General features: G+C 71.1%; 406 protein-coding genes, 2 tRNA genes, 1 other RNA gene, 9 pseudogenes and 1 riboswitch (2 of these 419 running past the window's edge). Of the genes and pseudogenes, 189 read left to right on the top strand and 229 right to left on the bottom strand.

Annotation, left to right across the window (positions count from 1 at the left end):
* The 3 genes from OG417_RS37740 to OG417_RS37750 form a co-directional block, all read left to right on the top strand.
* On the top strand, positions 1 to 74 hold the end of the coding sequence (locus OG417_RS37740) for an ABC transporter substrate-binding protein (RefSeq protein WP_329239457.1). It extends 886 nt beyond the left edge of the window; only the last 74 of its 960 coding nucleotides appear in the window; its start codon lies off the left edge, out of view; the stop codon is at positions 72 to 74.
* 234 nt (positions 75 to 308) lie between these two features.
* Complete coding sequence (locus OG417_RS37745) at positions 309 to 1,058, top strand: ABC transporter ATP-binding protein (protein WP_329239461.1); 750 nt, start codon at positions 309 to 311, stop codon at positions 1,056 to 1,058.
* Positions 1,059 to 1,061: 3 nt separating this feature from the next.
* On the top strand, positions 1,062 to 2,336 hold the full coding sequence (locus OG417_RS37750; RefSeq protein WP_329239464.1) for a flavin-dependent oxidoreductase: 1,275 nt from the start codon (positions 1,062 to 1,064) through the stop codon (positions 2,334 to 2,336).
* A gap of 45 nt (positions 2,337 to 2,381) precedes the next feature.
* On the opposite strand, the gene OG417_RS37755 is transcribed toward OG417_RS37750, so the two are convergent.
* Positions 2,382 to 4,022 (bottom strand): bifunctional 3'-5' exonuclease/DNA polymerase, encoded by a 1,641-nt coding sequence (locus OG417_RS37755; RefSeq protein WP_329239467.1) that lies wholly within the window; start codon positions 4,020 to 4,022, stop codon positions 2,382 to 2,384.
* A 101-nt stretch (positions 4,023 to 4,123) separates the two neighbouring features.
* Between OG417_RS37755 and OG417_RS37760 the strand changes: the two genes are divergently transcribed.
* On the top strand, positions 4,124 to 4,738 hold the full coding sequence (locus OG417_RS37760; RefSeq protein ID WP_329239470.1) for a TetR/AcrR family transcriptional regulator: 615 nt from the start codon (positions 4,124 to 4,126) through the stop codon (positions 4,736 to 4,738).
* Positions 4,735 to 6,135: an MFS transporter gene (locus OG417_RS37765; RefSeq protein WP_329239473.1), complete on the top strand. Its 1,401-nt coding sequence runs from the start codon at positions 4,735 to 4,737 to the stop codon at positions 6,133 to 6,135. Before OG417_RS37760 ends, OG417_RS37765 begins: the two co-directional genes overlap by 4 nt.
* Positions 6,136 to 6,165: 30 nt before the next feature.
* Here OG417_RS37765 and OG417_RS37770 read toward each other — a convergent pair whose 3' ends face one another.
* The 6 genes from OG417_RS37770 to OG417_RS37795 all read right to left on the bottom strand — a co-directional run bounded on the left by OG417_RS37770 (position 6,166) and on the right by OG417_RS37795 (position 11,907).
* Positions 6,166 to 7,584 carry a metallophosphoesterase family protein gene (locus OG417_RS37770; RefSeq protein ID WP_329239476.1) on the bottom strand — a complete coding sequence of 473 codons (1,419 nt, stop codon included), beginning with the start codon at positions 7,582 to 7,584 and terminating at the stop codon, positions 6,166 to 6,168.
* A 192-nt stretch (positions 7,585 to 7,776) separates the two neighbouring features.
* Positions 7,777 to 8,055 carry a hypothetical protein gene (locus OG417_RS37775; protein ID WP_329239479.1) on the bottom strand — a complete coding sequence of 93 codons (279 nt, stop codon included), beginning with the start codon at positions 8,053 to 8,055 and terminating at the stop codon, positions 7,777 to 7,779.
* Between the two features lie 62 nt (positions 8,056 to 8,117).
* Positions 8,118 to 8,516: a YccF domain-containing protein gene (locus OG417_RS37780; RefSeq protein ID WP_329239481.1), complete on the bottom strand. Its 399-nt coding sequence runs from the start codon at positions 8,514 to 8,516 to the stop codon at positions 8,118 to 8,120.
* A gap of 70 nt (positions 8,517 to 8,586) precedes the next feature.
* Complete coding sequence (locus OG417_RS37785; RefSeq protein ID WP_329239484.1) at positions 8,587 to 9,252, bottom strand: hypothetical protein; 666 nt, start codon at positions 9,250 to 9,252, stop codon at positions 8,587 to 8,589.
* 115 nt (positions 9,253 to 9,367) lie between these two features.
* On the bottom strand, positions 9,368 to 10,249 hold the full coding sequence (locus tag OG417_RS37790; RefSeq protein ID WP_329239487.1) for a diacylglycerol/lipid kinase family protein: 882 nt from the start codon (positions 10,247 to 10,249) through the stop codon (positions 9,368 to 9,370).
* Between the two features lie 77 nt (positions 10,250 to 10,326).
* Positions 10,327 to 11,907 carry an FAD-binding oxidoreductase gene (locus OG417_RS37795; RefSeq protein ID WP_329239490.1) on the bottom strand — a complete coding sequence of 527 codons (1,581 nt, stop codon included), beginning with the start codon at positions 11,905 to 11,907 and terminating at the stop codon, positions 10,327 to 10,329.
* A 36-nt stretch (positions 11,908 to 11,943) separates the two neighbouring features.
* Between OG417_RS37795 and OG417_RS37800 the strand changes: the two genes are divergently transcribed.
* From OG417_RS37800 to OG417_RS37810, 3 genes are read left to right on the top strand one after another with little or no spacing between them, the layout of a single operon-like run.
* Complete coding sequence (locus OG417_RS37800; protein ID WP_329239493.1) at positions 11,944 to 12,528, top strand: TetR/AcrR family transcriptional regulator; 585 nt, start codon at positions 11,944 to 11,946, stop codon at positions 12,526 to 12,528.
* Entirely contained in the window at positions 12,525 to 14,108 is a 1,584-nt protein-coding gene (locus OG417_RS37805) for a glycerol-3-phosphate dehydrogenase/oxidase (RefSeq protein WP_329239496.1), read from the top strand. The genes OG417_RS37800 and OG417_RS37805 overlap by 4 nt, the downstream gene beginning before the upstream one ends.
* 54 nt (positions 14,109 to 14,162) lie before the next feature.
* On the top strand, positions 14,163 to 16,247 hold the full coding sequence (locus tag OG417_RS37810; RefSeq protein ID WP_329239499.1) for a S9 family peptidase: 2,085 nt from the start codon (positions 14,163 to 14,165) through the stop codon (positions 16,245 to 16,247).
* On the opposite strand, the gene OG417_RS37815 is transcribed toward OG417_RS37810, so the two are convergent.
* Complete coding sequence (locus OG417_RS37815) at positions 16,235 to 17,401, bottom strand: alpha/beta hydrolase (protein WP_329239502.1); 1,167 nt, start codon at positions 17,399 to 17,401, stop codon at positions 16,235 to 16,237. The two genes, OG417_RS37810 and OG417_RS37815, sit on opposite strands and share 13 nt — an antisense overlap.
* Positions 17,398 to 17,775, bottom strand: coding sequence for a DUF6069 family protein (locus tag OG417_RS37820; RefSeq protein ID WP_329239504.1), 378 nt, complete (start codon positions 17,773 to 17,775; stop codon positions 17,398 to 17,400). The genes OG417_RS37815 and OG417_RS37820 overlap by 4 nt, the downstream gene beginning before the upstream one ends.
* Before the next feature lie 131 nt (positions 17,776 to 17,906).
* Here OG417_RS37820 and OG417_RS37825 point away from each other — a divergent pair, with 131 nt between their 5' ends.
* Positions 17,907 to 19,037, top strand: a complete 1,131-nt coding sequence (locus OG417_RS37825; RefSeq protein ID WP_329239506.1) for a sensor histidine kinase — start codon at positions 17,907 to 17,909, stop codon at positions 19,035 to 19,037.
* Positions 19,025 to 19,678 (top strand): response regulator transcription factor, encoded by a 654-nt coding sequence (locus OG417_RS37830; protein ID WP_329239509.1) that lies wholly within the window; start codon positions 19,025 to 19,027, stop codon positions 19,676 to 19,678. The genes OG417_RS37825 and OG417_RS37830 overlap by 13 nt, the downstream gene beginning before the upstream one ends.
* Positions 19,679 to 19,757: 79 nt before the next feature.
* Here the strand turns inward: OG417_RS37830 and OG417_RS37835 are convergent, their stop codons facing one another.
* The 4 genes from OG417_RS37835 to OG417_RS37850 all read right to left on the bottom strand — a co-directional run bounded on the left by OG417_RS37835 (position 19,758) and on the right by OG417_RS37850 (position 25,808).
* On the bottom strand, positions 19,758 to 21,374 hold the full coding sequence (locus OG417_RS37835) for a phospholipase C (RefSeq protein WP_329239511.1): 1,617 nt from the start codon (positions 21,372 to 21,374) through the stop codon (positions 19,758 to 19,760).
* A 132-nt stretch (positions 21,375 to 21,506) separates the two neighbouring features.
* Entirely contained in the window at positions 21,507 to 23,117 is a 1,611-nt protein-coding gene (locus OG417_RS37840) for a phospholipase C (RefSeq protein WP_329239513.1), read from the bottom strand.
* Between the two features lie 194 nt (positions 23,118 to 23,311).
* Positions 23,312 to 24,613: an iron uptake transporter deferrochelatase/peroxidase subunit gene (efeB, locus tag OG417_RS37845; RefSeq protein ID WP_329239516.1), complete on the bottom strand. Its 1,302-nt coding sequence runs from the start codon at positions 24,611 to 24,613 to the stop codon at positions 23,312 to 23,314.
* Between the two features lie 64 nt (positions 24,614 to 24,677).
* A complete protein-coding gene (locus tag OG417_RS37850) occupies positions 24,678 to 25,808 on the bottom strand; it encodes an EfeM/EfeO family lipoprotein (RefSeq protein WP_329239519.1) in 1,131 nt (376 codons plus the stop codon).
* Positions 25,809 to 25,992: 184 nt separating this feature from the next.
* Here OG417_RS37850 and OG417_RS37855 point away from each other — a divergent pair, with 184 nt between their 5' ends.
* Positions 25,993 to 26,883: a sucrase ferredoxin gene (locus OG417_RS37855; protein ID WP_329239522.1), complete on the top strand. Its 891-nt coding sequence runs from the start codon at positions 25,993 to 25,995 to the stop codon at positions 26,881 to 26,883.
* 157 nt (positions 26,884 to 27,040) lie between these two features.
* Complete coding sequence (locus OG417_RS37860) at positions 27,041 to 27,337, top strand: WhiB family transcriptional regulator (protein ID WP_285576288.1); 297 nt, start codon at positions 27,041 to 27,043, stop codon at positions 27,335 to 27,337.
* Between the two features lie 132 nt (positions 27,338 to 27,469).
* Here OG417_RS37860 and OG417_RS37865 read toward each other — a convergent pair whose 3' ends face one another.
* Positions 27,470 to 28,132 (bottom strand): phosphoribosyltransferase, encoded by a 663-nt coding sequence (locus OG417_RS37865; protein WP_329239525.1) that lies wholly within the window; start codon positions 28,130 to 28,132, stop codon positions 27,470 to 27,472.
* 554 nt (positions 28,133 to 28,686) lie between these two features.
* Between OG417_RS37865 and OG417_RS37870 the strand changes: the two genes are divergently transcribed.
* A complete protein-coding gene (locus tag OG417_RS37870) occupies positions 28,687 to 29,877 on the top strand; it encodes a site-2 protease family protein (RefSeq protein ID WP_329239527.1) in 1,191 nt (396 codons plus the stop codon).
* Between the two features lie 10 nt (positions 29,878 to 29,887).
* Here OG417_RS37870 and OG417_RS37875 read toward each other — a convergent pair whose 3' ends face one another.
* A complete protein-coding gene (locus OG417_RS37875) occupies positions 29,888 to 30,961 on the bottom strand; it encodes an alpha/beta fold hydrolase (protein WP_329239530.1) in 1,074 nt (357 codons plus the stop codon).
* A 415-nt stretch (positions 30,962 to 31,376) separates the two neighbouring features.
* Here OG417_RS37875 and OG417_RS37880 point away from each other — a divergent pair, with 415 nt between their 5' ends.
* Complete coding sequence (locus tag OG417_RS37880; RefSeq protein ID WP_329239532.1) at positions 31,377 to 32,021, top strand: hypothetical protein; 645 nt, start codon at positions 31,377 to 31,379, stop codon at positions 32,019 to 32,021.
* A gap of 105 nt (positions 32,022 to 32,126) precedes the next feature.
* Positions 32,127 to 32,636 (top strand): hypothetical protein, encoded by a 510-nt coding sequence (locus tag OG417_RS37885; protein ID WP_329239534.1) that lies wholly within the window; start codon positions 32,127 to 32,129, stop codon positions 32,634 to 32,636.
* 58 nt (positions 32,637 to 32,694) lie between these two features.
* On the opposite strand, the gene OG417_RS37890 is transcribed toward OG417_RS37885, so the two are convergent.
* Complete coding sequence (locus OG417_RS37890; protein WP_329239537.1) at positions 32,695 to 33,798, bottom strand: YihY/virulence factor BrkB family protein; 1,104 nt, start codon at positions 33,796 to 33,798, stop codon at positions 32,695 to 32,697.
* 190 nt (positions 33,799 to 33,988) lie between these two features.
* Complete coding sequence (locus OG417_RS37895) at positions 33,989 to 34,786, bottom strand: TIGR03084 family metal-binding protein (protein WP_329239539.1); 798 nt, start codon at positions 34,784 to 34,786, stop codon at positions 33,989 to 33,991.
* A 55-nt stretch (positions 34,787 to 34,841) separates the two neighbouring features.
* On the opposite strand from OG417_RS37895, the gene OG417_RS37900 reads away from it, so the two are divergent.
* The 15 genes from OG417_RS37900 to OG417_RS37965 all read left to right on the top strand — a co-directional run bounded on the left by OG417_RS37900 (position 34,842) and on the right by OG417_RS37965 (position 47,806).
* On the top strand, positions 34,842 to 34,994 hold the full coding sequence (locus tag OG417_RS37900) for a hypothetical protein (protein ID WP_329239542.1): 153 nt from the start codon (positions 34,842 to 34,844) through the stop codon (positions 34,992 to 34,994).
* Between the two features lie 340 nt (positions 34,995 to 35,334).
* A complete protein-coding gene (locus OG417_RS37905; protein ID WP_329239544.1) occupies positions 35,335 to 36,987 on the top strand; it encodes a nitrite/sulfite reductase in 1,653 nt (550 codons plus the stop codon).
* Positions 36,984 to 37,163 (top strand): Insertion element protein, encoded by a 180-nt coding sequence (locus OG417_RS37910; protein WP_329239548.1) that lies wholly within the window; start codon positions 36,984 to 36,986, stop codon positions 37,161 to 37,163. The genes OG417_RS37905 and OG417_RS37910 overlap by 4 nt, the downstream gene beginning before the upstream one ends.
* Positions 37,160 to 37,873 carry a phosphoadenylyl-sulfate reductase gene (locus OG417_RS37915; protein WP_329239551.1) on the top strand — a complete coding sequence of 238 codons (714 nt, stop codon included), beginning with the start codon at positions 37,160 to 37,162 and terminating at the stop codon, positions 37,871 to 37,873. Before OG417_RS37910 ends, OG417_RS37915 begins: the two co-directional genes overlap by 4 nt.
* The gene (locus OG417_RS37920) at positions 37,855 to 38,619 is read left to right on the top strand and encodes a sirohydrochlorin chelatase (RefSeq protein ID WP_329239554.1); all 765 of its coding nucleotides are present in this window, start codon (positions 37,855 to 37,857) and stop codon (positions 38,617 to 38,619) included. The genes OG417_RS37915 and OG417_RS37920 overlap by 19 nt, the downstream gene beginning before the upstream one ends.
* A gap of 554 nt (positions 38,620 to 39,173) precedes the next feature.
* Positions 39,174 to 39,317, top strand: a riboswitch (cyclic di-AMP (ydaO/yuaA leader).
* 11 nt (positions 39,318 to 39,328) lie between these two features.
* Positions 39,329 to 40,087 carry a CHAP domain-containing protein gene (locus OG417_RS37925; RefSeq protein ID WP_329239557.1) on the top strand — a complete coding sequence of 253 codons (759 nt, stop codon included), beginning with the start codon at positions 39,329 to 39,331 and terminating at the stop codon, positions 40,085 to 40,087.
* Between the two features lie 89 nt (positions 40,088 to 40,176).
* Complete coding sequence (locus tag OG417_RS37930) at positions 40,177 to 40,791, top strand: hypothetical protein (protein WP_329239560.1); 615 nt, start codon at positions 40,177 to 40,179, stop codon at positions 40,789 to 40,791.
* A gap of 112 nt (positions 40,792 to 40,903) precedes the next feature.
* On the top strand, positions 40,904 to 41,527 hold the full coding sequence (locus OG417_RS37935; protein ID WP_329239562.1) for a TetR/AcrR family transcriptional regulator: 624 nt from the start codon (positions 40,904 to 40,906) through the stop codon (positions 41,525 to 41,527).
* Positions 41,524 to 43,131 carry an acyl-CoA dehydrogenase family protein gene (locus OG417_RS37940; protein ID WP_329239565.1) on the top strand — a complete coding sequence of 536 codons (1,608 nt, stop codon included), beginning with the start codon at positions 41,524 to 41,526 and terminating at the stop codon, positions 43,129 to 43,131. Before OG417_RS37935 ends, OG417_RS37940 begins: the two co-directional genes overlap by 4 nt.
* Before the next feature lie 346 nt (positions 43,132 to 43,477).
* Positions 43,478 to 44,092, top strand: coding sequence for an ATP-binding cassette domain-containing protein (locus OG417_RS37945; RefSeq protein WP_442875599.1), 615 nt, complete (start codon positions 43,478 to 43,480; stop codon positions 44,090 to 44,092).
* 113 nt (positions 44,093 to 44,205) lie between these two features.
* Positions 44,206 to 44,406: a hypothetical protein gene (locus OG417_RS54570; protein ID WP_442875600.1), complete on the top strand. Its 201-nt coding sequence runs from the start codon at positions 44,206 to 44,208 to the stop codon at positions 44,404 to 44,406.
* Positions 44,403 to 45,218: an ABC transporter permease subunit gene (locus OG417_RS37950; RefSeq protein WP_329239567.1), complete on the top strand. Its 816-nt coding sequence runs from the start codon at positions 44,403 to 44,405 to the stop codon at positions 45,216 to 45,218. The genes OG417_RS54570 and OG417_RS37950 overlap by 4 nt, the downstream gene beginning before the upstream one ends.
* 6 nt (positions 45,219 to 45,224) lie before the next feature.
* Entirely contained in the window at positions 45,225 to 46,451 is a 1,227-nt protein-coding gene (locus OG417_RS37955; protein WP_329239570.1) for a sensor histidine kinase, read from the top strand.
* A complete protein-coding gene (locus OG417_RS37960) occupies positions 46,448 to 47,107 on the top strand; it encodes a response regulator transcription factor (RefSeq protein WP_329239573.1) in 660 nt (219 codons plus the stop codon). Before OG417_RS37955 ends, OG417_RS37960 begins: the two co-directional genes overlap by 4 nt.
* A gap of 267 nt (positions 47,108 to 47,374) precedes the next feature.
* Positions 47,375 to 47,806 carry a BlaI/MecI/CopY family transcriptional regulator gene (locus OG417_RS37965; protein ID WP_329239576.1) on the top strand — a complete coding sequence of 144 codons (432 nt, stop codon included), beginning with the start codon at positions 47,375 to 47,377 and terminating at the stop codon, positions 47,804 to 47,806.
* A 37-nt stretch (positions 47,807 to 47,843) separates the two neighbouring features.
* On the opposite strand, the gene OG417_RS37970 is transcribed toward OG417_RS37965, so the two are convergent.
* The 6 genes from OG417_RS37970 to OG417_RS37995 form a co-directional block, all read right to left on the bottom strand.
* Positions 47,844 to 48,020: a hypothetical protein gene (locus tag OG417_RS37970; RefSeq protein WP_329239579.1), complete on the bottom strand. Its 177-nt coding sequence runs from the start codon at positions 48,018 to 48,020 to the stop codon at positions 47,844 to 47,846.
* A gap of 237 nt (positions 48,021 to 48,257) precedes the next feature.
* Complete coding sequence (locus OG417_RS37975) at positions 48,258 to 49,388, bottom strand: glycosyltransferase (RefSeq protein WP_329239581.1); 1,131 nt, start codon at positions 49,386 to 49,388, stop codon at positions 48,258 to 48,260.
* Entirely contained in the window at positions 49,381 to 52,203 is a 2,823-nt protein-coding gene (locus OG417_RS37980) for a bifunctional glycosyltransferase/CDP-glycerol:glycerophosphate glycerophosphotransferase (protein WP_329239584.1), read from the bottom strand. The genes OG417_RS37975 and OG417_RS37980 overlap by 8 nt, the downstream gene beginning before the upstream one ends.
* 244 nt (positions 52,204 to 52,447) lie before the next feature.
* Positions 52,448 to 53,524: a lysylphosphatidylglycerol synthase transmembrane domain-containing protein gene (locus tag OG417_RS37985; protein WP_329239587.1), complete on the bottom strand. Its 1,077-nt coding sequence runs from the start codon at positions 53,522 to 53,524 to the stop codon at positions 52,448 to 52,450.
* Positions 53,525 to 53,637: 113 nt separating this feature from the next.
* Positions 53,638 to 54,915 (bottom strand): HAMP domain-containing sensor histidine kinase, encoded by a 1,278-nt coding sequence (locus tag OG417_RS37990; protein WP_329239590.1) that lies wholly within the window; start codon positions 54,913 to 54,915, stop codon positions 53,638 to 53,640.
* Between the two features lie 185 nt (positions 54,916 to 55,100).
* Positions 55,101 to 55,802: a response regulator transcription factor gene (locus OG417_RS37995; protein ID WP_329239593.1), complete on the bottom strand. Its 702-nt coding sequence runs from the start codon at positions 55,800 to 55,802 to the stop codon at positions 55,101 to 55,103.
* A 299-nt stretch (positions 55,803 to 56,101) separates the two neighbouring features.
* Here OG417_RS37995 and OG417_RS38000 point away from each other — a divergent pair, with 299 nt between their 5' ends.
* Entirely contained in the window at positions 56,102 to 57,271 is a 1,170-nt protein-coding gene (locus OG417_RS38000) for a hypothetical protein (protein WP_329239597.1), read from the top strand.
* A 457-nt stretch (positions 57,272 to 57,728) separates the two neighbouring features.
* Positions 57,729 to 59,330, top strand: a complete 1,602-nt coding sequence (locus OG417_RS38005; protein WP_329239601.1) for an FAD-binding oxidoreductase — start codon at positions 57,729 to 57,731, stop codon at positions 59,328 to 59,330.
* A 106-nt stretch (positions 59,331 to 59,436) separates the two neighbouring features.
* Here OG417_RS38005 and OG417_RS38010 read toward each other — a convergent pair whose 3' ends face one another.
* Entirely contained in the window at positions 59,437 to 60,030 is a 594-nt protein-coding gene (locus OG417_RS38010; RefSeq protein WP_329239605.1) for a TetR/AcrR family transcriptional regulator, read from the bottom strand.
* 109 nt (positions 60,031 to 60,139) lie between these two features.
* Between OG417_RS38010 and OG417_RS38015 the strand changes: the two genes are divergently transcribed.
* Both OG417_RS38015 and OG417_RS38020 read left to right on the top strand, forming a co-directional pair.
* A complete protein-coding gene (locus OG417_RS38015; protein ID WP_329239608.1) occupies positions 60,140 to 61,150 on the top strand; it encodes an NADP-dependent oxidoreductase in 1,011 nt (336 codons plus the stop codon).
* 75 nt (positions 61,151 to 61,225) lie between these two features.
* Entirely contained in the window at positions 61,226 to 61,840 is a 615-nt protein-coding gene (locus tag OG417_RS38020) for a TetR/AcrR family transcriptional regulator (RefSeq protein WP_329239611.1), read from the top strand.
* A gap of 18 nt (positions 61,841 to 61,858) precedes the next feature.
* Here the strand turns inward: OG417_RS38020 and OG417_RS38025 are convergent, their stop codons facing one another.
* The 19 genes from OG417_RS38025 to OG417_RS38115 form a co-directional block, all read right to left on the bottom strand.
* Complete coding sequence (locus tag OG417_RS38025) at positions 61,859 to 62,470, bottom strand: TetR/AcrR family transcriptional regulator (RefSeq protein WP_329239613.1); 612 nt, start codon at positions 62,468 to 62,470, stop codon at positions 61,859 to 61,861.
* On the bottom strand, positions 62,463 to 62,945 hold the full coding sequence (locus OG417_RS38030; RefSeq protein ID WP_329239615.1) for a MarR family winged helix-turn-helix transcriptional regulator: 483 nt from the start codon (positions 62,943 to 62,945) through the stop codon (positions 62,463 to 62,465). The genes OG417_RS38025 and OG417_RS38030 overlap by 8 nt, the downstream gene beginning before the upstream one ends.
* A 4-nt stretch (positions 62,946 to 62,949) precedes the next feature.
* Positions 62,950 to 64,389: a dihydrolipoyl dehydrogenase family protein gene (locus tag OG417_RS38035; RefSeq protein ID WP_329239618.1), complete on the bottom strand. Its 1,440-nt coding sequence runs from the start codon at positions 64,387 to 64,389 to the stop codon at positions 62,950 to 62,952.
* A 1-nt stretch (position 64,390) separates the two neighbouring features.
* The gene (locus tag OG417_RS38040) at positions 64,391 to 64,948 is read right to left on the bottom strand and encodes a hypothetical protein (protein ID WP_329239621.1); all 558 of its coding nucleotides are present in this window, start codon (positions 64,946 to 64,948) and stop codon (positions 64,391 to 64,393) included.
* Positions 64,949 to 65,350: 402 nt separating this feature from the next.
* Complete coding sequence (locus OG417_RS38045; protein ID WP_329239624.1) at positions 65,351 to 66,196, bottom strand: DUF1684 domain-containing protein; 846 nt, start codon at positions 66,194 to 66,196, stop codon at positions 65,351 to 65,353.
* Positions 66,197 to 66,367: 171 nt separating this feature from the next.
* Positions 66,368 to 69,031, bottom strand: a complete 2,664-nt coding sequence (locus OG417_RS38050; RefSeq protein ID WP_329239627.1) for a family 78 glycoside hydrolase catalytic domain — start codon at positions 69,029 to 69,031, stop codon at positions 66,368 to 66,370.
* Between the two features lie 10 nt (positions 69,032 to 69,041).
* Complete coding sequence (locus OG417_RS38055; RefSeq protein WP_329239631.1) at positions 69,042 to 72,206, bottom strand: family 78 glycoside hydrolase catalytic domain; 3,165 nt, start codon at positions 72,204 to 72,206, stop codon at positions 69,042 to 69,044.
* A gap of 62 nt (positions 72,207 to 72,268) precedes the next feature.
* Positions 72,269 to 75,394, bottom strand: a complete 3,126-nt coding sequence (locus OG417_RS38060; protein ID WP_329239634.1) for a family 78 glycoside hydrolase catalytic domain — start codon at positions 75,392 to 75,394, stop codon at positions 72,269 to 72,271.
* Positions 75,391 to 77,892, bottom strand: a complete 2,502-nt coding sequence (locus tag OG417_RS38065; protein WP_329239637.1) for a glycoside hydrolase family 127 protein — start codon at positions 77,890 to 77,892, stop codon at positions 75,391 to 75,393. Before OG417_RS38065 ends, OG417_RS38060 begins: the two co-directional genes overlap by 4 nt.
* Positions 77,889 to 79,943: an alpha-L-rhamnosidase-related protein gene (locus tag OG417_RS38070; protein WP_329239640.1), complete on the bottom strand. Its 2,055-nt coding sequence runs from the start codon at positions 79,941 to 79,943 to the stop codon at positions 77,889 to 77,891. The genes OG417_RS38065 and OG417_RS38070 overlap by 4 nt, the downstream gene beginning before the upstream one ends.
* Before the next feature lie 115 nt (positions 79,944 to 80,058).
* Positions 80,059 to 83,058 (bottom strand): glycosyl hydrolase, encoded by a 3,000-nt coding sequence (locus tag OG417_RS38075; RefSeq protein WP_329239643.1) that lies wholly within the window; start codon positions 83,056 to 83,058, stop codon positions 80,059 to 80,061.
* 107 nt (positions 83,059 to 83,165) lie between these two features.
* Positions 83,166 to 85,772 (bottom strand): alpha-L-rhamnosidase-related protein, encoded by a 2,607-nt coding sequence (locus tag OG417_RS38080; RefSeq protein ID WP_329239646.1) that lies wholly within the window; start codon positions 85,770 to 85,772, stop codon positions 83,166 to 83,168.
* A 185-nt stretch (positions 85,773 to 85,957) separates the two neighbouring features.
* Positions 85,958 to 87,997, bottom strand: a complete 2,040-nt coding sequence (locus tag OG417_RS38085; protein WP_329239649.1) for a bifunctional aldolase/short-chain dehydrogenase — start codon at positions 87,995 to 87,997, stop codon at positions 85,958 to 85,960.
* A 3-nt stretch (positions 87,998 to 88,000) separates the two neighbouring features.
* Positions 88,001 to 89,164: an L-rhamnose isomerase gene (gene rhaI, locus OG417_RS38090; protein ID WP_329239652.1), complete on the bottom strand. Its 1,164-nt coding sequence runs from the start codon at positions 89,162 to 89,164 to the stop codon at positions 88,001 to 88,003.
* Positions 89,165 to 89,184: 20 nt separating this feature from the next.
* Entirely contained in the window at positions 89,185 to 89,505 is a 321-nt protein-coding gene (locus OG417_RS38095; RefSeq protein ID WP_329239655.1) for an L-rhamnose mutarotase, read from the bottom strand.
* Positions 89,506 to 89,561: 56 nt separating this feature from the next.
* Positions 89,562 to 90,635 (bottom strand): rhamnose ABC transporter substrate-binding protein, encoded by a 1,074-nt coding sequence (gene rhaS, locus OG417_RS38100; RefSeq protein ID WP_329239658.1) that lies wholly within the window; start codon positions 90,633 to 90,635, stop codon positions 89,562 to 89,564.
* Between the two features lie 27 nt (positions 90,636 to 90,662).
* On the bottom strand, positions 90,663 to 91,676 hold the full coding sequence (locus tag OG417_RS38105; protein ID WP_329239661.1) for an ABC transporter permease: 1,014 nt from the start codon (positions 91,674 to 91,676) through the stop codon (positions 90,663 to 90,665).
* A 22-nt stretch (positions 91,677 to 91,698) separates the two neighbouring features.
* The gene (locus tag OG417_RS38110) at positions 91,699 to 92,718 is read right to left on the bottom strand and encodes an ABC transporter permease (protein ID WP_329239665.1); all 1,020 of its coding nucleotides are present in this window, start codon (positions 92,716 to 92,718) and stop codon (positions 91,699 to 91,701) included.
* Positions 92,718 to 94,229: a sugar ABC transporter ATP-binding protein gene (locus tag OG417_RS38115; RefSeq protein ID WP_329262871.1), complete on the bottom strand. Its 1,512-nt coding sequence runs from the start codon at positions 94,227 to 94,229 to the stop codon at positions 92,718 to 92,720. The genes OG417_RS38110 and OG417_RS38115 overlap by 1 nt, the downstream gene beginning before the upstream one ends.
* A 276-nt stretch (positions 94,230 to 94,505) precedes the next feature.
* Between OG417_RS38115 and OG417_RS38120 the strand changes: the two genes are divergently transcribed.
* From OG417_RS38120 to OG417_RS38140, 5 genes are all read left to right on the top strand, one after another.
* Entirely contained in the window at positions 94,506 to 95,504 is a 999-nt protein-coding gene (locus OG417_RS38120; RefSeq protein ID WP_329239667.1) for a LacI family DNA-binding transcriptional regulator, read from the top strand.
* Position 95,505: 1 nt separating this feature from the next.
* Positions 95,506 to 96,234, top strand: a complete 729-nt coding sequence (locus tag OG417_RS38125; RefSeq protein ID WP_329239671.1) for a (Fe-S)-binding protein — start codon at positions 95,506 to 95,508, stop codon at positions 96,232 to 96,234.
* 89 nt (positions 96,235 to 96,323) lie between these two features.
* On the top strand, positions 96,324 to 97,697 hold the full coding sequence (locus OG417_RS38130) for a lactate utilization protein B (protein WP_329262877.1): 1,374 nt from the start codon (positions 96,324 to 96,326) through the stop codon (positions 97,695 to 97,697).
* Complete coding sequence (locus tag OG417_RS38135) at positions 97,694 to 98,284, top strand: LutC/YkgG family protein (RefSeq protein ID WP_329239674.1); 591 nt, start codon at positions 97,694 to 97,696, stop codon at positions 98,282 to 98,284. Before OG417_RS38130 ends, OG417_RS38135 begins: the two co-directional genes overlap by 4 nt.
* 61 nt (positions 98,285 to 98,345) lie before the next feature.
* Positions 98,346 to 99,773, top strand: a complete 1,428-nt coding sequence (locus OG417_RS38140; protein WP_329239676.1) for a rhamnulokinase — start codon at positions 98,346 to 98,348, stop codon at positions 99,771 to 99,773.
* Positions 99,774 to 99,861: 88 nt separating this feature from the next.
* Here OG417_RS38140 and OG417_RS38145 read toward each other — a convergent pair whose 3' ends face one another.
* Positions 99,862 to 100,512, bottom strand: coding sequence for a hypothetical protein (locus OG417_RS38145; RefSeq protein WP_329239677.1), 651 nt, complete (start codon positions 100,510 to 100,512; stop codon positions 99,862 to 99,864).
* A 490-nt stretch (positions 100,513 to 101,002) separates the two neighbouring features.
* On the opposite strand from OG417_RS38145, the gene OG417_RS38150 reads away from it, so the two are divergent.
* On the top strand, positions 101,003 to 102,163 hold the full coding sequence (locus tag OG417_RS38150) for a WD40 repeat domain-containing protein (protein WP_329239681.1): 1,161 nt from the start codon (positions 101,003 to 101,005) through the stop codon (positions 102,161 to 102,163).
* A gap of 75 nt (positions 102,164 to 102,238) precedes the next feature.
* On the opposite strand, the gene OG417_RS38155 is transcribed toward OG417_RS38150, so the two are convergent.
* The 4 genes from OG417_RS38155 to OG417_RS38170 all read right to left on the bottom strand — a co-directional run bounded on the left by OG417_RS38155 (position 102,239) and on the right by OG417_RS38170 (position 106,972).
* The gene (locus OG417_RS38155; RefSeq protein ID WP_329239684.1) at positions 102,239 to 103,711 is read right to left on the bottom strand and encodes an FAD-dependent monooxygenase; all 1,473 of its coding nucleotides are present in this window, start codon (positions 103,709 to 103,711) and stop codon (positions 102,239 to 102,241) included.
* Positions 103,708 to 104,340 (bottom strand): PadR family transcriptional regulator, encoded by a 633-nt coding sequence (locus OG417_RS38160; protein WP_329239687.1) that lies wholly within the window; start codon positions 104,338 to 104,340, stop codon positions 103,708 to 103,710. The genes OG417_RS38155 and OG417_RS38160 overlap by 4 nt, the downstream gene beginning before the upstream one ends.
* A 77-nt stretch (positions 104,341 to 104,417) precedes the next feature.
* Positions 104,418 to 106,046, bottom strand: coding sequence for an SMI1/KNR4 family protein (locus OG417_RS38165; RefSeq protein ID WP_329239690.1), 1,629 nt, complete (start codon positions 106,044 to 106,046; stop codon positions 104,418 to 104,420).
* 452 nt (positions 106,047 to 106,498) lie between these two features.
* A complete protein-coding gene (locus tag OG417_RS38170) occupies positions 106,499 to 106,972 on the bottom strand; it encodes a DUF2867 domain-containing protein (protein WP_329239693.1) in 474 nt (157 codons plus the stop codon).
* Positions 106,973 to 107,051: 79 nt separating this feature from the next.
* Here OG417_RS38170 and OG417_RS38175 point away from each other — a divergent pair, with 79 nt between their 5' ends.
* Positions 107,052 to 107,636 (top strand): TetR/AcrR family transcriptional regulator, encoded by a 585-nt coding sequence (locus OG417_RS38175; protein WP_329239696.1) that lies wholly within the window; start codon positions 107,052 to 107,054, stop codon positions 107,634 to 107,636.
* 89 nt (positions 107,637 to 107,725) lie between these two features.
* Here the strand turns inward: OG417_RS38175 and OG417_RS38180 are convergent, their stop codons facing one another.
* From OG417_RS38180 to OG417_RS38235, 12 genes are all read right to left on the bottom strand, one after another.
* The gene (locus OG417_RS38180; RefSeq protein WP_329239699.1) at positions 107,726 to 109,429 is read right to left on the bottom strand and encodes a glycoside hydrolase family 6 protein; all 1,704 of its coding nucleotides are present in this window, start codon (positions 109,427 to 109,429) and stop codon (positions 107,726 to 107,728) included.
* A gap of 64 nt (positions 109,430 to 109,493) precedes the next feature.
* Positions 109,494 to 110,591, bottom strand: a complete 1,098-nt coding sequence (locus OG417_RS38185) for a GH12 family glycosyl hydrolase domain-containing protein (RefSeq protein WP_329239703.1) — start codon at positions 110,589 to 110,591, stop codon at positions 109,494 to 109,496.
* Between the two features lie 70 nt (positions 110,592 to 110,661).
* A complete protein-coding gene (locus tag OG417_RS38190; protein WP_329239707.1) occupies positions 110,662 to 113,583 on the bottom strand; it encodes a glycoside hydrolase family 48 protein in 2,922 nt (973 codons plus the stop codon).
* Between the two features lie 42 nt (positions 113,584 to 113,625).
* Entirely contained in the window at positions 113,626 to 114,630 is a 1,005-nt protein-coding gene (locus tag OG417_RS38195; protein WP_329239709.1) for a LacI family DNA-binding transcriptional regulator, read from the bottom strand.
* Between the two features lie 324 nt (positions 114,631 to 114,954).
* Positions 114,955 to 115,608, bottom strand: coding sequence for a TenA family protein (locus OG417_RS38200; protein ID WP_329239710.1), 654 nt, complete (start codon positions 115,606 to 115,608; stop codon positions 114,955 to 114,957).
* A gap of 35 nt (positions 115,609 to 115,643) precedes the next feature.
* A complete protein-coding gene (locus OG417_RS38205; protein WP_329239711.1) occupies positions 115,644 to 116,390 on the bottom strand; it encodes a glutamine amidotransferase in 747 nt (248 codons plus the stop codon).
* A gap of 108 nt (positions 116,391 to 116,498) precedes the next feature.
* Entirely contained in the window at positions 116,499 to 117,533 is a 1,035-nt protein-coding gene (locus tag OG417_RS38210) for a phosphotriesterase family protein (RefSeq protein WP_329239712.1), read from the bottom strand.
* On the bottom strand, positions 117,530 to 118,540 hold the full coding sequence (locus tag OG417_RS38215) for an ABC transporter permease (RefSeq protein WP_329239715.1): 1,011 nt from the start codon (positions 118,538 to 118,540) through the stop codon (positions 117,530 to 117,532). The genes OG417_RS38210 and OG417_RS38215 overlap by 4 nt, the downstream gene beginning before the upstream one ends.
* A 1-nt stretch (position 118,541) precedes the next feature.
* Entirely contained in the window at positions 118,542 to 119,288 is a 747-nt protein-coding gene (locus OG417_RS38220) for an ATP-binding cassette domain-containing protein (protein ID WP_329239717.1), read from the bottom strand.
* Entirely contained in the window at positions 119,288 to 120,298 is a 1,011-nt protein-coding gene (locus OG417_RS38225) for a substrate-binding domain-containing protein (RefSeq protein WP_329239719.1), read from the bottom strand. Before OG417_RS38225 ends, OG417_RS38220 begins: the two co-directional genes overlap by 1 nt.
* Positions 120,298 to 121,236, bottom strand: a complete 939-nt coding sequence (locus tag OG417_RS38230) for a carbohydrate kinase family protein (protein WP_329239721.1) — start codon at positions 121,234 to 121,236, stop codon at positions 120,298 to 120,300. The genes OG417_RS38225 and OG417_RS38230 overlap by 1 nt, the downstream gene beginning before the upstream one ends.
* Positions 121,233 to 122,120 (bottom strand): BtpA/SgcQ family protein, encoded by an 888-nt coding sequence (locus tag OG417_RS38235; protein ID WP_329239722.1) that lies wholly within the window; start codon positions 122,118 to 122,120, stop codon positions 121,233 to 121,235. The genes OG417_RS38230 and OG417_RS38235 overlap by 4 nt, the downstream gene beginning before the upstream one ends.
* A 141-nt stretch (positions 122,121 to 122,261) precedes the next feature.
* Between OG417_RS38235 and OG417_RS38240 the strand changes: the two genes are divergently transcribed.
* Together OG417_RS38240 and OG417_RS38245 are read left to right on the top strand one after the other, a co-directional pair.
* Entirely contained in the window at positions 122,262 to 123,293 is a 1,032-nt protein-coding gene (locus OG417_RS38240; RefSeq protein ID WP_329239724.1) for a LacI family DNA-binding transcriptional regulator, read from the top strand.
* A gap of 48 nt (positions 123,294 to 123,341) precedes the next feature.
* A complete protein-coding gene (locus OG417_RS38245) occupies positions 123,342 to 124,469 on the top strand; it encodes a M20 family metallopeptidase (RefSeq protein ID WP_329239726.1) in 1,128 nt (375 codons plus the stop codon).
* A 16-nt stretch (positions 124,470 to 124,485) separates the two neighbouring features.
* Here the strand turns inward: OG417_RS38245 and OG417_RS38250 are convergent, their stop codons facing one another.
* The 3 genes from OG417_RS38250 to OG417_RS38260 all read right to left on the bottom strand — a co-directional run bounded on the left by OG417_RS38250 (position 124,486) and on the right by OG417_RS38260 (position 127,025).
* On the bottom strand, positions 124,486 to 125,373 hold the full coding sequence (locus tag OG417_RS38250) for a class I SAM-dependent methyltransferase (protein WP_329239727.1): 888 nt from the start codon (positions 125,371 to 125,373) through the stop codon (positions 124,486 to 124,488).
* A gap of 104 nt (positions 125,374 to 125,477) precedes the next feature.
* Entirely contained in the window at positions 125,478 to 125,993 is a 516-nt protein-coding gene (locus OG417_RS38255; RefSeq protein WP_329239729.1) for an EF-hand domain-containing protein, read from the bottom strand.
* Positions 125,994 to 126,059: 66 nt separating this feature from the next.
* Positions 126,060 to 127,025, bottom strand: coding sequence for a LysR family transcriptional regulator (locus tag OG417_RS38260; RefSeq protein ID WP_329239730.1), 966 nt, complete (start codon positions 127,023 to 127,025; stop codon positions 126,060 to 126,062).
* 71 nt (positions 127,026 to 127,096) lie between these two features.
* Here OG417_RS38260 and OG417_RS38265 point away from each other — a divergent pair, with 71 nt between their 5' ends.
* The 7 genes from OG417_RS38265 to OG417_RS38295 are packed head-to-tail and all read left to right on the top strand — an operon-like array spanning position 127,097 to position 134,617.
* Complete coding sequence (locus tag OG417_RS38265) at positions 127,097 to 128,308, top strand: NAD(P)/FAD-dependent oxidoreductase (RefSeq protein WP_329239733.1); 1,212 nt, start codon at positions 127,097 to 127,099, stop codon at positions 128,306 to 128,308.
* Positions 128,305 to 128,607 (top strand): 2Fe-2S iron-sulfur cluster-binding protein, encoded by a 303-nt coding sequence (locus OG417_RS38270; RefSeq protein ID WP_329239735.1) that lies wholly within the window; start codon positions 128,305 to 128,307, stop codon positions 128,605 to 128,607. The genes OG417_RS38265 and OG417_RS38270 overlap by 4 nt, the downstream gene beginning before the upstream one ends.
* Positions 128,604 to 129,998, top strand: a complete 1,395-nt coding sequence (locus OG417_RS38275) for an NAD(P)/FAD-dependent oxidoreductase (RefSeq protein WP_329239736.1) — start codon at positions 128,604 to 128,606, stop codon at positions 129,996 to 129,998. Before OG417_RS38270 ends, OG417_RS38275 begins: the two co-directional genes overlap by 4 nt.
* A complete protein-coding gene (locus tag OG417_RS38280) occupies positions 129,995 to 131,437 on the top strand; it encodes an aldehyde dehydrogenase family protein (protein WP_329239738.1) in 1,443 nt (480 codons plus the stop codon). The genes OG417_RS38275 and OG417_RS38280 overlap by 4 nt, the downstream gene beginning before the upstream one ends.
* Before the next feature lie 44 nt (positions 131,438 to 131,481).
* On the top strand, positions 131,482 to 132,384 hold the full coding sequence (gene dapA, locus OG417_RS38285; RefSeq protein ID WP_329239740.1) for a 4-hydroxy-tetrahydrodipicolinate synthase: 903 nt from the start codon (positions 131,482 to 131,484) through the stop codon (positions 132,382 to 132,384).
* 29 nt (positions 132,385 to 132,413) lie between these two features.
* Positions 132,414 to 133,181 carry a 4-hydroxy-tetrahydrodipicolinate reductase gene (locus OG417_RS38290; RefSeq protein ID WP_329239742.1) on the top strand — a complete coding sequence of 256 codons (768 nt, stop codon included), beginning with the start codon at positions 132,414 to 132,416 and terminating at the stop codon, positions 133,179 to 133,181.
* A complete protein-coding gene (locus tag OG417_RS38295; RefSeq protein WP_329239744.1) occupies positions 133,178 to 134,617 on the top strand; it encodes a sodium:solute symporter family protein in 1,440 nt (479 codons plus the stop codon). Before OG417_RS38290 ends, OG417_RS38295 begins: the two co-directional genes overlap by 4 nt.
* A gap of 162 nt (positions 134,618 to 134,779) precedes the next feature.
* Here OG417_RS38295 and OG417_RS38300 read toward each other — a convergent pair whose 3' ends face one another.
* Positions 134,780 to 135,505: a GIDE domain-containing protein gene (locus OG417_RS38300; RefSeq protein WP_329239746.1), complete on the bottom strand. Its 726-nt coding sequence runs from the start codon at positions 135,503 to 135,505 to the stop codon at positions 134,780 to 134,782.
* Between the two features lie 113 nt (positions 135,506 to 135,618).
* Positions 135,619 to 135,807 carry a hypothetical protein gene (locus OG417_RS38305; RefSeq protein ID WP_329239748.1) on the bottom strand — a complete coding sequence of 63 codons (189 nt, stop codon included), beginning with the start codon at positions 135,805 to 135,807 and terminating at the stop codon, positions 135,619 to 135,621.
* Between the two features lie 196 nt (positions 135,808 to 136,003).
* Here OG417_RS38305 and OG417_RS38310 point away from each other — a divergent pair, with 196 nt between their 5' ends.
* Genes OG417_RS38310 through OG417_RS38320 form a run of 3 tightly spaced genes read left to right on the top strand, consistent with a single transcriptional unit; the run spans position 136,004 to position 138,390 of the window.
* Positions 136,004 to 136,921, top strand: coding sequence for an N-acetylglucosamine kinase (locus OG417_RS38310; RefSeq protein WP_329239750.1), 918 nt, complete (start codon positions 136,004 to 136,006; stop codon positions 136,919 to 136,921).
* Positions 136,922 to 136,934: 13 nt separating this feature from the next.
* A complete protein-coding gene (locus OG417_RS38315; protein WP_329239752.1) occupies positions 136,935 to 137,651 on the top strand; it encodes an N-acetylmannosamine-6-phosphate 2-epimerase in 717 nt (238 codons plus the stop codon).
* A gap of 46 nt (positions 137,652 to 137,697) precedes the next feature.
* Positions 137,698 to 138,390, top strand: coding sequence for a GntR family transcriptional regulator (locus tag OG417_RS38320; protein WP_329239754.1), 693 nt, complete (start codon positions 137,698 to 137,700; stop codon positions 138,388 to 138,390).
* A gap of 19 nt (positions 138,391 to 138,409) precedes the next feature.
* On the opposite strand, the gene OG417_RS38325 is transcribed toward OG417_RS38320, so the two are convergent.
* Positions 138,410 to 139,219, bottom strand: a complete 810-nt coding sequence (locus tag OG417_RS38325; protein ID WP_329239756.1) for an IclR family transcriptional regulator — start codon at positions 139,217 to 139,219, stop codon at positions 138,410 to 138,412.
* 60 nt (positions 139,220 to 139,279) lie between these two features.
* A complete protein-coding gene (locus OG417_RS38330) occupies positions 139,280 to 140,458 on the bottom strand; it encodes a M20 family metallopeptidase (protein WP_329239759.1) in 1,179 nt (392 codons plus the stop codon).
* A gap of 179 nt (positions 140,459 to 140,637) precedes the next feature.
* Between OG417_RS38330 and OG417_RS38335 the strand changes: the two genes are divergently transcribed.
* The 12 genes from OG417_RS38335 to OG417_RS38390 all read left to right on the top strand — a co-directional run bounded on the left by OG417_RS38335 (position 140,638) and on the right by OG417_RS38390 (position 154,314).
* Complete coding sequence (locus OG417_RS38335) at positions 140,638 to 141,708, top strand: sugar ABC transporter substrate-binding protein (RefSeq protein ID WP_329239761.1); 1,071 nt, start codon at positions 140,638 to 140,640, stop codon at positions 141,706 to 141,708.
* A gap of 20 nt (positions 141,709 to 141,728) precedes the next feature.
* Positions 141,729 to 144,212 (top strand): ATP-binding cassette domain-containing protein, encoded by a 2,484-nt coding sequence (locus OG417_RS38340; RefSeq protein WP_329239762.1) that lies wholly within the window; start codon positions 141,729 to 141,731, stop codon positions 144,210 to 144,212.
* Between the two features lie 49 nt (positions 144,213 to 144,261).
* The gene (locus OG417_RS38345; RefSeq protein WP_329239764.1) at positions 144,262 to 145,281 is read left to right on the top strand and encodes a Gfo/Idh/MocA family protein; all 1,020 of its coding nucleotides are present in this window, start codon (positions 144,262 to 144,264) and stop codon (positions 145,279 to 145,281) included.
* Positions 145,278 to 146,369 (top strand): aminotransferase class V-fold PLP-dependent enzyme, encoded by a 1,092-nt coding sequence (locus OG417_RS38350; protein ID WP_329239766.1) that lies wholly within the window; start codon positions 145,278 to 145,280, stop codon positions 146,367 to 146,369. Before OG417_RS38345 ends, OG417_RS38350 begins: the two co-directional genes overlap by 4 nt.
* A 13-nt stretch (positions 146,370 to 146,382) precedes the next feature.
* Complete coding sequence (locus OG417_RS38355) at positions 146,383 to 147,843, top strand: aldehyde dehydrogenase family protein (RefSeq protein ID WP_329239768.1); 1,461 nt, start codon at positions 146,383 to 146,385, stop codon at positions 147,841 to 147,843.
* Positions 147,844 to 148,839 (top strand): ABC transporter permease, encoded by a 996-nt coding sequence (locus tag OG417_RS38360; RefSeq protein ID WP_329239770.1) that lies wholly within the window; start codon positions 147,844 to 147,846, stop codon positions 148,837 to 148,839.
* Positions 148,836 to 149,573 (top strand): creatininase family protein, encoded by a 738-nt coding sequence (locus OG417_RS38365; RefSeq protein WP_329239771.1) that lies wholly within the window; start codon positions 148,836 to 148,838, stop codon positions 149,571 to 149,573. The genes OG417_RS38360 and OG417_RS38365 overlap by 4 nt, the downstream gene beginning before the upstream one ends.
* A gap of 99 nt (positions 149,574 to 149,672) precedes the next feature.
* On the top strand, positions 149,673 to 150,815 hold the full coding sequence (locus OG417_RS38370; protein WP_329239773.1) for a pyridoxal-phosphate dependent enzyme: 1,143 nt from the start codon (positions 149,673 to 149,675) through the stop codon (positions 150,813 to 150,815).
* Positions 150,809 to 151,852 (top strand): Gfo/Idh/MocA family protein, encoded by a 1,044-nt coding sequence (locus OG417_RS38375; protein WP_329239775.1) that lies wholly within the window; start codon positions 150,809 to 150,811, stop codon positions 151,850 to 151,852. The genes OG417_RS38370 and OG417_RS38375 overlap by 7 nt, the downstream gene beginning before the upstream one ends.
* Before the next feature lie 186 nt (positions 151,853 to 152,038).
* Positions 152,039 to 152,794 carry an MBL fold metallo-hydrolase gene (locus OG417_RS38380; protein ID WP_329239777.1) on the top strand — a complete coding sequence of 252 codons (756 nt, stop codon included), beginning with the start codon at positions 152,039 to 152,041 and terminating at the stop codon, positions 152,792 to 152,794.
* Positions 152,795 to 152,995: 201 nt separating this feature from the next.
* A complete protein-coding gene (locus OG417_RS38385; RefSeq protein ID WP_329239779.1) occupies positions 152,996 to 153,133 on the top strand; it encodes a helix-turn-helix domain-containing protein in 138 nt (45 codons plus the stop codon).
* Positions 153,130 to 154,314 (top strand): RNA-guided endonuclease InsQ/TnpB family protein, encoded by a 1,185-nt coding sequence (locus OG417_RS38390; protein WP_329239781.1) that lies wholly within the window; start codon positions 153,130 to 153,132, stop codon positions 154,312 to 154,314. The genes OG417_RS38385 and OG417_RS38390 overlap by 4 nt, the downstream gene beginning before the upstream one ends.
* Here OG417_RS38390 and OG417_RS38395 read toward each other — a convergent pair.
* Positions 154,296 to 155,204, bottom strand: a complete 909-nt coding sequence (locus OG417_RS38395) for an undecaprenyl-diphosphate phosphatase (protein ID WP_329239783.1) — start codon at positions 155,202 to 155,204, stop codon at positions 154,296 to 154,298. The genes OG417_RS38390 and OG417_RS38395 overlap by 19 nt on opposite strands.
* A gap of 319 nt (positions 155,205 to 155,523) precedes the next feature.
* Between OG417_RS38395 and OG417_RS38400 the strand changes: the two genes are divergently transcribed.
* On the top strand, positions 155,524 to 156,570 hold the full coding sequence (locus tag OG417_RS38400; RefSeq protein ID WP_329239785.1) for an alpha/beta hydrolase: 1,047 nt from the start codon (positions 155,524 to 155,526) through the stop codon (positions 156,568 to 156,570).
* A 49-nt stretch (positions 156,571 to 156,619) separates the two neighbouring features.
* Here the strand turns inward: OG417_RS38400 and OG417_RS38405 are convergent, their stop codons facing one another.
* The 5 genes from OG417_RS38405 to OG417_RS38425 form a co-directional block, all read right to left on the bottom strand.
* The gene (locus OG417_RS38405) at positions 156,620 to 157,195 is read right to left on the bottom strand and encodes a TetR/AcrR family transcriptional regulator (protein ID WP_329239787.1); all 576 of its coding nucleotides are present in this window, start codon (positions 157,193 to 157,195) and stop codon (positions 156,620 to 156,622) included.
* A gap of 311 nt (positions 157,196 to 157,506) precedes the next feature.
* A complete protein-coding gene (locus OG417_RS38410; RefSeq protein ID WP_329239788.1) occupies positions 157,507 to 158,388 on the bottom strand; it encodes an ABC transporter ATP-binding protein in 882 nt (293 codons plus the stop codon).
* Positions 158,389 to 158,391: 3 nt separating this feature from the next.
* The gene (locus OG417_RS38415) at positions 158,392 to 159,234 is read right to left on the bottom strand and encodes an ABC transporter ATP-binding protein (RefSeq protein ID WP_329239790.1); all 843 of its coding nucleotides are present in this window, start codon (positions 159,232 to 159,234) and stop codon (positions 158,392 to 158,394) included.
* Positions 159,235 to 159,434: 200 nt separating this feature from the next.
* Entirely contained in the window at positions 159,435 to 160,535 is a 1,101-nt protein-coding gene (locus OG417_RS38420; RefSeq protein WP_329239792.1) for an ABC transporter permease, read from the bottom strand.
* Between the two features lie 135 nt (positions 160,536 to 160,670).
* Positions 160,671 to 161,489, bottom strand: coding sequence for an SAM-dependent methyltransferase (locus OG417_RS38425; RefSeq protein WP_329239794.1), 819 nt, complete (start codon positions 161,487 to 161,489; stop codon positions 160,671 to 160,673).
* A gap of 242 nt (positions 161,490 to 161,731) precedes the next feature.
* Here OG417_RS38425 and OG417_RS38430 point away from each other — a divergent pair, with 242 nt between their 5' ends.
* On the top strand, positions 161,732 to 162,478 hold the full coding sequence (locus OG417_RS38430; protein WP_329239795.1) for an SDR family NAD(P)-dependent oxidoreductase: 747 nt from the start codon (positions 161,732 to 161,734) through the stop codon (positions 162,476 to 162,478).
* Positions 162,479 to 162,489: 11 nt separating this feature from the next.
* Here the strand turns inward: OG417_RS38430 and OG417_RS38435 are convergent, their stop codons facing one another.
* Positions 162,490 to 163,485, bottom strand: coding sequence for an alpha/beta hydrolase (locus tag OG417_RS38435; protein ID WP_442875601.1), 996 nt, complete (start codon positions 163,483 to 163,485; stop codon positions 162,490 to 162,492).
* A 101-nt stretch (positions 163,486 to 163,586) separates the two neighbouring features.
* Here OG417_RS38435 and OG417_RS38440 point away from each other — a divergent pair, with 101 nt between their 5' ends.
* Positions 163,587 to 164,450 carry a helix-turn-helix transcriptional regulator gene (locus OG417_RS38440; RefSeq protein WP_329239799.1) on the top strand — a complete coding sequence of 288 codons (864 nt, stop codon included), beginning with the start codon at positions 163,587 to 163,589 and terminating at the stop codon, positions 164,448 to 164,450.
* 52 nt (positions 164,451 to 164,502) lie between these two features.
* Here OG417_RS38440 and OG417_RS38445 read toward each other — a convergent pair whose 3' ends face one another.
* Positions 164,503 to 167,385: a M36 family metallopeptidase gene (locus OG417_RS38445; RefSeq protein ID WP_329239801.1), complete on the bottom strand. Its 2,883-nt coding sequence runs from the start codon at positions 167,383 to 167,385 to the stop codon at positions 164,503 to 164,505.
* 932 nt (positions 167,386 to 168,317) lie between these two features.
* Between OG417_RS38445 and OG417_RS38450 the strand changes: the two genes are divergently transcribed.
* From OG417_RS38450 to OG417_RS38465, 4 genes are all read left to right on the top strand, one after another.
* Positions 168,318 to 169,616, top strand: a complete 1,299-nt coding sequence (locus OG417_RS38450) for an ABC transporter substrate-binding protein (RefSeq protein WP_329239803.1) — start codon at positions 168,318 to 168,320, stop codon at positions 169,614 to 169,616.
* The gene (locus tag OG417_RS38455) at positions 169,613 to 170,563 is read left to right on the top strand and encodes a carbohydrate ABC transporter permease (protein WP_329239804.1); all 951 of its coding nucleotides are present in this window, start codon (positions 169,613 to 169,615) and stop codon (positions 170,561 to 170,563) included. Before OG417_RS38450 ends, OG417_RS38455 begins: the two co-directional genes overlap by 4 nt.
* Before the next feature lies 1 nt (position 170,564).
* Complete coding sequence (locus OG417_RS38460) at positions 170,565 to 171,431, top strand: carbohydrate ABC transporter permease (protein WP_329239806.1); 867 nt, start codon at positions 170,565 to 170,567, stop codon at positions 171,429 to 171,431.
* Between the two features lie 160 nt (positions 171,432 to 171,591).
* On the top strand, positions 171,592 to 172,362 hold the full coding sequence (locus OG417_RS38465) for a DeoR/GlpR family DNA-binding transcription regulator (protein WP_329239807.1): 771 nt from the start codon (positions 171,592 to 171,594) through the stop codon (positions 172,360 to 172,362).
* A 35-nt stretch (positions 172,363 to 172,397) separates the two neighbouring features.
* On the opposite strand, the gene OG417_RS38470 is transcribed toward OG417_RS38465, so the two are convergent.
* The 5 genes from OG417_RS38470 to OG417_RS38490 form a co-directional block, all read right to left on the bottom strand.
* On the bottom strand, positions 172,398 to 173,705 hold the full coding sequence (locus tag OG417_RS38470; RefSeq protein ID WP_329239809.1) for an alpha/beta hydrolase family protein: 1,308 nt from the start codon (positions 173,703 to 173,705) through the stop codon (positions 172,398 to 172,400).
* 64 nt (positions 173,706 to 173,769) lie between these two features.
* Positions 173,770 to 174,699, bottom strand: a complete 930-nt coding sequence (locus tag OG417_RS38475; protein ID WP_329239810.1) for a carbohydrate kinase family protein — start codon at positions 174,697 to 174,699, stop codon at positions 173,770 to 173,772.
* On the bottom strand, positions 174,696 to 176,018 hold the full coding sequence (locus OG417_RS38480; RefSeq protein WP_329239811.1) for an alpha-glucosidase/alpha-galactosidase: 1,323 nt from the start codon (positions 176,016 to 176,018) through the stop codon (positions 174,696 to 174,698). Before OG417_RS38480 ends, OG417_RS38475 begins: the two co-directional genes overlap by 4 nt.
* 65 nt (positions 176,019 to 176,083) lie before the next feature.
* Positions 176,084 to 176,944 carry a class II fructose-bisphosphate aldolase gene (locus OG417_RS38485; protein ID WP_329239814.1) on the bottom strand — a complete coding sequence of 287 codons (861 nt, stop codon included), beginning with the start codon at positions 176,942 to 176,944 and terminating at the stop codon, positions 176,084 to 176,086.
* A 9-nt stretch (positions 176,945 to 176,953) separates the two neighbouring features.
* Complete coding sequence (locus tag OG417_RS38490; protein ID WP_329239815.1) at positions 176,954 to 177,847, bottom strand: SIS domain-containing protein; 894 nt, start codon at positions 177,845 to 177,847, stop codon at positions 176,954 to 176,956.
* Positions 177,848 to 178,286: 439 nt separating this feature from the next.
* Between OG417_RS38490 and OG417_RS38495 the strand changes: the two genes are divergently transcribed.
* From OG417_RS38495 to OG417_RS38515, 5 genes are all read left to right on the top strand, one after another.
* Positions 178,287 to 178,475: a DUF2795 domain-containing protein gene (locus OG417_RS38495; RefSeq protein ID WP_329239817.1), complete on the top strand. Its 189-nt coding sequence runs from the start codon at positions 178,287 to 178,289 to the stop codon at positions 178,473 to 178,475.
* A 263-nt stretch (positions 178,476 to 178,738) separates the two neighbouring features.
* On the top strand, positions 178,739 to 179,260 hold the full coding sequence (locus OG417_RS38500) for a MarR family winged helix-turn-helix transcriptional regulator (protein WP_329239819.1): 522 nt from the start codon (positions 178,739 to 178,741) through the stop codon (positions 179,258 to 179,260).
* A complete protein-coding gene (locus tag OG417_RS38505; RefSeq protein WP_329239821.1) occupies positions 179,257 to 180,525 on the top strand; it encodes an MFS transporter in 1,269 nt (422 codons plus the stop codon). Before OG417_RS38500 ends, OG417_RS38505 begins: the two co-directional genes overlap by 4 nt.
* Before the next feature lie 521 nt (positions 180,526 to 181,046).
* Positions 181,047 to 182,195, top strand: a complete 1,149-nt coding sequence (locus OG417_RS38510) for a phosphodiester glycosidase family protein (RefSeq protein WP_329239823.1) — start codon at positions 181,047 to 181,049, stop codon at positions 182,193 to 182,195.
* A gap of 90 nt (positions 182,196 to 182,285) precedes the next feature.
* Positions 182,286 to 183,557 carry an MFS transporter gene (locus OG417_RS38515; RefSeq protein WP_329239825.1) on the top strand — a complete coding sequence of 424 codons (1,272 nt, stop codon included), beginning with the start codon at positions 182,286 to 182,288 and terminating at the stop codon, positions 183,555 to 183,557.
* 11 nt (positions 183,558 to 183,568) lie between these two features.
* Here the strand turns inward: OG417_RS38515 and OG417_RS38520 are convergent, their stop codons facing one another.
* The gene (locus tag OG417_RS38520) at positions 183,569 to 184,252 is read right to left on the bottom strand and encodes a FadR/GntR family transcriptional regulator (RefSeq protein WP_329239827.1); all 684 of its coding nucleotides are present in this window, start codon (positions 184,250 to 184,252) and stop codon (positions 183,569 to 183,571) included.
* A gap of 34 nt (positions 184,253 to 184,286) precedes the next feature.
* Between OG417_RS38520 and OG417_RS38525 the strand changes: the two genes are divergently transcribed.
* The 3 genes from OG417_RS38525 (at position 184,287) to OG417_RS38535 (ending at position 188,182) form a co-directional block, all read left to right on the top strand.
* The gene (locus tag OG417_RS38525) at positions 184,287 to 185,318 is read left to right on the top strand and encodes an aldo/keto reductase family protein (RefSeq protein ID WP_329239828.1); all 1,032 of its coding nucleotides are present in this window, start codon (positions 184,287 to 184,289) and stop codon (positions 185,316 to 185,318) included.
* A gap of 81 nt (positions 185,319 to 185,399) precedes the next feature.
* Positions 185,400 to 186,869, top strand: coding sequence for an AlkA N-terminal domain-containing protein (locus tag OG417_RS38530; RefSeq protein WP_329239829.1), 1,470 nt, complete (start codon positions 185,400 to 185,402; stop codon positions 186,867 to 186,869).
* A gap of 11 nt (positions 186,870 to 186,880) precedes the next feature.
* Positions 186,881 to 188,182: an MFS transporter gene (locus OG417_RS38535; protein WP_329239830.1), complete on the top strand. Its 1,302-nt coding sequence runs from the start codon at positions 186,881 to 186,883 to the stop codon at positions 188,180 to 188,182.
* Here the strand turns inward: OG417_RS38535 and OG417_RS38540 are convergent.
* Positions 188,090 to 189,076, bottom strand: a complete 987-nt coding sequence (locus OG417_RS38540) for a helix-turn-helix domain-containing protein (protein WP_329239831.1) — start codon at positions 189,074 to 189,076, stop codon at positions 188,090 to 188,092. The genes OG417_RS38535 and OG417_RS38540 overlap by 93 nt on opposite strands.
* A gap of 92 nt (positions 189,077 to 189,168) precedes the next feature.
* Here OG417_RS38540 and OG417_RS38545 point away from each other — a divergent pair, with 92 nt between their 5' ends.
* The gene (locus OG417_RS38545; protein ID WP_329239832.1) at positions 189,169 to 189,966 is read left to right on the top strand and encodes an MBL fold metallo-hydrolase; all 798 of its coding nucleotides are present in this window, start codon (positions 189,169 to 189,171) and stop codon (positions 189,964 to 189,966) included.
* A 404-nt stretch (positions 189,967 to 190,370) separates the two neighbouring features.
* On the opposite strand, the gene OG417_RS38550 is transcribed toward OG417_RS38545, so the two are convergent.
* Positions 190,371 to 190,772: a PPOX class F420-dependent oxidoreductase gene (locus OG417_RS38550; protein WP_329239834.1), complete on the bottom strand. Its 402-nt coding sequence runs from the start codon at positions 190,770 to 190,772 to the stop codon at positions 190,371 to 190,373.
* A 118-nt stretch (positions 190,773 to 190,890) separates the two neighbouring features.
* Between OG417_RS38550 and OG417_RS38555 the strand changes: the two genes are divergently transcribed.
* Together OG417_RS38555 and glgX are read left to right on the top strand one after the other, a co-directional pair.
* A complete protein-coding gene (locus OG417_RS38555) occupies positions 190,891 to 191,538 on the top strand; it encodes a TetR/AcrR family transcriptional regulator (RefSeq protein ID WP_329239835.1) in 648 nt (215 codons plus the stop codon).
* 157 nt (positions 191,539 to 191,695) lie between these two features.
* On the top strand, positions 191,696 to 193,810 hold the full coding sequence (gene glgX, locus OG417_RS38560; protein WP_329239837.1) for a glycogen debranching protein GlgX: 2,115 nt from the start codon (positions 191,696 to 191,698) through the stop codon (positions 193,808 to 193,810).
* Here the strand turns inward: glgX and OG417_RS38565 are convergent.
* Both OG417_RS38565 and OG417_RS38570 read right to left on the bottom strand, forming a co-directional pair.
* Entirely contained in the window at positions 193,791 to 194,180 is a 390-nt protein-coding gene (locus OG417_RS38565) for a hypothetical protein (RefSeq protein WP_329239838.1), read from the bottom strand. The two genes, glgX and OG417_RS38565, sit on opposite strands and share 20 nt — an antisense overlap.
* Before the next feature lie 180 nt (positions 194,181 to 194,360).
* Positions 194,361 to 194,798 carry a MerR family transcriptional regulator gene (locus OG417_RS38570; protein ID WP_329239840.1) on the bottom strand — a complete coding sequence of 146 codons (438 nt, stop codon included), beginning with the start codon at positions 194,796 to 194,798 and terminating at the stop codon, positions 194,361 to 194,363.
* A gap of 95 nt (positions 194,799 to 194,893) precedes the next feature.
* On the opposite strand from OG417_RS38570, the gene OG417_RS38575 reads away from it, so the two are divergent.
* Positions 194,894 to 195,547 carry a class I SAM-dependent methyltransferase gene (locus OG417_RS38575; RefSeq protein WP_329239843.1) on the top strand — a complete coding sequence of 218 codons (654 nt, stop codon included), beginning with the start codon at positions 194,894 to 194,896 and terminating at the stop codon, positions 195,545 to 195,547.
* 42 nt (positions 195,548 to 195,589) lie between these two features.
* Here OG417_RS38575 and OG417_RS38580 read toward each other — a convergent pair whose 3' ends face one another.
* Together OG417_RS38580 and OG417_RS38585 are read right to left on the bottom strand one after the other, a co-directional pair.
* Entirely contained in the window at positions 195,590 to 196,666 is a 1,077-nt protein-coding gene (locus OG417_RS38580; protein ID WP_329239845.1) for an ATP-dependent DNA ligase, read from the bottom strand.
* Between the two features lie 179 nt (positions 196,667 to 196,845).
* Positions 196,846 to 197,898 (bottom strand): DNA polymerase domain-containing protein, encoded by a 1,053-nt coding sequence (locus OG417_RS38585; RefSeq protein WP_329239846.1) that lies wholly within the window; start codon positions 197,896 to 197,898, stop codon positions 196,846 to 196,848.
* An 82-nt stretch (positions 197,899 to 197,980) separates the two neighbouring features.
* On the opposite strand from OG417_RS38585, the gene msrB reads away from it, so the two are divergent.
* Positions 197,981 to 198,382 carry a peptide-methionine (R)-S-oxide reductase MsrB gene (msrB, locus tag OG417_RS38590; protein ID WP_329239848.1) on the top strand — a complete coding sequence of 134 codons (402 nt, stop codon included), beginning with the start codon at positions 197,981 to 197,983 and terminating at the stop codon, positions 198,380 to 198,382.
* A gap of 100 nt (positions 198,383 to 198,482) precedes the next feature.
* Here msrB and OG417_RS38595 read toward each other — a convergent pair whose 3' ends face one another.
* The 3 genes from OG417_RS38595 to hemG form a co-directional block, all read right to left on the bottom strand.
* Positions 198,483 to 199,064 carry a hypothetical protein gene (locus OG417_RS38595; RefSeq protein ID WP_329239849.1) on the bottom strand — a complete coding sequence of 194 codons (582 nt, stop codon included), beginning with the start codon at positions 199,062 to 199,064 and terminating at the stop codon, positions 198,483 to 198,485.
* Between the two features lie 161 nt (positions 199,065 to 199,225).
* Positions 199,226 to 199,867 (bottom strand): hydrogen peroxide-dependent heme synthase, encoded by a 642-nt coding sequence (hemQ, locus tag OG417_RS38600; RefSeq protein WP_329262884.1) that lies wholly within the window; start codon positions 199,865 to 199,867, stop codon positions 199,226 to 199,228.
* A 56-nt stretch (positions 199,868 to 199,923) separates the two neighbouring features.
* Positions 199,924 to 201,390: a protoporphyrinogen oxidase gene (gene hemG / locus OG417_RS38605; protein WP_329239851.1), complete on the bottom strand. Its 1,467-nt coding sequence runs from the start codon at positions 201,388 to 201,390 to the stop codon at positions 199,924 to 199,926.
* Between the two features lie 209 nt (positions 201,391 to 201,599).
* Between hemG and OG417_RS38610 the strand changes: the two genes are divergently transcribed.
* On the top strand, positions 201,600 to 202,448 hold the full coding sequence (locus OG417_RS38610) for a DUF4349 domain-containing protein (RefSeq protein WP_329239853.1): 849 nt from the start codon (positions 201,600 to 201,602) through the stop codon (positions 202,446 to 202,448).
* A 22-nt stretch (positions 202,449 to 202,470) separates the two neighbouring features.
* On the opposite strand, the gene hemE is transcribed toward OG417_RS38610, so the two are convergent.
* On the bottom strand, positions 202,471 to 203,523 hold the full coding sequence (hemE, locus tag OG417_RS38615; protein WP_329262891.1) for a uroporphyrinogen decarboxylase: 1,053 nt from the start codon (positions 203,521 to 203,523) through the stop codon (positions 202,471 to 202,473).
* A 273-nt stretch (positions 203,524 to 203,796) separates the two neighbouring features.
* Here hemE and OG417_RS38620 point away from each other — a divergent pair, with 273 nt between their 5' ends.
* The 4 genes from OG417_RS38620 to OG417_RS38635 all read left to right on the top strand — a co-directional run bounded on the left by OG417_RS38620 (position 203,797) and on the right by OG417_RS38635 (position 206,383).
* Entirely contained in the window at positions 203,797 to 203,973 is a 177-nt protein-coding gene (locus tag OG417_RS38620; RefSeq protein ID WP_329239855.1) for a hypothetical protein, read from the top strand.
* 70 nt (positions 203,974 to 204,043) lie between these two features.
* A complete protein-coding gene (locus OG417_RS38625) occupies positions 204,044 to 204,622 on the top strand; it encodes a DUF3000 domain-containing protein (protein ID WP_329239857.1) in 579 nt (192 codons plus the stop codon).
* Between the two features lie 23 nt (positions 204,623 to 204,645).
* Positions 204,646 to 205,869 (top strand): ribonuclease D, encoded by a 1,224-nt coding sequence (locus OG417_RS38630; RefSeq protein WP_329262895.1) that lies wholly within the window; start codon positions 204,646 to 204,648, stop codon positions 205,867 to 205,869.
* Complete coding sequence (locus OG417_RS38635; protein WP_329239858.1) at positions 205,859 to 206,383, top strand: GNAT family N-acetyltransferase; 525 nt, start codon at positions 205,859 to 205,861, stop codon at positions 206,381 to 206,383. Before OG417_RS38630 ends, OG417_RS38635 begins: the two co-directional genes overlap by 11 nt.
* A 20-nt stretch (positions 206,384 to 206,403) precedes the next feature.
* Here the strand turns inward: OG417_RS38635 and OG417_RS38640 are convergent, their stop codons facing one another.
* Together OG417_RS38640 and OG417_RS38645 are read right to left on the bottom strand one after the other, a co-directional pair.
* Entirely contained in the window at positions 206,404 to 207,357 is a 954-nt protein-coding gene (locus OG417_RS38640; protein ID WP_329239860.1) for a serine hydrolase domain-containing protein, read from the bottom strand.
* A 49-nt stretch (positions 207,358 to 207,406) separates the two neighbouring features.
* The gene (locus OG417_RS38645) at positions 207,407 to 208,018 is read right to left on the bottom strand and encodes a polysaccharide deacetylase family protein (RefSeq protein ID WP_329239862.1); all 612 of its coding nucleotides are present in this window, start codon (positions 208,016 to 208,018) and stop codon (positions 207,407 to 207,409) included.
* Between the two features lie 462 nt (positions 208,019 to 208,480).
* Between OG417_RS38645 and efeU the strand changes: the two genes are divergently transcribed.
* The gene (efeU, locus tag OG417_RS38650; RefSeq protein WP_329239864.1) at positions 208,481 to 209,338 is read left to right on the top strand and encodes an iron uptake transporter permease EfeU; all 858 of its coding nucleotides are present in this window, start codon (positions 208,481 to 208,483) and stop codon (positions 209,336 to 209,338) included.
* Between the two features lie 57 nt (positions 209,339 to 209,395).
* Here efeU and OG417_RS38655 read toward each other — a convergent pair whose 3' ends face one another.
* Positions 209,396 to 211,048: an AMP-binding protein gene (locus OG417_RS38655; RefSeq protein WP_329239866.1), complete on the bottom strand. Its 1,653-nt coding sequence runs from the start codon at positions 211,046 to 211,048 to the stop codon at positions 209,396 to 209,398.
* Between the two features lie 149 nt (positions 211,049 to 211,197).
* Here OG417_RS38655 and OG417_RS38660 point away from each other — a divergent pair, with 149 nt between their 5' ends.
* The gene (locus OG417_RS38660) at positions 211,198 to 212,400 is read left to right on the top strand and encodes a thiolase family protein (protein WP_329239868.1); all 1,203 of its coding nucleotides are present in this window, start codon (positions 211,198 to 211,200) and stop codon (positions 212,398 to 212,400) included.
* Positions 212,397 to 214,478: a 3-hydroxyacyl-CoA dehydrogenase NAD-binding domain-containing protein gene (locus OG417_RS38665; RefSeq protein ID WP_329239869.1), complete on the top strand. Its 2,082-nt coding sequence runs from the start codon at positions 212,397 to 212,399 to the stop codon at positions 214,476 to 214,478. The genes OG417_RS38660 and OG417_RS38665 overlap by 4 nt, the downstream gene beginning before the upstream one ends.
* An 88-nt stretch (positions 214,479 to 214,566) precedes the next feature.
* Here the strand turns inward: OG417_RS38665 and OG417_RS38670 are convergent, their stop codons facing one another.
* The 7 genes from OG417_RS38670 to dxs all read right to left on the bottom strand — a co-directional run bounded on the left by OG417_RS38670 (position 214,567) and on the right by dxs (position 222,997).
* Positions 214,567 to 215,619, bottom strand: coding sequence for a hypothetical protein (locus OG417_RS38670; RefSeq protein ID WP_329239872.1), 1,053 nt, complete (start codon positions 215,617 to 215,619; stop codon positions 214,567 to 214,569).
* 60 nt (positions 215,620 to 215,679) lie between these two features.
* Positions 215,680 to 216,435, bottom strand: a complete 756-nt coding sequence (locus tag OG417_RS38675) for a class F sortase (RefSeq protein WP_329239873.1) — start codon at positions 216,433 to 216,435, stop codon at positions 215,680 to 215,682.
* A 62-nt stretch (positions 216,436 to 216,497) separates the two neighbouring features.
* Positions 216,498 to 217,121, bottom strand: coding sequence for a class F sortase (locus tag OG417_RS38680; protein ID WP_329239875.1), 624 nt, complete (start codon positions 217,119 to 217,121; stop codon positions 216,498 to 216,500).
* The gene (locus tag OG417_RS38685; protein WP_329239877.1) at positions 217,122 to 217,757 is read right to left on the bottom strand and encodes a hypothetical protein; all 636 of its coding nucleotides are present in this window, start codon (positions 217,755 to 217,757) and stop codon (positions 217,122 to 217,124) included. It lies immediately after the preceding gene.
* 294 nt (positions 217,758 to 218,051) lie between these two features.
* A complete protein-coding gene (locus OG417_RS38690) occupies positions 218,052 to 219,374 on the bottom strand; it encodes an FAD-dependent oxidoreductase (RefSeq protein ID WP_329239879.1) in 1,323 nt (440 codons plus the stop codon).
* 71 nt (positions 219,375 to 219,445) lie between these two features.
* On the bottom strand, positions 219,446 to 220,927 hold the full coding sequence (locus OG417_RS38695; protein ID WP_329239880.1) for an amino acid permease: 1,482 nt from the start codon (positions 220,925 to 220,927) through the stop codon (positions 219,446 to 219,448).
* Positions 220,928 to 221,104: 177 nt separating this feature from the next.
* Complete coding sequence (gene dxs, locus OG417_RS38700; protein ID WP_329239882.1) at positions 221,105 to 222,997, bottom strand: 1-deoxy-D-xylulose-5-phosphate synthase; 1,893 nt, start codon at positions 222,995 to 222,997, stop codon at positions 221,105 to 221,107.
* A gap of 122 nt (positions 222,998 to 223,119) precedes the next feature.
* Between dxs and idi the strand changes: the two genes are divergently transcribed.
* A complete protein-coding gene (gene idi / locus OG417_RS38705) occupies positions 223,120 to 223,710 on the top strand; it encodes an isopentenyl-diphosphate Delta-isomerase (RefSeq protein ID WP_329239884.1) in 591 nt (196 codons plus the stop codon).
* Here the strand turns inward: idi and mug are convergent.
* Positions 223,700 to 224,263, bottom strand: a complete 564-nt coding sequence (gene mug / locus OG417_RS38710) for a G/U mismatch-specific DNA glycosylase (RefSeq protein ID WP_329239886.1) — start codon at positions 224,261 to 224,263, stop codon at positions 223,700 to 223,702. The genes idi and mug overlap by 11 nt on opposite strands.
* Before the next feature lie 182 nt (positions 224,264 to 224,445).
* On the bottom strand, positions 224,446 to 227,217 hold the full coding sequence (locus OG417_RS38715) for an aconitate hydratase (protein WP_329239888.1): 2,772 nt from the start codon (positions 227,215 to 227,217) through the stop codon (positions 224,446 to 224,448).
* 272 nt (positions 227,218 to 227,489) lie between these two features.
* On the opposite strand from OG417_RS38715, the gene OG417_RS38720 reads away from it, so the two are divergent.
* Positions 227,490 to 228,077 (top strand): PadR family transcriptional regulator, encoded by a 588-nt coding sequence (locus OG417_RS38720; protein ID WP_329239890.1) that lies wholly within the window; start codon positions 227,490 to 227,492, stop codon positions 228,075 to 228,077.
* Positions 228,078 to 228,090: 13 nt separating this feature from the next.
* Positions 228,091 to 228,708, top strand: coding sequence for a DUF1707 SHOCT-like domain-containing protein (locus OG417_RS38725; RefSeq protein ID WP_329239892.1), 618 nt, complete (start codon positions 228,091 to 228,093; stop codon positions 228,706 to 228,708).
* A 1-nt stretch (position 228,709) separates the two neighbouring features.
* Here the strand turns inward: OG417_RS38725 and OG417_RS38730 are convergent, their stop codons facing one another.
* The 9 genes from OG417_RS38730 to OG417_RS38770 all read right to left on the bottom strand — a co-directional run bounded on the left by OG417_RS38730 (position 228,710) and on the right by OG417_RS38770 (position 238,946).
* Entirely contained in the window at positions 228,710 to 229,159 is a 450-nt protein-coding gene (locus tag OG417_RS38730) for a hypothetical protein (RefSeq protein ID WP_329239894.1), read from the bottom strand.
* Between the two features lie 116 nt (positions 229,160 to 229,275).
* Complete coding sequence (locus tag OG417_RS38735; protein WP_329239896.1) at positions 229,276 to 230,481, bottom strand: ROK family transcriptional regulator; 1,206 nt, start codon at positions 230,479 to 230,481, stop codon at positions 229,276 to 229,278.
* Between the two features lie 17 nt (positions 230,482 to 230,498).
* Positions 230,499 to 231,800 carry a sugar ABC transporter permease gene (locus OG417_RS38740; RefSeq protein WP_329239898.1) on the bottom strand — a complete coding sequence of 434 codons (1,302 nt, stop codon included), beginning with the start codon at positions 231,798 to 231,800 and terminating at the stop codon, positions 230,499 to 230,501.
* 8 nt (positions 231,801 to 231,808) lie between these two features.
* Positions 231,809 to 232,612 (bottom strand): ATP-binding cassette domain-containing protein, encoded by an 804-nt coding sequence (locus OG417_RS38745; RefSeq protein WP_329239899.1) that lies wholly within the window; start codon positions 232,610 to 232,612, stop codon positions 231,809 to 231,811.
* Positions 232,613 to 232,673: 61 nt separating this feature from the next.
* Positions 232,674 to 233,771: a sugar ABC transporter substrate-binding protein gene (locus tag OG417_RS38750; RefSeq protein WP_329239901.1), complete on the bottom strand. Its 1,098-nt coding sequence runs from the start codon at positions 233,769 to 233,771 to the stop codon at positions 232,674 to 232,676.
* Positions 233,772 to 234,191: 420 nt separating this feature from the next.
* A complete protein-coding gene (locus OG417_RS38755; RefSeq protein WP_329239903.1) occupies positions 234,192 to 235,598 on the bottom strand; it encodes a lipase family protein in 1,407 nt (468 codons plus the stop codon).
* A 178-nt stretch (positions 235,599 to 235,776) separates the two neighbouring features.
* On the bottom strand, positions 235,777 to 237,492 hold the full coding sequence (locus tag OG417_RS38760; RefSeq protein WP_329239905.1) for a serine/threonine-protein kinase: 1,716 nt from the start codon (positions 237,490 to 237,492) through the stop codon (positions 235,777 to 235,779).
* A 21-nt stretch (positions 237,493 to 237,513) separates the two neighbouring features.
* The gene (locus OG417_RS38765; protein WP_329239907.1) at positions 237,514 to 238,269 is read right to left on the bottom strand and encodes a nucleotidyltransferase domain-containing protein; all 756 of its coding nucleotides are present in this window, start codon (positions 238,267 to 238,269) and stop codon (positions 237,514 to 237,516) included.
* On the bottom strand, positions 238,266 to 238,946 hold the full coding sequence (locus OG417_RS38770; RefSeq protein WP_329239909.1) for a nucleotidyltransferase domain-containing protein: 681 nt from the start codon (positions 238,944 to 238,946) through the stop codon (positions 238,266 to 238,268). The genes OG417_RS38765 and OG417_RS38770 overlap by 4 nt, the downstream gene beginning before the upstream one ends.
* 147 nt (positions 238,947 to 239,093) lie before the next feature.
* On the opposite strand from OG417_RS38770, the gene gndA reads away from it, so the two are divergent.
* A complete protein-coding gene (gene gndA / locus OG417_RS38775; RefSeq protein ID WP_329239911.1) occupies positions 239,094 to 240,518 on the top strand; it encodes an NADP-dependent phosphogluconate dehydrogenase in 1,425 nt (474 codons plus the stop codon).
* Positions 240,519 to 240,541: 23 nt separating this feature from the next.
* Here gndA and OG417_RS38780 read toward each other — a convergent pair whose 3' ends face one another.
* Positions 240,542 to 241,369: a hypothetical protein gene (locus tag OG417_RS38780; protein WP_329239913.1), complete on the bottom strand. Its 828-nt coding sequence runs from the start codon at positions 241,367 to 241,369 to the stop codon at positions 240,542 to 240,544.
* A 124-nt stretch (positions 241,370 to 241,493) separates the two neighbouring features.
* Here OG417_RS38780 and OG417_RS38785 point away from each other — a divergent pair, with 124 nt between their 5' ends.
* The gene (locus OG417_RS38785) at positions 241,494 to 242,111 is read left to right on the top strand and encodes a hypothetical protein (RefSeq protein ID WP_329239915.1); all 618 of its coding nucleotides are present in this window, start codon (positions 241,494 to 241,496) and stop codon (positions 242,109 to 242,111) included.
* On the opposite strand, the gene OG417_RS38790 is transcribed toward OG417_RS38785, so the two are convergent.
* The 6 genes from OG417_RS38790 to OG417_RS38815 all read right to left on the bottom strand — a co-directional run bounded on the left by OG417_RS38790 (position 242,095) and on the right by OG417_RS38815 (position 248,381).
* A complete protein-coding gene (locus tag OG417_RS38790) occupies positions 242,095 to 242,844 on the bottom strand; it encodes a hypothetical protein (protein WP_329239916.1) in 750 nt (249 codons plus the stop codon). The genes OG417_RS38785 and OG417_RS38790 overlap by 17 nt on opposite strands.
* Before the next feature lie 2 nt (positions 242,845 to 242,846).
* Positions 242,847 to 244,502, bottom strand: a complete 1,656-nt coding sequence (locus OG417_RS38795) for a carbamoyltransferase C-terminal domain-containing protein (RefSeq protein WP_329239918.1) — start codon at positions 244,500 to 244,502, stop codon at positions 242,847 to 242,849.
* A 3-nt stretch (positions 244,503 to 244,505) separates the two neighbouring features.
* Positions 244,506 to 245,228, bottom strand: a complete 723-nt coding sequence (locus OG417_RS38800) for a histidine phosphatase family protein (protein WP_329239920.1) — start codon at positions 245,226 to 245,228, stop codon at positions 244,506 to 244,508.
* Positions 245,218 to 246,780, bottom strand: coding sequence for a hypothetical protein (locus OG417_RS38805; protein WP_329239921.1), 1,563 nt, complete (start codon positions 246,778 to 246,780; stop codon positions 245,218 to 245,220). The genes OG417_RS38800 and OG417_RS38805 overlap by 11 nt, the downstream gene beginning before the upstream one ends.
* Before the next feature lie 8 nt (positions 246,781 to 246,788).
* Positions 246,789 to 247,580, bottom strand: a complete 792-nt coding sequence (locus tag OG417_RS38810; RefSeq protein WP_329239923.1) for a class I SAM-dependent methyltransferase — start codon at positions 247,578 to 247,580, stop codon at positions 246,789 to 246,791.
* Positions 247,581 to 247,880: 300 nt separating this feature from the next.
* Positions 247,881 to 248,381 carry a MarR family winged helix-turn-helix transcriptional regulator gene (locus OG417_RS38815; RefSeq protein WP_329239924.1) on the bottom strand — a complete coding sequence of 167 codons (501 nt, stop codon included), beginning with the start codon at positions 248,379 to 248,381 and terminating at the stop codon, positions 247,881 to 247,883.
* 120 nt (positions 248,382 to 248,501) lie between these two features.
* Here OG417_RS38815 and OG417_RS38820 point away from each other — a divergent pair, with 120 nt between their 5' ends.
* Genes OG417_RS38820 through OG417_RS38830 form a run of 3 tightly spaced genes read left to right on the top strand, consistent with a single transcriptional unit; the run spans position 248,502 to position 251,259 of the window.
* The gene (locus tag OG417_RS38820; protein ID WP_329239926.1) at positions 248,502 to 249,773 is read left to right on the top strand and encodes an MFS transporter; all 1,272 of its coding nucleotides are present in this window, start codon (positions 248,502 to 248,504) and stop codon (positions 249,771 to 249,773) included.
* Positions 249,774 to 249,826: 53 nt separating this feature from the next.
* Positions 249,827 to 250,504, top strand: a complete 678-nt coding sequence (wrbA, locus tag OG417_RS38825) for an NAD(P)H:quinone oxidoreductase (protein WP_329239927.1) — start codon at positions 249,827 to 249,829, stop codon at positions 250,502 to 250,504.
* Positions 250,501 to 251,259, top strand: coding sequence for a dienelactone hydrolase family protein (locus OG417_RS38830; RefSeq protein WP_329239929.1), 759 nt, complete (start codon positions 250,501 to 250,503; stop codon positions 251,257 to 251,259). Before wrbA ends, OG417_RS38830 begins: the two co-directional genes overlap by 4 nt.
* A gap of 6 nt (positions 251,260 to 251,265) precedes the next feature.
* Here OG417_RS38830 and OG417_RS38835 read toward each other — a convergent pair whose 3' ends face one another.
* The 5 genes from OG417_RS38835 to OG417_RS38855 form a co-directional block, all read right to left on the bottom strand.
* Positions 251,266 to 253,794 (bottom strand): polynucleotide kinase-phosphatase, encoded by a 2,529-nt coding sequence (locus OG417_RS38835; RefSeq protein ID WP_329239931.1) that lies wholly within the window; start codon positions 253,792 to 253,794, stop codon positions 251,266 to 251,268.
* Entirely contained in the window at positions 253,791 to 255,230 is a 1,440-nt protein-coding gene (locus OG417_RS38840) for a 3' terminal RNA ribose 2'-O-methyltransferase Hen1 (RefSeq protein WP_329239933.1), read from the bottom strand. Before OG417_RS38840 ends, OG417_RS38835 begins: the two co-directional genes overlap by 4 nt.
* Before the next feature lie 62 nt (positions 255,231 to 255,292).
* A complete protein-coding gene (locus OG417_RS38845) occupies positions 255,293 to 256,036 on the bottom strand; it encodes a TetR/AcrR family transcriptional regulator (RefSeq protein ID WP_329239935.1) in 744 nt (247 codons plus the stop codon).
* Between the two features lie 103 nt (positions 256,037 to 256,139).
* Positions 256,140 to 257,069: an LLM class F420-dependent oxidoreductase gene (locus OG417_RS38850; RefSeq protein ID WP_329239937.1), complete on the bottom strand. Its 930-nt coding sequence runs from the start codon at positions 257,067 to 257,069 to the stop codon at positions 256,140 to 256,142.
* 174 nt (positions 257,070 to 257,243) lie between these two features.
* On the bottom strand, positions 257,244 to 259,514 hold the full coding sequence (locus OG417_RS38855; RefSeq protein WP_329239939.1) for an LPXTG cell wall anchor domain-containing protein: 2,271 nt from the start codon (positions 259,512 to 259,514) through the stop codon (positions 257,244 to 257,246).
* Positions 259,515 to 259,782: 268 nt separating this feature from the next.
* Between OG417_RS38855 and OG417_RS38860 the strand changes: the two genes are divergently transcribed.
* On the top strand, positions 259,783 to 259,947 hold the full coding sequence (locus tag OG417_RS38860) for a hypothetical protein (RefSeq protein WP_329239941.1): 165 nt from the start codon (positions 259,783 to 259,785) through the stop codon (positions 259,945 to 259,947).
* A gap of 6 nt (positions 259,948 to 259,953) precedes the next feature.
* On the opposite strand, the gene OG417_RS38865 is transcribed toward OG417_RS38860, so the two are convergent.
* From OG417_RS38865 to OG417_RS38875, 3 genes are all read right to left on the bottom strand, one after another.
* A complete protein-coding gene (locus OG417_RS38865) occupies positions 259,954 to 260,433 on the bottom strand; it encodes a hypothetical protein (RefSeq protein WP_329239943.1) in 480 nt (159 codons plus the stop codon).
* Positions 260,434 to 260,633: 200 nt separating this feature from the next.
* On the bottom strand, positions 260,634 to 261,293 hold the full coding sequence (locus OG417_RS38870; RefSeq protein WP_329239945.1) for a potassium channel family protein: 660 nt from the start codon (positions 261,291 to 261,293) through the stop codon (positions 260,634 to 260,636).
* The gene (locus OG417_RS38875; RefSeq protein ID WP_329239947.1) at positions 261,293 to 261,961 is read right to left on the bottom strand and encodes a potassium channel family protein; all 669 of its coding nucleotides are present in this window, start codon (positions 261,959 to 261,961) and stop codon (positions 261,293 to 261,295) included. The genes OG417_RS38870 and OG417_RS38875 overlap by 1 nt, the downstream gene beginning before the upstream one ends.
* Positions 261,962 to 262,130: 169 nt before the next feature.
* Here OG417_RS38875 and OG417_RS38880 point away from each other — a divergent pair, with 169 nt between their 5' ends.
* Both OG417_RS38880 and OG417_RS38885 read left to right on the top strand, forming a co-directional pair.
* Complete coding sequence (locus OG417_RS38880; RefSeq protein WP_329239949.1) at positions 262,131 to 264,167, top strand: APC family permease; 2,037 nt, start codon at positions 262,131 to 262,133, stop codon at positions 264,165 to 264,167.
* Positions 264,154 to 265,407, top strand: a complete 1,254-nt coding sequence (locus OG417_RS38885; protein WP_329239951.1) for a class I SAM-dependent RNA methyltransferase — start codon at positions 264,154 to 264,156, stop codon at positions 265,405 to 265,407. Before OG417_RS38880 ends, OG417_RS38885 begins: the two co-directional genes overlap by 14 nt.
* Before the next feature lie 261 nt (positions 265,408 to 265,668).
* Here OG417_RS38885 and OG417_RS54575 read toward each other — a convergent pair whose 3' ends face one another.
* Positions 265,669 to 265,803, bottom strand: a complete 135-nt coding sequence (locus tag OG417_RS54575) for a DUF397 domain-containing protein (RefSeq protein WP_442875602.1) — start codon at positions 265,801 to 265,803, stop codon at positions 265,669 to 265,671.
* 8 nt (positions 265,804 to 265,811) lie between these two features.
* Complete coding sequence (locus tag OG417_RS38890; RefSeq protein WP_329239953.1) at positions 265,812 to 266,669, bottom strand: helix-turn-helix domain-containing protein; 858 nt, start codon at positions 266,667 to 266,669, stop codon at positions 265,812 to 265,814.
* Positions 266,670 to 266,823: 154 nt separating this feature from the next.
* Between OG417_RS38890 and OG417_RS54580 the strand changes: the two are divergent.
* From OG417_RS54580 to OG417_RS38915, 6 genes and pseudogenes are all read left to right on the top strand, one after another.
* Positions 266,824 to 267,189: pseudogene (locus OG417_RS54580) on the top strand (ATP-binding protein); the annotation flags it as partial.
* A gap of 220 nt (positions 267,190 to 267,409) precedes the next feature.
* On the top strand, positions 267,410 to 267,808 hold the full coding sequence (locus OG417_RS38895) for a helix-turn-helix domain-containing protein (protein ID WP_329239955.1): 399 nt from the start codon (positions 267,410 to 267,412) through the stop codon (positions 267,806 to 267,808).
* A gap of 17 nt (positions 267,809 to 267,825) precedes the next feature.
* A pseudogene (locus OG417_RS38900) lies at positions 267,826 to 268,293 on the top strand (radical SAM protein); the annotation flags it as partial.
* 18 nt (positions 268,294 to 268,311) lie between these two features.
* Positions 268,312 to 268,671: an SPASM domain-containing protein gene (locus OG417_RS38905; protein WP_329262902.1), complete on the top strand. Its 360-nt coding sequence runs from the start codon at positions 268,312 to 268,314 to the stop codon at positions 268,669 to 268,671.
* Positions 268,672 to 268,680: 9 nt separating this feature from the next.
* The gene (locus OG417_RS38910) at positions 268,681 to 269,805 is read left to right on the top strand and encodes a methyltransferase domain-containing protein (RefSeq protein ID WP_329239957.1); all 1,125 of its coding nucleotides are present in this window, start codon (positions 268,681 to 268,683) and stop codon (positions 269,803 to 269,805) included.
* A 132-nt stretch (positions 269,806 to 269,937) separates the two neighbouring features.
* Positions 269,938 to 270,375 carry an MmpS family transport accessory protein gene (locus OG417_RS38915; RefSeq protein WP_329239959.1) on the top strand — a complete coding sequence of 146 codons (438 nt, stop codon included), beginning with the start codon at positions 269,938 to 269,940 and terminating at the stop codon, positions 270,373 to 270,375.
* 202 nt (positions 270,376 to 270,577) lie between these two features.
* On the opposite strand, the gene OG417_RS38920 is transcribed toward OG417_RS38915, so the two are convergent.
* Positions 270,578 to 271,174, bottom strand: coding sequence for a TetR/AcrR family transcriptional regulator (locus OG417_RS38920; protein WP_329239961.1), 597 nt, complete (start codon positions 271,172 to 271,174; stop codon positions 270,578 to 270,580).
* A 103-nt stretch (positions 271,175 to 271,277) separates the two neighbouring features.
* On the opposite strand from OG417_RS38920, the gene OG417_RS38925 reads away from it, so the two are divergent.
* On the top strand, positions 271,278 to 272,249 hold the full coding sequence (locus OG417_RS38925; protein ID WP_329239963.1) for an N-acyl homoserine lactonase family protein: 972 nt from the start codon (positions 271,278 to 271,280) through the stop codon (positions 272,247 to 272,249).
* Positions 272,250 to 272,279: 30 nt separating this feature from the next.
* Here the strand turns inward: OG417_RS38925 and OG417_RS38930 are convergent, their stop codons facing one another.
* The 18 genes from OG417_RS38930 to OG417_RS39015 form a co-directional block, all read right to left on the bottom strand.
* Complete coding sequence (locus tag OG417_RS38930) at positions 272,280 to 273,425, bottom strand: glycoside hydrolase family 5 protein (protein WP_329239964.1); 1,146 nt, start codon at positions 273,423 to 273,425, stop codon at positions 272,280 to 272,282.
* Between the two features lie 61 nt (positions 273,426 to 273,486).
* On the bottom strand, positions 273,487 to 274,392 hold the full coding sequence (locus OG417_RS38935) for an aldo/keto reductase (protein ID WP_329239966.1): 906 nt from the start codon (positions 274,390 to 274,392) through the stop codon (positions 273,487 to 273,489).
* Between the two features lie 245 nt (positions 274,393 to 274,637).
* On the bottom strand, positions 274,638 to 275,234 hold the full coding sequence (locus OG417_RS38940; protein WP_329239968.1) for a superoxide dismutase family protein: 597 nt from the start codon (positions 275,232 to 275,234) through the stop codon (positions 274,638 to 274,640).
* A gap of 83 nt (positions 275,235 to 275,317) precedes the next feature.
* Positions 275,318 to 276,001 carry a DUF3159 domain-containing protein gene (locus OG417_RS38945; RefSeq protein ID WP_329262906.1) on the bottom strand — a complete coding sequence of 228 codons (684 nt, stop codon included), beginning with the start codon at positions 275,999 to 276,001 and terminating at the stop codon, positions 275,318 to 275,320.
* 104 nt (positions 276,002 to 276,105) lie between these two features.
* Positions 276,106 to 276,507 (bottom strand): OB-fold nucleic acid binding domain-containing protein, encoded by a 402-nt coding sequence (locus OG417_RS38950; protein WP_285581706.1) that lies wholly within the window; start codon positions 276,505 to 276,507, stop codon positions 276,106 to 276,108.
* Positions 276,508 to 276,561: 54 nt separating this feature from the next.
* On the bottom strand, positions 276,562 to 278,550 hold the full coding sequence (locus OG417_RS38955; protein WP_329239970.1) for an APC family permease: 1,989 nt from the start codon (positions 278,548 to 278,550) through the stop codon (positions 276,562 to 276,564).
* Positions 278,551 to 278,674: 124 nt separating this feature from the next.
* Positions 278,675 to 279,349 (bottom strand): response regulator, encoded by a 675-nt coding sequence (locus OG417_RS38960; protein ID WP_329239972.1) that lies wholly within the window; start codon positions 279,347 to 279,349, stop codon positions 278,675 to 278,677.
* A gap of 132 nt (positions 279,350 to 279,481) precedes the next feature.
* Positions 279,482 to 281,965 (bottom strand): DUF4118 domain-containing protein, encoded by a 2,484-nt coding sequence (locus OG417_RS38965; RefSeq protein ID WP_329239974.1) that lies wholly within the window; start codon positions 281,963 to 281,965, stop codon positions 279,482 to 279,484.
* 15 nt (positions 281,966 to 281,980) lie between these two features.
* The gene (locus tag OG417_RS38970) at positions 281,981 to 283,810 is read right to left on the bottom strand and encodes an APC family permease (RefSeq protein ID WP_329239975.1); all 1,830 of its coding nucleotides are present in this window, start codon (positions 283,808 to 283,810) and stop codon (positions 281,981 to 281,983) included.
* Positions 283,807 to 286,401, bottom strand: a complete 2,595-nt coding sequence (locus tag OG417_RS38975; RefSeq protein ID WP_329262912.1) for a sensor histidine kinase — start codon at positions 286,399 to 286,401, stop codon at positions 283,807 to 283,809. The genes OG417_RS38970 and OG417_RS38975 overlap by 4 nt, the downstream gene beginning before the upstream one ends.
* Positions 286,402 to 286,459: 58 nt before the next feature.
* Positions 286,460 to 287,374 carry a potassium-transporting ATPase subunit C gene (locus OG417_RS38980; protein ID WP_329239977.1) on the bottom strand — a complete coding sequence of 305 codons (915 nt, stop codon included), beginning with the start codon at positions 287,372 to 287,374 and terminating at the stop codon, positions 286,460 to 286,462.
* Between the two features lie 2 nt (positions 287,375 to 287,376).
* On the bottom strand, positions 287,377 to 289,551 hold the full coding sequence (kdpB, locus tag OG417_RS38985; RefSeq protein WP_329239979.1) for a potassium-transporting ATPase subunit KdpB: 2,175 nt from the start codon (positions 289,549 to 289,551) through the stop codon (positions 287,377 to 287,379).
* Entirely contained in the window at positions 289,551 to 291,212 is a 1,662-nt protein-coding gene (kdpA, locus tag OG417_RS38990) for a potassium-transporting ATPase subunit KdpA (protein WP_329239980.1), read from the bottom strand. The genes kdpB and kdpA overlap by 1 nt, the downstream gene beginning before the upstream one ends.
* Entirely contained in the window at positions 291,213 to 291,302 is a 90-nt protein-coding gene (gene kdpF / locus OG417_RS38995) for a K(+)-transporting ATPase subunit F (protein ID WP_329239982.1), read from the bottom strand.
* 129 nt (positions 291,303 to 291,431) lie between these two features.
* Complete coding sequence (locus OG417_RS39000; RefSeq protein WP_329239984.1) at positions 291,432 to 291,875, bottom strand: hypothetical protein; 444 nt, start codon at positions 291,873 to 291,875, stop codon at positions 291,432 to 291,434.
* Positions 291,876 to 292,252: 377 nt separating this feature from the next.
* Positions 292,253 to 293,056, bottom strand: coding sequence for a DUF1684 domain-containing protein (locus OG417_RS39005; RefSeq protein WP_329239986.1), 804 nt, complete (start codon positions 293,054 to 293,056; stop codon positions 292,253 to 292,255).
* Between the two features lie 99 nt (positions 293,057 to 293,155).
* A complete protein-coding gene (locus OG417_RS39010) occupies positions 293,156 to 294,136 on the bottom strand; it encodes an NAD(P)/FAD-dependent oxidoreductase (RefSeq protein WP_329239988.1) in 981 nt (326 codons plus the stop codon).
* A 164-nt stretch (positions 294,137 to 294,300) separates the two neighbouring features.
* The gene (locus tag OG417_RS39015) at positions 294,301 to 297,519 is read right to left on the bottom strand and encodes a GH116 family glycosyl hydrolase (protein ID WP_329239990.1); all 3,219 of its coding nucleotides are present in this window, start codon (positions 297,517 to 297,519) and stop codon (positions 294,301 to 294,303) included.
* 96 nt (positions 297,520 to 297,615) lie between these two features.
* On the opposite strand from OG417_RS39015, the gene OG417_RS39020 reads away from it, so the two are divergent.
* Complete coding sequence (locus OG417_RS39020; RefSeq protein ID WP_329239992.1) at positions 297,616 to 298,710, top strand: GTP-binding protein; 1,095 nt, start codon at positions 297,616 to 297,618, stop codon at positions 298,708 to 298,710.
* An 18-nt stretch (positions 298,711 to 298,728) separates the two neighbouring features.
* Here OG417_RS39020 and OG417_RS39025 read toward each other — a convergent pair whose 3' ends face one another.
* On the bottom strand, positions 298,729 to 299,619 hold the full coding sequence (locus OG417_RS39025) for a LysR substrate-binding domain-containing protein (protein ID WP_329239994.1): 891 nt from the start codon (positions 299,617 to 299,619) through the stop codon (positions 298,729 to 298,731).
* 71 nt (positions 299,620 to 299,690) lie between these two features.
* Here OG417_RS39025 and OG417_RS39030 point away from each other — a divergent pair, with 71 nt between their 5' ends.
* On the top strand, positions 299,691 to 300,773 hold the full coding sequence (locus tag OG417_RS39030) for a YeiH family protein (protein WP_329239996.1): 1,083 nt from the start codon (positions 299,691 to 299,693) through the stop codon (positions 300,771 to 300,773).
* Positions 300,774 to 300,909: 136 nt separating this feature from the next.
* On the opposite strand, the gene OG417_RS39035 is transcribed toward OG417_RS39030, so the two are convergent.
* The 3 genes from OG417_RS39035 to OG417_RS39045 form a co-directional block, all read right to left on the bottom strand.
* A complete protein-coding gene (locus tag OG417_RS39035; RefSeq protein WP_329239998.1) occupies positions 300,910 to 301,707 on the bottom strand; it encodes a DUF3710 domain-containing protein in 798 nt (265 codons plus the stop codon).
* Between the two features lie 3 nt (positions 301,708 to 301,710).
* The gene (gene dut / locus OG417_RS39040) at positions 301,711 to 302,211 is read right to left on the bottom strand and encodes a dUTP diphosphatase (RefSeq protein WP_425551028.1); all 501 of its coding nucleotides are present in this window, start codon (positions 302,209 to 302,211) and stop codon (positions 301,711 to 301,713) included.
* A 192-nt stretch (positions 302,212 to 302,403) separates the two neighbouring features.
* Entirely contained in the window at positions 302,404 to 303,639 is a 1,236-nt protein-coding gene (locus OG417_RS39045) for an AI-2E family transporter (protein WP_329239999.1), read from the bottom strand.
* A 238-nt stretch (positions 303,640 to 303,877) separates the two neighbouring features.
* On the opposite strand from OG417_RS39045, the gene OG417_RS39050 reads away from it, so the two are divergent.
* From OG417_RS39050 to OG417_RS39075, 6 genes are read left to right on the top strand one after another with little or no spacing between them, the layout of a single operon-like run.
* Complete coding sequence (locus OG417_RS39050; protein ID WP_329240001.1) at positions 303,878 to 304,585, top strand: hypothetical protein; 708 nt, start codon at positions 303,878 to 303,880, stop codon at positions 304,583 to 304,585.
* Positions 304,585 to 305,121 (top strand): MauE/DoxX family redox-associated membrane protein, encoded by a 537-nt coding sequence (locus OG417_RS39055; protein ID WP_329240003.1) that lies wholly within the window; start codon positions 304,585 to 304,587, stop codon positions 305,119 to 305,121. The genes OG417_RS39050 and OG417_RS39055 overlap by 1 nt, the downstream gene beginning before the upstream one ends.
* On the top strand, positions 305,118 to 305,636 hold the full coding sequence (locus tag OG417_RS39060; RefSeq protein ID WP_329240005.1) for a hypothetical protein: 519 nt from the start codon (positions 305,118 to 305,120) through the stop codon (positions 305,634 to 305,636). Before OG417_RS39055 ends, OG417_RS39060 begins: the two co-directional genes overlap by 4 nt.
* A 43-nt stretch (positions 305,637 to 305,679) precedes the next feature.
* Positions 305,680 to 306,267 carry a hypothetical protein gene (locus OG417_RS39065; protein ID WP_329240007.1) on the top strand — a complete coding sequence of 196 codons (588 nt, stop codon included), beginning with the start codon at positions 305,680 to 305,682 and terminating at the stop codon, positions 306,265 to 306,267.
* Entirely contained in the window at positions 306,254 to 306,430 is a 177-nt protein-coding gene (locus OG417_RS39070) for a hypothetical protein (protein WP_329240009.1), read from the top strand. Before OG417_RS39065 ends, OG417_RS39070 begins: the two co-directional genes overlap by 14 nt.
* 18 nt (positions 306,431 to 306,448) lie before the next feature.
* On the top strand, positions 306,449 to 307,012 hold the full coding sequence (locus OG417_RS39075; RefSeq protein WP_329240011.1) for a hypothetical protein: 564 nt from the start codon (positions 306,449 to 306,451) through the stop codon (positions 307,010 to 307,012).
* 21 nt (positions 307,013 to 307,033) lie between these two features.
* Here the strand turns inward: OG417_RS39075 and OG417_RS39080 are convergent, their stop codons facing one another.
* On the bottom strand, positions 307,034 to 308,242 hold the full coding sequence (locus OG417_RS39080) for a serine hydrolase domain-containing protein (RefSeq protein WP_329240013.1): 1,209 nt from the start codon (positions 308,240 to 308,242) through the stop codon (positions 307,034 to 307,036).
* A gap of 83 nt (positions 308,243 to 308,325) precedes the next feature.
* Positions 308,326 to 310,851: a valine--tRNA ligase gene (gene valS / locus OG417_RS39085; RefSeq protein WP_329240015.1), complete on the bottom strand. Its 2,526-nt coding sequence runs from the start codon at positions 310,849 to 310,851 to the stop codon at positions 308,326 to 308,328.
* Positions 310,852 to 310,958: 107 nt separating this feature from the next.
* On the opposite strand from valS, the gene OG417_RS39090 reads away from it, so the two are divergent.
* A complete protein-coding gene (locus tag OG417_RS39090) occupies positions 310,959 to 311,264 on the top strand; it encodes a DUF4235 domain-containing protein (RefSeq protein WP_329240017.1) in 306 nt (101 codons plus the stop codon).
* A gap of 78 nt (positions 311,265 to 311,342) precedes the next feature.
* Here the strand turns inward: OG417_RS39090 and OG417_RS39095 are convergent, their stop codons facing one another.
* Both OG417_RS39095 and OG417_RS39100 read right to left on the bottom strand, forming a co-directional pair.
* Positions 311,343 to 312,152 carry a hypothetical protein gene (locus OG417_RS39095; protein WP_345473717.1) on the bottom strand — a complete coding sequence of 270 codons (810 nt, stop codon included), beginning with the start codon at positions 312,150 to 312,152 and terminating at the stop codon, positions 311,343 to 311,345.
* Between the two features lie 14 nt (positions 312,153 to 312,166).
* Positions 312,167 to 312,463, bottom strand: a complete 297-nt coding sequence (locus OG417_RS39100) for a DUF4193 domain-containing protein (RefSeq protein ID WP_329240019.1) — start codon at positions 312,461 to 312,463, stop codon at positions 312,167 to 312,169.
* Between the two features lie 333 nt (positions 312,464 to 312,796).
* Here OG417_RS39100 and OG417_RS39105 point away from each other — a divergent pair, with 333 nt between their 5' ends.
* The 3 genes from OG417_RS39105 to OG417_RS39115 all read left to right on the top strand — a co-directional run bounded on the left by OG417_RS39105 (position 312,797) and on the right by OG417_RS39115 (position 318,453).
* Positions 312,797 to 314,362: a serine/threonine-protein kinase gene (locus OG417_RS39105; RefSeq protein ID WP_329240021.1), complete on the top strand. Its 1,566-nt coding sequence runs from the start codon at positions 312,797 to 312,799 to the stop codon at positions 314,360 to 314,362.
* 18 nt (positions 314,363 to 314,380) lie between these two features.
* On the top strand, positions 314,381 to 317,269 hold the full coding sequence (locus OG417_RS39110) for an ABC transporter substrate-binding protein (protein WP_329240023.1): 2,889 nt from the start codon (positions 314,381 to 314,383) through the stop codon (positions 317,267 to 317,269).
* Between the two features lie 116 nt (positions 317,270 to 317,385).
* Positions 317,386 to 318,453 carry a chitinase gene (locus tag OG417_RS39115; protein WP_329240025.1) on the top strand — a complete coding sequence of 356 codons (1,068 nt, stop codon included), beginning with the start codon at positions 317,386 to 317,388 and terminating at the stop codon, positions 318,451 to 318,453.
* Between the two features lie 65 nt (positions 318,454 to 318,518).
* Here OG417_RS39115 and OG417_RS39120 read toward each other — a convergent pair whose 3' ends face one another.
* Together OG417_RS39120 and OG417_RS39125 are read right to left on the bottom strand one after the other, a co-directional pair.
* Positions 318,519 to 319,616, bottom strand: a complete 1,098-nt coding sequence (locus tag OG417_RS39120) for a sensor histidine kinase (RefSeq protein ID WP_329240026.1) — start codon at positions 319,614 to 319,616, stop codon at positions 318,519 to 318,521.
* A 29-nt stretch (positions 319,617 to 319,645) separates the two neighbouring features.
* Complete coding sequence (locus OG417_RS39125; protein ID WP_329240028.1) at positions 319,646 to 320,299, bottom strand: response regulator transcription factor; 654 nt, start codon at positions 320,297 to 320,299, stop codon at positions 319,646 to 319,648.
* 160 nt (positions 320,300 to 320,459) lie between these two features.
* Here OG417_RS39125 and OG417_RS39130 point away from each other — a divergent pair, with 160 nt between their 5' ends.
* Positions 320,460 to 320,630, top strand: a complete 171-nt coding sequence (locus tag OG417_RS39130; RefSeq protein ID WP_329240030.1) for a hypothetical protein — start codon at positions 320,460 to 320,462, stop codon at positions 320,628 to 320,630.
* Between the two features lie 187 nt (positions 320,631 to 320,817).
* Here the strand turns inward: OG417_RS39130 and OG417_RS39135 are convergent, their stop codons facing one another.
* Genes OG417_RS39135 through OG417_RS39145 form a run of 3 tightly spaced genes read right to left on the bottom strand, consistent with a single transcriptional unit; the run spans position 320,818 to position 323,846 of the window.
* Complete coding sequence (locus OG417_RS39135; protein ID WP_329262926.1) at positions 320,818 to 321,618, bottom strand: inositol monophosphatase family protein; 801 nt, start codon at positions 321,616 to 321,618, stop codon at positions 320,818 to 320,820.
* Positions 321,619 to 321,659: 41 nt separating this feature from the next.
* Entirely contained in the window at positions 321,660 to 322,655 is a 996-nt protein-coding gene (locus OG417_RS39140; RefSeq protein ID WP_329240032.1) for a ferrochelatase, read from the bottom strand.
* A gap of 42 nt (positions 322,656 to 322,697) precedes the next feature.
* A complete protein-coding gene (locus tag OG417_RS39145; protein WP_329240035.1) occupies positions 322,698 to 323,846 on the bottom strand; it encodes a lytic transglycosylase domain-containing protein in 1,149 nt (382 codons plus the stop codon).
* A 128-nt stretch (positions 323,847 to 323,974) separates the two neighbouring features.
* Between OG417_RS39145 and OG417_RS39150 the strand changes: the two genes are divergently transcribed.
* The 4 genes from OG417_RS39150 to OG417_RS39165 all read left to right on the top strand — a co-directional run bounded on the left by OG417_RS39150 (position 323,975) and on the right by OG417_RS39165 (position 329,096).
* Positions 323,975 to 325,282, top strand: coding sequence for a D-arabinono-1,4-lactone oxidase (locus OG417_RS39150; protein WP_329240037.1), 1,308 nt, complete (start codon positions 323,975 to 323,977; stop codon positions 325,280 to 325,282).
* A 272-nt stretch (positions 325,283 to 325,554) separates the two neighbouring features.
* Positions 325,555 to 326,970 (top strand): septation protein SepH, encoded by a 1,416-nt coding sequence (gene sepH, locus OG417_RS39155; protein WP_329240038.1) that lies wholly within the window; start codon positions 325,555 to 325,557, stop codon positions 326,968 to 326,970.
* Positions 326,971 to 327,196: 226 nt separating this feature from the next.
* Positions 327,197 to 328,168, top strand: coding sequence for an ATP-binding cassette domain-containing protein (locus OG417_RS39160; protein WP_329240040.1), 972 nt, complete (start codon positions 327,197 to 327,199; stop codon positions 328,166 to 328,168).
* Positions 328,169 to 328,283: 115 nt separating this feature from the next.
* A complete protein-coding gene (locus tag OG417_RS39165) occupies positions 328,284 to 329,096 on the top strand; it encodes an ABC transporter permease (protein ID WP_329240042.1) in 813 nt (270 codons plus the stop codon).
* A 141-nt stretch (positions 329,097 to 329,237) separates the two neighbouring features.
* Here the strand turns inward: OG417_RS39165 and OG417_RS39170 are convergent, their stop codons facing one another.
* Entirely contained in the window at positions 329,238 to 332,456 is a 3,219-nt protein-coding gene (locus OG417_RS39170; protein WP_329240044.1) for a BTAD domain-containing putative transcriptional regulator, read from the bottom strand.
* Positions 332,457 to 332,622: 166 nt separating this feature from the next.
* Here OG417_RS39170 and OG417_RS39175 point away from each other — a divergent pair, with 166 nt between their 5' ends.
* The 5 genes from OG417_RS39175 (at position 332,623) to OG417_RS39195 (ending at position 336,901) form a co-directional block, all read left to right on the top strand.
* Positions 332,623 to 333,039, top strand: coding sequence for a MarR family winged helix-turn-helix transcriptional regulator (locus OG417_RS39175; RefSeq protein WP_329240046.1), 417 nt, complete (start codon positions 332,623 to 332,625; stop codon positions 333,037 to 333,039).
* Positions 333,040 to 333,263: 224 nt separating this feature from the next.
* Positions 333,264 to 333,437, top strand: coding sequence for a hypothetical protein (locus OG417_RS39180; protein WP_329240048.1), 174 nt, complete (start codon positions 333,264 to 333,266; stop codon positions 333,435 to 333,437).
* 211 nt (positions 333,438 to 333,648) lie between these two features.
* On the top strand, positions 333,649 to 334,215 hold the full coding sequence (locus OG417_RS39185) for a YbhB/YbcL family Raf kinase inhibitor-like protein (RefSeq protein ID WP_329240049.1): 567 nt from the start codon (positions 333,649 to 333,651) through the stop codon (positions 334,213 to 334,215).
* A 241-nt stretch (positions 334,216 to 334,456) separates the two neighbouring features.
* Positions 334,457 to 336,190, top strand: a complete 1,734-nt coding sequence (locus tag OG417_RS39190) for a hypothetical protein (RefSeq protein WP_329240051.1) — start codon at positions 334,457 to 334,459, stop codon at positions 336,188 to 336,190.
* Positions 336,191 to 336,307: 117 nt separating this feature from the next.
* Positions 336,308 to 336,901 carry a hypothetical protein gene (locus tag OG417_RS39195; RefSeq protein WP_329240053.1) on the top strand — a complete coding sequence of 198 codons (594 nt, stop codon included), beginning with the start codon at positions 336,308 to 336,310 and terminating at the stop codon, positions 336,899 to 336,901.
* A 35-nt stretch (positions 336,902 to 336,936) separates the two neighbouring features.
* Here OG417_RS39195 and OG417_RS39200 read toward each other — a convergent pair whose 3' ends face one another.
* The 3 genes from OG417_RS39200 to OG417_RS39210 form a co-directional block, all read right to left on the bottom strand.
* A complete protein-coding gene (locus OG417_RS39200) occupies positions 336,937 to 337,683 on the bottom strand; it encodes a hypothetical protein (RefSeq protein WP_329240055.1) in 747 nt (248 codons plus the stop codon).
* A gap of 864 nt (positions 337,684 to 338,547) precedes the next feature.
* A complete protein-coding gene (locus tag OG417_RS39205) occupies positions 338,548 to 338,952 on the bottom strand; it encodes a hypothetical protein (protein WP_329240057.1) in 405 nt (134 codons plus the stop codon).
* Positions 338,953 to 339,033: 81 nt separating this feature from the next.
* Complete coding sequence (locus tag OG417_RS39210; protein ID WP_329240059.1) at positions 339,034 to 339,444, bottom strand: hypothetical protein; 411 nt, start codon at positions 339,442 to 339,444, stop codon at positions 339,034 to 339,036.
* 521 nt (positions 339,445 to 339,965) lie between these two features.
* Here OG417_RS39210 and OG417_RS39215 point away from each other — a divergent pair.
* Positions 339,966 to 341,108, top strand: a complete 1,143-nt coding sequence (locus OG417_RS39215) for a GAF domain-containing sensor histidine kinase (protein WP_329240061.1) — start codon at positions 339,966 to 339,968, stop codon at positions 341,106 to 341,108.
* A gap of 457 nt (positions 341,109 to 341,565) precedes the next feature.
* Here the strand turns inward: OG417_RS39215 and OG417_RS39220 are convergent, their stop codons facing one another.
* A complete protein-coding gene (locus OG417_RS39220) occupies positions 341,566 to 342,015 on the bottom strand; it encodes a hypothetical protein (RefSeq protein WP_329240063.1) in 450 nt (149 codons plus the stop codon).
* 257 nt (positions 342,016 to 342,272) lie between these two features.
* On the opposite strand from OG417_RS39220, the gene OG417_RS39225 reads away from it, so the two are divergent.
* Complete coding sequence (locus OG417_RS39225; RefSeq protein ID WP_329240064.1) at positions 342,273 to 342,650, top strand: hypothetical protein; 378 nt, start codon at positions 342,273 to 342,275, stop codon at positions 342,648 to 342,650.
* Positions 342,651 to 343,067: 417 nt separating this feature from the next.
* On the opposite strand, the gene OG417_RS39230 is transcribed toward OG417_RS39225, so the two are convergent.
* Entirely contained in the window at positions 343,068 to 343,406 is a 339-nt protein-coding gene (locus tag OG417_RS39230; protein WP_329240065.1) for an SDR family oxidoreductase, read from the bottom strand.
* A 793-nt stretch (positions 343,407 to 344,199) separates the two neighbouring features.
* Here OG417_RS39230 and OG417_RS39235 point away from each other — a divergent pair.
* The 4 genes from OG417_RS39235 to OG417_RS54585 all read left to right on the top strand — a co-directional run bounded on the left by OG417_RS39235 (position 344,200) and on the right by OG417_RS54585 (position 347,143).
* Positions 344,200 to 344,706 carry a DUF3592 domain-containing protein gene (locus tag OG417_RS39235; RefSeq protein ID WP_329240067.1) on the top strand — a complete coding sequence of 169 codons (507 nt, stop codon included), beginning with the start codon at positions 344,200 to 344,202 and terminating at the stop codon, positions 344,704 to 344,706.
* Between the two features lie 675 nt (positions 344,707 to 345,381).
* Positions 345,382 to 345,738 carry a hypothetical protein gene (locus OG417_RS39240; RefSeq protein WP_329240069.1) on the top strand — a complete coding sequence of 119 codons (357 nt, stop codon included), beginning with the start codon at positions 345,382 to 345,384 and terminating at the stop codon, positions 345,736 to 345,738.
* Between the two features lie 491 nt (positions 345,739 to 346,229).
* Positions 346,230 to 346,904 (top strand): replication initiator, encoded by a 675-nt coding sequence (locus OG417_RS39245; protein ID WP_329240070.1) that lies wholly within the window; start codon positions 346,230 to 346,232, stop codon positions 346,902 to 346,904.
* A complete protein-coding gene (locus OG417_RS54585; protein WP_442875603.1) occupies positions 346,820 to 347,143 on the top strand; it encodes a tyrosine-type recombinase/integrase in 324 nt (107 codons plus the stop codon). Before OG417_RS39245 ends, OG417_RS54585 begins: the two co-directional genes overlap by 85 nt.
* A gap of 32 nt (positions 347,144 to 347,175) precedes the next feature.
* On the opposite strand, the gene rnpB is transcribed toward OG417_RS54585, so the two are convergent.
* The 4 genes from rnpB to OG417_RS39265 all read right to left on the bottom strand — a co-directional run bounded on the left by rnpB (position 347,176) and on the right by OG417_RS39265 (position 350,286).
* An RNA gene (gene rnpB, locus OG417_RS39250) (RNase P RNA component class A) lies at positions 347,176 to 347,570 on the bottom strand.
* 39 nt (positions 347,571 to 347,609) lie between these two features.
* On the bottom strand, positions 347,610 to 348,716 hold the full coding sequence (locus OG417_RS39255) for a bifunctional RNase H/acid phosphatase (RefSeq protein ID WP_442875778.1): 1,107 nt from the start codon (positions 348,714 to 348,716) through the stop codon (positions 347,610 to 347,612).
* Between the two features lie 5 nt (positions 348,717 to 348,721).
* Positions 348,722 to 349,465: a zinc ribbon domain-containing protein gene (locus tag OG417_RS39260; RefSeq protein ID WP_329240071.1), complete on the bottom strand. Its 744-nt coding sequence runs from the start codon at positions 349,463 to 349,465 to the stop codon at positions 348,722 to 348,724.
* Positions 349,462 to 350,286, bottom strand: coding sequence for a Nif3-like dinuclear metal center hexameric protein (locus OG417_RS39265; RefSeq protein WP_442875779.1), 825 nt, complete (start codon positions 350,284 to 350,286; stop codon positions 349,462 to 349,464). The genes OG417_RS39260 and OG417_RS39265 overlap by 4 nt, the downstream gene beginning before the upstream one ends.
* Positions 350,287 to 350,431: 145 nt before the next feature.
* On the opposite strand from OG417_RS39265, the gene OG417_RS39270 reads away from it, so the two are divergent.
* Positions 350,432 to 350,818, top strand: a complete 387-nt coding sequence (locus OG417_RS39270; RefSeq protein WP_329240074.1) for a DUF6191 domain-containing protein — start codon at positions 350,432 to 350,434, stop codon at positions 350,816 to 350,818.
* A gap of 54 nt (positions 350,819 to 350,872) precedes the next feature.
* On the top strand, positions 350,873 to 351,241 hold the full coding sequence (locus OG417_RS39275) for a hypothetical protein (RefSeq protein WP_329240075.1): 369 nt from the start codon (positions 350,873 to 350,875) through the stop codon (positions 351,239 to 351,241).
* On the opposite strand, the gene OG417_RS39280 is transcribed toward OG417_RS39275, so the two are convergent.
* Positions 351,225 to 354,074 carry a helix-turn-helix transcriptional regulator gene (locus OG417_RS39280; protein ID WP_329240077.1) on the bottom strand — a complete coding sequence of 950 codons (2,850 nt, stop codon included), beginning with the start codon at positions 354,072 to 354,074 and terminating at the stop codon, positions 351,225 to 351,227. The two genes, OG417_RS39275 and OG417_RS39280, sit on opposite strands and share 17 nt — an antisense overlap.
* Before the next feature lie 131 nt (positions 354,075 to 354,205).
* Between OG417_RS39280 and OG417_RS39285 the strand changes: the two genes are divergently transcribed.
* Together OG417_RS39285 and OG417_RS39290 are read left to right on the top strand one after the other, a co-directional pair.
* On the top strand, positions 354,206 to 354,973 hold the full coding sequence (locus tag OG417_RS39285) for a class I SAM-dependent methyltransferase (protein WP_329240079.1): 768 nt from the start codon (positions 354,206 to 354,208) through the stop codon (positions 354,971 to 354,973).
* Positions 354,974 to 355,070: 97 nt separating this feature from the next.
* On the top strand, positions 355,071 to 357,197 hold the full coding sequence (locus OG417_RS39290) for a serine/threonine-protein kinase (protein ID WP_329240080.1): 2,127 nt from the start codon (positions 355,071 to 355,073) through the stop codon (positions 357,195 to 357,197).
* Between the two features lie 19 nt (positions 357,198 to 357,216).
* Here the strand turns inward: OG417_RS39290 and OG417_RS39295 are convergent, their stop codons facing one another.
* The 5 genes from OG417_RS39295 to OG417_RS39315 all read right to left on the bottom strand — a co-directional run bounded on the left by OG417_RS39295 (position 357,217) and on the right by OG417_RS39315 (position 361,469).
* A complete protein-coding gene (locus OG417_RS39295; RefSeq protein ID WP_329240081.1) occupies positions 357,217 to 357,960 on the bottom strand; it encodes a class I SAM-dependent methyltransferase in 744 nt (247 codons plus the stop codon).
* An 18-nt stretch (positions 357,961 to 357,978) separates the two neighbouring features.
* Positions 357,979 to 358,980: a CaiB/BaiF CoA transferase family protein gene (locus tag OG417_RS39300; protein ID WP_329240082.1), complete on the bottom strand. Its 1,002-nt coding sequence runs from the start codon at positions 358,978 to 358,980 to the stop codon at positions 357,979 to 357,981.
* A 75-nt stretch (positions 358,981 to 359,055) separates the two neighbouring features.
* On the bottom strand, positions 359,056 to 360,249 hold the full coding sequence (locus tag OG417_RS39305; protein ID WP_329240084.1) for an acyl-CoA dehydrogenase family protein: 1,194 nt from the start codon (positions 360,247 to 360,249) through the stop codon (positions 359,056 to 359,058).
* Positions 360,246 to 360,890 (bottom strand): carboxymuconolactone decarboxylase family protein, encoded by a 645-nt coding sequence (locus tag OG417_RS39310; RefSeq protein WP_329240085.1) that lies wholly within the window; start codon positions 360,888 to 360,890, stop codon positions 360,246 to 360,248. The genes OG417_RS39305 and OG417_RS39310 overlap by 4 nt, the downstream gene beginning before the upstream one ends.
* A 12-nt stretch (positions 360,891 to 360,902) precedes the next feature.
* Complete coding sequence (locus tag OG417_RS39315; protein ID WP_329240087.1) at positions 360,903 to 361,469, bottom strand: VOC family protein; 567 nt, start codon at positions 361,467 to 361,469, stop codon at positions 360,903 to 360,905.
* Between the two features lie 148 nt (positions 361,470 to 361,617).
* On the opposite strand from OG417_RS39315, the gene OG417_RS39320 reads away from it, so the two are divergent.
* From OG417_RS39320 to OG417_RS39330, 3 genes are all read left to right on the top strand, one after another.
* A complete protein-coding gene (locus tag OG417_RS39320) occupies positions 361,618 to 362,235 on the top strand; it encodes a TetR/AcrR family transcriptional regulator (protein ID WP_329240089.1) in 618 nt (205 codons plus the stop codon).
* A 10-nt stretch (positions 362,236 to 362,245) separates the two neighbouring features.
* Positions 362,246 to 362,659 (top strand): nuclear transport factor 2 family protein, encoded by a 414-nt coding sequence (locus OG417_RS39325; protein WP_329240091.1) that lies wholly within the window; start codon positions 362,246 to 362,248, stop codon positions 362,657 to 362,659.
* A gap of 133 nt (positions 362,660 to 362,792) precedes the next feature.
* Positions 362,793 to 364,148, top strand: a complete 1,356-nt coding sequence (locus tag OG417_RS39330) for a phosphotransferase family protein (RefSeq protein WP_329240092.1) — start codon at positions 362,793 to 362,795, stop codon at positions 364,146 to 364,148.
* Positions 364,149 to 364,182: 34 nt separating this feature from the next.
* On the opposite strand, the gene OG417_RS39335 is transcribed toward OG417_RS39330, so the two are convergent.
* Both OG417_RS39335 and OG417_RS39340 read right to left on the bottom strand, forming a co-directional pair.
* The gene (locus OG417_RS39335; RefSeq protein ID WP_329240093.1) at positions 364,183 to 364,674 is read right to left on the bottom strand and encodes a hypothetical protein; all 492 of its coding nucleotides are present in this window, start codon (positions 364,672 to 364,674) and stop codon (positions 364,183 to 364,185) included.
* Positions 364,675 to 364,955: 281 nt separating this feature from the next.
* Positions 364,956 to 366,386 carry a DHA2 family efflux MFS transporter permease subunit gene (locus tag OG417_RS39340; protein WP_329240095.1) on the bottom strand — a complete coding sequence of 477 codons (1,431 nt, stop codon included), beginning with the start codon at positions 366,384 to 366,386 and terminating at the stop codon, positions 364,956 to 364,958.
* Positions 366,387 to 366,506: 120 nt separating this feature from the next.
* On the opposite strand from OG417_RS39340, the gene OG417_RS39345 reads away from it, so the two are divergent.
* Positions 366,507 to 367,520 (top strand): sigma-70 family RNA polymerase sigma factor, encoded by a 1,014-nt coding sequence (locus OG417_RS39345; protein WP_329240097.1) that lies wholly within the window; start codon positions 366,507 to 366,509, stop codon positions 367,518 to 367,520.
* Positions 367,521 to 367,566: 46 nt separating this feature from the next.
* Here OG417_RS39345 and OG417_RS39350 read toward each other — a convergent pair whose 3' ends face one another.
* From OG417_RS39350 to OG417_RS39375, 6 genes are all read right to left on the bottom strand, one after another.
* On the bottom strand, positions 367,567 to 369,117 hold the full coding sequence (locus tag OG417_RS39350) for a glycoside hydrolase family 13 protein (protein WP_329240098.1): 1,551 nt from the start codon (positions 369,115 to 369,117) through the stop codon (positions 367,567 to 367,569).
* 84 nt (positions 369,118 to 369,201) lie between these two features.
* Positions 369,202 to 370,161: a carbohydrate ABC transporter permease gene (locus OG417_RS39355; RefSeq protein ID WP_329240100.1), complete on the bottom strand. Its 960-nt coding sequence runs from the start codon at positions 370,159 to 370,161 to the stop codon at positions 369,202 to 369,204.
* A 14-nt stretch (positions 370,162 to 370,175) separates the two neighbouring features.
* Positions 370,176 to 371,111, bottom strand: a complete 936-nt coding sequence (locus tag OG417_RS39360) for a carbohydrate ABC transporter permease (RefSeq protein WP_329240102.1) — start codon at positions 371,109 to 371,111, stop codon at positions 370,176 to 370,178.
* Between the two features lie 153 nt (positions 371,112 to 371,264).
* Entirely contained in the window at positions 371,265 to 372,647 is a 1,383-nt protein-coding gene (locus tag OG417_RS39365) for an ABC transporter substrate-binding protein (protein WP_329240104.1), read from the bottom strand.
* Positions 372,648 to 373,217: 570 nt separating this feature from the next.
* Positions 373,218 to 374,279, bottom strand: a complete 1,062-nt coding sequence (locus tag OG417_RS39370) for a LacI family DNA-binding transcriptional regulator (RefSeq protein ID WP_329240106.1) — start codon at positions 374,277 to 374,279, stop codon at positions 373,218 to 373,220.
* A gap of 170 nt (positions 374,280 to 374,449) precedes the next feature.
* The gene (locus tag OG417_RS39375; RefSeq protein WP_329240108.1) at positions 374,450 to 376,744 is read right to left on the bottom strand and encodes a discoidin domain-containing protein; all 2,295 of its coding nucleotides are present in this window, start codon (positions 376,742 to 376,744) and stop codon (positions 374,450 to 374,452) included.
* A 325-nt stretch (positions 376,745 to 377,069) separates the two neighbouring features.
* Between OG417_RS39375 and OG417_RS39380 the strand changes: the two genes are divergently transcribed.
* Positions 377,070 to 378,638: an alkaline phosphatase D family protein gene (locus OG417_RS39380; protein WP_329240110.1), complete on the top strand. Its 1,569-nt coding sequence runs from the start codon at positions 377,070 to 377,072 to the stop codon at positions 378,636 to 378,638.
* Here OG417_RS39380 and OG417_RS39385 read toward each other — a convergent pair.
* The 3 genes from OG417_RS39385 to OG417_RS39395 all read right to left on the bottom strand — a co-directional run bounded on the left by OG417_RS39385 (position 378,623) and on the right by OG417_RS39395 (position 382,255).
* Positions 378,623 to 379,987 carry an FG-GAP repeat protein gene (locus OG417_RS39385; RefSeq protein WP_329240112.1) on the bottom strand — a complete coding sequence of 455 codons (1,365 nt, stop codon included), beginning with the start codon at positions 379,985 to 379,987 and terminating at the stop codon, positions 378,623 to 378,625. The two genes, OG417_RS39380 and OG417_RS39385, sit on opposite strands and share 16 nt — an antisense overlap.
* Positions 379,988 to 380,067: 80 nt before the next feature.
* Entirely contained in the window at positions 380,068 to 381,162 is a 1,095-nt protein-coding gene (locus OG417_RS39390) for a L,D-transpeptidase (RefSeq protein WP_329240114.1), read from the bottom strand.
* A gap of 328 nt (positions 381,163 to 381,490) precedes the next feature.
* Entirely contained in the window at positions 381,491 to 382,255 is a 765-nt protein-coding gene (locus OG417_RS39395) for a TenA family transcriptional regulator (RefSeq protein ID WP_329240116.1), read from the bottom strand.
* A 126-nt stretch (positions 382,256 to 382,381) separates the two neighbouring features.
* On the opposite strand from OG417_RS39395, the gene OG417_RS39400 reads away from it, so the two are divergent.
* On the top strand, positions 382,382 to 383,716 hold the full coding sequence (locus OG417_RS39400; RefSeq protein ID WP_329240118.1) for an FAD-dependent oxidoreductase: 1,335 nt from the start codon (positions 382,382 to 382,384) through the stop codon (positions 383,714 to 383,716).
* Between the two features lie 24 nt (positions 383,717 to 383,740).
* On the opposite strand, the gene OG417_RS39405 is transcribed toward OG417_RS39400, so the two are convergent.
* Positions 383,741 to 385,525, bottom strand: coding sequence for a hypothetical protein (locus OG417_RS39405; RefSeq protein ID WP_329240119.1), 1,785 nt, complete (start codon positions 385,523 to 385,525; stop codon positions 383,741 to 383,743).
* A 483-nt stretch (positions 385,526 to 386,008) separates the two neighbouring features.
* Here OG417_RS39405 and OG417_RS39410 point away from each other — a divergent pair, with 483 nt between their 5' ends.
* The 5 genes from OG417_RS39410 to OG417_RS39430 all read left to right on the top strand — a co-directional run bounded on the left by OG417_RS39410 (position 386,009) and on the right by OG417_RS39430 (position 391,482).
* Positions 386,009 to 386,365: a four-helix bundle copper-binding protein gene (locus OG417_RS39410; RefSeq protein WP_329240122.1), complete on the top strand. Its 357-nt coding sequence runs from the start codon at positions 386,009 to 386,011 to the stop codon at positions 386,363 to 386,365.
* A gap of 231 nt (positions 386,366 to 386,596) precedes the next feature.
* On the top strand, positions 386,597 to 387,049 hold the full coding sequence (locus OG417_RS39415; protein ID WP_329240124.1) for a MarR family winged helix-turn-helix transcriptional regulator: 453 nt from the start codon (positions 386,597 to 386,599) through the stop codon (positions 387,047 to 387,049).
* Positions 387,046 to 388,878 carry an ABC transporter ATP-binding protein gene (locus OG417_RS39420; RefSeq protein ID WP_329240126.1) on the top strand — a complete coding sequence of 611 codons (1,833 nt, stop codon included), beginning with the start codon at positions 387,046 to 387,048 and terminating at the stop codon, positions 388,876 to 388,878. Before OG417_RS39415 ends, OG417_RS39420 begins: the two co-directional genes overlap by 4 nt.
* A complete protein-coding gene (locus OG417_RS39425) occupies positions 388,875 to 390,722 on the top strand; it encodes an ABC transporter ATP-binding protein (protein WP_329240128.1) in 1,848 nt (615 codons plus the stop codon). The genes OG417_RS39420 and OG417_RS39425 overlap by 4 nt, the downstream gene beginning before the upstream one ends.
* 82 nt (positions 390,723 to 390,804) lie before the next feature.
* Complete coding sequence (locus OG417_RS39430; protein ID WP_329240130.1) at positions 390,805 to 391,482, top strand: class I SAM-dependent methyltransferase; 678 nt, start codon at positions 390,805 to 390,807, stop codon at positions 391,480 to 391,482.
* 10 nt (positions 391,483 to 391,492) lie between these two features.
* Here OG417_RS39430 and OG417_RS39435 read toward each other — a convergent pair whose 3' ends face one another.
* Positions 391,493 to 391,918, bottom strand: a complete 426-nt coding sequence (locus OG417_RS39435; RefSeq protein WP_329240132.1) for a PaaI family thioesterase — start codon at positions 391,916 to 391,918, stop codon at positions 391,493 to 391,495.
* Between the two features lie 164 nt (positions 391,919 to 392,082).
* Between OG417_RS39435 and OG417_RS39440 the strand changes: the two genes are divergently transcribed.
* Together OG417_RS39440 and OG417_RS39445 are read left to right on the top strand one after the other, a co-directional pair.
* Positions 392,083 to 392,958, top strand: a complete 876-nt coding sequence (locus tag OG417_RS39440) for an SDR family NAD(P)-dependent oxidoreductase (RefSeq protein ID WP_329240133.1) — start codon at positions 392,083 to 392,085, stop codon at positions 392,956 to 392,958.
* A 9-nt stretch (positions 392,959 to 392,967) separates the two neighbouring features.
* Positions 392,968 to 393,477 carry a MerR family transcriptional regulator gene (locus OG417_RS39445; RefSeq protein ID WP_329240134.1) on the top strand — a complete coding sequence of 170 codons (510 nt, stop codon included), beginning with the start codon at positions 392,968 to 392,970 and terminating at the stop codon, positions 393,475 to 393,477.
* A gap of 38 nt (positions 393,478 to 393,515) precedes the next feature.
* Here OG417_RS39445 and OG417_RS39450 read toward each other — a convergent pair whose 3' ends face one another.
* The 3 genes from OG417_RS39450 to aceE all read right to left on the bottom strand — a co-directional run bounded on the left by OG417_RS39450 (position 393,516) and on the right by aceE (position 397,876).
* Entirely contained in the window at positions 393,516 to 394,196 is a 681-nt protein-coding gene (locus OG417_RS39450; RefSeq protein WP_329240136.1) for a DUF732 domain-containing protein, read from the bottom strand.
* Positions 394,197 to 394,277: 81 nt separating this feature from the next.
* Positions 394,278 to 394,847, bottom strand: a complete 570-nt coding sequence (locus OG417_RS39455) for a DUF732 domain-containing protein (protein ID WP_329240139.1) — start codon at positions 394,845 to 394,847, stop codon at positions 394,278 to 394,280.
* A 239-nt stretch (positions 394,848 to 395,086) separates the two neighbouring features.
* A complete protein-coding gene (gene aceE, locus OG417_RS39460; RefSeq protein WP_442875604.1) occupies positions 395,087 to 397,876 on the bottom strand; it encodes a pyruvate dehydrogenase (acetyl-transferring), homodimeric type in 2,790 nt (929 codons plus the stop codon).
* Between the two features lie 274 nt (positions 397,877 to 398,150).
* On the opposite strand from aceE, the gene OG417_RS39465 reads away from it, so the two are divergent.
* From OG417_RS39465 to OG417_RS39485, 5 genes are all read left to right on the top strand, one after another.
* Positions 398,151 to 398,564 carry a secondary thiamine-phosphate synthase enzyme YjbQ gene (locus tag OG417_RS39465; RefSeq protein WP_329240141.1) on the top strand — a complete coding sequence of 138 codons (414 nt, stop codon included), beginning with the start codon at positions 398,151 to 398,153 and terminating at the stop codon, positions 398,562 to 398,564.
* 149 nt (positions 398,565 to 398,713) lie between these two features.
* Complete coding sequence (locus OG417_RS39470) at positions 398,714 to 399,136, top strand: DUF3052 domain-containing protein (RefSeq protein ID WP_285581524.1); 423 nt, start codon at positions 398,714 to 398,716, stop codon at positions 399,134 to 399,136.
* Positions 399,137 to 399,256: 120 nt separating this feature from the next.
* Positions 399,257 to 399,718 carry a peroxiredoxin gene (locus OG417_RS39475; protein ID WP_329240143.1) on the top strand — a complete coding sequence of 154 codons (462 nt, stop codon included), beginning with the start codon at positions 399,257 to 399,259 and terminating at the stop codon, positions 399,716 to 399,718.
* 59 nt (positions 399,719 to 399,777) lie between these two features.
* Positions 399,778 to 400,107 carry a hypothetical protein gene (locus OG417_RS39480; protein WP_329240144.1) on the top strand — a complete coding sequence of 110 codons (330 nt, stop codon included), beginning with the start codon at positions 399,778 to 399,780 and terminating at the stop codon, positions 400,105 to 400,107.
* Positions 400,108 to 400,185: 78 nt separating this feature from the next.
* A tRNA-Val gene (locus tag OG417_RS39485) sits at positions 400,186 to 400,258 on the top strand.
* Between the two features lie 130 nt (positions 400,259 to 400,388).
* Here the strand turns inward: OG417_RS39485 and OG417_RS39490 are convergent.
* A complete protein-coding gene (locus OG417_RS39490) occupies positions 400,389 to 401,450 on the bottom strand; it encodes a tyrosine-type recombinase/integrase (RefSeq protein WP_329240145.1) in 1,062 nt (353 codons plus the stop codon).
* Between the two features lie 1,137 nt (positions 401,451 to 402,587).
* Positions 402,588 to 403,193: a TetR family transcriptional regulator gene (locus tag OG417_RS39495; protein ID WP_329240147.1), complete on the bottom strand. Its 606-nt coding sequence runs from the start codon at positions 403,191 to 403,193 to the stop codon at positions 402,588 to 402,590.
* Positions 403,194 to 403,284: 91 nt separating this feature from the next.
* Here OG417_RS39495 and OG417_RS39500 point away from each other — a divergent pair, with 91 nt between their 5' ends.
* Positions 403,285 to 404,721, top strand: coding sequence for an FAD-dependent monooxygenase (locus tag OG417_RS39500; RefSeq protein WP_329262940.1), 1,437 nt, complete (start codon positions 403,285 to 403,287; stop codon positions 404,719 to 404,721).
* A gap of 22 nt (positions 404,722 to 404,743) precedes the next feature.
* Here the strand turns inward: OG417_RS39500 and OG417_RS39505 are convergent, their stop codons facing one another.
* From OG417_RS39505 to OG417_RS39520, 4 genes and pseudogenes are all read right to left on the bottom strand, one after another.
* Positions 404,744 to 404,980, bottom strand: a complete 237-nt coding sequence (locus OG417_RS39505) for a DUF4241 domain-containing protein (protein WP_442875780.1) — start codon at positions 404,978 to 404,980, stop codon at positions 404,744 to 404,746.
* Between the two features lie 117 nt (positions 404,981 to 405,097).
* Positions 405,098 to 405,238, bottom strand: a pseudogene (locus OG417_RS39510) (IS5/IS1182 family transposase); the annotation flags it as partial.
* Between the two features lie 309 nt (positions 405,239 to 405,547).
* Positions 405,548 to 406,141: an SDR family oxidoreductase gene (locus OG417_RS39515; protein ID WP_329240149.1), complete on the bottom strand. Its 594-nt coding sequence runs from the start codon at positions 406,139 to 406,141 to the stop codon at positions 405,548 to 405,550.
* 350 nt (positions 406,142 to 406,491) lie between these two features.
* Entirely contained in the window at positions 406,492 to 407,106 is a 615-nt protein-coding gene (locus OG417_RS39520; protein WP_329240151.1) for a TetR/AcrR family transcriptional regulator, read from the bottom strand.
* 78 nt (positions 407,107 to 407,184) lie between these two features.
* On the opposite strand from OG417_RS39520, the gene OG417_RS39525 reads away from it, so the two are divergent.
* The 5 genes from OG417_RS39525 to OG417_RS39545 all read left to right on the top strand — a co-directional run bounded on the left by OG417_RS39525 (position 407,185) and on the right by OG417_RS39545 (position 410,442).
* On the top strand, positions 407,185 to 407,883 hold the full coding sequence (locus OG417_RS39525; RefSeq protein ID WP_329240154.1) for an alpha/beta hydrolase: 699 nt from the start codon (positions 407,185 to 407,187) through the stop codon (positions 407,881 to 407,883).
* Positions 407,880 to 408,467 carry a nuclear transport factor 2 family protein gene (locus tag OG417_RS39530; protein ID WP_329240156.1) on the top strand — a complete coding sequence of 196 codons (588 nt, stop codon included), beginning with the start codon at positions 407,880 to 407,882 and terminating at the stop codon, positions 408,465 to 408,467. The genes OG417_RS39525 and OG417_RS39530 overlap by 4 nt, the downstream gene beginning before the upstream one ends.
* 197 nt (positions 408,468 to 408,664) lie before the next feature.
* Positions 408,665 to 409,312, top strand: a complete 648-nt coding sequence (locus OG417_RS39535) for an FMN-dependent NADH-azoreductase (protein ID WP_329240158.1) — start codon at positions 408,665 to 408,667, stop codon at positions 409,310 to 409,312.
* A gap of 502 nt (positions 409,313 to 409,814) precedes the next feature.
* Positions 409,815 to 410,045: a TRIC cation channel family protein gene (locus tag OG417_RS39540; protein WP_329240159.1), complete on the top strand. Its 231-nt coding sequence runs from the start codon at positions 409,815 to 409,817 to the stop codon at positions 410,043 to 410,045.
* Positions 410,046 to 410,109: 64 nt separating this feature from the next.
* Positions 410,110 to 410,442: a TRIC cation channel family protein gene (locus OG417_RS39545; RefSeq protein WP_329240161.1), complete on the top strand. Its 333-nt coding sequence runs from the start codon at positions 410,110 to 410,112 to the stop codon at positions 410,440 to 410,442.
* A gap of 426 nt (positions 410,443 to 410,868) precedes the next feature.
* Here OG417_RS39545 and OG417_RS39550 read toward each other — a convergent pair whose 3' ends face one another.
* A complete protein-coding gene (locus OG417_RS39550) occupies positions 410,869 to 411,468 on the bottom strand; it encodes a TetR-like C-terminal domain-containing protein (RefSeq protein ID WP_329240163.1) in 600 nt (199 codons plus the stop codon).
* Positions 411,469 to 411,513: 45 nt separating this feature from the next.
* On the opposite strand from OG417_RS39550, the gene OG417_RS39555 reads away from it, so the two are divergent.
* A complete protein-coding gene (locus OG417_RS39555) occupies positions 411,514 to 412,632 on the top strand; it encodes an amidohydrolase family protein (RefSeq protein WP_329240165.1) in 1,119 nt (372 codons plus the stop codon).
* A gap of 432 nt (positions 412,633 to 413,064) precedes the next feature.
* On the opposite strand, the gene OG417_RS39560 is transcribed toward OG417_RS39555, so the two are convergent.
* The 5 genes from OG417_RS39560 to OG417_RS39580 all read right to left on the bottom strand — a co-directional run bounded on the left by OG417_RS39560 (position 413,065) and on the right by OG417_RS39580 (position 417,269).
* Positions 413,065 to 413,286, bottom strand: a complete 222-nt coding sequence (locus OG417_RS39560; protein WP_329240167.1) for a hypothetical protein — start codon at positions 413,284 to 413,286, stop codon at positions 413,065 to 413,067.
* A 179-nt stretch (positions 413,287 to 413,465) separates the two neighbouring features.
* Complete coding sequence (locus OG417_RS39565; RefSeq protein WP_329240169.1) at positions 413,466 to 414,743, bottom strand: fumarylacetoacetate hydrolase family protein; 1,278 nt, start codon at positions 414,741 to 414,743, stop codon at positions 413,466 to 413,468.
* Positions 414,744 to 414,798: 55 nt separating this feature from the next.
* Entirely contained in the window at positions 414,799 to 415,335 is a 537-nt protein-coding gene (locus OG417_RS39570) for a VOC family protein (RefSeq protein WP_329240171.1), read from the bottom strand.
* Positions 415,332 to 416,027 (bottom strand): polysaccharide deacetylase family protein, encoded by a 696-nt coding sequence (locus OG417_RS39575; RefSeq protein ID WP_329240173.1) that lies wholly within the window; start codon positions 416,025 to 416,027, stop codon positions 415,332 to 415,334. Before OG417_RS39575 ends, OG417_RS39570 begins: the two co-directional genes overlap by 4 nt.
* A 552-nt stretch (positions 416,028 to 416,579) precedes the next feature.
* Positions 416,580 to 417,269, bottom strand: a complete 690-nt coding sequence (locus tag OG417_RS39580; protein ID WP_329240175.1) for a GntR family transcriptional regulator — start codon at positions 417,267 to 417,269, stop codon at positions 416,580 to 416,582.
* A 176-nt stretch (positions 417,270 to 417,445) separates the two neighbouring features.
* Here OG417_RS39580 and OG417_RS39585 point away from each other — a divergent pair, with 176 nt between their 5' ends.
* A complete protein-coding gene (locus OG417_RS39585; RefSeq protein WP_329240177.1) occupies positions 417,446 to 418,366 on the top strand; it encodes a 3-keto-5-aminohexanoate cleavage protein in 921 nt (306 codons plus the stop codon).
* Between the two features lie 198 nt (positions 418,367 to 418,564).
* Positions 418,565 to 419,698, top strand: a complete 1,134-nt coding sequence (locus OG417_RS39590) for an IS630 family transposase (RefSeq protein ID WP_329240179.1) — start codon at positions 418,565 to 418,567, stop codon at positions 419,696 to 419,698.
* Between the two features lie 52 nt (positions 419,699 to 419,750).
* On the opposite strand, the gene OG417_RS39595 is transcribed toward OG417_RS39590, so the two are convergent.
* Both OG417_RS39595 and OG417_RS54590 read right to left on the bottom strand, forming a co-directional pair.
* Positions 419,751 to 421,175, bottom strand: a complete 1,425-nt coding sequence (locus tag OG417_RS39595; protein ID WP_329240181.1) for a M1 family metallopeptidase — start codon at positions 421,173 to 421,175, stop codon at positions 419,751 to 419,753.
* 1,261 nt (positions 421,176 to 422,436) lie between these two features.
* A complete protein-coding gene (locus OG417_RS54590; RefSeq protein WP_442875605.1) occupies positions 422,437 to 422,607 on the bottom strand; it encodes a hypothetical protein in 171 nt (56 codons plus the stop codon).
* Positions 422,608 to 422,609: 2 nt separating this feature from the next.
* On the opposite strand from OG417_RS54590, the pseudogene OG417_RS54595 reads away from it, so the two are divergent.
* Positions 422,610 to 422,981, top strand: a pseudogene (locus OG417_RS54595) (alpha/beta hydrolase); the annotation flags it as partial.
* A 47-nt stretch (positions 422,982 to 423,028) separates the two neighbouring features.
* On the opposite strand, the gene OG417_RS39600 reads toward OG417_RS54595, so the two are convergent.
* Complete coding sequence (locus OG417_RS39600; RefSeq protein ID WP_329240182.1) at positions 423,029 to 423,319, bottom strand: hypothetical protein; 291 nt, start codon at positions 423,317 to 423,319, stop codon at positions 423,029 to 423,031.
* 160 nt (positions 423,320 to 423,479) lie between these two features.
* The gene (locus OG417_RS39605; RefSeq protein WP_329240185.1) at positions 423,480 to 423,923 is read right to left on the bottom strand and encodes a MarR family winged helix-turn-helix transcriptional regulator; all 444 of its coding nucleotides are present in this window, start codon (positions 423,921 to 423,923) and stop codon (positions 423,480 to 423,482) included.
* 218 nt (positions 423,924 to 424,141) lie between these two features.
* On the opposite strand from OG417_RS39605, the pseudogene OG417_RS54600 reads away from it, so the two are divergent.
* Positions 424,142 to 424,813 (top strand): annotated as a pseudogene (locus OG417_RS54600) (sensor histidine kinase); the annotation flags it as partial.
* A gap of 14 nt (positions 424,814 to 424,827) precedes the next feature.
* Here the strand turns inward: OG417_RS54600 and OG417_RS39610 are convergent.
* The 4 genes and pseudogenes from OG417_RS39610 to OG417_RS39625 form a co-directional block, all read right to left on the bottom strand.
* Positions 424,828 to 427,326 (bottom strand): ABC transporter permease, encoded by a 2,499-nt coding sequence (locus tag OG417_RS39610; RefSeq protein WP_329240187.1) that lies wholly within the window; start codon positions 427,324 to 427,326, stop codon positions 424,828 to 424,830.
* Positions 427,327 to 427,328: 2 nt separating this feature from the next.
* Positions 427,329 to 428,092 (bottom strand): annotated as a pseudogene (locus tag OG417_RS39615) (ABC transporter ATP-binding protein).
* 176 nt (positions 428,093 to 428,268) lie between these two features.
* Positions 428,269 to 431,082, bottom strand: a complete 2,814-nt coding sequence (locus OG417_RS39620; RefSeq protein WP_329240189.1) for an FtsX-like permease family protein — start codon at positions 431,080 to 431,082, stop codon at positions 428,269 to 428,271.
* 64 nt (positions 431,083 to 431,146) lie between these two features.
* Complete coding sequence (locus OG417_RS39625; protein ID WP_329240190.1) at positions 431,147 to 431,824, bottom strand: ABC transporter ATP-binding protein; 678 nt, start codon at positions 431,822 to 431,824, stop codon at positions 431,147 to 431,149.
* An 85-nt stretch (positions 431,825 to 431,909) separates the two neighbouring features.
* Between OG417_RS39625 and OG417_RS39630 the strand changes: the two genes are divergently transcribed.
* Entirely contained in the window at positions 431,910 to 432,488 is a 579-nt protein-coding gene (locus OG417_RS39630) for a PadR family transcriptional regulator (protein ID WP_329240192.1), read from the top strand.
* A gap of 60 nt (positions 432,489 to 432,548) precedes the next feature.
* Here the strand turns inward: OG417_RS39630 and OG417_RS39635 are convergent, their stop codons facing one another.
* Together OG417_RS39635 and OG417_RS39640 are read right to left on the bottom strand one after the other, a co-directional pair.
* Complete coding sequence (locus tag OG417_RS39635; protein WP_329240194.1) at positions 432,549 to 432,908, bottom strand: hypothetical protein; 360 nt, start codon at positions 432,906 to 432,908, stop codon at positions 432,549 to 432,551.
* A 77-nt stretch (positions 432,909 to 432,985) separates the two neighbouring features.
* Positions 432,986 to 433,912: a quinone oxidoreductase family protein gene (locus OG417_RS39640; RefSeq protein ID WP_329240196.1), complete on the bottom strand. Its 927-nt coding sequence runs from the start codon at positions 433,910 to 433,912 to the stop codon at positions 432,986 to 432,988.
* Between the two features lie 544 nt (positions 433,913 to 434,456).
* On the opposite strand from OG417_RS39640, the gene OG417_RS39645 reads away from it, so the two are divergent.
* Positions 434,457 to 435,578, top strand: coding sequence for an IS630 family transposase (locus OG417_RS39645; protein ID WP_329262944.1), 1,122 nt, complete (start codon positions 434,457 to 434,459; stop codon positions 435,576 to 435,578).
* A 269-nt stretch (positions 435,579 to 435,847) separates the two neighbouring features.
* Here the strand turns inward: OG417_RS39645 and OG417_RS39650 are convergent, their stop codons facing one another.
* Positions 435,848 to 436,468, bottom strand: a complete 621-nt coding sequence (locus OG417_RS39650; RefSeq protein WP_329240198.1) for a TetR/AcrR family transcriptional regulator — start codon at positions 436,466 to 436,468, stop codon at positions 435,848 to 435,850.
* Positions 436,469 to 436,543: 75 nt separating this feature from the next.
* Here OG417_RS39650 and OG417_RS39655 point away from each other — a divergent pair, with 75 nt between their 5' ends.
* Both OG417_RS39655 and OG417_RS39660 read left to right on the top strand, forming a co-directional pair.
* A complete protein-coding gene (locus OG417_RS39655; protein ID WP_329240199.1) occupies positions 436,544 to 437,563 on the top strand; it encodes an NAD-dependent epimerase/dehydratase family protein in 1,020 nt (339 codons plus the stop codon).
* 111 nt (positions 437,564 to 437,674) lie between these two features.
* On the top strand, positions 437,675 to 437,977 hold the full coding sequence (locus OG417_RS39660; protein WP_442875781.1) for a hypothetical protein: 303 nt from the start codon (positions 437,675 to 437,677) through the stop codon (positions 437,975 to 437,977).
* 14 nt (positions 437,978 to 437,991) lie between these two features.
* Here the strand turns inward: OG417_RS39660 and OG417_RS39665 are convergent, their stop codons facing one another.
* Positions 437,992 to 438,306: a methyltransferase gene (locus tag OG417_RS39665; RefSeq protein ID WP_329240202.1), complete on the bottom strand. Its 315-nt coding sequence runs from the start codon at positions 438,304 to 438,306 to the stop codon at positions 437,992 to 437,994.
* Between the two features lie 76 nt (positions 438,307 to 438,382).
* On the opposite strand from OG417_RS39665, the pseudogene OG417_RS54605 reads away from it, so the two are divergent.
* The 5 genes and pseudogenes from OG417_RS54605 to OG417_RS39685 all read left to right on the top strand — a co-directional run.
* Positions 438,383 to 438,562 (top strand): annotated as a pseudogene (locus OG417_RS54605) (transposase family protein); the annotation flags it as partial.
* Positions 438,563 to 438,961: 399 nt separating this feature from the next.
* A complete protein-coding gene (locus tag OG417_RS54610) occupies positions 438,962 to 439,342 on the top strand; it encodes a transposase (RefSeq protein WP_442875782.1) in 381 nt (126 codons plus the stop codon).
* A gap of 332 nt (positions 439,343 to 439,674) precedes the next feature.
* Positions 439,675 to 440,457 (top strand): SDR family NAD(P)-dependent oxidoreductase, encoded by a 783-nt coding sequence (locus OG417_RS39675; protein ID WP_329240206.1) that lies wholly within the window; start codon positions 439,675 to 439,677, stop codon positions 440,455 to 440,457.
* 350 nt (positions 440,458 to 440,807) lie between these two features.
* Positions 440,808 to 441,353: pseudogene (locus tag OG417_RS39680) on the top strand (leucine zipper domain-containing protein); the annotation flags it as partial.
* Positions 441,354 to 441,587: 234 nt separating this feature from the next.
* Positions 441,588 to 441,671 (top strand) — tRNA-Val (locus tag OG417_RS39685).
* Between the two features lie 356 nt (positions 441,672 to 442,027).
* Here the strand turns inward: OG417_RS39685 and OG417_RS54615 are convergent.
* The 5 genes and pseudogenes from OG417_RS54615 to OG417_RS39710 form a co-directional block, all read right to left on the bottom strand.
* Positions 442,028 to 442,564: pseudogene (locus tag OG417_RS54615) on the bottom strand (HpcH/HpaI aldolase/citrate lyase family protein); the annotation flags it as partial.
* A 35-nt stretch (positions 442,565 to 442,599) separates the two neighbouring features.
* Positions 442,600 to 442,890: a muconolactone Delta-isomerase gene (locus OG417_RS39695; protein WP_329240209.1), complete on the bottom strand. Its 291-nt coding sequence runs from the start codon at positions 442,888 to 442,890 to the stop codon at positions 442,600 to 442,602.
* On the bottom strand, positions 442,883 to 444,052 hold the full coding sequence (locus tag OG417_RS39700) for a CaiB/BaiF CoA transferase family protein (protein WP_329240211.1): 1,170 nt from the start codon (positions 444,050 to 444,052) through the stop codon (positions 442,883 to 442,885). The genes OG417_RS39695 and OG417_RS39700 overlap by 8 nt, the downstream gene beginning before the upstream one ends.
* Entirely contained in the window at positions 444,049 to 445,044 is a 996-nt protein-coding gene (locus OG417_RS39705) for an MBL fold metallo-hydrolase (RefSeq protein WP_329240213.1), read from the bottom strand. The genes OG417_RS39700 and OG417_RS39705 overlap by 4 nt, the downstream gene beginning before the upstream one ends.
* A gap of 5 nt (positions 445,045 to 445,049) precedes the next feature.
* Positions 445,050 to 446,099: a cyclase family protein gene (locus OG417_RS39710; RefSeq protein WP_329240214.1), complete on the bottom strand. Its 1,050-nt coding sequence runs from the start codon at positions 446,097 to 446,099 to the stop codon at positions 445,050 to 445,052.
* Between the two features lie 167 nt (positions 446,100 to 446,266).
* Between OG417_RS39710 and OG417_RS39715 the strand changes: the two genes are divergently transcribed.
* The 5 genes from OG417_RS39715 to OG417_RS39735 are packed head-to-tail and all read left to right on the top strand — an operon-like array spanning position 446,267 to position 450,314.
* Positions 446,267 to 447,442 carry a lipid-transfer protein gene (locus OG417_RS39715; protein ID WP_329240216.1) on the top strand — a complete coding sequence of 392 codons (1,176 nt, stop codon included), beginning with the start codon at positions 446,267 to 446,269 and terminating at the stop codon, positions 447,440 to 447,442.
* On the top strand, positions 447,442 to 447,900 hold the full coding sequence (locus OG417_RS39720) for a MaoC family dehydratase N-terminal domain-containing protein (protein ID WP_329240218.1): 459 nt from the start codon (positions 447,442 to 447,444) through the stop codon (positions 447,898 to 447,900). Before OG417_RS39715 ends, OG417_RS39720 begins: the two co-directional genes overlap by 1 nt.
* Complete coding sequence (locus OG417_RS39725) at positions 447,897 to 448,316, top strand: MaoC/PaaZ C-terminal domain-containing protein (RefSeq protein ID WP_329240220.1); 420 nt, start codon at positions 447,897 to 447,899, stop codon at positions 448,314 to 448,316. Before OG417_RS39720 ends, OG417_RS39725 begins: the two co-directional genes overlap by 4 nt.
* Positions 448,317 to 448,330: 14 nt before the next feature.
* Complete coding sequence (locus OG417_RS39730) at positions 448,331 to 449,161, top strand: SDR family NAD(P)-dependent oxidoreductase (RefSeq protein ID WP_329240221.1); 831 nt, start codon at positions 448,331 to 448,333, stop codon at positions 449,159 to 449,161.
* 7 nt (positions 449,162 to 449,168) lie between these two features.
* Positions 449,169 to 450,314 carry an acyl-CoA dehydrogenase family protein gene (locus OG417_RS39735; protein ID WP_329240222.1) on the top strand — a complete coding sequence of 382 codons (1,146 nt, stop codon included), beginning with the start codon at positions 449,169 to 449,171 and terminating at the stop codon, positions 450,312 to 450,314.
* A 103-nt stretch (positions 450,315 to 450,417) separates the two neighbouring features.
* On the opposite strand, the gene OG417_RS39740 is transcribed toward OG417_RS39735, so the two are convergent.
* The 3 genes from OG417_RS39740 to OG417_RS39750 form a co-directional block, all read right to left on the bottom strand.
* Positions 450,418 to 451,965, bottom strand: a complete 1,548-nt coding sequence (locus tag OG417_RS39740) for an acyl-CoA synthetase (RefSeq protein ID WP_329240224.1) — start codon at positions 451,963 to 451,965, stop codon at positions 450,418 to 450,420.
* Between the two features lie 102 nt (positions 451,966 to 452,067).
* Complete coding sequence (locus OG417_RS39745; protein ID WP_329240225.1) at positions 452,068 to 453,423, bottom strand: alpha/beta hydrolase family protein; 1,356 nt, start codon at positions 453,421 to 453,423, stop codon at positions 452,068 to 452,070.
* 26 nt (positions 453,424 to 453,449) lie between these two features.
* Positions 453,450 to 454,283 (bottom strand): ABC transporter substrate-binding protein, encoded by an 834-nt coding sequence (locus OG417_RS39750; RefSeq protein ID WP_329240226.1) that lies wholly within the window; start codon positions 454,281 to 454,283, stop codon positions 453,450 to 453,452.
* 193 nt (positions 454,284 to 454,476) lie between these two features.
* Here OG417_RS39750 and OG417_RS39755 point away from each other — a divergent pair, with 193 nt between their 5' ends.
* Entirely contained in the window at positions 454,477 to 456,285 is a 1,809-nt protein-coding gene (locus tag OG417_RS39755; RefSeq protein WP_329240227.1) for a helix-turn-helix domain-containing protein, read from the top strand.
* Here the strand turns inward: OG417_RS39755 and OG417_RS39760 are convergent.
* Together OG417_RS39760 and OG417_RS39765 are read right to left on the bottom strand one after the other, a co-directional pair.
* Complete coding sequence (locus OG417_RS39760; protein WP_329240228.1) at positions 456,200 to 457,069, bottom strand: integrase core domain-containing protein; 870 nt, start codon at positions 457,067 to 457,069, stop codon at positions 456,200 to 456,202. The genes OG417_RS39755 and OG417_RS39760 overlap by 86 nt on opposite strands.
* Positions 457,066 to 457,188: a hypothetical protein gene (locus tag OG417_RS39765; protein WP_329240230.1), complete on the bottom strand. Its 123-nt coding sequence runs from the start codon at positions 457,186 to 457,188 to the stop codon at positions 457,066 to 457,068. Before OG417_RS39765 ends, OG417_RS39760 begins: the two co-directional genes overlap by 4 nt.
* Positions 457,189 to 457,658: 470 nt before the next feature.
* Between OG417_RS39765 and OG417_RS39770 the strand changes: the two genes are divergently transcribed.
* On the top strand, positions 457,659 to 458,618 hold the full coding sequence (locus tag OG417_RS39770; protein WP_329240231.1) for a zinc-binding alcohol dehydrogenase family protein: 960 nt from the start codon (positions 457,659 to 457,661) through the stop codon (positions 458,616 to 458,618).
* 67 nt (positions 458,619 to 458,685) lie between these two features.
* Positions 458,686 to 460,047, top strand: coding sequence for a carotenoid oxygenase family protein (locus OG417_RS39775; protein WP_329240232.1), 1,362 nt, complete (start codon positions 458,686 to 458,688; stop codon positions 460,045 to 460,047).
* A gap of 20 nt (positions 460,048 to 460,067) precedes the next feature.
* Here the strand turns inward: OG417_RS39775 and OG417_RS39780 are convergent, their stop codons facing one another.
* On the bottom strand, positions 460,068 to 460,232 hold the full coding sequence (locus OG417_RS39780; RefSeq protein ID WP_329240233.1) for a hypothetical protein: 165 nt from the start codon (positions 460,230 to 460,232) through the stop codon (positions 460,068 to 460,070).
* A gap of 851 nt (positions 460,233 to 461,083) precedes the next feature.
* A protein-coding gene (locus OG417_RS39785) for an ISL3 family transposase (RefSeq protein ID WP_329240234.1) crosses the window boundary here: on the bottom strand, positions 461,084 to 461,373 show its end. Its footprint extends 1,132 nt past the window's final position; 290 of the gene's 1,422 nt are visible here — the last part of the coding sequence; its start codon lies off the right edge, out of view; its stop codon occupies positions 461,084 to 461,086.

Here is a 461,373-nt window from a genome sequence, read left to right on the forward strand (position 1 = left end):
AGCGTGTCGCCGACCTCATGGCCGAGCTCGGCGTCATCAAGCAGCACTACGACGTCTCCGGCGTCCTGCAGTAATCCTGCCGGGCGTTCGCACCCGACCTCGCCGGCCGTCCCACACCACCCCTGGCGGGACGGCCGGCCCCGCCGTCAGACGGAACTTGACGACATTCGTAAGGTGATCTGTCGTGGTCCGGACGGTCACGCGAGACTTGCATCGCAGGATGCGTCTCCTATGTCGCACTTGCCGGGGCTACGTTATTATTGGCGCTTCCGTTACTCGGAGCTGTGGGGTTCATAATCGTGCTTGAAGTGCTGAAACTCACTCACACGTACGGCGAACAGACGGCTCTGGACGACGTCTCGTTCGAAGTCGGCGAAAAAGAACTCGTCAGTATCGTGGGCAAGTCCGGCTGCGGGAAGTCCACCCTGCTGCGTGCCGTCGCCGGCCTGATCACCCCGACCACCGGGGAGATCCGGCTCTCCGGCCGGACCGTGAACGGCGTGCCCGACGACCTCGCCGTCGTGTTCCAGGACTACTCTCGCTCCCTGCTGCCCTGGCTGTCGGTACGGGACAACGTGACCTTCCCGCTCCGCCGCCGCGGCCTGAACAAGGGCGCCCGCCGCTCCGCCGCCATGGAGGCGCTGGAGGAGGTCGGCCTGTCCGACGCGGCCGGGAAGTTCCCCTGGCAGCTCTCCGGCGGCATGCAGCAGCGCGTCGCCATCGCGCGGGCGCTGGCCTACCGCCCGACGCTGCTGCTGATGGACGAGCCGTTCGGCTCGGTGGACGCGCAGACGCGCGAAGACCTGGAGGACCTGCTGCTGCGCGCCCATGCGTCGAGCGACATGATGATCCTCCTCGTCACCCACGACATCGACGAGAGCGTCTACGTCAGCGACCGCGTCCTCGTGATGGGCCGCTCCCCCGGCCGGGTCATGGCCGACCTCGACGTCGGGCTGCCCGCCGAGCGCGACCGCATCGAGACGCGTGAACTGCCGGAGTTCGTCCACCTGCGCTCCGAGGTCGGGCGTCTCGTGCGCGACAACGCCGTACCCGCCTGACCGTTGAAGGTACTCATCGTCGGTGCCGGCATCAGCGGCCTGACGTCGGCGCTGAGCCTGCACGCCGCGGGTGCCGAGGTGCTCGTGGTCGACGCGGTACGCGCCCTGCTGCCGCTCGGCGTCGGCATCAACCTCCAGCCGCACGCCGTGCGCGAGCTGACCGAGCTGGGGCTCGGCGACGCCCTGGAGGCGACCGGGATCCCGACCCGCGAGATGCTCCGCATGGACCGGCACGCGAACGAGATCATCGCCCACCCGCGCGGCCGGCACGCCGGCTACCGCTGGCCGCAGTACTCCATTCACCGCGGCGAGCTGCAGATGCTGCTGCACGACGCGGTGGTGGAGCGGATCGGGCCCGCCGCCGTACGGACCGGGCTCGTGTTCGAGTCGTTCACCGAGGACACCGAGGGCGTGGAGGTGCGCCTGCACGCCCGTACGGGCGGCGCGCCGATGACGTTGCGCGCGGACGTCCTGGTCGGCGCCGACGGGCTCTCCTCGGCGGTACGCCGGCGGCTGCACCCCGATGAGGGCGCCCCGCTGTGGAACGGCATCCGCATGTGGCGCGGCATCGCCGAGGCCGACCCGTACCTCACCGGACGCACGATGATCGTCGCCGGCGCGCACCGCTTCGGCCGGCTCGTGTGCTACCCGATCTCCAAGCCCGCCGAGGACCGCGGCCGGGCGCTGGTGAACTGGGTGGCGGAGGTCCGGGTGTCGCCCGAGACCCGTATCGAGACCGACACCGCCGACTGGACGCGCGAGGGCCGCGTCGAGGACGTGCTGCCGTACTTCGCCGACTGGCGGCTGGGCTGGCTGGACGTGCCCCGGCTGATCGCGGAGTCACCGCAGATCCTGGAGTACCCGATGGTGGACCGGGACCCGCTGCCGTGGTGGAGCCGCGGCCGGGTGACGCTGGTGGGCGACGCCGCGCACCCGATGTACCCGATCGGCGCGAACGGCGGGTCGCTGGCCGTCATCGACGCGCGGGTGCTCGCGCTGGAGCTGTCCCGCTGCGACGACCCCGTCGAGGGGCTGAAGGCGTACGAGACGGCGCGCCTCGACGACGCCAACGCGGTGGTACGGGCGTGCCGCGACATGGCCGCCGACCGCATCCTGGACCTCGTCGCCGAGCGCGCGCCGGACGGCTTCACCGACATCGCGGACGTGCTGACCGCCGAGGAGCTGGCCGCGCTGCGGGAGGGCTGGCGGCGTACGACGGACATGGACGTCGAGGCGCTGAACTCCCGGCCGTCGTGGAACCCGCTCCGCGCGCACTGACCTGAGCCGCCGGCGCCCGGCGACGGCTTTGACGCGGGCCAGGGCCTACTTGGCGTCGGCGTAGCAGGAGACCGCGACGGCCTCCATGGGGAAGCGGACCGGGGTGTCGCCGAACACCAGCCGGCGCGCCTCGGTGGCGGAGTCGCGGATGGCGGCGACCACCGCCTCGCCCTGGTGCTCCGGCGCGTGCACGATCACCTCGTCGTGCTGGAAGAACACCAGGCGCGGCGCCTGCTCCGGCGCGGCCTCCAGCGCGGCCAGACGGCGGCGCAGCGCCGCCAGGAGCACGGTCGCCCAGTCGGCGGCGCTGGCCTGGACGACGAAGTTGCGGGTGAACCGGCCCCGGCTGCGCACGGCCGCGCCGCCGTCGTCCTGAACGGCGAGGTCGCGCCACGCGTGCGAGGGCGGCGGGCAGGTGCGGCCCAGGCGTGAGCGCACCAGCCGCCCGGCCTCGCCCGTGCGGGCCGCGGCCTCGACGTAGCCGTACGCGTCGGGGAAACGGCGGCGCATCACGGCGAGCAGCTGCGGCGCCTCGCCGCTGGTGCCGCCGTACATCGCCGACAGCAGCGCGATCTTGGCCTTGTCACGCGCACCACCGAACACACCGGCCAGCGCGGCGTACAGGTCGTTCTCGCCCGCGGCGGCGGCGAAGGCGCGGTCGCCGGCGAGGGCGGCGAGCACCCGCGGCTCGAGCTGGGCGGCGTCGGCGACGACGAGCGTCCAGCCGGGGTCGGCGACGACCGCGCGCCGGAGCACCTTGGGGATCTGCAGCGCGCCCCCGCCGTTGGTGGCCCACCGGCCGGAGACCACGCCGCCGACGACGTACTCCGGGCGGAACCGGCCGTCGCGCACCCAGGAGTCGAGCCACGACCAGCCGTGCGCGACGTGGAGCCGGGCGAGCTCCTTGTAGGCGAGCAGCAGCCCGGCCGCCGGGTGCTCGACCCGCTTGAGCACGTGCGACCGCGTGGAGGAGATGCTGACGCCCGCCGCCGCGAACGCCTTGACCACCTGGGCCGGCGAGTCGGGGTTGATCCGCTGCCCGAACGCCTCGCCGATCCGGTCGGCCAGCTCCTGGAGCCGGCGTGGCCGCAGGCCGGGCGCGGGGCGCGGGCCCATGAGCTCGGTCAGCAGGGCGTCGTGGACGTCGGGCCGCCAGGGCAGCCCGTCGTGGCCCATCTCGGCCGCGGCGAGCCCGGCCGCGGACTCGGCCGCGACCAGGAGGCGCATGCCGGTCTCGGCGACGCGGCGCTGTTGCTCGGCGTGGACCGCGACGACGGCGTCGATGTCGTCGGCGGGCCGCTCGTCGAACAGCGTCGGCGGCCCGTCTCCCGGGGCGACGTCGTCCGGCACCGCGAGCCCCTTGAGCCGGGCGAACGCGGCCGGCAGCGAGCGCGGCTCGCCGTACCGGCCGGCGTGGTTGAGCAGCAGCGTCTCGGCCAGCTCCAGGTCGTGGCACCGCGCCAGGCGCACGCCCGCCCGCAGGAAGCGCGGGTAGATCCGTGCGGTCGCGGGCCAGACCCAGCGCACGCCGGCGGGGTCGTCGTGCGTCTTGACCCGGGCCTCCCGGGCCGCGACGGCGGCCACGAGGTCGGCGACCGGCTCGGCGGGCCCCAGCGGCGCGCCGTCCTCGGCGACGGGGCGCAGCACGCCTCCGTCGTCCGGCCCCTCGGCGACCGCGATCCGCATGCCTCGATTCTGCCCGTCACGTCCGACAGTCCCGGCGGCGGCCCGGAACGGCCTCCTACGCCGCCGTAGACAGTGTCTACTCATCGTGGTAGACACTGTCCATGCATGCGGAGGACTCCCTGCGGGACCGGCTCGTCGACGTCGGTGTGGAGCTCGTCCTGACCGAGGGCGTCTCGTCGCTGGGGCTGCGGGAGATCGCCCGCCGGGCGGGGGTCTCGCACGGGGCGCCTCGCCGCTACTTCCCGACCCATCAGGCGCTGCTGTCGGCGATCGCCCGGCGCGGTTTCGCCGACCTGGCCGCGCGGTTCGCCGAGGCGGCCGACGGTGCGGCACCGCCACGGGAACGGTTGCTGGCGCTGGCCGGAGCGTACGTGCGGTACGCCCAGGAGCGTCCCGGCATGTTCGCGCTGATGTTCCGGCACGATCTGCTGCGCGGGGAGGCGCGGGCGGCGGGCGGGCCGCCGCTGCGGGAGGCGAGCCTGCCTCTGTTCGGCCTGCTCGTCGAGCTCATCACCCGGTGCGATGCGCGGCGGAAGGTCCCGGCGGAGGTGACCGCGGTCGCGCTGTGGGCCAACGTGCACGGCATCGCCGAGCTCTGGGGCTGGGGCAGCATCGGCCTGGCACTGGGCGAGGAGGATCCGGCGCCCGGCGGCGACCGGCTCGACCGGCTCATCGCCGCGGTCGTCGACGCCCACCTGGGCGAGGCGGACGCGTGAGCGGCGTGGCGCGGCGGCGGCTGGCACTCATGGTCAGCGCGGCGGGGGCGATGCTGGTCGCGCTGGACGGCACGGTGCTGATGGTGGCCCAGCCGAGCGTGCGGCGCGACCTCGGCGCGAGCGTGGCGCAGACGCAGTGGACGAGCACCGGCTACCTGCTCGCCGTGGCCGGGCTGCTGGTCATCGCCGGACGCCTCGGCGACCGGTACGGGCATCGGCGGCTGCTGCTGTGCGGCCTGCTCGGGTTCGCGGGGGCCTCGGCCGGGATCGCGTTCGCGCCGGGCATCGGCTGGGTGATCGGGCTGCGCGTCGTCCAGGGCGTGTTCGGCGCCCTCCTGCAGCCGGCGACGCTCGCGCTGCTGCGCCTGGCCTATCCGGCCGACCGGCTCGGCACACCCGTGGCCGTCCGTACGAGCGCCATCGGGGTGGCCGGCGCGGCCGGCCCGGTGCTCGGCGGGGTACTGGTGGCGCACCTGGGCTGGCGCAGCGTGTTCGCGGTCAACGTGCCCGTCGCCCTGGCGATCGCCACGGTCGCTCTCGCGGTCCGGACGCCCGCGCGGCGCCTGGACGCGGCGGCACGGATCGACGTCGCGGGGGCGGCGCTGGTCGCGGGTGTCCTCGCCGTCGGGGTGCACACCCTCACCGGGGTGCCGGCTCACGGCTGGACGGGCGCGCCGACACTGGCCGGGCTGGCCGGCACGGCGGTCGGCGCGGCCCTCCTGGTCGCGCACGAGCGCCGGACCGCCCGGCCGATCGTCCCTCCCGCCGTGGCGCGATCGGCTCCGGTGACGGCCGCCATGGCGATCCTGCTCGCCACCACCGGCGGCATGTTCGGCGCCCTGTTCGTCGCCACCTTCCTGCTCCAGGACACGCTGGGGCTCGGCCCGCTCGCGGCGAGCCTGCGGGTGCTGCCCCTGACCGTGCTCATGGTCCTCGGCGCGCCGGTGGCGGGCGCGGCGCTCCGCCGCCACGGGCCGCGCCGCACCGCCGCCGCCGGTTCGGTGCTGGTCGTGCTCGGCATCCTCGGCCTGTCCCTCCCCGCCAGGACCGGCGCCGAGGCCGTGACCGTCGCGGCCTTCGCCCTGCTGGGCGCGGGCTTCGCCGCCGTGATGGTCACCGCCACCGGCACCGTCGTCGGGGACGCGCCGCCCGAGTACGCCGGGGTCGTCGGCGGGCTCAAGCAGACCGCCATGAACATCGGCCCCACCCTCGGCATCGCCGTCGCCGCCGGCCTGATGCGGACGGCGGTGTTCCCGGCCGCCGCGCCGGGCCCACTGGTCGAACCCGCGCTCCTGGCGCCGGCCGCGATCGCCGCCCTCGGCCTGCCGCCCGCGCTCCTGCTCCCCGGGCGCCGGATCGCTCCCGCGCGGGAGCCCGAGCGGACGGCGGCGAGGTGAGCGGCAGCGGAGGAGGCCCGGCGCTCGTCCTCAGGCGAGGGGGATCGTTATCTCGTCCTCGACGGGCGGCGCCACCTCGTGCTCGCGGCAGCCGGACGCGCCGAAGCAGCGGATGCGCAGGCGCTCCGGCGTCACGTCGACCCGCAGGAAGCTCTTGAACAGCGGCGGCTCGTACGAGGCGGAGGCCGGCGACAGGAACCGCTGGTACGCCTTGCGCACCGGCAGCCGGAACCGCTTGTGCCGGTGCGGGCGGCCCGGCACGCCCAGGAGGGTCGCCACCAGCCGCATGCGCCACGTCACCGTTGCGGTCGTCTCCCGGCCCGGCCGGATACCGAGCCGTTCGGCGATGACCGCCGCGGCCTCGTCTCCGGTGAGCTCGAACAGCCACCGCATCCGCAGCCGCCGGCCGTACATCCGGCCGTAGAAGGCCAGGCAGTCGCCGCGCAGCGGGTAACAGCGGAAGTCGTCCTCGCCGACGCCGCCGACGTTGACCCTGGGGATCGTGTGCGTGGCGTGCATGAACGCGCCGCCGCCCCCGGAGACGACGTACTCGATCGTGCGGTCGCCGACCTTGACCGGATAGTGCTGGTAGTTGTGGATGTCGCCGCCGATCGCCGCCACGTAGTTGCACGCGGGGTCCTGGACGATCTCGTCGACCGTGCCGCCGCCCTCGATGGGGCCGGGGTGGTGGGCTCCATCGACGTACAGCGGCTTGCCGGTGATGAGGATCTTCGGCCGGGGGCCCTGGGAGACCCGGCGCAGCCACGCGCCCTGCTCGCGGTCGATGCCGCCGAGGATGCCCGTGTCGATGCCGACGATGCGGATCGGGCCGGCGTCCATCATCCAGTACGGGCCGGGCTGCCCGGCCCGCTGCGAGGGCCGCGAGCGCAGGCTCTCGGCCTCGGCCAGCCGCGTCTCGTCGGGCCTGTCCGGGTTCTTCCAGAACAGCCGCCGCCACCAGGCGCGCGACAGCAGCCTCGGCCGGCCCTCGGGAGGCAGTTCGGGCGCGCCGCAGAAGACCCGCATGAACCCGCCGAGCCCGTCGTACCAGTCGTGGTTGCCCGGGACGGCGTAGATGGGCGCGTCGTAGTCCTTGTACGGGCGGAAGAACTTGGTGCCGTACTCGTTGACGCTGCCGGTCGGATAGATCACGTCGCTGGCGATGACGGCGAACCGCGTGCCCTCGCTCATCCTCAGGAACCCGGGCACCACGGCGTACTGCGGGGCGTCCCCCTCCCCCGTGTCGCCCAGCACCATGAACGAGAACGACGACGGGTCGTCGCGCGGGATGGCGAAGTCGGGCGGCGCTCCGGCGCGGAGCCGGCGCGCCACCCAGCGGCGCCGTTCGTCGTTGGTCGGGTCGCCGAACCGGCGGGCCAGCACGTCGTTGCGCGACCGCCACAGGACGGCGGGGTTGAGCCAGGAGAGGTTCCGGACTCTGGCCGGCATGAGGTCGGTGTAGGTCCCCGGCTCGTCGCACGACCAGCCGGCGCCGGCCGTGGATTGACGCGAGGACAGAGACGCAGAGGGGGGCACGGCGGCACCGTAACAGCCGTAATAGCGGCGACGCACCGTGTTCGCCCCATTCCAGGCAAAGCATCGCCCGTACGGGAACGGCCCGAGCCGCGGCGTACGGCGCGCTCAGGCGATGCGGGGATGCGTGTCGTACTCGCCGGTGCGGAAGAGCTCGGGCGCCGTCTCCGCGGCGGTGCCCGGGGGCGGGCCGTGCACCAGCGTCTCCGCGAACATGCCGACCTGGTCGGCCGGCAGCTGGAACGTTCCCTGGCACACGCCGCCGTTCCAGATGCTCAGCACGACCACTCCGGCGTCCGGGTGGCGGCTGATGCGCAACGAGCGGTCCGGCCTGCGGCAGTCGAAGAACACGTCGCCCTGCTTGGGCAACGGAGAGGCCCCTGGCATGGGGGCCAGTGTGGACCCGGACACCCTCCGCTGTCGAGACCCGCCCGCGGACGAGGCCGGGCTCAGCCCGCGACGAGGACGCGGCGGTCGTCGGCGTCGACGATGTCGGCGCCGAGCGGCATCAGCGACACCGGGATCAGCTTGAAGTTGGCCAGCCCGAGCGGGATGCCGATGATCGTGATGCACAGCGCGATGCCGCTGAGCAGGTGCCCGATGGCCAGCCACAGACCGGCGACGAGGAACCAGATGACGTTGCCGATGGCGCTCATCGCACCGGCGCTCGGCTTGCGCACGACGGTCCTGCCGAACGGCCAGAGCGCGAAGGCTCCGATGCGGAACGCCGCGACGCCGAACGGGATCGTCACGATGAGCACGCAGCACACGATCCCCGCGAGGAAGTAACCGAGTGCCATCCAGAGCCCGGAGAGCACCAGCCAGATGAGGTTGAGCAGCGTTCGCATGCTCCCTGCCTTCCCGTGTCGCGGTCGTCACAGGTGAGACGAAGCACGGGTGGCCGGTGGTTCCGGTGGATCAGCGGACTCTGGTCTTCACGCGGGAGGCGCTCGTGCCGGTCCCGCGGACCCGGGCGCCGCCGATCGAGGCGATGCGGGTGCGGGCGACCAGCTCGCCGTGGGTCTTCGGCCGGACCCGTACGACGAACCGCGCGGTGGCGGACCGGCCCGGAGCGAGCCGGGGCAGGACGAGTGTGGTGTCGCGCCCGCCCGCGTAGCCTCCGGCGCCGCCCGGCAGCGACGTGCTCGTCCGTACGACGCCCGCCGGCAGCGTGTTGCGCACGGTGATCTCGCCCGGCGTCGCGTGCCCGCGGTTGGCGAGCCGGATCCGGTACGCGTAGGTGCCGCCGGGCCGGACCGAGCGCGGGGCCTCGATGGAGACCCGCAGGTCCTCGGCGGGTTCGGCGCGCTCGGCGGGCCTGGCATGGCGGACGAGCCGCCCGCCGGGCGCGGGCGACGGCGTGCGGGCGGGCGAGGTCGAGACGAGGACGCGGGCCCGGTGACGGGTCCGGAGGTGGGAGGGGCGGACCGGTGTCCTGATCGCGGCGTACCCGCGCAGGTGGTGCGCCCACGGCACGTAGCGGTCCGGCAGGGCGCCCGCGGTGTGCCCGCCCGCCGACGCGAGTGCCGCCATCACCGGCAGCCCCACGGCGATGCCGGCCAGGACGGTGAGCGCGTGTTTCACAGTGCCCCCCGAATCACCGATCGCACTCGGCAACGTACCCGGTGGCCGGTCGGACCGCGGCAAAGCGCCGGGCAAGCTTCACCAGGCCGCCAGGACAGTGTGTCCCGGCGGACGGTCAGGGCGTGATCACCCGCAGCGCGCCGGGCAGCACGCGGATCGTCGCGGGCAGGGTGCCGAGCAGCTCGCCGTCGCCGCCGAACGGGATCTCCCGGTCGGCCTCCACGCGCACCTCGCGTCCGCGGAGCACCTCGATCTCCGGGCGGCGTACGTGCGTGCCGTGCGGCAGCTCGCGCATCACCGCGAAGAACAGGCGCCGGGGCGCGTGCTTGATGATGACGACGTCGAGCAGCCCGTCGGAGACGGAGGCGTCCGGCGCGACGTGCAGGCCGTAGCCGTAGTACCCGGAGTTGGCGGCGACGACGGTGTACCCGCGCTCCTCGCGCGTCTCACCGTCGACCGTGATGCGGTACGCGACCGGCCGCCACGTCGCGATCGCGCGCAGCGGGCCGAGGTAGTAGGCCAGGGAGCCCGGCAGCCGGGTCAGCCGGTTGATGTGCGCGTTGGCCACCGAGTCGACCCCGCCGTACACGCTGCCGGCCACGACGGTGGTCGTGCCGTCGTCCGCGGTCACCTCGATCGCGTCGATCGGCGTGGGCTCGGCGGACAGCAGCAGGTCGGCCAGGCGCTCGGGGTCGTCGGGGAGCCCGAGCTGGCGGGCGAAGTCGTTGCCGCGCCCGGCGGGCAGGATGCCCAGCGCCGCGTCGCCGCCCGCGAGCGCCCCGGCCAGTCCGCCCACCATGCCGTCGCCGCCCGCCGCGATCACGACGTGACCCTTCTTCGCGGCCTCGCGCGCCAGGTCGCCCGCGTGCTCGAGGCTGCGGCTGTACTCCACCGCCACCTCGGCGCCGGCCTCGCGCAGCCGCCGCGCGACCGGGATGAGGCGTGCGGCCGGGTCACTGCCCGCGGCCGGGTTCACCACGGCGGTGAACGATCGCATGTCGGTCTCCTGTCCGGGGCCCGCGCCGTGCGAGCGGGCTCTGCGCGGGATCGTACGGGGTCGGGGCCCTCAGCGGATCACTCCGCCGGGATGAGCACGCCCGGGTTCATGATCCCTTCGGGGTCGAGCCGGTCCTTCACCGCCCGCAGCGCGGCGACGCCGAGCGGGCCGGCCTCGCGGGCGTACCAGTCGCGGTGGTCGACGCCGACGCCGTGGTGGTGGCTGATCGTGCCGCCCGCCTCGATGATCGCGTCGCTGACCGCCGCCTTGGCGTCCCGCCAGCGCTCCACGGGCCGCTCCCCCTGGGCGGTGACGACCGTGAAGTACAGCGAGGCGCCGGGCGCGTAGACGTGCGACACGTGGCACATCACCACCGACGAGGGCAGCTCGCGGGAGAGGGTCAGGCGCACGGCGTCGTACAGGCGCGGCAGGTTCGACCAGAAGCCGGCGGTCTCCAGCGTCTCGGCGAGCACGCCGACGTCGAGCAGGGCGTCCCGCAGGTACGGCGCGGAGTACCGGCCGCGCGCCCAGCTCTCCCCGGGCTTCTCCCCCTGGTAGACGCCGCCGAGCGACGTGAGCACCGCGCGGGCCTCCGCCCGGCGGTCGGGCACCTCGCCGGCCGTGCCCTCGTACCCGCAGACGGCCAGGCAGCCGCCGGCGGCCTTCCCCTCGCCCAGCTCGTCCGGCCGGGCCAGCCCGATCATGGTCTCGGTCTCGTCGGAGAGCCGCAGCACGGTCGGCAGCGGGCCGTCCTGGGCGAGGGCGCGGACCGCGGTGACGCCCTCGGAGAACGAGGGGAACAGCCAGCCCTCGTACACCCGCGTCTCGGGCAGCGGCCGGATCCGTACGGTCACGTCCGTGATGACGCCGAACGCGCCCTCCGAGCCCAGCACGAGCTGGCGCAGGTCGGGCCCTGCCGCCGATTTCGGCGCGCGGCCGGTCTCGAGCGTGCCGCTGGGCGTGGCGAGCGTCAGGCCGGTGACCATCTCGTCGAACCGCCCGTACCCGGCCGAGGCCTGGCCGGAGGACCGCGCCGCGGCGAACCCGCCGATGCTCGCCCACTCGAACGACTGCGGGAAGTGGCCGAGGGTGTAGCCCTGCTCGTTCAGCAGCCGTTCGGCGTGCGGCGCGCGCAGCCCCGGCTGGAGCGTGGCCGTGCGGGAGACCGGGTCGAGGCCGACGAGCCGGTCGAGGCGCCGCAGGTCGAGCGCGACCACCGCCGCGTAGCCACCCGCCTCGGGGGCGAGGCCGCCGACGACGGAGGTGCCGCCGCCGAACGGCACGACGGCGACCCGGTGCTCGGCGCAGCGGGCCAGCACCGCGGCGACCTCCTCGTGGGAGCCGGGCAGCACGACCGCGTCGGGCGCGCCGCCGGCGTCGCCCGCGCGGATGCGCAGCAGGTCCGGCGTCGACTTGCCGCGCGTGTGGCGGATGCGCGTCTCGGCGTCCACGCGCACGTGCTCCCCGCCGACGATCTCCTCCAGGGCGCCGGGCACGGGCCGCGCCGGCGGCGGCTCGATCTCGGCGAGCTTGACGGGCTGGGCCGGTTCGGCGTGCACGCCGAGCAGCTCGCGCAGCAGTCCGATGACCGACTCCGGCAGGCGCTCGGCCCGCTCCGGATCACCCCAGCCGCTCCACAACATGTCCACGTTCGCCATGGCTACCCCCTCACCAGCGCAGTTACACTGTGACATATGGCGTCGATTCGTCACAAGAAGGATGCCGTGCTGGACGCGACACGTGACTGTGTGCTGGCGGTGGGCGTGCGCCGTACGACGCTCACCGACGTGGCGCGCCGCGCCGGGGTGTCGCGCATGACGATCTACCGGCGCTGGCCGGACGTGCGGACGCTGGTCGGCGACCTGATGACCCGTGAGTGGGCCACCGTCGTCGCGGCGGTGGCGCCGCCCGAGGACGGCTCACCGGTACGGGCCCAGGCCGTCGAGGCCCTGGTCGCCGGGGTCGCCGCCCTCCGCGCGCACCCGCTCTTCCACAAGATCATGGAAGTCGATCCCGAGGTGCTGCTCCCCTACATCCTCGAGCGGCGCGGCACGAGCCAGGACGCCATGCTGCGCGCGATCGAGGCGACGCTGCGGGCCGGCCACCGCGACGGCAGCGTGCGCGCCGGCGACCCGGCCCGGCAGGCGCGCTCCCTGCTGCTCGTCCTCCAGTCGTTCGCCATGTCGGGCCACATCATGACCGGCGACGGCCCGGCCCTGTCGGCGGCCGCCTTCGACGAGGAACTCCGCCAGATTCTCGAAAGGTACCTCGCGCCATGACACGTCTTCACCGGCCCGTCGAGGCGGCACCGCCGCCCGCGTCTCCCGCCTCATCGCTGAACGCCGCGCGGCGCGCCCGCGAGCTGGCCGAGGTCGCCGGCGGCACGGCCGTCGACGTCCTGGTCGTCGGGCTCGGCGCGACCGGCGCCGGGGTCGCGCTGGACGCCGCGTCGCGCGGCCTGTCCGTGGCCGCGATCGACGCGCACGACATCGCCTTCGGCACCTCGCGGTGGAGCTCCAAGCTGATCCACGGCGGCCTGCGGTACCTCGCCTCCGGGCAGCTCGGCATCGCGTACGAGAGCGCGGTCGAGCGCGGCGTCCTGATGGAGCGCACCGCGCCGCACCTCGTGCGCGCGCTGCCGTTCGTGCTGCCGCTGACCCCGCAGGTCCCGGCGTCCGCCGTGGGCCTCGCCCGGGCCGGGATCTGGGCGGGCGACGTGCTGCGGATGTCGGCCCGCACGCACCGCGCGGCGCTGCCGAGGCCGCGCCGCCTGACCGCGGTGGAGGCGCTGCGGCTCGCGCCCGCGCTGCGCTCGTACGGGCTGCGCGGCGGGCTGCTGTCCTGGGACGGGCAGCTCGCCGACGACGCACGCCTGGTCACCGCCATCGCCCGTACGGCGGCAGCGTACGGCGCGCGGGTCCTCACGCGCTGCCGGGCGCTCGCGCTGTCCGGCGACGGCGCGCAGGTGCGCGACGAGCTGACCGGGACGGAGTTCTTCCTGCGCGCCCGCGCGGTCGTGAACGCCGCGGGCGTGTGGGCGGGCGGTCTGGCCGAGGGCGTGCGCCTGCGGCCCTCGCGCGGCACCCACCTCGTGCTGCGCGCCGAGAGCCTGGGCGGCCTCGCCATCGGGCTGCACCTCCCCGTGCCGGGCTCATCGGGCCGGTTCGCGCTCGTGCTGCCGCAGGAGGACGGGCGGATCTACGTCGGGCTCACCGACGAGCCCGTCGAGGGGCCGGTCCCGGACGTGCCGGAGCCGTCGGAGGCCGAGATCGGGTTCCTGCTGGACCTGCTGGACTCGGCCCTCGACGTGCCCGTCCGCCGCACGGACGTGGCCGGGGCGTACGCCGGGCTGCGGCCGCTGCTGTACGGCGCCGAGGGCAGCACCGCCGACCTGTCCCGCCGGCACGCCGTGCTGACCGCGGAGAACGGCGTCGTGACGGTCGTCGGCGGCAAGCTCACGACGTACCGCCGGATGGCCGAGGACGCGCTCGACGCGGCACTGGCGAGCCGCGGCGTCGAGGCCGGCCCGTGCCGTACGGCCCGGCTGCCGCTCGTGGGCGCGGGCCCGGCGGCGGACCTGGCCCGGCTGGCGGCGCCCGCGAACCTGGTCCACCGGTACGGCACGGAGGCCCGCGACGTCATGGCCCTGGCCGCCGAGGACCCGTCGCTGCTGGAGCCGGTGGCACCGGGCTCGGCGACGACCGGGGCGGAGCTGGCCTGGGCGGTCCGCCACGAGGGCGCGCTGGACGAGGGCGACCTGCTCGACCGCCGCACCCGCGTCGGCCTGGTCGCGGCCGACCGCGAGGCGGCCCTCCCCGCCGCCCGCCGCGCCATCGGCCGCGCGGAGCTGCGCCTCTGACCCGGCGCCCCCGGCCGGTCAGACCCGGCCGGCCCGACTCACGATGGAGGACGCGTGACCCCCGACCTGCCCCGCCAGCACGCCCGCACCCGCCGGTTCAGCCTGGGCGTCCCCCGGTCCTTCACCGTCTCCCCGGACGGCCGGCGGGTCGTCTTCCTGCGGTCGCGGCACGGAAGCGATCCGATCACCGGCCTGTGGGAGTTCGACGTCACCGCGGGCGCGGAGCGGCTCGTCACCGACCCCGGAGACGCCGCCGAGGACCTGTCGCCGGAGGAGGCGACACGGCGCGAGCGAGCCCGCGAGCAGAGCACGGGAGTGACCGCGTACGCCACCGACCGAGCGGTGACCAGGGCGGCGTACGCGCTGTCCGGACGGCTGTGGCTGGCCGACCTCGCCGCCCCGCGAGTGACGGAGCTGCCGGCGACCGGCCCGGTCGTCGACCCCCGCCCCGACCCGCTCGGCTCCACGGTCGCCTACGTGTCCGGCCGAGCCCTGCGCGTGATCGGCGCGGACGGCTCCGGCGACCGCGCGCTCGCCACGCCGGAGGGCCCGGAGGTGACCTACGGCCTCCCCGAGCACGTGGCGGCCGAGTCGATGGGCCGCGACCGCGGGTTCTGGTGGGCACCGGACGGCTCGCGCCTCCTGGTCGCCCGGGTCGACACCGCACCGGTACAGCGCTGGTACATCGCCGACCCGGCCGACCCGGCCGAGCCGCCTGCCGAGATCGCCTATCCGGCCGCGGGCACCCGCAACGCCGACGTGTCCCTGTGGATCGTCGGCCTGGACGGCGGACGAGTGGCCGTCGACTGGGATCGTGCCGCCTTCGAGTACGTCACGGCCGTCTGCTGGAGCGGGCCCGAGCCGCTCATCGCCGTGCAGAGCCGCGATCAGAAGACGATGCGGGTGCTGGCGGTCGACCCGCAGACCGGCACGACACGCCCGCGGCGAGAGGACACCGACCCGTACTGGGTGCAGATCGTGCCGGGCGTGCCGGCGCTCACCGGGGACGGCCGTCTCGTCTGGACCGCGGATCTGGACGACAGCCGGCGGCTGCTCGTCGACGACGTGCCCGTCACCCCACTCGGCCTGCAGGTCCGCGAGGTCCTCGGGGTCGACGGCGAGACCGTGCTGTTCACCGCGTCCGCCGAGCCGACGGAGATCGGCCTGTGGACGTACGCGCCGGGTGCCGGGGCGGTCCCGTTCGCCGACGCGCCCGGCGTCCACCACGGGCACCGGGCGGGCGGCACGACCGTCGTGGTCGCGCAGTCGCTGCACCACGACGGCGTCCGGGTGACCGTGCACCGCGACGGGCGCCCGGCCTCCTCGATCACCTCACGCGCCGAGAGGCCCGTCCTGACCCCCAAGGTGGAGCTGCTGCGCGCCGGAGAGAGGGAACTGCGGACCGCGGTGCTCTTCCCGACCGGGCACGTCCCCGGGTCGCGACGGCTGCCGGTGCTGATGGACCCCTACGGCGGGCCCGCCGGGCAGCGCGTTCTCGCGGCGCGGAACCAGTATCCGGTCTCGCAGTGGTTCGCCGACCGCGGCTTCGCCGTCGTCGTCGCGGACGGCCGCGGCACCCCCGGGCGCGGCCCCGCCTGGGAACGGGAGATCTACGGCGACCGCGCGGCGCTGGCGCTCACCGACCAGGTGGACGCGCTGCACGCGGCAGCCGCGCGCCATCCCGACCTCGACCTGAGCCGGGTCGGCATCCGCGGCTGGTCCTTCGGCGGCTTCCTCGCGGCGCTCGCCGTGCTGCGCGAGCCGGACGTCTTCCACGCCGCGGTGGCCGGTGCGCCAGTGACCGACCAGCGGCTGTACGACACCCACTGGAACGAGCGCTTCCTCGGCCACCCCGACGAGAACCCCGGGGCGTACGACCGGTCGAGCCTGCCGGCCGACGCGCGGCACCTCCGGCGCCCGCTCATGCTCATCCACGGGCTCGCGGACGACAACGTGTTCGCCGCGCACACGCTGCGCCTCTCGTCGGCGCTGACGGCGGCCGGACGCCCGCACACCGTGCTGCCGCTGCCGAACGCCACGCACATGACGCCGCAGGAGGAGATCGCCGAGAACGTTCTCCTCCTGCAGGCGGAGTTCCTGGAACGCGCGCTCGGCGCGGACGCCCGTCACCCGGACTGACGCGCCGGCGGCCCCGGTCGCCACCTCGGCCGCTCCGGGGAACCGCACGACAGGACCTGGGCGGTGAAGGCGTCGATGGCGTTGACCACGGCTTCGAAGCGCAGCGAGTGGAACAGGTCGAAGGCGTGGTGCCCGCCGGGCAGCTCGGCGTAGACGACCGGTCGGGTCGACAGGCCGCGCAGGCGTTCGGCGAACGACCGTGCCGTCTCGACCGGCGCCAGGGTGTCGTGGTCACCGTGGGCGAGGAAGAACGGCGGCGCGTCCGGCCGGACATGGGCGAACGGCGAGGTCCGCGGATCTCCGTCGTAGTAGGGGCCGTAGTAGCCGCCCAGGCCGACCACCGCAGCGACGGAGGTGTCCACGTGTTCGAAGCCGGGCTGGAAGGCGGGGTCGTCCGCGGTGAGACCGGCCAGGGCCGCCATGTGGGCGCCCGCCGAGCTGCCCGCCAGCACGATCCGATCGGGATCGGCGCCGTAGGAGGGGCCGTGTTCCCGGACCCAGGCGATCACCTTCTTGGCGTCCACCAGATGGTCGTGGAAGGTCGCCTGCGGGCGCAGGCGGTAGTTCGCGCTGACGCACACCCAGCCCTGGCCGGCCAGCCGGTGCAGAAGGGGCAGGGACTGGGTGTTCTTCCGGCCTCCCGTGTACCCGCCGCCGTGCAGGTGGATCAGCACCGGGGCTCCGCCGGGCCGGGAGCGGTGGCGGTAGAGGTCCAGGAGGTTGCGCCTGCCGGCCGGGCCGTACGTCAGGCCGGGGATGCGCTCCACGGCACGGCGACGGCGGAAGACGGGCCGGAACAGGATGCGCCCGTACGGCAGGCGCCGCGAGACGGGCACCGCCCCCATGGCACGGCGCACGGCGGGCAGCGCCTGACGGCCGCGCCACGCCACCAGGCCCAGGCCCGCACCCAGCCCCACCACGGCCGCCGCCGCGACCCCGGCGGCGGCCGGTGAGGTCAGGTCGCCTTCGGCGAGGGCCAGGACGGTGGCGGCCAGGAGCGAGGCGAAGGCCACGAAGGGCAGTTCGTTGACGACCACGCCGAGCCGGAAGCTCAGCATGGCCAGGGGCCGGGGCCGGACCGGCGCGGCCAGCGTGAACAGGGTGGCGGCCGCGAGAAGGGCCACGGTGGCCAGGTATCCGTAGGGCAGGCTCATCGGCGCACCAGCCCCGCGACGAGCACGGCGGCGACGGTCAGGTGCAGCAGCACCAGCACCAGCGTGGTGGCGGCTCCGGCCTCGCCGCCGAGCGGGCCGGTCAGGGAGAGGACGAGCACGGCCAGGGCGATGATCGTCCAGGTACGGCCGGGACGGGTCGCCGAACGCTCCAGGACGGCCAGGAGCGCCCAGGCCGCGAGCCCGGCCAGCAGGCTCGCCGGCACGACCGACACCGGCCCGACCGTTCGCTCGCCACCGCCCGCCCGCACGGTCAGCGTCGTTCCGGCCAGAGGCACGGCCAGGGCCCACACGGCCAGGGCGGCGGCGGGCGCGCCGATCACGGTGAGGAAGAGTCGTCTCACAGAGGTGTTCACGCCGGTCAGCCTCGCCCGGCCCGCCGGGGCGCCGCATCGGGCGCGCGGTCGCGCCGTGTCCTTCCCGGGTGGGGACCGGCTCCGACTTTGGTAGGTGACGGCTCCGGCCGGCCGCGGGCTAGCTTGAGCGCGTGAACGAATGGCGATCCCCGCGCCTGGTCGCGGTGGCGAGTGTGGTCCTCGGGATAGGCGCGCTGACCGCCGTGTCCCTGTGGGGACAGGCGGGCGGGTCCCTGTTCTGGCTGGACGCCGCGGCCGCCGTCGTGAGCCTGCTCATGGCGCTCGCCCAGCTGCGGTGGCCGGTCGCCGGCGCGCTCGCCGCCACGCTCCTCGCCGCCGCCTCCCCGGTGGGCACGCCGGCGGCGACGATGGGGGCGCTGCAGGTGGCCCAGCGCAGGCGGTTCCCGGTCGCGGTGGCCGTGACGGCGGCGGGCATGGCGGCCCACGTGGTGCAGGGGCTGTGGCGGCCCAACTCCGGCATCTCCCTCGGCTGGTGGCTGCTGCTGATCTTCGCCGCGTACGGCGCGCTGCTCGGCTGGGGCGCGCTGGCCCGCTCGCGCCGCGCGCTGCTCAGATCCCTGTACGAGCGCGCCCAGCGCGCCGAGGCCGAGCAGGGCAGGCGGATCGCCGAGGCCCGCATGGCCGAGCGGCGCACGCTCGCCCGGGAGATGCACGACGTGCTGGCCCACCGGCTGTCGCTGGTGGCCACCCACGCCGGGGCGCTGGAATACCGCCCGGACTCCTCCCCCGACCAGCTCGCCCAGGCCGCCGGGGTGGTCCGCGCCGGGGTGCACCAGGCGCTGGAGGAGCTACGCCAGGTGATCGGTCTCCTGCGCGAGGAGGACGACGGGCACGACGACCTGGAGCCCCAGCCCACGCTGGCCGACCTGCCCCGCCTGGTCGCCGAGGCGCGCGAGGCGGGCCAGCCGGTGCGCCTGCGCGAGGAGGTCACCGACGCCGCGGCCCTCCCCGCGGCCGCCGCCCGTACCGTCTACCGCGTCGCGCAGGAGGGGCTGACCAACGCGCGCAAGCACGCTCCCGGCCGGCCGGTCGAGGTGCTGCTGCACGGTGGCCCCGGCGCGCGCCTGCTGATCGACATCCGCAACCCGCTCGCGGCGGCGGAGTCGGCCCCGGCCGTGCCGGGCGGCGGCCTGGGCCTGGTCGGGCTCACCGAGCGGGTACGGCTGGCCGGCGGGCAGCTGGATCACCAGATCACCGACCGGCAGTTCCGGCTCCAGGCCTGGCTACCATGGCCGGCGTGATCCGCGTGCTGCTGGTCGACGATGACGCCATGGTCCGTGCCGGGCTGTCCATGATGCTCGACGGCGCCGCCGGGATCACCGTCGTCGGCGAGGCCGCCGACGGCCAGGAGGCCATCACCGCCACCGACGCCCACGCCCCCGACGTCGTCCTCATGGACCTGCGGATGCCGCGCGTGGACGGCATCACCGCCACCCGCCGGCTGCGCACCCGCGCCCGTCCTCCGGAGGTGATCGTGCTGACCACCTTCGACACCGACGAGAACATCCTGTACGCGCTGCGCGCCGGCGCCAGCGGGTTCCTGCTCAAGGACACCTCGCCCGCGCGGATCGTGGAGGCGGTCACCCGGGTCGCGGCGGGAGACCCGATCCTGTCGCCCCGCATCACCCGGCGGCTCATGGACCGCACCGTCGCCCAGACCGGCACCTACGAGCAGGCCCGCGCCGCGCTGGCCGCCCTCACCCCCCGCGAGCACGAGGTGACCCTCGCGATCGCCCGCGGCCGGACGAACGCCGACATCGCCACGGAGCTCGCCATGGGCGTCACGACGGTCAAGGCCCACGTCTCCAGCATTCTCACCAAGCTCGGGCTGGACAACCGCACCCAGATCGCGCTCCTCGCCCACGACGCGGGCCTGGCCTGACCGAGGCGGCCGGGCGCCGCGGGTCCGCGGAACGCGACGGCCCCCGCCCGGTGGGCGGAGGCCGTCAGGTCGTGTCAGGTCAGCCGGAGGCCGGGGCTCCGGTCTTCGGGTCGAGGATCAGCCGGTCCGCCCTCGCGTGGCGGAAGTCCAGCAGGCCGCCGACACCGCCGGCGCGTACGTCCATCGACGCGTCCCCGATGCGGCCCACCCGCCAGTTGTCCTCGATGAACCGCAGGATCGAGGTCTGCTCGGCGTACGAGTGGTCGACGTGGTTGACCCTGGAGTACGGCGAGATGGCGAGGAAGGGCAGACGCTGGCTCGGCCCGCAGCGGTCCTGGTAGCCCTTTGCGGCACGCACGTTCGAGCACAGCGGCGTGTCCTGTGAGGCGTCGGACGAGCCGTTCGTGACCTTCGGCGGGACGTGGTCGTACCAGCCGTCGGAGTCGTCGTAGGCGATGAAGATCGCGGTGGACTTCCACTGCGGCGACTGCTGGATCTTGTTGATCGTGCTGACGAGGAACTGCTGCTCGTCCAGCGGGTCGGAGTAGCCCGCGTGGCCGTCCTGGTACGACGGCGCCTTCAGGAAGCTCACCGCCGGCAGGTCGCTCGCCTTGAGGGCCGCGTCGAAGTCGGTCAGGTCGTAGTTGTGGTTGGCCTGGTCGGTACGGCCGATCGCGGCGACCGACGACGGCGGCAGGTGCTTGGGGTTGGAGGTCGACTTGTAGTACGCGAACGGGTTGTGGTGCGGGCTGTAGTCCACCACCGGGATACCGCCGACGTTCGGGTGGGTGGCGCCGCAGACCGCGTAGCCGTTGGCCGAGCCGGTCGGCCGGAAGCCGCCCTGGAACCAGCCCCAGGTGACCTTCCGCTGGTTGAGCAGGTCACCGATGTTGCGGCCGGTCATCACGCCGAGGTTGTTCTTGGACGTGTGGTTGTTGTCCGAGCAGTCGTCGAACGCCGGGTCCGGGTCGTTGATCATCGTGCCGACGCCGTTCTCGTCCGGCGACTGGACGACGTAAGAGTCGCTGACCTTCTCGTGCGTCACCGGGTCGACGGCGTAGATGCCGTGCGTGTTGCCGGAGATGAGGTCGATCGCGCCCGGCGTCGAGGGGCCGAACACCGTGTCCCAGTTGTTGTCGCTCATCGCGTAGTTCTGGGCGTAGTTCCACATGCCGGTGACGGTGTTGCCGTCGAAGTAGTCCATCACCAGGCCCGGCTCACCGAACAGGACCGGCTGGCCGGTGCACTTGTCCTTCTCGGTGTTCTCGACGAACTTGTCCATCTTGCCGCCGTTGACGGCCAGTTGCTCCTTGCCGTACGTGTGGTCCTGGTCGCAGGTCAGGGCCTGTTCGTGCGTGAGCCGCTTGGGGTTGTACTGGTTGGGGTTCTTGGTGAGCAGCTTCCTGCTCAGCCCGTTCACCTTCGGCGTGTGCTTCTTGGCGGTGAACTTCGTCCCGTCCGTGTTGGCCGCCTTCGGGTACGTCCCGAAGTAGTGGTCGAACGAGATGTTCTCGTCGAACAGCACGACCACGTGCTGGATGGGCGTCGAGGTATGGACCGGTGACCACTCGGCGACGGTCAGCGCGCTTGAGGCGTTCTCGCCGCTTCCGCAGCTTGCCAGGGTCAGCGAACCGGCGGCCACCAGGGCCGCGGCGATCGCCGCCGGTCTGCGCCTCTTCCACTTGCGGGGAGCCATTTACCCTCCAGGATGACGACGGGGCGACGATCATGTTGCCGGAACCTGACGGGCAGGTAAACAGCAGGTGATGACGAAAAGGCGCCCCCGCCCGGCCGAAGCCGGACGAAGGCGCCTCCCGGGGAGCGCGGCTCAGCCGAACCGGCGAGCGCCCGTCTTGGGGTCGAGGAAGAGCTCGCCCGCCCTCGACCGGTGGAAGTCGAACATGTGGCTCAGGTCTCCCGCGCGAGCGTCGAACGAGCCGTCGCCGATCCGGCCGACGCCCCAGTTCTGCTCGATGAACTTCGTGATCGAGGCCTGCTCGGTGTAGTGGTGGTCGACGTAGTTGACCTTGGAGTACGGCGAGATCACCAGCAGGGGCAGACGCTGGCTCGGCCCGCAGCGGTCCTGGTGGCCGCCGGCCACCTTGGCCTTGCCGCACAGCGCCGGGTCGTCGTTGGCGGCGTCGGAGGAGCCGTTGGTGATCTTCGGTGCGACGTGGTCGTACCAGCCGTCGGAGTCGTCATAGGCGATGACGACCGCGGTGGACTTCCACTCGGGGGACTTCTGCAGCTTGTTGATCGTGTTCACGAGGAACTGCTGCTCGTCCAGCGGGTCGGAGTAGCCCGCGTGGCCGTCCTGGTACTCGGCCGCCTTGAGGAAGCTCACCGCCGGCAGGTCGCCCGCCTTGAGGGCCGCGTCGAAGTCGGTCAGGTCGTAGTTGTGGTTGGCCTGGTCGGTACGGCCGATCGCGGCGACCGACGACGGCGGCAGGTGCTTGGGGTTGGAGGTCGACTTGTAGTACTGGAACGGCGAGTGGTGCGGGCTGTAGTCGACCGCGGAGACGCTGCCGACGTTCGCGTGGGAGGCGCCGCAGACCGCGTAGCCGTTGGCCGAGCCGGTCGGCCGGAAGCCGCCCTGGAACCAGCCCCAGGTGACCTTCCGCTCGTTGAGCAGGTCGCCGATGTTCTTGCCGGTCATCACGGCCAGGTTGTTCTTGGACGTGTGGTTGTTGCCGGAGCAGTCGTCGAACGCCGGGTCCGGGTCGTTGATGACCGTGCCCACACCGTTCTTGTCCGGCGAGGCGACCACGTAGGAGTCGCTGACCTTCTCGTGCGTCACCGGGTCGACGGCGTACGCGCCGTGGGTCTGGCCCGCGATCAGGTTCAGCGCGCCCGGGGTGGACGGCCCGAAGACCGAGTCCCAGGAGTTGTCGCTCATCGCGTAGTTCTGGGCGTAGTTCCACAGGCCGGTGACGGTGTTGCCGTCGTAGTAGTCCATCACCAGACCCGGCTCACCGAACAGGGGCGCGGCGCAGGTGTCCTTCTCGGTGTTCTCGACGAACTTGTCGACCTTGCCCCCGTTGACGGCCTTCTGCTCGTGGCCGTACGTGTGGTCCTGGTCGCAGGTGAGGGCCTGCTGGGGACTGAGGCGCTTGGGGTTGTACTGGTTCGGGTTGTCCGTGAGCAACTTCTTGCTCAGCACGTTCGCCCGAGGCGTGTTCCTCTTGGCGACGAACTTCGTGCCGTCGGTGTTCGCCGCCTTCGGGTAGGTGCCGAAGTAGTGGTCGAACGAGACGTTCTCGTCGAACAGCACCACGAGGTGCTTGATCGGGGTCGTGGTACGGACGGGCGACTCGGCAGCCGTGAGCGAGGTCGCCCCGCCACCGGTCGTCCCGCAGGCCGCGAGGGCCAGCGAGCCGGCGGCCGCCAGCGAAGCGGCGATCACCACCGGTCGCCGTCTCTTCCACTTGCCGGGACCCATCTTGCCTCCTGGGGGAATATCAAGCTCCGGGTCCTGAAAGGGAGACCCGGGGGCCGCGTCGGTCCAGCGGGGATCCCATCGGATCGGGACGAAGATCCCGGTGATGGAAGGTGTCCCCCAGGTGAACAAGCCCCCATGCGGACTTGAAGGATCCTTGCCGCGTCTTCACGCGACGGCGTTCACCCGCCGTACACCTAGGCGAGGAGCGCGCGTCCGAGGAAGTCCCCGGAGTCGCGTACGCCCGGCAGCGCGAAGAAGTAGCCGCCGCCGAACGGGGTGATGTAGTCCACGAGCGGCTCGTCGATCAGGCGTTCCTGCACGGCCTCGAACTGCCGCTCGGGGTTCTGCTGGTAGCAGGTGAACACCAGGCCCATGTCGAGGTCGCCGACGGCGTCCACGCCGCGGTCGTAGTTGTAGCTGCGGCGCAGGATCCGGCTGTCGGCGGTCTGGGGCGTACGGGGGTTGGCCATCCGGATGTGGCTGGTCAGCGGGATGACCTTCCCGATCGGGTCCTGGGCGAACTTCGGCTCGTCCAGCTCGTGCGTGCCGTCGAGGGGCGCGCCGGTCGCGCGGGCACGGCCGAACATCTGCTCCTGCTCGGTGATCCCGACCCGGTCCCAGAACTCCACGAGCATGCGGATCAGCCGGATGACGACGTACGAACCGCCGGCCGTCCAGGCGGGCTCACGCGAGCGGTCCGCCCAGACGAGGCGGTCCATCTCGCCTCCGCTCGCGGTGTCGGGGTTGGCGATGCCGTCCTTGAAGCCCATGAGGTTGCGGGGCGTGCCGCTCGGGCGCGGCGGGCTGGTGAAGCCGCTCATCCGCCAGCGGATCTGCGCCGCGCCGCGCGTGTGCCGCGCGATGTCGCGCAGCGCGTGTACGACGGTGTCGTCGTCCTCGGCCGACAGCTGCAGGCTGACGTCGCCGTGGCACCAGTCCGGGTCGAGGTCGTCGTTGGGAAACATCCGCATCGGCTTCAGGCCGGCGGGCTTGCGGCTCGCCAGGCCGTACCGGTCGTCGAACAACGAGGCGCCGACGCCCACCGTGACCGTCAGCCCGCCGGCGGGCACGTCGGGCCCGAGCACTCCGGAGTCGGGCGGCGGCGCGCTGATGCCGCTGTCGTCCGGCGCGCCCCCGGCGGTGAGCGTGCGGGCGCGATCGGTGAGGGTGCGGAAGAACTCGGTCAGCTCGCCCCGCCCGGACGCGATGACGTCGAGGGAGACCACGATCGTCCGGGGCCGCGGCCGGTCGAGGATGCCGGCCTGGTGCGCGCCGTGGAACGGCCGCGCGGGAGGCGGGGTGGCACGGCCGGGCGGCGCGGCGGCGGCGCTCGCGGACGCTCCGGCGAGCGAGCCGGCCACACCGGCGGCGAGGGCGCCGCGCAGGAAGGACCGGCGGTCGCCCCGCGGCGCGCCCTCGCGCCGTGACGCGCCGTCTCTCCGTGGCGCTCCCGCGCCTCGCGGCGCGCCCTCGCCGTGGGGGCTCCGCTCGGTCATGAGCCCTCCTTCGCCGGAGGGAGTGACCACAGGGGCGCGTCTTCGATTCCCTCGCTTCGCTCGGTCATGAGACGCGCCTCGGCTCGGCGATCGTGGCGATCGGCGCGAGCAGTTCCAGCAGCCGGCCCGCCGTTCCGTTCAGGCGCTCGCGCTCCGTGGTGGACAGGCGGTCGACCGAGGATCTGCCCTTGAGCTGCGCGTCGAACCGGTCGAGCCAGGTGTCGACCTGCGGCAGGGCCGGGTAGCGGTCGCGCAGGAGCGGCCGGAGGACGCCGAGCACCTCACGGGTGCCCTCGACGTTGGCCGCCGCGGTCTTGAGCGTGGTGCCGCTCCCCTGGTCGGCCTTGCCGGTGAGCTGGAACTGCAGGGTGTTCTCCAGGATCTCGTGCGCCCTGAGCGGCAGGTCGGCGGGGTCCATGCGCTGGTGCGGGAAGTCGGACTTCAGGGCGCGGGTGTCGTGGGCGAGCCGGTCGGCCACCTTGCGCAGCGACGCGGCGGACTCCCCGTGCCACAGGCCGTACTCCAGCCGGTGGAAGCCGGTGAAGCCCGGGTCGTGCACGCCTTTCGGCAGGCCGGCGGGGCTCCCGTTGATCGCGCCGTCGAAGTCGCCGAACGTGCCGTACGCCGCGCCGAGGCGTTCGTACGCGAGGTGGGCCGGCGTCCAGGCGGAGCGGGCGGCGTCGAGGTCGCCGTCGTCCACGGCCGCGCGCAGCCTGCCGGTCGCGGCGATGAGGCGGTCGAGCCCGGCGTCGACGTACTTGGAGTACGCGCGTGCCGGGACGTACAGGTCGTTGTTGGTCACGGGCAGGACGGCGGCGCTGCTCCCACGACCGCCCGCGATGCGTATCGACGGCCCGGTGACCGGATCGCCGCCGGCGTCGTCCTCGCAGCGGAAGGCGTAGGTGCCGACGCCGAGAGACAGGTGCAGCCGCCGCGTCACCCCGGGCCCCAGGCCCTCGATCTCGGCGTAGACCGCCCCGGAGGCCGGATCGATGAGCGTCACGCCCGCGGCGGTGGCGCCGTCGTTACGTACCGTGAGCACCTGACCGCCCGCGTGAGGCCGCTCCCAGCCGGTGCCGCATCCGCTGGTCGACGCCTCGATGGCCGCCGGGCGCGCGACGCCGCGGGTCGGGCGGGCGTCACCGGCACTGGCCAGCAACAACGCCACACTCACGACCAGGAGGGGCGTGCGCATGGGGCTCCCATGATCGGTCTCGGGGGGACGGGAACACTGTAGAGCGTGCACGGTGCCGCACGTCGATACCTTCGGGGATTTCCGAGGCGTGTGTTCACTCTGTGTTCATCCGCGACTCCAGTCACCTCGCGCGACAGCAGCTAGTTAGGTTAGTCTTACCTAATAAGCCTGTGAAGGGGGTTCGTTGCGGGACGACCGATGCACGCACTGCGCCGGGTGCCACACCGGCCGGCGTTCGTGCCTGGCCAGCGCGACCGTGGGCTCGCGCGCCTGGTTGCTCATCGAACACCCCGGTCCGTGGGGCGAGGACGTCGACACCATGGCGCTCCCTCCACCGCTCGCCGAGGCCGTCGCCCGCGCCCGGCGCCACGGCGTGCGCCCCCAGCTCATCCGGACGCCCCGACGGCGGCGCGCCACACCGCCGCTCCAGGTGTACGCCGGGTTCTCCGGCCCCGGCGGCGGCGTCTGGCTGGAGGGGCGCGAACTGGAGGACCCCGAGGAGCTGGCCGATCTCGACCTGGCCGCCGTCGGCGCCGGGCTGGCCCCCGGGTTCGGCGTACCGGTCGCGGGCCCGGTGTTCCTGGTGTGCACCCACGGGAGGCACAACGCGTGCTGCGCCCGCGTCGGCGCGCCCCTCGCCCGGTTCCTGCACGAGCGCTTCGGCGAGGTGTGGGAGACGACACATGTGGGCGGCGACCGGTACGCCGCGAACCTCGTCTGTCTGCCCCACGGCCTGTACTACGGCGACCTGGACCAGCGGCGCGCGCTGACCGCGGCGGAGGAATATCGGCGCGGCCGGGTGGTCCTCGAAGGCTTTCGCGGCCGGGGCGGCCAGGCCGAGTCCTCGCAGGCGGCGGAGCATTTCGTCCGCGCTCGTACGGGGGTCCTCGGGGTCGAGGACGTCACCGTGGAGTCGGTGGCCGGCGACGTCGCCGTGGTGCGAGCGGGCACCGCACGCTATAGGCTCCGGGTGGAGCAGAGGCCGATGGGCGCGTGCGGTCCCGGATGCGGCGAAGACATCCGAACATATGTTGAACGGGACCTGACTCTTCTCAACGCGACGGCCCTCGTGTAACCTCTCCGAGGCCCTGTACGCCGTTCCTGAGAGGACACGGCGCTCTCCGGGGAACATCACGGCGCTTCTCGACGTTGCAAGTTTTTGGCACGTACTCACCGTTTGGCGCCCGTGACCGAAATTTATGCTCACCCGCAAGCTACGAGGTGGTAGTTCTATGGCTCAGGTACGTCGGCAGGCAAACCTCCCCCGCCCTAGCTGGGGCTGGCAGGACGCTGCCGAGTGCCGGGGGGAGGACCTCATCCTGTTCTTCGGCCCGGACGGTGAACGTCAGCCGGAGCGGGAGATCCGCGAGCGCAAGGCCAAGGCGGTCTGCATGCGCTGCCCCGTGCGAGGAGAATGCCTTGACTATGCCGTGTCCCGGCCGGAGAAGTACGGCACGTGGGGCGGCCTGAACGAGGACGAGCGCGCGTCGGAGCGCCGCCGCCGCATGCGCCGCGCCAACGCCGCCTGAGCGAGAGCGCAGCCTGCGGCCCCGCCCCCGCGGGGCCGTTTCCATAGAGCCGGTACCGCCGAGGGCGGATCCGGCTCTTGTCCTCTCTGAGAGCGCCTCCCCCGCACTCGACGAGCGTCTCCCCCACACCGGTCAGGTGTGGGGGGCGTGCAGCAGGGACAGCACGTCTCCGTCGGTCAGCTGGTCGAAGTGCTGGTACCACTGGCCGACCGCGCGGAAGGACGACGGGGCGGCCAGGACCACCAGGTCGTCCGCGGCGGAAGAGAGTTCCCACACCGTCTGGGCCGCGCCCACCGGTACCGCCAGCACCAGGCGCCTCGCGCCCTCCGCGCGTACGGCGGCCAGGGCCGCCCGGGCGGTGCCGCCCGTCGCCAGGCCGTCGTCGACGACGACCACGTCGCGGCCCTTGAGCGGGGGCAGCGCACGGTCGCCGCGGTAGGCGGTGATCCGGCGGGCGAGTTCGGCGCGTTCGCGGCCGGTGGTGGGGTCCAGGTCGCGTTCGGTCAGGCCCAGGCGGCGGAGCAGGTCGGCGTCGAAGACCGGCTCGCCGCCCTCGGCGATCGCCCCGACGCCCAGCTCCGGCTGGCCCGGACAGCCGATCTTGCGCGTGACCAGGACGTCGAAGGGAACGCCGAGTCGCTCGGCGATCTCGTGTGCGACCGGGACACCGCCGCGGGGCAACGCCAGCACTACCGGATCCGTGAGGCCCAGTGCCGCCACACGCTCGGCGAGCACCCGCCCGGCCTCCGTCCGGTCGGTGAACGGCAGTCGTACGCCATGTCCGCTCGAACCCACGGTGAACCACCTCGAAAAGCCGGTTGTCCGTGGCTCTACCCACCCGCGGGGTCCCTCAACGGGCGTCGCCGGGAGCCGTCCAGGGGCGCTGGTGCGACGGGTTCCGGTCCCTGGACGGACTCTCGATCAGGCGACGAAAAGACCTGCGGGGCGATTTCCCTGCGCCGGTATTACCCGGTTCAGGTGGTGGAGGTCGCCGATACCGGCTATGCCGTTCGGCCTCTCAGCCCTTCCTTCGAATCTCGTCGGAGCTCCTTTAACTCCTTCTCGATTCTGTGGTCGGGCTCCCTCGCTCGTCCCGCAGGCCTGATTTCAGCCTCCGCAAGGGCCGAACGGCCTTCCAGGGCCGAAGGTCCCACCGCCACGGGACCTTCGTCGCCTGTCCCGTCCCGCCGCCCCCGGGGGCGCCGGGAGCACCCTCTTCCTCCGCGTGCCGCCCGCGGCCGACGGGCCCACCTGCGACCTTCGCCCGCTCACCGGGGACCAATGGACGTACCCCGGCCGTCCGTACGAGCCGAGAGTGGATGCTGGGTCACCATGTCGAGGAGGCGGCGATGAAGCAGAATCTCCGGCTGGGCCACGTCGCGGGCATCCCGGTGGGGGTCAACTGGTCGGTCGTGGTGATCCTCGTGCTGATCGCCGACATCGTCGCCGGGAACGTCCTGCCGCGCGCGGACGCGGGCCGGCCCGCGAGCGTGTACTGGGCCATCGCGATCCCCACGGCGCTGCTCTTCCTCGCCTCGCTGCTGGCTCACGAGGGCGCCCACGCCGCCGTCGCGCGCAGGCGGGGGCTCGGGGTGCGTTCGATCACCCTGTGGATGCTCGGCGGGGTCGCCCAGCTCGACGGTGAGCCCAAGACCGCCCGTACGGACCTCGCCGTCGCCGCCGCGGGCCCGCTGACGAGCCTCGCCATCGGAGGGGTGCTGTTCGGCGCCGCGGAGGGCGCCTCGACGGCAGGCGCGCCGGGCGTGATCGTCGCGGCGCTCGCCTGGACCGGCGCGACCAACGCGTTCCTGGCCGTGTTCAACCTGCTGCCGGGCGCGCCGCTGGACGGCGGCCGCATCCTGCGGGCGCTGGTGTGGATGCGGTCCGGCGAGCGGTCGCGCGGCGACCGCGTCGCGACCATCGCCGGGCAGGTCATGGGCGCCGCGCTCGTCGGCGCCGGCGTCGCCCAGCTGATCTTCCTCAGCCAGACGGGCGGCCTGTGGCTGATGCTCATCGGCTGGTTCCTCATCTGGACGGCCGGGGCGGAGGCCCGGTCGCGGGTGGCGCAGGAGGCCGCCGAGGGCGTCCGGGTACGCGATCTGATGGTCCCCGAGCCCGAATGCGCGCCCTCCTGGCGGCCGATCGGAGAGTTCATCGCGAGCGTCGCGGCGCGGTCGCGCCAGTCGGCCTTCCCCGTGACCGGGTTCGGCGGCGAACCGTGCGGCGTGGTCACCCTGGCGCGCCTCACGCGCGTGCCCCCGGCCCGCACCGGCGACCGGATCGACACGGTCGCGGTCGCGCTGCCGCACGACTACCTGGCCGCGCCGGAGGACCCCGCCGCGCCGCTGGCCGCGCGGCTGCCGCTCGCCGGCACCGTGCTCGCCGTCGTCGTCGCCGACCACCGCGTCGTCGGCATGGTCACCGCCGACGACCTCGGCCGGCTGGTCCAGCAGAGCAGGCTGCGCTCCAAGTACGCGCCCCGCAGGCCCGCCGAGCCCGCGTCCGGTCCACCCGTACGGCGGCCCGAGGACGGCTCTTAGGGGAACGCGCTCAGGAGCGGTGGTGGTGCTGGGCCCGGGCCGGCTTGGCGATCCGCTCGCCGGGTACGGACGCGGCGGCGACCAGCTTCGGCGGCGTGACGCGGCTGATCAGCCTCCAGACCTGCTCGCCGAACTCACGGGGGCGTTCGAGCACCAGCAGGTGGCCCGAGTCGGGGACCACGACCAGCTCCCCGCCGGACATCGCGGCGACGAGCGCCTCGGCGTGCGCGAGCGGGGTGATCACGTCGCGTTCGCCGACGAGGACGAGCACCGGGATGCGGCCGAGCGCCGGCAGGACCGCGTGCAGGTCGTACCGGACGAGCTCGGTATAGAACTCGGCGATCACCTGGATCGGCACCGACGCCATGAGCCGCGTCGTGAGCCGGGCCACCGGGCGGGGCACCCGCGAGCCGTACAGGTAGGGCCAGGTGATCAGGTACGTCGCGCCGCCCGCGGACCGCCGCGCGCCGTCCACGAGGCGTGCGTGCCGCCGCAGCCGGCTGAGAGTGGCGGGTACCAGGCGACGCACGACGAACGGTGCCGTGATCGACGGCAGGCCCGCGGTGATCGTGGACAGGCCTCCCGCGGAGGTCGAGGAGAGTACGACGCCGACCACCCGTCCGCCGAACATGCCGGGGTGGGACTTGGCGAGGGCGAGAATGGCCATCCCGCCCATGGAGTGGCCGACCAGCACCAGCCGTCCGCGCGGGGCCGCGGCCCGGATCACCGCGAACAGGTCGCGCCCGACCTGGTCGATGGTGGCGTTGGGCGGCGTGCCCCAGCCGGACCGGCCGTGGCCGCGGTGGTCCCACAGGACCACGCGAGCCTTGCCGGCCAGCATCGTGCGCTGGACGTCCCAGCTCGTGCAGTTCAGCAGGTAGCCGTGGCAGAAGACGACGGTCAGGGGGGCGCCGGGGGCGTCCTGGATCTCCGCGTGCAGCTCGACACCGTCATCGGCGGTCACGGTCATCGACCGGGTCGGCGGCGGATGATCGGGCTCGGTCCCGGCGACGGGATGTCCGGGTATCGGAAGCAACGAGCGTCCCTGTTCCGCCAGCGCGCTGGCGATGTCCGTGAACGACATGACCACCTCCGCCGGGCGGTGCCGCCCTGCCTCGGCAGGCCGCCACCGTCACTCGCCATTGAGCCTGCGGCCGAGGTGGCTGGAGATCCTCGGCCCGTCTCCCCAACGTGCGGCCGAACCCCCCTTCCCCACAGGTTCTCACTTACACGTTGCGTCACACGATGAAGCCGGGCCAGGGGCGAAAGTCCTGAATATCGCGGCCGGCGACCTCAGGCGTCCCTCGCGTCTCACCCGGTCACGATGCGTATGAACCGGTCATTCGCGGGGTAGGGCGCATGTGCGTTGATACACCCGCATTGGGTACGAAATCCATGACGCCCCCAGGACCATCCCCCAGCCGACGGGCGGCCCGCCGCCCGTGAGCCGTACGGCCGACAGAGAGGGATGGACCTTGGCCACACCGAGAAGGCCGGTGATGAACGACGACGGCCGGGGGGCGGTCCCCCTGGCCGCCGCGGAGAGCGGCGAGCGGCTCTCCCCGGGGCTGGCGGACGGCCTGATGCATCGCCTGTTCGCGGTCGGCCTGGACCTGCACGCCGCGCTGACCTACATCGAGGCGAACCTCGGCGCCGACGTCACGGTCGCCAAGGTCCACAAGGCCATCGACGGCCTGGACGGCGCGATCAAGGACTTTCGCGGTGTGGTCTTCGACCTGCGTCCCGAGGGCTCGGCCGGAGAATCGGGCCTGCGGGCACTGATCGTCGAGGCGGTGGAGCGGGCCTGCGGCCCGGGCCGGACGTGCCCGGCGCTGACGCTCGGGCACGGCATCGAGGCGATGATCGACCCGTCGGCCTGGCAGCGGGTCGCCCGGCTGGTCCACCGGACCCTCGCCCTCGTCCCCGGCGAGCGCCTGCCGGACGTCCACGTGATGATCAGCGCCGACCCGAGGCCGCCCACCTGGCTCGTCATGCACCTCGACGCGCCCGCGGGCGTCCTCACCGAGGTGGCCGGGCGGATCCGCGTGCTCGGCGGACGCGGCACGGACGTCTCCCGCCAGGACCTGCCGCCCTCCCCCGAACGTTCGCGAATCCGCCTCGAATGGCCCATGCCGGCGCACTGATCCCCAAGCCCGCCCGGATCTCCCCGGCCGGATACCCGACAGTCGCTCACGCCGCGTGGCGTTACCGCCACGGACGGCGCGCCCGGCCTACCGTGGGGTGTGATCATGAACGAGGTGATTCACGCATGGTGCCTGGTCAACGGCTCGTGGATGGAGCGCGAGGACCCGGTGATGGCGATCTGCGAGCCGTACGGCGGTGACGTGCGCGCGGCGGTGGCGAACCTGGGCTACGAGGCGTGGTGCCAGGTCGGCGAGCTGCCGTCGGTCCCGGTCTCGCTGACGCTGTACTCACGGGAGACGCCGCCGTTGCAGTTCCTGCTGCAGCTCGAGGGCAACGCGGGCAACGTCGTCGAGCACATCTTCGCCGAGACGCTCCCGGACGCGATGGAGCTGCTCGCGCGGTGGACGCCGATCGCCCGCCCCTGGTACGGCAAGGGACGCGGCGGGGACCTCCGGGGGCACGCGGAGGACGGCTCCGGACGCCCCCAGGAGGGCCCGGGACGTCCGGAGACGCCCCCGGCACGTGCGAGAACCCGGCGCCGGTCCCCGGCGCCCCGCCCGGTGCCCTCCCCCGCACCGTCCGCGGTCGACCGCCTGGCCTCGCCCGGCGCCTGACCCCGGCGCCCAGAACCCCGCCTGCCGTACAGCAGGGCGTGGGGTTCCGTGCGGTCTCTCAGGCGCTGCGGGACTCCGGCCGGGCCTGCTCGCTCTCCCGCGGCTCCCGGGGCTCCCTCGCCTCCCGGGGCGCGGCGTCCTCCTCCGGTACGGGGTCCTCGTCCGCCTCGTCGGCCGCCGCGACCTCGACGCGCCGCTCGGCGGCCCGCAGTTGCTTCTTCGCCACCCGGGCGCGCGCCTCGGCGGCCTCGGCGCGGGCCCGCGCGGTGTACTCGCCGGGCCACAGTTTGTCGATCTCGGCGTTGAGCGCGGCGCCGATCAGCACGGCCAGGGCGGTGACGTACAGCCAGGCGAGCACGGCGATCGCCGCGCCCAGCGAGCCGTACACCGTCACGCCCGACGCGGAGCCGTCCAGGTAGAGGCGCAGGATGAGGCTGCCCAGCGCCCAGATCGCCAGGGCCACCGCGCCGCCCGGCAGCCCCCGCCACCAGGCCGTGCGCACCGGGACGCTGAGGTGGTACAGCGAGGCGAGGAACACGATGGAGACGACGATCAGCACCGGCCAGTACAGAACGTGCACCACCCGCGCACCCTCGGGCAGCCAGCGCAGGACGAGCGTCGGGCCCGCGACCAGCACTGGGATGACCACCAGCCCGACGCCGATCCCGGCGATGTAGAGGAAGAACGCGCGCAGCCGGGTGCGGATGACGCCGCGCACACCGGACAGGCCGTACGCGATCGTGATCGTGTCGACGTAGACGTTCAGCGCACGTGAGCCGGCCCACAGCGAGACGAGGAAGCTCAGCGAGACGAGTTCGACCCGGCCGCCCCGGAGGACGTCGTCGAGGAGCGGCCGCACGACGGTGTCCACCGACTGCTCGGTCAGCACCGTCTGCGCCTTCTCGATCACCCATGTGCGGATGTCGGCCACCGTGTCGTCGCCGAGCATCGACCGGAAGTGCCCGAGCGTGCCGATCAGCCCCAGCACGAGCGGCGGCAGCGACAGCAGGGTGAAGAACGCCGCCTCGGCGGCCAGGCCGGTGACCCGGTAGCGGAACGCGGAGACACTCGTACCGCGGACGATCCGCCACACGGCGGACCGGATCCGGGCGCGTACCGAAACCTCGGCAACGCCCGCCGAAGCATCGGAGAGGGTGGTCACGAACGTCTACCGTAGCCGTGACGCGTCCGGTACGTGCTGCGACGACCACTTCGCGGGATGTCGCGCCACCTGTCGCAGGGCCGCTCCGGCGCACGGAGGGACCCGTCGTCGCCGGGCGCCCGGCGGGAGGTACGCCTCGCGGAGGTGCCGGCCATCCACCGCCCTTCCCTCGTCACCGCCGGTCGGGAACTCAGGCGAACCGTCCCGGGCGGCGTCCGGTGCCCGGCGGCCCCGCGAACGCCTGGGCGATACCGATCCATTCTTTCGCGACGGCGCCCGAGACCGCCAGATCCACATCGGCCGGATGCCGCCGCTGCGTGACGACGAGGCAGAAGTCCAGCGCCGTTCCGCGTACGACGTCGGCGGCGCCCTCGGGCCCGGCGGTCCACGGGCCGCCGCCCGGCAGGGTGAGCTCGATCCGCACCGGCACGCGCGGGACCGGGCGCCGGCGCACCATAAAGCTCCAGGGCAGGGCGCGTACGCCGATCTCGGCCACGTGACGCAGCCGGTCGGTGGGCTCGCGGACCGCGTCCCGGCCGGCCTCCCGCAGGCCGTCGACGACGTCCTGCCCGTGCGCCCAGGTCTCCATCAGCCGCGCCGTCGCGAACGACGCCAGGCCCATGTCCGGGCCGTACCAGGGAATCCGCGTCTTCGGGTCGGCCGCGGCGAGCGTCTCGGTCAGGCCGGCGCGGGCGGAGCGGAACCAGGCGAGCAGGTCCTCCCCCGGCATCGACCGTCGCTCCGCCACGAGCGCGTCGGCGTCCAGGCCGGCGTCCGCGGCCGCCCGCGCCTCGGCGCGGAACTCCTCCGGCGTGGTGACCGCGCGCACCGCCGCGTCGTCGAACCACGCCAGATGGGCGATCTGGTCGCGTACCGCCCAGCCCTCGGCGGGGGTCGGGACGTCCCAGACGCCCGGGCCGAGGAGCCGGTCGAGGTCGGCCGTCTCGGCGCTCAGGTCACGGATCAGCACCTCTGTCGCCACACCCATCGCATCAGCGTACAGAACCGCGTTCGGTGCGGCCTGTGCTGCGAGAATGGGACACATGATCTGTGAAGCGTGCCGCGACCGGCGACACGACGAGTGCCGTGGCGGCACATGGTGCGACTGCCAGCACCAGCCCCCGGCCGGAGGCGACGAGCCGGACACCGAACCGGACGCGCCCGAGCCGCCGGTCAACTGGCTACGTCAGGGCTGAGAGCCGGGAGGGCCGAGAGGCCGGAGAAACGCCAGGGACCTGTGACAGGGTCCGAGGCCAAAGATAGGGACGCCGTTCCGCATATCGGACAAGGTTGGACACCCATCGAACGGCATGTCATCATCGGTGTATGGCTGCTGCGAACCCGTTGCTGGTGATGCGCCGGCACGTCGACTTTCTTCGCGTGGGCAGCGCCATCTGTCGTTGACACTGATCAGCCGCCACTGCCTCATGGGCGCGCGGTATGCCGGTGTCGGATTTCCTCCAAGCTCAGCGTAGAGCCAGCAGCGAGCCTGCCGGTGTGCTCCGCGTCCACCATCCACCACGGAGGACGCGCACGATGCCACCCCGTCAGCGGAGGCGAGGCGAGGGTCAGTGGGCCCTCGGTTATCGCGAACCGCTCAACAAGAACGAAGAGGGCAAGAAGAACGACGACGGTCTGAACGTCCGCCGTCGGATCCTCGACATCTACTCCAAGTCCGGCTTCGACTCGATCGACCCGGCCGACCTGCGCGGCCGATTCCGCTGGTACGGGATCTACACGCAGCGGCGTCCGGGGATCGACGGCGGCAAGACCGCCGTCCTCGAGGACGAGGAGCTCGACGACCGCTACTTCATGCTGCGCGTCCGCATCGACGGCGGCCGGCTGAACGCCGCCCAGCTCCGGGCGATCGCCGACGTGTCGAGCAAGTACGCGCGCGGCACCGCCGACGTGACCGACCGGCAGAACATCCAGCTGCACTGGATCGAGATCGAGTCGGTGCCGGCGATCTGGGAGACGCTGGAGGCCGTCGGCCTGACCACGACCGAGGCCTGTGGCGACACGCCGCGCGTGATCATCGGCTGCCCGCTCGCCGGGATCGCCGCCGACGAGGTGATCGACGCCACGCCGCAGCTCCAGGAGATCCACGACCGTTACATCGGCAACCCCGAGTTCTCCAACCTGCCGCGCAAGTTCAAGACGGCGCTGTCCGGCTGCACGGCGCAGTGCACCGTCCACGAGATCAACGACATCGCGTTCGTCGGGGTGGTGAACGACGAGGGCGAGGCGGGCTACGACCTGTGGGTCGGCGGCGGGCTGTCCACCAACCCGATGTTCGCCAAGCGCCTCGGCGCGTTCGTCCGGCCCGAGCAGGCGCCCGAGGTCTGGGCCGGGGTCACCGGGATCTTCCGTGACTACGGCTACCGGCGGCTGCGGAGCCGCGCCCGGCTCAAGTTCCTGATGAACGACTGGGGCCCCGAGCGCTTCCGCGAGGTGCTGGAGAAGGAGTACCTGGGCTACACGCTGCCCGACGGGCCGGCGCCGGGCGGGCCCCGTGACGCCCGCCGCGACCACGTCGGCATCCACCGGCAGCGCGACGGCGCCTACTACGTCGGGTTCGCGCCGAGGGTCGGCCGGGTCAACGGCGACCTGTTGCACGTGATCGCCGACCTGGCCGAGGAGTACGGCTCGGGCCGGGTGTGCACGACGACCGAGCAGAAGATGGTCATCCTCGACGTGCCCGAGGACCGCACCGAGGCCCTCGCCGCCGAGCTGGAGGCCCACGACCTCCAGGTACGGCCCTCGGTCTTCCGGCGGCAGACGATGGCCTGCACGGGCATCGAGTACTGCAAGCTGGCGATCGTCGAGACCAAGCAGCGCGGCATGGACCTCATCGAAGAGCTGGAGAAGCGCCTCCCGGACTTCGACGAGCCGCTGAGCATCAACCTCAACGGCTGCCCGAACTCCTGCGCGCGCGTCCAGGTCGCCGACATCGGGCTGAAGGGCCAGCTGGTCACCGACGCCGACGGCAACCAGGTGGAGGGCTACCAGATCCACCTCGGCGGGACGGTCGGCGGTGCCTTCGGCAAGAAGATCCGCGGGCTCAAGACCACCGCGGACGAGCTGCCCGACTACGTCGAGCGGGTCCTGCGGCGCTACCAGGACCAGCGGAACGACGGTGAGTCCTTCGCCGACTGGGTGCAGCGGGCGGAACAGGAGGATCTTCGATGACCGAACGAGCGGTCCCCTTCTACTGCCCCTACTGCGGCGACGAGGACCTCGAGCCGTACGAGAGCGACGGCGGCTGGCACTGCCGCGCCTGCACCCGTGCGTTCAAGCTGCGGTTCATCGGCACCGGCGCGCTCAGCGCCGCCGTCCCCGCCGACCCGAGGGGGCGGGCGAGATGACCCTCACCTTCGAACGCCCGACCGCCGCGCTCGACCTGACCGACATCGTCGAGTCGGCCGCCGACGCCCTCGAAGAGGCCCCGGCCGAGGAGATCGTCCGCTGGGCGATCGCGACGTTCGGCGACCGGATCTGCGTGACGTCCTCGATGAAGGACGCCGTGCTGGTGGATATCGCCGCCAAGATCCGGCCGGGCATCGACGTGCTCTTCGTCGACACGGGCTACCACTTCGCCGAGACGATCGGCACCCGTGACGCCGTCGAGGCGGTCTACCCGGTCAACGTGGTGAACGTCACATCCTCGCGTACGGTCGCCGAGCAGGAACGCGACCTGGGTCCCCGGCTCTACGGCCGGAATCCGGACCTGTGCTGCCACCTGCGCAAGGTCGAGCCGCTGAACCGCGCCCTGGAGCCGTACCTCGCGTGGATCACCGGGATCCGCCGCGAGGAGACCGCGCACCGCCGCGGGGCCAGGGTCGTGGAGTGGAACGCCTCGCGCGGGAAGGTCAAGGTCAACCCGCTCGCCCGGTGGACGCACGAGCAGCTCGGCGCGTACATCGAGGAGAACGGCATCCTCGTCAACCCGCTGCAGTACGACGGCTACCCCTCCATCGGCTGCGAGCCGTGCACCCAGCGGGTCGCGCCCGGCGACGATCCGCGCAGCGGCCGGTGGGCCGGCACCGGTAAGTCCGAATGCGGCATCAACCTCTGATCACCTGCGCGCCCCCGCCGCCTCTGGTGGCGGTGGCGCACGGCAGCCGGGACCCGCGTGCGGCGGCGACGGTCGAGGACCTGCTCGACCTCGTACGCCGCCGGTCCGGGCTGCGGGTGATGACGTCCTACCTCGACCACGCGCCGCCGACGCCCGGCCAGGCGCTGGGGGCGCTCGCCGGCGACGGCGCCGGCGAGGCCGCCGTCCTCCCCCTCCTGCTGACCGCCGCGTACCACAGCAAGACCGACATCCCCGGCGCGCTGACCGAGGTGCGCCGGGACCACCCGCGGATGCGCCTGTGGTACGGCGCGACGCTCGGGCCGCACCCGCTGATGATCTCCGCCCTGGAGCGGAGGCTGGCCGAGGCCGGTGTGACGCCCGATCCGGACACGGCCCTCGTGCTGGCCGCCGCGGGGTCGAGCGACCCGTCGGCCAACGCGACGATCGGCCGGATGGCCCGCGGCTGGCGCGGATGGCGGCGTGTCGTCCCCGCCTACGCCTCCGCCGCGCGCCCCACGCCGGCCGAGGCCGTACGCGGGCTGCTGGACGCCGGGGCTCCGCGGGTCGCGGTCGCCTCCTACTTCCTCGCCCCCGGCTACTTCGCCGACAAGGTCCGCGACGAGTCGCTCGCGGCCGGGGCGACGGCGGTCTCGGCGGCGCTCGGCGCCGCGCCCGAGCTCGTAGAGATCATCAAGCAGCGCTACACCGAGATCATCACGCTCGGTGATCAAGCAGCTGTCGGCTGAAAACCCTTATTTCACCGGGGTTTCGGGCTTGACAGACCAGCCCATGTGATCTTCTCGCAGGTCAGAGCCGGGGGATGTCCATATTTACCCTTTACGGCCCGAAATATGTTTGCTATGTTCGGTTGACCGACGACGCCCCCCATGCGCCGTCCGTAACATCTCCGCCGGCCAGGGCCTGCCCACCAGCACCACCGCGTGCGGCACGCGACGACGCGTGAGAGGGGCCCCCCTTCCGGGCCGCGACGGTTCATAACCAAGAGCGCCGCTCCGCGCATCCCTTGCGATCCCCCCTCATGGATCCACCTCCGATGCCGGTTCGGCAACGCGCCGCATCCGCCGCGAAGCGACGGAGCCGGACCCCGTGTCTCTGACAGGGCGTGTGGCACGCCTCCAGTGTGCCCGCAGGGCGACTTCCCGCCCGAGCCCGTGGGGTGATCGGCAGGCGCCGGGAAGTCAGGAGTGCACCGGACGAATGGACGACAAGATCCCCTAGACCTGAGAGAAGTGGCCGTACACACGGCCCGCCATCCCCCTGTTCTTCGAGCCGTCCCCTCAGACGGCTCCCGCTGAATCCGCACTTCGCGGAACCGGGGACCCACCGCACCACTGGGGTGAATCGGCGCATCCCCTTTGCGCCGTAGGGCAGCTTCCACGCCCGAACCCGTCAGCTAACCCGGTAAGCGGCATGGAAGCAAAGGAGTGCTCGAACGTGTCAGGTCGACACAAGAAGTCATGCCGTCTGCTGCGTAACACCAGACTCGGCGGTTCCCTCGCCGCCGTCACCGCCGTCGGCGCGACCGCGATCAGCCTGATCGCGGCGGCCCCGGCCGGATCCTCCCAGAAGGTCGACGCGGTCTCGGCCGGAGCAGTGGCGACCGTGCCCCACGACGCCGCGTCCCCCAAGAAGCCGGACACGCTGGCCCTGGCCGACAAGAAGGCCGGCAACGTCAACACCGAGAAGCGCCAGGTGCTGCCCAGCGCGAGCGACGCGCTGAAACTCGCCGAGTCCCAGGTGGGCGTCACCGAGGACTCCTCCGGTGGCGGCACCAAGTTCCAGCAGTGGTTCGTCTCCTCTCCGTGGGCCGAGCGCGGCGTCCAGCGCGACGGCGGCAAGGTCTCCGACTACGCCAACGCGAACTGGTGCGACATGTTCGTGTCCTGGATCGGCGCCAAGCTGGGCGTGAAGGGAATGGGCGCGGACGCCTTCACCCGTACCCACGCCCAGTGGTTCAAGGACCAGGGCCGCTGGGGTGAGGACGCGACGCCCGGCGCCGTGGTCTTCTTCTCCTGGAGCGGGAGCAAGTCGATCGACGACATCGACCACGTCGGCATGGTCATCAAGGACAACCACGACGGCACCATCCAGACCATCGAGGGCAACACCGACAACGCCGTAAAGATCCGCACGCGCGACAAGTCGTCGGTCGTCGGCTACGGCTACCCCGAGTACGGCTCCAGCGACGCCTGAGCCCTCTCCCCGCCCCGGCCGCGCGCCGGCCGGGGCGGCCCGCCCTGCACGTCGTCTCCGACTCCCCTGTGCTGAGAGGCCATCCCCCCATGTTCGAATTCGCCAAGCATTCCCTGGATCGATTCTCCACCAAGACGATCGCCTCGGTGGCGACCGGCGTCGTCGTGGCCGGCGCCGGCCTGTCCGTCGCGCTCACCCACTCCGCCGACTCGTCCCCGGCCGCCCGTACGAGCAGCGTGCAGGTGACGCAGGAGGACTCGGGCCTGCTGGGTCCCGGCTCGGAGGGCCACGCGGTCAAGCTGCCCCGGCAGGCCCCCACTGAGAAGGCCGACAAGAAGGCCGCCATGCCGGGCGGCGTCTCCACCGGCACGTCGTTCTGGGACGCGGAGACCGCGTCGGGCAAGCCGATGTCGTTCCACACGATCGCCAGCCCGTACTGGCCGCTCGGCACCAAGGTGAAGATCACCGTCGGCAAGAAGAGCGCCGTCGGCGTGGTCGAGGACTTCGGCCCGGCCGAATGGGCGGTCGCCCAGCACAACCCGCCGGCCATCATCGACCTGTCCGAGGAGATGATGCAGTACTTCACCGGCACCCGGTCCAACTCGATCCCGATCAAGTTCCAGGTGCTGCAGCTGGGCGACGGCCCCGTCTACCGCCACTCGGGCACCGGTTACGACATGGCGACCGGAGTCTCCGAGAAGTAGCCCTTTCCCGCCCCCATCCCCCCTGGGGGCGTTCGGGGCCCCTCCTGCCCGAGGGGCCCCGAACCTATTTCCACGGTTGCGTCGAAGAAGTGAACTGCGGTTCAATTCTTGTGTGCCGTACCGCCGCACGCCCCGCGTCGAGGCGCGCCTGAGCGCCTCGCGGGAGCGCATCCTGTCCGCCGCGCTCGCGATCGTCGCCGAGCACGGCTACGCGGGATGCTCGGTGGCCGCCGTGGCGCGCCGGGCGGGTGTCGCCACCGGCAGCGTCTACCGCCACTTCCCGGCAAAGGCCGACCTGGTCGCGGAGGTGTTCCGCACGGCGTCCCGGCGCGAGGTGGACGCCGTCGCGCGAGCGGCGACCCTGGAGGGCACCGCCGCCGAGGCGGTCGCCGCGGTGATCGAGACCTTCGCGGGCCGCGCGCTGCGGGCCCCGCGGATGGCCTACGCGCTGCTCGCCGAGCCGGCCGACCCGGCCGTCGACGCCGAGCGGCTGGTGTTCCGGCGCGCGTACGCGGACGCGATCGCGACGCTCATCACCCGGGGCATCGCCGCGGGCGAGCTGCCCGACCAGGACGTCCAGATCAGCGCCGCGGCGCTCGTCGGGGCGATCGGCGAGGCCCTCGTCGCCCCGCTGGCGGCGGGCGCCGCCGCCGGCACCGCGCGGGTGCCCGAGGTCACCGGCGACACGGCTCACCTCATCACCTTCGCCCAGCGCAGCATCGGAGCGGTCCCATGACGACGCATGACGTGTTCAACCAGGTCCCCCCGCTGACCGGCTACGACGTGGCCGACGACCCGGCGCTGCTGGACGGGCTGTTCCGCGAGGGCGGCGGCTGGGCGACCGAGGAGATCCACGAGCTCGGCCGGCTGGCCGGCTCGGAGGAGGCGCAGGAGTGGGGGCGGCTCGCCAATGAGTACCGCCCGGTGCTGCGCACCCACGACCGGTACGGCCACCGCGTCGACGAGGTGGAGTTCCACCCCGCCTGGCACGAGCTGATGAAGGTCGCGGTCGGGCACGGGCTGCACGCCCGCGCGTGGACCGAGCGTGCCGGTGCGCACGTGGCCCGCGCCGCCAAGTTCTACGTGTGGCGCGTCGACGCCGGGCACGGCTGCCCGATCTCGATGACGTACGCCGCGGTGCCCGCGCTGCGCCAGGAGCCCGAGCTCGCCCGCGAGTACGAACCGCTGCTGACCTCCGGCACGTACGACTTCGGCCTCCGCCCCCCGCTGACCAAGGCCGGCATCCTCGCCGGGATGTCGATGACGGAGAAGCAGGGCGGCTCGGACGTCCGCGCCAACACGACCCGCGCGGTCCCGCAGGCCGACGGGACGTACCTGCTGACCGGGCACAAGTGGTTCACCAGCGCGCCGATGTGCGACGTCTTCCTCGTGCTGGCCCAGGCACCGGAGGGCCTGACCTGCTTCCTGCTGCCGCGCGTGCTGCCCGACGGCACGCTCAACCCCATGCGCCTGCAGCGCCTGAAGGACAAGCTCGGCAACCACTCGAACGCCTCGGCCGAGGTGGAGTACGAACGCGCCGTCGCCTGGCGCGTCGGCGAGGAGGGCCGGGGCGTCCGCACCATCATCGAGATGGTGAACATGACGCGGCTCGACTGCGTCATCGGTGCCGCCGCCGGCATGCGCCAGGGCCTGGTCCAGGCGGCGCACCACGTCGCGCACCGGCAGGCGTTCGGCGCCACCCTGATCGACCAGCCCCTGATGCGCAACGTCGTGGCCGACCTGGCCGTCGAGTCCGAGGCCGCGACGGTGCTGATGCTGCGCCTGGCCGGCGCGACCGACCGCGGCGAGACGGCCTTCAAGCGCCTGGGCCTGGCGGTGAGCAAGTACTGGGTGTCCAAGCGCTGGCCCGCACACAGCGCCGAGGCCCTGGAGTGCCTGGGCGGCAACGGTTACGTCGAGGAGTCGGGCATGCCCCGGTTGTTCCGCGAGTCTCCGTTGAACTCCATCTGGGAGGGGTCGGGAAACGTCGCCGCCCTGGACGCCCTCAGGGCCATGATGCGTCAGCCGGAGACCGTGGAGGCGTTCTTCGAGGAGGTCGAGGCCGCGGCGGGTGCCGACGCACGCCTGGACACGGCCGTGGCGCAGGTGAAGGACGCCCTGACGGACGCGGCCACGATCGAGCTGCGCGCCCGCCGGATCGTCGAACGGCTCGCGCTGGTCCTGCAGGGATCCCTGCTGGTCAGGCACGGCCACCCGGCCGTCGCGGACGCCTTCTGCGCCTCCCGCCTGGGCCGCGACTGGGGAACCGCCTTCGGCACCCTCCCCCCGGGTCTGGACCTCGACGCCCTCATCGCCCGCGCCACCCCGAAAGCCGGCTGACGCGGAGCCAACGAAGAAACCCGGACTGGACCTCGGCACCGCCGGCTCGTCCGCCGTTCTCCTCGCCGTGCTGTTCGGCCTGATGGGCTGGGCACACCTTCAGGAAGGCCGTACCGGACTTCAGGCGGCGTGACGGTACAGGCCCACAGCCGGAGTTGTCGCCGTGTCGTCACCGAGCCTGCGGCGGCTCTCCCGGCGCGGCCCCGTCCATCCCGCGATGTACTCCTACATCGGCCGGTGTACCTTCGCCACCTGCCGGAATCGTCCGGGCGGGCGACGACTGTGCCCGAGGCGACGCCCTAGCGTTCTCCCTGAGCACGCCCCGGAATCTTCCAAGGGATCGATCATGATCGAGGCCAAGGGCCTGACCAAACGCTACGGCGACAAGACAGCGGTGAACGACCTGTCGTTCACCGTCAAACCCGGGGTCGTCACCGGGTTCCTGGGCCCGAACGGGGCCGGCAAGTCCACGACGATGCGTATGATCCTCGGCCTGGACCGGCCGACCTCCGGTTCGGTGACCGTCAACGGCCGGCCGTACGGCGACCACGCGGCGCCCCTGCACGAGGTCGGCGCCCTGCTGGAGGCCAAGGCCATCCACACGGGCCGGACCGCCTACAACCACCTGCTCGCGCTCGCCGCGACCACCGGCATTCCACAGGGCCGGGTCGATGAGGTCATCGATCTGGTCGGCCTGCGCGACGTCGCCCGCAAGCGCGTCGGCGGCTTCTCTCTCGGCATGGGCCAGCGTCTTGGGATCGCGTCGGCGTTGCTGGGCGATCCCAAGACGCTGATCCTCGACGAACCGGTCAACGGCCTGGACCCGGAGGGCATCCTGTGGATCCGTAACCTGCTCAAGGACCTGGCCGCCGAAGGACGCGCCGTCTTCGTCTCCTCCCACCTGATGAGCGAGATGGCCCTGACCGCCGAGCACCTCATCGTCATCGGCCGGGGAAACTGATCGCCGACACCTCCGTCACCGAGTTCATCGAGCGCGCCTCCGCCGGCCGGGTCAAGGTCCGCTCTCCCCAGGCCGGGCGGCTGCGCGACCTGCTGGCGGGCCCGGACGTCACGGTGGCGGACATCGCGGAGGGCACTCTGCTCGTCAGCGGGCTGACCAGTGATCAGATCGGCACGATCGCCGGGGACAACGGCGTGACGCTGTTCGAACTGGCGCCGCAGCAGGCCTCACTGGAAGAGGCGTTCATGGAGCTGACCGGCGAGTCCGTCGAATACCGGGCCCCCGCCCGTACCGCGGAAAGGTCCGCGGCATGACCACCGCCACCGCCCCCTTCCGGACCGGCAGGGTCACCCAGCTGCGCGTCCTGAACTCCGAGTGGATCAAACTCAGGACCCTGCGCTCCACCTTCTGGTCGCTGTTCGCCGCGATCGTCGCGACCATGGGCCTCGGCATGCTCTTCAGCTGGGGCTTCGCCAGCCGGCTCGGCGATCACCGCCACCCCATCGAGCACGCCACGACCATCGCGGTGACCGTCCCGCTGCGACCGTACGTCATCGCCCAGCTCGCCGTGGGCGTGCTCGGCGTCATGGTGATCACCGGCGAGTACTCCACCGGGATGATCCGCGCCACGCTGGGCGCGGTCCCGGCCAGGCTGCCCGTGCTGTGGGCCAAGGCCGCGGTGTTCGCGGTGGTGGTGCTGGTCCTGATGGAGATCGTGTCGTTCGTGACCTTCCTCGGCGGCCAGGCCATCCTGTCCACGCACCACGTCCAGGCGACGCTGTCGTCCCCGCAGGCGCTGCGGATCGTCACCGGCGTCGGCCTCTACCTCACGGTCGTCGGGCTGCTGGGCACCGCGCTCGGCGCCATCATCCGCAGCACCGCCGGGGCCATCGCGGCGCTGTTCGGCATCCTGCTGGTGCTCCCGGTCCTCGGCGAGGTGCTCAGCCTCACCTCCTGGGGCAGGCACATCACGCCGTACCTGCCGAGCAACGCCGGCGGCGACCTGCTCACCAACACCCCCGACCCGGGCTCACTCGGTCCCTGGACAGGCTTCGGCGTGTTCGTCCTGTACACCGTGATCGCGATGGCGGTGGCCGCGTACCTGCTCAAGCGCAGGGACGCCTGACGATCGATGATCGGTTCTTCGCCCGAGGCCGGCCCCGGCGCGCTCGTCGCGCGCTGGGGCCTTCGCCTGCGCGCGCTCGCCGGACGGCATCCCGCCGCCGTCGACAGCGCGTTCGCGCTCGTCGTGCTCCTGTCCGGGGTACCCCACCTGTTCCGGGAGCCGCCGAAGCAGCCTCTTCTCGGCTGGGCACTGCAAATCTCGCTGCTCGTGCCGCTGATCTGGCGGCGACGTACGCCGTTCACGGCCTTCAGCGTGGTCGCGGCGCTGGCGTTCGCCCAGTGGCTCGGCGGAGTACTCCTGTCGACCGGAGACGTCGCCGTGCTCATCGCGCTGTACTCGGTCGCGGCCCACTCGACGCTGCGGCGGCTGCTCGTCGCGGCGGGCATCGTGGAACTCGGCGTCGCGATGGCCACCGTTCAGTGGGCCCCGCCGGGTCACCTGGAGAAGGTCTTCGTCCTGTTGTCCGGGATGACCACGGCCGCGGCCGTCATCGGGCTGAACATGCGCACCCGCCGCGCCTATCTGGCGTCGCTGGAGGACCGCGCCGCCCGCCTTGAGAAGGAGCGCGACCAGCAGGCGCAGATCGTCGCCGCCGAGGAGCGCGCGCGAATCGCCCGCGACGTCCACGACATCGTCACCCACAGCCTGTCGGTCATGGTCGCCCTCACCGACGGCGCCGCGTACGCCCTTCCGGTCTCACCGGAGCGGGCCGCCGACGCCGTGTCCAAGTCGTCGGAGATCGGACGTCAGGCCATCGCGGAGATGCAGCGCGTCCTGGACGTACTCCGCCAGGACGCCCCGCCCTCCGCCGGTCCACGGCGCCCGCAGCCGGGGCTGGGCCAGCTCGACGCGTTGCTCACCGAGGTCCGCTCCGCTGGGCTCCCGGTGGAGTTCGTGGTCACCGGGCAGCCGCCCGCCATGGCCTCCGGGGCCGAACTCACCATCTACCGCCTCGTCCAGGAGGCGCTCACCAACGTCCGGAAGCACACCCCGCCGGGCACCAGCGCCCGGGTACGGCTCGAGTACACCGCGGCGCAGGTGGAGGTCGAGATCACCGATGACGGGCGACCGGCCGTTGGCGTTCCGGCGGGGCGGCGCACCGGCCACGGCATCGCCGGGATGCGCGAACGCGTCGCGGTGTACGGCGGCCGGTTGCAGGCCGGTCCGCTGCCCGACGGCGGCTGGCGGGTCCACGCGCGCTTCGAACCGTCCCAGCCGAGGAGCACCCGGTGATCAATGTTCTCCTCGTCGACGACCAGCCGTTGCTGCGCATGGGCTTCCGGCTGGTGCTGGAGACCCAGCCCGACATCGCCGTCGTCGGTGAGGCCGGCGACGGCGCCGAGGCCCTCGCGCAGGTCGCCGCGATCGGCCCCGACGTGGTGCTCATGGACGTACGGATGCCGGGCATGGACGGCCTCGAGGCCACCGAGCGGATCACCCGCGACCACGCCGGCTCGCGCGTCCTCATCCTCACGACGTTCGACCTCGACGAGTACGCGTTCGCCGCCCTCCACGCCGGTGCCGCCGGTTTCCTGCTCAAGAACGCCCAGCCCGCCGAACTGATCGCGGGCATCCGTACGGTCGCCGCCGGCGACGGCGTCGTCGCACCCCGGCTCACCCGGGTGCTCATCGAGACGTTCACCCGCCGGAACCCCGCACGGCCCGGCTCGGCCGACGACCCGCGTCTCGATCGGCTCACCGACCGGGAACGCGAGGTGCTGATCGAGATGGCCAAGGGGCTCTCCAACGCCGAGATCGCCACCGAACTCGGGCTGTCCGAGGCGACCGTGAAGACACACGTCAGCCGCATCCTCCCCAAACTCGGCCTCCGCGACCGCGTCCAGGCCGTCGTACTGGCCTACCAGACCGGACTACTGCGGCCGCCATGAACCAACGGGCATCACCCGGGCCGAGAAGCCGCGTCCGCTGCCGCTGGACGAGCGGGTGGCCGCGCTGGACCCGCCGGCCCGGCAGCAGTTCCTCGCACGCTCGCCGAGGCGGTGGGGACTGGTGACCATCCCGGTGGCGTGGGCCGGGCGCCGTACGCACCTGAGGACCGTGGCAGCGACCACCGGGCGCTGCCACAATGGCCACTGGGCAGTTCGGCCTCCAGTGGGTATGCGCTGCACCAGACGACACCAGGGCTGGGAGAGGGGATGGCTGGCCGACCCAACCCACGACCGAGCGGGAGCCTTGAGAGCGAGGTCGTGGCCTGTCTTGCGGCCGCCGACCGGCCGCTGACGCCTGCGGAGGTCCAGGCCGAGCTCGGTGGCGATCTGGCCTACACGACGGTCATGACCACCTTGACGCGTCTGTACTCAAAGCGCGCGTTGTCCCGGAAGCCACACGGCCGTTCCTACGCTTACGAACTGGTCGGCGGTCCGGACGGGGCCTCGGCGAGCATTACCGCACACCAGATGCAGAAGCTGCTTCAGGCCGGCGTCGATCGAGCCAGTGTGCTCTCGCGCTTCGTCGATGGTCTCGATGAAGAAGCGGAGCAGATTCTGCTCAGCCTGCTCACGCGGGGTTCGGCTGACGATCAGAGCCCGGCGGACAGCGCTCAGGCCCGTAGCCGGCGAAAGTCATGATCGGGCCGATCACTGGTCCGCCAGGGTTCTGCACGCCTCAGTCCCGATCCCAGTCGCAGCCGGCATGGCGGCCGGCACGCTTGCCGTCGTCCTCCTCGGCCGAGCCTGCATCCACATCGCGCGGGTCGTAGCCGGCACACGACGAACCGCGATCGCGGCAGCCGCCCTGTCGCCGCTCGGCGATCTTGCGATCGTCGACGACGACGCCATGCATGCCTATGCGGTTCCTGGCCGCCGTCAGCTCATCGTCGTCTCCAAAGGGCTGCTCCGGTCCCTGTCCGGACCTCAGCGAGTGTCGCGGGCTACGCGGTCGGCCGGAACCGGCAGCGTATCGCCGACGCCTTTCACGGGCCGACGTACGTCGTCGCCGGCGTCGTCGCCGTCATCGCCCTTGTCGCGGTAGGCGTTTTCGTCCGACGGCGCCGGGCGCAGGACGTGGCCTGACCTTCCCTTAGATGGTCCGGCCGGCGCGTTCGGTCACGAGCGTGAACGTCCGTTCCCAGCGATCGAGGACGATGTCCGGGGCGTATCTGCGGACCGAGACGCGGGCCGCCTCCCCGAACGCGTCGCGCAGGTGCGCATCGTCCATCAGGCGCTCCAGCGCGGTGGCGAACGCGGTCACGTTCCCCGGTGTCGCCACCAGACCGTCTTGCCCGTCGGTGAGCAGTTCCCGTACGCCCGGCGCGCAGTCGAAGGCGACGGTCGGCAGCCCGTACGCCATCGCCTCGATGATCGACATCGGGAAGCCCTCCTCCCGGGAGGACAGCGCGAAGATCGATGCTCCGGTCAGCGCGCCTTCCAGGTCGGAGGTCGGACCGGGGAACTCCACGCACGCTGCGACGCCGAGTTCGGCCGCCCGTCGCCGCAGCGCGTCCTCCTCCGGACCCGACCCGTACAGGCGCAGCCGCCACGAGGGGTGGCGAACGGCGATCTCCGACCATGCCTCGAGCAGCATGTCCTGCCCCTTCTCGAACGACAGCCGCCCGAGCCGTACGACCACCGGAGCGGTACGCGGGGAGATCGACGCCGGTTCGACGTGGAGTGGGTTGGGCATGGCGGCGGCGTTCGACATGTCGTCGAAGGCCCAGGCGTCGGCGTCGGCCTGCGTGAGCGCGAGCAGCCGGTCGGCCCGCGCGAAGTAACGTTTGACCCGCCGGTAACGCGAGGACTGCCGGGTCGCGGCGTACGACTCATGACTCATGCCGATCACCGGCATTCCCGCGGTGTCGGCACGGGTGACCCACTCCATGGCCCAGACCTGCGCGGCGATCACGATGCCGCCCGGTGCGGCGGTGCGGAACAGCGCGCTCAGCCGCGCGGCACCGCGGCGGACCGCGGCCCGATGCGCGAGCCGGGACGCGGTCCCGCGGCGTGGCCCGGGCCGGCGCTCGTGCAGCACGGTGACGGCGTACGGCGGATTGTCGCCATAGTCGTGAGCCCGGTCCGCATGGGTGACGCCCACGAGATGGACGCGATGCCCCCGCTCGGCGAAGAGGCGGGCGATGTGGTGGGCCCAGCGCTGCAGGCCGCCGAGCTCCTCCACGTTGTTGCACACGATGAAGATGTCGCGGGCCTCAGCCACGGGGGCCTCCGGAGAAGAAGCGCTCGACGATGGCCTTGGCGGCGGTACCGGTGTCGTATTCGCCGAACCGCTCGACGAACCGGCGCCGCCGCTCGGCGTGGTCCCGATGGACGCGGTCGAGATCGACGAGGGCGGCGAACAGCCCGTCCTCGTCGCGGATCACCGGCCCGGGCGCGTGCTCGGCGAGGTCGAAGTACGTGCCCCGCCGAAGGACGTATTCATCGAGGTCGGGAGTGTAAAAGATCATCGGGCGGTCACGGAGCGCGTAGTCGAACATGACCGAGGAGTAGTCGGTGACCAGGGCGTCGGCGAGCAGCAGCAGCGGCGTGACGTCGTGCACGCCGCCCACGTCGATGACGGTGCCGCGCAGCCCGGGAGGAACCACCGCCGTGCTCAGGTAGTGCGCGCGGACGAGAAGCACGTGGGATTCCCCGAACTCACGGGCGAAGCGTTCGAGGTCGAACGGCGGCGCGAAGCGCGAGGCCGGCCGGTCGTTCTCGTCGGCGCGGAACGTCGGGGCGTACAGCACGACGGTACGGGTGTCGCCCGCGAGCCCCAGGCTCTCCCGCAGCGCGGCCGTCTCCTCCGGGGCGCCGCCGTTCACCAGCGGATCGTTGCGCGGGTATCCGGCCCGTATCGCGGGCGCCGTCACGCCGAGCCCCGTCGCCAGCGTCCGGACGTCATGCTCGGACCGTACGAGGAAACCGTCGAACCGGCCGGCCATCGACCGCCGGCGTACGTGCTCGGCCCAGGTGCTCTGCTTGACCGAGGGCTCGTCGAAGCCCATCCGTTTGTACGCCGAGCCATGCCAGGTCTGGATGTACGTGGTCTGGCGACGTTTGGTGAGTCCGGCCGGGAAGCCCTGGTTGTCGACCCAGTACTCGGCCCGGGCCAGCGCGTGGAAGTACGCCCACGAGCCTCGCCGGACCAGTGTCGCCTCGGCCGGGAAGCCCTGCTTGCTCGTGCTGTAGGACCAGATCGCCCGGTACGGTGTGCCGCGCTCGCGCAATTCCCGGTAAATGTACTTCGGGTTGTCGGAGTACTGGGCGCCGAGGTGGCTCTCGAACACGACAGTGCCCTTCTTGACCGGAAGCCGCACCAGGACCCGGTTGAAAACCGCGATCTTCGTGGCGCGGCCGGTCAGCCACTTGACCACCCTCTTCTCGGCGTGGACCAGGACTCGCCATGCCCTGACGCCCAGGTCCGTACGGGCCAGTCCGCGCAGCAGGGGCAGGACGGTCCGGGCGGGAAAGCGGCGACCGACGATACGGAACGCCAGTTCACCGGAGTCGGCGACGTACGCCTCCAGGTGGTCGCCGACGGCCCGGGTCAGCCGTGGCCGTACCGGCACCGCGACGTCCTCGTGGGCGGTCCGCGGAGAGGTGACGCGGACACTGACCGTGTCATCACCGGCGTCCACCCGCAGCCAGAGTCCCCAGGTCTGGTCCACGAGCCCGATCGGCCGTACGGCGCGGGCGGGCGTGAAGGCGGCCCGCCAGCCGATCCGCTCGCCGTCACGCCACAGCGTCACCGGGACCCGGAAGGCACGCCCTTTCCTGCGGCGATCTCGAATCTCCAGTTTCCCGGTGAGCTGCGTGGTGGCATCGATCCGGTCCAGCGGGTTGACGAAGTCGCCGGTGAGGAGCAGTTCGCTACCTGCCTGCCGTGCCTCGGTCAGCCGGCCGCCGAGGGTGAGCGTGCCGAACGGTACGGAGTGGATACCGAGATCGGTGACGTCGAGAATCCGACGGCCCGCCTCCGTACTGAGGTAGGCGCCGGACCAGTAGATCCGCCCGTCGTGCTCGACCGGTCTGATCGACAGCGTCGGCGCGCCGCCCTTCCTCGGCACGTGGTCGGCCGCCGCCATCGCCGCACCCAGATCGCCCTGCACGATCAGATAGGCGGCGATGCCCATCATCGGGTTGCACTCCTCGAAGACGGCGGTGTCCATCGTCTCGAGATACGCCTGGGCCAGGTCGAGGAAGGCTCGACGATACTCCCGGTCGCGGCCGCGCAACTCGCGGAGGTAGAGCAGTAGGTCATGATTGAGGAACTTGACGTTCTTGTGCTTGATGAGCTCCCTGGCGCCGCGAAGCCGGAAGGTCGCGTCTATGCGCCGGTGTATCTCCAGCCGGTCGGCGAAGTTGCGCAGCTCGGCCCGGCGGTGCGTGATCGAAATGGTCTCGCCACGCGGCACGACGATCCAGTTGTAGACCCGGTGCGGGATGATCGCGATCTTCCGTGCGCCGGCATAGGCCTGCGCACTGAACAGCAGATCCTCGTAGTGGAGCCGGTCGACGAAGCGCAGGTCCTCACGATCGAGGAACTCGTGCCGATAGCACTTGTTGGTCGAGAGGGTGTCGTACAGCAGGTCGGGTTCGTCGGAGATGCTCGTGAGGACTCGTGACTCTCGGTACAGAGACGGGTACCAGTTCTGCTCGCGTTCCGGCTGCACGCGGACGCAGCGTCCGGAGACCAGATCGGCGCCGGTCTCCTCGGCCGCGGTGACGAGGTTCCGGCACGCATGCGGGTCGAGCGTGTCGTCGCTGTCGAGGAACATCATGTACCGGCCGTTCGCGTGGTCCATTCCGACGTTGCGTGGCCGGCCGCAACCGCCGGAGTTCTCCGGCAGGGTGACCACCCGCACGCGGTCGGGCCGGGCCGCGGCCAGCCGCTCCGCCACCCGTGGGGTCGCGTCGGTGCTGGCGTCGTCGACAATGACGATCTCGACTCCGGCCAGCGACTGGTCCAGCGCCGATCGGACCGCGCGGGCCAGGCGGCCCGCATCGTTGTAGACGATGACGATGATCGTCACATCGGGTTCTGAAACCAACAGGCTCACCCTCATCGCCCCGTATTCGAGGGGGATTGTCACTATTGCGGTAGTACTACCGCGAACGTAGTAGTGCGTGGGTTACCTGGAGGCAAACCGCAGATCGCCCACCGACCTCAAACGTCGGCAACCCGCGAAAACGGCGGCGAGGAGGGCACCCCGCCATGCGCGTGCGAGTTCGGCCGGCACCTCGCGAGGCTGGTGACGGCTTTTCGACTGATCACGGTCAGATGATCCGGCGGCGCCAAAGGATGGCGAAGGTGCAGGCGGCGGGCGGCAACGGCAGCCAGACCGTGATCATGCGATAGCCGAGCACCGCCCCGACGGCCACCGCCGAGGAAGCGCCCGCGGCGGCCAGGCCCGCGGCCAGCGCCACGTCCAGCGCCCCGATGGCGCCCGGCGACGGGATGACCGACGTCAGCGAAGACATGCCCAGGTAGATGACCAGAACGGTCCCGACACCGATGGACACATACAGCCCGCGCAGCATCGAGTACAAGATGAGCGCGTGCAAGAACGGCAGCGCCAGCGAGCCCAGCCACAGAGCCACGGCCCGGCCGGGGTGCCTTAGGACGGTCTTGAGCTCGTGCATCTCTCGCATCAGGTGCGCCGCCGCCGATACCAGTCGTGCCATGCGGCGGACCAGCCATCGTCTCGGCGCCCGCAGTGCCACCGCCGCCCCGAGCGCACCGAGCAGCGACAACACAACCGGCCCGTACGACAGCAGCGGTCCGGCGATCAGCCGCGCATCCGGCTGCGGCAGACGAACTCCCACCCGCACCAGCGTCGACGGGGCGATCGCGACCGTGCCCACGAGCAGTAGGAGATGGGTGATCCCGGTCGCCAGAGAATTCAGTCCCACCGCACCCACGGCGGCGCCACGGCTGACGCCCTGCCGCCGCAAGAAGCGCACGTTGACCGCCATGGCCCCCGAGCCGGCCGGCAGCAGATGATTGGCGAAAGACGCGGCGAACTGAACCGCGAGCATCCGCCGGAGCGGGGGGCACACCGGAATCGTGCCGAGCAGCGACGCCGCTCCTGCCAGCCACATCGCCACCGCGGCGAGGGCGGCGAGCACCAGCCACTCCCCGTCGACCCCGGCCAGGCTGTCTCCTCCGGCATCGACGGCGGTTCGGTGCAGGGCGCCCAACACGACGACGGCCACGGCGGTGACGATGCCCAGGACCACCTTGGCGGTTGACCCGCCGAGGGACTCCCCGCCTCGCGCGTCATCGGTATCGGTGGACCGTGAGGAGTGTTCCCTCACACCAGCCCCCAATCCCAGCCGCCGTACGGCCGTCATGGCACAGCCGCCACGGCCGGACGGCCACGTCGCCTTCGGCGGCGTACGGCAGCGACCCGGCGCCGGCGCTCGAACCTGATCAACTACTGCGATAGTACTTTCTGTGGGACGCCTCACGCGCCGGGGAGCAGGAGTGTGAATGTCGGCGGCGACGGGCGAGCCAGCCGCAGACGTCCGCCTTCGGCCTCGGCGAGGCGACGGGCCATGGCCAGGCCGATGCCGTGCCCGGCGGTCACCGTACGGCGGCGGAACAGGTCATCGGGTGGGCTGTCGATGCCCGGCCCCTGGTCGCTGACGTCGATGGCCAGTGCGTCGCCGGCATCCCGGACGTCGACCGTCACCGTGCCGGCGCCGTGGCGGATCGCGTTTTCGATGAGCACGTGGAGGATCTGGCGGGCGGCGGCGGTGGACGCGTCCGTGGTGGGCAGGTCGGGAGCGATCCGGACGCGCAGAGGGCGCCCCTTTCCCGCCAGGTCGGCATGCCAGGTCTTTCGTGCCTCCTCGAGGAGGCCGTCCAGGTCGAGCGGCTCTTTGTGGCGGGGTACGTCACGGGCCAGGGCGAGGAGGTCGTCGATGGTCCGCTGGAGCCGGTCGGCTTCGGCCATGGCCTGGCTGATCTCTTCCACCCGCGTGTTGCCCGGAGCATCGAGCAGGCTCTCCAGCTGGAGCCGCAGGCCGGTCAGTGGCGTGCGCAACTGGTGTGAGGCGTCCGCGGAGAAGGCGCGCTCGCGGGCGAGAAGGTCGCCGAGACGTTCGGCCGTGGTCGAGAGGCTGGCGCCGGTGGAATCGATCTCCGGTATGCCGCTGGGCCGGGCGCGCACGCTGAAGTCACCGTCGCCGAGCCGTTCGGCCATGGCCGACATCTCCTCCAGCGGCCGGGCGAGACGCCGGGCCTGCCGGCGTGCGAGCAGCCCGGTGATGAGGACGGCCGCGCAGGCGACGGCCAGCATCAGGAGCCAGTTCCTGGCGACCCGCCGATAGACGAACATCTTGCCGGCGGCCGCGCGTATCGCGCCGGTGACGTGCTCGTTGTTCGCGACCGGCACGGTGACGACGAGGTCGGATCCGTCCTGCCCGTTGGCGGGGACGCCGTGCAGAGCGCCGCGCACGGCGGCGTCGGCCACCGCCGGTCCGCGGCCCCCGATCCGCCGCCCGGCGTGGTCGTAGACGGCCAGTTGAACACCCGGTTCGGTGCTGGGCAGCTCGGTGGGGTCTCGCCCGCTCAGCTGCGCCGCGGAAACGGTCACGGTCGCCTCGGTGGCGAAACGGGTCAGCTCGCTTCGCTCATCGGCCATGTAGTAGTGGGCGACTCCGGCGGCCAGCGGAATGCCGAACAGGCTGATGGCCAGGACGGCCGACAGCACGGTGAGCATGACGATCCGCCTGCGCATACGGCCTCCCTTCCGAGCATTGTCGAACGCTACGACTTCTGGCACGCCGGCCGGGAGGTCGTCCTCACCCTGTCCGGCCCGGCGGGAGCGGACAACGTCGACCCATGGACGCTGGTCAGCGACTCGCTGCGGTGGCCCGCCATCAGCGTTCTGCGAGAGGGGTGAGACGCCGGCGAACGGGCGACTCAGCGGCGCGGGCCGTCCAGACGATAGCCGTGACCGCGAAGCGTGACGATCCTCGGCATGGTCGCCGTTTCACCGGCGGCCGCCTCGGTCAGCTTCGCGCGTACCGCCGCGATATGGACGTCGAGCGTCTTGGTCGACCCGAACCAGTTCTCGTCCCACACGTCGGCCATCAGATCCTCACGGCTGACCGCCTTGTCGGCGTCCACGGCGAGACGACGCAACAGGTCGAACTCCTTCGCCCGCAAGGCGACCTCGCGCTCACCGATGAAACACCGGCGAGCCCCGGCGTCCACCAGCAGGTCACCGATCCGGAGCTCCTGGCGCGCCGAGCCGGACGGGGCACCACGACGCAGGTGCGCCCGGATGCGGGCCAGCACCTCCGCGAGGCTGAACGGCTTGGTGAGATAGTCGTCGGCGCCCGCATCCAGCCCCATGATGACGTCCATCTCCTCCTGCCGGGCGGTGAGCATCACCAGCACACACTCCGGCTGGACCCGGCGGATCCGCCCGCACACCTCGATGCCGTCCAGATCGGGCAGGCCGAGATCCAGCAGCACCAGATCGACGTCCCTGACGGTCGCCTCGCGTACCGCTCCCCTGCCGGTGCGTTGCCACACCACCTCGTGGTCATGCATACGAAGACGGGACTCGAGCATGTTCCCGATCGTCTCGTCGTCCTCCACGATGAGCAGCCGCGCCATCCCCACATGGTAGGGCGGACACCGCCGTCCTGGACGTGAGCCTGCCCGACTGGTGGCCCGGCTGCGGGCCGCCCTGCGCGGGGCCGGCAGCGACGTGAGCGTACGGTCGGCGGACCTGCGGCTGGACCCGGTGACCCATGACCTCCGACGTCACTACTCCCACTGAGGATTCGGGCGAGTAAGCCAGTCGCTTGCCGTTGTCTTTCCAGCCGCTTACCCGGCTCTCCCTACGTTGGCCCACACGAGGGAGGAGCAGGACGAATGCGCAGGTCATCAGGCAACTGCTACGGCATGGCGCGATGATCGAACGGGAGGCCGTACACGACAGACCCTCTCCGCCGGCCCGCGAGACGAGCCCGGAGCAGGACCGGCGGTCCCGAGCCGTGTGGTGGTGTCTGTGGAGCTGGGCGGCGATGTGGACCGGGCTGCGCCTGCCGGGCGGCGGCGGCTCGTGGCACTATTTCGCCCAGGGCAGCCGGCTGCTGTTCGGCGACGATCGAGGCGAGGGCCTCCGCCTGTACGCCACCCATCCCGAACTACAGATCGGGCCGATCGCCTTCCTGGTCGCCACACCGCTGCGGCTACTCGGAGCCATGCCTGGCCGCCTCCTGGCGCTCATCACGATGAGTCTCACCGGGCCGCTTGTCCTGTACGCTCTGTGGCACCTGGTCCCGGCGCGTACGCGGCAGCCATCACGGCTGCTCACCACCGGACTGCTCTTCCTTCCGGTTTGGGCCGAATTGGTCACGCACGCCGGCCACCTGGATGACGTCCTAGCGCTGCTGTTCGCCGTCGCGGCCCTTCACGCGGTCAGATCCAGCCATCCGGTCGCCGCCGGCCTGCTGGTCGCGGCCTCCGCCGACGCCAAGCCGTGGGCCGCGGCCTTCGCCCCCCTCCTGCTCGCGGTCGCGCGCCCGGACCGATGGCGCGCGGCGGCTGCCTGTGCGGCCGGCCTGGCGGTGGCCTGGCTCCCGTTCCTGCTCTATGACGGGCACACGCTGACCGCAGCGAGCTTCACCATCCCGACGGCGACGTCGTCGGGCCTGCGCGCGCTCGGCTTCACCTACCCGCGTACTCCTTCATGGGACCGGCCGGCCCAGTTGGCACTCGGCTGCCTGCTCGGTGGGCTCACGGTGATTCGGGGTCGATGGCCCGCGGTCATCGTGCTCGCTACGGCCGCGCGGGTCCTGCTCGACCCGGAGGTGTACTCCTACTACACGGCCGGAATCCTGCTCGGCGCCGTAGCGTATGACCTGGTCGTCTCCGATCGGCGATGGCCCTGGCTGACGACGGGCGGTCTGCTGATGTTGCACGTCGCACGCCTCGTGGCGCACATCGCACCGATTTCCCTGCATGTTCTCGGGTTACTGCGAGTCGGATATGTCCTCGTCGTGATCGCGGTCACGCTGCTCCCCGGCCGCCGCCGTCCGATGAACAGACTTGCCGCGGGCGCCGCTCACACCGCTTGACATCTCCCGCCGTCCCGCCCCCTGCGCGTCCTCCGCACCGGCGGCCGAGAAGTCAGGCGCGAGACCAGCACGAGCGCGGTCAGACGGCCACGGACGCCGCGCACCGGGGCCGGCAGGGCGGCGACCCGCCGCAATCCCTGCCAGCGGTGAGGTATGGCGGGGTTTCGACGGTGAGCGTGAAGCCAGCCGATCACCTTGGCCGCAAGTTCCCGGTCTCCGACCGCGGCGGCGTCCTCATCGGCCCATCGCTCCACGCAGTACGACACGGCCTCGCCGGCCGCGCCGACGATGGTTGGGCCCGGTCGGCGGCCGGTTCCGATTCGTGTCCGGCGGTCGGTGGACACGAATCGGCCATCTGGTTGATCGGTGGTTCATCCGCGGGCTCGGAAGAACGGTTGGTGCGCGTCCGGCCCCAGGCCGAGACGCTGGTGTCCGGACGGACGGAAGGGGTGTTCCGATGATGAACGAAGGGGTGCGGCGTCGTGCCCTGCTGGCCGGCGCGGGCTCCGTCGTGGCCGCCGGAGTCATGGGCACGCGCTCCTCCGGGGCGGCGGTGCCGGAGAAGCCGTTGTTCGAGCCGGTGACGATCCGGCCGGGTGACGCACGGTACGACGGCCTGCTGCGGGGCAACAACTTCCGTTTCGTGGGCCGGCCCGACGAGATCCACGTGGCCGGCTCCACCGATCAGGTCGTGCGCGCGGTGTCGGAGGCGGTACGAGCAGGGCGACGGATCGCGCCGCGCAGCGGCGGGCACTGCTTCGAGAACTTCACCGCGGACCCGGCCGTGCGGACGCTGCTGGACCTGTCACCGATGAACGCGGTCGGCTACGACGCCCGGCGCCGGGCGTTCGCCGTACAGCCCGGGGCCACTCTCGGGCACGTGTACCGGACGCTGTTCACGGGCTGGGGCGTGACGATTCCCGCCGGCGGCTGCCCGGAGGTGGGCGCGGGCGGCCACTTCGCCGGCGGCGGGTACGGGCCGCTGTCCCGCCGGTACGGCTCGGTCGTGGACCACCTGTACGGCGTGGAGGTCGTGGTGGCCGATCGGGACGGTGCCGCCCGCGCGGTGGTCGCCACGTGTGAGGCCGACGACCCGAACCGTGACCTGTGGTGGGCGCACACGGGCGGTGGCGGTGGCAACTTCGGCGTGGTCACCCGCTACTGGCTGCGCTCGCCCAAGGCCACCGGCGACGACCCGTCCCGGCTGCTGCCGGCCGCGCCGCGGAAAATGCTGGAGTGCCTGGTCACCTGGTCGTGGGACGGGATGACCGAGCGGACGTTCACCGGGCTGCTGCGCGCCTTCGGTACCTGGCACGAACGAAACAGCGCGCCCGGCTCCCCGTACGCCGGCCTGTACGCCCTCCTCATGCCGGCGCACCGCAGCGCCGGAAGCTTCTCGATGGTCGTGCAGGTCGACGCGGACATCCCGCACGCGGACCGCCTGGTGACCGACTTCGTCTCCGAGATCACCGCCGGCACGAAGCCGACGCTGAACGCCCGGCGGACGATGCCCTGGCTGCACGCGACGACGTGGCCCGGCACCGGTGAGCCCGGCGACGTGATCAGCCGCCGTTACAAGATCAAGGCCGGGTACCTGCGCCGGTCGTTCACCCACGCCCAGCTGGCCGCCATCCATCACCACCTGACGGACTCCACCGGCGGACCGAGTGCCGGCATGCTGCTCATCGGCTACGGCGGGCAGATCCGCGCGGTGCCGCCGGGCGCCACCGCGGTCGCCCAGCGGGACGTGGTGATGAAGGCGGTCTACCAGACGATCTGGATGGACGAGAGCGAGGACGCGGCCAACCTGGCCTGGGTGCGCGGCCTCTACCGCGACGTGTACGCCGACACCGGAGGTGTGCCTGTGCCCGGCGAGGTCAGCGACGGCTCCTACATCAACTATCCCGACACCGACCTGGCCGACCCGGCCTGGAACACCTCCGGTGTGCCGTGGCACACGCTGTACTACAAGGACGACTATCCCCGGCTCCAGCGGATAAAGGCCCGCTGGGACCCACGCGGCGTCTTCGGCCACGCCCTGGCGATCGAACCCGGCTAGTGTGCCTCGACATCCATCCAGCGAGCCTCGTCGGCGGCGCGGAGCGATCGGATGGCACGGTCACCCGGCGCGCGCGGCCGGGTCCGCCGGTCGGGGTACGGCCGTTTCAGCTCCCGGTCCGAGGGCGGTGTTCCCCCTCGGCACGGCCGCTTCCCCCGCTCGTCAGGACCGCGCTCGCGACGACCTCGAAGAGGCGGTCGGCGCGGGGCGCGAGCGCGGGCTGATCGCCGAGCCAGGCGAGCATGGCTATCAGCGCGAAGAAATCGGCGCCATCGATATCGCTCCGCGCCAGGCCGGCGGCCTGGGCACGGGTGAGGAGCCGCGCACCGGCTTCGCGCAGGGTGACGCACGAAGCGTGGAGCGCGGATTCGGTGTCCTCGATGGCGGCCGCCATCAGCACCGTCACGCCGCGGTACTCGGTGGTCCACGCGACGCAGTCGCGCAGCCACGAAACGAGAGCGTCGTCGGGTGAGCCCGACGCCTCGAGCTCGCCCGCCTTCGCCGTCAGTTCGGCGAAGCTCGTGTGGAGCAGGGCCTCGAGCAGCGCCTCGCGCGTCGGGAAGTGCCGGAGCAGCGTCGCGAGCCCGACATCGGCTCTGCGCGCGATGTCGCGCAGCGACACGTCCACGCCTTGCTCGGTGATGGCGGTGCCCGCTACTGCGAGCAGGTGGTCGCGGTTCTTCCTGGCGTCGGCCCGCATCTGTCCCTTTGACTAACGGATCAGTGGTCCATATATTCGGATCAGTGGTTCACTTACGTGGATCGCTGATCCGAATAAGCGTATCCCGCAGCGTGGGCAGGAGAGAACGATGCCGACACACACGATGAGGGCGGTCCGGCTCCATGAGCACGGCGGCCCTGAAGTGCTGCGTTACGACGAGGTGCCGATCCCCGAACCGGGGCCGGGCGAGGTGCTCGTTCGCGTTCACGCGGCCGGCGTCAATCCTCCGGACTGGTATCTGCGCGGCGGGCTGACCCGGATGCCCGGGGAGACGGAATCGACGGTCCGCCTGCCGGTGATTCCGGGAACGGACGTGTCGGGCGTCGTCGAGGCCGCCGCCGCGGACGTGGACGGCTTCGCCGTAGGCGATGAGGTCTTCGGTCTCCTGCGGTTCCCCGGCTTCGACGGCAGCGCCTACGCCGAATACGTGGCCGCGCCCGCGTCGGACCTCGCACGCAAGCCGGTCGGCATCGACCACGTGCACGCCGCCGGGGCACCCATGGCCGGGCTCACCGCGTGGCAGTTCCTGATCGAACTCGGACACGATCACCCCTCGCCCTTCCAGGCGGTACGGCATCGTCCGCCGGCACTCGGCGCCGACACGACGGTGCTCGTCAACGGCGCCGCGGGCGGCGTGGGGCACTTCGCGCTGCAACTGGCGAAGTGGAAGGGCGCACGTGTCATCACGGTGGCATCGGGCGCGCATGAGTCGTTCCTGCGCGAGCTCGGCGCCGACCGGTTCCTCGACTACACCAAGTGCCGTCCCGAGGAGCTGGTGCACGACGTCGACCTCGTTCTCGACACCGTCGGCGGTCCCGACAGCAGGCGCTTCCTGCGCACGCTCAAACCCGGCGGCTCCCAGTTCCCCGTCTTTCCCGGGGACTTCGACGAAGAAGAGCTCACGAAACTGGGCGTCACGGTCTCGATCACCCAGGTCCGCTCGAACGGCGCGCAGCTCGCTGAGCTGGGGCGCCTGCTCGACGCGGGGACGGTCCGCGTCGCGATCGACAGCACGTTCGCGCTCGCGGATGCCCGAGCGGCGCACGAACGCGCCGCCCGAGGACACATCCAGGGCAAGATCGTGCTCACGGTCACCTAGGGCGCGTCTCAGCCGCCTTCCCGCAGGTGCCGGGCTCGGAGCATACTGAACGTTCTATCGGTTAAACTCCCCCCGATGGCGCACAACGCTCGAGGTCAGGTCTCCGAAGCGCGATCGCGGCTGCTCGGAACCGCCACGCGGCTCTTCTACACCGAGGGGATCCACTCCGTCGGGATCGATCGGATCGTCGCGGAGGCGAAGGTGACCCGCGCGACGCTGTACCGGCACTTCCCCGGCAAGGAAGACCTCGTCGTCGCGTACCTGCAGGCGGTCGACCAGGCCGAGCGCGATCAGGTCGGCGAGGCCCTGGGCAGCGGCCGACCGGCCGTCGACACCGTACGAGCCATCGCCGAGTCGATCGCCGACGGTATCCGGTCAGCCGGCTTCCGCGGGTGCGCCTTCCTCAACGCCGTCGCGGAGTATCCGGATCCCGAGCATCCCGTTCACAAGGCCGTTCTCGCTCACCGCGAGTGGTTCCTGCGCACCATCACCGATCTGCTCGCGCAGGTCGGGGAGACGCCACCCGAGCTCGCGGCCCGGCACTTCGTCATGCTGAGAGACGGCGCGATGGCCGAGGGCTGCCTCGCCGACCCGGTCGAGGTCTGCGACACGTTCCTCCAGGGAGTCGACGGGCTCCTGCAGCACCGCACCGGCTCCACGTCTCGCGGCTCCGGGGCGAAGACCGCCTGAGGGCCGAGGCTTCGACGATCACGCCCTCCTCGGACAGGGCCTCCTGTCCGAACTCACGGCCTCAGACATGCCCCGGTGCGTCAGCAGGCCTTCGACCCCCCGGAGGAACGTGCGGCAGATCGGCTCCGGGTCGGCGAGGCAGCCGGCCACCATCGCACCGTCCCGCAACATGACGAAGTGCCTCGCGGCGGGATCGGGGGCCGCGTCTCCGGCCTGCGCCAACAGGTCGGTGATCGTGTGGAGGAACCACGCGCGGTGGGCGAGTACGGTGCGGTGCACGGGGTGCGTGGGATCGGGGTACTCCGCCGCGGCGTTGAGAAAGGCGCATCCGCGGAACCCGGGGCCCCGGATATCGGCGGCGATCGACTCACCGACGGCTCGTACGACGTCGGCCGGGGACTCTCCCCGGGCGGCGGCCTCGGCCACCTGGGCGCGAACGGCCTTGTCGACCTCGCTCAGATAGGCGACGACAAGCTGGTCCTTGCCCGGGAAGTGCCGGTAGAGAGTCGCGCGCGTCACCTGCGCCTCGGCCACGATGCGGTCGATGCCGACGGAGTGAAGCCCCTCGGCGTAGAACAGCCGCGTCGCCGTGCCGAGCAGCCGCGATCGCGCCGACGGCCGGTCACCCACGGACGTCGCCGCCCGTCGCGTCGCAGTGCCGCGCCGGCCCGGCGGCACTGCCGTTGAACTTCGCGAGGAGCTCGGCGAGGGTGCGGACGTCGTGTTCCGGCCACGACGCGAGAAGCGCCTCCAGCCGCCTGCCGCGGACGTCTTGGACCTCGGCGACGCGGCGGCGGCCCTCGTCGGTGAGGCCCACCAGATACGCCCGGGCGTCGTTCGGCACGGGAAACCGTTCTATGAGACCGAGCGTTTCCAGCAGCTGGAGCCGTCGCGAGACAACGGGAGAAGCTATGCCCATGTGCTCGGCGATCTCGGTGGGCCGATGTCGGCCGCGGTCGGCCAGGTGAGCCAGCAGGCCGTAGGCGGCGGCCGTGAGATCCGGATACGTCTCACGGCCGAGCCGTCCTGACGCGGCGTGCTCATGGCGCACGAAAACGGCGACCTCGCGTTCGAGGTCCGCGATCGTCTCGCCGGGGATCATCATGACCTCAGCGACCGTAGGCTTCGAGCAGCCGGAGCCACACTTCGCTGACGGTGGGGAAGGCCGGAACCGCGTGCCAGAGCCGGTCCAACGGAACCTCCCCGGCGACCGCGATCGTCGCCGCGTGCAGCAGTTCCGCGACGTCGGGACCGGCGAGCGTGAAACCGACGATCACCTTCCGGTCCTCGTCGACGACCATGCGCGCCTGCCCCCGGTACCCGTCGGCGTGCAGGGCGGATCCGGCGACGGCGCCCAGGTCGTGGTCGACGACCCGGATCCGCAGACCGGCGGCCGCGGCGGCGGCCGCGGTCAGTCCCACCGACGCGATCTCCGGTTCGGTGAAGACCACCTGTGGCACCGCGCGTTCGTCGGCCGTCGCCGCGTGCCGGCCCCATCGGCCGTCCTCGACCGCTTCGCCCTTCGCGCGCGCCACGATGACGTCGCCCGCGGCCCGGGCCTGGTATTTGCCCTGGTGCGTCAGCAGCACGCGCCGGTTGACGTCACCGGCGGCGTACAGCCATCCGTCACCGATCGGCGCCCCGTCGTCCCCGAGGACGCGCATCGTGTCGTCGACCGTGAGCCAGGCGCCCGGTGTCAGGCCGATACGGTCCAGGCCGATGTCCCCGGTGTTCGGCGTACGGCCGATCGCGACGAGGAGTTCGTCGGCTTCGACCTGCTCACCGTCGGTGAGAGTGAGGGACACGGTTCCGCCGTCGTCGCGCTTGACGGATCCGGCCTCGGCGCCGAGGCGCACCGACACACCGGAGTCGCGCAACGACTCGACGACCCGCTCGCCGGCGAACGGCTCCGCGTGCGGCAGCACACCGTCGCGGGCCAGCATCGTCACCGACGCCCCGAGACCGGCGAACGCGGTCGCCATCTCCGACGCGACCACGCCACCGCCGATGATGGCGAGCCGGCCGGGGACCGCGCTCGCGGCGGCCGCCTCCCGGCTGGTCCACGGTGCCGCCTCGCGCAGACCGGCGATGCCCGGGACCAGAGCGCCGCTTCCCGTCGCGATCACGACCGCGTGCCGTGCGGTCAGCGCGGTGGTCGCGCCGTCCTCGCCGGTCACCTCGACGACCCGGGCGGAGCTGATCCTGCCCTGTCCGCGGTACAGCGAGATCCCCGCCTGGCCGAGCCAGGCCACCTGCCCGTCGTCCTTCCAGTTCGAGGCGAAGGAGTCGCGGCGACGGAGCACGGCCTGCGCGTCCAGCTCGCCCGTCACCGCCTCACGGGCACCGGGCACCTGCCGGGCCGCCCGGAGCGCGGTCGCGCTCCGCAGCAGCGCCTTGGTCGGCATGCAGGCCCAGTAGGAGCATTCACCGCCGACCAGTTCCCGCTCGACGATCGCGGCGCTCAGACCGCCCTGCGCCACCCGGTCGGCGATGTTCTCCCCGACCGGACCCGCACCGATGACGACGACGTCGTACGTCGCGGTGTCCATGTCAGCGCTCCTTGGCGGCGCGGCCGAGGCGCAGCGCCGAGACGAGGAAGAAGATGCCACCCAGCACCGCGTAGCCGGCGATGTTGGCCAGCGAGGGGTTCGCCGCGGAGGCCGACGTGACGAACGAAGCGCCGGCGAGCACGGAGATGCCACCGCTGAGGATCATCGGCCACTGCCCGCCCATCCCGCGGCGCACGGCGCCCACGACCAGTTGCACGAGCCCGGAGACGATCGCCCACAGGCCCCACACGCGCAGGACGTCCGGCACACCGGACCCGCAGGCGACGGCCATGCCGATGGCGGCGAGCAGGCTGATCGCGATGTTCACCTGCAGACCGCGCGCCGGCCCGGGGGCGCCGGACGAACGCGTGTCCACGACCGCCGCGGCGGCGTCGAACAGCGGATACAGCACGAGCAGGGCGATGCTGACCGGGCCGAGGGCCGACCTGATGGCGAACAGCAGGAGGGCCCAGACGATGGCGAACCCGAACCGGACGAGATACAACCGGCGCAGAGCCGGCGCGATCCTGGGCGCGGTGGATGAGGCAACGGTGGTCACGGCGGTCCTTTCGACCAATCAGCGGACGCTGCTGCCGGCCTCCTCGATCAGGTGCGTGAGCCACGGGAGCGCGACCGAAGAGACCGAACGTTCTATCGTGCTCAACATTGGCATGGCTCCGCCAAGGCGTCAAGACCGAACGTTCTACCTCTTTAGATCTCCGGGTTCAGATCGAGCGGGCGAGTGATCGGAGTACCGCGACCACCTCCGCGCCGGCTCGACCTGCCAGGTCCACCTGGATTACTGGTCGTGCGGCCGGATCGCCCTGGTCGGCGACGCGGGCTACTGCGCCGCCCCGACCAGCGGCATGGGCACATCACAAGCGCTGATCGGCGCCCGAGCCCTCGCCCGGAACCTGGCCTCGGCGGCCGGAGACCATCGCCGCCGACGTCGTTCCGCGGGTCAGTGTGCGTGGTCGGCGCTGGGCGTACGGGCGCGTTCGTACGGGATCTTCTCGCCGGCCGTGATCGCGATCGGCAGGCGGTTCTCCGACGGCGGCAGCGGGCAGGTGGCGAAGTCGGTGTAGGCGCAGGGCAGGTTGACCGCGCGGTTGAAGTCGAGGGTCACCGCGCCGTCGGCGCCGGGGGCCGCGATGTTGAGTTCCCGGCACGCGGCGTACGTGGTGACGCCGGAGGTCGCGTCGGTGAACAGGACGAGCAGGCCGCCGGGCGGGCTGCCGGGGAACGCGGTCAGACTCAGCTCCCGGCCCTCCAGCTCGAAGTCGATCCGGCCCGGCGCCTCGTAGACGTGCCGCAGTCCCTCGACCACGGAGCCGACCGTGGTCGGACGCGGTTCGTCGAACGCGGCGTAGCGGCCCGCCACGACCCAGCGCGGGTCGGGTTCGTAGGCCGGGACGCCGTGAAAGCCGGTGCGGAGCGGGTGGTCCGGGTGGTGCGGCCGTAGGAGGTCGTGCCCGCCGCGCCTGGCCACCTCGATCACCGCGTCGCCCCACGTCGCGGTGGCGCCGTCGCGCTCGTCCAGTACGCCGAAGCGGTGCTCGCCGCGCACCGGCGAGCCGTCCACGACGATCTCTTCCCCGTCGTCCAGAGCCACGACCACCCCGTCCGGCCCGGTCGACCAGGCGCCCGGCGCGCCGTCGAAACGCTCCGGTTCCCCGGTCAGCCAGTGCACCCCGGTGATCGCGAGGAACCCGTGCCGATCGGCCAGAGCCGACTCGTGCCCGCGGTGCCAGTCGCGCCACTCGCGAGCAAAACGGTCCGTGCCGGTTCCGGTGTCCTGAAAGGCCATGGGACCCCCTTCGTGGTGCGTGCTTCGGCCGGAGACGGCCGTTAATAACACGACGACGTGGACGCCCTTTAGGTGTACATCGTTCTCGGCCGGCCAAGGAAGATCGCCGACCGTACCGGGCGCGGGTGCGGCGCGCCCCCCGTGGGACGCGCCGCACCGCTCATCCAGGGCTCAGCCGGCCGCGTTGAACTCCACGTGGCCGGAGCCGGTCTCGTACACCGTGTGGCCGTCCTTCTGGCCGGCGTACCGTGCGTCACCGGAGACCTTCACCTTGCCGGTGGTGGGCAGGTCGATCTCGGCCTTGACGTTGACCGGGACGTCGGCGGTCAGGGTGAGGTGGCCGTTCTTGTTCTGCCAGGACACCTTGACGTCGCCGCGCTGGGTCGGGACCGTGCCCGAGGCCCCGGTCAGGCCGGACGCCGGCGGGCGGATGCGGATCTGCGCGGCGCCCGGCGCGGTGACGGCGACGCCGAGCAGGGTCTGCTGCACGTCGATCACCGGGGACGCGCCCCAGCCGTGCGAGAGGCTGTCGCCGGTCTGGTCCGCCTCCCACGACTCCCAGGTGAACGTGCCGCCGGAGGCCAGGATCTTGGCGTAGCCGATGCCGTTCGGGTCGGTGAGGCGGGTGACGAACGCGTCCGGGCGGCCGGCCAGGGCGGCCATCAGCCAGTGGACGGTCATCGGGGACATCTGCAGGCCGAGGCCGGCCACGTAGTCGGTCACCTTGGTGTCGGAGGTGAGGCCGAACGCGACGGCGTAGGCGTTGGCGATCTGGGAGGCATGCGTGCTCTGCGAGCCGTCCGCCTCCAGGCCGTCGATGTAGATGCCGTCCGAGCGGCGCAACTTGCCGTTGATCGCGGTGGTGAGGGTCGCGGCGTCGCGCTGGTACGCCGCGGCGTCCTTGCCGAGTGCCTGAGCCGCCCTGGCGGTGGAGTTCAGCAGGTCGACCGCGAGCTCGTTGACGGTCGTACGGGCGGTGGCGTCGGTGTCGTAGCCGTAGCGGTTCGGCCAGTCGATGATGCCGTTCAGGTACGAGCCGGAGCCGCCGGCCAGCTTGGTGACGAGGCCGGTGGACGGGTCGATGTAGCGGCGGACGTAGTCGGCGACGGCGCTCATGACCGGGTAGGCGGCACTGAGCGTGGACGTGTCACCGGACTGCAGGTAGTACTCCCACACCCAGCTGGGGAACATCTCGGTGTAGTCCGGGATGTCGCGCTTGCCGTCGCCGTTCGGGTAGACGGCGTTCAGCCGCCCGTCCGGCCAGTAACGCGTCTGCGAGGCGATGAACTCGCGGATCGCCTTGCGGGTGAGGCGGCGTTCGCCCCAGCCGGACATGGTGGCGAGGGAGACGTCGACCGAGTCGCCGAGGAACTGCCCCTTCTCCCGGGTCGGGGTGTCGAGGAACTGCTCCTGCGAGTCGTACAGCGCCGACCGCCGCATCAGGTCGTACGCCGCGTCCACTCCCCTGTTCGAGGTGTGCAGCCGGCTCTGGGACGGGACGTCGGTGTGCTGGACGATCGCGCTGATGTCCTCGGCGGGCACGTCCGCGTCGATCTGCAGGTAGCGGAAGCCCTCGTAGGTGTAGTACCGCACCGTCTGGTCGCCGTCCCGCTCGGTGTAGCGGTACGTCAGGTCGGTGCTCTGGTTGTCCTTCTTGGAGTTGGACACCGTGCCGTCGCCGTTCAGCAGGTAGCCGGCGGTCATCGTGACGGCCGTGCCCTTGGCGCCGTCGCGGAAGCGGACGACCGGCACAGCCGGGATGATCTTGCCGAAGTCGGCGACGACCGCGCCGGACGACAACTTCGTGACCTTGACCGGGCGCGCGGTCTCGTGGGCGAGGGCGGACTCCTGACCCTGCAGGTGGGTGAAGACGCCCGCCGGGTGCGCGCCGACGACCTGCGGCGCGGCCCAGGAGGAGTCGTCGAATCCGGGCCGGTCCCAGCCGATCGGCTCGGCGGTGCCGTCGATGTCCTCGATGTAGTCGCGGCCGTCGCCGTTGCGGTAGGACGTGGTCTTCCAGTTGGCGCGGGTCACCTTCCAGGAGCCGTCGGTGACGACGACCTGGCGGGTGCCGTCCGCGTGGTCGACGACGATCCGCATGAGCAGGCCGGGTTCGCCGGACGGGCGTCCCTGGCCGGGGCCGTACCAGTGGTAGAGGGCGCCGACGGCCGCGGGCCGGCCGGCCTTCAGCAGGCCGGTGACGTCGACGGCCTTGTAGTAGCCCTCGCCGGGGTAGGAGTACGCCGCGCCGCGGTCGACCAGCCGGCCGTTGACGTGCAGGTCGTACTGCTGGCTCGCCGCGACGTAGACGCGGGCGCGGGTGACCGCGGCGGCCCCGACCGTGAACTCCTTGCGGGCGTAGGTGTAGTCGTCCTTCTCCCCCGTCGTGCGGCGGATCCAGCTCGCCTGCCAGTCGGCGTCCGCGATGCCCGTGTCGAACGCGGCGGACCGCGCCCAGGGCGACGCCTTGCCCGCGCGGTCCCAGGTGCGGACGGTCCAGATGAAGCTGCTCCCGTGGGCCAGGTCGTTCGGCCCGGCGACGTACGACTCCTGGGAGGAGGCGACCTTGCCGCTGTCCCAGACGGTCCTGTGCCCGTCGGAGACCTTGATCTCGTACGCGGTCTGGACCTCGCCGGGGTCGACGTCGCGGGGCAGCCAGCCGAAGGCCGGGCTGCCCTCGACGTCGAGGGGCCGGGCCTGGTCGCCGACGGTCAGGCCGGTCGGCGCCAGCGGGGCGTGGTCCGTTCCGGCCCACGCGGGTGCGGGCATCAGCGCGGCCACTGCGGTGGTCGCGGCGCCGGCGGCCGTCAGGGCCGCGAGGAAGCGATTCCTCATGGTGTTCTCCTCAGGAGTGGAAGGTCCAGGTGCCGGATCCGACGTTGTGCACCTGATCGGTACCGGGGACGTGCACCTCGGCGGTGCTGCCCGGTGGCACGGTGACGGTCAGGTCGACGTGGTCTCCCTTCTTGGTCCAGTCCGTACGGACCTCGCCGTACGGAGTGCGGTAGGCGCCCGCCGCGTGGGTGAGGTCGCCGACGGCGGCCGGTGCGATCCGGAGGTGGCGGTAGCCGATGGAGTCGGCGGTCTGCTGGATGCCGGCGAGGTGTCCGGTGAACCAGGCGTCGATCGCGCCGAGCATGAAGTGGTTCTGCGAGGAGTTGCCGGCCATGCCGTCCCACGCCTCGCCGAGCGAGGTGGAGCCGCTGAGGACCTGGGCGCCGTAGCTCGGCGCGGTCGTCTGGGAGGCGAGGTCGTAGACGACGTCGTCGCGGCCGGCGGCGGACAGCACGTCGATGACGGCGGGCAGGCCGATCTCACCGACCGTGAGGTGGTTCTCCTTCGCGCGGATGCTCGCGATGAGGTGGGCGAGCACCGCCGCGCGCTGGTCCTGCGGGACGATGCCGATCTGCAGGGCGAGCGCGTCGGCCGCCTGGCTGCCGGTGGCGTAGGTGTGGGCGGCGGCGTCGAGGTACTTGGCGTTGATCGCCGCGCCGATCTTTCCGGCGAGGGCGCGGTAGCGCCGGGCGTCGGACCTCTCCCCGAGCGCGGTGGCGATGTCGGCGAGGTTGCCGGCGAGCTGGGCGTAGGCGACGGAGCCGACGTACTCGCGCGGGGTGGTGGTGTCGAGGGCGATCCAGTCGCCGAGGCCGGTGGGCAGCAGCCCGCCGTCGGCCTTGGAGGTGAGGTAGTCCAGGTAGCGGCGCATGTTCGGGTAGTACGTGTGCATCGTCTGGGTGTCGCCGTAGGTGCGGTACATCAGCCAGGGCGCACGGATGAGCGTGCCGCCCCAGTTGGCGTCGTCGCGGTAGCCGGTGTCCCATTCGGAGTACTCGGCGTACTCGGGGGCGACGTCGGGCACCATGCCGTCCGGCAGCTGCGCGTCGGCGACGTCCTGGAGGATCTTCCGGTAGTACGCCTCGACGTCGTAGCCGGCCGCGACGGAGCCGAACACGAGGTTGTCCTGTTCGAGCCAGCCGAGCTTCTCGCGGTGCGGGCAGTCGGTGAGGACCGAGTACATGTTGCTCTGGATCGCCCGGTCGATAATGCCGTGAATCTTGTTGACCAGGTCGCCTGAGGAGGAGAACGAGCCGACCGCGTCGTTGACGGTGCGCAGCACGATCGAGCGGGCGTCGTCCGGGGTCGGCTTCGAGGTCAGGCCGGTGACCTGCAGGTAGCGGAACCCGTGGTACATGAACCGCGGGTGCCAGACCTGCGGGTTCCTCCCGTCGAGGGTGAGGGTGTCGTGGACCGGACCGATGAACGTCGACTGCGTGATGGTGCCGTCGGACTTCAGCTTCTCGGCCGGCCACATCTGGACCTTGGTCCCGGCCGGGCCGTCGGCGCGCAGCTGCGGCCAGCCGGCGGCGTTGACGCCGAAGTCGAAGACGTACGTGCCGGACCGCGGTTCGGTGATCGCGACGGGCTTGAGGGTCTGGACCGGCTCGATCGGCGGTGCGGTGCGGCCCTCGATCCGGGCGCCCGGCACGGGCGAACCGGTCACCCGCACGGCGTTCCAGCCGGTGAGGGCGGTGCCGGGGGTGTCCCAGCCGGCCTGGGCGCGGCGGGCGTCGTAGTCCTCGCCGCCGTACCAGTTGCTGAAGGTGGTGGGGCCGAGAGTGGTGCGCCAGGACCCGTCGGTGGCGACGGTCTGGCGGCTCCCGTCCGCGTACCGGATCTCCAGCTGGGCCATGAGGCGCGGCGCGCCGTTCTGGGCGTCGAACTTCTGGTAGCGCTTCGTGTCGTCCGGGGTCTTGTTGACGTCGAAGGTGCCGGTACCGAGGGCGGCGCCGATCCGGTTGCCGCCCTGGCGCAGCAGGCTCGTCACGTCGTAGGTAGAGGCGACGAGCCGGTGGCGGACGTCGGTGTTCGGCGGTTCGAGGACGGCGTCGCTCACCGGCCTGCCGTTCAGCGTGGCGTCGTACACGCCGGCGCCGGTGATGTAGAGGCGGGCGGCGCTGACCCGGCGGTTCACCGTGAAGTCGCGGGCGAGGATCGGTAGCGCGGCCGGCTGGTCGTGCAGGGCGGTCGGCGGGTTCTGGTAGGTCAGCTTCGTGACCTGCGTCAGCGCGTCCGCGCTGGTGCCGGTGTCGACGGCGAGGTCGCGCGGCCAGTTCACCGTCGAGGCGAACTGCGTCGTGGTGTCGTCGCGAGGGTAGAGCAGGATCTGGTCGAAGTGCCGGACCTGCCCGAGGTCGAGCGTCAGCGTGATCGGATGGGCCGACACGTCCCGGGTGGGGTGCTCGGCGCTGCGGTAGCCGTACGGGGCGCGGCGCGAGGAGGCCGACCCGTCGGTCAGGTACTCCGGCTTCCACTCTCCCGCCGCGTCGTCGGACTCCGAGGCGGTGACGGCCGCGCCGCGGGCCAGGTCCGTGCCGGGCGCGCCGCTGTCGACGACGGCCAGCTCGGCGAGCTCGAGGCGCAGTTTGAGGTCGGCCGCGGAGGGGTCGACCGTGGGCCCTTCGAGATGGGTGACGTCGAGCCGCACGTAGCGGGCGTCCTGCGCCTTGCTCAGTTTGACCGTCATGGGGTGCGGGGTGTTCTGGGAGGTCTCCCAGTCGGGGTTGCCGACCCACTTGGCCGACCAGTCGCCGGCCGACAGGAGCCCGGTGGACCAGGTGGCGGGCGCGCTCCACGCGGAGGCCTTGCCGTGCGTCCACACGCGGACGCGCCAGTACACCTGCGTACGGCTGCCGACGCGGCGCCCCTTGTAGTCGACGCGCTGGTCGGCGGAGGCGACGCGGCCGGTGTCCCACAGGTCGGGATGCCTGAGCCCGTCCGCGCTGGTCGCGGCCTGGATCTCGTACGCGGACTGCGTCACGTCGGTGCCGGTGGCGGTGATGCGCCAGCTCAGCGGCGGGGTGGTGTCATCGATGCCGAGCGGGTCGGTGAGGTCGGCGGCGCGCAGGCCGGTGACCCCGACGGACTCGCTCGCGGTGGCGGGGCGCGCGGCCACCGCGCCGAGGGCGAGGAGCACCGCGAGCACCGGGGCGCCACGGCTGATACGTCTCATCACGACTTTTCTCCGGTGGGAGGGACGGGGACCCCGCCCGTACGAGCGGGATCCCGTTCGGATCACTTGGAGGAGTGGAAGACCCAGACGCCGGACCCGACGTCGTGCACCTGGCCGGAGCCGGGGACGTGGACCTCGGCGGTGCTGCCCGGCGGCACCGTGACGGTCAGCCGGATGTCGCCGCCGGTCTTGGTCCACTCCGAGCGGGCCTCGCCGTACGGCGTCCGGTAGCGGCCCTCGGCGTGGGTCAGGTCGCCGACCACGGCCGGGGCGATGAGCAGCCTGCGGTAGCCGGTCGAGCCCGGGGCCTGCTGGATGCCGGCGAGCCGCCCGGTGAACCAGGAGTCGATCGCGCCGAGCATGAAGTGGTCCTGCGACTGGCCGGAGCCGCCGTCCCAGCTCTCGCCGAGCGTGGTGTTGCCGTGCACGACCTGGTAGCCGTAGCTGGGGCTGTCCGTCTGCGTCGCGATCTTGTAGATCACGTCGTCGGGCAGCACGCGGAACGCGCTGGGCAGCGAGATCTCACCGAGTCGCAGGTGCCATCCGGCCGACTCGATGCTCGAGACCAGGTGGGCCTGCAGCCGCTCGCGCTGGCCGGCCGGGACGGCGCCCATGTCGAGGGCGATCGCCTCGGCGCCCTGGCCGCCGCCCGCGAACGTGCCGGTGTCCGTGTCGTAGTACTTGCCGGCGAGCGCCTTCGCACTGGCGTCCGCCTTGGTCCGGTACGCCGCCGCGTCGTCCGTCATCCCCAGCACGCCGGCGATCTTGGACATGGTGTCCAGGACCCGCCAGTAGCCGTACGTCCCGGACACGAACTTGGGGAACGTCCTGTCCGGGGTGTACCAGTCGCCGAGGCTGTAGTCGGTCAGCCCGTCCACCGCACGGGCCTCCAGGTAGGCGGCGTACTTCTTCATCGCCGGGTAGTAGGCGCGCATCGTGTCGGTGTCGCCGTAGGTCAGGTACAGGTCCCACGGCACGACGACGAACGCGCCACCCCAGTTCGGGTCGTCGCGGTACGCCCCGGCCAGCACCGTGTAGTCCGGCACCGTGGACGGGATCAGGCCGGTGTCGGTCTGGGCCTCGGCCATGTCCCGTACGACCTTGCGGAGCTGGGCCGCCATGTCGTAGTTGGCGGCCAGGCCCCCGAAGACGAGCTGGTCCTGCTCCAGCCAGCCGAGCTTCTCCCGGCTCGGGCAGTCGGTGAGGATGCTCTGCATGTTGTTCTCGATCGCCCGGCGGATGATCGTGTGGATCCCGTCGATCAGGTCGTTGGACGAGGAGAACGACCCGGTCGAGGCGTTGTCGGCGTGCAGCGCGAGGCCGCGGACGGAGACGGTCGCGCCGTCGGGCACGCCGCGCAGCTCGACGTAGCGGAGCGCGTGGTAGGAGAAGTGCGGGTGCCAGATCTCCGTGCCGTCGGTCCGGGTCGTGTACTCGTCCCAGATCGGGGCGCCGACGTTGCTGGTCGACTGGTTCGCGCGGCCGTTGCTGAGGCTCTCGGACGGGTACATCCGCACGGTCGTCCCGGCGGGCGCCTTGATGGTCAGCTCGGGCCAGCCGGCGATGTTCCGGCCGAGGTCGAAGACCTGGTAGCCGTCGCCGGACCCGACCTTGGCGCCCTGGAGGGTGTCCTGGACGCGGACGGGCTCCTGGAGGCGCCCGGTCAACCCCCCGCCGGGGCCCGGTACGGCGATGGGCTGCTGCCAGCCCTGGCGCTTCGCGCCGGCGCGGTCCCAGCCGGGCGGTTCACGGCGGGCGTCGAAGTCCTCGCCGCCGTACCAGTTGGAGAAGGTGGTGCCGCCGAGCGTGGTCTGCCAGTCGGTGCCGCTGACGACGCGCCGCACGCTGCCGTCGGCGAGCGTGACCTCGAGCTGGGCGATCAGCTCGGGGTCGCTCTGCGTGCCGCTGAACTTGCGGTACCGGTCGGCGGTGGAAATGACGTTCGCGGTGCCGTTGCCGAGCCGGACGCTGAGGCCGTTGCCGCCCCGGCGCAGCAGCTTCGTGACGTCGTACGTCGCGTACGGCACCTGGTCGGCCACGTCGGTGTTGCCCGGTTCGAGCACGGCGTCGCCGACCTTCTGGCCGTTCAGCCCGGCCTCGTAGACGCCCTCACCGGCGACGTACAGGCGGGCGGAGCGGACGCCTGAGGGCAGCGAGAAGTCCTTCGCGAAGATCGGCATGGCCTCCGGGACCGGCGATCGCGGCGGCTCCTGGCCGGTGACGGTCCGCCGGGTCGTGAACGGCCCGGCGGAGTCGTCGGCCGTGGCGACCGAGTAGTCGACCGGCGCGTACGGCACCTTGTCGCCGGCGGCCGGGACGTCGGTGCGCGGGAACAGCAGTACCTGGTCGAACGTCCTGGCCGACTTCAGATCGACGGTCAGCGTGATCGGCTTGGCGGAGGCGTCGTCGGAGGTGTACGCCGAGCTGGACCAGCCCGCGAGCTCCTGGTTGGTCGTCTCGGTGCCGTCCGTCAGATACTTCGGCAGGTACTTGTGGTTGACCTGGTTGCCGGTGTCGTTGCTCGTGACCGTCACGCCGGCGGCCAGGTTCGTCCCGGAGGAGTCGCGGACCTCCAGCTCGGCGAGCTGCAACCGGTAGGTCTTGTCCGGCAGGTTCTCCACCAACGGGAGGCCCAGCTTGGTCACGTCGAGCCGGACGTACCGGGCGGTCGTCTCGGGCAGCTTCACCGTGATCGGGGTGGGCCGCTTCTCCTTGAACCGCCAGTCCGGGTGGGTGATCCACTGGCCGGACCAGTCCTTGGCCGAGGTCAGGCCGGTCTCGAACCAGGCCGGGTCGCTCCAGTCCGACGCACCGCCGTGCGCGCTCCACACGCGGACCCGCCAGTAGACGCGGGTGCGGCTGCCGAGCGCCTTCCCCGCGTAGTCGACACGCTGAGCGGCGGAGGCCACGCGCCCGGTGTCCCACAGGTCGGGATGCCTGAGCCCGTCCGCGCTGGTCGCGGCCTGGATCTGGTACGCCGCCTGGGTGACGTTCCGGCCGGTGTCGCCCAGCCGCCAGGTCAGCGGCGGGGTGGTGTCCTCGATACCGAGCGGCTCGGTGAGGTCGCCGGCGCGCAGTCCGGTGACGGCGGGGCGGCCGGCGGCGACGGCGGGTACGGCCGTCGCCGCGCCGACCGCGGCGATGATCGCGGTCACGGCGGCGAGCCGCCGCAGGGGTGTGCCGGTCACGAGGTCCTTCCTTCGGCGTGCAGCGCCGCGACGTCGGCGGCGCTGAGGGCGTGGTTGTACGCGCGGAAGTCGTCGATCCGGCCGTGCAGGTAGGGGTGACTGCTGTTCTGCGAGCGGCCGAGGTAGTTCAGCTGGGTCGCGCCGAGCAGCAGCGGGCTCATCACGAGCGCGTCGTTGCGGCCGGTCTCCGCGCCGTCGAAGTAGAGCACCGCGGAGCCGCCGGCGATGGTGACGGCCACGTGGGTCCAGGTGCCGGCCGGGATCGGGCCGGCGGCGTCGACATAGTCCTCGCCGTCCATCCCGGCGATCTTCATGGCGAAGCGGGCCTTGCCCAGGCCGGTACGGACGGTGAGGAACATGTAGGTGTTCTTGTGGAAGCCCAGGTCGAAGACGCGGGCGGAGTTGGCGAGCTCGTCCGGATTCACCCAGGCGGTGACGGTGAGGGCGTCCAGGCCGCTGATCAGGCCGGGTGGCAGGACGACGTGGCCGCTCTGGCCGTCGAGGGCGACCGCGCCGTCACCCGTCCAGGTCGCACCGCCGGCGAGGGTGGCGTCCGGCCAGGTGCCCGTGGCGTCCCTGGACGTCGTGCCGCCGCCCTCTCCGAAGGGGTACGAGGCGATCAGGCGGGGCCGCGACGAGGCGGGCGGCACCGCCCAGTACACGGTGTAGCGCTGGTGCTGGACCTCCGGGAACGGGACGAGGGTCACGCCCGCGCCGTCCGCCGTCGCGGTGAACGTCAGGCCGGCGCCCTTCTTCACCGAGTCCGGGTCGATGGCCGGGATCGTGTCCAGCCGCGTCGTGCCGTACCCGCCCGCGAGGACGACCGGGCCGTACGTGGCCGCCTGGACCCGCGGGTTGTCGGGCGCCTTGCGCCAGGTCAGGGCCATGGGCAGGGTCACCTCGACGGTGTCGCCGTCGCGCCAGCGCCGCTCGATGGTGTGGTAGGTGCCGGGCCGGGCCGCGCCGGTGTCCCGGCCGTTGATCCGGACCCGGGCGTGACGGGTCCAGCCGGGGATGCGGATCTTCATCGCGAACCGCCCCTCGCCGCCGACGGTGAGCCGGGTGGTGTCCTCGCGCGGGTGGTCCGTCTCCTGCCGGATGCGGACGCCGCGCTCGGACCAGGTCAGCTCCGAGGGGATGAACAGGTTGACGTAGAGAGTGTCGCCGGTACGGAAGTAGATGGAGTCGGCGAACTTGGTGTGCGTCTCCATGCCCGTGCCGTGGTCGCACGAGAAGTTGGTGTAGTCGCTGCTGTAGCTGCCCGGGTCGGCGCCGAGCCCGCCCTTCACCTGCCGCTGCGTGCCGGCCCACAGGCCGGTGTAGTAGGTGCAGAACCCGTGCGCGGAGTCGGGGTCCTGCTCGCCGAGCATCTGGTTGTACAGGGTCTGCTCGTAGTAGTCCATGTACGCCGGGCGCGGGTCGTGGAAGAACAGCAGCCGCGTCAGCTTGAGCATGTTGTAGCTGTTGCAGTTCTCGCAGGTGTTCTCGCCGAGCTGGGAGGCGATCTGGTCGGGCGGGCAGAACAGCTCCGCGTTGCTGTTGCCGCCGATGACGTAGCTGTGGTGGTGGACGACCGTGTCCCAGAAGAACCGCGCGATGGCGAGGTAGCGGACCTCACCGGTGGCCTCGTACTCGCGCACCGCGCCGATGATCTTCGGGATCTGGGTGTTGGCGTGCAGGCCGGCCAGCCGGTCCTGCCCGGCGGCGAGCGGGTCGAACACCGCGTCGTGGTCGAACCGCCGTGCGACGCGCAGGTGCGCCGGGTCGCGCGTGAGCAGGTAGAGATCGGCCAGGACCTCGTTCATACCGCCGAACTCCACGCGCAGCACGCTCTGCATCTGGTCGTGGGTGAGCTTGGCGGTACGGGCGTCGGCCCAGGCCGCCATCGCCTTGAGCACGTCGAGGGCCTGCTCGTTACCGCTCAGCCGGTACTGGTCGAGCAGCCCCGCCATGATCTTGTGCAGGGTGTAGTACGGGGCCCAGGGGCTCCCGCCCGCCTCCAGCTGCGCGAAAACCTTTTCCTCGAAGGCGGACAGATACCCGGTTCCGTAGCCTGCGGCCGGTGCCGCCGCCTGACACCTGGCCAGCTCGCCGACGATGTAGCGGGCCTTGGCGGCGTACGCGTCGTCACCGGTGTTCGCGTGCGCCTGGGCGAGCGCGGACAGCAGATGCCCGGTGGAGTGGCCGCGCAGCTGCACGTCCGGCGCCTCCCAGCCGCCGCACGCCTCGGCCGTCGAGGGCAGGCCGACGTTCAGCCGGAAGGTGTGCAGCAGCCGGTCCGCGTCGACGAACTTCAGGTACGCGCAGGTCCGGGTCATGTTGTCGTGGAACCGGCTCGCCAGCAGCGCGACACCGCTCAGCGGGAACGGCACGACGGGCGGCGCCGCCGACGCCGCGCCGCCGTCGGCGGCCAGGGCCGCCGGCGACGCCAGACCGACGGCCGCGACCGCTCCGCCGGCGACACCGAGGAACCCGCGCCGCGAGAAGCGCGTGCTCACTTGGCCCCCACGGGCTTGGTCTTGATCGTGTAGTGACCGGCGTGCAGGCCTTCGAGGTAGACGTAGTCGCCGTCGGCGTGCGCGCCGTACGCCGTGCCCTGGGTGCCGTTCCAGGCGAGGTGCCCGTTGACGAAGACCTGGATCCTCTTGCCGAGGGCCGGAACGCCGACGCGGCCGGTCGTGCCCTTCGGCGCGGCGAGCTTGGCACTGTAGGCGCCCTTGTGGATGCGCCAGGAGGCGTCGACGGGCCCGTACTCCGTGGTGACCCGGCCCTGGGTGAAGCTCAGGTCGGCGACGTGCGGGACGAAGTGGAACGTGCGCCCGCCGGGCGTGTCGGGGGCGACGCCGAGCACGTAGAAGCTCAGCGCGGGCGTCGGCCCGGTCGCCCAGCCGTGCGCGAGGCTGGTGTACCTGCTGCAGAACAGGCACGTCTCACCCGCCCGGTAGGCCTCCCAGAAGGTGCTCCGCGTACCGTGCGGGTTGCTCAGCATGTAGCCCCACTCGCGGCGGATCAGGTCGACACCGGCCTGGTCGGCGGCCTGGCCGCCCGCCGCGAAGTGCGCGTTGACCTCCATGGAGCCCGAGAACACGCCCGGATTCCCCTTGTTCTCCGGGGCGGTGGTGCCGACGTCGTTCCAGTCGCCGGTCAGCTGGGAGCTGATCCGCTGGGCCTGGTCCGCGTCGGCGAGGCCGTACCAGACCGCGAGGGAGTTGCCGTCCAGCGGGTGGATCGTCTGGTCCGGGTAGTACTTGTACGCGCCCACGCTGTCGTCCCAGAACGTGGCGTTGACGGCGGTGCGCAGCGCGGCGGCCTTGCTCGCGTACGACGCCGCGAGCGTCGTGTCGCCCTCGGCGGTGGCCAGCTCCGATCCGGTCGTCAGCACCCGCCACAGCAGGACGTTGGCGGTGAAGTTCTCGCCCTTGGTGAGGATGCGCACCGAGTCGCCGGTGCCGGTGATGGACAGCAGGCCGTTCGCGTCGACCTTGGCGAGGCTGTAGCCGACGCCGCGCTTGTAGTCGTCCCACACGCTCGCCAGCCACGTCCTGTCGCCGGTGTAGCGGTAGTAGTCATAGCTCGCCGAAAGGGTCCACAGGTGGTAGGTGTCGGAGCCGTACTTGTTCATCATCGGCCCGGAGTACGGCAGCTCCCCGGTGTCCTTCTGGTGCTGGTAGATCGTGGTGAGCGCGTTGCGCGCCGAGACGGTGTCGTGGAACGCCGCGTACGCCGTGGGGATCTCGATGCCGAGGTCGCCCGGCCAGACGGTGCGGTCGCGCTTCGCCCCGTCGACGAGGATCGTGTTCCCCACGCCGACGTCGCCGGTGTTGTCCCACAGGGCGTCGGGCGCCTCCCAGATGCGGCCGGTCTTCGGGTCGATGGTGTTGAGCTGCATCGTGTACGCGCCCGCGTACCAGATGCGGTTCAGCAGAGAGTCGCTGGAGTAGAAGTAGTTGGCGTAGTCGGCGGGGTGCTTCATCGCCGGCGCGGAGGTGAAGTACACCGAAACGCCGTCGAGATCCACGCTCCCGGCGGAGTCCAGGAGGATCGTCAGGTAGCGGAACCCACCGCGCAGGTACCTGGCCGGCGTGGTGTAGGTGGTCCGGCCGTTCACGTCGGCGTACAGGATGCCGTCGTTGCTGCGCGGCCCGCCGGTGGAGGAGTCGGAGACGACGTCCGCCACGTAGTCGGAGGACTCGTTGAACGCCAGGCCGACCCGCTGCGCGCCGTCGGAGCCGGCGAAGTGCAGCGTGGGAATGCCGCCGACCTCCTTGCCGAAGTCCAGCGTGACGTAGGAGCCGTTGCCGCTGATCCGGGTCGGCCCGCCCTTGAGCACGGCGGACGGGTCGGTCACGGTGCCGTTGGTGTTGTAGACCGCGACGGGCCGTACGGTCCGGGTCTTCGGCGAGAGGTTGTAGGCGTCCCACGGCCGCGCCGCGCTCGCCTTCGCGGGGGTTCCGGCGAGCGCCGGCGGGACGGTGAGGGCGGGCGCCACCAGGGCGGCCAGTCCGGCGACGGTGAGCGGAAGACGGTGACGTCGTTTCCAGGGGCTCATGCGAAATACCTCGCTGTGGCTGGGAGAGGAAGAGAAGAGGTCCGGGGTCCGGCCGGTCGCGGGGAGAGGGGGATCCGCGCGACCGCGCCGAGCGCTTTCTCGGCTCGGCCCGTCGTCAGGCGATGACGGCCTGCGCGTACGGGACGACGCGGACCGGGCCGATGAGGCCGTACGCCTGGCGGGACGCCCCGCCGTACACGGCCGGGTCGGAGACCCGCAGCCGGTTGTTCAGGGTCGTCGCGACCTCGACGGTGATGGTGTTGGCCCCGGCCCGCAGGTACGGGCCGACGTCCACGACCGGGTTGATCTGGTCGACCCCCGGCAGCCGCCGGCCGTTGACCGTGACCCGGCAGGTGTCGAAGACCTGGCCGAGCTCCAGGTACGCGCCGTACGCACCGGTCCAGGGGCGGGGCAGCTCGACCGTCGTGGTGTAGCGGCCGATGCCCGAGACGTCCGCCAGTTCGGGGATGTCCGGCCACGGCCGCAGCGTGTCGAGGGTCAGCCGGTGGACGACCGTCTCGGTCTCGGTCGCGGACGCGCCGGGTCGCAGGTCCTCGACCTCCAGCCGCCAGCTCGCCGGGGTGATCGGCGCGGGAACGTCCGGGATCTCCGTCCGTACGGTGCGGCCGGTGGACAGGGTGGTCGCGTAGGTGCCGGCCGCCGTCGCGCGGGCCACGAGCCGGCCGTCGGCGAACAGCACCTCGGGGGCCTCGGTGCTCGTGGCGTGCGCCCGTCCGGGCGCGTCGCCGAGGCTGCCGGGGCTCGCCAGCGCGACGACCATCACCTCGCCCGGCTGAAGGGCGACCCGCACGGTGACCTTGTCGCCGTCCTCGGCGTAGAGGGCGATCCTCCGCACGTCCCCGGTCCAGGGGTCGAGGAGGTGGGGCACCGCGTTCTCGCGGGTCCGCGTGAAGGACACCAGGTGGTCGATCGCGGCGACCGGCGGCTTGACGGTCTCGGCGTGCTTGCCGTTGCACAGGTAGTAGTAGTCGGCGCCGTCGTCGTGACGGTGGAAGTTGAGCAGCGTGGAGTTCTGCGCGTAGGTCACGTCCGGGGTCAGGCCGAGGGCGGCGAGGGCGGCCGGGACGTCGGTCGCGGCGGCGACGACCTTGACCTTCGGCTGCTGGATCAGATCGGCCACGACCGACCGCAGCCGGGCGTTCTCGGCGTCGGACCCCAGGCCCGGCACCACGGGCGCGGACCAGTCGCCGAGCAGCACGATCGGCAGCCCGGCCCGGGTGAACTTCAGCAGCTTCTCGGCGACGCCGAGCTGCAGCGTGCAGTCCAGGTTGTAGAAGTGGTCGCCCTCGACGAACACGACCTTGTACCGCGGGCCGTCGGGGGCGAGCCGGCCGCCGCGGACCTCGGCGTTCGGCAGGTCGAGCAGTGGCGCGCTGATGAACTGGTGGGTCCAGCCGAGCGGGATGCCGCTCGCGGTGAACCAGGACGCGCCGATGCCGGTCTTGGAGTAGCCGGTCTGCCGGAAGATCGCCACGTCGACGCGCGGCGTGCCGGACTGGAGCACCTGGTGGAGGCGGCTCAGGTATCCGGAGATGTCCTGGATGTGACGCCAGGTGGGCTGGCGCGGCCCCCACGACTCTGCGTATCCGATGTTCCCTCCATACGGGGTGAAGGCGGCGTAGCCGGGCCACTTCACGCCCGGCGCGGTGGCGTAGGAGAAGCCGTGGATGACGCTGCGGTTCAGCCCGGCCGCGTACGCGCCACCGGCGGTGAGCAGGAACTTCTTCCAGGTCGTGTTGTACGCGCCGCCCGTGTAGGCGCCCATCTCGCCGGACAGGACCTTCCGGCCGGCCATGTCCCGGCCGCCCGCCAGGGTCCGCCAGTCGTCGAGGTTGTGGAACCCGATCGACTCGCCCTCCGGCACGTCGAGGATCGCGGCCGAGGCGATCGCGTCGGTCTGCGCGCCGTACGGCTGGCAGCGCATCTCCAGGCCGATCGAGTGCGCCCACTTCCGCAGCGCGGTGAGGTGGTTCTCGTTGAAGAGCTGGGAGATCACGTCCCAGTAGTCGTAGCGGATCCGCCGGGTCGTCGCGGCCTCGTAGGCGAAGACCTGGTCGCCCTTGTTCTGCGTGATGGCGGGCAGGTACGGCAGCACCGAGTAGCCCTTGCGCTTCTTGAACTCGGCGGGCAGGTCCGGGGTCCACATCAGCGCCTTGGTCTCGATCTCGATCGAGTCCTCGAAGAGCGTGGCGCCCGCCTTCCCGATCAGCCGGCGCACGTCCGAGGTGAGGATGTGGCGTTCCCAGTAGTCGGTCACCGCCCGGGTTCCGGCCGCGCTGAAGTGGTCGACGACGTAGGCCGCCGGGACGGTGTGCGGGCCGGACTCGGGCGTCTGGGCCGACCCCCGCTCCCAGTGGCCGATGATCAGCCAGGAGCCGTCGGACGGCGCGGTCCAGGAGAGCTGCCCGTCGGCGACCTTCGAGGTCAGGTCCTGGACGGACGACAGGTCCAGCCCGGTCTCCTTCCTCGTGGAGTTGGCCGTCTCGGTGCGCACCGCCTGCACGAGGATCGGCCGCTGTACGGTCACCGCCGAGGCGGGCGCGACCACGGGAGCCGGGACCGGGCCGGTGTAGGTCGCGCCGGCCGCCACGCTCACCGAGCCGTACGCCAGCTCCTTGACCGCGGCGGTGTCGTCGGGCGTGATCGTCGGTACGGCGGCGGGCCAGGACGGGCCGATGGTGAGGTCGATCGTCACGCCGCGCCTGTGCGCCTGGTCGAGCGCGGCCTCGACGGCGTCGACCCAGGCCGGGGTGCCCCAGCCGTGACCGGCCGGATCGAGCACCGACTTGTCGGAGATGCTGTGATGGACCGCGGCGATCTCCGCGCCGGCGAAACCCGCGTCGGCGATCTGGTCGACCTCCCGGCGGATCTCCGCCGGGTCGACGTTGCCGTCAGGCCACCACCAGCGGAACTTCGGTGCCACGGACACGTCGGGCCGGGCGAACCGGCCGGCCGTCCCGGAGGCCGCGGCGCGGGCGTCGGTCTCACCGAGCGGTGAGCCCCAGGCCAGCGCGGCACCCGCCGCCGCGGTCCCGGCCGTCAGGAGGAAGCCGCGGCGGCTGAACCCGCCCGCGGGCGACGAAGGGGTCTTCATCGATGAGTTTTCCTTAGATCTGGTGGCGGCGGGCCCGCGGCGGCCATGGCCGCGAACCCACCGCCGGTCTCATGCGCCGCGGCGCACCGGCTCGTGAATCCGGGTGCTCAGCGCGCGATCACCTGGACGGTGTGCGATCCGCCGGCCACGCCGTGCAGGGTGACGTAGCCGCCGGCGTCGGTCGCCTGATGGGTACTCGGGGCGTCGCCGTCCCAGGCGACCTTGCCGTCGACGCGGACGGTGACCCGCTTTCCGCCGGTCGGCACCGCGACGTCGCCGGAGGTGCCAGGCGGGGCGTCGACCCTGAGGGTGAAGGCGGCTCCACGGCCCTGCGCCCAGGTCACCCGGAACGCACCGTGCGGGGTGGGCAGCTGCCCGCGGGCCCAGGTCACCGAGCCCGGGTGCGGCCGTACCGTCCAGGTGGCGAAGCCCGGTCCGGTCGGCGCTGCGCCGAGCAGGTCGTTGCTGAGCGCGGGCACGACGCCGGTCGACCAGCCGTGCGCCATGGAGGTGTAGGCACCCTCGTACAGGGAGCCGCCCGAGCCGATGCCCTCCCAGTCGGTGATGCCGGGGTCGTGGTTCGTCATCCAGCCGTAGAGACGCTTGATCTCCTCGATCGCGGAGTCCGCCTGGCCGGTGAGGAAACGCGCCTGGATCTCGGGGTAGGAGGTGAAGGCGTAGACCCGCTCGCTCCCGTCGGACACGAGCGTGTCGTTGTCCATGAAGGCGTTGCCGTACGGCTGGGCGGTGGTCTTCGCCAGGTGGTCCAGTGCGGCGGCGGCCCGGTCGGAGGAGGCGACGCCCGCCAGGATCGCCAGGCCGTTGCCGTCCTGTCCGTGGCGCACCGCGCCGGTGCCCGAGTCCAGGTACGCGCCGGTCCGGGCGTCCCAAAGGTAGGTGTTGATCGCGCTCGCGACGGTCCCCGCTCGCTGCTCCCAGCGGTCGGCGTCCGCCGCGTGGCCGAGGGCTCGCGCCAGGCCGGCGGCGTCCTTGAGGGCCTGCACGTACAGGGCGTTGTAGTAGGTGACCTCGCCGGTGCGCGGCAGGAACGCGTAGTCGCCGTAGCCGTTCGTGCCGTTCAGGCCCTTGGAGAGCAGGCCGCGGGAGTCGGTGACCGAGGGGTACCAGGCGTCGAGCGTCTTGACGAGGTTCGGGTAGTACGTCCTGGCGTAGCCGGTGTCGCCGGTGTAGAGGACGTAGTCCGAGCTGGAGGTCACCCACCACAGCGGATAGTCGAACAGCGGGAGGGTGTAGCCGTTGATGGACGCCGGCGGGATCCAGCCGTCGGCGCGCTGGTGGTCGGCCAGGTCGGCGAGGACGTTGCGGGCGGCCTGCGGCACCGCGTGGGTGAGGTAGTCGGTGCGGCCCGACACGGCGACGTCGCCGACGTACGGGTCACGGTCGCGCTTGGCGCCGTCGTGCAGGACGAGCTTGCCGTCCAGGGAGGGGCTGTCGGCGTTCCGGGGCTCGACGTCGGTCGGACGGAACGTGTCGGTGACCAACTCGTTGGTGTAGGAGGCGTTGTACCAGTACTGGTTGAGACTCCGGTCCGACGACTCGAACCAGCCCTTGTACGCACCGGGCCCTCCATCGAGCGCGGTCGACTCCAGCGCGACATTCTTGATCTTCACGGTGCCGTACGGCTGTGCGGCGGGGGCGTCGCCCGCCAGGGCGTCCAGGCTGATCTTCAGGTACCGGAAGCCGTGCAGTCCGTCCGCGCACACCTTCGTGCCGCTCTGGCAGCCCTTGGTGTCGGTCCAGGTGGTGGGCTTGCCGGGCGGTGCGTACTGGTCGGTGCCCGGACCGCCGGAGAAGTCCGAGCGGGTGAAGTCGGAGCGGTCGGTGAGGTACTGCCGGGTCTCGGAGAACGCCAGCCGAACGCCGGGGTGGTCGTCGGACGCGCCGCCGAAGCCGATCTTCGGGTAGCCGACGACGACCTTGCCGAAGTCGAGGGTGACGCTCGCCTGCGGCGGGTCGGCGACGACGCCGGGATAGACCTCGTTGATCCGGGTGTAGTCGCCCTTGGAGCTGGGTTGGTCCTTGGTGACCGTGATCCGCACCCGGCCGGTCTCGACCTCCTGCGGGAACGTCACGGCCCGCTGGACGTCGGTGTTGCCGGTGACCGTCGCCTGGGTCACCCAGTCCGAGCCGTTCCAGGTGGCGACGGTGAAGTCCATCGGCACCCCGTCGGCGTTGGACAGGACGGTGATGCCCGGCAGCTTGACCGGGGTGGGACTGGTGATCTGCAGCCAGGCCGGATAGGTGTCCGCCGTCGCGTCGTTCCAGAACGTCCTGGTGTCGCCGTCGACGGCGTGGCCGGGCTCGTACGAGGTGGGCGTGCCGTCGTTGCCGCCGTTGGGGTCGTGGTACGACGACGCGGTCGCCGTGGTGCCGGAGGGCCAGGCCGGCTTGGGCTTGGGAGCCTCACGGCGCAGGGTGGTCGTGCCCGCGCCCAGGACGCCGCCGGGGTTCGTCACGTCGCCGGTCGTGGAGATGACCCGCACCGGGGAGATCTCGCGGTGCGAGGTGCCCTGGACGTAGCGGCGCCAGTCGGCCGAGGGCAGACCAGCGAGGATCTTCGCAGCGTCCGCCGAGGGCGATGCCTGGCCGTCGGCCCTGGCGGGCGACAGCGCCACGACCGTGCTCGTCACGCCCAGCGCGAGGCAGGCGAGAAGGTTCAGGGGGCGTGGTCGAAGCTTCGAAACCAGTCGCATCCTTGGCTCCCTTTCTGGATGCGGTCGAATGAAGAACCCCGATGTGGCCGGCGGGCGGCGTGTGGTGGCGTCGGATGTCGATGAGCGAAGGCGCGGGCGGGGGGCGCCTGACGGTGTCGGCGGAGAGCGGCGTGGTCGACGGGATGAGGCGTGCGGGGCGGCGGGCGCCGCCCCGCACGCGACGGTCAGCGGAGGAAGGCGGCTGCGACCCCGGCGTCGACGGGGATGTGCAGGCCGGTGGTGTGGGTGAGGTCTCCGCCGGTGAGGGCGAAGACGGCGTTCGCGACATGCTCGGGCAGCACCTCGCGCTTGAGCAGGGTCCGCTGGGCGTAGAACTCACCCAGCTTCTCCTCGGGCACCCCATAGACCGCGGCGCGTTTGGCGCCCCACCCGCCCGCGAAGATCCCCGAACCCCGCACGACACCGTCGGGGTTGATGCCGTTGACCCGGATGCCGTGCTCCCCGAGCTCGGCCGCCAGCAGCCGCACCTGGTGCGCCTGGTCGGCCTTGGCCGCGCTGTAGGCGATGTTGTTCGGCCCGGCGAAAATCGAGTTCTTCGAGGCGATGTAGACGATGTCCCCACCCATCGCCTGCTCGATCATCACACGCGCGGCCTCACGGGAGACCAGGAACGAACCCCGTGCCATGACGTCGTGTTGCAGGTCCCAGTCCGCGACGCTGGTCTCCAGCAGCGGCTTGGACAACGACAGGCCGGCGTTGTTGACCACCAGGTCGATGCCGCCGAAGGCCAGCACGGCCGCGCGTAGCGCCGCGGTGATCTGGGCCTCGTCGGTGACGTCCACGGCGACCGATGTCGCCACGTCCGTCGCCCGGAGCGCGGACGCGCCGAGTTCGGCGGCGACCTTCTCGGCCGCGGCGGCGTCGCGGTCGGCGACCACGACGCAGGCGCCCTCGGCGGCCAGGCGGCGTGCGGTGGCGGCGCCGATGCCGGAACCGCCGCCGGTCACGAACGCCACCCGGGTGGCGAGGGCCTTCGGCTTGGGCATGCGGCGGAGCTTGGCCTCCTCCAGCTCCCAGTACTCGATGCGGAACTTCTCCGACTCGGGGATCGGGGCGTAGGAGGACAGTGCCTCCGCACCGCGCATCACGTTGATCGCGTTGACGTAGAACTCCCCCGCCACCCGCGCGGTCTGCTTGTCCTTGCCGAAGCTGAACATGCCGACGCCGGGCACGAGCACGATCGCCGGGTCCGCGCCGCGCATCGCCGGGCTGTTCTCGGTGGCGTACCGCTCGTAGTAGGCGCGGTAGTCCTCCCGGTAGGCGGCGTGGAGCTCACGCAGCCGGTCGCGTACCTGCTCCAGCGGCGCGTCCGGCGGCAGGTCCAGCACCAGCGGACGGACCTTCGTGCGCAGGAAGTGGTCCGGGCAGGACGTGCCGAGCGCGGCCAGGCGCGGGTGTTCGGCCCGCGCCACGAAGTCGAGGACCTCGGGGGTGTCGGTGTAGTGGCCGACCTGCGGCCGGTCGGTCGAGGCCAGGCCCCGGATCAGCGGGAACAGCGCCGCGGCCCGCTCGTGCCGCTCGTCCTCCGGCAGCGTCGCGTGGATCTCCTCGCCGAACGGGTCGGTGCGGCCGTGCTCGGCGATGTACGCCTCGGCGGTCCGGATGATGTCCAGGGAGTTGGCCTGGCACTCCTCGCTCGTCTCGCCCCACGCGGTGATGCCGTGGCCGCCGAGGACGCAGCCGATGGCCTGCGGGTTGTCCTTCTTGAACGCCGCGATGTCGAGGCCGAGCTGGAAGCCGGGCCGCCGCCAGGGCACCCACACGACCCGGTCGCCGAAGATCCGCCGGGTCAGCTCCTCCCCGTCGGCGGCGGTCGCGATCGCGATGCCCGAGTCCGGGTGCAGGTGGTCGACGTGCGGGGCGTCGACCAGGCCGTGCATGGCCGTGTCGATCGATGGCGTCGCGCCGCCCTTGCCGAACCCGCAGTGGTCGAACGCGGCGACCATCTCGTCCTCGCGCTCGACCCCCGGGTAGACGTTCACCAGGGCGCGCAGCCGGTCCAGCCGCAGCACGGCCAGGCCGGACTCCTTGAGGGTGCCGAGGTCACCGCCGGAGCCCTTCACCCACATCAGCTCGGCGTCACCGCCGGTCACCGGGTCTTCGGCGACGCCCTTGGCGGAGGCGTTGCCGCCCGCGTAGTTGGTGTTGCGCGGGTCGGAGCCCAGCTCGTGACAGCGTTTCAGCAGGTCGTCGACGATTCCCACTTCTCAGGCCCCCCAACCGGCCGCCTGGCCGTCCTTGCGTGCGTCGCGGATCTTTTCGAAGTAGCCGGACCGGGCGTAGGCCGCCATCGGGTCCGGATCCAGCCCCATCTCCTCCCGCAACTCCGCGAGGAGGGGACGGACATCGGTGTTGTAGGCGTCCATGAACACCGCGTTCGCGCCCAGCACATCACCGGCGTTCTGCGCGGCACGCAACGCCTCAGTGTCGACGAGCAGCGCCTTGGCCGTGGCCTCCTGCACATTCATCACCGAACGGATCTGACCCGGGATCTTCGGCTCGATGTTGTGACACTGATCCAGCATGAACGCGACCTCATCGGTGAACCCGCCACCCTGGATCACCTCATGCATGATCCGGAACAACTGGAACGGATCGGCCGCCCCCACCATCAGGTCATCATCGGCATAAAACCGGGAATTGAAATCGAACCCCCCGAGTTTCCCCTCACGCAGCAAGAACGCCACGATGAACTCGATGTTCGTACCCGGCGCGTGATGCCCGGTGTCCACCACCACCTGCGCCTTCGGACCCAGCTTCACACAGTGCGCATACGAGGTGCCCCAGTCCGGCACATCGGTGCTGTAGAACGCCGGCTCGAACAGCTTGTACTCCAACAAAAACCGCTGCCCCTGACCCAATCGCTCATAGACGGCGGCCAGCGCCTCGGCAAGACGGTCCTGACGAGCCCGGATGTCATCCTGGCCCGGATAGTTCGTGCCATCGGAGAACCACAACTTCAAATCCCCCGACCCGGTCGCATCCATGATGTCGACACAATCCAGCAAATGCCCCAGCGCCTTCTTCCGCACCGCCGGATCAGGGTTGGTGACACTCCCCAGCATGTAATCGTTGTCCTGGAACACATTGGAGTTGATCGCACCGATACGGACACCGCGCTCACGCGCGTAGGCGGCCAACCCCGCATAGTCGTCCACACGGTCCCAGGGGATGTGCAGCGCCACACTCGGCGCCACCCCCGTGAACCGATGCACCTGCGCGGCATCATCGATCTTCTCCCGCGGCGTACGCGGCACACCCTCCTGCGCGAACACCTTGAAACGGGTGCCGGAGTTGCCGTACGCCCACGACGGCGTCTCGATGCGCTGACTCCGCAGCGCAGCCTTGACGTGGGCCGTGTCCGTTGTCATGGTTCGTGATCCCCGATCCGTCAGTCGAGATGGAACACTTCGTCCAGTCGCAGCAGGCCCTCATCGGGGCGCTGTCCTTCGAGGTCCTCGAAGAACGGCGCCATCTCCGCCTGCCAGCGGGCGTTCACCTCGGTGCCCTCCATGGCCGTGCGTGCGGCGTCGAAGTCGTCGGTCTCCAGATAGCCGACGAGCAGGCCGTCGTCGCGCAGGAAGATGCTGTAGTTCCGCCAGCCCGCCGCGCGAAGGGCGGTCAGCATGTCCGACCAGACCGCCTTGTGCCGTTCGCGGTACTCCTCCAGCCGGTCCTTACGGACCCGCAGCAGGAAACACACGCGCTCCATGGAGACTCCTCCCGCGACGGCGCGGGGCCGCGCCCGGCGGCCCCGCGCCGAGCGTCCTAGAAGTGGTAGTTGTCGATATTGCTGCTGTCGAAGACGGTCGGCGGGCCGAGGATGACCTCACCGTCCTTGCCGATGGTGCGGGAGCCGAGCTTGCCGGCCTTGAAGCTCTCGCCCTGGGCGCCGGTGATCTGACCGGAGGCGAGGGCGGCGGCGGCGTAGGAGGCGAGGTAGCCGAGGTTCGCCGGGTCCCACAGCTCGAACTTGTGCACGGTGCCGTCCTTGACGAACTTGCGCATCTGGTTGGGGGTGCCGAGACCGGAGACGGCGACCTTGCCCTTGTACTTGGAGCTGTCGATGTAGCGGGCCGCGGCGGCGATGCCGACGGTGGTCGGCGCGATGATGCCCTTCAGGTCCGGGTAGGCCTGGAGCAGACCCTGGGTCTGCTGGAAGGACTTCTGGTCATCATCGTCGCCGTAGGCGACCTTCACCAGCTGGATCCCGGAGTACTCCGGCTTCTTCAACTCCTCCTTCATGAAGCTGATCCAGGTGTTCTGGTTGGTCGCGTTCGCGGTCGCCGACAGGATCGCGATCTTGCCCTTGCCGCCGATCAGGTCGGACATGACCTTGATCTCACTGCGGCCGATCTCTTCCGAGCTCGCCTGGTTGATGAAGACGTCCCGGCACTCCTTGGCCGCGTCGGAGTCATAGGCCACGACGGCGATCTTGCGGGACATGGCCTGCTTCAACGGCCCGCAGACCGCGTTGGGGTCGTTGGCCGCGATGAGGATCGCGTCCTGCCGCTGCTGGATCAGCGTGTTGAGGTAGGAGATCTGCGACGAGGCCGACGCATCCGACGGACCGACCTCCTTCGCGGTGCCGCCGAACTCCTTCGCCCCCGCGATGCCGGCCTTGTCGACGATCGTCTCGTACGGGTTGTTGACCTGCTTGGGCAGGAACGCCAGCTTCAGGTCCTTCTTCAGCGGAGCGTTCGGGTTCGCCTTCGCACCGCTCGTCGCGGCGGCGCCGCCGTTGTCGCCCGCGGAGGAGTTCTTGGTCGTGCCGCCGCAGGCGGCGGCACCGACGGCGAGCGCGGCGGTGAGCGCCACGGCCGTCAGGGGACGCTTGATCATGGAGGGTTCCTTTTCTTCGGTCACTGGTCAGGAGGAGGAGGCGGCGGACGGGGATCCGCGGTGATGTCGTCGTGTCTCGCGTACCGCCGCCGCGATCCGCGGCGTCAGCACGGAGACGATGAGGAGCAGGCCGGTGACGATGGACTGGATCTCGGTCGCGACGTCACGGAGCATGAGCAGGTTGCGGAGCAGGCCGATCAGCAGCACACCGGCGACGACGCCGCCGAGGGTGCCCTTGCCGCCGTCGAAGTCGACCCCGCCCAACAGGACCGCCGCGATGACGGTCAGTTCCATGCCCAGGCCGTTGTCGGCACGGGCGCTGCCGTACCGCAGCGTGTAGACGGCACCGGCGAAGGCCGAAACCACACCGGACACCACGAACAGCAGCAGCTTGATGCGCTTGACCCGGATACCGGCGAAGAACGCCGCCTCCTCCTGCGCGCCGATCGCGAACAACGACCGGCCCAGCCCTGTCGCGTGCAACACGATCGCGGCGAGCACGGCCAGCACGATGAAGAGCGCGAAGGGGTACGGGATCGGGGTGCCGGGCACCGTCTTGGTGGCCAGGTCGGCGTAGTTCTGCGGGAACTCCGCCACCGCCTTGGTGCCCAGCACGACGTAGGCCAGCCCACGGTAGAGCGTCATCGTGCCGATGGTGACGGCCAGCGACGGCAGCCCGAGGCGGGTGACCAACAGCCCGTTGACCAGCCCGGCCACCACACCGATCACCACAAGCAGCGGGATGATCGTCTCGATCGCCCAGCCGGCGTCCCACAGCGCGCCGAACACCGCGCTGGACATGCCCAGCACCGACGCGACCGACAGGTCCACCTCCGCCGCCACGACCAGCAGCGTCATCGGCAGCGCGATGAGCGCGATCTCCGATAGATCATCCAAAGCGAAGGACAGGTTGTCGGTGGTGGCGAAATCCGAGCTGCCGAACGCGCCGCCGACAAAGACGACGATCAGCAGGGCGGTGACGATGACGTCCCAGCGGACGAACCGGGTCAGCGGGCGGGGCGCCTCGATGCTCGGTCGCACGGCCGCATCCTTCACGGGGGCTTCAGGCGCCATGGCGGGCGTTCCTCCTTCGCAGCGCGCGGGTGACACGCAGGGACAACAGACGGTCCACGCTGATCGCCAAAAGCAACAACAGACCGGCGATGGCGTCCTGCCAGAAGGAATTGACCTTCAACACCACCAGCACACTGCCGATCGTGGTCAGCAACAACGCCCCCAACACCGCCCCGTACACACTGCCCAGACCACCCACGATCGCCACCCCACCCACGACGACCGCGGCGACCACCTTCAACTCCCACCCATGCGCCGCATCCGCCACCACCGTGCCGAACCGCGCCAGCCACAACACCCCCGCCAGCCCGGCCAGCACACCACTGACCACATAGGCCGTCAGGATCCGCTTACGGATCGCGATCCCGGCCAACCGCGCCGCATCGGGATTCGAGCCGATCGCGTAAAACTCCCGCCCCGAGGGGAACGAGCGCAGGTAATACCCCACCGCGAGCATCACGATGATCGTGATCAACGGCAGGTACGGAACCCCCAGCACACTGCCGCTCCCGAGCTCCAGCAGGGAAGAAGGCACATCAGCGGCGTTGATCTGCTGCCCGTGCGCCCAGTAATAATCCGCCCCCTGGATCACATACAAGGTGCCCAGCGTCACCACCAGCGCCGGCACCTTGAAGAAGCTGACCAACACCCCGTTGACCAGCCCACACACCGCACCGATCACCACGCCCACGACAAGGACCACCACGATGTTGCGGTCGTGGCCGAGCACGAACTTGCCCGAGGCGAAGGCCACCAGCCCCACCACCGACCCCACCGACAGATCGATGTTGCGGGTCACCACCACCATCGTCTGCCCGACCGCCAGCAACGCCAGAATCGAAGCGTTCAAGAAGATGTCCTTGACCCCCTGCTGGGACAGGAACGAGGAATTCGCCGCGGTCGTGACGACCACCAGCACGACCAACGCCGCGAGAATGCTCAACTCCCGCGCCCGCAAAACGGTGTCGACGAGCCGGCGCCCACCCGCGTCAACGGTCACAGCCGCCATCACGCCGCCTCCTGCCGGGCACGACCGGTCGCAGCGGCCATCACACTCTCCTCGCTCGCCTCATCCCGCGGGATCTCGGCGGCCAGCCGCCCCTCATGCATCACCAGCACCCGATCGGCCATACCGAGCACCTCCGGCAGATCAGAGGAGATCATCAACACCGCCAGCCCCTGACCGGCCAGCTCCGACAACAACCGGTGCACCTCCGCCTTGGTGCCCACATCGATCCCCCGGGTCGGCTCATCGATGATCAACACCGACGGCTCGGTCGACAGCCACTTGGCCAGCACCACCTTCTGCTGGTTACCACCGGACAACACCCCGACCGCGTCGCTGAGGCGCGCGTACTTCAACCGGAGCCGGATCGCCCAATCCGCCGCCCGATCACGCTCGACCTTCCGGGAGATCACCGGACCCCGCCGCAGCGACCGCAGCGTGGTCAAACCGATATTCCGCTCGATCGAGCCGTCCATGACCAGCCCCTGCTGACGCCGATCCTCCGGCACCAACGCGATACCCGCCGACACCGCAGCCGTCGGGCTACCACCCGGCAACCTGACCTCGCCGACCATCACGGTCCCGGCGTCATAACGATCGACACCGAAAATCGCCCGAGCCACCTCACTGCGCCCGGCACCGACCAAACCGGCCAACGCGACGATCTCCCCCGCACACACCTCGAAGGACACATCCGTGAACACACCCTCACGAGTCAGCCGCGACACCTCCAGAACGGGATCGCCGAGCGTGGCCTCCTGCTTCGGATACAACGTGTCGAGTTCCCGGCCGACCATCCGCTGGACCAGCTCATCCGGCGTAAGGTCATCGACCATTTCCGTGGAGACGTACCGCCCGTCGCGCAGGGTCGTCACCCGCTGACACAGCTCGAAGATCTCCTCCAACCGATGAGAGATGAACAACAACGCACAACCCTGACCCTGCAAAGTCCGGGAGACCGTGAACAACCGCGCGACCTCATTCCCCGACAACGCCGCCGTCGGCTCATCCATGATCAACACACGCGCCTCACGCGAAATCGCCTTCGCGATCTCCACGATCTGCTGATCCGCAATCGACAGACCCCGCGCCGGACGATCCGGATCCAACACCACACCCAACCGCTCGAACAGCTTCGCCGTCTCCGCACGAAGCCGACGCCGATCGATACGACCGAACCCCGCCCGCGGCTGACGCCCCATGAAGATGTTCTCCGCCACCGACAGATCCGGGAACAACGTCGGCTCCTGATAGATCACCGCGACACCCGCCTGCTGCGCATCACCAGGACCGTGGAACTCCACAGGACGGCCGTCCAACAACACCCGTCCCTGATCAGGGCGATACACACCCGCCAGGGTCTTCACCAGCGTGGACTTACCCGCCCCGTTCTCCCCGGCGAGCGCGTGAATCTCTCCGCCGCGCAGCTCCAGGGAGACGCCCTGCAGAGCCCGCACCGCACCGAACGACTTACTGACGTTCGACAAGGCGAGGATCGGTGGCGACTCGCTCATGCTTCCTCCGGAAGTTGAACGGGATAAAAACGTTTTAACGTGATTGACCTGGGACCGTAGATCTGAGGGTGCGGTGCGGTCAAGAGTCACATCGTCGTGATCTTCCGGAAACGCCACGTTCACTGCGTCTCTGACCAGGAAGAACGCCATCGAGGTAACGAGAAGGTCACCGTCGGGCCGGCCGGACCGCCACCCGGGGAGCGAGTTGACACGTTTTAATCAGGTCGTTCACAGTGAACGCCAGCAGATCGCGGAGAAGAGGTACCGGCGTTGGGCATGGGCACCGTGGGGATCAAGGAGGTCGCGCGCCGGGCCGGCGTGTCTCCCGGCACGGTCTCGAACGTGCTGAACCATCCCGAGCGGGTACGGGCGGAGACGCGTGACCGCGTCGAGCAGGCCATCCGCGATCTGGGCTTCGTGCGCAACGGCTCGGCGGCGACGCTGCGCGCCGGGCAGAACCGGGCGATCGGCCTGGTCGTGCTCGACGTCGGCAACCCCTTCTTCGTCGAGGTCGCCCGCGGCGTCGAGGACGTCGTCAGCGACCGCGACCACGCGGTCATCCTGTGCAACTCCGGCGAGTCCTTCGAGAAGGAGGCACGCAACCTGCGGGTCCTGGCCGAACAGCGGGTCCGGGGAGTGCTCATCACCCCGGCGGGCGAGGATCTCGCGAGCGTGGAGACGCTGCGCGCCCGCGACGTCGCCGTCGTGCTCGTCGACCACTCGGCGCCCGGTGACCTGTGCTCGGTGTCCGTCGACGACGTGGCCGGCGGCGACCTCGCCGTGACGCATCTGCTGGACCGGGGCGCCGAACGGCTGGCGTACGTGTCCGGGCCGATGGCGATCCGGCAGTGCAGCGAGCGGCGGAAGGGGGCGCGACGCGCGCTGCGCACCGCCGGCCTGCCGGTGCGGGCCCTGGAGGAGATGATCGTCCCGGAGATGAACGCGAACGGCGGCCGTGCCGCCGCGGAGAAACTGCTGGCCGCCGGGCTACCCGACGCGATCTTCTGCGCCAACGACATGCTCGCGCTGGGCGTCCTGCGCGCGCTCTCCCAGGCGGGAGTGAAGGTGCCCGACGACGTGGCGCTGATCGGTTATGACGACATCGAGTTCTCCGCGGCCGGCACCGTACCGCTCAGCTCGATCCGGCAGCCGACGTACCAGCTCGGCAAGATCGCCACCGAACTGCTGCTGGACGAGTGCGACGACCCGGACGGCCACGCACACCAGCAGATCATGTTCCAGCCCGAACTCGTCGTCCGCGAATCGAGCCGCTGACATGCGCATCGCCCTGTTCGTCACCTGTTTCAACGACACCCTCTACCCCGGCACCGGCAAGGCGGTGGTCACGCTCCTGGAGCGGCTCGGACACGAGGTCGTCTTCCCCGCCGAGCAGACCTGCTGCGGGCAGATGCACTACAACACCGGGTACGACCGGGAGTGCGGGCCGCTCGTCCGGGATTTCGTTAAAACGTTCCAACCATTCGACGCGATCGTCGTCCCGTCGGCGTCCTGCGCCGGGATGGTCCGCGAGAACCACGTACGCGTCGCCCGCGCCGTCGGCGACCCCGGCCTGGCCGAGGAGACGCGCCGGATCGGCCCTCGCGTCCACGAACTGACCGAACTGCTCGTCGACGTGCTCGGCGTCGAGGACGTCGGCGCGTACTTCCCGCATCGCGTGACCTACCACCCGACCTGCCACTCCCTGCGGGCGCTCGGCGTCGGCGACCGGCCGCTGCGGCTGCTGCGCGCCGTACGCGGGATCGACCTCGTCGAGCTGCCGGACGCCGCCGAGTGCTGCGGCTTCGGCGGCACGTTCGCGCTGAAGAACCCCGACGTGTCGGCCGCGATGGGCGCCGACAAGGTCGCCCGGATCCGGCAGACCGGTGCCGAGGTGGTCTGCGCGGCGGACAACTCCTGCCTCGCCCACATCGGCGGCCTGCTGTCGCGGCTGCGGACGGGCGTACGGACCCTGCACCTGGCCGAGATCCTGGCGGCCACCGATTGAACGAGCGCACCATGAAAGCCAGACGAGGAGGTGCATCCGTGCCGGCGCACCACGACGCGGCCGGGGCGGCCATGCCGACGTATGTGGGGATGCCCGCCTTTCCGGACGCCGCACGGGCGGCCGTACGCGACACGCAGTTGCGCCGCAACCTCGCGCACGCCACCACCACGATCCGCACCAAGCGCGCCGCCGCCGTCGGCGAGCTGGCCGACTGGGCGGAGCTGCGGGAGACCGCGAAACAGATCAAGGACCACACGATCGAGCACCTGGGGCACTACCTGCGCCTGCTGGAGGAGCAGGTGACGGCCCGCGGCGGCACGGTGCACTGGGCCCGCGACGCCGCCGAGGCGAACCAGGTCGTCACCGACCTGATCAAGGCCACCGGCGAGACCGAGGTGGTCAAGGTCAAGTCGATGGCCACGCAGGAGATCGGCCTGAACGAGGCCCTCGACGCCGCCGGCATCCTCGCGCATGAGACCGACCTGGCCGAGCTGATCGTGCAGCTCGGCGGCGACCGCCCCTCCCACATCCTGGTTCCGGCGATCCACCGGAACCGGGCGGAGATCCGCGAGATCTTCCGCCGGGAGATGCCCGGGGCGCCCGACGACCTCACCGATGATCCCGCGCGTCTCGCCGAGGCCGCCCGCACCCACCTGCGCGAGCGGTTCCTCGCCGCGAAGGTGGCGGTGTCCGGGGTGAACTTCGCGGTGGCCGAGACCGGCTCGCTCGTCGTCGTGGAGTCCGAGGGCAACGGGCGGATGTGCCTCACGCTGCCGGAGACGCTCATCTCCGTCATGGGCATCGAGAAGGTCCTGCCGTCCTGGCGCGACCTGGAGGTCTTCCTGCAGCTCCTGCCGCGCTCCTCCACCGCCGAGCGGATGAACCCCTACACGTCGATCTGGTCGGGCGCGACGGAGGGACAGACCTTCCACCTCGTGCTGGTCGACAACGGCCGCGTCGCGACGCGCGACGACGAGGTGGGCCGCCAGGCGCTGCGCTGCATCCGCTGCTCCGCGTGCCTGAACGTCTGCCCCGTCTACCAGCGGGCGGGCGGTCACGCGTACGGGTCGCCGTACCCGGGGCCGATCGGGGCGATCCTGTCGCCGCAGCTGCGCGGCGCCGGCTCGCCCGTCGACGACTCGCTGCCGTACGCCTCGACGCTGTGCGGCGCGTGCTTCGAGGCCTGTCCGGTCGCGATCGACATCCCCGAGGTGCTGGTCCACCTGCGCTCGCGCGCCGTCCATGCCCGTACCGAGCGGGCCGCCATGCGGTTCGCCGCCTGGACGCTCCGCTCCCCCACCCGGCTGGCGTTCGGGCAGCGGCTGGCCGGTACGGCCGGACGGGTGCTCGGCCGGCGGGGCTTCATCGGGCGGCTGCCCGGCCCGCTGGCGCGCTGGACCGACACCCGCGACGCGCCCGTCCCCCCGACGGAGAGCTTCCGTGACTGGTGGAGCCGCCGATGAGCGCCCGTGAGGAGATCCTGCGCCGGCTCGGCGACGCGCCCGTGACCGGCTACGACGCCATCCCCCGGCACTATCTGCGCCGGCATCACGACGGCGACGTCGTGGCCCTGTTCGCCGAGCGCGCCGCCCACTACCGGGCCGAGGTACGGCGGATCGCCCGCGACGAGCTGCCCGCGGCCCTGGGCGAGACGGACGGCCGGTTCGCCGTGCCGGCCGGGCTGCCCGACGCGTGGACGGCCGGGTTCGACGCCGTACGAGACGATCCGCCGCTCTCCGTCGCGGAACTCGACGCGCTCGACGGCGTGGTCACCGGCTGCGCGGTCGCCATCGCCGAGACCGGCACGGTCGTGCTCGACCACGGCCCCGGGCAGGGACGGCGGGCGCTCAGCCTGGTGCCGGACGTCCATCTGGTCGTCGTCGAGACGGCCCAGATCGTCGCGGACGTGCCCGAGGCGATCGAGCGCCTGTCGCCGGACCGGCCCATCACGTTCGTGTCCGGTCCGTCGGCCACGAGCGACATCGAGCTGTCCCGCGTCGAGGGCGTGCACGGACCGCGCCGCCTGTCGATCCTGATCGTCGACGCCTGACGCGGGCCGACCGCCCTGGCCCGCCACCGACCTGTGCACCACCGAGCCGGATTGGGGAGACATGCAGCCGCGATCATTCGCCGCCGTGGACCTCGGCGCCTCCAGCGGGCGCGTGATGATCGCCCGGGTGGGCGAGGACGAACTGGCGCTTCGCGAGGCGCGTCGTTTCCCCAACCGCCCCGTTCGCGCGGCGGGCACGCTCTACTGGGACGTCCTCGGCCTGTACGGGCACGTGCTGGACGGCCTGCGGAACGCGGAGGGCATCGCGTCGATCGGGGTCGACTCCTGGGCGGTCGACTACGGGCTGCTCGACGCCGCGGGCGTCCTGATCGGCAACCCCGTCCACTACCGTGACGGCCGGGCCGACGGCGTCATGGACGACGTCGTCGCCGAGGTGGGCGCGCAGACCCTGTACGACGTCGGCGGACTGCAGTTCCTGCCGTTCAACACCGTCTACCAGCTGCTGTCCGCACCGGTCCCGGAGTCGGCGCGCACGCTGCTGATGGTGCCCGACCTTCTCGCGTACTGGCTGACGGGCGAGGCCGGCGCGGAGCTGACGAACGCCTCCACGACCGGCCTGTACGACGTGCGCGCCGGCGACTGGGCGTACCCCCTCATCACCCGGCTCGGCCTGCCCACGAAGATCTTCCCGCCGCTGCGGCGGCCGGGCGAGGTCATCGGCACCCTGCGGCCCGACGTCGCCGCCGAGACCGAGCTGCCCGAGTCGCTGCCGGTCACGGCGGTCGGCTCGCACGACACCGCCTCGGCCGTGTTCGCGGTGCCCGCCGAACACGACCGCTTCGGGTACGTCTCGTGCGGCACCTGGTCGCTGGCCGGGGTGGAGCTGACCGCCCCGGTGCTGACGGAGGAGAGCCGGATCGCCGGCTTCACGAACGAGGTCGGCGTCGGCGGCACCATCCGTTACCTGCGCAACGTGATGGGCCTGTGGCTGCTGCAGGAGTCGCTGCGCGCCTGGCGCGCCGAGGAGCGCCTGCCGGAGCTGCTCGCCGCCGCGGCGGCGGCCCCACCGTTCGCCGCGCTCGTCGACCCCGGTGATCAGTCCTTCATCCCGCCCGGCGACATGCCGGCGCGGATCGCCGCGTACTGCGAACGCACCGGCCAACGACCCCCGGCCGGACGCGCGGAGCTCGTACGGTGCGTCCTGGAGAGCCTCGCCCTCGGTCACCGCGCCGCGATCCGGGAGGCCGCCCGGCTGTCCGGCAGGCCGGTCGAGGTGGTGCACGTGGTCGGCGGCGGAGCGCGCAACACCCTGCTGTGCCAGCTGACCGCCGACGCCTGCGGGCTGCCGGTCGTGGCGGGCCCGGTCGAGGCGACCGCCATCGGCAACGCCCTGGTCCAGGCCCGCGCGCACGGCCTGACCACCGACCCGCGCGATCTCGTACGCCGAACCCAGGACCTCACGGTCTACCACCCCCGCGGCGACGAGTCCGCCTGGGATCGCGCCGCCCACCGCATCGGCCTGTCCTGACCCCCGGCCGCGCAGTCCCGGTCAGTCCGGCGGCACCGGAACCTGGACGCCTGCGCCTCCAGGTCACCCAGATCTGGCTGTGTCGTACCTAATCCTCCGAGGACTTCGAGACCTGGATGAGGAGGTCATGGACGAAATACGCCTTCACCGGGCGTCCTTCGAGCTCGAACGGCACGACGTGGAAGTACGCGTTGGGCATCCGGGTGGGCTCCCAGCCGAAGAACGCCTCGGCCTCCAGCCGCAGGACGGACCACGGGCGCAGATCGTCCGGTGACCGCATCGGCTCGCCCGACCTGCGCACGAACCGCCGGTCGATGACGTACTGCGCGACCTCGGTGTCCAGGCTCGTGTGCTCAAGCCAGAAATCGGGCCACAGCGGAAGGGCGAACCGGTGCCGGTGGGAGCCGCCGCTGACCGGGTCGCCCAGGATCGCCGCCAGGTCCTTGATCTTCGGCATGTCCAGCGCGCTCCACTGATCGGCGTCCTCCACCAGGTGAGCCGGCGGGTCGTCGTAGGGCGCCGGCGGGTCGAAGCGGGCCTCCGGAGCGATGCGGCGCATGTCGCCGAGCACGGAGAGCTGGTAGCCCTCCACGGTCAGCGAGTGCGGGGGACGCGGTTCGGGGTCGGCGAGCTTCTCACACGACCAGCACCACCACGGCTCCGGCCCGCCCATGCACCCGCCGGTGAAGTAGATCTCGCGACGTTCGTGGCGCCGGTACGGCTCGTCGTCGACGGGCATGCCGTACTCCACGGGCACCAGCGGCCCGTCACACCGTTCGCAGCTTGGGCTCATGCCCCCTCAGACGCCGCCGGCCTCCCCGGCGTTCGACAAAGATCAAGAATGAGTCCGCCGATTCAGCCGATCCCCAGACCTCCGGGCACCGGTCGTACTGACCGCACCGCCGGCCTGGGCCGGGCCGACGGGACCGGTCCCGAAACCACGCCCCTACCGTGCGCCGGGAGACGAGGACGAGCGAGACCCGGGCGGGGGAGACCAGATGGACGAGCAGCCGCAGGACGCGGGGCCTGGGAACGACCGGCAGCGTGCCGAAGGCGACCGCTCCCACCAAGAGTCGACCGCCGCGCCCCGAATACCGAGTTCGCCCGAGCAACCCCCGCCGACGGCCCGGACGGACGGCGGCCCACAAGCGGCGCACGAGGCGGCCGCACCGTCGGACCGACCTGAGACGGGGGCCCCGGCGGTCACGCGGCGCCGTCTCCTCGTCGGCGTGGGCGCCGTCCTCGTGGGCGCCGCCGTTCCCACCGGGGTCGCGGTCTTCCGCGGCGGCTCCGATGATCGTGGGAGCGGCCACGCGAAGCGGGCCGGCACGGGCGCCGCCGCTTCCAGCACCGCTCCGCCTCTGCCGCGCACACCTCCGCCCGTCGCCATCCCGGCACACCCCACCCTGCGGGCGCTCGGCACCCTCAAGGGGCACCATGGCCAGATCGATGCCTTCCGCTTCAGCCCGGACGGCACGGCCCTGGCGTCCATCGAAACTCGGGAAAACGGCGTACTGCGGCTGTGGGACGTGGCCGACCGCAAGGAGCGGGCCACGCCCGTGAGGAGCCCCGACGTCATCTTCAAGGCCCTCGCCTTCAGCCCCGACGGCCGCACGCTGGCGACCGGCAGCGAGGACCGGGCCCAGTTCTGGGACGCCGCGACACTGCGCCCGCTCGGGGAGATCGCCAGGTCCGATTCTTACTCGGTCGAGGCGTTCACCGCGATCGCCTTCAGCCCGGACGGCGAGTCCTTCGTCGCCAGCGGATTCGACGACGGGCGGATCCACTTCTACGATCCGGTCACCCGTGGGCCGGCCGGCGAACCCCTAGGGTCGGAAGACGCAGAAGACGCCAGCGCCCACATCCTGGTCTTCAGCCCGGATGGCAGCACGCTCGCCAGCGTCGACGAGTCCGGTTCGGAAGGCGTGCGGCTCTGGGACGTCGCCGCCCGCAAGCGGCGGGTCAAGCCGTCGCTCGACGTCTTCGGCGGTGCCCAGAACCTCGTGATCAGCCCGGACGGCGCCACCCTCGCCATCGACAGCGACTCCCGCAAGGTCCGCTTTCTCGCGACCGCCACCGGCAAGGAACAGGGCCGGCCGCTCGGCGGCCACATCGGCTCCGTCACCGGCCTGGCCTACAGCACCGACGGCCGCACCGTCGTGACCTCCGACTACTCGGGCCTGCACTTCTGGGACGCGACCACCCACAAGAAGCGGGCCACCGTCACCATCCCAGGGACCCCGCCCACCGTGGAGCACCCCGGCCGCGGCATCACCGTCACCAGGCCCGGAACCCGGACCATCATGCAGTTCGCCCTGAGCCCCGACGGCCGCACCGTCGCCACCGCCGGCGCCCAGGCGAAGACCATCGCTCTCTGGCGCCTGGAGTGAACACGTGCACCGGCGCGACCCGTTCCGGAGTTCGCCGGCGAGCAGGACGACCACGTGATCGCGGCTGTGATGGAACTACGCAGCAGGCGGGCTACCCGACGGACCGAACCAGTGTTGGAGCGCCTGGACGAGGCCGTCGTGATCGGTGGTGCTCACCCAGGCGGTGTGACCGTCCGGCCGCAGGAGGAGGGCGCGGAGTTCGGGGTGGCCGGGGCAGACCGCGGTGACGACGTCGACACGGCCGGCCCATCGCGCGGCCGGCTCGGGGACGGCGCTTCCTCCGGCCAGGTCGAGGAGCACCCCCCGGCCGGGGGCCAGCAGCGTGGCGAGGTCGGTGTCGCCGTCGCCGACGGCCAGTGTCAGGTTGGGCGCCAGGCGGCCGAGCCAGGGATGGTCGGTGCCGGGGCTCATGTCGTAGCGGGTGTCCAGGCCGGTGATGACCTCGGCGAAGGCGCGGTTGCCGTCGGGATGGCCGGCGACACGGGTGAGCAGATCGATGAGCGGCCCGAGCCGGTCGCCCGCGTTGGCGAGCAGCACCTGGGCCCGCGTGTTGGCCAGCACGTGCGCGCCGGCCGCGTGGCGTTCGGTGTGGTAGCTGCCGAGCAGGTGCTCCGGTGCGTCCCCGCGTACGGTGGCGGCGAGTTTCCAGCCGAGGTTGAACGCGTCGTCCAGGGCGACGTTGACGCCGATCGCTCCGGCCGGCGGATGGATGTGCGCGGCGTCACCGGCCAGGACGACCCTGCCCCGGACGTACGCGGACGCCTGCCGGGCCGCGTCGCCGAACCGGGTCAGCCAGCGCGGGGCGCGCAACTCGACACGGCGTCCGAGCGCGTCGTCCACCGCGGTCTGGAGCAGGTCCAGGGTGACCTGGGCGTCCTTGTCCACCGGCGGTCGCGGGTCGGCGGTGATGATCCGGACGTAGCCGGGGCGTGGAATGACGAACACCGACCCGCCGGGGCCCGTACGAACGCCGAACGGCAGCTCCCCGGGATCGGCGAGCTCGACGTCGCCGAGCAGGGAGAAGCGGGTCGCCTCGGTGCCGGGGAAGTCGATTCCGGCCTGCTTGCGGACGGTGCTGCGGCCGCCGTCGCAGCCGGCCAGGTACGCCGCCCGGACGCGGTATTCGCCGTCGCGGGTGGCGACGGTGGCGGTGACGGAGTCCGCGTCCTGCTCCAGGGCGCGCAGCTCGTGTCCGCGCCGGATGTCGGCTCCGAGGTCGCGGGCGTGCACCTCGAGGACCTCCTCGACCCGGGTCTGCGGGATGCCCAGGGAGTACGGGTGGTCGGTGTGCGCGCCGGGGAGGCCGAGCGTCACCGGCAGTCCGGAGAACGCGGCGTGCGGAACCCGCCGGCCCTCGGCGATGAGCCGGTCGGCGAGCCCGCGGCGCGCCAGCAGGTCCAGGGCGCGGGCGTTGAGGTTGAAGCCCCGGCAGAAGTCCGGCCGCCGGGGGTGGCGTTCGAGCACGACCGCGTCGACGCCGGCGAGCCGGAGTTCGCAGGCGAGCAGGAGCCCGGCCGGTCCGGCTCCCACGATCAGCACGTCGGTCATTTCCGTCCTTTCTGGTCCGCGGGTGCGGACCAGGTCCATCCCTGTTCGGCCCGTTCGACCCGGGGCCAGGACAGGCTGCCGTCGCGGATCTCGGCGATGGTCCGCCGCGTCCAGTCCCGTTCGGCCTCCCAGGCGTGCAGCGCGCACTCGACCTCGATCATGAACAGCCGGGGCACCCGGCCGGAGCCGACCGTCTCGGCCAGTACGGCCCTGGTCTCCACGATCCGCGCCTGCAGTTGGTCCGCGCGCTCGGCCAGCGCGTCCGCCGCGCCGTCGGGACCGAGTGCGCCGAGGTAGGACACCGCGGCCATGAACTTCGGATACTCCGCGACGGGCGTGCGGATGAGCTCGTCGATCCAGTGGACGAACTCGTCCCGGCCGAGTTCGGTGTGCGCGTACACGGTCCGTTCGGGCCGCCTGCCGTCGCGCTCGGTCTCCACCGGCTCGATCCAGCCGTGCCGGGCCAGCGCCTCGACGGTGTCGTACAACGAGCCTGAGTTGATCTTGAAGCTGCTGTCCTTGTGCCGTTCCCGCAGGACGGACGCCATCTCGTACGGATGCATCGGCTGCTCCTGCAACAGACCCAGGACGGCCAACGCAAGTGTGTTGGATATCTTCCGCTTCGCCATATAGTCACCGGCTCCTAATAGTCGGAACCTACTATAAGGCGCCCTCCGGGACGCCGAGGCGTCACCGCCCGACCTGCTTAGTTCAGGTCCCCCTCGTGGAACTCGCCGTCGGCCCCGAACTGCTCTATCCAGGCGTGCGTTTCGCGCGGCGACGCGACACCGCCCAGGGCGACGGCCGGGAGCGATGGCCCCTTGGCCCGCTCCCGCAGCTCCTGCCACTGCTCGTACCGGAGACAGAGATGGGCCAGCCCGTCGAGCCCCGCGGTCACCTCGATGCCGTGGACCTCGGCACGGGAGAGGTCGAGGCCGCGGAGCCGCGGGAAGGTGAGCAGTACGTACGGGTCGACGGGGCGCTCCGAGACGAGCGTGAGGGCGCGCAGCGTCGGGTGACCCGCCAGCGGTGCCAGGTCGACCGGTTCGCCGGCGGCCGATTCGCGGCCGGTCGGCGCCGGTTCGGATGAGCCGAGGGTGAGCCGGAGTGCCTCGATCGGAGCCTCACGCAAGGATGCGAGGTCGCGGTGGAGATCGCTATCGGGGAGTATCGCTCGACGCGTCGTGTCGCTGACGGTGGCGGGGCGCTTGCGCGGCAGCCCCGTCTCGACGCGCAAGTAGAGGCGGAGGTCCCCGCGATCCATGCCCTCCTGGTCCAGGTACCGGTCGAGCAGGTCGGGGTCGAGGTCCTCCGGGTCCAGACCGTCGAAGTCCTGGGCGTTGTCGAGGCCTGCGAAGTCCGAGGCGTTGAGATCGTTGGTGCGGAGGGTGTAGTCGCCGCGCCGGAGCGCGTCGACGTGGTGTCTCAGCAGTGTGGTGACGGAGTCGGCGACGTAGAACGCCCCGTGGTCTCGGTCGAGACGGATGATCTGCCCGGGCCGCCCGGCGGGGCCGGGGTCCAGGTCGACGGCGAGGAAGTCGCCTCCGGTGTTCGTGGCGAACCTGAACCATCCGTCGCGGTGCACCGACCGCCGCACCGCTCCCGGCGGATCGGAGTCGGGGGCCGTCGACCACAGCGGGTCGTCCGTCCACTTCAGCGTGGGAACCCAGAAGTGGGACTGGTCGAGCGTGCGCGCCAGTGCGAACCAGGTCTGGTTCTCGAAGAGCATGTCCTCGTCGTACCCGCCGTCGGCCTCGCCGTAGAGGGCCACCAGATCGGGCGGCAGCGCGACGTCGTGCTCCTGCAGGAGCCGCGCCCGTGAGGCCGCGCTCAGCGGCGGGCTCAGGTAGCCCTCGTGTCCGAGGATCCCAGCGCGCAGGCGAAGGTACTCACGGAACAGCCGGACGGCCTCGTTCGGATCGCCCGCGTACGTCGGGTCCTCGGGCCCTTCTTGTTCGTCGCCCGGCTCGGGCGGGCGATTTTCCGGGTCGAGCACGAGAAGCAGCCGGTCGGATGCGGAGAACGTGCGCTCGACCGCCGGGCTGGTGCAGGCTTCGTAACGGCCGGACGCCTCGACGACGAGCTCGATGCCGAGCCGGCCCGGTGCCACCTTGCCGAAGTAGAACGCCCAGTACGTATCGCCGACGACGTCCACGCCCATGCCGACCGTCCGGCCGTCGGACAGCTCGTACCAGCCGGCGTACTGGGAGGACCGGGATCTGCTTCCCGCAGCGCTCACCCGCCCGCGCCGCCATCCCTCCGGTGCGGCTTCGGCCACCTTGTGCGCAAGGCGTTCGAGAAGCTGGGCAAGACTGATCTGCCGTCGACGAGTCATGGGAGGCTTTCTAACAGCCGTCGGTGACAACCGACGGCTGTTGCTCTGATATTGCGCCTCGCACTCGCGGTTCTTCCACCTGTGAGAGGCACCCCTACCAGGCTCCCGCCGGCTCAAAGCGACCCTCACAACCCGCAAGCCCCGCACGCGCGGCGGGCGGGAACGCTCCCGGCGTCCCCGCCCGCGGCGTGCCCTCAGGAGAGCGGTGGGTAGGCGTTCCGCACGAGCTGGTGGAACTGGGCGGAGAACCAGTGGCCGGACAGCGGGGCGTCCGGCAGCGCGCCGCTCGGGCTGTTGCCGTCGCCTCGTACGACGGGCCCAGGACCTCAACGCCTACCGCCCACGCGGCGACGAGTCCGCCTGGGACGCCGCCGCCCACCGCGTCGGCCTGTCGTGGTGACCGCCGGCCGGTCGTCATCGCCCCCGGCCGGCGCCCCGAGCCGTAGAACCGTTCACGGTCGCGCGGCGGCGGGCGACGTGCGGAGACCGCCGAGACGGTGGAGAGCCGAGATCATCATTGCCCGGGTCACCGTGTCATGGAGCAGCCGCACCGGGGCGAAGTACAGCTTGCCGCGCCACCCCTTGAGCCGCACCGCGGTGGTCACGTGAACCAGGCCGGGCGTGATGCGGACCGTGGCGACGAAGCGCAGGTGCCGGTCGTCCGTGTCGATGACCGCCTCGCCGTCGACGACCCGGTCGACCGCGAGCATCGCCGGATCCCCCGGGGGAAGGCGCAGCAGCTTCGCGGCGACCTCACGCCCCGCGAACAGCGCCTTGACCCACGCCGGCAGCGCGGGGACGGAGAAGATCTCTCGCGCCCACCGCTCGGCGGTGTGGTCCGCGGCGTTCGCCGCCGACACGGTCGTGGTGGCGGCGAAGTCGGGCCGCGGGATGAGTGTGAAGGCGACGAGGCCGGTGGGTTCCATTCGGTTGCTCTCCATACGCTAGGGTATGGTTCCTGACCATACGCCCCGGTATGGTGCTTCGCCACCGATGGGAGCGACCGTGAGCGGAAGACGTAGCCGGGAGGACTGGATCGCCGCAGGGCTCCACGCGCTCCTGAACGAAGGGCCGGACGCCGTGGCGGTGCAGCCGATCGCGCGGAGCCTCGGCGCGACGAAGGGGTCGTTCTACTGGCACTTCGATTCACGCGACGATCTGTTGCGGGCCGTGCTGGCGCGATGGGAGACCGTCGCGACCCACGATGTGATCGCCGAGCTCGAGGCTTCGGAGGCCGCCCCGGAGGAGAAGGTGCGGAGGCTGTTCGCGGCCGTGACGGCGGGCAGCGCGCGGCACCCCGGACAACTCCTACTGCTCGGAGGCGTGCACCACCCCGACGTCGCGGCGGCCGTCGAACGCACCACCGAACGTCGCATCGGCTACGTCGCGCGGCTGCTCGGCGAGACCGGTGTGCCGCCCACCGTCGCCGTACGGCGTGCCACTCTCGCCTACGCCGCCTACCTGGGGCACGCCCAGCTCCTGCGCACGACGCCCGGCGTCCTCCCGTCGAAGGCCGAAGAACGCGGCAAGCTCATCGAGGAGATGACGGCCATCGTCCTCGTCAAGGACGCGCACCGGAAGAACCGCTGAGCGCGTCGTGGAATCACGCCGGGCACGCCCGGCCGTTCCGTCCCGCGAAGGGCGGGGACGCCCTCGGCGTCCCCGCCCGCCGCGTGTCCTCAGGAGAGTGGCGGGTAGGCGTTCTGCACGAGCTGGTGGAACTGGGCGGAGAACCAGTGACCGGACAGCGGGGCGTCCGGCAGCGCGCCGCTCGGGTTGTTGCCGTTGCGGACGTTGCCGCCGTAGTTCGGGTCGCACATCTGGTCGAAGCCCTTGCCCTCGTCATTGGGGATGGACTTGCTGGCGCCGTCGGACTCGCCCGGCGGCTTCACCCACGCGTACGCGTCGAAGCCGGCGGCCGGGGCCGCGGTCGGGCGGGCGCCGAGCCCCGCGCCGGCCTGGTTGCACCAGTCGCCGACGTGCGGCCGGCGGTCGACACGCTCGGCGTCGACCTGCGTGTTGATGTCACTGGCCGAGCTCGGGCCGGTCGGGCGGCTCGAACCGCCCCAGCCGTTGCGGGACGTGTCGATGACCATGCCGATGCCGGAGGGGAAACCGTCGGAGATGAGCTGCTGACGGAACGCCGCCCCGAAGGTCGACTCGTCGACGTAGTAGTTCCAGTCCACCCACTTCGACTGGCGGGTCTGGTCGTTGACCGGCAGGTACGGCTCGGTGGTGGGCGAGTAGTTGGCGGTGTTGATGACGAAGCCGTCGACGCTGTTCACCCCGGCCGTCGTGCCGCGGGCGACGGTGGCGAACAGCTGCGCGGCCGGACCGAAGTTGCTGTCCCAGCCGAGCCAGCCGTGGTGCGCCGCGTCGAGGTAGGTGTAGACGTTGCTGATCGCGTGCAGCTTGTTCAGGGCGTACTGGACGCCCTTCACGTAGTTGCCGTTCTGCTGCATGGTCTGGCACGCGGTGGTCGCGGTGTTGCCGCTGACGTTGGTGACCAGGTTGGGCAGCGAGTCCGGCTCGATGTAGGTAACGATCTTCAGGTTCGCGTACTTCGAGTCGGCCATGATCGAGGCGATCGGGTCGATGTAGTCGCTCTGGTAGCGGCTGAGCTCCGTCGGGCCGAGTTCGCCGTTGGAGGCCAGCGCCGCGCAGTCGCGGCCGGGCAGGTCGTAGATGACGAACTGCGCGTAGCTCGCGCCCTGCGCCAGGGCGGCGTCGAGGTGGGCGCGCAGGCCCATCCCGCCGTTCACCCCGTTGATCGCCGCGATGCGGTCGAGCCACACCGCCGTCGGCTGGTTCGCCACCGCGGAACCGCCGTCGCCCGAGGCCTCGGCGGACCACTCCGGGTTCACGTACCCCTTGCCACCGGTGAACGGGTTGTCGGCGTGGTCGCCGTTGCCCGGCGGGGGCTCGGTCGGGCCACCGCCGTCACCGCCGCCTGAGGTGGAGCCGTCGCAGGTCACGCCGTTCAGCTTGAACGACGTGGGCGCGACGTTCGTGCCGGAGTAGGAGCCGTTGAAGCCCAGCGACGTCGAGGCGTTCGTGCCCAGGCCGCCGTTGTAGGAGGCGTTCTTGACCGTGACGTGCTTCCCGGACTGGGAGAAGGTGCCGCTCCAGCCCTGGGTGACCTGCTGGTTACCGGCGAAGTCCCACTCCAGCGTCCAGGAGGTGAGCGGATCGCCGAGGTTGGTGATGCTCAGGGCGGCGGTGAAGCCGCCACCCCAGTCGTTGGTGGTGTAGCCGACCGTACAGCCGGTCGCCGCGTGCGCCGACCCGGCGGCGACGAGCGTCGAGGCGAGACCGAGCGTGAGGGCGGCCAGCCCCACCGCTGCCGACCGGCCCGCGCGCGGGCGATGGACGTGGACATTCATGCGGATGCGTCCTCCTCGGGACTCTGGCGGAAGTACCCCGGGGGTGGGTCCCCCGGGGAGGGACTCAGGCGGGTGTGCAGGTGAGCGAGGGCGTGTCGGCGGCGGACCCGGTGCCCTGGAAGCCGAACGTCGTGGCCGCTCCCGGGGCGAGGGCGCCGTTGTAGGAGGCGTTGACCGCGTGCGCCGACCGGCCGCTCTGGGTGACGGTGGCGTTCCAGGCGTTCTGTACGGTCTGGCCGGCGGGGAACGTCCAGTCCGCGGACCAGCCGGTCAGCGTGCGATCGCCGGTGTTCGTGACGGTCACCGTGGCGGTGAAGCCGTCGGGCCAGGCGTTGTCCACGCGCAGGTCCGCGGTGCACGCGGCGCCGGATGGCGGAGGCGGCGTCTCTTCGCCGCCGCCCACGGTGACGGCGAAGGACCCGGTGGCCAGCCCCGCGCCGCCCTGCCAGATCTCGAACCCGGCCTCGGCGTCGATGAAGTACCAGGAGTTCTGGATGTAGCCGCGCGTCACCGCGTCACGGGTGAACGCGCGCAGGTCCAGGCCGCTCACCGCCGTGGTGCCGGACGTGCGGACGTACGCGACGTAGTTCCAGTTCATGCGGGAGTACCAGACGTCCCACGTGGCGCCGCCGATGGACACGCCGGAGGCGATACGGGACCCGGCGGGCTGGACGCCGCCGCGGCTGTTCAGCCAGATCATCAGCTCGGCGCCGTCCGGGTCGGTCGTGGTGGCCGGCGCGGTGTCGTACCAGAGGTCGTAGGCCACGTCGTACGTGCCGGAGGCCGGCTGGACGGTGCTCCAGTCGCTCGTCACCGCGGGCATCGAGCCGACCTGGACCGGCAGGCCGCCGCCGGTGGTGCACAGGCCCCAGTGGCAGCCCTTGAACAGGGACGGGTACGACGCGGGCGCACCGTTCGTGGGGTTCGCGTGACCGGAGGAGTCGACGGTGAACGACGTGCCGGAGACGCTGATGCACTGCGGGGTGGTCGCGCCCCACACGTTGTTCTGCGCGATGTACTCACCGCCGTTCACCGCGACGGTCTGCGTCGCGCCGCAGAGTTGCGTGGCCGCGCGGGCGGGACGGGCGACCGGTATGAGGGCGAGCAGGAGGAACAGCGTGCCTAAGACGGTGAGGGCGGCACGGGTTCGGGCGGATTCCATGGTGGCACCTCGCGGAGGTGGGGCCCCGGGGACGCGGGAAGCGCTCCCTCGCGTCCCCGGGACCGGCTTGTCACTGGTCGAAGAGCTGCCCGTACGTCGCCATCGCCATGGCGATGTCGGACTGGGCCCAGAAGCGGTGGTAGTTGAACGTCGGGGCGGCCCCGCCGTTCAGGTAGCTCTGCACCTTCGACCAGGCGGGATCCTGCTTGTACCAGGACCGGATGGACAGGAACGTCGAGCTGGAGTTGATCGGGTCGCCGTTCGGCATCGTCCCGGTCCAGCCCTGCGGCACGTACACGCCGTCATGGTTCGGGTTGGACGTGCTGTAGGCCTGCGTGAAGCGGTTGTAGTCGGTCCTGGTCTCCGGCACCGAGATGCCGATCCCGTCCTGGTCGTTCGTCCACATGTCATCCAAAAGGGTCTTGGCCGTGGACTTCGCCGTCGCGTCACCGGACTTGGCGCCGTAGTAGGACAGCGTCTTGGCGTACGCCGCGGCCACGCCGACGTCGTTCGTGTAGTCGGCGATCGTGACGTGCAGGCCGGCGTTCGCGCCGGGGCTCGACGCGTTCCAGGTGTCCGGCTGGCCGCTCCAGTGCAGGGTGGAGGGGATCTGGAAGGTCCCGTCCGGGTTCAGCGTGGTGTTGGCCGTGGCCCACGCGACCCACTTGTCCAGCAGCGTCTTGGCCGTCGTGTCGCCGGTGACGTAGTAGTACTCGGCGACGCGCTCCATCGACCACGCCTGGAAGCCGAACCACTGGTTGCTCGGCGGATCGTGGTAGACCGGCTGCCAGTCGTAGGCCATGCCGTAGAAGGTGGAGTCGCCGGCGGGCGGGGTGCCGTACGCTCCGCCCCAGCTGTTCGTCGCGCCGCCGGCGATCGCGCCCTCGGCGGACTGCAGCCACCGGTAGAACTCCAGCTGCCGCTGCAGGCTCTTCTTCCAGTCGTCCACGCCGGTGGCCGACTTCGGCTGCATCGCGGTGTCGTTGGCCAGCGCGTACGCCGCGAGCGGGTTCTGGTAGCCCGAGTGGGACGCGCCGTCGCCGATGCGCCAGGCCCAGCCGGCGTTGGAGTCGGTCGCGCCGCCCCAGGCGTAGTACCAGGAGAGCAGGTAGTGCTCGCTGTCCTTGCCGGTGCCGGCCGGGCAGCTCGGGCTCGTGCAGTTCCCGATCTTCTTGAAGTACTTGTCGAAGAACGAGTAGCGCAGGTAGTCGCCCATCTTCCCGGCCTTGGCCACGGTCGCGGACACGTCCGCGCTCTTGCCCTGCGCCTTGGCCCACGTGTCGGCCCAGTACGCCGCCTGGATGGCCCGCGCGTCGGCGTCCGGCGCGTCGGTGTACTTCCACTGCTTGGCGTACGAGGAGTCGCCCACGAACAGGTCCAGGTAGCCGTTCTTGCCACCGTAGGCGAACTTGTCACAGGTCGGCTGCGGGATGGTCTCCCACACCGACTCCTGGGCTCCGCGCTGGTAGGTGTTGATGAAGGACGGCGCGTTGGTCGACGGCCCGTTCTCACAGCCGCCGCCGGGGGTGTCGCCGTAGCCGTAGACGTTGTCGACGTCCTCCAGCCAGTGCATGCCGTAGATGTCGTCGGTGCCGTACGCGGACTTCAGCTCCGCGGCGATGGGGTCCTGCCCGGAGGTCACGCCGGAGTCGAGCTGCGCGGGGTACTGGTCGGGCAGGTCGTGCTCGGGGGCGTACGTCGCGGGCTTGCTCGCGTTGTAGAAGGAGTTGGTCGGCTGGTCCGCGTGCGAGGGGATCATGTACTTCTCCATCAGCGCCCACGCGGCATTGAACTTGCTCCAGTCGCCGGTGACCTTGCCGTACACCGCCTGCATCCAGATCAGGTAGCTGTACGCCTCGGAGGTGGTCTCATGACCCTGGTCCGGCGCCTCGACCATCAGCGTCTCCACCGAGTGGTACGGGATGCCCTCCTTGCTGAAGTAGCCGTTCGCCGGGTCGGTGATCTTGTTGTAGAGGGTGAGGAACCGGTCCTCGTACGCCCCGTTGGACTTGGTCTCGGTGACCGTGACCGTGGCGGGGTCGTAGCCGGTGGCCTTCGCGGTGAACACCGCCGCGCCGGTGCCGGAGTCGTCCGCGCTGACCGTGACGTTCTGCGCGGTGGACCAGTTCGCCGGGGTGAAGGTCAGCGTGCCGCCGCCGGAGACCGACAGCCCGGTGTTCCCGCTGGTGCGGGTGACGGTGACCGTGACGTTGCCGGACGGCTGCCCGGACAGCTTCACGCCGAACGTCCCGCTCTTGCCCTGCTGGACCGCCAGGGCCGCCGGGCTCGCGACGACCGCGGGCCCGCTCACGACGTGCACGCCGACGGGCGTCGACTCGGCCGTGGCTCCCTGGCTGTCGTACGCCTTGGCGTACAGCGAGTGGTCACCGGCCGGCACGGACGTCCAGTCGAACGCGTACGGCGCGGAGGTGTCGGTGCCGAGCAGCGTGGTGTCGTCGTAGAACTCGACCTTGCTGATCGACGCGCCGTCGGCCGCCGCCGCGGTGGCGGCCAGCGGAACCGTCGCGCCCGCGGAGTAGGTCGCGCCCGCGGCGGGGCTGGTCAGCGTGACGGTGGGCGCCTGGTGCGCGCCGGTGCACGTCGTGCCGTTGAGGGAGAACGACGTGGGGTCGGCGTTCGTGCCGCTGTAGGTGAAGTTGGCGCCGAGGCTGACGCTCGCGTTCGTGGCGAGCGTGCCGTTCCAGCTCAGGTTGGCGACGGTGACGTCCTTGCCGGACTGGGACCAATCGCCGCTCCAGCCCTGGGTGAGCTTCTGGCTCCCGGCGTAGGAGTACTTCAGCGTCCAGCCGTTGATCGCCGGGCCGAGGTTGGTCAGCGTGAGGTTCGCGGTGAAGCCGGACCCCCAGTCGTTGACCGTGTAGTCGACCTTGCACTGGACGTCGGCGGCGCGCGCGCTCTGCCCGGCGACGAGCGCGCCGGACAGGAGCGACAGGGCGACCAGTAATGATCGCCATCGGGGGTGTCTTCTCATGTGTTCCTCCTGGCGGGGGGGCTGATCGACGGGAGGGGGCCGTTACGCGGAATCGCGGATGATGAGTTCGGTGTCGAGGACGACGTTGCGGCCGGGAGCGCCGGCGATCCGGGCCAGGAGCTCGCGCGCCATCCGGGCGCCCAGCTCTTCGAGGGGGCAGCGGACGGTGGTGAGCCTCGGCCGTACGCGACCGGCGATCGGCGCGTCGTCGAACCCGACCACCGCGACGTCGTGGGGGATGCGCCGGCCGGTGCGCCGCAGCGCGCGCAGGGCGCCGACGGCCATCTGGTCCGAGGCGGCGAGCACCGCGTCGATGTCCGGGCGCCGGTCGAGCAGCTTGTTCATCGCGTGCTCCCCCGACGCCTGGCGAAGGTCTCCGTAGGCGATGAGGCCCGGTGTCGCGACGCCGATCTCGGCCATCGCCGCCCGGTAGCCGTCGAGCCGGTCGATGCCCGTGGCCCGGTCGGGCGGCCCGGCGATCGTCCCGATCGTCCGGCGGCCGGAGCGGACGAGGTAGTCGACCGCCGCTCGCGCGCCGCCGCGGTCGTCCACGCCGACGTACGGCAGCGGGGAGAGCCCGAGGGGACGGCCGCACAGCAGCACCGGGACACCGGCCTGGCGGAGCGGTACGCAGGGCACGTCGTACGCGCTGACCAGCAGGACACCGTCGGCCCCGCCTCCGCGCAGGTAGCGCGGCACCGTCGACCAGTGGGCCGTCCGGCCGGCGACCATCACGACCAGCTCGCGCTCGTCGCCGAGCGCGCGCCGCACGCCGCCGAGGAGCCGGGCGAAGGTGCCGTCGCTGAACACCCGGCCGTCGTCCTCGCAGATCACTAACGCGATCGATCGGCCGTGCGGCGCGGCGCGGTTACGTACGTAGCCGAGCCGGTCGATGGCGCGTTCGACCTGGGTTCGGGCGCGATGGCTGACACGGGCGCTGCCGTTGATGACACGCGAGACGGTCGCGGGTGAGACGCCGGCGAGCGCGGCGACGTCGGCGAGTGTCGGCGTCCCGGCCACCTCGGCGGGTGTGGCGGTCTCCGTCAAGGCGAGGACTCCCTTCAAGCACGGGGCTCAGCTGGCGGGCGTGGGAGCGCTCCCACACCATCCAAGCCATGGGAGTCCTTGTCAACAGGGAGATTTCCGGTGGGTTAACCCGCTGTAACCCGGCACGCGCCGGACACCCGCCCGAGCAGGACCGACGCGCACCACTCCCGGTGACCGCGACATGAAAGGAGCTGAAAGAAGCGACCCGGGGCGTGCCGGTGAGGCTCGCCCCCGGCGGCAGGGGACGGTCGGCCGGCAGCTCGTCCCGGCATTCGGCCCCCGCTTCTCCGGCCGCCGCTCGCCCCGACCGGCCGCTCCGCTCTCTCAGCGGTACACCGCGTCGTGGAAGGCGATCTCGGCCTCCAGCATCCCGGTGAACCAGCGGTCGACGCGTTCGTCCGGGAGGTCGGCGGGCAGCGCGTCGACCTGGGCCGCCAGGGCCGCCACGCCCGCGCGGAACTCCGCGCCGGCGTGCAGGGACACCCAGTCGGCGATCGGCCCGGCCGGGACGTCGCCCCGCTCGTGCGCGCGGGTGCACCAGGCGGAGTACAGGCTCTCCGCGGCGAACAGCACGGTCATCACCGCCGGATACCCGCCCTCGCGCGCGGCGGCCAGCGCGAACTCCGACAGCACGGCCGCCCGCCCGGCCACGTCCGGCCGGGCCGGAACGGGCCAGGCGGCGCGGGCCGCGCGGAAGTAGTCCGCCTGTTCGGTCGTCAGCGCGTGCACCGCCCGCGCGTTGCGTTCCAGCGCCGTACGGTCCGGGGCGTCCCACACGGCCAGGCCGTGCAGGCGGGTGGCCGTCTCGACGAAGGACTCCTCGATCGCCAGGTAGTCGGCGTAGGCCGTGTCGCCGATCGTCCCGGCGGTGACCTCTTCGACGAACCGCATGCCGAGCGCCCGTTCCATGGTCCCGGCGCACGCGTCGAGCAGCCGCGCGGATCGGCTCACCGGGCTCTGTCCGCTCCGCTCGCTCATGAGCCCTCCTTCGTCGGAGGAGAGACCAGGCGCGCTCATCCGGCGAGCCACTCGACGAGGCCGCCGAACACCATGGCGTAGCCGTCCCACTCCTCGCAGAACGGCGTGGGCGCCCAGTGCGGGGAGCAGTCGGAGGTGAACACCGCCGAACGCCCCGAGCCGTACCCGCCGACGGCGATCAGCGGGTCGGCTCCCAGCGTGGCCAGGACGTCCGCGCCGGGACGGGGGCGGACGCGGTTGTAGCCCAGAAGCAACGGCCAGTCGCCCTCGACGCCACCGAGCGCGGGGTGGCCCGGGCCGGTGACCTCCGGCTTCGCGCCCGCGGGCAGTTCGACGCGGTCGTCCTCGGGCAGCAGCTCGACCGGCAGCACCTCGTGCAGCACCGTGTTGCGGTACGCGGCCTTGGCCTCGAAACCGGTGAACGAGAGATAGCCGCCGACCATCAGCAGGCCGCCGCCGTCGCCCACCCAGCCGCGCAGCGCGTCGATCCGGTCGGCGCCCGGCCGTGCCCGCTCGAACACCTCGGGGGCGAGCTGCAGGGAGTTCGCGCCGATGTCGGAGAGCACGACCACGTCGTACTCGGCCAGCGCGGCGCCGTCGCCGGGGAACCGCGCGGGCACCAGGTGGGCGGGCAGGTGAACGACCTCGTGCCCGCGGCTCTCCAGCGCCCGGCGCAGCGGTTCGACGCCGACGACGTACGAGCTGGTGGTGAACGAGTCGACCCCCTTGATGTGGGTGGACTGGGTGATCCAGCTCTCGCCGGCGATCAGGACGCGGCTCACTGTGTACTCCTTCTTTCTCTCATGGCGACCGGTGCCCGGTCAGGAATTCCTCCTGCGTCGGAGGGCGTGACCACAGGGCCGTGTCTTCGATTCCCTCGCTGCGCTCGGTCATGACGCCGCCTGGTCGAACAGCCGGGCGGGGTTGGTCCGCAGGAGGCCTTCGGCGACCTCGGGGGCGACGCCGTGCTCGACCAGCCGGGGAACGAAGAGCGTGGGCACGTAGCCGAACCCGTTGCCGCCGTACGCGGTGAGCATGCTCTTGAGGAACACGTCGTGGCTGAGCAGGAGGCGCTCGCCGTGCCCGCGCCCGATGAGCCGCGCGATCGCACGCGCGGTCTCGTGCGGCGCCGGGGACTGCCCCTCCCCCGGATAGCGGAACGGCATCCCGATCATGTCGAACTCGAGCCAGACGCCACGGCCCGCGACGGCGTCCTGGTAGCCGGGGTCGTCGTGGGAGGGGTCCATGTGGCACAGCACGACGGCGCCGGGCGCCACCCCGTACTCCCCCAGGACGATGTCGAGGACCTCGTGCGCCCGGCGCTGCCAGCCGGGCAGGTGGACATAGAGCGGGACGCCGGTCTCGCGCTGGGCGCGCGCGGCGGCGCGCAACGCCGTGTGCTCGTCCTCGGTGAAGTCCGGCGACACCCCGATCTCGCCGATGACGCCCGGGGAGATCCCGGTGCCCTCGGCGCCGTCGGTGAACTCGGCCACCAGTTCCGCGGCGAGGCGGCGTTCCCCGGCCGACGACACGTGCGCCGGGTGGAACCGCTCCAGGTACCAGCCGGAGCCCATGACGATCCGCAGACCGCTGCGCTCGGCGAGCGACCGCAGCACCCTCGGGTCGCGGCCGAGGCCGCCCGGGGTGACGTCGACGACCGTGCCGCCCCCGGACGCGGCGAACGCCCGCAGGTCGGCCAGCATCGCGTCGGTGTCGTCCAGGACGCAGTGGTCGAGGCTGGCGTACGGCTGCTCGCGCAGCAGCCAGGCCAGGTCCGGGGTGGTCCGGGCCTCGCGCAGGAAGCCCAGCCGCGGGTCGTCCGGCTCCGTGACCGCCTTCCGTACGTCGTTGCACAGGTGCTCGTGGGTGAGGGTGAGGCCGAGCTCCTTGCTGGGGACGGGCCCGGTCACCGTGGTCACGTTCATGATCTACGGGTCAGGTGGGCGAACAGGTCGGCGAGGGAACGGCCCCGCAGGTTGATCCAGATCGCGACGAGCAGCACCAGGCCGGTCACGATCGGGGTGAGGAACGGGCTCACGCCGAGCAGGGTCAGGCCGTTGGCGATCACGCCGGTGATGACCGCGCCGATGATGGTGCCGACCATCGTGCCCCGGCCGCCGAACAGATCGGTGCCGCCGAGCACGACCGCGGCGATCACGGTGAGCTCGAAGCCCTGCCCGGAGTTGGCCGAGCCGGAGCCCAGCCGCGCCGCGGTGAGCAGGCCCGCCACTCCGGCGGCGAGGCCGGTCAGCATCAACGTGATCATCTTGATCCGGTCGGTGTTCACCCCGGCGCGGCGCACCGACTCCTCCTGGGAACCGATGCCGTTGACGTAGTTGCCGAACCGCATCTTGGACAGCAGCACGCCCCCGAGGACGACCGTGACCAGCGCGATCCAGGCCAGCGCGGAGAAGCCGAGGAACTTGGCGTCACCGATCTTGGCGACGAACAGCCGCCGGTCGATCGGCACGGAGAAGCCCTGCGTCCACAGCTGGGCGATGCCCCGGATCACCGACATGGTGGCGAGGGTGACGATGAAGGGCGGGATCTTCTGGTGTGCCGACAGCCAGCCGTTGATCGCGCCCCAGAGGAGCCCGGCCACCAGCGCGGCGACGATCACGATGGAGGAGTCCCATCCGGCGCGCAGCATCTCGGCGGTGCCGGTGGCCACGAACGCGACCGTCGAGCCCACCGACAGGTCGATCTGGCCGGTGGTGATCACGAAGGTCATGGCGACCGCGACGATCAGGGTGATCGCCACCTGGGTGGCCAGGTTGGAGATGTTGCCGAAGGTCAGGAAGTTCGGGGCGGCGATCCCGAAGGCGAGGAACAGCACCACGGTGACGCCGAGCATGGCCAGGGTCGCCTTGTTGGCGCGTTCCCACCAGCTGGGCGTCTCGGCGAGCACGGTGGGCGCGGTCTCTGCGGTCATGTCACGCCGCCTCCTCTGCGTCGGAACGGGTGATCATGGCGACGAGGCGTTCGATGTCCAGCGCGGACACCGGCTCGTCCTCGACGCTGCGGCCCTCGTACATCACGGTGATGCGGTCGCAGACCTCGAACAGGTCCTGCAGGCGGTGGGTGATCAGGATGACGCCGACGCCCTGGGCGGCGACGTCGCGGATCATCCTGAGGACCTGCCGGACCTCCGCGACCGCGAGCGCCGCGGTCGGCTCGTCCAGGATCAGCACGCGCGGCTGGAACGAGACGGCCCGCGCGATCGCCACCGCCTGCCGCTGCCCGCCGGAGAGCCGGCCGATCTCCTGGTACGTCGACTTCACGCGGACGTGCAGCTCCGACAGGGTCTCGGCGGCCTTCTCGTGCATCGCCCGCCGGTCGATGAACGGGCCCTTGCGCGGCTCGCGGCCCAGGAAGAGGTTGCTCGCGACGTCGAGGGTGTCGCAGAGGGCGAGGTCCTGGTAGACGATCCCGATGCGTTCGCGCCGCGCGTCGGCGGGGCTGGCGAAGCGGACGTCGCGGCCGTCGATGGTGATCTGGCCGGAGTCGTGCTGGATGGCCCCGGCCAGGACCTTCATCAGCGTCGACTTCCCGGCGCCGTTGTCGCCGACCAGGCCGAGCACCTCTCCGGCGGCGAGGGTGAGGTCGACGCCCCGCAGGGACTGGACCGCGCCGAACGACTTGGTGATCCCTCTCAGGGTGACCAGCGAGGTATCGCTCATCACTTCTCCAGGTAATAGAGGTAGTTCTTGACGTTGGCCGGGGTGACGATCTGGGTCGGCACCGGGATGTCCTTGGCCACGGTCCGGTGGCAGGCCAGGCCGATCGCCGCGTTCATCGCGTCGTAGCCGAACTGGAAGGTGTTCTGCTGTACGACGCCGAGGATCCAGCCGGCCCGCAGCCCGTCCACCGCCTGCGACGACAGGTCCCACCCGACGACCTTGAGGTCCTTGGTGCGCTGCTGGCTGACGACGGCGGCGGCCAGGCCGATGAGGGCGGGCTCGCCGGTGGCGTAGGCGTACTTCAGGTCGGGGGCGCCGGTGAGCAGGTTCTCGGCCGCGGTCTGGGCGTTCTCCTGGATGTTGCGCCCGTCGACCACGTTCTTGATCTTCATGCCCTTGGCGGTGACCTCGTCGGTGAAGCCCTTCTGCCGCTCGTTCTGGATGGTGCTGTTGAGCGCGCCGACCACGCCGATGTCGCCCCGGCCACCGGTGATCTTGAGCAGTGCGTCGCCGAGCTGTTTCCCGCCCTCGGCGTTGGCCGTGCCGACCTGGGTGGCGACGGCCGGGTCGTCCACGGTGGCGTCCACGGCGACGACCGGGACTCCGGCCGCCTTCGCCCGCCGGATCGCGGGCTTGATGCCCTCGGTGTCGATCGCGTCCACGATGATCGCGTCGTAGTGGTTGGTCACCAGGTCGTCGATCGCGTTGGCCTGGGTGGAGGAGTCGTCGTTGCCGTTGACGATCTGCACCTGCGCGCCGGCCTTGCGCGCGACCGTCTGCGCGCCGGTGTTGATCTGGTTGAAGAACAGCGCCTGGAGGTTGATCGGGACGATGCCGATCTTGGGCTGATGACCCTGGATCCGGCACGACTGGACGATCTTCGCGGGCGGGGGCGGACCCTGCTCGGTGGCCCTCTTCTCCGCGGCGATCTCCCGCCTCGCCGCCGTGTCACACCCGATGGTCGTCAGCAGCAGGCCGATCGAGACCACGGCCGTCACCGTACGTCGCATCATCTCTCCTCTCCCTGGGAGTGGACTGGCTGGGATCGGACCGCCGTCTGGCGGCCGGGGAGCGTTCGGAGATAGGCGCCGACCGCCTCGCGCCGGGGCATTCCGTCGCGGGCGCCGGGCCGGGTGCACGACAGGCCGGCGGCGACGGCGGCGAAGCGCGCCGCGTCCAGCGGTGCGGTGCCCCGGTCCAGCTCCGCGCAGTAGGTGCCGGCGAAGCAGTCGCCGGCGCCCGTGGCGTCCACGGTGTCCACCTTGATCGCCTCGCCGTCGTGGCGTTCGCCGGTGGGCGTCAGCAGGGTCCAGCCGCGGGGACCGTCGGTGACCATCAGGTATACCTGGTGTTCGATAGCCGCTCTGACCAGCGCTTTGTCGTCGCCGACGCACTCGGTGAGCTGCGCGCGGCCACCGATCGCGTGGTCGGCGGCCGACAGGGCGGCGCGCATCGCCTCCGGCCCGGAGCAGCCGTCGAGGTCCACGACCACGCGCGGCCGTCCCGGCCGGGCCGCCAGCGCGTCGGCCGCCGCGGGGAATCGGTAGCCGTCCAGGTAGAGCCAGTCCGCGCCCGCCTCGCGGGCGGTGCGTACGACCTCGGCGACGTGAGCGGCGTCGAGCGCGTCGTCCTGGCTGATGATGGAGCGCTCGCCGTCCGGGGTGAGCAGGACGACCGCGGTGGTGAGCTCGGCCGTACGGGCCGTCCAGTCCGTTCCGACCCCCTCGGCCGCGAGCGTCCGGAGGAACGCCGTGCTGAGCGCGTCGTCGCCGACCACGCCCGCGAACCGCGCGTCGGCGCCCATCCGGGCCGCCGCCACCGACGCGTTGGCCGCCATCCCGCCCTCGCCGTACGAGACCCCCGTGGCCTGCACCCGGGCGCCGGGCCCCGGCAGCACCGGGACGCGTACGGTCAGGTCGGTGTTGGCGTAGCCACAGAAGACGATCACGGAAGGACCACGCCCGCCTTGGCCGCCGCGGCGGTCAGCTCGCGGACCTTGCCGGTGTCGACGCGGCCCCACCAGCGGCCGTTGTCCTTCACCGAGGACGCCACGATGACGCCGTCGCAGGCGGGCAGCAGCCCGCCGATGTTGCCGGCGGTGATGCCGGAACCGATCACGACCGGGAGCGTGGTGTGCGCGGCGATGCCCTCGACCTCGTCCAGTGCGGCGGCGTCACCGGTCCGCGACCCGGTGGCGATCAGCACGTCGGCGTCGAAGAACTCGGCGTCCTCGGTCTGCTCGGCCAGCGTACGGTCGGCGACGATCGCGTGGGAGCCGTGCTTGACGTGCACGTCGGCGAAGACCTTGACGGGGCCCGCGCCGATCCGGCTGCGATAGCGGGTGGCGTGCGCCGACTGGCCCTCGATGATGCCCTCGTTGGCGACATAGGCGTTGGCCCACTGGTTGACCCGGACGAAGCCGGCGCCGCCGGACCAGGCGGAGGCGATCGAGCACTCGGCGGCGTTGGACAGGACGCTGACGCCCAGCCGGCCGCCGGCGCTCTCCAGGGTCGCGTGCCGTACGCGGTCGGTCACCACGGCCATCGCCGCCGCGGTCTCATAGCCGTGCTCCCCCGGCTTGAGGAACGGGATGTCCCAGTGGTTCTCCACGATGAGCCCGTGGCAGCCGCCCTCCAGGTACGCCCGAGCCTCCTCGATCGCGAAGACGGAGATCTCATCGAGCGGGGTGCCCTGATACTCCGGGCTGCCGGGCAGCGGAGGCAGGTGGATCACGCCGATGACGACCTTCGAGGTGCCGAACAGCTCCTCGATCGCGTTCGGCTTGGGAGGGAACACGCCCAGCGTCTGCTCGCTCCCGGCCGCCCTCACCATTGTCGCCTCCTGTGTAATCGATTGCAGTGAAGATGCGTTGAACCGTAAGGGTGTAATCGCAGGCCGTCAAGGGTCTAGACTCAGCCAAGTCGCTGGCTACGGAAACGCTCACGCTTCCGGACGGTTCGGAAAGGTAAACGATTGCAGCGCGTCACGATCGCCCAGGTCTCCGAGCGCGCCGGGGTCTCCACGGCCACCGTGTCGCGGGTGCTCTCCGGCCGGGGCCCGGTGTCGGCCGCGGTGGAGCGCAGGGTCCGGCAGGCGGCCGAGGAGCTCGGTTACCAGGTCAACACCATCGCGCGGGCACTGCGCAACAGCCGGACCGACACCGTGGGCATGGTCGTGCCGAGCATCTCCAACCCGTTCTTCACCTCGCTGGTGGAGAGCGTCGAGCATGTGCTCGAACGCGAGGGCAAGGAGCTGTTCCTGTCCGACGCCCGTTCCGACCCGGCGATCGAGGCACGGCGGCTGGCGTCGCTCGCCGCGCGCAACGTCGACGGCATCATCGTCAGCCCGAGTCACGGCACCGAGAGCGGCCCCGCGGTGCAGAAGACCGCGGACCGGCTGCCGTTGGTCCAGCTCGACCGGTTCGTCGGCGGCACCAACACCGACTGGGTGGGCGTGGACGACGTCGCCGCGATGCGCCTGGTCATGGACCACCTGCACGAGGGCGGCGCGCGTTCGGCGGCCTTCGTCGGGTCCCTGCTGACCAACTCCTCGACCGAGCAGCGGTTCGCCGGGTTCCGGCGCCGCGCCGAAGAGCTGGGCATGAGCGTCGACCCCGACCAGGTGCTCCTCGGCGACTACAGCGTCGACTGGGGCGAGGCCGCCGCGGCGCGCATCGTCGACACCGGGCACCTGCCGGACGCCATCGTGTGCGCCGACGACCTGATCGCCCTGGGGGTCACGCGGGCCTGCCGCGCGCACGGCGTCTCGGTACCCGGCCAGGTCCAGGTGACCGGGTACGACAACATCGAGTTCTCCCGCCTCGGCGAACCCGCGCTGACGACGGTGGACCAGCCACGTGACCGCATCGCCGAGGAGGCCGTACGGCTGCTGGCCGCGGCGAGCCGGGCGGGGAGCGCCGGCCGTGGCCCGTCCGCCCACATCGCGCTCGTACCGACACTGGTGGTACGCGACAGCACAAGGGCCGGAGCGACGCCACGCCCGTGACGAGGCATCGGCGGTGACGGCGGACCAGTACTGATCAGGAGGCCGGAGATGGACGGATCAGCCGGGGCGACCGGACCGGACGCGCTCGATCTCGCGCGGCGGCTGGTGCGCATCGACACCCGGGGCGGCGGTGAGCGTCCGGCCGCGGACCTGGTCGCGGACGTGCTCGACGACGCGGGCTTCGACGTCCACGTCGACGAACCGCTGCCGGGGCGGGCCAACGTCGTCGCGCGCTTCGGGCCCGAGGCGCCCCGGACGCCGATCACGTTCACCGGTCACCTGGACACCGTGCCCGCCGACGAGTCCGGCTGGTCGTTCGATCCGATGAGCGGCGAGGTCCGCGACGGGCGCCTGCTCGGCCGGGGCGGCAGCGACATGAAGGCGGGCGTCGCCTGCCAGGTCGAGGCGGCCGTACGCGCCGCGCGGGAGCGCCCCGGCGACACGGCGGTGCAGCTGGTCTTCACCTTCGGTGAGGAGACCGGCTGCGACGGCGCCGCCCTGATCGACGCGGCGTCGCCGCTCCCCACCGACCTGCTGCTGGTCGCCGAGCCGACGGGCAATCGGCCCGTCCTCGGGCACAAGGGCACGCTCTGGCTCAAGGCGACCGCTCACGGGATCTCCGCGCACGGTTCCCGGCCGGAGCTGGGACGCAACGCGATCGCCGTGCTCGCCCGCGCCGCGTCGCGAATCCACGATCATCGAGGCTGGCCCTCGAGCCCGGCGTACGGGCACGCGACGGTGAACATCGGCACCTTCCACGCGGGCACCCAGCCCAACCTCGTACCCGACCGCGCCGAGATGCGCCTGGACATCCGCACCATCCCCGGCTTCGGCTCCGACGACGCGGTCGCCGAGATCACCCGTCTGTGCGGCGAGGACGTCGACCTCGAACGGCTGGTCGACCTGCCGGGCGTCGCCACCGACCCGGCGGACGTGGCGGAGATCATGGAACTTCTCGCCCCGGGCTCCTCGACGCGACCGCCGGAGTACGCGACCTACTTCACCGACGCGTCCGTGCTCACCGGCAGGCTCGGCGACCCCGCGGTCATCGTGTACGGCCCGGGCGACCCCGAACAGGCCCACGTCACCGACGAGACCTGCTCGGTCGCCGCCATCGCCGCGTCCGCCACCGCCTACCACCGCCTGCTCGCGAACGGCGGCGGTGCGGTGGCGTGAGGGCTCGACCGCGGGGTCACCGTCGGGGTCGGCCGGCGAACACCCACCGGTTGGCGGCGATCGCGTCGGGCCATCCCGGGTCGGGCTCGGGACCGCGCCCGTGGCGGCAGGTGAACTCGAACGCGGTGTGGACCGACGTGTGCCAGCCCCGGGCGGTCAGGTCACCGGCGGAGTCGGGGCGTGGCTCGAGGGGGAACATGGCGAGCAGGTCGATGCCGGTCCGCCGGGCCACCGCGTAGATGGGGCTCTCGCGGACGGCGGCCGACTCCGGGCTGAGCTTGATCTCGTACGCCAGGGCGCTTCCGGCCGCGCTCAGCCCGTGCACCGCCTCGATGAGGGCGCGTTCGGCGGCGTGGGGCAGGTAGAGCAGCAGCCCCTCGGCGAGCCAGACGGCCGGTGCGGCCGGGTCGAAGCCCGCGCGGGTCAGCGCCCCGGCCCATTCGAGGCGCAGGTCGGCCCCGATCGGTACGCGCTCGACCGTCGGCACGGCACCCAGCCCGTCGAGCACCTTGGCCTTGAAGGCGAGGACGCCCTCCTGGTCGAGTTCGAAGACCGTGCAGCCGGACGGCCAGTCGAGCCGGTACGCCCGCGTGTCCAGGCCGGCGCCGAGGAGCACGACCTGTCGGGTCCCCGCGCGCACGTGCCGCAGGATGAAGTCGTCGAGAACCCGCGTGCGCAGGCCGAAGTAACGCCCCAGCCGGCCCCACAGCGGATCGGCGTCGCCGTCCGGGACCTGCTGCGGGCGCACCGGCCAGTCGGCGGACGCCGGGGACGCGCGAACGAAGTGCTCGGCGTAGACGTCGCGCGCCAGGGCGTCGGGCCGGTGGGTCTCGATCGCCCACGCCGCGGCGACCATGAGGGCGGTCAGCCCGACGCCTTCTTCCACGCCGGTGTCTCCGGCCATGGGCTCTCCTCTCCGAACCCCGCCACACGGCCGGGCACGCCGGGCGCGCACGTCGAGCCGATGCCGTGCGGGCACCGACTCGACGTCGGCCTCCGAGACGCGTGTCAGACCAGTGTGTCGCCGACGGCGTGAGTGCCCCTGGCGAGGAAGTACTCCTCGATGGCGGTCCGCCACTCGCTCGTGGCGACCCGGCCGGTCGCCTGGGGATCGAACGCCCGGAAGAGGGCCTCGACGTTGTCCGCCGGGAACCCGACGGCTCGCATGCCCCGTACGAAGTCGGCGTGCTGGACGAAGCCGTCGTCGTCGCGGTCGCAGATCGCGGTCAGCGCGTCCGCGTAGGGCCGGACGTGGTCCTCGTACTCGGCGGGCTCGTGGACCCGAGCGTACTCCTCCCAGCTCAGCCTCCCGTCGCCGTCGCCGTCGAGGACGCCGACCAGGCCCTGCCAGTAGCGCCGGCAGCCCGCGTGCATCGCCTGGGCCTTGGGTGAGCCGTCCGCCACGTCCAGCGCCCGGACGATCCGGCGCCCGAGCCGGTCGAAGTCGTCCGCCTCCAGGTAGCCGTTGGCGTTCGTGTCGAGGGCGTCGAACGCGGCCTTGATGCGGTCCAGACGTGCATCCATCGGGGGAACCTCCAACGAGGAGAATGCGATGCGGACAGTAGCAGTCTAACTACATGTCGTGATCAATCAAGACCTTGACGAACCACTGGATGACGCCGCGACGGACCGGTGGAAGGTGGACAGGCCCACCGCGAAGTCACGGATCCGCGGGGGCACCGAGTCGCGGAGCCACGCGATGTAGAAGTCGAACGTCAACGGGGCGCCGGCGGCGTCGAGAACGTTGTGCCGTGGCAGGGTGAAGCCGCGCAGGTCGGCCGTGTCCCCGAAGACCGCCACGCCGAGTCCCGCCTCCGCCATGGCCGCGAGCGTCTGCCCGGCACTGCACTCGTAGACGATGTTCGGCTGGATGCCCGCGCGGTCCAGTGCCCGGAACAGCAGGTTGGTCGAGGGGAAGCTCTCCCCGTTCACCAGGAGCGGCTCGCCGGCCAGGTCGAGGACGCTCACCGGCTCGTCATGACGGGACATCGGATGGCCGGGCGGGAAGAGCGCGAGCAGGTGGGCGGTGATGACGTGCAGCGACTCGAACGCCGGCGACAGCGGTTCGGCCACGACCGCCACGTCGCAGCGTCCCTTCTCGAGGTGTGAGTGCAGGCGTCGCTCGCTGGCCTCGATGGCGGTCACGCGGATCTCCGGGTGACGTGGCATCCACTGCGCCAGGAACGGCGCCAGCAGCCGGCGGGCCGACGTGGCGGTCGCGCCGACCTGCAGGCTTCCCGAGCCGAGTTCGACCACGTCGCGCCGGAGGTCGGCGGCCGCGGTGAGCACTCGCCCGGCGCTCGCGAGCAGGGCTTCGCCGTGGCGGGTGAGCTGGACGCCGCGAGCGGCGCGGTGCAGCAGCTGCACGCCGAGCTGGGCCTCCAGCCGGGCAACCGAGCGGGACATCGTGGGCTGGGAGGTGAACATCTGGCTCGCCGCCGAGCGGAAGCTGCCGGCCTGCGCCACCGCGATGAACATCCGCAGATCGTCCAGGTTCGGCAGGTCGGGACCGTAGTCCCGGGGCTGCGCGAGTGATGCGGATATTGAATCGGTCACGCACAAAGTGTAGAACCGAGCGTTTATATGCAGGGTTACCTTCTTCCCCAATATCAAGCGAAGAAGGGGCCATGACCAGCCTTTCCAGTCAGCCGGCGCTCGCCGGCGCCGACGTCGCGGTGCTGGGCGGTGGGATCGTCGGTGCCGCGGTGGCGCAGGAGCTGAGCAGACGCGGCACCGACGTCATCCTGGTCGAGGCGGCCGGTCCGGGGACGGGCAGCTCCGGCCGCTGCGACGGCAACGTCCTGGTGCAGACCAAACACGACGAGCTCACCGTGCGGCTCACCGAGCACAGCATCGGGACCTACCGGCGCTGGGCCGCGGAACTCGCCATGGACATCCGGTTCGAGCAGCGCGGCAGCCTCGTCTTCTTCACCGATCCCGCTCAGGCCGCACAGGCGCCGGGCCGGGTCGAGTGGCTGAGGGGAGCCGGGGTTCGCGCGGAGTACATCGGAGCGGACGAGATCCGGCGCCGCGAGCCGGGTCTCCGCGGCGATCCGGCCGGAGCCATCGACTGCCACGATGACGCGTCGGTGTACCCGCCGGCCGTGGTCGCCGGACTCGTCGAGGACGCCCGGAAGCACGGTTGCCGGGTGCTCACCGGGGTTCGGGCGCGGCGCCTGATCATCGGGCGGGGCGGCCGGGTGCGCGGTGTCGAGACCGACGACGGCGTCATCACCGCGCCGTTCGTGGTCAACGCGATGGGCGTGTGGTCGCCCCGGCTCGACACCTCCGGACATGTGCCGTTGCCGGTCCGGCCGCGCCAAGGGGTGCTCGTCGTGACCGAGGAGGCGCCGGGACTGGTCCGGCGCACCGTGACCGAAGCCGTCTACATGACGAACCGGGCCAGCGCCGGGCAGGGCGCGGACGCCACGATCGCCTTCGTCGCCGAGCCGACCTGGCGGGGCAACGTCCTGCTCGGCAGCAGCCGGCGGTTCTGCGGCCACGACGTGAGCGTCGACGACGAGATCCTCACGGCGATCGTCACCCGCGCCGCGCGTTTCCTGCCGGAGCTGAGGAAGCTGCGGGTGATCCGGTCGTTCGCGGGGCTGCGGCCCTGGACACCGGACAACAAGCCCATCATCGGCGCGGCCTCCGGCCTGCCCGGATACGTCCTCGCGACCGGGCACGAGGGCGAGGGCGTCGGCCTGGCGCCCGTGACCGCGGAACTCGTCGCGGCCGCCGTCCTGGAGGCGCCGGTCTCCGGCCCGCTGAGCGAGGCGCTCACGGCGTTCAGTCCCGATCGGCTGCTCGACCGCGACCAGTACGAGGAGGTCTCATGACACGGCGACGCGCCCGGCACACACGGGAACCCCGCCCGGCGCCGACCGTGGCCGTGGTGGTGGACGGCGTACGGACCGAGGTTCCCGCGGCCGTGTCGGTCGCCGCCGCGCTCACCGTCTGCGGCCGGACCGCGTTCCGGGAGAGCCGGCCGAGCGGAGAGCCCAGGGGCGTCTTCTGCGGCATGGGCGCCTGCCACGAATGCGCCGTGACGATCGACGGAGTCCGCGGGGTCCGCGCCTGTATCACTCCCGTCGCGGCCGGCATGCGCGTCGACACCGGCCGTGGAGCGTCCCGATGAACGGCGGGGCCGGAACCTGGTCTGGCGACGTGCTCGTGGTCGGGGCCGGGCCGGCCGGGCTCGCGGTGGCGGCCGAATGCGCGCGGCGCGGCCTGACCGTGCTGCTGGTCGACGAGAACCAGCGGCCGGGCGGGCAGATCACCCGCCGGCGTTTCCTCGACCGGCCCTCAGGCTCCGGACCAGACGTGGAGCCGTCGGTGCCCGAGGGCGTGAGTTTCCGGTCCGGGACGGTCTGCCACGGGTTCCGCGACGGCCGGCAGGCCGTCCTGACCAGCGGCCACGAGCTGTGGCGCACGCGGACCCGCGCGGTCGTCATCGCCACCGGCGCCGCCGAGAAGGTCCTCCCGGTGCCCGGCTGGACGCTTCCCGGCGTCATGACGGCCGGCGCCGCGCAGACGTTCCTCAAGGGCAGCGGCTTCCTTCCGTACCGCCGGGTCCTCGTGGCCGGCAGCGGCCCGCTCCTGCTCGCGGTGGCGAGCCAGTTGATCTCCGCGGGCGTTCGCGTCGTCGGCGTGGCCGAGGCGACGCGTCCCGGAGCGCGCCAGTGGCGGGACGCGCTCCGTACGCTGGCCGCGCCGGGGCTGCTGGCGCAGGGAGCCGGATACACCGTACGGCTGGCCCGCGCCGGCGTTCGCGTCCGCACCGGAACCGGGATCGCGCGGATCGAGGGAGACGGCCGGGTCACCGGGGCCCGGCTCCGGCGGCTTCGCCGCGACTGGTCGTTCGCCGGCACACCGGAGGAGCACGTCGCCTGCGACGCGGTCCTGCTCAGCCACGGTTTCTCCTCCGCCGCGGACCTGGCCGCCCAGGGTGGGGCCGACATCGAATGGGACGCCCAGCGCCAGACCTGGCGTCCGGTGCGCGACGTCGGCTTCCGGACGAGCGTCCCGTGGATCCGCGCCGTCGGCGACTGTGCCGGCGTGGGCGGCGCACAGCGGGCCGAGCTCGAAGGCCGGCTCGCCGGGATGCTGCTGGCCGCCGAGCTGACCGGGCGGCCCGCCGGGTCCGGGCGGATCCGGAGCCTGCGGCGACGACTCGACCGGCTGGAGACGTTCCGGCGCGGGATGGACCGGTTGTTCCGGCCCGGCCTCGGAGCGGCGTCCTGGCCGGAGCCGGAGACCCAGGTGTGCCGTTGCCAGGAGTCGACCAGAGCCGAGGTCGACCGCGCGATGGACAACGGAGTCGCCGACCTGCACGCGCTGAAGCTGTGGACCCGCGCGGGCATGGGGCCTTGCCAGGGCCGGATCTGCGCCCCCGTGCTCAGCACGCTGCTCGCCGCGCGCGGGCACGAGCCGGCCCGGCTCCCCCCGCCGTCCATCCGTTACCCCGTGCGGCCTCTGCCGATCGCGGCCCTCTGCCGCTCCGCCGCCCCTGAGGGAGGACAACGATGACGACCTTCGGCCTGCTGATCGACGGTGCCGAGACCGAAGCCGCCGACGGGCGGCGATTCACCAGCCACGACCCGGCGACGGGCGCGGTGACCGGCGAGTTCGCCCGTGCCGGGGCCGCCGACGTGAACGCCGCGGTGACGGCCGCCGGGCGCGCCTACGAGCGGACGTGGCGGCACACCTCCGCGACCGAGCGCGGCCGCCTGCTGCAGGACGTCGCGCGCCGGATCCAGGACGCGGCCGGGCGACTGGCCGTGGAGGAGGCCCGCGACTGCGGCAAGGCCTTGTCCCAGACGCGTTACGACGTCGGCCTGGCCGCGCGCTACTTCGAGTTCTTCGGTGGCGCCGCCGCGGCGCTGCACGGCGAGCAGCTCCCGCTCGGCCGGGACGTCATCGACTTCACCGTCCGGGAGCCGCACGGGGTCTGCGGGCAGATCAACGCCTGGAACTTCCCGCTGAACATGGCGGCCCGGAGTCTCGCCGCGGCGCTCGCGGCGGGCAACACCGCCGTCCTGAAGACGCCGGAGCTCGCACCGTACACGACCGCCCTGCTCGGGCGGATCCTCACCGACGCGGGAGTACCCGCGGGCGTGGTGAACATCGTGCACGGCCTCGGCGAGGAGGCCGGCGCGGCGCTCAGCGGCCATCCGGACGTCGGCCTGCTGACGTTCACCGGTTCGGTCGGCACCGGCCGTACGGTGGCGGCGGCGGCCGCGGCGACCATCACGCCGTGCGTGCTCGAACTGGGCGGCAAGTCGCCGACCGTGGTGTTCCCCGACGCCGACCTCGAGGAGGTCGCCGGCCGGCTCGCCCGCGGGTTCGTCGAGGCGGCCGGGCAGAGCTGCGATCTGCCGTCGCTGGCCGTGGTGCACTCCGACGTCCACGAGGAGTTCGTCCACCGGCTGGTCGCCCACGTACGGAAGTTCACCGTCGGACCGGGCGTCGAGGATCCCGACCTCGGCCCGCTCATCAGCGCGAGGCAGCGAGAGCGGGTGGAGGGGCACATCGCCGGCGCGGTCCGGGAGGGCGCGACGGTCGCGGTGGGCGGTGGCCGGCCCCGCGATCCGCGGCTCGGCGACGGCTGGTACGTCGAGCCGACCGTCCTGACCGGTGTCACCCCTGACATGGCCGTCGCCACGGAAGAGATCTTCGGCCCGGTGCTCAGCGTGGTGCCGTTCGGCACCGAGGAGGAGGCCGTGGCGATCGCGAACGGCACCGGGTACGGCCTGGCGGCGTTCGTGTGGACGCGTGACCTCGGGCGCGGCATCCGCATGACGAAGGAGATCCTGGCCGGCCAGGTCTACGTCAACTGCTTCGGCTCCGGCGACCCCGTGATGACGCCGTTCGGCGGTTTCAACAAGAGCGGTTACGGGCGGGAGAAGGGCTTCGAGGCGCTCCGGACCTACACACGGGTCAAGAACGTGTGCATCTCCACGCACTGAGCCTCTTCCCGTCCACGACACACCGACGTAAGGAAAGGAGTTCGATGGCAACACAGCACTTCGGCCGCATCATCACCGCGATGGTGACACCGTTCACGTCGCAGGGCGCCGTGGACCTCGACCGCACGCGCGAACTGGCGGCGTGGCTGACCGCCGACGGCCGCAATGACGGCCTGGTCGTGGGCGGCACCACGGGAGAGTCGGCCACCACCTCGGACCGGGAGAAGGCGGAGGTCCTGCGGGCCGTCATCGACGCGGTGCCTCCCGGCGTGCGGGTGACCGCCGGCGTCGGAACCAGCGACACCGGCCACAGCATCGCCCTCGCCCGCGCGGCGGAGGCCGCCGGCGCGCACGGACTGCTGGTGGTCACGCCCTACTACTCCAAACCCTCACAGGCCGGCGTGGTGGCGCACTTCCGGGCGATCGCCGACAGCACCGCCCTGCCGGTCATGCTGTACGACATCCCCGGCCGCACCGGCATCGCGCTGGAGCCCGCCACACTCGTCGAGCTCGCCGAACACGAGCGGATCATCGCGGTCAAGGACGCCAAGTCGGATCTGGAGTCCAGTTCGTGGGTGATGCGGGAGACCGCGCTGGCGTACTACTCCGGCGAGGACGCCATGAACCTGCCGCTGGCCACGGTCGGTGCCGTCGGCGTCGTCAGCGTGATCGGCCACTTCGTCGCCGATCGCCTGCGCCGGATGCTGGACGCCCAGCGGGACGGTGATCCGGACACGGCACTGGCCGAGCACCGGGCCCTGCTGCCGGTCTCCCGCGCCGTCTTCCGCGCCCAGGCGGCCGTCACGGTCAAGGCGGCGCTGGGGGCGCTGGGCCATCCGGTCGGCCCCGTACGACCGCCCCTCATCGAGCTGACTCCCAGTGAACGTAACCTGATCCTCGGTGAACTCGCCCAGGCCAACGCCATTCCGGAGGTGGCGCCGGTATGACGGAGACAGGGAAGACGAGGAGAACGGCCGTGGGTGTGATCGGTGCCGGCGGCCGCATGGGCCGGGCCGTCTGCGCGGCCGTACGAGACTCCCACGACCTCGAACTGGCCGCCACGGTCGGCCGGGGCGACTCCCTCGACCGGCTCGAAGGCGTCGACGTCGCGGTCGACTTCAGCCTGCCCGACGTCGTCCTGGACCATGTCGAGTGGACCCTGGCGCACGGGATCCACACCATCGTCGGCACCAGCGGAGTCGGCTCCGGCGAACACGAGCGCATCGCGCGGTGGTGCGAGGCGGCACCCGGCGTCGGGGCGCACGTCGTCCCCAACTTCAGCATCGCCGCGGTGATGGCGATGAAGCTGGCCACCGACGCCGTGTGCTTCTTCCAGGACGTCGAGATCGTGGAGTACGCCGGGCGGCACAAGGCCGACGCTCCCGCCGGCACGGCGGCGCAGCTCGCCGGGTCGCTGCGGGCGGCGCGGGACGCCGCGTCCCTCCCCACGGACACGCCGTCGTTCCCGCAGGACACGGCGACCACCCGCGGCCGTCTGGTCGACGGGATCCCGGTCCACTCGCTGCGGATGGCCGGGATCCTCTCCCGCCAGGACGTGCTCCTCACGCGCGACCACGAGCTGCTGACCATTCACTTCGAGTCGCTGGACCGCGCGGCGTTCATGCCCGGAGTCCTGCTGGCGATCCGCGAGATCGCCTCCCGTCCCGGCCTCACGGTGGGACTCGAGCGCCTGCTGGACGCCGTGGTGCCGTCCCGGCCGGACGGCGGGAGGCGACTCCGGTGATCGAGGCGGCGGCCTGGGTCATCACCGTGGCCTTCAGCGTCTTCGCCGTCGGCATCGGCTGGACCGCCCGTCGCAAGGCCGGGGCGAGCTTCACCAGCTACGCGATCGCCGGTACGAGCCTGCCTCTCGTGGTCATCGCCTTCACCGACCTTTCGACGATCATGGGGGCCGGCAACTTCATCGGAGAGGCCGAACAGGGCCATCAGGTCGGTTACAGCCAGCTCGCCTTCGTGGTCGGCGAGCAGGGGGCGAAGGTGGCCTTCGCCCTGCTGTTCGCCGGTTTCGCCGGGCGGTTCGCCTACCGGTCGCTGGCCGAGATGATGCACGACCTGATGCTGCGGGACAACGTCTCGCGGATGATCACCGCAGTGCTCACCCTCGGCTTGATGATCTCCTGGATCGGCGGCCAGGGGCTCGGGATGGGGCTGCTGTTCCACGAGTTCACCGGGGCGGACCCGACACTGATCATCTTCCTCTTCACGGCCATCTTCATCGCCTATTCCGCGCTCGGCGGCATGCACGCCGTGGCCAGAGTGGAGTTCGTCCTCGGCATCCTCATCATCGTCATCGGGATCGTCTACTACGTCGCGGCCTTCAAGCTGGTCGACTTCAGCCCGGCTCACCTGAACGCCCGTCTCGACCGGGCGGGACTGTCCGAGCTCACGGAGTTCCACTTCGACCTCAAGACGCTGACGCTGTTCCTGACCGGTCTGCTCGGCGTGCTGGGAGCGCAGTCGTACTGGCAGCGTTGCTTCGCCGCGAAGGACGGGCGCTCGGCACGCCGGGGCATGCTCGTGGCCGGGACCGTCGCCACGCTCTTCGTCTGCGGCACCGTCCTGGTCGGGCTGGTGGCCCGCGCGTTGAATCCGGGCGGGCCCGGCGATGAGGCGATGCCGTGGCTGATGGCCAACCGCGTGCCCATGGTGATCACCATCGTGGTCTTCGCCCTGGTGCTCATCGCGGCCAACGGCGCGGCCGCGGCGAACCTCAACGCCGCGACCGTCATCATCGTGAACGACCTGTTCACCGTCGTCCGCCCGGGAATGACCGACCGGAGCATGGTCCGGGCCGGCCGCCTGCTGACGGTCGTCATCGGCGCCGGGGGCGCGCTGGCCGCGATGTACGCGTCCTCGATCATCGGCCTGTTCGCCCAGGCGTACACATTGCTGGCCTGCAGCGTCGTCCCCGTCCTCGCGCTGGGACTGCTCTGGCGGCGTGACCGCTCGCGTCCGTTCACGACGGGAGAGCGCAACTGCCGGATCACGCCCTGGGGTGCCCGGGCCGGGCTGGTCTGCGGCTCGGTGACCGGGCAGCTCACCGGCCTCTACATCGGTTTCGCGGCGGCCGTCGTGGCCACCGTCGTCATCTCCCTGGTGACCAGGGATCGATCCGAGGAGCCGGCCGCCGATATGGCGGTCCAGGCGATCGACTCCTGAACGACCGGCGCGGCCCGGCCCTGAGTCAACGGGGCCGGGCCGCCTCAGGTCCGGTCGCGCCGGCCACCCGATCGGCTCGGCGGCGACCCGGCGGCGGCGGTGGGAGGCGTCGGCGACGGCCGGCGAGGCGCCCTCGCCCGACGGCGCGGACGGGCGGCGCGTTCACCCGTGGAGTGCCTTGATCGCCAGCCAGACCAGGCTGCCCGCGATGACGACGCCACCGCCGATGTAGCCGACGTACATCTCGATGCGGAGGCGCCTGGACAGCTGCTCCTCGCTGATGGCCGAGATGATGAACGGCGAGCCGTCCGGCCTGCGCATGGTGAGCTGCCGATCCTGTACGCCCGCCGCGCCCAGCACGTACATCGGCTGTCCGGGTGGAACGATCCACTCCTGGTAGCGGTGGCCCTTGACGTTGCTGAAGTTGACGCGGAGGTTCAGCCCGAACAGGTTGACGTTCTGCCCGGCGGGTTCGTAGCGCTCCACCGACTGAGAGGCGCCGTCGAGTGAGGCGCCCTCGTGCAGTACGAGGATCTGGCCGGTGCCGTCCTGAACGCCGAACGGCACCGGGCAGGTGTCGTCGTGCACGGTCCTCTCCCGGGTGGTCGTGTGCCGCCTGCCGTCGCGGTACTCGTGATGCTCGTAGCGGACCGTGACCTTCGCGCGGTACCACACGCACTCGTGGCCGGAGAAGGGCGCGCGGACCGCTCCGCGCGGCCCGGGCGTCGCCGCTCCCTTGACCTCGCAGGTGACCGGCTGCGCGCCGGCGGCGATCTCGGCGCAGGTCAGCGTCGGCGTCGCGTCCATCACGTCACGCTTGCGCTGCCGGAAGAACCCCCAGCCGAGGAGGCCGAGGCCGATGACGAAGACAACAACGGGGGCGATCACTACATCCTCCGGGCCGGGTGCCTACAGGGACCTGTCTCAGCTGCCACCGGTCGACAGCGATCCTGGGATTATGGCGTTTCGCCCCGACTGTTCGCTTACGGCCGCCGGCCCGATCAGGGAATGCGGGGGTCGGTGACGCGATGGCCGTCCCGCAGAGGACCGACACGGTCCGGGACGGCGACGGCGGCGAGCCGCGCGGAGTCGGGCAGCGCCTTGGCCAGCCGGTCGGCCGGTTCGGGGTCGTGGTCCGTCAGCTCGCGCAGCAGCCACTTGCCGGCTGCGCGAACACGGCGAAGCACCACGGTGGCAGCACGGACGGGAAAGCCGCCGCGCATCGCCCCGGCGAATGCCGGGCCGGTCGTGAGGCGTGCCTCGCCGAGCTTTCAGCGGCGATGTCAGGTCGTACCTATATCCCGCAGGTCTGGACCTGCTGTACGCTGAGCCGCCGTCGGCCGTTCGGCCGGCGGCATGCGGCAGCGTCGTCGAGAGGGAGCTCCGATGCAGATCTACCTGCTGGTCGACGTCGGCCAGACAGGTACGCGAGTGCGGATCACGCAGGGCCCGGGCGGTCACGTCGACGACGCGGTCGCCGGCGTACGGGCCGCGGAGGACCCGGAGCGTCACCTGGCCCGTGTCGTCACCGACGCGCTCCGCCGGCACGGGTCGCCGGTGGACCAGGTCGCCGCCGGGCTCAGCGGCCTGCAGGGGACGCGGGGTCATCCCCGGGCGCTGCTCGATGAGTGGTCGGCGTTCGGGCCGCGGCGGGTGGTGCTCGCCGACGACGCGGTGACCGCGTACCTCGCCGCCATCGGTGACCGTCCAGGGGTCGTCGTCTCCGTGGGCACCGGCGTCGTGGCGCTCGCCACCGGCGCGCGCGGCGGCTGGGCGCGCGTCGACGGCTGGGGCCCGCTGCTCGGCGACAGCGGCGGCGCGTACTGGATCGGGCGGGCCGGCCTCGAATCCGCGCTGCGCGCGTTCGACGGGCGCGGCGCCGCGGCGGCCCTGCTGGAGACCGCCACCGAGGCCTTCGGCGACCCCGCGCTGCTCGCCGGGACGCTGCAACGCGACCCCGACCGGGTCGCGAAAATCGCCGGGTTCGCCCGGCAGGTCCTCGCACTCGCCGAGCGCGGCGATCCGGACGCCGGGCGGATCACCGCCGACGCCGCCGGCCACCTCGCCGGCGCGGTGGTCACGGCCGCGACGCGCGCCGGCTGCGACGGTGAGACGGTCACGGCCTCCTGGTCGGGCTCGGTACTGGCCGCAAGCCCGGCGCTCCTCACGGCGTTCGAGTCCGCGCTCGACCCGCGCTGCCGCCTCGTCCCCCCGGCCGCGTCGCCGCTCGACGGCGCGCGGCTCCTCATCGACCTGCCGGCCGCACACCCGCTGACCGCGCTGACCTCGGAGGCGTCCCTATGAAAGGCAACTCCGCATGAAAGAAAACATCGTCGGCACGGCGCTCGGCGCCATCGAGTCGGGGCTGGTGGTGTCGTGCCAGGCCGCCGAGGGCAACCCGTTGCGCGGACCGCGCTTCATGGCCGCCATGGCGCAGGCCGCCGCGGCGGCGGGCGCGATCGGGATACGGGCGGAGGGCGCCGACGACATCGCCGCCGTCAGGGCGGCCACCGGGCTGCCGGTGATCGGCATCCGCAAGACCGGACCCGCGGGGAGCGACGGCGTCTACATCACACCGACGTACGCGGACGCGGAGTCGGTCGTCGCCGCCGGCGCCGCGATCGTCGCGACCGACGGCACGGCGCGGCCACGACCGGACGGCGGCGACCTGGCCACGCTCATCGCGCAGGTGCACGACCGCCTCGGCGTCCCCGTCATGGCCGACGTCGACAGCGTGGAGGCGGGCCGGTACGCCTGCGAGTGCGGGGCGGACCTGCTGGCGTCGACGCTTTCGGGCTACACCGGGCCGGGCCCCGTCCCGGACGGGCCCGACATCGAGCTGGTGGCAGCGCTCGTCCGCGCCACCCCGCTGCCCGTCGTGGCCGAGGGCCGGATCAGTGCTCCCGAGGAGGCACGCGCGGCCTTCGCGGCCGGCGCCCACGCCGTCGTCGTCGGCACGGCGATCACGAATCCGATGGAGATCACCCGCCGTTTCACGACCGCGCTCGGCACGTCGCGGCGGGAGAAGGAATGAGGGCGTACCGGCACGGCCGCGCACGCGAGCATCGCGCGGGGACGACGTGATCAAGCACCTTCAGGTACGGGAACGGCTCCTGGCCCGGATCCAGGACATGAACCCGGACGACGTGCTTCCCCAGGAGCGCGAACTGGCGGAGACGTTCGGGGTCAGCCGCACCACCGTCCGGCAGGCGCTGCAGTCGCTCATCGAAGAGGGCCGCGTCTACTCGGTGCGCGGCCGGGGCACGTTCGTCTCACGGGGGCGGGTCTCCAAGGGGCTGACCCTGACGTCCTTCAGCGACGACATGCGCGCCCGCGACCTCGAGCCGGGCTCGCGCCTGCTGACCGCCGAGCGGCGGGCCGCCGACCCCGAGCTCGCGCGCACGCTGGAGATCGAGCCCGGTGATCCGGTCTACTACGTCGAGCGGCTGCGGCTCGCCGACGGCTTCCCCATGTGCTTCGAGCGCGTGCACCTCCCGGCCGCGCCGTTTCCGCGGCTGCTGGACCAGAACCTCCAGGGCTCGCTCTACGGGTTGCTCGCCGCGCGCTACCGTACGGTGCTCGCCGGCGCCGAACAGCGCATCACCGCGACGACGCTGGGCCGCCGCCACGCCGACCTGCTGGGCGTGCCCGCCCGCTCCCCCGCCCTCCACGTGCGCCGGCGCGGCATCGACGCCCGCGGACGGGTCGTCGAGCTCGCCCGGTCGCTGTACCGGGCCGACCGGTACGACTTCGAGATGACCATCCACCGCTGAGGCGCGGGCGGGCGACGGCTCAGGACCTCGCCGACGCGACGCGCGGGGAGTATCCGAGGCGACTGGACAGCTCCCGCGCGGCCTCGGCGGTGGCGCGGCCGAGGTCGGCCAGGCCGTCCCGGCCGACGCGGTGTTCGGGGCCTGCCACGGACAGCGCCGCGACGGGCCAGCCGCGGTAGTCCATGACGGGGGCGCCGACGCCGCGGATGCCGGGTTCGTTCTCGACGTCGTCGATGCTGAAGCCGCGCTCGCGACAGCGCACCAGCTCCTCGAGGAACTCCTCGACGGAGGTGATGGTGTTGTCCGTACGGCGCCGCAGGCCGTTCTTCAGCACGCGTTCGACCACGGACTCCGGCGACCAGGCGAGGATGGCCCGGCCGAGCGCGCTGGTGACCGCGGGGTTGCTCCGGCCGATGCCGGAATGCATCCGCACCGGGTGCGGGCTGTCGATCTTCTCCACGTACACCACGCGGTCCTCGTCCAGGACGCCCAGCGCGCAGGTCTCGCCGGTATCCGCGGTGAGGCGCTTCATGAGGTCGCGGGCCTCCGCGCGGATCTCGACCGATTCGAGGTAGGCGGCGCCCAGTTCGAGGCAGTGCCGGCCGATGCGCCAGCGCCCGGCGTCGCCGGCGCGGACGACGTTGAGGTCCGCGAGGACGCTCAGCAGGCGGTGCGTCGTGGCCTCGGGCAGCGCGGCGGCCTCGGCCAGCTCGGCGAGGGTGCGGCCCTCGGCGCCGCGCCCTTCGGCGTTGTCGGCCAGGATGTCCAGCAGGGCGAACGCCCGGACGAGATTGCGCGCCTGTACCGATTTGGGTTCGTCCTGAGTCATGCCCGCTCCGCGTGTGTGCCGTCCGACGGTCTCATTCTGCTGGCTTCGTCCTGGACACGGTCACGTTCCTTCGAGGTAGACGCGGGCGAGCCGTTCGTACAGCGCTTCGGCCTGCGCCAGCTGGCTCACGCCGACGCATTCGTTGGGGCCGTGGGCGACCGACAGCCAGCCGGGCCCCAGCGCGGTGATCGCCGGGACTCCGCCGATGTCGGTGAAGTGGGTCGCGTCGGTGCCGCCGGGGTACGCGCCGAGCGGAAGCTCGCGCCCGAGCACGTCGGCGCAGGCCGCCTGCGCGGCGGCGACGACCGGATGGTCCGCGGCGATCTCGCTCGGGTCCATCCAGCCGAGCGAGCCCTCGGCGTACCGGATCGTCCAGTCGACGTCGGCGGGCAGCGCGGCCGTCAGCAGGTCGCGCAGGTCGCCGTCGAGCCGGTCGCGGTCCATGCCCGGCACCAGGCGGATGTCGGTCGCCACGGTCGCGTCGCCGGGGTGCACGCCGTAGAACACGCCTCCCGACACGCGGACCGCCGGGTTGACGGTGGGCTCGCAGGGGATGGACGACGGGCGCGCGACCGCCGGCCGGAAGCCGGCGAGGGCGGTCGTGGCGCGGGCCGCGGCGACGGTCGCGCTGGTGGGAAGCCGTTCGGACAGGCCGCTGTGGCCCTGGCGCCCGCGGATGACGACCTCGAAGCAGCAGATGCCGCGGGAGATCACGTACAGCGCCTCCCACGGGTCGCGCACGCCGGACGGCTCGCCGATGACGATGGCGTCCGCCTCGACCAGGCCGGCCCGGGACAGCGCCTTCGCGCCGTGGTCGCTGCCCGCCTCCTCGTCGGCCGTGAGGATCAGTGACAGGCGTCCGCGCCGCGCCGTCCTCGACCAGGACTCCGCGGCGCGCAGCATCGCCGCGACCGCGCCCTTCATGTCCGAGGCGCCGAGCCCGTACGCCAGGTCGCCGTCGACCACCAGCTCCAGCGGCGGGGTGCGCCACTCGCCGTACGCGTCGCCGATCGGTTTCGTGTCGAGGTGCCCGGACAGCGCGAGGTGCGGGCCGTCGCCGGCGTCGATGGTGATGAGCACGTTGCACCGGCCGGGTGCCGTCTCGATCACCTTCGCCGGCAGCCCCCGCTCCCTCGCGTAGCCGGCCACGAAGCCGGCCAGGCGCTTCTCCCCGACACCGGGATTCTGCGAATCGATCGCCACGAGCTCGGCGGTCAGATCCAGCACCGGTGGTCCCATCCAGGCTCCTCGCTCTCCTTATGAACCGTCGATATCAAGTCTTGACACACTCTTCCATTTCCTGTCTAGTCTCTGGAATCAACTTTCAAAAACGCGTTCCCGCCGTGAAGACCGATCGCTGAGGAGTCGCAATGGGGCGTGACATGCGTGGATGGTTGCGAAGGCGATGGCGGGCGGCCGTGACGGTTCCGCTGGTCGCCGGACTGGCCGGTCTCGGCTCGGCGTGCTCGATGACGCCGCCCGGCGGCGCGAAGGCCGCCGTCTCCGGCGCCCGGTCGGGCGGCGGGAAGGGCAGACCGGTGATCGGCGTCTCGGCGATCGACCTGACGTCGTCGTTCTTCGTCGGCATGCGCACCGCCGGTGACCAGGCGGCCCACGACTACGGCGTCACCGCCACCTGGCAGAGCGCCGAGGGAAGCGTCGAGAAACAGGTCTCGACGATCCAGAACTTCATCAACCAGCGCGTCAGCGCGATCCTGATCGACCCGCTGGACAAGAACGCGCTGCGCCCGGTGATCGCGCGTGCCACCCGCGCCGGCATCCCGGTCGTCACGATGGGCAACAAGGTCCAGGCCGACGGAAACTACAGCACCCTCTACCGCGACGCCGACAACATGTCGATGGTCGCCCGCGCCATCGGCGCCGACCTCGGCGGGCACGGCGAGGTCGCGCTGCTGGTCGGCGCGCGCGGCAACTACGTGTCCGACACGCGGGAGAAGGCCTTCCGCCAGACGCTCGCCCACGACTATCCCGGCGTACGGCTGGTGTCGGTGCAGCCCACGGCGTTCGACGCGCGCAAGGCGTCCAACACCACGGTCACCTGGATGACCACGCACCCGAAGCTCGACGCGGTGGCCTGCATCAGCGACCCGCTGTGCCTCGCCGCCAAGTCGACCGCCGTGTCACTGAGCCGCCCGGGGCTGCGGATCGCCGGGCACGACGGCGAACCCGACATGTACCCACTGCTGAAGAACGGCTCGATGGTCATCGACGTGCTGACCGGCGCCGAACGGGTCGGGTACTGGAACGTGGCGGTCGGCGCGCGCCTGGCCAAGAAGGCGAGCCTTCCGCACGACCTGTACCTGCCGTCGTACTTCATCACCACGGACGCGACCGCGGCCCGGCTGAAGAGCCGCGGGCTGTCGTTCCCCTATGTCACGCCCCCACGCGCCGAGCAGCTCGGCAAGGACTACAAGAACGAGTTCGGTCCGCGGCGACCCGACTCGGCGATGACCGTCGCGAAGCCGTAGCACACGGTAGGAGACCGCCCATGTCCGCGATCTGGCGGCGAAGCCCGCTGTTCATCCTCGTCATCGTCACCGTCGTCGTCTTCGGTGCGCTGCGGCCCGGCTTCCTCAGCGTCACCGGCTTCCTCGACATCGGCCAGCAGATCGCCGTCACGGCGATCGTGGCCTTCGCCATGACCGCCGTGATCATCGCGCGGGGCATCGACATCTCCGTCGGGTCGACGCTCTCGGTGTCGGGCGTGACCGGCGCGCTGCTGCTGAACGCCGGGCTGCCCGCGCCGCTGGCGATCGCGTCGTGCGTGCTCGCCGGTGCGCTGATCGGTGCGCTGAACGGCGTGCTCATCGGCGTGCTGCGGGTCAGCCCGCTCATCGCCACGCTCGGGACCATGGCCCTGGGCAGCGGCGCCGCGCTCGCGCTGTCCGGCGCGTCGTCCATCACGATCGACAGCGTCACCATGCTCATGCCGGGCGGCAGCTACGTCGGGCCGGTGCCGAGCTCACTGATCACCGCCGTGGTGCTCATGCTCGCCTGGGCGTTCGTGCTGCGGCACACGCTGTACGGCCGGTGGATCTACGCGGTCGGCGGCAACATCGAGGCGGCCCGCGCCTCGCTGGTCCCGGCGCGGTCGGTGCAACTGTCGACGTTCGTGCTGGCCGGGGCGTCGGCCGGCTTCGGCTCCGTGCTCATGATGGGCCGGGTCGGCTCCGCACAGCCGCTGGCCGGGCAGGGCCTGGAGTTCGCGGCGATCACCGCGGCCGTCGTCGGCGGGGCCAAGCTGTCCGGCGGCTCGGGATCGGTCGGCGATACGATGCTCGGCGCGATCTTCGTCGGCATCGTGAACTCCGGCCTGTCCTTCATGCAGGTCCCGCAGCAGACCATGTACGTCATCAGCGGTGTCCTGGTGATCGCGGCCGTGCTGCTCACCCAGCGCCATGAGCTCGCCGGCCTGCTCGCGCGGGCCCGGCGCGCCACCGGCGGGTCGTCGCGCGGTCCGCGCGCCGCGGGGGGCGGCCGGCGCCGGCTCGAGCTGGCCGGCGTGGGCAAGCGGTTCCCCGGCGTACGGGCCCTGCACGACGTGTCGTTCTCCATCTCCTCCGGAGAGGTGGTGGCGCTCGTCGGGGAGAACGGGGCGGGCAAGTCCACCCTGGTCAAGGCGCTCGCCGGGGCGCACGAACCGGACGAGGGCCGACTGCTGCTCGACGGCGAGCCGGTGCGGCTGCGGTCCGCGGAGGAGTCCCGCGCCGCCGGGGTGAGCGTGATCCACCAGCACTTCAGCCTCGTCCCCGACCTGTCCGTCGTGGAGAACCTCTTCCTCGGCCGCGAGCCGACCCGGCTCGGGGTCCTGCGGCGGCGCTGGATGCGGGAGGAGGCGAGGCGCGTCCTGCGGGAGCTGCGCCTGGACGTCGACCTCGACGCGCCCGTCGCCGGGCTGCCCGTCGGAGAACGGCAGCTCGTCGAGGTCGCCAAGGCGATGCTCGACGACGCCTGGCTGGTGATCATGGACGAGCCGACGTCCGCGCTGACCAACCGGGAACGCGAGCGCCTGTACGAGCTGGTGCGCACGCTGCGCGAACAGGACGTGGCCATCCTCTACATCTCCCACCGCATGGAGGAGGTGTTCCAGCTCGCCGAGCGCGCGGTCGTCCTGCGCGACGGCGCCTTCGTCGGCGAGGCCGACCTGGGCGAGGTCGACGAGTCCGCGCTGATCGCGATGATGGTGGGCCGCCAGGTCGACGCGGTGTTCCCGCACCGGCGGACCACGGCGGGCGGCACGCTGCTGGAGATCGAGGGGGTCACCGACGGCGGGCGGCTGCGCGAGGCGTCGCTCGTCGTACGCGCCGGCGAGATCGTCGGCCTGGCCGGGCTGATGGGCTCCGGCCGCAGCGAGGTGCTGCGATGCGCGGTCGGGCTGGCTCGCCGGGCCGGTGGCCGGGTGCGCATGGACGGTGCCGACCTGCCGTCCGGCGACCTCACGGCGGCCACCCGCAGCGGCGTGGCGTACGTCCCGGAGGACCGGCTGCGGGAGGGCATCGTGCCGGCCATGTCGGTGCGCGACAACATCGCGCTGGCCTGGCTCCGCCGGAGCAGCCGGTACGGCCTCGTGCCGCGCGGCGCCGCCGGGATCGTCGCCGACGCGATCGAACGCCTCGCCATCCGGCCGCCGAACCCGGAGCGGGCCACCGGCGTGCTGTCCGGCGGCAACCAGCAGAAGGTCGTGCTCGCGCGCTGGCTGGCCACGGCACCCCGGGTGCTGCTGCTCGACGAACCGACCAACGGCGTGGACGTCGGCGCCAAGGCGGAGATCCACGCGCTGATCGCGGAGCTGAAGGAACAGGGCGTCGGCGTGCTGCTCGTCTCCAGCGAACTGCCCGAACTGCTCGGCGTGGCCGACCGCGTCTACGTCATGCACGCCGGCCGCGTGGCCGGTGAGCTGCCGCGCGGCGCCTCGGAGGAGGACGTGATGGAGCTGGCGTTCGGACACGCCGTTCCGGCGGCGTCCGGCTGAGCCGTCCGGACATCGATTCACCCGATTCCCGACCAGGAGGGAAACCCACGTGACCATCAAGATCGCCGTCGTCGGCGCCGGATTCATGGGCATGCTGCACGCGCGGACCGTCGCGGAGTCGGCCGAGGCCACGCTCGCCGCCATCGTCGACCGGGACCCCACCGCGGGCGGCCGCGGCGCCGCCGAGCTCGGCACCCGGCACATCGCCGAGGTCGACGACGCGCTGAACGAGGACATCGACGCGTTCATCGTGGCCGTACCGGACCGCGCGCACGTCGCGCCGGCGAGCACGATCCTGCGCGCCGGCCGCCCGGTGCTGCTGGAGAAGCCGATGGCCGACACGATCGAGGGCGCGCGGGCCATCGCCGAGGCCGCCACCGCCGGGAACACCAGCGTCGTGGTCGGGCAGATCCTCCGCTTCGACCCCCGGTACGCGGGTGCCGCCGCCGCGGTGGCGGCCGGCGACATCGGCGAGCCGCTGCACGTCACGGCGGGGCGGATCGCGGCGCGCGACATCGGGCTGCGGATGGCCGGGAGCAGCTCGGTGCTGTTCTACCTCGGCGTGCACGACGTGGACGCGATGCAGTGGGTCACCGGCAAGCGCATCACCCGCGTGTACTCCCGCGCGGTGTCCAAGCTGATGCCCGCGAACGGCGTCCGCTCCGAGGACGCGATCTTCACGGTCGCCGAGCTGCAGGACGGCACGATCGGCGAGCTGTTCAACGGCTGGACCCGCCGCTCGGACGACCCGGTGGGCATCGACGGGCGCCTCGAGGTGATGGGCACCGAGGGCACCGTCACCGTCGACGTCCGCGACCACGGTCTGCGCGTGTACGGCGCGGGCGGCCTGGCCACGCCGGACGGCCTCCACTGGCCGGAGGTCGCCGGGCGGATCCGCGGCGACCTGGCCGCCGAGGTGCGGGCGTTCGTCGCGACGGTCCGCGACAACGCCGACTTCCCGGTGCCGACCGTCGCGGCCATGCGCAACGTCGCGGTCAACGACGCGATCCTGCGGTCGGTGGACAGCGGCAGGCCGGAGGACGTGGAGAGCGTCGAGGAACCGGCGTGATCCACCCTGACGTCCGGCGGCGCTTCCCCGGGCTGGAGGACCGCGCCTACCTGGACACGGCGACGAAGGCGGTGCCGCCCGCGGAGGCGCTGGCCGCGCTGCGCGCGGAGGTCGACGCGTGGGCGGCGGGCACGGCCGACCACGGGCGGTGGGAGGCGGCGGCCGAGCGGGCGCGCGACCTGGTCGCGCTGCTGCTCGGGCGGGAGCCGCACGACGTGGCGCTCGTGTCCTCCCACGTGGCGGCGGCGTCGACCATCGCGAGGGCGTGGCCGGACGCGTCCGTCGTCGTCCCGGAGGCGGAGTTCCGCTCCAACCTGCTGCCGTGGCTGAGCGGGCGCGAACGCGTCCGGCTGGTCCCCTCACCGGCGACGACCGACGCGCTCTGCGCGGCGGTCGACGGCGGGACCGACCTGGTCGCGGTGTCCAGCGTGCAGTCCGCCGACGGGCTGCGGGTGGACCTGCCCCGCCTCGTCGCGCACGCGCACTCACGCGGCGCGCTGGTGTACGTGGACGCCAGCCAGTCGCTCGGCGCGGACGCCACACTGGCGCGCTGCGGCGCGGACTTCATCGCCGCGGTGGCCTACAAGTGGCTGCTCGGGGCACGCGGCGCCGCGTTCCTCGCCGTACGGCCCGAGCACCAGGGCCGGTTCACCCCGGTCCTCACCGGCCCGGAGTCCTCCCGCGACATCGCCGACGGGGTCAAGTACGGCGCCGGCTACCGGCTGTGGGACGACGCCCGGCGGTTCGACCAGCCGCGTGCGTGGCTGTCGTGGATCGCCACCGCGGCGAGCCTGGAGCTGCTCACCGGCTATCGCCCGGCCGACCTGGACGGCCACGCGACCGCCCTGGCCGCCCGGTTCCGCGACGGCGCGGACGAGCTGGGCATGACCCCGGCACCGCGCGACGTGCCGTCGGCGATCACCGCCGTCGCGTGCGCCGACCCTCCCGCCGCCGTCGCCCGCCTCCGCGCGGCCGGCGTCCACGCCGCCGCCCGTGAGGGCGCGCTCCGCTTCGCCTTCCACCTCTACAACACCGACGACGACGTCGACCGCGCCCTGGCCGCACTCCGCACAGACGGCCCGAACTGACCAGGAGATCCCCATGCCCGCAGCCCCGTTCCCGATGTACGTCGACGGCGCCGCGCACGTGCCGGACCGGCCGGCCCGCGAGGTGCGCAGTCCCGGCGACGGCACGGTGGCCGGCCGCGTCCTCCTCGGCACCCCGGACGACGTGGACCGCGCCGTGACCGCCGCCCGCGCCGCCGCCCCCGCCTGGCGGCACACCTCCGTCTTCGACCGTGCCGGCCTGTGCCGCCGCCTGGCCGACGCGGTCGTCGCCCGCAAGGACGAGCTGGCCACGCTGCTGACGGCCGAGCACGGCAAGCCGTTCCACAGCGAGGCGCGCGGCGAGGTCGACGCGGTGGCCACCGCGTTCCGCGACGCGGCCGACCAGGTCGTGTCGCTGCGCGCGGAGTCGATCGCGGTCCGCGACCCAGCCAAGCGCGTCCTCATCCAGCGCCGCCCGCGCGGCGTCTACTCGGTGATCACGCCGTGGAACTTCCCCATCGCCGTCGCCGCCATCTACTACCTGGCCCCCGGCATCGCGTCCGGCAACACACTGGTGTGGACGCCCGCACCCAGCGTGTCCGGCGTCGCGTCCCTGCTCACCGGCGTCCTGCACGACGCCGGCCTGCCGTCCGGCGTGCTGAACCTGGTCACCGGCGAGGGCCCGGTGGTGGGGAACGCGGCCATCCGGCACCCCGGGGTGAACGCCGTCGGCTTCACCGGCTCCACCGCCACCGGCCACGCCATCGCGCAGGCGGGCGCGGGCAAGCCCGTCCAGCTCGAACTCGGCGGCAACGGCCCGACCATCGTGCTGGAGGACGCCGACCTCGACCTCGCCGCGGCGGCCATCGCGAGCGGCTCGTTCGGCAACGCGGGCCAGATCTGCACCTCCACCGAACGCGTGCTGGCACACGCCGGCGTGGCCGCCGACCTCGCCGAGCGGGTCGCGGCCCTCGCCGACAAGATCGTGCTCGGCGACCCGTTCGCCGCCGAGACCACCATGGGGCCGGTGCACACCGCCGAGCTGGCCGACCGCGTGTGCGCCCAGATCACCGACGCCGCGTCCCGCGGCGGACGCGTCCTCGCCGGCGGCGGGCGCCCGGACGACGCGCCGACCCCGCACTACGTGCGCCCGACCGTCGTGGACGACGTGCCGCCGGACAGCGACCTGCACGTCGCCGAGACGTTCGGCCCGGTGGCGCCCATCGTGCGCTGGAACACCCCCGACGAACTGCGCGCGCTCGTCGCCGCCAGCGGGTTCGGCCTGTCCGGGGCGGTCTTCAGCCGGGACGTCGGCCGGGCGATCACGCTCGCCGAGGACCTGCCGTGCGGCATCGTCAACCTCAACGAGGCCAGCAGCTACTGGGAGCCGAACATCCCGGCGGGCGGCACGGCGGGATCCGGCAGCGGCCACGGCCGCACCGGCGGCCCGTGGTCGATCGAGGAGATGACCGAGCAGCAGGCGATCGTCATCTCCACCGGCCCGTGGGAGGCGTAGATGAGCGAGACGAGCATCGGACGTTTCACGTCGTCTCCGCGGGCGGCCCGCGGCCTGGTCGCGTTCATGCCGCTCGCGTTGCTGCTGCTCCTCCTGGTGGTCTTCGCGGTCATCGATCCGCGCATCGCCGCGCCGGTCAACCTGCGCAACATCCTGCTCCAGTCCGCGCCGGTGGCGCTGCTGGCGCTCAGCGCCCACGTCGTGCTGCTGTCCGCGGGCATCGACCTGTCCGCCGGGTACGCCGTCGGGCTCTCGGGCGTGGTCATGGCCACGCGGATGCACGCCGGCGGCGACCTGGCGACGTCGGCGCTCCTCGGCCTCGGCGCGGTGCTCGCCGTGGGGGCGATGAACGGCGCGCTGGTCGGCTGGACGCGGCTGCCGCCGTTCATCGCGACGCTCGGCACGATGACGATCGTGCAGGGGCTGACCCTGTTCGCCGCGCCGGAGGGGCTGGTCGTGGTGAACAGCGGCGTGCTCGCGGCGATCGGCCAGGGCGCGGTGCTCGGTGTCCCGGCGCCGATCCTGGTCGTCGCGGTGGTGTCCGCGGCCCTGTGGTTCCTGATGCGCCGCACCCGGTTCGGGGTGCGCACCTACGCGTACGGCTCGGACGAGCAGGCGAGCATCCTGGCCGGGGTGCGCCGGGGCCCGCAGATGCTCGGCGTGTACCTCCTCGCCGCGGTGCTGGTCTTCCTCACCACGGTCATGGTGGTCGCCCAGGTGCCGCTCGTGCAGCCGAACCTCGGCGGGATCAGCCTGCTGCTGGACGCGGTCGCCGCCGCGGTCGTCGGCGGGACCAGCATCTTCGGCGGACGCGGCACCGTCGGCGGGGTGCTGGTCGGCGCGCTGATCATCGGCCTGCTGACCAACGCGCTCCAGGTGCTCGGCGTCGACCCGTCCGCCATCGACCTGTTCAAGGGCGTGATCATCCTCGGCGCCCTGGTCATCGACGCGGGCATGCGGGCGCTGCACCGGCGGGCGGCCGGGAGCGCGGCATGACGCACCGCTACGGCGCCCGTACGTCGGCCGACGTCGCCGGCGGCACACCTCGGGTCGTCCTGCTGCCGGTCGGCGCGACCGAGCAGCACGGCCCGCACCTTCCGCTCGCCACGGACTGGTGGCTGGCCGACGCGGTCGCGCGGGAGGCCGCCGCCCGTACGCCGGACGTGGACGTCGCGGACGCGCTGCCGTACGGGATCTCCGGGCACCACACCGGCCTGCCGGGCACGGTGACGCTGCGGTCGCGGACCTTCATCGACGTGGTCGTCGACGTGTGCGCGTCGCTGGCCGCGGGCGGGCGCGTCCCGCTGATCGTCAACGGGCACGGCGGCAACCGGGCCGCGCTGCAGGTCGCCCTGGCCGAACTGGGCGAGCACGGGCACACCGCGTGGGCCGTCTCGTACTTCGAGCTGCTGGCCGACGCCGTCGCCGCCGAGTTCCCCGACGGCCACCGGCACGTGGGCCACGCCTGCGCGCTGGAGACCTCCCTGGTCATGCACCTGTGGCCGGAGACGGTGGCGGCCGAGCGGATCCCCGCCGGGAGCACGCCGGCGTGCTGGCCCGACCCGCACCTGTACGGCGGCGACCACGTGAGCGTGTGGCGGCGGTTCGACGACATCAACCCCACCGGTGTCCTCGGCACGCCGTCCCTGGCGACCCCCGAGGCGGGCGCCCGGCTGTTCGACGCCGCCGTCACCCGCGTCGCCGAACTGATCGCCCGGATCCGCCCATGAGCGAGCGAATCATCGAACACGCGCGCCTGGTCACTCCCCCGACGAAGGAGGGCCCATGAGCGGACGATGCGTCCGAGTCGCCGAGGCGGGGGTGGGTTCGTGACCGCCTGGACGCCGGTCTGCCGGGTCTGCCGGCGCGCGAACCCCGGGACCTGGTCGCGCTGCCCGCACTGCGACGGCGTCCAGGTCCTGGACGCACCGCCTGCCGCGTCCGGAACGGCGGATCCCGCCGCCGAGGGCCTGTGGCGCCATCGCGCCGGCCTGCCCCGGGTGGGCGAGGAGATCTCGCTCGGGGAGGGCGACACGCCGCTGGTGCGCTGCCCGCGGCTGGCCGGCGTCGGCGGCGTCGCGGACCTGCTGGTGAAGAACGAGACGGCGAACCCGACCCTGTCGTTCAAGGACCGGGCCATGGCGCTGGGCGTCAGCCTCGCCCGTACCCACGACGTGCCGGGAGTCGTCGCCGCCTCCACCGGGAACACCGCGGTCGCGGCGGCCGCCTACGCCGCGCGCGCCGGGCTGCCCTGCCGGATCGTGTGCGCCGCCGACGGCCCCAAGCCGCGGCTCGCACGGTCGCTCGGCGCGGACGTCCGGCTCGTCGGCGGCGACTTCAGCGGCGCGTACGCGACGGCCGCGGAGCTGGAGGCCGACGGCTGGTTCCCGCTCACGACGACGTTCCGCAACCCGTACCTGACCGAGGCCCACCGTACGGTCGCGTTCGAGATCCACGAGCGGATCGGAACGCCCGACTGGGTGATCGTCCCGGTCGGGGCCGGGCCGCTGCTGGCCGGCATCCACCACGGGTTCCGCGCGCTCGCCGCCGCGGGCCGCGCGGACCGGACACCACGGCTGGTCGCCGTGCAGACCGAGGCCTGCGCACCGCTCGCCGCGGCCTGGGCGGGCGACGGCACGGCGGTCACGGCGGTACGGCCGGGTCCGACCGTGGCCGAGGCGATCGCCGATCCGCTGCGCGGCTACGAGGACGAGGGCCTGATCACGCTCGCGGCGGTACGCGAGTCCGGCGGCACGGTCGTCGCCGTCCCGGACGTGGAGATCGTCGAGGCGGTCCGCGCGTTCGCGCGGCTGGAGGGCCTGTCCGTCGAGCCCGCCGCCGCGGCGCCCCTCGCCGCGCTGCGCCGGCTGACGTCCGCCGGAGCCGTGGCGCCCGACGCTCGCGTGGTGCTGGTCGCGACCGGCCACGGCGCCAAGGAACCCCTGACGGTCGAGGAGGACGACGAATGGTGACCAGGGTTGCGCTCGCGGGCGCCGGCCGGTTCGGCGCGTTGCATCTGCGGGCGTTCCGTTCCCTGCCGGTCGAGGTCGTCGCGGTCTGCGATCCGGACCCGGCTCGCCTGGCGGCCGTGCGTGCGGAGTCCGGCATCGCGGCCGGCTACCCGTCGCTCGGCGAGCTGCTCGCCCACGAGCGGGTCGACCTCGTCGACATCGCCACGGACGAGGCGAGCCATGGTGACCTGGTGCTCGAGGCGGTCGAGGCCGGCCGTCACGTGTTCGTCGAGAAGCCGCTGGCCATGGACGTGGACCAGGCGATGAGCATCCAGGCGCGGGCGGCCGGGAACGGCGTGCACGTCGTGACCGGGCAGATCAGCAGATTCGGCGCGGCTTACCAGCACATTCGCGACACCCTGGACGCGGGCGAGCTGGGGGCGCCGGTCAACCTGCGGTTCCGCCGCGACTTCAGCAGGTCGTGGTTCCCCGCCTTCGGCACCCGTGTCCATCCCGTCTGGGAGTCCGGCATCCACGACATCGACCTGGCCGTCTGGTACGCGGGCGCGCCGTGCCGTACGGTCTACGCGGTCCAGCGCGGCGTCTCCGGCCTGCCGAACCCCGACACGTTCGCGGCGATCCTGACCTTCGCGAACGGTGTCGTCGCGACCGTCGAGAGCGCCTGGCTGGTGCCCGACGCCGCGCCGCAGACGCTGCGGGGCGCCCTCGAACTCGACGGAACCATCGAGGCGACGGTGGAGGTGCTCGGTGAGCGCGGCACCGCCGCGTACCGGCTCGCCCACGACGGCCTGGCGGTGCGCACCGACCGGATGACGGCCCACCCCGAGCACACGCTCTGGCCGACCGTGGCCGGGCGGATCTCCGGGGCGCTGCTCGCCGAACTCGGCTACGCCGTCGACGTCGCGCGCGGCGCCCGCGGCAACGACGTGATGCCCGTCGAGGAGGCCGTCGAGGGCGTACGGATCGCCGCCGCGATCCAGCGTTCCGCCGAGACCGGCACCCCGGTCACCCTCCGGGCCCCCGAGGAGCGACCGTGACCGAGCGTAGCGAGGGAATCAAAGACGCGCCCCAGTGGTCACCCCCTCCGACGAAGGAGGGCTCGTGACCGGGCGTAGCGAGGGAACCAGAAGACACGCCCCAGCGGTCACCCCCTCCGGCGAAAGGGGATTCATGGGAGTCGGAGGCACGGCCGCTGCGGGCGCCTTCCCGGCGGAGGAGGGCTGATGAGCGCACGGCGTCTCGCCGAGTCGGTCTGGATGGTCGGCAGCGGCACCGATCCGGCGGCGCTGACCTCGCCGTACGACTGTCACGTGTACCTGTTCGACGGCGGCACCGAGGCGCTGCTCGTGGACGCGGGCACCGGCCTGGCCACCGACCGGCTGCTCGCCGCCATCGCCGGGACCGGCTGCCGGGGCCGGCTCACCCATGTCCTGATCACCCACTCCCACGCCGACCACGCGGGCGGTGCCGCCGGCCTGCGCGAGGCGACGGGTGTCCGTGTGTGCGCGAGCGCGGAGACGGCCGCCGCCCTGCGCGACGGCGACGAGCACCGCAGCCAGGTCGCGGCGGCTCGCGCGGCGGGGATCTACCCCGCCGGGTACCGCTACCCGGCGTGCCCGGTCGACGAGGTGGCCGGCGACCGTACGACCTGGACCGTCGGGTCGCTGACGGTGACCGCCCACGCGTCCCCCGGCCACTGCGACGGCCATCTGTGCTTCCTCGTCGAGCACGCCGGACGGCGGGCCCTGTGCACCGGCGACGCGATCTTCCACGGAGGACGCGTCTCGATCCAGCCGATCCCGGACTGCCGCCCGTACGCCTACGCCCGCACCGCCGAGCGCCTGGCCGAACTCGACGTCGACGCCCTGCTCCCGGGCCACGGGGACATCGCCCTCGACGGCGCCGCCGCCCACCTGACCGCCGCCGCCGACTCGTTCCGCCGCCTGGTCACCCCGCCCAACATCGTCGCAGAGGGCTGACGTACGGCGGGCGCTCCATCAAAGTCTCCGGAGGAGACCGTCACCTTTGGGTGGCGGGGGGATCGGGAGCGGGCGGGTCGCGAAGGCCCGAGTATGTCCTGGCCTATCAGGTCTGCGCATCACAGATTTCCTATTCCCTTGCTGGTTTGTCGGTGCCGGCCGACAGCGCAGTGTTCTGGTTACCGAGCGTGAGGGGTGGGTGTGCGTAGGTCGTTCAAGTTCCTGCTGCGCCCCACCAGCAGGCAGGGCGTCGCGCTCACGCAGTGCCTGGAGGACCACCGGGAGTTGTACAACGCCGCTTTGGAACACCGCCGTACGGCCTACCGCAAAGCCGGGTGAGGGTGCGGTATGGCGGCCAGTCGGCGGAGTTGAAGCACATCCGCGCCGATGACCTTCATGGTCAAGGCCGATGGTCGTTCTCCTCCCAGCAGGCCACGCTCCGCAGGCTGAACAAGGCGTTCCGCGCGTTCTTCGACCGCCTCAAAGCGGGCCGCACGCCAGGGTTCCCGCGTTTCAAGGGGCGGGGTTGGTTCGACACGGTCGAATGGCCCAAGGACGGCGACGGGTGCCGGTGGGACTCCCAGCCCCACCACCCGACCGCGACCTACGTGCGGTTGCAGGGCATCGGACACGTGCGGGTCCATCCGCACCGGCGTGTGCTGGGCACGGTCAAGACGATCAGCGTGAAGCGGGAAGGCGCCCGCTGGTTCGTCGTGCTGTCGTGTGACGATGAGCCCGCCGGGACACTGCCCGCGGTGGGCGCGGTCGCCGGGATCGACCTGGGAGTCGCGTCGCTGGTGACGACCAGCGACGGCGAACATCTGGCCAACCCGCGTCACCTCGCCGTGACCGCCGGCCGTCTCGCGGCGGCACAGCGTGACCTCGCCCGCAAGAAACGGGGCAATAAGCGGCGGCGTAACGCCGTCGCCCGCGTCGCCGCCCCGCACGCCAAGGTGCGGCGGCAACGCCTCGACAGTGCGCACAAGGCCGCGCTGAGGCTGGTCCGCGACCACGACATGATCGCGCACGAAGCGCTCAAGGTCACCAACATGACCAAACGGCCGGCACCCGAACCGGACGGCAACGGCGGCCACCTGCCCAACGGCGCTGCCGCCAAATCCGGGCTGAACCGTTCGATCTTGGATGCGGGTTGGGGGGTGTTCCTGACGGTCCTGTCGCACAACGCTGAAAGCGCCGGTCGAGAGCTGATCGCAGTGAACCCTGCCAACACCTCCCGCACGTGCGCCGAATGCGGGCACTGCGCGAAGGACAACCGCACCGCCCAGGCCGTGTTCCGATGTACGGCGTGCGGGCACACCGCGCACGCCGACCTCAACGCGGCGATCAACATCTTGAGGGCAGGGCTTGCCCTCCGCGACGCTGCGCAAGCGGCTCAGCGAAAAGCCGCTCCCTTCAGGGAACGGAGGAGTCACCGTGAGCGCGTACTACGTCGCGGGCTTGGCGGTGGCGCCGTCGGCGCCATCAGACCATGGTCCCGTGGTCAGGTGAGGCCGAGGTAGGCGGCACTCGCCAGGCCCGCGACGGCGCAGTAGATCGCGAACGGCGTGAGGGTGCGGGTCTCGAAGTAGCGGACGAGGAACCGCACGGCGACGTAGGCGCCGATGCCGGAGACGAGGCTGCCGGCCAGCACCTGCCCGTGGATCCCGGCGCCGAGCGGCCCGGTCAGGTCGGGGATCTTCAGTACGCCGGCGGCGAGGATGACGGGCGTGGCCAGCAGGAAGGAGAAGCGGGCGGCGTCCTGGTGGGACAGGCCGCGAGCGAGCCCGGCGACCATGGTGGCGCCCGAGCGGCTGATGCCGGGCAGCAGGGCGAGGATCTCGGCGGCGCCGATCAGGACGCTCTCGGCCCAGCCGAGCCCGGCGAGCCGCCGGTCGGAGGCGACATCGGAGGGCTCGTCCGGGGCGCCCATGGTCGCGGCGTCGGTGCGCTTGGCGGCGCGACGGCGCAACAGCTCGCCCGCGTACAGGACGCCGCCGTTGGCGGCCAGGAACAGCGCGGACGGCACGGGCTTGCCGAGCACGGTGCGGAACGTGTGCTCCAGCAGGAGGCCGGCGACGCCGACCGGGACGGTGGCGATGATCAGCAGCCAGGCCAGCCTCTGGTCCGGTGTCCGGATGCTCCGGTCCCGTACGGAGGTGAGGAAGCCGCCGATGATCCGGGCCCAGTCGCGCCAGAAGAAGACGATCAGGGCGAGGGCCGTGGCGACGTGCAGGCCGACGATGAACGCCAGGTAGGGCGACTCGGGCGCCGAGACGTTCAGGTCGCGGGCCCACCGGCCACCGATCAGCGCCGGGATGATGACGCTGTGACCGAGGCTGGAGACCGGGAACAGCTCGGTCACGCCCTGGAAGAGGCCGACCACGATCGCCTCGGGATAGGTCAGGGACATCGGCGTCCTTCCACGCTCGGGCTGTCGGGCGGGGACCGGAGATCCCACGGAGGCGCCGCGGTCTTCGGCGCACGCCGCCGTACGGTACGCACAAGCTACTACATGCAAGTAGAAGTAAGAGCGGCCGGGCCGCCCCTCCGCGCCCGGTTCGCCGCAGGTCGCACCCATCGTCCCCTCGCGCCGGGTGCACGCGGGTCATGGCATCGACAGGAGTCCGCCAACGGACGGCAAACGCTCTTCTGCCCGGCGGCCCGGACGCGGTAGACCCGGAGCGAGCCGTCACCCGGAGGCGGCGTCACCCAGGGTCAGGAGGGCTGCGGTGGGTCTGCTGGGCTGGCCGCTGCTGGTCGCGGCGATCGTGCTGGCGCTGGGGTGCCCGCTGGCGTGCGTCGTCCTGTGGGGCCGCGTCCGCGGCCCGGCCGCGTTGCCGGCGCGGCTGTCGCTGATCCTGGCCTGCCAGGCCACCGCGATCCTCGCGGTGGGCGTCGCCCTCAACGACCACTACCAGTTCTTCGCCTCGTGGAGCGACCTGGCCGGGCAGGACGGCGCGAACGCCCCGATCGAGCAGCCGGGCCACGCCGGCGGGCCGCCTTCGGCGCCCCACGACTTCCATCCGGCCGCCGACCACACCCTGGAGGCCACGTTCGCCGGGGCCAGGTCCGGGATCCGCAGCAGGGTCTGGGTGTGGCTGCCGCCCCAGTACCGGCGCGAACCGCGGCGGCGGTTCCCCGTGGTGGAACTCTTCACCGGGTTCCCGGGCACGCCCACGGCCTGGTTCCACGCGATGCGGGGCCCGGAGGAGCTGACACGCGACGTCGAGAAGGGCACCGCGCAGCCGTACATCCTGGTCGCGCCGACCATCAGCGTGTGGCCGGGGCACGACACCGAGTGCGTCGACGTCCCGCGCGGCCCGAAGGTCGCCACCTGGCTGACCCAGGACGTCCGCAGCGTCATCACCGCGGACTTCCGCACCCTGCCGGGCCGCGACGCCTGGGGCACGATGGGGTACTCCACGGGCGGCTACTGCGCCGCCAAGCTGCCGGTTCAGTATCCGCGGCTGTTCCGGGCCGGGGTCAGTCTCGCCGGCTACTTCACCCCCTCCACCCCGGGTCTGACGAGGCTGCCGGACGAGAACCTGCCCGTGGTGGTCCGCCGACGGCGTCCCCGCGTCGCCCTGCTCCTGGCGACCAGCCGCCAGGACCCCGGCACCACCACCGCCATCGACGGCATGGTCCGGGCGGCCAGGCCGCCGACGCTCGTCGACACGTACGTGGTGCCGCGCGGCGGGCACAACACCGGGGTCTGGAGCGCCATGTTGCCGCGCTGCTTCCAGTGGCTCACGACCGAACTGTCCCGCGCACACTGACGAGGCCGGGCGGCCCGATCCGCCGCCGCGGACCGGGCCGATGCTCGGGTCAGCGCAGGTACTGCTCGATCACGGGCGCCACGAGGGCGACGATCTCGTCCGGGGACGCGCCCGCGAGCGTCTCGATCTTCACGACGTGCCGGAGCATGGCGACGCCGATGAGCTGGGCGGCCACCAGGGACGCGCGCATGCGCGCGTCGTCGCGGTCCGAGATGCCGGCGACGATGGTGAGGAGCTCCTCGGTGACGAACTCCCGGAGCATGGCGGCCGCCCGCTCGTTCGACACCGCCGAACGGACCAGGGCGAGCATGGCGTTCCGGCTGTCGTCGCCGTCGGCCAGCCGGAGGAAGAGGCGGACGATGGTCCGCGACGCCTCGGGCAGGGTCATCTCCGGAAGGCCGGCGAACAGCTCCGACGGCCGGAACGGCAGCCCCATCGCCGCGGTGAACAGGCCCTCCTTGCTCCCGAAGTAGTGGATCAGCAAGGCGGGGTCCACCCCTGCCTCGACCGCGACCCGCCGGAGTGAGGTCGCGTCATACCCCGACGTGCCGAAGCACCGCCGGGCCGCGCTCATGATCGCCTCACGCGTGGGCGGGCCCCCCGGCCTGCGCCCCGTCCGGGTCAAGAGCCCTCCTTCGTCGGAGTGGGTGACCAAAGGGGCGCGCCCTCGACTCCCTCGCTCCGCTCGGTCATGGACCCTCCCTCGTCGGAGAGAGTGACCACAGGGACGTGTCTTCGACTCCCTCGCTCCGCTCGGTCATGGACCCTCCCTCGTCGGAGTGGGCGACCACAGGGACGTGTCTTCGACTCCCTCGCTCCGCTCGGTCATGGGCCCTCCCTCGTCGGAGAGGTGACCGTGGGGGCCGTGCCGCCGATCCGCTCACTCCGTCCGCTCAAGAACCCTCCTTGGCCGGAGCGACCGCGCTCCCGATTCGCTCACTCCGTCCGCTTCCGTGCCGTGGCGCTGTCGTCGAGGATCGCCATGAACGCCTCCTCCAGGCCCGCGGGACGGACCCGTACGGTGACGTCCATGCCGGCGTGTTCCAGCAGGCCGGCCACGGTGTCCCGCGCGCTCGGCGGAGCCGGCACGCGCAGCACCGAGCCGTGGGCCTGGACGGCGAGGCCGTGGTCGTCGAGTGCCTGGAAGGCGCGCATCCAGTCGGCGCAGCGCACCTCCACGACCGTACGGTCACCGATGACCTCCGCGACGGTGCCCTCGGCCTCGACCCGGCCCGCGACCATCACGTACAGCCGGTCGCACTGCTCGGCCTCCTCCATGTTGTGCGTCGTCACGAGGACGCCGGCCCCCTGGTCGGCGGCCTGGCGGATCTCCTGCCACAGCCGGGCCGCGCCGAGCGGGCCGACGCCGGACGTCGGCTCGTCCAGGACGAGGAGCCTCGGCTCGTGTGACAGGGCCACCGCGAACGCGACGCGCCGCGCCACCCCGAGGGACAGCCCGCCGACGAGATCATTTTCCCAGTGCCGGAGATCGTCCGGCACGCGGGTGCCGGCGCGGCCGAAGACGGCGGCGGCGAACGCCCAGTTCTCCCGTACCGTCATGTCGGAGTACAGGCCCAGTGTCTGGGGGACGTAGCCCACCGATCGCCGCGTCTCCAGCGACGGACGCGCCCCGAGCAGCCGCACCCGCCCGGCGGTCGGCCGGAGGAGGCCGAGCAGCACTCGGATCAGCGTGGTCTTGCCCGCGCCGTTCGCGCCGAGCAGGCCGACCACCTCCCCCGGGCCGACGGCCATGTCCACCGCGCGCACCGCGGTGAACGAGCCGAACCGCACCGATACCTCCTGCGTGCGCGCGAGCATCGATCACTCCTCCGTCGAACCCGTGGACGGGCCGCCGGTCCCCCGCTCGGCGGCGAGGGCGGCCACGATCGCGGCGTCGTGCAGGTCGGGCCGCACCGCCTCCGTCCCCTCCGGAAGGTCGCCCGACGGCGACCACACACGCCAGCCGGCCCCGCGGCGCCACCACTCATCCCCGGGGCGCGCGCCGTCACCGGCGTCGCGGCGGCCGACCGCGCCGGGTACGCCCGCGGCGATGTCGGCGGCGGAGCCGCTGGCCAGCACCCGTCCCTCGTCCAGCAGGACGGCGCGGGCGCCGCGTTCGGCCTCATTGACGTAGGTCGTGGCGACGACCACCGCGGTGCCGCCGGCGGCGGCGCCGGACACGAGCCGCCACAGCTCCATGCGGCTCACCGGGTCGACCCCGGTGGTGGGCTCGTCGAGGACCAGCAGGTCGGGGCCGTGGATGAGCGCCAGCCCGACCGACAGCTTCCGCTGCATGCCACCGGACAGCCGCCCGCCGAGCCGGTCGCGGGCCCCCGCCAGGCCGACCCGGTCGAGCATCGCGCCGACGTCCGCGCCGCGGACCCCGTACGACGACGCGGCGAAGGCGAGGTTCTCCTCGACGGTCAGGTCGGTGTAGAGCCCGCCGGTGGCCGGGACGTAGCCGATCCTCGTCTTGGCCGGGCGGCTCACGCGCCCCTCGTCGGGCCGTACCAGCCCGACGAGGCACCGCAGGCAGGTCGACTTGCCCGCGCCGTCGCCGCCGACCACGACCGTCACCCCCGACGGCTCCGCCGGCACGGTCACGTCCGCGAGCGCGACGCGCGAGCCGAACCGGACGGTCACCCCGTCCAGACCCCAGGTCATGAGGCCTCCTTCGTCGGGGAGGGTGACCACAAGGGCGCGTCTTCGATTCCCTCGCTCCGCTCGCTCATGGGCCCTCCTTCGTCGGGGAGGGTGACCACAAGGACGCGTCTTCGATTCCCTCGCTCCGCTCGCTCATGGGCCCTCCTTCGTCGGGGAAGGGACCAGGCCCGCGTGTTCTTTGATTCGCTCGCTGCGCTCGCTCATGCGGTCACCGACTCGCGTACGGCCGGGTCGTCGTCGCTCTCGCCGCCGCCCGGAGCCAGGTCGCGGCGGAAGCGGAGCACGGCGAGGCCGAGGACGGCGACGCCGAGCAGGGCCAGCAGTACGAGCGGCTGCCACAGCCCGGTGATCGGGGTGCCCTTGAGCATGACGGCGCGGCTGAGCCGGACGAAGTAGGTGAGCGGCAGGACATAGGAGATCCACCGGACGCCCGCCGCCATGGAGGACAGCGGGAAGATCAGGCCGGACAGCAGGATCTGGGGCAGCAGGGTCATCAGCGCGAGCTGGATGGCCTGCCCCTGGTTCTGCGAGACGGTCGAGATGAGGACGCCCATGCCGAGGGTGACGAGGAGGAACAGCACCGCGCCGAGCGCGAAGATCGCGACGTTCCCGGCGAACGGCACGCCGAACAGCAGTCGCCCGATGACGACGATCGCGGTGAGGTCGACCGCCGCCACGAGGAAGTACGGGACGATCTTCCCGCCGATGACGTCCCACGGGCGCAGCGGCATGACCGCGAGCTGCTCCAGCGTGCCCGCCTGGCGTTCGCGCACGACGCCGAGGCTGGTGATCACCGTGCCGACGAACGCCAGGATGAGGCCGGCCAGGCCCGGCACCATGATCCACGAGGTCTTGAGCCTCGGGTTGTACAGGACCGTGACGTGCGCTGACCCGCCGAGTCTCCCGGTACGGGCGAGGGCGGTCTGCGCGGCCTGGGCCGAGAACAGCTGGGTGCCGTCCATCAGGACCGACAGGCCATCGGGCCGGGCCACCAGCGCGACCACGGCCCGGCCGTGCGCGATGTCCGACCGGGCGGCGGCCTCGTCGCCGCCGGGGTCCACCCGCGTCACCTCGAACGGCGAGTGGAGGGAGGCGGCGGCGCGCGAGGCGCCGGGACCGACCACGGCCGTGGGGATGTCGTGGACGTTGAAGCTGGCGGCGTAGCCGAAGACGACCAGCAGCAGCACGGGGAGAACGATCATCATCGCCAGCGTGCGCCGGTCACGCCGCAGCTGGCGGAACTCCTTGGTCACCATGGCCCACACGGTGGGGTGTACCTCCAGAATTCGGCGATCACGCATTCAACAGGCATTGAATTCTATGTCCGTTGAATTTTCGGGTCAATGCCGGAAACGGCGCTGTGGAAAACGGAAAGCGGCCGCACGACGCCACCCCTGAGGACGATTCGTCCTCAGGGGTGTACGGCCGAGGTCCCGCTAGGGTTTGCGGCCGACTCCGGCGATCGACCAGACGGTCTCCGGGTCGACGCGGGGTTCGCCCCGGTCGGGACGCCAGGCGGGCGTCCGGACGATGCCCGGGTCGGCCAGTTGGAGGCCGTCGAAGTACGGCTCGATCTCGGCCTGGCTGCGCAGGTTGTCGCGGCGCCGCGTGCCCTTGACGATCTCCTCGTCCTGGAACATCGTGGCGAGCTGCTCGGTCACGTCGGGCCGGCTGTCGGAGACCGGATGCGAGATCACGATCCAGCTGCCCGGGCAGATCCTCTCGCGCAGGCGGGTGGTGACGTCCAGGGCGACCTCGTCCTCCGGGATGGCCTGGAGCGCCGAGATCAGCAGGATCGCGACGGGCCGCTTCAGGTCGATGAGCCGGACCAGGTCGGGATGGCCGAGGATCAGGTCGGGATCGCGCATGTCGGCCTGGACCACGCTGGTCCGTACGTCGTCGGCCAGGATGGCGCGCGCGTGCGTGACCACCACCGGGTCGTAGTCGACGTAGACCACCCGCGACTCCGGCGCGGCGGCCTGGGCGACCTCGTGGGCGTTGTTCTGGGTGGGCAGGCCACAGCCGATGTCGACGAACTGCCGGATCCCCTCGCCGGCGAGGAAGCGCACGACGCGCCCGAGGAACCTGCGGCTCTCGAGCGCCATCATCGGCAACTCCGGCGCGAGCGCGACGGCCTGCTCGGCGGCCTTCCGGTCGGCGGCGAAGTTGTCCTTGCCACCCAGAAGGTAGTCCACCACCCGGGCCTCGTTCGGCGTCCGAGTGTGGAAGCCGGCGAAGTCGCGGCGTTTGGACACCGAAGTGCCACCTCCCTGTTCCTGCCGTATGCAGGTTAGTGCCCCGGACCGTCCCTTTTTCCAAAAAGGGATCAAGACCGCAGTAGCTCGCCCTCACCAGGGCTGGTGGCGCTTCCGCCGTGAACGGCGGAGTCTGATCTTCCGGGAGGGGAAGGCACGCTACGGGACAAGACCGCGGGCCCTCCCGCGCACCGGCCGCACGTACGCCGGACGGCTGGGCCATCGATCGACGAGGAGGCGTCATGCCGAACAGGATCGCGCTGGTCACCGGGGCGGCGTCGGGCATCGGCCGGGCCATCGCGCTGGGCCTGGCCGGCACCGGCGCCCACGTCGTCGCGGCCGACCTGGACCTGGCCGGCGCCGAGGCCACCGCCGCCGAGGCGACGTCCGCGGGCCACGGGCCGGTCAGCGCCCGGCGGGTCGACGTCGCCGATCCCGACGCGGTCGAGGCGCTGCGCGACGCGGTCTGTGGCGAGATCGGCACGCCGCGCGTGCTCGTCAACGCCGCAGGCTGGGACGTCATCGGCGCGTTCCTCGACGCCGACGCGGACTTCGCCCGGAAGGTCGTCGACATCAACTACCTCGGACCGGTCTACCTGTGCCGGGCCTTCCTCCCGCCGATGATCGAGGCCGGGGACGGCGGCAAGGTGGTGAACATCGCCAGCGACGCGGGCCGGGTCGGCAGTTCCGGGGAGACCGTCTACGCCGGGGCCAAGGGCGGGGTCATCGCGCTCACCAAGTCGCTGGCCCGCGAGATGGCCCGGCACCGGATCAACGTCAACTGCGTGTGCCCGGGGCCGACGGACACCCCGCTGTTCAACGCGGTGCCGGAGAAGCTCAGGGAGGCGCTGATCCGGGCCATCCCGTTCCGGCGGCCGGCCCGTCCGGAAGAGATCGCCGCGGCCGTGCTGTTCTTCGCCTCCGACGCCGCCTCCTACATCACCGGGCAGGTGCTCAGCGTCAGCGGCGGCCTCACGATGGCGGGCTGAACCCAGGGAGTTCACCCGGCCTCGGCCAGGTGGGCGCCGAAGAAGCGGGACAGCTCCGCGACCGCCGGGCCGACGTACTGCTCCTTGTCGTAGAGGTCGACGTGGCTCGCGCCGTCGATCCAGTGCAGTTCCTTCGGGCCGGGAGTCTGCTGGAACGCCTCCACGCTCATCCAGGAGGTCACCGCCTCCCGGCCGGCGATCAGGAGCAGCGGGCGCGAGCCGAGGAGGCCGAGGGAGCGGAAGGCGTCGAATGTGACGATGCGGTCGACGCTGGTCCAGGTCAGCGACTTGGCCGAACGCGGGTGCCCGGCGCGAGGCGTGCGGTAGTACTCCCAACCCTCGAAGACGTGCGGGCCGCCCCGGCGTGCCTCCTCCTCGGTGTCCGGGAAGAGGGCGAACGTCTGGACGTCCTCGCCGCGCGCCTCGGCGGTCCGCGCCGCCGCGGCCGCCTCCAGCATGCCCCGGATCACCGTGGGGTCCTGGGCGCCGTCGGCGCCGTCGCGGAACTGGCGGGCGATGTCGACGGCGCTGACGGTGGCGACGGCCCGGACGCGATGGTCGGTCGCGGCGGCGGGGAGGGCGTACCCGCCGGAGGCGCAGATGCCCAGCACGCCGATGCGGCCCGGGTCCACCTCGTCGCGGGTGGTGAGGAAGGAGACCGCGGCCTTGACGTCCTCGACCCGCTGGGCCGGGTCCTCCAGGCCGCGCGGCTCACCCGCGCTCTCGCCCTGGTAGGCGGCGTCGAACGCGAGGGTGACGAATCCCCGCTCGGCGAGGTGCCGCGCGTACAGGCCGGCGGCCTGTTCCTTCACACCGGTGCCGGGGTGGCCGACGACGATCGCCGGCCGGGGACCGGCGGCCTCGCCGTCCGGGGCGTGGAGGTGGCCGGCGATCTTCAGGCCGGCGCTGAGGAAGGTGACGTCCGTTCGCACGGTGGTGTTCTCCGGTCGGATCGAAACGAGGGCGGAGCCCGCGGGCTCCGGTGGCGGCCCGAGTCCGGCGGCCACGTCTTCAGCCTCGTGCCGCCGGGCACGGGGTGCCAGGGACGGTCCTGCCTATGCGGGCCGGTACCAGGCACGCCGCCGTGAGCGGGGCGGATACTGGAGGCATGACCTCTCCCGTGGCCCCCTCCACCGGCAACGAGCTGGGCACGTTCCTGCGCTCCCGCCGTGCCGCCCTCGGCCCGCACCGGGCGGGCCTGCCGGACGACGGGCGGCTGCGCCGCGTACCGGGCCTGCGCCGGGAGGAGCTGGCCCAGCTCGCGCACGTCAGTGTCGACTACATCGTCCGCCTGGAGCAGGGACGCACCCGCCGGGTCTCCCGGCCGGTCCTCGACGCGCTCGCCGACGCGCTGCGGCTCGCCCCGGACGAACGCGACTACCTGTTCACGGTCGCCGATGTCGCGCCCGGCGCCCCCGCGCGGCGGCCCGGCCGGGCCGAGGTGGCCCCGCGGCTGCGGCAGCTGCTGGACACGATGCCCGACGTCCCGGCGATGGTCCTGAACCGCCGCACGGATGTGCTGGCCTGGAACCGGGGGATCGCCGCCCTGCTGACCGACTTCGGCGCGCTGCGCCCGGCCGAGCGCAACCTGATCCGGCTGACCTTCCTCGACGAGACCTTCCGGTCGCTGTACGCGGACTGGCCGCGCGCTGCCCGCGAATGCGTCGCGGTGCTGCGGATGGAGGCCGGCCGCAACCCCCACGACTCCGCTCTGAGCGCGCTGGTCGGCGAGCTGAGCGTCCGCGACCCGGACTTTCGCACCTGGTGGGCGGGCCACGAGGTCCGCGGTCCCCGGCAGCTCGCCAAGACCTACCACCACCCGGTGGCGGGCACGCTCACCCTCGACGTCCAGCAGTTCTCCGTCGACACCCACCCCGACCAGCAGCTGGTCGCCTACACCGCGGAACCGGGCTCCCCTTCGCACGAGGTGCTGGGCTTCCTCCTGCGGTGGTCCGCCCGGATTCCGGACTGACCGGGCCCCGCCGTACGCCGACGGGGCCCGGTCTCGTTCGCGGTAGGGCGGATCAGTGGGTGAACACCTGGAAGTCCGCGGCCCTGACCTGGCCGGAGACGGCGCTTCCGGTGGTGCAGTCGGTCGGGACGTTCGGGTCGTTCGTCTGCTGCCCCGCGTAGTCGGGGTTGCCGGTGCACTGCGAGGCGGCGACCTCGAAGCGCAGGTGGGTGGCGGTCGTCCTGGGGATCGTGAAGGAGCGCATGGTCAGGTTCGGCGCCACGGGCCGGGGCCTGGCCGCCGGGAAGGCGTCCTTCGGGCTGGTGTACACCCGGCGGTAGTCCTTGGCCTGCGAGCAGTCGACGGTGGCCGTGGCCGTGCATGCGAGGATCCGGAACGACCGCAGGGCGGTGAACCGGTTCTGCGACTGGGTGTCGCCGCCCGGATCCTGCGCGTTCGCCGGGCGCAGCAGCGCGCTGACCTGGACCCGGCGCACCTGCTGCGGCTTGTCGCCGGCGAGCCGTACGGTGACGCCCCGGCCCGCCACCGGCTCGGCCTGCGCACCCAGGTAGGCCCAGGTCGTGGCCTCGTCGTCGTCGATGAGGGCGCCGAGGTCGACACCGTCGCCGCTCGCCGTCGCGCCGGCGGACGCCGAGGCGACGTTGCGCGGCAGCCGCACCCGTACCGTCGGGTGCGAGCCGGCCGTCACGCGGGCGGTGAACCGGGTCAGGCCGTGGCCCGGCGCCTGGGCGACGAACGTGTAGCGTCCCGCCACCATCGGCGCGGTGTCCGGCAGGGCGGTGGCCGCGTCGGTGTCGGCGACGGGCATCGCGCGTGCCTGGTAGTCGCCGACGAAGACGCGTGCGCCCGTCACCGGGGCGCCGGAGTCGTCGGTCACGCGGAACCGCACCGTGGCGTTACGGGCGGCCGGCGAGGCGAAGCTCGGCGTCGCGTCCGCGTCGGCGTTGGTGTTGCTGGCCGCGCCCTCGCCCATGCCGCGCCCGGCGAAGACGTTCCAGAGCAGGTCCTCGTCGGCGCCGCCGAACCGGATCCGGTCCGCGGCGATCATCGCGTCACGCGCGTCCAGCATCGAGACGTTGCCGTTCGCCATGAGCAGCCAGCCGTCGTAGACGAGCTGGATCCACCGCCGGTCGCCGGGGCACCGCGTGACCGGCGTCCTCCCCTCGGCGCAGGACTTGCGCAGCGCGACACTGCCCGCGCCGTACCTGTCGATGAAGGCCTGGCGGAGGTCGTAGTTGACGCCGTTCCAGATCTCGCCGTCGGCGTGCACCTCCGGGCCGGTCAGGTCGAACCCGAGGTCGCTGTAGTTCAGCGGGTTCTTGGACAGGTCGTAGTCGCGGATGCCGCGCACGTCGTTGCCGGTGACGTACTGGCCGGTGACGAACGGCGACTGACCGCGCGGGACGAGGTCGTTCGCGGCGAGGTACTCCATCGCGTCCAGGTCCGACCACGACTCGCCCATCGCGCCGGCCTGGAACCCGCTGAGGCCGCGGTCCGGACCGGCCACCATCCGGTTGGAGATGGCGTGCGTGTACTCGTGCCCGATGACGGACATGTCGTAGTCGCCGTCGACGCAGGGGCTGTAGAAGGAGCCGGCGATCGACTGCCAGAGGTACATGTTCGTGGTCGGCGGGTTGCCGTCGGGCGGCGTGGCCTGGTTGGCGTTGTCCCGGATCAGCACGCCCGGCACGCGGGCGCCCGACTGGGAGTTGCCGTGCTCGGGGTCGCCGCCGAGGCCGCCCTTGCCGAAGTTGTCGTCCTGCAGGTTCCACGCGCTCTCGGTGAAGCCGAGGTGGTAGGAGAAGTCGTGCATGCGGTTGTGCATGGCGAGCAGGTTCGCGTCCGCCGCGTCGATGTCGTTGTGCTGCGGGCTGTCGAACGTGTCCGGCGCGCACTTGGACGCGTGCCACTGGTTCGTCCAGGGGTAGGTGTACCGGCGGTCCGCGCGGGGGCTGGCGAACCCGTCCGGGTTGAAGCCGCGGCCGGTGGCGTCGAGCCAGTCCTGCGCCGCCCACTCGTTGTTGCCGCGCGTGGTGTGCGTCGACTCGGTGGCGCTCACGCCGGGGTCGACGTCCCAGGCCAGCGGGGAGGCCGGATCGGCGACCACGCGGTCGCAGCCCCTGACCCTGGTCAGGCACCAGGTCTCGCGGGTGTCCTTGGAGGAGTAGTCGGCCCGCGGGTTCTCGGCGAAGGCCTTCCACTCCGGGCCCTCGGAGTCGTCCGCGACGTTGTCCTCGCGGATGAGCACCTCACCGGTACGGGCGTCGACGTAGCTGGTGTAGGACCGCGTGCCGTCCTGGCGGGTGTCGGTGAGCGACACCTCGTACGCGGTGCGCGCCCCGCCCTCCGGCATCGGCACCGCGACGAGTTTGGCGCTCTGCGTGCCGTTCAGCTCGCTGGCCGCGAAGCGGCTCCAGCCGCCGGAGGAGCCCTGCGAGGTGACGGTGCCGCTGTTCAGACCGGCGTCGCGGCCCGCCTTCGCCAGCGCCTCGGCGGCGCCGAGCGTGGCCGGGGCGGGCGTGGGGACGTCCGGGGCGAGCGTGGAGCTGACCAGGTACACCTTGCCGCCGGCCACGCCGACCGCCACGAGGCCGTCATAACCGGCCGGCAGGTTCCCGAACCGTTCGCGGAGCAGGACCGCCGAGCCCGCGCCGATCGGGTTGACCGCGACGACCTCCAGGGAGTCGACGGCCTTCTGGGTCAGCCCGAGCATCTCGCGCTGCCGGGACAGATAGGTACGGGCCGCGGTGGCCGGATCCGCGGGCAGGCCGGTGGCGAGCGCCTTGTCGGGGGAGACGAGATCGGCGGGCGTACCGAGGTCGTTCCACCGGGCGTCGAGCCGCTGCCGTGCCGCGAGGTCGCGCTGGCGGGCCGAGGGGGCGCGGTGCCCCGGGCGGGCGTCGCGGTCACCGGCGCCCTGGTGGGGCGCCTGCACGCGAGGTCCGGCGGCGTTCTGTGCGGCGGACGCCACCCCGCCGAGACCGGCGCTCAAAAGCGCCCCGGCCGAAAGCACCGCCGTCAGCCGGCGTGCCCTTGTCCTACTGCCTTTTCTGCGCACGGCTCTACCACCTCATTGGGGCTACGAGGGACCCGGGAAAAGGCGCGAAGAATCGCGATCCGGCCGGTCGGGGCGCGGATGAGCGGCGGGGCGAATTACACGATCCATCAGCGCATCGGTGCAGGAGGGATGATTGTTGCGTCGGCTCGGCCGATTAATTTGGCGGAGACCTGACGCACCGCCTCCCTTCACACCGGGAAAATCCGTGGGGAGCATAAAACGCAGGTAAAAACCCGTCAACGGCCAAAATTGAAAACAGATGGTTACCGCGAGTAATGCACCAAGGTCAGTGACAGGTTCACCACACTGAGCGAGCGATCCCATGTGAGAGCGCCCGGCCGGCACGGCGAGCAGGAACCATGGGCCGGAGGCCCCACAGACGGCTCCACCCACGGACAGGGCGACTGATCGGCGTCGCGGCGCCGATCAACGGTGCGCGGACACGATCACGCGCTCAGGTGCCCGTGGGCGATCGCATCCCGCCACCCGCCGCCCGTACGGAACGGTCTCCCGCGTCCCGTACGTCGTCGCGCTCCGCCCCGCCCTCCGGAGCGGATCCCCAGCTCAGCCGCCCCGCCACCGCCCGCCACCCCGCGATCGCCGTGCGGCCGCACCGCTGCCGACGCCGTAGTGATCGAGATCGGCCGTACCGCCGCTCACGGAGATCGCCGCGTTGTCGTTTTCTTGGCGATACGCCTTGTTTGGTGATTGTTTCTGATCTAAAGTCCCGCCTAACAATCGTTAGCGAGCACCGAGCACCCGAGGTCGGCCACTCGGGTGCGCCGTCGTTTCTAGGGAGAGTCGTGGAGATGCGCGTTACATCAAGACGAGCCGGGCGGCGACTCGGCGTACGGGCCGCCGCGGGCGTGGCGGCGCTCGCCCTCGCGTCCCTGGCGGCATGTTCCGGCGGCTCGGGCGGCTCACACGACACGGTCGTCATGTGGCACGGCTACACCGACGTCGAGGCCAAGGCGATCGCCCAGCTCGGCCAGGAGTGGAACGCCGCCCATCCCGACCAGAAGGTGAACGTCACCTTCGGCGGCAGCAACGACGACGCGCTGAAGAAGACGCTCGCGTCCTTCGTCTCCGGCAAGGCGCCCGGCATCGCGTACGAGTTCGGCTCCTCGATCAACACCCTCGCCGCCCGGCACCAGACGCAGGACCTCACCTCGCTGGTCAAGAGCAGCCCGTCGTTCCAGTGGGACGACTTCTTCCCGGCGGCCCGGCAGGCGGCCACCACGCCCGACGGCAAGATCTACGGTGTTCCCGCGCTCGTGGACAACCTCGCGCTGGTCTACAACAAGAAGCTCTTCGACGCCGCCGGGCTCTCGTACCCGACGGCGGACTGGACCTGGGACGACTTCCGTAACGCCGCCCGCAAGCTGACCGACGCCTCCCGGCACCGGTACGGCTGGGCGTACGTCAACGACGGCACCGAGGACACCGTCTGGCGGTACATCGCGATGCTGTGGCAGGCGGGCGGCGACCTGCTCACCCCCGACAACAAGAAGGCCGCGTTCGACTCCCCGGCCGGGCTGCAGGCCATGCAGCTGCTGCACGACATGGCGGTGACCGACCACTCCGTCTACCTCGACACCGGCGACGGGCAGTACCAGAACCTCTTCAACTCCGGAAAGATCGGAATGCTCTGGACCGGCCCCTGGGATCTGGGCACCATCAACAAGGACATCTCCTACGGGGCGCAGTTCCTGCCCGCCAAGGTCAGCCACGCGACCATCGCCGGTCCGGACAATTACATGGTGTTCAACAAGGGCGACCGCAAGACCGCGTGGGCGTTCCTGCAGTGGCTCGACTCGGCGCAGACGCACCTGAAGTTCGCGACCGCCACCGGCGACCTGCCGCTTCGCGAGTCGGAGACGAAACTGCCGGGCTACAAGGACTTCCTCAAGCGTTATCCGGCGAACAAGGTCTTCGTCGACAACCTGAGCAAGAACGCGACCAAGTCCCGCCCGAACATCCCCGAGTACCCGAGGATCTCCCAGGCCCTGGGCGCCGCCGTACAGTCGGTGCTGCTCGGCAAGGCACAGCCCCAGGCCGCGCTCGACCAGGCACGCCGGCAGGTCGACCAGATCCTCGCGGGGGCATGATGGCGGTGGCCACCGCCGGGCGGCCCACGAAAGGGCGCGCCACCCGGACGGAACGGCGGCGGGGCAGCCGCCTCCGGCGGGCCGACCACCTCACCGGCTGGGCGTTCGTCTCCCCCGCCGTCCTGCTCATCGCGGTGTTCGGTCTCGTCCCGGTGCTCTGGTCGGTGCTGCTGTCCTTCCAGGACACCGACCTGACCTCACCCGGCACCTGGTCGGGAGCGGCGAACTACTCCAAGATGGTGCACGACCCGGTCTTCTGGCAGGCCGCGCGGCAGACGCTGTACTACTGCGTGCTGTTCGTACCGATCACGATGGTGCTCGCGATCCCGATCGCCGTGCTGCTCAACCAGAAGGTCCGCGGGATGACCTTCTACCGGATGGCGGTGTTCGCCCCGCTCGTCACCTCCACCGTCGCGACCGGCGTGATCTTCAGCTGGCTGTACAACCCGCAGATCGGCCTGGTCAACGCCGGGCTCGCCAAGCTCGGCCTGCCCCAGCAGGGCTTCTTCCAGAGCACCGGCGAGGCGCTGCCGGCGGTGGTCGGCATGACCGTGTGGGGCTGGCTCGGCTTCGCCGTCATCATCTATCTGTCCGCGCTGCAGAACGTGCCGCGCGAGCTGATGGAGGCCGCCGCCCTCGACGGCTGCGGGCGCGTGAAGGCGTTCTGGAAGGTGGAGCTTCCGCTGCTCGCGCCGGCCTCGTCGTTCCTGCTCGTCTGGCTGACCATCAACGCGCTGCAGCTGTTCGACGAGGTGTACGTGACGACCAAGGGCGGGCCGCTGCACGCCAGCACCGTGCTCGTCTACTACCTCTACCAGCAGGCGTTCGTCGTCTTCGACGGCGGTTACGCCGCCGCCATCGGCTGCGCGCTGTTCGTGGTGATCCTCATCGTGACCGTCGTACAGCTGTGGCTCGGCCGGCGGACCTCCCACTACGAGGCGGGCTGACATGACCCTCGCTCTTCCGCGCCAGGCGGTCCGTACGAAGCACGGCGGCCGGCTGCGGCCCCGCCGCCGGCCCAGCCCGCTGCACCTGCTGCTGGTCCCGCTGTCCCTGGTGATGCTGGCGCCGCTCATCTGGATGGTGCTGCTGTCGATCTCCACCCAGGAGGAGACCCGGCGCTTCCCGCCCGGCCTGCCCGGCGGCGTGCACTGGCAGAACTACGTCCACGCCTGGCAGCAGGGACCGTTCGGGCACTGGCTGCTCAACAGCACGATCGTCTCGGTCACCTGTGTGCTCGGCAACCTGGTGTTCTGCGCGCTCGCCGGGTACGCGTTCGCGCGGATCCCCTTCTTCGGCAGCCGCGTGCTGTTCGTCCTGGTGCTCGCCACGCTGATGGTGCCGTTCCAGATCGTCATGCTGCCGACGCTGATCGTCGTACGCGACCTGCACCTGACCGACACACTCGGGGCCCTGATCGCACCCAACCTCGCGACGCCGTTCGGCGTCTTCCTGATGCGCCAGTTCTTCACGACCGTGCCGCGCGAGCTGGAGGAGGCCGCCCGCATCGACGGCGCCGGCCGCCTCCGCACGCTCGTACGGGTACTGCTGCCGCTCATGGGCCCCACCCTGGCGACGCTGGCCGTACTGACGTTCCTCAACGTCTGGAACGACTTCCTGTGGCCGCTGATCGCCATCCAGAGCCCGGGCAACATGACCATCCAGATGGGCCTGCAGAACTTCCAGGGCTCCCACCTGACGAACTGGCCGGTGCTGATGGCCGGCACCGTGACCAGCCAGATCCCGGTACTCGTGCTGTTCGTGATCGCCCAGCGGTTCTTCGTACGGTCGATCGCGTCGTCCGGCTTCAAGTGACGGCGTGATCCCTTCGGGAGTGGCGGCGCCGAGCGAATACGCGCCGCCACTCCACCGTTACGTCCCAGGACGCGCAAGGTGAGCGAATGAGCAGGTCAGCTGCCAAATATCGCGCGAAAACAGCTATTAACAAGCGCAAAATGTGCATTATAGTGATCGAATGCGGCAACAGGAGCGGCTAGGCCTGATCCTCGATCGGCTGGCGAAACACGGCACGGTCTCCGTTCTCGACCTCACCACCGAGCTGAACGCCTCGCCCGCATCCATCCGGCGGGACCTGCGGGCGCTGGAAGAGCAGCAGCTCCTCAAGCGCACCCACGGCGGCGCGGTGGCGGCCGAGGTGATCTACGAGCTGCCGATGCGCTACCGCACCGGCCGCCACCAGGAGGAGAAGCTCCGCATAGCGCAGGCCGCGGTGCGCCTGGTCACCGAGTCGGTGCACTCGGTCGGCCTCGGCGGCGGCACCACGACGACCGAGCTGGCCCGCGCGCTCGGGTCGCTCGGCCGGTCGCTGAAGGTCGTCACCAACGCCCTCAACATCGCCGGTGACCTCTCCGTACGCTCGGCCATCGACCTGGTCGTCACGGGCGGCAGCGTGCGGCCCGAGTCGTACGAGCTGGTCGGCCCGATCGCCGACCGCGCCCTCGCCGGCATCCACCTCGACCTGGTGTTCCTGGGCGTGGACGGCATCGACGCGACCGGCGGCATCAGCACGCACGACGAGGTCGAGGCCCAGACCGACCACTGCCTGATGCACACCGCCGCGCGCGTCGTCGTCCTGGCCGACTCCTCCAAGGTGGGCAACCGGGCGTTCACCCGCATCGCGCCGATCGAGGAGGTCGCCATGCTCGTCACCGACGCGGGCGCCGACCCGGCGGAGCTGGATCGCCTCCGCTCGGCGGGCGTCGAGGTCATCACCGTGTCAAGTTGACCCGGCCTTGACGGGCCCCCCTACGGATCCGGTCCTCAGGCGGGCAGGTGGGCGAACCAGTCAACGATCGCCGCGGTGCCGCTGACCGCGGTGCCGAGGTGCCGGGAACCCTCGTAGTCGTGTGGCCCGAGGTCGATGGGCGTCAGGTCAAGGCCGTTCGACTGGAAGGCGTCCCGGCAGTGTTCGGTGTTGGCGGTGACCGCCTGCTCGTCGCCGGTGCCGTAGTAAAGCCGGATGGGAGCGCGCGGAACCCATCCGCTGCACGTCCCGTCGGCCGCTTTCAGGGCCTTCGCGAACGGCCCGGACGGGTGGCGGAGCAGGTCGAGGCCGCGCGGGGTGAGCAGCTGATCGATGCTGTCCGGCAGCGCTCCGAGCATCTCCTGTCCCGGAGTCGTTCCGTCGAACAACCTGTCCACCTTGCCGGCGTACGCCGCCTGGAACATCTCGGCGGGAGAGCCGTAGAGGTGGTGCAGGCGGTTCCAGGCGACCAGCAGGTAGGTCGTGTAGGCAACGGCCAGCTTCGGGTTGATCTCACGGCCGGCGAGGAGAGCCGGAATCTCGGCGTTGCGCAGGGCGTACGCGCCGCTGATCGGCGCGACGGCACCTAGCCGGTAGAAGGAGTCGGCGCCGTCCTGCAGCGCCCGGGCCAGCCCGAGGGCCGCCGAAGCGCCCTGGGAGAACCCGGTGACCAGGACCTTCCGCTGCGGAACCCGCCCCTCGCGCGCCATGAACGCGCGGGCGGCGCGCAGCATGTCCAGCGACGCCGTGGTCTCTGACGGGACATCCATCCACGGGTGGGTTCCCGGGCCCTCGCCCAGCCCGAGATAGTCCGGAGTGACCGCGGCGAAGCCGGCCGAGCCGAAGGTGATCGCCGGAGCGGACGAGAAGTCGTCCTCGCCGATCGAGGGGGCGTCCTCCTTGTAGCTCTGTGTGCCGTGCGCGAACGACACCATGCGCAGTCGGCGCTCGCCGTTACGCGGCAGCACCATCAGGCCGCTGGCGACGGTCGGCCGTCCCTCGGCGTCCACCGTGCGGTAGCGGAGCCGATAGAGGTCCACGCCGTACCGCACGGCGTCCTGCCCGAACCCGGACTGCTCCAGCGCCGGGCTCACCTCCTTCTTCGAAAGGGTGCGCAGACGAACAGGCTCGGCGGCGAGCCGCCCACGGCCGGTCGTACGCGCCGGCGACAGCGCCGGGACCGTCGCGCCGGACGCCTCCAAGGCCTGCGTCCTCACACGTGCGGCCACCGGGCGGGTCTGGGTCAGGGCCTGCCCCGTCAGGGCCATACCGGCGCATACCGCCGCTGCCAGGACGACGGTTCGTCCGTTCCATAGTGACTTCATCCCGCAGACGCTACGGAGCACGGCGGCCATCCCCCATCCGGCCGGCCCCCGAAGTGGGGTGTACCTAACCCCCCGCGGCGGCCTGCGCTTCGGCGGCGGTCGGCTGGGCGGCGGTGCCTCCGGCGGCGCGGGTCGACAGTGCTCCGCACGCGCAACCCCAGGCCAAGGCCTCCGCGATGTCCCGCTTCCCCAGCCAGCCTGCCAGGAAGCCCGCGTCGAAGCCGTCGCCGGCGCCGACCGTGTCGACCGGGGTGACGCGCGGACCACGTGCGCTCACGTCGGCGCCCTGGTACCGGGCCACGGCTCCCTCTGCGCCCCGTTTCACCACGGGCACCGGGCCGGCTCCCGCGAGCGCCGTCAGGGCCGCCGGCAGGGTGCTCACCGGTTCACCCGTCAGCGTCCCGGCCAGGGCGAGCGCCTCGGCCTCGTTCGGCAGGAGGAAGTCGCAGGCGGCCAGGAGGCCGGGAGCGAGACGCCACTCCCCCGCCGGGTCGTCGTTGGTGTCCAGCGACGTCGACGCGCCCGCGCGCCGAAAGCGCGCCAGCAGGCCCGGCAGCCCGGCGGCCAGCCTCGGCTGGAGGAAGTACGACGCCGCGTGCACGTGGCGTGCGCTCACCTCCGGCACCTGCGACGCGTCGAACGCGGGCAGGCAGCCGGGGGCGGTCAGGATCGCCCGGTCGCCGTCGGCCCGGTTGAGGCACACGGTCAGCGCGGTCGGCAGGCTCTCGTGCCGTACGCAGGCGCCGATGTCCACGCCGGCGGCGCGCAGCGTGTCGAGGACGAAGTCGCCGGCGGCGTCGCGGCCGACCGTGGCCGCGAGCGCGGTGGACAGGCCGAGGCGCGCCGCGCCGCAGGCCACGATCGCGGCCGATCCGCCGAGGGCCAGCGTGCCGCTGTCCACCAGCGTCTCGGCCTGGCCCGCGGGCGGCGTCTCGGGCGCGCCCGAGATCAGTACGTCGGGGTTGGCGTCGCCGACGACGAGGAGGTCGATCACGGCCGGAGCGATCCGCGCAGCGCGGGCGGCAGGGCGTCGCCGTGCGCCTCGGCCATGGCGTCGCAGAGCGACCAGATCTCCTCGACGTTCAGCGCCGCGGCGGTGGCGGGGTCGGCCATGGCGGCGTGCCGGATGTGCCGCGGGTCTCCCTCGACCGCGGCGGCGACCGTCAGGTCGACCACGTTCAGGAAGCTCCGGTTCAGCGCGGCGAGCTGCGGCGGCAGCGCCCCCACGTGGTGGGGGTGGACGCCGAGACGGTCCAGCGTCGCCGGCACCTCGACGCCGGCCCCGGCCGGCAGGTTGGTGATGAGCCCGGTGTTGGGCGTCGTGACCTGGATGGTGCGCAGGGTACCGGTGGCGAGGCTGTGGATCACCTGGGGCGCGTACTCGGCGGCGTCCTCCTCCTCGCCCGGCTCCGGCTCGCGACCGGCCGCGAGCGCGTCGCGTACGGACTCGTACTCGGCGAGGTTGGCCGCGCTGATCCCGACATAGTCGTCGACCGGGATGCGCAGCCGCTCGATCTCGGTCGCGTCGCGCAGGTACCACGGCACGTACTCCGAGGAGTGCTCGCTGGTCTCGGTCGGGTAGCGGCCGAGGCGCCGGTACATGTCGACTCGTACGCGGCGGAGCAGTTGCGGGTCGGCGGCGATCGCCGCGTCCAGCGCCGGGTACAGGTCGCGTCCCCGGTGCTCCCAGCGCAGGATCCACGCCTGGTGGTTGACGCCGGCCGAGACGACGTCGACCTCCTCGTACGGAACGCCGACGAGCCCGCACAGGTCGCGTACGGTCCAGTAGACCGAGTGGCAGAGCCCGGCGGCCTTCAGGCCGGGGGCGACGGCCGCGAGGTACTGCAGATTCATGGCCATCGGGTTCGTGTAGTTGAGCAGCCATGCGTCCGGGCACACGGCGGCCATGTCGGCGGCCAGCGCCTCCAGGAACGGGAACGTGCGCAGCGCGCGGAAGATGCCGCCGATGCCGAGCGTGTCGCCGATGGTCTGCCGGAGCCCGAACCGCGCGGGCACCTCGAAGTCGGTCACGGTCGCGGCGTGACCGCCGATGGCGACCATGTTCACCACGGCCTGCGCGCCCTCCAGGGCGGCCCGGCGGTCGGTGCTCGCGACGATCTCCGGCTTCGCGCCGTGGCGTGACGCCGTACGGTGCGCCAGCGCCTCGGCCACCGAGAGCCGCTGCGGGTCGACGTCGTGCAGGGCGATCCGGACGTTCGCCAGCTCGGGGAAGGAGAAGATGTCGCGCAGCAGCTGCCGGGTGAAGACGACCGAGCCGGCGCCGACGAAAACGACGCGGAACGGTTCAGTCACGGAGTCCTCCTTCGTCGGGTGAGTGGCCTGGGACACTGTGTTTTCGATGCGCTCGCTCCGCTCACTCATGTCAGGGAGCCTTCCGTGGGAGGAGTGGAGCGCAGCACGCCGAGCAGGCGGGCCACCTCGGCGGCGGTGGCGTCCCGCGCCGGGCCGAGGTACTTGCGGGTGTCGACCAGGGCGGGGTCGGCGGCGAGGCGCTCGCGCGCGGCGCCGGTGAACACCTTGTTGAGCTGCGTGGCGATATTGATCTTGGTCATGCCGGCCGCGACGGCGGCCGTCAGGTCGGCGTCGGCCACGCCGGAGGAGCCGTGCAGCACCAGGGGCACCGGCACGGCCTCGCGCAGCGCGGTGATCAGAGCGAAGTCCAGCGCGGCGTCGCGGGTGAGCATCGCGTGCGAGGTGCCCACCGCCACGGCCAGGCCGTCGACGCCCGTGGCGCCCACGTACGCGGCCGCCTCGCCGGGATCGGTACGCGCGCCGGGCGCGTGCACGCCGTCCTTGCCGCCGATCTCCCCGAGCTCCGCCTCCACCCAGACGTCGTGGCCGTGGCAGGCTCGCGCCACGTCGGCGGTGGCGGCGACGTTCTCCTCGTACGGCAACGCCGAGGCGTCGTACATCACCGATCCGAAGCCGAGCTCGACCGCCTCCTCCACCAGGGAGCGTTCGGTTGCGTGGTCGAGGTGGAGGGCGACCGGGGTCGCCGCGAGTTCGGCGGCGGCGCGCGCCGCCGCGGCGATCGGCCGGAGCGCGCCGTGGTAGCGCACGGCGTTCTGGCTGAGCTGCAGGATCACCGGGGCGCCCGCGCGCTCGGCGCCGGCCACGATCGCCTGGGCGTGCTCGATCTGGATGACGTTGAACGCGGCGGCGCCCCGTCCGGCGGCGCGCGCGGCGCCGACGACGGTCGCGGTGGGAACGAGTGGCATGCGCGCTCCTCAGCCGGCAGCCGGACGCAGGATGACCGAACGGGTCAGGTGGCGCGGGGTGTCGGGGTCCAGCCCGCGTGCGGCCGCCAGAGTCACGGCCAGGCGCTGCGCCAGGATGAGCGACGCGGCGGGGTCGAGGTCCGGCTGGACCCACAGGCCGCCGGTCTCCCGCACCTGCTCCTCCAGGCCCTCCGGAGCCGGGCCGAACATCCAGACCGCCGAACGCTCGTCGGTGATCGCGATCGGGCCGTGCCGGTACTCCTTGGCCGGGTAGGACTCCGCCCAGCTCAGCGATGCCTCCCGCATCTTCAGTGCGGCCTCGGCGGCCAGGCCGACGGTCCAGCCCGCGCCCAGGAAGGTGAACTGGGTACGGTCGGTGACACCCGGCGGCAGGGCCTCGGCGACGGCCCGGCGCGCGTCCGCGACCGCCGGTGCGACGTCGAGCCCGAGGTGGGCGCGCAGCAGCGCGAGCGTGGTGGTGGCGAACCGCGTCTGCACGACCGACCGCTCGTCGGCGAAGTCGAGGACGACCACGTCGTCGGCGGCGGTCATGACTGGCGTGGCGGGGTCACCGGTGACCGCGGTGGTGCGCACCGTGCCCCTCAGGTCGCCCAGCAGCTCGAGGATCTCGGTGGTGGTGCCGGACCGGCTCAGCGCCACGACCCGGTCGTACCGCCGGCCCGCCGGCGTCTCCGACGCCGCGAACGCGTCGGTCTCGCCCTGGCCCGCGCCCTCGCGCAGGGCGGCGTACGCCTGCGCGACGAACCACGAGGTGCCGCAGCCGACCACGGCGACACGCTCTCCGGGCTCGGGCAGCCCGGGCAGGGGCGTGGCGGCGAGCTCCACGGCCCGTTGCCAGCAGGCCGGCTGGTCCGCGATCTCTGTCTCGACGTGCGTCGTCACGGTCACTCCGTTCTGAGCCGCGCGTAGAGGCGGCTGTGATCAGATCTGATGGTTTGATAGCACAAATGCTCATAACCGCGCAATGACCGCGCACATCTCCGGGGACGGCCCGTCATGTGATCACATCGCGCACGGAGGGCGGCGCGACGCCGCGCGCGTAGACCTGATTCACACGCGTGCCGCCGGGAGACGGTCGAACCCGGCCGGCTCGGGGAGAACGTCACCACCCGCGGCCTGGACCTGCTCACGCTGCCGACCGGCACGGTCCGGCCCGGCGACCCGATCAGGGTCGAGCTCCCGGCCGAGCCGCATCGCGCCCTCGCACCGGTGCGATCCGAACCCCTGCGGAACGCCGACCGCCCCGCGACGGGGCCCGGTCGTGTTCCGGCGTGCCGCATCGGGTAGGGCCTACCTCGTCCGCGAGAAAGGAGGGTCCGTCATGGCTCAGGACTTCATCGACGTGCAGAAATACCTGGCCGGCATGAGCTATCCGGCGACGAAGGAACAGCTCGTGGAACACGCGAAGGAGAAGGGGGCGCCGAAGGACGTCCTGGATGAGCTGACCCGGCTTCCGGACGGCGAGTACGACGGCCCCAACCGCGTCAGCAGCGCGGTCGCCCATACCTGACGCGACCCGTTCCGGGCCCGGGCGCCGTCCGGGCCCGGACGCGGCCCCCCGGCGGGCGCCGACACGGCCCGCGTCCCTATCTGACCGACCCGCTCCGGTCCCGGACGCGGCATCCCGGCGAGCGTCGAAACGGTCCACTCCACACCTGAGGCGTCCCGCTCCGGACCTGGACCACTCCCACACTCATAGGATACCTATATAGGCGTGCTATATTTCGCGCTATGTGTGCGGAGTCGGATAGGTCTGATATGTCGCCCTCCGCCGTGCGGGCTTCCGTGGCGGCGGGGCTGGACGAGCTCACCCGGTTCGCGCTCCGCCGTAACGGTGCGCCGCGGGACATCAGCTTCACGACCGCCTCGACGCTCTCCCGTCTCGAGCAGGACGGCCCCCGCCGCCTCACCTCGCTCGCCGTCGAGGAGAGTGTCGCCCAGCCCTCGATGACGCAGCTCGTACAGCGTCTGGAGCGGCAGGGGCTCGTCGAGCGCAACCGCGACCCCGGCGACCGGCGGCTGGTGTGGGTGAACATCACCGACGCCGGACGACGTCTGCTCGCCGACCGCCGGCGCGCGCGGGCCGCGGAGCTGGCCGAGGTGCTCGCCACCCTGCCGCCCGAGGAGGAGGCGGCGCTCGGCGCCGCCGTGGCCGCGGCCCTCCCGGTCATCCGCAAGCTCGCCGAGCGGCGCCCCGTTGCCACACCCACAGAATCGGCCGCACAACCGACCACAGAACAACCCGAAAGCCGCACGAACCCGGCCGAACCCCTCACCCCAGGACGGGACCGTTGAGCCATTCCAGCAGTTCGCACGCCCCCCAGACCAATCCGTTCCGGCAGCCGCGCGCCGTATGGGCCGTGGCGTTCGCCTGCGTCATCTCCTTCATGGGCATCGGGCTGGTGGACCCGATCCTGCCCGCGCTGTCGACCAAGCTGCACGCCAGCCCCAGCCAGGTGGAGCTGCTGTTCACCAGCTACCTGGTCGTGACGGCCGTCGCGATGCTCGTGACCGGCTTCGTCTCCAGCCGCATCGGCGCGAAGCGGACGCTCGTCGCCGGCCTCGTCCTGATCGTGCTGTTCAGCGCACTGGCCGGGTCGGCGGACTCGATCTCGGGCATCGTCGGCTTCCGCGCCGGGTGGGGGCTGGGCAACGCGCTGTTCATCGCCACGTCCCTGGCGGTGATCGTCGGCTCGGCCAGCGGCGGGTTCGCCGGAGCGATCATCCTGTACGAGACCGCGCTCGGGATCGGCATCGCGATCGGCCCGCTGCTCGGGGGCGAGCTGGGCGCCATCACCTGGCGTGGGCCGTTCTTCGGCGTGACGGTTCTGATGGCGATCGCGCTCATCGCCACGATCGTCCTGGTGCAGCCCACGCCCCGGCCCGCCCACCGGACCTCGATCGCCGACCCGATCAAGGCGCTGCGGCACCGCGGCCTGCTCACGATGGCCCTGACCGCCCTCTGCTACAACTGGGGCTTCTTCACGGTGCTGGGGTACGCGCCGTTCCCGATGGACCTGGGCGCCCACGAGCTCGGCTACGTCTTCACCGGCTGGGGCGTGTTCGTCGCGATCTTCGCGATCTTCGGTGCGCCGCGGCTGCAGGCCCGCCTCGGCATCGCGAAGGCGCTGTACGCGAACCTCGCACTGTTCGCCATCGACGTGCTGATCATCGCGATCTTCACCACCTCCAAGACGGTCCTGATCATCGCCGTGATCATCGCCGGGATCTTCATCGGCGTGAACAACACCATCACCACGCAGGCCGTCATGACCGTCGCTCCGGTGGAGCGGCCGGTGGCGTCCGCGGCGTACGGGTTCGTCCGCTTCATCGGCGGCGGCCTCGCCCCCTTCGTGGCCGGGAAGATCGCCGAGCACTCGAACGTGCACGTGCCCTTCTACGTGGGCTCGGCCGCCATCGCGCTCGGCATCGTCGTGCTGGCCACCGGCCACCGGCTGCTGGGCGAGGCCGAACGCGCCCAGGAGGCCGAGCTGAGCCGTAACCCCGAGGAACGGGCCGAAGAGGAGGCCCTGGCCGAGGAGCTGGGCTCCTCCGGCTGAACGCCCCCGGCCGTGGCCGCGCTCAGCCCCGTTCTCCGGCTGAGCGCGGCCACGGCCGTAACCGCGATCGGGAGTTCTCGCCTTCGCGGCGACCGGCCCGTGCCGATGTGGGGGAAATCGTCGTCCGCCCCACCGCACCAGGCCCGATCCGGAACCGGGACACGCCCCCGCGCGGCTGGATCCACGGCGCTGATCCCTGAAGGATGACCGGCGCCGATGGAAAGCCGAGCTGCGTGAACTCCGAGTGAAAGGCGTTGGCCGGTGCCGAGACGGACGCTGTCCCTGCTGCTCGCGACGGTCGCCGCGGGCACCGCGTCGCCGGCCGCGTCGGCCGGGGCGCGCCCGCTGCACTTCACCGCGACCTCGCGGGTGTGGCCGGGCGTGGTGTTCCGCGCCTTCACGGCCGCCGGGGCGAAGGGTCCGATCCGCGGGTACCTGCTCGACATCGACTGCGCGAGCCGCGGGTCACCGTCGGGCTGCTGCACCCGCCGGTGGTGGCGGCGCGGAAGCCCGTCTCGCGGATGGCCGACGCGCAGCACGCGGTGGCCGGGGTCAACGGGGACTTCTTCAACATCAGAGAGCGGCATCGCGGAGTGTCGGCGACCGGGGCGGCCGTCGGTCCGGAGATGGCGGACGGGCGGGCGCTGAAGGCGGCCGTGCCCGAGGGGCAGCGGTTCGGGCCGCGCCGCCCGTTCGGCGCGACGACCGAGGAGGTCATCGGCGTCGGCGCCGACCGCGTCGGGCGGATGACGACGCTGCGCCTGGACGGCACCGTCACCGTACGGGGACCGCTCGCGCCCCCGGCGGCGCCTCCGGTGGCCGGGCCTCCGAAAGGGCCCGAACCGCCCGAGGACGATCTGGATGACGACCTGGACGACGACGCGGATGACGCCGACGATTCGGCACTGCGCGTACGGCGCCCGAGGCGGCGGCACGCCGCACGGCGCGCTCGCGACGGGCGGCTGAGCATCCCGCTGCGCGGCCTCAACCAGTACGCCCTGCCGGTCGGCGGCGTCGGCCTGTTCACGAGCCACTGGGGCCCGGCGTCGCGGCGGCGCGCGGTCTGCGGCACCGACACCGTACGCCGTGCCGCCTGCAGCACCGACACCGCCGAGGTGACCGTGCGGCGAGGGGTGGTGACGCGGACCACCGCCACGGTCGGCGGAGGGACGATCCCGCCGGGCACGACCGTGCTGGCCGGGCGGGAGGCCGGGGCGGACGTGCTGCGGCGCCTGCGGCCGGGCGACCACGTGAGCGTCACGTACGGCCTGACCGGGCCGGCGCGCCTGCGGTTCGCGGTGGGCGGCTTCGCGATCCTGCGCGGCGGCGCGCCACTGCCGGGCCTGGACGCCGTCACCAGCGCCGCCCGTACGGCCGCCGGCGTGAGCGCGAACGGCCGGCACCTGTACCTCGTCGTCGTGGACGGCCGCTCCCCCGCCGGCCGTGGGGCGACGCTCGCGGACCTGGCCCGGCTGCTCCGGCGCGCGGGCGCGCATGACGCGATGGACCTCGACGGAGGAGGCTCGTCCACCCTCGTGCTCCGGACGCCCGGAGAGCCCGCCGTGTCCGTACGGAACGCCCCCTCCGCCGGTGCGGAACGGGCCGTCGCCAACGGCGTCGGGGTGTTCGTCCGGGGCGAGCCGGGTCGGGCGCGGCGCGTGCGTCACTGACCAACGCCCGAACCGCGCCGATAGGAAGATCTTGACTGCCGGTCTAATCTGGTGGATCACTGGGAGCGACGGATCGGACGAAGGATCGACATGAGCCTCCCCCTGCTCAGTGACATCCGCGACCAGGCCTCCGGCCTCGACCGCGACCAACGGAACGCATTCCTCGCCGCCCTGCTGGGCTGGACGATGGACGCCTTCGACTACTTCCTGCTCATCTTCGTCATCACCGAGGTCGCGAAGGACTTCGACACCTCCCCCGAGAAGGTCACCGTCGCCACGACGCTGACCCTGATCGCCCGGCCGGTGGGCGCGTACCTGTTCGGCGTCTGGGCGGACAAGGCCGGCCGGCGCGTGCCGCTGATGGTCGACGTGCTGTTCTACTCCGCCGTCGAGTTCATCTCCGGGTTCTCGACCTCGCTCACCATGCTGCTGGTGCTGCGCTTCCTGTACGGCCTGGGCATGGGCGGCGAGTGGGGGCTCGGCGCGTCCCTGGCGATGGAGAAGATCCCGGTCGCCAAGCGCGGCTTCTTCTCCGGGCTGCTCCAGGTCGGCTACTCCCTCGGTTACCTGGTCGCCGCCGTCGCGTACTTCGTGATCACGCCGCTGTTCGGCTGGCGCGGCCTGTTCATGTTCGGCGCCATACCGGGCCTGATCGCGCTCTACATCCGCTACCGGGTGGGCGAGTCGGAGGCCTGGGAACGCACCAACGAACGCCTCCAGGTCACCCGCACGCCGCTGCGCCGGGTGTTCTTCGACCGCAAGGTGCTGATCCGGTTCGTCTACCTCGTGCTGCTCATGACGGCGTTCAACTTCATGAGCCACGGCACGCAGGACGTCTACCCGACCTTCCTGAAGAAGGGGCTCGATCACTCGCCGCACTACGCGGTCGGGGTCGCCGTGGTCTACAACGTCGGGGCCATCATCGGCGGCATGCTGGTCGGCGCGCTCTCCCAGCGCTTCGGCCGGCGACGCGCGATCGTCGGGTCCGCCATCCTGGCCCTGGTCGCGCTGCCGCTGTTCGCCTACTCCAAGACGACGGCGTTCCTGCTGATCAGCTCGTTCCTAATGCAGTTCTTCGTGCAGGGCGCGTGGGGCGTGATCCCGGCGCACCTGACGGAGATGTCACCGGACGCCATCCGCGGCTTCTACCCGGGCGTGACGTACCAGCTCGGCAACCTCCTCGCCGCGCTCAACCTGCCGCTCCAGGAGCACCTCGCCGACTCCCACAGCTATTCGTTCGCGTTCGCGGTGGTGGTGGCGCCGACGCTCCTGGCCGTCGTCCTGCTGACCGCCTTCGGCAAGGAGGCCCACAGCGTGGAGTTCGGCCGAGATCCCGTGGCGACCCCCCAGAAGGCCATCTGACGGCCGGCGCGTTACAGGCGGGCCCGCACCTGGGCGACCAAAGGATCCAGGTGGCGGGCGGCCGCCTGCGCGGCCCGGTCGGCGTCGCGGTCGGCGATCGCGGCGAGGAGCTCCTCGTGCTCCCGGGTGCCCACGTCCGACAGCTCCGGATCGGCGGTGGCCTGGCGGATGCCGAGCGCGACCGCGCCGATGATCGCCTGGTACAGCTCGATGAGCAGCCGGTTGTGCGAGGCGTCCACGAGGGCGTTGTGAAAGTCGACCGCGCGGGTGACCCGGTGATCGAGGCTTCCTCGATCGGGGCTGCGCGACAGTGTGGTCAGCCGCGCCAGGTCGTCCGGGGTGTGCCGTTCGGCGGCCTGCCGCGCCGCCTCCACCTCGAGCCCCCGGCGTACGGTCACCACCTCCAGCAGGTCGGCCAGCCGGAGCCGCCGTCGCAGCACGCCTTCGGTCTCGCTCCGGGCGCGCACGTAGGTGCCGTCGCCATGCCGTACCTCGAGCATGCCGCTGTGGGCGAGCGCGCGCACCGCCTCGCGCATCGTGTTGCGGGCCACGCCGAGCGTGTCGATCAGCTCCGGCTCGGACGGGATGCGTTCGCCCACCGGCCACTCGCCGGAGACGATCGCCTCCCGCAGCCGGCCGATCGCCTGGTCCACCAATGACGTACGGGTCACCGCGCGCATGACACTCCAAGACATCCACTCATTGGATGTCTATGCTAGCGTGCCGCGCATGGAATATCGCAGGCTCGGCACCGGCGGCCTGACCATCAGCGCGATCGCCTACGGCACCTGGCTCACCCACACTCCCGACGCCGCCGACCTCGCACGCGAGTGCGTGGCCGCGGCACTGGACGAGGGCATCACGACGTTCGACACCGCCGACATCTACGGCAGTCCCGACTACGGCTCCGCCGAGAGACTGCTCGGCGCGGCCCTGTCCGGCGTACGCCGGGCATCGGTGGAGATCCTCACCAAGGTGTGCCTGCCCACCGGCCCCGGCCCCAACGACAGGGGCCTGTCCCGCAAGCACATCGTCGAGAGCTGCAACGCCTCCCTGCGCAACCTCGGCACCGACTACATCGACCTCTACCAGGCCCACCGGTACGACGAGAACACTCCCCTCGAAGAGACCATGACGGCCTTCGCGGACCTGGTCCGGCAGGGCAAGGTCCTCTACCTCGGGGTGTCCGAGTGGAGTCCCGCCCAGATCGAGGCGGCCGCCGTCCACGCGGCCGAGCTGAAGGTGCCGCTGATCTCCAACCAGCCGCAGTACTCCCTGCTGTGGCGGGTCATCGAGGAAGAGGTCGTGCCGACCTGCACCCGCCTCGGCATCGGCCAGATCGTGTTCTCGCCCGTGGCGCAGGGCGTGCTCACCGGTAAGTACCGGTCCGGCGGGCGGCCGCCGGCCGAGAGCCGGGCCACGCAGTCCCGCGGCTCACGCTTCGTCGGCCGCTACCTCGGCGACCCGGTGCTGGCCGCGGTGCAGCGCCTGCGTCCGATCGCCGACGAGCTGGGCCTCAGCCTGTCCCAGCTCGCCATCGCCTGGGTGCTGCAGAACCCGGGGGTGTCCGCCGCCGTCATCGGAGCGTCCCGCCCCGCCCAGCTCCGCGAGAACGCCGCGGCCGCCGGCAGAACGCTCGACCAGGACGTCCTGGACCGCATCGACGCCGCCCTCGTCGACGAGGTTCACGGCGACCTCGCCGAACGCGACCCGAACAAGATCGCCACCCCGTTCGACGTGATGCCCGCCTGGAAGTCCTAGAGGACGCCCCTCCGGCCAGGCCGAAGTCGACGTCCGATGGCCGCTGGCGACGGCGGCGCGATTCTCGGCAGAGTTGGTGCCGTGATCGACCATGCGGAGGCATACGCGCTGCTCCGGAGCCGAGATCGCCGGTTCGACGGCCGGATCTTCGTGGCCGTCGTCACGACCGGCGTCTACTGCCGGCCGAGCTGCCCGGCGATGATGCCCAAACCGGAGAACGTCCGCTTCTATCCGTCATCGGCGGCGGCCCAGGAGGCCGGCTTCCGCACCTGCAAGCGCTGCCGGCCGGACGCGGTCCCCGGGGCGCCCGAGTGGAACGTGCGCGCCGACCTGGCGGGCCGGGCGATGCTCCTGATCGCCGACGGCATCGTCGACCGGGAAGGGGTCGCGGGGCTGGCCGCCCGTCTCGGCTACAGCGAGCGCCACCTGCATCGCCAGCTCGTCGCCGAACTGGGCGCGGGCCCCCAGGCACTGGCACGCGCGCAACGTGCGCAGACGGCCCGCATTCTGCTGGAGGAGACGGCACTCCCGGTCAGCGAGATCGCGTTCGCCGCCGGCTTCTCCAGCCTTCGCCAGTTCAACACCACCGTCCGGCAGGTCTACGGGATGCCCCCGACCGGATTGCGCAGGGCCGCCGAAGGCCGGGGGAAGGTCGCCACGCCGGGCACGATCAATGTCCGCCTGAGCCACCGCCCTCCGCTGGACGCGGGGGCGCTCTTCGGTTTCCTGGCCGAACGGGCGGTGCCGGGGATCGAAGAGGGTGACGAAGACTTCTATCGACGGTCACTCGTCCTTCCGCACGGGTCCGCCGTCGTGACGTCGCGCACCGACGCCGACGGGAGACACGTGTGCTGCGAACTGCGGCTGGAGGATCTTCGTGACCTGCCCGCCGCCGTGCAGCGGTGCCGCCGTCTGCTCGACCTGGACGCCGACCCGCAAGAGATCACCAGCGCGCTGGGTGAGGATCCGCTGCTGGGGCCGCTGATCACGGCCTCGCCCGGCCGGCGGGTTCCCGGCCACGTCGACGGGGCGGAGCTCGCGGTTCGCGCGGTACTCGGCCGGCAGATCGGCGCTGAAGCCGCCCGAACCTTCGCGGCACGCCTGGTGACGCGGTACGGACGACCACTGGCCGAGCCGGTCGGCGCCGTGACCCATGGCTTTCCGCGGATGGACGTGCTCGCCGAAGCGGATCCGGGGGACCTCGCCCTGCCGCACCGGCGAGGCCGGACGCTGGTGGAACTGGCCGGTCGGCTCGCATCGGGCACGATCCGCCTCGACGCCGGCGCCGATCGTGAGGAGGCCGGAAGGCGCCTTCTCACCGTCGCCGGCATCGGTCCCTGGACGGCCGGCTACATCCGCATGCGCGCGCTGGGCGATCCGGATGTCTTCCTGCCGGCCGACCCCGGCATCCGTCGTGCGCTGAGCCGGCTCGGGCACCCCCGCACGTCCACGGCCGGCCGGGAGACGGCCCGTCGGTGGCGACCGTGGCGGTCGTACGCGGTCCAGCACCTGTGGGCGGTCCCCGGCGAGCCACCGGCGCCGAGCGCGTGAAGGAACGCGACGTGCGCACCTACGCGACCGTCCTCAAGGGACGCGACTTCCGCCGGCTCTGGCTAGGAGCCTCGATGTCGACGGCCGGCGACGCCATGACCCTCATCGCGCTGACGTGGCTGGTGCTGAACCGGCCTGGCGGCACGGGACGGCTGGGCGTCCTCGCCGTCTGTTACACCGCTCCCGTGCTGGTCGGAGGGCTTGCGGCCGGAGCCCTGCTGGACCGATTCGACAAGCGGGCGGTACTCGCCGCCGACAGCGTGATCCGGGGAACCGTGGTGGCGTCGGTTCCCCTGCTGGCCGCCATGGGACGGCTGCCCTCGTGGCTGCCCTTCGCGGTGGCCGCGACGTACGGCCTGTCGAAGATGGTGCCCATGGCCGGCGTCCCGGCCGCGATCCCCGACCTCGTCCGCCCGGCGGACCTCGACGCCGCCAACGCGCTGGAGTCGGTCAGCTACGCCGTCTCGGGAATCATCGGCTACACGCTGGCCGGGACTCTGATCGGCGCGATCGGACCCGAGAACGTCCTCGCCCTGGACGCGGCCTCCTTCCTGGTCTTCGCGACCGCCGCCCTGACGGTCCGCCGTCCGCTGCGGCACACCGACGACGGAGCCCCCCGCGACGCCACGGCTCGCCGCCCGCGCGTTTCGGTGCTGGCACGCGACCCCGTGCTGGTCGTCACGACGCTGGCGTTCATGACGTTCAACATCGCCGAAGGCGCGCTGACCCTCGTCGTCGGCCCGTGGCTGGCCAAGGGCCACCTGCCCGGTGGCCCCGGGACACTCTCGGTCCTGCTCGGAGCCCTGTCCGTCGGCGAACTGCTCGGCGGCGCCGTCGCCGGCGCAGGGCGATCCGGCTTCAACCGGCTACGCGCGATCGCCGTCGCCCAGATCACCGCGGCGCTCGGGTTCCTGGCGGTCATCGCCGTCCCGCACCGTGCCGCGGTCGCCGCCGGGTTCCTGCTCATCGGGCTGTTCGGCGTGCCCATGACGGTGTGGGCGCAGTCCCTCCGCATGGAACGCATACCGGCACCGCTGCGCGGCCGGGCCTTCGGCATGCTGCGCACCCTGATGCAGGCCACTCCGCCTGTCGGCGCCGCAGTGGTCACGCCCTTGCTCGCGCACGGACATCTCGGCGCCGCGGCCGCCCTCATGACCGTCCTCGCCGGTCTGCCCGCCCTCGCACTGCTCACGCTACGGGCCGGCGCCCCAACGACCTCGTCACGATCGGACGGCGTACCCGGCACGGGCGTGGAAGGTGTCGCGGTACGTCTGGGGGGCGACGCCGACGACACGGCGGAAATGGGGGCGTAGGGCGACGCCACCCGTGAAGCCGGCCTGCCGGGCGACGGCGTCGATGTTCAGGTCGGTCGTCTCCAGGAGCCGCTGGGCATGCATGATCCGCTGTGTCAGCAGCCACTGGAGTGGTGAGCTGCCCGTGAGGTCCCGGAAGCGACGGTCGAAGCTGCGGCGGCTCATGAGTGCGCGGCCGGCCAGGGCGTCGACGCCGAGGCCGGGGTCGTCGAGGTGACGTATGGCATAGCTCAGCACATCGCTCATCGGGTCGTCGGCCTCGGGGGCCGGCAGAGGGCGCTCGATGTACTGGGCCTGCCCCCCGCTGCGCTGGGGAGGGACCACCATGCGGCGGGCGATCGTGTTCGCGATCTGGGCGCCGAACTCGCGGCGCACCAGGTACAGGCAGGCGTCGATCCCGGCCGCGGTCCCCGCCGAGGTGACGATGTCGCCCTCGTCGACGAAGAGCACGGAGGCGTCCACGCACACGTCCGGATAGGCGGTCGCGAGCGCGGGCGCGAACATCCAGTGGGTGGCGGCCCGCCGGCCGTCCAGCAGGCCGGCGGCCGCGAGCACGAACGCACCGAGGCACAGGCCGACGACGGTGGCACCATCGGCGTGGGCGGCGCGCAGCGCGGCGAGCACGGGCTCCGGCGGACGCTCGGTGGGAGTGCGCCAGCTGGGCACGATGACCGTGGCGGCCGTCCGCAGTGCGTCCAGGCCGTACGGGGGAAGCAGCTGGATCCCGGCGGACGTGGTGAGGGGGCCGGGTTCGGCGGCGATGGCCCGCACGTCGAAGCGCGGCACGTCCATGTCGCTGCGATCGGCGCCGAAAACGCTGATGGGCACGCTGGTCTCGAACATCGGCGCCCGGTCGAACATGAGCACCGCGACGGTCAGCCGATCCCGTGGCATGAGCCTCACCCCCACCTCGTTGGCTGGAAAATATCGTATGACGGCTTTCAAGCCACTCACCGAGTGACGCCGGACGGCCGATGATCTCCGGTATGACGAACATCGCTCAGCAGGTCGGCGTACATGCGCTCGGCGGTCCGACGTCGATCCTCGAGATCGCCGGGCTCCGCATGGTCACCGATCCCACCTTCGACGAGCCACGCGAATATGTGATGGGCCCCGGCCGGGTGCTCGTCAAGACCGCCCCCACGGCCCTCCGGCCCGAGCAGATCGGCCCGGTCGACGCCGTCCTGCTCTCCCACGACCAGCACGTGGACAACCTGGACCACGCCGGCCGCGCGTACCTCGCCCAGGCGCCACGCGTCCTGACCACCGCGGAGGCCGCCGGACGCCTCGGTGGCGTGTGCGAGGCCGTCGCGCTCTGGGACCACGTGGACCTGCCACGTCCGGACGGCGGCACGCTGCGCGTGACACGGGTGCCCGCCCTCCACGGGCCGCCCGGCACCGAGCACATCGTCGGCGAGGTGGCCGGCTTCGTGCTCGCGGGCGAGGGGCTGGCGACCGTGTACGTCAGCGGCGACAACGCCTCCCTCGACGTCGTACGGGCCGTCGCCGAGCGGTTCCCGCGGATCGACGTCGCGATACCGTTCGTCGGCGCGGCCAAGACGGCTCTGGTCGGCGACGCGTACCTCACGCTGACCAGCGCGCAGGCGGCCGAGGCCGCACGCATCCTGCAGGCTCCGCGTGTGGTTCCCCTGCACTTCGACAGTTGGCAGCACTTCACCGAGGGTGGCGACGATCTGCTGAAGGCGTTCGCCGACGCCGGTCTCGCCGACCGGCTCACGCTCCTCGCACCCGGCGAGCGCACCGTCATCGACGCCGGCGCCTGAGGAGCGTCTCCGTCGGCTCGGGCCGCGAGTCCTCCGCACGACACTCGGACCCATCCGCTTCTTCGGCCGACCAGGTATCCGATCCGCGCCCGGAGATCCCGGAGGCCGAACGGCGTGAAGCGCTCCCGTCAACGAATCCGGCGGCCGTGCCGCACGTCACCTGCCCGCAGAGCGGCTCGCGGCCCGCACGTGACCTGAGGCCCGAAGGTTGGCCGGCCGACCGCCGCCCAGCGCGTCCCGCTGTCGAGTACCGTCACCGCGTTCAGCGCCAGTGAAGACCCCGGGCCCACAACACCAGCTGGGCGCCCACCCTCGTCATCACCATCCCTGCCTCGGCGGTCGCCGGCGCCTACAGCGGAACCATCATGCACTCGGTCGCCTGACCCGGCCGCGTCTCCGGGCCCCTACCGCCCGGAGCCGGGTGCCGCCGCCTGCCCGTGATCGAGGCCGAAGCTGATGATCCGGTGCGGGTGGACACGGATGATCTCTCGGGAGAAGCCGGGCATGGGCGGCTCCTGGTCGGACAGCGCCTCGGCCCGGCCGCGGATCTCGACGCACCGGACGCGCCACGGACGGAACGACGCGATGTCGTCGACGACGAAGGCGACCCGGTCGTTCGCCCGCACGTTCCGGAACTTGCGGCTGGCGCCCATGGCGTGCCCGCCGATGTCGATGGTGCCGAGCCCGGCGTTGTAGCGGAAGGTCACCGGGTTGTTCTGCGGTGCCCCGTTCGCGTCCACGGTGGCCAGCCGGCCGAGCGTCTGGGAGGCCAGGTAGCCCAGTTCGGCATCAGTGAGCGTGTCCACGTTTCCATCCGTTCGTCGGCGTCCTCGGCACGCCAGACTTTATACAACGGTCCGAGGATATCAAACAGTCGTCTGACAACCTCGGCCGTCCGTCTAGCAGGCGGGCTATGCTGACCCGGTGACGAACACCCCTCGCCGCAGGTCTCCCGCTCCGGAGGAGCGCAGGATCGACGCCGACCGTTCCCGGCGCCTTCTGCTGGACGCGGCGCTGGAGGAGTTCGCCGGCAAGGGGTTCGCCGGCGCCCGCGTGCGCGACATCGCGGCACGGGCCGGTGTCAGCAAGGACCTGGTCAACTACCACTTCGGGGGCAAGGAGGGGCTCTACGCCGAGGTACAGCGCGCCTGGCTGCGACGTGAGGACGCCTTCTCCGACCCGCGGCTTCCCCTGGCCGAGAACCTCATCCGCTACCTGCACGACGCCCTCGACGATCCGCGCCCGATGCGCCTGCTGGCCTGGCGCGGGCTGACCGGCGTCGACGAACCGCCGCCCGACCTCACCGACGGCGCCGATGACCTGGCCGGCATGCGCCGCCGACAGCGCCGGGGCGAGCTCGCCGCCGACCTCGACCCCGCCACCGTACGGCTGGTCCTACTCGGCGCGCTCGCGGCCCCGGTGGTGTTCCCGCACGTGGCGAGGAGGCTCTTCGGGATCGAACCCGGCGCTCCGGAGTTCGAGGCCCGCTACGGCGAGGGGCTGCGCCGCCTGCTCGACCACCTCGCGCCGGCGTCGCCCGCCGCGGACGGCCCGGCGCCGGACGACGAGTGACCGCCCCCGGAGGTCCCACCGGTATCACGAAGACCACCGGGCACACGACGTCCCGATCGTGTCACGCGCCCGGCCCGGCCGTTCGCATATTTCTTCGGGTGCGGCAACAATCGACCCATCTGTCATGTGGTCTTGTCCGCGTACGCCGAGGAGAGCGATGCACGAGGTGTGGCCCGGAACGCCGTACCCCCTGGGTGCCAGCTGGGACGGCACCGGCACCAACTTCGCCCTGTTCTCGGAGGTCGCACAGCGGGTGGAGCTGTGCCTGTTCGACCAGCGCGGGCGGGAGACGCGCCTGGAGCTGCCCGAGGTGGACGGCTTCGTCTGGCACGGGTACGTGCTCGGGGTCGGGCCGGGTCAGCGGTACGGCTACCGGGTCCACGGGCCGCACGAGCCGAAGTACGGCCACCGGTGCAACCCGGCCAAGCTGCTGCTCGACCCGTACGGCAAGGCGGTCGACGGCTCCCTGAAATGGCACGAGTCGGTCTTCTCCTACCACTTCGCCGCTCCGTCGGAGCTGAACACCGCGGACAGCGCGCCGTACATGCCGAAGAACGTCGTGATCAACCCGTTCTTCGACTGGGGCGACGACCGCCCGCCGCGCACGCCGTACAACGAGACGGTGATCTACGAGGCGCACGTCAAGGGCCTCACGCGGCTGCATCCGGAGATCCCGAAGAGCCGGCGCGGCACGTACGCGGGCGTCGCGCACCCGGCGATGGTCGACCACCTGATCGAACTCGGCGTGACCGCGCTCGAGCTGATGCCGGTGCACCAGTTCGTCTCCGAGCACGCGCTGGTCGCACGCGAGCTGTCGAACTACTGGGGCTACAACACGGTCGGCTTCTTCGCCCCGCACAACGCCTACTCCTCCTCCGGCCAGCGCGGCGAGCAGGTGCTGGAGTTCAAGGCGATGGTGCGTACCCTGCACGAGGCGGGCATCGAGGTGATCCTCGACGTGGTCTACAACCACACCGCCGAGGGCGACCACCTGGGGCCGACGCTCAGCTTCCGGGGCATCGACAACGCCGCGTACTACCGGCTCAGCGACAGCGACCGGCGCTACAACCTCGACTACACCGGCTGCGGCAACAGCCTCAACGTCCGGCATCCGCACGCGCTACAGCTGATCATGGACTCCCTGCGCTACTGGGTGCTGGAGATGCACGTGGACGGCTTCCGCTTCGACCTGGCGTCGGCGCTGGCACGGGAGTTCCACGACGTCGACCGGCTGTCCGCCTTCTTCGACCTGGTGCAGCAGGACCCGGTCGTCTCCCAGGTCAAGCTGATCGCCGAGCCGTGGGACGTCGGCGAGGGCGGCTACCAGGTCGGCAACTTCCCTCCACTGTGGACCGAGTGGAACGGCAAGTACCGCGACTCGGTCCGCGACTTCTGGCGTGGTGAGCCGGTGCTGCCGGAGTTCGCCTCGCGCCTGACCGGCTCCAGCGACCTGTACGCCGACGACGGCCGCCGGCCGCTCGCCTCGATCAACTTCGTCACCTGCCACGACGGCTTCACGCTGCACGACCTGGTCTCCTACGACCACAAGCACAACGAGGCCAACGGCGAGGACAACCGCGACGGCACCGACGACAACCGCTCGTGGAACCACGGCACCGAGGGCGAGACCGACGATCCGGGGATCCGCGCGCTGCGCATGCGCCAGAAGCGCAACCTCATCGCCACGCTGTTCCTGTCGCAGGGCGTGCCGATGATCTCCCACGGCGACGAGCTCGGCCGCACCCAGCGCGGCAACAACAACGTCTACTGCCAGGACAACGAGCTCGCCTGGATGCCGTGGCGGACCGACGGCGACCTCGTCGACTTCGTCCAGCGGGTCTCGGCGCTGCGCGGCGACCATCCGGTCTTCCGGCGCCGTCGCTTCTTCGAGGGCCGTACGCACGGCGCCGGCCTCGACGGCGAGCGCGACCTCGTCTGGCTGACGCCGGCCGGCGAGGAGATGACGGAGTCGGACTGGCACACCGGGTACGCCCGCGCGGTCGCGGTCTACCTCAACGGCGACGCCATCACCGAGCCGGACACCCGAGGTCAGCGGGTGCGCGACGACTCCTTCCTCCTGCTGTTCAACGCCCATTCCGAAAGCATCGTCTTCCGGCTGCCCGAGGAGGGGTACGGCGAGCGCTGGGAGATCGCCCTCGACACGGCCACCGACCTGGCCATCGGCCACGAGCCGCTCAAGGCACGCGACGAGATCGAGGTGATCGACCGCGGTCTGCTGCTCCTGCGGAGGCTCAATGACGGCTCACCGTGATGGCGGTGAGCAGCACGAGCACGAACGTCAGCATCGCCACCGCCCCGTGGGCCACGACCGCGACGACCGGGAAGACCTGCTCGCCGTCCCGCGCGTGCTTGCCGCCCTGACCGGTGAGCCAGCGCGTGAACATGGTGAACCCCAGCAGCGCCACCAGCACCAGGCCGCCGAAGGAGCTCCAGGCGTACACGGAGCTGCGCGTCAGCAGGAACGCCACCCAGGTCGCCAGGGCCAGCACGGCGAGCGTGGGATGGCCGAGGAGTAGCACGGCCGGGTAGCGGGTGACCTTGGTGCCCTGCCGCCGGAGTCCGCCCTCGGCGAGCCAGCGCACGAGGAGCCGCAGCCCCGCCACCGCGGTGAGCACCCACATGACTAAAGCGGCGATCTCCAACGCAGCTCCTTCTCCCGGACCTCTCCCGTTCCGGGACAAGTCTTCCTGGAAAACGGCGATTTGATAAGCCGAACGCAGCCATCCTGTCGCAAAATGTGACCGAACATATGCGTGATGCCTTGATCACCATGCGCGCACCCGAGCCGGCCGTCCCGGCCCTCAGTGTGAATGAGCCGCTTCGTGGGCCTCTTCGAGAGAAGATCCCGCCAGGATCGCCGCGACTCCCCTGGCGAAGTTGGGGCACTCGGAGATGTTCTCGTGCGAGCAGGCCAGGCCGTGGGCGATGGCGGTGCGTGCGGCCTGAGCCTGGGCGATCCGTCGGTCCAGCTCGGTGAGCTTGCGTTCGTACAGCTCCCGCCAGCCGTCGCCGGCCGGCGAACGAGACGCGACGAACGCCTTGACCTCCCGCAGCGTGAAACCGACGTTGCGCAGGGCCAGGACCACACCGACCAGCCCGACCGCCGACGGCGGATAACGCCGTTGGCCCGAGACCCGCTCCGGCGCCGGCAGCAGGCCGAGCTCCTCCCAGTAGCGCAGCGCGGAGGTGGCGACACCGGCGCGGCTCGCCAGCTCACCGATCGTCAGCCGCTCGCTCACGGACCATCCTTCGCCGGGGGAAGAGACCAGGCGCGCGTGCTCACGCCGCTCGCTCATTTGACTTCAAGCGTACTTGAAGCCGTTGACTGACGATCATGCAGACAGCAGGTGCGTCTCTCAAGCAACGCGCGATCAGATATCTGGTGGGCCAGGCCCATCGCCCCCGGGGCGTCGTCGGGTGGGCGAACGGCTGGATGTTCGCTCTTCGCCCCTCCAACCGGCAGCGCAACCTCTGGGCGGTGTCGTTGCTGGACGTGCGGCCCACCGACCGGGTGCTCGAGATCGGCTTCGGCCCCGGCATCGCCATCGCCGCGCTCGCCGGCCGCGCCACCCGGGGCCACGTCTTCGGCATCGACCACTCGCAGGCCATGGTCCGGCATGCCGCCCGTCGCAACGCCGCCGCCATCCGCGCCCACCGCGTGCACCTCACGCACGCCTCCGTGGAGCGGTTGCCGAGCTTCGGCGATCCGCTCGATGCCGTCCTCGCCGTCAACTCCGTGGGGTTCTGGCCCGACTCGGTGGAGCGGCTTCGCGAGCTGCGCCGCCTGCTCCGCCCCGCGGGACGCATCGCGCTCGTCAGTCAGCCCCGCTGTCCCGGCGCCACCCGGGACACCACGGTGCGGGCCGCCCAAGAGCTCCAGGACCTGCTCACCCGGGCCGGCTTCACCCACCCCCGGGTCGAGACCCTCGACCTCGACCCGCCCGTCGCCTGTGTGCTCGCCACCAACCCGGCCGACGTGACCTCGTGACCGCCGCCGCGGTCACCTCGGCCGCCGGTCACCGGCCGTGCCTCACAGTGCCTTCGTGGAGAGGACCTCGCCAAGATCGAAGTTGACCGGTTCCTCGAGCTGGGCGTAGGTGCAGGAGCGGGGTTCGCGGTCAGGTCGCCAGCGCACGAACTGGGTGGTGTGACGGAACCGCACGCCTTCCATGTGGTCGTAGCGGACCTCGACGACACGTTCGGGCCTCAGGGGCACGAACGACAGGTCCTTGCCGGCGTTCCAGCGGCTGCCCGCCGCCTCCTGCGGGGTGCGCGTTCCCGCTTCTTGCCGGGCCCAGTTCCACGGGTGCTCGTCGAAGGTGGTGACCAGCGGCCGGAGCTCTTCCATCAGCTCGTGGCGGCGGGCCATGGAGAAGGCGGCGACCACACCGACGCTGGCCAGGTCACCGGCGTCGGTGAACAGCCCGAGCAGCAGCGAGCCGACCGCGTCCGGGCCGCTCTTGTGCACCCGGTAACCGGCGACCACGCAATCGGCGGTGCGCTCATGCTTGATCTTGAACATGACGCGCTTGTCCGGCTCGTAGACGCCGTCCAGCGGCTTGGCGACGAGGCCGTCCAGCCCGGCTCCCTCGAACTGCTCGAACCACTGCGATGCCAGGCCGTGGTCGGTCGTCGCCGGGGTCAGGTGGACCGGTGATCCCGCCGTGGCCAGGGCGCCTTCGAGCGCCCGGCGGCGTTCGGCGAACGGCCGGCCGGTGTAGTCGACCTCTTCCAGCGCCAGCAGGTCGAACGCGACGAAATGGGCGGGGGTCTGCTCCGCGAGCAGGTTGATCCGGCTGGCGGCCGGGTGGATCCGTTGCAGCAGGGCATCGAAGTCCAGGCGCTCGCCGTCGTGTGCCGGGACGATGATCTCCCCGTCGATCACGCACCGCGGAGGCAGGTGGGTCTTGAACGCCTCGACGAGCTCGGGGAAGTAGCGGGTCATCGGGCGTTCGTTGCGGCTGCCGATCTCGACGTCGTCCAGATCACGGAAAACGATCGACCTGAACCCGTCCCACTTCGGCTCGAAGCTGTAGTCCCCGGTGGGGATCTTCTTGATCGCCTTGGCCAGCATCGGCGCGACCGGCGGACTGACCGGAAGGTTCATCGTCTCATTCTCCACGTTCTCCTAGGTCAGAGTCATCGCCGTCCTCGACCGTCCGGTGGGCCGCGGGCGTTGAAACGCCGAAGAATCGGACGCGCCGCCCTGACCCGGTCGAGAACATTCAAACGATCGTGCGGCTCGGCCACATGAGCCCCGGGCCCGACCCATGATCCGGGGCGCGGTCACCGGCTCTTGCGGGCCTTGCTGGGCTGGACGCGCTTGGGCTCGCCCTCCATCTTCGGATAGTTCGGCGGGTAGGGCATGTCGCCGAGGCCGCGGTCACGCTCGTCGCGGTCGGCCCACTCCAGCAACGGCTCCAGGGAGAACGCCTCGTCGTCGATGGTGGCGTGCGGGTCGCCGATCTTGGCGAAGCGCTCCGGCACGGTCGCGATCGTGAAGTCGTCGGTGTCGACGTCGGGCAGCTCGTCCCAGGACACCGGCGCGGAGACCGGCGCGTGCGGCTTCGGGCGCACGCTGTAGGCCGAGGCGATCGTCCGGTCGCGGGCGTTCTGGTTGAAGTCGATGAAGACCTTCTCGCCGCGCTCTTCCTTCCACCAGTTGGCGGTGACCAGGTCGGGCATCCGCCGCTCCACCTCGCGGGCGAACGCCAGCGCGCAGCGGCGCACCTCGGTGAAGGTCCAGCGCGGCTCGACGCGCACGTAGATGTGGACGCCGCGGCTGCCGGAGGTCTTGGGATGGCCGGTGTAGCCGAGCTCGGCGAGCATGTCGCGCACCGGGCCGAGGGCGATCTTCTTCGCGTCGTCGAAGTCGGTGCCGGGCTGCGGGTCCAGGTCGATGCGCAGCTCGTCGGGGTGGTCGACGTCGACCCGGCGTACGGGCCAGGGGTGGAACGTCACGGTGCCGAGGTTGGCCGCCCAGGCGACGTCCGCGAGGTGCACCGGGCACAGCTCGTCGGCGTACCGGCCGCTGGGGAAGGCGATGCGCGCCGTCTCGATCCACTCCGGGGCGTTCTTGGGTATGCGCTTTTGGAAGAAGGCGTCACCGCGGTTGTCCGCGCGGGTGGACAGCCTGGCGCCCTCGAAGACCCCGCCGGGCCAGCGCTCCAGCGTGGTCGGCCGCTCGCGCAGGGCCCGCAGCACGCCCTCGCCCACGGACAGGTAGTAGTTGACCAGGTCCAGCTTGGTCTCTCCCCGGGCCGGGAAGTACACCTTGTCCGGGTTGGTGACCTTGACGACGCGGTCGCCGACCTCGATCTCCACGAATGGTGACGCCATAAGCGCACCGTACCCGCCGGGACCGACATCCGGTCGGGCTCCGCCGTGGAATGACGCCTCACCGGCGATCGTTGTTCTCGGTGTGACAGCGATACGCAAGAGCGACGAGGAATGGAAGGCCCAGCTTTCGCCCGAGGAGTACCACGTCCTTCGCGAGGCCGGCACCGAGGCCCCGTGGACCGGTGAGTACGTCTCCACCAAGACGGTGGGCGTCTACCGCTGCCGAGCCTGCGACACCGAGCTGTTCCGCTCGGAGACCAAGTTCGACTCCCACTGCGGCTGGCCGAGCTTCTACCAGCCGACCGAGTCCGACGCGGTCACGCTCATCGAGGACCGGAGCCTCGGCATGATCCGTACGGAGGTGCGCTGCGCGAACTGCGGCTCGCACCTCGGCCATGTGTTCGAAGGCGAGGGCTACCCCACGCCGACGGACCAGAGGTACTGCATCAACAGCGTCTCCCTGACCCTCGCCCCGGCCGAATGACCGCGAACGCCGCGAGGCCACGCGAGGACGCGCCCGGCCCGGCGGCGGCCGGGCCCGCGGCGGTTCGACGGAGGGTGTCCGGGCGACGCCTGCCGGCCTCTCAGGGCACGCGGTCGAGGCGGCAGTCGTCCCGGTCGTTCATCTTGTTGGCCAGGACGGGATAGCCGGCCGCCCGGTCGGCGTGCACGAACACTTCCGGGAGATGGCCCTGGCCCTCGGCGTACGCCGCGGCGATCTCGCACAGGGCCATGGCCGTACGGGAGTTCGCGTCGGAGGCGGGCAGGTCCGTGTAGACGCGCAGCATGGGGCCGGTCCAGATCACCTCGGTGACGTGCGCGGCGCGGACCGGGTCCTTCCTCTCGTAGAACGCCAGTGCCGCCTGGTCGCCGGGCCGCGCCGGACTCTCGGGGCGCGACCGCGCGACCGGCGCCTGGGCGGGCCGGTCGCCGAGGACGTTCACCGCGGCGGCCTTCGGCGCGGTGTCCGGTCGCCGCGTGTCGCCCGGGACCAGTGTGACGAACGCGACCACCGCGCCGGTCAGAGCCACGAACAGGCCGGTGCCCCCGGCCACGGCGACCTGCGTGCGGCGCGGCGCCAGGGCCGCGCGTACGGCGCTCACCGCGCCGGGCATGCGCGCGACGACCCGCGCGTGCCGCCCCCTTATCCGCCGTGCTCCGCTCACCTTGATCCTCCGGCTCCCCCGGGCCCGCGGCGGTCGCCGCGTCACGGATCCTCGTGCACGCCCGGTGCCCGAGGTGACGCCGATGGCGAACTCTTTACCGGCGGAACAAGGCTGTGTCCCTCACGGAAGCCTCCAGAGACCGGCCGCAACCCATGGGTCGCTCAGGGCAGGGCTGCGACGAGCTCGGCGACCGGCTTGCGGGAACCGGTGTAGAACGGCGTCTCCGCGCGGACGTGCCGGCGGGTCTCCGAGCCCCGCAGATGACGCATCAGGTCGACGATGCGGTGCAGCTCGTCGCCCTCGAAGGCGAGGATCCACTCGTAGTCGCCCAGGGCGAACGAGGAGACCGTGTTGGCCCGCACGTCGGGGTACTCCCGCGCCATCCGGCCGTGCTCGGCGAGCAGCGCCCGCCGGTCCTGGTCCGGCAGCAGGTACCACTCGTAGGAGCGGACGAACGGGTACACGCAGACGTACGCGCGGGCCTGTTCCTCGGCGAGGAACGCCGGGACGTGGCTCTTGTTGAACTCCGCCGGGCGGTGCAGCGCCATCACCGACCACACCGGCTCCGACGCCCGGCCCAGCGTCGTACGGCGGAACCGGTTGTAGATCTCCTGGAGGTCGTCGGAGGAGGCCGCGTGCCACCAGAACATGTAGTCGGCGTCGGCCCGCAGGCCCGCCACGTCGTACACACCGCGGGTCGTGACGTCCTTGGCCGCGGCCTGTTCGAGCAGGTCCTCGACCTCACGGGCGACGGCGTCGCGGTCGGCGTCGGCGAGGTTCCGCGCCCGGAAGACCGACCACATCGTGTAGCGGATCACCTGGTTGAGGTCGCGTGCCTTCGGCTTGTCGCCACTCACGGTCAGTTCCCCTTCTGTTCCGGCACCGGCCGGCGTTGCCCGGTCCTCTCCGATTCTCCCCGACCCTCCAGATCCCCCATCACCCGGGCCACCGCCGCGCGCGCCGACCCGATGCACGCCGGGACGCCCACGCCGTCGTACGCCGCGCCGCAGACCGCCAGGCCGGGCGCGCTCGCGACGGCGCCGCGGATCCGCGCGACCCGGTCGAGGTGGCCGACGGAGTACTGCGGGAGTGCGCCGCCCCAGCGGGTCACCCGCCAGTCGACGGGCAGCTCGATCACCCCGGTCGTCCGGGCCAGCTCGGTCATGGCCATGGCCTTCAGCTCCTCGTCGGCGCGCTGGAGGACCTGCTCCTCGCCGTACCGGCCGATCGAACAGCGGACGACCACCATGCCGGGCGCGTCGTCGAGGAGGTGCGGCCACTTGGTCGTGCTGAACGTGACCGCCTTGACGCCCTCGGACTCCACCGCGGGCACGAGGTAGCCGCTGCGGCGCGGTGGCCGGGGGAACGCCGTCGCGGAGTAGGCCAGAGTGACGATCGCCATGCTCGCGTACTCGATCCGGCCGAGCTCGGCCGACGCCGCGGGCACCTCCTCCCGCAGGAGACGCCGGGCCGTGCGGGCCGGCACCGCGAGGATCACCGCGTCGGCCTCGACCAGCTCCGGCTCCCGCGCCGGGCCGACGGTGAGCCGCCAGCCCCCCGGCCCGCGGCGCAGCTCGCGCACCATCGTCTCCGTGCGCAGGGTCACCTCCAGCTCGGTGACCCGGCTCGCGAGGGCCTGCGCCAGCGCTCCCATGCCGCCGGTGAGCGTGGTGAACACCGGGCCGGAGCTCGCCGGCGTCGCCTCGCGTACGGCCCGCGCGGCGGCGATCAGGGACCTGCGGGTGCGCGAGGCGTCGGCCAGGCCCGGCATCGTCGCCTCGAAGGACAGGTCGTCGGCCCGCCCGGCGTACACGCCGCCCAGCAGGGGTTCGACCAGCCGGTCCACCACTTCGGCGCCCATCCGCGCGCCGATCAGCCCGGCCACGGACACGTCCTCGCCGCGCGGCGTCGCGGGGCGCATGAGGTCGAGCGGGACGCGGGCCATCCCGGCGGCCGACAGCACGCCGGAGCGGGCCAGCGCGACCAGGTCGGCGGGGACGCCCATGATGTGCCCGGCCGGCATGGCGTGGAGCGCGCCCCGGCTCCAGATCGCCGATGAGGTCGTCCCGGGAAAGGCCAGCCGGTCGCCGATGCCGAGTTCGCGGACGAGCTCGAGCCCCTCGGGCCGGCGCGCGAGCATCGCCTCGGCGCCCTCGTCCACCGCCAGGCCGGCGACCTCGCCGGCACGGAGCTTGCCGCCGACGTCGGCGGACCCCTCCAGGAGCGTGACGCGGGCGCCGCCCTTGGCGGCGTGGTACGCGGCGGTCAGCCCGGCGATCCCGCCGCCGACGACGGCGACATGGGCACGGATCGGCGCATCGGTCATGGCTCCACGATCCCAGAACCCCCGCGCGACCGGCACACCACCCGCCTGTGACCGAGCGGAGCGGGGGAACCAGAAGGCACGCTCCCGCGGTCGTTCCCCTCGACGAAGGAGGCCCTGTGACCACCGTCGTGACCGGGGCGCGTCGTCATCGTGATCCGATCGCGACGGCCGGCCGCGAACGGTGACGTACGTCACGGCGTCCCAGTCATATGAGACCGTTCATCGTCGTATCGGCCGCCGCGCTCGTGCTCCTCACGGCCTGTGGCGGCGCCAGTGGCGGAGCGTCCTCCGGCGCGAACGGCCGCGCCGCCGTCGCGCGCGCACCCGGCAAGCAGGCCGGCGGCGCCCAGGCCCAGAACGTACGCCTCGCGCCCGCCCAGGCCATCGTCTACACCGCGGACCTCACGATGCGGTCCGGCGACGTCGCCCGCGCCGCGGGCCAGGCGAAGAGCCTGGTCGCCGCCGCGGGCGGCTATGTCGGCAACGAGAACGCGACCGAGAACCCCGGCTCCCGCCCGTCGGCCACGATCACCTTCAAGATCCCGTCAGCGCGGTACCAGGGCGTGCTGGACCAGCTCGCGTCCTCGCGCATCGGCACCCGTGTCTCGCTGCGCCAGCAGGCCGACGACGTGACCCAGGAGGTCGCCGACGTCGACAGCCGGGTCAAGTCGGCCAAGGCGACCCTGGCGTCCTTCCGGAAACTGCTCGCCAAGGCCTCCGACGTCGACGACATCGTGCGGCTGGAACAGGAGATCGCGAGCAGGGAGTCCGACCTCGAGTCCCTGCAGGCACGCCAGAAGTCGCTGGCCGCCCAGACGAGCTACGCCACCGTGACGCTGCGGCTGGAGGGCACGACGCCGACGCGCCGTGAACACCACCGGTCGACGGGCTTCTCGGGCGCCGTGTCGTCGGGCTGGCACGCGTTCGCGGTGTTCGTGAAGGGAGTGGCGATCGTGGTCGGCTGGGTCCTGCCGTTCCTGGGGCTCGCCGTGGTGATCGGCCTGCCGGCCTGGTGGCTGTGGCGCCGCCGCCGCTCGTCCCGGTCGAGCACCGCCTGACCGCCCGCCCCGGGCGCGTCTTTCAGCGGGTGCCGGCCCGGACCGCGGACTCCTCGTGGACCAGGTCGGCGAGGCGGGCCAGCACGCCCGGGTCGGTCGACGGCAGGACCCCATGGCCCAGGTTGAACACGTGGCCCTCCGCCGTACGGCCCTGGGCGAGGACCTCGCGGGCGCGTTCGGCCGCGACCTCCCACGGGGCCAGCAGGACGGCCGGGTCGAGGTTGCCCTGCAGGGCCTTGCCCGCGTCGACGCGGCGTACGGCCTCGTCGAGCGGGACCCGCCAGTCGACGCCGACGACGTCCGCGCCCGCCTCGCCCATCAGCCCCAGGAGCTCACCCGTGCCGACGCCGAAGTGGATCCGCGGCACGCCGTACGCCTCCAGGGCGGAGAAGATCTTCGCGCTGTGCGGCAGCACCGAACGGCGGTAGTCGGCCGGCGCCACGCCGCCGACCCACGAGTCGAACAGCTGGATCGCCCGCGCCCCCGCCTCGACCTGCACCTTGAGGTAGGCGATCGCGATGTCGGCGAGGCGGTCGAGCAGCCGCGCCCACAGCTCCGGCTCGCCGTACATCATCGCCTTGGTGCGCTCGTGGTTCTTCGACGGGCCGCCCTCGATGAGGTAGGAGGCCAGCGTGAACGGCCCGCCGGCGAAGCCGATCAGCGGGATGTCGCCCAGCTCGGCGTCGAGGGAGCGCACGGCCTCGGTGACGTACGGCACGTCGTCCGGCCACAGCGGGCGCAGGCGGCCGACCGCAGCGGCGTCGCGGATCGGCTCGGCGATCACCGGGCCGACGCCCGGCTTGATGTCCAGGTCGACGCCGATCGCCTTGAGCGGCACCACGATGTCGCTGAAGAAGATGGCCGCGTCGACCGCGTAGCGGCGCAGCGGCTGCATCGTGATCTCCACGATCAGGTCGGGGATCGCGCACGCCTCGAGCATCGGCACGGTGCCGCGCGCCTCGCGGTACTCCGGCAGCGACCGGCCCGCCTGCCGCATGAACCACACCGGCGTGTGCGGCACCGGCAGACGGCGGCACGCGTTGAGGAACGGGCCGTCACGACGGGCGGCGGGCAGGTGCGCGCGGCCGTTGTCCGGTGTGCCGCCGGGTGTGGCGGCGGGCCGTGGAGCAGCGCCGTTCTGGGGGTTCTCGACGTCGGGCACACTTGGATGGTCCCACGAAACCTCGCAGGCCGGGCCCTGACCCCCAAGTCCGTACGGCGACAAGGGCCGCACGTCCGTTATGAGAATCTTCGGGACACGCCGAGCGACATCCCGCGATCGTGCCGGACGTCATGCGAGCGTGTGAACGCTCCACCCCGAAGCCGAGTTGAGGGAGGCTGTCAGCGGATGACCCTCACCCGTCATTGTTCCGTCTGTGACGACGACCGCGTCTTCGAGCAGCCGCCGTGCGACGACGGTCACGGCGCCGACTGCCCCGACCTGATGTGCTCGGTGTGCGGGATGGCGATCGTGATCGGCGACGCTCCCGAGGTGCCGGTGGTCGTACGCTCCCAGGCCGCTTAGGGCCTCCCCGTACCATGCGTCCCCATCTCCCCACGGAGGACATGCGTCCGGCGGATCGCCCGGTGGACCGATGACTCCCCGGGACGCGCGCCCGCCGGAGCCGTTCCGGCGCGCCGTCGAGACCATGCGCGCGTTCGTCGAGGCCGAGCCGGCCCGCTCCGAGCTTGTGATCGAGGACATGCCGGCGCCGCAGCGCCTGGCGCCGTACGCCGCGGCGATCATGGCGACCGTCTACCGCGACGACGACAGCGAGCTGGGCGTCGGCCGGCTCATCCTGCTGTACGACCCCGAGGGCCAGCGCGGCTGGCACGGCGACTTCCGCGTGGTCGCCTACGTCCGCGCCGACCTGGAGCCGGAGATCGCGGCCGATCCGCTGATCGGCCCGGTCGGCTGGAGCTGGCTGACGGAGGCGCTCGACCAGCACTGCGCGGGGTACAAGGCCGCCTCCGGGACGATCACCCGGGCGGTCTCCGAGAGCTTCGGCGACAAGAACGACGACCCCGAGACCACCGAACTCGAGCTGCGGGCGTCCTGGTCGCCGACAGATGACAACATGTCCGGGCATATCAACGCCTGGTGTGATGTTCTGTGTCTTGCGGCTGGATTGCCGCCGGCAGGAGTCACCTCACTGCCGGGTTCAGGTGTTTGACGACGTACGGTAGGCGCGTGGGATTGTCGGAAGCAGAAGTAGTACCTCTCCTCGAACCACGGGAAGGCATTCCCCCGGTCTGCGAGACCTCGGAGGCGCTCGCGGCCGCGGTCGAGCGGCTCGCCGGCGGTGACGGACCGGTCGCGGTCGACGCCGAGCGCGCCTCGGGCTACCGCTACGGCCAGCGTGCCTACCTGGTGCAGCTCCGCCGCAAGGGCGCCGGAACGGTCCTTCTCGACCCCGTGCCCTGCTGTGACCTGTCCGCGCTGAACACCGCGCTCGCCGACACCGAGATGGTGCTCCACGCCGCCACCCAGGACCTGCCGTGCCTCTCGGAGCTCGGCCTGGTGCCGGACCGGCTGTTCGACACCGAACTGGCCGGCCGGCTGCTCGGCTACCCCCGGGTGGGGCTGGGCACCATGGTCGAGACCGTGCTGGGCTTCACCCTGGAGAAGGGCCACTCGGCCGCCGACTGGTCCACGCGCCCGCTGCCCGCCGACTGGCTGCGGTACGCCGCGCTCGACGTCGAGCTCCTCGTCGAGCTCCGTGACGCGCTGCGCACCGAGCTGGACGACGCGGGCAAGCTCACCTGGGCCGAGGAGGAGTTCGCCGCGATCCTGGCCGCCCCGCCCAAGGAGCCCCGGCAGGACCCCTGGCGCCGCACGTCCGGGATCCACCGGCTCCGCACCCGCCGCGGCCTCGCGGTCGTACGGGAGCTGTGGACGACGCGCGACCGGATCGCCCGCGAGCGCGACCTGTCCCCCGGGCGGGTCCTGCCCGACGCGGCCATCGTCGAGGCCGCGCTCCAGCTTCCGCGTACGCCCGACGACCTGGCCGCGCTGCCGGCGTTCCGCGGACGCAACCCCCGGCGTCACGCCGCGGCGTGGTTCCGCGCCGTGCAGAAGGGCCGTACGCTGCCGGACGCCTCACTGCCCGAGCACAGTCTGCCCGGCGAGGGCCCGCCGCCCGCGCACCGCTGGGCGGAGCGCGACCCGGCCGCCGCCGAGCGCCTGACCGCCACCCGTGCCGTGGTCGCCGCCCTCGCCGACGAGCACACCATGCCGACGGAGAACCTCCTGCAGCCCGACGCCGTACGGCGGCTGGCGTGGAGCCCCCCGGAGACGATCACCGAGGACTCGGTCGGCGTCGTGCTGACCGCGCTCGGAGCCCGGTCGTGGCAGGTGACCCTGACGGCGAAGCCGCTGGCCAAGGCGCTGGTCAGGCTGGCGACCAAGAGTGAGTCCTGAGGGATTGCCGGAGGACCCGCAGGAGGGTTCGCCGGCGGTCTCGGCGGCGATCCGCACCCCACGGCTGGAGCTGCGGCCGCTGACCGCCGGAGCCGCACGCGACCTCGCGGACGGCGACTACTCCGGCGTACGCGCCGGCGCCGACTGGCCCATGTCGGCGACGCCGATCGTGGCGATGCGCGCCGCCGTGGACCCTGGCGCGCTGACCTGGCTGATCGCCCGCCGCGGCATGGTGATCGGCGAGTGCGGCCTGAAGCACGCACCGGGCCCGGACGGGTCGGCGGAGATCGGCTATGGCGTGGGCGCGGCCTGGCGCGCGAACGGCTACGGCACCGAAGCGGTCCGCGGCCTCGTGGAGTGGCTACCGAACCTCACGTCATGCCGGCGGGTGACCGCCGAGGTACACGAAAGCAACCTCGCCTCAAGACGGCTGCTCGAACGGCTGAACTTCACCATCGACCACCTGTCCTCCCCTTACGTCTGGTACACCCGCCCCGTACGCCCCGCCCAGTGAGGCCGCCGCGATCGGTCGGCTCAGCTCTGGCCGGTCTCGCGGTCCAGCGCTCGGCGAACGGCCGGCGGCAGGCCGCGGGCGGCGCGGTCGTTGACGAAGACGCCCGCGGCCCGGCAGGCGGGCTGTTTGATCCCGAGCATCGCGCGGAAGCCGGATGTGCCACCATCGTGGCCGAGGTAGCCGGGTGGGCCGAGGGCCCATCCGAGTCCGGCCGACCGTAGCGGGTCGATCCGGTGGTGCGGTCGCTGAGCCAGGCGGATGGCCGCACCGACGGCGGAGTCCGGCGGGGTCAGGCAGGCCGACAGGTACCGGGCCAGGTCCTCTGCGGTGGCCTCGACGCCGCCCGCGCCCCAGAGGTGGTGGGTCCAGGGCGCGACCGGACTTCCCTGCGCGTGGCCCTGGACGCGGCTTCCGCGGCCATGGCCGGCGACGCCCGAGCAGTTCATCCCCAGCGGCCGGAGGACCCGCTGCTCCAACAGCGCGCCGAACGGCATGCTCGCGGCACGCTCCAGTGCCAGGCTCAGCACCTGGAAGCCGAAGTTGGAGTAGTCCCATTCCACGCCGCGTGGTCCGCGGGTGGTCAGGCGCAGCTCGCGCCCGGCGGCCTCCGCCGTCAGGAAGTCGTACGGGTCGGCCGCGCCGGCGATGTGGCTCGGGGACAGGCGCGGTAGTCCCGAGGTGTGCGTCGCCAGCTGGCCCAGCGTGATGTCGGAACCCGGACCGGCGTCGAGCCAGTGGCCGATCTCGTCATCGAGGGCCACGGTGCCGTCATTGACGAGCGAGGCCAGGACGGTGCCGGTCAACGTCTTGGTCGTCGAGCCGATCTCGAAGCGGCCCTCCAACGGGCAGCCGTCACTGAGCCGGACCGCGTACCCGCCATCGTCGGCGGCGATCGCCGCGACGAACGCCGCGGCGGGGAGCGTGGGACCCAGCGCGTCGACCAGTCCCGCCACTGTGGTCGATCGCCAGTTCACGTGCTGATCGTACGGCCGGGGGCTCCCCTTCTCATCGGCCTGTGCACGCTCACAGGGCCACGAAGGTCAGGCCGCGTTTCTTCAGCGCTGGGATGACCTTGCGCAGGGCCTTGATGGTCTCTGAGCGGTCGCCGCCGCCGTCGTGGCAGAGCAGGATGTCGCCGCCCTTGGCCTTCAGCATCGCGCGCTTGATGTGCCCGGTGCCCGGACGTGCCCAGTCGCGGGGGTCGATGTCCCAGTCGATGGGGATCATGCCGTGCCGGGCGGCCGAATGGAACACCGCGTGCGACCAGGCGCCGCCGGGCGAGCGGAAGAACTTCGGCGCGATCCCGGTCGCCTCGCCGATGCGGTCGTGCGCCTCGGTGATCTCCCGGTCGACCTTCTTCCGCGACATCTCGGCGATGTAGAGCGGGTGGTTCATCGTGTGGTTGCACAGCTGGTGACCGGCCTGGACGATCCGCTCCGCCAGCTTGGGAAACTGCTTCACCTGGATGCCGATGAGGGAGAAGGTCGCCTTCACCTCGAACTCGGCCAGCAGGTCGAGCATCTTCGGCGTCCACTCCGGCTGCGGGCCGTCGTCGATGGTCAGCGCGATGGCGTTCGGCGGGGCCGTCGGGAACACGTCGTGCACCCGGTGGACCGCGTCGGTGCGCGCGTGCACCGGCGCGTTGGGCGGGGGTATGACGCCCGGCCGCGGGCCGGGTGTCGGTCTCTTCCTCTTGACCGGCGGGACCGACCGGGCCGGCTCCCGTCCCTGCGCTAAGGGCCGGGTGGGGACGGTCGTCACTCGGCCGTGGTCGCCCACGGCCAGCGCCCCAAGGCCGGCGGCGCCCAGAGCGAGCATCCGACGGCGAGTCATCACGTCCCGAAACTCCACATGTCAAACGCTATGCCCTCTAGAGGCGCTTCGGGTACATGTGGCCCCACCAAATCAACGGCAATGCACTACCAAATGGATCATCGTTCGCCACTCTGGACGATCCACTCGCAAGCGTCACAGGCCGGGGGCTTGCGTCGACCCCTCCTGGGCCGCAGAATCGCGATTAGGTTAGGTTTACCTAATGGCCTAGGCCCGAAACATCCGGCTCCGCTCCCGGAGCCCCCTAGAGGAGGTGCGCCCCCCTTGTTGCTCGGCAACTACCTCATCGGCCTGCGCGAAGGGCTCGAAGCCTCACTCGTCGTCAGCATCCTGATCGCGTATCTGGTGAAGTCGGGCAACCGCGCCGCGCTGACACCGGTCTGGGGAGGCGTGGGCACCGCCATCGCGCTCGCCGTCGGCTTCGGCATCGCGCTGAGCGTCGCCTCCGGCGAGATGCAGTTCAAGACGCAGGAGTCCTTCGGTGGCATCCTGTCGATCATCGCGGTCGGCCTCGTGACCTGGATGGTCTTCTGGATGCGCCGCACCGCGCGGTTCATGAAGGCCGAGCTGGAGGGCAAGCTGCAGGGCGCGCTGTCGATGGGCCGTGGGGCGCTGTTCGCGGTCGCGTTCCTGGCCGTCGGCCGGGAGGGCCTGGAGACCGCCCTGTTCCTGTGGACCAACATCAGCAACGCCGACAACTCCACCGAGCCGATCATCGGCGCCGTGCTCGGCCTGCTCACCGCGGCGCTGCTCGGCTACCTGCTCTACCAGGGCGGGCTCCGGCTCAACCTCAAGAAGTTCTTCACGATCACCGGAGCGGCCCTCATCATCGTGGCCGCCGGTGTGTTCGGCTACGGCTTCCACGACCTGCAGGAGGCCTCGATCCTGCCCGGCCTGACCACGCTCGCCTTCGAGCCGAGCAGCTGGTTCGCCGGCCTGGGCCAGGTCGGCCAGTGGCTGCAGACCGCGCTTCAGGGCGTGTTCAACCTGACCCCGCAGGTCACGGTGGCGCAGGCGATCGCGTGGGTGGTCTACATCATCCCGGTGATGTTCTTCTTCCTGCGCGCGCCCAAGGCGCCGGTCGCGGCCACGCCGCAGAAGCAGACCGCCGACGCGGGCTGACCGCGGGCGCGGGCCGGCCGCGGGCGCGGCCGAGGTCCGTCGGTGGCGGGCGGTCCGTCAGGCGCCGGCGGCCTCGGGGAGGCGGTGCGGCACGACCTTGCCCATCGCGTTGCGGGGCAGGTGCGCGCGGAAGTGGACGTCGCGTGGCACGGCGTACCGGGCCAGCCGTTCGCGGACGTGCCCGCGGACCGTGTCGGCGTCGAGCCGCGCGCCCGGTGCCGTGACGATGTAGGCCGCCAGGCGTTCGCCGTACTCCTCGTCCGGCACCCCCGTCACCGCGACCTCGCGCACCTGCGGCAGCCGGGCGATCACGTCCTCGGCCGCGGCCGGGAAGACGTTCTCGCCGCCGGAGACGATCATCTCGTCGGCACGCCCGTCGATGTAGAGCAGCCCCTCGTCGTCGAGGTGGCCGACGTCGCCCATGAAGAGCATGCCGTCACGGGTCTCCACCGGCACGCCGCCCGTGTAGCCCTCGAAGCGCGTGCTGCCCGCGACGTAGATGCGGCCGGTGGCGCCGCGCGGCACGGGGCGCCCATCCGCGTCCAGGATCGCCACCTCCGCGCCGCTCGCCGGGCGGCCCGCGGTGTGCGGGTGCGCGCGCAGGTCGGCACCGGTGGCGATGCTCACCCAGCCCGCCTCGGTGGAGCCGTAGACGTTGCACAGCTCGACCGGGAAGGCGTCCATGAAGGCCGTGGCCAGATCGCCCGGCAGCCGCGAGCCGCTGACCGCGGTGAGGCGCAGGGATGAGGTGTCGTACGCCGCGCGTGTGCGCTCCGGCAGCGCCAGGATGCGCTGCAGCATGATCGGCACGGTGATCAGCGTGGTGCAGGAGCGTTCCTGGATCGTCGCCAGCGTGCGCTCGGGGTCGAAGTGCCGCCCGAGCACGACGGTGCCCCGCATCGCCAGGGCGAGCTGGAACGAGGAGTAGCCCCACGCGTGGAACAGGGGCGCCTCGATGAGCATCCGCTCACCGACGCGCAGCGGGGTGCGCGAGAGCATGGCGGTGAGCGGCACGAACCCCGGCCGCGGCGGGCGGCGCGCGCCCTTCGGCCGTCCGGACGTGCCGGAGCTGAGGAAGACGATGCGCCCCTGGATCGGCGGCGGCTCGAGCGCGGGCGCGGGGGTCGCCTCGATCAGTTCGTCGATGGTGGGCCCGGGCCCGGGCCGGTCGTCCTCCCCCGTCCAGGCCGTCACCTTGGTGAACCGGCGGCCGCCGCGCGGCAGCAGGTCGGCGAACTCCGCGTCCGCGATGACGATGTCGGCCCACAGCTCGCGCATCACGCTGTTGAGCTGGCCACGCCCGAGCCCGGTGCCCAGCAGCACGACCTCGGCCCCGCGCTTGCTGCAGGCGATCAGCGACTCGACCAGGCCGCGATGGTTGCGGCACAGCACGCCGACCCGGAGGCGGCGGCCACGGCAGTCGGGGATCAGCGCGACGGCGAGCCGGTCGGTGCGATCGTGCAGCTCGGCGTAGCTCACCGCACCCTTCTCGTCCACCAGCGCCGTACGGTCGGGGTCGCGCGCCGTCGCGGCGGCCAGGCCGCCGGCCAGCGTGGTGCCCCAGTGCAGCAGCGCGGTGAGCTGGCGGGTGGCGCGCAGTGGCCGCCATGGCCACAGCAGGCCTCTTCTCGCCATGGTCAGCGGAACGTTGAGGGCCTGACCCGCCCAGCGTCCGGGGCCGGAGCGGTACTCCGGTCTGGCGTGCACCACTGACGTGTCACTCCCTGCGATCCCGTGATTCCGGTCAGGCTACGGCGGGGACACGTCTCCAGCAAGACCCGCTTTCGCGCCAGCTGTTACTGGCGAGTAACCTATAGGCGTAAGAACCCATCAGCACCGCACCAGAAGGAGGACCGACCGTGCCTCGTATCGCGCGTGACGTGGTCTTCGTCGACGGCGTACGCACGCCGTTCGGCAAGGCCGGCCCCAAGGGGCTGTACGCCGAGACCCGCGCCGACGACCTCGTCGTCCGGGTGATCCGCGAGCTGCGGAGGCGCAACCCCTCGCTGCCCGCCGAGCGCATCGACGAGGTCGCCATCGCGGCGACCACCCAGATCGGCGACCAGGGCCTCACCATCGGCCGTTCGGCCGCGGTGCTGGCCGGGTTGCCCAAGAGCGTCCCCGGGTACGCCATCGACCGCATGTGCGCGGGCGCGATGACCGCCGTCACGACGGTCGCCGGCGGCATCGCGTTCGGCGCGTACGACGTGGCCATCGCCGGTGGGGTCGAGCACATGGGCCGCCACCCCATGGGCGAGGGCGTCGACCCCAACCCGCGGTTCCTCGCCGAGAAGCTCGTCGACGGATCCGCGCTGATCATGGGCATGACCGCGGAGAACCTGCACGACCGGTACCCGCAGATCACCAAGGAGCGCGCCGACGCGTACGCGGTGCGGAGCCAGCAGAAGGTCGCCGAGGCGTACGAGGCCGGCCGGTTCCAGCAGGACCTCGTGCCGATGGCGATCCGGTCCGGCGAGAAGGGGTACGGCCTCGCGACGCGCGACGAGCCGCCGCGTCCCGGCACGACCATGGAGAACCTGGCCGCGCTGAAGACGCCGTTCCGCCCGCACGGCCGCGTCACGGCCGGCAACGCCGCCGGGCTCAACGACGGCGCCACGGGCTGCGTCGTCGCGGCCGAGGAGGTCGCCGCCGAGCTGGGCCTGACCGCGCGGATGCGGCTCGTCGACTACTCGTTCGCCGGCGTCGAGCCGGAGGTCATGGGCATCGGCCCGGTCCCGGCCACCGAGAAGCTGCTCGCCCGCAACTCGCTGACCATGGACGACATCGGCCTGATCGAGATCAACGAGGCGTTCGCGGTGCAGGTGCTCGCCTTCCTCGACCACTTCAAGATCGCCGACGACGACCCCCGTGTGAACCCCTGGGGCGGCGCGATCGCCATCGGCCACCCGCTCGCCTCTTCGGGCGTACGGCTGATGACGCAGCTCGCCCGCCACTTCGAGGAGCGCCCGGACGCCCGGTACGGCCTCACCACGATGTGCGTCGGCATGGGAATGGGCGGAACGGTCCTCTGGGAGAACACGGCTTGGGAGGGTGCTCGATGAGTGTTACCGAGATCTTTTCGGACGAGGTCGTGACGCACGCTCGCGTGCGGGATGTCGAGTTGCCGTACGGCGCGGGCACGATGGCGCTGATCACGCTCGACAACGGGTTCGACCACACGAAGCCGAGCACGTTCGGGCCGGGCGGCCTGACGGAGTTGAACGCCGCCCTGGACGCGGTCGCGGCCCGTGACGACCTGGCGGCCGTCGGCGTGACCGGCAAGCCGTTCATCTTCGCGGTCGGCGCGGACCTGAACGGCGTGCCGCTGATCACCGGCCGCGAGCAGGCGCTGGAGATCGCGCGGCTGGGGCACGCCGTGTTCCGCCGGCTGGGCGAGCTGGCGGTGCCCTCGTTCGCGTTCGTGAACGGCGCGGCGATGGGCGGCGGCGTCGAGGTGGCGCTGCACTGCGCGTACCGGACGATCTCCTCGGGCGTGCCCGCGGTGGCGCTGCCGGAGTGCTTCCTCGGCCTGGTGCCCGGCTGGGGCGGCACGTACCTGCTGCCGCGCCTGGTCGGCGCGGAGAACGCCCTCAAGGTCATCATCGACAACCCGCTGAACCAGAACAAGATGCTGCGCGGCCCGCAGGCCTACGAGCTGGGCATCGCCGACGCGATGTTCGAGCCGGCCGACTTCCTGGAGGAGTCACTGCGCTGGGCGGCCCGCGTGCTGACCGGCGAGGTGACGGTCGAGCGCGCGCCGGTCGACACGGGCGCGGCGTGGGACGAGGCGGTCGCCCAGGCGCGCTGGCGGGTGGAGGGCAAGCTGCACGGCGCGGCGCCCGCCCCGCTGCGGGCCCTGGACCTGGTCGCGGCGGCCAAGGACCGTACGCGTGACGAGGGGTTCGCGGCCGAGGACGAGGCGCTCGCCGACCTGATCATGAGCGACGAGCTGCGGTCGGGGCTGTACGCCTTCGACCTGGTGCAGAAGCGGGCCAAGCGCCCGGCCGGCGCCCCGGACAAGGCCCTGGCCCGTCCGGTGACGAAGGTCGGCGTCGTCGGCGCCGGGCTGATGGCCTCCCAGCTCGGCCTGCTGTTCGCCCGCCGGCTCGGTGTGCCGGTCGTGCTGACCGACCTCGACCAGGAGCGGCTCGACAAGGGCGTGGCGTACGTGCACGCCGAGGTGGACAAGCTGCTCGGCAAGGGACGGATCTCCGCCGACGAGGCGGCCAAGCTCAAGGGCCTGGTGACCGGCTCGCTGACCAAGGAGGCGTTCGCGGACGCCGACTTCGTCATCGAGGCCGTCTTCGAGGAGATGGGCGTCAAGCAGCAGGTCTTCGCCGAGGTGGAGGCCGTGGTCTCGCCCGAGTGCGTGCTGGCGACGAACACCTCGTCGCTGTCGGTCTCGGAGATGGCCGCCAAGCTGCGGCATCCCGAGCGGGTCGTCGGCTTCCACTTCTTCAACCCGGTGGCGGTGCTGCCGCTGCTGGAAATCGTCCGCGGCGAGCGCACCGACGACGCGACACTGGCCACGGCGTTCGCGACCGGCAAGGCGCTGAAGAAGTCCTGCGTGCTGGTCAAGGACGCCCCGGCGTTCGTGGTCAACCGCGTCCTGCTGCGGATGCTCGCCGAGATCGTGCAGACCGTCGAGGAGGGCACGCCGATCGACGTGGCCGAGCGCGCGGCGGCTCCGCTGGGCCTGCCGATGCCGCCGTTCGTCCTGATGGGACTGGTCGGCCCCGCGATCGCGCTGCACGTCAACGAGACGCTGCACGAGGCGTTCCCGGACCGCTTCCCGCTGTCGGGCAAACTGGCCAAACTGGTCGCGGCCGGCAAGCCCGGGGTGTACCGGCCCGACTTCACGCTCGACCCGGAGGCGGTGGAGATCTTCGCGGGCGGCACGTCACCGTCCACGGAGGAGCAGGTGCTCACGCGGGCGCTCGACGCGCTGGCGCAGGAGATCCGCATCATGCTCGATGAGGGCGTCGTCGCGGCCCCGCAGGACATCGACCTGTGCATGATCCTGGGCGCGGGCTGGCCGTTCCACCTCGGCGGTGTGGCCCCGTACCTGGACCGCACGGGCGTCGCGGAGCGCGTGACCGGCTCCCGCTTCCTCGAACCGGGAGTCGCCTCACTGCCATAACCACACCGGGCCGGAACGCCGCTGTCCCCTGGCCGGACAGCGGCGTTCCGGCCTCGGCTCCCCGGCACCGCAGGCGCGAGACGGAGTTCTAGCCGACCGCGAGCCGGACGCCGGCGAGTTCGGCCAGCTGCCGGGCGTAGGCCTCGGGGTCGCGGCCGTTGGCGCGCGGGTGGAGGCCGAGGTGGACCGTTGCCGCTCCGGGTAGGGGAAGCGGGTCGTACGGGCTGCCGTCGTAGGTGGCGTTGACGCCGAGCACGACGCCGTTGAGCGCGCTGGATTCGCCCGGCCAGTCACAGCACCACTCGACGATGATGAGATCGTCGTCCGCCGCCGTGAGCAACGCGTCCGGTACGGGCTCGGGAAGCGGGTCGATCTCGAAGTCGAAGTGGCACTCGCCGAGGTCCGCGAGCGCCGCCGCGATCCGCGGGTCGGCATCGAAGTATCCGTTGAAGCGGATCGGCCCGCCGGCGTCGAGCAGGGGCACGGCGCGGGCCAGGGCGACCGGCGGTGGCAGCGGCACGGTGAGTTCGATGGCGGCGGGCCCGTAGACAGGTGGGCGATCCGCCGTACCGCGCCAGCCGAAGCTCCGGATCCGCACGTCGTTCTGCACGGTGCCGGGAGACGGGTTCGGAGGCGGGTGACCGGGTTCTGCCCTCACATGGGTGAAGAACCACGCGGCGACGCGTTCGGGCGACGCGGCGGACGGAAGCAGGCCCGCCTCGGCGAGCGCCGACAGCCACCGCTCGGCGCGGGGCCGTTCGGCCTGCTCCTGGCCGGGTTCGGCGGTGAAACTCAGCGTCAGCTGCGATGCCCGCGGTTCGTCCCGGTCGCTTCCGATCCAGAAGGCCGATCCGAAGCCCGATGCGGCCTGCTCGGCGAACCAGGCGTCGAGCGGCTGCTCGCGCAATGTCGCGGCCAGCCGCCCCGGCTCAGCGGGCGGTACGTCCAGAACGGCCTCGACACGCGCCCTCGGCGCCGCCGCGGCGATCGCCGCCACCGCCGCCGGCCGTGCCAGGGTCCCCCGAGCCGAGAGGGAGATGGGAGGACGGGCACAGCGGGCGAGAACACGCCGCACGACGATCATCGCGGTCTGGACGTCGCCCTCCGGCGACTCGACCCGATACAGCCGGCGATCAGCCACCCCGTCACGATATCGGCCACGCGCGTCGCCCGCCCTCGCAGCGGAGCGCTCCCGCCGCGGTCAGCGGACGAGGTGGGCGTAGACGATGATGTTGCCGAGGTAGTGCATCGTCTTCTTGTCGTACTTGCCGCCGCACGTGATGACGCGCAGGGCCGCGTACTTGGTCTTGCCGTACACGCTCTGCGTCGGGAAGCGGTCCTTGGCGACCGGCACGACGCTGTCGACGGCGAACTTCGCCACGCTGCCGCCCGTACGCCACACGTGGATGCGGTCGCCGCGGTGCAGGCTGCCCAGCCGGAAGAACACCGCCTGCTGGCGGTGGGCGTCGACGTGTCCCAGCACGACCGCCGCGCCCTTCTGGCCGGGTGTCGGGCCGTATTTGTACCAGCCCGCGAGGTTCGGCCGGCTCAGCGTCGGAACCTCGACCGTGCCGTCGGGGTTCTGGCCGAGCGGCTCGATCGGGGCGTTCACGTGGATGCGCGGAATGGTGATGCGCACCGGCAGCGCCCGGCTCATCGGCCGGGCCTTCACCACCGGTTCGGGCGCGTTGATCGACTTGGTCTTCGGCGGCTGCGGCGGGCCGCCGTCATTCGTGCCGACGACGATCATCGTCACGCCCGCGCCCACCACGACGGCCATGCCGCCCGCGACGAAGATGTTCGAACGCCGGCGGCGTCGCTTCGGTGGCGCGGGCGGCTTCTCCGGGGAAGCCGGCTCCCCCGGAGAAGTCCAGCCCGTGCCGGTGTACGTACCGAGGTCGGGGACGGTCGCGTCGATCGCGGGCATGCGGAGATCGGGGACCGTGACGTCTGCCATCTGTGACGCCATCGGTACCCCGCCCCCGTCGTCTCGCCGACGGTGCCGTCCGGGCCGTTCGCTCAGGTGCCGTTCACCAACTTGCCGTACGCGATGATGTTGTCGACGTGGTGCCCCCACGACGCGTCGAACCGGCCGCCGCAGGTGATCAGGCGGATGCCCGGGTAGGGCAGCTTGCCGTACACCTTCTGCGTCGGGAATCGGCTCTTGGGGATCTGTTCGAGCTTGGTGATCTGGAAGGTGGCGACGCTGCCGTTGGCGCGCGTCACCTGAACCGTGTCGCCGGGCTTCAGAGTACCGAGCTTCTCGAACACCGAGGGGCGGCCGTTGCCGACGTTGTGCCCCAGGATGACCGATGCGCCCTTCTCTCCGGGCGTCGGGCCGCCGTCCCACCAGCCGGTCATGTTCGGCTTGCTCAGCGGCGGCACCTGGATCGTGTGGTCGGCGTTGAGGCCGAGCTTCATGATCGGTGAGTTGATGTGGAGCTTCGGGATGCGCAGGCGGGAGGGTACCGAGCGGGCCAGCGGCTTCACCGGCGCGCTGCTCGACACGGACGGAGCGGGCGTCCCCACCTTCGCGGGCGGCTTTCCGCCGCCTCCCCCGCATCCGGCCGCGGTCACCGCGAGCAGGGCACCGGCCGCCACGCCCAGGACGTGACGGCCGGCACGGTACCGCTCAGGGAGCACTCAGGCTCCAGCCGACGAACGCCGGCGGGTGTAGAGGAAGGTGCCGCCCGCGAGGCCGGCGACGACGACGGCGGCGCCGCCGACGATCATGCCGGTGTTCCCGCCGCCGTTGCTCGAGCCGTCACCGGTCTGCGGGGCGCCGCTGGGCAGCCCGGTCGGGGTGCCGGACGAGGTCGGCGCCGGGGTGTCGGACTTGGTCGGCGTCGGGGTGGGCTTCGGCCGCTTGTGCGGCTTGGTGGTGAACGTGTCGGTCCAGCGCCCGCAGTGGACCTCGACCTTGTACTCCTTGCCGTCGACCAGCTTCTTGCGGGTGGTCTCCTTGGCCGCGTAGCTGCCCTCGGTGCCCGTCGGCTTGAACGGGTTGGTGGTGACGAAGAGGTGGTTCACGTCCACGATCGTCGGCACGACCGCGCAGTTCTCGACCGTCCAGGTGAGGGTGTCCCCGCCGTAGAAGGACTTCGGCGTCACGTCGGCGGTGGGCTCCTTGCCGCCCGGCTTCACCGGAGACGCCGGGGCGTTCTTGGTGACGCCGCCGCTAACCGGTCCCGGCGTGTCCGTCGCGAAGGCCGGGCCCGCCATGCACAGCGCGACGATCGCGGCCGCGCCGCCCGCCGCCCCCAGACGTGCGATGTTCATTCAGTTTCCCCTCAGAGAGTGCGTGGCGTCGGGTCGAAGGTGGCCGGAGCGTCGCCACGACGTTTCAGCGCAGCACGTTAGTGGTACGCATGGGGAAAGTACTGATCAGTGGGACATACTGGCAAGTTACGGCCATATCGGCAATTTCACAGCAACCAAACCGGCGGATCGCGCGTCTAAGGGTTCGATGAGGGCTTTCTTAAAGTCAGCTAAGAGAGTCATGAGCGGACGCCGGGAGGCCGGTCAGCTCCCCGGGTCATGACCGAGCGCAGCGAGGGAACCGGAAGACGCGCCCTAGTGACCGTACGCCCGGCGCAGCGCCTCCCAGCCCGCCAGCTTCACGCGTTCGCCGCGATCGAGGGTGCGCGCCAGCTCGATCTCGCCCGCGTCGATGCCGAGCCAGTCGTCGTACGTCACGACCCGAACGCCGCGCGACTCCAGCAGCGTCTCGATCGACCGCCGGTTTCCCTGGCGTTCGCCCTGGTCGGCGAGTAGCGCACGGACGGTCTCCGCCGCGTCGGCCTTGTTGGTGCCGATCACGCCGGTGGGACCGCGCTTGACCCAGCCCGCGACGTACTCCCCCGGCAGCGGCGTGCCGTCCTCGCCGAGGACCCGGCCGCCCTCGTTCGGCACGACGTACGCCCGCGCGTCGAACGGCACCCCGGGCAGGGGCACGCTCTGGTACCCGACCGAGCGCAGCACCAGGCCCACGGGCAGCGTCTCGAACTCCCCGGTGCCCACGACCCGCCCCTCGGCGTTCAGCGTGGTGTGCTCCAGCCGCAGTCCCTCGACCCGGCCGGTGCCCAGGATCTCCACCGGGCGCAACCAGAACCGCAGGTCGAGGCGGCGCGGCAGATCAACGGCCGGACGGCCGGCCCACTCGCGCATGACCGCGACGTTGGCGCGCACGTGCCGGTCCGACTCGGCCAGCGCGGCGCTCGCCGGGTCGAGCCGCAGGTCCTCCTCGCGGACGTGCACCTCGGCGCCCGGCAGCGCGCCGAGCTCGCGGAGTTCTTTGGTGGTGAACTTCGCCTGCGCCGGCCCCCGGCGTCCGATCATGTGGATGTGACGCACGCCACTGCCGCCGAGCAGGGTGAGGACCGGATCGGGCACGTCGGTGGCGCGCAGTTCGCCGGCGGTCTTGGCGAGGATCCGTACGACATCGACCGCGACGTTGCCGACGCCGATGACCGCGACGGCGTCCGCCGACAGGTCCACCGCGAGGTTCGTCGCGTCGGGATGGCCGCAGTACCAGTTGACGAAGTCGGTCGCGGCGACGCTGCCGATCAGGTCCTCACCCGGGATGCCCAGGTGGCGGTCGACCATCGCGCCGGTCGCGTAGATCACAGCGTCGTAGCAGTCCAGCAGCTCCTCGCGCGTGACGTCCTTGCCGAACTCGACGCCGCCGAGGAACCGCACGTCGGGATGCTCCAGCACCCGTTGCAGGTAACGCGCGATCGACTTGATCGACGTATGGTCCGGCGCCACGCCGTAGCGCACCAGGCCGTACGGCGTCGGCAGGCGGTCGAAGATGTCGACTTGGACACCCCCTTGCGCCTGCTTCACCAGGGCCTCGGCTGCGTAGATGCCCGCCGGGCCGGATCCGATGACCGCCACGTGATGATCAGATGCGTCCGCCACGCCGACATTGTTCCCAGATCACGGCCGGATTCCCATGTCCGATGCCATCAGCCCCTTGTCACCTCCGTCCGCCCGGCCTGCTCGCCCACCCGGCTGTGGCCACGGCCGTACAGGAAGTACACGCCGAAGCCGACGACCATCCAGACCAAGAACCGCAGCCAGGTCTCGACCGGCAGGTTGAGCATGAGGTAACCGCAGGCCACGACGGCGAGGAACGGCAGCACCGGCGAGACGGGCACGCGGAAGGAACGCGGCAGGTCCGGATGGGTGCGCCGCAGGATCACCACACCGATCGCGACCACCACGAAGGCGAACAGCGTGCCGATGTTCACCAGTTCGGCGAGCGCCGAGAGCGGGACGAGGCCGGCGATGAGGGCCACGACGACCCCGATGACGACCGTGATCCGGTACGGGGTGCCGTACCGGGGGTGGACCTTCCCCAGCCACGGCGGCAGCAGGCCGTCCCGGCTCATCGCGAAGAACACCCGGCTCTGGCCCAGCATGAGGATGAGCACGACCGTGGTGAGCCCGGCCAGGGCGCCGACGCTGACGACGGTGGCGAACGCCGGGTGCCCGACGTCCTTGAACGCCTGGGCCAGCGGCGCGTCGACGCTCAGGTGGCGGTAGTCCCGCATGCCGGTGACGACCAGCGAGACCGCGACGTACAGGGCGGTGCAGACCAGCAGGGAGGCGATGATGCCGATCGGCAGGTCGCGCTTGGGCCTCTTGGTCTCCTCGGCGGCGGTGGCGACCACGTCGAAGCCGATGAAGGCGAAGAAGACGATCGCGGCCCCGGCGAAGACGCCCGCCCACCCGTACGTCGACGGGGTGTAGCCGAAGAGCACCTGGATCAGCGGCGCCTTGCCTCCGTGCGCCTCGGGCGTGGCCGTCGCCTTCGGCACGAACGGGTGGTAGTGCGCGCCCTTGACGAAGAACAGGCCCGCGACGATGACGAGCAGGACCACGGCGATCTTGACGGCGACGATGACGGCGTTGACCCGCGAAGAGATCTTCACGCCGAGGACGAGCAGCGCGGTGACGGCCAGCACGATGAGCATCGCGGGCACGTTGAACGTCGCCTTCTCCCCCACCAGCGAGGCGGGCAGGTGGAGGCCCATGTCGTCGAGAAGGATCTTGGCATAGCCCGACCAGCCCACCGCGACGGTGGCCGCGCCGAGCGCCAGCTCGAGCATGAGGTCCCAGCCGATGATCCAGGCGGGCAGCTCGCCGATGGTGGCGTAGGAGAAGGTGTACGCCGACCCGGCCACCGGGACGGTGGAGGCGAACTCCGCATAGCAGAGCGCGGCGAGCGCGCAGGCGATGCCGGCCGCCACGAACGACAGCGCCACGGCCGGCCCGGCGTTCTCCTTGGCCACCTTGCCGGTGAGCACGAAGATGCCGGTACCGACGATGACGCCGACGCCGAAGACGGTGAGATCGAGCGCGCTCAGCTCCCGGCGGAGCCGGGATTCCGGCTCGTCGGTCTCGCGGATGGATCGTTCCACCGACTTGGTACGGAGAACACTCATCACAGTCCTCGTTCGAAGGTGACCGTTTGATCACCCCGAGAACCGCCGCGAAACGCCGTGGAGCGGGTCTTCCGCTCTACCGCCCGAGTTCGCTGGTCACGGTGTGTTCCGAGTGCCTCAGGAGCCGGAGAAGGCCGCCGACCCGCCCGGCCGGAGCCGGCGGGCCGGCGGCGGTCGTCACTCGGTGGGTTCGAGGACCGAGTCGCGGGCGGTGGCGGCGGTGATGTCGCGGGCCAGCCCCTGGGGGGTCAGGCCGATGTCGGTGAGGATCTGCGCGCGCTTGGCGTGGTCGAGGAACCGCTGCGGGATGCCGAACGTGCGAACCGGCACGTCGACCTCGCCGTCGCGGAGCAGCCGCGCCACCGCGTCACCGACCCCGCCGACCCGGACGTTGTCCTCGACGACCGCGACGAGGCGGTGTTCGGCGGCCAGGCCGACGAGCTTCTCGTCGAGCGGCTTGACCCAGCGGGGGTCGACGACCGTCACCCCGATGCCGTGCGCGCCGATCAGCTTGGCCGCCTCCACGGCGGTGCCCGCCATGGCGCCGACGGCCACCAGCAGCACGTCGCTGTCCTCCGAACGCGACAGCACGTCGACGCCGCCGGTGCGCTCGATCGCCGGGACGTCGTCGCCGGCCGGGCCCTTGGGGAAGCGCACGACCGTCGGGCCGTCGGTGACCTCGACCGCCTCACGGAGCTGCTCGGTGAGCCGGGCGCCGTCGCGCGGAGCGGCGATCCGCAGGCCCGGCACGACCTGCAGGATCGACATGTCCCACATGCCGTTGTGGCTCGGCCCGTCGTCGCCGGTGACGCCCGCGCGGTCGAGCACGACGGTGACGGGCAGCTTGTGCAGCGCGACGTCCATCAGCAGCTGGTCGAAGGCGCGGTTGAGGAACGTGGAGTACACGGCGACGACCGGGTGCATGCCGCCGAACGCCAGACCCGCCGCCGAGGTCACCGCGTGCTGCTCGGCGATGCCGACGTCGTAGGTGCGCTCGGGGTAGACCTCGGCGAAGGCCGCCAGGCCGGTCGGGTGCAGCATCGCCGCGGTGATGGCGACGATGTCGGGCCGCTCCGCGCCGAGCCGGACCATCTCGTCGCTGAAGACCTTGGTCCAGCTCGGGCCGCCGCTCTTGGCGAGCTTGCGACCGGTGGCCGGGTCGAACAGCCCCGGGGAGTGGAAGTGCTCCTCATCGTCGTTCTCGGCGGGCGCGTAGCCGTAGCCCTTGCGCGTGATGCAGTGCACGATGACCGGGCCGCCGAACGCCTTGGCCTTGCGGAGCGCGTGCTCGACGGCGGCCTCGTCGTGGCCGTCGATCGGCCCGACGTATTTCAGGCCGAGGTCCTCGAACATCGCCTGCGGCTGCAGGATGTCCTTGATGCCCTTCTTGATGCCGTGCAGGGCGTCGTACGCCATGCCGCCCACGACCGGGGCCCTCGGCACGGTGCGCTTGATCAGGTCGAGCGCGTGCTCGTAGCCGCGGGTCATGCGCAGGTCGGCGAGGTGGCTCGCCAGGCCACCGATCGTCGGGGAGTAGGAGCGGCCGTTGTCGTTGACGACGATGACGACCCGCCGGTCCTTGCCCGCGGCGATGTTGTTGAGCGCCTCCCAGGCCATGCCGCCGGTGAGCGCGCCGTCGCCGATGAACGGCACCACGAACCGGTCGCCCTCGCCGCGCAGCTGGAACGCCTTGGCGATGCCGTCGGCGTAGGACAGGGCGGTCGAGGCGTGGGAGTTCTCGATGACGTCGTGCTCGGACTCGGCCTGGCTCGGGTAGCCGGACAGGCCGCCGCGCCGGCGCAGGCCGTCGAAGTCGTGGCGTCCGGTGAGCAGCTTGTGGACGTACGCCTGGTGGCCGGTGTCGAAGAGGATCCGGTCGCGCGGCGAGTCGAAGACCCGGTGCAGGGCGATGGTCAGCTCCACCGCCCCGAGGTTGGGCCCGAGGTGACCGCCGTTCGTCGACACGACGGAGACGAGGACGTCACGGATCTCGCCTGCGAGCTGGGCGAGCTGTTCCGGCTCCAGGCGCTTGAGGTCTTCGGGCCGTTCAATCGACTCAAGTAGGGTCACCCGGGTCATCTCCTCGTGTTTCTGCGGATGCCGATTTTAATGGTGCTGCCAACCGGTGGGACGCGGGCGGTCCCGGGCGAAGTTCGTGTAGCGCGCCGTAACGATCGGATATAAAGAACGAGATGAGCGAACAGAGAGTGACGACAGACGAACTGATCGTGTTGCTCGACGCCGAGGGGCGGGCGGCCGGCACGGCGCCCAAGGCGCCCAGCCACCACGAGAGCACGCCCCTCCACCTGGCCTTCTCCTGTTATCTCACGGACGGCGCGGGGCGGGTTCTGATCACTCAGCGGGCGCACGACAAGACGTCGTTCCCCTCGGTGTGGACCAACAGCTGCTGCGGCCACCCGGCGCCCGGCGAGAGCCTCCGCGAGGCGGTGCGCCGGCGCGTGGCCACCGAGCTGGGCCTGCGAGCCGAGGCGCTCACGCTCGTGCTGCCGGAGTTTCGCTACCGCGCGACGGCGGCGAACGGCCTCGTCGAGAACGAGCTGTGCCCGGTGGTCCGCGCGACCGCGGCCGGCGAGCTGCGGCCGCACCCGGACGAGGTCGAAGCGGCCGACTGGCGCGACTGGGACGCGTGCGTGGCGCTCACCGGTCACCCGTCGGCCTCCCCGTGGTTCCGCTCGCAGATGGAGCGGCTCGCGCCGCTCGGCGCTCCGGCGGACTGGCCCGCCGCGCACCCGTCGCTGCTGCCGCCCGCCATCACGTGGTGACCGGCTCGCCGGCGGCCGCCGCGCGCAGGGTGCGAAACTCCGCGGCGAGGGTGTCGACGGTGTAGTGGGCGTTCAGCCCGGACGGGTTGGGCAGGATCCACAGGCGCGCACCGCCGAGCGTACGGCTCTGCGGGCCGATGCGGGCCGACCGGTCGCCGAAGGCCGTGCGGTAGGCGGTCACGCCGAGGATCGCCACCGCCCCCGGCGCATGACGCTCCACGAACGCCTCGAGCAGCGCCCCGCCCTCGGCCAGCTCGTCCGCCGTCAGCTCGGCCGCCTGGGCGGTGGCCCGCGCGGCGAGGTTGGTGATGCCCAGGCCGTAGGAGGGCAGCAGGTGCTGCTCGGCCGGCGCCAGGAGCCGGTCGGTGAAGCCGGAGCGGTGCAACGCCGGCCAGAACCGGTTGCCCGGCCGGGCGAAGTGGAACCCGGTCGCGGCGGAGTAGAGCCCGGGGTTGATGCCGCAGAGCAGCACGCCGCCGCGGGGCGGCACGACGTCGGGGATCGTGCGGTCCTTCGCGGCCGCGAGCTCGGCGGCGGTCGGTCGAGACGTCATTGACGAACGGTATCCCGGCGGGCGCGCGGCACGGTGACCTGACCATGGATCACATATTACTCACGGTAGTGACGCTTTTACCGTGCGCACGCAAGGGGCCGCCTCGCGCGGAGGCGGCCCGTCGCACGTGCGGTCACCCTGGCCTGCGAGCGCCTGGACGCCCGTACCGCGTGCCGTCCTTCCTACTTGCGCAGCAGGGAGCGCAGGACGTACTGCATGATCCCGCCGTGGCGGTAGTAGTCGGCCTCTCCCGGGGTGTCGATGCGGACGATCGCCTGGAACTCCTTGTCGCCGGCCTTCACGGTGACCTCGCGCGGCGTCTCGCCGTCGTTCAGGCGCTCGACGCCGACGATGTCGTAGGTCTCCTTGCCGGTCAGGCCCAGGGACTTGACCGACTCGCCGTCGCGGAACTGCAACGGCAGGACGCCCATGCCGATGAGGTTCGAGCGGTGGATGCGCTCGAACGACTCGGCCAGCACCGCACGGACGCCGAGCAGGCTGGTGCCCTTGGCCGCCCAGTCGCGCGAGGAGCCGGAGCCGTACTCCTTGCCGCCGAGCACGATCAGCGGCGTGCCCTCCGCGGCGTACGCCTGCGCGGCGTCGTAGATCGACACCTCCTCGCCGTCCTTCACGGTGACCCCGCCCTCGGTGCCGGGGGCGAGCAGGTTGCGCAGGCGGATGTTGGCGAAGGTGCCGCGGATCATCACCTCGTGGTTGCCGCGGCGCGAGCCGTAGGAGTTGAAGTCGCGGCGCTCGACGCCGTGCTCGGTGAGGTAGCGGCCGGCCGGGCTGTCGGCCTTGATCGCGCCGGCGGGCGAGATGTGGTCGGTGGTGACCGAGTCGCCGAGCAGCGCGAGGACCTTGGCGCCGGTGATGTCGGCGACCGGCTCCGGCTGCTCCCCCATGCCGTCGAAGTACGGCGCCTTGCGCACGTACGTCGAGTCGGGGTCCCACTCGAAGGTGGTGCCGCCCGGCGCCGACAGGGCCTGCCAGCGCTGCTCACCGGCGAACACGTCGGCGTAGTCGCGGCTGAACATCTCCTGCGCGATCGCCGACTCGACGACCTCCTCGACCTCCTGCGGCGAGGGCCAGATGTCCTTCAGGTACACCGGCTCACCGTCGGACCCGGTGCCGAGCGGGCCGTTCGCGATGTCGACGTCCATGGAGCCGGCGAGGGCATAGGCGACGACGAGCGGCGGTGAGGCCAGGTAGTTCATCTTGACGTCGGGGTTGATGCGACCCTCGAAGTTGCGGTTGCCCGAGAGCACGGAGGTGACGGCCAGGTCATTCGCGCTGATCGCCTGGCTTATTTCTTCGGGCAGCGGGCCGGAGTTGCCGATGCACGTCGTACACCCGTAGCCGACGAGGTTGAAGCCGAGCTTCTCCAGGTACGGCGTGAGGCCCGCGCGGTCGTAGTAGTCCATGACGACCTTCGAGCCCGGGGCGAGCGAGGTCTTCACCCACGGCTTGCGGGACAGGCCGCGCTCGACCGCCTTCTTGGCGAGCAGCGCGGCGCCGATCATGACCGACGGGTTGGAGGTGTTGGTGCAGGAGGTGATCGCCGCGATCACCACCGCGCCGTGGTCCAGCTCGAACTCGTTGCCGTCGACGCTGACCGTGACCGGGTTGCTCGGCCGGCCGGCGGCGGAGTCGGCCGCGCTCTCGACGGGCTTGTCGCCGTTGCCGTTCTGCGCGATGGCCGGGGAGTCGGAGGCCGGGAACGACTCGGCGGACGCCTCGTCCAGCGGGCCCCGGATGCTGTCGTCGGCGACGTAGTCGCGGACCGCGGTGCGCCAGGCCTGCTTGGCGTCGGACAGCGCGATGCGGTCCTGCGGGCGCTTGGGGCCGGCGATGGACGGGACGACCGTGGACAGGTCCAGTTCGAGGTATTCGGAGTACTCCGCCTCACGGGCCGGGTCGTGCCACAGGCCCTGCTCCTTGGCGTACGCCTCGACGAGCGCGACCTGCTCGGCCGGGCGCCCGGTGAGCTCGAGGTACTTCACGGTCTCGCCGTCGATCGGGAAGATCGCGCAGGTGGAGCCGAACTCGGGGCTCATGTTGCCGATGGTCGCGCGGTTGGCCAGCGGCACCGCGCCGACGCCGTCGCCGTAGAACTCCACGAACTTGCCGACGACGCCGTGCTTGCGCAGCATCTCGGTGATCGTGAGCACGAGGTCGGTGGCGGTGGTGCCGGCGGGCAGCTCGCCGGTGAGCTTGAAGCCGACGACGCGCGGGATGAGCATCGAGATCGGCTGGCCGAGCATGGCCGCCTCGGCCTCGATGCCGCCGACGCCCCAGCCGAGGACGCCGAGGCCGTTCTGCATCGTCGTGTGGGAGTCGGTGCCGACGCAGGTGTCGGGGTACGCACAGCGTTTTCCATCACTGGCCTCGTTGTCGAAGACGACGCGGGCCAGGTGCTCGATGTTGACCTGGTGCACGATGCCGGTGCCGGGCGGGACGACCTTGAAGTTGTCGAAGCCCTGCTGGCCCCACTTGAGGAACTGGTAGCGCTCGCGGTTGCGGCCGTACTCGAACTCCACGTTGCGCTCGAAGGCGTCCTCGCGGCCGAACACGTCGACCTGCACGGAGTGGTCGATGACCATCTCGGCCGGGTTGAGCGGGTTGATCTTCTCCGGGTCGCCGCCGAGGTCGCGTACGGCCTCGCGCATCGTGGCGAGGTCCACGACGCAGGGCACACCGGTGAAGTCCTGCATGATCACGCGGGCGGGCGTGAACTGGATCTCCTGGTTCGGCTGGGCGTTCGGGTCCCAGCCGGCGACGGCGCGGATCTGGTCCGCGGTGATGTTCGCGCCGTCCTCGGTGCGCAGGAGGTTTTCCAGCAGGACCTTCAGGCTGTACGGGAGGCGCGCCGAACCCTCGACGGCATCCAGCCGGAAAATCTCATAGGACGCGTCGCCGACACGGAGCGTCTGTCGGCTGCCGAAGGTGTCCAAGTCGTCTCCTCCTCATGCGCGCTCGCCGCGGGATCCCCCCTTGTGGCGAGCGCGGGGGCGGTGGTCTACGTCCCGAATTTTGCCGCAACGGGGCACGACGGCGAGAACTGAGGCTCACCTAACTTCCCGTGCGATTTTCTCTCGACGTCAAGGTACCACAGGTATCTCGACATCGAGGTACCTGCGGCACGGTGTTGACAACGAACGCTTTCGATATATCGTTGGCGTATCGAGAGAGGTCGAAGAGCGATCTCAGAAGGGAGTGCAGAATCATGCACGCGACATTCGACGCATCACGCAGACAGCGCGGCGGCCGCCGCGGCGGCTTCGACCGGCGAGGCGGTTTCCCCGGTCCGTTCGGCCGGTTCGGTGGTCCGTTCGGCGGTCCCCCGCCCTGGGCGGACCGCCGGGGCAAGGCACGGCGCGGAAACGTGCGGGCGGCGATCCTGGCGCTGCTCGCCGAGGAGCCCCGCAACGGCTACCAGCTCATCCAGGAGATCGAGGAGCGCAGCGGCGGCGAGTGGCGGCCGAGCCCCGGCGCCGTCTACCCCGCGCTCCAGCAGCTCACCGACGAAGGGCTGATCGAGGCCGAGGAGCAGGAGGGCCGCCGTGTGTTCCGCCTGTCCGACGGCGGACGGGCGTACGCGGAGGCCCACCCGGACGAGGTGAACGCCCCCTGGGAGGCGATGACCTCCGACGTGCGCGACGACGTGCGCGACCTGTTCACGACCGCCGCCAAGACCGGCTCGGCCGTCATGCAGATCGTCCACACCGGCGACGAGAACCAGGTGGCCGAGGCCAGGCAGATCCTGACCGAGACGCGGCGCCGGCTGTACCGGCTGCTCGCCGACGACGAGTGAGGCTCGAGACGAGATGAGCGCCGAGCAGCTCCGCGTCGGTGACGCGGAACGCGACGAGGTGACCACGGCCCTGCACGAGCACTTCGCGCAGGGCCGGCTCACCCGCGAGGAACTGGACGAACGCCTGACCGCGGCCCTGTCCGCCCGGACCGTCGGCGACCTGCGGGAGATCACCCGCGACCTGCCCGGCGCCCTGGCCGCCACCGAACGCCCGGCGGGACCGCGCGGCCGGGGCCCGTGGGAGATGGGCACGGCGCACTGGGGCCGGGGCCCGTTCATGGCGCCGTGGCCGCGCGGCGGCGGGGGCCCGCACGGCCGGGGACATCTCGCCCGGACCTCCGATGACGAGGAGGACGTCCCCTGGGCGGTGGGCGCAGGCCTTCCGATGAGCCGCCGGGGACCGGCCCGGGCGCGGCGCGAGTGGGCGGCGTACGGCGGGTGGGGGCCCGCCTGGAGCGGCTGGGGGCCGCCGCGCGGCCGGCCCTTCGGCCCGCTGCTGCTCGTCGCCCTGATCGTCGCCGCCGTCACCGGCGGCTGGTGGGTGCTCTTCCCCCTGCTGGCCTGCCTGTGGCTCGCGGTCGCCGTCCGGGGGATCCGCCACGCCCGCCGCCATCTGACCGCCCGGCGCTAGCCTAGGGAGTCAGGAAGACCGGTCCCACGCAGATGTCCCGGTCGCCGTCCCATGCGACGTCGTCCTGGTCGAGGTCCACCTCGACGCCCGCGGGTTCGAGCGCTTGGCGCAGGCGCCGCCGGACGGGCTCGCTGAGGTAGTTGTAGTGCAGGTCCAGCTTCCGCAGGTGGGTCAGCGGCCGGCCGCCGAGGAGGGCGGCGGCGCCCTCGTCGCTCAGAATGCCCATGGACAGGTCGAGCACCTCGAGCCGGTCGACCACCGGGGCGGACGCCACGGCGGCGGCGACCTCGTCCTGGATCTCGCTGTTGCACAGGGCCAGGTGCCGCAGCCGGGGCGACCGGGCACCGGACAGAACCGGCTCCAGGTCGGCCACCTCACAGTCCGCACCGTGTTCCGCGCACCCCAGCCAGAGTTCGAGGTGCTCCAGGGCGGGCAGTTCGCTCTTCCCCACGCCGCGTACGACGTCACCCCGCAGACCACAGCTCTGCACGGTCAGCCGGCGCAGCCGATCGTGACGCAGGGCGGGGAACCCGGGCCCGTGTTTCTCCGGCGTTCCCGGGCGGCTCCTCAGGCGGCATGGCGGGACAGCGTGCCGATCGGGTCCTCCAGGAGAGGCTCGAAGGCCAGTTCGGCGGCGCCGACGATCTGGGCGTCGGGGCCCAGCGCCGAGGCGGCCAGGCGCACCTGCTCGCGCGGCGCCACGAGCGAGGACCGCGAGGCCGCGTCCGCCACGATCTCCGCGGTCGCCTCGTACAGCTCGCCGAGCGGGCCGCCGAGGATGACGATGTCGGGGTTGAAGGTGTTCACGAGCATGCCGACGCCGACGCCGAGCCAGCGCGCGACACGGGCGGCGGCGTCCATGTACTCCCGCTCCCCCGCGGCCGCTCTGGCCAGCACGTCGCGGTAGGCGTCCATGCCGCTGCCCGGCTCCCGGCCCGCCTCCCGCAGCAGCGCGTCCGCACCGACCTCGGTCTCCAGGCACCCGGTCGCGCCGCATCGGCAGGGCCGGCCGTCGGGGTTCACCCGGAGATGGCCGATCTCTCCCGCGTACCCGCCCCGGCCGCGCAGGGGACGCCCGCCGACGAGGATGCCGCCGCCGATGCCGATCTCGCCGGACATCACGACGACGTGCTCGTACCCGGCCGCCACACCGCGCCAGTGCTCGGCGAGGGCTCCCAGGTCGGCGTCGTTGGCGATCACGGCAGGCAGGTCCAGCCGCTCCCCCAGCCGGGCGCCGAACGGCACGTCGGTCCAGCCGAGGTTCGGCGCGAACCGGAGCAGGCCGTCCTCGTGCCGGACCACGCCCGGCACGGACAGCCCCACCCCCACGCACCGGGCGCCGGGCGGGGCCGCCCGGCGCAACCGGTCACACGTGCCCGCGATCGCGTCGACGGTGACGTCCAGGTCGCTCCAGTCGCGCTCGGGCTCCACGTCGACGCGGTCGAGCACGTCGCCGCCGAGCCCGACCCTCGCCACGACCAGGTGCCGTACGCCCAGGTCGACCGCCAGGACGTACACGCCCTCCGGAGAGGGCACCACCTCCAGCGACGGGCGGCCGGCCCGTCCCTGGGCGCTCGCTGAGCGCTGCAGGACGAGCCCGGCCTCCGTCAGCTCGGCGACCAGGTCGCCGATGGTGCTCCGGTTCAGCCCCATCTCCGCGGTGAGCAGTGCGCGCGACCGGTGACCGTGCCGGTGCACCTCGGTGAGGATCGTGCCGAGGTTGTGCCGGCGTACGTCGTCCTGGGTCGACCCGCGGATGCGTCGACGCGTCACGGGATCGCTTCCGGGGTTCAGCGGCCGGACGCGGAGCGGCGACGCCGGGCCAGCGCGTCGATGCTCGCGGCGAGCAGGAGGAAGCCACCGGTGATCAGGTAGTTGAGGTACGCCTTGGCGCCCAGCAGGCCGAGGCCGTTGTCGATGGTCGCGATCACGAGACCACCGATGAGGGCGTCGCGTGCCTTGCCCTTGCCACCGAACAGGCTGGTGCCGCCGATGACGGCCGCGCCGACCGCGTACAGCAGCGTGTTGCCGGCGCCCGCGTCGGGCGTGACCGAACCCAGGCGGGAGGCGGCGACGATGCCACTGATGGCGGCGAGCGCGGAACCGATCATGAACACCGACATGCGGATGCCCAGCACGCTGATGCCCGCCCGGCGCGCCGCCTCGGCGTTGCCGCCGACCGCGTACACGTGGCGGCCGTACGTGGTGCGCTGCAGCACGAACGTGCAGATGAGGAAGAGCACGGCGACCAGCGGCACGCCCCACGGCACGCCGCCCAGGAAGATGGTGGTCACGCGCGCCCGGTTCTGGTTCAGCACCGCGGTCGCCCCGATGACGACGATCGCCATGACCACGACCCGGGCCAGGACGAGGGCCATCGGGTGGCGGGACAGGCCCTTGGCCGCCTGCCGCTGCTGCCGCAGGAGCTGGAAGCCCGCGTACAGGACGACGCAGACGACCGCGAGGGTCCAGCCGAGCCAGACCGGCATGTTCTTGTTCGCCAGCGCGATGATCACGTTGTTGTGCACCGGCACCGTGCCGCCCTCGCCGATGAGCTTCAGCGCGATGCCCTGGAGCCCGAGGAAGAAGGCCAGTGTGACGACGAACGACGGGATGCGCACGACGGCGACGAGCGCGCCGATGACCGCACCGATGATCAGGCCGGTGACCAGAGCGGCGAGCACCGCGATGACCCAGTTCACACCGCCGTCGATGAGCAGCTTGGCCATCACGGCCGCGGACGAGCCGCTCGCCACACCCGCGGACAGGTCGATCTCGCCGAGCAGCAGGACGAAGACCAGGCCCATCGCGAGGATCGCGACCGGCATGGCCTGGGTCAGCAGGTTCGCCAGGTTGAGCTTGGACAGGAAGGTCTCGGGACGAAGGCCGTAGAACAGGATGACCAGCACCGCGAGCCCGAAGATCGCGGGAAGCGAGCCCAGGTCGCCGGAGCGCAGGCGGGCCCAGTAGTCGTTGAACGCCGTCGACACCGTCTGGACGCGGGTGTCGGAGGAGAAGGCCGAGTCGGCCGCGTCCGTGGTGGGCGGCGTGTCCTCGACCGTCTCGGCAGGCTGGGGAGTGTCTGTGGACATGGTGAACCTCAGATGCTTTCGGCGGCGGTCGCGGGCGCGAGTCCGAGGTCGCCGGACCGGCCCGTGGTGATGAGCTCCACCACCTGGCTGTGCGTCACGTCGGAGCGGGCGACGTCGGCCGCGACCCGCCCCAGGTAGAGCGTGGTGATCCGGTCCGCGACCTCGAACACGTCGTTCATGTTGTGCGAGATCAGGATGACGCCGTGGCCCGTCTCGGCGAGCCTGCGGACCAGGTCGAGCACCTGCCGCGTCTGCGCGACGCCCAGGGCCGCGGTCGGCTCGTCGAGGATCACCACCTTCGACTCCCACAGCACGGCCTTGGCGATCGCCACGGTCTGCCGCTGGCCACCGGACAGGCTCGCCACCTGCTGACGCACCGACTTGACGGTGCGCACCGACAGCCGCGCGAGCGTCTCGCGCGCGGACTGTTCCATCGACGCCTCGTCGAGGACGATGCCCTTCCTGCGCTCGCGCCCGAGGAACATGTTCTGCGTGATGTCGAGGTTGTCGGCGAGCGCGAGGTCCTGGTAGACGATCTCGATGCCGAGGGCGGCGGCGTCCTTCGGACTGCTGACGCTCACCGGCCGCCCCTCGAACATGATGCTGCCCGAGTCGATCGGGTGGATGCCGGCGATGCACTTGATGAGGGTCGACTTACCCGCGCCGTTGTCACCGACGAGCGCGGTCACCTGGCCGGGTTGGACGGCGAGGTGCACGTCGTGGAGCACGTGCACGGCGCCGAAGCTCTTGTTGATTCCCACGAGCTCGAGCGTGGGCGTCCCGTTCGCGGACGGCGTTTCGTTCTCGGACAACGTTGTGTTCCCCCTAGGACGGCGAACGGGGCGCCCGCTCCGGGCGGGCGCCCCATGACGGTCACTGGATGCCGGCCGCCTTGCACTTGGCGGCGTAGCTGCCCTTGCACACGTCGGAGGCCTTGACGCCGCCGTCGGTGATGACCTGCTTGACGTTGTCCTTGAAGATGCCGATCGGCTGGAGCAGGATCGAGGGCACCTGCCGCTTGCCGGTCGGGTCCTCGGCGGTGCCGTTGGTCTGCGGCTTCTCGCCCTTGGCCAGCGCGGTGACGACCTTGACGAGGCCGTCGGCCTCCTGCTTGTTCGGCTTGTAGACCGTCATGCACTGCGTGCCGTCGAGGATGTTCTGCAGCCCCTGCGGCGTCGCGTCCTGACCCGTGACCGGCACCTTGCCCGCCTGGCCGTTCTTGTTCAGGATCGAGATGGCCGCCTGGCCGAGGCCGTCGTTCGCGGCGTACACGCCGTCGATCTTGCCCTTCTGCTGCGTGTACATCTGCTCGAAGATGGTCGCGGCCTTCTGGTTGTCCCAGTCGGGCACGGCCTGCTCGGCGACCTTGGTGTAGTTGGTCACCTTGTCGAGGACCTCGTGCGCGCCGTTCTTGAAGAGGGTGGCGTTGTTGTCGGTCGGGGAGCCATCGAGGTAGACGATGTTCGACTTCTTGTCACCCAGGCACTTCTGCAGGCCCTGGCCCTGGACCCGGCCGACCTGGGTGCCGTCGAAGGACACGTAGTAGTCCGCGGAGCCGCCGAGCGTCAGACGGTCGTAGTCGATCGTCTGGACACCCTGCTGCTTGGCCTTGGTCTCGATCTGGGCCCCGGAGGCCGAGTCGAGGTTGACGATCGCCAGGATGGTCACACCGTTGGTGATCATCTGGTCGGCGATGGTCTGCATGCGCTGCTTGTCGCCCTCGGCGTTCTGGATGTCGGCGGGGATGCCGGCCTGCTTGAACTCCTGGGTCAGGACAGGGAGGTCGAAGTTCTCCCAGCGGACCGAGGACTTCGTGTCGGGAAGGATGATCCCGACCTTGCCCTTGATCTTGCCGCCGCCGGAACCACCGTCGCCCTTGCTGTTGTTGTCATCTCCGTTACCACAGGCCGCGAGGCCCGCGGTGGCCATGGCAGCGATCGCCGCGATACACGCCGTGCGCTTCAGTCTCACGTCGACACCTTCTCCGAGCTCCCCAAGGAACAGTTTGTTTGGCCGCACAACGTATTCCTCGTGAGCTGCCGCGTATAGGGCCCGAAAGGCGGAGACATGGGACGGTTACGACATCGAAATCTGATCGTCACATTACGGTCCGGGGTCGCCGGGTCGCCCTTAGCGATGGCCGTCCAAGGGTGCCCAGGACAGGCCAAGGATGGCGACGTTTTCGCAGGCCGTACGGGATGACAACGTAAGACAGAAATGGCCTCTCGGCGGCCGGCCGCCGAAGGCGGTCCGGACCGGCGAAGACACCCCCGCAACGGTCACGTTCCGTGATCGAAATCGGTCTCGTCGGCGGTGGTCGCCGCCGCGAGAACGCCTCCCGACCTCCCGCCCCCCCGGGGCCGGGCGGTCCCGGGGGGCGCGGGTGGTTCGTCAGGGCTGGACGGGCATCGTCCAGCAGTTGGAGATGGCCGCCTTGCCCGACAGCCGGTCGGTCAGCCAGGAGACCGCGTCGGCCTGGTCGGTGAGCAGCGGCGTCAGGTGGTTGGTGAGGATCTTGTCGCCGAGGTTCGGCAGGACGATGGGCTGGTAGGTGACGTTGCCGCCCTTCCGGCACCAGTCCACGGCCAGCTGCCGGGCCTGGGCATGCGGGACGATGTCGTCCTCGGTCCCGGTGGCCAGCCGTACGGGGCCGGCGGGCTTGAGCGTGCCGATGCGCTGCGCGTCGAGCGTGGCCTGCGCCGCGGGGTTGGCCGCGATGACGGCGGCGAGGGACTTGCCGCTGCTGGTCCACTTGGTGCTCGTGGCGAAGCCGTAGGTGAGGATCGCCTCTCCGATGCACATCGTCGACAGGTCCTGCAGCGCGGCCTTGCCGGCGGCGTTGGTGTTGGCGTCGAGGATGGCCTTGAGGGCCGGGTCGGACTGGGTGAAGCCGTTGATCGACCAGCCGAGCGCACCGGCGAGGGCGCTGCCGTCGATGCCCTTCATGACCGAGGTCAGGTCGGCGGGTGGCGCGCCGGCGTAGGTGCCGGCCACCTTCACGTCGGGCGCGTACGAAGGCTGCAGCTCGGCGGCCGCGGCGCCGGCGCCGCCGCCCTGGCTGTAGCCGTACAGGCCGACGCGCGAGTCGCCGGTGATCGACGCTCCCGGCACGGCGTGCGCCGCGCGGGCCGCGTCCAGCAGGGCGTGCCCCTGGTCGACGCGGTTGACGTAGGTGTGGAGCCGGTCGGTCGCGCCCAGGCCGACGTAGTCGGTGACGACGACCGCCGCGCCGGCGGAGAGCAGGCGGTAGATGGCGAGGTTGTCATACCCGATCGACAGTGTCTGGCCGGTCAGGATCAGCGGGTACTGCAGCGCCATCGAGGCCGCGCACTGGTCGCCCTGGCCCATGGTGCCCGAGGCGAACGCCACCAGCGGCCGGGATCCCCCGCCGTGCCAGGCGGCCGAGGGCTCGATGTAGGCGCCGGTCACCGCGACCGGCTGCCCGTTCGAGTCGGTGGACTTGTACATCAGCCGGGTCGCCGTGCCCGGCAGCGGACGGCCGTCCAGGCCCGGCAGGCTCAATCCGAGCGGCAGAGGCTCGGTGCGGACCAGCGCGCCGTTGGCGGACGGCAGCGTCGCGGGCGGGTCGTAGAAGGCCGGGATGGTCACGCCGCGGGACACCTCGTCGGGGGACACGACGGCGGCGGACGCGGATGCGGCGGCCAGGCCGACGCATGCCGCGACGGCGGCGATGACGGCCGATGCCCTCTTGCCGCCCGGCCTTCGCCGGGCGGCGGCGGAGCCCTCCGGAGACGGGGAGTGGGCGAGGGCACGGAGACGGGGGATTTTGCGACGCACGGGACTCTCCTCGCTCTGCTACGGGGAAGTGGCCGCAAATTAACAGCGCCCGTCGTCGCCAAGTAACTCACCAGTAGGTTACGCGTGGGTAACTCCAGCCGAATCACTAACCTGTTGCCGATTCGTACTGGTCAGTCCATTAATTTCATACAAAGGCCGGGCGACAGGACGCGGGGCATCAGGCCTTGGCGGGGCGGAACGTCGTGGCGAAGGCCGCGAAGATGGGCTTGCTCGCCTTCCATCGGCTGTCCGGAACCTGCCAGTACAGGGCGTAGGCGTGCTTGCTGTTGGCCAGAATGTTCCGGTTGAGCACGTGCGTACGGCCGCTGGAGCCCCGATAGGTGAACTCCCAGTCGGCGGCCTTGCGGGCCTGCGGGTAGTCGACCGACTCCAGGCGGACCCGGTGGTAGTCCGAGAAGCCGCCGCGCCGGGCGGCCTCCTGTTTCTTCCAGTCGGCCAGCGGGTCGGACTTGGGATGGTCCGACTGGTCGACGATGAGGAGCCGCGAGCTGTGCGGGTCCTCGACGTACAGGTAGTGACCGTGATGGGTGGCCGACCACCCGTCCGGTACGGCGATGGAGAAGCCGGTGCGGTCGTGGTGCCAGTGGTACCCGTCCGGCGGCGCGGCGGCCGTCGGCGACGTCGTCGGGGAGGCGGTCGTCGCGGACGGTGACGTCGGCGGCGACCCGGTCGAGGACGCGCCGGCCGGCGCCTGGCCCGGGGTCGTGCCCGCGTGGTTCGCGGACCGGCGCTCGTGGGCGTTCCCGCCGCCGAACACGCCGACGGCGGCCCAGGCCAGCAGTGTCACGGCGACCACTGCGGCGGCGACCATCATGCCGACGAGCGCGCGCCGGGACCGGTCGCCGCCGGCCGGGACGGTGCCGCCCGTCCCGGCCGCCGCTGTTCCGGCCGTCGCTGTTCCGGCCGTCGTTGTGAGGGCGGTCGCCGTGGCGGCGGTCGCCGGTTCCGCGGATCCGTCCGACGCCACGCGGCCGGCCTCGCCGGTCGGCGGCGCCGCGGCATCCACGTCCGCCCCGGCGTCTGCGGGGTCGGCGTGCGGCGCCTCGGCCGCATCCGTGGCGCCCTCGGCGATCTCGCGCAGACCGGCGGCCACCGTCTCCACCGTCGGGCGCGCCGACGGGTCGCGCTGGAGCAGGGCGCGGATCAGGGGCCACAGCGGGCCCGCGCGTTCGGGTTCGTCCGGGTCGTCCATGACGAGCGCGGCCAGGGTGGCCACCGCGCTGTCGCGGTCGAACGGCGGGCGGCCCTCCACGGCCGTGTACAGCGTGCCTCCGAGTGACCACAGGTCCGACTCCGGTCCCGCCGTGTGCCCGCGTGCCCGCTCGGGCGCCATGTACGACGGCGAGCCGATCAGCACCCCCGAAGAGGTGACGGTCGAGCCGCCCTTGGCGGTGGCGATCCCGAAGTCGCCCAGCACCACCCGGCCATCCTCGGCGAGCAGGACGTTGCTCGGCTTCACGTCGCGGTGCAGGACGCCCGCCGCGTGGGCGGCCCGCAGGCCGCCGAGCAGCTGCAGGCCGATCGCGGCGGTGCGCTCCGGGGTGAAGGGGCCGTCGGCGCGTACGGTCTCGGCGAGCGACCGTGACGGGACGTACTCCATCACGATCCACGGCCGGTCCTCGTCCTCGACGATGTCGTACAGGCCGACGACGTTGGGATGGTTGAGCCGCGCGTTGGTCCGCGCCTCGCGGAGCGTACGGCGGCGCAGCGTCTCCTGCTCCTCCTCCGACAGCCCCGGCGGGAAGGCGACCTCCTTCACCGCGACCCTGCGGTCGAGCACCTCGTCGGTGGCGAGCCAGACCACGCCCATCCCGCCGCGCCCGATGACCCTGCCGAGCCGATACCGGTTCTTGAGCAGACGAGGGGTGTCCACGACGTACCGATCTACCCTTCGCTACCGAGAATTGACATGCGAGCCGCCGAGACGTGCGCGCACGACGAGGTCGTGCAGCGCCGGCTCGGCGGAGGGGCGTTCGGGCAGCGACGAGCGGTCCCGCTCCTCCTCCAGCCGCGCCGTCATCGCCGCGACGTCGGCGGCGAGGCGTTCGCGGCCCGGCGCGTCCGCGGGCAGCGTGCCGTGCTCGGCCTCCCGCTTGGCCGCGATGAGCTCCGGCAGATACACCGGCCCGTGGCCGAGGGCGGTCAGGTCGGCGACGACCTCGCCCGTCCGCATGAGGTGGATGCCGGTCGACAGCACGCGGAACGTGTAGAGCAGCGGCTTGAGCTCTCCGGTGCGCTCGAAGAACCCCCACTGGGTGCGCGCGAAGCCGAGGTAGTGGTGCGCGTGGTGACGCGTCAGGCACTCCGGCGCGAGCGCGACCATCTCCTCGTGCAGCGGTGAGGACGCGACGACGAGCGGCGAGAGGAGCTGTTCCAGGACGTAGCCGTTGCGGCGCAGCAGCAGGCGGGCGAACTTGGCCAGGTCGTGGGTGACGAGGTCGACCTCCACGCCGTCGCGCGTCCAGGTGCGGTCGACGGTCTCGTCCCCGGTCCGCAGGCCGACGACGTCCTCGAGCGGCATCAGGTGGACCCCGCGCAGGTCGACGTCGGAGTCGGCGGACGGGAACCCGTACAGGTGGGCGCCGCTGACGGTCGCGAACACGACGTCGCCGGTCACCTCGCCGAGCCAGGACGGCAGCGTACGGGTCATCGCGCGTCCCTCCGCCGTACCGACACCAGGAACTCCTCCACCCGCGCCCGGTCCGGCTCGGCGGGCAGCGCGCTGCGCTCCACGGCGGTGTCCAGGTCGCGGGTCAGCGACTCCCGCCAGGCCTCGATCTCCGCCCACGGCACCTCGCCCCGGCGCACCGCGAGCAGCCGTTCGCGGTGTTCCCGCACACCGACGAGCGGCTCCCCGTACGACAGGAGATGCCGTCCGCTGATCAGCAGGCGCAGCATGTGCATCACGTGCTTCCAGCGGGGCTCGCCGCGGGTGCGCAGGTCGCCGGTGAGCTTGCGGAACTGGCTGTCGGCGTACCGCAGGAACGTCGTGTGCGCGCGGCGGGACAGGAAGGCCTCGCGCAGCGCGAGCAGTTCCTCGCCGCGATCGGTGACCTTCTCCACGAGGGGCGACCAGAGACACTCCAGCGCGGTCGGGTTGGCCGCCAGCGCGAGCCCGAGGAAGCGCTCCAGCTCCCAGGAGAAGCGCTCGGCGTCCGGCTCGTCCACGTGCGTCGGCGGCTTGGTGAAGCCCCAGAACAGCGGCGTCGGCGCCGCGTACACGCCGCGCCGGTCGACGTCGCTCGTCTCCGTGGCGAGACCGTAGGCGCGGGAGCCGACCACGACGGACAGCACCGTGTGGTCGCGCACCAGCGAAAGATCATCCACGAGGAAGAAGACTGTCGAAGATCGCCGGTACGTCAACCGTTATTCGCCCAAAAGATCGGACTTTCTGCTGCCGCCGGGGCGGACGCCGGACGCCCGGCCGGTTTCGGCCGGACCGGAGCGGGTTAACCTGGGCCACGGGGTGATGATGTGGGAAGTCAGATCGGTGTCACCGGCCTCGCCGTCATGGGGCAGAACCTCGCGCGCAACATCGCGCGCCACGGATTCCCGGTGGCCGTGCACAACCGCAGTGAGAGCCGGACGAAACAGCTGATCGAGCGCTATGGGAACGAAGGCGACTTCACGCCGGCGACCTCGCTCGAGGACTTCGTCTCCTCGCTCGACCGGCCGCGCCGGATCGTGATCATGGTGAAGGCGGGCGGGCCCGTCGACGCGGTGATCGACGAGCTGGTGCCCCTGCTCGACAAGGGCGACATTCTGATCGACGGCGGCAACTCTCACTTCGAGGACACGCGGCGGCGTGAGAAGGCGCTGGCCGAGCACGGCCTGCACTTCCTCGGCACCGGCGTCTCCGGCGGTGAGGAGGGCGCGCTGAACGGCCCGAGCATCATGCCCGGCGGCCCCGACGACGCGTACGCCCCGGTCGCGGAGATCCTCACCACGATCGCGGCGCAGGTGGACGGCACGCCGTGCGCCGCCCACATCGGTCCCGACGGCGCGGGCCACTACGTCAAGATGGCGCACAACGGCATCGAGTACGCCGACATGCAGCTCATCGCCGAGGCGTACGACCTGCTCACGAGCGCGGCCGGCATGTCCGCGCCCGAGATCGGGCAGACGTTCGCGCGGTGGAACGAAGGCGACCTGGAGTCGTTCCTCATCGAGACGACCGCCACGGTGCTCGGGCACACCGACGCCGCGACGGGCCGGCCGCTCGTCGACGTGATCCTCGACGAGGCCGAGCAGAAGGGCACCGGCCGCTGGACCGCGCAGTCGGCGCTGGAGCTGGGCGTGCCGGTCACCGCGATCACCGAGGCCGTGTACGCCCGCGCGCTGTCGGCCCGCAAGGAGCAGCGCACGCGCGCCGCCGGCGTCCTGCCCGGCCCGTCCGGCGGCTCGGCCCCGGACGGCTTCGTGGACGCCGTGCGCGACGCGCTGTACGCCTCCAAGGTGGTCGCGTACGCCCAGGGCTTCGAGCAGATGCGCGCGGCCTCCGACGAGTACGACTGGAACGTCGACCCCGGCACGCTCGCCACCATCTGGCGCGGCGGCTGCATCATCCGGGCGCGCTTCCTCGACCGCATCAAGGAGGCGTACGAACGCAGCCCGGAGCTGCCCAACCTCCTGCTCGACGACTACTTCCGCGACGCGGTCGCGGGCGCGCAGGACGCGTGGCGCAAGGTCGTGCGCACCGCGGTCGACCTCGGCGTCCCGACGCCGGCCTTCTCGGCGTCGCTGGCCTACTACGACGGCTTCCGCCGCGAGCGCGGGCCGGCGTCGCTGATCCAGGGACTGCGCGACTTCTTCGGTGCCCACACCTACCGCCGCGTCGACCGCGACGGCGTCTTCCACACGCTGTGGTCGGAGGACCGCCGCGAAATTTCCGCTGATTGACGACAGGACCCTGGCCGCTCACCTCAGCACGGCGAGATCGGTGCCGTGGACAGGTGCACGGCCAGGGTCACCAGCGGGGGGCCGACCCACAGGAGGCCGCGCACGATGGCCCCGACCGGCACGAACCGCGTGCGGTAGGGACCGCCGGGCCAGACGGTGCGACCCGCGGCGGCGATCCGGAACACCACGAACCGCCCTCCGCCGCGTACGGGCCTGAGCGCGTCCAGCGACGTCAGCGCGTCGACGAACTGGTCGCGCATGAGCGGCACGTAGACCGTCCGGTCCCCCAGGTCGACCTTCAGGCCGGTCCGGTGACCGAGCCGGTACGTCTCCAGCACGCGCCCCTCGGTCCCGGACGACCGCGCCGCGCGCAGGACACCGAGCCATCGCCGGCGCCGGTGGACGAGGTAGCCGGCGATCGCGGCGCCCGGGATGGCGAACAGGAACAGCACCATTCCGATCAGGTCGTCGCGCCGGTCGTCGTAGGTCTCCCACGTCCAGCAGGTGAAGGTCGAGTACTCCAGCACCCGCGCGCGCTCGCCGGGCCGGTACGGGTCGTCCCGGTCGGCGGTGCCGTACCGGACCGCGCCGTCCTCGTCGGTCCAGACGAGGGTCGGCGCGTGTGTCTCCGGGTCGGGCGCCTGCACCGTCGCCGTGTACGCCGGCGCCCGGGCCAGTCGCAGCGTGCTCTCCATGTCGCTCAGGTTCAGCCGGAGATACAGCGCCCAGCTCAGCAGCAACAGGCCGGCCGCGAGCACCGTGTGGAGCCGGTAGCGGGCCCGGGCCGTCGCCGGGCTCAGCCCGATGGCCGTGGGCGGCAGCAACGGCGTGCGCGTCCTCGCGGTCCTCATCACCGGCACCCCCGGTTCTCCGGCGCGGTACTGATAGGACGCACCGCACCGCCCCCCGGATCACCGCACCGGACGATTCCCCCCACGTTGGCCTACAGTGCTGGAATCCGACGTGAGGTGGATCATGGATCCGATCCAGGTTCCGATCTGCATGCGCTGCCCGGACCGGACACCGCTCCGGCCGGAGCCCGCGGCGAGGTCGGTCCGCTGCCGATCGTGTGGCTGGGAGCGCGCCGTCTCGCCGTACCCGCTGGTGCTGGTCACCGGGGAGAGCGGGGCCGGCAAAAGCACGATCGCGCCCATCGTCCGGGAGCGGCTGTCGGTGTACCGGCGCAGTGCGGTCTTCGACGCCGACCTGTTCCTCCATCACCTGGACCGGGGCTGGACCGCCTGGTGCAACGACTGGCTGCTGCTGGCCCACGCGCTCGGCGAGAACGACACCGTGATGGTGCTCTTCGGCTGCATCGACCCCGAGCTGCTGGCCACGGCGCCGGCCCGGTATCTCGTGAGCGGCCTGGAGGTCGTCCTGCTCGACTGCGGCGACCGGGCCCGGATCTCACGGCTGGAGGCGCGCCCGCCCTGGCGCGGCTGGGACGACGAGGGCATCGCGGACTGCCTCGCGCGGGCGCGTGCGCTGCGGGCCCGGCCGTATTTCCGGATCGACACCACTGATGAGTCACCGGTCCGCAGCGCGGATCGATGCGCCGAACACCTCACCCGCAGGATCAGCGAAGCGGTGTAGCGGGGGCGTCGACCTTGCCGGCGACGTACTCGCGAAGCCACGGGTCGATGCCCGGCCGCCGCCGGAGCTCCCGGGTGTAGGCCCGGACGTCGGCCGCGTCGGCCCGCGGCAGGAACCGCTCGGCCAGGAGCCTCGCCTCCGGATACGGGGCCCGGCCGAGGAGCGTACGCGCGGCCGGGAGGAAGCCGCCGCGGGAGACCCCGAGTTTGATCCGCGCGGCGAGGGCCGCTTCGTCGGTGGCCAGGCGGCCGGCGACCTCCAGGTAGCGCTCGCGCTGGTGCTCGCGCAGCACCAGAAGCGTCACCTTGGCCAGCAGGAAGTCGTGGTAGAGCGTGCCCGGCCCGTCGTCGCGGTGGCGGAGGTACTCGCCGATCGCCAGGAACCGCGCGTCCGCGGGGCTCAGTGCCGTGAACTTCGCGCCCGGGTGCACCGAGACCCGCAGCCGCATGCCCACGCGCTCGGCCAGGCCCTCCTCGACCTTCCGGGCCATCAGCGCGCGGGCTTCGTCGCCGGCGCCGTCGGCCACCAGGTCGACGTCGCTGAGCGAACGGGCCACGTCGGCGTCGGCGTCGGCGTCGGCGTCGGCGTCGGCGTCGAGGTGAAAGTCGCCGAAGCGGAACGAGCCCGCGAGGGTCAGGCCGGGTCCGGCCGCGGTCACGGCGGACGCCACGGCGTCGCCGAGCGTTCGCCGCCGGATCCGGTACGCCGGCGGCTGCACGATGAACGCCGCCACGGTCAGCCCGATCGGTGCAGCAGGAACGGGCCCAGGGCGAGCCCGTCCAGCGTGGAGGAGAAGTACGTTCGCAGTGCGTCGTCGGGGGTGTAGACGATCGGCTCGCCGTCGATGTTGAAGGAGGTGTTCAGGACGACGCCGTGTCCGGTGCGTCTCCGCATCGCCTCCAGCACCGCGACGTAACGCGGGCTGCACACGCGGTCGTCGACGCAGTGGGGCCGGCTGGTGCCGTCCACGTGCACGACGGCGGGCAACGCGGCCGCGTCCCTGACCTCGTGCGCCTCGATCATGAACGGGGCGTCGGCGACCGGGAACCACTTGTCCATGGCGTCCGGCAGCAGCGACGGCCCGAACGGACGCCACGCCTCCCGCTGTTTGATCTCCAGGTTCAGGCGGTCGACGACGGCGGCGTCCAGGGACGAGGCGAGGATCGAGCGGTGCCCCAGCGCGCGCGGGCCGACCTCGGCCCGGCCCTGGAACCAGCCGATGACCTCGCCGGCCAGCAGCCGGTCGGCGACCTCCGCCGCGAGGTCGGGTGGCTCGTGGTGGCCGATGCCGTAACGCCGGAGCAGGTCGGCCAGCTCCGCGTCGGACCAGCCCAGGCCCTGGTAGGGCCCGGCCGGGAGCCGGGTGGCCTCTCCGAGCCGCCGCGCCGCGAGCACGGCCGCGCCCACCGAGACCCCGGCGTCCTGCGGGATCGGCAGGTAACGCAGGTCCACGTCCGGCAGGACCCGGCGGAGGCGCCCGTTGGCGGAGCAGTTGAGGGCGACGCCGCCGGCCAGGACGACCGGCAGGCCGGGGTACTCGCTCGCGAGGCGGCGGACGAGAGTCTCGATCCTCGCCTCGACCATCGCCTGCACCGATGCCGCGGCGTCCGCGTGGTGCGGCGCGAAGTCGCCGGAGCGCAGGGGCCGCAGCCGGTCCGACAGGGACAGCGCGGGCCTGCGCGGCGGGCCGAAGACCTCGGCGCAGATGTCGTTCCACTGCCGGTAGACCGCGCGGTGTCCGGTCGTCGGGTCGCCGGGGGCGGGAAGGGCGCAGCGGAATCCCAGCCCGTCCGGGGAGAGCTCGGGGAAGTCGTGGCGCGGTGTGCCGAACGCGGCCAGGCCCATCGTCTTGCCCTGGCCGCCGTAGCCGAACCCGCAGTAGGTCGTCACCGCGGCGAACAGCGTGCCCAGCGACGCCGTCAGCGGAGACGCGGCCACGACATCCTCGTCCTCACCTCCGCCCGCGAGGTAGACGGTCGTGGAGGCGTGCTCGCCACGGCCGTCCATGACGACCACGACGCATCGCTCCGCCGTGCCGCTCATGTACTGGCCGGTCACGGCGTGACACCGGTGATGGTCGAAGACGAACGCGGGAGTGTCATCGAGCCCCAGCTCGCCGCGGGCCGCCGCCAAAGCCCGGTCGGCGGCGATCATCCGGTCGTTGCTCGGGTCCAGCGACGAGTCCCATGAGATCGCGAGCGCGTCGAGGTCGCGGGGGGCGAGGTCGAAGCGCCGCAGGCACGCCAGGACGGACCGCGTCGCGGCCTCCTCACGCGCGTACTTACGCCGTGAGAGGCGCTCTTCCTCGACGATGAGTTCGATCTTCCCGTCCACGATGAGCGTCGCGCTCGCTTCGTGGCCGAATCCACCGGATACGCCGATGATCCTCATGCGCTACCAACTTCGGAGATGTTCGGGAATGTATTCCATGTACCCCAGGCATTCGACGGAGAAGGCATATCTCGTCCCGACGGGAATGGTGATGAGGCGGGTGATCGAGCAGTGCGCGATCTGGAATCTCTCCCATTCCCACGGCGTGGGCTCGAAGCCGAGCAGCATCGACAGGACCGTGCTGATGCTTCCGGCGTGCGCCACCATGAGGATCTGGCGCTCGACGCCGTCCATCTCCCACAGCGCCGGGCCGCCGTCCGTCACGGGGCGCACGTCGATGCCGCCGAGGAAGCGGCGCAGGCCCGACCGGACCCGGTCGGTGAACGAGCGGATGCCCTCGCCCGACTCCTCGAAGGCGTTCCACCGCTCCTCCGCGGGCAGGGTCCGCGCGTCGGCCAGGGCGCGGGCGGCGAGTTCGGGCGGCTGACCTTGCCAGACCGGGTAGCGCATCTCGGCCAGCCAGTCCTCGACGGCAGGGGTCTCCAGGCCGCCGCACGCGAGCGCCACCGTCTCCCGCGCCCTCTTCACGGGGGAGGTCACGACGAGGTCGAACTTGGCTCCCGAGAGCTCGGCGGCGAGCGCGGCGCACTGGTCGACGCCCCGCTGCCCGAGCTCGGGATCGTCCACCGTGACCCCGTCGCGCACCCACGGCGCGTTGCCGTGACGGACCAGATTCACCACGAGCGGACCCCGGGGAACGTCATAGCCGAAATGGCTAGAACTCATCTTTTTTCCTCGTATTTGTACGACGGATGACCACATAAATGAGGGTGGTTATCAGCAGAACGCCGAGCACCAGAAGCCACGCCATGTACGGCGGCAGGGCTTTCAGCGGTCTGAGATTACCCAACCGGGTCTGCATCGCGGAGCTCATGACACCGAGCGGCACGCCCACGACCGCGACGAGTTCGATGAGGTGACGTGTCCGGGTCGTCGAGCGCGCCAGCCCCTGGGAGGCACGGAGCTGAAGGTGGGACTGGAGGGCCGCGCTCGCCTCCCGGATCGAGGCGAACGACTCGGAGAGTTCGAGGCCGGACCTCAGCAGGGAGTACAGCGGTCCGCCCACCGGGGTGGTGCTGACGTCGCGATGCCAGAGCCGGGTGTTGAACCGGATCACCGCCTCGTCGAAGCGCTGGAGCTTCGCGGAGGCGACTTCGAGGAGCCCGGCCACCTGGGCCAGGTCCGATTCCATGATGTCGAGGAGATGCCGCTGCGCGATCGCGTAGATGAAGAGGGTGACGTACTCGTACTCGAAGAGCTCGAACTGCTGGGCGACGTACCGGTCGTCGGCCGACTCGACCACCTGCACGAGGTTGTCGTAGTGGTAGAGCATCATCCAGTCCTGCCAGAGGGAGAGACACCGCTTCGAGCGGAGTCGCTGCCACTGGTCCTCCGAGGGACACTCCGCGTGCTGCCCGGCCACCGGTGTCCGGCCCGTGGCCAGCGCGAAGCACGCGAGCTGGGCACCGGACTCGAAGGGGCCGGGCGGCTGCTCGTCGCCGTCCCGCCTCACCTGTGACGTGATCGCCAGCCGCCAGTTCACCCCGAGGGTTCCGGTGAGCTCGGAGATGTTGTCGCGCGAGTCGAGGGGTGACGCGACGGCCAGGTCCCGCAGCAACGTGGGCAGGACCTCCAGCCAGGTACTCCCCCGCCCGCCACTGGCCGGGAAACCGCTCGCCTCGAGGCTCAGCTGGGCGACCTCCAGAGAGAGACGCCGCCGGTATTCGACCTTCTTGGCGAACCGCATCAACCGGGCGGCCACGGCCGTGGGCATGTCGCCGGGCGGGTCGAGCGCCGCCACCAGAACGCCGACCCCGACCGGGAAGAGCACCGCGTCGATCCAGCGCAGGTCACACTTGTAGTCCTCCTCGATGCCCTGGTCGCCGGGAATGCGAACGGTGATCTTGCTGCCGGGCGCCAGCTGCTTCCCGGTCCAGGTCAGGCGGACCGCGGCGTTGCGGAACCGGTCGCCGTCGTCCTTGCCCACCGCGTCGTCGATCGCCCGGCGCACCGCCGCGACCTCCATGCCCTGCACGCTGTGGAGCGCCTGCTTGCTCGCGTCGGAGGTGAGGCCGTACAGCTCCGGATAGAGCATCCGGCGCACGTGCGGAAGGAACGAGTACGAGTGGTCGGTGAGGAGATTGATCTTGTCCAGGCTGTCCGCCGAGCGCACAAACCAGTGTTTCCACGGGCTGTCGGCGCGTACGGGATCAGTGGCCAGTTTCGCCCCGGATATCGAATGCGGGAACGGATAGAGCAGATACGCCTGTGTGCTCACGCTCTTCACTACACGTCCGCCTCCCCTACAGGATCACCGGCCGGCGCGCCGGCGTCGTCGGTGAGCGAGCCGAATAGGAAATGCTCCGGGGTCTCGCGCAGAACGGCCGACCAGCCGAGGCGGCGAATCCGCTGTTCGAGGCCTGCCCGGTCGTACTGGGCCTTGACGACGCGGTAGCTCCGGCCGGAATCGCCGATCCGGCGGACCAGCTCGCCGCCGAGCACGGTCTCTCCGGTCGCGCCGGCCTTGTGGTCGACGAGGTGGACGACGCCACCGGCCCTCAGCCACTTTCTCAGCCGGCCGAGGAATTCCCCCAGCAGCCGACCGGGGACGTGTGACAGCCAGAAACCGAGAAAAATGGCGTCGTACGTCGAATCAGGCGTCCAGTCGAACACGTCCGCGTGGACGAGTTCGAGGCGCGGATCGCCGCCGAGACGGTCCGCGCACAGGCGCAGCCGGCGCGCGGAGGCGTCGACCGCGGTGAGCGTCGTCGCGCGGTCCAGGAGCCGCCCGGTCCAGAAACCCGTGCCACAGGCGATCTCCAGAACGTCACCGCTCAGGGTTTGACCGGCGAAATATTCCTCGACCCGGCGCAGCTCGCCGTGGGCTCCGGCGTCTCCGGGCGTGAGGATTGTTTCGTCGTAGAAGGCAATTTGCTCGGTTAACCGTGACCGGGCGTCGTCGACGTCGAAAAAATCGCCCATCAAGAGCTCCCCGGTATACGAGCCGGTGCGTTTCCGGAGATTATCGCGGGGGACCGCTCCCTGTACATGCACGGAAAAACGCGGACCGCCGGACATCCGTATCGCACGCGTAACGTTGGGCCGGCGAATTCCGATACGGGACGCTCGCCCGCGTCACCGGCGCGGGCCGGCCCGTCTTTCACACGCTGTGGTCGGAGGACGGGCGCGAGATCTCCGCCGACTGATCCGGCGTCCCCTGGCCGCGCGCCCGTCCGGCGCACGGCCAGGGCCGCTCCGGCGGATCACGCTCGGCGGCGGGTCCTACCGGGCGAGGATGTCGCCACGGTGGCGGCCGACCAGACCGCCGAGTGTCTGATCACGGCACGCGACCGGCCTCCGGCGTCTTCCGGACGTGCCCTAACCGATGGAGGTATCACCCAGCGACTCAAGGAGGCCGCGGAGCAGGCCGGCCAGCCGATCCCGTTCCTCTGAGGTCAGCCCGGCGAGCAGGCGCGCCTCATTCGCCACGTGCGGCCCGACCATCTCGTCGACCATCGTCCGGCCCTGACCGGTCAGGCGGACGCGTACGGAGCGCCGGTCCTCCTCGTCGTGCACGCGCTCGACGAGTCCCCGGGCCGCCAGCCGGTCGATCCGGTTGGTGATCGCGCCGGAGGTCACCATGGCGGCCCGGTTGAGGGCCCCCGCCGTCAGCTCGTACGGTGGCCCGGACCGGCGGAGAGTGGCCAGCACGTCGAACTCCCAGCGCTCGAGTCCGTGCCCGGCGAAGAACTCCTTCAGCTCCCGGTCCAGCAGCCGGGACAGCCGGGTGATCCGCCCGATGACCCCCATGGGCCCGACGTCGACGTCGGGGCGCTCCCTCCCCCACTGGGTGAGCAACTGATCCACCGCATCGCCCATCGGCGGCCTCCCTCAGCGCAAACAATCTCAACGTTCATCTACTTGACGAAGAGAATACTCTCATGCTGTTATCTCAACGTTTACATTCTCAATATTGAGTGACTGGTGGGAGGCCGGATCATGACAGTCGGGTCGGGGGCACCACGCCGGACGGCGCGCCGCGAGACCACCGAAGCGCCGGACGGCGGCGCGCCGCTGAGCCGAGGGCTGCTTGTCCTGATGGCCGCGGCGACGGGGCTTTCGGTCGCCAACAACTACTTCGCCCAGCCACTGCTGGACCTGCTCGGCCGGGAGCTTCGGCTCAGCACCACGATGGCCGGAATGATCGTGACCGCCGCGCAGGTCGGTTACGGGATGGGGCTGCTGCTGCTCGTCCCGCTCGCCGACCTGGTCGAACGCCGCCGGTTCACGGTCCTGCTGTACGCGGCCACCGCGGCGTTCCTGCTGATCTCGGCGACCGCTCCCAACGGAGCCCTGTTGCTCGTGGGAACCGTGCTCACCGCGTTCACCTCGGTGGGAGCCCAGGTCGTGGTGCCGTACGCCGTCACGCTCGCGGCACCGGGGAAGCGCGGCCGGGTGATCGGCACGGTGACGAGCGGGCTACTGCTGGGCACGGTGTTGTCCCGTACGGTGTCGGGAGGGCTCGCCGAACTCGGCGGCTGGCGGACCGTCTACTGGGTGAGTGCGGTCCTGGTCGCCGGGGTGACAGTGCTGCTGTGGCGCTTCCTGCCGCCTCTGCACACCCCGATCGGGTTGTCGTACCCGGCGCTGCTGCGCTCAACGTTCGCACTGTTCCGCCACGAGCCGGTGCTGCGGTGGCGGGCCGGCATCGCCGCCCTGTCGCTCGCGTCGTTCAACGTGCTGTGGACGGCGGTGACCTTCCTTTTCGCCGGCCCGTCGTACGGCTGGTCCGAGGCGGCCATCGGGCTGTTCGGGCTCGTGGGTGCGGTGGGCACGGTGGGGGCGACGATGACCGGCCGGCTGGCCGACCGCGGCTACGTGCAGTGGGTCACCGGCGTCGGCACCGCCGCGTTCGCCGCTTCCTGGTGGCTGATCGGCGCAGGCGAGAGTTCGCTGGGGTGGCTCCTCGGCGGGGCGATCGTCCTCAACCTGGCGCACCGGGCAGTGCTCAACAGCAACCAGAACGTCATCTACGCGCTGAGCCCGGAGATCCGCAACCGGCTCAACTCCGCGTTGATGACGGCCTTCTTCGCCGGCGGCGCCGCCGGATCGGCGCTGGCCGCGGTGGTGTGGGTGCACGGCGGCTGGACGGCGGTGAGCGTCCTGGGCGGCTCGCTGGCCTGCGGAACCTTCGTCCTGTGGGTGATAGAGCGAACCAGGGTCTCCCGACCGTCCGGCCAGGACGCGGTCCGTGCCATATCAGGCGGCTGAGTGCTCCTCACCGACCGACAACCCCCGGCGCATTGGAAGGAAGAACCTGCGCGATGACCCTCAATATCACCGTCGTCTACTACTCAGCCACCGGAAACGTGTACGCGCTCGCCGAGGCACTGGCCGCCGGCGCACGGTCCGAAGGCGCACAGGTCAGACTGCGCCGAGTCCCCGAACTTGCCCCGGCCTCCGCGATCGCCGCCGACCCCGCCTGGACCGCCCACCATCAGCGCGTTTCGTCGCACGTCCCCGAGGTCGGCCACGACGATCTGCTGTGGGCGCACGGCCTGGCCTTCGGTACCCCGGTCCGGTTCGGCAATATCGCCTCTCAGCTCAAGCAGTTCCTCGACACCTGCGGCGGCCTGTGGGCGGCCGGCCGGCTGGCGAACAAGGCCTTCACCGGCTTCGTCAGCGGCCAGTCCCGGCACGGCGGCCAGGAGTCCACCCTGCTGGCTCTCTACAACTCGGCCTACCACATGGGTGCGGTCCTCGTGCCGCCCGGCTACACCGACGACGCCGTACACGGCGCAGGCGGCAATCCCTACGGGACCAGCCACCCGAGCGGACCCGACGGCCTGCCGCCCCCGCCGGCAACGCTGCGGGCGGCTCGCTACCAAGGCGTACGCCTGGCCCGACTCACCGCCCGCCTGCACTCCGCCGACCTGATCCACACCTGTGCCGCGGCCGAGAGGCCCGAGCACGCCGAGTCATTGATGGGAAACACTGAATGACCGCCGTATCCGGAACCATCGTGGACATCGTCACCTCCGACGGCACCGCCGACGCGTACCTGACCCATCCCAACGATCACGCCGCCCATCCCGCCGTGCTGCTCTACATGGATGCCTTCGGCGTACGCCCAAGCCTGACGCGCATGGCCGACCGGCTCGCCGAACACGGTTACACCGTCCTGGTACCCAACGTCCTCTACCGCCACGGGCGGGCACCGGTCGTGGATCTGCCCGTCCACATCACCGACACCCGCCGGCGCGCGCTGCTCCAGCAGCTCTTTCCCCTGGTGGGAGAACTGACCCCCGAACGGGCCATGCGCGACGCCGACGCGTACCTGTCCTGGCTGACCGCCTGCCCACGGACCACCGACGGCCCTGTCGCCATCACCGGCTACTGTGTGGGAGCCGCCCTGGCCCTGCGCACCGCCGGTGCCTTCCCCGACCGGGTCGCCGCGGCCGCCGGTTTCCATGGCGGCAACCTGGCCACCGACGCCCCGGACAGCCCGCACCTGGTAGCCGACCGGATCACCGCGGAACTCTACTTCGGCCACGCCGACGAAGACCCCTCCATGCCGCTCGAGCAGATCGAGCGACTCGACACTGCCCTCACGCTGGCAGGTATCCGCTATCAGGCGGACGTCTACTCCGGTGCGCGACACGGCTACACCCAGGCGGACACACATCAATACAACGCCGAAGCCTCCGCACGCCACTGGACCATGCTGCTGGCGCTCCTTGATCGGACGTCACGATGACGACCGTCACAGACGCGGGTCGACCGGCTCCGACTCCAGGGCCAGCACGCCGAAGACGGGCTGGTGGACGCGCCACAGCGGTTCGCCGGCGGCCAGGCGGTCCAGGGACTCCAGGCCCAGGGCGTACTCCCGCATCGCGAGCGACCGCTTGCGGCCGAGGGAGCGCTGCCGCAGCCGTTCGAGGTGCTCGGGTTCGGTGTAGTCGGGGCCGTAGATGATCCGCAGGTACTCCCGCCCCCGGCACTTCAGCCCCGGCTGCACGAGCCGCCCCTCCGGACCGGGTCCCAGCGGCTTGACCACCATGCCCTCGCCGCCGGCCGCGGTCAGGTCCTGCCACCAGGCGACCGCGTCCGCCTCGTCGTCGCCGGTCAGGTCGACGACGCGCGACCGCGTCGAGACGATCAGGTCGTCGGCGGCGGCCAGCCGGTCGGCGGTCTCCAGGTGCCACCGGTGGTCGCGCGCGGCGTAGGAGGACCCCTCCCCCGCCAGCACCTGGAACGGCGCGAGCCGCAACCCGGTCAGCCCCTCCACCGGCCAGCAGTAGCGCGCGTACGCGTCGCGGAACAGCGCGGCGTTCTCCGCCCGGCGCTCGATCCGGGCGCGCAGGCCGCCGACGTCCAGGCCGCGGGCCTCGGCCCGGGCCAGGGCGTCCGCGGCGGCCGGCAGGGCGGCGCGCGCCGCCGCGCCGGTCGCGGCGTACTGCCGGCGCAGCAGCTCCACCGCCTTGGCCGACCACGGCATCAGCTCGCAGTCCAGCACCAGCCAGCCGGTCTCCAGCTCCTCGAACAGGAACCCGGCCGCCTCGCGCACCCGCGCGAGGAACTTCTCCGTCCGCTCCGGGTCGGCGAAGAACGGGCGCCCGGTCCGGGTGTAGACCGCGCCGGTGGTGCCGTCGTCCACGCCGAACCTCGCCGCGGCGACGCCGGCGTCCCGCGTCACGACGACGACGGCACGCGAGCCCATGTGCTTCTCCTCGCACACGACCTGGCCGACGCCCTGCCTGCGGTACGCCGCGAACGCCTCCGCCGGGTGCTCCAGGTGGTCCTCCAGCGACGAGGTGTCGGCGGGCGCCATCGTGGGCGGCAGGTACACCAGCCAGCGCGGGTCCACCGCGAAGCGGCTCATCGCCTCCAGCGCCGGCCAGACGTTCTCCGCGCGCAGGTTGATCCGGCCCATCAGCCGGGTCTCCACGGCCTCCTCCACGTCCGCGATCCGCAGCACGCCCGACTCCCGGTGCCCGCCGCGCGACGCCGGCGGCTCGGCCTCCAGCGGGCGGACCGGCGCGTACCAGACCTGGTGCGCCGGGACCGAGACGATCTCCTTCTCCGGGTAGCGGAGCGCGGTGAGCCGGCCGCCGAAGACGCAGCCGGTGTCCAGGCAGAGCGTGTTGTTGACCCATTCGGGCTCGACGATCGGCGTGTGCCCGTAGACGACCATGGCGCCGCCCCGGTAGTCGTTCGCCCAGGCGTAACGCACCGGCAGTCCGTACTCGTCGGTCTCGCCGGTGGTCTCGCCGTACAGGGCGAAGGAGCGCACACGGCCCGACGCGCGGCCGTGGTAGCTCTCTTTGAGCCCGGCGTGCGCGGCCACGAGACGCCCGCCGTCGAGGACGAGGTGGCTGACCAGCCCGTCCATGAACGCCAGCGCCTCGGCGCGGAACTCCTCCGGCTCGGCCGCGAGCTGTTCGAGCGACTCGGCGAGCCCGTGGGCGACCGTGACGCGCCGCCCCCGCAGCGCGCGGACGAGCTTGTTCTCGTGGTTGCCGGGGACGCACAGCGCGTTACCGGCGTTCACCATGCCCATGACCAGGCGGAGCACGCCCGGGGTGTCCGGGCCGCGGTCGACGAGGTCGCCGAGCAGCAGGGCGGTACGGCCGTGCGGGTGCGCGGCGCCGGCGGCACGGCCGAGAGCGTCGCGCTCGATGACGTACCCGAGCGTCGTGAGCAGCTCCTCCAGCTCGGCCCGGCAGCCGTGCACGTCGCCGATCAGGTCGAACGGGCCGGTCAGCTCGCGCCTGTCCGACCAGCTCTTCTCGTACGTGACGGTCGCCTCGTCGATCTCCTCGCCCTTCAACACGTACGCGCGCTTGAAGACGCGGTGCAGGTCGCGCATGCCGCGCCGCAGCTCGCGCCGCTGCCGGGGCACGACGTGGTCCGGCAGGTCGCGGTCGGTACGGGCGGCGTTGCGCGCCATCGCGACCGACTCGGGCACGTCGAGGACGATCGCGACGGACAGGACGTCCTGCTCCTTGGCGATCCGGACGAGCTGGGAACGCGGTCCCGGCTGCACGTTGGTCGCGTCGACCACGGTCAGCAGGCCGCGCCGCAGCCGCGTACGGACGATGTGGTGCAGCAGGTCGAAGGCGTCGGCGGTGGCCGACTGGTCGTTCTCGTCGTCGGAAACGAGCGCCCGGCAGTGGTCGGAGGAGACCACCTGCGTCGGCGCGAAGTGCCTGCGCGCGAAGTGGGACTTACCCGCCCCTGACACACCGACCAGGACGACAAGCCCCATCTCGGGGAGCCTCAGCTCGGTCACTTAACGAACACCCCCATCTGGGTCGGCGCGCCGACGGACGGGTCGTCGTCGCCGACGGGTACGTGGCGGACCCGGTAGCCGTACGCCTCGGCCACCCGCGCGGTCCACGCGCCGAACTCCGCGCGCGTCCACTCGAACCGGTGGTCCGGGTGGCGGAAGCCGGTGAGGCTCTCGTAGCGCACGTTGTACTCGGCGTTCGGCGTGGTCACGACCACCACGCGCGGCGCGGCGTCGCCGAAGACCACGCGCTCGACGGCCGGGAGCCGGGGCAGGTCCACATGCTCGATGACCTCCATCAGCACCGCGGCGTCGTGCCCGTGGAAACGCTGGTCGGCGTACGTCAGCGCGGCCGTGAACAGGTTGAGGCGGTCGGCCTGGGCGCGCGGGAGCAGGCCCGGCGACAGCCGGCGCTGGGCCGCCTCGATCGCGCGAGCGGACACGTCGGCGCCGGCCACGAACTCGAAGAACGGATCCTGCAGCAGCCGGGAGAGCAGCCGGCCCGTACCGCAGCCGAGGTCGATGACCGTGGCCGCGTGCTCGGCGCGCAGCGCGTCGAGCACGGCCTGGACGCGGAGTTCGGCGAGCGGCACCGGCGGCGCGGCCACGTCCTCGGCCGGCTCCGCGGACCCGGGCTCGGCGGCCGTCGGGTCGGCGGCCGGCGGCTCCTCGTCGATGGGGTGGCGCTGGAGCGCGTCGTCGGGAGCGTCGTCGGCGTCGGCGAGCCGGGCCAGGGCCGTACGGACCAGGCGGTGGCGGTTCGCGAGGTAGCGGCGGGTGATCCGGGCCCGGGCGGGGTGCGCCGCGAGCCATCCCTCGCCCGCGCGGACGAGCTTGTCGACCTCGTCCGCCGCCACCCAGTAGTGCTTGGAGTCGTCCAGGACCGGCAGCAGGACGTACAGCTGGTTCAGCGCGGACGCGAGGGTGGCCTCACCCTCGATCGTGAGGGTGACGTACCGCGAGTCGCCCCACTCGGGGAACCGCTCGTCGAGCGGGACCGGGCACGCCTCCACCCGCCAGCCGAGCGGCGCGAACAGGGTCTCGGCCAGCTCGGGCCCGCCCCGGCAGGGCAGCGCGGGCAGCGTGATGCGCAGCGGGATCGGGGTGCCCGCCAGCTCCGGGCGCTCCCGGCTCTGGCCGCGCATCGCCGTGCGGAAGACGTTCGCCATCGCCGACGCGAGCAGGGACGACGCGGCATACGGCCGGTCGTTGACGTACTGGCCGAGGGACAGGTCCGGCGTCCGCCGGGTCCGGGCCAGCCGGATCGGGTCGACGTCGAGCAGCAGCGCCGCCGTGCAGCGGTCCTCGTCCGCCTCGGGGTAGAAGACGTGAGCGGTGCCGAACGACTGCTCGAACGCCTGCACCCGGCCGGGATGCTTGACCAGCAGGTAGCCGAGGTCGGTCGCCGGGCGCGCGGTCGTGGTGATCGTCAGAAGCACCCGCACAGTGTCGCGGACACCGGCGAACAGGACCTATCGAATTAACCGGCTCGCCGGACCGGTCAGCCGGCTTGGCCGGTCGAGGTCCCCGGCCGGTCGGGGACGTACGAGGCGAGGCCGCGGACCAGGAGCTCCAGGCCGTACCGCAGGCGTTCGTCGCCGTCGCCGCCGACCAGCGCGTCGACCATCGAGGTGATGACCGGGAAGCGGCCGGGCGGCAGGCTGTGGAAGTACGTGCGGACCTGCTCGAAGTACTCCCGCGCGTCCTCCTCGGTGCGGCGTCCGCGCTCGTGGTGCAGGGAATCCTCGAAGGCGTCCGCGAGGACGTAGAGCGACAGCCGGTCGACGAACCAGCCCGCCCGTTCGTCCGGCACGCCGCCGGCGCGCAGGACGGACAGGAGAGCTTCGGAGTAGCGCAGGGAGTTGGGACCGAGGGGAATGTTGGCGAGCGCGGCGCGGGCGATGCCGGGATGCCGGGTCCAGACCCGGTGGGCCTCCATGCCCGCCTCGACGATCTGCTCCTGCCAGCGGTCCGGGTCGGGGACCGGAACGTCCAGCTCGCCGGTGATCCGGTCGATCATCAGCTCCAGCAGCTCGTCCTTGTTCGCGACGTGCGCGTACAGGGACGCCGGACCGGTCTGGAGCTCGAGCGCCACCCGGCGCATGCTCAGCGCGTCGAGACCCTCGGCGTCGAGGATCCGCATCGCCGTGTCGACGATGAGCTCCTGGCTGAGAGGCCGGCGCTGCCGCGCGGACTTCTTGGGACGCCGCCACGGCGGTGGCGGGATCTCGGTCGCCTCGGTCACGGGACGCTCCTTTTCGCGAACAGAGTACCTGTCACGAACGATGTTCTGATCGCCACGCCGGGGAGGCTCGCGGCCTGCCCCGGCGCGACCACGCCGACGGCGGTCAGACCTGGGGAAGGACGTCGCTCGCGAGCAGCTCGAGATGGTCCAGGTCCTCCAGGTCCAGGGTCTGGAGGTAGATCCGCGCGGCGCCGAGCTCGCCGAACCGGCCGATCTTGTCGACGATCTCGGCCGGGGTGCCGGCCAGGCCGTTCGCCCGAAGGTCCTCGACCGAGCGGCCGATCGCGTCGGCGCGCCGGCTCAGCTCCGCCTCGTCGCGCCCGCAGCAGACGACCTGCGCGGCCGAAAGGACGATGTCCCCGGGCTTCCGGCCGTCGCTCTCGCAGGCGGCGCGGACCCGCTCGTACGCCGCCCCGGTGTCGGCGACCGAGTGGAACGGCACGTTGTACTCGTCGGCGTAGCGCGCGGCGAGCCGTGGCGTGCGCTTGGCGCCCACCCCGCCGATGATGATCGGCGGGCGCGGCCGCTGGGCCGGCTTCGGCAGCGCCGGGGAGTCGGTCAGCTGGTAGTGGGTGCCCTGGAAGTCGAACGTCTTGTTCTCGGGCGTCTCCCACAGGCCCGTGACGATCGCCAGTTGCTCCTCGAGCCGGTCGAACCGCTCGGCCAGACCGGGGAACGGGATCCCGTACGCGGTGTGCTCGCCGTCGTACCAGCCGGTGCCCAGACCCAGCTCGACGCGGCCTCCGCTCATCTCGTCGACGCCCGCGACGGAGATGGCGAGCGGGCCGGGGAGCCGGAACGTCGCGGCGGTCACCAGGGTGCCCAGCCGGATGCGCCGGGTCTCCCGGGCCAGGCCGGCCAGGGTGATCCAGGCGTCCGACGGACCCGGCAGCCCGCTGACGTCCCCCATCTTCAGGTAGTGGTCGGAACGGAAGAACGCGTCGAAGCCGTACTCCTCGGTGGCCTTGGCGACGCGGAGCAGGGTTTCGTATCCGGCTCCCTGCTGGGGCTCGGTGAAGATCCGCAAAAGCATGGTCCCCATCCTGCTCCCCCGTCACCTCGGCCCGCACCTTCGGGTCGGTGCTCCCGTCTCCGGCGGACCGCCCGGGACCCCTCGTGCCCTTGCCGTACGGGCGGGGTTCCGGGCGGTCTCCCCGGTCGCCCGGGAACCCTCACGCACCCGTGCGCGGGGGTTCCCGGGCATCTTTCAGCTCTCCTCGCGACGCGTCCGGGTGAGCCGGTACAGCACCACGCCGGCACCGGCGAGGCCGAGGCCCGCCAGGGCGAACAGCGCCGAGGAGCTACCGGTGGTCGGCAGCTCGCGGCCCGGGGCCTCCCTCACCGGGACCGGACGCGCGGCCCGGACGTGGCAGGCGGCACCGCCGGCGCTCCCGCAGTGGAGCCCGTGCGGGTGACCGGGCGCCCCGAGATTGTGCACCTGCGGGTGGTGCGGCCCGGAGCCGAGCGGGCAGACGAAGCCCGCGCCCTGCCGGACGCAGTCGCGACGTGCGCGGCCCGAGCCCAGCGGGTGGTGCGGGTGGTGCGGCCGGGCGAGCGGGTGGCGCGCGGCCTTGCCCGGACCGGTCAGCGGCGTCATCGGCGCGATGGTCTCGGGCGTGCTGCCCGGTTCCTCGTGCACGGCGGCCGGAGTCTCCTGCGCGCAGGACGACCCGGTGGGCCGCTCGGAGATGGCCTTACCCGCCATCGGCTTGTCCGCCGCGGCGCACGGTGCGGTGTCGGAGTCGACCGGAGCGGCCGGGGTGTCCGAGGCGGCCGGAGCCGCGGGTTCGGCGGCGGGCGCCGCCGGGACACCGGCGGAGTGCAGGCAGCCGCAGGAGCTCGGCCACTTCTGCGCGCACGGCGGGATCGCCGGCATGTCCGGCACGACGACCGGCTGTCCGGGAACGACCACCGGCCGGGCGGCCGTCGCGCCGCACGGCGTGGCGGCGGGCGCCCCGGTCTTGTCCGTGGCCTTCTCCCCCTTGTCCGCGGCCGGAGTGGACGCCTTGTCCGTGGCCGGAGTGGACGTGCCGGCGGCCGGGGTGGACTTGTCGACGACCGTGGCCGGCGCGGACTTGTCGGTGGCCGGCTGGTCGGCGTGCCCCACGGACGCCGTGGACGGCGCCGCCGCGGGCTTGCCGGCGGCGCACGGCGGCACCGTCACCGGGCTCTCCGGCACGATCACCGGGCGAGCGGGCAGGATGACCGGGCGGTCGGCCGCCGCTCCGCACGGTGTGCCGGCCGGCCGGTCCTGCGCCTGGTCAGCCGTCTTGTCCTGTGCCTTGTCGGCGGTCTTGTCCTGCGCCTTGTCCGCGGTGCCCGTGGACGGCACGGCGGCGGGCCGGTCCTGCGCGGCCTGCCCGGCCTGGGCGCACGGCGGAAGCGACGCCGGACGCTCGGGCACCACGACCGGCCTGGCCGCGCCGCACGGCGTCGTCGCCGGCTGTTCGGCGGCCGTCGCGGACGGCGTCTGCGCGGACGTGCCCGCCTCGCTCTCGGGCCGGTCCTGCGCACCGGCGCACGACGACGTCGCCGGACGGCTCGGGAAGACGTCCGGACGTGTCGCCACCGCGCCGCACGGCGCCGAGGCCGGGACATCGGACCGGGAAGGACGGGCCGGGATGACCGCGTTCTCCGTCGGCAGATCCGAGGTGGGCCGCTGCTGCGCGGCGGTGCCGCACCCGCACGCCGTCGGATCGTCCTGCTTGGCGGCGCAGGAGCCGAGTTCCGGCTTGATCGGCATGGACTTGCCGGCGGTCCTGCCCGGCACCACGCCGAGCGAGCACGGACCATCGGCGGCGGGCGCCCCGATCGGGCTCCGTACGACGACGGACTCGGCGGTTCCCGGACCGTGCTCGGTCACCATGAGCGGGTACGGAAGCTCGTCCGCGGCGGTCTGCGGTGCGGCGCCGGTGTCCGAGCCGTCCGGTGAGACCTCGACCGGCGGGAAGGCGGCGAGCCGCCGTTCCGGTGTCGGTGCGTTGTGCCACGACACCTGGACGGGGTTCCGCAGCTGGACGTGCTCTTTCCGCGCCTTGCCGGTGTGGGCCGGCGGGACGACCGTGGCGGTGATGACCCCGTGCCGGGTCTTGCCCTGCGGGAGCAGGCCGATGTGGCAGACGAGCGGGCCGGCCTTGCGCCAGTGGCACTTCGGCGGTGCGGCCAGCACCTTGAGGTTCTTGTCCGGTGTGGTCGTCAGGGCGACGTCCCGCGCCGGGACGGTGCCCCGGTTCGTCACCTCGAACGGCCAGTTGTAGGTCTTGCCCGGGACGATCGCCCCGCGCGGGCCCTTGGTGTCGACCACGACGTCGGCACGGCCGCGCGCGTGATCACGCGCGGCCTGCCCGCCGTGGCCGTGGCCGTCGTGGTCCCGGTTCGGAGTCGTACGGTCGTGCGCTCTCCCGGCTTTGCCGCCGGTGTGCGCGGACGCGCTACTCGTCACCTGCGGCATGACGGCGAAGCATGAGGCCGCCGCCACCGCGGTGATACTCCGGATTCCGGCACGCACGGCGCGGCCAGAAATGTCGATCATTCGTGTCCCCCGTGACCTGCTCAGACGCTGTTGTCAACGCCCCGTTGTAGCCGTCCCGGGAGGCGATCTCATAGCAGCGCGTCGGCGTGTCGTCACAAAGAGTGATGGTAAAAAACCGCCTGCACAACGAAGGCGCGTAACGCCCACGGCTCTCGGCGATAGTTTCCTTTGACGGCCTTTCGACCTCACCGCGGCAACAGTTGCGGGCGCCATTGTGGCGATCCTCGTGTGGGTCCTGAGCCTGGCCGGCATCGACATTCCCGGCGAAGTGGCGGCCGCGATCACGACGGTCCTCGTCGCCGCCTCCGCCTACCTGACTCCCCACAGCCACCGGGCCGACCTCGCCCGCCCGGCCGGGGACACCCAGCCGTCCGCCTGACCCTGCTCAGAACCCGAGACTGTCCCCGCAGTCGACACTCGCGGAGCCGCCGGAGCTGCTGGCGCTCTTGACCAGTTCGCCGTCGACGCTGAGCGTGCAGGTCAGCTCGCCGGAACCTTTGCCGTGGGCGTTCACGTCGACGCTCTGGCCGTCATTGACGGTGAAGGTCCTGCTCCAGGGCGGCGAGACCACCATGCGCCGGTGGTGGCCGTCCGGCGTGGTGAAGGAGACGGAGACGCGCCCGCTGCCGCGGAGGGCGAACGTCACCTTGTGCGCCTCGGGACGTTCGGGCGCCTCTTCACCGGGCTCGTCATCCGGCGGCGGCGTCGTGACGGGTGCGGTGGCACGGGGAGAACCGAATGCGGGGCCCGTCGCCGCCGGCGTGGGCACCGATGACAAAGAATGGCCATTCGGTCCACCCGCCGAATGGCCACCCGAAGAACACGCGCCGAGCGCCAACACCAAAACCACGAAGATGATCCGCATAGCCCTCTCCAAAACGCGCGCATCGCCGCACTGGAGTGACTACCGAGTGTAGCCGCCCGATGCCGGAGCGGCACCGGCGGCCTTCGAGGGGGCGGGACCCTCGCGTATGTACGGCCCGACGACGAGGGCGGCCCGCACGCGGCGGGCCGCCCTCGTGCGGCCGTCCGAGGATCCGGGACGGCCGCCTCGCGCGAATCGGGTCAGCGGGCCGAGAGCAGGTCCCCCAGCTCGTCCTCGACGTCCTGGTTGGCGACGAACATCAGCTCGTCACCGCCCTCCAGCGTGTCGTCGGGGCTGGGCACCACCACCCGGCCCTCACGCAGGATCGCGACCAGCGCCGTGTCCTGCGGCCAGGAGACCGAGCCGACGAGCTGTCCGACGAGCGGCGCGTCCTCGGGCAGCGTCAGCTCGACCAGGTTGGCCTCGCCCTGGCGGAACGTCATGAGGCGTACGAGGTCGCCGACGCTCACGGCCTCCTCGACGAGCGCCGACATCAGGCGCGGGGTCGAGACCGCGACGTCCACGCCCCAGGACTCGTTGAAGAGCCATTCGTTCTTGGGGTGGTTGATCCGGGCGACGACGCGCGGGACGCCGTACTCGGTCTTGGCCAGCAGCGAGACCACGAGGTTGACCTTGTCGTCTCCGCTCGCGGCCACGACGACGTGGCAGCGTTCGAGCCCGGCGTCGTCCAGCGAGGCGATCTCGCACGCGTCGGCGAGCAGCCACTCCGCCTGCGAGACGGCCTCGACCTTGATCGAACGTGGGTTCTTGTCGATGAGAAGGACCTCGTGGCCGTTCTCCAGGAGCTCCTGGGCGATGGAGCGGCCGACCGCTCCGGCGCCGGCGATGGCGACCCGCATTACTCCGCCTTCTCCTCGGGCCGCTGTGACACGGCGTCGTTGATGCGCTCCATCTCGCTCGCGACGGCCATCACGTGGACCACGTCGCCGTCCTGGATGACCGTGTCGGCGTCGGGGACCACCGCCTCGCCCATCCGGTTGAGGAAGGTCACCCGGGTCTGCGCGGAGTCCTCGAGCGCGGACACCTTCGCGCCCACCCACTTGGGGTCGATCTGCACCTCGGCGAGCACGACCTCGCCGGTCGGGTCGCGCCACAGCGGCGCGGGGCCCTCGGGAAGGAGCCGGCGCAGCATCTGGTCGGCGGTCCAGCGCACGGTCGCGACCGTGGGGATGCCGAGGCGCTGGTACACCTCGGCGCGGCGGGGGTCGTAGATGCGGGCCACGACGTTCTCCACGCCGAAGGTCTCCCGCGCCACGCGTGCGGAAATGATGTTGGAATTGTCGCCACTGCTCACCGCGACGAACGCGGACGCCTGTTCGATCCCGGCGTCGACGAGCACGTCGCGGTCGAAGCCGAAACCGGTGACACGGCGGCCCTTGAAACCTCCGCGCAGCCGCCGGAACGCCTCAGGGCTCTGATCGATGATGGCCACGCTGTGGCCTTTATCCTCAAGGATGTGGGCGAGTGTCGATCCGACACGCCCGCACCCCATGATCACGATGTGCACGGTCGTCCTTTCCGGCGCCGTCCGTCGGCTTGGCTCCGTCTTGACCTGAGAAACCTACACATGGCCGGACGCGGGGTAGAACTCCGGAACCCGTCCCTGGGTTCCACTGTTTTACTTGCCCATGCCACGATGGGTTTTCACGGTCCCGTTACCGACTACCATCACCGACGTGTCGAAGGCTCCCGACCTCGTCAAGAGGCTCCTGCTTGGCAGGGCGCTCCGCAGCGCCCAGCAGCACGAGCAAACCCTCCCCAAGACGGTCGCCCTGCCCGTCTTCGCCAGCGACGCGCTCTCCTCCGTGGCGTACGCGCCGCAGGAGATCCTGATCGCCCTCGGTATCGCGGGGCTGGCGACCTATCACTTCACCCCGTGGGTGGCCGGCGCCGTCGTCGTGATCCTTCTCACGGTCGTGGCGTCGTACCGGCAGAACGTCCGTGCCTACACGAGCGGCGGCGGCGACTTCGAGGTCGCCACCACCAACCTCGGCGGCAACTCCGGCATCGTGGTGGCGAGCGCCCTGCTCGTCGACTACGTGATGACGGTCGCGGTGTCGGTGTCCTCGGGAGTCGAGAATCTCGGCGCCCTCATCCACTTTCTCCAGCCCCACAAGGTCCTCGCCGCGATCGCCATCGTCGCGATTTTGACGATCATGAATTTGCGGGGAATCCGGGAGTCCGGGGTCGCCTTCGCGATTCCCACGTATCTGTTCATGTTCGGCGTCTTCGTCATGCTGCTGTGGGGCTTCACCCGCCTGGCGTTCGGCGCGCACCTGCACGCGGAGACGGCCGACCTGACCATCAAGGGGCACGAGGTCGGCGTCGCCGGCTTCGCGCTCGTCTTCCTGCTACTGCGCGCGTTCTCCTCCGGCTGCGCGGCGCTGACGGGCGTCGAGGCGATCAGCAACGGGGTCCCGGCGTTCCGCAACCCCAAGGGCAAGAACGCCGCGACGACGCTGCTGCTGCTCGGTTCCGTGGCGGCGTCGATGTTCGCCGGCATCGTCGCGCTCGCGTACATCACCAAGGCCAAGTTCGCCGACCCGAACCTCGGCACTCATCTGGTCGACAAGGCCGGGCGGGACGTCTCGGACCAGGACCCGGTCGTCGCGCAGGTCGCCCACACGGTGTTCAGCAACTTCCCGCTCGGCTTCGCGTACGTGACCGTGATGACCGCGCTGATCCTCGCCCTGGCCGCCAACACGGCGTTCAACGGCTTCCCCGTGCTCGGCTCGGTGCTCGCCCAGAACCGCTACCTGCCCCGGCAGCTGCACACGCGGGGCGACCGGCTCGCGTTCAGCAACGGGATCATCATCCTCGGCACCCTGGCGGGCCTGCTCATCTACGCGTACGACGCGTCGGTGACCGCGCTGATCCAGCTGTACATCGTCGGCGTGTTCGTGTCCTTCACCGTCAGCCAGACCGGCATGGTCCGCCACTGGAACCGCCTGCTGCGCACCGAGACCGACCGCGGCAAGCGCCGCCGGATGAAGACGTCGCGTGCGATCAACGCCTTCGGCGGCGTGGTCACCGGCATCGTGCTGGTCGTGGTCCTCATCACCAAGTTCCTGCTCGGTGCCTGGATCGCGTGCGTGGCCATGATCGTGCTGTTCCTGATGATGCGGGGCATCCGGCGCCACTACGACCGGGTCGCCACCGAGCTGGTCGTCACCGGCGAGGACGTCGCGCTGCCGCCCCGCAACCACGCCGTCGTCCTCGTCTCCAAGATCCACAAGCCGACGCTGCGCGCCCTGTCGTACGCCCGGGCCACCCGCCCCTCCACGATCGAGGCGGTCACCGTCGCGGTCGACCCGGAGGAGTCCGTCGAGCTGCAGGAGGCCTGGGAGGCACACGAGCTGCCGGTGCCGCTGAAGATCCTCGACTCGCCGTACCGGGAGATCACCCGGCCGATCCTGGAGTACGTCAAGAGCGTCCGGCGGCGCAGCCCGCGCGACGTCGTGACCGTGTTCCTGCCCGAATATGTCGTGGGACACTGGTGGGAGCACCTGCTGCACAACCAGAGCGCGCTGCGGCTCAAGACGCGCCTGCTCTTCGTGCCCGGTGTGATGGTGACGAGTGTCCCGTGGCAGCTCGCCTCCTCCGACCGCCTCAAGGGGCGCCCGGAGCCGGCCGCGCCGGGCGCGGCGCGCCGTCCGTACGCCGAACAGAACGCCGAATCGAAGGGGTCCCGTGCCGCCGGTGGAATCGTCTGAACCGATCGAGCTGCGGATCGACGCCGTCGCCAACGGCGGCTCGTGCGTGGCCCGGCACGAGGGCCGCGTCGTCTTCGTCCGGCACACCCTGCCGGGTGAGCTGGTGCTCGCCCGCGTCACCCAGGAGACCAAGCACTTCCTGCGCGCCGACGCCGTGGAGATCCTCGAGGCCTCGCCCGACCGCGTCCCGGCGCCCTGTCCGTTCTCCGGCCCGGGGCGCTGCGGCGGGTGCGACTGGCAGCACGTGGCGGTCCCGGCGCAACGACGCCTCAAGGCCGCGGTGATCGAGGAGCAGCTCCGCCGGGTGGCCGGAATCTCCCGCGAGGTGGTGGTCGAGGAGGTGCCGGGCGCCCCGGACGGCCTCGGCTGGCGCACCCGCGTGCAGTTCTCCGTACGCCGCGACGGCGCGATCGGCCTCCGCCGGCACCGTTCCCACACGATCGAGCCGATCGACGAGTGCCTGATCGCCCACCCCGAGGTGGAGGCCCTCGGCATCGAACGCAAGCGCTGGCCCGGCGCGTCCGGCGTCGAGGCGATCGCCTCGGCCGGCACGGGCGACCGCCTGGCCGTCCTGTCCACCCGGGGCCGCGCCCGCGTCCCGCGCATGGACGCGCCCGTACGGCTGGTCAGCGACCGCAACCAGGAGAAGCCACCGTTCGTCCGCGAGGACGTCGCGGGCCGGCTGTGGCAGGTGAGCGGCAGCGGGTTCTGGCAGGTCCACCCGGGCGCCGCACAGACCCTGGCCGATGCGGTCCTGGACACCCTGGAGCCCCGCCGCGGCGAGATCGCGGTCGACCTGTACTGCGGCGCGGGCCTGTTCGCCGGCGTCCTGGGCGAGCGCGTCGGCTCCGACGGCCTGGTCGTGGGCATCGAGTCGGACGCCCAGTCGGTCCGCGACGCCCGCTTCAACCTCCGCGACATGCCTCACGTCTCGGTGGAGCGCGGCGAGGTGGAGAGCGTCCTGGACGAGATCAGCTTCGGCCGCGGCAAGACCCGCCTGAACCGCGCCGACCTGGTCGTCCTGGACCCACCCCGCACGGGCGCGGGCCCGGAGGTGGTCAAGCGCGTCGCGGAACTGGCGGGCCGCCGCATCGCGTACGTCTCATGCGACCCGGCGACCCTGGCCCGCGACCTGGCGCTGTTCGCCGAACAGGGCTGGACCCTGTCCGCCCTCCGCACCTTCGACGCCTTCCCCATGACCCAGCACGTGGAGCTCGTGGCGACGCTCGTCCGGGGCTAGAAAATCGTGCCGTCCATCATGGGCCCGGGCAGCTCAGGGCCTGTTCGGCCGTAGCGTCTTGGTCGGCGCGGAAGGCATCGAGAGAGAGGCCCGGTGCCCCACGGGACATTGCCGCGAAGTCGTCTCGAGTGACGAACCGCTTCCGTCGCCGTAGGGGAACCGGCTTGTCCCGTGGCGTGATCTCATGCTGTGCCGTCATAGCTCGTCCTCCAGACGAGGCCGCCGACACGAGTCGGCGGCCTTCTCTGCTCCAGGAATGCGTTACACCTGGCGATCGTCCTCCGCCGACGTCGTCTCGATGGGAGCCACCTCAACGCAGGTCGCCTGACCACCACCGCTGCGCGAGCTCTTCCGCCAAGGGGCCCAGGTGAGCTGCGTTTCGCTCGGGATCTTCATGAGCTGAACTACTCCTTGATCAAGGCGGCGATGTACTCCAGCGATCCCTCTTGGTCCAGCGCCGCGTTTTTGAGGTCGTCAAAATCCAGGTTAAATCGCTGTACGCCGTCGCTGCGCTCAATGTGGTTTCCGCCCGCTTTCGTCTCGACGTAGGCGACATCCGGCGCGATCGAGTCGGGAAAGCCCAAGACGATGAACGGCCCGTCAAGACCGGTGTGCGAGCCGACAGAAAACGGCAGCACGAGAATCGTGACGTTCGGCCGGCGGGCCGCGACGATGAGCGCTCTGAGCTGCTCGCGCATCACCTCTTCGCCGCCGATGGGACGGCGCAGGGCGGCTTCGTCGAGCACGACGGTGAGCTGCGGCGCGGGCGGGTTCGTGCGGTTGAGCAGCGCACGGCGCTGCAACCGGACACGGAGCCGACGCTGCGTCTCCTCCTCGCCGTCGTCACGGCTCCAGATCCGGATGATCTCGTGGGCGTACTCGTCCGTCTGGAGCAGGCCCGATACAAGCTGCGGGCACCACTCGTCGATGCGGGCAGCGTCGTTCTCCTGTGCGACGTAGGAGCCTTTCGGGAAAAGATCGCGGTAATCCTCCCACCAGCCTCGCTGCCATGAGTCGCGGTGCAGCGCGAACAGCCACTCTCGCTTCGCGGTGTCGACGCCGTAGAGATCAAGCAGCTCAGTGACGTCTTTGAGGCTCGGCTTGATCTTGGCCGATTCGATCCGGCCGACCTTGTGACGGTTCCAGCCGTGCCCGAGGGTGGCGGCCACCTGTTCATGGGTCAGCCTGGCTGTCTCCCGGAGTTCCGCGAGGTCATTCGCCAGTCGCCGACCACGCACGGTCGGGCTGTGGGGCTGAGGCATGCCGGAAAGTCTGCCCGGCCGCGTGTCCGCCAGCAATTCGATCCTGCCAATACGGCTCGGAGCCTTGCGATCGAGCCCCGGGCCGAATCATGATGCTCGCAGCAGGCGCTAGACACCCTTAGTCATCACTCACACACAGAGAAGTGGACATTCCATGGCCATTCCGCCAAACCCCCTCGCACCGAGCCCATGCCGGTGCGTCGGATCGGATCTTGCGTGGATCACGCTCGCATCTGATCCGACCAGCGCCAATACGGCCCGCAGGTTTGCCGGGAGCACGCTCAGCGGACACAACGACGACATCAAGGACACCGTCACGCTTGTTGTTTCAGAACTCGTCACGAACGCGTACGAAGCCATCGCCCGTTCCGTCACAAATCCCGAGACGGAAGTGATTCGCTTCGGTATTCACTGCACGCCCAGGTGGGCCCACATACTCGTCCGCGATCCCATCCCCGAACAACCCACACGCCGTGAGGCCAACGAGATGGACGAGTACGGACGCGGCCTGGCGATCGTCGAAACGTATGCGCTCCTCTGGACACACGGCCACCCCGGCGGAAAAACGGTGCACGCGGCCGTGACCATCCCAGGCGTCGTCCTCACTCAGCCTGAAATCAACGCCTTGGCGTCCCCTGAACCTCGTCGGCGGCAGCTTCCCGGCGGCAGCCGCAACCGAGGATCCGGCGCCATAGCCACCTCTCGCACGAAAACCGCGACTCCTCACTGGAAAGCCCCCTGTGACCCCATCGAATTCGACCGGCCTCCTCACGCCTCGGGAGGCGGCCCAGGCGCTCGGCGTCCGCACCTCGACAATCGCGCAGTGGGCGCGCGAGGGGCGGATCGTCCCCATTCAGACTCCTGGCGGCCACCGCCGCTATCCCGTTCAAGAGATTCAGCGCCTTCTGACCGACAGCGGCGACGCGGCCGAGGCACGGCGGCTGACCGAAGACGCCGTGCGGCTGTACGAGCAGGGCTGGAGCATTCGCCAGGTCGCCGCACGGTTCGACATAGGTTATGGCGCGATGCGTCGCCTGTTGCACAAGCACACGACTGTGAGAAAGGTCAGTACCGGCAGACTCGGCGGTGAGAGCACCGTCAGCCGGCTCGACGTTCCCCAGAGCGACGACGGACAGTAGCAACCGACGGCGAAGGGAGAAGGCTGATGACGGAGTTCTTGTGGCTGGAGATCACGGGACAGTGTCAGCTCCAGTGCACCCACTGCTACAACTCCAGCGGCCCCAACGGGACCAGCGGAGCCATGACCACCAACGACTGGCGGCGCGTCATCAGCGATGCGGCGGTGATCGGCGTCGGCATGGTGCAGTTCATCGGCGGCGAGCCGACGATGCATCCAGACCTCGCCGCCCTGATCCAGTACGCACTGGATGCGGGGTTACGCGTCGAGGTGTACACCAACCTCGTCAAGGTCACCCCTGCTCTGTGGAAGACGTTCGGTCTACCCGGCGTCTCGTTGGCCACGTCGTTTTACACCGGCGACCGTAAGCAACACCGACGAATTACCGGGCGGGATACGCTCCGCCAGACCCTCGCGAACATCGAACGGGCCGTTCGGGAGGACATCCCGCTGCGTGTCGGCGTGGTCCACGTCCTGGACGATCAGGGCATCGACGAGGCGATCATGTCGCTGGAACGGCTCGGCATCACGCAGATCGGTACCGACCGGACGCGTCACCTCGGGCGCGCCGGTGGTCGAGTTCCCGGCGAGCTGTGCGGCCACTGCGGTGACGGTGTCGCCGCAGTGCTGCCGGACGGCGGCGTACGGCCTTGTGTCATGTCACGATGGATGGCGGCCGGCAACGTACGGGAACAGCCGCTGGCGGAGATCTTGAACGGCGAGAGGATGCGGGAGCTGATCGAGTCCATCCCCATGGCGGCGGCCAATCCGTGCGCTCCGGACAAGACCGGCTGCAAGCCGAAGGGCGACGGCGGTGACTGTCAGCCGGCCGAGAAGCCCGCCTGCAAACCGAAATACAAGTAGGGACCCGCTGTGGATTGGGAGCCCCATGCGAGACGTCTCGCCGACCAGGTGACCGACCCGGTGTCGCGGTGGCACGAGCCCATCGCGAGCACGCCGCGGCACGTGTTCGTACCCCGATGGTGGGAAGCACGGGAGTTGCGCGACGGACCCGCCGACAAGAACGCGTGGATGGCCGCGGCTTACAGCGACCAGACGCTCGTCACGCAGCTCGGCCCGCTGCACGCCGACCATGCCACTCCAGACGACCATCCGACCGGCTCACCGACTTCGTCTTCGACTCTGCCCAGCCTCATCGTGCGCATGTACCGGCATGGGCGGCTCTTCGACGGTGCGGACGTTCTCGACGTCGGCAGCGGCTCCGGGTACGGCTGCGCCTTGCTCGCCGCGCGCTTCGGCGACGAACGCGTGACGAGCGTCGACGTGGACCCGTACCTCATCAAGGCCGCCGGTGAGCGACTCGCGTCCATCGGCCTGCACCCGCGCGTGAAGACGGTCGATGCGACCGGACCCCTGCCTGGCACGTACGACCGGATCGTGTCGATGGTCTCCGTCAGCCCGATTCCCGCCAGCTGGGTGACGGCGCTCCGCCCCGGCGGCCGGCTGGTCACGGTACTCGCGCGCACCACCGCGATCCTCACCGCTACCAAGCAGGACGACGGTTGGGTCGAGGGCCACATCGAATGGGACCGTGCCGGATTCATGGCGGTCCGCTCCGGCCCGGACTACCCGCCTGGCATCGATGCGCTGTTCACCTCGATCGAGCATGCGGACGGCGACGAGGTGAAGGCCGGTCGGTACCCCGTCATCAACGTCAATGAAGCGTGGGAGCTGCAATCGGTGCTGGAGGTCACCGCGCCCGGCATCCAGCACTACTACGACGAGGCCGACGACGGGACGCGCACCGCGTGGATGGTCCACGCCGACGGATCGTGGGCACGCGCCACCGCCCACGGTACGGACACGCCGATCTTGGCCCAGGGCGGCCCGCGCCGACTGTGGGACATCCTCGATGAGGTCCGTGACTACTGGCTCTGCCACGGCTACTTCCAGCTGTACGGCGCCAAGGTGTTCATCCCACCGGAAGGCGGCAAAATCCACCTGACCCGCGGTGACTGGGAAGCGGCGATCGAGTAAGCGATCTGTCCCCGGAACGGCGGCGGGGGACCGCCTGTCGCCGCATGTGGCCAAAAAGCTACGTAACGCGCTCATCGGTCATCCGTGCTCGCCGTCGCCGCGTCCCTACAGCATCAGAGAACGGGGACCCACATGCGTACTTTCATCGCCGTCGGTATCGCGGCCGGCTTACTCGCCCTCGCCGGCTGTACTCCGGTCGCCGACAGTGCCGACCCGAACATCGCCGCGACGTCATCGACCCGCGGGGGCGGGTCGACGGCGAAGGCCAAGGGCAAGCCCAAGCCGAAGACCACCCGTACCCTCACCTACCGGATCGGCGGCTCGGCGACCCGCGCGTCGATCACATACTCGACGCCGTCCGGGCAGGAGCAGCAGAACGGCGCCCGGGTGCCGTGGAAGAAGTCGTTCAAGATCAAGAAGGACACCTTCGACGTGCTCACCGTCACGGCGCAGAACTCCGGCAGCGGCACGATCACCTGCGAGATCGACGTCGACGGCGTCAAGGTGAAGGCGGCGAAGTCCTCGGGGGCGTACGCGATCGCGAGCTGCGACCACACGCTCGGCTTCTGACCGCCCGCCCGGCGGCTCCTCAGATCTCGCTGCCCGGGTCGCTCTTGCGGGAGAGCGACCTGGGCAGCGACCCTTCAGTCCCAGGTCGAGCCGAGCGCGTACTCGCCCGAACCCTGATCGGCGGCCACAAGGCCGCCCATGGTCAGTACCGCACTGGGTCACGCCGTCATGGCGTGCGTTCTCGCGTCGGATCCGACGGTGGTCAGATCGCGTTGAGGCCGGTCACAATCACCTTGGTCAGCCGGGTGAGATAGGCGTCGTCGACCTGGTCGGTGGCGAGGAGCAGGCGCATGATCAACGGGGAGATCAGCAGGTCGAGGGCGAGTTCGCGATCGAGGTCGGCGGACAGTTCGCCACGGTCGATCGCGCGGGTGAGCACCGTGGCCGCGGTGGTGCGGCGCGGCTGGGCCACCACGTCGTTCAGGGCGGTGGCCAGTTCGGCGGTGCGCGTGGTCTCGACCAGGACGTCCAGTGCGATCCGTCTGATTCGCGGATCGGCGGCCTGTTCGACGATCACGTCCAGGAACCCGCGCACATCGCCGGCCAGCGAACCGGTGTCCGGCACCTCTGGCAGGTTCCGGAGTATCGCGGCCTCGACCAGGTCGATCAGCATCGCCTGTTTGGACGGCCAGCGGCGGTACACGGCGGCCTTGCCGACCCCGGCCCGACGCGCCACCGCGTCCATCGACATGCGTGCGTAGCCCATCTCGGCGAGCTGGTCGAACATCGCACTGGTGATCGCGGCGGTGACGGATTCCTGGAGTACCGCCGCCCCGGCCGGTTGCCGCCCGTTCGACATGCTCGGAGCATACACGACGGAACAGTTGCGTTCCATCGTAGGCGGGGCTAGGCTCCGAAAACGACGGAACCGTGCCGTTCCGACGAAATCCAAAGGGGCAGTCATGAAGATCTACCCGCTGCGCATCGGCCGCACCAAGGTGCCGTTCGGCCAGTTCTACGGGGGCCTGCACGGGTTTTCGCTGCGTGAGTTCGCCGCGGACAAGGACCATTTCATCTGGGTGCCGATCCACGCGTACCTGATCGAGCACCCGACCGCGGGGCCGGTGCTGGTCGACACGGGGATCAGCCCGGAGCAGGTCGCGCACGTCGACTACTACCGCGGTTCGATCATGGAGCACGTGATGGATGTCGACGAGTACGACCTGCCGGCCGACCAGACCATGCCGGCGCAGTTGGCGCGGCTGGGCTACCGGCCGCGGGACATCCGCGGGGTGATCATCACCCACTTCCACGAGGACCACGTCGGTCCGCTGAACCTGTTCGCGCACGCCCCGGTGTATCTGGGGGCGGCCGAGTACGCCGCGCGGGAGGAGAAGGTGTTCGGCCTGGTGCCGCTGGCCTATCCGCCGTCGATCGCGGCGATCACCGACTGGCGGCCGATCGGGTTCACCGGCCCGGCCGTCGGCGGGTTCACCGGCTCGGCCGACCTGTTCGGCGACGGGAGCGTGCTCGCACTGCCCACGCCCGGGCACAGCCCGGGTAGCACCAGCGTGCTGGTGGACCACCGGTTCCTGCTGACCGGGGACGCGATGTACACGATCCGGCACCTCGCGGTGGATCAGGTGCGGGCGATCCAGACCGGTGACGAGGAGCAGTACGTCGACTCGGTACGACGGATCCAATGGCTGCGCCGCGAATTCCCCGAGTTGGTCATTCTCACCGCGCACGACCACACCGACTACGGCGCACGGCTGATCGCCGGGCTCGCCGATGGCGAACTGTCCGATGCGGACCTGTCCTGGGCCAAGTCCTACGAGCGGGCCACCTTCGACGAACTGGCCAACCTCAACCCGGCCCGGCTACCGCGGTACGTACCGGCCGGGGACGGCGGCCGGGTCGGCCACGCGGCCTGACGGCACTCGAGCGCGATCACCCCCGGCGCCCTACGGGATCAGGCTGACCCAGGAGCGCCAGGCGTCGTTCTCGTCGACCATGCTGAACGGGCCGTTTCCGCCGTCGGAGTAGTACTCCCACCAGGCGTAGTCGATGCCCTTGGACTTGTAGAGCGCGACCTTGTCCTTGATGTACTGGTCGTGACCGGTGGCACCGTTGCCGATGCCGAACTCCCCGATCCAGACCGGCATGCCCTGTTCCGAGGCCGTGTCGATCTGCACCTGCAGGTGCGCGGCGAGCGCGGCCTTGTTCGCCGGGTCGTAGCCGGTGGTCCCGTCGGAGGGGTTCGGGTCCATGCCCAGCCCGGTGCCGTCGTTGTAGCCGGCCGTGTAGCCGCTCTTCGAGTCGCCGTTGTAGTAGTCGTGGATCGACCAGATGAGGTTGGTGCGGCTCGTCGGGGTGAGGGAGGAGAACGACGAGGCGGGCACCTTCGCGTCACCGTACGACGGCTCCAGCATGATGCTGGTGACGCCGTCCTTGGCACGGATCGCGTTCACGATCCGCGTGTAGTCCGACATCAGCCGCGCCGACCGGGTGGAGGTGCGGAACGGCTCGTTGACCGGGTCGTACGCCGCGATGGCCGGCTCGTCCTTGTACCGGTTGGCGATGGTCTGCAGGAAGCCCAGGCCGTTCTCGACGACCGCGTCCAGGCCCTCGGTCGTGTCGTCGGGGTCCACCCGCGCCCAGTCCGGCACGTGCTCCTGGCCGTCGGAGTCGCCGGACATGTGGACACAGTCGAGGACGACGTACAGGCCGGCGGCCTTCGCCCTCTCGACCGCCGCGGCGAGGGTGGCGAACGCCGTCTCGTTCCACTCCGCCTCGGTCGGTTGGAACAGGTCCCAGAACAGGACCATGCGGACCGCGGTGAAGCCCTTGGCCTTGATCGAGTCGTACGTGGCCTGGTCCCAGGTGTCCGTGTCGTCGGCGTCCCATACCGGCTGGAGGTTCGGGCCGATCAGCAGGTGCCGGGCGCCGGTGGAGTCGACGAACGCGTGCGCGCTCGTGGCGTGCAGCCGGGTGAGCGCGGCGGCCCGCGCCGGTTCCGCAGCGCGGGGCGAGGTCCCGGCGACGGCCGTCGCGGAGGTACCGATCGTCAGGAGAAGTGCGGCGAGGGCGAATCCGGCAGATCGGTGCATGAACGCCTTCCCTTCCGGAGGGACCAAGATCAGCAGGATCCTAGATCAGCTCCGGACCGGCCTAACCCCGCCGATCGTCGGACGAGAGGCGCGCCATTTCGTCGGCGGAGAGGCGCAGTGCGCCCGCGGCCACATTCTGGGCGAGATGGTCCGGATCGCCGGTCCCCGGAATGACCAGCACATGCGCACCCTGCTGTAGCGTCCACGCCAGTCTTACCTGGGCTGCTGTCGCGCCGTGCGCGCGTGCGACCGAAAGGACCTGGGGGCTGTCGCCGGTGCCGGCGCCGGCTTCGCGCCCTTCACCGGCGATGGTGAAGAAGGGCACGAATGCCACGTCCTGTTCTCCACAGGCGCGCAGCACGGCCTCGCCCTCGGGCGGTGCACCGATGCCGTAGGCGTTCTGGACGCAGACCACCGGAGCAATGGACTGCGCCTCGGCCAGGTGTTCAGGTGTGGCGTTGGAGACGCCCAGGTGCCGGATGAGACCGGCGTCGCGGAGATCGGCCAGCGCCCCGAAGTGCTCGGCGATCGACTCGGTCCGCCGGCTCGGGGGGATGCGCAGGTTCACCAGGTCGAGGTGGTCACGGCCGAGCTGCCGCACGTTCTCCTCGACCTGGCCGCGCAACTGCCCGGGCGTGGCCCACCACCACTCGCCCGAGGGATCCCGGCCCGGCCAGACCTTGGTGGCGATGACCAGGTCCTCGGGATACGGCGCCAGTGCATGGTTGATCAGCTCGTTGGCCGAGCGGCGTGAGGAGAAGTAGAACGCGGCCGTGTCGATGTGGTTGACGCCCAGCTCGACCGCGCGCCGGAGCACGCTGATCGACCGCTCGCGGTCGCTGGGCGTGCCGAGGTCGAAGGCGGCACTGCCCGTGAGGCGCATCGAGCCGAATCCGATGCGATTGACCGTCAGGTCACCGAGTCTCCAGGTACCCGCGGCCGCCGCGCCGCCGGTGTGCAAGGTCATGATCAGCAGTCCCCTCTCGCCGGAACGGCGAACGAGATCTCGACATCGGGCGCCCAGCCGGCGTCGACGAACGCAGCGTGCAGCCGATCGCGCCCGCGCAGGGCGGTCCTGGGCATGAAAAAAGCCTCCCCGACGGATCAGGAAGGCCTAAGCGATGACGAGATCATAGCGGGCCTCGGAGGCGGTGGTGCCGATAGCCCGGTCAGGGCCTGAGCCTGGATGGGGCCGCTCTGGCCGGCTCGGCGCTACGCGCGCCCGGGCCCGTGCTTGGTGATGACGCCGCAGGCGATGCGGGCGCCGGAGTCGCCGGTCTTGAGGGTCTCGGCGTCCGGGCCGGACTTCGCGTAGCGCTTGGGAATGTTGGCCTGGTTGTCCGGTGCCGCGTGAATGATGATCGCGCTGCCGTCGCGGTCGAACAGCCGGCCGGGCCGGAAGCGGTCGGTCGTCACCGTCGCGCCGCCCGTGCCGTCCCCGTTGACCAGCAGGGGCGGCAGGTCGCCCGAGTGCTCCGGGTGGGAGTGGGCGTCCAGGTCGAAGTGGGGGCCCGCGCTGAAGAACGGGCTGCCCGTCGCCGGGTCCTTGGACGCGGGGTCGCAGACGCCCTTCGCGTGGATGTGGAAACCGTGGTACCCCGGGGGCAGGCCCTGTGCCGTGACGGTGAGCCTGGTCCTGCCGTCCCGCTCCTCGACGCGAAGAGAGCCGACCTTGTTGCCGTCGGCGTCCTTGATGACGGCCTCGCCACGCTGGTCGGCGGCGGTCAGCCGCTCGGCCACCGCGGCGCCGAGTGCGGTCGCGCCCGCGCCCAGCGCGACGACCGCGAGCAGATGGTATTTGCCTGCCATGCGACAGCTCCCGGGTGAAGAGTCCGGATTGCACGCTCCGGACGGACTCCTACCCGCATACGGTCACGCACAGTCACGAATCGTCACGCGGACGATGACGTCGGGCGCTCCAGGGGGGTACGGCCGCGGGCCAGCAGCCAGACCATCACGGCCAGGCCGGCGACCTGTAGCGGCCAGCCCATGAGGACCTTCGCGGCTCCCAGCCACGCCACGTGGCCGGCCAGGTAGAGCGGGTACTGCACCGCGACGCGCACCAGACACGGGATCACCAGCAGCCAGGTGAGCCGGGAGCAGAGCCGCACGATGTCGCGGTCGCGGTGCCAGGCGGTCGGATCGCCTGTGACCGAGCCGATGATGAAGCCGACGAGAGGCCAGCGCACCACGATCGACAGGAGCAGCGCGGCGGCGTAGCCGGCGTTGTAGAGGATGCCCGGCAGGAACGCGTCCTGGGCCTTGCCCGACCGCAGCGCGAACAGGGCCGCGATCGCGATGCCGACGATGCTGTTGAGCACGAACTGCACGGTGGACCGCTGGACCAGGCGCACGAACAGCAGCACCACGGCGAGCCCCGCGCCGATGCCGAGCGAGAGCTTCAGCTCCTTGGTCACGATCCAGGAGACGGTGAAGCCGATCGTCGGGATGGCCGCCTCGACGACCCCGCGGGCACCGCCGAGGGCCTTGGAGAGCTGGGCGCGGACGGCCTCTTCGACCGTGTCGTACGCGGCCTTCTCCGGCGCCGCCTCCTCGGGCGCGGCGTCCTCGGGCACCGCGTCTTCGGGCGTGGCCTGCGCGGACGCCGGGTCCGTGGACCCCGAGTCCCGCCGGGTCGGGTCGTTCACCTGACCTCCTCGCGGGGCGCCCGCATCGTCGATCACGCGCTGCCCCGCAGCTCGTAACGCGGGTTGAACATGACCTTACGACCGTCCTGCACGCTGACGAGACCCTCGGCGCGCACGAGACGGCCCGGCTCGATGCCGGCGATGCGCCGGCGGCCGAGCCAGACGAGGTCGATCACGTCGGACCCGTCGTAGAGCTCGGCCTCGAGCGCGGGGGCTCCACCCCGCGGCCGCAGTGTCACAGTGCGTAGCGTACCTGCTACGCAGGCACGCCGACGAGTGGCGCACGCCTTGATAGGGGTGGCGCCCTCGGATCCGCTGGTCTTCTGGAGTTCCTGGGCTTCGAGCTCGGCCTTGCTCGACGTCAGCCGGCGCAGGAACCCGCGCAGGCCCCGTGACCCTGAGTCCTCGTCGCCCGTGTCGGGCACGTCGTCCATGTTTGGCAAGACTAAGCCATCCACCTGAGATTGAAAGCGGCGGAAATAACAACATTACGCCGCACCCGAACGCACCTTCCGCCGCGCCGCGAACCCCGCGTCCTCCGGGCGCCGGGCGAGGGCCGCCTTGGCCGATCCGAGCTGCCACGGAACGCTCGTGACCATGACGCCCGGGCGGAAGAGCAGCCGCGCCTTCAGCCGCCACGCGCTCTGGTTGTGCAGCAGCTGCTCCCACCAGCGCCCGACGACGTACTCGGGGATGAACACGCACACCACGTCGCGCGGGCTCTTGGTACGTACCCGCCCGACGTAGTCGAGCACCGGCCCGGTGATGTCCCGGTACGGGGAGTCGAGGATCTTCAGCGGTACCGGAACGTCACGTTCGCTCCACTCGCGCTCCAGCGTCGCCGCCTCCTCCTCGCTCGTCGCCACCGACAGCGCGGTCAGCGTGTGCGGCCGGGTCGCCCGCGCGAACGCCAGCGCCCGCAGCGTCGGCGTGTGCAGCTTGGAGACCAGCACGATCGCGTGGATCCGGCTGGGCAGCGGGACGCCCTCCTCGCCCGGCGCGAGCTCGGCGGCCACCCGCCGGTAGTGCCGGTTGATCGCCTTCATCATCAAGAAGACCAGCGGCAGCGTGACGACCACGATCCAGGCGCCGTGCAGGAACTTGGTGAGCAGCACGATCACCAGGACCAGGCCGGTGAGGACCGCGCCGACGAGGTTGATCGCCCGCGACCGGTGGATCGCGCGTCTCCGCGCCGGATCGGCCGTACGGCGCAGCTCGTCGCCCCAGTGCTTGACCATCCCGCTCTGGCTCAGCGTGAACGACACGAACACGCCGATGATGTAGAGCTGGATGAGGCGGGTGGTGCTGGCGTTGAACGCCCAGATCAGCGCGCCGGCGAGCAGCGACAGGATCACGATGCCGTTGCTGAAGACGAGCCGGTCGCCGCGCCGGGCGAACTGGCGCGGCAGGTACCCGTCGCCGCCGAGGATCGAGGCGAGGATCGGGAAGCCGTTGAACGCCGTGTTGGCCGCCAGCACCAGGATCGCGGCGGTGAACGCCTGGATCAGGAAGAACAGGAACGATCCGTGGCCGAACACCGCGCCGCCGAGCTGGGCGACCACCGTCTTCTGCTCGTAACCGCGCGGGGCGCCGACGAGCTGCGCCGGGTCCTCGGCGATGTGCACGTGGGCGATCGAGGCGAGCGCGGTGATGCCGCCGAACATCGTCACCGCGAGCAGGCCCATGACCGTCAGGGTGGTGGCGGCGTTCCTGCTCTTGGGCGGCTTGAAGTTCGGCACGCCGTTGCTGACCGCCTCGACGCCGGTCAGCGCCGTACAGCCCTGTGCGAAGGCGCGCAGGGCCAGCAGCAGCGCGGCGGCCCCGGCCGTCCCGTGCGAGGCGTGGACGGTCAGCGACGCCGACTCGGCGGACGGCGCGTGCCCGAGCGCGGCGCGTACGAGCCCGGCGCCCACCATGACGAACACGCTGGCCACAAAGCCGTACGTGGGGATCGCGAAGGCGCGGCCGGACTCCTTGACGCCGCGCAGGTTCATCACCGCGATGACCGCGATCAGGCTGAGCGCGATGCCCACCGCGTGCGGGGCCAGCACGGGGATGGCCGAGACGACGTTGGCGACGCCCGCGGCGACCGAGACCGCGACGGTCATCACGTAGTCGATCAACAGCGCGCTCGCCGCGATCAGCGAGGCGTTCTCGCCGAGGTTGGCCCGGCTGACCGCGTACGCCCCGCCGCCGCCCGGATAGGCGTGGCACGTCTGCCGGTACGACGCCACCACCACGAGCAGCAGGAACACGACACCGGCGCCCACCCACCACGACAGGGTGAGCATGGCCAGCCCGCCGAGGCTGAGCGCGAGCAGGATCTCCTCCGTCGCGTACGCCACGGACGACAGGGGGTCGCTGCAGAAGACCGGCAGGGCCAGCTTCTTGGGCAGGAGTGTCTCCCCCATCTGCCCGGTGCGGAGCGGACGGCCCACGAGGACCCGCTTGGGGGCGTGGAGGACGGCTTGCTTCACAATCGCCAGCAAATACGGCGAAGGGGTCGTGTTCGGGTATCCCTAACGCCGCCTTAACGGCGCTCCCCGCGTTCTTAACGGATTCCTAACGCGCGCGTTCTCAGGCGTCACTGTGTCCCGGGAATCACCGCTCGAAGCGGTACCCCATGCCCGGCTCGGTGATCAGGTGCCGGGGGCGGGAGGGGTCGGCCTCCAGCTTGCGGCGCAGCTGGGCGAGGTAGACCCGCAGGTACCCGGTCTCGTTCGCGTACGAGGGCCCCCACACCTCACGGAGGAGCTGCTGCTGGCTCACCAGGCGTCCCGCGTTGCGGACCAGGACCTCCAGGACGTGCCACTCGGTCGGCGTCAGGCGCACGTCGGAGCCGTCGCGGGTGGCCTTCTTGGCCGCCAGGTCGACGGTGAAGTCCTCGGTGACGACCACGGCGTCCTCCTCGGGCGGCTGGGAGCGGCGTACGGCGGCGCGCAGCCGGGCCAGCAGCTCGTCCATGCCGAACGGCTTGGTCACGTAGTCGTCCGCGCCGACGTCGAGCGTCTCGACCTTCTCCTCCGAGGCGTGCCGCGCGGTCAGCACGATGATCGGCACGCTGCTCCAGCCGCGCAGGCCCTTGATCACCTCGGCGCCCTCCATGTCGGGCAGGCCGAGGTCCAGGACGATCACGTCGGGGTGCCGGCGCGCGGCCAGGTCCAGGGCGGTACGGCCGTCCGGCGCGGCGTCCACCTCATAGCCGCGGGCGCGCAGGTTGATGCGCAGCGCACGGACGATCTGCGGCTCATCGTCCACCACCAGCACCCGAGTCATGAGCCCTCCTTCGTCGGTGAAGTGACCGGGAGGCCCTGCTTATCGGTTCCCTCGCTCCGCTCACTCACGGGCCCTCCTTCGTCGGTGGAGTGACCGGGAGGCCCTGCTTATCGGTTCCCTCGCTCCGCTCACTCACGGGCCCTCCTTGGTCGGCAGTGTGAAGATCATGGTCAGCCCGCCTCCCGGGGTGTCCTCGGCGTGCAGGTCACCGCCGATCGCCTCGGCGAAGCCGCGCGCCACGGCGAGGCCCAGGCCGACGCCGTCGCCGCGCGGGCGGTCGCCGAGCCGCTGGAACGGCTCGAACATCTGGCTCTTGGCCGAGTCCGGCACGCCCGGCCCGCGGTCGGTGATCCTCAGTTCGACCATGCCGCCGTGCTCGCTCGCCGAGATCCGCACCGGTTCGTCGCCGCCGTGCCGTACGGCGTTCTCCACCACGTTGGCCAGGGACCGCTCCAGCAGGCCCGGGTCGGTCAGGACCGGCGGGAGGTCCTCCGGAACCTCGATCTTCACCTGGTCGCCCGGCACGTTGGCCAGCGAGGGCACGAGCACCTCATCGATCGACATCGGACGGGTGAGCGGCCGCACCGCCCCGGTCTGCAGGCGGCTCATGTCGAGCAGGTTGGCGACCAGGCGGTCGAGGCGGTCGGCCGACTCCTCGATCGTGGCGAGGAGCTCGGCCTCGTCTGCGGGGTCCCACTGGACGTCGTCCGACCGCAGGCTGCTGACGCCGGCCTTGATCGAGGCGAGCGGCGTGCGCAGGTCGTGGGAGACCGCGGCGAGCAGGGCCGTACGGATCTTGTTGCCCTCGGCGAGGCTGCGGGCCTGGCGCGCCTGGTCGGCGAGGCGCTGCCGGTCGAGCGCCGCGGCGGCCTGGTAGGCGAAGGCGGCCAGGACGCGGCGGTCCGCGGCGGGCAGCACCCGGCCGCGCAACGCCAGCGTCAGGACGTCGCTGACCTGCACGCGGACGTCGGCGTCGTCCGGCCGCGCGCAGGGATCCGCACCGGCCGAGGCGATCGGCTCCCAGGTGTCGCCGGTCCGTTCCAGGAGGGACACCGAGGCCAGCCCGAACGTCTCCCGTACGCGTTCGAGCAGCTCGGGCAGGGCGTCCTCACCCCGCAGCACGCTCGTCGCGAGCATGCTCAGGGTGGTCGCCTCCGAGCGCGCCCGCGCGGCCTGCGAGCTGCGGCGGGCTGCGAGGTCGACCACGGTGGCCACGGCGACCGCCACCGCCACGAAGACGAGCAGCGCGAAGACGTTCTCCAGCTCGGCGACCGTCAGCGTGTGCAGCGGCGGGGTGAAGAACCAGTTGAGGAGCAGGAAGCCCGCCACGGCCGCCACGATCGCCGGCCACAGGCCGCCGACCAGGGCCACGCCGACGGTCAGGGTGAGGAAGAACAGCAGCTCGGTGGGCAGGCCCAGCCGGGCCCCCGGGAGCGACAGCACGCCGGTGAGCACCGGCGGCCCGCACACGGCCAGCAGCCAGCCCGTGGTCAGCCGCCGGTGCCCCAGCGAGGTGCGGGCGACCGTCGTCAGACCGCGGCCCTTGCCGGCGTAGTCGTGCGTGACGATGTGCACGTCGACGTCGCCCGACCGGTCCGCCACGGTCGCGCCGACGCCGGGGCCGGAGATGTACTGCCACCGGCTCCGGCGGCTGGACCCGAGCACGATCTGGGTGGCGTTCACCGCCTGCGCGAACTCGATCAGCGCTCCGGGCACGTCGTCCCCGGTCACCTGGTGGTACGAGCCGCCCATACCCTCGACCAGGGCCCGCTGGCGAGCCAGGGCCTCGGGCGAGCCGTCCGCGAGCCGGGCCGGGCGGTCGTTCAGCCGGGCGACGTGCACCGCGACCAGGTCGCCGCGGCCGGCGCGGGCGGCGATCCGCGCGGCGCGCCGGATGAGCGTGTCGCCCTCCGGCCCGCCGGTCAGCCCGACGACGACCCGCTCGCGGGCCTCCCAGGTCCGCGTGATGCCCTTCTCGTCGCGGTAGCGCGCGAGGGCGTCGTCGACGCGGTCGGCGACCCACAGCAGGGCCAGCTCGCGCAGCGCGGTCAGGTTGCCGACGCGGAAGTAGTCGGCCAGCGCGGCGTCGACCCGCTCAGGCGGGTAGACGTCGCCGTGCGCGAGGCGGCGGCGCAGCGACTCCGGTGAGATGTCGACCAGTTCGATCTGGTCGGCCCGGCGGACGACCCCGTCGGGCACCGTCTCGCGCCGGCGCACCCCGGTGATCCGCTCGACCACGTCGGCCAGCGACTCCAGGTGCTCGACGTTGACGGTCGAGACCACGTCGATGCCGGCGGCGAGGATCTCCTCGACGTCCTGCCAGCGCTTGGCGTTGCGCGCGGCGGGCGCGTTGGTATGCGCGATCTCGTCGACGAAGGCGACCTGCGGGGCCCGCGCGATCACCGCGTCGACGTCCATCTCGCCCTGCCGCGGCGGCACGATCTCCAGGCCGTCCAGCAGCGCGGCGGTGCGGGGACGCCCGTGGGGGTCGGCGAAGCCGACGACCAGGTCGGTGCCGCGCTCCCGGCGCCGTGCCGCCTCGCCGAGCATCGCGTACGTCTTGCCGACGCCGGGCGCCGAGCCGAAGTAGATCTTCAGCCTGCCTCGCCCCGTCATCGCACTCACCCCCCACTACGCATTGTGTCCCCGCACGCGGGCCGATCCGTCATCGAGGCGGAAGCGCAGGCGGCAGACCACGGCGTCGGTGTCGCGGCGCAGGGCGTGGGCGAGCACGGCCCCACGCTGGTTTTGCAGGACCCGCTGCCAGAGATGGGCGGGCTCGACCTCGGGGATCAGGACGAAGACGTGCGGCTCGCCGACGCCCCGCACGTACTCCACGATCGGGTGCACGAGCCGGCGGTGCCGGTCGTTCACGAGGGCGAGGCCGACGTCGGGCGCCCAGCGCTCCCACGCCCCGATGAACTTCGTGGTCTCCTCCGGCTCGTCCGGGTGGACGACCCGTACGGCGACGACCCTGTCACCGAGGGACATCGCGGCCGAGATCGCCTCCTGGGTCAGGCGGTTCACGTCGCCGACGGGCACGATCGCCAGCGACCTGCGGGGCCGGGGACGCGCGGGGACCCGGCCCAGCTCCAGCCGCCGCCCGATCCGCCCGTACGCGCGGTTCACCATCGACATCAGCCACACCAGGAGCGGAATGGTCACCACGATCAGCCAGCCGCCCTCGGGGAACTTGGTCACCGAGACGACGATCGCGGCGAGGCCGGTCATCAGCGCGCCGAGACCGTTCAGGGCCGCGCGCGGGCCCCAGCCGGGCGGGCGCCGGGTCCACCAGTGCCGCACCATGCCGGTCTGGGAGAGGGTGAAGCCGACGAACACGCCGATGGCGAACAGCGGCACGAGGGTGTTCATGGCGCCGCCCGTACCGACGATCAGGAGGGCGGCCGTGACGGTGAGGAAGAGGATGCCGTAGCGGTGCACCTGGCGTTCGGCCCGCAGCGCGAACAGGTGCGGCAGGTTGTTGTCGCGGGCGAGCAGGTGCGTCAGGACGGGCATGCCGCCGAAGGAGGTGTTGGCGGCCAGCGCCAGCAACACCACGGTGGCGAGCTGGACGACGTAGTAGCCGATCCCGTGCCCGAGGGCACCCGCGGTGACCTGCGAGAGCACCGTGACGCCCGGGGCCGGGCGGATGTGGAAGCGGACGATCAGCGCCGAGATGCCGATCAGCATGGCGCCGAGCAGCGCGCCGAGTGCGACCTCGGCCCGCTGGGCCCGCCGCACCCGGGGCCGGCGGAACGCGGGCACCGCGTTCGCGATCGCCTCGACGCCGGTCAGCGCCGCGCATCCGCTCGCGAAGGCGCGCAGTAGCAGGAGCACGCCGACCGCCCGCAGATCCTGCGCCTGCGCGACCGGATGCGCGATGACGACGGGCCGGTCGCGTAGCAGGCCGGCGATGATGACGGTGAGGATGGACAGCACGAAGATCGCGGTCGGCACGATGAACATCCGGGCGCTGTGCGCGATGCCCCGCAGGTTGACGGCGGTGATCAGGGCGAGCACCCCGAGGCACAGCCAGACCGTGTACGGCAGCAGGCCCGGCACCGCCGAGGTGAGCGCGGCCACGCCCGCCGCGATCGACACGGCGACGTTGAGCACGTAGTCGACGACCAGCGACGCGGCGGCGACCAGCGAGGCACGCCGGCCGAGGTAGGTCCTGGCCACGCCGTACGCGCCGCCGCCCTGCGGGAAGGCCGCGATCACCTGCCGGTACGACAGTGTGAGCACGCCGAGCAGGGCCGCGATCGCGAGCGTGACCGGGACCGTGTAGCCGAGCGCCGCTCCCCCGCCGGCGGCCAGCACGATGACGATCGCCTCCGGCCCGTACGCCACCGAGGCCATGGCGTCGAGGGACAGCGCGGCCAGGCCGCCGGGCACGGACAGGCGGTGCCGCTCCCCTGCCTCGTCCGTCTCACCGCGCCGCGCGGGCAGGACCCCGGTCACGCGCCGGGTCGCCTCTCCCGTACGGCGTCCAGGTGGGAGGTCAGGACGGGGTCGGCCAGGTCCGGCGTGTACGCGGGCAGCGTGACGATCATGGTCAGGCCGCCGCCCGGCGTGTCGTCGGGGTCGAGCGTGCCGCCCATGGCCTCCACGAGGCCGCGCGACAGGGCCAGGCCCAGGCCGACGCCGGTGTCGTTGTCGTGGTCGCCGAGCCGCTGGAACGGCAGGAAGACCCGGTCGCGGTCGGCCTCGGGGATGCCCGGCCCGCGGTCGATCACGCGCAGCTCGACCCGGTCGGCGAGCGCGCTGGCCGCCACGAGGACGGGCCGGCCGGGCGGCGCGTACCGGACCGCGTTGGCGATCAGGTTCACCAGGACCCGTTCGAGCAGCGCCGGGTCGGCGAGCGCGTCGGGCACGCCGGCGGGGATCCGCACCCGTACGCCCTCGCCGGCCGGGCTCACGCCGGCGACGGCGCGCGGCACGATCTCCTCGGCGGCGACCGGCTGGGCCGCGACGCCGAGCAGGCCGGCCTGCAGCCGGCTCATGTCGAGGAGGTTGGCCACGAGCCGGGCGAGGCGCTCCAGCGACTCGTCCGCGGTGGCGAGCAGTTCGTCGCGCTCGCCCGCGGTCCAGGCAACGTCGCCGGTGCGCAGGCTCTCCACGGCGGCCTTGGCCGACGACAGCGGCGAGCGCAGGTCGTGGCTGACGGCGGCGAGCAGGGCGGAGCGCATCCGGTCGGCGGCGGCGAGCGGGCGCGCCTGCTCGGCCTCCTCGGCGAGCCGGTGCTGGCGCAGCGCCAGCCCGGCCTGCGCGGCGAACGCCTCCAGCACGCGCTGGTCGGCCGCCGACGGCGTACGGCCGCGCAGCACGAGGGTGAGGTCGTCGTCGACCGCGACCTCGGCGGCGCCCTGGTCCGGGCTGCGGCAGGGTTCGCCGCCGACGGTCGCCGCGATCCGCCAGCAGCCCGGATCGCCCTGCCGGCCCGGCGTCATCGGGGCGTCGGGACGGCGTTCGAGCAGCGTCACCGAGTCCAGCCCGAAGGCGACGCGCAGGCGTTCGAGCAGGTCGCCCGGGGTGCTCTCGCCGCGCAGCACGCTGCCCGCGAGATTGGAGACCATCTCGGCGTCCGCGCCGGCGCGAGCCGCCTCGCGGGTGCGCCGGGCGGCCGAGTCGACCACCACGCTCACCGCGACCGCCACGACGACGAACGCGGCGAGCGCGAGCGCGTTCTCCCACTCGCCGATGGTGAACCGGTGGATCGGCGGGGTGAAGTAGTAGTTGAGCAGCAGTGAGCCGGACACGGCGGCGAACAGCGCCGCGTACCGGCCCCCGGCCAGGGCCACCGCGACCACCGCCACGAGGAACAGCAGGATGTCGCTGGCGAGGGAGAGCTGTCCGCGCAGGTTCGCCAGCAGGAGGGTGAGCAGCGGCAGCCCGGCCACGGCCAGCCCGAACCCGACGCCCTGCCGGGTCCACGTCAGGCCGCCGCCGCGCGGCGACCGGCGGCGCCCCCGGCCGGCCTCCTCGTGCGTGACCATGTGCACGTCGATCGCGCCGGACATCGCGGTCGTGGTCACCCCCACGCCGCGCGAGAGAATCTGGGCGAACCGGCCCCGGCGGGAGGCGCCGAGCACGAGCTGGGTCGCGTTCACCCCGCGCGCGAAGTCGAGCAGCGCCTGCGGGATGTCGTCCCCGACGACCTGGTGGTACGTGCCGCCGAGGCTCTCCACGAGAGCGCGCCGGCGAGCGAGTTCGGCCGGGCTCACGCCGGTGAGCCCGTCGCCGGCGGTCACGTGCACGGCGAACAGGTCCGCTCCCTTGGCCCGGTCGGCGATCCGCGCCGCGCGGCGGATCAGCGTGTCGCCCTCCGGCCCGCCGGTCAGCGCGACGACGACGCGCTCGCGGGCCTCCCAGGTGCGGCTGATGCGGTGGTCGGCGCGGTAGCGGTCGAGCTGGTCGTCGACCTTGTCGGCCAGCCAGAGCAGGGCCAGTTCGCGCAGCGCGGTGAGGTTGCCGACGCGGAAGTAGTTCGACAGCGCGGCGTCGATCTTCTCGGCCTGGTAGATGTTGCCGTGCGCCATCCGGCGGCGCAGCGCCTCCGGCGTCATGTCGACGAGCTCGACCTGGTCGGCCCGGCGCACGACCTCGTCGGGCACGGTCTCGCGCTGCGGCACGCCGGTGATCTGCTCGACGACGTCGTTCAGCGAGTCGAGGTGCTGGATGTTCACCGTGGTGATCACGGTGATGCCGGCCGCGAGGATCTCCTCGATGTCCTGCCAGCGCTTGGTGTTCCGCGAGCCGGGGACGTTGGTGTGCGCCAGCTCGTCGATCAGCGCCACGCGCGGGGCCCGGGCGATGACGGCGTCCACGTCGAGCTCGCTGAAGCTCGCGCCGCGGTACTCCATCGTCTTGCGGGGCACCGTCTCCAGCCCCTCCACCAGCTCGACGGTCCGGGGACGGCCGTGGCACTCCACGAACCCGATCACCACGTCGGTGCCGCGTTCGCGCCGGCGCCGGCCCTCGCCGAGCATGGCGTAGGTCTTGCCCACGCCGGGGGCGGCCCCCAGGTACACGCGCAGCCGCCCGCGTGCCATGGTCACATCCCTCCTTCGGTGAGACGCGGCGCGCGCCCAGGCGCGCCGCGCCCCGGTCTCAACCGCGGTACGGATACTTCTCGTCGAGCTCGGCGTTGAGCGTGAGGACGTCGACGCGGGGATCGCCGAGGAAGCCGAGCGTCCGGCCGTCCTCGTTGTGCTCGATCGCCTGGAGCACCTGCCGCTCGGGCACGCCGCGCGTCCGGGCGATCCGCGGGGCCTGGAGCCGCGCGTACGCCGGTGAGATGTGCGGGTCCAGGCCGCTGCCGCTCGCGGTCACCGCGTCGGCGGGCACCGCCGGGTGGGCCGGCGCGCCGCCGCGGACCGGCACGACCTCGCCCTTCGCGTAGTCCTCACCGTACGTCGCGCACTCGACGCGCACTCCGGCGTACACGGCGACGAACGGCTTGGCGACCACGCCGCACTCCTCGTTGAGGCTGACGACCCGGACCGGGTGCGTCACGTGGCCCTGGCGGTCGCGCGGGCCGATGAGGGCGAGGACCGCGCCGACGCCGCCGGGGGTGCAGAACGGCCGGGCGCCGCTGACGCCCTCCAGCTCGCCCACGGCCTTGCTGCGGGCGCAGACCTGGGTGAGCAGGCTGGTCCTGGCGTTCTCGTCCTCCTTGCCGGCCTTGACGAGCGCCGGGTCCGGGAGGGTGTCGACGGCGTCCTCCGGGCCCAGGTTGCTCGCACCGGTCGAGGTCGGGTCGTAGCCGGCGTTCGAGGGACGGCTCTGGAAGTACTGCTTCAGCGGGTCGCCGTTCGCGTCGGTGAACGCCTGGCCGACGATCCGGCTGCCGACGACCCTACCGTCGGCGGTCTTGACCATCGAGCCCTCCGCCCTGTGGTGCAGGCCCGGGAGGAACGCCACGGCCCAGATGGCGACCGGGTAGACGATCCCGAGGATCACGGTGAGGACGAGGAGGGCCCGGAGAGCCGCCAGGTGCCGGCGTACAGGGCTCGAGAGTCGCATGGTCACATTCCCGGCAGGTACTGGATGAGCAGGTCGATGAGCTTGATGCCGACGAACGGCGCGACGATGCCGCCCACGCCGTACAGGCAGAGGTTGCGCGACAGCAGCTTCGAGGCGCTGGAGGGGCGGTACTTCACGCCGCGCAGGGCCAGCGGGATCAGCAGCACGATGATGATCGCGTTGAAGACGACCGCGGACAGGATCGCCGACTGCGGGCTGGAGAGCCGCATGATGTTGAGCCGGTCCAGGCCCGGGTAGACCGCGGCGAACATCGCCGGGATGATCGCGAAGTACTTGGCGATGTCGTTGGCGATGGAGAACGTCGTCAGCGCGCCCCGGGTGATCAGCAGCTGCTTGCCGATCTCCACGATCTCGATGAGCTTCGTGGGGTTGGAGTCGAGGTCGACCATGTTGCCGGCCTCCTTGGCGGCCGACGTGCCGGTGTTCATGGCGACGCCGACGTCGGCCTGCGCGAGCGCGGGGGCGTCGTTGGTGCCGTCGCCGGTCATGGCGACGAGCTTGCCGCCCTCCTGCTCCCTTTTGATCAGCGCCATCTTGTCCTCGGGCTTGGCCTCGGCGAGGAAGTCGTCGACGCCGGCCTCGTCCGCGATGGCCTTCGCGGTGAGCGGGTTGTCGCCCGTGATCATCACGGTGCGGATGCCCATGCGGCGCATCTCGTCGAAGCGCTCGCGCATGCCGGCCTTGACGACGTCCTTGAGGTGGATGACGCCGAGCACGTGCGCGGTCGTCCTCCCGTACTCCTCGACGACCTCGCCGACCACCAGCGGTGTCCCGCCGCTGGCCGAGATTCCGTCGACGATGTGGCCGACCTCGTCCGTGGGGTGCCCGCCGTTGTCGCGGACCCACTTCATCACCGCCGTGGCGGCGCCCTTGCGCAGGGACCGACGGCCGCCGTTCCCGGTCGCCAGGTCGACGCCGGACATCCGGGTCTGGGCGGTGAACTCGATCCAGCTCGCGTGGCCGAGCTCGCCCGGCGTACGCTCCCGCAGCCCGTACCCGGTCTTGGCGAACACCACGATCGAGCGGCCCTCGGGCGTCTCGTCGGCGAGGCTGGACAGCTGGGCCGCGTCGGCGAGCCGGTCCGCGGTCACGCCGTCGACCGGGGTGAACTCCGCGGCCTGCCGGTTGCCGAGCGTGATGGTGCCGGTCTTGTCCAGCAGCAGGGTGTTCACGTCGCCGGCCGCCTCGACCGCCCGGCCGCTCATCGCGAGGACGTTCCGCTGGACCAGCCGGTCCATGCCGGCGATGCCGATCGCGCTCAGCAGCGCGCCGATCGTCGTGGGGATCAGGCAGACCAGCAGCGAGACCAGGACGATGCCGGTGACGCCGTGGGCGTTCAGGGCCGGGGAGTCCGGCACGCCCGGCCGGGTCGCCTTGCTGAAGATCGCCAGCGGCTGCAGCGTGGCCACCGCCATCACGAAGATGATCGTCAGCGAGGCGAGCAGGATGTTGAGGGCGACCTCGTTCGGCGTCTTCTGCCGGTTCGCCCCCTCGACCAGCCCGATCATCTTGTCGATGAAGCTCTCCCCCGGCCGCTGGGTGATCTTCACGACGATCCGGTCGGACAGCACCTTCGTGCCGCCGGTGACCGCGCTGCGGTCGCCGCCCGACTCGCGGATGACCGGGGCCGACTCACCGGTGATGGCCGACTCGTCGACGCTGGCGATGCCCTCGACGACGTCGCCGTCACCGGGGATGATCTGGCCCGCCTCGACCACCACGTGGTCGCCCTGCCGCAGCTCGGGCGCCGGCACGGGCTCCTCCTCGCCCGCCCGCCCCGGGGCCCAGCCGGTCAGGCGGCGCGCCATCGTGTCGGTCTTGGCCCGGCGCAGCGCGTCGGCCTGGGCTTTTCCCCGCCCCTCCGCGACCGCCTCGGCGAGGTTCGCGAAGATCACCGTCAGCCAGAGCCAGACCACGATCAGCCAGCCGAACCAGGTCGGGTCGCTGATCGCCAGCACGGTGCTCCACACCGCGCCGATCTCGACGATGAACATGACGGGGTTGCGCCACATGGTGCGCGGGTCGAGCTTGCGCACCGCGTTCGGGAGCGACCGCACGAGCTGCGCGGGGTCCAGCAGCCCGCCCTGGACCCGGTGCGGCTGCGCCGGCGGCGGCTCGGGGGCGGGCGTCTGCGGTTCGGCGACTTGGGTGGACATCAGTGGATTCCTTCGGCCAACGGCCCGAGCGCGAGCGCCGGGAGGAACGTGAGAGCGACGAGGACGACCGTGACGCCCGCGACCATGGCCACGAACTGCGGCCGGTGCGTGGGCAGCGTGCCCTCCGACGCGGGGGTCAGGCCCTGCTTCGCCAGCGACCCGGCCAGCGCCAGGACGAAGATCATCGGCAGGAATCGCCCGAAGACCATCGCGAGTCCGAGGGCGGTGTCGTACCAGGGCGTGTTGACGGTGAGGCCGGCGAACGCCGACCCGTTGTTGTTCGAGGCGGAGGTGAAGGCGTACAGCACCTCCGACAGACCGTGCGGGCCGCCGTTCAGCATCCCCGCGCGTTCGCCGGGGAGGGCCATCGCGAAGGCGGTGCCGACGAGCACGCAGACCGGTGTGACCAGGAAGTACGCCGCGGCGAACTTGATCTCACGGCTGCCGATCTTCTTGCCGAGGTACTCCGGCGTGCGGCCGACCATCAGGCCGGCGACGAACACCGTGATCACGGCCAGGATGAGCATGCCGTACAGGCCCGAGCCCGTGCCGCCGGGCGCGACCTCGCCCAGCATCATGTTGAACATCGTCATCATGCCGCCGAGGCTGGTGTAGGAGTCGTGGAAGGAGTCGACGGCTCCGGTGGAGGTCAGCGTGGTCGCGTCGGCGAACGTCGCGGAGTTCGCCACGCCGAACCTCGTCTCTACGCCCTCCATGGACGAACCGACCGCGGTCGGCACCGTCCCGTGGTGGGCGAGCTGGAACGACATGATCAGCGTCATGCTGATGACCGCCAGAACGGCCATCACGGAGACGATCGCGTAGCCCTGCCTGTTGCTGCCGACCATCCGCCCGAACGTCCGGGGCAGGCTGAAACTGATCATCAGGATCAGGAAGATCTCGATCCAGTTCGTCCAGGTCGCCGGGTTCTCGAACGGGTGGGCGGAGTTGGCGTTGTAGAAGCCGCCGCCGTTCGTGCCGAGCTCCTTGATGACCTCCTGCGAGGCCACCGGGCCGCCGGTGATCGTCTGCTTGGCGCCGGTGAGGGTCTGGATCGTGTGCGGGTCGTGGAAGTTCTGCACGGCGCCGCCCGCGATCAGCGCGATCGCGCCGACGACGGCGATCGGCAGCAGGATGCGCAGGTTGGCCCGTACGAGGTCCACCCAGAAGTTGCCGAGGTGCTCGGTCCGCTTGCGGGCGAACCCGCGGACCAGGGCGATCGCGACGGCGATGCCGACGGCGGCCGAGACGAAGTTCTGCACCGCCAGCCCGGCCATCTGCACCAGATGGCCCATGGTCGACTCGCCGGAGTAGGACTGCCAGTTCGTGTTGGTGGTGAAGCTGATCGCGGTGTTCCAGGCCTGGTGCGCCACGACCGGCTTGAAGCCGAGGCTCAGCATGAGGTGGTTCTGCAGGCGCTGCAGGGCGTACAGCAACAGGATGGAGACGACCGAGAAGGCCAGCACTCCACGGGCGTACACGCCCCAGGTCTGCTCGGCGTCGGGCCGTACGCCGATCAGCCGGTAGATCAGCTTCTCGGCGCGCGTGTGCCTGGTGCCGGTGAACACCCGGTACATGTGGTCGCCCAGCGGCCGGTACACGACGGCCAGAGCGAGGACGAGGGATCCGGCGAAACAGATCCCCGCGGTCGTGGTGCTCATCTAGAAGCGCTCCGGGAACAGTAGGGCGACGATCATGAAGACGAACAGCGCGACGGACAGGACGAGCCCGATCAGGTTCTCCGCGGTCATCGCGCCGCCACCATGTGCGATCGGTTCCGGTCGCGGCACATGCGCCTCAAAGCCGCTCCACCGCCTTCACGACCAGGGTGAACAGCGCGAAGATCGCCACTGTCAGCACGACGTAGACCAGGTCAGCCATCACTCGGTTCCTCTGTCGGATGTACGGGGTGCGGCCTCTTCGAGCCCCGTCGCGGGGACGTCCTCGGGCTTCGGCGCGGTCGCGTGAAACTGGACCCAGAGCGGGTCCGTGCGCCGGCGCCGGCCGTACGCCTCGGCGAGCACGCGCACCGAGGCCACCAGAACACCGGCGAACACGAGCACCGCGGCCCGCGCGGCGTCGCCGCTCCCGGTTATCTCGATGTCGCCGAAGTGGTGCACGTCGAAGCCCGTGACGCACAGCCAGGCGACGGCGCCGACACCGGCACCGGCGACCGGCGGGCTCGGCCACGCCCAGGCCGCGACCGCCAGGGTCACGGCACCGAACGCCACCTGCCACGGCAGCCGATCCAGCACGACGGCGAGCGCGAACACACTCGCACTGCCACCCGCGAGCGGCCACGCGGAACATTCGAGGCGCGTCATCGCACCCTCCTGGACGTGACGATGGACATGCCGCCCATCGGCCCCCCTCATCGGGGGCTAAGCCAGGAGTTAACTGCTGCAATAGGCCGTTAAGGCGGTCGTTGACACCCTCTTAGCGCCGCCCCTCACCCCCTTAACGCCCTTTTAACGGGCAGCGGCGGGCGCGGGCTTGGTGGCGGCGTCGCCAGCGTGACCACTGGATTCGGTGGCGTGTGGGGTGCCGGGGCTGGCACCACGTAGTTCAGGCTCCGGCGGCACCGGCGCAGCTCGGCGTTGTCGCCGTAGGCCTCGTCGCCGGTGACCCACCCGAACGGCAGCAGCGAATCATCGCAGGCGCGTTCGATCACCCGCCAGGCCGACGGTGCTCCGCGCGAGATTCACTTCGACGTCTCGTCAGGGGTCTGCTCGCCTGCCTCGATGGCGAAGGGAAGTCGGTTCTCCGGCGGAGCCACGGGGCAGACGGGCATGTAATTGAACGCGCACGGAAGGTTGAGCGCGCGATTGAAGTCCAGCACGACCGTTCCGTCCTCGTCAGGCTCGGGAATCAGCAGCGAGCGGCACGCGCCGTAGGTGGTGACACCACTGGTCGCGTCGGTGAACACCGCCGCCATCCCGTTCACCGAACTGGTGAGAGAAAGGGCGTACTCCTCGTCGCCATAGGTGAACCTGACGATGCCGGGCGAGTCGTAGACGTGACTGTCGGTCCCGACGCTGTCGAGCGATACCGACTTCGTTTCCTCATAGGGTTCGAATCGTCCCTTCAGTACAAAGCGAGGGTCGGGCTCGTAGACCGGCACACCGCGGAAGTCGTTACGCGCCGGCGCTTGCGGGTCGTACGTCACGACCAGGTACTGATCCCGGTAGGTGACTCCTATCTCTACATCGCCGGCGGTTATCCGGACGTCATCCGGAGCCTCACTCAGATCCAGACCACAGACCTCGGTGAAGGACTCGCCTTCGTACGACATCGTCCGCCCTTGCGGATCGACGAAGAGCTTCTTGCCTTCCTGCCACCACAGGCCCGGCAGGTCAGGGTATTGGCGCGGCTCCTCATCCACCCAGTTCGAGGCGGTCGCAGCGAGCCAACCGAAGGGCGCCGTCAGGAACCGTTCCCAGCCGGCCCTCCATTCGCGCCACTCCTGCACGAACCGGGCGTTGTTGTCGGCGTTGGTGGTTGTCATGGTCATACCTCTCTGCTCGAACCTGAAATCAACGTGCCGGGCGGCCGGGCGGTCATCAGTCCGCCCGACGAGTAATGGCAGGCGTGTGGCGTTATGGCGTCAGGAGTGGGCGACCGCGCGGGCGGTGTCCTCGGTGGTCAGGTCGGCGTTGATCGCCGCCGCCGCGGTCACACCGGACGCGGCGGACTGCATCACGCCGGCGGTGACGTCGGTGACGTTGCCCGCGACATACACCCCTGGTGCCGCAAGCCCGGTCGGCCCGGCCTTCACTTGTTCGCCGATGCCGGCCGGGTGTTCCACAACGGTGACGCCCACCCCGTCGAGCAGCCCGTGCCGGGCGGCGAACCACGGACCGACCACCACGACACCACGCGGGACGATCTCCCCCGAGGCCAGGCGCACCCCGGTGATGCCGTCGTCCTTGACCTCGATGCCGACCACCTCGCCCTCCACCACACTGATGCCGCGGGCGGTCAGCTGTTCCCGCTGCTCACTGGTCGGTTCGGGTGCGGTGTGCCGCAAGAGGATCACATCGTCGCTCCACTGCCGCCACATCAGTGCCTGCATCGCGGCCACCGGACCGGTGGCAAGCACGGCGAGCGGCCGGTCGCGCACTTCCCAGCCGAAGCAGTACGGGCAGTGCACCACATCGCGCCCCCACCGCTCGCGCAGCCCCGGGATGTCGGGCAACTCGTCGGCCAGGCCGGTGGTCACCAGCACCCGGCGCGCCCGGTAGCCGGCGCCGTCGGACAGGGCGACCTGGAACCCGCCGTCCGCCGGCCGCTCCAGCGAGGTGACCTCGCCCTCGATGATCGTGCCGCCGTAGCCACGCACTTCGCTTCGGCCGATCTTCAACAGGTCGAGCGGGGGTACGCCGTCGCGGGTGAGATACCCGTGGGCGTGCGCCGCCGGGGCGTTGCGCGGATGACCGGCGTCCACGACGAGGACCGAACGCCGCGCCCGAACCAGGGTGAGGGCGGCGCCCAAGCCTGACAGGCCGCCGCCGACCACGAGAACGTCGAACTCCTCCTGGCCGCTGGGCGCGGCGGGCCGGCGTGAGGATTCCTGAATGTTCGTCATGCTCAGAGAATGTGAAGCCTTCCCAGAGACGGCAAGGGAACTTGCCGGTCTGGCAAATCAGCAGGGCACGACTGACCAGCTCGACGCCAGGGGCAGGCCTCCCAGCGGCCGCCGATCGTGTCGCCGTGCGGCGTTCCGGTGAAGCGCGGGTGGAAGCCCGGCGGCTACCGGTCGGCGGCGACGTCGACGCGGAGGTGATGCCCCGCGCCGATCGTGAGAGGAGCGGTGAAGGTGACCTCCACGGTCGCGCCCTCGACGCGGGCCGACGCGACGCGTACGTCGCCCCGCGGGCCGTGGGCCGTGACCCTCAGGCGCGCCGGGTCCGGAGGCGTGGCCAGTTCCAGTGTGAAGGTGCGGACGGTCACCTCGCCGTGCCGTACCTCGACCTCGCACGTCTGCCGGTGTCCCTCGCGGCGCTGCCGGTACAGGCCCCAGCCTCCGGCGGCGGTGAAGGCCGCGGCGAAGTCCTCCGGCCTCACCTTCGGCGCGAAGCCGAGGCGGCCCGCCGGGCCGTGGTGGGAGTAACCGCACGCGGCCAGGTACACGCCGTATCCCGCCATCGCCCGTGCGTAGTGCTCGCTGCACTCGATCTCGTTGTACGGGTTCCGCTTGCCCGCGGCGTACCGGTCGTGGACGGCGCGCGTGACCGTCAGGCCCTCGTCGACGAGCCCCTCGTAGACCATCTGCGTGGCGAGCTGGTACTCCTGGCCGGTCCACGACTCGTTGAAGTAACTCGCCGACCAGCTCGGCGGGTCGCCGTTCGCCTGGTCGGCACCGCCGTGCGGGAAGGTCGTCATCACCACGGCGGGCTCGTGCGCCGTCGCGAACCACCGGCCGCCCGGGATCTGCGGATGGTCCGTACGGTACGCCGCCGGGTCGGGCACGTAGTTGTACCGGTAGATGCCGGCCAGGGCGGTCTTCGCCTTGTCCTCGGGGAACACCCGGGGCAGGCCGAGCTGGAGCGCCAGGCTCTGGCCGAACATCTGGTCGATGTGGCAGCCGATGTTGGTGTTGACCGCCTCGGGATGGTGCTGGTCGACGATCTGGATGAAGTACTCCCCCGTCCACAGGTCGGTGGCGAGCGAGCGACAGCCGGAGTCGGCGAGCGTGCGGCACCGCTTGGCGAACGCCGTGTCGCCCATCTCATCGGCCATCTCCGCCCCGGCGTACAGCGCCGCGGCGTACATGCCGGTCATCCAGGCGATCTCGCCGTACCAGACGGCGTCGAGCGTGTTGGGCTGCGGGCCTTCGAGCGTGCCGTCCTGCCGGTCGTCGCGGCTCATCACCCAGCCCAGTGCCTGCTTGGTCCGTGGCCAGACGCGGCGCAGGAACGCCGTGTCGCGCGTCATCTGGTGTTCGCGGTAGATCCGCAGGATCGTGCCGCACTGGCCGTCGGTGGCCCAGCCCATGTCGGCCTCGGCCCGGTTTCCGATCTCCCCCGTGCCGGCGTGGAAGCCGACGCCCAGGTCGACGCGTTCGCGCGTGTCGCGCTCCAGCGAGGGGAACAGGCGGCCGATCGCCTGCGCGTAGTTCCACACGTGCTCGCAGGTGCCCGCGCAGCAGCCGACGCCCTCCCACGCGTAGAACCGTCCGCCGGCGAACTTCAGGCAGGTGGAGGTGGCCAGGGTCGACGCCGTGGCGAGCGTGCGTTCGAGGAGCCAGTGCGGCAGTGTCGCGTCGGTGTACCAGGTGTCGACCCAGCTCCGGGTGGCCTTCTCCAGCCGCCCGATCTCCCGGGCGAGGTGGCGCATGACCTCGGACGCGGAGTCGAACCGCTCGGCGTAGTGGCGGCGCAGCGTCGCACTCCCGGACAGGAACGCCAGGGCGGCGCGATCCGGCACCGGGAAGTACCAGGCGTAGGCGAACCGTACGGTGCGGCTCTGCCCGGGGCGGAGCCGTACGGGCACGGTGACCGCGCCGGCGATCGTGCCCAGGCCGCCGTCGATCTCGCCGGGCCCGGCGCCCGCCTCGGCGATCTCCTCCGGCGTGCTCCACTTCGCGAGCGACGGGCGTACGCGGGCGTCCGCCTCGAGCCCGGCGAGCGTCACCGTGCCGCCGTCGGTGAGCGTGTCGATCGGCTGGTGGGAGGGTGGCACGTCGGTGAAGACGATCCGGTCGACGTTCACGTGGCCCCAGCCGCCGGTGGCCTCGTCGACGATCTCGATGCGGGCCGTCCGGCCCTGATGGCGGATCAGGTCCATGCCGCGTACGGTGAGCGGTTCGGTGTTGTCGCCGGTGACGGAGGCGACCACGGCGCCGTCCACGACGACGCGGGCGCAGGTGTGCGCGGCGTCGGCGCCGCCGCCCACCCGTACGGTGACGTAGCGGCGCTCGATGGTGAAGTCCTGGCTGGTCAGCTTGCCGGTGTACGCGTCGGCCCGGCCCGCGTCGCCGTTCGCGGCCTGGAAGTTGTGCGAGGTGACGAACCGCTGCCCGGAGACGCGCAGGTCGCCGAAGCGCTTCATGTAGTCCGGCACCTGGTCGGCGAGCACCGGTCCGGCACCGAACGCGTCGCCCTCGACGGTCCAGCCCTCGTACGTGGTGCGCTCCCAGTCCTCGAACACGATGTCCGGCCGGGGCTGGGCGGCCTCGCCCGCGGCCGCGGTGAACTCCACGCCCGCGAAGCCCTCGCCGCCGACCCGCTCGCCGGACAGCGTGATCGGCTGCTGTGAGCGGGCGCGCAGGCAGACGGGGTTCTCGGCCCAGGCGGTGAGCTCGGCGCGTACGGAACGCGAGGACGTGTTGGTGACGGTGTAGGCGAGGACGGTGACCGGCAGCGTCGAGTCGTCGGCCTCCCCGGGCACGAACGGCGAGTAGGCGTCGAGGTGGACCCGGACCGGAGAGTTCTGGGCGCGGTAGTCGACGCGGCCGATCGGGTACTGGCCGGTGAAGGCGACGTCGTCGAACCCGTCGCCGTCGATGCGGCGCGCCCGGTCGCCGGTGGCCTTGATCACGACGCCCTGGCCGAACGGGGAGAACGGGTCGCGCGGCGCGGTGTAGGTGCTGCCGCCGGCCTCGGCGCCGGGCGCGGCCGGGCCGTTGTCGATGTCCCAGTACCAGAGCCGGCCGTCGCCGCCGAGGTAGACCTGACCGCAGCAGCCGCCGCCCACCGGCATGCCGATGTAGCGCAGGTCGGAGCCGGTGTAGCGGGTCGGCACGCCGCGTTCGCGCAGGCCGGCGGGGATGGGCTTGGCGGCGGGCACGAGCGAGCGGTTCGGCAGCGTGCCCGCCGCGAGCGCGTCCCGGGTGTGCGCGGCGAGTACGGCGGCGCTTGCCGCGGCGGCCGACAGGCTGAGGAAGCCACGGCGGCTGACGCGCCCGCCGTCGCCGCCACCGTGGCCGCCGCACCGGCCGCCGCAACAGTCCGTGTGGTGATCGTTCATGCTCCCCACCCTTCGTGAGAAATCGATTTCTGAAATCGATTTCTCGGGCAAAATAAGTTAGCCTCGGCTCGCTGTCAACGACTCTTGGAGCGTGACATGGCGACGTTCGTCCCCTTCGGTGGCTTCCTCGGTGCCGGCAAGACGACCACGCTGCTCGCGGCGGCCCGGCGGTTCTCCGGCGAGGGCCGCCGTGTCGCGGTGGTCACCAACGACCAGGGACGCGACCTCGTCGACACCCGGCTCGCCCGCGCCGAGGTGTCGCGCGTGTCCGAGGTGACCGACGGGTGCTTCTGCTGCCGGTTCGAGGACCTCGCGACGGTCGTGACCTCCCTGCTGGACGACGGCGTGGACGTCGTGCTGGCCGAGGCCGTCGGCAGCTGCACCGACCTGCGGGCCACCGTGGTCCGTCCGCTCCGCCGCTACCACGGCGACCGGCTCCGCGTCGCGCCGCTGACCGCGGTCGTCGACCCGGACCGCTACCGCCTCTTCGCCCGCGCCTGGGACGTCGGCGCGGAGTCCGACCTGGCGTACCTGTACGCCCACCAGCTCGCCGAGGCGGACGTCATCGCCGTGAACAAGACCGACACCGTGCCGGAGGACCGGCTGCCCGCCCTCCTGACCGACGTCCGCCGACGCTACCCGGCCGCACGCGTGGTGCCGTACTCGGCCGCGTCCGGCGAGGTCGCCGAGCTGCTGGCGGCCCTGGCGGACCCGGTCGCCGACACCGACGAGGACCCGGATCTGGACTATGACCGGTACGCCGCGGCGGAGGCGGCGCTGGCCTGGCTCAACCACGCGGTGACGCTGACCGCACCGGGGTCCGGCTTCCACCCGGCACGATGGGCGACGACGGCACTGATGACACTGTCGTCGGCCTGCGCGTCCGCCGGCGCGCTGATCGGCCACGCCAAGCTCAGCCTGGACACGCCCGGCGGGCTGACGAAGGCGAGCCTGACGGAGGCCGGCGGGACACCCCGGCTGGACGTCACCGGCCCGGGACGCGCGTCCGGAGGCCGGGCGGTTTTCAACCTGCGGATCGCGTGGACACCGGAGGCCCTGGACCGGGCGACCACCGACGCCGTACGCGCCGCGGAACTGGCCTGCGGGACACACGCGGCGCCCGAGCCGGACACCTTCGCCTTCCGCCCCGCCTACCCACGCCCCACCCACCGCATCCCGGCCGGGCACTGAACGACGGCCGTCGAGCGGTCAGCCGCGGGTGACGCGGAGGAGGCGTACGGCGGCGTCGGGGAGTTCGCGGCCTCGGGGCCAGACGGCGCGCAGGACGCGGTTCAGGTTCAGTTCGGTGGGGACCTCGGCCAGGCGGCCCGCCGCGATCTCGTCCGCGACGGCGAGGGCGCTCAGTACGGCCGGGGCCGTGCCGGAGACCGCCGCGATGCGCAGGGGGGCGGTGCCGCCCAGCTCCAGCGCGGGCTCGGTCACTCCCCCGTACGGCGCCAGGGCCGCCTCCAGGGTCTCGCGGGTGCCCGAACCCGCCTCGCGCAGCAGCAACGGCGTCGTGGCGAGTTCGACGGGGCGCAGCGGGCGTCGTTTACGCGACCACGGGTGGGCCGGGGACGCCACGACGACGAGCCGGTCGCGCGCCACGGCGCGGCTGTGCAGGTCGCGCGGCGCGCCCCGGCCCTCGATGAACCCCAGGTCGGCCTCGCCGCCGCGCAGACGCTCGATCACGTGGGCGCTGTTGGCGACGTTCAGCTCGACGTGCACGTCCGGGTCGACGTCCCGCAGTGTGACGAGCCAGCCCGGCATCAGGTTCTCGGCGATGGTCAGGCTCGCGGCCACGCGTAGCCGGCCGTGCTGGCGGGCGCGGAGGGCGGAGACGCCCTCGACCAGCGCGTACGCCGATTCGAGCACGGTCCTCGCCCAGTCGGTCACCACGAGCCCGGCCGAGGTGAGCCGGGAACCGCTGGGCGAGCGTACGAGCAGGCGAACGCCCAGCCGGCGTTCGAGCGTGCGCATGCGGGCGCTGGCGGACGGCTGACTGATCCGCTGCCGCGCGGCCGCCTGCCCGAGGCTGCCCGTCTCGGCGACGGCGATGAGCAGTTCGAGCGCCTCCAGGTCCGGCAGACGTTGACTCATAGAGGAACCCTATGACCTGCCAGCGCAACACCTGCTAGTGCGTCCTCCGTACGCGCCCGATCCTGAGGATCATGACCACTTCGACGACGCGTCCCCATGCCCACCGCACCTCGCCGGCGACCGGGTCGCGTCGCGTACGGAACGTCGCGCCGGGTCTCGCGGTGTCCGCGGTCGCGGTCGTGGTGGCCTGGTGCGTGCATCGGCTGGCGGGCCCGGTGCCGATGCTGACGGCGGCCCTGCTGCTGGGCATCGTCGCGGTCAACACCGGGGTCCTTCCCGACGCGACGCGGGCGGGGACGCGGTTCGCGGCGCGAACGCTGATGCGGGCGGGCGTGGTGCTGCTCGGGCTCCAGGTGTCGCTGAGCGACATCGCGGGGCTGGGCTGGCAGACGATCGCCATGACGGTGGCCGTGCTGCTCGCGACCCTGCTCGGCACGCCGTGGCTGGGGCGGCTGATGGGTTTGCCTCACCGGCTGTCGCTGCTGGTCGCCGCCGGTTGTGCGATCTGCGGCGCGTCGGCCGTCGCGGCCGTGGACGGCGTGCTCGGCGCCCGCGGCGACCGCGGCGACCGCGAGACCGGGGATCGCACCGACGACGGTGAAAGGGAGGGCGATGCGGCGACGGCGGTCGCGGTGGTCATGCTGTGCGGCACCCTGGCGATCGCGGTGATGCCGGTGCTGGGTCATCTGCTCGGCCTGTCCGCGTACGACGAGGGCCGCTGGGCCGGCGCCAGCGTGCACGACGTGGGCCAGGTCGTCGCGACGGCCACGGCCCTGGGCCCGGCGGCCGTCGTCCCGGCGATCACGGTCAAGCTGGTCCGGGTGGCCATGCTCGCCCCGGTGACGACCGTGATCGGCCTGCGTGCCCGCCGTGGCGCCGCGTCCGGGACCCGTCGCCCCGCGGTGCTGCCGGTCTTCCTGATCGCATTCGTGGCGATGGTCTTGATCCGCTCGACCGGCAAGGTGCCCACGGACCTCCTGAACGACGTGAGCGTCGTGAAGGACCTGCTGTTCGCCGCCGCCCTGTTCGGCCTGGGCACCGCCGTACGCGTACGCCTCCTGGTGCGGACCGGCCACCGCGCCCTGCTGCTGGGTCTGACGTCCTGGGTGTTGATCGCCGGCGTCTCCTACGCCGGCGTCCTGCTAACCCGCTGACCGCCGCGGCCCGACGAGGTCCCCCGGATCGAAGCTCACCGGGAAGGGCTCGGCGGCGATGGAATGATTACGGGAACATGAGTTCGAGAAAACCCGCCACCGGTGGTTTCGTCGGTGGCGGGTTTTCTTGTCGAGCTCAGCGGACCTCGGTGATCTCCGGGCCGCGCTCGAAGGGGTTGAGCGGCGGACGGTCTCCCTCGCCCTGTTGCTCGGGGTTCATCGCCTGCTGGGCCTCGGCCGGCAGCGAGAGCTCGAGCAGCTCACGCGGCGGCATCGGGGCGTCGCCCCGGACCACGACGATCTGCTGGAACACCTGCTCCATGATCGCCGCCTGCTCCGGGTCCTCCAGGGCGGCACCGCTCAGCACGCCGCGCAGGAACCAGCGAGGGCCGTCGACGCCAATGAAGCGGACCGGCTGCCAGCCGAAGCCCTGCTCGGCGATCTCGGCCGGGACCTGGTCGCGCATCTCCTCCGGGATGGCCACCGGCACCATGCCGTGCAGCTCCTTGCCGAACGGGCCCTCGGCCTCCTGGGTCTCCCCCTCGGCCTGCTTGATCTCGTCGGCGGTCTCCTTGCGGACCTCGTCCCAGATCCCGTTCTTCTTCGGCGCGGCGAAGGGCTGCACCTGCAGCCCGCTCTCCCCGTGCACGATCGTGATCGCGACGATGCGGCCGCCCACGGGGTTGCCCTGGGCGTCCTGCTCGACGGCCTCGACGTTCACCTGGATCTCGATGCCCTCCCCGATGGGCACCTGGATCGCGCCGAAATCGACGCGCTCCATCTCCGGAACCCCTTCGGCCTCGGAGTCCCACGGACCACCGTGCGACACGACCGCGGGCTCATCGTCGGGCTCGGCCGGCTCGTCCGCGACGGTCTCCTCCTCGGTCGGCTCGACGTTCTCGGGCTCATCGTCCCGACGACGGCGTCGAAACACGACTCACGCTCCTTCACTGCTGTGCTGGACGGACGCGCCCGCGACGCGACCTTGGACTGTCCCCGCGTACCCGCCGGTGGACCCGAATCCACCGTCTCCGCGGGCCGACCCCGGCAGGGTCTCGACCTCATGGAAGACCGCCCGCTCCACACGCTGGATGACCAGCTGCGCGATGCGGTCGCCGCGCTTCAGGCGGACGGTGTTCCGGATATCGGTGTTCAGCAGGGTGACCTTGATCTCTCCCCGGTAACCCGCGTCGACGGTGCCCGGGGCATTGACGATCGTCACTCCCAATCTAGCCCCCAGTCCGGACCGCGGATGCACGAAGGCCGCGTAGCCGTCGGGCAGGGCGATCGCGATCCCCGTCGGCACCATCTGGCGCTCACCGGGCGCGAGCTCGACGTCCTGCGCTGCGCACAGGTCGGCCCCGGCGTCACCGGGATGCGCGTACGCGGGCGCGGGCAGGCCCGGGTCCAGTCGCTGGATCAGTACGTCCACGGTCAACGTCTCACCTCGTCGTCATGGGCCCTTCGGCACGTCACAGGGCGTGACATTACCGCCTGCACGGACTGTTTCCGGTGACCGCGCCCGGAACGACGGCCAGAAGCGAGGACCGACCGGCATCCGGCGCTCCGTGCCGGATGCCGGTGCACGGCCTACGGCGGCGGGTCCGAGAGCCCCCACCGCCGTAGGCTTTCAGGTGGGCCGCGGCCCGTCCGGGCGCGGCTCCTCCTCCCGCGATTCGTCGGGCGGCGCCTCCTCGGACCGCGTCTCCTCGGGCGAGGCCGACGGATCCTCGGGCGCCGGCGCGCCCCGGCGCGTGCCCGCCGCACGCAGGCGCCCACCGGCGAGGGACGGCGGCTTGGCCGGGGAATCGGCGGGCGTCGGCTCGGAGGAGTCGCGCAGCGCCGGCACCGCGCGGTAGAGGACGGCGGCCGTGGGCACGGCGACCGCGGCGCCCGGGATGCCGCCGACCACCCCGCCGATCGTGATCGCGAGGATGATCGCGAGCGGGTGGAAGCGCACCCACCGGCCGACCACGAGCGGTTGCAGGACGTGCCCCTCCAGCTGCTGTTCGAGGACCAGGATGCCGAGGAAGACGAGCGCGGCGATGCCGCCCTTGACGCTGAAGACGACGATGACCGCCAGCGCCCCGGCGACCAGGATGCCGACGATCGGGATGAAGCTGCCGAAGAAGACGATGACCGCGAGCGGCGCGACCAGCGGCACTCCCATGATGATCAGCACGACCGCGATGACCACCGAGTGGATGAGCGCCACGATCACCGTGCCGTGGACGTACTGCGACAGCGTCTCCCACGCCGCGCGGCCGGCCCGGTCGAAGCGCTCGCGGTACTGGCCGAAGCCGCGGATGAGCCAGTTCCAGATGCCGCGTCCGTCCTTGAGCAGGAAGAACGTGACGAAGAACAGGAACACGATGGACGCGATCACCTCACCGGCGACGGTGGCGCCGGTGAAGACGGTGTTCACGACCTTGCCGCGCTGCTGCTGGAGCTGTTTGAGCAGCTCGTCGATGGCCGACTGCAGCTGGGAGTTCTTCAGGTGCAGCGGCCCGGTGACGAGCCAGTGCTGCCCCTGTTTGACGGTGTGCTGGATGCGGTCGACGAGGTGGGGGAACTGGTCGTTGGCCTGGATGCCGACGAACGTGCCGACGCCGCCGAGCACGGCGAACGCCAGCAGCATGGTCAGCCAGGTGGCGGCCAGGGAGGGCATCCAGCGGCGCAGCCGGTCGGTCACCGGTTGCAGCAGGGCGCACAGGAGCAGGGCGACCGCGCAGGGCAGGACCACGAGGCGCAGCCGGTCGATGATGTTGACGACCGCGTAGACCACGATGCCGATCACGATGAGCCGCCAGCACCACGCCGCGGCGGCGGCCAGGGCCGGTGGCACCCGCGGATCCCGTTCCGTCACGTCTCTCCTCCGACGCTGGCCCTACCCGAACTCCCCGTGTCAACTCGGGCGGGCCCATCGTGTCATGTCCGGCGCGTCAGGGACGACGCCTTGGTGGCCCTAGGTGTTCACTCGACGGCGGACCTTGGCCACATACGGGCAGCCGCGGTTCGGCGGTGACGCGGCCGGGGATCCCGACGTACACGGATTTACATCCCGTTCTTCACGTCTCGTTCATCGTCCTCCGGGGAGGTTCGTCATGGCCGACGCCAGGCCCGCGAGCGTCGTACACCGGTCCCTCGACGGGTACCGCTTTCAGATCTCCGGGGGGCTCGACCTCAGGGAGCCGTTCACCTCGGTCGGCCGGTACGCCGTCGACGGCCGGCTCTATGAGCTGACCTCCGGGGGGCATTCCGTGGCGACGGGATGGACCCGCGACCTCGGCGTCAGCCGGTTCGACGACGAGTTCTCCCTGCCGAACGGGCGGCTGCGCACCGTACGGGTCACCGACTACGACAAGCGCTCCGGTCTGGAGGACCAGCTGCTCGCCGTGGTCTGGGAGGGCAAGCGGTTCTCGCTGTTCGTCCCGATGTACAACGCCAAACCCGCCGACGCCGTCCATCTCTTCCAGCTCCTCGGGGTGACCGAGCACACCGACGGCCTCACCGTCGCCTCGCGCAACCCCAAGCGCGCGGGCATCGCCGAACCCGCCGAGATGGTCAAGGAGGTGCCCGACCTCGGCCTGCTGCAGATGACGGCGCTCAACAAGACGACCGCGCGGCGGCTCCCCTCGTGGCGTGGCGCGAAGCTGCCGCACGGCGAGCTGTTCCGCGACACGCTCGACGACGACAGCACCTACTTCGTGCTCGCCACGCCCTCCGCGATGGTCACCGTGCTGCCGCACGAGGACGTGTCCAGCAAGGTCCCGGCACGGCTGTCCGCGCTCAAGGTCGAGACCGTCGCCTGATGACCGAGATGCTCACGGGCGTCTGCGCCGGCACCGTCGCGCTCGTCCTGCTGCTGGCGTTCGCGGGGCACCTGCGCGCCCCGCGTACGCTGCCGGCCGCGCTGGCCGCCCACCGGGTCGTGCCCGGCCCGCTGCGGTGGCCGGTCGCGGTCGTCGTCATCGCGCTCGAAGGCGTGCTCGGGGCCGCCGTGGGCTACGCCGTGGCGGCCGGGCGCCCGCACAGCCTCACGCTCGCGGCGGGCTGCGCCGTGGTCCTGTTCGCCGGCTACGCGGGCTATGGCCTGTACGTCCTGCGCACCCGGCCGAGCGTGCCGTGCGGCTGTGCGACCGGTCCGGGCGGGGACACGCCGATGAGCGGCTGGGTGGCCGGACGCGCCGCCGCGCTCGCGCTCGCGTCCCTCGTGGCGGTCACCGGAACGACGCCGGAGCACGGCACCCACACCGCGATCGTGGTGCTGGCCTCCGTCGTGTTCGCGGTGCTGCTCTCGCTGCTGCCCCAGGCCATGTTCGATCCCGAAAGGCAGGCCGTCTCATGAGTTTCGAGACCACCGCACTGCTCCTGACGTGGGTGGCGCTCGTGCTGCTCGCCCTGGTCGTCTCCGGCCTGGTGCGTCAGGTGCACCATCTCACGCGGGGGCCGCGCAGCCGCGACCTCGGTTTGCGGGCCGGCACGCCCGCGCCCGCCCTGGACGTCGTACGGGCCGAGCCCGGCGAGGCGACCCTCCTGCTGTTCCTGAATGAGGACTGCCCGGTCTGCCACGACGTCTTCCAGGAGGCGCTCGGCCTCCGCGGCGGCCCGGCGACCAGGGCGATCTTCGCCGAGGAGCCGATCGGCGCGGACCCGCCGGCGAACCTGACGATCCTGCCGCACCAGGCCGAGCTCTTCACGGCGTACCAGGTGCCGGCCACGCCGTACGGGGTGATCATCGGCGCGGACGGGCGGGTCCGCACGGCCGAGCCGGTCGGGTCGATCCGCGGCCTGCACACCCTGGTCACCGACGCCGGTGGACGACTGCACGACGACGCGGAGCTGGACCCCAGCACGCGCTGAGATCTGAGGCGGCCACGACCGGCCGCCGGAACGAGGAGTGGCCATGTTCGACCTCGACAGCGTCCCCCCGCTGCGCGGCCCCCGCCCGGAGGGCGCCGAGCGCGTACGCCGCCGCCCGCCCGCGGCGACCGCCGAAGGCGTCGGCCGCCGGTCCATGCTCGGCGGAGTGATCGCCGCCGGCACCACGGCCGGGCTGGTCGCCGTGGGGGTCTTCTCCCCGGCGCGCAAGGCCCTGGCGGCCTCGGGACCCGGCACGACGGGCTGGACCCCGGGCACCTACACCCATGGCCTGACCCCGGGCTACTACGACATCTACAGCAAATGCCCGTCGTACGCGGAGTCGCACAACTGCTCCCCCGGCTGCGGGCCCAGCACCGTCGACCCCAACGCGTGCCGGACGAGCGGCAAGTACCGCGGCTACCACAAGTCGGGTGTCTCGGACCCGGGCCAGTACAAGCTGCGGCCGAACGAGTGCTACGGCTCCAAGTACGACGGCTGGATCTGGCACTACGCGAACCCCTGCGGAGACTGCCCCACGTCCGTGACCTGGCGCTGCCACGACGGCTGGACCAAGAGCGCCACCGGCACCTGGTACAAGTCGATCTGCCGGTGGGCGTATGCCTGCAGCTGAGGCGTTGCCCGCGGGACGCCTGCGCCGTGGGCTGACCGAGCCGTTGCTGCCGTTCGCCGCGCTGGCCCTGCTGGCCGTCGCGGCGGCCGCCGCCGGCCACGCGGTGCTGTGCTGGGCCTCGGTCGGGGCGCTCGCGGGCTATTCGCTGTCCGGCTCGGTTTGAACGCGTAACAGCGACTTCGTGCTGTTCTCGCCAGGTTGGCGGGCTCCCGTACGGCAGGGCCAGGTCCTCGCCGTCTTCTCCGCCGGGCTGCTGCTCGGCGGCACGCTCAGCGCGACCGTGCTGTGGGTGCTGTCCGGCCTCGCGGCGCCCCTCCCGGAAGCGGTACGCACCGGACTCCTCATCGCCGTGGCGGCCCTCGGCGTCGCGCGTGAGGCCGGGTGGGTACGGATCCCGATGCCGCAGAACGCCCGGCAGATCCCGCAGGAGGTGCTGCGCGCCCGGATACGGCGGGGCGCGCTGCAGTTCGGCTTCGAGCTGGGCACCGGCGTGCGCACCTTCGTGTCCGCGAGCGCCCCGTACGTCGTGGCGCTCGGGTTGCTGCTCGCCCACCAGGGACCGGTGCCGACGATCCTGACCGGCACGGGCTTCGGAGTCGGCCGCGCCGCGACCGCGGCGGCACGCTACGCCAGCCGCCACGACGAGTGGGACGACCGCCGCGTGACCCGCATGCCGTTCCTGACGAACGCGATCGGCGTGACCGTGCTCATCGCCCTGGTCCTGCTGTCCGTACGCGGCATGTGAGACCGGGCCGCGCGCTCCTGCTCAGTCGTCGATGGCCGCGTACGCGGAGGTCCAGAAGTCCTGGAACACCCGTGGCGGTCGCGGCGACGTCATCGCGGCCTGGGTGAACAGGACGCCCACGAGATCCTCGGACGGATCGGTGCAGGCCGTCGTGCCCAGCCCTCCGGTCCAGCCGAAGCGGCCCGGCCGCGTCGCCAGGTCGTCGCGGCCCCCGTCCACCGCGATGCCGAACCCCCAGCCGCCCGAGCCCAAGAACACCTCGTTGCCCGCCTTCTGCTGGGGCGTGAGGTGGTCGGTGGTCATCAGCTCCACCGCCGGCCGGGACAGGATGCGGGTGGCACCGTCGTGCCGGCCCTTGTTCAGGAGCATCCGGCAGAACGCCAGGTAGTCGTCCACGGTCGAGAGCAGGCCCGGTCCGCCGCCGCCGGAGGGGAAGGCCGGCGGGCGGTCCCACGCGTCGTCGCGCGGGTCGGAGCGGCGGACCAGCGCGCCGGTCCGCGGATCGGTCGTGTAGCTCGCCGCCAGCCGGCCGAGTTCTCCGGCGGGCAGGTGGTAGCCGGTGTCGTCCATGCCGAGCGGCGCGAAGACGCGCTCGCGCAGGAACTCCCCCAGCGGCCGGCCGGCGGCACGCGCGATCAGCACCCCGAGCACGTCGGCCGACGTGTGGTACATCCACGTCGTGCCCGGCTGGTGTGCGAGCGGCAGCGTGCCGAGCCGCTTGATCCATTCGTCGGGGCCCACGGACGGTCCCTCCGGGCCGCTGTCCACCCCCGTCTCGGCGAGGGCGCGCTGGATCGGGTACGTGCCCGGCGGGGCGAAGATCGCGCCGAGCCCGAGCCGGAACGTCATCAGGTCGCGTACGGTGATCGGCCGTTCGGCGGGCACGGTGTCATCCAGCGGACCGTCGACCCGCCGCAGGACACGGCGGTCGGCCAGCTCCGGCAGCAGGTCGTCCACCGGATCGTCCAGGCGCAGCCGGCACTCTTCGATGAGGATCAGGCCGGCCACGGCGACGATCGGCTTGGTCAGTGACGCGATGCGGAAGATCGTGTCGCGTCCCATCGGCGTGTCGCCACCGACCTCGGTCGTGCCGAGCGCGATCACGTGCGTCTCCCCGCGCCGGTGTACCAGCGCGACCAGCCCGGGCACCTCGGCGCGCTCGACCGCGCGCCCGAGCACCTCCCGCATCCGGTCCAGCCCCGTAAGGGACAGCCCTGACGAAACACCCATCTCGGTCCTCCTCGGTCCGGCCTTCGCCGCTTCAGACCTCCCGGCGCACCGGAACTCATCGGCGGGCGGCCGGAAACGGAGGATCAGCCGGCGGGAGCCAGGGTGACGTCGACGGAGAAGCCCTCCTCCGGCGCCGCCTCCAGGTGCAGATCCGCGATGCGGCCGGCGGCGCGCAGGTCGGCCTGGGCCAGCTTCCCCACGTCGGTGCCGCGGACCGCTGCGCGCTCGACCTCGGCCCGCATGGAGACCTTCGCCGCGGACTTGGCCCGCCGGACCTGGCGGAGGACGTCGGAGGTGGCGGCCAGCACCGCGGGGTCACCGCCCCCGGGCAGCTCGTCCTCGGCCGGCCACGCGGCGCGGTGCACCGAGCCCTCGCGCCACCACGACCAGACCTCCTCGGTGACGAACGGCAGGACCGGCGCGAACAGCCGGAGCACGACCGACAGCGCCGTGCGCAGCGCCGCGCGGGCCGACGCCGCCGCGGCCGGATCGTCGCCCTCCTCGCCGTACGCGCGGGCCTTGACCAGCTCCAGGTAGTCGTCGCAGAGGTTCCAGAAGAACCGCTCGGTGCGCTCCAGCGCGCGGGTGTAGTCGTTGGCCTCGAACGCGGCCGTGGCCTCGCGAACGACGTCGGCGAGGGTGGCGAGCATCGACAGGTCGAGCGGCTCGGTGACGGGCGTGCCGGCCGGCACCTCGCCCAGCCCCAGCACGAACTTGGAGGCGTTGAGGATCTTGATGGCCAGCCGCCGGCCGACCTTGATCTGGCCGGTGTCGAAGGCGGTGTCGGTGCCGAGCCGCCCGCTGGCCGCCCAGTAGCGCACCGCGTCGGAGCCGTGCTGGGTCAGCAGGTCCATCGGCGTGACGACGTTGCCCTTGGACTTGGACATCTTCTTGCGGTCCGGGTCGAGGATCCAGCCGGACAGCGCGGTGCCGGCCCACGGCAGCGAGTCGTGCTCGAGGTGCGCCCGCACCACCGTGGAGAACAGCCAGGTGCGGATGATGTCGTGCGCCTGGGGCCGCAGGTCGTACGGGAAGACGGCCGCGAACAGGTCGGGGTCGCGCTCCCAGCCGCCGGCGATCTGCGGGGTCAGCGAGGAGGTCGCCCAGGTGTCCATGACGTCCGGGTCGCCGATGAAGCCCTCGGGCTTGCCGCGCTGGTCCTCGGTGTAGCCGGGCGGCACGTCGGAGGAGGGGTCGACCGGCAGGGTGTCCTCCGCCGGGATGATCGGCGCGGAGTGGACCGGCTCGCCGTCGGCGTCGAGCGGGTACCAGACCGGGATCGGCACGCCGAAGAACCGCTGCCGCGAGATCAGCCAGTCGCCCGCCAGGCCCTCGACCCAGTTGTCGTAGCGGGCCTTCATGTACTGCGGGTACCAGGTCAGCTCGGCGCCGCGCGCCAAAAGCCGCTCGCGCAGCGACGCGTCGCGCCCGCCGTTGCGGATGTACCACTGGCGGGTGGTGACGATCTCGAGCGGCTTGGTGCCCTTCTCGTAGAACTTGACCGGCCGGCTGATCGGCCGGGGCTCGCCGTCCAGGTCGCCGGACTCGCGCAGCAGCTCGACCACCCGCTCACGGGCCGAGTGGACCGTCTTGCCCGCCAGCTCGGCGTACGGGCCGGGGGCGACGCCCTCGGGCGGCTCGGGCTGGAGGCGGCCGTTCCAGTCGAGGACGGCCCGGGTCGGGAGGTTCAGCTCACGCCACCACGTCACGTCGGTGAGGTCGCCGAACGTACAGATCATGGCGATGCCCGAGCCCTTGTCCGGCTCGGCGAGGTGGTGGGCGACGACGGGCACCTCGACGCCGAACAGCGGGGTGCGCACGGTGGTGCCGACCAGCTCGCGGTAGCGCTCGTCGTCGGGATGGGCCACCAGCGCGACGCAGGCGGGCAGGAGCTCGGGCCGGGTGGTCTCGATGTAGACCGGCCGGTCGCCGGCGTGGAAGCGGATGCGGTGGAAGGCGCCCGGCTGCTCGCGGTCCTCCAGCTCGGCCTGGGCCACCGCCGTACGGAAGGTGACGTCCCACAGGGTCGGCGCCTCGGCGACGTACGCCTCGCCGCGCGCGAGGTTGCGCAGGAAGGCCCGCTGGGCCGTCGCGCGGGACTCGTCGCCGATCGTGGTGTAGAGCAGCGACCAGTCCACCGAGAGCCCGACGCGGCGCCAGACGTCCTCGAAGGCCTTCTCGTCGATCTCGGTGAGCCGGTTGCACAGCTCGACGAAGTTACGCCGGGAGACCGGGATCTGCTTTCCGGGCTTGTCCGGCGGCTCGAACGACGGGTCGTACGGCAGCGAGGGATCACAGCGCACGCCGAAGTAGTTCTGCACGCGGCGCTCGGTGGGCAGGCCGTTGTCGTCCCAGCCGATCGGGTAGAAGACCTCACGGCCGCGCATGCGCTGGAAGCGGGCGATCGCGTCGGTGTGGGTGTAGGAGAAGACGTGACCGACGTGCAGTGAGCCGCTGACGGTCGGCGGCGGGGTGTCGATCGAGTAGATCTCCGCACGCCGCTTCGAGCGGTCGAAGCGGTAGACGCCGCTCTCGTCCCAGAGGTCTACCCACTTGGCCTCGAGTCCGTCGAGGGTGGGTTTCTCCGGTGGACGCGGCTTTTCTGTCATGCCGCCAATGGTATTGGCCGACCACGGCAGGTCCGACGTCATTATGTTGATCGTCTGTGAGAGGCTCGGAGCTGACACCGGCCGGTGGAACACTGAGAGGGACGGGTATGGCGGACAAGGGCGATCTGGGCTGGCGGCTGCTGGCCGGCGCGGCGGCTTTCGGCGCGGGCTTCGTGGCCCGGAAGACGATCACGATCGGCTGGAAGCAGATCACCGGTAAGGAGCCGCCGACCAACCCCGAGTCGCCGGAGGTCGCGCTGGCGGAGGCGATCGGCTGGGCCGTCGTCACCGGCGTCGGCATGGAGGTCGCGCGGCTGCTGGCGACGCGCGCCGCGGCCAAGCGCTGGCACAGCAGCACCGGCGAGCTGCCCGCCGCCCTGCGAAGCGCCGCCGACAAGGTCAAGAAGGCCTGACGGCCAGGGTCCGGGCGTCGCGTCACAAGGCTCGCGTCACAAGGCGGAGCAGGGAGTCGGCCCGGATTCAGACAGGGGCTAGCGTCCGCCTTCGATGGACGGGCGGTGGACCTGCTCGACGTGGCGGCCGCGCAGGTCGTCGCGGATCTTCTCGGCCAGCCGCTTGGTCGCCGCGTTGTTGAGCGCCCCGCCCGCGACGGCGCCGGTCAGGAACGGACCGAGAGTCGTGAAGTGACGGCCGAACACGCGGAGCAGGCGTTTGCGCAGGCCGGCCTTTGCCGCCACGCCGAGCGCGGCCGTCACGCTGCCCGGCTGCATCGGGTCGAAGCCCCGCTGCTGCGCCCACAGCTGCAGGAAGACCATGCCGCGGGCGGTGCCGGTGCCGGGGACCTGGACGCCGTAGACCTCGTGCAGCTCAGCGATGAGCTTGACCTCGATCGTCGCGACGACCACGGTCTCGGCCACGATCTGCGCCGGCGCGCTCAGCAGGAGCGGAGGCGCGGCGAACTGGATCGCGGCGAGCGCTCCGCCCGCGGCGCCCACGCCGGTCGTGGCCCGCTGCGCGGCGCGTACGAGTGAGTCGGCCAGGGCCTCGCCCCGCAGGCCGTCGTGGTGGCGGCTCAGCGTCTCGAGATCGCGCACGGGAACGTGCGGAGCGATCTCCATGAAGGTGTCGGTGAGCCAGCGTCCCCGTCCAACGCCCGCGGCCCCTGCCCGGCGCGCGCTCGCGGCCATCAGGCGCGCGATGCGTCCGAGCAGGCGGCCGCGGGTCTCGCGGTCCATGTCATCCTCGGCGGACAACCGGCCGACCAGCTCCGCCATCTCATGGCCGAGCCGGTCGTCTCCGTCCCCCCAGCGGGCGACCTCCCTCTCCGGTCCCTCCGACACCACCGCTCCCGGCCTCAGGCCGCGCACTCACGGCAGATCAACTGGCCGTTCTTCTCCTCGGCCAGCTGGCTGCGGTGGTGCACGAGGAAGCAGCGGGCGCACGTGAACTCATCCGCCTGCCGAGGCAGGACGCGAAGGCTGAGCTCCTCGTTCGAAAGGTCGGCACCCGGCAGTTCAGTGACCTCACCGGCGTCCAGATCCTCGTCGATGACACCCGTGCTCTTGTCAGCCCGGCGCGCCTGCAGCTCCTGCAGGCTGTCCTCGTTGAGGTCGTCGTCGGTCTTACGTGGACTGTCGTAGTCGGTGGCCATCTTCTATCTCCATCCCCCTCGGTCCATAGTTATGCGCCCCGTCGCGCGGGTCTAACGCTTGGGAAGCCCATCTTGTGCCCGATCCGGGCGGGAAATTCTGTCACGGGATTTGCCCTGCAACACGCAAGCCACGTCGCGTCACACGGCCTCTTCCCTCGCCCGCGCCGGGGATGTCCGATGTGTCGGACATCACAGCAGCAGGCGGGCGTCAGCTCCCCCTCTCACAACCATGAACCGGATAAGCACGACGTGCGTCACAGGTAACGCGATATCGTTCCCGCCGGGATAGACCTGGCGGGTGCAAAGAATAAGGGTTGTTGGAGGGGGTCACACATGCCGGATGCCGCTCCCCTGGAGCCGGGCGATCCGACCTCGCTGGGGCAGTACCAAGTAGTCGGAAGGCTCGGGGAAGGTGGCCAGGGGGCCGTCTATCTCGGCCGGTCGCGCTCCGGCGACCCTGTCGCGATCAAACTTCTGCACGAGCAGATGAACGCCGACTCGTCTGCCCGTACGAGGTTCGCCCGCGAGGTCGAATCGGCGCAGAAGGTCTCACCTTTCTGTACCGCGCAGGTCCTGGACTATGACCTGCACGGCCGGCCGCCCTACATCATCAGCGAGTTCATCGACGGCCCTCCGCTGTACGACGTGGTCCTGCAGGAGGGCGCCTTCCGCGGCGCCGCCCTGGAGCGCCTCGCGATCGGCACCGCGACCGCGCTCGCCGCGATCCACGAGGCCGGCATCGTCCACCGCGACTTCAAGCCCAACAACGTGCTCCTCGCCTCCGACGGCCCCCGGGTCGTCGACTTCGGCATCGCGCGTTCGGTCAACTCCCAGCAGAGCTCCGTCACCGCCACCGGCATGGTGGTCGGGACCCCCGGATACCTCGCGCCCGAGCAGCTCACGGGCGAGCCCCTGACGCCCGCCGTGGACATCTTCGCCTGGGGCGCCACGATGATGTTCGCCGCGACGGGCCACTCGCCGTTCGAGGCCGAGACCCTCCCGGTGATCATCAACCGGATCCTCAACGAGGAGCCGGACCTGTCCCGCCTCACCGGCACCATGCGCGAGCTGGTCGGCGCGGCGCTGGACAAGAACCCCCGGCGCAGGCCGGCCGCACACCAGCTGCTGCTGCGCCTGCTCGGCCAGGTCGGCGCGACGCCCGGCCCCTCGACCGACCGCGCGGACCTGCTGGACAAGGGCACGCAGGTCGCGGCCGAGCTGCCGCCTCCGCCGCCGATCGTCCACACGCCACCGCCGCCGCCGCTGGTGAACACCCCGCCCCCGATGATGCCGGGCCCCGCGACGCCGAACCCGCCGATGATGATGCCGGGGCCGCAGACGCCGCCGCCGTGGCAGCAGCAGCGGCACGCGCCGGCCCCGCCGCAGTTCACACCGCCGCCGCCCCGGCGCAAGAACAAGAACGTCCCGATCTTCATCGGCATCGGCTGCGTGGTGTTCCTGCTGCTCGTCGTGGGCCTGCCGATCGCGCTCGCCGCCGGTTTCCTGTCCAAGACCAAGCACGACCTGTCCACCCTGCCGACCTACAGCCCGTCGCACTACGGTGTGCCGGACTCCTACGTCGGCACGTGGAAGGGCACCGGCACCAACACCGACTCCGGTGCGGACAAGCGGCCGTTCAACATCACGATCACGCTGAACTCCGACTCGCGGATCGGCAAGGCGGACTACGGCAACTGCTCCGGCTCGATGTTCGAGGAGGCCGACAGCTCGACCGACACCAAGGTCGTCTTCAGTCAGACCCTGTTCAACCAGTCCGGCGGCACCTGCCCGACGTCCTCGTACGTGACGATGACGCTGAACGGCTCCTCCATGAACTGGGAGATCAGCAAGACCGAACTCGGAAGCTCGTTCGCGAACGGGACGCTCACCAAGCAGTGACCCTGGGGAGGGACGCCCATGCCGGAGATCGCTCCTCTCCGGGCGAACGACCCCGAGCGGCTCGGCTCCTACCGCCTGACCGGGCGTATCGGGGAGGGCGGTCAGGGGACCGTCTACCTCGGCGAGGACCCGGACGGCGAGCAGGTGGCCGTCAAGCTCCTGCACGCGCAGTTCAGCGGTGACGTGAAGGCACGGGCCAGGTTCGCCGCGGAACTGGCCAACGCCAAGCGGGTCGCGCCGTTCTGCACGGCGCGCATCATCGACTCCGACGTCGAGGGCGACGCCCCGTACCTGGTGAGCGAGTACATCGAGGGCCCGTCGCTGCGCGAGGTCGTGGACGAGCACGGCCCGCGTTCGGGCGGCGTGCTGCAGCGGCTGGCGATCGGCACGGCGACCGCGCTCGCGGCCATCCACGAGGCCGGCGTGGTCCATCGCGACTTCAAGCCGACGAACGTCCTGCTCGCGGCGGACGGGCCGCGAGTGATCGACTTCGGCATCGCACGCGCTCTGGACGCCGGCGGCACGCTGACCAGCACGACCGTGGGCACGCCGTCGTACATGTCGCCCGAGCAGATCTCCGGTGAGGTCGCCGGGCCGCCCACCGACGTCTTCGCCTGGGCCGGCACGATCGTGTACGCCGCGACGGGCGGTCCCCCGTTCGGCCAGGACTCCATCCCGGCCGTGATGAACCGGATCGTCCACCAGGAGCCGGCGCTCGGCATGCTCATGGGCCCGCTGCGGGACGTCGTGGCGTCGTGCCTGGCCAAGGACCCCCGGCGGCGGCCGACCGCCCAGCAGGTGCTGCTCCGGCTGCTCAGCAACGACGGGGTCTCGCTCCCGGGCGCCCACCCGGCTCCCGCCACCGAGGTCCTCAACCAGGGCGCCCAGGTCGCGGCCCAGAACACCGACCCGCCGCCGTGGACGCCGCCGGGCGCCCCGTACGCCGCGTACCCGCCGGGCGGGTACCCACCCGGCCGCGACACGCCACCGCCGTACGGGCCGGGCGCCAACACCCCGCCACCGTACGGCCCGGGTTCCAACACCCCGCCGCCCTACGGACCGGGCGCCAACCCGCCGCCGCCGTACGGACCGGGCCACGACACGCCACCGCCGTACGGACCGGGCCACGACACGCCACCGCCGTACGGGCCGGGGCAGGACACTCCCCCGCCGTACGGGCGGAACGCCGACACGCAGCCCGCCGACCGTCCGCCCGGGACGGGCACGAACGGTTACACCGACCCCGGCCGCGCGCCGCGCCGCCGGACCCGGCCGGGCGTGCTGGCCGGCGCGGGCGCCGCGCTGGTGCTGCTCGCCGCGGCCGGCACGGTCGCGGCCGTCAAGCTCACCGGCGGCGGCCACTCCCCGAACCCCACCCCGACGGCCGCCGGGAAGGTCGGCGGAACGTTCCGAATGGCGCTGTCGCCGCCGGAGTACATCGACCCGTCGAACGCCATCACCACGGCCGACTTCTTCGTCGTGGAGAACCTCTACACCGGGCTGGGCCGGATCAGGCCGGACGGCTCGGTCGTCCGTGCGCTCGCCGGCCAGGTCACCTCGGATCCGGCGTGTGAGCAGTGGAAGTTCGTCATCCGCTCGGGCACGACGTTCAGCAACGGCGAGCCCGTCGACGCCGCCGCGTTCGCGCGGAGCTGGAACCGCACCGCCGGCAACAAGACCGGCGGCGAGGGCTACCTGATGAACGACATCCAGGGCTACGCCGACGTGGTCGCGGGCAAGGCGCAGACGATGTCGGGCGTCACGGCGAACGGGAACGTGCTCCAGGTCAAGCTGACCCGGCCGGACTGCGACTTCGAGAAGCGGGTCGCGGCCCCGGTCTTCGTCCCGATGCCGTCGGCGGCCGGCGACGCGTCCAACGACGGCTACAACCGGATGCCGATCGGGAACGGGCCGTTCAAGATCGGTGCCTACACCCCGAACGCGCGTCTCACGCTCGTACGGAACGACTCGTACGCGTTCACCAGGCCCAAGCTCGACCAGGTCGACGCCACCTTCGTCTCCGACCTCAGCGTGGCGCTGAGCGGCTTCGACTCCGGCCGGTACGACTGGGCGGAGCTGCAGTCGGCCTCGATCCCGGCCGCCGTCGCCCGCCACTCCTCCGACGGCGAGCTGGTCAAGGGCCCGATCGGCGGCATGACGTTCCTGCTGCCGATCGGCGACAAGGGCGCGATGAAGACCAAGGAGGCGCGCCAGGCGGTGTCGTACGCCTTGGACCGCCAGGCCATCGTCGCCGGCGCCTACCAGGGGATGTATCCGGTCGCGAACTCCATGGTGCCCCCGGCGATCCCGGGCGCGCTGACCAACGGGTGCACGGCGTGCGTCCACGACACGGCGAAGGCCAAGTCACTGGCCAAGCAGGCGGGTCTCGGCCCCGGCGCGTCGGTGACGCTGACGCTCGGCGACAGCAGCTCCTACACGCAGCTCGCCTCGGTGGTGCAGCAGCAGCTGAAGTCGGAGTTGGGCTGGAACGTCAAGCTGCGGAAACTGTCGATCACGAAGTTCTACCAGGACGAGGCGAGCGCCAAGGCCGAGGACCTGTACCCGTTCTCGTGGGTCGCCGACTATCCGTCGGCGGAGAACTTCCTGGACTCGCTCCTGTCGAGCGACTCGATCCAGCGCCGCGACGACGGGTCGGTGGGCGGCAGCAACTACGCGCGCTACAGCAGCACGGCCTTCGACAACGCGATGAAGGCCGCCCGCTCGACGGCCGACGCCACGCAGCGCACCAGGCGGCTCCAGGCCGCGGAGAAGATCGCGCTCGACGACATGGCGCTGATCCCGCTGTACTCCCACGTGCAGTACCGGGTGGCCAACACCAAGGCCTTCGTGGGCCTGGGCATGGACTCCATCGGCTACCCGAACCTGTCGACGACGGCCCGCAAGTAACCGCTCTTTCCCGGCTTGACTCGCGCGGTCAAGGCGCGATAGGAATCAATAGGAAAGCTTACTAATAGCTTTTTCGGGGGCCGTCCGTCCATCCCTCTCCCCGCCAGGAGTGCGACGTGATTCGCCTGTTCGCCAAGCTCGCCGCCGCCTCGACCAAGTTCGTCTCCCGCAGGGCCGGTTCTTCCCCGGCGGTCCTGCCCAAGCCCTTCGCCGCGAGGGTGGTGCCCGCCGGACTGCTGGCCGGCCTCGCCCTCGCTCCGGCCGTTCTCGCCGTCGGGCCGTCCTCCGCCTCCGCCGCCACGGGCAACTGGCCGTCCGTCTCCCCCTACGTCGACATGGGCGCCTGGCCCACGCCCTCGCTCACCCAGATGTCCCAGGCGTCCGGGATCAAGGGGTTCACCCTCGGCTTCGTGACCGGCACGGGCTGCAAGGCCAGCTGGTTTAACGCCTACGATCCGCGTACGGCCTGGCAGAAGGACGAGATCGCCGCGCTCCGCTCGGCCGGCGGCGACGTACGGATCTCCTTCGGCGGCGCGTCCGGGATCGAGCTCGCCCAGGCCTGTTCCAGCGTCGACGCGCTCTACACCGAGTACGCCGCGGTCGTGGACGCGTACGGCGCGAAGTACGCCGACTTCGACATCGAGGGCGCCGCCACGGCCGACTCCGCGTCGATCTCCCGGCGCTCGCAGGCCCTGGCGCGGCTCAAGCAGACCCATCCGAACCTGAAGATCTCCCTCACCCTGCCGGTGCTGCCCGAGGGGCTGACCGCCGACGGCCTCAATGTTGTGACCTCGGCCAAGAACGCCGGAGCCGGCCCCGACGCCGTGAACGTCATGGCGATGGACTACTACCGCAGCGGCACCGACGACGGCGACGCGGCGACGCAGGCCGCCCAGTCCACGCACGACCAGCTCAAGACGATCTTCACCGGGAAGTCCGACGCGCAGATCTGGGCCATGGTCGGCGTCACGCCGATGCTCGGCAAGAACGACGACGGCAGCGTGTACGACCAGAGCGACGCGCGCCGGCTCGTGAGCTTCGCCGGGCAGCACCACATCGGCACGCTGGGATTCTGGGAGGAGACCCGCGACCGCAACGCCTGCAACGGCGCGCTCTACCAGTGCACGAACATCCCGCAGCAGCCGTACGAGTTCTCGAAGATCTTCGCCGCCTACACCGGCTGACCCCGCACTCCCGTGACCGCGTGGTGCCACTCGGGGGGCGTCACGCGGTCACGGGCCTGGAAACCTCAGGCCTTCGGCAGGCGTACGGTCACGATCAGGCCGCCGCCCTCACGCGGCGTGGCCACGACCGTGCCGCCGTGCGCGGCGGCCACCGAGCGCACGATCGACAGGCCCAGGCCGGCGCCCTTGGAGGACTCGATCCGGTCGGTGTTGAGGCGGCGGAAGGGTTCGAAGAGGCTCTGCACCTCGTACGCGGGCACCACCGGACCGGTGTTCTCCACCTGGCAGGTGGCCCAGCCGTCGAGAACCCCGGTGCGGACGACGACCATGCCGTCGTCGGCGTTGTAGCGGACCGCGTTGTCGATCAGGTTCGAGACGAGATGTTCGAGCAGGACCGGGTCGCCCATGGTGGGCCCGGAGGTGAGCTCGGTGACGATCTCGACGTCCGGCCGGTCCTCGCGCACGGAGGTCTTCAGCACCATCGTGGCGACGTCGCTCAGGTCGACGGCGGTGCGCGTGGTCAGCTCGCGCTCGCTGCGGGCGAGCAGGAGCAGCCCCTCGATCAGCCGCTCGTGCCGCGCGTTGTTGGCGAGCAGCGTACGGCCCACGCTGCGCAGGTCCTCCGACGCCTCCGGATCGGTGAGTGCCACCTCGAGCAGGGTGCGGTTGATCGCCAGCGGGGTGCGCAGCTCGTGCGAGGCGTTGCCGACGAAACGGCGTTGCGCGTCGAACGCCTCGTTGAGGCGCTCCAGCATCGCGTCGAAGGTGTCGGCCAGCTCCTTGATCTCGTCTTCGGGGCCCTGCAGGGCGATGCGCTCGTGCAGGGTGCTCTCCGACAGCTTGCGCGCGGTCGCGGTGACCTTCTGCAGCGGGGCGAGCGCCCGGTCCGCCACGAACCAGCCGAGGGCCAGCGCGATGAGCCCCACGCCGATCAACGCGAACGCGGACTGCGTGATGAGCCGGTGCTGGGCGTTGTCGATGAAGCTCTGCCGGATCGCCTGCTGCTCCTGCTGGGAGATGCCGAACGGGTCGGTGGTGCGGACCTCGATCGGCAGCCCCTCCAGGATGTTGGTCACCAGCACGTACGCGACCGTCAGCAGCAGGAAGCCGGCGGCGAAGAAGAGACCGCCGTACAGCAGCGTCAGGCGGAGACGCACCGTCATCCGGCGGGTCACGGCGTTCGGCGAGGGGCTCAAAGGCGGTACCCCGCGCCGGGCACGGTCTCGATGACCTGCGGGTCACCGAGCTTCTTGCGAAGCGTCATCATCGTCACGCGTACGACGTTGGTGAACGGGTCGATGTTCTCGTCCCAGGCCTTCTCCAGCAGGTGCTCGGCGCTGATCACGGTGCCCTGCCCGCGCATCAGCACCTCCAGGACGGCGAACTCCTTGGGGGTCAGCTCGATCGGCCGCCCGCCGCGCGTGACCACGCGACGCGCCGGGTCGAGGCGCACGTCCGCGCGTTCGAGCACGGGCGGCAGCGGCGGCGCGGAGCGGCGGCCGAGGGCGCGGATGCGGGCGATCAGCTCGGCGAACGCGAACGGTTTGGCGAGGTAGTCGTCGGCGCCGATGGTGAGCCCCTCGACCTTGTCGTCGAGCTCCCCGGCCGCGGTGAGCATGAGCACCCGCGTGCTGGTGCCGTCGGCCACGAGTCGACGGCACACCTCGTCGCCGTGCACCCGCGGCAGATCGCGGTCGAGCACGACGACGTCGTAGTCGTTGACACTGGTCCGCTCCAGCGCGGCGGCGCCGTCGTACGCGACGTCCACGGCCATCGCCTCACGCCTCAGCCCGGTGGCGATGGTGTCCGCGAGCACGCGTTCGTCCTCGACGACCAGGACCCTCACCTGTATCCACCCCCTTGGACAGCCGCGCGCTGGACCGGCGGTATCTGTTATGTCACACGCGGCGTAAGTGTCCGATAAGCAAGTCCAGGGTATTCGCAGGTTTAGCGGCGACCGTGACATGGGTAGACCGCTCTTCACCTCTTTTTTGAAGGGAGACCGTGTGGGCGAGTTGTCGACGACGATCCACCAGCGTCTGAACGACGCGTACGAGTCGCTACGAGCGGCCCACGACACCGGCGACGATCTCTTGGCCGAGGCCCAGCGGGCCGAGATCGACGATCTTCGCCGTACCGCCGCGAGCCACGGCATCGACGTCCCGCGCTGCGCCTGAGGCGCCCCGAAGGACGAGACCGAGACGGTCCCGGCGAACGGTCATCGGCCGGCGGCCCCACAGCGGAGGGATCACCGCCGGCGCATTGATCGAACGGGCGCGGCCCCACGTGCGCGTGGGGCCGCGCCCGGAGCCGTCTCGACCATCCGGCCATGCCGCCGCGGTGGCCGGCGACGCCGGCCGGACGTCAGTCGCGCTCGGGCCCCAGCGGAACGAGCAGGTCGTGCAGCTCCTCGTACAGGCCCGGCCCGGCCGAGATGGTCATCTCGACGCTCGCGGGCCGCCCGTTCAGGCCGCCGATGGCGCCGCCGGCCTCCCGTACGATCAGCCCGCCGGCGGCGATGTCCCACTCGTGTGGTCCGCGTTCGAAGTAGCCGTCGACGCGTCCCGTGGCCACCGAGCACAGGTCGACGGCGGCCGAGCCGGCCCGCCGGATGTCGCGTACGCGGGGCAGCACGCCGAGCAGCACCTCGGCCTGGTGGGCGCGGCGCTGCGCGGAGTAGCCGAAGCCGGTCGCGATGAGGGCGCGCTCCAGCGGCACGCCCGCGTTGCACTGGAGCTTCTCGGTGGAGCCGTCGCGGCGGACGAGGTAGGCGCCCTCGCCGCGGGCCGCGGTGTAGAGCTCGCCGCGTGTCGGCACGGCGACGACCCCGGCCACGACCTCGCCGTCGACCTCGGCCGCGATGCTCACCGCCCAGTCGGGCAGGCCGTAGAGGTAGTTGACGGTGCCGTCGATCGGATCGATGATCCAGCGCACGCCGCTGGCGCCCGCCGCGGCACCGCCCTCCTCGCCGAGGAACGCGTCGGCGGGACGCGAGGCGCGGATCCGGTCGATGATGAGCCGCTCGGCCGCCTGGTCCATCTCGGTGACCACGTCGGTCGGACTCGACTTGGTGTGCGCGACCTGAAGGTCGGCCGGGCGCTTGTCGATGAGCATGGTGCCCGCGGCGCCGGCCGTGGTGATCGCGAGTTCGAGCAGGTCGTGCACGTCTCCCCCTGATGGCCCGTCGTACGTGCCCGTCCGCGTGGTCACGCCGGCCTGCGGCAGCAGGTCTCGGCGCACGTGTCCGGACGGGGTCCCAGCGTGCCCAGCGCCGGGCGTTCGGCGCCGTCGCGTTCGAGGAGGAGCTCGCGGACCATCGCGACGAACCGCGGGTGGGTGCCGGCGGTGGCGGCCCGCTCGATCCGCAGCCCGATGCGCGTCGCCAGCTCGGCCGCCTCGACGTCGAGGTCGAACTTGACCTCCATGTGGTCGGAGACGAAGCCGATGGGCACGATCACCGCGGCGCGCGTGCCGCCGGCGCGGAGCTTCTCCAGGTGGTCGCCGACGTCGGGTTCGAGCCAGGGCACGGTGGGCGGGCCGCTGCGACTCTGGTACACCAGCGCCCAGGGCCGCTCGGGCGCGACCGACGCCGCGACGAGGGCCGCCACGTCGTTCAGCTCCTCGACGTAGGCCTCCCGGCCGGGCTGGGCCATCGGCACGCTGTGCGCGGTGAAGACCAGGGACGCCTCGTCGCGCAGGTCCTCGGGGAGGCGCGCGTACGCGGCGCGGGTGGTCTCGATCACCGGCTCGACGAAGCCCGGGTGGTTGAAGTAAGTGCGCAGCTTGTCGATCTCGGGCGCGCCGTCGACCTCGGCGCGGGCACGCTCGATGTCCTCGATGTACTGGCGGCAGCAGGAGTAGCCGCTGTAGGCGGAGGTGACGAACGCCGCCGCCCGGCGTACGCCGTCGGCCTTCATCTCGCGCAGCGTGTCGGCGAGGAACGGCCGCCAGTTGCGGTTGCCCCAGTAGACCGGCACGTCGAGCCCGTGGCCGGCGAAGTCGGCCTCGATCGCGGCCTTCAGATCGCGGCACTGCTGGTTGATCGGGCTGACGCCGCCGAAGTGGTGGTAGTGCTCGGCCACGGCCTCCAGCCGCGCGCGCGGCACGCCACGGCCACGCGTGACGTTCTCCAGGAACGGCATCACCTCGTCCGGCCCCTCCGGACCGCCGAAGGACAGCAGGAGCAACGCGTCGTAGGCCATGCCTCCATCAAACCAGCCGCGCGCGCGTGCCCGCTCCGGGGCTCACGAGAAACGGCGCGCGTAGGCGTGGGCGAGGTTCAGGACCGCGTTCACGTACGCCTGCGAGTGGTTGTAGGCCCAGATCGCCTTGGACAGCGAGCCGCGTCCGGCGCCGCTCGCGCACAGGTACTTGGCGGCGGCGGGCACGGCGTCGAAGGGGTCCATGATGTCGGCCTTGCCGTCACCGTCGCCGTCCACGCCGTACGAGCGCCAGGTGGCCGGCATGAACTGCATGGGTCCGAGCGCTCCGGCGCTGGAGGGCCCGACGTTGCGCCCGTGGTCGCTCTCGATCTGGCCGATGGCCGCCAGCACGGTCCACGACAGGCCCGGGCAGGTGCCCGCGGCCTGCTGGTACAGCTGCAGGTAGCTGGTCGGCCGTCCGCGGGGCGCCTTCTTGTTCGTCTGCGGCTGGTACTGCTTCTCGTGCAGGTTGATGATCTGGCTCTGCGCGCCGACCGCACGGCGCAGCCCGCCCTGCAGGGCGTCGAGGTCGGCGCCGGGGGCGTTGACGAGGAGCCCGATGTCGGGGACCAGGCCGATCCGGCGCCCGGTCGTGCGCCCCACGAGCACGTTGATGCCGGGCAGGCCGAGCGACCCGGCCCCGCCCATCGTCGTCATGAGCTGGGTGCGCCCCTGGATCGCGTACTGCATGCCGGAGCGGAGGCCGAGCTGCCGCTGCACGTCGTCGGAGACGACGAACTGGTCGCGGCTGAGCGCGGTCCACAGCGCGTCGTCGGTGGCGGTGCCGAGCGGTGTCCAGGCGCGGAAGCGGACGGGGTCGACGGCGAACATGTTGGCCTGCCCGCCCTGCAGGCGGACGGCGCCGGCGTCGACGGTGATGACGTCACGGACATGGGCGAGCTTGGACACCTTGGCGAGTTGCCGCTTGCTCACGGGCTGCCCCGAGATGACGAGGAAGTCCGGCGGCACGACGTGCTTGAGCGCGGATGGCTGCTCGGAGGCGGGCACGACGGTGGTGGGGCGCGCCGCCGCGGCCGGGGCGCGTCCCGGCGTGGCCCGCTCGGCCTTGGGCTCGGAGGTCATGACGTACGCCGCACCGCTCGCGACGGTGCCGGTCGCCGCCACCGCGATGGCCACGACCACGGCCGGGACTCCCCGGAGCGCCAAGTGTCTGCGTGCGAAACGTCTCATCGACCATCCCAACGAACGTGCCCGGACGCTAGTTACCCATAATCCGGCCGGTCCCGGCCAGACCCCGCACCTCATCCACAACCCGACGGCTTGCCGACCACGCAGTTAACGTGAGTAAATCTCGGATTATGTCCTCACCCAGCCCTGTGTGGCGGAACTGGGCCGGTAACCAGCACGCCGCCCCCCGCCGCGTCGTCACCCCGCGTTCCGCCGAGGAGGTCGGTGCCGCGGTCACGGCGGCGGCCGACGACGGACTGACCGTCCGCATGGTCGGTACCGGCCACTCCTTCACCGGCGCCGCCGTCACCGAAGGTGTGCTGCTGCGCCCGGAGGGCCTGACCGCCCTGCGTTCGGTCGACGCCGACGCCGGGCTGGTGACCGCGGAGGCGGGCATGACGCTCCGCGCGTTCAACGAGCATCTCGCGGCGCACGGGCTCGCGCTGGCGAACATGGGCGACATCCAGGAGCAGACCCTCGCGGGGGCGACGCAGACCGCGACGCACGGCACCGGCCGGGAGGCCGCCGGGCTCGTCTCGCAGATCGCCGGGCTCGAGCTGGTGCTGGCCGACGGCACGACGGTGACCTGCTCACGCGACGAGCGGGCGGAGCTGTTCGACGCCGCCCGCGCCGGGCTCGGGTCGCTCGGCGTCGTGACGGCGATCACGTGGCACACCGTCCCCGCGTTCGTGCTGGAGGCGCGCGAGGAGCCGATGCGCTGGGAGGCGGTGCTGGAAGGCCTCGACGACCTGGCCGCCGCCAACGAGCACTTCGAGTTCTACTGGTTCCCGCACACCGACGGGTGCCTCACCAAGCGCAACAACCGGGTGGCCGGCCCGGCCGAGCCCCTGCCGGCGTTCCGGCGCTGGCTGGACGATGAATTCCTGTCGAACTCCGTGTTCGGGCTCGCCAACCGGATCGGGTCGCGGTTCCCGGGCACGATCCCGGCGATCAACGGGATCTCGGCTCGCGCCCTGGGCGCCCGTACGTACCGCGACCGCTCCGACCGCGTCTTCACGAGCCCGCGGCGGGTGCGCTTCAAGGAGCAGGAGTACGCGATCCCGCGCGAGGAGCTCGCCGACGCGTTGCGCGAGGTACGGTCGGTGATCGAGCGGAGCGGCCGGCGCATCGGCTTCCCCATCGAGGTGCGCCTGCTGCCGCCGGAGAACCCCTGGCTGTCGATGGCGTACGGGCGCGACAGCGCGTTCCTGGCCTTCCACGTGTTCCACTCGTCCGCTCACGAGGGGTACTTCCGCGACGTGGAGGAGGTGCTCACCGCTCTGGGCGGCCGCCCGCACTGGGGCAAGCTGCACACTCGCGACGCGGCGTATCTTGAGGGCGTATATCCGCGTTTCGGGGACTTTCTGGCGCTCCGCGACCGACTCGACCCCGAAAGGCGGTTTGCTAACGCATATACGACTCGTATCTTCGGTAAGTGAGCGGCAGGGGCACCCCCGCGACGGCATCGAACGACATCGCCTGGAAAAGGATGCACAAGAATCGTCAACCCCTCCACCTCGCACCCGGGTGAACAGGCAAGCTGGGACGACGCTGCGGGAACTTGACAGGATCACGTTGCGAGGACGGCGATGTTCGGACATGCCGGGTACGGTGCTGGCGGGCAGGTGCGTCCTGACGAGAGACTCAAGGGACCGGGGGAAGGGCACGCATGCGCCCCGAGCCACGTTGGACAGGGCACGAAAGGACACGCATGCAGGAGCTGCGCCTCGTCGCGGTCAGCGAGGACGGTTCGTACCTCGTCCTGGCCACCGCGGGCCGAGGCACCCGGTTCACGCTGCCCGTCGACGACCGGCTTCGTGCCGCGGTCCGTGGGCACTTCTCCCGCCTCGGCCAGTACGAGATCGAAGTGGAGAGTCCCTTGCGTCCCAAGGAGATCCAGGCTCGCATCCGCGCTGGAGAGACCGCGGAGGAGATCGCCGAGACGGCCGGTATCCCGGTGGAGCGTGTCCGCTGGTTCGAGGGACCGGTCCTGCAAGAACGCGAGTACATGGCGCAGCAGGCCCAGCGCGTGACGATCCGCCGTCAGGGCGAGTCCGCGCCCGCGCCGGCGCTCGGTGAGATCGTCGAGGAGCGCCTCGGCAAGCGCGGCATCGACCTGGAAGAGGTCGAGTGGGACTCCCGCAAGTGCGAGGACTCCACCTGGCGCGTCCGGCTGTCGTTCTCCTACGACGGCCGCCCGTACGCCGCGGAGTGGGCCTACGACCCGCGCCGCCGGCACATCTCCGCCGTCAACGAGGAGGCCGCGCGGCTGTCCTCGCTCGAGCTGGACGACCCGGTGGACGACATCGTCACCCCGTTCGTCCCCCGGCGCGCGATGAAGGTCGTCACCGAGCCCGTACGCGAGGAGGCGCCGCCCGCGCCCGTGCCCGCACCGGCCCCCGCGCCGCGGGAAGAACCACCGGTGGCGGAGGAGCCCGCGTTCGTACGCGAGGTGCCGCGGCAGGAGGTGCCACGGCCAGAGCCGGAGGAGCCGCGCGAGACCGGCCTGTCCCGCGCGCCGTCGCAGCGCGAGACCGCCCCAGCGCGCGAGGAGACGGCGCCGCGTGAAGTGACGCCGCGTGAGGCGGTGCCGCCGTCGCCGCAGGAGACGCAGCGCGAGACCGCTCGCGAGGCGGCTCCGCCTTCCTCGCCCGCCGAGCCGCGGGAGACGACTCCGGCACGTCCGCGCGAGACGGACCCCGCCGAGCCGCGCGAGAGCGCCGCCGCGGCGCCTCAGGCGCCGCCCGCCGAGGAGCCCACGCCGGCCCCGCGCCCGTCGCGCGGCGAACCCGCGCGCCCGGCCGCCAAGCGCGAGCCCGCCGTCCGCAAGCCCGCGTCCAAGCCGGCCGAGCCGAAGGCCGCGCCGCAGAAGCCCGCCGCGCGGGGACCGGCCCAGCCGAAGCCCAGCGCGCCGAAGCCCGCCCCGCCGAAGCAGCCGAAGCCCGCCGAGGCCCCGGCGGCGGAGACCACGACCGAGCAGCCGGCCGCCGCGGCAGCCGCGGGCGGCGGCAAGGCCACGCCTCCGCCCGCCCAGGAGAAGCGTCCGGCGCGCAAGAAGTCGCGGAGCAAGCGGGCCTCGGTCCCGTCCTGGGACGAGATCATGTTCGGCGCCCGCCGCCCCGAGTAACGGGCTCCGCTCCTCACGGCCCCCTGACGCGAACGGTCGCGCCCCGGGCACCCGGGACCCGCCGCCGTACGGGAGCCGGAGGAGCGGCGTGGTGCCCGTACCGCCCACCGGCGGGCATGCGCCGTCTCAGGCACGTATCAGCGGATGTCAGGCGAATGTGCGTGGGATGCCAGCTTCCCCGTGGACAGTGCTGTCGAGAACACATCACAGTTCACGGGGAGAGCCCATGACTTATGCGATCCAGGCCGAGGGCCTGGTGAAGCGCTTCGGCGATACGGTCGCTCTCGACGGAGTGGACCTCGCGGCACGTAACGGCAGCGTCCTGGGCGTGCTCGGCCCCAACGGGGCCGGCAAGACCACCGCGGTGCGGGTCCTGGCGACCCTGCTCCGGCCCGACGCGGGGCGGGCGACGGTCGGCGGGTACGACGTCGTGCGCGACGCGCACCGGGTCCGTCAGCTCATCGGGCTGACCGGCCAGTACGCGTCCGTCGACGAGATGCTCACCGGCACCGAGAACCTCGTCATGATCGGGCGGTTGCTGGAGATCCCGCGCCGGGAGGCCAAGGCGCGCGCCGCCGAGTTGCTGGAGCGGTTCGACCTGTGGGACGCACGCGACCGCGCGGCCAAGACGTACTCCGGTGGCATGCGCCGCCGCCTCGACCTGGCCGCCAGCCTCGTCGGACGGCCGTCGGTGCTGTTCCTGGACGAACCCACCACCGGCCTGGACCCGCACGCCCGCAGCGGGCTGTGGGACACCGTGCGCGGGCTCGTGGACGACGGCGTGACCGTGCTGCTCACCACGCAGTACCTGGAGGAGGCCGACCAGCTCGCCGACGACATCGCCGTCATCGACCACGGCAAGGTCATCGCCCAGGGCACACCGGACGAGCTGAAGAACCAGGTCGGCGGCCAGGTCCTCCAGGTGCGGCCGGTCGACACACGCGACCGCGAGACCGTCGCCGGGCTGGTCAGCATGGTCGTCGGCCAGGGAATCCAGATGGACGGCGACCTGATCACGGCGCCGGTCACCGACCCCGGCGTGCTGCCGAAGGTCGTCCGTCACCTCGACGACGCGGGCGTGCTCGTGGGCGAGCTGGCACTGCGCCGGTCCAGCCTCGACGAGGTCTTCCTCGTCCTGACCGGCCACCGCGCCGAGGAACTCGCACCCGAACTCGTCACCGAAGGGAGCCCCTCATGACCGAGCGAAGCCGGATCGACAAGCACAGCACCCTGGTCATCCCCCCGATCCCGGGGTCCCCGCGGAAAGGCGGAGCTCGCGGAGCGTTTTCGTGGGGTGGGGCGGAGGAGGTCTCATGACCACGGCGACCGTGACCGCCCCGCGTGCGCTGTCCTCGCGCGTCAGCCCGCTCGGCACCGTACGGCACTCGCTGACGCTCGCCTGGCGCACGCTCGTGCAGATCAAGCACAACCCGATGGAACTGATCGACCTCAGCATCCAGCCGATCATGTTCGTGCTGCTGTTCACGTACGTGTTCGGCGGACAAATGGCCGGCGGGCACCCGACCGCCTACCTGCAGTACGCGCTGCCCGGCATCATCGCCCAGAACGCGCTGTTCGCCACCCTGAACACCGGCGTCGGCCTGAACACCGACATCACCAAGGGCGTCTTCGACCGGCTGCGCGCCCTGCCGATCTCGCGCATGGCGCCGCTGGCGGGCCGGATCGCCGCGGACACGGTCAAGCAGGTGTGGTCGATGGGCATGCTGCTGCTGGTCGGCATCGTCATCGGCTTCCGGGTCAAGACCGACCTGGCCGGGGTGGCCGGCGCCCTCCTGCTGTTGGTCGTGATGTCGTTCGCGGTCTCCTGGGTGTCGGTGCTGATCGGCGTCCTGGTGAGCGCGCCGGAGAAGGTGCAGATCTTCGGCTTCGCCACGATCTTTCCGATGAGCTTCTCCAGCAGCGCGTTCGTGAACGTGCACACCATGCCGGGTTGGATGCAGGCCTGGGCCAAGATCAACCCGGTGTCCTTCCTCGCGGACGCCACCCGCGGGCTGATCAACGGCGGCGCGGTCGCGACTCCGGTGACCCAGAGCATCGTCTCGGCCCTCGTCGTCGCCGTCGTCTTCGCCCCGCTCGCGGTGCGCGCCCTGCGCCGCCGCATCTGAAGGAGGCGGCGGCCCGGGGTCTTCAAAGCCCTCGTTGTGGGACGGACCTCGGGCCCGTCCCACAACGAGGGCTTCTCCGCCATCGTCAGGCGGTGCCTCGCCGCGTCGCCCTCGGCCGGGAGCCGAACCGGCCGGGACGCGTCACGCCCGCGAGCCGGCCGCCTCCTCGTTCGCGTACGCGCACGCGGACGCGCGGTCCATCGCCCGGCCCCGGGCGTACGCCGCGGCGAAGCGCGTGTCGCCGATCGCCTCGCGTACGGCCCGCTCGATGCGCGGCGGGTCGGCGAGCGACCGGTCCTCGATGCCGCGTACGGCGACGGCGGCGCCGAGCAACGTCGCCGCGCGCTCCGGCTCGCCCGTACGGGCGGCCAGGTCCGCGAAGCCGACGAGGGCCTGCCCGATGATCGGCGCGTCGTACGCCGCCGCGGCCAGCCGGAGGGCCTCGGCGTGCCGGGCGAGCGCGGCGTCCGTGTCGCCCTCCCGCGCGTGCAGGAGCCCGAGCTGGGAGTTGATCATGGCGCCGAACTGCGGTGGTCCGCCCTCCCGGTGATGGTCGACCGCGGTCTTGAGGTGGTCGCGCGCGGTCGGCAGGTCGCCCTCGCGCAGCGCGAACTCGCCGAGCGTGAAGCGGACGAAGGCGAGATCCTCGGGCGTGCTGCGTCCCCGGGCGCCACGGATGGCCGCGTCCAGCTCGGCCCGCGCCCTGTCGTCATCGCCGGCCGCGCTGTAGGCCTGGGCGAGCCGGATCCGCAGGAAGCTCGCGCCGTCGTGGCTGCCGAGTTCGATGGTGTGGCGGAGGGCCTCCTCGACGTGATTCTTGGCCGCCACCGTCTCGCCCTTCCAGAGCGCGACCTCGGCGAGCCCGGTCAGCGCCATCGACAGGCCCCAGCGCTCGCCGAGGGCGCGGAACCCCTCCAGCGCGGTGCGGAACGTCGCCTCGACGTCGTCCACCTCACCCATGTTGATCAGCCCGTGCCCGCGCATCATGTGGCCCGCCGCCCGCAGCCACGGGTCACGCGCCGTCAGGAGCACCTCCATCTCGGCCGTCGCGTCCTCTGAGCGGTCTTCGGCGAACCGCAGGATCGCCGGTGCGGCGCGCAGCACGGGGTGCAGACGGCCCGGGTCGAGGCGGCGGCTCGCCTCCACGACCGCCCTGAGCCGGTCGCGGAGGGCGGCCCGGTCGGACGCGTCGAGCTCGGTGTTGCCGATGGCGCCGAGCAGCCAGTACACGGAGGCCAGCGCCCGTGCGTGGCTCGGCCCCTCACCGGGCAGGGCGACCGCCTCGGCGGCGAGTTCTTCTCCGTCGGTCCGCTGGCCGCGCAGGAACCAGTACCAGCCGAGCGCGGCGACATAGCGGACCGCGAGCGCCGTGTCGTTGACGTCGATGGCCCAGCGCAGCGCCGACTGCAGGTTGTCGTACTCGGCGTCGAGCCCCCGCAGCCACTCCAGCTGGTCACGCGTGCGCAGGAAGGGCTCGGCGGTCTCGGCGAGTTCGAGGAAGTGGTGCGCGTGCGCCCGCCGTACGCGCCGGGCCTCACCCGCCTGGGACAGGCGGCCCGCGCTGTAGGCGCGAATGGTCTCCAGCATCCGGTAGCGGCCGGCGCCGTCCACGACGACGAGCGACTTCTCCACCAGCCCGATGAGGGCGTCGAGGACGTCGTCGCCGCAGACCTCCTCGACGCTCTCCAGGGTGGCGCCGCCGGCGAAGACCGACATCCGGCGCAACAGCACCTGCTCGGGCTCGTCCAGCAGATCCCAGCTCCAGTCGACCACCGCGCGCAGGGTCTGGTGGCGCGGCAGCGCCGTACGGCTGCCGCCGGTGAGCAGCCGGAACCGGTCGTCGAGACGACCGGCGATCTGCGTGAGGGTCATCGTGCGCAGGCGCGCGGCAGCCAGCTCGATCGCCAGCGGCATGCCGTCGAGGCGGCGGCAGACGGCGAGGGCCGCGTCGAGGTCGGCGTCGACGGTGAAGCCGGGACGTACGGCGGCGCCGCGCTCGGCCAGCAGGCGTACGGCCGGGTAGTCGAGCACGTCGCCGGCGGCGGTGTCCGGGAAGGCCAGCGGCGGCACCGGACACAGCGTCTCACCGGTGATGCCGAGCGCCTCGCGGCTGGTGGCGAGGACGCGCACCCCGGGGCAGTCGGCCAGGATGCGGTCGGCGAGCCGGGCGCACGCGTCGATGAGGTGCTCGCAGTTGTCCAGCACGATCAGCAACCGCTCGCCGGACAGCGCGGCGACGAGCCGCTCCACCGGGTCGGTCGGGGCAGGGGCCGTACCCCGCATGGTGCCGATCAGCGCACGCTCGCGCACGCCCAGCGCGCCGAGCAGGGCGTGCGGCACCTCGGCCGCGTCGCCGACGGGGGCCAGCTCGACCAGCCAGACGCCGCCCGGCATGCGCTCGGCCAGGCGTTCGGCGGACTCGACCGCGAGCCGGGTCTTGCCGGCCCCGCCGGGCCCGGTCAGCGTGACGAGGCGGTTGTCCCCCAGGAGCGCCGCGACCCGGCCGATCTCCTTCTCACGGCCGATGAAGCTCGTGAGCCGGGCGCGCAGGTTGGTGCGGGCGGCCGGGCGCGGTCCGGCGGGCGCGCCGCGCAGCACGTCGAGATGTGCCTCCCGCAGCTCCTCCGACGGGTCGACGCCGAGCTCCTCGGCGAGCGTACGGCGCGCGTCCTCGAACGTGGCCAGCGCGTCGGCCTGCCGCCCCGCGGCGCTCAGGGCGCGCATGTACCGCGCGCGCAGCCGCTCGCGGAGCGGATGGGCGGCGACCAGGGCCTCCAGTTCGGCGACGTCGGCGCGGCCGAGCCGGAGCCGCGCCTCGATGTGGTCCTCGACGACGCCCAGGTGCCGCTCGGTGAGACGGGAGACGTGCCCGCGGGCGAAGTCGGCGTCGGCGACGTCGGCGAGGGCGGGGCCGCGCCAGAGCCGCAGCGCCTCGGCGAACGCGTCGGCGGCGCCGGCCGGATCGTCGGCCAGCAACGCCTGGCCGCGGGCGGCGAGCCGGTCGAACTCGACGACGTCGACGGCACCGGCGCCGTCCAGGACGAGCCGGTAGCCCGAGGGGTGCGACTCGATCACCAGCTCGGGCACCGTGCGCCGCAGGCGCGAGATCAGTGACTGCAGGGCGTTGGCCGCTCCGGAGGGAGGCGTGTCGCCCCAGATCCCGTCGACGAGCCGCTCCGCGGTCACCACCCGGCCGGCGTCGAGGGCCAGCAGGATGAGCAGGGTGCGCAGGCGGGCTCCCCCGACCTCGACCGGCCGGCCGGCGGCGTCGGCCACCTCGAGGGGGCCCAGCAGCCCGATCCGCACGAGCCGTCCTCCCTTTGCCTGGCCCTCCGGGGCGTCACCTGTGGGCGAAACCACGATATATCTCGTTAAGCGCGGTGTCTCGCGTTCATGGTCAGGGCGGCCCACCCTCGTCCGGCAGGAGGCCCCGGGCCATCTTGCAGGAGGTTCCGAGCGGCCGTCACGCCGATATCCCGCCCCCGCCTCGCCGGTCGCGGCCGAGGCCGACGGTTACGCTGATCAGGTGGAACGTTCGCTGCTCGACAGCCCGTCCTACCGGCTGATCCGGGTGCTCGGGCGGTACAAGACCGTCCTCGCCGGGGGGCTGGAACGGCACGGGCTGCACCTGGGGCAGGAGTTCTACCTCGCCCAGCTCTGGCGGGAGGACGGCGTCACCTCCGCCGACCTCGCGACGCGCACGGGCGTGTCGGCCCCCGCGGTGACCAAGGTCGTGAGCGGTCTGGAGCGGTCCGGGCTCGTACGCCGCGAGCGCGACCCCTCCGACGCCCGTCTCGTCCGCGTGTGGCTGACCGACGCCGGACGCGCCCTGCGCGAGCCGGTGACCCGCATCTGGTACGACTCCGAGCGGGAGTTCTGGAGCGGCCTCGACGAGGACGAACGCGCGCGGGTCCGCGCGATCATCGGCGACCTGCTCGGCTGAACGCCGCGAAGCTCGAAGCCTGGAGCACCTCGGCTTCACCGGTAGCCCCCGCGTGGTCGGCACCGGCTACGACGATCACGGACACGAGGTCTGAGCTACATCCCCGGCGACTTCACCCACCCGCGCGCCTGGAGCGAAGAGGGCATCTGGCAGGTCGGCCGGCTGCTCCGCGACCTGCACGACGCCACCGCGACCTTCCGGCCGCCGGCGAACGGCGCGGGCTCGTGACCAGGATGATCGAGTACGCCATCCGCGACTGCGCGGCCGAGGCCGTCACGACACGGATCACCCCCGACACCACCGACGCGGCGCCGCTCTGGGCCCTGGCCTGGCGGGCTCGGTCGGCGGCGTGGACGCTCCGTCATCGCCCGCTCCCCGAACGCGCCGTCAGCGCCTGACCTCGCGGCCGCGCGACGGCGGGCCCGCTCCGGCGAAGTCCCGTACGCCCTGAAACGGCGGGCTCGCGCGAGAGGCCCTAAGGTGGGCCGGACGCCCCGCCGCCGCCTCGTGTGAGCGAGACAGCATCCGGCACCGGCTCCGCGGATACCGCCGAATGCGAGGCCACCGGCCGGGCGCGGCGTACGATCGTCCCCCGGGAGCTATTGATCGATGATGACCACGTTTTGGCGGCCGGTCTGCCTGGCCGCCGTCGGACTGCTGTCGCTCAGTGGATGCGGCCTGGTCGGGCAGACCAAGATCGTACGCGGCAGCGTGCCGGACTCGATCACCGTGTCCAGCCCGGCGTTCCGCGAGGGCGCGTCCATTCCCGTCCGGTTCGCCTGCAAGGCGGCGGGCGGGCAGGGAAAGACGCCTCCGCTGCGGTGGTCGGTCGCCTCGACCGGCGTGGGCGCGCAGGCACTGGTGCTCGACGACCCGGACGCGCCCAGCGGCGCGTACGTCCACTGGGTGCTGTTCAACATGGACGCGACAGCGAACGACCTGCTCGAGGGCGTGGTGCCGCGCCATGCCGAGCAGGCGCTGAACACCGCGGGCGAGACGGGGTACTCCCCGCCGTGCCCGCCAAAGGGCGAGCAGCACCGCTACCGGTTCACCGTGTACGCCCTGAACGCCAAGGTGCCGCTGTCGAACGGCGCGAAGCTCAACCAGGTGCTGTCGGAGATCGCCCAACGCACGGTCGCCCGCGGCCGGATGACGGTGCGCTTCGGTGGGGGGTGAGTCGGGTGTTCGCCCACGTGAACGGGGGAGGTTCGCGTGACGAAGGCCATGAGTTGACGGCCACTGACCCGAGTGGCCATTTGCGGCAAGTAGTGTGAGAGTAGATGTCCGCGAACCGTGTGACAAGGGTCATAGCGGTCGGCAACAATCGGTCTAGGTCCCTGGGGGCCCGGACGCCGGTGATCACAGAAACGGTCTCCGCGTCGGCGTCGACCGCTAGACCATGGCGTTGGGTGGTGCTATGTGGAGCCTGATCGTTGTCCTCGGACTCGTCGCGGTGGTCGTTCTCGTCGGGGTGCTCGTCGCACTCGGCATGAGGGCGAGCCGGGCGGGTGACGACGACGACTGGATGGCCGAGGACGAGCAGCCCCGCGGCCGCCGTGGAAGACGATCCCGCGGCCGTCGCGGTGAGCCTGAGGAGTACGACGAGTACGAGTACGAGGAGGAGCCGTACGGCGACATGCGTGTCGCGGGCGCGCCCCTCGGCGGTCCTCAGCAGCTCCCGGCCGGTCCCATGGCGGGGCCTCCCGGTCCCGGCGGCGGCCCGGTCGCGGGCCCGCCACCCGGTTCGCACGCCTCGCTGCCCGCGGCCCCCGGCCCGGCGCCCGCGCCGTCCGGCCGGTCGAACGAGGAGATGGACGACGACGAGTACTGGTCGACCATCACCTTCGACAAGCCCAAGTTCCCCTGGCGGCAGAACGGCGACCAGCCGGCCGAGCCGCGCGGCAACGACCCGCTCGGCCCTCCGCCCGGTGGCCCTGGCGGCGCCGGTGGCCCCGGCGGCCCGGCCGGACCACCGCCGCACGGCCCCGGACCGCTGCCGCAGGGCCCCGGCCAGCCGCCGATGGAGTCGCACCCGGTGGGCCCGATCGACACGCCGGCACCGCCGACCGCACCCCAGCCGGCCGTTCCGGCGGACCCGCTCGACGTCCCGGTCGGCCGCGCCGGCGAGACCGACCCGAACGCTCCCGTCCCGTCGTTCGGCTCCGCCGAGCAGAGCGGTGGCTTCGGCACATACGGGTCCGAGCCGCAGAACAACGGCTTCGGCGACGACCCGCTGAACACCGGCGAGCGGCCGACGTACGGCGCCCGCGGCACCCGTCCCCCGGCGCCGCAGCCGCCGCCCGCGCCGCCGACGCCGTCGTCGGCACCGGCCACGGCCGTACAGCCGGCGGCGTCCGCCTCCGGCCCCGTCCCGTCGTCCGGCGGCGAGGACGAACACCGGCTGCCGAGCGTCGACGAGCTGCTGGCCAAGATTCAGTCGGACCGCAAGCGCAACGCGGGCTCCACCCCGGAGAGCGACCCGGCACCGGCCGCGGGCTACGACCCGCTGAACGATCCCCTGAGCGATCCTCTGGGCACCGGTGAGCGCCCGACGTCCTACGGGTCCGGGTCGTCGTCCTCCTCGTCCTCGTACGGGTCGTCGTACGGCTCATCGCCGTCGGCCGGGGGCGTGCCCTCGGCGGGCAGCGGCTGGTCGTCGTCGGACTACGGCTCCGACCCGCTCGGCACGGGCTACTCCGGGTCGTCCTCATCGAGCGGCACGGGCGGGTACGGCTCGTCGTCCTCCTACGACAGCTCGTCGCCCTCGTACGACAGCTCGTCGTCCTCGTACGACAGCGGGTACGGCTCGTCGTCGAACTACTCGTCGAGCGGCGACTCGTCACCGTACGGCTCGTCGGACGACCCGCTGGGCACCGGCTACTCGGGCTCGTCCTCCGACTCGTACGGGTCCTCGTCCACGGGGGGCTACTCCTCGTACGGCGGCTCGTCCTCGTCGTCCTCGTACGGGAACTACGGGTCGGGCTCCTCCGGCTACGACCCGGGCTCGTCGTCGACCCCGGGCCAGCCGGCGGACGACCCCAACGCCACGCAGGCGTACCCGAGCAGCCCCTACGGCAACTCGTACGGCAGCAACAACGACAAGGACAAGCGCCCGGAGGACTGGAACTCCTACGGCGACTACCGCCGCTGACGGTCAACGCGCAAGGCCCCGCTCCCGCTTTCCGGGCAGGCGGGGCCTTGCGCGTTTTCTCTGTCGGTCCCCTGCCGTAGGTTCGCTCCGTTGATGGTGGTGACAGAGGGAGTTCTCGTGGGCGACTGGTTCCAGACGATCGTCGACGTGCAGGTGAGTTCGCAGGATGCGGGTGCCGTGGCGACGGAGGTACGAGACTGGTTGAGCTCCGCCGGGATCGTGTCCTCCGAGCGCACCGACTGCGTCCTCGGAAGCGACCTCGGACATCCGCCCGGCCCGCGCGCCGACGAGGTGGTGGACGCCTCCGGATGGAGTGATCCCTGGCAGAACCTGTGGACCAACGGCATGGACATCACCACCGGCCGCACCGTCTTCGACGGAGGGCAAGGCGAACCCACGGCCGTCGCCTGCCCGCATCGCGCAGCCGAGATCGAGCTGGTCGACGAGGCCTTCGAACTCGACGCCGAGGCGTGGGCGCCCTTCCAGGACGTCGTACACGGATGGAGCGAAGGACGCGACGTCATCCTTTCCTGCCCCACCTGCTCACGTCCGGTCGAACCCACCGCCTGGAAGTGGGCCGATGACTACTTCGCCTTCGGCCACCTGGGCTTCACCTTCTGGAACCGGCCCCCGCTTCGGCCCGGATTCATCGACGAATTCACCCGGCGCCTGGGGGGCCACCGCACCGTGCTGATCGCCGGCAAGCTGTGAGTCCGGCCTCGCCGGATGAGGCCGGTGACGTACTCTCATCGCTCTACGACCGTGGGAGCAGAACCGTCCCGGAGCGTCCATACCGGTCCCTCTCCCACCGTGAGTACCCGGCCGGAAGGCGTCCAAAGGAGCCAGTCGCCTAAACCGGCGTCGGCGGCCGCGTACATCGGGAACAGGCGCAGGCGGAGGTCTTCGAAGAGGAAGGTCGTCTCCAGGCTCGGAGCCTGCACACTGACTCCGACAAGTCTGAGACCGTTGAGAACCTGGATCGCCCGGCGAATGAACAGCCGTGGATACTCCGATGCGACGATCACATCGGTGTCGCTCTCCAGTCGCCAGGCCGCCATCGCCACCCAAAGATGCCACTCACCGTGAGTGGCATCCTCGGGCGTCGCCGGAGGTACCGCGTCCCCGAATTCCATGGTGAGGAAACTGCCGATCCCCAGTGTGACGCCCCAAGCCGGGCTCCCCAGGAGCGGCTGCGCAATCGCCTGGATCCGCTCGGCGTCCAGATGCGTGATCTTCCGGCGATCGTCCCGCCAGTGGTCATAGAAAACCCTCAGGGCAAGCCACGAACGGTGAGGATCGCCGGCCCCTTGCCTCATCAGTTCGTCCAACCGGCTCACCGCATCGGGATCGCGGCGTCCGCTGTTCAGCACCTCCATCCATGCCTCGGCAGTTCGACGTCCCAGGGTCCACCCAGGCTCGGAGGTGTCGGCCTCTCGCCGCCTGAAGTACTCGATCGCCTCGCCCGCGAACCGCACGTAATCATCGGCATCCACTCGTTCATGATCGAGGCGGAGCCGCCTGGACGGTCAACGTGTTTGCGGATGCCGGCGACCTGGCGCGCCTGCGCCCGTCGTCTCGCAACCACCTCCGGACTTACTCGTCATGGCCGGTCGCGTGGTCGGCGCAGACGATGAGACTTTGCCCGCCGGGAAGTCGTCCAGCCCGTACGAACCTCCCGGTGCCGGACCGCTTGCGACAGATCAGGCAGGCTCTGCCCGCGCGCTGAGCCTCGGTGAGATCGGCAAGGCGCAGCGACCGGCCCGCGGCATCTTCCCGGCGATCGGAGACCGACGCCACCATTGTTATCACGGAACGATAAAATTTAGCGATTATGTCTATCAATGATTACGACGCTCGCCTGCCAGGAATGATCAATTACGATGAAAAATCAGAACACCCAATTCGAAACTCTAGTGGCGGCCGATGAAATCGCAATAAAAGAGTAATTAATCGATCACCTAGCGCCACGCCGGCGGCCGACCAGGCTTGATGTATCCCCGCATGGTTCCGGCGTTATCCCACGTCTGGGTCTGAACAGCGAGCCGGCGACGTGACGTCGCCTCGACACCTCGGCGCAGGCCACCGCCACGCGCCGATCGCCGGCCCCTGCGGCACCTGGCGGACGGGTCGGCTCATCCGCCGTCAGGGTTCGATGTCCCGTTGGTCGATCCCGCCCCGATGATGCACCGGACTGGAACGGGGTTCCCGGCCGATGTGGGGCTCGTCGTCGACGACGTCGACGGTGACCGGAGCGTGGTGAGCTTGGTTCCACCGCGATCATTGATCATGACGTAGCCACGAATTCGCCCGGCGCCGCAGTGTGCCGATAGCCGGCAAGCCAGCCGGTCGTCCGCATGTCAGCGGTCGCGGCACTCGTATGAGCCACCTGGTTGCCGCGCGACAGCGTTGTGGCCGCACTTCAGCATCGGAATCAGCGTGTACGACCGATAGGCCGCCACCGCGAGCAGCAGCCCGCAAACAGTCGTTCCGGCAACGGTACGAGCGATATGTGACCTTCGAAAGGCCACCACGAGAATTCCGAGAACCACGGTGACCAGGACGGCAAGGGCGAGGAAGATCAAGGCGATATCGCTGTTGTTGTCCCGCAGCCCGGGAAAGTCCTCCGGCGACTCAGCCTCGACGGTGGCCAGCGAACTGAACAAGAGCATCAGCCCAGCGAAAAGCGCGGAAGATAGGAACAGCCCAACGGTCAAACATCCCATCAACGGCCGTTTTCGCTCCGCTGCTGCTCCGCTGTTCACGCCGATCCCTCAAAGAACCATGTCCCCCGTGACCGGCTCCATCCAACCACGGGGCCGGTGGTTAGTTCGACTTGGAGGCGGCTACCTCATCTGGCAGTAGACGTTCAGGGTGGTTGTGCGGCCGTTACCGACCTGGGCTGGGTTCGGCGCTGAACACGGCACCGCTCCGTCGTTGAAATCAGGGCTGTGCCCGGTCACTACGTAGCGGCCAGGGGACATCGTCATGGAATAGCCGCCATCGGAGTCGACCTTGACCTCCCATTCGGTCCCGTTCCCGCTGACGGTGATGCTTCCGGGAAGGGCCCATCGGTGGCCGGGCGCGGGTCCGCCGACCGCATACAGGTGACCGCGCAGCGTGCCGGAGCGCGTGCGCGTGCCACCCGCCGTACTCGCAGGAGAACTGCGCGCGCTGACGCCGGACCCGGAGCACGCGGCGGTCAAGGCCAGCGAGAGCAGGGCCACGTATGGGAAACGACCAAAGGGATCGGTCATGCCGTTACGACGCTTCAGCGGCGCCGAAGGTTACCGAAGCACCTGATTCAGCCGTCAGCGGCTCACGGCGTCTTACCACGTCGACCTCCGGAGGCGCAGCGCGCCTCGCACATGAGCTGGAGCCACAGCTCTCCGGCGATAGAGCGTTCGGGACGTAAAAGTCCCGTCCCCTCTTCGGTCCGGTCGGCGGTCATTAAGTGCTGCATCGACTAACAGTCGTCACCATATTATCGATGGTAACTCAGGCCACGCCAGCAGAGCTATCCCTGCACGCCTCCACCCCCGGCGCCCATAGATCATCTTGACAAGTCCAGATAGGGCGAGGCAACGTTGGACCGAATCGTCCATTTAATGCTTGCCCGAACGGGCGTCCGGGTGTCACGCGCCAGGCATGAGCTGGAGACGGTGGCACGGTGTCAGAGAACGACTTGCACGTGTGTGCACCTGGGGGCTCTGACGCGAGTTCATCAACCTCGGAGTGATCAGATCTCGCTGGTCACGCATTCAGGACCCAGGCGTTAATGGTCCGGACTGTGAGCTGCGATTCGTCAGAGAAAGGAGAAACTGCCGTGTCCGATCTACGCTTGGCGACACTCGTCGCACACCGTGCTCCCCCGGACGAGATCTTCGCCGCGGTCGCACGCGAGGTGGGGCAGACCCTGGAGATACGAAACACGGTGGTGATGCGCTACGAGCCCGATGCCACCGCGACCACGGTCGGCGTCTGGAACAGCGAGACAATGCCCCTCGGCTCGCGCTGGCCGCTCGAGAAGGGGACGGTCACGGAACTGGTGGCACGGACGGAGGCATCGGGGCGTATCGACGACGCCTACGCCGTAGGTGCCGGTGAGCTCGGCACCGCGCTGCGCGACATGGGTCTCAACTCTGCCGTCGGCTGCCCCGTCACGGTCGGCGGGCACCTGTGGGGGGCGGTGGCCGCCGGGTCGACGGCCGAGCCGCTGCCCGAGTACACCGAGGAGCGCATGCTCGACTTCACCGACCTGGTGGCCGCCGCCATTGCGAACGCCGACTGCCACGCGAAGCTGCAAGCCTCCCGAGCCCGGGTCCTCGCCGCCGCCGACGCGACCCGCCGTCTCATCGAACGCGATCTGCACGACGGGGCCCAGCAGCGTCTGGTCGCGGTGATGCTCGAACTGCGTGCCATGGAGGCCATGCCGCCGACCGATCCCGAAGAATTCAAAAGACTGCTGTCCGGCACGACGCACACTCTGAACGAGGCACTCGAAGACCTGCAGGGGATTGCGCGGGGCCTTCATCCGGCGCTCCTGTCTCGGCGGGGCCTCGAGCCCGCGATCAAGGCGCTCGCACACTGCTGTGCCGTCCCGGTCGACCTCAACATATGCGTCGACCGGCAACTGGTGGAGCGGAGCGAAGTAACCGCATACCACGTCGTGTCGGAGGCGCTGACCAACGCGGCCAGGCACGCTGACGCGTCTGTCGTGCACGTCGACCTCAGCGTCAAAGGTGCCGCCATCCGGCTGTCGATCCGCGACGACGGGAAGGGAGGGGCCGACCCCGGCCGCGGATCAGGACTCCTCGGCATCACGGACCGTGTCGAGGCACTCGGCGGCAGCCTTCAGATCATGAGCCCGGTCGGAGGCGGCACCTCACTACTCGCCCAGATCCCAATCGCCGACGTGTGATGACGCCAGCGGCTCGGCGCCCTGGCGTTACGCCGGCATCCGTGGATGCAGGCATCGAAACAGTGGTACGAGGCTCGCATGGCGCTTCGTGACGGGACCCGCTCCCCCTGGGGGGCATGCCTGAACGGTCAGCGGGCCGTCCAATGGTTCAGTCGGCGACTGTCCTGCTCGTAGCCCCGGTTTGGAAGACTTCGGGCCGCGTCTGCACAGAGTCGGATGGTGCTGGTGAGATCCCTACAGGACCCGGACGCCGTCGTACCGGCGTACCGCCGTGCGTCCGTCGTGCAGTGCATCGAGCACGCGGACGGCGAAGGCTTCGTCGGCCATCGAGATGACCTCTTCCGGGCTCGCCCGGTCAACGCTGAACCCAGGAGCCGGCAGAGCGGTTTCAGCAAGCGCATGGCGAAGGCCGGGTCGGACCCGGCCGTTGGCACGGGTACGACCTTCGGGAGGGGCCTCAGCGCGGGTCGAAGCCGGGGTTCGGGGTCCGCGTCCCGTCTGGGGCGAGATGGGCCTTCACGTACCGGGCGTCGATCCCCTCAACGAACCGGACCGACCGCAGTTGGCCGGTGGGCCGGGTACCGCCGGGCGCCTGGATCTCATAGACGCTGCCCCGCCCCCTCGGCGTACGCTCCGCCGTGATCAGGCGGGGCGACGCATACACGACCCTGCCATGGCCGCCGGACGGCCGGAATCCCTCGGTGAAGACCACTCCGGGGTCGCGGCTATCGCCGCGGTAGAGGGTCCGCGACCGGCCGAGGTGGCTGGCCGGAAGGGCCCTGAGATAGTCGAGGCGGAACCGCGACGACCACGTCACGGCCTCCGCCGGGGCGGCGGCCATCGGACCGGGCCGGACCTCCCGGAAGAACCGTGTCACCGCCTGGAACAGGCCCGTCTCCGCGAACATCAGGTGACCGCCCTCTGCGGCAAGTCAGGTGCCACTGGAAGAGTCTCTCATGATGATCACCACACCGCAGTGACCGGAGCGGCTCTGTATGGGCGCGCCGGGCACCACCCGCGTCGCCGCCGAAGCCGGCGGAACCTGGAACCACTACGCCCCCGGCGACCACACCAGGCGATGAGAACTGAGTTGCCGACCGCGGATCATGATCCTAGAGTCCGCCGAACGATTCATCGCTCCATCGGCCCTACTCTGGCGGCTGCATGAGTACCCCTGACGACGGACCGCGCCGGCCCGCAGAGAAGCTGACCGCGTTGCGCCTCGGCCGGCCGCTGGCGGTCGAGGTTCCGGCCGGCGGCCCTGGCCGGCGAGCCTTCGTCACCATCAGACCGGTGGCTACGCCTGCCGACCACCAAGCGCGCCAAGAAGGTTGGCAACGGGCCGACCATGCGCGCGAATACCGCCTGACGCACTGGGACTACGATGCCGACCAGATCGACGGCTTCGACTACGACCTCGGGGCCATCCTGATTCAGGACGCGACAGCCACGGACGAGGCAGAACTGATCACCATTCTCCAGGCATGGAGCCTGCGACCCGACCGGTTCCTCTACCTCTGGCAGACCGACGACCCCACCTGACCTCACCCAATCGGCGGCCACCTCCCTGCCGCCACTGACGGTGACGGACACTCTTCACGGCAGGGAATTCACGCCAGTCGATTCGCGCGTTGGTCCGATCGGCCGCTGGGCCTTTCGGCTTCGGCGGTGAGATCACCTCGCCATGGCCTGCAGGCGCCGGATACGCAGGTGAACCGGGCGGTCAGGGCTTAGCGGGAAGGTAGACGAGCCGGTCTTGGAGGTCGGGGACGAGCTGGTCGGCCGGCGGCCGGCCGGCCTGGGGCCGATAGGTCACCAGGACCGCTGCCGGTGTAGGCATCCGCGTTCGCGGGCCCACCCAAGGACAGGGAACACCGCCCGCCCAACGACTGCCGTGGTTCGCAGTTCAATCGCTGGCCTTCCGGTGTGCGGATTTTCCGCCGTGGGGATTCGCGAGGTCTAGTGTCCGAGGAGGGCGCCGCCGTTGACGCGGATCACCTGGTCGGTCTTGTGACCTGCTTCGGGTGAGGCCAGGAGAGAGACTGCGGCGGCGATGTCCGCCGGGCGGCCTGGGCGGCCGTCCGCCGCCTGGCCGATCAGGGTGGCTCGGCGCTCTGGTGGGAGAGCACCGCCGAAGAATTCGGCGTCTTCGATCAGTCCGGGTGCGATGGCGTTCACGGTGATGCCGCGCCCGCCGAGATCGAAAGCGAGGTCGGCGGTCCAGTTATGCCGGGCGGCCTTGGCTGATCCGTACGATCCGCCTCCGCTCGCTCCGGCGATCGACCCGATCGAGATCACTCGGGGCGTGATCGGCCAGCCGTGGCGTCAGAGCGTTCGTGACCAGGACGGCGCTGATCAGGTTGGTTTCAAGCTGCGCGATCCACAGATTCCGGATTCCCGCCAGCGCGAGGGTGACGAACGTCCGACGTAAATGGTGCTGGTGAGATCCCTACAGGACTCGGACGCCGTCGTGCCGGCGTACCGCCGTGCGGCCGTCGTGCAGTGCATCGAGCACGCGGACGGCGAAGGCTTCGTCAGCCATCGAGATGACCTCTTTCCGGGCTCGCCCGGTTGATTCTGAACCCAGGAGCCGGCAGAGCGGTTTCAGCAAGCTCATGGCGAAGGCCGGGTCGGACCCGGCCGCTGGCACTGCTCTCGCCAGCCGCCTCGCCGATCTCAACAGTCCGGTGCCGGCTCAGCCACCGACTGATCACAACGATCTCAACGGCCACTTGAAACCTGAGGTGAGCGGTCATCCTCGAAGCCTCCCCCGGCCCTCAGCCCGCGGGGGGTGCGGGGGGCGGAGGCCCCTCACAGCGGGGGTTCCGGGGGTCGCCCCCCGGCCCGGCACAGTGGACGAGTCGGCCTGTAGGCCGGGTTTTTAAAAGGTAGTCGCTCTGACCTGGCGGGAAGCATCGATCATGCCTTTGACCTGCGGTTAGGGCATCTCGGTGTTTCTCGTCATTTCGTGCTGGGTCGCGTCGCCATGTGCCCTCGATGCGCCCTCGCCGCGTGACCGCGTGCAGGGATGCACCAGCCCCCTCCCTGCTCCCGATAGCTGCCGACTCCGCGATTATGGAAAGATGAACCTATGTCCGCTCATGATTGCGTGTGCGTCGTCGATGTCACCGGGGCGATGGCGGCGACGAATGATGCACATGGGGGTTCAGCCTGGCAAATGACGATACTGCTCGCCGGTGGATTGGTGTCACTGGCGATATTTTTGTTCACTCTTCGCGGAGAGCTCCGTAGACGCCGGGGGACCAAGACCATCGCGCACGTAGTGGCCGTACGCCGCAGCTCAGAGGTAGATCCGAAGGAGAGCGAAGGCTATTATCAGGGGGCCCATTCTTATCCGGTCGTCCAATTCCTCGCCAGCAATGGACAACTACACGAACGCACCACCCGTAATCCTGTCAAAAAGGTCAGCCCAGGTGCACGGGTCGAGGTCTACTACACGGCAGATGACCCGCCACGCGTTTATATCGTGTCCCGGCGGTGGACCGGTGCGCCACAGCAGCTCATTGTCACCCTCGTCATCGGCGCGTTGTGGACTGCCACCGGGGCCGGCTTGCTCGTCACTCGACTATTCGGTTGAGTTCGGCCGACCTGGTGGCGACTGAGCTGGACTGGGCCGGCATGCCTCGCCTCGTCCGTTCCCGGTGGCCGTCGGCAGGTTGGAGCTGGACGGTTCCGGACTTGCGTGGGGGCGGGGCCTCGTAGCCTTGTCGGCTGACGGGCTGGCACCTGCCTGCCCACGATGGCCCGTCCCGAGGCCCCGCGAGGGGTCCCCGCGCAAGTCGGGAACCGGTCAGCGGCACCCCATGACTGCTGTGGACTTTTGTCCTCATCTGCGGCCCGATCTTCCGCTGTCCGGGCGAGCCGGCGGGGGCGCCTGCGGCGGGCTGGGTCGCGCGGCCCGCCCTCCAGGGCGAGGCCGCGTCGATCCCAATGCCTGCGGCCCTGCTGTGGGCCGCACCCCAGTTCGGCCGCCCGAGCGGGCAGCTTGGGGAGACGGAGTCGATCCGCTGCTCAGCCAGGTGCAGGAAGCTCGCCGAAGGCGACTCCAGGACGAACAGGATCTCCGAAATCTCATCGCATACGCCCGTGAGTTCATGCATCCGCGGCCGTATCGACTCATCGATCTAGCTGAAGCGGCTGGACTGTCGATATCAGGCGTTCGCATCAACTACGACAAGGATGACGTGGCGCTTGTAGAGGAGCTGATCAGGAGTAAGAGCGCTAACAGTCAGGGAGACGTGGGATCGGATCGGTGACCGACGCCGAGCTGAAGCAACTTAGAGGCCGGATCATGCATGTCCTCGGCGATGTCGAGGCATTAGCTGCACACATGAATACCTTGATGGGGTCGCATTCTGTCCCCGGAAAGCCGTTTCCGATCCAATACCTGCGGCGTCAGCGAGGTTGGTCTCAAGCGCGAGTTATCGTGGAGCTTAAGAAAGCTGCCGCTATATGTGGTCAGCATCTTCCCACTGAGACGGATCTCAAATCCATGGTGGCCGCCTGGGAGCGAGGTCTACCGCCAAGTCCCTTCCACCGTGAACTTCTGGGAATGGTCTTCTCGGGCAAGAACGGCACGCTTCGAAGGATCGCCGGGAAGTCCGCTTAAAAGACTTGCGCGCATCAGCTTCTGCGCAAGAGGCCCTGGTGGGGTGCCACCCACCGAGGCCGGACGCATCATCCGCCTCATGAAAGGACATCGGAGATGCATGTCCAGGCTACGTCACAGCCGTCCACGACCGGAACAACCCTCAACAACAGGGCTTGCCGCCGGTGCAGTGTGCGGCTGAGCCGCAACAACCTCGATGACGTGTGTCGGCCTTGCAGAGGCCTCGTCATCACCACGGATTCCCCTCGTCCGGCCGAGTTCCGGCAAGTCAAGATCACGGGGACCGCATTCAAGATCGCTGTTCGTATTGCCGCCGAGATTGCGGCTCAGCAGATCGCAGTCTGTGAGGACTGTGCAGGATCGGGCTGGGACAGCTCGGGCTTCGACATCTGGTGCCCCACTTGCGGCGGCACCGGCGAACCCGACGATGGGTACGAGATCCCGAGTCACGTTCAGGTACGGCTCATGCACAAGGTGCCGGTTACCAGCCGGTGAGTCCTGACATCTCGGGCCGGGCGATCTCACCACCTCGTGGGGCCGCCCGGCCGACCTCTGCCACTGAAACCGCTCTGGCACGCGCCGGAGCGGGCTACTTCGAGTGGCTCGATCACGTCTGGCCTGCAGCTGGATGCTCTCACCCGGTACTCCTGACCGGTGACCTGGTCACCCTCAACGCCGCCACGGGCGAAGTCCTGTCCTCCGCGTCGACCGAGGGCATGCCGGACGGGATCATCTACAAGGCGTGCGGGAACCGCCGTGTCACCGCCTGCCCCTCCTGCGCCGAGACCTACCGCCGCGACGCCTACCAGCTCGTGCGCTCCGGCCTGATCGGCGGCAAGACCATCCCCGCCTCGGTCGCCGGACATCCGGCGGTGTTCGCGACGTTCACCGCCCCGTCCTTCGGTGCCGTGCACACCCGGCACGTCCGCCGGCACTCCTGCCGCGACAAAGCCCGCCGCACCTGCCGTCCTGACCCATGTCACGCCCGCCGAGACGCCGAACGCTGTCCCCACGGGCAGCTGCTCGCCTGCTTCGCCCGGCATGAGCGTGGAGACCAGGCGCTCGGACAGCCGCTGTGCACGTGCTGTGCCGTACCGAGCGGGGCACCCTGTTTCGGCGTGACTACTGCAACAAGAGGATCTGGAAGCCTGCGATCAAGGCGGTAGGGCTGCCCGTTGACACGACCTTCCACGACCTGCGCCATACCTTCGCCAGTACAGCTCTTGCGAGTGGCGTTCCGATCTCCGAGGTCTCGCGCTGGCTCGGCCACCGCTCGATCACGACGACGGTCGACTTGTACGGTCACCTGGTGCCCGAGGCGAGTGGCCGTGCTCGTGACGCCCTGGACAATGCCTTCAAGGCTGCGCTCCATGTGCCCTCGATGTGCCCTGAAGACAGGACCTGAGGAGATGACCCGCAGGTCAGAGGCCGGTGTGGTGGACGAGTCGGCCTGTAGGCCGGGTTCTGTCGCTCCGCTTCGGCGGAGCGGGCGGCCATCCATCTAGGGCCGTCGTTGCCGACGGCCTCAAGCGGTCTACCCGCAGGCTCGGGCCGGCTGCCCTCGAACGCCTGCGCGGGTCCGCCGTGGCGGGCCCTTCTTGACCTTGCTCCGGGTGGGGTTTACCGAGCCGCCCCAGTCGCCTGGGGCGCTGGTGGTCTCTTACACCACCGTTTCACCCTTACCTCCGCTGACGCGGAGGCGGTCTGTTTTCTGTGGCACTGTCCCGCGGATCACTCCGGGTCGGTGTTACCGACCACCCTGCCTTGTGGAGCCCGGACCTTCCTCGTCGGGACCCCCTGCGGGGCCCCGCCGCGGCCGCCCGGCCGACTCGTCCACCAGCCCGACATTTTACCGTGTGACGGTCCCGCCCCTAGCCGAGATGGTGAGTGTCGTTGAAGCGTTTGAGCACCGCGGGGCCGTCGGCGTACCAGTCGATCTCTGAGAGGGACGACACGTCCAGGAACATGCGGTACAGGGACGACGGCGGCGCCTCCAGCGCGGAGCGTACGAGGAGCTTGATCGGGGTCACGTGCGACACGATCAGGACGGTCTGCTGCCGGAAGCGTACGAGGAGCTTGTCGCGGGCGGTGTTCACGCGGCGGGCGACGTCGGTGAAGCTCTCGCCGTGCGGCGGGGCCACCGACGGGTCGGCGAGCCAGGTGTCGAGTTCGGCCGGCCAGCGTTCGCGGACCTCGGCGAACGTGTAGCCCTCCCAGTCGCCGAAGTCGGTCTCGCGGAAGCCGTCCTCGGTGCGGATCGGCAGGCCGAGCACGTCGGCGACCTCCTGCGCGGTCTGGCGTGCCCGGCCCAGCGGTGAGGAGACGATCGCGTCGATGGAGCGGCCGGCCAGGGCCTTCGCCGCGGCCTTCGCCTGCAGCACGCCCGTCTCGGTCAGCGGGATCTCGCCGACGCCCGCGAAGCGCTTCTCCGCCGACAGGGACGTCTCGCCGTGCCGGAGCAGCAGCGTACGGGTCGGTGCTCCCGTCGGGGCGGCCCAGCCCGCCGTGGTCGTTCGGTGAGGTTCCTCATCGTCGGACGCGGCAGGGGCGGAGGACGACGAGGCGGACCACTCCCGCCCCTGGGCGGCGGCGTCCATCGCCTCGTTCGCGAGCCGGTCGGCGTGCTTGTTGCGCTCGCGCGGTATCCAGGTGAAGCGGACCGAGGAGAAGCCGGAGGCGAGCTTGCGCGCCTCCATGGCCAGCGGCTTCATGTCGGGGTGCTTGATGCGCCAGCGGCCGGACATCTGCTCGACGACGAGCTTGGAGTCCATGCGGGCCTCGACGTCGGCGTCCGGGGCGAGTTCGGCGGCCTTCGTCAGCGCGGCGATCAGGCCGCGGTACTCCGCGACGTTGTTGGTGGTCACCCCGAGCGACTCGGCGGCCTCGGCGAGCACCTCACCGGAGACGGCGTCGCGTACGACCGCGCCGTAGCCGGCCGGGCCGGGGTTGCCCCGGGAGCCGCCGTCCGCCTCGATGATCAGTCTCACAGGCCGGATTCCTTGGTACGGACGAGGATCCGGCGGCACTCCTCGCAGCGGATGACGTCGTCCGGGGCGGCAGCGCGGATGTCGTTCAGCTCGACGGTGTTGAGCTGCAGGTGACAGCCCTGGCACTGACCGCGCAGCAGGGCCGCGGCGGCGACGCCCCGCTGCTGGTCGCGCAGCTTGTCGTACAGCTTCAGCAGGTCGCCCGGGATGTCGCTGACCACGCCCGCGCGGGCCTGCTTGGTCAGCTCGGCCTCGCCGTCGATCTCGCGGTACGCGGCGTCGCGCCGGGCGGTCAGCTCGGCCAGGGCCTTCTCCCCCGTCTCCCGGTCGGCCTCGATCTCGCGGAGGCGGTTCTCGGCCTCCTCGCGGCGTTCCATGACCTCCAGGACGATCTCCTCGAGGTCGGACTGACGGCGCTGCAGCGAGGTGATCTCGGACTGGAGGTTCTCCAGGTCGCGGGCGGAGGAGACCTGGCCGGAGTCGAGGCGCTTCTGGTCGCGCTCGGCGCGGGCACGGACCTGGTCGACGTCCTGTTCGGCCTTCTTCTGCTCCCGGTCGATGTCGCTGATCTCGGTCTGCGCGGCGACGAGCGCGTCGCCGAACTCGCGCAGGCGCTGTTCGGCGTGCTCGATCTCCGCCAGCTCGGGCAGCGTGCGCCGGCGATGGTCGAGCCGGTCGAGCGCGGTGTCGAGCTCCTGCAGGTCGAGGAGCCGCAACTGGGCTTCAGGTGCTGCTTTCACGTACTTCCTTCACAGGATCGAAAGGTCCAGGCGTCGGTGACGGCCGCGGAGATCCGGGTCTCAACGTTAGTCTCCCCCAACAGCCCGGCCGCGTCGCGAAGCCATGGCCATTCGGTGGCCCAGTGCGCGGCGTCGACCAGCGCCGTCGTGCCCGCCTCGCGGAACTCCGAGGCCGGATGGTGGCGCAGGTCGGCGGTGAGGTAGACGTCCGCGCCCGCCGCGCGCGCCGCGCCCAGCAGCGAGTCGCCGGCCCCGCCGCAGACCGCCACCGTACGGATGAGGGCATCCGGATCGCCGGCGACGCGCAGGCCGCCCGCGGTGGCCGGCAACCCCTCGGCCGCGCCGGCCGCGAACTCCCGCAGGGTCAGGGGCTCCGGCAGCTCGCCGACCCGGCCGAGGCCGCGCCGGGGATCGTCCGGCGACGGGCTGAGCGGCCTCAGGTCGCCGGTCAGGCCCACGGCGCGCGCCAGGGCGTCGGAGACCCCCGGGTCGGCGACGTCGGCGTTGGTGTGCGCGGTGAACAGCGCCGTACCGCTCCGGATCAGCCGGTGGACGAGGCGTCCCTTGGGCGTGGTGGCGGGGACGCCGTGCACGGGGCGCAGCAGCAGGGGGTGATGGGTGACGATCAGGTCGGCGCCCCAGGCGAGCGCCTCGTCCGCGACCTCGGCGACCGGGTCGACCGCGAACAGCACCCGGCGGACCTGCGCGCCCGGGTCGCCGCAGACCAGGCCGACGGCGTCCCAGGACTCCGCCCAGGCCGGATCGTAACGGTCTTCGAAGATCCCGACGATGTCGGCCAGAGTGAGGGACACGCTCCGCAGGTTACCGTCCGAGATCACCGCGAGGGCGCATACCATTCGGGCGGGTCCCTCATAAGAGACCGCGCGAGGCTTCCCGGGCGGTCTCTTCGAGTCTGCCCTCGCAGTCTCAAGGAATCCTGGGGATCGGCCGAACGTTGGAGGATGCGTGAGATCACCGTTCCGGCGGCGTCGTAGGCGCCCGCGCAAACGTACGGCCTCGCCACCGACGCCGGAGGTCATCGACTGGCCGAAGGACGGCACGGGCGGCGGCGGGCTGATGTCGGCGATCCGCGGTGACTCCGAGTCAGGGGCCGGTTTCGGTCCGGGGATGTTCGCCGACCTGCAGGCCGCGTTCGGCGGCTCCGGAAAGCAGATCCAGCTCGAGGAGCAGGAGAAGGAGAAGCTTCGCCGCCACGAGCTGCACACCGAGGCCGGCGGCCGCAGCCGCGACGACCTCGACTCGGGCACCATCCGGATCACCCGGCGGCGCGAACCCGACGAGCCCGACGGGCCCGACGCATCGGACGAGCCGGAGACGAAGGACGAAGACTGAGTCCCCCTCCACTTTCATCGAACGCACGTTCGAATTCGTCGTAGTCTGATCCCTGTGAACGCGTACGTTCCGCCCGGCTGGCCTGCCGGCGTGCACCCGCCGGGCACCGAGAGGTTCGAGGAGACCGCGATGGCGTGGCTCCTGGAGTTCGTGCCGCCCGAATACCGCCGCTACGGCGTGCTGCGTCGCTACCCGGTGGCGCTCGCCCGGATGGCGCGCCAGCACGTGTCCGCCGGCGTCGAGGCGGCCCGGCTGGGGTTCCGCACGGCCCGTACGGAGCTGTCCGGCGTCATCCCCCCGCACGGCGTCGAGGCCGTGCTCGACATCTACCGGCGCGAGGGCACCCGGCTCGTGGCGATCGCCGAGGGCGTCGACCTCATCGACCGCGCCCTGCGCGGCGAGACCTTCACTCGGCCGCTCTGAACAGGTGCGCGGCGGCGCCGCGGTTGGGCACGCCGAGCTTGTGCAGGATGCGCGAGACGTGGACGCCGACCGTGCGCTCGCTGATGAACAGCGCCTCGGCGATCTGCCGGTTGGTCCGTCCGTCGCTCAGCAGGGCGAGGATCTCGCCCTCCCGGGCGGTCAGCCCGGGCACCGTCTCCCCCGCGCGCACCAGCTCCAGGCGTCCCCGCCGGGACAGGTCCTCGATCTTTCTCCGCAGGCTGTCCGCGCCCAGCGCCACGACCGTCTCGTGGGCCGCGCGCAGCAGTGTCGCGGCCTCCTCACGCGAGCCCTTGGTCGCCAGGAGCGCCTCCGCTCCGCGGAACCGGCAGTACGCCGCGTTGTACGGCTCGCCGAGGTCGTCCCACGCGGCCTGTGCGTCCGCCCACGCGACCGGATCGGGCTTCGAGAGTCGCGTCGACTCCGCCTCGGCGGTACGTCCGTACGCCTCCGGCTCCGGGCACGCGGTCATGCCGCTGAGGAACTCCCGGCACTCCTTGAGGAACTCACCGGGCTCTCCGCCGATCGCCGCCTCGGCGGCCAGGCCGATGGAGCAGAGCTCGGGGCCGAACCGCAGATACTCCGAGCCGCGGATCAGGTCCAGGCCGATCCGTACGCGCTCGCGGCAGGCCTCGTGGTCGTCCTCGGCGATCGCCAGCCAGGCGGCGCACACGTGGAACGAGGTGACCAGCTCCCGGTTCTGGGACCGCTCGGCGGTCTCCTCGACCGACGACAGCAGCACCCGGGCACCCTTGACGTCGCCGCGGCGCAGTGCCAGCTCGGTCATGGCCAGGGTGACGCCCCACCGTTGCCCGGGCGGCGCGTCGATGTCCTCGACCTCGTCGGCCAGCCGGTCCGCGTCCGGCCAGCGGCCGAGCCGCACCATCGCGGCCAGCGTGTTGCCCGCCGCGCACATGCAGGTCGTACGGCCGTAGCCGAGGCCGCGGCAGACGTGCACACCCTCCATGCCGACCTCGGCGGCCTCCGCCCAGCGGCCCGCCCACAGCAGCGCGTCGGAGAAGTTGACGTAGGTACGGCCCAGCTCCCAGGTGTCGCCGCGCGACTTGGCGAGCCGCAGCGCGGCGGCGAGCTCGTCCAGGCCTCGTGACGCATCGCCGAGCATGGCGAGCGCGACGCCCAGGGTGTTGCGCGCGTGCACCTCCAGGTCGGGGGCGCCCACGGCGACGGCCACGGCGATGGCCTCCCGGCAGCAGGCGGCGGCGTCCGTGTAGCGGTTCTGGAGCATGAAGGCATGCCCCTGGAGGGCACGCACCTGGGCGCGCTCGCGCGTGGAGGCCTCGGCGGGCAGCAGCGCGACCGCCTCGTCGTAGGAGCGGCAGGCGGCGGCGACGTCCCCGGCCACCCAGTGGATCCGGCCGGCGAGGATGCGCAGGGCGGACGCGCGCAGCGGTTCGGCTCCCGCGTCGAGGCCGGCGATCGACGCCTCGGTGAGCTGGAGGGCGCGGTCGGTCTCGCCCTCGGCCATCGCGACCTCGGCGGCGCGCCGCTGCAGTTCCGCGTGATCGAGTCCGCAGCGGCTCTCCGCGTCGGCCACATCCGGCCACAGCCGCAGCGCCCGCTCGTAGTGCGCGAGCGCGACGGCCCAGGCGTTGGCCTCCTGGGCGGCGGCCGCCGCGGCGACGAAGCCGGCGAGGGCCTCGGGGTGGTGTCCCGCCGCGTACCAGTGGCGCGCCGACTCGGCCGGGACGTTCTTGTCCTCCAGGGCCTCGGCGACCGCCAGGTGCAGCCGGTTGCGCCGGCCGGGCAGCAGGTCGGCGTGGAGCGCCTCGCGCAGCAGCGCGTGCCGGACGTCGTAGCCGTCGCCCGTGACGATCAGGAGCCGGTGCGAGACGGCTTCGTGCAGCGCGGCCTCCAGCTCGCCCGCGGACAGCCCGGTGACGGTGCCGATCAGCTCCTCGTCCCCGCCCCGGCCGATGATCGCGACGGCGCGCAGGACCCGTCCCGTCGCCGGGGCGAGGCGTTCGACGCGGGTCAGCAGGACGTCGCGCAGGCTGGCGGTCAGCTCCGTACGGGTCGGCCCGGCGGCCAGCAGTTCCTCGACGAAGAAGGGATTGCCCTCCGACCGGTCGAACAGCGACCTGGTCTGCCGCGTCGCCGGTTCGGTGCCGAGGATGCCGGTGACCTGGGCGGTCACCTCCTCGACGGACAGACCGGTCAGCTCGATGCGCTCGGCACGGCCGGAGCGTTCCAGCTCCAGCACGATGTTGTGCAGCGGGTGGTCACGCGGCACCTCGTCGCTCCGGTAGGTGCCGACGATCACCAGTCCCGCGTGCCGGAGGTTGCCGCCGATCATCGCCAGCAGGTCGGCCGAGGCCGGGTCGATCCAGTGCAGATCCTCCAGGACGAGGACGGCCGGGCGCAGTGCGGCCATGCGCCGGAACAGCCCGAGCGCCAGCTCGTACAGGCGTCCGCGCTCGGTCTGGTCGTGCCGGCTCGTCGGGCTCCCGCACAGCCCGGGCAGCAGCGCGCCGAGCTCCTGGCGCGCCTCGCCGAGGACGTGGGCGAGTTCGTCGCCGCTCAGCTCGTCGGCCAGCGGCCGGAGGGCGGCGACGAAGGGGGCGTACGGCGCGGCGCCCTCGGCCAGGTCGAGACAGGCGCCGGAGAAGACGAGTGCGTCGTTCTCCCTGGCCCGCGCGGTGAACGTCTCCACCAGCCGCGACTTGCCGATGCCGGCGTCGCCGGAGACGAAGAGCAGCACGGAAGAGCCGCCCCGCGCCTGAGCCAGGGCGGCGTCCAGCCGCGCCAGCTCCGCGGTGCGGCCGATGAGAGTAGGGCACGAGACTCGCCGGGCCACACCAAGGAGTATGGATCACGTACGACGAGTACGGCGAACAAAGTCAGCAAATAGGTAAATATGCGGATGCAAGTCTCCCGGGCGCGAAGTGATCATGTAATCGATCAGTCGACTACCCGGAGGACGCGACGGTGGGTCCGACCCAGGTTCATCCGCAGAACGGTATGGCCTTCACCAACGTGTGCGAGGAACAGCTCCGCCCGCTCTATATCGCCGCGCTCGGTGCGCTCGACCCACGACCGGGGACACGCCTGCTGCACGTCGGCTGCGGTACCGGGACGGCCCTGCGCCTCGCGGCGCGAAGCGGCGCCGAGGTCGCCGGTCTGGACGCCTCGGTCGACCTGCTCAAGGTCGCGCGGGAACGCCTGCCCGACGCCGACCTCCGCGTGGCCGACGCCGCCGAACTGCCCTACGACCGTGGCTGCTTCGACCAGGTCATGGCCTTCGACGCGATCCAGTACACCGAGCCCCCGGCGGTCGCCGTGGCCGAGCTGGCGCGCGTGACCCGGCCCGGCGGCTCGGTCGTGATCGGGCTGTGGCACAACTGGTCCGGGCGCGAGGCGAGCGCGTTCCTCAACGCCGTACGCGGGCTCGTACCGGTCGGCGCCCCCGGCTCCCAGCCGGTCCGCGACCTGTACCACCTGCGCGAGGTCATGGTGGAGGCCGGTCTCGACGTGTACGCCTACGCCGAGGTGACCCGCAGGTACGACTTCCCCTCGCTCGACGCCGCGTGGGAGTCGATGCGGTTCTCGCCCAACGTGGCCCGCGCGATCGAGGTCATCGGCATGGACGCCGCGCACCAGGTCTTCCTGGCCAACTTCGGCAACCAGCGGCGCGCCGACGGGACCATCCAGCAGGACAACCTGTTCCAGTACGCCGTGGGCCGCGCCACCAGCTGAACTCCGGCGAGGCCGGACGATGCCGGTATCGGCGCTCCGATCCGGCGCTATCGTTTGACACGCTGTGGACGATGGCTTGACCGGAAGGACACCTCCCATGGCCGACGGCCTTCCGCTGCGCCCGGGCGACCCGCCCGAGCTCGGCGGCCACCGGCTTGTGCGCCGGCTCGGCGAGGGCAACCAGGGGGTCGTCTTCCTGGGGCGGAGCCCCTCGGGCGAGCAGGTGGCGATCAAACTGCTGCACGCCCGGATGGCGGCGGACCCGAACGCCCGCGACCGCTTCGTACGCGAGCTGTCCGCGGCCAAGAAGGTCGCGCGCTTCTGCACCGCGCAGGTGCTCGACGCCGACCTCGCGGGCGACCATCCGTACATCGTCAGCGAGTACGTCGAAGGACGCTCGCTGCGGTCCCACATCCTCGCCGACGGTCCCCGCACCGGCGGCGCGCTCGAACGCCTGGCCATCGGCACGCTGACCGCGCTCGCCGCGATCCACAAGGCCGGCATCGTCCACCGCGACTTCACGCCGCACAACGTCCTGCTGGGCCCGGACGGCCCGCGGGTCATCGACTTCGGCATCGCCCGCGCGCTCGGCGCGACGGGCAACAACGAGTCCGCCCGCGCCGGCACGCCCTCGTACATGGCGCCCGAGCAGGTCACCGGCGACGAGATCGGCCCACCCGCGGACATGTTCGCGTGGGGCTCGACGATCCTGTTCGCCGCGACCGGGCACCCGCCGTTCGGCAACGAGTCCGTGCACGCCGTGATGGAACGCATCGTGCACGACGAGCCGGACGTCTCCGCCCTGCCGGAGCCGCTGCGGTCGGTCGTGGCCGCGTGCCTCTCCAAGGACCCGGCGCGCCGGCCGACCGCGCAGCAGGCCCAGGCCGGCCTGCTCGGCCACGAGGCCACCGTCGACGAGCCGCTGATGCCGCCGCCGGCCTTCGGCGCCACCGCGCCGCCGGAGCAGCAGCCGGACGCACCGGCCCCCGAAACCCGGCCTCCGACCGCCGAACCGGCCGCGCCCGCCACCGCCACCGCCACCGCCACCGGGGCGGTCGTTCCCGCTGACATCGCCCCCCAGCCCGCCGTCGCGGCGCCATCACCGCCCCCGGCGTTCCCCGCGTTCCCGCCACCGCCCGCCGCCGACGAGACGGCCGCCGAGACCTCCGGCCCGACACCGCCCGTCACCGGGACCTCGAACACGACCGGGCCCTCCGGCACGACACCACCGGCCACCGGGACGTCCGACGTGGCACCGGCGGCCACGGCGCCACCGGATCCGGGGCAGGCGCCGAGCCCGTGGGCGGCGGCGGTACGGCTGCCGGCCGCGCCCGCGCCACCGGTCTCCACGGCGCCACCGGCGTCGACTGCGGCACCGATGTCGGCGGTACCGCCGTCCCCCGCCGTACCAGCGCCGCCGGCTCCCACCGCGCCGCCGTCCAGCCCGCGCGAGTTGCCGCGTTCCTCCGCGCCGCCGACGGCTCCGGTGGCCGTGTCCCCGGTCTCCGGCCCCGCCCGTACGTCGCCGGTCTCCGGCGCTCCCGCGCCGTCCGGACCCTCGCCGGCGCGGTCGGCGCTGACCCCCGCCTCCACGCCCACCACGGCGCCCGCGTCCGGCCGGCGGCGGACGGTCGGCTGGGCGCTCCTGGCCGGGGCGGCCGTGGTCGTGGCCGGCGCCGCCGTGGCGGTGCCGCTGTGGCCGGGCGGCGGCGACGCCGCCACCGCTCCCCCGGTCCGTACGGCGGTCACCGCACCGAGCACGCCCACACCGACACCGGCGCCGACCACGCACCGGCCCCAGCTCAACGGCGTCCGGTCCGGTGCCCCCATCGCCAAGCCGAAGAAGAAACCGGCCAAGGGCTGCCACGACTACCAGCGGGCGTACACCGTGACCCATGCCGGGTCCGTGCTGCTCAAGGTGTCGGTCTGCCGTGGCGCGTACACCGGTACCGCCGTCCTGGCCGACACGGCCGCCAAGGACGGCTGGAACATCTGCCTCCAGCTCCGCGGCCACGTCACCGGCGCCCCGGAGACCTACGTCAGCACGGTCCTGTCCTCCCGCGACGGCCGCGTACGCGCCTTCGACAACGGCCCCAAGGCGCGCTTCGGCGCGAAGACCACCCGCACGGAGGACTCCGTCGCCGTGAACGTCGGCCGGTGCCGGGGATCCGGCGCCGCGCTCCAGACCTCCTGGCAGACGCAGGACAAGCTCGCCGCCGGTTAACGGTGCCGGTGGGCCGAGGTCAAACCTTGGTGAGCCGGAGGAGGCGATAGACGGGATCCGGGCGTGGCCGGTCCTGGTCCGGAAGCGCTTGGAGCCGCTCGCACAGGGCGGTCAGGTCGTCACCGGCGGCCTTGGCCCAGGTGAAGGCTCCGGCCACGAGATGTTCGCGCCACCGGCGCGGCGATCGGCCCTGTCCGGTTCCGGGGAACGAGTTCTCCCCGGTCACGGCCAGCCCGAGTCGAGCGCCCAGGTCGGTCACGCGGCCGGTGGCGTCCGTCTGCGGTGCCGCGTACGCCGCGCGGACGGGCTTGATCAGCGCGGTGGTGTCGTCGTCCGTGGCGAAGACCGCGTCATTCTTGTCGACCGTGGTGATCAGTGTCCCGCCGGGCCGCAGGACGCGTGCGACCTCGGTCAGGGCCGCCGCGCCGGCCGGCGCGTTCATCAGGTGGAGAAGCCAGATCATCACCACCGCGTCCATCGACGCGTCGGCCAGCGGGAGCCTGGTCACATCGCCGATCGTGATCCGGCCGGGCAGTCGTGCCGCGGCGATGCGGGTCATCCCGGAGGAGAGGTCGATGCCGATGACCTGCCGGCCCGGTCGCGTGAGGCGGACGGTGACGATCCCGGTGCCGCAGGCGAGGTCGGCCAGTCTCGCGGTGTCCGGGGGCAACAGGGCGCGCACCGCGGCGGCCGCCGATGCGGCTCTGGCATCGCCGCCACGGGTCACGTCGTAGTGGTCGGCTTCGCGGTCGTAATCCAGCATGCCGGTCATCCAACACCGTCAGATCACGCCGCGTTCGGCCAGGGCGGCGCGCTCCTCCTCCCCGATGCCCAGCAGGTCGCCGTAGACCTCGGCGTTGTGCTCGCCGAGCGCCGGGCCGAGCCGGCGTACGGAGCCGGGCGTCTCGCCGAGCCGGGGGAAGACGCCCTGCATCGGGAGCTCGCCCAGCTCCGGGTGGACGAGACGGACGATGGCCTCGCCGGCGGCGAATTGCGGGTCGGCGAACATGTCACGCGCGGTGTAGATGCGGCCCGCCGGCACTCCTCCGTCGTGCAGCCGGCCGAGGAGCTCCTCCACGCCGGACCGTGCGGTCCAGGCGGAGATCAGCGCGTCCAGCTCCGCCATGTTGCGTCCGCGCGCGGCGTGCGTGGCGTAGCGGTCGTCGGCGGCCAGGTCCGGGCGTTCCATCGCGGCGGCCAGCCGCCGGAAGACCGTGTCCTGGTTGGCCGCGATGAGCACCATCTCACCGTCCTCGGTCCGCGAGGGCGGGCCGCCGGGGTCGCCGGTGACATGCCGCAGACCGACCATCGCCTCGCCGATCGAGCCGTACCCGGCACGCGGCGCGTACGGGCCGGTCTGCCCGAACCCCGTCACCCGCACCATGACCAGCCCGGGGTTGGTCTCGCGCAGCCGGTCGAAGCCGAGGCCCCAGCGTTCGAGCGTGCCGGGCCGGAGGTTCTCCACGACGATGCCGGCCCGGTCGATGAGGCGCCGGGCCAGGTCCTGTCCTTCGGCGGTCCGCAGGTCGCAGGTCGCCGACTTCTTGTTGCGCGCGATGATCGGCCACCACAGGGAACGGCCGTGCGGCTTCTCCCGGCCCCACTGGCGCATCGGGTCGCCCGCGCCCGGCGGCTCCAGCTTGATCACCTCGGCGCCGAAGTCGCCGAGGAGCTGCCCGCAGAAGGGACCCGCGATGAGCTGGGCCATCTCGACGACGCGCAGGTCGGCGAGCGGCCCCGGAGAGGCGGGCAGATCAGGAGAGGCGGGTGAGTCGGTCGGCATGCGTTCTCGTCCCCTGTCCTGCCATGGACCTGTTCTTCCGGAGACCTGTTCCGGCGGACGGCTTCCAAGTCGGCCTCAGCGGAGGCCGAACTCCCAGTTGCCGCCGTTGCGGTACTCGCGCAGGACGCGGCGTGCCGCGCTCTGCGTGTGCACCTCGTCCGGGCCGTCGTAGAGTCGGGCCTCCCGTGCGTGCCGGTACATCCGCGACAGCGGCAGGTCGTCGGTGAGCCCCGCCGCGCCGTACACCTGGATGGCCCGGTCGATGACGTTGTGCAGCATCCGCGCGCCGACGACCTTGATCACGGAGATCTCGACGCGCGCCTCGTCGCCGGCGTCGATCCGGTGCGCGGCCTGGAGCGTGAGCAGCCGCGCGGACTGGATCTCGGCGTAGGACTCGAACACGTGCCGCTGCATGAGCTGCTTGTCCGCGAGCGGGCCGCCGAAGGCGGTGCGGGAGTTCAGCCGTTCGCACATCAGGTCGAAGGCGCGCTGCGCCTGCCCGAGCCAGCGCATGCAGTGGAAGATGCGGCCGGGACCGAGCCGCCGCTGCGCGATGCGGAAACCCTCCCCACGCGGGCCGAGCAGGTTGCTCGCCGGCACGCGCACGTCCTCATAGGCGACCTCGTAGTGACCGCCGGCCAGGCCGAGCACGGGCAGGTCGCGCACGATCCGGTATCCAGGGGTGTCGGTCGGCACGATGATCATGCTGAACGCCCGGTGCGGCGGCGTGCCCTCCGGCTCCGTACGGCACATGACCGTCGTGTACGCGGCGGCCGCGGCCCCGGTGGTGAACCACTTGCGGCCCCGGATGACCCACTCGTCGCCGTCCAGCTCGGCGGTGGTGCGCAGGCCGGTCGGGTCGGAGCCGGCGGCGTCCGGCTCGGTCATCGCGAAACTCGGCGACACCTCCCCCGCCACCATCGGCGCCAGGTACCGCTCGCGCCAGCGCGCGTCGGCGTACTCGTGCAGCATGAGGGAGTCCTGGAGGGTGAACGTGCCGAGGGCGAGCTGCCCCCACTCGCTGCGGCCCTGCACCTCGTTGACGAACACGTAGTCCAGGAACGGCAGGCCGCCGCCGCCCAGCTCGGGCGGGTGGCCGAGCGCCCACAGCCCGGCGTCCTTGGCCTCGCACCGCAGCTCGCGGAGCTTGCCGGCGGCGGCCTCGCCACCGGCGGTCAGGATCGGCTCGGCGGGTTCGACCCGCTCGGTCATGAACGCGTACACGGCGTCGCGCACCGGCCGGACGTGCTCGGGCACCTCGAACGTCATCGGCGGTCCCCCGCGATGTCGTCGGCGATGTCCCGCGCGCCGTACCCCTCGGGCGCGGCCACCTCGACGACGGGCTCCTCCCGGTCGTCGAACTCCAGCCGCAGCGCCTTGGCCATCGTCGCGTGCATCTCGTACAGGCAGGTGATGTAGGTGAGCAGGAGGATCTCCTCGTCACTGAGGTGCCGCTTCAGCACCGCGAAGATCTCGTCGTGCACCCGGCCGCCGTCGAGCACGAGGCCGTCGGTGTAGGCGAGCACCGCGCGCTCCAGCTCGGAGAAGCAGTCCGCGGTCTGCCAGTACGCGACGGCCTGGACCTTCTCCTCCGGTACGCCCAGCGCGCGCAGCTGCTTGCAGTGCTGGGAGAAGACGAACCGGCTGCCGCGCGCCCAGCCGGCCCGCGACTGGCCGAGCTCGCGCAGCAGCGGGTCGAGCTTCGCGTCGCGGTACAGCGCGAAGCCGCGTACGGCGTGCCGGAAGACCTCCGGGGACTGGGCGAAGACGGTCCACCAGTCACCGGGCGAGCCGGTCGCGGTGCCGTGCTCGACGGCGGGGTCGCGGTCGGGGCCGAACAGGCGGTCGTAGAAGAACAGGATCCGCTCGTCGGTGACCTCGGCGCGGGGCACCTCTCGCAGGCGGGGCATCGGCTCCTCCGGTCAGGCGTGTGTCGGCGTACGGCGGTCCGCCGCCGTCCTCGGCGTGTGGGAGACGTCGGCGTCGGTGAACTCCCGGATCCAGCAGGCGAACTCCAGGAGGATGCCGTCGGGGTCCTGGAAGTAGAAGGAGCGGACGAACACGCCGTCGTACATCTCGCGGGCGATCCCGGACGGGCTGTCGTCGTGGTTGAGGATCGGGCTGACCGTCACGCCCTTGGCCTTGAGCCGGCGGCGGTACTCCTCGAAGCGCTCGGGCGGCACGGTGAAGGCGACGTGGTTCATCGAGCCGACCGCGCTCAACAGGTCGCCCTGCTCGGGACGGCCGGGCGGCGCGGAGATCCCCGGTACGCCGTCGGGAGCGTCGGGGAACCAGAAGAACGCCACGCAGTCACCGCCCCCGCAGTCGAAGAAGAAGTGCTGGCCCATGCCGCCCGGCAGCTCGATCGTCTTGATCAGCGGCATGCCGAGGACGCCGGAGTAGAAGTCGATGGTCTGCCGCATGTCCGAGCAGACCAGGGCGAGGTGGTTGATCCCGCCCAGCTCGAACTCGGGGTTCTTCCCGGCCATGGTCACTCACTCCTCAGGGGTGCCCAGAAGTTGACTTGACAGTCAGGTCAACTTCTCCGCATCATTTGTCCGCTGCGGATGGACTGTCAAGACCTTCATGCCTGGGGCGCGCGGCCGGGCGGAGTGCCGGGGCGAAGGGGCGAAGACGATGGCGGACGAGGGCACGACGGCGCTGACCGAGCGCGGCGTGCGCACGCGGGAGCGCCTGATCCAGGCCGCCCGCGAGGTCTTCGAGGACAGGGGCTTCCTCGACACGCGCGTCCGCCACATCACCGAACGCGCCGGCGCCGCGTACGGCACCTTCTACACCTACTTCGACTCCAAGGAGGCCGTCCTCCGGGAGATCGCCGACCGGATCTTCGCCGACATGACCGGGCGCGACCGGCTGCCGCTCGGCCCGGACGCCGCCCCGCGCGACCGCGTACGCCGCGCCAACCGCTCCTATTCCACGGCCTACCTGCGCAACGCCCGGATGATGGCGATCATCGAGCAGGTCGCCACGTTCAACGAGGAGTTCCGCGAGATGCGGCGGCGGCACCGTGCCCTCGCGACCGGCCGCTCGGCCCGCGCGATCCGCCGCTGGCAGAACGAGGGACTCGTCGACCCGGGACTGGACGCCGACCTGGCCGCACGCGCGCTCGCCGCGATGGTCGACCACTCCCTCTACCTGCGGCTCGTCCAGGGCGAGGGCGACGACACCGAACGCCTCCTGGACACCCTCGACGCGCTCACCGTCCGCGCGCTGGGACTGGACCGCCTCACCTGAAGGAGCCGCCGTGCACCCGGACCACGAGGAGATCGCGACCGGATTCGTCACCGCGATCACGACCGGCGACACCGAGGCACTGCGCCGTCTGTACGCCCCGGACGCGCGGATCTGGCACAACGGCGACGGGACCGAGCAGACCGTCGAGGACAACCTGCGCACCCTGCGCTGGCTGGCCCGCAACCTGCGCGACTTCCGCTACGAGGAGATCCGGCGCGACCCGGCGGCGTACGGCTACGTGCAGCGGCACGTGCTGCGCGGCCGGCTCCCCGACGGCACGGCCGTCGAGGTGCCCGCCTGCCTGTTCGTCACGGTCGACGGCGGGCGCATCACCCGGATCGAGGAGTACGCCGACTCACGCGCCACCGACGCGCTGCGCGCCCACGCCGCCGCCCGTCGCGCGGCGCGAGAGGCCCAGCGGTGAGCGAGCGGAGCGAACGAACCAATGAAACACGCGCGCCTGGTCACCTCTCCGACGAAGGACTGCCCGTGACCGAGCGAAGCGAGGGAACCGAGAACACGCGCCAGTGGTCACCCCCTCCGACGAAGGAGGGCTCATGACCGAGGGCCTCGCCGCGCGGCTCGCCGCCCGCCTCACGCAGGTCCGCGGCCGGCCGGTGAACGTCACCGAGCCGCGGCGGCTGTCGGGTGGGGCCAGCCGGGAGACGTGGGCGTTCGAGGCGGACGGCGAGCCGCTGGTGCTGCGCCGCGACCCGCCGGCCGCCCCGCAGCCGCGGGAGATGGCGCGCGAGGCCGCCGCGCTGGCCGTCGCGGCGCGCGGCGGCGTCCCGGTGGCGAGGCTGGTCGACCACGGCGACGGCGCGGGCACGGTCGGCTCGCCGTACCTGATCATGGAACGCCTCGACGGCGAGACGATCCCGCGCCGCCTCCTGCGCGACGAGCGGTTCGCCGCCGTACGGCCCGGCCTGGCCCGCGAGCTCGGCCGGATCCTCGCCCGCGTCCACGCGCTCCCGCCCGGCGAGATCGCCGACCTGCCCGGCGGCGACCCGCTGGAACAGCTCGTCGAGATGTACGAGGCCTTCGGCGAACCGCGCCCGGCGATCGAACTCGCGTTGCGCCGGCTCGGCCGCGACCGCCCGCCGCCCGGCGGCGACACCGTGGTGCACGGCGACTTCCGCACCGGCAACCTCATGGTCACGCCCGAGGGCGTCCGCGGCGTCCTGGACTGGGAGCTGACGCACCGCGGCGACCCGGTGGAGGACCTCGGCTGGCTGTGCGTGAAGGCGTGGCGGTTCGGCTCGCCGCTGCCGGCGGGCGGGTTCGGGTCCCGCGCCGAGCTCCTGGCCGGGTACGCCGAGGGCGGCGGCACCGTGCCCTCGGCGGAGGCACTGCGCTGGTGGGAGACGTACGGCACGCTGCGCTGGGCGGTGCTGTGCCGGGTCCAGGCGGAGCGCTACCTGTCCGGCGCCGAGCGCTCGGTCGAGCTGGCCGCCCTGGGCCGCCGGGTCTGCGAGCAGGAGCACGACCTGCTGCTCGCCCTCGGCCTGACCGAGCCGAGCGAGGTCCCCGACCCGCTCACCGGCCGCCCGCCCGGGCCCGCCGCGCCACCGCACGACCGGCCCGGCGCGCTGGACCTGATCGAGGCGGTACGGGCGTTCCTCACCGACGAGGTGATCGCCGACGGCGACGAGCGCCTGCGCTTCCACGCCCTGGTGGCCAGGTCGGCGCTGGGCATCGCCCAGCGGGAACTCCTGCTCGGCGACGCCCACCGCGCCGAGCACGACCGCCGCCTGGCGGCACTCGGCTGCCGCGACGACGCGGAGCTGGCCCGCGCGATCCGCTCCGGCGACCTCGACGACCGGATGGACGAGGTGGTCGCCGTGGTCCGTGCGACGGTGACCGCCAAGCTCACCGTCGCCAACCCGCGCCACCTGTCCGTCCCGGACGCCTGACCCGCACCGCCGTACGGCGGGCGCCCGGCCGGTCTCAGGAGACGAGCTTGCGGACCGCGGGACAGGCGGTTGAGGACGTGGGGCCGCACAGGAGCCGGGCTTTGGCACTCGCACCGCAGTAGTCCTTGCGCTGGGGCTTCTCGGCGCCGAACCCCGTGGGGGTGGTGCCCGCGAGCAGCTGGCCGGCCGGGCCGCCGACCAGGGTCAACCGGGCCACCCCGTCCGTCCGCGTGGGTTTCGTACCGACGTAGACGCCGGCCCCGGCCGGCTGCCCCGGCCCTTTGTCGTAGAGCCAGAAGTTGATCTGCCGGCCCGCGACGGGCTTGCCGTGCGCCGTGAGCCTGGCGGTGAGCAGCAGGTCATCGGTGATCCGCCCGACGTGCGTGTCCTGCACGGACAGGGCCACGTCCGTACAGCCGTAGACCAGCGACGGCGAGCAGCCCGCGACCGACACGCAGGCCACGGCCACCGTCCCGCCCGCGGCGAGCGCGGCGGGGCCGGTGAGCCGATGCATCAGGTCGAGCATCCGCCGACGCTCCATTCGTTGAAATACGCGATCCACGTAGAGGGCTATCTGGGCAACCAGCATCCTTCCGGACGCCTCAACGGGCGACCACCCGAGCAACCGACAACGTTCCGGGAGTGGCGACACTGGATCGAGACCTCGCATGCGTTTTCCACAGATGCGCGGTCCCATCTCCCAGGGCCGCGTCTTCGGCTTGACAATGGAAGTGGGCTGAAGCCCCCCGGGCGGGAGGGGCTCCTCCCCCCCGCCCTGCCTCCCGCGCCGGGGCCGAGGTGACCGGTTCAGATTCGCTGTGCGGTCCGCGTCGGTGCGGGGCGCGGCGGTGCGGGCCGGGCCGGCGTCGGCAGCAGCAGGCCCGCGAGCATGCCGGCGAATGCCAGGGCGGCGGCCACGGCGAGCGCCCACGCGAAGCCGTGGCTGAACGCCGAGGCGGTGGCGTACCCTCCGGTCGCGGCGAACACGGCCGCCGGGATCGCGACGCCGAACGCGCCGCCGAGCTGGCGCATCGTGCTGTACGCCCCGGAGGCCCTGCCGATGTCGGCTCGTGCGCTGGTGCTGACCGCCGCCTTGGTGACGGCCGGGATTCCCAGCGCGAACCCGATGCCCGCGACGCTCATCGGCGTGACCAGCGCCCCGTACGACAGGTGGGGGGTGGCGATCAGTGCGGTCCACGCCATCCCGGCGGCCTGCAGGGTGAGGCCGGTGACGACCAGCGGGCGTGCGCCGAGCCGGTCGGTGAGGGTGCCGGCGACCGGGGCGATCAGGAACGGCGCGACGCCCCACGGCAGCATGCGCAGGCCGGTACCCAGGGGGCCCTGGCCGAGGGCGACCTGCTGGTACTGGGTCATGAAGAAGATCGCGCCCATCATCGACCCGTTGAGCAGGAAGATCAGCGCGTTGCCCGTGGAGAACGCGCGCGACCGGAACAGCCGCAGCGGCAGCATCGGCGCGCGGGCGCGTGACTGCCACCCGACGAACGCCATGGTCAGCACCGCGCCCCCGGCGAGCGGTGCGACCACCGTGGCGCTGCCCCATCCGGCGGAGTTCGCCCGGACCAGGCCCCACACCAGCCCGAGCGCGGCCAGCGTGAACAGAACGAGGCCGGGCAGGTCGATCGCGGTGCCCTGGCCGAAGCCCTCCCTGACGCGGACCCGTACGAACGGGATCGCGGCCAGGCCGATCGGCACGTTCAGCCAGAAGATCCACTGCCACGCGAGGCCCTGGGTGATCACGCCGCCCAGCACCGGTCCGAGCAGCGCGGCCAGACCGGTGACGCTGCCGTAGACGCCGAGCGCCCAGCCGCGCCGTTCCGGTGGGAACGTCGCGTTCAGCAGGCTCAGCGCGAGCGGCATGATGGTCGCCGCGCCGACGCCTTGTACGACGCGCGCCGCGATCAGGGCGCCGGCGCCGTCCGCCAGCGCGCACGCGGCCGACGCCGCGGCGAACAGCGCCAGCCCCACGATGTACAACCGCCTGCGCCCGAACCGGTCCCCCAGGGACGCGCCGGTCATCAGCAGCACCGCGAAACTCAGGGTGTAGGCGTTGACCGTCCACTCGAGATCTTCGATCGACGCGTGCAGATCGCGCTGGATCGCGGTCAGCGCGGTGGCCACGATCAGCGCGTCGAGTACCACCATGAACGATCCGACCGACGCCAGGACCAGCGCCCATCGCTGTTCCGCCGTCGCCCGGACCCGATTTCCACCACTCACGACTTCCTCCCGTTCGTCGGTGGTAGGGACACCGGGCGACGGGGAGACTGGGCGGTGACCACTTTCGTGCGCGGCCGGTGTCAGTACAGATATGGACCACTGGACGGGGAAGGTGCCGGGATGCGGGGCATGCTGGATCGGGCGCGGGCGGGCGACGGGGAGGCGTTCGGTGAGCTCACCGAGCCGTACCGGCGTGAGCTTCAGGTGCACTGCTATCGCATGCTCGGCTCGGTGCAGGACGCCGAGGACGTGCTCCAAGAGACCCTCCTTGCGGCCTGGCGCGGCCTGGACGGGTTCGAGGGGCGTTCGTCGCTGCGCTCCTGGCTGTACCGCATCGCGACGAACCGCTGTCTGAACGCCCTGCGCGACGGCGCGCGCCGGCCCCGCGAGCGACCGGCCTACGTTCCGGAGGTGCCCCTGCCCGAGCCCACGCATCACGGCGACCCGAGCTGGCTGGAGCCCTATCCGGACGTCCTGCTCGACGAGTTGCCGGAGGGTTCGCTCGGGCCGGAGGCCCGCTATGAGACCAAGGAGTCGGTCTCTCTGGCTTTTCTCGTCGCCCTCCAGCGGTTGCCGCCCCGGCAGCGGGCGGTCCTGGTGCTGCGGGACGTACTCGGCTTCCGCGCCGCCGAGGTCGCCCGCATGCTCGACAGCGGCGAGAACTCGGTCAACAGCGCGCTGAAGCGGGCCCGCGCGACGCTCGCCGCTCGCCTGCCCGGCCCCGGCCGCGACGACGCGCCGCTGCCGCACTCCCCGCGCGAGCGAAGGATCATCGACGACTTCTCCCGCGCGTTCGAACGCGGTGACGTCGACGCGGTCCTCGCCCTGCTCACCGACGACGTGCGGCTGACCATGCCGCCACTGCCGATGGAGTACGAGGGTCTCGCGGCCATGCGACACTTCCTGTCGACGGTCGCGATGCGCCAGGGCCGCCGGTACCGGCTGATCCCCACGCACGCCAACGGCCAGCCCGCGTTCGGCGGCTACGTGATCGATCCGGGGACGCCGATCGCGCACGCTCACGGCCTGCTCGTGCTCACGCTGTCGGGCGACCGGATCCGCGGGCTGACCCGGTTCGTCGACAACGGCCTGCTGCCGTCCTTCGGCCTGCCCCGCACACTGCGGTCGTGGTGAACGCGCCCGCCGGGCGAGCAGTCCCGGCAGGCGCGTGAGAGTGGTGTCAGACCAGCCAGACCGCGGTGTCCGCGGGGAGCAGGTCGCCGTCGACCTCATCGCTGGCGAGGCGGATCCGCTGGTGCTCCGGCAGGCGTACGGGCTCCCGGCCCAGGTTGACCACGCAGGTCAGGCCGGAGTCGCGGGTGAAGGCGAGCACCTCCTCGCCCAGCGGAAGCCACGTCAGCGTGCCGTCGCCGAGGCTCTCGCGGCGGATCCGCAGCGCGGTCCGGTAGAGGTTGAGCATCGAGGAGGGGTCCGCCTCCTGCGCCTCGACCGTCAGCGGTCCCCAGTCCGCGGGCTGCGGCAGCCAGGGCTCGCCGCCATAGCCGTACGGCGGCGCGTCGCCGGACCAGGGCAGCGGCACGCGGCAGCCGTCGCGGCCGCGGTCGGTGTGGCCCGAGCGGGCCCAGATGGGATCCTGCAACAGCGCGTCGGGGATGTCCTCGACCTCGGGCAGGCCCAGCTCCTCACCCTGGTAGACGTAGACGCCGCCGGGCAGCGCCATGGCCAGCAGGGCCGCCGCGCGCGCCCGCCGTACGCCGAGCTCGCGGTCGGAGGTCATGCCGTGCTTGCGGTCGCCGTGGTCGAAGGAGGTGTCCGGCCGGCCGTACCGGGTGACGGGCCGGGTCACGTCGTGGTTGGACAGCACCCAGGTGGGCGGCGCGCCGATCGGCACGTGCGTGGCGAGCGTGTCGTCGATCACCCGGCGCAGCGCGGCCGGGTCCCACGGGCAGGACAGGAAGTCGAAGTTGAAGGCCGTGTGCAGTTCGTCCGGGCGCAGGTAGCGGGCGAACCGCTCCTGGTCCGGCAGCCAGACCTCGCCGATCAGGAACCGGCCGGGGTAGGTGTCGGAGACCCGCCGCCACTCGCGGTAGATCTCGTGCACGCCGTCGCGGTCGGTGTAGGGGTCCAGGCCGTCCGGCTCGGCGTCGGGGTCCTTGATGAGAACGGCCGCGGAGTCGATGCGAACGCCGTCCACGCCCCGGTCGAGCCAGAACCGGAGCACGTCGAGGAACTCCTCCCGTACGGCCGGGCTGTTCCAGTTGAAGTCGGGCTGTTCGGGGGCGAACAGGTGGAGGTACCACTCGCCGTCCGGCACCTGGGTCCAGGCGGGGCCGCCGAAGATGGACTGCCAGTCGTTGGGCGGACCTTCCCTATGGCCCGATCGGAACCAGAACCGCTCCCGCATCGGTGAGCCGGGGCCGGCCGCGAGCGCCTCCTGGAACCACGCGCTCTGGTCCGAGGAGTGGTTCGGCACGACGTCGATGATGATCTTGATGTCGCGCTCGTGCGCCTCCTGGATCAGTTTCTCGGCCTCGGCGAGCGTGCCGAAGATGGGTTCGATGCTGCGGTAGTCCGCGACGTCGTACCCGCCGTCGGACATCGGTGAGGGGTACCACGGGTTGAGCCAGATGGCGTCGATGCCGAGCTTGGACAGGTAGTCCAAGCGACCGCGCAGCCCGGCGAGGTCGCCGAGGCCGTCGCCGTTGCCGTCGGCGAAGCTCCGCAGGTAGACCTGGTAGATCGCGGCTCCCCGCCACCACGCTTCTTGCATGCTGCGCTACTCCTTTGAGACGAACGTGTTCGTGGTTCGATCCGTGGTTCGGCCGAGGGACGCACACCGGCCCGCCAGGGCGGATCAGCCCTTGAGGCCGCCGGCCGTGAGGCCGGCCATGATGTTGCGCTGGAAGACGAAGAAGACGACGACCGCGGGAATGCTCGCGATCACCAGCGCGGCGATGAGGACGTTCTGCGGCATCTCCTGGGAGAGCTGGGAGATCGCGACGCTGACCGGCATCCGGTTGGTGTCGGGCATCACCAGCAGCGGCCAGACGAAGTCCTTCCACACGTTGACCACGGCGAAGATCGACACGACGCCGAGGATCGGCCGGGAGACCGGCAGGATGATCGACCACAGCATCCGCGGGGCGGAGGCCCCGTCGATGGCCGCGGCCTCGAGCAGCTCCGATGGGATGGAGTCGAAGAACCGTTTGAGCAGGAAGATGTTGAACCCGTTGGCGGCGGCCGGCAGCCAGATCGCCCACGGTGTGTTGAGCAGGTTGAGGTGCAGGATCGGCAGGTCGCGTACGGTCAGGTACGCGGGCAGCAGCAGCACGGTCGGCGGGATCATCAGCGTCAGCAGCATCCCGCCGAGCACGACGTTCCCGAAGATCGGCCGCAGCTTGGACAGCGCGAACGCCGCGCACACGTCCACGGCGATCTGGATCAGCCAGGCGCCCAGGGCGTAGATGAAGGTGTTGAGCAGGTAGCGGCCCAGGTCCATCTGCTGCCAGGCCTTCTTGTACACCTCCGGGTGCGGGTGCTCGGGAAAGACGCTCGGCGGCATCCGGACGAGCTCGCCGGAGGACTTCATCGCCCCGGTGACCATCCAGTACAGCGGGAAGACGAAGACCATCGTGAACACGACGACGGTGAGGGTGAGCACGGTCCAGTAGATCACCCGCCCGCGGCGTGTCCGCAGGCTGTGCGGCGAGACGAGCGTTCGCGGGCCCGTCTCCCTCCGCCGCGGCGGACGGGCCCGCCGTACGGCGGGGCGGGCGTGCGTCGTACGGACCGGGCGGTCCAGGACGTTCGACATCGAGGCTCCCAACCTCAGACCCGGGCGGGCCGGCTGCCCCGGTCATCGCGGGAGAGCCGGAGGTAGACGGCGGAGAAGACGATGAGGACGAGCATCAGCATGAGGCCGAGCGCCCCGCCGCTGCCGTAGTTGTTGAAGTTGAAGGCGTACTGGTACATGAGGTAGACGACGCTCACGGTCGCGTTGTCCGGGCCGCCGCCGGTGAGCAGGAACGGTTCGATGAACACCTGCATCGTCGCGATGATCTGCAGCAACAGCATGACCAGGAGGATCAGCTTGGTCTGCGGGATCGTGATGTGCCGAATCCGGCGCAGCAGCCCGGCGCCGTCGAGCTCCGCCGCCTCGTACAGCTCGGCCGGCACGGTCTGCAGCGCGGCGAGGTAGATCAGCGTGCCGCTGCCCATGTTCGTCCAGGTCGCGACGATGACCAGCGAGATCAGCGCGGTCTTGCTCGAGTCGAGCCAGGCGAGCGTGGGCAGGTGAGCGAACCGCAGGATCTCGTTGAACAGGCCGGGCCCGGGGTTGTAGAACCACTTGAACAGCAGCACCGACACGGCCGGCGGCAGCATGACCGGCAGGTACACCACGAACCGCAGGTAGCCGCGCGCGTGCCGCAGCTCGTTCAGCAGCAGGGCGGTCACGAACGGCACGACGTATCCGCACAGGAGCGCGAGCAGCGTGAAGACGGCGGTGTTCTTCCACGCGGCGCTGAACGACGGGTCCTGGAAGACGCGGTGGAAGTTCTTCAGGCCGACCCACTTGGTCTCGCCGATGAAGTTGGTCTTCTGGAAGCTGAGGATGACCTCGCGCACGATCGGATACCAGGAGAACAGCGCGAAGCACACGAGAGCGGCGCACAGGAACCCGTACGCGGTCAGGTTGCGCCGTACGCCACGTCCGCGGCGGGCTCTCGGGCCCCACCGCCTGCCTCTCGACAGTGAGATGTCCATGTGTCTCCGTTTCTCCCGCTCGTACGGGCCGGTCCGTCGTGGTCAGGGCCTGGGTGCGGGGGGCCGGTCCGCACCGTGACCGGTCCCCCGCGGCTCCGCGGAAACTCTCTGGAGGACTGACCGGGCATCCGACGCTCCGCGCCGGGTGCCCGGTCAGTCGGCGTTGGCGAGGATGCCGTTGACCTTGGTCTCCGCCTTGGAGAGCAGGCTGTTGATATCGGCGTTCCGGTTCGTCAGCACCGACGAGACGACACCGTCCAGCACCGCGTAGATCTGCTGGGCCTGCGGCGGCTCGAGGCGGTACTTCACCTTCGGGTCGCCGTCGGCGAAGGCCTTGTAGTTCTGCACCGGCAGGTTGGCGTTCTGGGTGCGGACCTGGAGCTCCTCGGCCGCGGGCGGGCCGGTGAAGATGTTGGGCTGCGGCAGGCCGACCGGCTGTTTGTCGATCGCCTTCTGGGCCCAGTCGAACTGGCCCTTGCCGGGCGTGAGGTTCTCGAACTCCAGCCAGAGGATGCCGGCCTTGATCTGGTCCGGGGTGTCCTTGCGGTTGAACATGTAGCCGTCGCCGCCGATCAGGGTGCCCTGGGCCCCGGGCATCGGCGCCAGCCCGTAGTCCTCGAACTTGCCCTGGAACTGGTCCTTGATGGTGGGGATGTTGTCCGGCGCGGACAGGTACATGCCGAGCTTGCCGGAGGCCATCATCGGCTGGACGTCGGAGATCTGCAGGAGCTGCTTGCTGCCCATGCTGTTGTCGGTCCAGCGCATCTGCTGGAGGTTCTGCAGCACCGCGTGGCCCTGCGGGCTGTTGAACGCCGCCTTCTTGCCGTCCGGCGTCACGATGTCACCGCCCTGGGAGTACATCTCCGCGGTGAAGTGCCAGCCGCCCTGGTTGTTCGCGCTGTAGTCGGCGTAGCCGACGATGCCGTTGCCGAGGGCGGCGATCTTCTTGGCGTCCGCGCGTACCTCGTCCCAGGTGGTGGGCGGCTGGTCGGGGTTGAGCCCGGCCTGCTGGAAGAGCTTGCGGTTGTAGAGCAGGCCCATCGAGTAGTTCGTCTTGGGCAGTCCCCAGAGCCGGCCGCCGCCCTTGAAGACGTTGAGCAGTTGCGGCTGCAGGTACTTGTAGTTCTTGACGCCGGAGACGTAGTTGGTGATGTCGGCCGCCTGGCCGTTCTCGATGATGTTCTTGGCGTCGGTGAGGTAGACGTAGTAGACGTTCTCCATCTGGCCGCCGGCCAGCTTGGCGGTGAACGTCTTGGGATCCTCGCAGGGGAACGCGTCCTTGCTGACGATCGTGATGTTCGGATGCAGCTTCTCGAACGCGGCGACGTCGTTGTTCCACTCCTGGCGCAGCGCCTTGGAGCTCTTCGGCGGCTGACAGCCGACGGTGATCGACACCTTGGTGTTCGGGTCGAGCGGTCCGGCGTTGGCGGCGGATCCGCCCTTGTCGTCGTTGCTGCTGCTACTGGCGCACGCGGCGACGCCGGCCAGCGTGGTCACTCCGGCCACCACGACCGCGAGACGACGTGCTCTCTTCAATGGACTTCCCTCCTGGAGTGGCACCCCCGAAGACCGACGAATCGCGCTTCGTGCGCCTCGGTTGCCAGGAAGATACAGAGACGAGCAGTAGTGAGCAAGCATTAGTCATATAACTGCAAAAAACTAACAGTACGCTCGCCGCCGTCGCCCGGCAGCGCTCAACGGCGGGGAGATATGCCGCGCCACCAGCGCATTTGGGAGTGGCGCGCGTCACACCCCGACGCGCGATCCCTAGGGACGGAGACCATGACGCGATCGCCGTGTGACCGGATCGTGACAACAAAAAGTCGAGATGATACGTGAAATCGTCTGATCGTTACAGGATCCGCAGGGCCGTACCCGGCCAGAGCGCGAGTGGGGGGCAAAGGCCCCTGTCTGGTCTCTGCCGGCCGCCGGGCCCGTGGAGGAGTACCGGGGGCGGGCAATCGGCCGGTTGTCCACAGCCGGCCCGAAGGCCTTCTGCGGCCACGCCGCAGGCTGGACAATGGAAGTGGGATCGGCCCCCTGGGCGGGTGGGCCTCGGGAAGTGGGATCGGCCCCCTGGGCGGGTGGGTCTCACCCGCGATCCGGTCAGGCGGTGGTGGCCCGAGCGGAGGCGGTGGCGGCGCGGGCGGGGGCGGTGGAGCCGCGGACGACGAGTTCCGGCTCGTACAGGAGCTCCTCCGCCGTGAAGGCGGTGCGGTCGATCTGGTTCACGAGCATCTGCACCGCGGCGCGGCCCATGGACTCGATCGGCTGGCGGACCGTGGTCAGGGGCGGGTGGGTGCAGTTGATGAACGCCGAGTCGTCGAACCCCACCACCGACACGTCGTCCGGCACCGACAGGCCGGCGCGGCGGACGGCGCGGATGGCGCCCAGGGCCTGGGGGTCGCTCGCGCAGATGATCGCGGTGAAGCCGTTCGCGATCAGGCGGCGGGTGACCGCCTGGCCGCCTTCCAGCGAGAACAGCGCGTGTTCCACGGCCGTGTCGGGCAGGTCGAGGCCGGCCGCCTGGGCCGCGGCGGTGAACGCGGCCAGCTTGCGCCTCGACGGCATGTGGTCCTCCGGGCCGAGCACCAGGCCGATGCGCTCGTGGCCGAGCGAGAGCAGGTGCCCGAACGCCTGGTCCACCGCGACCATGTCGTCGGTCGAGACGCGGGGGAAGGCCAGCTCCTCGACGGCGGCGTTGACGAGCACGACCGGCAGCCGCAGTTCGTACAGCCGGTGGTAGTGCTCGTGCGGGGAGTTCGCCTCCATGTAGTGGCCGCCCGCGAAGACCACGCCCGAGACCTGCTGGTCGATCAGCATCTCGATGTAGTCCGCCTCGGACAGGCCGCCGGCGGTGCGGGTGCACAGGACGGGGGTGAAGCCCTGCTGGGCGAGCGCTCCTCCGATCACCTCGGCCAGCGCCGGGAAGATCGGGTTGCCGAGCTCGGGCAGGACGAGGCCGACGAGCCGGGCGCGTTCGCCGCGGAGCTGGGTCGGCCGTTCGTACCCGAGGACGTCGAGGGCGGTGAGCACCGCCGCGCGCGTCGCGTCGGAGACGCCGGGTTTGCCGTTGAGGACGCGGCTGACCGTCGCCTCGCTGACGCCGACCTTCTTGGCCACCTCGGCGAGCCGGCGCGTCTTCGTTTCCCCGGGTGCACGTGTCACGCCGCAAGCATACGGCCAAAGAACGCAAGCCGCTTGCACGAACGAGCCCCGCGAGCGCAAGGCTCTCGTCCCCCGTGAAAATCTTGCGCTCGCGGGTGCCGGACGTCCGAGGGGAGGATGCGTCCAGTCCTCCCCCCGGACGCGTCTCTAGGAGGCGTGCACCTCGGCCGCTACGAGGCGTACACCTCGAACTCCGACAGCTGCCCGGCCGGCCAGCCGGTGTTGGCGGTGATCTCCACGCGCACGTACCGCGCCTTGGCGGCCGGGAAGGAGACCGTGGCGGTGTTGCCACTGGACGGGTCGAACGTGACGCCGCGCGACCCGGCGAGCGTCGTGTACGACGAGCCGTCCGCCGAGCCGAGGATCGACAGCGTCTGCGTACGCGTGGCCCAGGCCGACGCCGGCGGGAGCTTGAGCACGACCCGGCCGACGTCGGTCTGGGCGCACAGATCGACCGTGATCCGCTGCGGGAAGGTGTTGTTCGCGCTCTCCCAGTAGCTGTTCGCGTCGCCGTCGACCGCGTTCGTCTCGACGTAGTTCTGGGTGTGGCTGCTCGCCGTCACCGCCTTGCCGCGCGCCAGGTTGCCGCTGCCCGGCTGGCAGGTGGGCGGCGGGTCGGTCGGCGGGGTGCCGCCTCCGCCGCCCGGGTAGATGTAGTTCGGGTCGGGCCACTGGCCCGTGCAGACGGTCGAGCTCAGGCTCCATCCGGAGTTGCCGCTGCCGTATGTCGGGGCGAACGAGCCGCCGACGCAGTTGTGGATGTCGACGCCCGCGCCGATGTAGGACGCCTTGACGTTCGTGAACGTGGCGGTCGCCCCCGCCTGCGCCTGGATCATGTACGTCCCGGTGCCGGCGACGTTCACGTTGTCGAAGTTGACGGTGTGCGTCGCGCCGCCCTCGATGAACTGGATCGCCTCGTACGAGCTGTCGATGATGTCGGAGTCGGTGACGTTGATCGTGGCGTTGATCGCCTCGTTCAGCCCGTCGAACCACAGCGCGCCGACGCCGAAGTGCCAGTTGTAGTCGGAGTTGCCGGCCCGCAGCAGGGCGTTGCGCGCCACGGTGATCGTGCCCGCGACCGCGGTGCCGCTGCCGGAGTTGACCCCCGGGTAGCGGTTGGCGACGTGGATGCCGCCGCCGTTGGTGACGGTGTCGGAGACGACGTTGTCGGAGATGGTGAAGTCCCGTCCGCCGTACGTCACGATGTTGTTGGCCAGCACGGGCGCGACCACGGTGTTGTGCGTGAACGCGTCGTTCACGTTCGGCTTGTTCTCGGGCCAGCTCGCCAGGCCGTCGTCGCCGGTGTTCCGTACGAAGGTGTTGGTGACGGTCGAGTCGGTCACGCCGATGTGGAAGTTGACCCCGTCGGCGGTCTGGTCGAGGATCCGGCTGTTCTTGATCGTGAAGTGGTCCATCGGCCCGTCCATCCAGGCCCCGACCTTGGTGTGCTGGATCCACAGGTCATCGACGGTGGAGTTGCTCATCGCGCCGCCGATGCCGTTGACCTGGTCGGCGTCGACCCGCTCGGTGATCTCGCCGATGATGGCGAAGTCCTTCAGGGTGACGTTCTGGCTGGGGCCGCCGTCGGCGACGTACTTGCCGTAGATGCCGGCGGCGCGGCTGCGGTTGTTCGGGTCGCGGCCGGTGAGCACGCTGTACCACGGACCGGCGCCGGCGAGCGTGACCCCGTCGACGATCACGTGGCCGTACAGGGTGTAGGTGCCCTGCGGGATGTAGACGACCTTGTTCTGCGCCCTGCCCGCGTCCACGGCGGCCTGGAAGGCGGCGGTGGAGTCGGTGGAGCTGTTCCTGGCGGCGCCGAAGGAGTCCACCGAGAGCGACCCGGCGGGCTGCGCGATCGGCGCGGGCACCGCCTCGAAGTCGGCCAGGTCCACCGTCACCGCGGCGGTCGTGCCGCCGGAGGTCTGGATCCGCACCTTGGTGCCGGCGGCGAGCGTCGAGCCGAACATCGTCCGGGTCTCGTCGTAGAAGTGGTGCGGGTTCCCGTCACCGGGGTTGTTGCTGAACGGATAGCCGCCGTAGTACCAGGAGTACTTCGAGGTCAGGGACAGGTCCTTGAGCTTGGTGCCGTTCACGACGAGGTCGACCGGAGTGGTGATCCCGGCGCCGTTCGCGCCGTCGGGCACGCTGTAGCGCACCGACATCGCGTTGGCCGCCTTCGGGAGGGTGAACTCCACGTACTTGCCGGACCCGCTGAGGGTGACCGCGCGGCGGCCGGACGCCTCCGAGGGCAGGTGGGTGTAGACGCGGTCGGAGCCGATGACCGTGCCGTTGGTGGCCGCGTTCTCGGCCTCCACCTCGGTGAACGGCACGGTCGCGCCGCGCCCGGGGAAGGACCACGGCGTCTCGGCCGTGGTCGCGGCGGACGCGCTCGGCGCGGACAGGGCGGGGACCACGAGCACGCCGCCGGCGAGACCGAGGGCGGAGGTCACGGCCAGCGCCATCGCCGTGAGTCTCCGGCGGGCCACGGGACGACGTGGGGTGGGGGGATGACCTGACGTCACCATCGCTTAACCCTTCTGGCGAAGAGCCGGAGTCATCCAGGGACGCGCTGACGACGAACCCCGGCGGGGGGATGGGGTCGGCCGCCGCACCGGGCGGCGTTGGGCTGAGCACACAGTAGGACGGCAGATGTTTTCGCGCAATAACCAGACGCAATGGTGCAAAAATCTCTCTAACAATCGGTGTCATGAGGCGTCCACACGAAGTTGTCCGCCCCGTCAGGAACCCGTTCCGTGACCGGCAGAAACGGCGTCTGAACTGGGAGACGTGCAGCTATCGCGACGGAACCTGCTGATCGGCGCCGCCGGAATGGCCGTGGCCCCCCGGATCCCCCGCCGTCACGGCGATCCGTTCACGCTGGGCGTCGCCTCGGGCGACCCCGTCCCGGACGGCGTGGTCCTGTGGACGCGCCTCGCCCCTCGCCCCCTCGCCGAGGACGGGCACGGCGGCATGCCGCCCCGCGACACCGAGGTGGAGTGGCAGCTCGCCGAGGACGAGCGCTTCACCCGCGTCGTACGGTCGGGCACGGTCACCGCCCGGCGCTCGTGGGCGCACAGCGTCCACGTCGAACCGGCCGGCCTCCAGCCGGGACGCGAGTACTTCTACCGCTTCCGCACCGCCGGGTACCTCTCCCCCACCGGACGGACCCGTACGGCCCCGGCGCCGGGGACCGCCCCGGACCTGACGTTCGCGACCGTGTCGTGCTCCAACTACGAGCAGGGCTACTTCACCGGCTACCGCAGGCTGGCCGAGCAGCAGCCGGACCTGGTCGTGCACCTGGGCGACTACATCTACGAGTACGCGCCGGGCGGGTACAGGGCCGCCTCGGGAAAGATCGTCCGGTCGCACACCGAGGGCCACTGCCAGACGCTGACCGACTACCGGCGGCGGCACGCGCAGTACAAGACCGACGCCGACCTGCGGGCCCTGCACGCCCTCGCGCCGTGGATCGCGGTCAATGACGACCACGAGGTCGAGAACAACTGGGCGGGCTCCCATCCGGGCACCTCGGACCGGCCCGGATTCGCCGAGCGCAGGCGGGCCGGGTACCGGGCGTACTACGAGCACATGCCGCTGCGCCGGGCCGCGATGCCGCGCGGATCGCGCATCCGGCTCTACCGGCGGCTGGCGTGGGGATCCCTGGCGACCTTCCACGTGCTGGACACCCGGCAGTACCGCGACGACCAGCCGTGCGACGACGGCATCCGGCTCGACTGCGACGAGCGCCTCGCGACGGGCCGCGTCCTGGCCGGACCGGACCAACGCCGCTGGCTCGCCGAGGGCCTGCGCTCCTCGACCGCCCGCTGGAACCTGCTGGCCCAGCAGATCTTCATGGCGCAGCACGACTACCACCTCGGCCCCGGCAAGGAGGTGCTGGTCGACACGTGGGACGGATACGCCGCCGAACGCGACCGGGTGCTCGGCGACGTCGTCGCCTCGGGCGCCCGCAACCCCGTCGTGCTCACCGGCGACATCCACGCCCACTACGCGAGCGACCTGCTGGCGGACTTCGACGACCCGGACTCGCGACGCGTCGGCGTCGAGCTGGTCACCACCTCGATCACCAGCGACGGCGACGGCTACGACGACCCGGCGGGACGCGCGGTGGAGCTGGCGGAGAACCCGCACATCGCCTACGCCGACCAGCGGCGCGGCTACGTCGTGTGCCGGCTGTCGGCGGGGCGGATGCAGGCCGACTTCCACACGCTGCCGTACGTGTCGAGGCGGAACGCGCCGAGCACGGTCGCGGCCGGCTTCACGGTGGAGGACGGCGCCCACCGCCTCACCCGGTCCACCACAGCGCCGCGCCGCCGGCCCGGTCACACCACGGCGTAGCCGAGGAGTTCCCCGTTCGAGCCGCTCTGGACCGGCGTGCGGGTCCGGCCGCGCACGCGGTAGACCGTGCCGCCGAAGCCGCCGGCGCCCGGGGCGCCGACGTACAGGTCACGGCCGCGGGCCGCCAGCGTCCAGCCGAACTGCGACGTACGGCCCGCCGGTGAGGTGATCAGGGGGCCGCGCGACAGGCCGCGGCCGCGGTGGCCGGTCAGCACCTGGACGGCGGCCCGGCCGGTCGCGCTCGCCACCAGGTCGTCCGTGCCGTCGCCGTTCAGGTCGGCGGCGGCGAGCGTGGTGCCGAAGCGGTCGTAGCCACCCGCCCTGCGCAGCGTCCACACGTCGTCCCGGCCGGAGGCGTGCAGGACGTGGACCGCCCCGGCGGCGTAGTTCTCCGGGATCCTGGTCTGGTCCTCGCCGGGCGCGCCGACCGCGAGCTCGTCGACGCCGTCGCGGTCGACGTCCACGGCGGCGACGGCCGTGCCGAACCTGTCGTACCGCTCCGGGACCCCGCGTACGCCGACGCTGTCCTGAGTGATCCGACGGGACCGGTGCGCGGCCGGGTCGAGGACGGTGACCGCTCCCGAGGCCTCGTCGCCGTCGCCGGGCGCGCCCACGGCCAGGTCGCGGTCGTGGCCGCCGCCGAAGTCGCCGATCGCCAGCGCCGAGCCGAAGCCGTCCGTCTCGCTCGTCCTCTGGCCGACCCACGAGGTGTGCTGGGTGATCAGGCGCGCGGTTCGGAGGCCGTGCGTGTAGACGGCGACGCCACCGCCGCCGGAGAGCCCGGGCGCGCCCACGACCAGGTCGTCGCGCCCGTCGCCGTCCAGGTCGCCGGCCTCCAGCGCGGTGCCGAACCGGTCGCCGCCCGGCGTACGGCGCAGGTCGCGCACGCCGAGGACGCGGCCGGGGCGCAGTCCTCGCGGCGAGCCGTAGTACAGGGACACCACGCCGGTACCGTCGGCGCCCGGGCGCGGCGGATCCTGGTCGGGGACGCCGACGGCGAGGTCGTCGCAGTGGTCGCCGTTGAAGTCGCCGGTGACAAGGGTCGCCCCGAACCCGGCACCGCGTCCGGGGACCGGCATGGACAGCCGGCCGACGTGACCGCCGTAGCTCACGGCGACGGTCCCGGCGCGGACCCGCCCGGCCACCGTGGCGTACGGCGCGCCGATCGCGTGGTCACTCCGGCCGTCGCCGTCGAAGTCCGCGGCGGCGTGGCCGTGGCAGGGCCGTTCCGGAGTGAACGCGACACCCGTGACGCGCCGCGGCCCGTCGGCGGGACGGCCGAGCGGGCCGGCGGCGGACAGAGAGGTCAGCAGGATCACCACGGCGCCGGCGCGTGCAGCGGTCTTCACAGAGACCAGGCTGCACGCGCCGGGAGAAGCCCGTCTTCACGGACGGTGTCCGTCAGCTGACTTCTCGGTCGAGGACTCCGTCAGTGATGCTGTAGGGCGCTGCCCTTCAGCCACTTGGCCCAGGACATCTGGTAGTAGGACCAGCCGTTGTCCGGCTCCACCTGACGGTCGGTGCCGGTGATGTCGACCGGGTCGCCGGGCTGGGACTGCTTGTAGTACCAGATGGCGTCGGTGGCGGGCTGGCGGATGCACCCGTGGCTGCAGTTGCTGACGCCGAGGCAGCCCTCGTCGCCGGGCGTCTGGTGGAGGTACTCACCGGCGCTGGAGACGCGGACCGCGTAGTGGATCAGCTCGCTGTAGTAGCCCGGGTCACCGGGGCCGCGGCCGGGCGAGGTCATGGTGACGTCCTCGTCCTTCTCCATGTTCATGTGGATGCCGCTCGTCGTCGTGTACTCCGTGGAGCCGCCCATGCCCGCGCTGATCGGCACCCGCCGTACGACCTTGCCGTCGTGCTCGACGCGCATGTGGTGCTTGGAGATGTCGAGGTAGGAGATGTGCGAGCCGCCGATCCGGTAGGTGCGGACCAGGTCCTTGCCGCCGTACAGGTCCTTGCCGCCCTTCACCCCGCTGAGATGGGCGATCAGCTTGACCGTCTGGTAGGCGGGCCAGTAGCTCTTCGCCCGGTAGACGACCTGCTTGTCGTCGAACCAGTGCCACGAGCCGAGGACCGGCTTCTCGGCGATCACCTGGAGCGACCGTTCGACCGCGGCGCGGTCGTGCACGGGCTTGTCGAAGTTGAGGATGATGGGCAGGCCCACCCCGTACGTGTCGCCCCGGCGGCTCTCCAGGATCTCGTCCTGGGAGGCGGTGAACGTGTTGCCGGTGACCTTCTCGGTGGCGAAGCTGCTCTGTGCCGTGGACACCAGGCCGTTGGCGTTCTCCGCGCTGGCCCGTACGTTGACCGTGCTGCCCGGCTGGAGCGTCCACCGGGACTGCCACCGCGTGTGGTCCCGGTTGTACTCACCGGAGATCCTTCTGCCGCCGCTGTCCAGGACGACGTCGGCGAGGCGTCCGCCCGTCGCGCGGACGACGACCGGGGCGTCGGGCCGTACGCCGGCGGTGCCGCTGGCGGGAGTGATCACCACCCGCGCCGCCGCGGCCTCCCCTTTCTTCACGGCACTCTGACCCGCGGAACTACCACCGCCGCCGCAACCCGCACTGGTGATGATCGCGGCGCCGGTGGTCGTGGAGATGAACCATTTCAGACCACTGGCAGTGACATGCATTCGCAACCCTTCCTGCGGCTTGGACCGTTAGGCGCAAAGCGTGATCGACCATGAGATACCCACGCTGAGCAGCAGAGATGCCACCGAAGGGAGCGTTATGAAAGGCGGCGATCAAGAGCACTCGCGACATGTCGCCGCAGGCCAGTCCGGACTATTCTGTTATCCGGCGTGAATCGGATCAAAGTCCGTTTCATTTGATCGAGAATTCACCGTCACATTACCCAACCGCGTGGAAACCCGCGTCGAAGCCACGCCGGAAGAGCTCGAGCGAACGCCGGGTGACCGCCTCGACCTTCTCCCGGTCGGCCTCGTCCCGCACGGTGATCTTGATCAGCTCGAACGCCTCGCGCGGGTGCGCGTCGTCGTACTCGGCGTGCTCGACGAGCCACCGCAGCGCGTCCGGGTCGTCGGCGTACCGCTTGCGGAAGGCCGGCAGGACCCGTTGCGTCCACTCCCCCGTCGTGCCCTCGATCGCGTAGTTCACCGCGCCGAAGGCCTCGGCGAGCGAGCCTCGGTAGCAGACCGACCAGAGGTACTCGTACAGCGCGCCGACCTCGGGGCCGGGACGGTGGGAGACGAGCTCGTCGAAGCCGATGCCGTGGGCGGCGGCCCAGTCGGCGTACCACTGGGCGTGCAGGGCCTCGGTCCGGATGTTGCCGATCAGCCAGTCGCGCGCGAGGTGGTCGCCGGGCGTCTGGCCGAATGTGGTCTTGGCCAGATACACGCCCATGTACTTCGGGAAGGCCTCGACGACGCAGAAGAAGTCGAGCAGGATCCGCCGCCAGGCCGCCTCGGGGAACTCCCCGTCCGCCGTCGCGGTGAACAGGGGCGACTCCAGCACCGCCGACCACTCCGGCCTGAGCGCGTCGACCATGGCCAGCGCCCATTCCGGGTGGGGCGTTCCGGTCAGCTCCCGCTTGACCATCCGGTGGTGCTGCGTACGGGACGGCGGCCTCATCGCATGATCGCTGCTGGTGGTCATGGCATGACTCCTCGCTCCGGGCCTTTCAGTATCCGCGCCCTATACAGAGCGTCAATATGCCGGTTTCATAGGACGGACTCGCCGTATGGAGCTTTTGTCCGCCCCCGCCCGTCCGGGAGGCCGCACATGAACCGTGACCACGCCGTCGTCATCGGCGGCAGTCTCACCGGGCTCCTCGCAGCCCGCGTCCTCTCCGGCCATTTCGACCGCGTCACCCTGGTCGAGCGCGACCGTTACCCGGCCGGGGCGGCGTTCCGGCCGGGCGTCCCCCAGTCGCGTCACCTGCACGTGCTGTGGACCCGGGGGCTGTCCCTGCTGGAGGAGCTGTTCCCCGGGCTGGAGAAGACGCTCCTGACCGCGGGCGCCGTGGAGATCGGGGTGCCCGCGGACGTCTTATGGCTGACCGCGGCCGGCTGGCGCACGCGGTTCGCGGTGACGCGGCTGCTGACGTTCAGCCGTCCGCTGCTGGACTGGGCCGTACGGTCGCGGCTCACCGGCGACGTGCCCTCCCTGGACGTGCTGGAGGGGCACGAGGTGGTGGATCTGGTGCACCGGGGCCGCGACGTCGCCGGGGTGGTGCTGCGGTCGGGCGAGACCGTGGCGGCCGACCTCGTCCTCGACGCCACCGGGCGGGGATCGCGGGCGCCCGCGTGGCTGGAGTCCCTCGGCTACCCCGCGCCACCCGAGACGCTGGTGGACCCGCTGCTGGGGTACGCGAGCCGCTTCTACGCCATCCCGGACGGCTTCGACCCGGGCTGGAAGGCGCTCTACCTGCAGGCGGACCCGCCGGAGACGCGGCGGACGGGAGGGCTGTTCCCGCAGGAGGGCGGCCGGTGGATCTGCAGCCTGTCCGGCGCGGGCGGCGACTACGGCCCGACGGGCGAGGAGGAGTTCCTGGACTTCGCCAAGGGCCTGCGCGATCCGGTGCTGTACGAGGCGATCCGCGACGCGGAGCCGCTCAGCCCGATCCGCGGCTTCCGCCGTACGGCCAACCACCGGCGCCACTACGAGCGGCTGCCCGCCTGGCCACGCGGCTTCGTGGTCATGGGCGACGCGGCGTGCGCGTTCAACCCGATCTACGGGCAGGGCATGAGCGTGGCGGCGATCTCCGCCGTCGCCCTGGACCGCTGCCTGCGCGAGGACCGTGACGACCTCGAACGCCGCTTCCAGAAGAGAGCGAGCCGCAGCGCGGCGGGCGCCTGGCTGGTGGCCACCGGCGAGGACCTGCGGTACCGGGAGACCGAGGCCGCCCCGACCGGGCTGAGCACGCGGCTGATCAACGCGTACGTGGACCGGGTGGTGGCGGCGGCGAACGTGGACCGCCGCGTGTGCGCGAGCCTGCTGGACGTGCTGACCCTGACGTCCGCCCCCGCGTCGCTGTTCTCTCCGGGCGTCCTGGCCAGGGTCACGGCCAACACCGTACGTCCCACCGCACCGCCCGGCGGCCCGCCCGCACGATGAGCCTGCGTGCGGCCGGTGCGCGGGTCAGGGGGCCGGTTCCTCCGGCGGGAGGAACCGATGGCGGCGGAAGGACTCCGGTGGGCCGGTCACGCCGCCCAGGTCGTGGCCCGGGGGCAGGTCCTGGCCGGGCTCCGGCGGCAGGGCCTGGCCGGGGCCCGGGGCGGGCGGCGGCGCGGCGAACTGGCCCGGCGGTGTGGAGTACTGGCCGGACGTCGAGGCGGGGTACGCGCCCGGCGGCTGCGTGGCGTCGGCCGGTGCGGACGGCAGGCCCGACGGTGGGGCGGAGGGCGGAAGCGACGGTGGGGCGGAGGGCGGGGCCGGCGGTGGGGCGCCGTACTCCGCCGGGCGCGCGTGGCGGGAGCGGGACGGACCGCTGTTGACGAGCCGCTCCAGCTCGCTGCGGGCCTCGTCCGCCTCGGCGCGGGCGGCGTCGCGTTCGGCGATCATCGTGGCCAGGGCTCCACGGAGCTGGTCGACCATCTGGGAGTGCTCGCGGGACTTGAGCTGCTGCTCGACGAGCCGGGACTGGTGCTGTTCGAGCTCGCCGCGGCACTCCTCCAGCTCGGCGGCGATCCGCTCCCCCTCGGCCAGGCTCGCCTTCGCGGCCTCCAGCTCCTGGCGGCACGACGTGAGGTCGGCGGCCAGCGAGTCGCGCTCGGCGACGATCTCGTCGCGTTCGAGGCTCATCTCCTCCGCGTGCGAGCGGGCCTCCAGCGCCTGGCGGTCGGCCTCGGCGCAGGCCTGTTCGGCGGCGGCGCGGCCCTTCTGCGCGATCTCGGCGGTGGTGCGCATCTTGTCCAGCTCGGACTCGGCCGTACGCAGCCGGGTGCGCGTCTCCTCCAGCGCCATCGACCGTTTCCGCGCCTCCTCGGCGCCGGCGAGCTCCTCCCGCTGGCGGGCGAGCTCCTCCCGTGCCAGGTCCAGGGCGGAGGTGAGCTCGGCGACCCGCCGCACGAGCTGGTCGCGCTCGTCACTCATCGCGGCGATCGCGGTGTTGGCGGCCTCGGCGGTGCGGGTCGCCTCGTTGCTCATCTCGCGGGCGGTGTCGCGTTCGGCGCACGCGGACTCCAGCCGGGCGGTCAGCTCGGCCACCCGCGCCTCGGCTCGCCGTACCTCGTCGCGTGCGGCGCCGAGCTGGGCGAGCCCCTGCTCGGCCTCCAGCCGCGCCGCCTCACGCTCGCGGTGGGCCTCGGCCAGGGCGGTCGCGGCCTCGGCCCGTGCCTCGGCCAGCCGCCGCTCCACGCCCGCGACGCTGAGGCCTCCCGTCAGCGAGATGGCCAGCAGCTCCGCGACGTCCTCCAGCCGCTCCACCATGTCCCACGTGCGCGCCACCTGGCCGGCGAGCCCCGGAGCGTCCTGGTCGCGCCGCCGCCGCTCGGCCGCGGCGTTCGCGCAGGCGCCTCCGTTGTCCGGGCAGTACCGCACCGCCGGAGACGAGTCGCCGGGCTGCGGGATCGGCCGCCCGCAGTAGGCGCACGGACGCGTGATCCCCTCCTGCCCGGCCTCCTGCGGGCTTGCCTCGTACGGGCCGTCCTGCGGGCCGTCGTCGTGCGGGCCGTCGTCGTGCGGGCCGTCGTCGTGCGGGCCGTCGTCGTGCGGGCCGTCGTCGTGCGGGCCGTCGTCGTGCGGGCCGTCGTCGTGCGGCGCCTCGCCGTCCGGATCGCCGTCGGTCCCGGCGGGCGGCTCGGCGGGCGTCTCCCGTGGCGGGCGCGCCTCGTCCCGGTCCGGTGCCCGGCTCTCGTCCTCGTCAGAGGGCGCGGCGGAGCCGGATGCGGGAACGTTCTCGTCCGTCGGGCCGGACACGGTCATCCCCCCTCGGTATCGGGATGATCTGGACTGTCAGCCCAAAGACCGTATCTGGTTCCTGACACGGTCGGAGCGCACAACGTAAGGATTTCGGGTCGGATCAAGCGCCGAGTATCAAGGGGCCCGGCGACGGGACGTCCGCCGGGCCCCTCGCTCCCCCCAGAGATCCGGATCCCGCGGCCCCCCGGCGTGGCGAGCGGAGGATGGTGATCAGGGGACGAATCCCCAGAAAAGACCCGCGCGATCCGTACGTTCCGAGACAACAGCACAATCCGCCCCAAAGGAAGGGCCGGGGCCTTTACGCAAATTAACCACCTCTGTGGAAGGGCGGCCGTAACCAGGTGACGCGCGACCGCAAAATAATGGGTGACCCTTATAAAAGCGACGACTGACGGCAACTCGGACGCGCGGCCCGGGGAATATGGCCACATGAGGGTCATAAGTCCGGGCCCGCGAAGTAGGCGAGGCCCCATCCGAGGAGGAACCGTGAACTACGGCGGAAAGATCAGCGGGGAGATGCAGAAGTCCATCGACGCCTGCATCGAGAGCTACAGCTGTTGCGAGCAGGCGATCGCGCACTGCCTGAAGCAGGGCGGCCAGTACGTCGACATGATGATGATGGGCCCACTGATGGACTGCGTCGACGTCGCCCGCGCGTGCGCTGACATGATCATGCGTCAGTCGCCGCAGGCCCTGGAGATGTCGGCCACGTGCGCCCGCGTGGCGGACATGTGCGCCGAGGCGTGCACGACGATGAACAGCGACCCGGTGATGAAGCGCTGCGCCGGGATCTGCCGGACCTGCGCCGAGGCGTGCCGCAGCCTGGCCGGCGTACGGGCCTGAGAACGGTCAGGCCCCCGTCCGGTCGTCCGGCTCGCCGGGCGGGGGCCGAAACGCCCCCGACGGAGGCCGCCCCCACCCGGAACCACCTGCCGCGCCGAGTGCGGCATCCCCTGAGTACGGCCACAGACCCATCTCCCCTGCACGTATGTACGCAACTGCGTAACGATCTCAGGATGATGGCACGTAAATTCGGTTGAATTCCTTCGTCATGGCTTACTAATCTCCTCGGCCGTGGAGGACTTCCCGGAGCTGCCCGAGGCGGCCGTCGCGGCGTCCATCGGCGCCTCGAACCTCGCGCAGCGGATGCGCGCCGAGCGGCCGCGTGACGGCACGACCCTGTCGATGATCAGCGCGCTGACCCACCTCGATCGCGAGGGGCCGATGACGGCCGGCCGTCTCGCCGCCCTCCAGCGGGCCAAGCCGCAGACCCTGACCCGGACGCTCGCCCGTCTGGAGGAACGCGGGTGGATCACGCGCGGCCCCTCCGGCACGGACCGGCGCCGGGTCCTGCTCCACCTCACCGAACGAGGTGCCGCGCGGATCGGGGAGGACGTACGGTGCCGCACCGCCTGGCTGGCGCGCGCGATGGAGCGTCTGTCGTCCACCGAGCGGGAGGTCCTGCGGATCGCCGGGACGCTCATGTCCGAGCTGGCGACCTGGGACGACCTCGAGGACACCCCGTGAGATCCTCGGCGCGCGCACGGGTCCTGCGCGACTTCGCCTCCGCCGCGCCCGGCCTGTTCGCCGCCGCCCTGGTGTTCATGGTCGTGGAGGCCCTGCTGCCCAACGTCGTCCTCGTCGCGATGGGCCGCACCGTCGGCGGCATCCCGGCCGCGGTCGAGGACGGGCTCGGCTCGCCGGCCGGGCACCGGATGCTCGTGGACCTCGGCGCCGCGGGCGGCCTGTACGCCGTGTCCCTGCTGCGCGGCCCGGTGGAGGACGCGCTGAGCACGGTGGCCCGGGCGCGGATGAGCGTCGTGACGCGGCGGCGGCTGATCGAGGCCGTGTCCGCCCCGGCCGGGATCGACCACCTCGAGGACCCGGCCGTCCTGGACCGGCTGTCCTCGGCCCAGGGCGAGCTGATGAGCCAGGAGCCCGCGGGCGCCGCGATGGCGCTGATCGGCCGGACCGGTGACCGGCTGTCGGGCGTGCTGGCGTGCGCGGTGCTCGCCGCGTTCCACTGGTGGCTGGGGCTCGGCGTCTTGGCGATGTGGCTGGTGCTGAACCGGCCGCTGCGGGCGCTCGTACGGTCGCGGGTCGGCACGTACCGGCGGGCGACGGAGACGCTGCGGCGCAGCTGGTACTTCGCCGGGCTGGCCCGGCGTCCCCAGGCGGCCAAGGAGATCCGGGTGTTCGGGCTCGGCGACTGGCTGGTCGGCCGCCACCGTGCCCTGTACGACGAGGCCATGCGGCCCTCGTGGGCGGAGCTCCGCCGGATCAACCGGCGGATCGCGCTGCTCAGCGCGTTGGTGCTGGGCGTGTACGCGGTGAGCGCCGCGCTGCTGGGCCGGGCGGCGTACCACCACACGATCACGCTGGGCGCGCTCGTCGTGATGCTGACGATGCTCCCCGCGAGCATGCAGGCCGGCAGCGTCAACGCGGCCGACTTCGCCCTGGAGGGCATGCTCGCCTCGGTGCCGGACCTCGACGCGCTCACGAGCGACCTGAGCGCCGCCGACCCCGATGAGGACGCCGCCGAGCCCGGGGAGGACACCGCCGCCGTCCCGGTCGCGGGACTGCCGCGCGAGGACGTGGTGTTCGCGTCCGTCGCGTTCCGCTATCCCGACACCGATCACGACGTGCTGACCGGCCTCGACCTGGTCCTGGCGGCGGGCACGTCCACCGCGATCGTCGGAGTGAACGGCGCGGGCAAGACGACCCTGGTCACACTGCTGTCCCGGCTGCGCGACCCGACCGCGGGCCGGATCCTCATCGACGGCGTACCGCTGACTGCCCTGCCGGCGCGCGAGTGGCAGCGGCAGGTCGCCGTGGTCTACCAGGACTTCACCCGCTTCCCGCTGACGGCGCGCGAGAACGTCGCCCTCGGCCTGCTCGGTGAGCCGGTCGATACCGAGGCGCTGGCACGCGTCGCGCGCCGGGCCGGCGCGGCCGACCTCGTCGACGGTCTGCCCGGCGGCTGGGACACGGTGCTGTCCGCGCAGTACGAGGGCGGCCAGGACCTGTCCGGCGGTCAGTGGCAGCGCCTCGCGCTCGCCCGCGCGCTGTACGCGGTGGAACGCGGCGCGCGGATCCTCGTCCTGGACGAACCCACCGCGCAGCTCGACGTCCGGGCCGAGGCGCGGTTCTACGACCGGTTCCTCGACATCACCAAGGGGGTCACGAGCGTGGTGATCTCACACCGCTTCTCGACCGTACGGCGGGCCGACCGGATCGCGGTGCTCGACGGAGGCCGCGTCACCGAGACCGGGACCCACGACGAACTGCTGCGGGCCGACGGGACGTACGCGGAGATGTTCCGCCTCCAGGTCGCCCGCTTCGGAGAAGGCCGATGAACGTGGACGAACCGCGGCGGGCCGGCCGGACGTACGCGATGTGGGGGCTTCAGGCCGTGCGGCCCTCCGGCACGGTGCCGCGCGTTCTCGTGGGTCCCGCGTGGCGGGCGGCGCCGGGAATGCTCGCGTGGGCGTTCGCCGCGACCACCGTGGCCGCGGTCGCGTCGGCGACGTTCCCGCTCGGGTTCCATCTCATGGTCGACGGTGCCCTCGCCCACGACCGGGCGCGCGTCGTCGCCGGGGTCTGCGTGGTCGCGGCGCTGTTCACCGTGGCGTGGACCCTGACGACGATGGGCGCGGCGCGCAATTCCGCGCTCACCGACCGGGTCAGCTGCTACCTCATGGCGCGCATCGCGATCCTGGTCAACGCCGTGCCCGGCGTCGAACACCTCGAACGCCCCGACCTGCTGAGCGAGATCGACCAGCTCCGCGACGGCCGTCGTACGCTCGCGGGCGCCGCGCGGCAGCTCCTCGGCGGATGGCAGGTGGTCATCCGCAGCGCCGCGATCATCGTGCTGCTCGCGACCGTGTACCCGCCCGTGATGGTCGTGCCGCTCGTCGGCCTGGCGCCGATGCTCGCCGACCGGCGGGCGAGCCGCGTACAGCAGGCCTCCGGTGACGCGCTCGCCGACGACCGGCGTCTCGCGGACCAGCTGTTCGCCCTGGCCACGACCGCCGGCACCGCCAAGGAGCTGCGCACGTACGGCGTCACCGGCGCTCTCGCGGCCCGGCACTCGGCGATCGCCGAACGGGTGCGCGCCGGCTCGGTCCGCGCCGCGCTGCGCGCCGCGGCGTGGGAGGGGCTGGGGTGGGTCTGTTACGCCGCCGGGTTCGTCCTGGTGATCATCGTGCTGGTGCTGCGGGCGGTCCACGGGCATACCTCACCCGGGCAGGTGGTCATGGCGGTGAGCCTGATGCGCCGCGCGCAGGCGCAGGTCTCGAGCGCCACCGACACGGCGGGCTCGCTGGCCGCCGCCGTGCGTACCGCCCGGCGGCTGCTGTGGCTGGAGCGGTACGCGGCCACGGCGCACTCCGCGGCGGACGGGGCGGTGCCGGCGACGCTGCGCACCGGGATCCGGCTGGAGTCGGTGACCTTCGCCTACCCGGGCCGGGACGAACCGGTGCTGCGCGACGTCGACCTCACGCTGCCGGCCGGCGCGACCGTCGCCGTCGTCGGCGAGAACGGCGCGGGCAAGACGACGCTGGTCAAGCTGCTGACGCGCATGTACCTGCCGTCCGAGGGCCGGATCCTGGTCGACGGCGAGGACCTGGCCGCGATGCCGGCCGACCGGTGGCGCGAGCGGACGACCGCGGTCTTCCAGGACTTCCTGCGCCCGAGCCTGACCGCACGCGAGGTCGTGGGCGCCGGCGACCTGCCACGCGCCGGCGACGACGCGGCGGTCGGCACCGCGGTGGACCGCGGCGGGGCACGCCGGGTCGTGGAGCGCCTGCCGGAGGGCCTGGCGACGCCGCTGGGCCGGTGGTTCACGGGCGGCCAGGAGCTCTCCGGCGGGCAGTGGCAGCGGCTGGCGCTCGCCCGCGGCCTGATGCGTCCGGCGCCGCTGCTGACCGTCCTCGACGAGCCGACGGCGAGCCTGGACGCCGTCGCCGAGGCGCGGCTGTTCGCCCGGTTCGCGGAGGTGTCCCGTGCCGGGCGCGAGGCGGGCGGTGTGACGCTGCTGATCTCCCACCGCTTCTCCACCGTACGGATGGCCGACCTGATCGTCGTCCTGGACCAGGGCCGCGTCGCCGAGGTGGGCGACCACGAGGCGCTCCTTCGCTCCGGCGGCACGTACGCCCAGCTCTTCACCCTCCAGGCCCGCGCGTACCTCGACCCGCCGTGATCTCGTTCGGTCCGCCGACGGCGAAGCGCATGGCAGGCCGGGCGGGGGCGTGACAGGGTCCGGGGTGAGGCGAGGAGGGCGCATGGCACCGGCGGCGTACGACGCGATCGCGGACTGGTACGAACAGGAGTTCCTCGGCGGCCGGGACGACTCCGACCCGATCGGGATCGATCGGGCCCTGCGCGACCTGCTCGGGCCGGGTTCGGGCACCTGCCTGGAGATCGGCTGCGGCACGGGCGTCCACGCGGCCACCGTTCGCTCGCTGGGGCGTACGCCGGTGGGGGTGGATCTGTCCGCAGGGATGCTCCGCCACGCCCGAGGCCGCCTGCCGGTCGCGCGGGGCGACGCCGAACGCCTGCCGGTCCGCAGCGGATCGCTCGGCTCGGTGATCGCCGTGATGGTCCACACGGACATGCCGGGCTATCCGGCCGTCCTCCGCGAGGCCGCGCGCGTGCTGCGGCCCGGCGGGGTGTTCGTGCACGTCGGGGTCCATCCGTGTTTCTGCGGGGGGTTCGCCGACCGCGCCGACCCCGGGGCGGTGGTGATCCGCCGGGGCTACGCCGACGGCCACTGGACCAAGGCCTCATGGACGGACCAGGGCGTACGCGACAAGGTCGGCGCCTCTCACTGGCCGCTGCCCGCCCTGCTGAACGCCTTCCTCGACGCCGGTCTGGCCCTCGAACGCTTCACCGAGGGCGGCGAGCCGACCCCGGCCGTCCTGGCCGTACGGGCGCGGAAACCGCGAGAGTGCGCCGGCTGAGGCCCGGCCGCTATCGCGGGCCGAGGATCGACTTGGTGAGCTGGGCGCGGGCGATCGTGCGGTCGTCGGCCGTGGCGACCACGGACAGGAACGCGAGGCGCCGGGTGCGGCGGTCCACCTGGCCGCGGACCTCGACCCGGTCGCCGTCCTTGGCCGCCGCGACGAGCTGGGTGGCGATCGCGTGCGTCACCGCGTCCTCCGACACCGACAGGCTCGGGAGCAGCGCCAGGTAGGCGGCCAGTTCCAGCATCGTGCCCAGGGCGGCCGCGTGGAGGGCGCCCCGGCCGTTGCTCGCCAGGCCGTCCACGACGAACCACGCGCCGGCGGCGGGGGCGGCCGGGTCGAGGAGCCGGGCGCCGAGGGAACGCTGCAGCGGGACCTCCAGGGCCTCCGCGGCGCGGGCGGCCAGAGCCGCGCCGGTCAAGAGTTCGGCCATCTCCCGATCCTGCCGCCTCCCGGGAAACCGGCGGTGTAGTCCCCTGGGCCGGCGAGCTACACGCCGGTGGCGCGTGACTCCGTCTTCGGGCGCGGGCAACGGAGAGCGGAAGGGCGGACGCCGCGCTTGCGTTCGAGCGCGCTCAAACTCCTAGCGTCTCCGGCATGACATCGCGATCAGCCAGTAAGCGGACATGGATCATCACCGGCGCGTCGGCGGGCTTCGGCCGTGCCATCGCCGAGCGCGCCATCGGGCAGGGGGACAACGTGGTGCTGGCCGTACGGCGGCCCGGGTCGGTGGCCGGCCTCGCGGACGCCCACCGGGACCAGGTACTGGTCGCCGAGTTCGACGTGTGTGACACCGGGCGCGCCGGGGACCTCGTGCGTTCGGCGGTCGACCGGTTCGGCCGGGTGGACGTGCTGGTGAACAACGCCGGCCGCGGGGTGGTCGGCGCGGCCGAGGAGGTCGGCGAGGACGAGCTGCGCGCTTCCCTCGAGCTGCACCTGGTGGGCCCGGCGGCGCTCGTACGGGCCGTCCTGCCGTTCTTCCGCGACCAGGGGTCGGGCACGATCGTGCAGATGAGCAGCCAGGGAGGGCGCATCTCCTTCCCGGGCGTCGGGGCGTACTCCGCCGGCAAGTTCGCGCTCGAAGGCTGGTCGGAGGCGCTGGCCGGCGAGGTCGCGCCGTTCGGGGTGCGGGTGATGATCGTCGAGCCGAGCCGGTTCCGCACCTCGTTCAACGCGCCCGACGTGCTCCGGTTCGCCGGATCCAGCCCCGCGTACGCGGGAGTGCTGGAGGCCGTCCGCGGCGACATGGCCGGCGCCGACGGCGTGCAGGAGGGCGACCCGGTGCGGGCCGCGGAGATCGTCGTGGACCTGGTCGCCGGTGACGAGCTGCCGCTGCGCCTTCCGCTCGGGCGCGAGGCGGTCGAGCGCATCGGCCGGTCCTACCGGCGAGGCCTGGAGGAGCTCGAACGCTGGGCGCCGACCGCCCACGCCGCCGACTTCCCCGACGTCGCCGCGTCGGCCCGCCCGATCTAGGGTGATGACGTGGCCACCGATGATCTGATGTCCAAGGCACTGTCCGCACTCGACGAGGTCGACGGGCCGATGTCGGTGGAGGTGATCCACCGCCTCGTCGACGTGGGCGACGCGAGCGAGCCCATGACGATCACCGAGGTCGCCGACCTGCTCGGCATGTCACCGCACACGCTGCGCTACTACGAGCGGGTCGGCCTGGTCGAGGTCGGCCGCGACGCCGGCGGGCACCGCAGCTACGACGCGGACGCGGTACGGAGACTGGTGTTCCTGACCCGCATGCGCCTGTCCGGAATGGCCATGCGCGACCTGCAGCACTACGTGCAACTGGTCGACGAGGGCGAGGAGACCGTCCCCGAACGCCTGGACATGCTGCTCGAACACCGCGACACGATCCGCCGGCAGCTCAAGGAACTCACCCTGTCCCTGGCCGCCACCGAATACAAGATCGCGACCTACGGCGGCCGCACCGGCTCGCCGCAGAACCGAGCCGGGCAACACGAACAGGAACCCGATCGGTAGTCCGCTGAGAAGCGCCACGAAGATCGGCCATCACGTCCCTAGCGCACCGCGCTGCCGCAGTTGTTGGTGTCGCTGGTATGCCGGTAGATCTGGAGCGCCGCCTGCGTAAAGGCGATCTTTTGCTGGGCGCTCATGCCGAATTTACCCACCAGGAGCTCTTCCGTGTCGAGGCGGCTGGGCCCATTCCGGTCGCAAACCAGATAGATTATTCGCTGGGCAGTGCTAACGGCCTGATCATCCGAGATCATTGCTTTGGTGATCCCAGCATCGCGAATTCTCTGCAGAAACATCGCGTCGTCACCAGAAGGCGAAGGCGATCGATCATCGAAATTGGATTCATTGATCAACCCGGTCGGCGCCACGGCTATGTCGTGAGTGCGCGGCGCTCCCCTCTCCGACGTTCCGACGCAGTGCCCTGCCTGGCCGTTGCTCAGGCCCTCCGGGAATCCGGCCAGGTAGCCTTGTTTGTAGCTATCCCAATAAGGTCCCGACCTGCCGGAAACCGGATCTGTCTCCTCGGCGGCCCCACAGTGGCTCCTCCCCCAATCCAAGCCGTCGGCATATCCCTTATGGTAACCGTCCTCGTAGGGAGTGCCATTGGCCTCTTGCGCCACTACAGCACTCGATGCCGCGGACGCGACGTACAGCGAGCTCAGGAGAGAATAACCAGCGGCTAGGCTGATCGCGACACAGACCATCGCCGACACCAGCGGCTTCACATGGCATTTCATATCATCAGCTCCCGTACCGGCCCTGCCGGCAGGTCCGCGCCCTCCCGCTTCGCGGGAGCCGCGGCCTCGTCAGAGCTCGTATGCGGCTATTGCCGCCGCCTCGAACGCGTCGACATGTTCGTCGTACACCCCGAAGTTACGGATGACACGAGCCATGTCGTCGGCGCTGGCATTCGATGAGTCCATCCTGGCGACTTCATTCGCCGTCTCAACGGCCTCCTGGTCCGGCGCGATGATGCCCGCTCGATGGATGCCCTGCAGAAACGCCGCATCCTGCCCATACGAACCGTATGCGGCTATTGCTGCCGCCTCGAACGCGTCGACATGTTCGTCGTACACCCCGAAGTTACGGATGACACGAGCCATGTCGTCGGCGCTGGCATTCGATGAGTCCATCCTGGCGACTTCATTCGCCGTCTCAACGGCCTCCTGGTCCGGCGCGATGATGCCCGCTCGATGAATGCCCTGCAGAAACGACCTGTCGGTGCCGAGGCGAGTCTGCGAATCGCGCCTCGGGGAGCCGATGGCCGATGCAGGTCCAAGCATCGGCGCAGTAGACCCTGCCGCCGCGATGACCGTTATCACCAACGCGACGACAATACCGATCAGCGCTGTATTGAGTCCCGTCTTGGTTCGCATCGCACTAGTCCCTTATCAAGGGCCGACCGGCTCCGACGATCAGTCGCCGGACGCTCGGCTTCGGCGTGACGCGCTGATACCCCCATCTGAACACGACGCGCCGAAAGGACGTCCACAGGGATGACGTCCTTTACCCGAAGGACCTAAGTCGCCGCAGAGCCCCTCGACCGGCCCTGGACGGGACGTGGGCATGACAGCGGGGCGCCCCCGAGGGAGCGCCCCGCTGATGACGCTCCGGCTCAGCCGGGAGTCGTCATCGAGTCCGTGGTGGTCTCCGCCGGGGTCTTGTCCGCACCGACCACGACGTCCGCGCCCTCGCCCAGCTGGTAGCGCTCGATCGCGCGCTGCAGGACCTCCTGCTTGACCTCGCCGAGGCGGGCCAGGCGCGTCAGCACCGCGAGGGTGATGGACGCCGCGTCCACGTGGAAGAAGCGGCGGGCGGCGGCGCGGGTGTCGGAGAAGCCGAACCCGTCCGTGCCCAGTGACGCGTAGTCGCCCGGCACCCACTGCGCGATCTGGTCGGGGACCGCGCGCATGAAGTCGCTCACCGCCACGATCGGCCCCGGCTGGCCGTCCAGGACACGAGTCACGTACGGCACGCGCTGGTCGGCCTCGGGGTGCAGGAGGTTCCACTCGTCGGCGGCGATGGCCTCGCGGCGCAGCTCCGTCCACGACGTGGCGGACCACACGTCGGCGGCCACGCCCCACTCCTCGGCCAGCATGCGCTGCGCCTCCAGGGCCCAGCGGACGCCGACGCCCGACGCGAGGATCTGCGCGCCCGGCGCCTCGCCCTCGACGTCCGGCGCCTCGGCGTAGCGGTAGAGGCCCTTGAGCACGCCGTCCACGTCGAGGTTCGCCGGCTCGGCGGGCTGCTGGTACGGCTCGTTGTAGACCGTCAGGTAGTAGAAGATGTTCTCGCCCTGCGGGTGCTCCTCGCTGGAGCCGTACATGCGCCGCAGCGCGTCCTTGATGATGTGGGACAGCTCGAACGCCCAGGCCGGGTCGTAGTAGACGCACGCCGGGTTGGACGAGGCCAGCAGCGGCGAGTGACCGTCGTTGTGCTGGAGTCCCTCGCCGGTCAGGGTCGTACGGCCCGCCGTGGCGCCCAGCAGGAAGCCGCGGCCCATCTGGTCGCCCAGCGCCCAGATGCTGTCGCCGGTGCGCTGGAACCCGAACATCGAGTAGAAGATGTAGACCGGGATCATGTGCACGCCGTGCGTGGCGTACGCGGTGCCCGCGGCGATCGCCGAGCCCATCGCGCCGGCCTCGCTGATGCCCTCGTGCAGCATCTGGCCATGCTCGGACTCCTTGTACGACAGCAGCAGCTTGCGGTCGACCGCCTCGTACGTCTGGCCGTGCGGGGAGTAGATCTTCGCGGACGGGAACAGCGAGTCCATGCCGAAGGTGCGGTACTCGTCCGGCGCGATGGGCACGAACCGGGCGCCGATGTCCTCGTTCTTGATCAGGTCCTTGAGCAGCCGGACGAACGCCATCGTCGTGGCGACGTTCTGCTTGCCCGAGCCCTTCTTCAGCTCGGCGTACACCGGGTCGCCGGGCAGCTTGAGGGCCTTGGCGCGGTTGACGCGCTTGGGCAGGTAGCCGCCGAGCGCCATGCGCCGCTCGCGCATGTACTGGATCTCGTCGGAGTCCTCGCCCGGGTGGTAGTACGGCGGCAGGTCCGCCTCGAGCGCCGAGTCGGGGATCTCCAGGTAGAGCCGGTCGCGGAACTCCTTCAGCTCGGCCTTGGTGAGCTTCTTCATCTGGTGCGTCGCGTTGCGCGCCTCGAAGTCGGGCCCGAGCGTCCAGCCCTTGATCGTGTGGGTGAGGATCACGGTCGGCTGGCCGACGTGCTCACGCGCGGACTTGAACGCGGCGTACAGCTTGCGGTAGTCGTGGCCGCCGCGCGACAGCTTGCGGATGTCGTCGTCGGTCATGTGCTCGACCATCTTGCGCAGCCGCGGGTCGTCGCCGAAGAAGTGCTCGCGGATGTATTCGCCGGTCTCGACGGAGTAGGTCTGGAACTGGCCGTCCGGCGTGGTGTTCATCTTGTTGACGAGCACGCCGTCGACGTCCTGGGCGAGCAGCGGGTCCCAGTCGCGGCCCCAGATCACCTTGATGACGTTCCAGCCGGCGCCGCGGAAGTACGACTCCAGCTCCTGAATGATCTTGCCGTTGCCGCGTACGGGGCCGTCGAGCTGCTGGAGGTTGCAGTTGATGACGAAGGTCAGGTTGTCGAGCTCCTCGCGGGCGGCCAGGCCGATCGCGCCGAGCGACTCCGGCTCGGCCATCTCGCCGTCGCCGAGGAACGCCCACACGTGGGAGCGCGAGGTGTCCTTGATCTTGCGGTTGTACAGGTAGCGGTTGAACCGCGCCTGGTAGATCGAGTTGATCGCGGTGAGCCCCATGGAGACCGTGGGGAACTCCCAGAACTCCGGCATCAGCCGCGGGTGCGGGTAGGAGGACAGGCCTCCGCCCGGGTGGGAGATCTCCTGCCGGAACCCGTCCAGGCTCTCCTGCGGCAGGCGCCCCTCCAAGAACGCGCGCGCGTAGATGCCCGGCGCCGCGTGGCCCTGGATGAAGACCTGGTCGCCGGACTCGCCGTGGTCCTTGCCGCGGAAGAAGTGGTTGAAGCCCACCTCGTACAGCGAGGCCGCCGAGGCGTACGTGGCGATGTGGCCGCCGACGGAGAGCTCGGGACGGTTCGCCCGCGACACCATGATCGCGGCGTTCCACCGGATGTACGCGCGGATGCGGCGCTCGACGTACTCGTCGCCGGGGAACCACGGCTCCCGCTCGGGCGAGATCGTGTTGATGTAGTCGGTGCTGCGGAGGCCGGGCACGCCCACCTGCTGTTCACGCGCGCGCTCCAGGAGGCGCAGCATGAGGTAGCGGGCACGGCTGCGGCCCTCCGTCTTGATGACGGTGTCGAGCGACTCCAGCCACTCCCGGGTCTCATCGGGGTCGATGTCCGGGAGCTGACTGGGGAGGCCGTCGCTGATGATCGAAAAGCGCTGGCGTCCGGAAGCCACGGGGTCCCCTTCTCACTCACCCAGGTGCAGGTCTGGATCGTCGGTGTCCAGACCATCGTCGTACGTCGTGCCCGTTAACGCATCTCTACCCCCGGGTAACCGTAGTGCCCGCGCTCCCGGCACGCGTGTCACGCCGTGTGGAGAGCCCGTACTCAGGGGATACCCGCCCTCAGGAGGTGAAACGACCATCGCGATCGGAACCGGATCGATCTTTGCGAGACCGCAGCCGGACGGCTTGTGCGGGCAGGCTTGTGCGGGCAGGTAGACAGAGCACATGAGAACTGAAGTGATCCGTGTGGCCACCGGTAGCCGGGAGACCGTTCAGGACATCACCGGTGAGTGCGAGGACTTCCTCGGCCGGACCGGCGCGGGCGACGGGCTTTTGCACATCTTCGTCCCCCATGCGACGGCCGGAATCGCGCTGATCGAGCTGGGTTCGGGCAGCGACGTGGACCTGCTCGACGCGATGCGCGCGCTTTTGCCCAAAGACGACCGGTGGACCCATTCCCATGGGTCACTCGGGCACGGCAGGTCACACGTCATGCCGGCCCTCGTTCCGCCGTACGCCACTATTCCGGTCGTGGGGGGAAAGATGGCCCTCGGGACCTGGCAATCAGTGGCCGTTGTCGACCTCAACGTGGACAATGTCGTGCGCAACGTACGGCTCAGCTTCATTGATGGCGGTTGACACAGGTGGACGGGTTTGCTCACATGCGGGCAAGACACTTGCGCGCGGGGTGGTCCGGCGTGTGAACTGTCCGGCAATGCCGCACCTCACGAGCGGCAGACAATGATCATCGTGGCCCGGCATGCGGCCCCGACACAGGGAGGACGTTCGTGAGCGCGACCGCGGGTCAGGCGCAGAGCAGCCTGGCCGAACGGCTCGGTATCAAGCCGAGCCAGGTGGTGCAGGAGATCGGCTACGACGACGACTGCGACGAGGAGCTGCGCAGCTCCATCGAAGAGGTCTCGGAGAACGAGCTGGTCGACGAGGACTACGACGACGTGGTCGACGTCGTGCTGCTGTGGTGGCGCGACGACGACGGTGATCTGTTCGACGCTTTGTCCGACGCGCTCACCACGTTGGCGGACGGCGGCCATATCTGGCTGTTGACGCCGAAGGCCGGGCGCGACGGCCACGTGGAGCCCAGCGACATCGGCGAGGCCGCCCAGACGGCCGGCCTGTCGCAGACGAGCAGCATCAGCGCGGCCCGCGAGTGGTCCGGCACCCGCCTGGTGACGCCCAAGGCACGGCGTTGACCCACCTCGCACGCGGGGATCGTCATCACTCGCGGGATCCGCGAGTCTCCTGACCGTCTCTTCGGCACCGGGTGGCAGACTGGCGCTTGCGTCCGAAAAACCGTGGAGAGGTTACAGAACATGGCGATTGAGGTAGGCCAGGCCGCACCGGACTTCGAGCTGAAGGACCAGCACGGCACGCCGGTGAAGCTCTCGGAGTTCAAGGGGAAGAAGACCGTCGTCCTGGTCTTCTATCCGCTGGCGTTCAGCGGCATCTGCACCGGGGAGCTCTGCACGATCCGCGACGAGCTCCCGACGCTCGGCGGCGACGACGTCCAGGTCCTGGCGGTCTCGGTCGACTCGGTCTTCACCCACCGCGCCTGGGCCGAGAAGGAGGGCTATGAGTTCCCTCTGCTCTCGGACTTCTGGCCGCACGGCGGGGTGGCCAAGGCGTACGGGATCTTCAACGAGGACGCGGGCCTCGCCCAGCGCGGCACGTACATCATCGACAAGGACGGCGTGGTCCGGTGGAAGGTCGAGAACGCCATTCCGGACGCCCGTGACATCGACGAGTACCGCAAGGCGCTCGCCGAAATCTCGTAGTCTCCTGCGGCCGGGCCCGCCCTAGGGCGGGCCCGGCCCCGGACACTCTGGAGGGGGCCATGCCCTGCTATCGCTGCGGGGCCCGGCAGACCGACCCGACCCGCGGCGCGAGCCCCTGGAAACGCGGGGTCCGCGACGAACGTCAGGTTCTGGTCTGCCCCCGATGCCAGGCCATCGACGGCTGGACCGCCGACCTGGACCACTGCACGGCCTGCCACTCATCGACCCTGGTCTGCCGCCTCGGCGAGATCGAGTGCCGCACCTGCGGCCACATACGCACCGCCGAACGCACCGGAGACAACCTGGTCACCTCCGAAGCCCCCGGCCTGTCAGAGGAGGTAGAGGCGGCCCTGAGCCGCGTCCTCCACCGAAGAGCCGCTCCAACCTGACCCCCGGAAGTCCGCTCGGTTTGCCAGGCAGGCCGTTGATTTCGGTAGGCTTTCCCGGTCGCCGGAACTCCGGCAGCGGGGCGCATAGCTCAGTGGTTAGAGCACTGGTCTTACAAACCAGGAGTCGCTGGTTCGAATCCAGCTGTGCCCACGTCTTGATCGACATGCGAAACGGCGCCTGACCTGCGACTTCGAGGTCAGGCGCCGTTGGTGTGAGGTCCGGCCGTCTCCGGCTGTGACCGGCTCTCGGCGGCCACCTGTGTCAAATACGTGCCAAAGTTTCAGGCCAGCGCCTCGACGATCCGTCGCTTGGCGATCTCGTCCTGGCCGTCGAGACACGAGGCGTAGATCCGCAACAGCACGTCCACGGTGTGGCCCGCCCACTTGGCCACCTGGGTCGGCGGCACTCCCCCGCTGAGCCACGTCGACACGCAGGCGTGCCGCAGGTCGTACGGCCGGCGCGCCAGCGGCGATTCGTACTGCTGATCCGTGAACACCTTCCGGCGCGCCTGCCTCCAGGCGCGCCTGTAAGTGATCGTCGGAAGGTCTCCGCCTCGGACTCCGGTGAACAGCCGTGCTCCCGGACCTTCGGCGACATGATCTCGGAGGTGTGCTCGCAGGATGACGGTCAGCTCCGGTGGACCGGTAACGCGACGTTCGTGTCCTTCGGCCCGGTGCTTGAGCTGCTTGCGTGCCTCGCGGCGGCTGCCGTCGTCGGTCCACTCACCGCCGGCGTCCGGTGCTGGTTCGCGGAAATGCAACTCACACCACTCGCCCGGCTCCTGCCACTCCTGGCCATCTTCGTCCCAAACCAGGTCCGGCAATGCGACGTCGCTGCGGGTCAAACTGATCGCCTCTTCTGGACGTAGGGCGGAGTAGTACATCACCGCGAAAAACGCCACGAGCCGCGGACCGCTGGGCTGTTGCGCCCCGACGGCGCTCAGCAGGGCGCGCGCCTGGCGCGGGTTGATGACGCTCCGCCGGTCAACCTCGGTGGAGGTCTTGGGGACGCTCCACTTCAGATCACGAATCGGGTTGGTCCCCAACAGCTTCTGCTCAGTGACGGCATAGTCCATCGCGTTGGCGAGGATCATCCGCTTCCGCCGGGCGACGTTGGCTGCGGAACGCTTCCCGTCCGACCGGGTCGTCGCGAGGTCCAAAACGCGGCGGGCAAGCGCCGGATCCGACAACGCCGAGACGGGCGCGGTGTTGTCGGCCACCCAGCGCAATACGCGCGCGACGTCATCGGGTGGCGAATCGCGCTGCTCCGCGTTGAACGCCCACCGGAACAGCGCCCGGCGCAGAGCAGCGGCCTCCGGTTTGCCCTTCTCGCTCGTGTACATCGCCGGTGTGGCCTGCGTCAGGGCGTACGCGATGTCGTGCCGGTACTTCGCCGACGCGGTCTTCCACTTCATGTCCACGTACGCACACGCGAAGGCGTATCAGGTCATGTCCTTCTGGGTTCGCTGCCAGGAGAGCGGCCGACCAGTCCGGACGCTGAACGCTTCGCCCTTCTTCGCTGCGGACCGGAGTTCGGCCAGGAAGCTATCCGCCTGCGCTCGGAGGCGGAACGATTCTCTCCACTGCTTTGGGCCGGCTTTCCACGCCATCTACACGACCCGGTCGGTCACGGTCATCAATCCCGGGGCGGTTCAGTGCGAACCGGCCCGGCATCCGCGCGCAGGTGTCGCCCGCTCAGCCCCAGCCGCGGCCAGTGGCGGCGTCGCGGGCGCGGTCTGCTGCCGCGACGGCGGGCCCGCGGTCTTCAGGATTCCTGGCTTGGGTGGTGTGTTCGGGGCGGGCGGGTGGGCACCATCTGTTTACCTCCCTCGAGCTTCTCACACAGCTCGTCAGTCTCCTCGGCGGAGATGCTCGTCCGCAGCCCCGGCCAGACCTGCGTCTCCTTATGACGGGCCCGGGCCTCCTGAGGGCTTGGCTGAAGGTAGGCGTCGCGGTGCTGCCCAAGGACTCCGGCGGCGATAGGCCCGGCATCCCGGTGAGCCTGCTGGCGCGGATCCGCGGCGTGCCCGGCGTCACCGACGCGCAAGGGCAGGTCAAGGGCAGCGCGGCGCTGAGCGGCAAGGACGGCAAGGCCGTCGGCGACACCCCGACCCTCGGCCTGTCGGTCCCGCAGGGCCGGCTGATGCGTCACCAGGTCGGATACGGCCGCGTGCCGGGCGGGAGTTCGGAGGTGGTCCTGGACACCCGGACCGCCCGGAAGGAGAAGTTCCAGGTCGGTGACCAGGCGACGGTGCTGGACGCGCGGAACGCGCCGCACCGGTTCACCGTGGTCGGACTGGTCGACTTCGGCCTGGACGGGGAGACGACCTACCACGGCGCGGTCGGCTCCGACCCGAGTGCGCCCGAGAGCCCGGGATTCAGAGCCGGCACCAGTCCTGAACGGGCTCTCCCGCGCTGGCCTGACCACCTTCCGTCGACTCGGCGAGCTCGCTGTCAGGTGGGGGGCTCGAGGGCGTGGTTCAACTTGAGCCGACGGTGGGTTCGTCGGCCAGTGGGATGCCGCTGCGGAGGCGTTCGAGGATCTCCAGGGTGGTGTCGACGTAACTGCGGTGGGGCTCGCGTGCGACGAGGGTTTGCGCAGCGAAGCGGGCGCCGGCCAGTGCTCCGGCGAGGGTCACGACCTCGATGTCGTCGGGGGTGCGGCCGAGCGCGGAGGCGACGAGGCGCGCGGCCTGCTCGACGTCCCATGCGCCGCGGGCTCGCCGTGCTGCGGCTATCTCCGGCACGGTGCGCACGAGCCGCATCCGCAGCTCCTCGTGGACGCGTTTGTGCTCGTCGAGCTCGGCGAAGGTAGCGCGTATCGCCTGGATCAGCGCGGCCAGCAACGGGGTGCCCGCGGGAATCGCGGCGAGGGCGTCCTCGAGCTGCGGGTCGACGTCGTCGAACAGGACAACGTCTTCCTTGGTGGCGAAGTAGCGGAAGAACGTGCTTCGGGCGACTTCGGCCGCGTCGGCGATGTCTTCGACGGTCGTCGCGTCGTAGCCACGCTCGGCGAACAGGCGCAGTGCGTGGCGCTGTATCTCGGCACGGGTGCGCGCCTTCTTGCGCTCGCGCAGGGAGGTCACCAACAGAATTTAACACAGGACTCCAAAATAACAGGACGCAGTCCGATTTGATACTGAGTCCTATATATGAGTAGCGTGTCGGGACATGGACATGGATACGGATGTCACGGTGGTGGGCGCGGGCCCGACAGGTCTGGTGGTGGCCGGTGAGCTCGCTCGGCGAGGTCGGCGCGTAACGGTGCTGGACAGCGCGCCAGCTCCGTTCCCGGGTCCGCGTGGTAACGGCATACAGCCACGAACTTTGGAGCTGCTCGACCCACTCGGGGTCACCGACCGTCTCGTGGCATTGGGGAGATTCAGGCTGCCGTTCCGGCAGTACGCGGTCGACGGCACCGTACGGGAACGAGACCGGCATCCCGGGCTCGAGCCGACGCCTGACCAGCCGTTCGCGCGGCCGTTGATCATTCCGCAGTGGCGGACGACGCAGGTGCTGCGGGAGCGGCTCGCCGAGTTCGGTGTCACGGTCGAGCAGAACGCTCGCGTGGTCGCCGTGGAGCAGGACCAGCACGGAACCACCGCCGTCCTCGACGATCGGCGACGCCTGCGCTCGCGCTATCTCGTCGGTGCCGACGGTGGATCGAGCACGGTCAGGCACGTGCTCGGAGTCGGCTTCCTCGGCGAAACCCACGATGAGGTCCGGATACTGCTGGCCGAGATCGAACTGGACGGACTCGACCGCGACCATTGGCACCAGTTCGACCTCATTGGCGCGGACGGTGCCGGCTTCCTCTCCCTGTGCCCGATGCCCGCGAGCCCGACCTGGGCGTTGGGGCTGCGCTCGCCGGATCCGGACGCCCGCGCCGACGACGCGTCGCTGCACGCCCTGGTCGACGGCATCCGCCCGCGGGTGCGCCTGCGCCGGATCAGCTGGTCCTCGACCTGGCGACTCAACGTACGGATGGCGGAACGCTTCCGCATCGATCGGGTCTTCCTGGCCGGCGATGCCGCACACGTGCACTCACCGGCCGGCGGCCAAGGCCTCAATACCGGCATCCAGGACGCCATCAACCTGGGTTGGAAGCTCGCCGCGGTACTCGACGGCGCCGACGACGCCCTGCTGGACACCTACGAGGCCGAGCGCAAACCGGTCGCCGCGGCGGTCCTCGGACTCTCCAGCGAACTCTCCCAGCACGCGCTCAACTCCGGTGCCGGCGGCTACGCCGATCGCCCGTCGGCCCTGGCCCGTCAAGCGCTCCAGCTCGACCTCAGCTACCGCACCGATCCCGACGCACCCGGCCTGCGACCAGGCGATCGCGCTCCGGACGCCCCGCTCGGCGATACCACACTGTTCCTGCTGCGCCGACAAGCCAACTGGACAGTCCTGGCCTTCGACGGAACCACCGACCCCGTCGAAGGCGCCCAGGTACTCGACGCAGACGCCCTCGACGTGGACGGACACCTGCGTCGCACCTACCAGCCCGCACCCCACGAGCGCATCATGATCCGCCCAGACGGTTACCTCGGGTGGCGCGGCACCGGCGCAGCACCAGCGACCCGCACCACAAGCGCACTCGCCAACACCACCTGAGGTCGTCGCGGTCGTCTGCCGCTCAGCCGAATGCGGCGGACGAATTGCTCAGCCAGATCAGGATGTCTCGTGTGGCCGGCGTCCTGTCTTCCTCGACTGAGCGCGGCTCGTCCTCCTCATCGTCTTCCAGGACGAAGAAGTCGGTGAGGAAGCAGGCCACCTCACCGTCGGCGGTACGTCCGACCCAGGTCGGGTAGTACCCGTCCCCGCCTCCAGAGGAAAACACCACCAGAAACGGCTTGCCCTCGTCATCGCTCAGCGTGCCGACCGCGAAGTCCGTCTCCCGGGTTCGAGAACCGTCATCAGCCGGTCAAGGTAATCATCGTCCCCGCAAGTGAGCCTTTCCGAGTAATGATCTTCAACGTTGTGTAGTGGTTCAGCGGCTGCGGTCGTGTTCGAGGTGGAGCAAGACGAGTGCGGCTTTGGCGATGGCGCCGATGCGCCAGGAATCGAGGCTGACACGGCGCATGGCGTTGAAGCTGGTCGTGAGCAGGGAGTTTGCGCGTTCGGAGGGGGCGTGGACGCCGCGGATGAGGGCGTTGTACGCCTTGGCGCCCTCGCCCCGGTACGAGACCGAACCGATAGTCTCGCAGCCGTTATCCTCCATCACCCGCAGCGAGTCCAGATTGCTGGTCGGCTCGATGATCCGCGCCAGCACCAACGCCCGAAACACCTCGCCCCGCCCGCCCGACCGGACGGTCCCGCAAGGGGCGAACCCGACACCCGGCAGCATTCTCCAGGGCAAGCAGATCGCGCCATTCCCCGTGCCATTCCCGTGATGTCGGTATCTTACGAGGTCATGTACTGCCGCCCCGACAACGCGGCGTCAACGGCTGACGGGGAGGTGTTCCAATGCGCCCGAGTCGACCCCGGCCCTGTATCCTCCATCGACCCAGATCGCTTGCCCGGACAGGTAACTTGCGCCAGGACCGGCGAGAAATGCCAGAACGCGTGCCTGCTCGTCCGCGGTTGCCACTCGTCCGAGCGGTTTGGGAACGGCATCAAGGTATCCCTGGCCGACCCGGGCGACGGTAGCTTCAATGATCGGTGTCATCGTCACACCTGGCGCGGTGCAGTTGATGCGGATACCCTTGCCCGCCAGGTCGACCGCGCGTCGCTTCGTGTAGTAGATGACGGCTTCCTTGGAGAGGCTATAGCCCGCTCCGAGCGCATCCGAGTGGCGTTCGCACCACGTGAGGGCCTCGTCCCAGCCGGGAGTCACGGCCAGGTCGAGCGCCTCTGGATGCTCCCGATACTCGGCCGCAGCGATCGACGAGGTGCTGACGATGTACGACCCGGGCGCCATGCGCGGGATCAGACGCTCCGTCAGCTCCCGCAGACCGATGAAATTGATCGTGACAACCTTGATCGGATCCCCGATGCCCGACGAGACCCCGGCCGCGCTGACGAGGGCATCCACCGGACCGGAGATCTCCGACGCCGCCTCGGCAATCGAGTCACGGTCGGCGAGGTCGACGCGATGGAACTCGACATCGACGTCCGGAGCGCCCAGTGAAGTCTGCCCAGCTGTTATCCGGCATCTGGTTCTCCCTCGTGCACGCTATGCCGATAGCCATTTAGCTATCTGTGCAGATAGCTATAACAGGGTGACGTCCGCTGTCTAGCCTCGATGCCTGCCTCGCTCCAGCGACCGGTCGCGGGGGGTGCGACCTGCTCTCCTTCGATTTTTGCCTGCCTGCACAGGTACTTGCAGGCGGCCCGTGTGCCCGTAGTGCCAGCAGGTCAAGCCCGCGGCCGTCGCCGGACTCGTCACCCAGCCCCGGCAGGAGGCATGGGCAGGCGTGAGCCTTCCACCCGGGGCGCAGAGTCTCGGGTGGTGATGGGAGCGAGCGTGGCCAGGAAATCGTCGAAGGCCTGGTCGGCTCGCGACGCGTCGCCCGTGGCCTCGAGGTCCATGATGAGGCCGCGGACGACCGCGAGCACGAGGGTGGCGAGTTCGGGACGGCCGATGCTGCGCATGCCGTCCTCGAGCGGTCGCAGCCAGTCGGTGGTGGCCTCGCGGCGAAAGCCCGGCCACAGCTGTTGCTCGGCGTCCTCCCGGAGCCTGCCGAACATGGTGAGGTACGGGCGGCCGGCCGGGCCGGTCATGACCCGCCAAGCCCGTCGCAGAGTGCTCAGATAGGGCTCGTCGGGTCGTGGGGACACCAGTTCGCCGAAGAAGTCGCGCTGGCGTTGCCGCGCCCGTCCCAGCGTTTCCCGCAGCAGCGCGTCCCGGGTGCCGAAGTGGTAGATCAGCATGCGGGTCGAGGTGCCGGACGCCGCCGCCAACGGTTCGAGGCGGTCGGGCAGCCCGTGCGCGAGCGCGTGGTCGACGCAGGCGTCGAGGATTCGGTCGCGGATCTCGGGCTGTTTGTGCCGTCCCATCGCCACACTTTTTCACGTAACTGGCGGTACGTCTACCGTTGATCCCAGTGGTGGCGACACCGGGATCAAGGAGAAGAGATGCGTGTTGTTTTCGTGCACGGGGCGTGTGTTCGGGACGGAGCGTGGTGGTGGCACCTGGCCGCCGCGGCTCTGCGGGAGCGCGGCATCGACAGCGTCGCCCCGGCGCTGCCGAGCTGCGGTGAGGGCGACCGGCCGGCCGGACCGCGGGGTCCCGGGCTGCCCGAGGACGTCGCCGCGGTGCGCACTGTCCTGACCGAGGCGGACGAACCGACCGTGGTCGTGGCGCACAGCTACGGCGGCATCGTCGCCGCCGAGGCGGCGGTGGGCGTCGAGACGGTGCGTCACCTGGTGCTGGTGTCGAGCTACCTGCCCGAGCCCGGCGAGTCGCTGTCGACGTTCGGCGCCGACGCGCCGCCACCGTTCCTGGACTTCGACCCCGACGGCGGCACGTTCGGCGCCCGGCCCGAGCTGTTCGCCGAGACGTTCGTCCAGGACTGCCCGCCGGACATCGCCCGCGACGCGGAGGCCCTTCTGGTCCGGCAGACGCTGGCCGTGACCCAGCAGCCCGTACGGGCGGCGGCGTGGCACGACCTGCCCACGACGTACGTGGTGTGCACCGAGGACCGGGGCACCCCGGCGGCGGCGCAACGCGAATTCTCCCGCCGCGCGGACAAGGTCATCGAGGTGAAGGCCGGCCACCACCCGTTCCTGTCCCAGCCGCAGACCATCGCCGACATCATCGCGGGTCTGTCGTGACCGGGACGGCGGACCTGGTACGGCGCCTCTACGCCGCCTATAACGGCCGGGACGTCGAACGCCTGCTCACCCTCGTGACCGACGACGTCAACTGGCCGGACGGCCCGGCCAGGATGCACGGCAAAGATGCCGTCCGCGACTACTGGGTACGCCAGTGGAGCCGGATCCACACCCACGACGAGCCCAGTGAACCGATCGAGCTGGACGACGGACGCATCGCGGTGCACATCCACCAGACGGTACGCACGCCGGACGGAGCGCTGGTGTCAACGGCCCATTTCATCCACGTCTACCGTATCCGCGACGGACTGGCCGCCAGATTGGACATCAAGTCCGGAGAAGATCATGCAGGCCAGCCGCTCAGTACCCGTCATGCGATCGTCCATCCCGAGAGTATGGCCGCCGCGGACGCGCTGCGGCGGACGGAGGCGATGACGGAGAGGAATGCGCCGGCGGGTCTCGAGCGTGACGGCGCTCAGGCGGTCATCGCTCTTGCCGATCGTCGCGTCTCGGGTGGGCGGTGCGGTCGATCGATGTCAACACACACCTCGAAGATCGCAGGGGACAGGACGGCGGAACTCTAGCGATCGTGACCCGCGCCGGCCTCTACCAGCGGCGGAACAAGACTGCGGCACGTTTCGCTCGTATTCCGGCTCCACAGCTTCCGGGGGTGGCCGACCTCACAGTCGCCATGACGGCCCCACAGCGGAATCGCGGGCACGACACCTCCTATAGTTGTCTGCATAGGCAGCTAGTTTGGACCTCTTCAGGAGACCCGACCATGGCGCATCTACTCCACATCGACGCGAGTATCCAGGGCGACAGCTCGGTCAGCCGGCAGCTCACCGCTCGCGCCGCCGACGTTTGGCGCGCGGCCCACCCCGACGGCACCGTCGTCTACCGCGACCTTGGGGCCGACCCGATTCCCCACCTGGACAGCGTTGGCGGCCTTGGCCGGCACGTGCCGCCTGACCAGCACACCGAGGCGCAGGCCGCGTCCTGGGCCCTGACCGAGGAACTCGTCGGTGAGGTGGTCGCCGCCGACACGATCCTGCTCGGCCTGCCGCTGTACAACTACGGCGTTCCCAGCTCTGTTAAGGCCTGGGTCGACCATCTCATCGCGCCCGGCCTGTCCTACCACTCGTACACCATGGAGGGCCTGTTGGGCGGTCGCGACTTGGTCGCGATCGTCTCGCGGGGCGGCGGCTACGGCGAGGGCACTCCGAGGGAAGGCTGGGACCATGCGACCGCTTGGCTGCCGCACGGTCTGGCTCTGACGGGACTGGAACCGCGATTCATCACCACCGAACTCACCCTCGCTCCGAAGACCCCCACAATGTCGAACCTCATCCCCTTGGCCGAAGAAAGCCGCCGCCAGGCCGAAACCGCCATCGACAAGCTCTGGCCCCCCGCGATCATCCACATCTGACCTAGACACGGAAACGACACCGACTTTCGAGAGGCATCGCGACTTTCAGGGGTAACGGTTGATCCCAACCCGCCGGCATCTACCGTCGCTTCGGGCAGCGCACGCACGAGACCAACAAGCAGGCCAAGGCCCCCGATGGAATGAGGCTGGAGACCTTCGGTGCCGGCACCACGCTCGGACTTCGTCGGGTCAGCGCCGGCGATCCCGCTCGCGGTCGCCGCTCGCAAGATCCGCGACCAGCCGGACGACCAGCCGCCGGTGCCAGCGCAACAGCGCGCCAGCGTCACCATACGCAGCACCTGCGGCGGCAGCCTGGCCAACGTCGACAAGATCGAGCCATCACGCCTCATACGGAAGCGAGCGGTACAGCCTGCTGCTGTACCACGATCGACGCGTTGGCTGGATCGTCCACCGCCGTCGAGGCTCTTAGCGTGAGATCCGTTCGGACGGCGTGATAACCCGCCGGGCCTCACGCCTCCTGAAGCGACGACGGAAGAACGGCATGCTGCACATGACGTTCGCCGGTTCGGTCCAGTACTCCATGGACCTCATCGGCATCTTCGCCTTCGCTCTGTCGGGCGCGTTCCTGCCCGTCCGCAAGGACTTCGACGTGTTCAGGACGGTCATCCTCGCCGAAGTGGCGGGCCCGGGAGACGGCCTGTTCCGCGACCTGGTCCTGGGAATCCGGCCGGTCGCCTTCACCGACGTCGGATACACGCGGCGCCGGTCGTGACCGCGCTGATCGTCTTCTTCAGCGCGGGGGTCCATCGGCGCACCCGGCTCACCGACGTCTTCGGTTGTGCGACATAGCGGCGCTGGCGCTGTTCGGCGTCACCGGCACGTCCGAAGCCCTGAGCCACGGCTTCGGCACTGTTCCCGCCATCATGCTGGGCCTCGCCAGCGCGGTCGGCGGCGGGGTGCTCAGCAGCGTGCTGGCGAATGACGTGCAGGCCCTGTTCCGATGGATCCGTGACATGTACATCCTGCCTGCGCTGACCGGCGCCTTGGCGGTGACGCTCCTCAACCTCACCGGCATGCTCAATGCCCTGACCGCCATGGCCGCCGCCGTCTCCGCCATCGGCCTGCGGCTCATCTCCGTGTACTTCGGCTGGCAAACCCCAGGTACGTAGGTCTGACGCAACCCGTTCTCTGGACGGCGCCGCAGGTCGCCGCGACGGCCCACCACACCCGTCTGGACGGCCTGCCCTACAAGGCCAACGATGTCCGTGTCCAGTACCCGAATCTGCGCAACTTCAAGGCCGGCGACGACATCCGGTCCGTGTGCGGCAATGACGACGCTCCCACTCGCCATGCATCGTTCGGCCCGAGCACGTCCAAGTCGGCAAGGTGCATCAGGCGGACCTTGACGACTTGCCGATCGTCGTTGAGTTTCAATAATTGCCCACAAAAGCGCGGTTTCCGGCCGTGTGGCGGCCCACTCCGCCGGACTGTCGTCGCCGCATTTCCCTGACTCGTCCCGCGACGACGACCAGCCACCGTTCCGATGTTCCTGACGGGCCGTAATGGCGCTGGGGAGCGGGGGGCGACGTCCGCCGTCATGGGCGCAGCAGCGGAATGAGCACCTCGTCCACGATCGCCGTCACCTCGGCGGTAGGAACCGTCCCGGTGTCCATATGTGAGGCGATCACTAGCCGGGGGCCGACCCCGGCGACCCGCGGATTCACCGCATCGGCCCGGATCTCTCCCCGTGCTGCCGCAGCCGCCAGGATTTCAGTCATCAGCTGCTGCCGCGGCAGCACAACCAGGTCCCGGACCCGCGCGTACAGGTCTGGATGCCGATCGCGCTGGGTCATCAGCGGGCGCAGAGCCCGCCCGCGTGGTTCGTCCAGAGCATGGGCGAGGCCGGTCAACAAGGCGACCAGATCACCGCGCAGTGTGCCGGTGCGTGGCGGCGTGGTCTCCTCGAACCCGGCGACGGGGTCGGCCAGCGCATCGAGCACGAGCTCCGCCGGGGTGTCCCAACGACGATAGAGGGCGGCTTTTCCGGTCGCCGCACGGGCTGCGATCTTGTCGAACGCCAGCTCCTCGAAACTGCCCTCCGCCAGCTCGGCCAGCGTCGCTTCGAAGATCGCCCGGGTAAGGACGGCACCACGGCGCCGGGTCGCCCGGGTCACCTCGTTGGACTGCGTGGCCATGCCCTCATATATAGCCCGGTGGCACCGACGTGGCCAACGCGGCATATGATCAATAGTGAACAAACAAGTTCCTTATTGAGGATGTGCCACATGCCCGACAAGACCGCCATCCGTAACGTCCGTGTCTTCGACGGCCGACGGTTGACGCCACGATCTACGGTCGTGATCGACGGTCCGATCATCGGCACCGACGCCACCGGCGCGCGGGTCATCGACGCCGATGGTGCGGTCCTGTTGCCCGGCCTGATCGACGCCCATATCCACTTGCACAGCCGCGACACGCTCGAGCAGCTCGCCCGGTGGGGTGTCACCACAGGGCTCGACATGGCCACCTGGCCACCCGGCCTGCTCGCCTCACTGCGTGAGGTACCCGGGCTCACCGACATCCGAAGCGCGGGCACCCCGGCGATCGGAGCAGGAGGGCCGCACGCGCGGATGCCCGGCATGACCGAAGACGCCATCCTACGCTCGGCCGGCCAGGCGAAGTCCTTGGTCGACATTCGCATCGCCGACGGCTCCGACTACCTCAAACTAGTGCTCGAAGCGCCCGGTGAAGGCGGCCCGGACGCGGCAGCCGCCCACGCGTTCGTCGAGGCCGCCCATGCCTGCGGCAAGCCGGTCGTCGCGCACGCTGCCTCACCCGGCGCCTTCGCTCTGGCCCTGGACATCGGCGCCGACATGATCACCCACGTCCCGCTGGGCGCCCCACTGGCCACCGACGTGATAGCCCGCATGGCCGCCGCACGGACGGTGGCGGTGCCGACGCTATCGATGATGGAGGGCATCTCGGCCAACGCGGGCAGACCGGAGGCGTTCGCCGGCGCGTCCCGCAGCGTCGCCGCCATGCATGCCAAGGGAGTACCCGTCCTCGCCGGCACTGACGCCAACACCGCGCCCGGCGCGCCGGCGCAGAATCGACACGGCGAGAGCCTCCATCATGAACTGGAACTTCTCGTCGACGCCGGCCTGACCCCGTCCGAGGCACTCCGGGCGGCCACGGCCCTGGCCGCCCGGCACTTCAATCTCGATGACCGCGGCGCCATCACACCCGGCCGGCGCGCCGACCTGGTCATGATCGACGGTGATCCGACGATCGACATCCGCGCCACCCGCAACCTTCTCCGCGTCTGGTGCGGCGGCACCGAGCACACCACACCGGCGTGAAGCCACCGAAGAAGAAGGCGGCCACCACGTACGACGACACCGCATCACCCGGCTGATCCCGCTCGAACGCCACGGCGGCTGGTAGCCGTCGTCGAGACCGTGGTAGGTGAGCGGGATCCAGGAACTGTGCCAGGCGACGCCGAGCCCGCTGGTGGCGCCGCCTGGGCAGCCCTTTTCGGTGTGCCACTTGGTTCCGGCGAAGGCCGAACTCCCAGGCCGCAACGTAATAGTCGTGCCGACGCCGGGATAGTTCACCCGGGTCGCGGGAATCGCCGTGTAGTTGTATTGCCCGCCCTTCCCGATCGGCGTCCAGCCGGCCGGCAGGTAGCAGCTTTCGCCCGACCGATTGGTGAGGATCAGTGTGGCGATCGCCTTTTCGGCTTCCTCTTCGTTGAGCCGGGATCTTGAAGCTGCAAACGGCTCGTCAGGACTTCAGATGAGAGATCCCGCGCTGGTCCAGAAGGTTCTGGAACGCGGTCGGAAGTCGGGGCTGGGTGCGTCGTCGGCCGACGACAGACCGCTGAGGCGCTCGATGTTCACGGCGATGGCCGTGAATGAGTGCTGCAGGTCGGCCTTTGGCTTGTCCCCCGTAACGGCAGCGGCGCATGCCGTGTCCACGCCGCGGGTCTTGCTCCGGAGCTCCGGCCGTCCCATGCCACTCCTTCAAGATCGAGTAGCCCAAGAACCCAGTAACCGGCTGTCCATGACGGGTCGGTGTTCCGGTGGGGTCCCCCATCGGAACACCGACCGCCGCTCCCCTTCAGCTCGCAACACGTTGGGGAGGGGAAGGCCATCTCACACGATCGTTGCGGCCACGTCGGCCCGTGGGCGCGTTACCGTACGGCGGACTGAATTCGCCGGACGACATCGAGGGCTTCGGACGGCTCCATACGAGTCCGGTACGCCATAGACACGTGGCGAGCCCTGACGACGTTCGAGGTTGCAGTACGGACACCAGGAACCCCGATAGAAGGTGAACACGACTGGCCCCTCGCCAGGCGGTCCTCGAGACAGGCCTGAGCGCCCTTGGCGTCGGGGAGGGTGAAGTCCGGTGCCGTCTCGCCGATCTCCAGGCCGGGGACGAGCCCGCGCTTCTCGATTTCGGCGAACGCTTCGTTGACGGCGGACGTGGCACTCTCCGGCCGCTTGACTGCGGCTGCGAAGTCGTCCAGTTCCTTCTGAAGTGACGCTAACTCGTCACGTGGAGCACCCACGACGTCTCCTGATCTATAAACGATGAAGGTAACCGATAAGCGAGAACTACGTGCTCGGATCTGCGGCTGGAACCGCTGCCGGATCTCGCCGATGCCCTCGACCCAGCTGCGCAACTCGTCGCCTGGGCGCAGAAAGCGCTGCGGCGCGCGGGCCACTCCCACGCCGGACGGCGTACCGGTGAAGATCACATCTCCCGGGTACAGGGTGACGATCGAGGACAGATAGGAAACCAGCTGCGGGACTGTGAAGATCATCTCGGCCGTGCGGGCCTTCTGCAGTTGCTCGCCGTTCACCGCGCAGCCGAGTTCCAGGTTTTCCGGGTCCGCCAGCTCGTCGGGGGTCACCAGCACCGGGCCGATCGGGGAGAATCCGGGGTGGGACTTGCCCAGCGAGAACTGCGGGTAAGGACCGCGCAACTGGAGCTGCCGCTCCGAGAGGTCCTGACCCACCGTCAGACCGGCCACGTGCTCCCAGGCCCGGTCCACGGCCACGTTGCGTGCGGCCCGGGAGATGACCGCCACAAGCTCCACCTCCCAGTCGACGGAGCCGGACGGCAGCGGCACGGCGATGTCGGGGCCGGCGAGGGAACTCGGGAACTTGGTGAACACGACCGGGTCATCTGGAATCGCGGAGTCGGCCTCGGCCGCGTGGTCGCGGTAGTTGAGGCCGATCGCGAACACCTGGCGGGGCGCGGGTGCCGGCGCGCCGAGCGTCGCCGGGTCGAGTTCGATGGCGGCCGACGGGCCCTGGGTGGCGGCCCATGCACTGAGGTCGTCGAAGGATTCGTAGGCGGCCTGCGGATCCGGGCCGAAGCGGCCCTTACTCACGGTGGCGACGTCTACCGGGCCGGCCTGGGTCAGCAGAGTCAGCCGACACCGCATATTGGCGATTCGCATGTTCGATTCACACTGTCCGATCGGTTCGAGTGCTCGGTTGGTGCTGGACGCCCGATCAACGCCAGGCGTTGTTGCTGGAGTGGTCGCCGCTGAGCCAGCGGGCGAGGTCCTCGTGCGCGGTCCGCCGCCGCTCGGCGTCGATCGCTTCCACGTCGGGGTGGTCCACGACGAACTCGAGCTGCAGGCCGTTGGGATCCGTGATGTACAGCGAGACGCAGTACCCGTGGTCGATCGTGAAGGTGTCCGGCTCCGAGTACCCGGCTTCGGCGAAGCGTTTGCGCAGGGCGTCCTGCTGCTCCTGGTCCACCTTCAACGCGATGTGGCGCCATGGAGTGAAGTTGATCTGGGTCTTGAACAGCTTGGCGTCCTCCGGATCGGCGAACTGGAAGAAGGCCAGTGCCCCTCCGTCGGCGATGGCGTAGAAGGTGTGGCAGTACACGCGCTCAGCCCCGAGAAGCTCGTCTGTCTCGGTCCAGGTGGCCACCAGCGGCAGGCCGACTATGTCCTCGTAGAAGTGCCGGTTGACCTCCTGGTCGTCGACCACCCACGCGTGGTGGTGCAGGCGAAACGGCAGCCCGTTCTTGGCCGTCATGCGACATCAACTCCATTGGTGAGGTGGGACAGCGAGTGCTTCAGCTGGCCCTGCTTGATCGGGACACAGGAATCCGGGAAGTCGGCCACGACGTCCACACCAAGGGCATCCAGACCCTCGAGGAACGCCGGCAGCTTCGCCATGGCGCCGGTGGGCATGTCGTGGACGATCACCACGGACCAGTCGTTGCGCGCGATCTCGGCGAGCGCCCGATCCGGCCAGTCGGTCAGGTACTCCCAGTCACGCGGCAGGACGTTCCACAGCACGCACGTGTAACGGTGATCCTGCAGATAGCGCACGGCGGCCGAGCTGAAGACCCGGCTGTCGAGCACACCGCCGGCCGCGTACGGCCGGAACAGGCGTTCACCCTCTGTTTCGCTGGCGCCGGCGAGCGTGTCGATGTCGTGCTCGACGGCGACGATCTCCGCGGCGACCGCCGCGTCGGCGTCCTCGGCGGCGCCGAGCTGCAGGGTGTGGGTCGCCGTGTGATGCCCGATCCGGTGGCCCTCCGCCACGGCCCGTTGCGCGAGTTCTCGTCCGCCCGGCTGCCTGAGTTGCTCACCGACCACGAAAAAAGCGGCGGTGACACGGTGAGCGGCGAGCACGTCCAGCACGACATCGGTAACCCCCGGGTAGGGGCCGTTGTCGAACGTCAGCGTCACCCGCCTGCGGCTCGTTCCTTCGTTAGACATCCGCGACCTCTCAGCGGCAGCACGGCAACTATCGATAATCTAGATAATTAACGATAATTTGCCCCGCGTCAAGCCCATCCGGTCGGTCGAGCGCTCAATCACCCCTCCGGCGAGGGTGACAGCGAGAAGTTGAAAAATCAACTAACTCCTCGAATGGGCTGGTCATAGCCGTTTTCGGCCGCAATAACGAGTCCTCCGCCACCGTCGCCGGCAAGTCCGCCGACACTGGCCTGTCCCACCTGACCGGGGACTACCCATCGACCCGACCCTCAGCCGGAGCGGCTTCGCCGTACGCCACGCGCTGATCACCAACGTGCGCGGCATGTTCACCGCCGTCGTCGACGCTTTCGTCAACAGCCGGGTCGGCTGCGAGGGCGACACCACGCTCTGGGGCTGATTTACAACGCCAGCGCTTAAGCTGGCGGTGTCGTCATCGGCGAGAAAGTCAAGATTGTCCTGGACATCTCGTGGTCAAGGACGTCCGAGCCACCGCACGGTCGAAGCGACCGCATCCGGTGCGGCCCCGGCGACGACGGCGTGCGGTCGCGCGGATCAGCCCGGCGCGGGCGCCTGGGCGCCGGCATGCCGAAGGAGCGCCGCCGTGGTGCGCTCAAGGTGATCGCGCAACGCGGCCGATGCGCCGTCGGCGTCGTGGGCGAGTGCGGCGCGCACGATCTCGTCGTGTTCCGCCTGCACGTCGCGCTCGTAGTCGTGCGCGATGGACCTGGCCCAGGCCCGGTAGAGCTCGGCGCTGTCGCGCAGGTTGTCGACCAGCTCGATCAGGCGCGGGCTACCGCACCCGCCGCCGAGGGCATGGTGGAAGCTTCGGTGGGCGCACATCCAGGCCACATTGAGCCCGCCCGTGTCGTCCACGTACGGCGTCCTGTTGAGCGCATGGTGGGCGGCGACCACTCCGGTCTCCCAGCTCAGCGCCCCGCGCTCGATGCTGTCGCGTAGCGCCATCGTCTCAAGCCGCACCCGCAGCCGGGTGAGATCCTTGAGATCCTCTACGGACAGTGGGATAACGCTGAACCCCCGGTTCGGCGCGGCGATCACCATACGCTGCTCGGCCAGCCGGGTCAGCGCCTCTCGGACGACGGTCATGCTCACGCCGAACCGCTCGACCAGTGCGGGCAGTTTCAGCCGCTCGCCCGGTTCGATCCGCCCCTCGATCAGATCGGCCCGCAGCGTCTCGAAGACGGCCTCCGCACGCGACTGGTCGCCGCTCCTCGTCCTGGCCACGGGGAAACCGTCCTTCCGCGTCCACTGGCATGTCCGGTCCACTGGGGATCGTCGCAGGAATTATCGATAGAGCGTACCACTCGGCGGACTCTTGCCCCAAACCCTCCCCCACGATTATTATCGATAATCTATGTGTTATCGATAATAATCGCGAGTCCTGAGGGAGTGAGCGAGGCATGCTGCGAACTGAGCAGACGATCATCTCGTGCGCACTGACCGGCTCAGTGCATACACCGACCATGTCCGCGCATCTGCCGATCACGCCGCAGCAGATCATCGATCAAGGCCTCGATGCCGTCGAGGCCGGAGCGGCCGTGCTGCATCTGCACGCGCGCGACCCCAAGACGGGGCGGCCCACCGCCAGCGCGGCGGTGTTCGACCAGTTCGTCCCGGAACTGCGGGCCTCCGGCGCGGTCATCAACATCACCACCGGCGGCAGTACCCGGATGACCTGGAAGGAGCGGCTCGAAGCCGCGCGGCACCTGTCCCCCGAACTCGCCTCACTGAACATGGGCTCGATGAACTTCGTTTTCTCCGGACCCGCCCACCGCGAGCGCGACTGGAAGTTCGACTGGGAGCGCGACTATCTACTCGGATCCGAGGACATCGTCTTCGCGAACACCTTCGCCCAGATCGAGCGGACCCTGCGGGTCCTGGGCGAGACCGGCACCCGCTTCGAGTTCGAGTGCTACGACGTCGGCCATCTTTACACCCTGGCGCACTTCCTGGACCGAGGACTCGTACAGACACCGCTGCTCGTCCAGTGCATCCTCGGCGTACTCGGCGGGATCGGCGCCGACCCCGACAACCTCAGCCACATGCACGCGACAGCGGAGAAACTCTTCGGCGACGAATACTACCTGTCCGCGTTCGCGGCCGGCCGCCACCAGACCGCGTTCATCACCCAGTCCGCGCTCCTCGGCGGCCATGTCCGAGTCGGCCTCGAGGACAACCTCTACCTCGAACGCGGACGCCTCGCGGTGAGCAATGCCGAACAGGTCCGCAAGGCCGCCCGAATTCTCCACGAACTCGGACGACCCACCGCGACCCCCGACCAGGCCCGCGGCCTGCTCAAGCTCAAGGGCACCGGCACCTGACCCCGCTCCGCGCCGGGTGTCAGGGCACATCCATGCGAGACTCGACACGCTGCGCCCACCGAGAAGGACGTCCATGCAGGTGTAATGGGTTAGGTACTCGCTGAGCACTAGTGCCGCATCAAGCAACGTTTGCCCTGTTGCGGTGACGCGCCGTCGGGATGCTGGCCCCAGGCGGTAGGTCACGGCCAGTCTGTGCGGGTGGCAGAACGGGTACGGGTCCGTGAGATCGATGAGGACGAAGGCCGTCGGCTGTTGCGGATCATCCGCAGGGGCACCGGGTCGGTGGTGACCTGGCGACGGGCTCAGATGGTGTTGCTGTCCGCTCAGGGCATGAGCGTCAAGAAGATCGCCGAGGTCACATTCACCAGCGGTGACCGTGTCCGGGATGTGCTCCACAACTTCAACGCCGATGGCTTCGATTCGCTGTATCCGAAGTACTCCGGCGGGCGGCCGAAGACGTTCACCCTGGCCGAACGCCGGGAGATCAAGAAGATCGCCAAGTCCAGGCCGGCCGAGCACGGCCTGCCGTTTTCGACCTGGAGCCTGGCCAAGCTGGCCGACTTCCTGGTCGCCGAGGGGGTGGTCGACGACATCAGCCACGAGGGCCTGCGCATCCTGCTCCGCGAGGAAGGCGTCTCGTTTCAACGCGTGAAAACCTGGAAGACCTCCCGCGATCCGGACTACGCCGCCAAGAAAGCCCGCATCGAGCACCTGTACGCGGTCGCCGATGGGGAGGTCATCCCCGAGGAAGGCGAACCTGAAGTCGTCTTCTGCCTGGATGAGTTCGGCCCGCTCAACCTCCAGCCCCACCCGGGCCGCCACTGGGCCGAACGCGGCGGCCGGCACAAGGACCCCGACCGCCAACCCAGGCCCCGCCGGCGGGCGACCTACACCCGCCCGCACGGGGTCCGGCACCTGTTCGCCGCCTACGACCTGGGCCAAGACAAGCTTTACGGGCACATCAAGAAGACCAAGAACCGCTCGAAGTTCCTGGAATTCTGCCGCTACCTGCGCAGCCTCTATCCCGCAACCGTCCGCATCGCGATCGTGTGCGACAACTACTCCCCGCACCTGACCACCAAGCGATGCCATCGGGTCACCGACTGGGCCGAAGCCAACAACGTCGAGATCGCCTACACCCCGACCAACTCCTCATGGCTCAACCGGATCGAAGCCCAGTTCACCGCCCTGCGCTACTTCCCCCTCGACGGCACCGACCATGCAAGCCACAAGGAACAAGGCAGCATGATCCGCCGCTACATCATCTGGCGGAACAAACACGCCACCGACCAGCGACTACGCGAGGTCGTCAACAAGGCGAACGTTGCTTGATGCGGCACTAGAAGCGTGGTTTCCCGGCCAGGTGTACGACGGCTAGAGGTGATCACCAGTCTGGGTGGCCGGGCATGGGCGGCGTCTTGGACTCGTACAGCCAATCGTGGAGGAAATCGTCCATTTGCGGTCCGGCGACCCGGTGGGCGACCGCCATGAAATCGGCTGTGCTCGCGGAGCGATCCCGGTACCGGTCGAAGTAGGTCCCGACGATCTGCTGGAACCCGGCATCGCCGACCTTCTGGCGCAGCGCGTACAGCACCAGCGGCCCCACACCACGGCTGACACCGAACATGGCGTCGGCCCTTCGCGGCCGCGCCGGCGTGATACCCATGGAGCGAATCTTCTGGTCGCCCTGGTATGCCTTACGCATCGCCGTGTCGAGCGGCGTGCCGCCGTGCTCAGCCGCCCACATCTGGTCCAGGTACGAGGCGAACCCCTCGCTCAGCCACAGGTCGCTCCACGTCTTGACCCCTGCGGAGTCACCGAACCACTGGTGCGCCAGCTCGTGCACGATCTCCTGGGAGTCGGACAGATCGGACGCCGTAAAGATCGGAAGTGTCTGCGTCTCCAACGCGAAGGTCTGCTCCGGAGGCGACCCGCTCACCCCGAGCACGCCCGCCGCCTCGAACGGATAACGGCGGCCGATCTTGTTCTCCAGCCACGTCAGATACTCCGGTAGCCGCTGGAGGTTCGCAATCGTGGAACCGGCGGGTACCGCGCTGCGCAACGGCAGCCCATGCGGCCCCTGGCCCTGGACGATTTTGAACCTGCCGACCGCCAACTGCGCGAGTTGCGTGGCCATCGGATGCTGCGACGAGTAGACCATGGTCGTGCGATCGGCTTTGATGCTGCGAGAGGTCTGCGTCCCGTTGGCGATGGCGGTCCAGCCGTTGGGCACGGTCACCCGATAGCGAAAGATCGCCTTGTCGGTGAGGTCGTCGTTGCACGGGAAGAACAGATGCGCGCGATCGGGCTGCCCCCACCACGCGAACCCACCGCCCCCGGTATCGCCCCATCCCGCACTGGGGTCGACCGTCGATGGGACCTTTGCGTCGCGGTCCGCCGTGTAGCGCACGGTCACCCGGAAGAGGCCGCGGTCAAGTCCGCGCGCCGGGACGACCACCAGCTTCTGCCCCTTCGCCTGGAACCGGGCCGGCCGGGCGTCGACCGACACCGAGTGCACGGTGCCGCCGGCGAAGTCCATGCCGAACCGCGCCAGCGGCTTGTGCGCCTGCGCCGTCATCGTGGCGGTGCCATCGACCGTCCTGCTCTTCGCCCCGACGTCGAAGTTCAGGTCGTAGGCGCGCGCGTCATAACCGTCGTTGCCCAGCCCCGGCAAGAGCGGATCGGGACTGCGCGTCGCTGCGGTAGAGGTGACCTCGCCGGCAGAGTCGCTCACGGCGCAGCCGGTCGCGAGGCCCATCGCCAGGGGCATGGCGATCGAGACAGGGATGATGATCGACAGGGATTTCATACCCGACATCGTTGTCAGCACCAAGATCCCCCGGCAACGAACTCAGGTCGGGTTGCGGCATAAACCGACGGTCTGACCGGCGGGCAGCCTGAATCCGTCTTCAGGCTGATCGCGCGCCGCGGCATTGCCACCAAAGGCGAACCACATCGCGACCCGCACACTACGCAAGGAATTTTCAGCTGCGTGGCCGGCGTAGGTTCCGGCCGGGACCCGCTCTCGCCAGGCGAGGAGGTCGCACGGTTTTTACTCGGCGATTCATGCGCTCGCAGTATTGACAACACTCCAAGTAGGAGACTTCAGGGGATTTTTGCGGTTTCGGATCGCAGGCCCTGCCGATCCGCACGCCGCCGTCCACGCGAGTGGCGCGCTCCCGCCGGGCAACGACCGGCGAGGAGTGGGCCATCCCTGTTCCGTTGAGACGGTGTCGAGCGCTGATGCATGGCGAGGTTCAACGCCGTCGATGTTGACCCACTGACCGGCGACCTTTGAGTAGAAGCCGATCGCGGCCCGGCCGTTGGCGACCCGGACGTTCGACCACATCCGGTTCGTGTACGGCGAAGACGACGCGCTCACCCGCGTCAAGCGCGTCACGTTCGAAGAGATGCTCGACGGCGAAGGCCACGCCAACGTCAATCCCGACAGCCCCGCGAGCAGCGGTTCGCCAACATCTCCCGGATTACGGACTCGAGAAAAAGCCCTGGGCGTAGTAGCGATCGAGATCAAGCGCGTCGACCCGTCCGCGGCATCTGACCCGAGCACGGCGACACACCGCCCGCCCCCACGAGGTGGCCGACGACAGTTTGAACCCGCGCCACCCGCCGCGCGTATCTCAAGAAGAGGGGATGAAGGGACTCCCTCTCGAACGGCTCCGGGTGGCACCGACCCCGTCACCGGAGCCGCACACGGGACCGCACATCCCGTGTCATCGGGCTGTCGGGCGGTGCCAGCACCGCCCCGTTGCGGCCGCCTGACAGCCCCCGCCCCGAAGGCGATGGCCCGGAGTCCTCACTCGCTCATGCACATAAACGAAAGCCGCCGCTATCCGAAGAGAGCGGCGGCTTTTGGGTGAGTTTCTCACTCTCCAGGCGCACCTAAAGCACCCAAACAGGGCTCCCGCCGGCCCCATCGAAAGCCGTCCGCGACTCACACCTGGCCCCGAAGACACCCAGAGCCACGGCTGTGTTATCTCCTGTCATGATCTTGCGGCTCTTATCCACCGGAACACCGGATGATCGTGTATACGACGACATCAAGGAAAATGTCACGTGCGTAAATGGTTGACCCGGCCCGGGCTGGTGTTGCTCGCCGCCGCGACCGCGGTCGCCGCCCTCACCTCCGGCTCCCACGCCGCCCCGGCACGAGGCCGCCTACACCTACGGCAGCGCCACCCGCCAAGGCATCGACGCCTACTGATACGACGCCGACACCCCACAGCCTGCCCTACTTCTCCTGCACGGCGGGTACTTCAACTCCGGCAGCAAAACCGACTGGGCCTCCACCGCGCGCTACTTCGCCGACCACGGCTTCGCCGTCTTCCCCGCCGACTACCGCTGGGGTACCGACGTCGCCTGGCCCGGACCCCGCGACGACGCCCTGGCCGCCCTGGCCTGGATCAAAGCCCATGCCGGTAACTTCGACACCGACCCCGCCCATGTCGCCGTCCTCGGCTCCCAAGCCGGCGGGCAACTCACCACCAGCCTGGCCACCTACGGCGCCGGACGCGACCAGGCCGACGCCGCCGTCGCCCTGTCCCCCATCAACTCCCCCCACCGCGCCCGGGCCCAAGCCCCCACCAGCAGCGCCACCGCCACCCGCCGCAACATCCGCGACCAGACCGTCAACCTCAACCACTGCTACCCCGACAAAAACGACACCACCTGCCGGAACCGCTGGAAAGACTCCGTCATCAAGACCCATGCCTCCGGCACCGACGACGCCCCCATGCACCTCACCCACTCCAGCCGCGACGCGATCCCCGCCGCCCACTCCACCGACCTACGCGACGCCGAGATCGCCAAAGGCGCCAACACCGCCGACATCTCCGTCGACGTCACCTCCGGCAACTCCTCCGGCGGACCCCTGCCGACCACCACCCTCAAAAACGCCCTCGTCAGCTGGCTCAAAGCCCGCACCCACACCACCACCCCGCCTCCGCGCGACACCGGCCCCCCTACCGCCGGCATTGGCCTGATCGACTTACACGCAGGGCTCACGGCGCCGTCGAAGTCCGGCCCTGAGTGCGGTGGGGTCGACCCGCCACCGGTGCGATCGAAGACGCCTGCCACCGCCTGGTGTCGTCGGGTGCTAGGACGGGGCGCCGTCGTCCTCGATGGCGAGCCGCGCCCAGACGGTGGCCAGGTTGCTCAGATCGTCCTCGTCGAGCCGGTCGAAAAAGAGCCTTCGCAGGTCGCCGTGCTGCTGCTTCCACGCCTTGCGCAGGAGCGCCCGCCCGTCCCGGGTCAGGACCGCCTCGAAGCCGCGCCCGTCGTCGGCCGACCGCCGCCGCTCGATCAGGCCGCGACGCTCCAGCCGATCGGCGAGCCGGGTGAACCCGCCCGTCGACATGACACGACGCTTGGCGAGTTCGGACATGCGCATGCCGTCGCGGCCGGCCTCGCCGAGCAGGGCAAGGACGCTGTACTCGGCCATGCTCACGCCCAGCGGGGCGAGTCCGGCCTCAACCTCGCGCCAGATCCGATCATGTGCGTACAGGAACCCGCGCCAGGCCTGATCCTCGAGTTCGGTCAACCGCGGGCTCACCATACGGCGAACATTACCGTCCCACCCCACCGCGACCAAGCCGCGAAGCCTGACTGTGCAGGCAGAGCCATCCCTGAAATATTTATGTGCGCAGATAGATAGCCATCCTCCGGCACGCCCGCGCGAGGATGGCGCACTGGCGACCTCGCGTAATCGACTGATGCCACCAACGCCCTGGTCGAAAGGGTCGGTGGCCACCGCCGGTGGTGTGGCATTGGTACCGCCGCAGGACGTGGCTCGTCGATGCCTCCTTCACGGTGCCGTTGCTCCTGATGACGGTGTTGGAGCCGATCAGCGAGCCGCCCGACTCGTTCGTCTCCTGGTTTCTCTCCGTCAGGCTGCTGGCGCCCCTGGCGGGGCGGCGGACCTGGCCGCGCACGGCGTACGCCGTGGTGGCGCTCTTCGCGCTCCTGGTGCTGGTGAACCAGGACCCGATGGCGCCGGACCTCATGATCCTGATGTGCCTGTACACCATCGCCGCAAGGCCCTCGCTGTGGTGGGGGATCGCCGCCGGGCTCGTGACGGAGATGGGCGCCGGGATACTGGCGTTCCGGTACGCCTCCGGGTTCCACGACCAGCTCGCCACCTGGTGGGTGGTCGCGGTGGTCTGGCTGCTCGGGCTCTACATGCGCACCCGGCGCGCCTACCTCGCCTCGCTGGAGGAGCGTGCGGCGCGGCTGGAGCGCGAGCGTGACACCGAGGTGCAGATGGCGATGGCCGGCGAACGCGCCCGCATCGCCCGGGAACTGCACGATGTCGTGGCGCACAACGTGAGCGTGATCGTGGTGCAGTCCGACGGCGCCGGCTTCGCCATCGAGACCGATCCCGGGCGGGCCAAGCAGGCGATGCAGACGATCTCCTCGACCGGCCGGCAGGCGCTCGCCGAAATGCCTCAGTCGCTCGCGAGTGACGCGACGATCGATGCCTTGGCCGCCCGGCGGCTGGGGACGACGGCGGCGAGCAGGCCCGCCAGCCCCGCCACGAGGATGAACGCGACGATCCGCACAATCGGGAAGCCGAGGACGACCCCATCCAATATGGCACTGGTCGCGGCCCAGCCGAAGCCGGCGCCGAGGACGACGCCGAGCAGCGCGCCGATCACGGCCATGATCACCGCTTCGAGCGACAGCATCCAGCGCAGCCCGTCGCGGGTCAGGCCGAGCGCCCGCAGGAGCGCCGACTCACGGGTGCGCTCGAACACCGACAACGTCAGCGTGTTGGCGATGCCGATCAGCGAGATGATGATCGCCAGCCCGAGGAGGGCTGCCACCAGGACGAAAAGCTGGTCGACGGCCTCGGTGAGCTCCTCCTTCATGTCGGCGAGGCTGCCCACCTTCACCATCGGGTACGCCTTGGTGGCGTCCTTGACCACCTGGCTGGAGACGTCGGTGGACACGCCCTTCTTCGCCTTGACGTAGACCGCCGAGTCGTTCTTGGGACCGAAGGTGCGGTCGAAGTCGGCCTCGTTGATCGTGACGTCCGGTGTCGGGGTCTCGCCGGAGAAGACCGCAACGACCCGCAGCGAAAGCCGCTGGGTGCCGTGTGTCACCGTCACCTGACGGCCCACGCCCACGCCGAAGGACTTGGCCGTGTCCTCGTGCAGCGCGACGCTGCCCGGGGCCAGGTCGGTGATCGAGCCCGCGACGATCTCGGGCTTGATCGAGCGGCCGAGCGCGTGGCCGGCGACCGTACCCACGGGGTTGTCCTCGCCATCGAGCCGCGCGTTCTCCGCGTGCCGTACCTCGATCACGTCGCTGAGCTGTGGCTTCGTGCGCAGGGTCGCGGCCATCTGCCGGGGAATGAGCTGGTCGCCGACCGTGGTGAGCTGGTAGTCGACCGGGAACTCCTTGGCGAGCTTGGCGGTCACGGTCGCCTGCGTGGAGGCCAGCGCGACCGAGAACATGGTCGTCAGTGTGACGCCGATGGTGAGGGCGATGGTGGTGATCGCGGCGCGCTTGGGGTTGCGCCCGGCGTTCTCCCGCGCGAGCCGGCCCGGCACGCCCAGCAGCCGCGCCGGCAGCCAGCCGACCACGCCGCTGAGCCGGCGGACGATGAACGGGCTGAGCGCGATCACGCCAAGGAAGACCATCATTCCCCCGGCCAGGACCATCACGAACGGCTGCTGACCCGCGTAGCCCGCCAACGCCAAGGCGATGATCAGTACCCCGGCGAAGATGAGCGGCGCACCGAGCATCATGCGGATGATGCCCGCGCGTCCCTTGACCGGCCCCTCCATCTGGCTGCGCAGTGCGGCCACCGGGGGTACGCGGGTGGCCGCGCGGGCCGGCAGCAGGGCCGCCACGAGCGTGACGATCAGGCCGACCACGAGACCGACGACGACGGGCGTGGCCGACACGGTCACCGAGCCGACCGGGGTGTTGTCGGCGGAGGCGAACAAGATCGCGCCGCCGGCGCCCAGGCCCACACCGGCGAGCACGCCGACCGCGGAGGCGGCCAGGCCGACGATGGTCGCCTCGGCGAGGACCCCGTGGAAGACCTGGGCTCGCGTCGCGCCGACGCAGCGCAGCAGTGCCATCTCCCGCGTCCGCTGGGCGATGAGGATGTTGAAGGTGTTGTAGATGACCAGCGCGGCGACCGTCAGCGCCACGATGGCGAACGCCAGGAAGAACACCGACAGGTCGCTGGTCGACAGGCCGGAGGACTTGGACAGCCGGTCGGCGAGTTGCGCGCTGGTGAGCACGTCATGGGACCCGCCGACCGCTTGCACGACCGCGTCGCGCAGTGCCGCGTCGCTGGTGCCCGGCGCGGCCTTGATGTCGATCTCCGCATAGCCGTGCTCGCCGGTCATCGCGGTGGCGGTCGCGGCGGTGAAGCCGACCCCGCCGCGGTAGGCGACCTCCTCGTTGAGGCCGAAGTCCACCAGGCCCGAGACGGTGAACGAATGCGGCCGGCCCTGCTTGTCGAGCACGGAGATGGTGCTACCGACCTTGTAGCCGGCGCGCCGGGCGATCTTGGTGTCCAGCACGGCCTCTCCAGGTCCGGACGGCGGGCGGCCGGGCTTGATCTGGTACCGCTGCATGGCGCCGGTGGAGATGGACACCCCCGCCGTACCGGCGTCGCCGTACGCCTTGCCGTCCTTACCGATCAGTGGCGCACTGCCCAGGACGAGGCCCTGGGCCTCCTGGACCCCGGACACTTTCTTGACCCGGGACAGCAGCGCGGCCGGCACGTCGTTGGATGCCCCCGTGGGCAGGATCGCGACCGAGACCTTGTCGGCGGAGGCGGTGAACTGCTGGTCGAAGCCGGCCCGCATCGTGTCGGTGAGCACGAAGGTGCCGGACACGAACCCGACGCCGAGGGTGATGGCCAGCGCGGTGAGGACCAGCCGCAGCAGGTGGGCGCGGAGCCCGGCCAAAGTCGTCTTCCACACGGTCAGACCTCCAGCCGCTTCAGCGCGTCCAGCACCGTGTCCGGCGTCGGCCCGGCCAACTCGGACCTGATCATCCCGTCACGCAGGAAGACCACACGGTCAGCGAACGACGCCGCCACCGGATCATGAGTGACCATCACGATCGTCTGACCCATCTCACGCACCGACGAACGCAAAAACCCCAGCACCTCCGTACCGGACCGGGAGTCGAGATTGCCCGTCGGCTCATCGGCGAAGATGACCTCCGGACGGTGCAGGAGGGCACGGGCGCAGGCGACCCGCTGCTGCTGACCACCGGACAGCTCACTCGGCCGATGCGAGAGACGATCGCGCAGGCCGACCGTGGCGACGATGTGGTCCATCCAGGCCCGGTCCGCCTTACGACCGGCGAGCTCCAGCGGCAGCAGCATGTTCTGCTCCGCCGTCAGCGTCGGCAAAAGATTGAACGACTGGAAGACGAACCCGATCCGATCACGGCGCAGACGGGTCAGCTGCCGATCCGACAACCCGGTGATCTCCACATCCCCGAGCATCACCGAGCCGTGATCGACCGTGTCCAGACCGGCCAGGCAGTGCATGAGCGTGGACTTGCCAGAACCCGACGGCCCCATGATCGCGGTGAAGGCACCACGGGCGAACGCCACACCCACCCCCGCAGAGCATGGACGGCGGCGTCCCCCGAGCCGTACACCTTGGTCACATCGGTGGCGATGACGGCCGGCGGGGCGTTGACAGCGGTGCTGATCACGGGTGACTCCTCGGTCATGGACGGAACGTGATCAAAACTAGGGACGGCCGGCCCCGCTGCCATCGCCCCCACGGCCATCGTCATGTCGGTCCGCGCGTTGATCCGCCGTGCGACCTGAGGACTACGAAGACCCCCGCACGGTCGTCCGCGCGGGGGGCGTGGCTGCCGCCAACACGCCACTGTCGCCCGCAAGCTCACCTGGCGGCGAGCAAAGAGGCCGGGGCGATGCGGTTCAGCGCCCGGATCGGGATGACCAGGGTGGCCGTGATCAGCAGGAGGGCGGCGAGTGCGCCGATGAGGCCGGCCGCGACGAGCATGAGGATGTGGCCGCCGAGCAGGTCGGAGCCGAGCGCGGCGATCACGCCGACGCCCAGGACCGAGCCGGTGAGGCTGCCGAGGAGAGCCAGCCCGATGCCTTCGTACAGGGTCAGGCGGGCGAGGTCGCGGGACGTCCAGCCGGTGGCCCGGAGAACGGCGAGGTCGCCGGCGCGTTCGCGCTGTGACAGGACGAGGACGTCGACGGCGCCGGCGGCGCCGAGCAGGAGAGACAGGGCGACGCTGAGATAGTCGGCGGCCCTGGCCTGGGCCACGACGGCATTGCCGAGCAACGAGCCGGTGACCTCACCCTGAAAGGCGAGCGTGACCGCGAGCAGGATCGTGAACGCCGCGACGCCGAGGGCGAGCCCGGCCGCGCCGAGGACCGTCCGCCCGGGGACGCGCGTGAGGTTCCGCAGGGCCATTCCGGCGAGTGAGCGGACCGGGCGGCTCCGGCCCGAGGGAACCACGGGCGGGCGGACGGCGTCCAGGGGTTCGACACGCGTGGCCCGCCAGGCGGGCAGCGCACCGGCCGCCAGCGCCAGCAGTACCGCGACCGGGAGGACGAGCGCCGCGTGGAGCGGCCTGGTATGCAGGTGGAGGAGAGCGCCCAGCCCGTACGCGAGGAGGCTGCCGAGGGCACCCGCGATCAGGCCGACGGCGAGCAGTTCCCCCAGGATCGCGATGAAGATGTCACGGGTGCGCCATCCGAGGCAGCGAAGTATCCCTATCTCGGTACGGCGGGAGCGGACCGAGGCGAGGGCGGACTGGCCGAGGAAGATCCCGCAGACCACCAGGACCAGCACGAACAGGACGGCGCTCTTGGTGTCCACTCCGCGCAGGATGCGCAGCGCGACGCCTTTGCTGGTCCAGCCCTCGGAGACCTTCGCGTTTCCGGGCAGGATGACGGTCTGGGGAGCGGGCGAGCTGCCGACGGTGACGTCGATGTCGAGGGTGGGGCACGCTCGGTGGATCGCGGCCACCGCGGCGTTGACACGGGCGCGGGAGACCGGATCGACGCCGGTGACGCCGGCCACGCGGATCCGGATCGCGCTGACGGGCGCCTTGTCCTGGACGCTGGGGTTGTGCCGGCTCATCGTCATGGCGGCGGCGGACGACAGGGTGGTCAGCATGGTGGGCGGCTGGCTCAGATAGCCGCCGAGGTTGCGATCGGGCCGGAGTGGCCGGTCGCCCAGGGCCGCCCGGGTCGCCGCGTCCGCTCCGGTGACCTGGGGGGACTCGTACGTCTCCATCGGCACCCTCGACAGCGCCGAGAAGCCGTGCACCTTGGCGCTGTCGAAGCGGCCGACGAACCTGAGGATGGGGGTCTCCGTACGGGAGTCATCGGGCGTGCCGCCGCAGGTGTTCTCGAGCGCGCAGCGGGTGGAAGTCCAGCCGGTCACGTCGCGGAACTGGGTGCCGGTGTTCTCCTCGGGTGCGGGCAGCCAGTCCTCATCGTCCGGAATGAACCACATGTGCGGGTCCGCGGGCGGCCGGGGCACGGCGGTGAAGCCTCCGGCGGACGACCGGTAGCGGACCGGGCCCACCGTCATGTAGGCGCCGGTGGACCACGCCGCCACGGCCAGGTCGGTGTTGTCGTACGCGTCCGCGAGATCGGCGCTGGCCTGCCCCACCGGGGTGCCGTGCAGGCCGTCGACGAAGGCGCGCGCGCCCGGGCCGCCGAGCCGGGCCGGCAGTCGCCGCGGATCGCCGGAGTCCAGCCGTTCCACCGTCGCGGTGAGCCGGCCCGAGCTCATCACGTGGTCGCTGAGCAGCACGGGAACGTGCAGGTTCCGCTGACCGTCGACCAGCTCCTGGGCGACGGTGTCCGGGCCCCAGTACGGTTTGTCCGACGCGGTGAGCATCCGGCCGGAGGTGACCGCGCCGTGCAGGCCGACGAGCCTGTCCTCCTGGACCGGGTCGATCGCGGACAGCAGCACGGGGAACACGGTGGGGATTTCGGCGTACGCGTGGTTCGGGCCCGCCTGGCAGGTCAGCCGTGACCGGGTCGCGGCAGTGAAGGGCGTCTTCGGACGGCCTTCCCGGTCCAGGTCGTCCAGGGAGGTGAGTGGACCGCCGTCCTTGCCGGTCACCCCGGCCGCGTCCCTGTTGTAGTACCAGCAGACCCAGTACTTCCCGCCAGGCGCGGTCTCCCGCTGGAGATCGTAGTAGAAGCCACCGGGGTTGCCGACGACCTTTATCGGATCGGTCCTGGTGAGGTAGACGTACTGGTCGGCGACCGGATAGCGGGACAGCCCGGCGGAAAGAGCGGGTCTGAGGCGCAACAGCTGGGCCGGCGCCGTGCCGTCCACGAAGGCCGAGACATCGATCTTGATCGTGCTCTTCAGCGGGATGTAGCCGATGTTGGCGATCGGCGCGGCGACGTCGAGCTGCGGCAGGTTCTTGATCTTCTCGTACTGATCCAGCGTGATGCCGCCGAAGATTCCGGACAGGAAGTCGGCCTCGACCAGGCCCTTCTGGCGCTCCAGCTCGGTCGTGGTTCCGGGCGGGCGGACCAGTATGTCGTAGGCGGAACGCGCGTTCGCGTTCACGGTGCCGACCGTTTCGGCGCGGCTGGTCCTCACCGCCGAGGTGAGCAGGGTGAAGCTGGTGGCGGCCACGAGGATTCCGGCGGCCAGGGCGAGGGCCCGGCCGAACCTGCGCCGCAGCTGCGACCAGATCAGCGCGGTCACCGGCCGGCCTCTCGCGAGAAAGTGACCATGAGGACGGCGCCTTCGATTCCGTCGCTCCGCCCGGTCACGGGCGGAGCCCGCCGAGCCGGTCCAGGACGTCCGTGGCGGGACCGACGGAGTCGTCCCCGATGACGCGCCCGTCCTGGAGGCGGATGATCCGGTCGCAGCTGGCGGCGACCTCCATATCGTGGGTGGCGATCAGCATCGTCATCCCGTACTCCTCGCGCAGGTCCAGCAGCAGGTCGATGATCTCCCGTCCGGTGGAGCCGTCGAGGTTGCCCGTGGGTTCGTCGGCGAGCAGGAGGGACGGCCGGTTGATCAGCGCTCGGGCGATCGCGACCCGCTGCTGCTGGCCACCCGACAGCTCCGAGGGCAGGGCGGAGGCCCGCTCCGCGAGCCCGACGGCCTCGAGCAGGTCACGCGCGCGTTCCTTGCGGTCGAACTCCACCCGGCGCGGCAGGACGGGAACGAGGACGTTGTCGAGCACGGTGAGGGCGGACAGCAGGTGGAACTGCTGGAACACGAACCCGATCCGGCGGCGGTGGGCGTCGAGTCCCCGGCGCTTCAGCGGAGTGCCGTCGATCTCGATCGAACCCTCGTCGGGCAGGTCCATTCCGCCGACGAGATGGAGGATGGTCGACTTGCCCACTCCGGACGGGCCCACGATCGCAGCCGCGACACCGTCTTCGACGCTCAGGTCGATGCCATCGAGGGCGGTCAGTCCCGCGTAGCGACGACTCACCCCACGCAGGACCACCTTCATCACGAATCCCCTTACATTGCGCCAATGCAGGATAGATTGTCACAATATAGACGGAGGGGTAAACATGCCACTTCACCACGCGGTCCTGGCCCTGCTGGTCGACGGGCCCAGCCACGGATACGAGCTGAAGGGCCGATTCGAGGAGGCCATCGGCCCGCAGTGGGGCGGTCTGAACATCGGGCACCTCTACCAGATCCTCGACCGCCTGGTCCGCGACGGTTACGTCTCCAGATCCGTGGTCGCGCAGACCGGCCGCCCGGACAAGACCCGCTACACACTCTCCCCCGAAGGGCTGCGCGAACTCCGGGAATGGTCGACCACCGCGTGGGTCCGTACGTCCGGCTTCCGCGACGAACTCTTCCTCAAGCTGTTCGGAGCAGCCCGGTTGGGCGCGGAAAGCCTCGCCGCCTTCGTGGCCGCCCAGCGCCAGATGTACCTGTCGGAACTGGGCGGCCTGACCCGGCAGCGCCGCGAACACTCCGCCGATCCAATGGTCGCCCTGCTGATCGACGCCGCCATCGCCCATACCAAGGCCGACCTGGAGCTCCTCGACTCCGCACCCCAGCGCCTCGCCGCCGCCGTCCCTCCGGCCTCGGACGTGGTGGACACCGCAGACCCGGCCGTACGCTTCGAAAGCGGATGACACACGGTGTACCGACGAAGGTGAGGGACGCGGCGGCATCGCGCGGCGACGACCGCGAACTCAGCGATTTCGGTCTGGCACAGACCGCGTATCTCCGGCCTCCACCCGGTCGGCGACCGCGGTGAACCCGTACGTGATCAAAGCCGGAGCCATCGCGTCAGACGACTCGGCGTGCGCCAAGCCTTCCCGCAGGTTACTCAGTGCGGTCGGCAGGTCTTCCTCGTCGATCTCGTAGATCGTGAGGTACCGGTGCTCAGGCTTTTCATCATGCAACCCGGTCTTTGCGACGAACCGCTGGGCCGCCTGGTACCCGGGTATACCGAGTACGTCGGGTAGATGCACCTCGTCGTACCATGAGTTGAACTCTTCCTCACGGCCCGGCTGCGGGTTGGTGAAAACGAGCAGTACGTGTTTGCTCATGTTGCGCCACCTCTGTAGCTGAATTCATTCCTTGTCGTTGACTCGGTTCAGTGCAGTTGAATCCCTTGGAATCCGTCTCAGACGAAGTCCAGTACGATCCGACCGCGGACTCCGCCCGCCTCCAGGCGACGATGTGCCTCACTCGCTTCGGTGAAGGGCAGCACCGCCGCGACGCGCGGGGTGAGTACGCCCTGTTCGGCCTGGCGGGCCAGGCGGTCAAGGCCTTTCGTGTCGGTCGCGCGCTCGCCCGCTCTCACCGGGTACACCGTGATACCCCGCTCAGCCGGGCCGTTCCAGAAGCGCACCGTGGCCAACCCGCCCCCGTCGGCGACAGCCGGCAGCACGCGCTCGTTGAGCACCGCGCCGTCCGCGATACCGCACACACCCTCGGGATGTACGGCGCGGATGCGCGCGGCCACGTCCCCGCCCCGTTCGACGATGTCATCGGCGCCAAGCGAGCGAACCACCTCGACGTCGGACTCCTTCGCGTCGGCCACGACGCGCAATTCCTCGGCCTTCGCCAGCTGGATCGCGTAACCGCCGAACGCTCCCGCCGCACCCGTCACGGCAAGCGTGTCGCCAGGGGACAGAGCCAGTTCGTCGAGCGCGAGCCTGGCGGTCATCGCATTCAGCAGCACCGTCGAGGCCGTCGCGAAATCGGCGTTCTCCGGCGCGGGGACCACCGACGCCGCCGGTACGACGATCTGCTGCGCGTAGGCGCCGTGCGTACCGTGGGGCACCACGAACGCGACCACACGCTGCCCGACCGAGAGCCTGCCGTCCGCGTCCGGGCCGAGTTGGTCGAGCACTCCCGCGGCGTCCCATCCCGGCACCCACGGGCCGTCGCCACGTCCCATTCCCGCGCGCAGAAGCGTATCGGTCGGATTGACCGCGGCCGCGTGCACTCGGATCCGCACCTGCCCAGGCCCCGCCTGTGGCTCGGGAAGTTCCAGTACCTCCAGTGCCTCCGGCCCGCCGGCCTTTCTCACTCCTATTGCTCTCATGCCTCTCCTACTTTGGCGACCTTGTCCCGCAGGTCTGTGTAAGTCATTTCTTTGTCTCTTTCCGGATGGGTTCGCATACCTTGCCGCTACGGAGCGAGACGTGAAGGGGTGGCGTCGTTATGTCAGATCCTGGCCGCGACGCCGACCGTGCCGGGCGGCGTCGTCGCGATCGCCGTGGTGGTAGACCGGCCTCTCGCCGGGCGGGCCTCCACCGTGCCGCCGGCGTCGGGGTGAGCGGGGAGACCGTGGAGATCACCCTTCCTCGTTGATGAGCTGATCATAGCAACCTGTCTGCGCAGACACTTATTCCAGGTGCTGCATCCTGCGAGCCATTTGTCCGCGGGCGCTTCGTCTCGAGCAGGCGCGCAGGCAACCCTCGGCGATGCGAGATGCGGGGTGACCTGGACCGGGATCCGCTACTGCGCTTACAGGGAAGCCGGGATGGCTGACCGGTCTAGTGCTCTGTCCATGAACGTTGGCCGGGTTGGTCGACACGCCGGTCAACGTTCATGGTTGGTGTCCGCTATGCCGTGAGGCTGGTCGGATGGCAGATCCAGTTCGGGTGCGCCGTCTGACCGATCATGAGGGTCAGCGGCTGCAGCAGATCGTGCGGAGAGGAACCGGTTCGGCGGTGCGGCTGTGTCGTGCGATGGTCGTGCTGGCCTCGGCCGGCGGGAACACCGTCCCGGCGATCGCGCGGCTGGTCCAAGGCGATGAGGACGCGGTCCGAGGAGTGATCCACCGGTTCAACGAGATGGGCCTGGCCAGTTTGGACCCTCAGTGGGCGGGTGGCCGTCCCCGCCTGATCAGTCCTGAGGACAAAGCCTTCATCGTCGCGACGGCCACCACCAGACCCGAGGCGCTCAAGCAGCCCTTCACCCGCTGGAGCCTGCGTAAACTCGCCGCCTACCTAGCCGGCAACACGATCCGCCCGGTCCGGATCGGACGAGAACGGCTGCGGCAGTTCCTGCACAAACACCAGATCACCTTTCAGCGGACCAAGACCTGGAAGGAATCCAACGACCCGCGCCGGGACGCCAAGCCGGCCCGCATCGAGCACGTCACCAGCAACTTCCCCGACCGGGTATTCGCCTTCGATGAGTTCGGGCCACTCACCATCCGGCCATACGCCGGAGCCGGCTGGGCCCGCAAAGGACATCCAGACAGGCTGCCCGCCAACTACCACAAGCTTCACGGGGTCCGGCAGTTCCACGACTGTTATTCCTTCGGCGATGACACCCTGTGGGGCGTCGCCCGCGCCAAGAAATCCGCCGCGAACACCCTGGCCGCGCTGAAGTCCATCCGCGCGGCGCGCCCGGACGGGGCACCGATCCACATCATCTTGGACAACCTGTCCGCCCACCGCGGCACCAAGATCCGCACCTGGGCGCGCAAAAACAAGGTCGAACTGTGTTTCACCCCGACCTACTCCTCCTGGGCCAACCCGATCGAGGCGCACTTCGGACCGCTACGCACCTTCGTGGTCAACGGATCGAACCACCCCAACCACCCCGTGGCCACCCGCGCCCTGCATAACCACCTGCGCTGGCGCAACGCCAACGCCCGCCACCCCGACATCCTCGCCGCCCAACGACACGAACGCGCCCGTACCCGCAGCGAACGACAACAACGCTGGGAAGACCCACGGCGTCCCAAAGCCGCATGATCAGACCCGGCCAACGTTCACGGACAGAGCACTAGCAGCCTAGCTGTGCCCGGCCATGAGGTTGGTAGCAGCGCGGCACTGTTGACGTAGGAAGAACCTCCGAGTGGGGTGTGGCTTGTCGAAGGCCCGCTCCACCACTATCGGGGACTCAAGCCCGGCGAGGTCATCGAGCCTCGGGCGGCACGTGCTGAAGTGAGCACGGACTGGGCACGGCTGCGTTGCCGACCGGCGAGTGAAGCTGCGCTGCCACGACGTGGAGCCTTCGTCGATTACCGCCGATCTCTGGGGTATACATCGACGAGCCGGAGCATCGCGGGGAGCAGGTCGCTCGTCAACGGGTCGGCGGCTTCCTCGTCGATCGCTCCCTCCAGTGCGAGGGTGGTGTAGCCGTGCACGAGCGACCACACTGCGTAGCTCTGCACCAGCGCAGCGCCCTCGGCCGTCTGCGCGGCATCCGTGCCGCGCAGGACGCGATCCAGGGCGCGCAGGGCGCGGTGCTTCTGCTCGGCTAGTTCTGGTTCGTTGTAGTCGAACTGCGTCATGCGCCACATGAGGTCGAACAGTGCGCGGTTGTCCCGCGCGAACGCAACGTATTCGAGGGCGAGCGCCGCCACCCGCTCGCGCACATCGCGCCCGGAGAACTCCACCGCCTCGAGGCGCTCGCACAGCTCGCGGTAGGCGCGCGTGGCGAGCGCGCCGAGGAGCCCGGCTGTATCGCCGAAGTGGTGCTTGGGCGCGGACTGCGAGACGCCGACCCGCCGGGCTGCCTCGCGCATGCTGAAGCCGGCGACGCCGCTCTCGGCCAATACCTCCAGCGCGCTGTCGAGCAGCGCCGCGCGCAGGTTGCCGTGATGGTAGCGATCTCCGGTCCTGGACTCTTCGGTCACCATGATGCCTACATCTTGACACTGAGTAGATTATTCGTAAACTGCTCACTGACAAGATTCCAGGTCGATGGGGTGGATATGGCGGACAGGGTTCTGGTCACGGGCGTCTCAGGGTTCATCGGTGGTCACATCGCCGCAGAGCTTCTGCGCCGCGGGTATGCGGTCCGCGGGTCGGTACGGTCCCTGGCCCGCGCCGACGAGGTGCGCGCTGCGATGGCGGCCGCGGGCGCGGACGACGCCTTGCTTGAGATCGTGCGGCTCGAGCTCCTCTCGGACGAGGGCTGGGCGGCCGCGACCGCAGGGTGCCGTTTCGTGCAGCATGTTGCCTCCCCCTTCGTCACGGCGAAGCCGAAGGACCCTGATGATCTAATCCGTCCTGCCGTTCAGGGCACGACCAGGGCGATCGATGCCGCGCTCGATGCGGGCGTGGAGCGCGTGGTGGTCACTTCTTCCCTCGCGACGGTGCAGTACGCCCCGGCGCGAAAGGGCCACGTATTCACGGCATCCGATTGGACTCCGCTCGAGCAGCGTGGTCTCGGCGCCTACGTCACCTCGAAGGTCCGGGCCGAGCGCGCGGCGTGGGACATCACCGAGCGACGCGGCGCACGCGACCGCCTCGCCGTCATCAACCCGGGCGGGGTCATCGGCCCGCTTCTCTCCGACGACCCGGGAACCTCGGTCACGGCGATCCAGCAGATCATGGCAGGCGCGCTACCGATGATTCCCGACCTGCGCCTTCCGTGGATCAATGTGCGAGACGTCGCCGACGCGCATATCGAGGCCATGACCGCCAAGACGGCGGGCGGTAGCCGCACGATCGTCGCCACCGATCCGTCATCGCTGATCGAGGTCGCCGCGGTGCTGCGGGAGAGGCTTCCCGAGGCGAGCAGGAAGATGCCCACCCGTGCGATGCCGACCTGGCTGACCTGGGCCGCGAGCATGTTCGAACCTCAGCTTCGCGACAACCGATGGCTCATCGGTCTGGCGCAACGCTTCGACCGGGGACCCGCCGAGGCGCTCCTCGGCCGGCCTCTCCGCTCGATACCCGACACGATCGAGGAGACCGGACGCAGCCTTGTCGAGCACGGACTCGTCTGATCCCGCATCCGCTCTCGGCCGGAGGTTCCATGTCTCACGGTAGTGCGCGGCTGACCGTCCACGGTCGGCCGCTGATCGTTCAACGCCACCAGTCAGGGTGGAAACAGCCTCATCGCCGCCGCGATGGGTGTTTCGCGCAAGTGCGTGCGAACCTGGAACGACCGCTACGCAGCCGAAGGCGAGCGGGGTCCGCTCACCCGCTCGTCACGGCCGCACATCATTCCGACCAGGACCAATGACGAGGTCGAACGGAAGGTCCTCGCTGCCCGCGCAGAGCATCGCGCCGGCCCCGACGTGCTCGCCCCGTTGGTCGGGGTGCCGGCGCGAACCGTGTCGCGGATCCTGCGCCGCCGTTCACATGAAAAAACCCGACTGCGGGTGAATGACAACATTCACCCGCAGCGGATGATGTGACGGTGGCTGGTCCGTCAGCGCAGGTGTGCCTCGATGAAGCAGTAGTCCTCGGCCGTGGGAACGATCCGGTCCAGGGAGAACCCGGCTGTGGAGAGCAACTCCCGCCACTCGGTCGCGCTGCGTTCTTTACCGGTCGTGAGGGCGAGCATGTTCAAGTCGGTCGGTTCGGCGGTATGCGGCTCGTTGCCGGGCGGTACCACGCACTCGATCAGGACGAGCCGAGCACCGGGCGCGGCGGCCCTCTTGATGGACTCCAGGATGCGCACGCAGGATGCGTCGTCCCAGCCATGCAGGACCGCCGCCATCACATAGACGTCGGCGCATGGCACCGAGTCGTTGATCCGGAAAGATCTTGGCGCGTGTGACTGCGAGGTGCTGTCTCCCTCCTCCGGCCATCTTGAGTGCGTGGCCGTCGAGCAGGTCACGGCGGACGGGCCGGCCCTGACGATCTCCGCCCGGACGACCACGACCGAGGCGAGGTGCCCGATCTGCGGGATCGTGTCCAGGCATCGGCACGGCCGGTATCGCCGCAGGCTGGACGATGTGCCGCTGACCGGTCGACGGATCGTGATCGACCTGGCCGTGCAGCGCTTCCGGTACGCGGCGGACGGATGTCCGCGCCGCACGTTCACCGAGCAGATCGACGGGTTGACCGAGCGGTTCGCGTGCCGAACCCCGCGGCTTCGGCGCGTCTTTGAACGCCTGATGCAGGTGCTGGCCGGACGCCCCGCCGCGCGGCTCACCAAGCATCTGGCGATCCCGGTCAGCCCCAACATGCTTCTGCGGCTGCTGCGTCGCCGGCCGGAACAGCCGCGGACAAGGCGCCGCGTGGCTTGGCGTGGACGACTTCGCGACCAGGAAGGGCCATGTCTATGCGACGATCTTGCTGGACATGGAGACCGGCGAGCGGGTGGATGTGCTGCCCGACCGGACCGCCGACACCCTGGCCGCATGGCTGCGTGAGCATCCCGGCACCGAGCGGGTCTGCCGCGACCGTGGTGGGCGTATGCCGAGGCCGTACGGACGGCCGCACCGGACGCCGTCCAGGTGGCAAACCGCTTCCATATCTGGAAGAACTTGTGCGAGGCGGTGGAGAAGTGCGTCATGCTCCACCACGCCTGCCAACCCGAGCCGACCAGCGATAACGAGCCGGACCAGGCAACGTCTGTCCCGCCGGAGGCGACCGCCTCTGCGGCTGTTCCCGCCGAGTGGGAAGGCGTGCGGGTCGCCATGCGGCGGGAACGGCACGCGGCCGTGCACGACCTGCTGGCCAAGGCGTGGGGATCTCCGCGATCGCCCAAGCGCTCGGCCTGGAGCGCCAGACCGTGCGCCGCTACGTCCACGCCGCCACCCCCGAGGACATGACACCCGCCCGAGAACAGCCAGCACCGTGATCTCCGCCATGATCACGTCGAGTTGGGCAGCTGGCCTCGGTGGCGCGCCAGAGGCGGTCGTGGGCGAGGCGAGACCCACTCCACGCCGCGTCCTTAGTGTCGCTCAACCCGCTTGCCATGCGGCCAACCGCGGCGCACTCCGCCGCGGACCGCTCGCCATGTAGCTGCCTGCGCACGCAGACACACCCGACTTCTTTGCGGGAATAGATGCTTGCACAGATAACTTATGTGCGGTGGAGGTGCGCTGATGCGGCGCAACAGTCAACGAGAGAGGCAACTGTCATGACGTCAACGAGCGCGAACGTGAGTCAGGTGACCGGGATCCTTGCGGGCAAGACCGTGGTGGTGACCGGGGCGGCGAACGGCTTGGGGCGGGCAATCGCACTCGCCGCGGCCAGGCACGGGGCAGGCGCTGTCGTCGTCTCCGACCTTCAGGAAGGTCCGCGCGAGGGCGGCCCGAGCGTGACGGCTGAGCTCGAGGGCCTTGGCGTGAAGACGCTGTTCGTGCGCGCCGACGTCACTAAGCAGGAAGATAACGAGGCTCTGGTTGCCGCCGCCGAGGAGTTCGGCGGGGTCGACGTCATGGTTGCGAACGCAGGAATCCTCTTGAAGCAGGACACCTGGGACCAGTCTCCCGACGACTGGCACCGGTTGCAGGCAGTTAACCTCGACGGCCCGTTCTTCGGGGCACAGGCGGCTGGCCGCAGCATGCTCGCGAACAAGAAGGCGGGCAGCATCGTCCTGACCGGCTCGATGATGGGTTTCGGTTCCGACTGGTTCAGCGTCGCCTACTCCTCCAGCAAGGGTGCCGTGAACCTGCTCGCCAAGGCCCTTGCCGACTCCTTCGGGCCGGACGGGATCAGGGTGAACGTGATCGCGCCGGGGCCGATCGAATCATCGATGCTCCACAACACCAGCCCCGACTTCCTTGCCTACAACGAGGCCATACGTGACCGCGCGCCGCTGCGCCGTTTTGGAAAGCCCGAGGAGATCGGGGACGCGGTGGCGTTCCTCGGCTCCGACCTCGCCGGCTTCGTAACTGCGACGACCTTGCTCGTCGACGGCGGGATCACCGCCAAGATCTGAAACAACGACATTTAAAGGAGATCATGAACCAGCCAATCAAGGCTGCCGCCATCTACTCCAGTGCGACCGGCAATATCCACCGCCTTGCAGAGGCTGCCAGGGAGCCGAGAAGACCGGGTCAGAGACTCGGCCGCGCAAGGTCCGCGAACTCGCTCCTGAAGCGGCAATCGACGGCAACGACGCCTGGCGCAAGCACATCGACGAGACGGGGTATGTCGAGACGGCCGAGGTGGGCCACCTCGGTGCACTTGCCCAGGCATGTTGGTTGAGTTTGTGTGACGACACGGTCTGAATGTCCGTGACGGGTGAAGGCCTCCGGTTGTGGAGTGGAACTGCCTAGGAACCGCTCCATCGACCAGGAGGCCTTCGCGTCCCACGCCAACGCTGCCTTGACCCCTCGTGGCCGTCTTCGGCTGGCGCGTTTGATCGTTGAGGAGGGCTGGCCGATCGTCCGGGCGGCCGAGCGGTATGACGTTTCGTGGCCGACCGCCAAACGCTGGGCGGAGCGCTATCGCCTCCACGGTGCGGCCGGAATGGCCGACCGATCTTCTCGGCCTCATCACAGCCCGGCCAAGACACCGCAGCCGGTGGTGCGCAAGATCGTGCATGTGCGATTGAAACAGCGCCTTGGACCGGTGCAGATCGCCGGGCGCCTGGGCATGCCGGCCTCGACCGTGCATGCCGTGCTCACGCGATGCCGGCTCAACCGCCTGTCCTACATCGAGCGCGGCACCGGGGAGCAGATCAGGCGGTACGAGCACGACCGGCCCGGCGCGATGCTGCACGTGGACGTCAAAAAGTTCGGCAACATCCCTGATGGCGGCGGCTGGCGCTATGTCGGCAGAGTTCAAGGTGAACGCGACCGTGAGGCCACCGCGAACCGCACCGGCAACCGCAACACCCGCTACGAACCCCGCCTGTGGTTGACCGCCGTCAACCCCTCGGCGAAGACCATGCCCACACGATCGTCCAGCCGCGGCCTGGTCTGTATGAACTGCCAGGTACCCCTTGTCGGGCACGACGCCCGATGATCCGTGACTTCTCCGGTAGGCCATAAACAGCACCCTCTCTTGACTACCGCGCCGAATACGTGCCCAAATCCCGTGGGGCCGACTGGACGGAGGTGTGTTTGCGCAGCTCAGCAATGCTTCTTGATCCGTGACCGCACTGGTCTTACAAACCAGGAGTCGCTGGTTCGAATCCAGCTGTGCCCACGCCTTGATCGACATGCGAAACGGCACCTGACCTGCGGCTTCGAGGTCAGGCGCCGTTGGTGTGAGGTCCGGCCGTCTCCGGCTGTGACCGGCTCTCGGCGGCCATCTGTGCCGAATACGTGCTGAGGTTTCAGGCCGGCGCTTCGACGATCCGTCGCTTGGCGATCTCGTCCTGGCCGTCGAGACACGGGGCGTAAGTGAATGCCTGGCACCACTCCTCGGCGCGGTTCGGACCAGCGGCGGTGTGACCCATCAGTCAGCGTCCCGCCTGTGACCGCTGCGCCAAAGGATGTCCCAGAGGCGCCGTGCTGCGCGTCAGCGTGCACGCGGTGGGTATCGCGAATGGCCGTGGTCACTCCGTCGATCGGGCCGGTGAGCCCCGCCGCGCTCGATGCCAACGAGAGCTGTGACCGTACGTGGAGCAGGGCTTGATGGTCGTCGGGATCGACGCCGATCTCGGCGGCGAGATCGACGTTTCCGAGCGCCAGCCGAACGACCGCTGTTGCGGCAGCGAGGTTCGTCGCCTCAACGACTCCTCTCGCCGTCTCGATGAGCGCAACGATCTTCACCTCATCGCTCAACGCCGATGCGACGCGGGCCAGGTCAGCCGCAGATTCAGACTTGGGCACCACGACCGCCTCGATCCCGCATCGAAGGGCGGCGAGATCGAGAAGATGGTCCTCGGTGCCAATGGCGCTGATGCGTACTGCTGCCTGTCGACCGGTGCTCAGCCACGAGACGACGTGTGCTCGCGCCTCCTCGCGTTGCGAAGGCGCCACACCGTCTTCGAGATCGATGATGACCACGTCAGCGCCCGACGCTTGTGCCTTGTCGAAACGCTCTGGCCGGTCACCCGGAACGAAGAGGAAGGTGCTGGCTCGGCTGAGATCCATCAGACGTTGCTTCCCTGGGACACCATCGACGTGAGTCACCCGGGTCCGGAGGACTCGAGGTAGTGCAGCGCGAGTGCTTCCACCTGCACGTCCATATATGGAAAGGCGGGCAGTCGGGATAGGTGCTCGTGGAGCTCCGAGGCGTCCGTCGCTTGCCAGACGCCGACGTTGGCCGTCGTGCCGGGCAACCGCCAGATGCGGGTGATCAGTCCGGCTTCCCGGTACCTCGCGGCGACGTCGGCTTCCGCTGCGAGCACTTCTCTCCATCGGTCTTCGTCGAGCGAACCGGGCCGCGTGAGCGCGATTCTGACGAGGAACTCAGGCACTGCGACTCCGCGAGTCGGAGTGGACGTCGCCAAGGACCTCGTCAGTGTGCTCCCCCAGCGCGGGGACCCGGGCGTCGTCAGGTGGCTCGAAACCCGTGACGCGGAACGGGGACGCCAGGACGGAGGCGAATTCACCATTGGGCAGTCGCACCGGCCTCCACCTCTTCCCCGCCTCCAGTTGCGGATGCCTCGCGACCTCAGCGGTCCCGTTCATCCGTCCCCATGGGATGCCGGCCCCGTCCAGGAGGACCGCCAGTTCGTCGTGACCGTGCGCGGCGACCGCGAAGGCCACTGCCTCCTCCACCTCTACGCGGTTTGCGAGGCGGCGACCGTTGGTGGCGAACCGGGCATCAGCGGCCATCTGCTCGAGCCCGAGGACACCGCACAGGAGGAGCCACTGCCGGTCGTTCTGCACTGCGATGTTGAGGACGACACCATCCGCAGCGGTGAACGGTCCGTACGGCGTGATGGTGGCGTGCCTGGTTCCCGCGGGCTCGATGTCGACCCCTTTCTCGCGATAGGCGAGAAGGAGTGGGCTCATCCACTCGGCCAGGACGTCGAACATGGAGATGTGCACGTGCTGGGCCTCTCCCGACGCATCACGTGCTCTCAGGGCTGCGAGGATCGCGGTTGTCGCATAGATGCCGGCGGCCAGGTCCGCGAGCGAGACTCCCGGCTTGGCGGGTGCGCCGGGGAGACCTGTGTTCGCCGTGACACCGGCTTCTCCCTGGACGAGCAGGTCGAACGCCCTCCGGTCCCGGTAGGGGCCGTCCGGCCCGTAGCCGGAGATCTGGCAGGTGACGAGCCCGGGGTTGATCTCGTTCAGCTCCTCGGGGCTCACGACTCGCTCGATGGCACCGGGGCGCAGGTTCGACAACAGGACGTCGGCGGTGGCCAGCAGTTCCCGCAGAGCGCCCCGGCCGCCCTCGGACTTCACGTCGAGTGCGACGGACCGCTTGCGGTGGTTGAGCCACACGAAATGGCTCGCCATCCCCTTCACGAAGGTGTCGTAGTCGCGCGCGAAGTCTCCTCCGTCAGGCCGCTCGACCTTGACGACGTCGGCACCGAGATCAGCGAGGTGCCGCGAGCACAACGGTGCGGCCACGGCCTGTTCGATCGCAACGACTCGAAGCCCGCTCAACGGGCCCGTCGGTCGGCTCATCGTCCGAACCTCAGCACCGTTCCGACAGCCGGCTGCACGTACCGGTCCGGCATCTCCGCGCGGAAAGCAGCGTGCGTCGACAGGCCGCTGCAGTGCATCGGCATGATGTGTGACACGCCGCGTTCCCGCATGCCCTGCAGCGTCAGGTCCACGTTCGCAGCAGGCGTGGTCGGAAAACCCAGATGGAAGCCGCCGAGGACGGCGTGCACCGGCCTGTCGCCGCAGATCTTGCGTGCGCGGTCGATGGTGTTGAGGACTCCGGCGTGAGCGCACCCGGTGAGGACGACCAGTCCCTTGTCCTTGACGTCGATGATCAGCCCCTGTTCGTCGATGACCTCGTCGAGTCCGTAACTCCCGTCGCTGCGCATCTGGTACAGCCCTGGCGCATGGGGTGCCGAAGGCTCGACCGGCCCTTCGAAAGGCACCTCACGCGGGATGAACCCGGTCGTGAACATGCCGCACCCGAGGTCGAGCGCACCGCCTTCCCGCTGGCCGGCACCCAGGACGAGCCGCCCTCCGCGCCGCTCGATGTCGTCCATCGTGAACGCCTGGTTGTAGTACATGGACGACCGTCCGTCTGCCATGACCGCGTACCGGGGCAGAAAGGCGTCCCGGTGGGTGGCGACCGGGACGGTGCGCTCGACGGACTCCAGGAATTCGTAGATCCCGCCGTAGTGGTCGGGGTGCCCGTGGCTGATCACGACCTGCTCGATCTGCGTGGCGTCGACGCCGAGGGCTCGCATGTTGTGCGTCAAGACCGTGCCGGTGAGACCGACGTCGAACAGCACGGTCGAGGAGTGCCGTCCGCTTCGCGCGGTCACCAGGAGGCTGATCCCGTTCTCTGCCTGGGGCGGCAGTCGCCGCTGGTCGAAGTGGTCGATGAGACCGTTGCGCAGACAGTGCGTGCCGTCACCGAGGTCCAGATCGGGGAGCAGCATGTCCACCCAGTTCTCGACCAGCACGGTGATCTCGACGCCGTCTGCTTCGAACACGCCCATCAGAAGATCGCAAGCGGGTTGATCGGCGAACCGACAGCACCCGTGATGGGCAGCGGTGGTGCGGTGAAGAAGAACTCGTAGCGACCCTCGTCGTGGCAAGCCTTGGACAGGGCCTCGAGATCGAAGATCTCACCGAAGGTCATGCCGGCGTTCACGAGCAGGATCAGGTGGAGCGGCTGGAACACGCCAGGTGTCTCGTTGGGCAGGACCTCAGCACCCCAGGTGTCGGTGGCCAGCGCGGAGATCTCGTGACCGGCGAACCAGTGTGCTGCCGACAGGCCGAGGCCCGGTGCCGGGCCGGAGTCATAGTCACCCCAAGCTCCGCGCGCTCGGACCTGGGCGATCTGACCTGTCCGTACGAGGACGATGTCTCCGGAACGGATCTCCACGTCTTGGGCTTCGGCGCACGCGGTCAACTCGCTGCTCCCGATCGAGTCGCCGGGGTCGAGCCAGTCGACGCCCCGGTACAGCGGGACGTCCAGCAGGACGCCTCGGCCGGCTACGGCATCTGCGATGTTCTCGATGCCGTTGATGAAGGCGCCCTTGCTGGTGACGTGCTCGAGACCGTGACCGTTGTACATCTGACCGCGGTAGAAGATGTGTGCGAGCGCGTCCCACTGCGTCCCGCACTGCAGGGGCATGGTGACGGCGTCGTCGGTGTATCGCAGCAGAGCGATGTCATCTTGGGCGCCCAAGGCGATGTCGCCGCCGTCCTGCAACATCGAATGGACCGGATTCGTCCGGCCGCCGAAGCCACCACTCTGAGGTCCGTCGCTGTGGAACGGCAGTCCGCACGAAACGATCCGACCGGTGCGGATCATGGTGGCGGCGTACACGAGGGCCTCAGGAGTGATGAAGTTGAGGGTTCCTCGCTGGTCGTCGTAACCCCACCTTCCCCAATTGCGGTAGCGCAGGCAGAGATCGTCGACGAGTGCGATCGACTCCTCTTCCGTCATCGTGCGGTCGATCCCCGCTGCCGCGCGAGGTTCCGTCTCGGTCATGTCAGGCCTCCTTCCGGACCTTGGCGGTTGAGATGTGCCGTCGGTCACCGGCCTCCAACATGACGCACCGAACCGGCGGGCACCTACGTTGCGGCCGCTACAAAAACCCTGCGATTGATGTCTGCGGCGACATAGTGCGGGCCAAACCACGGCTGCCACGATCGCAACGCTGCCGATTCGCAGCACCAGGACGTTTCGCTTCAGGAGTGGTGAGCGTGGGACGAGTACGCGTGGTCGGGGTCGGAATGGTCCCCTTCGTGACCCCGAGCAAGAGCGGCTCCTATGACGCGATGGCGACAGCGGCGGTGCGGAAGGCGCTGACCGATGCGGGCCTCGACCTCGAGCAGGTGCAGCAGGCTTACGCCGGTTTCGTCTACGGAGACTCGACCAGCGGCCAACGGGCCCTGTACGGCGTCGGGATGACCGGGATACCAGTCGTCAATGTCAACAACAACTGCTCGACCGGCTCGTCCGCCCTGTGGCTCGCCGCGCAGGCCGTGGGGAGTGGCAGCGTCGATTGCGCCCTCGCCTTCGGCTTCGAGCAGATGGAGCGCGGCGCCCTTGCCATGAAGTGGTCCGACCGGCCCAGCCCGTTCGTCGACTTCATGGAGGTCGCCCAGAAGCGCAACGGCCCGAGCGAGGCACCATTCGCCGCCCAGCTCTTCGGGGGCGCGGGTGCGGCCTACATGGAGGAGCACGGCACGTCCCCGGAGACCTTCGCCATGATCTCGGTGAAGGCCCGGAAGCACGCGGGGAACAACCCGTACGCGGTGTTCCGGGCCCCGACCACGGTGGAAGAGGTCCTCGCCTCTCCGCGGATCTTCGGACCCCTGACCCGTCTGCAATGCTGTCCGCCCACCTGTGGTGCCGCCGCCGCCGTCATCGCCAGTGAAGACTTCGCCCGACGCCACGGCCTGAAGGGTGACGTGGCGATCGCCGCCCAGGCCATGACCACCGACCAGCCGGACACCTTCGAGGACCCCAAGAATCTCGTCGGCTTCAGCATGGCTCAGCGCGCCGCGGACGAGGTCTACGAGAAGGCCGGCGTGGACCCGCGCGACCTGCGAGTCGTCGAGCTGCACGACTGCTTCACCGCCAACGAGTTGCTCAGCTACGAGGCGCTGCGCCTGACCGCTCCCGGTACTGCCGAGAAGTTCATCCGCGACGGTGACAACACCTACGGCGGTCGGGTGGTCACCAACCCGTCGGGCGGCCTTCTCTCCAAGGGCCATCCGCTGGGGGCGACGGGGCTGGCGCAGTGCGCTGAGCTGACCTGGCAGCTGCGCGGTGAAGCGGGAGCACGGCAGGTCGACGACGTCCGGCTCGCACTCCAGCACAACATCGGACTGGGCGGTGCGGCGGTCGTCACGCTCTACCAGAAGGTCGGCTGATGGCGATCGACCGAGCGCGGGCGCTCGCGATGAAGCTCCCGACCTATGACGTCCAGCTCGAGCGCGGCCGGCTGAGGTTCTTCGCCAAGGCCATCGGCGAGACGAACCCGGTCTACTCCGACCTCGACGCGGCGCGTCTCGCCGGCCACCGCGACCTGCCCGTGCCTCCGACCTTCTTCTTCAGCGTGAGCCTGGAAGCGGATGACCCGTTCCGCTACCTCACTGACGTCGGCATCGACCTCCGGCACGTGCTGCACGGCGAGCAGCACTTCGCGTACGGCGCCATGGCGTACGCCGGTGACACGCTCATCGTCGGCGAGCAGATCGTGGACGTGACGTCCAAGCGGGGTGGCGCCATGGAGCTCCTCACGAAGGAGACGACGTTCAGCCGCGAGGGCGAGCAGGTCGCCGTCGCCACCACCGTCATCGTCGTCCGCAACCCGGAGGTGACCGCGTGACCGAGACCCTGCCCCCTGCCGATCTCCAGGTCGGCACGACCCTGCCGCCGCTCGAGCTGCCGCCGATCTCGCGGACCACCCTCGCGCTGTTCGCGGGCGCCAGCGGGGACCACAACCCGATCCACGTCGACATCGACAACGCGCGCTCCGCGGGCTTCGACGACGTCTTCGCCCACGGCATGCTGAGCATGGCCTACCTCGGCCGGTTGCTCACGGGATGGGTCGCGCAGGACCGAATCCGCTCGCTTTCAACGCGATTCGCCTCCATCACGCCCGTCGGGGCCCGGCCCACCTGCACCGGAACAGTCGTGGCTGTCGACGACGACACCGCCACGCTCGATCTCGCGGTCACGCTCGCCGATGGCACCACCACCCTCACCGGCCGCGCGGTCATCGCGCTGCGCGCCGGCCACTGACAAGGAGCCCGCGCATGGGAACGCTCGACAAGAAGGTCGCACTCGTGACCGGATCCGGCCGCGGCATCGGCCGCGAGATCGCGCTCAAGCTGGCTTCGGAGGGCGCGAGGGTCGTGATCAACGACCTCGACGCCGAGCCGGCCGAACACACCGTCGCCGACGTCGAGGCGGCGGGCGGAGCCGCCGTAGCGTGCGTCGGCAGCGTCACCGACGACGGCTTCGCCCAGCGCTTCGTCGACGCCGCGGTCGACGCCTTCGGCGGCATCGACATCATCGTGAACAACGCCGGCTACACCTGGGACAGCGTCATCCAGAAGACTACGGACGAGCAGTGGGACGCCATTCTGGACGTGCACCTCAAGGCGCCGTTTCGCATCCTCCGCGCCGCCCAGCCGGTCATCTCGGCGGCCGTCAAGGACGCCCGTGCCGCCGGTCAGCCCATCCCGTGCCGCAAGGTCGTCAACATCTCGTCCGTCGCCGGCCTCGGCGGCAACGCCGGGCAAGCGAACTACGCGGCCGCCAAGGCCGGTGTGACCGGGCTGACCAAGACGCTTGCCAAGGAGTGGGGTCGGCTCAACGTCACCGTCAACACGGTGGCCTTCGGGTTCATCACGACGCGCCTCACGGAGACGCCCGCCGACGGGTCGGGCACCATCGAGGTCGAGGGCCGGGAGCTCAAGGTCGGTGTCAACCCGGACCTCCTTGACGCGCTGTCGAAGCAGATTCCCCTCGGCCGTCCCGGCACCCCGAAGGAGGCCGCCGGTTCGGTGTACCTCCTGTGCCTGCCGGAGTCGGACTACATCAGCGGACAGACGCTGGTGTGCGGCGGCGGCTTCCGACTCTGAACGCGCGATGAACCGGAACATCTTCGAGCCCGAGCACGAGACGTACCGGAAGAGCGTGCGAGCGTTCCTCGCGCGTGAGGTGGTGCCGTTCTATCCCGACTGGGAGCACGCCGGCATCGCGCCCCGCAGGCTCTTCACGCAGGTCGCCGAACTGGGCGCATTCGCCTCCGTCCCGGAGGAGTACGGCGGTGCCGGGAACCACGACTTCCGATTCAACGCCGTGCTCAACGAGGAGTCCGCGTACGCCGGCGTCTCGCCCGCCATGCTCGGTCCGGTGCTGCAGGCCGACATCTGCATGCCGTACCTGCTCGAGCTGACGACGCCGGCGCAGAAGGAGCGTTGGCTTCCCGGCGTGGCCGACGGCAGCACGGTGGTGGCGATCGCGATGACCGAGCCCGGCACCGGCTCGGACCTGTCCGGCATCCGAACCCGCGCGACGAGAGACGGCGACCATTACGTCGTCGACGGTGCGAAGACATTCATCACCAACGGGATCAACGCCGACCTCGTGATCACAGCGGTCCGCACCAGCGAGGACCCGCACCGCGGCCTCAGCCTTCTGGTGATCGAGCGGGGCACCCCCGGCTTCGAGCGGGGCCGCAACCTCGAGAAGCTCGGCATGCACGCCCAGGACACGGCCGAGCTGTCCTTCACCGGCGCCCGGGTGCCGGCGACGAACCTCCTGGGCGGGGAGGGGGCCGGCTTCTTCGGTCTGACCGGCAACCTCCCCCAAGAGCGGCTGTCGATCGCCGTGTCCGCGGTTGCCGGGTCGGTCGCTGCGCTGCGCCTGACGACGGACTACGTGCGCGAGCGTCAAGCGTTCGGTCGCGCGGTCGGCGACTTCCAGGCCACGCGCTTCCGGCTCGCCGACCTGGTCACCGAGGTGGAGATCACCGGAGCCTACGTCGACCGGTGCGTCCTAGAGCTCAACGCTGGTCGGCTGACGGCGGTGGACGCCGCCAAGGCCAAGCTGTGGGCGACCGAACTGCAGAGCCGGGTCGTGGACGCCTGCGTCCAGTTGCACGGAGGCTACGGTTACATGCTCGAGTACCCGATCGCCCGGGCGTACGCGGATTCACGCGTCCAGCGGATCTACGGCGGCACCAGCGAGATCATGCGAGAGATCATCGGACGGTCCCTCGAACTGGGCTGAGGGTGGTCGTGCCGAGCACAGGCCGACGACGAGCCCGCCCCGGACAATCCCCCTGGCCTCCGGGTGGGGCTCGTCGCCGCGATCGCCCGTGCTGTGGTTGCCGTCAGTGGGTCTGCTCAGCAACCTGACGGCAGTAGCTCTCGCGCAGCTCGCGCTTGAGGACCTTGCCGGCGCCCGACAGCGGCAGCGTCTGCACGAAATCGACGCTCCGTGGGCACTTGTACCCGGCGATACGGGTCTTGGCGTGCTCGCGGATCTCTTCGGAGGTGGCCTCGGCGCCCGGCTTGAGGACCACGACCGCATGCACGCGCTCGCCCCAAGCGGGATCCGGCACGCCGATCACGGCACATGCGGCCACGGCGGGGTGCTGGGCCACGGCGTTCTCCACTTCGGCGGAGTACACGTTCTCGCCACCGGTGACGATCATGTCCTTGATCCGGTCGACGATGTAGATGTAGCCCTCGTCGTCCATGTAGGCACCGTCGCCGGTGTGCATCCAGCCGTCGCGGACGGCAGCGCCAGTCTCTTCGGGCCTGTTCCAGTAGCCGAGCATCACGTTTCCGCCGCGGACGACCACCTCGCCCACTGTGCCCCGCGGAACCTCGGTCCCGGCCGGGTCGACGACACGCACCTCTACGCAGGGAGCGGCCCTCCCTGCGGCTCGCAACAGGTGCGGGCGCTCGTGGTCGGCGGGGCTCAGCAAGGTGGCGACCGGCGACAGCTCGGTCATGCCGTACCCCTGCGTGAACTGGGCGTTCGGCAGGACCTTCATCGCCCGCTCCAGCACTGGCTGGGGCATCGGTGAGGCGCCGTAGAACACTGCGCGAAAGCTGGTGAGGTCGTGCTCGGACAGCTCCGGGTGGTCGATCAATATCTGGACCATGGTCGGAACCAGCAACGCGTCGGTCACCGCGTGCTGCTCGATCGCCTTCATCACCGCGACCGGTTCGAACGACGGGATGAAGACGTGCCGGCCGCCGTGCAGGAGCTCGGCGTTCCAGGCCATCAGATCGGCGAGGTGGAACATCGGAGCTGCGTGCAGGTAGGTCCCGCGCGGCTGGAAGGCGAATCCGCCGGCGGCGATGCCGTACGCCGACGTGAGGAGGTTGGCGTGCGACAGCATCACGCCCTTCGGAAAGCCCGTGGTCCCACCGGTGTAGAACAATCCAGCGAGTTCGTCTCCACCCCGCCGCGCGTCGTCGACCGGATCGTTGGCGGCAATGAGCTCCTCGTAGGACAGGGCCCCCTCAGGGAGGGGACCGTCGCCCGTGTGGATGACGGTGGCCAGCCCGGGCCATGCTTCCTTGATGGCCGGAAGCATGCGTGAGAAGGCGTCGTCGACGAACAACACCCTGGTGGTGGAGTCCTTCAGGGAGTAGGCGATCTCCGCCGGGCTCCACCGGATGTTCACGGGGTTCAGCACCGCGTTGGCCCACGGCACTGCCAGGAGGTACTCGTGGTAGCGGTCGGAGTTCAGCCCGAGCATCGCGACCCGGTCGCCCTCGCGTACGCCGAGCTCGCGTATCGCACTGGCCAGCCTGGCCACCCGCTCGGCCACCTCCCGGTAGGTACGCCTTCTGCCGCCGCAGATCGTCATGGTGGCCTCGGGCGTCTGCTGCACCGACCGGTGCAGTCCCTGAGTCAGATACATCGTGTGTCCCTTTGTGCTGTGACCGAGTGGTTGACGGCCACTGATTCCGCGGGAGATCCCCGGATGCCTTGACCGACGGCCTGGGTCGTGGGCCGGCCCGTCTCAGATCGCCAGCGGCGTGCCTGCGGGCTGGGCCAGGAGCCTGTGGAGGCCGTCGTCGACCGGATCGCCGAAGACGCTCCGCATCACGCGCGTCAGGGCGGGGTGAAGGACCTTGCTGCCACGCCGGACGTTCTGATCAGCGCGGGCGGCATGGTCGCCCAGCACGTTCTCGAGCCAGGACATGGTGACCGCGGCGCCCTGCCGGATGCCGCCCATCTGGCAGTGCGTCGAGGCGCCTTCCTCGTCGGTGAAGACGTACGCCTCGCAGTAGCCGGGCACGTCAGCCAGGAAGGTCAGCTGCCGGTTGGTCCACTCGGCGGTGCCGTGACCCTCCTTGAACCGGGCCAGCTCCGATTCGCCGCAGATGTTCAGGAACGGTCGATCGAAGCGTTCGGCCAGGTCGAAGACGGTGTAGTCATTCCAGATGTCGAGAAAGCCCGACGGTCTGTCGAACCCGAGTGCCCACTGTCCGTGGTCGAAGGTCCACGCCGCACCGGGGTTCGTCTTGGCGACCTCACCGAACGCCGCGTCGAACGCATCACCCTTCAGCTCGGCCAACGACCGGGGCCACAACGAGGTCCACGGCTCAGCTATGGAGGGCATGAACGAATTCGCGACGCACGCCGCGATGCGCCGGTCGAAGGCGAAGGCCCGCGGGGCGAAGTAGCCGCCCAGGGAGTAGCCCACGAGTGCGATCCGCTCCGGGTCGACGTCCGGCAGCGTCTCGGCGAAGTCGATCGCCGCCGAAACCGGCCTCTCGTAGTCAGGGATCATGGTGAGCCCCGGGTTGTCGTACAGTGCGCCCCACTGGCCCGGGCCCTCGAACACCAAGCAGTTCCACCCGTGGTTCTGCGCCTCCAGCCCGATCCACAGGGCCACCTCCTCGGCGGTCGAGTCGAACCCGCCGATCGCCAGCAGCGTCGGGCGGTGCCCGGCTCCCGCGGAGAAGAAGTAACCCGGCAGGTCGGCATCACCGAACGGGATGTCCACCGTCCGAACCGGCGTCGAGTGGAGTTCCATCGCACGACGGAAGCAGTCCCTGCTGACCCGCCAGTGTTTCTCACGCCGAGGATCCGACGTCAAGGCGTAGAAGATGGAGGCACGGTAGAAGTTGCCGGCTCGCATGAACGCACGCGAGGCGTTTGGGGGGAACCCGTTCTCCGCGTAGGTGACGGCACGGTCGTGGATCCGCTTCGCGGCCTGACTGAATTCGCTCAGCCAGCTTTCCGTGTCGTCATCCTCGATCCGGTCCCCGACGGCGAGGGTCTCGCCCATCTCTGCAGCGGGCGAGCTGATCGTCCTGAAGAGCTCGTAGTTGAATCCGCCGACGCGGTCTTCCTTGAAGTTGATCTCCATCTTTCGGCCCTTTCTCGAGGCGCCAGTCACTGGTGGAACACGAGGGAAGCGAGGTTGACCGGCTTGTCGAGGAAGCCGTACTTCATCATGAGGGCGACCTGCTCCTGGGACGACTGAAGCTTCAGGTCGTTGCCGAACGCCGGCAGCCTGGAGGCTCGCAGGAGCTGTTCGGGGGCACCGGTCAGCGAGTGGACCGCTGCGACCGTGGCGTTCGGATCCGCCACAAGCAGGTCGTTGGCCTTCTTCAGCGCTGTCTGCATCTTGGCAACGATGTCCGGGTGCTCGGTGGCGAACTTGCCGCTGACGATCGTGTACCCCTGCACCGGCTGGGCCCCGAACGACTCCATCATGTTCGGAACGATCGCGGTGACCTCGTTCACCATCGTCTGAGCCAAGGGGTAGAGAACCTGACCGGCGTTCACTTGGCCAGAGCGCAGCGCTGCCGGCATGTCGGGCACCGGGACCAGGACGAACTTGACCTTGGAGGTGTCCACGCCGTGCTGCGTGAGCCAGTCGAGCAAGGCGGCGTGGTTGACGTTCTCCAGCTGGACCAGCCCGATCTTCTTTCCCTCGAGATCCTTCGGCCTGGTGATGCCACTGTCGCGCATCGAGGCGCCGACACCGATCCAGAGCTCCCTCTGCCTGATGTCGGTCAGGAAGGCGCTGAGGATCTGCGTGGCCGGCGGGAAGTCCCTCTGGGGCAGGAGCCCGACGTGTGAGGTGATCTCCCAGGCAAGGACGGCGACGACCACGACGCTCGCGGGCTCCGCCCAACGCAAGGCGTCGAGCAGTGCCCGCCCGCGGGCCCGCGCCGGCTCGCCACGCCGGCCACCAACGGCGGCCTGCGGCTCTGCACGCATGACCTTCAAGGGTCCCTCCAAGGCGCAACGGGGGTCGTGTTGAGCGGAACCGCTCCTCCGGTGGCAGCCGGGTCGATGCCGTTCCGGAGCCGGTGAAGCAGGTGTGACGAACGTCTCAACCTTCCTGCCGGCGCTGCAATGGTCGTCGTCCCATGGATTGCGCCCCGCTTATGTGACGGGCGACACTCAGCAGATGAACGCCAGGAGCGACTCAGAGTTGAAGAAGTGGGTCGAACAGGTCGGGTCGCTGACCGCGGCCGTCAACGCCGGCTACGACCTGAGGGCGCTGCTGGACCTGCTGGCGGCTACGGCCCGGGATCTGCTCGGGTTGGACGTGTGCGGTGTCATGGTTCCCTCCGCGAGCGGGCAGAGCCTGGACATCGTCGGCGTGAGCGGCCTCCCGGACGAGTACGTCGAACGCGTGAACGCGAGCCATCCCATCCGCATCGAGCCGGACACGACGTCTGGAGCGCCTGCGAGCAGGGCCTACCTGACCGGCGTGCCGTGCGGCGTGAGTGACGTCCACGAGGAACCGGAGTCGGGCTGGACGGCGACCGCCAAGGAGCAGGGCTATCGATCGATCCTGGCCGTACCCCTCACGACCTCGGCCGGCGTACTGGGCACGCTGAACAGCTATCGCAGCGTCGCGCACGAGTTCACCGCCGACGAGGTCGAGCAGATGAAGTTGTTCGCGGAGCATGCCGCGATCGCACTGACCTCGTGTCGGATCCGAGATGACCTCCGAGCGCAGCACGAGCTCATCTTCAGGTCGGAGGAGATCCACAACAAGCTGCTCGATGTGGCGGTGCGGTCCGGGGGGGTCAAGGGCATCGCCACGACACTGCGTGATCTCCTCAGCTGTGGCGTGGTCATCCGGGACGCGAACGGTGAGACGCTGGCCAGCTCGGACAGCGTTCCGCTCGCGTCCACTCGGAGCGCGGTTCCCGTCGCCCTCGTGCCCTCAGCGGCTGGTGCGGCGATGGCAGCGCCTCGACTGCTGGGCGAGCGTGATCTGGTGCACGATGACGGCCAGCACGTCATCGTGAGCGTGTTTCTCGATGGGTCGGTCGTCGCGACCGTGTGGCTTCTGGAGATGTCGGAGCGGCTGGACGCGCTCGGAGTTCGCGCCGCCGAGCACGCCTCTGTGGTCCTCTCGCTCGAGATGCTGCGACAGCGCACAGCGGCCCAAGCGGAGCAGGAGGTGCGCGGCGACTTGCTGGCGGACCTGATCGCCGGCGCCGACCCGGGCTCGCCGCAAGTTCACGAGCGAGCCACGCTGTTGGGCCACGACCTCGCACCGCCCCACCGGCTGCTGGTCGCGGCCGCGTGCAGGGCGCCGGGGAGCGCAGCGGCCCGCGCCGGTGTCATGTCAGTCGTGGACAAGGAACGAGCGATCCAGCGTGCCGCATCCGCGGCAGTCCGCATGAGCGCACACGTCCGGCCTCGCCCGTTGATCGCCGCGATACGTGGCCTGGTGGTGGCACTGTGGCCCGTCGACCTCGACCAACCCTCCGGCGAGGAGACGCTACGGCGCGCAGTCGTGGGGCACGCCGGCTCGAGTGCTCTCGTCGTGACATCGGAGCTGGAGGACGGCATCCCGGAGACGTATACGGCCGTGGTGGGCGCCCTGCGGCTCACCCTGGCGAGCGGCGCGACCGGCGGCATCGTGGCGCTCGACGATCTGGGGGCGGCCGGCCTCCTCCTGAGGTACGGGGAGCCGGCGCACCTCAAGCGCTATGCCGAACGGACTCTGGGCAGCGTCGCACGCTACGACTCCGACCACGGCACGGAGCTCTTGCGCACGTTGCGGACGTACCTGGACTGTGACCTCGACCGGTCTGCGACAGCGAAGCGGCTCACTTTGCACGTGAACACCGTGAGCCAGCGGCTCCGGCGAATCGAGGCGCTCAGCGGCCTCAATCTGCGGTCGCCACGCCAGACGATCGAGGCGAGAACGGCGCTGATGCTGATGGAGATCGTCGAGGGCGGCGCGACCTCCTGACCACCGCCTGCATGGGGCCACTGTCCGGTGGTCGCAGGTTCCTGCCCCGGTGCGGGCGAAGCCGGTTGAAGTGCGCGACGTATTCTTCCAGGACCGCCCGCAGATGCCGCGGTCCGGTGATCAGCATCCGGTCGGTGACCTCGGACCGGACGGTACGCACCCAGCGTTCGGCACAGGCGTTCGCCTGCGGGCTGCGCGGCGGGATCTTCACCACCTCGATCCCGGCGCCGGCCAGCACCGCGTCAAACGCCTCGGTGAACTGCCCGGCCCTGTCCCGGATCAGGAACCGGAACCGGGCGGCGCACTCCCCCAGGTCCATCAGCAGATCCCGTGCCTGCTGCACCGTCCACGCCCCGTCGGGGTGTGCGGTCACGCCCAGAACGCGGACGTGGCGGGTGCCGACCTCGATCACGAAGAACACCTTGATCCGACGCAAGGTCACCGCGCAGTCGACGTGGAAGAAATCGCAGGCCAGCATCGTGGCGGCCTGGGCACGCGGGAACTGCCGCCACGCCGAGCGGCTGCGCCGTGGCGTGGGCGGGATCCGAAACCGCCTCAGTACCCGCCGCACCGTGGATGCACCGACCCGGTACCCGAGGCCGAGCAACTCACCCTGGATCCGCTTGTAGCCCCAGCCCGGGTTCTCCCGCGCCATCTGCTCGATCAGCGCCGCGAGCCTGGCGTCGACCGGCGGCCGCCCTCGCTTGGGAGGATAGGTCCAGTGCCAGCGGACCAGCCGCCGGTGCCACCGCAGCAACGTGTCCGGCGTCACGAGCCGACTCATCCGCGCCGATCTGGGAGCAGCCAGGCCAGAGCGGCGAGCACCAGCCGATCCGCCCAGTCCAGCCTCGGCCGAGGGTTCTGCCGCCGCAGCACGGCGAGTTCCTGACGCAGCACCAGCAACTCGGCATCCTTGGAAGCTGCCGAGCGCGCCGGCAGCGCCATCCAGCTGACCAGGCGCACGAAGATCAGTTAGAACATCCGTACTGTCACAAGCCCGCGATACTGCCGGCCCTCGACCACCACCGCAGGAAAACCCGCAGGTCAACCGCCTACGCCCATTTTGGAACCCACAGGGCCGACCATCTCGGCATTGGGTGGTCCATCAGCATCCGTAGCGCCCGCGACATTGCCGCCATAGGCATGCCGAAGTCGATGCCGTCGTCGCGGAGGTGTCCGGCGGCCTTGACCGGTTCGGCGCCTTCACCCAGCCGCTCATCGCGCTCGGCGAGCGAGCCAGGACTCCTTCGCCTTCACCATCTCGGGATCGGAAATGCGCGTGCCGCTGAGGATGCGCGCCCCGTCTCGGTTGACACCTGAACAAAGTTCAGGCACAGTGAGAGCACCAAATGAACTTAGTTCAGGAGCGTGCAATGCGTGCTGTAGTCGTCAACACTCCGGAAGCGACGCCCGTCTGCGCGGACTTCCCCGATCCGAAACAGCGGCCGGGCCGGGAGCCGCTGCGACTCGTGGGCGCGGGTCTGCACCATGTCGTCCGCGGGCTGGTCTCCGGCCGCCACTACGGCAGCGACCAGGCGTATCCGCTCGTACCGGGAGTCGACGCGGTGGCTCGGACCGATGACGGGCGGCTGGTCTACACGGGCCTTGCTCAGTCGCCGTGGGGCACGATGGCCGAATGGCTGGTCACCCCGTTCGAGGTGGAGCTGCCCGCCGGGGTCGATCCGCTCGCGGTCGCCGCCGGCATGAACCCCGCCATGTCGGGCTGGATGCCGCTGACCGCCCGGCGCAAGGAGGTGGGCGAGCTGGGCACCGTGCTGGTGCTCGGGGCGACCGGCATGTCGGGCAGCCTGGCCGTACGGGCGGCGCTGTCCCTCGGCGCGCAACGGGTCATCGCGGCCGGACGTGACCACGAGGCACTGGAGCGGCTGCGCGGCCTCGGCGCCGTCACCGTTCCGCTCGCGGGCGCCACGCCCGACGCCTGGGTGGCCGCCCTCGGCGCGGCCGTTGCCGAGGCGCAGCCCGCGCTCGTGCTCGACTTCGTGTGGGGCCCCGTTGCCGAGGCCGCCTTCGCCGCGCTGGGAAGGGCCGGCGTGGAGGACGACAGCGCCGCGGTCGACTACGTGCAGATCGGCTCGCTCGCCGGTACCGAGGCGGTGCTGCCCGCGGCGTTGCTGCGCAGCCGAAAAATCCGGATCAGCGGTAGTGGCATGGGCTCGGTCTCGAAGGCGCAGATGATCGCCGAGTTTCCCGAGGTCATCGCCCGGTTCGCCGACGGAACGTTCGAGGCGCCGTACACCGTCTACCCGCTCAGCCGCGTCGGCGAGGCATGGGCGTACCAGGGTCGCACCCGGGCCGTCATCGTCCCGGACTGACCGGACCCGCCTCGAGGAGAACGGCATCGTGCGGACCACGACAAGAGACAGGCGAAAGGGAAACGACATGACCACCACCCCGTTCACCGGCGGCTTCACCCCCGTCACCGAGGAGATCACGGCCTTCGACCTGGAGGTCACCGGTCGTATTCCGGCCGAGCTGACCGGCCGCTATCTGCGTAACGGCCCCAACCCGCTCGGCCTCGACGACCCGACCGCCGGCCACCTGCTCACCGGCGAAGGCATGGTGCACGGCCTGCGGCTGCGCGACGGCCGCGCCGAGTGGTACCGCAACCGGTGGGTGCGCAGCGCGGCCGTCGCGCGGCGGCTCGGTGAGAAACCGCGTTCCGGGCCGGTGCACGCCGGCATGGACTTCCCCCCCAACACCCATGTGATCGGGCTGGCCGGGCGCACCTTCGCGACGCAGGAAGGGGGAGCGCGCCCGTACGAGCTGAGCTACGAGCTCGACACGATCGGCCCGTGCGACTTCGGCGGCGCACTGCCCGGGGGGTACACCGGCCACGCCCACCTCGACCCGGTCAGCGGCGAGCTGCACGCGATCGCGAACTTCTGGGGCTGGGACCATCACCAGCACATCGTCATCGACCCCAAGGGCGTGGTGACGCAGGTGACGAACATCCCGGTCCCCGACGGGCCGATGGTGCACGATTTCGCGCTCACCGAGCGGTACGTGGTGATCTATGACCTGCCGGTGACGTTCAGCATGGCGCACGCGCAGAAGGGCTCGCCGCTGCCGGTCGCGTGGAACGAGGCACATACGCCGCGGCTCGGCCTTCTGTCGCGCAGCACCGGCGAAGTGCGCTGGTTCGAGGTGGAGCCGTGCTGGGTGTTCCACACGCTCAACGCCTACGAGGACGGCGACGAGGTGGTCGTGGATGTGGTGCGCTACCCCAAGCGGTTCGTGGAGGGCCGACTGGACCTCGGGGGCACGCCCACGCTCGACCGCTGGCGCGTTGACTTGCGTACCGGCCGCGTCGCGCAGACCCGGCTGGACGACCGGGCGCAGGAGTTCCCGCGCATGGACGAGCGCCGCACCGGCCGACCGTACCGCTACGGCTACACCACCGCCACCCTCGACGTGGAAAACGTCTTCTACCCCGGCGACACCCAGTTGGAGGACATGCCCGACGAGGCGTTCGACAACACCTTGATCAAGCACGACCTTGAGCGCGGCACGCACGAGACCCGGCGGATGGGACGCAAGGCGTACGTGGGCGAACCGCTCTTCATCGCCGCCGGCGAAAAGGAGGACGACGGCTACGTGTTCTCCTACGTCAACAACGCCGACCGGGGAGCGGCTGACCTGGTGATCCTCTCCGCGCAGGACTTCACCGGCGAGCCCCTCGCCACCGTGCACCTGCCCGTCCGCATCCCGCTCGGCTTCCACGGAAGCTGGATCACCGACTGAACCGGAACGCTGTGAGCTGGTCACGTGTGTTCGAGGAGGCGGGTCGCCTGCACGAAGGTGACCCGGCCGAACCTGTGGCCGGCGTGCGCGACCTCCCGGGCGTCGCCGAACCCGGCCTGGCTAGCGGGGAGTACGGAGGACGGCATCGTGCGGAAGCGCGCATTGGCCGTCGGACTGGGGATCACGGGTATGTCCGCGGCGATCGGGCTCCGGCAGGCCGGATGGACACCAGTGCTCGTCGGGCTCCGGAGCGTCGAAAGGGTGGCTACTTCGTCGGCCTGATGGCGGAGGGCAGGCAGGCGGCCATCGACCTCGGTATCGCCGGCCACCTGCACACCCCCCAATCCGCCCGATGGCGGGAAGACGTGGTCGCTGACCCGGCGTGGGAACCGTGAGCCGGGCCTGGGATTCCTGCACCAGCCGGGCAATCCCGCAGCGGTGGTCCGCGGTGACATCGAAGCCGCGCTCTGGCAGAGCACCTGCGGGGACGAGGCGGATGGCGAGCGTATCGACGTGCGGTTCGCACGACGCCCGTCGAGATCGGCGACATCGGCAGCGACGTGCAGGTGCTGCTCGAGGATGCCGGTGCTGGCGCGCAGTACCGTGAGAGCTTCGACCTGGTCGTCGGCGCCGACGGGTTGCGGTCGAGCGTGCGTCGTATGGTCTTCGGCCCGCCCGAGGACTACATACGACGTGGGACGCGATGATCTGTGCATTTCAGCTCGAGGAACACGTGCCGTCCTTCGCTGTGGCGGACAGCATCATCAGTGCCCGTGCGGGCCGCCTGTTCGACTCGGTGCACCAGGTGAAGATGCCTCGGTGGAGCAACGGACGGGTCGTCCTCCCAGGCGATGCAGCGTGGTGTCCGAACCTCTACTCAGGGATGAGCGCCACATCCGCCCTCCTAGGTGGCGCCGAGCTCGGCAGGACGCTGCGCGAGGCGCCAGACGACCTCGACGCCGCACTGACCGCCTGGGGAGATGTCAACGACGCGCGAATGTGGGCTCTGGCACGGATTCCGTGAAGCGAACCCTTCTCAGTCGGCGAGCAGGATGCGTTTGCGCAGCAGGTCGGGGTTGGCGCGGCCATACATCTGCCGTTTGATCATCTTGATGCGGTTGACCTGGCCTTCGACCTTCCCGGAGCTGTAGGGCAGGGTCAGGCCGGCGCGGGCGGCGTCCAGGTCGCGGCGTAGCCCGGTGACGAAAGAGCGCAGTTCGGGCAGGTCGCTGAATTCGACCGCGCTCATCCAGCGTTCGAGCTGGTCGCCGTGCAGGTGGAGCATCATGTGAGCGAATCCGCGAACGTGTTCTCGGACGCTGGCCG

Source organism: Actinoallomurus sp. NBC_01490, from assembly GCF_036227085.1.
Taxonomy (GTDB): Bacteria; Actinomycetota; Actinomycetes; order Streptosporangiales; family Streptosporangiaceae; genus Actinoallomurus; species Actinoallomurus oryzae.

Excerpts from the sequence above, each read along its gene's own strand:
- OG417_RS37755 (WP_329239467.1), bottom strand. The coding sequence starts at position 4,022 with ATGCGGATCGCGGTCGCCGAGGGGCCGGACGACGGAGGCGTGCTGCGC.
- OG417_RS37760 (WP_329239470.1), top strand. The coding sequence starts at position 4,124 with ATGCATGCGGAGGACTCCCTGCGGGACCGGCTCGTCGACGTCGGTGTG.
- OG417_RS37770 (WP_329239476.1), bottom strand. The coding sequence starts at position 7,584 with ATGCCGGCCAGAGTCCGGAACCTCTCCTGGCTCAACCCCGCCGTCCTG.
- OG417_RS37775 (WP_329239479.1), bottom strand. The coding sequence starts at position 8,055 with ATGCCAGGGGCCTCTCCGTTGCCCAAGCAGGGCGACGTGTTCTTCGAC.
- OG417_RS37780 (WP_329239481.1), bottom strand. The coding sequence starts at position 8,516 with ATGCGAACGCTGCTCAACCTCATCTGGCTGGTGCTCTCCGGGCTCTGG.
- OG417_RS37790 (WP_329239487.1), bottom strand. The coding sequence starts at position 10,249 with ATGCGATCGTTCACCGCCGTGGTGAACCCGGCCGCGGGCAGTGACCCG.
- OG417_RS37795 (WP_329239490.1), bottom strand. The coding sequence starts at position 11,907 with ATGGCGAACGTGGACATGTTGTGGAGCGGCTGGGGTGATCCGGAGCGG.
- OG417_RS37800 (WP_329239493.1), top strand. The coding sequence starts at position 11,944 with ATGGCGTCGATTCGTCACAAGAAGGATGCCGTGCTGGACGCGACACGT.
- OG417_RS37805 (WP_329239496.1), top strand. The coding sequence starts at position 12,525 with ATGACACGTCTTCACCGGCCCGTCGAGGCGGCACCGCCGCCCGCGTCT.
- OG417_RS37815 (WP_329239502.1), bottom strand. The coding sequence starts at position 17,401 with ATGAGCCTGCCCTACGGATACCTGGCCACCGTGGCCCTTCTCGCGGCC.
- OG417_RS37830 (WP_329239509.1), top strand. The coding sequence starts at position 19,025 with ATGGCCGGCGTGATCCGCGTGCTGCTGGTCGACGATGACGCCATGGTC.
- OG417_RS37835 (WP_329239511.1), bottom strand. The coding sequence starts at position 21,374 with ATGGCTCCCCGCAAGTGGAAGAGGCGCAGACCGGCGGCGATCGCCGCG.
- OG417_RS37840 (WP_329239513.1), bottom strand. The coding sequence starts at position 23,117 with ATGGGTCCCGGCAAGTGGAAGAGACGGCGACCGGTGGTGATCGCCGCT.
- efeB (WP_329239516.1), bottom strand. The coding sequence starts at position 24,613 with ATGACCGAGCGGAGCCCCCACGGCGAGGGCGCGCCGCGAGGCGCGGGA.
- OG417_RS37850 (WP_329239519.1), bottom strand. The coding sequence starts at position 25,808 with ATGCGCACGCCCCTCCTGGTCGTGAGTGTGGCGTTGTTGCTGGCCAGT.
- OG417_RS37860 (WP_285576288.1), top strand. The coding sequence starts at position 27,041 with ATGGCTCAGGTACGTCGGCAGGCAAACCTCCCCCGCCCTAGCTGGGGC.
- OG417_RS37870 (WP_329239527.1), top strand. The coding sequence starts at position 28,687 with ATGAAGCAGAATCTCCGGCTGGGCCACGTCGCGGGCATCCCGGTGGGG.
- OG417_RS37875 (WP_329239530.1), bottom strand. The coding sequence starts at position 30,961 with ATGTCGTTCACGGACATCGCCAGCGCGCTGGCGGAACAGGGACGCTCG.
- OG417_RS37880 (WP_329239532.1), top strand. The coding sequence starts at position 31,377 with ATGAACGACGACGGCCGGGGGGCGGTCCCCCTGGCCGCCGCGGAGAGC.
- OG417_RS37885 (WP_329239534.1), top strand. The coding sequence starts at position 32,127 with ATGAACGAGGTGATTCACGCATGGTGCCTGGTCAACGGCTCGTGGATG.
- OG417_RS37895 (WP_329239539.1), bottom strand. The coding sequence starts at position 34,786 with ATGGGTGTGGCGACAGAGGTGCTGATCCGTGACCTGAGCGCCGAGACG.
- OG417_RS37900 (WP_329239542.1), top strand. The coding sequence starts at position 34,842 with ATGATCTGTGAAGCGTGCCGCGACCGGCGACACGACGAGTGCCGTGGC.
- OG417_RS37905 (WP_329239544.1), top strand. The coding sequence starts at position 35,335 with ATGCCACCCCGTCAGCGGAGGCGAGGCGAGGGTCAGTGGGCCCTCGGT.
- OG417_RS37910 (WP_329239548.1), top strand. The coding sequence starts at position 36,984 with ATGACCGAACGAGCGGTCCCCTTCTACTGCCCCTACTGCGGCGACGAG.
- OG417_RS37915 (WP_329239551.1), top strand. The coding sequence starts at position 37,160 with ATGACCCTCACCTTCGAACGCCCGACCGCCGCGCTCGACCTGACCGAC.
- OG417_RS37920 (WP_329239554.1), top strand. The coding sequence starts at position 37,855 with ATGCGGCATCAACCTCTGATCACCTGCGCGCCCCCGCCGCCTCTGGTG.
- OG417_RS37930 (WP_329239560.1), top strand. The coding sequence starts at position 40,177 with ATGTTCGAATTCGCCAAGCATTCCCTGGATCGATTCTCCACCAAGACG.
- OG417_RS37940 (WP_329239565.1), top strand. The coding sequence starts at position 41,524 with ATGACGACGCATGACGTGTTCAACCAGGTCCCCCCGCTGACCGGCTAC.
- OG417_RS37945 (WP_442875599.1), top strand. The coding sequence starts at position 43,478 with ATGATCGAGGCCAAGGGCCTGACCAAACGCTACGGCGACAAGACAGCG.
- OG417_RS37950 (WP_329239567.1), top strand. The coding sequence starts at position 44,403 with ATGACCACCGCCACCGCCCCCTTCCGGACCGGCAGGGTCACCCAGCTG.
- OG417_RS37955 (WP_329239570.1), top strand. The coding sequence starts at position 45,225 with ATGATCGGTTCTTCGCCCGAGGCCGGCCCCGGCGCGCTCGTCGCGCGC.
- OG417_RS37965 (WP_329239576.1), top strand. The coding sequence starts at position 47,375 with ATGGCTGGCCGACCCAACCCACGACCGAGCGGGAGCCTTGAGAGCGAG.
- OG417_RS37970 (WP_329239579.1), bottom strand. The coding sequence starts at position 48,020 with ATGCATGGCGTCGTCGTCGACGATCGCAAGATCGCCGAGCGGCGACAG.
- OG417_RS37985 (WP_329239587.1), bottom strand. The coding sequence starts at position 53,524 with ATGACGGCCGTACGGCGGCTGGGATTGGGGGCTGGTGTGAGGGAACAC.
- OG417_RS37990 (WP_329239590.1), bottom strand. The coding sequence starts at position 54,915 with ATGCGCAGGCGGATCGTCATGCTCACCGTGCTGTCGGCCGTCCTGGCC.
- OG417_RS37995 (WP_329239593.1), bottom strand. The coding sequence starts at position 55,802 with ATGGCGCGGCTGCTCATCGTGGAGGACGACGAGACGATCGGGAACATG.
- OG417_RS38000 (WP_329239597.1), top strand. The coding sequence starts at position 56,102 with ATGATCGAACGGGAGGCCGTACACGACAGACCCTCTCCGCCGGCCCGC.
- OG417_RS38005 (WP_329239601.1), top strand. The coding sequence starts at position 57,729 with ATGATGAACGAAGGGGTGCGGCGTCGTGCCCTGCTGGCCGGCGCGGGC.
- OG417_RS38010 (WP_329239605.1), bottom strand. The coding sequence starts at position 60,030 with ATGCGGGCCGACGCCAGGAAGAACCGCGACCACCTGCTCGCAGTAGCG.
- OG417_RS38015 (WP_329239608.1), top strand. The coding sequence starts at position 60,140 with ATGCCGACACACACGATGAGGGCGGTCCGGCTCCATGAGCACGGCGGC.
- OG417_RS38020 (WP_329239611.1), top strand. The coding sequence starts at position 61,226 with ATGGCGCACAACGCTCGAGGTCAGGTCTCCGAAGCGCGATCGCGGCTG.
- OG417_RS38030 (WP_329239615.1), bottom strand. The coding sequence starts at position 62,945 with ATGATGATCCCCGGCGAGACGATCGCGGACCTCGAACGCGAGGTCGCC.
- OG417_RS38035 (WP_329239618.1), bottom strand. The coding sequence starts at position 64,389 with ATGGACACCGCGACGTACGACGTCGTCGTCATCGGTGCGGGTCCGGTC.
- OG417_RS38045 (WP_329239624.1), bottom strand. The coding sequence starts at position 66,196 with ATGGCCTTTCAGGACACCGGAACCGGCACGGACCGTTTTGCTCGCGAG.
- OG417_RS38050 (WP_329239627.1), bottom strand. The coding sequence starts at position 69,031 with ATGAGGAATCGCTTCCTCGCGGCCCTGACGGCCGCCGGCGCCGCGACC.
- OG417_RS38055 (WP_329239631.1), bottom strand. The coding sequence starts at position 72,206 with ATGAGACGTATCAGCCGTGGCGCCCCGGTGCTCGCGGTGCTCCTCGCC.
- OG417_RS38070 (WP_329239640.1), bottom strand. The coding sequence starts at position 79,943 with ATGAGCCCCTGGAAACGACGTCACCGTCTTCCGCTCACCGTCGCCGGA.
- OG417_RS38075 (WP_329239643.1), bottom strand. The coding sequence starts at position 83,058 with ATGAAGACCCCTTCGTCGCCCGCGGGCGGGTTCAGCCGCCGCGGCTTC.
- OG417_RS38080 (WP_329239646.1), bottom strand. The coding sequence starts at position 85,772 with ATGCGACTGGTTTCGAAGCTTCGACCACGCCCCCTGAACCTTCTCGCC.
- rhaI (WP_329239652.1), bottom strand. The coding sequence starts at position 89,164 with ATGACAACGGACACGGCCCACGTCAAGGCTGCGCTGCGGAGTCAGCGC.
- OG417_RS38095 (WP_329239655.1), bottom strand. The coding sequence starts at position 89,505 with ATGGAGCGCGTGTGTTTCCTGCTGCGGGTCCGTAAGGACCGGCTGGAG.
- rhaS (WP_329239658.1), bottom strand. The coding sequence starts at position 90,635 with ATGATCAAGCGTCCCCTGACGGCCGTGGCGCTCACCGCCGCGCTCGCC.
- OG417_RS38110 (WP_329239665.1), bottom strand. The coding sequence starts at position 92,718 with ATGGCGGCTGTGACCGTTGACGCGGGTGGGCGCCGGCTCGTCGACACC.
- OG417_RS38115 (WP_329262871.1), bottom strand. The coding sequence starts at position 94,229 with ATGAGCGAGTCGCCACCGATCCTCGCCTTGTCGAACGTCAGTAAGTCG.
- OG417_RS38120 (WP_329239667.1), top strand. The coding sequence starts at position 94,506 with ATGGGCACCGTGGGGATCAAGGAGGTCGCGCGCCGGGCCGGCGTGTCT.
- OG417_RS38125 (WP_329239671.1), top strand. The coding sequence starts at position 95,506 with ATGCGCATCGCCCTGTTCGTCACCTGTTTCAACGACACCCTCTACCCC.
- OG417_RS38130 (WP_329262877.1), top strand. The coding sequence starts at position 96,324 with ATGCCCGCCTTTCCGGACGCCGCACGGGCGGCCGTACGCGACACGCAG.
- OG417_RS38135 (WP_329239674.1), top strand. The coding sequence starts at position 97,694 with ATGAGCGCCCGTGAGGAGATCCTGCGCCGGCTCGGCGACGCGCCCGTG.
- OG417_RS38140 (WP_329239676.1), top strand. The coding sequence starts at position 98,346 with ATGCAGCCGCGATCATTCGCCGCCGTGGACCTCGGCGCCTCCAGCGGG.
- OG417_RS38145 (WP_329239677.1), bottom strand. The coding sequence starts at position 100,512 with ATGCCCGTCGACGACGAGCCGTACCGGCGCCACGAACGTCGCGAGATC.
- OG417_RS38155 (WP_329239684.1), bottom strand. The coding sequence starts at position 103,711 with ATGACCGACGTGCTGATCGTGGGAGCCGGACCGGCCGGGCTCCTGCTC.
- OG417_RS38160 (WP_329239687.1), bottom strand. The coding sequence starts at position 104,340 with ATGGCGAAGCGGAAGATATCCAACACACTTGCGTTGGCCGTCCTGGGT.
- OG417_RS38165 (WP_329239690.1), bottom strand. The coding sequence starts at position 106,046 with ATGACTCGTCGACGGCAGATCAGTCTTGCCCAGCTTCTCGAACGCCTT.
- OG417_RS38170 (WP_329239693.1), bottom strand. The coding sequence starts at position 106,972 with ATGGAACCCACCGGCCTCGTCGCCTTCACACTCATCCCGCGGCCCGAC.
- OG417_RS38180 (WP_329239699.1), bottom strand. The coding sequence starts at position 109,429 with ATGAATGTCCACGTCCATCGCCCGCGCGCGGGCCGGTCGGCAGCGGTG.
- OG417_RS38185 (WP_329239703.1), bottom strand. The coding sequence starts at position 110,591 with ATGGAATCCGCCCGAACCCGTGCCGCCCTCACCGTCTTAGGCACGCTG.
- OG417_RS38190 (WP_329239707.1), bottom strand. The coding sequence starts at position 113,583 with ATGAGAAGACACCCCCGATGGCGATCATTACTGGTCGCCCTGTCGCTC.
- OG417_RS38200 (WP_329239710.1), bottom strand. The coding sequence starts at position 115,608 with ATGAGCGAGCGGAGCGGACAGAGCCCGGTGAGCCGATCCGCGCGGCTG.
- OG417_RS38210 (WP_329239712.1), bottom strand. The coding sequence starts at position 117,533 with ATGAACGTGACCACGGTGACCGGGCCCGTCCCCAGCAAGGAGCTCGGC.
- OG417_RS38215 (WP_329239715.1), bottom strand. The coding sequence starts at position 118,540 with ATGACCGCAGAGACCGCGCCCACCGTGCTCGCCGAGACGCCCAGCTGG.
- OG417_RS38220 (WP_329239717.1), bottom strand. The coding sequence starts at position 119,288 with ATGAGCGATACCTCGCTGGTCACCCTGAGAGGGATCACCAAGTCGTTC.
- OG417_RS38225 (WP_329239719.1), bottom strand. The coding sequence starts at position 120,298 with ATGCGACGTACGGTGACGGCCGTGGTCTCGATCGGCCTGCTGCTGACG.
- OG417_RS38235 (WP_329239722.1), bottom strand. The coding sequence starts at position 122,120 with ATGGTGAGGGCGGCCGGGAGCGAGCAGACGCTGGGCGTGTTCCCTCCC.
- OG417_RS38245 (WP_329239726.1), top strand. The coding sequence starts at position 123,342 with ATGGACGGATCAGCCGGGGCGACCGGACCGGACGCGCTCGATCTCGCG.
- OG417_RS38250 (WP_329239727.1), bottom strand. The coding sequence starts at position 125,373 with ATGGCCGGAGACACCGGCGTGGAAGAAGGCGTCGGGCTGACCGCCCTC.
- OG417_RS38255 (WP_329239729.1), bottom strand. The coding sequence starts at position 125,993 with ATGGATGCACGTCTGGACCGCATCAAGGCCGCGTTCGACGCCCTCGAC.
- OG417_RS38265 (WP_329239733.1), top strand. The coding sequence starts at position 127,097 with ATGACCAGCCTTTCCAGTCAGCCGGCGCTCGCCGGCGCCGACGTCGCG.
- OG417_RS38270 (WP_329239735.1), top strand. The coding sequence starts at position 128,305 with ATGACACGGCGACGCGCCCGGCACACACGGGAACCCCGCCCGGCGCCG.
- OG417_RS38275 (WP_329239736.1), top strand. The coding sequence starts at position 128,604 with ATGAACGGCGGGGCCGGAACCTGGTCTGGCGACGTGCTCGTGGTCGGG.
- OG417_RS38280 (WP_329239738.1), top strand. The coding sequence starts at position 129,995 with ATGACGACCTTCGGCCTGCTGATCGACGGTGCCGAGACCGAAGCCGCC.
- dapA (WP_329239740.1), top strand. The coding sequence starts at position 131,482 with ATGGCAACACAGCACTTCGGCCGCATCATCACCGCGATGGTGACACCG.
- OG417_RS38310 (WP_329239750.1), top strand. The coding sequence starts at position 136,004 with ATGCAGATCTACCTGCTGGTCGACGTCGGCCAGACAGGTACGCGAGTG.
- OG417_RS38315 (WP_329239752.1), top strand. The coding sequence starts at position 136,935 with ATGAAAGAAAACATCGTCGGCACGGCGCTCGGCGCCATCGAGTCGGGG.
- OG417_RS38325 (WP_329239756.1), bottom strand. The coding sequence starts at position 139,219 with ATGACTCAGGACGAACCCAAATCGGTACAGGCGCGCAATCTCGTCCGG.
- OG417_RS38330 (WP_329239759.1), bottom strand. The coding sequence starts at position 140,458 with ATGGGACCACCGGTGCTGGATCTGACCGCCGAGCTCGTGGCGATCGAT.
- OG417_RS38340 (WP_329239762.1), top strand. The coding sequence starts at position 141,729 with ATGTCCGCGATCTGGCGGCGAAGCCCGCTGTTCATCCTCGTCATCGTC.
- OG417_RS38355 (WP_329239768.1), top strand. The coding sequence starts at position 146,383 with ATGCCCGCAGCCCCGTTCCCGATGTACGTCGACGGCGCCGCGCACGTG.
- OG417_RS38360 (WP_329239770.1), top strand. The coding sequence starts at position 147,844 with ATGAGCGAGACGAGCATCGGACGTTTCACGTCGTCTCCGCGGGCGGCC.
- OG417_RS38365 (WP_329239771.1), top strand. The coding sequence starts at position 148,836 with ATGACGCACCGCTACGGCGCCCGTACGTCGGCCGACGTCGCCGGCGGC.
- OG417_RS38375 (WP_329239775.1), top strand. The coding sequence starts at position 150,809 with ATGGTGACCAGGGTTGCGCTCGCGGGCGCCGGCCGGTTCGGCGCGTTG.
- OG417_RS38380 (WP_329239777.1), top strand. The coding sequence starts at position 152,039 with ATGAGCGCACGGCGTCTCGCCGAGTCGGTCTGGATGGTCGGCAGCGGC.
- OG417_RS38395 (WP_329239783.1), bottom strand. The coding sequence starts at position 155,204 with ATGTCCCTGACCTATCCCGAGGCGATCGTGGTCGGCCTCTTCCAGGGC.
- OG417_RS38410 (WP_329239788.1), bottom strand. The coding sequence starts at position 158,388 with ATGCTCGCGCGCACGCAGGAGGTATCGGTGCGGTTCGGCTCGTTCACC.
- OG417_RS38415 (WP_329239790.1), bottom strand. The coding sequence starts at position 159,234 with ATGACCTGGGGTCTGGACGGGGTGACCGTCCGGTTCGGCTCGCGCGTC.
- OG417_RS38420 (WP_329239792.1), bottom strand. The coding sequence starts at position 160,535 with ATGCGTGATCGCCGAATTCTGGAGGTACACCCCACCGTGTGGGCCATG.
- OG417_RS38430 (WP_329239795.1), top strand. The coding sequence starts at position 161,732 with ATGCCGAACAGGATCGCGCTGGTCACCGGGGCGGCGTCGGGCATCGGC.
- OG417_RS38440 (WP_329239799.1), top strand. The coding sequence starts at position 163,587 with ATGACCTCTCCCGTGGCCCCCTCCACCGGCAACGAGCTGGGCACGTTC.
- OG417_RS38450 (WP_329239803.1), top strand. The coding sequence starts at position 168,318 with ATGCGCGTTACATCAAGACGAGCCGGGCGGCGACTCGGCGTACGGGCC.
- OG417_RS38455 (WP_329239804.1), top strand. The coding sequence starts at position 169,613 with ATGATGGCGGTGGCCACCGCCGGGCGGCCCACGAAAGGGCGCGCCACC.
- OG417_RS38460 (WP_329239806.1), top strand. The coding sequence starts at position 170,565 with ATGACCCTCGCTCTTCCGCGCCAGGCGGTCCGTACGAAGCACGGCGGC.
- OG417_RS38465 (WP_329239807.1), top strand. The coding sequence starts at position 171,592 with ATGCGGCAACAGGAGCGGCTAGGCCTGATCCTCGATCGGCTGGCGAAA.
- OG417_RS38470 (WP_329239809.1), bottom strand. The coding sequence starts at position 173,705 with ATGAAGTCACTATGGAACGGACGAACCGTCGTCCTGGCAGCGGCGGTA.
- OG417_RS38485 (WP_329239814.1), bottom strand. The coding sequence starts at position 176,944 with ATGCCACTCGTTCCCACCGCGACCGTCGTCGGCGCCGCGCGCGCCGCC.
- OG417_RS38495 (WP_329239817.1), top strand. The coding sequence starts at position 178,287 with ATGGCTCAGGACTTCATCGACGTGCAGAAATACCTGGCCGGCATGAGC.
- OG417_RS38510 (WP_329239823.1), top strand. The coding sequence starts at position 181,047 with ATGGCCGACGCGCAGCACGCGGTGGCCGGGGTCAACGGGGACTTCTTC.
- OG417_RS38515 (WP_329239825.1), top strand. The coding sequence starts at position 182,286 with ATGAGCCTCCCCCTGCTCAGTGACATCCGCGACCAGGCCTCCGGCCTC.
- OG417_RS38520 (WP_329239827.1), bottom strand. The coding sequence starts at position 184,252 with ATGTCTTGGAGTGTCATGCGCGCGGTGACCCGTACGTCATTGGTGGAC.
- OG417_RS38525 (WP_329239828.1), top strand. The coding sequence starts at position 184,287 with ATGGAATATCGCAGGCTCGGCACCGGCGGCCTGACCATCAGCGCGATC.
- OG417_RS38540 (WP_329239831.1), bottom strand. The coding sequence starts at position 189,076 with ATGCCACGGGATCGGCTGACCGTCGCGGTGCTCATGTTCGACCGGGCG.
- OG417_RS38545 (WP_329239832.1), top strand. The coding sequence starts at position 189,169 with ATGACGAACATCGCTCAGCAGGTCGGCGTACATGCGCTCGGCGGTCCG.
- glgX (WP_329239837.1), top strand. The coding sequence starts at position 191,696 with ATGCACGAGGTGTGGCCCGGAACGCCGTACCCCCTGGGTGCCAGCTGG.
- OG417_RS38565 (WP_329239838.1), bottom strand. The coding sequence starts at position 194,180 with ATGTGGGTGCTCACCGCGGTGGCGGGGCTGCGGCTCCTCGTGCGCTGG.
- OG417_RS38575 (WP_329239843.1), top strand. The coding sequence starts at position 194,894 with ATGCAGACAGCAGGTGCGTCTCTCAAGCAACGCGCGATCAGATATCTG.
- OG417_RS38580 (WP_329239845.1), bottom strand. The coding sequence starts at position 196,666 with ATGAACCTTCCGGTCAGTCCGCCGGTCGCGCCGATGCTGGCCAAGGCG.
- OG417_RS38585 (WP_329239846.1), bottom strand. The coding sequence starts at position 197,898 with ATGGCGTCACCATTCGTGGAGATCGAGGTCGGCGACCGCGTCGTCAAG.
- hemQ (WP_329262884.1), bottom strand. The coding sequence starts at position 199,867 with ATGTGGTCGGTCTTCCGGGCGCGGAACCTCGCCGACGCCGACCGCGAC.
- hemG (WP_329239851.1), bottom strand. The coding sequence starts at position 201,390 with ATGACCGATGCGCCGATCCGTGCCCATGTCGCCGTCGTCGGCGGCGGG.
- OG417_RS38610 (WP_329239853.1), top strand. The coding sequence starts at position 201,600 with ATGAGACCGTTCATCGTCGTATCGGCCGCCGCGCTCGTGCTCCTCACG.
- OG417_RS38620 (WP_329239855.1), top strand. The coding sequence starts at position 203,797 with ATGACCCTCACCCGTCATTGTTCCGTCTGTGACGACGACCGCGTCTTC.
- OG417_RS38625 (WP_329239857.1), top strand. The coding sequence starts at position 204,044 with ATGACTCCCCGGGACGCGCGCCCGCCGGAGCCGTTCCGGCGCGCCGTC.
- OG417_RS38665 (WP_329239869.1), top strand. The coding sequence starts at position 212,397 with ATGAGTGTTACCGAGATCTTTTCGGACGAGGTCGTGACGCACGCTCGC.
- OG417_RS38675 (WP_329239873.1), bottom strand. The coding sequence starts at position 216,435 with ATGGCAGACGTCACGGTCCCCGATCTCCGCATGCCCGCGATCGACGCG.
- OG417_RS38685 (WP_329239877.1), bottom strand. The coding sequence starts at position 217,757 with ATGAACATCGCACGTCTGGGGGCGGCGGGCGGCGCGGCCGCGATCGTC.
- OG417_RS38695 (WP_329239880.1), bottom strand. The coding sequence starts at position 220,927 with ATGAGTGTTCTCCGTACCAAGTCGGTGGAACGATCCATCCGCGAGACC.
- idi (WP_329239884.1), top strand. The coding sequence starts at position 223,120 with ATGAGCGAACAGAGAGTGACGACAGACGAACTGATCGTGTTGCTCGAC.
- mug (WP_329239886.1), bottom strand. The coding sequence starts at position 224,263 with ATGACGTCTCGACCGACCGCCGCCGAGCTCGCGGCCGCGAAGGACCGC.
- OG417_RS38720 (WP_329239890.1), top strand. The coding sequence starts at position 227,490 with ATGCACGCGACATTCGACGCATCACGCAGACAGCGCGGCGGCCGCCGC.
- OG417_RS38725 (WP_329239892.1), top strand. The coding sequence starts at position 228,091 with ATGAGCGCCGAGCAGCTCCGCGTCGGTGACGCGGAACGCGACGAGGTG.
- OG417_RS38740 (WP_329239898.1), bottom strand. The coding sequence starts at position 231,800 with ATGTCCACAGACACTCCCCAGCCTGCCGAGACGGTCGAGGACACGCCG.
- OG417_RS38765 (WP_329239907.1), bottom strand. The coding sequence starts at position 238,269 with ATGACCCGTACGCTGCCGTCCTGGCTCGGCGAGGTGACCGGCGACGTC.
- OG417_RS38780 (WP_329239913.1), bottom strand. The coding sequence starts at position 241,369 with ATGAGGACCGCGAGGACGCGCACGCCGTTGCTGCCGCCCACGGCCATC.
- OG417_RS38785 (WP_329239915.1), top strand. The coding sequence starts at position 241,494 with ATGGATCCGATCCAGGTTCCGATCTGCATGCGCTGCCCGGACCGGACA.
- OG417_RS38795 (WP_329239918.1), bottom strand. The coding sequence starts at position 244,502 with ATGAGGATCATCGGCGTATCCGGTGGATTCGGCCACGAAGCGAGCGCG.
- OG417_RS38800 (WP_329239920.1), bottom strand. The coding sequence starts at position 245,228 with ATGAGTTCTAGCCATTTCGGCTATGACGTTCCCCGGGGTCCGCTCGTG.
- OG417_RS38810 (WP_329239923.1), bottom strand. The coding sequence starts at position 247,580 with ATGTCCGGCGGTCCGCGTTTTTCCGTGCATGTACAGGGAGCGGTCCCC.
- OG417_RS38815 (WP_329239924.1), bottom strand. The coding sequence starts at position 248,381 with ATGGGCGATGCGGTGGATCAGTTGCTCACCCAGTGGGGGAGGGAGCGC.
- OG417_RS38820 (WP_329239926.1), top strand. The coding sequence starts at position 248,502 with ATGACAGTCGGGTCGGGGGCACCACGCCGGACGGCGCGCCGCGAGACC.
- wrbA (WP_329239927.1), top strand. The coding sequence starts at position 249,827 with ATGACCCTCAATATCACCGTCGTCTACTACTCAGCCACCGGAAACGTG.
- OG417_RS38830 (WP_329239929.1), top strand. The coding sequence starts at position 250,501 with ATGACCGCCGTATCCGGAACCATCGTGGACATCGTCACCTCCGACGGC.
- OG417_RS38850 (WP_329239937.1), bottom strand. The coding sequence starts at position 257,069 with ATGCTTTTGCGGATCTTCACCGAGCCCCAGCAGGGAGCCGGATACGAA.
- OG417_RS38865 (WP_329239943.1), bottom strand. The coding sequence starts at position 260,433 with ATGCGGATCATCTTCGTGGTTTTGGTGTTGGCGCTCGGCGCGTGTTCT.
- OG417_RS38870 (WP_329239945.1), bottom strand. The coding sequence starts at position 261,293 with ATGCGGGTCGCCATCGCCGGCGCCGGAGCGGTCGGCCGCTCCATCGCC.
- OG417_RS54575 (WP_442875602.1), bottom strand. The coding sequence starts at position 265,803 with ATGAAGATCCCGAGCGAAACGCAGCTCACCTGGGCCCCTTGGCGGAAG.
- OG417_RS38890 (WP_329239953.1), bottom strand. The coding sequence starts at position 266,669 with ATGCCTCAGCCCCACAGCCCGACCGTGCGTGGTCGGCGACTGGCGAAT.
- OG417_RS38905 (WP_329262902.1), top strand. The coding sequence starts at position 268,312 with ATGTCGCTGGAACGGCTCGGCATCACGCAGATCGGTACCGACCGGACG.
- OG417_RS38915 (WP_329239959.1), top strand. The coding sequence starts at position 269,938 with ATGCGTACTTTCATCGCCGTCGGTATCGCGGCCGGCTTACTCGCCCTC.
- OG417_RS38920 (WP_329239961.1), bottom strand. The coding sequence starts at position 271,174 with ATGTCGAACGGGCGGCAACCGGCCGGGGCGGCGGTACTCCAGGAATCC.
- OG417_RS38925 (WP_329239963.1), top strand. The coding sequence starts at position 271,278 with ATGAAGATCTACCCGCTGCGCATCGGCCGCACCAAGGTGCCGTTCGGC.
- OG417_RS38930 (WP_329239964.1), bottom strand. The coding sequence starts at position 273,425 with ATGCACCGATCTGCCGGATTCGCCCTCGCCGCACTTCTCCTGACGATC.
- OG417_RS38935 (WP_329239966.1), bottom strand. The coding sequence starts at position 274,392 with ATGACCTTGCACACCGGCGGCGCGGCGGCCGCGGGTACCTGGAGACTC.
- OG417_RS38940 (WP_329239968.1), bottom strand. The coding sequence starts at position 275,234 with ATGGCAGGCAAATACCATCTGCTCGCGGTCGTCGCGCTGGGCGCGGGC.
- OG417_RS38950 (WP_285581706.1), bottom strand. The coding sequence starts at position 276,507 with ATGGACGACGTGCCCGACACGGGCGACGAGGACTCAGGGTCACGGGGC.
- OG417_RS38960 (WP_329239972.1), bottom strand. The coding sequence starts at position 279,349 with ATGACTCGGGTGCTGGTGGTGGACGATGAGCCGCAGATCGTCCGTGCG.
- OG417_RS38965 (WP_329239974.1), bottom strand. The coding sequence starts at position 281,965 with ATGACGGGGCGAGGCAGGCTGAAGATCTACTTCGGCTCGGCGCCCGGC.
- OG417_RS38975 (WP_329262912.1), bottom strand. The coding sequence starts at position 286,401 with ATGGCACGCGGGCGGCTGCGCGTGTACCTGGGGGCCGCCCCCGGCGTG.
- OG417_RS38980 (WP_329239977.1), bottom strand. The coding sequence starts at position 287,374 with ATGCGACTCTCGAGCCCTGTACGCCGGCACCTGGCGGCTCTCCGGGCC.
- kdpB (WP_329239979.1), bottom strand. The coding sequence starts at position 289,551 with ATGTCCACCCAAGTCGCCGAACCGCAGACGCCCGCCCCCGAGCCGCCG.
- kdpA (WP_329239980.1), bottom strand. The coding sequence starts at position 291,212 with ATGAGCACCACGACCGCGGGGATCTGTTTCGCCGGATCCCTCGTCCTC.
- kdpF (WP_329239982.1), bottom strand. The coding sequence starts at position 291,302 with ATGACCGCGGAGAACCTGATCGGGCTCGTCCTGTCCGTCGCGCTGTTC.
- OG417_RS39000 (WP_329239984.1), bottom strand. The coding sequence starts at position 291,875 with ATGACGCGCCTCGAATGTTCCGCGTGGCCGCTCGCGGGTGGCAGTGCG.
- OG417_RS39005 (WP_329239986.1), bottom strand. The coding sequence starts at position 293,056 with ATGACAACCACCAACGCCGACAACAACGCCCGGTTCGTGCAGGAGTGG.
- OG417_RS39010 (WP_329239988.1), bottom strand. The coding sequence starts at position 294,136 with ATGACGAACATTCAGGAATCCTCACGCCGGCCCGCCGCGCCCAGCGGC.
- OG417_RS39015 (WP_329239990.1), bottom strand. The coding sequence starts at position 297,519 with ATGAACGATCACCACACGGACTGTTGCGGCGGCCGGTGCGGCGGCCAC.
- OG417_RS39020 (WP_329239992.1), top strand. The coding sequence starts at position 297,616 with ATGGCGACGTTCGTCCCCTTCGGTGGCTTCCTCGGTGCCGGCAAGACG.
- OG417_RS39025 (WP_329239994.1), bottom strand. The coding sequence starts at position 299,619 with ATGAGTCAACGTCTGCCGGACCTGGAGGCGCTCGAACTGCTCATCGCC.
- OG417_RS39030 (WP_329239996.1), top strand. The coding sequence starts at position 299,691 with ATGACCACTTCGACGACGCGTCCCCATGCCCACCGCACCTCGCCGGCG.
- OG417_RS39050 (WP_329240001.1), top strand. The coding sequence starts at position 303,878 with ATGGCCGACGCCAGGCCCGCGAGCGTCGTACACCGGTCCCTCGACGGG.
- OG417_RS39055 (WP_329240003.1), top strand. The coding sequence starts at position 304,585 with ATGACCGAGATGCTCACGGGCGTCTGCGCCGGCACCGTCGCGCTCGTC.
- OG417_RS39060 (WP_329240005.1), top strand. The coding sequence starts at position 305,118 with ATGAGTTTCGAGACCACCGCACTGCTCCTGACGTGGGTGGCGCTCGTG.
- OG417_RS39065 (WP_329240007.1), top strand. The coding sequence starts at position 305,680 with ATGTTCGACCTCGACAGCGTCCCCCCGCTGCGCGGCCCCCGCCCGGAG.
- OG417_RS39070 (WP_329240009.1), top strand. The coding sequence starts at position 306,254 with ATGCCTGCAGCTGAGGCGTTGCCCGCGGGACGCCTGCGCCGTGGGCTG.
- OG417_RS39080 (WP_329240013.1), bottom strand. The coding sequence starts at position 308,242 with ATGGGTGTTTCGTCAGGGCTGTCCCTTACGGGGCTGGACCGGATGCGG.
- valS (WP_329240015.1), bottom strand. The coding sequence starts at position 310,851 with ATGACAGAAAAGCCGCGTCCACCGGAGAAACCCACCCTCGACGGACTC.
- OG417_RS39090 (WP_329240017.1), top strand. The coding sequence starts at position 310,959 with ATGGCGGACAAGGGCGATCTGGGCTGGCGGCTGCTGGCCGGCGCGGCG.
- OG417_RS39100 (WP_329240019.1), bottom strand. The coding sequence starts at position 312,463 with ATGGCCACCGACTACGACAGTCCACGTAAGACCGACGACGACCTCAAC.
- OG417_RS39105 (WP_329240021.1), top strand. The coding sequence starts at position 312,797 with ATGCCGGATGCCGCTCCCCTGGAGCCGGGCGATCCGACCTCGCTGGGG.
- OG417_RS39110 (WP_329240023.1), top strand. The coding sequence starts at position 314,381 with ATGCCGGAGATCGCTCCTCTCCGGGCGAACGACCCCGAGCGGCTCGGC.
- OG417_RS39120 (WP_329240026.1), bottom strand. The coding sequence starts at position 319,616 with ATGACGGTGCGTCTCCGCCTGACGCTGCTGTACGGCGGTCTCTTCTTC.
- OG417_RS39140 (WP_329240032.1), bottom strand. The coding sequence starts at position 322,655 with ATGGCCTACGACGCGTTGCTCCTGCTGTCCTTCGGCGGTCCGGAGGGG.
- OG417_RS39145 (WP_329240035.1), bottom strand. The coding sequence starts at position 323,846 with ATGAGACGTTTCGCACGCAGACACTTGGCGCTCCGGGGAGTCCCGGCC.
- OG417_RS39150 (WP_329240037.1), top strand. The coding sequence starts at position 323,975 with ATGTCCTCACCCAGCCCTGTGTGGCGGAACTGGGCCGGTAACCAGCAC.
- sepH (WP_329240038.1), top strand. The coding sequence starts at position 325,555 with ATGCAGGAGCTGCGCCTCGTCGCGGTCAGCGAGGACGGTTCGTACCTC.
- OG417_RS39160 (WP_329240040.1), top strand. The coding sequence starts at position 327,197 with ATGACTTATGCGATCCAGGCCGAGGGCCTGGTGAAGCGCTTCGGCGAT.
- OG417_RS39165 (WP_329240042.1), top strand. The coding sequence starts at position 328,284 with ATGACCACGGCGACCGTGACCGCCCCGCGTGCGCTGTCCTCGCGCGTC.
- OG417_RS39185 (WP_329240049.1), top strand. The coding sequence starts at position 333,649 with ATGATGACCACGTTTTGGCGGCCGGTCTGCCTGGCCGCCGTCGGACTG.
- OG417_RS39190 (WP_329240051.1), top strand. The coding sequence starts at position 334,457 with ATGTGGAGCCTGATCGTTGTCCTCGGACTCGTCGCGGTGGTCGTTCTC.
- OG417_RS39210 (WP_329240059.1), bottom strand. The coding sequence starts at position 339,444 with ATGACCGATCCCTTTGGTCGTTTCCCATACGTGGCCCTGCTCTCGCTG.
- OG417_RS39215 (WP_329240061.1), top strand. The coding sequence starts at position 339,966 with ATGGTCCGGACTGTGAGCTGCGATTCGTCAGAGAAAGGAGAAACTGCC.
- OG417_RS39220 (WP_329240063.1), bottom strand. The coding sequence starts at position 342,015 with ATGTTCGCGGAGACGGGCCTGTTCCAGGCGGTGACACGGTTCTTCCGG.
- OG417_RS39225 (WP_329240064.1), top strand. The coding sequence starts at position 342,273 with ATGAGTACCCCTGACGACGGACCGCGCCGGCCCGCAGAGAAGCTGACC.
- OG417_RS39235 (WP_329240067.1), top strand. The coding sequence starts at position 344,200 with ATGTCCGCTCATGATTGCGTGTGCGTCGTCGATGTCACCGGGGCGATG.
- OG417_RS39290 (WP_329240080.1), top strand. The coding sequence starts at position 355,071 with ATGGCCGACGGCCTTCCGCTGCGCCCGGGCGACCCGCCCGAGCTCGGC.
- OG417_RS39295 (WP_329240081.1), bottom strand. The coding sequence starts at position 357,960 with ATGCTGGATTACGACCGCGAAGCCGACCACTACGACGTGACCCGTGGC.
- OG417_RS39300 (WP_329240082.1), bottom strand. The coding sequence starts at position 358,980 with ATGCCGACCGACTCACCCGCCTCTCCTGATCTGCCCGCCTCTCCGGGG.
- OG417_RS39305 (WP_329240084.1), bottom strand. The coding sequence starts at position 360,249 with ATGACGTTCGAGGTGCCCGAGCACGTCCGGCCGGTGCGCGACGCCGTG.
- OG417_RS39310 (WP_329240085.1), bottom strand. The coding sequence starts at position 360,890 with ATGCCCCGCCTGCGAGAGGTGCCCCGCGCCGAGGTCACCGACGAGCGG.
- OG417_RS39315 (WP_329240087.1), bottom strand. The coding sequence starts at position 361,469 with ATGGCCGGGAAGAACCCCGAGTTCGAGCTGGGCGGGATCAACCACCTC.
- OG417_RS39320 (WP_329240089.1), top strand. The coding sequence starts at position 361,618 with ATGGCGGACGAGGGCACGACGGCGCTGACCGAGCGCGGCGTGCGCACG.
- OG417_RS39330 (WP_329240092.1), top strand. The coding sequence starts at position 362,793 with ATGACCGAGGGCCTCGCCGCGCGGCTCGCCGCCCGCCTCACGCAGGTC.
- OG417_RS39335 (WP_329240093.1), bottom strand. The coding sequence starts at position 364,674 with ATGCTCGACCTGATGCATCGGCTCACCGGCCCCGCCGCGCTCGCCGCG.
- OG417_RS39345 (WP_329240097.1), top strand. The coding sequence starts at position 366,507 with ATGCGGGGCATGCTGGATCGGGCGCGGGCGGGCGACGGGGAGGCGTTC.
- OG417_RS39350 (WP_329240098.1), bottom strand. The coding sequence starts at position 369,117 with ATGCAAGAAGCGTGGTGGCGGGGAGCCGCGATCTACCAGGTCTACCTG.
- OG417_RS39355 (WP_329240100.1), bottom strand. The coding sequence starts at position 370,161 with ATGTCGAACGTCCTGGACCGCCCGGTCCGTACGACGCACGCCCGCCCC.
- OG417_RS39360 (WP_329240102.1), bottom strand. The coding sequence starts at position 371,111 with ATGGACATCTCACTGTCGAGAGGCAGGCGGTGGGGCCCGAGAGCCCGC.
- OG417_RS39375 (WP_329240108.1), bottom strand. The coding sequence starts at position 376,744 with ATGGCGCTGGCCGTGACCTCCGCCCTCGGTCTCGCCGGCGGCGTGCTC.
- OG417_RS39395 (WP_329240116.1), bottom strand. The coding sequence starts at position 382,255 with ATGACCACCAGCAGCGATCATGCGATGAGGCCGCCGTCCCGTACGCAG.
- OG417_RS39400 (WP_329240118.1), top strand. The coding sequence starts at position 382,382 with ATGAACCGTGACCACGCCGTCGTCATCGGCGGCAGTCTCACCGGGCTC.
- OG417_RS39405 (WP_329240119.1), bottom strand. The coding sequence starts at position 385,525 with ATGACCGTGTCCGGCCCGACGGACGAGAACGTTCCCGCATCCGGCTCC.
- OG417_RS39425 (WP_329240128.1), top strand. The coding sequence starts at position 388,875 with ATGAACGTGGACGAACCGCGGCGGGCCGGCCGGACGTACGCGATGTGG.
- OG417_RS39430 (WP_329240130.1), top strand. The coding sequence starts at position 390,805 with ATGGCACCGGCGGCGTACGACGCGATCGCGGACTGGTACGAACAGGAG.
- OG417_RS39435 (WP_329240132.1), bottom strand. The coding sequence starts at position 391,918 with ATGGCCGAACTCTTGACCGGCGCGGCTCTGGCCGCCCGCGCCGCGGAG.
- OG417_RS39440 (WP_329240133.1), top strand. The coding sequence starts at position 392,083 with ATGACATCGCGATCAGCCAGTAAGCGGACATGGATCATCACCGGCGCG.
- OG417_RS39455 (WP_329240139.1), bottom strand. The coding sequence starts at position 394,847 with ATGCGAACCAAGACGGGACTCAATACAGCGCTGATCGGTATTGTCGTC.
- OG417_RS39465 (WP_329240141.1), top strand. The coding sequence starts at position 398,151 with ATGAGAACTGAAGTGATCCGTGTGGCCACCGGTAGCCGGGAGACCGTT.
- OG417_RS39475 (WP_329240143.1), top strand. The coding sequence starts at position 399,257 with ATGGCGATTGAGGTAGGCCAGGCCGCACCGGACTTCGAGCTGAAGGAC.
- OG417_RS39480 (WP_329240144.1), top strand. The coding sequence starts at position 399,778 with ATGCCCTGCTATCGCTGCGGGGCCCGGCAGACCGACCCGACCCGCGGC.
- OG417_RS39490 (WP_329240145.1), bottom strand. The coding sequence starts at position 401,450 with ATGTACACGAGCGAGAAGGGCAAACCGGAGGCCGCTGCTCTGCGCCGG.
- OG417_RS39500 (WP_329262940.1), top strand. The coding sequence starts at position 403,285 with ATGGATACGGATGTCACGGTGGTGGGCGCGGGCCCGACAGGTCTGGTG.
- OG417_RS39520 (WP_329240151.1), bottom strand. The coding sequence starts at position 407,106 with ATGGGACGGCACAAACAGCCCGAGATCCGCGACCGAATCCTCGACGCC.
- OG417_RS39525 (WP_329240154.1), top strand. The coding sequence starts at position 407,185 with ATGCGTGTTGTTTTCGTGCACGGGGCGTGTGTTCGGGACGGAGCGTGG.
- OG417_RS39535 (WP_329240158.1), top strand. The coding sequence starts at position 408,665 with ATGGCGCATCTACTCCACATCGACGCGAGTATCCAGGGCGACAGCTCG.
- OG417_RS39540 (WP_329240159.1), top strand. The coding sequence starts at position 409,815 with ATGCTGCACATGACGTTCGCCGGTTCGGTCCAGTACTCCATGGACCTC.
- OG417_RS39550 (WP_329240163.1), bottom strand. The coding sequence starts at position 411,468 with ATGGCCACGCAGTCCAACGAGGTGACCCGGGCGACCCGGCGCCGTGGT.
- OG417_RS39555 (WP_329240165.1), top strand. The coding sequence starts at position 411,514 with ATGATCAATAGTGAACAAACAAGTTCCTTATTGAGGATGTGCCACATG.
- OG417_RS39560 (WP_329240167.1), bottom strand. The coding sequence starts at position 413,286 with ATGGGACGGCCGGAGCTCCGGAGCAAGACCCGCGGCGTGGACACGGCA.
- OG417_RS39565 (WP_329240169.1), bottom strand. The coding sequence starts at position 414,743 with ATGCGAATCGCCAATATGCGGTGTCGGCTGACTCTGCTGACCCAGGCC.
- OG417_RS39570 (WP_329240171.1), bottom strand. The coding sequence starts at position 415,335 with ATGACGGCCAAGAACGGGCTGCCGTTTCGCCTGCACCACCACGCGTGG.
- OG417_RS39575 (WP_329240173.1), bottom strand. The coding sequence starts at position 416,027 with ATGTCTAACGAAGGAACGAGCCGCAGGCGGGTGACGCTGACGTTCGAC.
- OG417_RS39585 (WP_329240177.1), top strand. The coding sequence starts at position 417,446 with ATGCTGCGAACTGAGCAGACGATCATCTCGTGCGCACTGACCGGCTCA.
- OG417_RS39595 (WP_329240181.1), bottom strand. The coding sequence starts at position 421,175 with ATGAAATCCCTGTCGATCATCATCCCTGTCTCGATCGCCATGCCCCTG.
- OG417_RS39630 (WP_329240192.1), top strand. The coding sequence starts at position 431,910 with ATGCCACTTCACCACGCGGTCCTGGCCCTGCTGGTCGACGGGCCCAGC.
- OG417_RS39635 (WP_329240194.1), bottom strand. The coding sequence starts at position 432,908 with ATGAGCAAACACGTACTGCTCGTTTTCACCAACCCGCAGCCGGGCCGT.
- OG417_RS39640 (WP_329240196.1), bottom strand. The coding sequence starts at position 433,912 with ATGAGAGCAATAGGAGTGAGAAAGGCCGGCGGGCCGGAGGCACTGGAG.
- OG417_RS39645 (WP_329262944.1), top strand. The coding sequence starts at position 434,457 with ATGGCAGATCCAGTTCGGGTGCGCCGTCTGACCGATCATGAGGGTCAG.
- OG417_RS39650 (WP_329240198.1), bottom strand. The coding sequence starts at position 436,468 with ATGGTGACCGAAGAGTCCAGGACCGGAGATCGCTACCATCACGGCAAC.
- OG417_RS39655 (WP_329240199.1), top strand. The coding sequence starts at position 436,544 with ATGGCGGACAGGGTTCTGGTCACGGGCGTCTCAGGGTTCATCGGTGGT.
- OG417_RS39700 (WP_329240211.1), bottom strand. The coding sequence starts at position 444,052 with ATGAGCCGACCGACGGGCCCGTTGAGCGGGCTTCGAGTCGTTGCGATC.
- OG417_RS39720 (WP_329240218.1), top strand. The coding sequence starts at position 447,442 with ATGGCGATCGACCGAGCGCGGGCGCTCGCGATGAAGCTCCCGACCTAT.
- OG417_RS39730 (WP_329240221.1), top strand. The coding sequence starts at position 448,331 with ATGGGAACGCTCGACAAGAAGGTCGCACTCGTGACCGGATCCGGCCGC.
- OG417_RS39735 (WP_329240222.1), top strand. The coding sequence starts at position 449,169 with ATGAACCGGAACATCTTCGAGCCCGAGCACGAGACGTACCGGAAGAGC.
- OG417_RS39740 (WP_329240224.1), bottom strand. The coding sequence starts at position 451,965 with ATGTATCTGACTCAGGGACTGCACCGGTCGGTGCAGCAGACGCCCGAG.
- OG417_RS39745 (WP_329240225.1), bottom strand. The coding sequence starts at position 453,423 with ATGGAGATCAACTTCAAGGAAGACCGCGTCGGCGGATTCAACTACGAG.
- OG417_RS39750 (WP_329240226.1), bottom strand. The coding sequence starts at position 454,283 with ATGCGTGCAGAGCCGCAGGCCGCCGTTGGTGGCCGGCGTGGCGAGCCG.
- OG417_RS39755 (WP_329240227.1), top strand. The coding sequence starts at position 454,477 with ATGAACGCCAGGAGCGACTCAGAGTTGAAGAAGTGGGTCGAACAGGTC.
- OG417_RS39760 (WP_329240228.1), bottom strand. The coding sequence starts at position 457,069 with ATGAGTCGGCTCGTGACGCCGGACACGTTGCTGCGGTGGCACCGGCGG.
- OG417_RS39770 (WP_329240231.1), top strand. The coding sequence starts at position 457,659 with ATGCGTGCTGTAGTCGTCAACACTCCGGAAGCGACGCCCGTCTGCGCG.
- OG417_RS39775 (WP_329240232.1), top strand. The coding sequence starts at position 458,686 with ATGACCACCACCCCGTTCACCGGCGGCTTCACCCCCGTCACCGAGGAG.